Origin of the sequence: Amycolatopsis solani, assembly GCF_033441515.1 — a bacterium.
Classification (GTDB): domain Bacteria; phylum Actinomycetota; class Actinomycetes; order Mycobacteriales; family Pseudonocardiaceae; genus Amycolatopsis; species Amycolatopsis solani.
Genome location: NZ_JAWQJT010000002.1, coordinates 391,467 through 851,118 on the forward strand (window position 1 = coordinate 391,467; position 459,652 = coordinate 851,118).

Annotated in this window: 403 protein-coding genes, 2 tRNA genes, 3 pseudogenes and 2 riboswitches (1 of these 410 running past the window's edge); of the genes and pseudogenes, 236 read left to right on the forward strand and 172 right to left on the reverse strand. The window is 72.5% G+C overall.

Annotated features, from left to right (window positions below; genetic code table 11):
• The 16 genes in view from SD460_RS22510 to SD460_RS22585 are tightly spaced (at most 13 nt apart) and all read left to right on the forward strand, a layout consistent with a single transcriptional unit that may run on beyond the window.
• Positions 1-255, forward strand: partial view of a hypothetical protein gene (locus SD460_RS22510; RefSeq protein ID WP_318306686.1) — the 3' portion only. Its footprint begins 942 nt before the window's first position; 255 of the gene's 1,197 nt are visible here — the last part of the coding sequence; its start codon lies off the left edge, out of view; the stop codon is at positions 253-255.
• Between the two features lie 13 nt (positions 256-268).
• Positions 269-730 carry a hypothetical protein gene (locus tag SD460_RS22515; protein WP_290063087.1) on the forward strand — a complete coding sequence of 154 codons (462 nt, stop codon included), beginning with the start codon at positions 269-271 and terminating at the stop codon, positions 728-730.
• Between the two features lie 12 nt (positions 731-742).
• The gene (locus tag SD460_RS22520; protein WP_290063086.1) at positions 743-937 is read left to right on the forward strand and encodes a hypothetical protein; all 195 of its coding nucleotides are present in this window, start codon (positions 743-745) and stop codon (positions 935-937) included.
• On the forward strand, positions 934-3,600 hold the full coding sequence (locus tag SD460_RS22525) for a hypothetical protein (RefSeq protein ID WP_318306687.1): 2,667 nt from the start codon (positions 934-936) through the stop codon (positions 3,598-3,600). Before SD460_RS22520 ends, SD460_RS22525 begins: the two co-directional genes overlap by 4 nt.
• Entirely contained in the window at positions 3,597-5,510 is a 1,914-nt protein-coding gene (locus SD460_RS22530; RefSeq protein WP_290060883.1) for a hypothetical protein, read from the forward strand. The genes SD460_RS22525 and SD460_RS22530 overlap by 4 nt, the downstream gene beginning before the upstream one ends.
• The gene (locus SD460_RS22535; RefSeq protein ID WP_160697030.1) at positions 5,507-5,998 is read left to right on the forward strand and encodes a hypothetical protein; all 492 of its coding nucleotides are present in this window, start codon (positions 5,507-5,509) and stop codon (positions 5,996-5,998) included. Before SD460_RS22530 ends, SD460_RS22535 begins: the two co-directional genes overlap by 4 nt.
• Positions 5,999-6,009: 11 nt before the next feature.
• Positions 6,010-6,555: a hypothetical protein gene (locus SD460_RS22540; RefSeq protein ID WP_290060884.1), complete on the forward strand. Its 546-nt coding sequence runs from the start codon at positions 6,010-6,012 to the stop codon at positions 6,553-6,555.
• The gene (locus SD460_RS22545; protein ID WP_318306688.1) at positions 6,555-8,567 is read left to right on the forward strand and encodes a hypothetical protein; all 2,013 of its coding nucleotides are present in this window, start codon (positions 6,555-6,557) and stop codon (positions 8,565-8,567) included. Before SD460_RS22540 ends, SD460_RS22545 begins: the two co-directional genes overlap by 1 nt.
• Positions 8,567-8,899: a hypothetical protein gene (locus tag SD460_RS22550; protein WP_290060886.1), complete on the forward strand. Its 333-nt coding sequence runs from the start codon at positions 8,567-8,569 to the stop codon at positions 8,897-8,899. Before SD460_RS22545 ends, SD460_RS22550 begins: the two co-directional genes overlap by 1 nt.
• A 10-nt stretch (positions 8,900-8,909) precedes the next feature.
• Entirely contained in the window at positions 8,910-9,431 is a 522-nt protein-coding gene (locus SD460_RS22555; RefSeq protein WP_290060887.1) for a hypothetical protein, read from the forward strand.
• Entirely contained in the window at positions 9,428-10,897 is a 1,470-nt protein-coding gene (locus tag SD460_RS22560; RefSeq protein WP_290060888.1) for a baseplate J/gp47 family protein, read from the forward strand. The genes SD460_RS22555 and SD460_RS22560 overlap by 4 nt, the downstream gene beginning before the upstream one ends.
• 4 nt (positions 10,898-10,901) lie before the next feature.
• Positions 10,902-13,154, forward strand: a complete 2,253-nt coding sequence (locus SD460_RS22565) for a hypothetical protein (RefSeq protein ID WP_318306689.1) — start codon at positions 10,902-10,904, stop codon at positions 13,152-13,154.
• Positions 13,151-13,891 carry a hypothetical protein gene (locus SD460_RS22570; protein WP_290060891.1) on the forward strand — a complete coding sequence of 247 codons (741 nt, stop codon included), beginning with the start codon at positions 13,151-13,153 and terminating at the stop codon, positions 13,889-13,891. The genes SD460_RS22565 and SD460_RS22570 overlap by 4 nt, the downstream gene beginning before the upstream one ends.
• On the forward strand, positions 13,891-15,384 hold the full coding sequence (locus tag SD460_RS22575; protein WP_318306690.1) for a hypothetical protein: 1,494 nt from the start codon (positions 13,891-13,893) through the stop codon (positions 15,382-15,384). Before SD460_RS22570 ends, SD460_RS22575 begins: the two co-directional genes overlap by 1 nt.
• Positions 15,381-16,322, forward strand: a complete 942-nt coding sequence (locus tag SD460_RS22580) for an ATP-grasp domain-containing protein (RefSeq protein WP_318306691.1) — start codon at positions 15,381-15,383, stop codon at positions 16,320-16,322. Before SD460_RS22575 ends, SD460_RS22580 begins: the two co-directional genes overlap by 4 nt.
• Complete coding sequence (locus tag SD460_RS22585; protein WP_290062432.1) at positions 16,319-17,050, forward strand: hypothetical protein; 732 nt, start codon at positions 16,319-16,321, stop codon at positions 17,048-17,050. The genes SD460_RS22580 and SD460_RS22585 overlap by 4 nt, the downstream gene beginning before the upstream one ends.
• A 1-nt stretch (position 17,051) precedes the next feature.
• Here SD460_RS22585 and SD460_RS22590 read toward each other — a convergent pair whose 3' ends face one another.
• Complete coding sequence (locus tag SD460_RS22590; protein ID WP_290062431.1) at positions 17,052-18,014, reverse strand: LysR family transcriptional regulator; 963 nt, start codon at positions 18,012-18,014, stop codon at positions 17,052-17,054.
• A gap of 146 nt (positions 18,015-18,160) precedes the next feature.
• On the opposite strand from SD460_RS22590, the gene SD460_RS22595 reads away from it, so the two are divergent.
• The 3 genes from SD460_RS22595 to SD460_RS22605 are packed head-to-tail and all read left to right on the forward strand — an operon-like array spanning position 18,161 to position 20,119.
• Positions 18,161-18,961: an alpha/beta hydrolase gene (locus tag SD460_RS22595; RefSeq protein ID WP_290062430.1), complete on the forward strand. Its 801-nt coding sequence runs from the start codon at positions 18,161-18,163 to the stop codon at positions 18,959-18,961.
• 4 nt (positions 18,962-18,965) lie between these two features.
• Entirely contained in the window at positions 18,966-19,760 is a 795-nt protein-coding gene (locus tag SD460_RS22600; RefSeq protein WP_318306692.1) for an SDR family NAD(P)-dependent oxidoreductase, read from the forward strand.
• A 32-nt stretch (positions 19,761-19,792) separates the two neighbouring features.
• Complete coding sequence (locus SD460_RS22605) at positions 19,793-20,119, forward strand: hypothetical protein (RefSeq protein ID WP_318306693.1); 327 nt, start codon at positions 19,793-19,795, stop codon at positions 20,117-20,119.
• Between the two features lie 3 nt (positions 20,120-20,122).
• Here the strand turns inward: SD460_RS22605 and SD460_RS22610 are convergent, their stop codons facing one another.
• The 7 genes from SD460_RS22610 to SD460_RS22640 all read right to left on the reverse strand — a co-directional run bounded on the left by SD460_RS22610 (position 20,123) and on the right by SD460_RS22640 (position 26,969).
• Positions 20,123-21,463 carry a dipeptidase gene (locus SD460_RS22610; RefSeq protein ID WP_318306694.1) on the reverse strand — a complete coding sequence of 447 codons (1,341 nt, stop codon included), beginning with the start codon at positions 21,461-21,463 and terminating at the stop codon, positions 20,123-20,125.
• A gap of 5 nt (positions 21,464-21,468) precedes the next feature.
• Complete coding sequence (locus SD460_RS22615; RefSeq protein ID WP_318306695.1) at positions 21,469-21,813, reverse strand: hypothetical protein; 345 nt, start codon at positions 21,811-21,813, stop codon at positions 21,469-21,471.
• Positions 21,810-23,210 (reverse strand): glutamate/gamma-aminobutyrate antiporter GadC, encoded by a 1,401-nt coding sequence (gene gadC / locus SD460_RS22620; protein WP_290060997.1) that lies wholly within the window; start codon positions 23,208-23,210, stop codon positions 21,810-21,812. The genes SD460_RS22615 and gadC overlap by 4 nt, the downstream gene beginning before the upstream one ends.
• A 302-nt stretch (positions 23,211-23,512) precedes the next feature.
• Positions 23,513-24,628 carry a hypothetical protein gene (locus SD460_RS22625; protein ID WP_290060998.1) on the reverse strand — a complete coding sequence of 372 codons (1,116 nt, stop codon included), beginning with the start codon at positions 24,626-24,628 and terminating at the stop codon, positions 23,513-23,515.
• A 4-nt stretch (positions 24,629-24,632) separates the two neighbouring features.
• Complete coding sequence (locus tag SD460_RS22630) at positions 24,633-25,064, reverse strand: hypothetical protein (protein ID WP_290060999.1); 432 nt, start codon at positions 25,062-25,064, stop codon at positions 24,633-24,635.
• A 9-nt stretch (positions 25,065-25,073) separates the two neighbouring features.
• Positions 25,074-26,090 (reverse strand): NlpC/P60 family protein, encoded by a 1,017-nt coding sequence (locus SD460_RS22635; protein ID WP_290061000.1) that lies wholly within the window; start codon positions 26,088-26,090, stop codon positions 25,074-25,076.
• Between the two features lie 51 nt (positions 26,091-26,141).
• Positions 26,142-26,969: an RICIN domain-containing protein gene (locus SD460_RS22640; RefSeq protein WP_318306696.1), complete on the reverse strand. Its 828-nt coding sequence runs from the start codon at positions 26,967-26,969 to the stop codon at positions 26,142-26,144.
• Between the two features lie 326 nt (positions 26,970-27,295).
• Between SD460_RS22640 and SD460_RS22645 the strand changes: the two genes are divergently transcribed.
• Positions 27,296-29,116, forward strand: a complete 1,821-nt coding sequence (locus SD460_RS22645; RefSeq protein ID WP_318306697.1) for an AfsR/SARP family transcriptional regulator — start codon at positions 27,296-27,298, stop codon at positions 29,114-29,116.
• Between the two features lie 155 nt (positions 29,117-29,271).
• Here SD460_RS22645 and SD460_RS22650 read toward each other — a convergent pair whose 3' ends face one another.
• Positions 29,272-32,196 (reverse strand): DUF4214 domain-containing protein, encoded by a 2,925-nt coding sequence (locus SD460_RS22650; protein ID WP_290061004.1) that lies wholly within the window; start codon positions 32,194-32,196, stop codon positions 29,272-29,274.
• A 323-nt stretch (positions 32,197-32,519) separates the two neighbouring features.
• Between SD460_RS22650 and SD460_RS22655 the strand changes: the two genes are divergently transcribed.
• Both SD460_RS22655 and SD460_RS22660 read left to right on the forward strand, forming a co-directional pair.
• Positions 32,520-35,576 (forward strand): non-ribosomal peptide synthetase, encoded by a 3,057-nt coding sequence (locus SD460_RS22655; RefSeq protein WP_318306698.1) that lies wholly within the window; start codon positions 32,520-32,522, stop codon positions 35,574-35,576.
• A complete protein-coding gene (locus tag SD460_RS22660; protein WP_318306699.1) occupies positions 35,573-38,614 on the forward strand; it encodes a non-ribosomal peptide synthetase in 3,042 nt (1,013 codons plus the stop codon). The genes SD460_RS22655 and SD460_RS22660 overlap by 4 nt, the downstream gene beginning before the upstream one ends.
• A gap of 60 nt (positions 38,615-38,674) precedes the next feature.
• Here the strand turns inward: SD460_RS22660 and SD460_RS22665 are convergent, their stop codons facing one another.
• Positions 38,675-40,192, reverse strand: a complete 1,518-nt coding sequence (locus SD460_RS22665) for an AfsR/SARP family transcriptional regulator (RefSeq protein WP_318306700.1) — start codon at positions 40,190-40,192, stop codon at positions 38,675-38,677.
• Positions 40,193-40,623: 431 nt separating this feature from the next.
• Here SD460_RS22665 and SD460_RS22670 point away from each other — a divergent pair, with 431 nt between their 5' ends.
• The 12 genes and pseudogenes from SD460_RS22670 to SD460_RS22725 all read left to right on the forward strand — a co-directional run bounded on the left by SD460_RS22670 (position 40,624) and on the right by SD460_RS22725 (position 59,105).
• Entirely contained in the window at positions 40,624-42,444 is a 1,821-nt protein-coding gene (locus SD460_RS22670; protein WP_318306701.1) for an amino acid adenylation domain-containing protein, read from the forward strand.
• Positions 42,441-45,425 carry a type I polyketide synthase gene (locus tag SD460_RS22675; protein ID WP_318306702.1) on the forward strand — a complete coding sequence of 995 codons (2,985 nt, stop codon included), beginning with the start codon at positions 42,441-42,443 and terminating at the stop codon, positions 45,423-45,425. Before SD460_RS22670 ends, SD460_RS22675 begins: the two co-directional genes overlap by 4 nt.
• A 95-nt stretch (positions 45,426-45,520) precedes the next feature.
• The gene (locus tag SD460_RS22680) at positions 45,521-47,392 is read left to right on the forward strand and encodes an AfsR/SARP family transcriptional regulator (RefSeq protein ID WP_318306703.1); all 1,872 of its coding nucleotides are present in this window, start codon (positions 45,521-45,523) and stop codon (positions 47,390-47,392) included.
• A gap of 80 nt (positions 47,393-47,472) precedes the next feature.
• A complete protein-coding gene (locus SD460_RS22685) occupies positions 47,473-48,525 on the forward strand; it encodes an AMP-binding protein (RefSeq protein WP_290062159.1) in 1,053 nt (350 codons plus the stop codon).
• A complete protein-coding gene (locus SD460_RS22690) occupies positions 48,522-52,832 on the forward strand; it encodes a condensation domain-containing protein (protein WP_290062158.1) in 4,311 nt (1,436 codons plus the stop codon). The genes SD460_RS22685 and SD460_RS22690 overlap by 4 nt, the downstream gene beginning before the upstream one ends.
• Positions 52,829-54,193 carry an MFS transporter gene (locus tag SD460_RS22695; protein ID WP_290062157.1) on the forward strand — a complete coding sequence of 455 codons (1,365 nt, stop codon included), beginning with the start codon at positions 52,829-52,831 and terminating at the stop codon, positions 54,191-54,193. The genes SD460_RS22690 and SD460_RS22695 overlap by 4 nt, the downstream gene beginning before the upstream one ends.
• A 21-nt stretch (positions 54,194-54,214) precedes the next feature.
• A pseudogene (locus SD460_RS22700) lies at positions 54,215-54,409 on the forward strand (MbtH family protein); the annotation flags it as partial.
• A 27-nt stretch (positions 54,410-54,436) separates the two neighbouring features.
• A pseudogene (locus tag SD460_RS22705) lies at positions 54,437-54,646 on the forward strand (acyl carrier protein); the annotation flags it as partial.
• Positions 54,643-55,566 (forward strand): thiamine pyrophosphate-dependent dehydrogenase E1 component subunit alpha, encoded by a 924-nt coding sequence (locus tag SD460_RS22710; RefSeq protein ID WP_318306704.1) that lies wholly within the window; start codon positions 54,643-54,645, stop codon positions 55,564-55,566. The pseudogene SD460_RS22705 and the gene SD460_RS22710, both read left to right, overlap by 4 nt.
• The gene (locus SD460_RS22715; protein ID WP_318306705.1) at positions 55,563-56,600 is read left to right on the forward strand and encodes an alpha-ketoacid dehydrogenase subunit beta; all 1,038 of its coding nucleotides are present in this window, start codon (positions 55,563-55,565) and stop codon (positions 56,598-56,600) included. Before SD460_RS22710 ends, SD460_RS22715 begins: the two co-directional genes overlap by 4 nt.
• Positions 56,597-57,712, forward strand: coding sequence for a 2-oxo acid dehydrogenase subunit E2 (locus tag SD460_RS22720; RefSeq protein WP_318306706.1), 1,116 nt, complete (start codon positions 56,597-56,599; stop codon positions 57,710-57,712). Before SD460_RS22715 ends, SD460_RS22720 begins: the two co-directional genes overlap by 4 nt.
• Positions 57,696-59,105 carry a hypothetical protein gene (locus tag SD460_RS22725; protein WP_290061938.1) on the forward strand — a complete coding sequence of 470 codons (1,410 nt, stop codon included), beginning with the start codon at positions 57,696-57,698 and terminating at the stop codon, positions 59,103-59,105. The genes SD460_RS22720 and SD460_RS22725 overlap by 17 nt, the downstream gene beginning before the upstream one ends.
• Before the next feature lie 44 nt (positions 59,106-59,149).
• Here the strand turns inward: SD460_RS22725 and SD460_RS22730 are convergent, their stop codons facing one another.
• The 3 genes from SD460_RS22730 to SD460_RS22740 form a co-directional block, all read right to left on the reverse strand.
• Positions 59,150-59,980, reverse strand: coding sequence for a class I SAM-dependent methyltransferase (locus SD460_RS22730; protein WP_290061940.1), 831 nt, complete (start codon positions 59,978-59,980; stop codon positions 59,150-59,152).
• 166 nt (positions 59,981-60,146) lie between these two features.
• Positions 60,147-61,811 (reverse strand): MOSC and FAD-binding oxidoreductase domain-containing protein, encoded by a 1,665-nt coding sequence (locus SD460_RS22735; protein ID WP_290061942.1) that lies wholly within the window; start codon positions 61,809-61,811, stop codon positions 60,147-60,149.
• An 11-nt stretch (positions 61,812-61,822) separates the two neighbouring features.
• Positions 61,823-62,347, reverse strand: a complete 525-nt coding sequence (locus tag SD460_RS22740) for a CGNR zinc finger domain-containing protein (protein WP_290061944.1) — start codon at positions 62,345-62,347, stop codon at positions 61,823-61,825.
• Between the two features lie 68 nt (positions 62,348-62,415).
• Here SD460_RS22740 and SD460_RS22745 point away from each other — a divergent pair, with 68 nt between their 5' ends.
• From SD460_RS22745 to SD460_RS22760, 4 genes are read left to right on the forward strand one after another with little or no spacing between them, the layout of a single operon-like run.
• Positions 62,416-63,291: a DUF427 domain-containing protein gene (locus tag SD460_RS22745; RefSeq protein ID WP_290061946.1), complete on the forward strand. Its 876-nt coding sequence runs from the start codon at positions 62,416-62,418 to the stop codon at positions 63,289-63,291.
• Between the two features lies 1 nt (position 63,292).
• Positions 63,293-64,006, forward strand: coding sequence for an SDR family oxidoreductase (locus SD460_RS22750; RefSeq protein WP_290061947.1), 714 nt, complete (start codon positions 63,293-63,295; stop codon positions 64,004-64,006).
• Positions 63,999-64,430: a VOC family protein gene (locus tag SD460_RS22755; RefSeq protein ID WP_318306707.1), complete on the forward strand. Its 432-nt coding sequence runs from the start codon at positions 63,999-64,001 to the stop codon at positions 64,428-64,430. The genes SD460_RS22750 and SD460_RS22755 overlap by 8 nt, the downstream gene beginning before the upstream one ends.
• Positions 64,431-64,457: 27 nt before the next feature.
• Positions 64,458-64,967 carry a 2'-5' RNA ligase family protein gene (locus tag SD460_RS22760; protein ID WP_318306708.1) on the forward strand — a complete coding sequence of 170 codons (510 nt, stop codon included), beginning with the start codon at positions 64,458-64,460 and terminating at the stop codon, positions 64,965-64,967.
• Here SD460_RS22760 and SD460_RS22765 read toward each other — a convergent pair.
• The gene (locus SD460_RS22765; RefSeq protein WP_290062020.1) at positions 64,964-65,458 is read right to left on the reverse strand and encodes an SRPBCC family protein; all 495 of its coding nucleotides are present in this window, start codon (positions 65,456-65,458) and stop codon (positions 64,964-64,966) included. The two genes, SD460_RS22760 and SD460_RS22765, sit on opposite strands and share 4 nt — an antisense overlap.
• 165 nt (positions 65,459-65,623) lie before the next feature.
• On the opposite strand from SD460_RS22765, the gene SD460_RS22770 reads away from it, so the two are divergent.
• From SD460_RS22770 to SD460_RS22790, 5 genes are all read left to right on the forward strand, one after another.
• Positions 65,624-66,889, forward strand: a complete 1,266-nt coding sequence (locus SD460_RS22770) for an RNA polymerase factor sigma-54 (RefSeq protein ID WP_290062022.1) — start codon at positions 65,624-65,626, stop codon at positions 66,887-66,889.
• A gap of 139 nt (positions 66,890-67,028) precedes the next feature.
• Positions 67,029-68,738 (forward strand): hypothetical protein, encoded by a 1,710-nt coding sequence (locus SD460_RS22775; protein ID WP_290062023.1) that lies wholly within the window; start codon positions 67,029-67,031, stop codon positions 68,736-68,738.
• Positions 68,739-68,745: 7 nt separating this feature from the next.
• A complete protein-coding gene (locus tag SD460_RS22780) occupies positions 68,746-70,092 on the forward strand; it encodes a hypothetical protein (protein WP_290062024.1) in 1,347 nt (448 codons plus the stop codon).
• Positions 70,079-71,866: a hypothetical protein gene (locus SD460_RS22785; RefSeq protein ID WP_290062025.1), complete on the forward strand. Its 1,788-nt coding sequence runs from the start codon at positions 70,079-70,081 to the stop codon at positions 71,864-71,866. Before SD460_RS22780 ends, SD460_RS22785 begins: the two co-directional genes overlap by 14 nt.
• Positions 71,850-72,686, forward strand: coding sequence for an amidohydrolase family protein (locus SD460_RS22790; RefSeq protein WP_290062026.1), 837 nt, complete (start codon positions 71,850-71,852; stop codon positions 72,684-72,686). Before SD460_RS22785 ends, SD460_RS22790 begins: the two co-directional genes overlap by 17 nt.
• Here the strand turns inward: SD460_RS22790 and SD460_RS22795 are convergent.
• Genes SD460_RS22795 through SD460_RS22805 form a run of 3 tightly spaced genes read right to left on the reverse strand, consistent with a single transcriptional unit; the run spans position 72,595 to position 76,203 of the window.
• Positions 72,595-73,803, reverse strand: coding sequence for a sigma 54-interacting transcriptional regulator (locus SD460_RS22795; RefSeq protein ID WP_318306709.1), 1,209 nt, complete (start codon positions 73,801-73,803; stop codon positions 72,595-72,597). The two genes, SD460_RS22790 and SD460_RS22795, sit on opposite strands and share 92 nt — an antisense overlap.
• Before the next feature lie 28 nt (positions 73,804-73,831).
• Positions 73,832-74,092: a hypothetical protein gene (locus SD460_RS22800; RefSeq protein ID WP_290061057.1), complete on the reverse strand. Its 261-nt coding sequence runs from the start codon at positions 74,090-74,092 to the stop codon at positions 73,832-73,834.
• A 41-nt stretch (positions 74,093-74,133) separates the two neighbouring features.
• Entirely contained in the window at positions 74,134-76,203 is a 2,070-nt protein-coding gene (locus tag SD460_RS22805) for a phage tail tip lysozyme (RefSeq protein ID WP_290061058.1), read from the reverse strand.
• A gap of 147 nt (positions 76,204-76,350) precedes the next feature.
• Here SD460_RS22805 and SD460_RS22810 point away from each other — a divergent pair, with 147 nt between their 5' ends.
• The 3 genes from SD460_RS22810 to SD460_RS22820 all read left to right on the forward strand — a co-directional run bounded on the left by SD460_RS22810 (position 76,351) and on the right by SD460_RS22820 (position 79,093).
• Entirely contained in the window at positions 76,351-77,247 is an 897-nt protein-coding gene (locus SD460_RS22810) for a phosphotransferase family protein (RefSeq protein ID WP_290061059.1), read from the forward strand.
• Between the two features lie 115 nt (positions 77,248-77,362).
• Entirely contained in the window at positions 77,363-78,166 is an 804-nt protein-coding gene (locus SD460_RS22815) for an SDR family oxidoreductase (protein ID WP_290061060.1), read from the forward strand.
• 51 nt (positions 78,167-78,217) lie between these two features.
• Complete coding sequence (locus SD460_RS22820; RefSeq protein ID WP_290061061.1) at positions 78,218-79,093, forward strand: helix-turn-helix transcriptional regulator; 876 nt, start codon at positions 78,218-78,220, stop codon at positions 79,091-79,093.
• A gap of 264 nt (positions 79,094-79,357) precedes the next feature.
• On the opposite strand, the gene SD460_RS22825 is transcribed toward SD460_RS22820, so the two are convergent.
• The 3 genes from SD460_RS22825 to SD460_RS22835 are packed head-to-tail and all read right to left on the reverse strand — an operon-like array spanning position 79,358 to position 83,614.
• On the reverse strand, positions 79,358-79,819 hold the full coding sequence (locus tag SD460_RS22825) for a cupin domain-containing protein (RefSeq protein ID WP_290061062.1): 462 nt from the start codon (positions 79,817-79,819) through the stop codon (positions 79,358-79,360).
• A gap of 8 nt (positions 79,820-79,827) precedes the next feature.
• Positions 79,828-80,787 carry a helix-turn-helix domain-containing protein gene (locus SD460_RS22830; protein WP_318306710.1) on the reverse strand — a complete coding sequence of 320 codons (960 nt, stop codon included), beginning with the start codon at positions 80,785-80,787 and terminating at the stop codon, positions 79,828-79,830.
• Complete coding sequence (locus SD460_RS22835; RefSeq protein WP_318306711.1) at positions 80,771-83,614, reverse strand: AfsR/SARP family transcriptional regulator; 2,844 nt, start codon at positions 83,612-83,614, stop codon at positions 80,771-80,773. The genes SD460_RS22830 and SD460_RS22835 overlap by 17 nt, the downstream gene beginning before the upstream one ends.
• Before the next feature lie 91 nt (positions 83,615-83,705).
• Between SD460_RS22835 and SD460_RS22840 the strand changes: the two genes are divergently transcribed.
• A complete protein-coding gene (locus SD460_RS22840) occupies positions 83,706-83,828 on the forward strand; it encodes a hypothetical protein (RefSeq protein WP_290051997.1) in 123 nt (40 codons plus the stop codon).
• Positions 83,829-83,837: 9 nt separating this feature from the next.
• On the opposite strand, the gene SD460_RS22845 is transcribed toward SD460_RS22840, so the two are convergent.
• Positions 83,838-84,152: a hypothetical protein gene (locus SD460_RS22845; protein ID WP_290051998.1), complete on the reverse strand. Its 315-nt coding sequence runs from the start codon at positions 84,150-84,152 to the stop codon at positions 83,838-83,840.
• Positions 84,153-84,159: 7 nt separating this feature from the next.
• Positions 84,160-84,702 carry a TetR/AcrR family transcriptional regulator gene (locus SD460_RS22850; RefSeq protein ID WP_290051999.1) on the reverse strand — a complete coding sequence of 181 codons (543 nt, stop codon included), beginning with the start codon at positions 84,700-84,702 and terminating at the stop codon, positions 84,160-84,162.
• Between the two features lie 50 nt (positions 84,703-84,752).
• Here SD460_RS22850 and SD460_RS22855 point away from each other — a divergent pair, with 50 nt between their 5' ends.
• Positions 84,753-85,646 carry an SAM-dependent methyltransferase gene (locus SD460_RS22855; RefSeq protein ID WP_290052001.1) on the forward strand — a complete coding sequence of 298 codons (894 nt, stop codon included), beginning with the start codon at positions 84,753-84,755 and terminating at the stop codon, positions 85,644-85,646.
• Here the strand turns inward: SD460_RS22855 and SD460_RS47005 are convergent.
• From SD460_RS47005 to SD460_RS22865, 3 genes and pseudogenes are all read right to left on the reverse strand, one after another.
• Entirely contained in the window at positions 85,630-85,722 is a 93-nt protein-coding gene (locus SD460_RS47005; protein WP_290052003.1) for an acyl carrier protein, read from the reverse strand. The two genes, SD460_RS22855 and SD460_RS47005, sit on opposite strands and share 17 nt — an antisense overlap.
• A gap of 64 nt (positions 85,723-85,786) precedes the next feature.
• Positions 85,787-85,990, reverse strand: a pseudogene (locus SD460_RS47010) (ketoreductase domain-containing protein); the annotation flags it as partial.
• Positions 85,991-85,996: 6 nt separating this feature from the next.
• Positions 85,997-86,686, reverse strand: coding sequence for an SDR family NAD(P)-dependent oxidoreductase (locus SD460_RS22865; RefSeq protein WP_290052004.1), 690 nt, complete (start codon positions 86,684-86,686; stop codon positions 85,997-85,999).
• A gap of 64 nt (positions 86,687-86,750) precedes the next feature.
• On the opposite strand from SD460_RS22865, the gene SD460_RS22870 reads away from it, so the two are divergent.
• The gene (locus tag SD460_RS22870; protein WP_290052005.1) at positions 86,751-87,191 is read left to right on the forward strand and encodes a MarR family winged helix-turn-helix transcriptional regulator; all 441 of its coding nucleotides are present in this window, start codon (positions 86,751-86,753) and stop codon (positions 87,189-87,191) included.
• Here SD460_RS22870 and SD460_RS22875 read toward each other — a convergent pair.
• The 3 genes from SD460_RS22875 to SD460_RS22885 all read right to left on the reverse strand — a co-directional run bounded on the left by SD460_RS22875 (position 87,176) and on the right by SD460_RS22885 (position 89,791).
• Entirely contained in the window at positions 87,176-87,955 is a 780-nt protein-coding gene (locus SD460_RS22875; protein WP_290052006.1) for an SDR family NAD(P)-dependent oxidoreductase, read from the reverse strand. The genes SD460_RS22870 and SD460_RS22875 overlap by 16 nt on opposite strands.
• Positions 87,952-88,806 carry a helix-turn-helix domain-containing protein gene (locus SD460_RS22880; RefSeq protein WP_290052007.1) on the reverse strand — a complete coding sequence of 285 codons (855 nt, stop codon included), beginning with the start codon at positions 88,804-88,806 and terminating at the stop codon, positions 87,952-87,954. Before SD460_RS22880 ends, SD460_RS22875 begins: the two co-directional genes overlap by 4 nt.
• Before the next feature lie 76 nt (positions 88,807-88,882).
• Positions 88,883-89,791 (reverse strand): SDR family NAD(P)-dependent oxidoreductase, encoded by a 909-nt coding sequence (locus tag SD460_RS22885; RefSeq protein WP_290052008.1) that lies wholly within the window; start codon positions 89,789-89,791, stop codon positions 88,883-88,885.
• 131 nt (positions 89,792-89,922) lie between these two features.
• On the opposite strand from SD460_RS22885, the gene SD460_RS22890 reads away from it, so the two are divergent.
• Positions 89,923-90,591, forward strand: a complete 669-nt coding sequence (locus SD460_RS22890; RefSeq protein ID WP_290052010.1) for a TetR/AcrR family transcriptional regulator — start codon at positions 89,923-89,925, stop codon at positions 90,589-90,591.
• Here SD460_RS22890 and SD460_RS22895 read toward each other — a convergent pair whose 3' ends face one another.
• From SD460_RS22895 to SD460_RS22905, 3 genes are read right to left on the reverse strand one after another with little or no spacing between them, the layout of a single operon-like run.
• Entirely contained in the window at positions 90,592-91,287 is a 696-nt protein-coding gene (locus SD460_RS22895; RefSeq protein WP_290052011.1) for a hypothetical protein, read from the reverse strand.
• Complete coding sequence (locus tag SD460_RS22900; RefSeq protein WP_290052012.1) at positions 91,284-92,165, reverse strand: ATP-binding cassette domain-containing protein; 882 nt, start codon at positions 92,163-92,165, stop codon at positions 91,284-91,286. Before SD460_RS22900 ends, SD460_RS22895 begins: the two co-directional genes overlap by 4 nt.
• Entirely contained in the window at positions 92,162-92,533 is a 372-nt protein-coding gene (locus SD460_RS22905; RefSeq protein WP_290052014.1) for a GntR family transcriptional regulator, read from the reverse strand. The genes SD460_RS22900 and SD460_RS22905 overlap by 4 nt, the downstream gene beginning before the upstream one ends.
• A 145-nt stretch (positions 92,534-92,678) precedes the next feature.
• Here SD460_RS22905 and SD460_RS22910 point away from each other — a divergent pair, with 145 nt between their 5' ends.
• Genes SD460_RS22910 through SD460_RS22920 form a run of 3 tightly spaced genes read left to right on the forward strand, consistent with a single transcriptional unit; the run spans position 92,679 to position 95,737 of the window.
• A complete protein-coding gene (locus SD460_RS22910) occupies positions 92,679-94,118 on the forward strand; it encodes an FAD-dependent oxidoreductase (protein ID WP_290052016.1) in 1,440 nt (479 codons plus the stop codon).
• On the forward strand, positions 94,115-95,116 hold the full coding sequence (locus tag SD460_RS22915; protein WP_290052017.1) for a hypothetical protein: 1,002 nt from the start codon (positions 94,115-94,117) through the stop codon (positions 95,114-95,116). The genes SD460_RS22910 and SD460_RS22915 overlap by 4 nt, the downstream gene beginning before the upstream one ends.
• A 21-nt stretch (positions 95,117-95,137) precedes the next feature.
• Positions 95,138-95,737 (forward strand): TetR/AcrR family transcriptional regulator, encoded by a 600-nt coding sequence (locus SD460_RS22920; RefSeq protein ID WP_290052019.1) that lies wholly within the window; start codon positions 95,138-95,140, stop codon positions 95,735-95,737.
• A gap of 5 nt (positions 95,738-95,742) precedes the next feature.
• Here the strand turns inward: SD460_RS22920 and SD460_RS22925 are convergent, their stop codons facing one another.
• Entirely contained in the window at positions 95,743-96,786 is a 1,044-nt protein-coding gene (locus SD460_RS22925; RefSeq protein WP_290052020.1) for a T6SS phospholipase effector Tle1-like catalytic domain-containing protein, read from the reverse strand.
• 133 nt (positions 96,787-96,919) lie between these two features.
• Between SD460_RS22925 and SD460_RS22930 the strand changes: the two genes are divergently transcribed.
• Entirely contained in the window at positions 96,920-97,528 is a 609-nt protein-coding gene (locus SD460_RS22930; protein ID WP_290052021.1) for an NAD(P)-dependent oxidoreductase, read from the forward strand.
• Here the strand turns inward: SD460_RS22930 and SD460_RS22935 are convergent.
• Entirely contained in the window at positions 97,525-98,424 is a 900-nt protein-coding gene (locus SD460_RS22935; RefSeq protein WP_290052022.1) for a LysR family transcriptional regulator, read from the reverse strand. The two genes, SD460_RS22930 and SD460_RS22935, sit on opposite strands and share 4 nt — an antisense overlap.
• Before the next feature lie 27 nt (positions 98,425-98,451).
• On the opposite strand from SD460_RS22935, the gene SD460_RS22940 reads away from it, so the two are divergent.
• Positions 98,452-99,222 (forward strand): inositol monophosphatase family protein, encoded by a 771-nt coding sequence (locus SD460_RS22940; protein ID WP_318306712.1) that lies wholly within the window; start codon positions 98,452-98,454, stop codon positions 99,220-99,222.
• 12 nt (positions 99,223-99,234) lie between these two features.
• On the opposite strand, the gene SD460_RS22945 is transcribed toward SD460_RS22940, so the two are convergent.
• On the reverse strand, positions 99,235-100,632 hold the full coding sequence (locus tag SD460_RS22945) for a cellulase family glycosylhydrolase (protein ID WP_290052025.1): 1,398 nt from the start codon (positions 100,630-100,632) through the stop codon (positions 99,235-99,237).
• 163 nt (positions 100,633-100,795) lie between these two features.
• Between SD460_RS22945 and SD460_RS22950 the strand changes: the two genes are divergently transcribed.
• Complete coding sequence (locus SD460_RS22950; protein ID WP_318306713.1) at positions 100,796-102,448, forward strand: DUF6461 domain-containing protein; 1,653 nt, start codon at positions 100,796-100,798, stop codon at positions 102,446-102,448.
• On the opposite strand, the gene SD460_RS22955 is transcribed toward SD460_RS22950, so the two are convergent.
• Positions 102,445-102,954, reverse strand: a complete 510-nt coding sequence (locus tag SD460_RS22955) for a winged helix-turn-helix transcriptional regulator (RefSeq protein ID WP_290052028.1) — start codon at positions 102,952-102,954, stop codon at positions 102,445-102,447. The genes SD460_RS22950 and SD460_RS22955 overlap by 4 nt on opposite strands.
• Positions 102,955-103,054: 100 nt before the next feature.
• Here SD460_RS22955 and SD460_RS22960 point away from each other — a divergent pair, with 100 nt between their 5' ends.
• On the forward strand, positions 103,055-103,975 hold the full coding sequence (locus tag SD460_RS22960; protein WP_290052030.1) for an NAD(P)H-binding protein: 921 nt from the start codon (positions 103,055-103,057) through the stop codon (positions 103,973-103,975).
• On the opposite strand, the gene SD460_RS22965 is transcribed toward SD460_RS22960, so the two are convergent.
• A complete protein-coding gene (locus tag SD460_RS22965) occupies positions 103,965-104,726 on the reverse strand; it encodes a GNAT family N-acetyltransferase (RefSeq protein ID WP_318306714.1) in 762 nt (253 codons plus the stop codon). The genes SD460_RS22960 and SD460_RS22965 overlap by 11 nt on opposite strands.
• A gap of 113 nt (positions 104,727-104,839) precedes the next feature.
• Between SD460_RS22965 and SD460_RS22970 the strand changes: the two genes are divergently transcribed.
• Positions 104,840-105,325 carry a carboxymuconolactone decarboxylase family protein gene (locus tag SD460_RS22970; RefSeq protein WP_290052034.1) on the forward strand — a complete coding sequence of 162 codons (486 nt, stop codon included), beginning with the start codon at positions 104,840-104,842 and terminating at the stop codon, positions 105,323-105,325.
• Here SD460_RS22970 and SD460_RS22975 read toward each other — a convergent pair.
• Together SD460_RS22975 and SD460_RS22980 are read right to left on the reverse strand one after the other, a co-directional pair.
• Positions 105,289-106,671, reverse strand: coding sequence for an MDR family MFS transporter (locus tag SD460_RS22975; RefSeq protein WP_290052035.1), 1,383 nt, complete (start codon positions 106,669-106,671; stop codon positions 105,289-105,291). The two genes, SD460_RS22970 and SD460_RS22975, sit on opposite strands and share 37 nt — an antisense overlap.
• A complete protein-coding gene (locus SD460_RS22980; protein WP_318306715.1) occupies positions 106,668-108,128 on the reverse strand; it encodes an aldehyde dehydrogenase in 1,461 nt (486 codons plus the stop codon). Before SD460_RS22980 ends, SD460_RS22975 begins: the two co-directional genes overlap by 4 nt.
• Before the next feature lie 163 nt (positions 108,129-108,291).
• Here SD460_RS22980 and SD460_RS22985 point away from each other — a divergent pair, with 163 nt between their 5' ends.
• The 3 genes from SD460_RS22985 (at position 108,292) to SD460_RS22995 (ending at position 110,829) form a co-directional block, all read left to right on the forward strand.
• Positions 108,292-108,837, forward strand: coding sequence for a TetR/AcrR family transcriptional regulator (locus SD460_RS22985; RefSeq protein WP_290052038.1), 546 nt, complete (start codon positions 108,292-108,294; stop codon positions 108,835-108,837).
• 159 nt (positions 108,838-108,996) lie between these two features.
• Entirely contained in the window at positions 108,997-109,431 is a 435-nt protein-coding gene (locus SD460_RS22990) for a MarR family winged helix-turn-helix transcriptional regulator (protein ID WP_290052040.1), read from the forward strand.
• Positions 109,432-109,482: 51 nt separating this feature from the next.
• Complete coding sequence (locus tag SD460_RS22995; RefSeq protein WP_290052042.1) at positions 109,483-110,829, forward strand: alpha/beta hydrolase family protein; 1,347 nt, start codon at positions 109,483-109,485, stop codon at positions 110,827-110,829.
• On the opposite strand, the gene SD460_RS23000 is transcribed toward SD460_RS22995, so the two are convergent.
• Together SD460_RS23000 and SD460_RS23005 are read right to left on the reverse strand one after the other, a co-directional pair.
• The gene (locus SD460_RS23000; RefSeq protein WP_318306716.1) at positions 110,813-112,483 is read right to left on the reverse strand and encodes an alpha/beta fold hydrolase; all 1,671 of its coding nucleotides are present in this window, start codon (positions 112,481-112,483) and stop codon (positions 110,813-110,815) included. The genes SD460_RS22995 and SD460_RS23000 overlap by 17 nt on opposite strands.
• Positions 112,484-112,609: 126 nt before the next feature.
• Positions 112,610-113,077 (reverse strand): hypothetical protein, encoded by a 468-nt coding sequence (locus SD460_RS23005; RefSeq protein ID WP_290052045.1) that lies wholly within the window; start codon positions 113,075-113,077, stop codon positions 112,610-112,612.
• A gap of 137 nt (positions 113,078-113,214) precedes the next feature.
• Here SD460_RS23005 and SD460_RS23010 point away from each other — a divergent pair, with 137 nt between their 5' ends.
• Positions 113,215-114,237, forward strand: a complete 1,023-nt coding sequence (locus SD460_RS23010; RefSeq protein WP_290052047.1) for an LLM class flavin-dependent oxidoreductase — start codon at positions 113,215-113,217, stop codon at positions 114,235-114,237.
• 36 nt (positions 114,238-114,273) lie between these two features.
• Here SD460_RS23010 and SD460_RS23015 read toward each other — a convergent pair whose 3' ends face one another.
• Positions 114,274-115,038: a polysaccharide lyase family 7 protein gene (locus SD460_RS23015; RefSeq protein WP_290062393.1), complete on the reverse strand. Its 765-nt coding sequence runs from the start codon at positions 115,036-115,038 to the stop codon at positions 114,274-114,276.
• Between the two features lie 252 nt (positions 115,039-115,290).
• Between SD460_RS23015 and SD460_RS23020 the strand changes: the two genes are divergently transcribed.
• The 11 genes from SD460_RS23020 (at position 115,291) to SD460_RS23070 (ending at position 124,909) form a co-directional block, all read left to right on the forward strand.
• Positions 115,291-115,752 (forward strand): hypothetical protein, encoded by a 462-nt coding sequence (locus SD460_RS23020; RefSeq protein WP_290062394.1) that lies wholly within the window; start codon positions 115,291-115,293, stop codon positions 115,750-115,752.
• A 26-nt stretch (positions 115,753-115,778) separates the two neighbouring features.
• On the forward strand, positions 115,779-116,396 hold the full coding sequence (locus SD460_RS23025; protein WP_290062395.1) for a hypothetical protein: 618 nt from the start codon (positions 115,779-115,781) through the stop codon (positions 116,394-116,396).
• 423 nt (positions 116,397-116,819) lie between these two features.
• A complete protein-coding gene (locus SD460_RS23030; protein ID WP_290062396.1) occupies positions 116,820-117,542 on the forward strand; it encodes a flavin reductase family protein in 723 nt (240 codons plus the stop codon).
• Positions 117,543-117,717: 175 nt separating this feature from the next.
• Positions 117,718-118,641, forward strand: coding sequence for a 2-dehydropantoate 2-reductase (locus SD460_RS23035; RefSeq protein ID WP_290062397.1), 924 nt, complete (start codon positions 117,718-117,720; stop codon positions 118,639-118,641).
• 153 nt (positions 118,642-118,794) lie between these two features.
• On the forward strand, positions 118,795-119,637 hold the full coding sequence (locus tag SD460_RS23040; protein ID WP_318306717.1) for an ESX secretion-associated protein EspG: 843 nt from the start codon (positions 118,795-118,797) through the stop codon (positions 119,635-119,637).
• A 20-nt stretch (positions 119,638-119,657) separates the two neighbouring features.
• Positions 119,658-120,125: a hypothetical protein gene (locus SD460_RS23045; protein WP_290062400.1), complete on the forward strand. Its 468-nt coding sequence runs from the start codon at positions 119,658-119,660 to the stop codon at positions 120,123-120,125.
• Between the two features lie 8 nt (positions 120,126-120,133).
• The gene (locus SD460_RS23050) at positions 120,134-122,107 is read left to right on the forward strand and encodes a PPE domain-containing protein (RefSeq protein ID WP_318306718.1); all 1,974 of its coding nucleotides are present in this window, start codon (positions 120,134-120,136) and stop codon (positions 122,105-122,107) included.
• Between the two features lie 4 nt (positions 122,108-122,111).
• Positions 122,112-122,456: a type VII secretion target gene (locus SD460_RS23055; protein WP_290062758.1), complete on the forward strand. Its 345-nt coding sequence runs from the start codon at positions 122,112-122,114 to the stop codon at positions 122,454-122,456.
• Positions 122,453-123,007 carry a YbaB/EbfC family nucleoid-associated protein gene (locus SD460_RS23060; protein ID WP_318306719.1) on the forward strand — a complete coding sequence of 185 codons (555 nt, stop codon included), beginning with the start codon at positions 122,453-122,455 and terminating at the stop codon, positions 123,005-123,007. Before SD460_RS23055 ends, SD460_RS23060 begins: the two co-directional genes overlap by 4 nt.
• An 85-nt stretch (positions 123,008-123,092) precedes the next feature.
• On the forward strand, positions 123,093-123,635 hold the full coding sequence (locus SD460_RS23065; protein ID WP_290062760.1) for a GNAT family N-acetyltransferase: 543 nt from the start codon (positions 123,093-123,095) through the stop codon (positions 123,633-123,635).
• Complete coding sequence (locus tag SD460_RS23070) at positions 123,632-124,909, forward strand: MFS transporter (protein ID WP_318306720.1); 1,278 nt, start codon at positions 123,632-123,634, stop codon at positions 124,907-124,909. The genes SD460_RS23065 and SD460_RS23070 overlap by 4 nt, the downstream gene beginning before the upstream one ends.
• On the opposite strand, the gene SD460_RS23075 is transcribed toward SD460_RS23070, so the two are convergent.
• On the reverse strand, positions 124,895-126,115 hold the full coding sequence (locus SD460_RS23075) for an SGNH/GDSL hydrolase family protein (protein WP_318306721.1): 1,221 nt from the start codon (positions 126,113-126,115) through the stop codon (positions 124,895-124,897). The two genes, SD460_RS23070 and SD460_RS23075, sit on opposite strands and share 15 nt — an antisense overlap.
• A gap of 425 nt (positions 126,116-126,540) precedes the next feature.
• Positions 126,541-126,804 (reverse strand): hypothetical protein, encoded by a 264-nt coding sequence (locus SD460_RS23080; protein WP_290062170.1) that lies wholly within the window; start codon positions 126,802-126,804, stop codon positions 126,541-126,543.
• Positions 126,805-127,030: 226 nt separating this feature from the next.
• Here SD460_RS23080 and SD460_RS23085 point away from each other — a divergent pair, with 226 nt between their 5' ends.
• Positions 127,031-129,382: an alpha-L-fucosidase gene (locus tag SD460_RS23085; RefSeq protein ID WP_290062171.1), complete on the forward strand. Its 2,352-nt coding sequence runs from the start codon at positions 127,031-127,033 to the stop codon at positions 129,380-129,382.
• Here the strand turns inward: SD460_RS23085 and SD460_RS23090 are convergent.
• The 3 genes from SD460_RS23090 to SD460_RS23100 are packed head-to-tail and all read right to left on the reverse strand — an operon-like array spanning position 129,379 to position 133,415.
• Positions 129,379-130,563, reverse strand: coding sequence for a 4-hydroxybenzoate 3-monooxygenase (locus SD460_RS23090; protein ID WP_290062172.1), 1,185 nt, complete (start codon positions 130,561-130,563; stop codon positions 129,379-129,381). The two genes, SD460_RS23085 and SD460_RS23090, sit on opposite strands and share 4 nt — an antisense overlap.
• A gap of 24 nt (positions 130,564-130,587) precedes the next feature.
• The gene (locus SD460_RS23095; protein WP_318306722.1) at positions 130,588-132,081 is read right to left on the reverse strand and encodes an ArnT family glycosyltransferase; all 1,494 of its coding nucleotides are present in this window, start codon (positions 132,079-132,081) and stop codon (positions 130,588-130,590) included.
• Between the two features lie 41 nt (positions 132,082-132,122).
• Positions 132,123-133,415, reverse strand: a complete 1,293-nt coding sequence (locus SD460_RS23100) for a type III PLP-dependent enzyme domain-containing protein (protein WP_290062174.1) — start codon at positions 133,413-133,415, stop codon at positions 132,123-132,125.
• Positions 133,416-133,496: 81 nt separating this feature from the next.
• Between SD460_RS23100 and SD460_RS23105 the strand changes: the two genes are divergently transcribed.
• Both SD460_RS23105 and SD460_RS23110 read left to right on the forward strand, forming a co-directional pair.
• Positions 133,497-134,369 (forward strand): LysR family transcriptional regulator, encoded by an 873-nt coding sequence (locus SD460_RS23105; protein WP_290062176.1) that lies wholly within the window; start codon positions 133,497-133,499, stop codon positions 134,367-134,369.
• Between the two features lie 32 nt (positions 134,370-134,401).
• Positions 134,402-134,836 carry a VOC family protein gene (locus tag SD460_RS23110; RefSeq protein WP_318306723.1) on the forward strand — a complete coding sequence of 145 codons (435 nt, stop codon included), beginning with the start codon at positions 134,402-134,404 and terminating at the stop codon, positions 134,834-134,836.
• 113 nt (positions 134,837-134,949) lie between these two features.
• Here the strand turns inward: SD460_RS23110 and SD460_RS23115 are convergent, their stop codons facing one another.
• On the reverse strand, positions 134,950-135,498 hold the full coding sequence (locus tag SD460_RS23115; RefSeq protein ID WP_290059328.1) for a hypothetical protein: 549 nt from the start codon (positions 135,496-135,498) through the stop codon (positions 134,950-134,952).
• Positions 135,498-136,799 (reverse strand): NAD(P)/FAD-dependent oxidoreductase, encoded by a 1,302-nt coding sequence (locus SD460_RS23120; protein WP_290059326.1) that lies wholly within the window; start codon positions 136,797-136,799, stop codon positions 135,498-135,500. The genes SD460_RS23115 and SD460_RS23120 overlap by 1 nt, the downstream gene beginning before the upstream one ends.
• Before the next feature lie 166 nt (positions 136,800-136,965).
• On the opposite strand from SD460_RS23120, the gene SD460_RS23125 reads away from it, so the two are divergent.
• The gene (locus SD460_RS23125; RefSeq protein WP_290059324.1) at positions 136,966-137,334 is read left to right on the forward strand and encodes an STAS domain-containing protein; all 369 of its coding nucleotides are present in this window, start codon (positions 136,966-136,968) and stop codon (positions 137,332-137,334) included.
• 47 nt (positions 137,335-137,381) lie between these two features.
• Here SD460_RS23125 and SD460_RS23130 read toward each other — a convergent pair whose 3' ends face one another.
• The 3 genes from SD460_RS23130 to SD460_RS23140 are packed head-to-tail and all read right to left on the reverse strand — an operon-like array spanning position 137,382 to position 138,360.
• Positions 137,382-137,645, reverse strand: coding sequence for a DUF4235 domain-containing protein (locus tag SD460_RS23130; RefSeq protein ID WP_290059322.1), 264 nt, complete (start codon positions 137,643-137,645; stop codon positions 137,382-137,384).
• A complete protein-coding gene (locus SD460_RS23135; protein WP_290059321.1) occupies positions 137,642-137,950 on the reverse strand; it encodes a DUF3618 domain-containing protein in 309 nt (102 codons plus the stop codon). The genes SD460_RS23130 and SD460_RS23135 overlap by 4 nt, the downstream gene beginning before the upstream one ends.
• Complete coding sequence (locus SD460_RS23140) at positions 137,947-138,360, reverse strand: phage holin family protein (protein ID WP_290059319.1); 414 nt, start codon at positions 138,358-138,360, stop codon at positions 137,947-137,949. The genes SD460_RS23135 and SD460_RS23140 overlap by 4 nt, the downstream gene beginning before the upstream one ends.
• Before the next feature lie 119 nt (positions 138,361-138,479).
• Between SD460_RS23140 and SD460_RS23145 the strand changes: the two genes are divergently transcribed.
• From SD460_RS23145 to SD460_RS23155, 3 genes are all read left to right on the forward strand, one after another.
• Positions 138,480-138,941, forward strand: a complete 462-nt coding sequence (locus tag SD460_RS23145) for an SRPBCC family protein (protein WP_290059317.1) — start codon at positions 138,480-138,482, stop codon at positions 138,939-138,941.
• Positions 138,942-139,026: 85 nt separating this feature from the next.
• Positions 139,027-139,866 carry an aldo/keto reductase gene (locus SD460_RS23150; RefSeq protein WP_290059315.1) on the forward strand — a complete coding sequence of 280 codons (840 nt, stop codon included), beginning with the start codon at positions 139,027-139,029 and terminating at the stop codon, positions 139,864-139,866.
• A gap of 70 nt (positions 139,867-139,936) precedes the next feature.
• Positions 139,937-140,401, forward strand: a complete 465-nt coding sequence (locus SD460_RS23155; RefSeq protein WP_290059313.1) for a hypothetical protein — start codon at positions 139,937-139,939, stop codon at positions 140,399-140,401.
• A gap of 8 nt (positions 140,402-140,409) precedes the next feature.
• Here the strand turns inward: SD460_RS23155 and SD460_RS23160 are convergent, their stop codons facing one another.
• Together SD460_RS23160 and SD460_RS23165 are read right to left on the reverse strand one after the other, a co-directional pair.
• On the reverse strand, positions 140,410-141,210 hold the full coding sequence (locus SD460_RS23160) for a GAF and ANTAR domain-containing protein (RefSeq protein ID WP_290059312.1): 801 nt from the start codon (positions 141,208-141,210) through the stop codon (positions 140,410-140,412).
• An 8-nt stretch (positions 141,211-141,218) separates the two neighbouring features.
• Positions 141,219-141,761 (reverse strand): hemerythrin domain-containing protein, encoded by a 543-nt coding sequence (locus SD460_RS23165; RefSeq protein WP_290059310.1) that lies wholly within the window; start codon positions 141,759-141,761, stop codon positions 141,219-141,221.
• Between the two features lie 126 nt (positions 141,762-141,887).
• Here SD460_RS23165 and SD460_RS23170 point away from each other — a divergent pair, with 126 nt between their 5' ends.
• Positions 141,888-143,384 carry a CYTH and CHAD domain-containing protein gene (locus SD460_RS23170; protein WP_290059309.1) on the forward strand — a complete coding sequence of 499 codons (1,497 nt, stop codon included), beginning with the start codon at positions 141,888-141,890 and terminating at the stop codon, positions 143,382-143,384.
• A gap of 32 nt (positions 143,385-143,416) precedes the next feature.
• Here the strand turns inward: SD460_RS23170 and SD460_RS23175 are convergent, their stop codons facing one another.
• The 3 genes from SD460_RS23175 to SD460_RS23185 are packed head-to-tail and all read right to left on the reverse strand — an operon-like array spanning position 143,417 to position 145,040.
• On the reverse strand, positions 143,417-144,208 hold the full coding sequence (locus tag SD460_RS23175) for a SigB/SigF/SigG family RNA polymerase sigma factor (protein ID WP_290059308.1): 792 nt from the start codon (positions 144,206-144,208) through the stop codon (positions 143,417-143,419).
• Positions 144,205-144,651 (reverse strand): ATP-binding protein, encoded by a 447-nt coding sequence (locus SD460_RS23180; RefSeq protein WP_290059307.1) that lies wholly within the window; start codon positions 144,649-144,651, stop codon positions 144,205-144,207. Before SD460_RS23180 ends, SD460_RS23175 begins: the two co-directional genes overlap by 4 nt.
• A 59-nt stretch (positions 144,652-144,710) precedes the next feature.
• Positions 144,711-145,040: a plasmid stabilization protein gene (locus SD460_RS23185; RefSeq protein ID WP_290059306.1), complete on the reverse strand. Its 330-nt coding sequence runs from the start codon at positions 145,038-145,040 to the stop codon at positions 144,711-144,713.
• Positions 145,041-145,160: 120 nt separating this feature from the next.
• Between SD460_RS23185 and SD460_RS23190 the strand changes: the two genes are divergently transcribed.
• Together SD460_RS23190 and SD460_RS23195 are read left to right on the forward strand one after the other, a co-directional pair.
• Positions 145,161-146,123 (forward strand): TIGR03557 family F420-dependent LLM class oxidoreductase, encoded by a 963-nt coding sequence (locus SD460_RS23190; RefSeq protein ID WP_290059305.1) that lies wholly within the window; start codon positions 145,161-145,163, stop codon positions 146,121-146,123.
• A 211-nt stretch (positions 146,124-146,334) separates the two neighbouring features.
• Positions 146,335-147,066, forward strand: a complete 732-nt coding sequence (locus tag SD460_RS23195; RefSeq protein ID WP_290059329.1) for an ANTAR domain-containing response regulator — start codon at positions 146,335-146,337, stop codon at positions 147,064-147,066.
• A gap of 384 nt (positions 147,067-147,450) precedes the next feature.
• Here SD460_RS23195 and SD460_RS23200 read toward each other — a convergent pair whose 3' ends face one another.
• Positions 147,451-147,660, reverse strand: coding sequence for a hypothetical protein (locus SD460_RS23200; protein ID WP_290059304.1), 210 nt, complete (start codon positions 147,658-147,660; stop codon positions 147,451-147,453).
• Positions 147,661-147,848: 188 nt separating this feature from the next.
• On the opposite strand from SD460_RS23200, the gene SD460_RS23205 reads away from it, so the two are divergent.
• Together SD460_RS23205 and ku are read left to right on the forward strand one after the other, a co-directional pair.
• Positions 147,849-148,043, forward strand: a complete 195-nt coding sequence (locus tag SD460_RS23205; protein WP_290059302.1) for a hypothetical protein — start codon at positions 147,849-147,851, stop codon at positions 148,041-148,043.
• 63 nt (positions 148,044-148,106) lie between these two features.
• On the forward strand, positions 148,107-149,012 hold the full coding sequence (ku, locus tag SD460_RS23210) for a non-homologous end joining protein Ku (protein WP_290059301.1): 906 nt from the start codon (positions 148,107-148,109) through the stop codon (positions 149,010-149,012).
• Between the two features lie 4 nt (positions 149,013-149,016).
• Here ku and SD460_RS23215 read toward each other — a convergent pair whose 3' ends face one another.
• Entirely contained in the window at positions 149,017-149,628 is a 612-nt protein-coding gene (locus SD460_RS23215; protein WP_290059300.1) for a UdgX family uracil-DNA binding protein, read from the reverse strand.
• A gap of 70 nt (positions 149,629-149,698) precedes the next feature.
• Here SD460_RS23215 and SD460_RS23220 point away from each other — a divergent pair, with 70 nt between their 5' ends.
• The gene (locus tag SD460_RS23220) at positions 149,699-150,826 is read left to right on the forward strand and encodes an NAD(P)-dependent malic enzyme (protein WP_318306724.1); all 1,128 of its coding nucleotides are present in this window, start codon (positions 149,699-149,701) and stop codon (positions 150,824-150,826) included.
• Positions 150,827-150,845: 19 nt separating this feature from the next.
• Here the strand turns inward: SD460_RS23220 and SD460_RS23225 are convergent, their stop codons facing one another.
• The 6 genes from SD460_RS23225 to SD460_RS23250 all read right to left on the reverse strand — a co-directional run bounded on the left by SD460_RS23225 (position 150,846) and on the right by SD460_RS23250 (position 157,893).
• Positions 150,846-151,148: a DUF3040 domain-containing protein gene (locus SD460_RS23225; RefSeq protein ID WP_290059298.1), complete on the reverse strand. Its 303-nt coding sequence runs from the start codon at positions 151,146-151,148 to the stop codon at positions 150,846-150,848.
• 71 nt (positions 151,149-151,219) lie between these two features.
• Positions 151,220-152,986 (reverse strand): IlvD/Edd family dehydratase, encoded by a 1,767-nt coding sequence (locus SD460_RS23230; protein ID WP_318306725.1) that lies wholly within the window; start codon positions 152,984-152,986, stop codon positions 151,220-151,222.
• A gap of 350 nt (positions 152,987-153,336) precedes the next feature.
• Positions 153,337-154,743 carry a GH1 family beta-glucosidase gene (locus tag SD460_RS23235; protein ID WP_438860844.1) on the reverse strand — a complete coding sequence of 469 codons (1,407 nt, stop codon included), beginning with the start codon at positions 154,741-154,743 and terminating at the stop codon, positions 153,337-153,339.
• Between the two features lie 2 nt (positions 154,744-154,745).
• Positions 154,746-155,603, reverse strand: a complete 858-nt coding sequence (locus SD460_RS23240; RefSeq protein ID WP_290057796.1) for a carbohydrate ABC transporter permease — start codon at positions 155,601-155,603, stop codon at positions 154,746-154,748.
• Complete coding sequence (locus SD460_RS23245; RefSeq protein WP_290057797.1) at positions 155,600-156,589, reverse strand: carbohydrate ABC transporter permease; 990 nt, start codon at positions 156,587-156,589, stop codon at positions 155,600-155,602. Before SD460_RS23245 ends, SD460_RS23240 begins: the two co-directional genes overlap by 4 nt.
• Before the next feature lie 5 nt (positions 156,590-156,594).
• A complete protein-coding gene (locus SD460_RS23250) occupies positions 156,595-157,893 on the reverse strand; it encodes an ABC transporter substrate-binding protein (RefSeq protein ID WP_290057798.1) in 1,299 nt (432 codons plus the stop codon).
• A gap of 250 nt (positions 157,894-158,143) precedes the next feature.
• Between SD460_RS23250 and SD460_RS23255 the strand changes: the two genes are divergently transcribed.
• From SD460_RS23255 to SD460_RS23270, 4 genes are all read left to right on the forward strand, one after another.
• Positions 158,144-159,139 (forward strand): LacI family DNA-binding transcriptional regulator, encoded by a 996-nt coding sequence (locus tag SD460_RS23255; protein WP_290057807.1) that lies wholly within the window; start codon positions 158,144-158,146, stop codon positions 159,137-159,139.
• Positions 159,140-159,829: 690 nt separating this feature from the next.
• A complete protein-coding gene (locus tag SD460_RS23260; RefSeq protein ID WP_290057799.1) occupies positions 159,830-162,769 on the forward strand; it encodes a glycoside hydrolase family 48 protein in 2,940 nt (979 codons plus the stop codon).
• 10 nt (positions 162,770-162,779) lie between these two features.
• Positions 162,780-164,303: a cellulase family glycosylhydrolase gene (locus tag SD460_RS23265; RefSeq protein WP_290057800.1), complete on the forward strand. Its 1,524-nt coding sequence runs from the start codon at positions 162,780-162,782 to the stop codon at positions 164,301-164,303.
• Positions 164,304-164,329: 26 nt separating this feature from the next.
• Positions 164,330-166,138 carry a glycoside hydrolase family 6 protein gene (locus SD460_RS23270; RefSeq protein WP_318306727.1) on the forward strand — a complete coding sequence of 603 codons (1,809 nt, stop codon included), beginning with the start codon at positions 164,330-164,332 and terminating at the stop codon, positions 166,136-166,138.
• 52 nt (positions 166,139-166,190) lie between these two features.
• Here SD460_RS23270 and SD460_RS23275 read toward each other — a convergent pair whose 3' ends face one another.
• Positions 166,191-166,709, reverse strand: a complete 519-nt coding sequence (locus tag SD460_RS23275) for a GNAT family N-acetyltransferase (RefSeq protein ID WP_290057803.1) — start codon at positions 166,707-166,709, stop codon at positions 166,191-166,193.
• Between SD460_RS23275 and SD460_RS23280 the strand changes: the two genes are divergently transcribed.
• Positions 166,708-166,983: a hypothetical protein gene (locus tag SD460_RS23280; protein WP_290057805.1), complete on the forward strand. Its 276-nt coding sequence runs from the start codon at positions 166,708-166,710 to the stop codon at positions 166,981-166,983. The genes SD460_RS23275 and SD460_RS23280 overlap by 2 nt on opposite strands.
• Before the next feature lie 407 nt (positions 166,984-167,390).
• Here SD460_RS23280 and SD460_RS23285 read toward each other — a convergent pair whose 3' ends face one another.
• A complete protein-coding gene (locus SD460_RS23285) occupies positions 167,391-168,662 on the reverse strand; it encodes an ABC transporter substrate-binding protein (RefSeq protein ID WP_290063051.1) in 1,272 nt (423 codons plus the stop codon).
• A gap of 139 nt (positions 168,663-168,801) precedes the next feature.
• Here SD460_RS23285 and SD460_RS23290 point away from each other — a divergent pair, with 139 nt between their 5' ends.
• Positions 168,802-169,755 carry a LacI family DNA-binding transcriptional regulator gene (locus SD460_RS23290; protein WP_318306728.1) on the forward strand — a complete coding sequence of 318 codons (954 nt, stop codon included), beginning with the start codon at positions 168,802-168,804 and terminating at the stop codon, positions 169,753-169,755.
• 114 nt (positions 169,756-169,869) lie between these two features.
• On the opposite strand, the gene SD460_RS23295 is transcribed toward SD460_RS23290, so the two are convergent.
• A complete protein-coding gene (locus SD460_RS23295) occupies positions 169,870-170,940 on the reverse strand; it encodes a lytic polysaccharide monooxygenase auxiliary activity family 9 protein (RefSeq protein WP_290062785.1) in 1,071 nt (356 codons plus the stop codon).
• Positions 170,941-171,096: 156 nt separating this feature from the next.
• Between SD460_RS23295 and SD460_RS23300 the strand changes: the two genes are divergently transcribed.
• Positions 171,097-172,290, forward strand: a complete 1,194-nt coding sequence (locus SD460_RS23300; protein ID WP_290062787.1) for an AGE family epimerase/isomerase — start codon at positions 171,097-171,099, stop codon at positions 172,288-172,290.
• A gap of 27 nt (positions 172,291-172,317) precedes the next feature.
• On the forward strand, positions 172,318-173,313 hold the full coding sequence (mgrA, locus tag SD460_RS23305; RefSeq protein WP_290062788.1) for an L-glyceraldehyde 3-phosphate reductase: 996 nt from the start codon (positions 172,318-172,320) through the stop codon (positions 173,311-173,313).
• Position 173,314: 1 nt separating this feature from the next.
• Here the strand turns inward: mgrA and SD460_RS23310 are convergent, their stop codons facing one another.
• Complete coding sequence (locus tag SD460_RS23310; RefSeq protein ID WP_318306729.1) at positions 173,315-174,460, reverse strand: cellulose binding domain-containing protein; 1,146 nt, start codon at positions 174,458-174,460, stop codon at positions 173,315-173,317.
• A 628-nt stretch (positions 174,461-175,088) separates the two neighbouring features.
• On the opposite strand from SD460_RS23310, the gene SD460_RS23315 reads away from it, so the two are divergent.
• The 5 genes from SD460_RS23315 to SD460_RS23335 are packed head-to-tail and all read left to right on the forward strand — an operon-like array spanning position 175,089 to position 179,929.
• Positions 175,089-176,537, forward strand: a complete 1,449-nt coding sequence (locus SD460_RS23315; RefSeq protein ID WP_290057937.1) for a hypothetical protein — start codon at positions 175,089-175,091, stop codon at positions 176,535-176,537.
• A 32-nt stretch (positions 176,538-176,569) separates the two neighbouring features.
• Complete coding sequence (locus tag SD460_RS23320; RefSeq protein ID WP_290057938.1) at positions 176,570-177,367, forward strand: AfsA-related hotdog domain-containing protein; 798 nt, start codon at positions 176,570-176,572, stop codon at positions 177,365-177,367.
• A 35-nt stretch (positions 177,368-177,402) separates the two neighbouring features.
• A complete protein-coding gene (locus SD460_RS23325; RefSeq protein WP_290057939.1) occupies positions 177,403-178,206 on the forward strand; it encodes a carboxymuconolactone decarboxylase family protein in 804 nt (267 codons plus the stop codon).
• Positions 178,203-178,901: an HAD family hydrolase gene (locus tag SD460_RS23330; RefSeq protein ID WP_290057940.1), complete on the forward strand. Its 699-nt coding sequence runs from the start codon at positions 178,203-178,205 to the stop codon at positions 178,899-178,901. Before SD460_RS23325 ends, SD460_RS23330 begins: the two co-directional genes overlap by 4 nt.
• A gap of 26 nt (positions 178,902-178,927) precedes the next feature.
• Positions 178,928-179,929, forward strand: a complete 1,002-nt coding sequence (locus SD460_RS23335; RefSeq protein WP_290057941.1) for a zinc-dependent alcohol dehydrogenase family protein — start codon at positions 178,928-178,930, stop codon at positions 179,927-179,929.
• A gap of 288 nt (positions 179,930-180,217) precedes the next feature.
• Here the strand turns inward: SD460_RS23335 and SD460_RS23340 are convergent, their stop codons facing one another.
• On the reverse strand, positions 180,218-182,929 hold the full coding sequence (locus SD460_RS23340; RefSeq protein ID WP_369077412.1) for a cellulose binding domain-containing protein: 2,712 nt from the start codon (positions 182,927-182,929) through the stop codon (positions 180,218-180,220).
• A gap of 251 nt (positions 182,930-183,180) precedes the next feature.
• On the opposite strand from SD460_RS23340, the gene SD460_RS23345 reads away from it, so the two are divergent.
• Positions 183,181-184,566: a sugar porter family MFS transporter gene (locus SD460_RS23345; protein ID WP_290057943.1), complete on the forward strand. Its 1,386-nt coding sequence runs from the start codon at positions 183,181-183,183 to the stop codon at positions 184,564-184,566.
• A gap of 330 nt (positions 184,567-184,896) precedes the next feature.
• On the opposite strand, the gene SD460_RS23350 is transcribed toward SD460_RS23345, so the two are convergent.
• Positions 184,897-185,757, reverse strand: coding sequence for a TIGR03619 family F420-dependent LLM class oxidoreductase (locus SD460_RS23350; RefSeq protein WP_318306730.1), 861 nt, complete (start codon positions 185,755-185,757; stop codon positions 184,897-184,899).
• Positions 185,758-186,052: 295 nt separating this feature from the next.
• A riboswitch (S-adenosyl-L-homocysteine riboswitch) is annotated at positions 186,053-186,131 on the forward strand.
• Positions 186,132-186,145: 14 nt separating this feature from the next.
• Between SD460_RS23350 and metH (SD460_RS23355) the strand changes: the two genes are divergently transcribed.
• A complete protein-coding gene (gene metH / locus SD460_RS23355) occupies positions 186,146-189,790 on the forward strand; it encodes a methionine synthase (protein WP_290057945.1) in 3,645 nt (1,214 codons plus the stop codon).
• On the opposite strand, the gene SD460_RS23360 is transcribed toward metH (SD460_RS23355), so the two are convergent.
• The gene (locus tag SD460_RS23360) at positions 189,772-190,923 is read right to left on the reverse strand and encodes an FAD-dependent monooxygenase (RefSeq protein WP_290057946.1); all 1,152 of its coding nucleotides are present in this window, start codon (positions 190,921-190,923) and stop codon (positions 189,772-189,774) included. The two genes, metH (SD460_RS23355) and SD460_RS23360, sit on opposite strands and share 19 nt — an antisense overlap.
• 104 nt (positions 190,924-191,027) lie before the next feature.
• Positions 191,028-192,425 (reverse strand): PI-PLC domain-containing protein, encoded by a 1,398-nt coding sequence (locus tag SD460_RS23365; RefSeq protein WP_290057947.1) that lies wholly within the window; start codon positions 192,423-192,425, stop codon positions 191,028-191,030.
• Positions 192,426-192,694: 269 nt separating this feature from the next.
• Here SD460_RS23365 and SD460_RS23370 point away from each other — a divergent pair, with 269 nt between their 5' ends.
• From SD460_RS23370 to SD460_RS23430, 13 genes are all read left to right on the forward strand, one after another.
• Positions 192,695-195,274 carry an AAA family ATPase gene (locus SD460_RS23370; RefSeq protein ID WP_318306731.1) on the forward strand — a complete coding sequence of 860 codons (2,580 nt, stop codon included), beginning with the start codon at positions 192,695-192,697 and terminating at the stop codon, positions 195,272-195,274.
• Between the two features lie 130 nt (positions 195,275-195,404).
• Entirely contained in the window at positions 195,405-196,571 is a 1,167-nt protein-coding gene (locus tag SD460_RS23375; protein WP_318306732.1) for a glycoprotein, read from the forward strand.
• 82 nt (positions 196,572-196,653) lie between these two features.
• Positions 196,654-198,492 carry a dynamin family protein gene (locus tag SD460_RS23380; protein ID WP_290057950.1) on the forward strand — a complete coding sequence of 613 codons (1,839 nt, stop codon included), beginning with the start codon at positions 196,654-196,656 and terminating at the stop codon, positions 198,490-198,492.
• Positions 198,489-199,964, forward strand: coding sequence for a dynamin family protein (locus SD460_RS23385; protein ID WP_318306733.1), 1,476 nt, complete (start codon positions 198,489-198,491; stop codon positions 199,962-199,964). Before SD460_RS23380 ends, SD460_RS23385 begins: the two co-directional genes overlap by 4 nt.
• Positions 199,961-201,241, forward strand: a complete 1,281-nt coding sequence (locus SD460_RS23390; RefSeq protein WP_318306734.1) for a hypothetical protein — start codon at positions 199,961-199,963, stop codon at positions 201,239-201,241. The genes SD460_RS23385 and SD460_RS23390 overlap by 4 nt, the downstream gene beginning before the upstream one ends.
• Position 201,242: 1 nt before the next feature.
• Positions 201,243-202,838: an Hsp70 family protein gene (locus SD460_RS23395; protein WP_318306735.1), complete on the forward strand. Its 1,596-nt coding sequence runs from the start codon at positions 201,243-201,245 to the stop codon at positions 202,836-202,838.
• Positions 202,839-203,197: 359 nt separating this feature from the next.
• A complete protein-coding gene (locus SD460_RS23400) occupies positions 203,198-204,361 on the forward strand; it encodes an MFS transporter (RefSeq protein ID WP_290055855.1) in 1,164 nt (387 codons plus the stop codon).
• A gap of 9 nt (positions 204,362-204,370) precedes the next feature.
• Positions 204,371-204,688 carry a divalent-cation tolerance protein CutA gene (gene cutA / locus SD460_RS23405; protein ID WP_290055854.1) on the forward strand — a complete coding sequence of 106 codons (318 nt, stop codon included), beginning with the start codon at positions 204,371-204,373 and terminating at the stop codon, positions 204,686-204,688.
• 9 nt (positions 204,689-204,697) lie between these two features.
• Positions 204,698-205,405 carry an RraA family protein gene (locus SD460_RS23410; RefSeq protein ID WP_290055853.1) on the forward strand — a complete coding sequence of 236 codons (708 nt, stop codon included), beginning with the start codon at positions 204,698-204,700 and terminating at the stop codon, positions 205,403-205,405.
• Between the two features lie 54 nt (positions 205,406-205,459).
• Complete coding sequence (locus SD460_RS23415) at positions 205,460-205,921, forward strand: DUF6292 family protein (protein WP_290055852.1); 462 nt, start codon at positions 205,460-205,462, stop codon at positions 205,919-205,921.
• A gap of 57 nt (positions 205,922-205,978) precedes the next feature.
• Positions 205,979-206,623 (forward strand): response regulator transcription factor, encoded by a 645-nt coding sequence (locus SD460_RS23420; protein WP_290055851.1) that lies wholly within the window; start codon positions 205,979-205,981, stop codon positions 206,621-206,623.
• A gap of 221 nt (positions 206,624-206,844) precedes the next feature.
• A complete protein-coding gene (locus tag SD460_RS23425; RefSeq protein WP_290055850.1) occupies positions 206,845-208,266 on the forward strand; it encodes a PAS domain-containing sensor histidine kinase in 1,422 nt (473 codons plus the stop codon).
• The gene (locus SD460_RS23430) at positions 208,263-208,643 is read left to right on the forward strand and encodes a response regulator (RefSeq protein ID WP_290055849.1); all 381 of its coding nucleotides are present in this window, start codon (positions 208,263-208,265) and stop codon (positions 208,641-208,643) included. The genes SD460_RS23425 and SD460_RS23430 overlap by 4 nt, the downstream gene beginning before the upstream one ends.
• Before the next feature lie 3 nt (positions 208,644-208,646).
• Here SD460_RS23430 and SD460_RS23435 read toward each other — a convergent pair whose 3' ends face one another.
• Positions 208,647-209,030, reverse strand: coding sequence for an STAS domain-containing protein (locus SD460_RS23435; RefSeq protein WP_290055848.1), 384 nt, complete (start codon positions 209,028-209,030; stop codon positions 208,647-208,649).
• A gap of 236 nt (positions 209,031-209,266) precedes the next feature.
• Here SD460_RS23435 and SD460_RS23440 point away from each other — a divergent pair, with 236 nt between their 5' ends.
• From SD460_RS23440 to SD460_RS23450, 3 genes are all read left to right on the forward strand, one after another.
• Entirely contained in the window at positions 209,267-210,166 is a 900-nt protein-coding gene (locus SD460_RS23440; protein WP_290055847.1) for an aminoglycoside phosphotransferase family protein, read from the forward strand.
• Positions 210,167-210,230: 64 nt separating this feature from the next.
• A complete protein-coding gene (locus SD460_RS23445) occupies positions 210,231-210,437 on the forward strand; it encodes a DUF4326 domain-containing protein (protein ID WP_290055846.1) in 207 nt (68 codons plus the stop codon).
• A gap of 46 nt (positions 210,438-210,483) precedes the next feature.
• Entirely contained in the window at positions 210,484-213,051 is a 2,568-nt protein-coding gene (locus tag SD460_RS23450; RefSeq protein WP_318306736.1) for a tetratricopeptide repeat protein, read from the forward strand.
• Here the strand turns inward: SD460_RS23450 and SD460_RS23455 are convergent.
• Complete coding sequence (locus tag SD460_RS23455) at positions 213,048-214,493, reverse strand: phenylacetate--CoA ligase family protein (RefSeq protein WP_318306737.1); 1,446 nt, start codon at positions 214,491-214,493, stop codon at positions 213,048-213,050. The genes SD460_RS23450 and SD460_RS23455 overlap by 4 nt on opposite strands.
• A 39-nt stretch (positions 214,494-214,532) precedes the next feature.
• Here SD460_RS23455 and SD460_RS23460 point away from each other — a divergent pair, with 39 nt between their 5' ends.
• The 7 genes from SD460_RS23460 to SD460_RS23490 all read left to right on the forward strand — a co-directional run bounded on the left by SD460_RS23460 (position 214,533) and on the right by SD460_RS23490 (position 220,300).
• The gene (locus tag SD460_RS23460) at positions 214,533-215,009 is read left to right on the forward strand and encodes a MarR family winged helix-turn-helix transcriptional regulator (RefSeq protein WP_290055843.1); all 477 of its coding nucleotides are present in this window, start codon (positions 214,533-214,535) and stop codon (positions 215,007-215,009) included.
• A gap of 195 nt (positions 215,010-215,204) precedes the next feature.
• A complete protein-coding gene (locus tag SD460_RS23465) occupies positions 215,205-216,641 on the forward strand; it encodes a hypothetical protein (protein ID WP_318306738.1) in 1,437 nt (478 codons plus the stop codon).
• 101 nt (positions 216,642-216,742) lie between these two features.
• Positions 216,743-217,048: a DUF1883 domain-containing protein gene (locus tag SD460_RS23470; protein ID WP_290055841.1), complete on the forward strand. Its 306-nt coding sequence runs from the start codon at positions 216,743-216,745 to the stop codon at positions 217,046-217,048.
• 84 nt (positions 217,049-217,132) lie between these two features.
• On the forward strand, positions 217,133-218,275 hold the full coding sequence (locus SD460_RS23475; RefSeq protein WP_318306739.1) for a type III PLP-dependent enzyme: 1,143 nt from the start codon (positions 217,133-217,135) through the stop codon (positions 218,273-218,275).
• Positions 218,268-218,627: an adenosylmethionine decarboxylase gene (speD, locus tag SD460_RS23480; RefSeq protein ID WP_290055839.1), complete on the forward strand. Its 360-nt coding sequence runs from the start codon at positions 218,268-218,270 to the stop codon at positions 218,625-218,627. The genes SD460_RS23475 and speD overlap by 8 nt, the downstream gene beginning before the upstream one ends.
• Positions 218,627-219,490, forward strand: a complete 864-nt coding sequence (locus SD460_RS23485; protein WP_290055838.1) for a spermidine synthase — start codon at positions 218,627-218,629, stop codon at positions 219,488-219,490. The genes speD and SD460_RS23485 overlap by 1 nt, the downstream gene beginning before the upstream one ends.
• Before the next feature lie 192 nt (positions 219,491-219,682).
• Positions 219,683-220,300, forward strand: coding sequence for a DUF4360 domain-containing protein (locus tag SD460_RS23490; protein ID WP_438860852.1), 618 nt, complete (start codon positions 219,683-219,685; stop codon positions 220,298-220,300).
• Positions 220,301-220,373: 73 nt separating this feature from the next.
• On the opposite strand, the gene SD460_RS23495 is transcribed toward SD460_RS23490, so the two are convergent.
• Both SD460_RS23495 and SD460_RS23500 read right to left on the reverse strand, forming a co-directional pair.
• On the reverse strand, positions 220,374-220,805 hold the full coding sequence (locus tag SD460_RS23495) for a hypothetical protein (protein ID WP_290055836.1): 432 nt from the start codon (positions 220,803-220,805) through the stop codon (positions 220,374-220,376).
• A 269-nt stretch (positions 220,806-221,074) separates the two neighbouring features.
• Complete coding sequence (locus tag SD460_RS23500) at positions 221,075-221,518, reverse strand: MarR family winged helix-turn-helix transcriptional regulator (RefSeq protein WP_318306740.1); 444 nt, start codon at positions 221,516-221,518, stop codon at positions 221,075-221,077.
• Between the two features lie 74 nt (positions 221,519-221,592).
• On the opposite strand from SD460_RS23500, the gene SD460_RS23505 reads away from it, so the two are divergent.
• On the forward strand, positions 221,593-223,656 hold the full coding sequence (locus SD460_RS23505) for an MMPL family transporter (RefSeq protein WP_290055834.1): 2,064 nt from the start codon (positions 221,593-221,595) through the stop codon (positions 223,654-223,656).
• Here the strand turns inward: SD460_RS23505 and SD460_RS23510 are convergent.
• From SD460_RS23510 to SD460_RS23540, 7 genes are all read right to left on the reverse strand, one after another.
• Positions 223,653-224,006 (reverse strand): STAS domain-containing protein, encoded by a 354-nt coding sequence (locus SD460_RS23510; RefSeq protein ID WP_290055833.1) that lies wholly within the window; start codon positions 224,004-224,006, stop codon positions 223,653-223,655. The two genes, SD460_RS23505 and SD460_RS23510, sit on opposite strands and share 4 nt — an antisense overlap.
• Positions 224,003-225,073 carry a cobalamin B12-binding domain-containing protein gene (locus SD460_RS23515; protein WP_318306741.1) on the reverse strand — a complete coding sequence of 357 codons (1,071 nt, stop codon included), beginning with the start codon at positions 225,071-225,073 and terminating at the stop codon, positions 224,003-224,005. The genes SD460_RS23510 and SD460_RS23515 overlap by 4 nt, the downstream gene beginning before the upstream one ends.
• Complete coding sequence (locus SD460_RS23520; protein WP_318306742.1) at positions 225,070-226,692, reverse strand: PP2C family protein-serine/threonine phosphatase; 1,623 nt, start codon at positions 226,690-226,692, stop codon at positions 225,070-225,072. Before SD460_RS23520 ends, SD460_RS23515 begins: the two co-directional genes overlap by 4 nt.
• Positions 226,685-227,083: an ATP-binding protein gene (locus SD460_RS23525; protein ID WP_290058906.1), complete on the reverse strand. Its 399-nt coding sequence runs from the start codon at positions 227,081-227,083 to the stop codon at positions 226,685-226,687. Before SD460_RS23525 ends, SD460_RS23520 begins: the two co-directional genes overlap by 8 nt.
• Before the next feature lie 92 nt (positions 227,084-227,175).
• Positions 227,176-227,559, reverse strand: a complete 384-nt coding sequence (locus SD460_RS23530) for an STAS domain-containing protein (RefSeq protein ID WP_290058905.1) — start codon at positions 227,557-227,559, stop codon at positions 227,176-227,178.
• A gap of 99 nt (positions 227,560-227,658) precedes the next feature.
• Positions 227,659-228,831: a VanZ family protein gene (locus SD460_RS23535; protein WP_318306743.1), complete on the reverse strand. Its 1,173-nt coding sequence runs from the start codon at positions 228,829-228,831 to the stop codon at positions 227,659-227,661.
• A gap of 74 nt (positions 228,832-228,905) precedes the next feature.
• Positions 228,906-229,100 (reverse strand): antitoxin, encoded by a 195-nt coding sequence (locus tag SD460_RS23540; protein ID WP_290058903.1) that lies wholly within the window; start codon positions 229,098-229,100, stop codon positions 228,906-228,908.
• A 280-nt stretch (positions 229,101-229,380) separates the two neighbouring features.
• Here SD460_RS23540 and SD460_RS23545 point away from each other — a divergent pair, with 280 nt between their 5' ends.
• From SD460_RS23545 to SD460_RS23560, 4 genes are all read left to right on the forward strand, one after another.
• A complete protein-coding gene (locus SD460_RS23545; protein ID WP_318306744.1) occupies positions 229,381-231,045 on the forward strand; it encodes an alkaline phosphatase family protein in 1,665 nt (554 codons plus the stop codon).
• A gap of 178 nt (positions 231,046-231,223) precedes the next feature.
• Complete coding sequence (locus SD460_RS23550; protein WP_290058901.1) at positions 231,224-231,553, forward strand: hypothetical protein; 330 nt, start codon at positions 231,224-231,226, stop codon at positions 231,551-231,553.
• 519 nt (positions 231,554-232,072) lie between these two features.
• A complete protein-coding gene (locus SD460_RS23555; protein WP_290058900.1) occupies positions 232,073-233,194 on the forward strand; it encodes a S1 family peptidase in 1,122 nt (373 codons plus the stop codon).
• Positions 233,195-233,294: 100 nt separating this feature from the next.
• The gene (locus SD460_RS23560) at positions 233,295-233,837 is read left to right on the forward strand and encodes a dihydrofolate reductase family protein (RefSeq protein ID WP_290058899.1); all 543 of its coding nucleotides are present in this window, start codon (positions 233,295-233,297) and stop codon (positions 233,835-233,837) included.
• On the opposite strand, the gene SD460_RS23565 is transcribed toward SD460_RS23560, so the two are convergent.
• A complete protein-coding gene (locus tag SD460_RS23565) occupies positions 233,834-234,424 on the reverse strand; it encodes a TetR/AcrR family transcriptional regulator (RefSeq protein ID WP_290058898.1) in 591 nt (196 codons plus the stop codon). The two genes, SD460_RS23560 and SD460_RS23565, sit on opposite strands and share 4 nt — an antisense overlap.
• Before the next feature lie 4 nt (positions 234,425-234,428).
• Positions 234,429-235,298 carry an alpha/beta fold hydrolase gene (locus tag SD460_RS23570; RefSeq protein WP_318306745.1) on the reverse strand — a complete coding sequence of 290 codons (870 nt, stop codon included), beginning with the start codon at positions 235,296-235,298 and terminating at the stop codon, positions 234,429-234,431.
• 310 nt (positions 235,299-235,608) lie between these two features.
• Between SD460_RS23570 and SD460_RS23575 the strand changes: the two genes are divergently transcribed.
• A complete protein-coding gene (locus SD460_RS23575) occupies positions 235,609-236,121 on the forward strand; it encodes a VOC family protein (protein ID WP_290058896.1) in 513 nt (170 codons plus the stop codon).
• 43 nt (positions 236,122-236,164) lie between these two features.
• Here SD460_RS23575 and SD460_RS23580 read toward each other — a convergent pair whose 3' ends face one another.
• Positions 236,165-236,590, reverse strand: coding sequence for a DoxX family protein (locus SD460_RS23580; RefSeq protein WP_290058895.1), 426 nt, complete (start codon positions 236,588-236,590; stop codon positions 236,165-236,167).
• 417 nt (positions 236,591-237,007) lie between these two features.
• On the opposite strand from SD460_RS23580, the gene SD460_RS23585 reads away from it, so the two are divergent.
• Both SD460_RS23585 and SD460_RS23590 read left to right on the forward strand, forming a co-directional pair.
• Positions 237,008-238,258 carry a PucR family transcriptional regulator gene (locus SD460_RS23585; protein ID WP_290058894.1) on the forward strand — a complete coding sequence of 417 codons (1,251 nt, stop codon included), beginning with the start codon at positions 237,008-237,010 and terminating at the stop codon, positions 238,256-238,258.
• Between the two features lie 85 nt (positions 238,259-238,343).
• Complete coding sequence (locus SD460_RS23590; protein ID WP_290058893.1) at positions 238,344-238,592, forward strand: hypothetical protein; 249 nt, start codon at positions 238,344-238,346, stop codon at positions 238,590-238,592.
• Positions 238,593-238,689: 97 nt separating this feature from the next.
• Here SD460_RS23590 and SD460_RS23595 read toward each other — a convergent pair whose 3' ends face one another.
• Complete coding sequence (locus SD460_RS23595) at positions 238,690-239,592, reverse strand: LysR family transcriptional regulator (protein WP_290058892.1); 903 nt, start codon at positions 239,590-239,592, stop codon at positions 238,690-238,692.
• A gap of 122 nt (positions 239,593-239,714) precedes the next feature.
• Here SD460_RS23595 and SD460_RS23600 point away from each other — a divergent pair, with 122 nt between their 5' ends.
• The 10 genes from SD460_RS23600 to SD460_RS23645 all read left to right on the forward strand — a co-directional run bounded on the left by SD460_RS23600 (position 239,715) and on the right by SD460_RS23645 (position 265,360).
• On the forward strand, positions 239,715-240,425 hold the full coding sequence (locus tag SD460_RS23600; RefSeq protein WP_318306746.1) for a type 1 glutamine amidotransferase domain-containing protein: 711 nt from the start codon (positions 239,715-239,717) through the stop codon (positions 240,423-240,425).
• 310 nt (positions 240,426-240,735) lie between these two features.
• Entirely contained in the window at positions 240,736-244,167 is a 3,432-nt protein-coding gene (locus SD460_RS23605; protein WP_290058890.1) for a beta-ketoacyl synthase N-terminal-like domain-containing protein, read from the forward strand.
• Positions 244,168-244,224: 57 nt separating this feature from the next.
• Positions 244,225-247,659: a non-ribosomal peptide synthetase gene (locus SD460_RS23610; RefSeq protein WP_318306747.1), complete on the forward strand. Its 3,435-nt coding sequence runs from the start codon at positions 244,225-244,227 to the stop codon at positions 247,657-247,659.
• Positions 247,656-252,914, forward strand: a complete 5,259-nt coding sequence (locus SD460_RS23615; protein WP_290058704.1) for a type I polyketide synthase — start codon at positions 247,656-247,658, stop codon at positions 252,912-252,914. Before SD460_RS23610 ends, SD460_RS23615 begins: the two co-directional genes overlap by 4 nt.
• A gap of 10 nt (positions 252,915-252,924) precedes the next feature.
• Entirely contained in the window at positions 252,925-255,909 is a 2,985-nt protein-coding gene (locus SD460_RS23620; RefSeq protein ID WP_290058703.1) for a non-ribosomal peptide synthetase, read from the forward strand.
• Positions 255,906-261,299 carry a non-ribosomal peptide synthetase/MFS transporter gene (locus SD460_RS23625; protein ID WP_318306748.1) on the forward strand — a complete coding sequence of 1,798 codons (5,394 nt, stop codon included), beginning with the start codon at positions 255,906-255,908 and terminating at the stop codon, positions 261,297-261,299. Before SD460_RS23620 ends, SD460_RS23625 begins: the two co-directional genes overlap by 4 nt.
• Complete coding sequence (locus tag SD460_RS23630; protein WP_290058701.1) at positions 261,296-262,549, forward strand: ATP-grasp domain-containing protein; 1,254 nt, start codon at positions 261,296-261,298, stop codon at positions 262,547-262,549. The genes SD460_RS23625 and SD460_RS23630 overlap by 4 nt, the downstream gene beginning before the upstream one ends.
• Positions 262,546-263,808, forward strand: a complete 1,263-nt coding sequence (locus tag SD460_RS23635) for an ATP-grasp domain-containing protein (protein WP_290058700.1) — start codon at positions 262,546-262,548, stop codon at positions 263,806-263,808. The genes SD460_RS23630 and SD460_RS23635 overlap by 4 nt, the downstream gene beginning before the upstream one ends.
• Positions 263,805-264,743, forward strand: coding sequence for a TauD/TfdA family dioxygenase (locus SD460_RS23640; protein ID WP_290058699.1), 939 nt, complete (start codon positions 263,805-263,807; stop codon positions 264,741-264,743). Before SD460_RS23635 ends, SD460_RS23640 begins: the two co-directional genes overlap by 4 nt.
• Positions 264,740-265,360 (forward strand): NAD(P)H-dependent oxidoreductase, encoded by a 621-nt coding sequence (locus SD460_RS23645; protein ID WP_290058698.1) that lies wholly within the window; start codon positions 264,740-264,742, stop codon positions 265,358-265,360. The genes SD460_RS23640 and SD460_RS23645 overlap by 4 nt, the downstream gene beginning before the upstream one ends.
• Before the next feature lie 80 nt (positions 265,361-265,440).
• Here SD460_RS23645 and bla read toward each other — a convergent pair whose 3' ends face one another.
• Entirely contained in the window at positions 265,441-266,337 is an 897-nt protein-coding gene (gene bla, locus SD460_RS23650) for a class A beta-lactamase (RefSeq protein ID WP_290058697.1), read from the reverse strand.
• A gap of 107 nt (positions 266,338-266,444) precedes the next feature.
• Between bla and SD460_RS23655 the strand changes: the two genes are divergently transcribed.
• Genes SD460_RS23655 through SD460_RS23665 form a run of 3 tightly spaced genes read left to right on the forward strand, consistent with a single transcriptional unit; the run spans position 266,445 to position 268,590 of the window.
• Complete coding sequence (locus SD460_RS23655; protein WP_318306749.1) at positions 266,445-267,314, forward strand: LysR family transcriptional regulator; 870 nt, start codon at positions 266,445-266,447, stop codon at positions 267,312-267,314.
• Positions 267,311-268,213, forward strand: a complete 903-nt coding sequence (locus tag SD460_RS23660; protein WP_290058693.1) for a serine hydrolase — start codon at positions 267,311-267,313, stop codon at positions 268,211-268,213. The genes SD460_RS23655 and SD460_RS23660 overlap by 4 nt, the downstream gene beginning before the upstream one ends.
• 44 nt (positions 268,214-268,257) lie before the next feature.
• On the forward strand, positions 268,258-268,590 hold the full coding sequence (locus tag SD460_RS23665) for an antibiotic biosynthesis monooxygenase family protein (RefSeq protein ID WP_290058691.1): 333 nt from the start codon (positions 268,258-268,260) through the stop codon (positions 268,588-268,590).
• A 384-nt stretch (positions 268,591-268,974) separates the two neighbouring features.
• On the opposite strand, the gene SD460_RS23670 is transcribed toward SD460_RS23665, so the two are convergent.
• On the reverse strand, positions 268,975-269,541 hold the full coding sequence (locus tag SD460_RS23670) for an isochorismatase family protein (protein WP_290063026.1): 567 nt from the start codon (positions 269,539-269,541) through the stop codon (positions 268,975-268,977).
• Positions 269,542-269,595: 54 nt separating this feature from the next.
• Here SD460_RS23670 and SD460_RS23675 point away from each other — a divergent pair, with 54 nt between their 5' ends.
• Positions 269,596-269,886: a hypothetical protein gene (locus tag SD460_RS23675; RefSeq protein ID WP_290063025.1), complete on the forward strand. Its 291-nt coding sequence runs from the start codon at positions 269,596-269,598 to the stop codon at positions 269,884-269,886.
• A 5-nt stretch (positions 269,887-269,891) separates the two neighbouring features.
• On the opposite strand, the gene SD460_RS23680 is transcribed toward SD460_RS23675, so the two are convergent.
• Positions 269,892-270,104, reverse strand: a complete 213-nt coding sequence (locus SD460_RS23680) for a DUF2795 domain-containing protein (RefSeq protein WP_290063023.1) — start codon at positions 270,102-270,104, stop codon at positions 269,892-269,894.
• A 34-nt stretch (positions 270,105-270,138) separates the two neighbouring features.
• Entirely contained in the window at positions 270,139-271,131 is a 993-nt protein-coding gene (gene selD / locus SD460_RS23685; RefSeq protein ID WP_290063022.1) for a selenide, water dikinase SelD, read from the reverse strand.
• A gap of 54 nt (positions 271,132-271,185) precedes the next feature.
• Here selD and SD460_RS23690 point away from each other — a divergent pair.
• The 3 genes from SD460_RS23690 to selB all read left to right on the forward strand — a co-directional run bounded on the left by SD460_RS23690 (position 271,186) and on the right by selB (position 274,275).
• Positions 271,186-271,280, forward strand: a tRNA-Sec gene (locus SD460_RS23690).
• Complete coding sequence (gene selA, locus SD460_RS23695; protein WP_318306750.1) at positions 271,280-272,563, forward strand: L-seryl-tRNA(Sec) selenium transferase; 1,284 nt, start codon at positions 271,280-271,282, stop codon at positions 272,561-272,563. Before SD460_RS23690 ends, selA begins: the two co-directional genes overlap by 1 nt.
• Positions 272,554-274,275 (forward strand): selenocysteine-specific translation elongation factor, encoded by a 1,722-nt coding sequence (gene selB / locus SD460_RS23700; RefSeq protein ID WP_318306751.1) that lies wholly within the window; start codon positions 272,554-272,556, stop codon positions 274,273-274,275. Before selA ends, selB begins: the two co-directional genes overlap by 10 nt.
• On the opposite strand, the gene SD460_RS23705 is transcribed toward selB, so the two are convergent.
• From SD460_RS23705 to SD460_RS23715, 3 genes are all read right to left on the reverse strand, one after another.
• Positions 274,272-275,144, reverse strand: coding sequence for an alpha/beta fold hydrolase (locus tag SD460_RS23705; protein ID WP_290061794.1), 873 nt, complete (start codon positions 275,142-275,144; stop codon positions 274,272-274,274). The two genes, selB and SD460_RS23705, sit on opposite strands and share 4 nt — an antisense overlap.
• 65 nt (positions 275,145-275,209) lie before the next feature.
• Positions 275,210-275,392, reverse strand: coding sequence for a CsbD family protein (locus SD460_RS23710; RefSeq protein ID WP_290061785.1), 183 nt, complete (start codon positions 275,390-275,392; stop codon positions 275,210-275,212).
• A 96-nt stretch (positions 275,393-275,488) separates the two neighbouring features.
• A complete protein-coding gene (locus tag SD460_RS23715) occupies positions 275,489-276,748 on the reverse strand; it encodes a cation:proton antiporter domain-containing protein (protein ID WP_318306752.1) in 1,260 nt (419 codons plus the stop codon).
• A gap of 181 nt (positions 276,749-276,929) precedes the next feature.
• On the opposite strand from SD460_RS23715, the gene SD460_RS23720 reads away from it, so the two are divergent.
• On the forward strand, positions 276,930-277,274 hold the full coding sequence (locus SD460_RS23720; protein ID WP_290061783.1) for a hypothetical protein: 345 nt from the start codon (positions 276,930-276,932) through the stop codon (positions 277,272-277,274).
• 108 nt (positions 277,275-277,382) lie between these two features.
• Here SD460_RS23720 and SD460_RS23725 read toward each other — a convergent pair whose 3' ends face one another.
• Positions 277,383-281,036, reverse strand: coding sequence for a family 78 glycoside hydrolase catalytic domain (locus tag SD460_RS23725; RefSeq protein WP_318306753.1), 3,654 nt, complete (start codon positions 281,034-281,036; stop codon positions 277,383-277,385).
• Positions 281,037-281,297: 261 nt separating this feature from the next.
• Between SD460_RS23725 and SD460_RS23730 the strand changes: the two genes are divergently transcribed.
• A complete protein-coding gene (locus SD460_RS23730; RefSeq protein ID WP_290058068.1) occupies positions 281,298-282,854 on the forward strand; it encodes an alpha-L-arabinofuranosidase B in 1,557 nt (518 codons plus the stop codon).
• Here SD460_RS23730 and SD460_RS23735 read toward each other — a convergent pair.
• The 4 genes from SD460_RS23735 to SD460_RS23750 all read right to left on the reverse strand — a co-directional run bounded on the left by SD460_RS23735 (position 282,820) and on the right by SD460_RS23750 (position 286,349).
• Complete coding sequence (locus SD460_RS23735; RefSeq protein ID WP_290058069.1) at positions 282,820-284,130, reverse strand: DJ-1/PfpI family protein; 1,311 nt, start codon at positions 284,128-284,130, stop codon at positions 282,820-282,822. The genes SD460_RS23730 and SD460_RS23735 overlap by 35 nt on opposite strands.
• Before the next feature lies 1 nt (position 284,131).
• Complete coding sequence (locus tag SD460_RS23740) at positions 284,132-284,521, reverse strand: hypothetical protein (protein ID WP_290058070.1); 390 nt, start codon at positions 284,519-284,521, stop codon at positions 284,132-284,134.
• A 95-nt stretch (positions 284,522-284,616) separates the two neighbouring features.
• On the reverse strand, positions 284,617-285,270 hold the full coding sequence (locus SD460_RS23745) for a response regulator (protein WP_318306754.1): 654 nt from the start codon (positions 285,268-285,270) through the stop codon (positions 284,617-284,619).
• Positions 285,267-286,349, reverse strand: coding sequence for a sensor histidine kinase (locus SD460_RS23750; RefSeq protein ID WP_290058072.1), 1,083 nt, complete (start codon positions 286,347-286,349; stop codon positions 285,267-285,269). The genes SD460_RS23745 and SD460_RS23750 overlap by 4 nt, the downstream gene beginning before the upstream one ends.
• Before the next feature lie 137 nt (positions 286,350-286,486).
• On the opposite strand from SD460_RS23750, the gene SD460_RS23755 reads away from it, so the two are divergent.
• The 3 genes from SD460_RS23755 (at position 286,487) to SD460_RS23765 (ending at position 291,442) form a co-directional block, all read left to right on the forward strand.
• Positions 286,487-289,060, forward strand: coding sequence for a glycosyltransferase (locus SD460_RS23755; RefSeq protein ID WP_290058073.1), 2,574 nt, complete (start codon positions 286,487-286,489; stop codon positions 289,058-289,060).
• A complete protein-coding gene (locus SD460_RS23760) occupies positions 289,060-290,508 on the forward strand; it encodes a radical SAM protein (RefSeq protein WP_290058074.1) in 1,449 nt (482 codons plus the stop codon). The genes SD460_RS23755 and SD460_RS23760 overlap by 1 nt, the downstream gene beginning before the upstream one ends.
• A gap of 91 nt (positions 290,509-290,599) precedes the next feature.
• Entirely contained in the window at positions 290,600-291,442 is an 843-nt protein-coding gene (locus SD460_RS23765) for a GH25 family lysozyme (protein ID WP_318306755.1), read from the forward strand.
• Here the strand turns inward: SD460_RS23765 and SD460_RS23770 are convergent.
• The gene (locus SD460_RS23770; protein WP_318306756.1) at positions 291,439-291,720 is read right to left on the reverse strand and encodes a GerW family sporulation protein; all 282 of its coding nucleotides are present in this window, start codon (positions 291,718-291,720) and stop codon (positions 291,439-291,441) included. The two genes, SD460_RS23765 and SD460_RS23770, sit on opposite strands and share 4 nt — an antisense overlap.
• Before the next feature lie 131 nt (positions 291,721-291,851).
• Between SD460_RS23770 and SD460_RS23775 the strand changes: the two genes are divergently transcribed.
• Genes SD460_RS23775 through SD460_RS23785 form a run of 3 tightly spaced genes read left to right on the forward strand, consistent with a single transcriptional unit; the run spans position 291,852 to position 293,928 of the window.
• On the forward strand, positions 291,852-293,099 hold the full coding sequence (locus SD460_RS23775; protein WP_318306757.1) for a GDSL-type esterase/lipase family protein: 1,248 nt from the start codon (positions 291,852-291,854) through the stop codon (positions 293,097-293,099).
• A 53-nt stretch (positions 293,100-293,152) separates the two neighbouring features.
• Entirely contained in the window at positions 293,153-293,542 is a 390-nt protein-coding gene (locus tag SD460_RS23780; protein ID WP_290059926.1) for a hypothetical protein, read from the forward strand.
• Between the two features lie 41 nt (positions 293,543-293,583).
• Entirely contained in the window at positions 293,584-293,928 is a 345-nt protein-coding gene (locus SD460_RS23785) for a ClpX C4-type zinc finger protein (RefSeq protein WP_290059940.1), read from the forward strand.
• On the opposite strand, the gene SD460_RS23790 is transcribed toward SD460_RS23785, so the two are convergent.
• The 7 genes from SD460_RS23790 to SD460_RS23820 form a co-directional block, all read right to left on the reverse strand.
• A complete protein-coding gene (locus tag SD460_RS23790) occupies positions 293,925-295,937 on the reverse strand; it encodes a hypothetical protein (RefSeq protein ID WP_318306758.1) in 2,013 nt (670 codons plus the stop codon). The two genes, SD460_RS23785 and SD460_RS23790, sit on opposite strands and share 4 nt — an antisense overlap.
• 1 nt (position 295,938) lies before the next feature.
• Complete coding sequence (locus SD460_RS23795; protein ID WP_290059929.1) at positions 295,939-297,180, reverse strand: ATP-grasp domain-containing protein; 1,242 nt, start codon at positions 297,178-297,180, stop codon at positions 295,939-295,941.
• A 240-nt stretch (positions 297,181-297,420) separates the two neighbouring features.
• Positions 297,421-297,494, reverse strand: a tRNA-Pro gene (locus tag SD460_RS23800).
• A 118-nt stretch (positions 297,495-297,612) separates the two neighbouring features.
• The gene (locus tag SD460_RS23805) at positions 297,613-298,785 is read right to left on the reverse strand and encodes an alginate lyase family protein (protein ID WP_290059930.1); all 1,173 of its coding nucleotides are present in this window, start codon (positions 298,783-298,785) and stop codon (positions 297,613-297,615) included.
• A 166-nt stretch (positions 298,786-298,951) separates the two neighbouring features.
• Positions 298,952-301,165: a glycosyl hydrolase family 18 protein gene (locus SD460_RS23810; RefSeq protein WP_290059941.1), complete on the reverse strand. Its 2,214-nt coding sequence runs from the start codon at positions 301,163-301,165 to the stop codon at positions 298,952-298,954.
• Between the two features lie 161 nt (positions 301,166-301,326).
• Positions 301,327-302,106: an enoyl-CoA hydratase/isomerase family protein gene (locus SD460_RS23815; protein ID WP_290059931.1), complete on the reverse strand. Its 780-nt coding sequence runs from the start codon at positions 302,104-302,106 to the stop codon at positions 301,327-301,329.
• 2 nt (positions 302,107-302,108) lie between these two features.
• On the reverse strand, positions 302,109-302,939 hold the full coding sequence (locus SD460_RS23820) for a PaaX family transcriptional regulator (RefSeq protein WP_290059932.1): 831 nt from the start codon (positions 302,937-302,939) through the stop codon (positions 302,109-302,111).
• A gap of 305 nt (positions 302,940-303,244) precedes the next feature.
• Here SD460_RS23820 and SD460_RS23825 point away from each other — a divergent pair, with 305 nt between their 5' ends.
• Together SD460_RS23825 and SD460_RS23830 are read left to right on the forward strand one after the other, a co-directional pair.
• Positions 303,245-304,882, forward strand: coding sequence for an ABC-F family ATP-binding cassette domain-containing protein (locus tag SD460_RS23825; RefSeq protein ID WP_290059933.1), 1,638 nt, complete (start codon positions 303,245-303,247; stop codon positions 304,880-304,882).
• On the forward strand, positions 304,879-305,361 hold the full coding sequence (locus tag SD460_RS23830; RefSeq protein ID WP_290059934.1) for a GNAT family N-acetyltransferase: 483 nt from the start codon (positions 304,879-304,881) through the stop codon (positions 305,359-305,361). Before SD460_RS23825 ends, SD460_RS23830 begins: the two co-directional genes overlap by 4 nt.
• Before the next feature lie 33 nt (positions 305,362-305,394).
• Here the strand turns inward: SD460_RS23830 and SD460_RS23835 are convergent, their stop codons facing one another.
• The 5 genes from SD460_RS23835 to SD460_RS23855 form a co-directional block, all read right to left on the reverse strand.
• Complete coding sequence (locus tag SD460_RS23835; RefSeq protein ID WP_290059936.1) at positions 305,395-306,204, reverse strand: carbohydrate ABC transporter permease; 810 nt, start codon at positions 306,202-306,204, stop codon at positions 305,395-305,397.
• Complete coding sequence (locus SD460_RS23840) at positions 306,201-307,094, reverse strand: carbohydrate ABC transporter permease (protein ID WP_290059937.1); 894 nt, start codon at positions 307,092-307,094, stop codon at positions 306,201-306,203. The genes SD460_RS23835 and SD460_RS23840 overlap by 4 nt, the downstream gene beginning before the upstream one ends.
• 4 nt (positions 307,095-307,098) lie before the next feature.
• On the reverse strand, positions 307,099-308,364 hold the full coding sequence (locus SD460_RS23845) for an extracellular solute-binding protein (RefSeq protein WP_290059938.1): 1,266 nt from the start codon (positions 308,362-308,364) through the stop codon (positions 307,099-307,101).
• A gap of 109 nt (positions 308,365-308,473) precedes the next feature.
• Positions 308,474-310,564: an alpha-galactosidase gene (locus SD460_RS23850; RefSeq protein WP_318306759.1), complete on the reverse strand. Its 2,091-nt coding sequence runs from the start codon at positions 310,562-310,564 to the stop codon at positions 308,474-308,476.
• Positions 310,565-310,620: 56 nt separating this feature from the next.
• The gene (locus tag SD460_RS23855) at positions 310,621-311,565 is read right to left on the reverse strand and encodes a methionyl-tRNA formyltransferase (RefSeq protein ID WP_290061758.1); all 945 of its coding nucleotides are present in this window, start codon (positions 311,563-311,565) and stop codon (positions 310,621-310,623) included.
• Positions 311,566-311,679: 114 nt separating this feature from the next.
• Here SD460_RS23855 and SD460_RS23860 point away from each other — a divergent pair, with 114 nt between their 5' ends.
• Positions 311,680-312,987 (forward strand): lysine N(6)-hydroxylase/L-ornithine N(5)-oxygenase family protein, encoded by a 1,308-nt coding sequence (locus SD460_RS23860; RefSeq protein ID WP_290061759.1) that lies wholly within the window; start codon positions 311,680-311,682, stop codon positions 312,985-312,987.
• On the opposite strand, the gene SD460_RS23865 is transcribed toward SD460_RS23860, so the two are convergent.
• The 5 genes from SD460_RS23865 to SD460_RS23885 all read right to left on the reverse strand — a co-directional run bounded on the left by SD460_RS23865 (position 312,974) and on the right by SD460_RS23885 (position 316,709).
• The gene (locus tag SD460_RS23865; protein ID WP_290061760.1) at positions 312,974-313,459 is read right to left on the reverse strand and encodes a DinB family protein; all 486 of its coding nucleotides are present in this window, start codon (positions 313,457-313,459) and stop codon (positions 312,974-312,976) included. The genes SD460_RS23860 and SD460_RS23865 overlap by 14 nt on opposite strands.
• A gap of 77 nt (positions 313,460-313,536) precedes the next feature.
• Entirely contained in the window at positions 313,537-313,767 is a 231-nt protein-coding gene (locus SD460_RS23870) for a hypothetical protein (RefSeq protein ID WP_290061761.1), read from the reverse strand.
• Positions 313,768-313,794: 27 nt separating this feature from the next.
• Positions 313,795-314,607 carry an ABC transporter ATP-binding protein gene (locus SD460_RS23875; protein WP_290061762.1) on the reverse strand — a complete coding sequence of 271 codons (813 nt, stop codon included), beginning with the start codon at positions 314,605-314,607 and terminating at the stop codon, positions 313,795-313,797.
• A gap of 4 nt (positions 314,608-314,611) precedes the next feature.
• A complete protein-coding gene (locus tag SD460_RS23880; RefSeq protein WP_290061764.1) occupies positions 314,612-315,670 on the reverse strand; it encodes a FecCD family ABC transporter permease in 1,059 nt (352 codons plus the stop codon).
• A gap of 1 nt (position 315,671) precedes the next feature.
• On the reverse strand, positions 315,672-316,709 hold the full coding sequence (locus tag SD460_RS23885; protein WP_290061765.1) for a FecCD family ABC transporter permease: 1,038 nt from the start codon (positions 316,707-316,709) through the stop codon (positions 315,672-315,674).
• 136 nt (positions 316,710-316,845) lie between these two features.
• Between SD460_RS23885 and SD460_RS23890 the strand changes: the two genes are divergently transcribed.
• From SD460_RS23890 to SD460_RS23905, 4 genes are all read left to right on the forward strand, one after another.
• Positions 316,846-335,031: a non-ribosomal peptide synthetase gene (locus tag SD460_RS23890; RefSeq protein ID WP_438860845.1), complete on the forward strand. Its 18,186-nt coding sequence runs from the start codon at positions 316,846-316,848 to the stop codon at positions 335,029-335,031.
• A 2-nt stretch (positions 335,032-335,033) separates the two neighbouring features.
• On the forward strand, positions 335,034-335,444 hold the full coding sequence (gene panD / locus SD460_RS23895; protein ID WP_290057431.1) for an aspartate 1-decarboxylase: 411 nt from the start codon (positions 335,034-335,036) through the stop codon (positions 335,442-335,444).
• Positions 335,445-335,541: 97 nt separating this feature from the next.
• On the forward strand, positions 335,542-336,570 hold the full coding sequence (locus SD460_RS23900; RefSeq protein ID WP_290057432.1) for an ABC transporter substrate-binding protein: 1,029 nt from the start codon (positions 335,542-335,544) through the stop codon (positions 336,568-336,570).
• A gap of 11 nt (positions 336,571-336,581) precedes the next feature.
• Positions 336,582-336,791 (forward strand): MbtH family protein, encoded by a 210-nt coding sequence (locus tag SD460_RS23905; protein ID WP_290057433.1) that lies wholly within the window; start codon positions 336,582-336,584, stop codon positions 336,789-336,791.
• Between the two features lie 101 nt (positions 336,792-336,892).
• On the opposite strand, the gene SD460_RS23910 is transcribed toward SD460_RS23905, so the two are convergent.
• Genes SD460_RS23910 through SD460_RS23920 form a run of 3 tightly spaced genes read right to left on the reverse strand, consistent with a single transcriptional unit; the run spans position 336,893 to position 341,226 of the window.
• Complete coding sequence (locus SD460_RS23910) at positions 336,893-338,644, reverse strand: ABC transporter ATP-binding protein (protein WP_318306761.1); 1,752 nt, start codon at positions 338,642-338,644, stop codon at positions 336,893-336,895.
• Complete coding sequence (locus SD460_RS23915) at positions 338,641-340,311, reverse strand: ABC transporter ATP-binding protein (protein WP_290057434.1); 1,671 nt, start codon at positions 340,309-340,311, stop codon at positions 338,641-338,643. Before SD460_RS23915 ends, SD460_RS23910 begins: the two co-directional genes overlap by 4 nt.
• Positions 340,312-340,365: 54 nt before the next feature.
• Entirely contained in the window at positions 340,366-341,226 is an 861-nt protein-coding gene (locus SD460_RS23920; protein WP_290057435.1) for a DMT family protein, read from the reverse strand.
• Between the two features lie 44 nt (positions 341,227-341,270).
• Between SD460_RS23920 and SD460_RS23925 the strand changes: the two genes are divergently transcribed.
• Entirely contained in the window at positions 341,271-341,786 is a 516-nt protein-coding gene (locus SD460_RS23925; RefSeq protein ID WP_290057436.1) for a DinB family protein, read from the forward strand.
• A gap of 215 nt (positions 341,787-342,001) precedes the next feature.
• Here the strand turns inward: SD460_RS23925 and SD460_RS23930 are convergent, their stop codons facing one another.
• The gene (locus SD460_RS23930; protein ID WP_290057437.1) at positions 342,002-342,571 is read right to left on the reverse strand and encodes a TetR/AcrR family transcriptional regulator; all 570 of its coding nucleotides are present in this window, start codon (positions 342,569-342,571) and stop codon (positions 342,002-342,004) included.
• Positions 342,572-342,651: 80 nt separating this feature from the next.
• Between SD460_RS23930 and SD460_RS23935 the strand changes: the two genes are divergently transcribed.
• A complete protein-coding gene (locus tag SD460_RS23935; protein ID WP_290057438.1) occupies positions 342,652-343,629 on the forward strand; it encodes a zinc-binding dehydrogenase in 978 nt (325 codons plus the stop codon).
• On the opposite strand, the gene SD460_RS23940 is transcribed toward SD460_RS23935, so the two are convergent.
• Positions 343,598-344,212: a dihydrofolate reductase family protein gene (locus SD460_RS23940; protein WP_290057439.1), complete on the reverse strand. Its 615-nt coding sequence runs from the start codon at positions 344,210-344,212 to the stop codon at positions 343,598-343,600. The genes SD460_RS23935 and SD460_RS23940 overlap by 32 nt on opposite strands.
• 146 nt (positions 344,213-344,358) lie before the next feature.
• Positions 344,359-344,658, reverse strand: a complete 300-nt coding sequence (locus tag SD460_RS23945) for a hypothetical protein (RefSeq protein WP_290057440.1) — start codon at positions 344,656-344,658, stop codon at positions 344,359-344,361.
• Positions 344,659-344,730: 72 nt separating this feature from the next.
• On the opposite strand from SD460_RS23945, the gene SD460_RS23950 reads away from it, so the two are divergent.
• The 6 genes from SD460_RS23950 (at position 344,731) to SD460_RS23975 (ending at position 350,366) form a co-directional block, all read left to right on the forward strand.
• Positions 344,731-345,882 carry a helix-turn-helix domain-containing protein gene (locus SD460_RS23950; RefSeq protein ID WP_290057441.1) on the forward strand — a complete coding sequence of 384 codons (1,152 nt, stop codon included), beginning with the start codon at positions 344,731-344,733 and terminating at the stop codon, positions 345,880-345,882.
• A 45-nt stretch (positions 345,883-345,927) separates the two neighbouring features.
• Positions 345,928-346,638 (forward strand): MBL fold metallo-hydrolase, encoded by a 711-nt coding sequence (locus SD460_RS23955; protein ID WP_290057442.1) that lies wholly within the window; start codon positions 345,928-345,930, stop codon positions 346,636-346,638.
• 126 nt (positions 346,639-346,764) lie between these two features.
• The gene (locus tag SD460_RS23960; RefSeq protein WP_290057443.1) at positions 346,765-347,580 is read left to right on the forward strand and encodes an ABC transporter permease; all 816 of its coding nucleotides are present in this window, start codon (positions 346,765-346,767) and stop codon (positions 347,578-347,580) included.
• Positions 347,565-348,269 (forward strand): ABC transporter ATP-binding protein, encoded by a 705-nt coding sequence (locus SD460_RS23965; RefSeq protein ID WP_290057444.1) that lies wholly within the window; start codon positions 347,565-347,567, stop codon positions 348,267-348,269. The genes SD460_RS23960 and SD460_RS23965 overlap by 16 nt, the downstream gene beginning before the upstream one ends.
• Positions 348,256-349,266 carry an ABC transporter substrate-binding protein gene (locus SD460_RS23970; RefSeq protein ID WP_318306762.1) on the forward strand — a complete coding sequence of 337 codons (1,011 nt, stop codon included), beginning with the start codon at positions 348,256-348,258 and terminating at the stop codon, positions 349,264-349,266. Before SD460_RS23965 ends, SD460_RS23970 begins: the two co-directional genes overlap by 14 nt.
• On the forward strand, positions 349,263-350,366 hold the full coding sequence (locus SD460_RS23975) for an LLM class flavin-dependent oxidoreductase (RefSeq protein WP_290057446.1): 1,104 nt from the start codon (positions 349,263-349,265) through the stop codon (positions 350,364-350,366). Before SD460_RS23970 ends, SD460_RS23975 begins: the two co-directional genes overlap by 4 nt.
• Here the strand turns inward: SD460_RS23975 and SD460_RS23980 are convergent.
• The 5 genes from SD460_RS23980 to SD460_RS24000 all read right to left on the reverse strand — a co-directional run bounded on the left by SD460_RS23980 (position 350,363) and on the right by SD460_RS24000 (position 355,144).
• Positions 350,363-350,956, reverse strand: a complete 594-nt coding sequence (locus SD460_RS23980; protein ID WP_318306763.1) for a class F sortase — start codon at positions 350,954-350,956, stop codon at positions 350,363-350,365. The two genes, SD460_RS23975 and SD460_RS23980, sit on opposite strands and share 4 nt — an antisense overlap.
• Positions 350,946-351,779 (reverse strand): DUF4397 domain-containing protein, encoded by an 834-nt coding sequence (locus SD460_RS23985; protein ID WP_290063224.1) that lies wholly within the window; start codon positions 351,777-351,779, stop codon positions 350,946-350,948. The genes SD460_RS23980 and SD460_RS23985 overlap by 11 nt, the downstream gene beginning before the upstream one ends.
• Positions 351,780-351,796: 17 nt before the next feature.
• Complete coding sequence (locus tag SD460_RS23990; protein WP_318306764.1) at positions 351,797-353,620, reverse strand: glycosyl transferase; 1,824 nt, start codon at positions 353,618-353,620, stop codon at positions 351,797-351,799.
• A 95-nt stretch (positions 353,621-353,715) separates the two neighbouring features.
• On the reverse strand, positions 353,716-354,501 hold the full coding sequence (locus SD460_RS23995; RefSeq protein WP_290061067.1) for an IclR family transcriptional regulator: 786 nt from the start codon (positions 354,499-354,501) through the stop codon (positions 353,716-353,718).
• 52 nt (positions 354,502-354,553) lie between these two features.
• Positions 354,554-355,144: a TetR/AcrR family transcriptional regulator gene (locus tag SD460_RS24000; RefSeq protein ID WP_290061065.1), complete on the reverse strand. Its 591-nt coding sequence runs from the start codon at positions 355,142-355,144 to the stop codon at positions 354,554-354,556.
• Positions 355,145-355,229: 85 nt separating this feature from the next.
• Here SD460_RS24000 and SD460_RS24005 point away from each other — a divergent pair, with 85 nt between their 5' ends.
• The 4 genes from SD460_RS24005 (at position 355,230) to SD460_RS24020 (ending at position 360,017) form a co-directional block, all read left to right on the forward strand.
• The gene (locus tag SD460_RS24005) at positions 355,230-356,147 is read left to right on the forward strand and encodes an oxygenase MpaB family protein (RefSeq protein WP_318306765.1); all 918 of its coding nucleotides are present in this window, start codon (positions 355,230-355,232) and stop codon (positions 356,145-356,147) included.
• Between the two features lie 9 nt (positions 356,148-356,156).
• The gene (locus tag SD460_RS24010; RefSeq protein ID WP_290051993.1) at positions 356,157-357,182 is read left to right on the forward strand and encodes an LLM class F420-dependent oxidoreductase; all 1,026 of its coding nucleotides are present in this window, start codon (positions 356,157-356,159) and stop codon (positions 357,180-357,182) included.
• A gap of 125 nt (positions 357,183-357,307) precedes the next feature.
• Positions 357,308-358,621 (forward strand): MFS transporter, encoded by a 1,314-nt coding sequence (locus SD460_RS24015; protein WP_290051992.1) that lies wholly within the window; start codon positions 357,308-357,310, stop codon positions 358,619-358,621.
• Positions 358,608-360,017 (forward strand): pyridoxal phosphate-dependent decarboxylase family protein, encoded by a 1,410-nt coding sequence (locus SD460_RS24020; RefSeq protein ID WP_290051991.1) that lies wholly within the window; start codon positions 358,608-358,610, stop codon positions 360,015-360,017. The genes SD460_RS24015 and SD460_RS24020 overlap by 14 nt, the downstream gene beginning before the upstream one ends.
• Before the next feature lie 42 nt (positions 360,018-360,059).
• On the opposite strand, the gene SD460_RS24025 is transcribed toward SD460_RS24020, so the two are convergent.
• The 4 genes from SD460_RS24025 to SD460_RS24040 are packed head-to-tail and all read right to left on the reverse strand — an operon-like array spanning position 360,060 to position 363,182.
• The gene (locus SD460_RS24025) at positions 360,060-360,332 is read right to left on the reverse strand and encodes a DUF6295 family protein (protein WP_290051989.1); all 273 of its coding nucleotides are present in this window, start codon (positions 360,330-360,332) and stop codon (positions 360,060-360,062) included.
• Between the two features lie 11 nt (positions 360,333-360,343).
• Positions 360,344-361,084, reverse strand: coding sequence for a dienelactone hydrolase family protein (locus SD460_RS24030; protein ID WP_318306766.1), 741 nt, complete (start codon positions 361,082-361,084; stop codon positions 360,344-360,346).
• Positions 361,081-362,751, reverse strand: a complete 1,671-nt coding sequence (locus SD460_RS24035) for an MFS transporter (protein ID WP_290051986.1) — start codon at positions 362,749-362,751, stop codon at positions 361,081-361,083. Before SD460_RS24035 ends, SD460_RS24030 begins: the two co-directional genes overlap by 4 nt.
• Positions 362,748-363,182 carry a MarR family winged helix-turn-helix transcriptional regulator gene (locus SD460_RS24040; protein ID WP_290051984.1) on the reverse strand — a complete coding sequence of 145 codons (435 nt, stop codon included), beginning with the start codon at positions 363,180-363,182 and terminating at the stop codon, positions 362,748-362,750. Before SD460_RS24040 ends, SD460_RS24035 begins: the two co-directional genes overlap by 4 nt.
• A gap of 142 nt (positions 363,183-363,324) precedes the next feature.
• On the opposite strand from SD460_RS24040, the gene SD460_RS24045 reads away from it, so the two are divergent.
• Complete coding sequence (locus SD460_RS24045; RefSeq protein WP_290051982.1) at positions 363,325-363,621, forward strand: hypothetical protein; 297 nt, start codon at positions 363,325-363,327, stop codon at positions 363,619-363,621.
• Positions 363,622-363,674: 53 nt separating this feature from the next.
• On the opposite strand, the gene SD460_RS24050 is transcribed toward SD460_RS24045, so the two are convergent.
• Genes SD460_RS24050 through mrf form a run of 5 tightly spaced genes read right to left on the reverse strand, consistent with a single transcriptional unit; the run spans position 363,675 to position 367,083 of the window.
• Positions 363,675-364,361, reverse strand: coding sequence for a hypothetical protein (locus tag SD460_RS24050; RefSeq protein ID WP_318306767.1), 687 nt, complete (start codon positions 364,359-364,361; stop codon positions 363,675-363,677).
• Positions 364,362-364,380: 19 nt separating this feature from the next.
• Positions 364,381-365,436 (reverse strand): GTP-binding protein, encoded by a 1,056-nt coding sequence (locus tag SD460_RS24055; protein WP_318306768.1) that lies wholly within the window; start codon positions 365,434-365,436, stop codon positions 364,381-364,383.
• Positions 365,433-365,582, reverse strand: coding sequence for a 50S ribosomal protein L32 (gene rpmF / locus SD460_RS24060; protein ID WP_125316285.1), 150 nt, complete (start codon positions 365,580-365,582; stop codon positions 365,433-365,435). Before rpmF ends, SD460_RS24055 begins: the two co-directional genes overlap by 4 nt.
• Entirely contained in the window at positions 365,582-365,836 is a 255-nt protein-coding gene (locus tag SD460_RS24065; RefSeq protein WP_290051973.1) for a type B 50S ribosomal protein L31, read from the reverse strand. Before SD460_RS24065 ends, rpmF begins: the two co-directional genes overlap by 1 nt.
• Complete coding sequence (mrf, locus tag SD460_RS24070; RefSeq protein ID WP_290051972.1) at positions 365,833-367,083, reverse strand: ribosome hibernation factor-recruiting GTPase MRF; 1,251 nt, start codon at positions 367,081-367,083, stop codon at positions 365,833-365,835. Before mrf ends, SD460_RS24065 begins: the two co-directional genes overlap by 4 nt.
• A 78-nt stretch (positions 367,084-367,161) precedes the next feature.
• On the opposite strand from mrf, the gene rpmB reads away from it, so the two are divergent.
• The 5 genes from rpmB (at position 367,162) to cobA (ending at position 369,434) form a co-directional block, all read left to right on the forward strand.
• Positions 367,162-367,398, forward strand: coding sequence for a 50S ribosomal protein L28 (rpmB, locus tag SD460_RS24075; protein ID WP_086860064.1), 237 nt, complete (start codon positions 367,162-367,164; stop codon positions 367,396-367,398).
• Positions 367,398-367,565, forward strand: coding sequence for a 50S ribosomal protein L33 (gene rpmG / locus SD460_RS24080; RefSeq protein ID WP_285992151.1), 168 nt, complete (start codon positions 367,398-367,400; stop codon positions 367,563-367,565). The genes rpmB and rpmG overlap by 1 nt, the downstream gene beginning before the upstream one ends.
• Positions 367,565-367,870, forward strand: coding sequence for a 30S ribosomal protein S14 (rpsN, locus tag SD460_RS24085; protein WP_290051968.1), 306 nt, complete (start codon positions 367,565-367,567; stop codon positions 367,868-367,870). Before rpmG ends, rpsN begins: the two co-directional genes overlap by 1 nt.
• Positions 367,867-368,121: a 30S ribosomal protein S18 gene (gene rpsR / locus SD460_RS24090; RefSeq protein ID WP_290051966.1), complete on the forward strand. Its 255-nt coding sequence runs from the start codon at positions 367,867-367,869 to the stop codon at positions 368,119-368,121. The genes rpsN and rpsR overlap by 4 nt, the downstream gene beginning before the upstream one ends.
• 86 nt (positions 368,122-368,207) lie before the next feature.
• Positions 368,208-369,434, forward strand: a complete 1,227-nt coding sequence (gene cobA / locus SD460_RS24095) for a uroporphyrinogen-III C-methyltransferase (RefSeq protein WP_318306769.1) — start codon at positions 368,208-368,210, stop codon at positions 369,432-369,434.
• On the opposite strand, the gene SD460_RS24100 is transcribed toward cobA, so the two are convergent.
• Entirely contained in the window at positions 369,422-369,964 is a 543-nt protein-coding gene (locus SD460_RS24100) for a DEAD/DEAH box helicase family protein (RefSeq protein WP_290051963.1), read from the reverse strand. The two genes, cobA and SD460_RS24100, sit on opposite strands and share 13 nt — an antisense overlap.
• 4 nt (positions 369,965-369,968) lie before the next feature.
• Positions 369,969-370,847, reverse strand: a complete 879-nt coding sequence (locus SD460_RS24105) for an alpha/beta fold hydrolase (protein ID WP_318306770.1) — start codon at positions 370,845-370,847, stop codon at positions 369,969-369,971.
• Positions 370,848-370,982: 135 nt separating this feature from the next.
• On the opposite strand from SD460_RS24105, the gene SD460_RS24110 reads away from it, so the two are divergent.
• The gene (locus SD460_RS24110; protein ID WP_290051960.1) at positions 370,983-371,825 is read left to right on the forward strand and encodes a crotonase/enoyl-CoA hydratase family protein; all 843 of its coding nucleotides are present in this window, start codon (positions 370,983-370,985) and stop codon (positions 371,823-371,825) included.
• A gap of 12 nt (positions 371,826-371,837) precedes the next feature.
• Entirely contained in the window at positions 371,838-373,541 is a 1,704-nt protein-coding gene (locus SD460_RS24115; protein WP_290051959.1) for an AMP-binding protein, read from the forward strand.
• 9 nt (positions 373,542-373,550) lie between these two features.
• Here SD460_RS24115 and SD460_RS24120 read toward each other — a convergent pair whose 3' ends face one another.
• Together SD460_RS24120 and SD460_RS24125 are read right to left on the reverse strand one after the other, a co-directional pair.
• Positions 373,551-373,940: a hypothetical protein gene (locus tag SD460_RS24120; RefSeq protein ID WP_318306771.1), complete on the reverse strand. Its 390-nt coding sequence runs from the start codon at positions 373,938-373,940 to the stop codon at positions 373,551-373,553.
• Positions 373,941-373,972: 32 nt separating this feature from the next.
• Positions 373,973-374,473: a hypothetical protein gene (locus SD460_RS24125; protein WP_318306772.1), complete on the reverse strand. Its 501-nt coding sequence runs from the start codon at positions 374,471-374,473 to the stop codon at positions 373,973-373,975.
• A gap of 314 nt (positions 374,474-374,787) precedes the next feature.
• On the opposite strand from SD460_RS24125, the gene SD460_RS24130 reads away from it, so the two are divergent.
• From SD460_RS24130 to trxA, 8 genes are all read left to right on the forward strand, one after another.
• Positions 374,788-374,997, forward strand: a complete 210-nt coding sequence (locus tag SD460_RS24130; protein ID WP_290057703.1) for a hypothetical protein — start codon at positions 374,788-374,790, stop codon at positions 374,995-374,997.
• Positions 374,998-375,534: 537 nt separating this feature from the next.
• Entirely contained in the window at positions 375,535-376,152 is a 618-nt protein-coding gene (gene clsA / locus SD460_RS24135; protein WP_290057702.1) for a cardiolipin synthase ClsA, read from the forward strand.
• Between the two features lie 84 nt (positions 376,153-376,236).
• A complete protein-coding gene (gcvH, locus tag SD460_RS24140) occupies positions 376,237-376,620 on the forward strand; it encodes a glycine cleavage system protein GcvH (RefSeq protein ID WP_125316298.1) in 384 nt (127 codons plus the stop codon).
• Positions 376,621-376,735: 115 nt separating this feature from the next.
• Positions 376,736-377,206, forward strand: coding sequence for a glycogen accumulation regulator GarA (gene garA, locus SD460_RS24145; RefSeq protein ID WP_290057701.1), 471 nt, complete (start codon positions 376,736-376,738; stop codon positions 377,204-377,206).
• On the forward strand, positions 377,203-377,949 hold the full coding sequence (ftsR, locus tag SD460_RS24150) for a transcriptional regulator FtsR (protein ID WP_318306773.1): 747 nt from the start codon (positions 377,203-377,205) through the stop codon (positions 377,947-377,949). The genes garA and ftsR overlap by 4 nt, the downstream gene beginning before the upstream one ends.
• Before the next feature lie 225 nt (positions 377,950-378,174).
• Entirely contained in the window at positions 378,175-378,648 is a 474-nt protein-coding gene (locus SD460_RS24155; protein ID WP_009078856.1) for a bifunctional nuclease family protein, read from the forward strand.
• A 41-nt stretch (positions 378,649-378,689) separates the two neighbouring features.
• On the forward strand, positions 378,690-379,085 hold the full coding sequence (locus SD460_RS24160) for a MerR family transcriptional regulator (protein WP_290057699.1): 396 nt from the start codon (positions 378,690-378,692) through the stop codon (positions 379,083-379,085).
• Positions 379,086-379,096: 11 nt separating this feature from the next.
• Entirely contained in the window at positions 379,097-379,432 is a 336-nt protein-coding gene (gene trxA / locus SD460_RS24165) for a thioredoxin (protein ID WP_290057698.1), read from the forward strand.
• Here the strand turns inward: trxA and SD460_RS24170 are convergent.
• Complete coding sequence (locus SD460_RS24170) at positions 379,413-380,045, reverse strand: TetR/AcrR family transcriptional regulator (protein WP_290057697.1); 633 nt, start codon at positions 380,043-380,045, stop codon at positions 379,413-379,415. The two genes, trxA and SD460_RS24170, sit on opposite strands and share 20 nt — an antisense overlap.
• 278 nt (positions 380,046-380,323) lie before the next feature.
• On the opposite strand from SD460_RS24170, the gene SD460_RS24175 reads away from it, so the two are divergent.
• Both SD460_RS24175 and gcvP read left to right on the forward strand, forming a co-directional pair.
• Positions 380,324-380,902, forward strand: a complete 579-nt coding sequence (locus SD460_RS24175; protein ID WP_290057696.1) for a MerR family transcriptional regulator — start codon at positions 380,324-380,326, stop codon at positions 380,900-380,902.
• Positions 380,903-380,944: 42 nt separating this feature from the next.
• Positions 380,945-381,043: riboswitch (glycine riboswitch) on the forward strand.
• A gap of 172 nt (positions 381,044-381,215) precedes the next feature.
• Positions 381,216-384,092: an aminomethyl-transferring glycine dehydrogenase gene (gcvP, locus tag SD460_RS24180; RefSeq protein WP_318306774.1), complete on the forward strand. Its 2,877-nt coding sequence runs from the start codon at positions 381,216-381,218 to the stop codon at positions 384,090-384,092.
• A gap of 144 nt (positions 384,093-384,236) precedes the next feature.
• Here gcvP and SD460_RS24185 read toward each other — a convergent pair whose 3' ends face one another.
• Positions 384,237-384,965 carry a helix-turn-helix transcriptional regulator gene (locus tag SD460_RS24185; protein ID WP_290057694.1) on the reverse strand — a complete coding sequence of 243 codons (729 nt, stop codon included), beginning with the start codon at positions 384,963-384,965 and terminating at the stop codon, positions 384,237-384,239.
• Between the two features lie 68 nt (positions 384,966-385,033).
• On the reverse strand, positions 385,034-385,702 hold the full coding sequence (locus SD460_RS24190) for a hypothetical protein (RefSeq protein WP_290057693.1): 669 nt from the start codon (positions 385,700-385,702) through the stop codon (positions 385,034-385,036).
• A gap of 127 nt (positions 385,703-385,829) precedes the next feature.
• On the opposite strand from SD460_RS24190, the gene SD460_RS24195 reads away from it, so the two are divergent.
• Together SD460_RS24195 and SD460_RS24200 are read left to right on the forward strand one after the other, a co-directional pair.
• A complete protein-coding gene (locus SD460_RS24195; RefSeq protein WP_290057692.1) occupies positions 385,830-386,777 on the forward strand; it encodes an NAD-dependent epimerase/dehydratase family protein in 948 nt (315 codons plus the stop codon).
• Entirely contained in the window at positions 386,774-388,948 is a 2,175-nt protein-coding gene (locus SD460_RS24200) for a glycosyltransferase family 2 protein (protein ID WP_290057691.1), read from the forward strand. The genes SD460_RS24195 and SD460_RS24200 overlap by 4 nt, the downstream gene beginning before the upstream one ends.
• Here the strand turns inward: SD460_RS24200 and SD460_RS24205 are convergent.
• Positions 388,878-389,375 (reverse strand): GtrA family protein, encoded by a 498-nt coding sequence (locus tag SD460_RS24205; protein ID WP_290057690.1) that lies wholly within the window; start codon positions 389,373-389,375, stop codon positions 388,878-388,880. The genes SD460_RS24200 and SD460_RS24205 overlap by 71 nt on opposite strands.
• 137 nt (positions 389,376-389,512) lie before the next feature.
• Here SD460_RS24205 and SD460_RS24210 point away from each other — a divergent pair, with 137 nt between their 5' ends.
• Positions 389,513-390,667: an NAD-dependent epimerase/dehydratase family protein gene (locus SD460_RS24210; RefSeq protein ID WP_290057689.1), complete on the forward strand. Its 1,155-nt coding sequence runs from the start codon at positions 389,513-389,515 to the stop codon at positions 390,665-390,667.
• A 45-nt stretch (positions 390,668-390,712) separates the two neighbouring features.
• Here the strand turns inward: SD460_RS24210 and SD460_RS24215 are convergent, their stop codons facing one another.
• The gene (locus SD460_RS24215) at positions 390,713-391,072 is read right to left on the reverse strand and encodes a nuclear transport factor 2 family protein (protein ID WP_290057688.1); all 360 of its coding nucleotides are present in this window, start codon (positions 391,070-391,072) and stop codon (positions 390,713-390,715) included.
• A 139-nt stretch (positions 391,073-391,211) separates the two neighbouring features.
• Between SD460_RS24215 and SD460_RS24220 the strand changes: the two genes are divergently transcribed.
• The 3 genes from SD460_RS24220 to SD460_RS24230 are packed head-to-tail and all read left to right on the forward strand — an operon-like array spanning position 391,212 to position 393,186.
• Positions 391,212-391,517, forward strand: a complete 306-nt coding sequence (locus SD460_RS24220) for a hypothetical protein (RefSeq protein WP_290057687.1) — start codon at positions 391,212-391,214, stop codon at positions 391,515-391,517.
• A 36-nt stretch (positions 391,518-391,553) separates the two neighbouring features.
• Complete coding sequence (locus tag SD460_RS24225) at positions 391,554-392,363, forward strand: helix-turn-helix domain-containing protein (protein WP_290057686.1); 810 nt, start codon at positions 391,554-391,556, stop codon at positions 392,361-392,363.
• 43 nt (positions 392,364-392,406) lie between these two features.
• Complete coding sequence (locus SD460_RS24230; RefSeq protein ID WP_290057685.1) at positions 392,407-393,186, forward strand: aldo/keto reductase; 780 nt, start codon at positions 392,407-392,409, stop codon at positions 393,184-393,186.
• Here the strand turns inward: SD460_RS24230 and SD460_RS24235 are convergent.
• The 5 genes from SD460_RS24235 to SD460_RS24255 all read right to left on the reverse strand — a co-directional run bounded on the left by SD460_RS24235 (position 393,183) and on the right by SD460_RS24255 (position 399,037).
• Entirely contained in the window at positions 393,183-394,223 is a 1,041-nt protein-coding gene (locus SD460_RS24235) for a substrate-binding domain-containing protein (protein WP_290057684.1), read from the reverse strand. The genes SD460_RS24230 and SD460_RS24235 overlap by 4 nt on opposite strands.
• A 774-nt stretch (positions 394,224-394,997) precedes the next feature.
• Complete coding sequence (locus tag SD460_RS24240; protein ID WP_318306775.1) at positions 394,998-395,873, reverse strand: 3-methyladenine DNA glycosylase; 876 nt, start codon at positions 395,871-395,873, stop codon at positions 394,998-395,000.
• Positions 395,870-396,913 (reverse strand): hemolysin family protein, encoded by a 1,044-nt coding sequence (locus SD460_RS24245; protein WP_290057682.1) that lies wholly within the window; start codon positions 396,911-396,913, stop codon positions 395,870-395,872. Before SD460_RS24245 ends, SD460_RS24240 begins: the two co-directional genes overlap by 4 nt.
• Positions 396,910-398,256 (reverse strand): hemolysin family protein, encoded by a 1,347-nt coding sequence (locus tag SD460_RS24250; RefSeq protein WP_290057681.1) that lies wholly within the window; start codon positions 398,254-398,256, stop codon positions 396,910-396,912. Before SD460_RS24250 ends, SD460_RS24245 begins: the two co-directional genes overlap by 4 nt.
• 199 nt (positions 398,257-398,455) lie before the next feature.
• A complete protein-coding gene (locus SD460_RS24255) occupies positions 398,456-399,037 on the reverse strand; it encodes a TetR/AcrR family transcriptional regulator (protein WP_290057680.1) in 582 nt (193 codons plus the stop codon).
• Positions 399,038-399,224: 187 nt separating this feature from the next.
• Between SD460_RS24255 and SD460_RS24260 the strand changes: the two genes are divergently transcribed.
• The 5 genes from SD460_RS24260 (at position 399,225) to pip (ending at position 403,356) form a co-directional block, all read left to right on the forward strand.
• Complete coding sequence (locus SD460_RS24260; RefSeq protein ID WP_290057679.1) at positions 399,225-399,626, forward strand: hypothetical protein; 402 nt, start codon at positions 399,225-399,227, stop codon at positions 399,624-399,626.
• Positions 399,627-399,628: 2 nt separating this feature from the next.
• The gene (locus SD460_RS24265; RefSeq protein WP_290057678.1) at positions 399,629-400,252 is read left to right on the forward strand and encodes a DUF3558 domain-containing protein; all 624 of its coding nucleotides are present in this window, start codon (positions 399,629-399,631) and stop codon (positions 400,250-400,252) included.
• A 3-nt stretch (positions 400,253-400,255) separates the two neighbouring features.
• Entirely contained in the window at positions 400,256-401,581 is a 1,326-nt protein-coding gene (locus SD460_RS24270) for a WXG100 family type VII secretion target (protein WP_318306776.1), read from the forward strand.
• A gap of 25 nt (positions 401,582-401,606) precedes the next feature.
• Positions 401,607-402,335, forward strand: a complete 729-nt coding sequence (locus SD460_RS24275; protein WP_290059803.1) for an ESX secretion-associated protein EspG — start codon at positions 401,607-401,609, stop codon at positions 402,333-402,335.
• Positions 402,336-402,408: 73 nt separating this feature from the next.
• A complete protein-coding gene (gene pip, locus SD460_RS24280) occupies positions 402,409-403,356 on the forward strand; it encodes a prolyl aminopeptidase (protein ID WP_290059782.1) in 948 nt (315 codons plus the stop codon).
• On the opposite strand, the gene SD460_RS24285 is transcribed toward pip, so the two are convergent.
• Positions 403,353-404,552, reverse strand: coding sequence for a Glu/Leu/Phe/Val dehydrogenase dimerization domain-containing protein (locus tag SD460_RS24285; RefSeq protein ID WP_290059784.1), 1,200 nt, complete (start codon positions 404,550-404,552; stop codon positions 403,353-403,355). The two genes, pip and SD460_RS24285, sit on opposite strands and share 4 nt — an antisense overlap.
• Before the next feature lie 120 nt (positions 404,553-404,672).
• On the opposite strand from SD460_RS24285, the gene SD460_RS24290 reads away from it, so the two are divergent.
• The 8 genes from SD460_RS24290 to SD460_RS24325 all read left to right on the forward strand — a co-directional run bounded on the left by SD460_RS24290 (position 404,673) and on the right by SD460_RS24325 (position 413,219).
• Positions 404,673-405,599, forward strand: coding sequence for a LysR family transcriptional regulator (locus tag SD460_RS24290; protein ID WP_318306777.1), 927 nt, complete (start codon positions 404,673-404,675; stop codon positions 405,597-405,599).
• Positions 405,600-405,720: 121 nt separating this feature from the next.
• On the forward strand, positions 405,721-406,989 hold the full coding sequence (locus SD460_RS24295; protein WP_290059787.1) for a glutamate-cysteine ligase family protein: 1,269 nt from the start codon (positions 405,721-405,723) through the stop codon (positions 406,987-406,989).
• Positions 406,986-408,329, forward strand: a complete 1,344-nt coding sequence (egtB, locus tag SD460_RS24300; RefSeq protein ID WP_290059789.1) for an ergothioneine biosynthesis protein EgtB — start codon at positions 406,986-406,988, stop codon at positions 408,327-408,329. Before SD460_RS24295 ends, egtB begins: the two co-directional genes overlap by 4 nt.
• A 4-nt stretch (positions 408,330-408,333) precedes the next feature.
• Entirely contained in the window at positions 408,334-409,089 is a 756-nt protein-coding gene (gene egtC / locus SD460_RS24305) for an ergothioneine biosynthesis protein EgtC (protein ID WP_290059791.1), read from the forward strand.
• Positions 409,086-410,063 carry an L-histidine N(alpha)-methyltransferase gene (gene egtD / locus SD460_RS24310; RefSeq protein WP_290059793.1) on the forward strand — a complete coding sequence of 326 codons (978 nt, stop codon included), beginning with the start codon at positions 409,086-409,088 and terminating at the stop codon, positions 410,061-410,063. The genes egtC and egtD overlap by 4 nt, the downstream gene beginning before the upstream one ends.
• 46 nt (positions 410,064-410,109) lie before the next feature.
• Positions 410,110-410,532 (forward strand): nitroreductase family deazaflavin-dependent oxidoreductase, encoded by a 423-nt coding sequence (locus SD460_RS24315; RefSeq protein ID WP_290059805.1) that lies wholly within the window; start codon positions 410,110-410,112, stop codon positions 410,530-410,532.
• A 141-nt stretch (positions 410,533-410,673) separates the two neighbouring features.
• A complete protein-coding gene (locus tag SD460_RS24320; protein ID WP_318307206.1) occupies positions 410,674-412,290 on the forward strand; it encodes an alpha/beta hydrolase in 1,617 nt (538 codons plus the stop codon).
• A 224-nt stretch (positions 412,291-412,514) separates the two neighbouring features.
• Positions 412,515-413,219, forward strand: coding sequence for an MgtC/SapB family protein (locus SD460_RS24325; RefSeq protein WP_290059795.1), 705 nt, complete (start codon positions 412,515-412,517; stop codon positions 413,217-413,219).
• Positions 413,220-413,270: 51 nt separating this feature from the next.
• Here the strand turns inward: SD460_RS24325 and acnA are convergent, their stop codons facing one another.
• Positions 413,271-416,081: an aconitate hydratase AcnA gene (acnA, locus tag SD460_RS24330; RefSeq protein ID WP_290059797.1), complete on the reverse strand. Its 2,811-nt coding sequence runs from the start codon at positions 416,079-416,081 to the stop codon at positions 413,271-413,273.
• 348 nt (positions 416,082-416,429) lie between these two features.
• On the opposite strand from acnA, the gene SD460_RS24335 reads away from it, so the two are divergent.
• Together SD460_RS24335 and SD460_RS24340 are read left to right on the forward strand one after the other, a co-directional pair.
• On the forward strand, positions 416,430-417,740 hold the full coding sequence (locus tag SD460_RS24335) for an NlpC/P60 family protein (RefSeq protein ID WP_318307207.1): 1,311 nt from the start codon (positions 416,430-416,432) through the stop codon (positions 417,738-417,740).
• A 44-nt stretch (positions 417,741-417,784) separates the two neighbouring features.
• Positions 417,785-418,495, forward strand: a complete 711-nt coding sequence (locus tag SD460_RS24340; RefSeq protein WP_290059799.1) for a methyltransferase domain-containing protein — start codon at positions 417,785-417,787, stop codon at positions 418,493-418,495.
• Between the two features lie 2 nt (positions 418,496-418,497).
• Here SD460_RS24340 and SD460_RS24345 read toward each other — a convergent pair whose 3' ends face one another.
• Positions 418,498-418,896, reverse strand: coding sequence for a DUF1801 domain-containing protein (locus SD460_RS24345; RefSeq protein ID WP_290059800.1), 399 nt, complete (start codon positions 418,894-418,896; stop codon positions 418,498-418,500).
• A 54-nt stretch (positions 418,897-418,950) separates the two neighbouring features.
• Here SD460_RS24345 and mobA point away from each other — a divergent pair, with 54 nt between their 5' ends.
• The 4 genes from mobA (at position 418,951) to SD460_RS24365 (ending at position 422,665) form a co-directional block, all read left to right on the forward strand.
• Complete coding sequence (gene mobA, locus SD460_RS24350) at positions 418,951-419,496, forward strand: molybdenum cofactor guanylyltransferase (RefSeq protein ID WP_318306778.1); 546 nt, start codon at positions 418,951-418,953, stop codon at positions 419,494-419,496.
• Positions 419,497-419,665: 169 nt separating this feature from the next.
• Positions 419,666-420,736 carry an AAA family ATPase gene (locus SD460_RS24355; protein ID WP_290060657.1) on the forward strand — a complete coding sequence of 357 codons (1,071 nt, stop codon included), beginning with the start codon at positions 419,666-419,668 and terminating at the stop codon, positions 420,734-420,736.
• A gap of 7 nt (positions 420,737-420,743) precedes the next feature.
• The gene (locus tag SD460_RS24360) at positions 420,744-421,688 is read left to right on the forward strand and encodes a DUF58 domain-containing protein (protein ID WP_290060658.1); all 945 of its coding nucleotides are present in this window, start codon (positions 420,744-420,746) and stop codon (positions 421,686-421,688) included.
• Positions 421,685-422,665: a VWA domain-containing protein gene (locus SD460_RS24365; protein WP_290060660.1), complete on the forward strand. Its 981-nt coding sequence runs from the start codon at positions 421,685-421,687 to the stop codon at positions 422,663-422,665. Before SD460_RS24360 ends, SD460_RS24365 begins: the two co-directional genes overlap by 4 nt.
• Position 422,666: 1 nt before the next feature.
• Here the strand turns inward: SD460_RS24365 and SD460_RS24370 are convergent, their stop codons facing one another.
• Genes SD460_RS24370 through SD460_RS24400 form a run of 7 tightly spaced genes read right to left on the reverse strand, consistent with a single transcriptional unit; the run spans position 422,667 to position 428,415 of the window.
• A complete protein-coding gene (locus tag SD460_RS24370) occupies positions 422,667-423,176 on the reverse strand; it encodes a hypothetical protein (RefSeq protein ID WP_290060661.1) in 510 nt (169 codons plus the stop codon).
• A gap of 23 nt (positions 423,177-423,199) precedes the next feature.
• Positions 423,200-423,661: a tRNA (cytidine(34)-2'-O)-methyltransferase gene (locus SD460_RS24375; protein ID WP_290060662.1), complete on the reverse strand. Its 462-nt coding sequence runs from the start codon at positions 423,659-423,661 to the stop codon at positions 423,200-423,202.
• 3 nt (positions 423,662-423,664) lie between these two features.
• Positions 423,665-424,087: an acyl-CoA thioesterase gene (locus tag SD460_RS24380; protein ID WP_290060663.1), complete on the reverse strand. Its 423-nt coding sequence runs from the start codon at positions 424,085-424,087 to the stop codon at positions 423,665-423,667.
• 16 nt (positions 424,088-424,103) lie between these two features.
• Positions 424,104-425,048, reverse strand: coding sequence for a TAXI family TRAP transporter solute-binding subunit (locus SD460_RS24385; RefSeq protein ID WP_290060664.1), 945 nt, complete (start codon positions 425,046-425,048; stop codon positions 424,104-424,106).
• On the reverse strand, positions 425,045-426,430 hold the full coding sequence (locus SD460_RS24390; protein WP_290060665.1) for a sensor histidine kinase: 1,386 nt from the start codon (positions 426,428-426,430) through the stop codon (positions 425,045-425,047). The genes SD460_RS24385 and SD460_RS24390 overlap by 4 nt, the downstream gene beginning before the upstream one ends.
• 4 nt (positions 426,431-426,434) lie before the next feature.
• On the reverse strand, positions 426,435-427,103 hold the full coding sequence (locus tag SD460_RS24395; RefSeq protein WP_318306779.1) for a response regulator transcription factor: 669 nt from the start codon (positions 427,101-427,103) through the stop codon (positions 426,435-426,437).
• Between the two features lie 7 nt (positions 427,104-427,110).
• Positions 427,111-428,415 (reverse strand): MFS transporter, encoded by a 1,305-nt coding sequence (locus SD460_RS24400; protein ID WP_290060668.1) that lies wholly within the window; start codon positions 428,413-428,415, stop codon positions 427,111-427,113.
• Between the two features lie 184 nt (positions 428,416-428,599).
• Here SD460_RS24400 and fabG point away from each other — a divergent pair, with 184 nt between their 5' ends.
• Positions 428,600-429,304, forward strand: coding sequence for a 3-oxoacyl-ACP reductase FabG (fabG, locus tag SD460_RS24405; protein ID WP_318306780.1), 705 nt, complete (start codon positions 428,600-428,602; stop codon positions 429,302-429,304).
• A 32-nt stretch (positions 429,305-429,336) separates the two neighbouring features.
• On the forward strand, positions 429,337-430,104 hold the full coding sequence (gene fabI, locus SD460_RS24410) for an enoyl-ACP reductase FabI (protein WP_290060670.1): 768 nt from the start codon (positions 429,337-429,339) through the stop codon (positions 430,102-430,104).
• A gap of 3 nt (positions 430,105-430,107) precedes the next feature.
• On the opposite strand, the gene SD460_RS24415 is transcribed toward fabI, so the two are convergent.
• On the reverse strand, positions 430,108-431,268 hold the full coding sequence (locus SD460_RS24415) for a Cmx/CmrA family chloramphenicol efflux MFS transporter (protein ID WP_318306781.1): 1,161 nt from the start codon (positions 431,266-431,268) through the stop codon (positions 430,108-430,110).
• A gap of 73 nt (positions 431,269-431,341) precedes the next feature.
• Positions 431,342-431,926 (reverse strand): TetR/AcrR family transcriptional regulator, encoded by a 585-nt coding sequence (locus SD460_RS24420; protein WP_290060672.1) that lies wholly within the window; start codon positions 431,924-431,926, stop codon positions 431,342-431,344.
• A gap of 86 nt (positions 431,927-432,012) precedes the next feature.
• Here SD460_RS24420 and SD460_RS24425 point away from each other — a divergent pair, with 86 nt between their 5' ends.
• Positions 432,013-433,056 carry a ferrochelatase gene (locus SD460_RS24425; protein WP_290060673.1) on the forward strand — a complete coding sequence of 348 codons (1,044 nt, stop codon included), beginning with the start codon at positions 432,013-432,015 and terminating at the stop codon, positions 433,054-433,056.
• 110 nt (positions 433,057-433,166) lie between these two features.
• Here SD460_RS24425 and SD460_RS24430 read toward each other — a convergent pair whose 3' ends face one another.
• Positions 433,167-433,964, reverse strand: a complete 798-nt coding sequence (locus SD460_RS24430; protein ID WP_318306782.1) for an Rv1486c family protein — start codon at positions 433,962-433,964, stop codon at positions 433,167-433,169.
• A gap of 100 nt (positions 433,965-434,064) precedes the next feature.
• Here SD460_RS24430 and SD460_RS24435 point away from each other — a divergent pair, with 100 nt between their 5' ends.
• Both SD460_RS24435 and SD460_RS24440 read left to right on the forward strand, forming a co-directional pair.
• On the forward strand, positions 434,065-435,462 hold the full coding sequence (locus tag SD460_RS24435) for an ATP-binding protein (RefSeq protein WP_318306783.1): 1,398 nt from the start codon (positions 434,065-434,067) through the stop codon (positions 435,460-435,462).
• Positions 435,459-437,423 carry a vWA domain-containing protein gene (locus SD460_RS24440; protein WP_290058928.1) on the forward strand — a complete coding sequence of 655 codons (1,965 nt, stop codon included), beginning with the start codon at positions 435,459-435,461 and terminating at the stop codon, positions 437,421-437,423. The genes SD460_RS24435 and SD460_RS24440 overlap by 4 nt, the downstream gene beginning before the upstream one ends.
• A 103-nt stretch (positions 437,424-437,526) precedes the next feature.
• Here SD460_RS24440 and SD460_RS24445 read toward each other — a convergent pair whose 3' ends face one another.
• Complete coding sequence (locus SD460_RS24445) at positions 437,527-438,882, reverse strand: tetratricopeptide repeat-containing protein (RefSeq protein WP_290058929.1); 1,356 nt, start codon at positions 438,880-438,882, stop codon at positions 437,527-437,529.
• A gap of 127 nt (positions 438,883-439,009) precedes the next feature.
• On the opposite strand from SD460_RS24445, the gene SD460_RS24450 reads away from it, so the two are divergent.
• Together SD460_RS24450 and mshC are read left to right on the forward strand one after the other, a co-directional pair.
• Positions 439,010-439,771, forward strand: coding sequence for a MerR family transcriptional regulator (locus SD460_RS24450; protein ID WP_290058930.1), 762 nt, complete (start codon positions 439,010-439,012; stop codon positions 439,769-439,771).
• Between the two features lie 67 nt (positions 439,772-439,838).
• The gene (gene mshC / locus SD460_RS24455) at positions 439,839-441,077 is read left to right on the forward strand and encodes a cysteine--1-D-myo-inosityl 2-amino-2-deoxy-alpha-D-glucopyranoside ligase (RefSeq protein WP_290058931.1); all 1,239 of its coding nucleotides are present in this window, start codon (positions 439,839-439,841) and stop codon (positions 441,075-441,077) included.
• 56 nt (positions 441,078-441,133) lie between these two features.
• Here mshC and SD460_RS24460 read toward each other — a convergent pair whose 3' ends face one another.
• Together SD460_RS24460 and SD460_RS24465 are read right to left on the reverse strand one after the other, a co-directional pair.
• Positions 441,134-442,768 (reverse strand): ABC-F family ATP-binding cassette domain-containing protein, encoded by a 1,635-nt coding sequence (locus SD460_RS24460; RefSeq protein ID WP_290058932.1) that lies wholly within the window; start codon positions 442,766-442,768, stop codon positions 441,134-441,136.
• A gap of 157 nt (positions 442,769-442,925) precedes the next feature.
• Positions 442,926-443,402, reverse strand: a complete 477-nt coding sequence (locus tag SD460_RS24465; protein WP_160697748.1) for a MarR family winged helix-turn-helix transcriptional regulator — start codon at positions 443,400-443,402, stop codon at positions 442,926-442,928.
• Between the two features lie 148 nt (positions 443,403-443,550).
• On the opposite strand from SD460_RS24465, the gene SD460_RS24470 reads away from it, so the two are divergent.
• Genes SD460_RS24470 through SD460_RS24480 form a run of 3 tightly spaced genes read left to right on the forward strand, consistent with a single transcriptional unit; the run spans position 443,551 to position 446,194 of the window.
• Positions 443,551-444,138: an ArsR/SmtB family transcription factor gene (locus tag SD460_RS24470; RefSeq protein ID WP_290058934.1), complete on the forward strand. Its 588-nt coding sequence runs from the start codon at positions 443,551-443,553 to the stop codon at positions 444,136-444,138.
• Entirely contained in the window at positions 444,135-445,397 is a 1,263-nt protein-coding gene (locus SD460_RS24475; RefSeq protein WP_318306784.1) for an MFS transporter, read from the forward strand. The genes SD460_RS24470 and SD460_RS24475 overlap by 4 nt, the downstream gene beginning before the upstream one ends.
• Entirely contained in the window at positions 445,361-446,194 is an 834-nt protein-coding gene (locus SD460_RS24480) for a metallophosphoesterase family protein (RefSeq protein ID WP_290058936.1), read from the forward strand. The genes SD460_RS24475 and SD460_RS24480 overlap by 37 nt, the downstream gene beginning before the upstream one ends.
• A 45-nt stretch (positions 446,195-446,239) precedes the next feature.
• Here the strand turns inward: SD460_RS24480 and SD460_RS24485 are convergent, their stop codons facing one another.
• A complete protein-coding gene (locus SD460_RS24485; protein ID WP_290058937.1) occupies positions 446,240-446,785 on the reverse strand; it encodes a CGNR zinc finger domain-containing protein in 546 nt (181 codons plus the stop codon).
• 38 nt (positions 446,786-446,823) lie between these two features.
• Here SD460_RS24485 and SD460_RS24490 point away from each other — a divergent pair, with 38 nt between their 5' ends.
• Positions 446,824-447,765: a phosphotriesterase family protein gene (locus SD460_RS24490; protein WP_290058938.1), complete on the forward strand. Its 942-nt coding sequence runs from the start codon at positions 446,824-446,826 to the stop codon at positions 447,763-447,765.
• 3 nt (positions 447,766-447,768) lie between these two features.
• On the opposite strand, the gene SD460_RS24495 is transcribed toward SD460_RS24490, so the two are convergent.
• Positions 447,769-448,674 carry a PAC2 family protein gene (locus SD460_RS24495; protein WP_290058939.1) on the reverse strand — a complete coding sequence of 302 codons (906 nt, stop codon included), beginning with the start codon at positions 448,672-448,674 and terminating at the stop codon, positions 447,769-447,771.
• Positions 448,675-448,712: 38 nt separating this feature from the next.
• Between SD460_RS24495 and metH (SD460_RS24500) the strand changes: the two genes are divergently transcribed.
• The 6 genes from metH (SD460_RS24500) (at position 448,713) to hisG (ending at position 456,199) form a co-directional block, all read left to right on the forward strand.
• Positions 448,713-452,267 (forward strand): methionine synthase, encoded by a 3,555-nt coding sequence (metH, locus tag SD460_RS24500; RefSeq protein WP_318306785.1) that lies wholly within the window; start codon positions 448,713-448,715, stop codon positions 452,265-452,267.
• 12 nt (positions 452,268-452,279) lie between these two features.
• Positions 452,280-452,942 (forward strand): HAD family hydrolase, encoded by a 663-nt coding sequence (locus SD460_RS24505; protein ID WP_290058941.1) that lies wholly within the window; start codon positions 452,280-452,282, stop codon positions 452,940-452,942.
• 56 nt (positions 452,943-452,998) lie between these two features.
• Positions 452,999-454,459 (forward strand): AlkA N-terminal domain-containing protein, encoded by a 1,461-nt coding sequence (locus SD460_RS24510; RefSeq protein WP_318306786.1) that lies wholly within the window; start codon positions 452,999-453,001, stop codon positions 454,457-454,459.
• Positions 454,460-454,467: 8 nt separating this feature from the next.
• The gene (locus SD460_RS24515) at positions 454,468-454,953 is read left to right on the forward strand and encodes a methylated-DNA--[protein]-cysteine S-methyltransferase (protein WP_290062642.1); all 486 of its coding nucleotides are present in this window, start codon (positions 454,468-454,470) and stop codon (positions 454,951-454,953) included.
• A gap of 103 nt (positions 454,954-455,056) precedes the next feature.
• Positions 455,057-455,320, forward strand: a complete 264-nt coding sequence (locus tag SD460_RS24520) for a phosphoribosyl-ATP diphosphatase (protein ID WP_086681128.1) — start codon at positions 455,057-455,059, stop codon at positions 455,318-455,320.
• 33 nt (positions 455,321-455,353) lie between these two features.
• The gene (hisG, locus tag SD460_RS24525; RefSeq protein WP_290062643.1) at positions 455,354-456,199 is read left to right on the forward strand and encodes an ATP phosphoribosyltransferase; all 846 of its coding nucleotides are present in this window, start codon (positions 455,354-455,356) and stop codon (positions 456,197-456,199) included.
• Between the two features lie 40 nt (positions 456,200-456,239).
• On the opposite strand, the gene SD460_RS24530 is transcribed toward hisG, so the two are convergent.
• From SD460_RS24530 to SD460_RS24540, 3 genes are all read right to left on the reverse strand, one after another.
• Complete coding sequence (locus SD460_RS24530) at positions 456,240-457,178, reverse strand: ParA family protein (protein WP_290062644.1); 939 nt, start codon at positions 457,176-457,178, stop codon at positions 456,240-456,242.
• A 64-nt stretch (positions 457,179-457,242) separates the two neighbouring features.
• Positions 457,243-458,034, reverse strand: a complete 792-nt coding sequence (locus tag SD460_RS24535; protein WP_290062645.1) for a thioesterase family protein — start codon at positions 458,032-458,034, stop codon at positions 457,243-457,245.
• Positions 458,034-458,933 (reverse strand): RecB family exonuclease, encoded by a 900-nt coding sequence (locus SD460_RS24540; protein ID WP_290062646.1) that lies wholly within the window; start codon positions 458,931-458,933, stop codon positions 458,034-458,036. The genes SD460_RS24535 and SD460_RS24540 overlap by 1 nt, the downstream gene beginning before the upstream one ends.
• Positions 458,934-459,652 lie beyond the last annotated feature (719 nt).

The window sequence follows — 459,652 nt, forward strand, 5'->3', positions numbered from 1 at the left end:
AAGGCCGGCCTGACCGCCGTGCGCGTGCGGGTGGAAGGCATCCTCGGCCCGTTGCAGCTGGGCGCGGTGATCGACGACTTCTCCGTCACCATCCCGCTGCTGGCGATCCTCGCGCTGCCGGAAAGCGCGCGCAGCGCTGCCGAACAGGCCCAGGTGGTCACCGCCCGCCAGACCCGGCAGGTGTCCGTCCTCATCAGCATCACGTACGGGCCCGCGGTGCACCGGCTCAACGTGACCCTCGCCCCCCAGTTCTGAGCAGGAGACCACCATGTCGAGTCCCGAAACCAGCTGGAACACCCGCCTCGCCGTGCGCTACACCGACGACAAGGGCGTTGACCACGAGATCTCGCCGATCCAGTCGTTCACGCCGACGTTCGCCACCACGGCCGAGCCGCTGCACAGCATCGAACGCACGCACGTCGGCGTGGTGGTCCAGCCGTACTCGCTGACCTTTTCGCTGACGGTCAACGCGATCGGCCCGGCCACCGCGCAGCTGACGGCGCTGGCGCTGAACGCGACCGAGTTCAGCATCTCGATGCAGGAGCGCAGCGGCGACGACTGGTCGTTCTCCACGATCGTGCTCAGCCGCTGCGTCATCACGAGCGCCGCGCCCACGGCGGCGACGGTGGCCGGCGCGCCGCAAGCGACGTTCTCCGGCTTCTCGATGCACGTGGACGCCACCGACGCCGGCGGCGCCAAGACGTCCGGTCCGCTGCAGTCGGCGCTGTAGAGGGGGAGATCCGTGCTCGACGACCTGGTTCCCGGCGAGGGCAGCGGCGTCATCCTGCCGTCCGAGGGTGACGAGTCCGGGCCGGACGAGCTCGTGTTCCAGTTCCCGGTGGAGATCGAGGTGCGCGTGGTCGCGCCGTACGACCCGGACCAGCTGGTGACCACGGCTCTGGACCGGCTGACCGCGGCGTTGCAGGGGCTGACATGACGACCGTGCGGATGCCGGTCCGGATCCGGCTGGACCTGACCGGCGATCCGCTGGACACCCACGTGCTGGACCTGGTGCGGGAAGCGGCCGTCGCGGCCGCGGCCCGGACTGCCGAGCGGGCCGGCCGGGCCGACGCGCTCGACGGTGCCGTGTGGTCCGCCCGGGCACCCGACGTGAACGTGCGGTTCTCCGGCGCGCCCGTGCCGGCGTGGGCCGCCGCGCACCTGGAAGCCAGCGCGCACGCCGCGGTCCAGGCCGCTGTGGCGACGCTGCGGCCGTCGAACGCCCCGGGCCCGGCGCCGGTGCGCACGACGACCCGGCTGCGGCGGTTCGCCACCGCCGACGAGCTGCTCGACGCACTCGCCGTCCGGTACGGCGGCCAGACCCGCCCGCCCCGCGTGCTCGTGATCGCGGCGGATTCCGGTGGGGCCGCGGTGATGCTGTTCGTCGACGCCGGCGCCGACGGGTCCTTCGGCGTGGCGTGGAGCACCGCGCTGAACCGGTTCGTGCTGCCGCCGGACGGGCGGGACGCAGAGGCGGTGCCCGGCTACTCGGCCGGGCACCCGGACTCGTTCCACCTGGTGGCCGAGACCACCGACGAGGACGCCTTCCGCAAGGCGCTGACCGCGGCGCTGATCCGGATCTGGCGGGCCGCCACCCCGGACGTGCCCGAACACCGGATCGCCGAGCGGGCGGCGGCCCGTGCCCGGCGCTACCGGCTGAAGGGCTCCCTCTACGAGTACCGGTCCGGCGACGTCCCGGTCGCCTGGTTCGCCGGGCGGGCGGGGCTGACCGACCGCGCCGGGCTGCCGGTGCTCGTGCTCGCCGAGGAGGTGCCGGACGCGCGGATCACGCGGTACGGCAGCGACTGCGAGCCGCTGCGCTACGACCCGGACGCGGCCGGGAACGCCGACCCGGACCGGCCCTACCTGCACGAGCTGGAGGTGTCCGACTGGGACGAAAGCGAGTTCGGCGACCTGATCGACACCATCGCCGCCGAGCTCGTCCTGCCGAAGCCGCGGTTCATCGGATCGTTCCTCTTCGCCGCGCTCGCCGTCGTGATGCGGCGCAGCGAAGGCCTCGGGTGGCTGGTGGGCACGGCGGCGCGCCAGGACGTGCTCCGCCACCTCGTGCGGGCCCTCGAAGCGGTGAACGTCCTGTTCTTCGCCTACACCAAGGCGGTGCTCGCCCGCGACAAGGCGCGGAAGCTGCCGTGCCCGCTGGCCGGGCACGCCGAGGAGTGGGCGGGCTACCTGCACCGCGACTACTTCCCGCTGCGCCGCAAGGTGGTCGCGTCGCTGTTCGTCGCCGCTTGCCAGGACGCGCTGCTGGAGCGGCTCGCGACGAGCGCGTCCGACATCGCCGACCGGCTGGCGAGCACCGACTGGCTGCCCGCCACCCGCGCCGTCCTGACGGTCCTGCTCGCCGATCTGCCCGAACTGACCGGGATGCTCGAGAAGCTGCGCCGTGCCAAGGCGATCAACGACAGCACCGTCCGCTTCGGACCGGAGCCGGCGCACAACTACCGGTCGGTCGACGGGGTCGAAGTCGTGCGCACGCCGGTCTTCCCCGGCCGGGACCGCCCCGGCCTCGACCCGTTCCGCACCGGCTACCGGATCAAGGACGCCCACGGCGCCTGGCACACCCTCGACGAGGTCGAGGCCGACGTCAAGAACCTGCGGTCCACCGCCCAGCTCACGGACCCGTTCCTGGAGAAGCTCGCCGACATCGCCGACGTGGTGCGCCGGCTGCGCACCGCGCGGCAGCTCGACGTCCTGGGCGCGGAGACCGCCGGGCGGGTGGTGACCGACGCCGTCGACCGCGAGTTCTTCGCCGTGCTGGCCGAGATCCAGCGGACCAACCGGGAGAAGACCGAGGAGGCCCGGGAAGACCGGATGGTCGCGTACGGGCTGGCGAGCTTCGAACCGGACGACAGCAGCGAACTGCACACCCGGCTGACCGGCGTGCACGACCTGGCAGGCGAGCGGCTGCGGAAGATGTTCACCCGGAGCGGGAAAGGTCCGTCGATCTTCGGCGACGAGCACATCTACGTCGAAGGCCTCGCCGCACTGGCCGGGCACGAGATCGCGAAGGCCCGGTTCCGCGAGTTCTTCGAGCTCGCCGGCCTCACCCTGCTCGCCGTGTTCTTCCCCGAAGGGGCATTCTTGATCGGGCTGTTCCAGGCCGCGGAGGGCATCCACACCGCGCACGAGCACGCCGACCTCCAGCGGTCGCTGCTCGGCGGCGACGACATCATCTCCCGCGCGCAGGTCGAAGCGGAGCTGGCCGGGGCGTGGCTGCAGGGCGTCCTCGCCATCGCGCCGGAACTGCCCACCGTGGTGCGTGACGCGATCGCCGGCGCGCGGGCGCTGGCCAAGGGCGAGCTGAACGCCGTCACGTCGGCGGCGCTGCGGCGGAAGCTGACGGAGGTGGCCGGGCACCTCGCGGCGATCACCGCGGAGCACTTCGTCAAGAGCTTCCTCACGCAGCTCACCACGGGGTACGTGCTGAACCTGGCGCTGTCCGCGGTGGTGAGCGAATTCGCCGAAGCCGTGGCGGCCGAGTACCGGCTCGGCGGCACGGTGCCGAAGGGCGAGATCGCCGGGCACGCCACGCGGACGATGGCCGCCGCGGTGGCCGCGAGCGCGGGAGCGGGATCGTGACCGGCCGCGCCCGGGTCGTCGTCGACGCCGTGGCCGCGGCGCAGGTGAGCGCGCGCGTGCGGCAGTTCCCGCACCTGCGCGAGGCGGTCGAGAGCATTTCGAAGGCAGCCGGCATCCCCGAGAAGGTGGTCGGCGAACACCTCGACCGGTCGGTGCTGCGGGCCCTCGAGCGACTCGGCGAGCGGTACGTGACCGAGATGGGCGCGGCGGTCGAGCGGATCGGCAGGCTGCGCGAAGAGGTCGACGGCTACTACCGGAAGGCCTTCCGCCGGAAGCTGCGGACCGAGGAGCTGGCCGGCCTGCGCTCGGCACTGGAACGGCTGCGCGACACCAGCAAGGAGCTGCTCCCGCCCGATGTCTGGGCCCAGCGGCAGCTGCGCACGGTCCCCGAAGTGCCCGGCAGCGCGCCGGAAGCACTGCCGGGAACAGTGCCGGAAGTCCTGCCGGAACCGGTGCGGGATCCGTTCGCCGACCTCGACGCCCAGCCGGCCGCCCGGGAACCGCTGCCCCGGACGGCGGTGGATCAGCCGCGGTGGGCCACCCGGCGGGTGAACCAGCGGATCGACGCGCTGCCCGAACCGCTGCGCCTGGCGATCCGGCGCGCCCGGCACCTCCGCGGGTCCACAGTGGACGCCGCGCTGGCCGGCCGGCCCGGGGCGACGATCCGGGTGCTGGAGGAACTGAACGGCGTCCTGCGGCCGCAGGAACTGGCCCAGGTGACGGAGGCGATCGGCATGACACGCACGCCCGACACGGGGTACGCGCTCGGCGGTGCCCTGCGCGGCACCCGCCCGCCCGACGCCCACGTGCAGGCCGCCTACCACCTGCTGCCGGCCGGCGAGCGGGCCGTGCTCGACCGCGTGGCCGCCGTCGATCCCGAGTTCGTGCGGGCCATGGCCCTCGCGGAGGAACGGCCCGGCGAGGCCCAGGGCACCGCCGTCCCGTGGCGCGCGGCGGAAATGGAACGCTTCACCGCGGAGAACGGCCTCGGCGCGGGCGAACGGGCCGACCTCGAACGCGCGCTGATCGCGCTCAACCGGGCGCGGGAGACCGAACGGCGGGCGGTGGAAGCCGGGGCCGGCAGCTCGCCCGACGCCCACTCGCGGGCCGCGCGGCTGGACCGCCAGGTCGCCGCGCTCGGGCTGCCGCCGGCCGGGCAGGTCGCCGAGGCGCTGCGGGGATCCGCGCTGCTGCGGGACCTCGGCACCCGCAACCCCGACCACCTGCTCGAGCTCTCCGGCGCCTGGCTGGAGAAGGCGGCGCGGGACGCGGCCGAGGGCAAGCCGCTGGTGCCGCTGGAGGTCTACGTCCGCGACGTGATCATGAGCAAGCACATCCGCGGCATGGCCGGCGAATTCGGCGCGGTGTTCCAGCTGGGCAAGGACGTCCTCGTGCTGAAGGCACCGGACATCGGCGTCACCGTGGGCGGCACCGACTTCATCGTGCTCGTCAAGGGCAGCCGGGAAATCTGGCTCTGCGACAACAAAACGCTGTCGCAGTCGGGGCTCGGCGAGGTGAGCAGCCTGGTGGAGAACATCGGCAAGAACCTGCAAAAGGACGTCGTCGACCTCACCGAGCGCGTGCGGGACCTCCCGGACCCGCTCACCGGGGAAGCGTCGGGGGTGGCGGACGCCGTCACCCGCCTCGGCAGGGCGCGCGACCGGCTGCAGGGGTTCTCGGCCGCGGAACTCGCCACACCCGAAGGACAGGCGAGAGTCGCCGCGCTCCTCGACCACCCGGACATCCGGGTCCGGCGGGTGATCACGAACGCCGGCGGCGAGCTGAGCTACCTGCAGCAGCGCCTGCTCGACATGAAGATCGACTTCGCCGACCTGCGCACGCGGTTCGCCGAGATCCAGGAACGGCTGCGCAAGCCGGGCACCGAACCCCGCGGAGGGGAAACACGATGAGCTTCTTCGAACCGTACCTGCACACGCCGAGCGCCGTGCTCTCCGACGGCATCGTGCCGGTGCCGCTGTGGGCGGTGACCCAGCTGTCGATCGACTCGGCGTACTTCGTGCCGCAGGTCGGCGGAACCCGGCGCCGGGTCGCGGTGGTCAGCCACGACGATTCGCTGTCGCTGAGCGCCGTCCTCCTGGGCCCGCTGCGCTTCACCTGGAAGGTCGCGCTGGAGAACCTGGCCGAGTCCAGCAGGCAGGGCACCGCGCTGTCCCGGGTCACCGGCGGCACGCAGAGCGGCCTGGTGCTGATCACCACCGCGACCATCCGGACGGACCTCGCCGTCCAGTCGCTGACGTTCTCGCAGAGCGCGCAGCGGCGGGACACCCTCGACGTGTCGCTGCGGCTGCTGCACCTGCCGCGCCCGGGCAGCCTCGCGAAGCTGCTCGACGTCTCGTCGATCGGTGTCGGCGCCCTGACCGACGCGCTGCCGGTCTGAGGGGGCCGACGATGTCCAGGACTCTGCCCGCGCTGATCAGCCGCCCGCTGCCCGCCGTCGCCGCGCCCCCGCCGGACCCGGCCGTCCAGGTCGTGCGGCAGGAGTCGACGGCCGGGCTGCCCGTCCGCGTCGACCTCGACGCCGCTCGCGCGCTCGTGCTCGCGGTGCCGCTCGGGGTGGCGCGGGCGGTGCTCGCCGCCGACCCGTCCGCCGTCGTGTTCACCACCGCGGACCCCGGTGACGGCACGGCATTCCGCGATTACGGCGCCGCGTGGCCCCGGCTCACCCTGGTCGTCACCGGGGCGATCGGGGCGACGGTCCCGGTGGTGACCGGGGTCCCGGTCCGCTTGACCGGCGCGCCGGGGACGGCCGCCGTCGAGGTGACCGTCGACGAACTCGTGCTGACCGCGGGTTCGCTGCGCAGCCCCGGCCGGTTCGGCAGCCGGCTTTCCCTGCGCTGGCGCGATCTCGCGCCGGCACCGGACGAGGGCCCGCCGCACCCGGTGGGCGATCCGGGTGTCCCGGTGCTGCTGTCGCAGCTGGGTGAGGAGATGTGATGGCCTTCAAGGGCTTCACCTTCGGCCGCGGCCACGAGGTCGTGCCCGGCACGGTGCCCGCCTGGGCCCTGGTGTTCCGGCACGGCGTCCGCGGCACCGAGCTGTGCACGATCGGCAGCGACACCTACGCCGGCACGGTGACCGCGGCGCTGCCGGCGGGCCTGACCGGGGGCAGCTACGAGATCTCCGTCGAGGGCATGACCGCGGAGGACTACCGGAAGATCAGCCTCGCGGCTGGGACCCCGCTGGACGCCTCGCTGCACCTGTGGTGGAAGGACGCGCCGACCGGGGTGCTCGGCGGGCTCGCGAAGTTCACCGGGCTGGACAACCCGCTGTCGGCGACCACCCCGGTCCCGCCGGAGGGCAGCCTGGTCGCCGAGCTGCGGGTGGACCGGCTCTGGCGGCGGCCCGGCCAGCGGCGGATGGAGGTCGTGGCGAAGGGCCGGGAGCGGGTGGTGGCCCGGCTGGCCGAGCGCCGCGTCGAGGGCCGCTGCTTCGCCGCGCGCTCGGACGCGAACGGGCTCCAGGTCGCGATCGAGAACGTGGCGGGCGACGGCGTGCCGGTGGTCGGCCACGGGCTCGGGCGGGCGCTGCCCACGCCGGGGGTGCGCGACTACGCCGCCGTCCCGCCGGGGACCGCGCTGGCCGCCATGCTCGAGCTGAGCACGCAGGTGCAGGCCGCGCTCGGGCTCTACGGCCAGGAAACGGCCGTCATCCGCGACGGAACCGTGCACCTGGGCAAGTGGACCGAGAACGGGACCACCACCCCGCGGCTGGACGGCGAGCGGCCGATGGACGACGAGAGCGGGCTGCTCGCCGTCGAACGCGGCGCCGACCTGCCGCGGGACACGCGGATCCCGCCGGGGGTGTTCGGCCCGCGGCCGCCGCGGCGCACCTTCGCCGTGACCGCGCTGGGCCGCCCGGACCTGAAGCCGGGCGACCTCGTGTCCCCGGTGCTGCCGCCGGAGGACTTCGTCGTCACCGAGCCGCCGAGCCTCGGCGCGACGCTGCTGACGTCGGTGCCCAACCTGCCCGCCGGGGTCGCCGACCCGGACGCCGACGCGTCGGTGTGCCGGATCATCGAGGTGCGCCATGAGATTTCGCGGGAACGGGGGTTCCTCACGACGATCCGCGCGGTCGTGCTGGCCGGCGGCGACGACGGGTGGGACGAGATCACGCCCGGCACGGCGAAGGACGCCCGGCGGGCCCGGCCGTCCGGCGTGCCGTTCGCCGACAGCGCGCAGGGCGTGGCGAGCACGATGGGCGACGTCATCGGGGACCGGATCGAGCGGACGTTCGGGGTGACCCGGTCGCGGCCCGCGGTGATCCACGACCACGCCGTGTCCCCGGACACCCCCAGGCACACCAGCGAGGTCTGGCACTCCGACGCGGCACCGGACGGCCGGCCGCAGGCGGCGCAGCGCACCAAGATCACCGCCGACGCGCACGCGGAACTGACCCAGGTGCCCTACGTGACGCCGTTCGCGTGGGGCAGCTACGGCCTCGTGCTGCCGCGTTACCCGGGCACCCGGGTGGTGCTGGCGAACGTCGGCGGCAGCTCGGCGGACTTCGTCGACGTCGGGGCGCTGTGGCCGCCGGACGCGGGCCCGGACGCCCGGCCGGGGGACTACTGGCTGGCGCTGCCCGTGGGGATCGAAGAACGGGAGCGCTTGCAGGACCCGGACAAGCAGCTGCCGGACGACGGCCTCGCGAGCCACGACCTGGTCGACGGCGACGGCACCCGCGTCATCGAGACCGCGCGGTTCGTGCTGCGGGTGACCGACGAGCTCACCCGGGTCCCGGCCCGGCCGGCGCCCGACGACGACCTCGGGAACGGCAGCGTGCTCATCGAGAGCCGGGCCGGCGACGGGGCCTCGCGGATCGTGCTGAAGGCCGACGGCAGCGTCACGATCAGCGCGAAGTCGATCACCTTCGACGCCGAGGACAAGATCGAGCTGAACACCAAGGACGTCCGGGTGAAGCTCGACGGCGGCACGATGGACGTGAGCTGATGGCCTTCCCCGTCACCGAAAACGGCTCGGTCGAGTGCGACCACCACGGGGCCGTGTCCCTGCTCGCGGTCAGCGACGGGCGGCTCGTCCTCGCGGGCGGGAAAGCCGTGCTGTTCGCCGGAGTCCTCGACAAGCCGTACGCGAACTGCGGCGCACCGAGTCCGCCGGGCACGTGCGCGAGCACCCTGCCCGCGCCACCGGATTCGGGCCGCGCCGCCCGGCTGACCGTGGGCGGCGCCCCGGTCCTGCTCGATTCCCTGACCGCGAACTCCCTGCCCTCGGCCACCCCCGTGAAGGTCGCCGCCGGGCAATCCGTGCTCACCACCTCGTGAAGGAGCTCCGATGACCGCCCTGCCCCCGCCCCCGACGCCCCCGGGCGCCGCGCCGGGAGACGACTCCGCCGCCCGCCGCCGCGCGCTGCTCGGCGTCGGCGTCCGCGCCGACCTGACCGACCCCGCCGACACCGCACGGGACCTGGTCCTGCGCGCCACCCCCACCGGCGTCGACCTCGACCTCGTGGACGGCGTGGACGCGCTCTGCCAGGACCTCGCGGTCGGGCTGACCACCTTGCGCGGCAGCGACCCCTTCAACCTGCGGTTCGGGTTCCTCGGCCTGACGCCGATGGTGGACCAGACGTCCCCGGTGCTGGCGCGGGAAGGCCTGCGCAGCGCGGTGGTCGAGCTGGTCGCGGCCGACCCGCGGGTGCGCCGCGTGGTCGACCTGTCCGCGCCGTCGCCCACCGGCGACGTCGCATCCCGCCGGCTCGACGTCACCGTCTCGTTCGAGGCGGTCAGCGGCGATCCGGCCACGCTGAACACCGGTGGCCTCGCCTCCGGCACGCCGTTCGGAGAGGTGGCCCCGTGAGCGACGACACCAGCATCGACCTGACCGACGTCCTGGCCGTCGACGAGACCGTCACCCGGTCCACCGGCAGCGCCGGCTTCGGCGTGACCCCGGCGGGGTTCCTGCCCAAGCCGTTCACCCGCCTGCTGGCCGAGAAGATCGCGCTCGCGCAGCAGCTGATCGACCCGGCCATCGACCTATCGAGCGGCAGCGTCGTGCGCAAGCTCCTCGAAGTCACCGCCCTCGAGGACGCGCGGACCTGGGCCGCGCTGGCGGCGGAGTACGACGACAGCTTCGTCGGCACGGCCCGCGGCCGCGCACTGTCCGGCCTCGGCGAGGAGCTCGGGATCACCCGGCCGTTCCTCAGCGCGACCGGCTCGGTGACGCTGACGCTGGCGAAGGCGCTGCCGTCGAGCGTGCCGAAACTGGTGCTGCCCCGCGGTTCCCGGCTCTCGACGCCGGGCGGGCACCGCGTCGCGCTCGCCGCCGCGGTCCAGTTCACCACGGGCGTGACCACCGCCGTGGTGCCGGTGACGAGCTTCGACCCCGGGCCGGTGGGCAACCTCGACCCCGCCGTGACCGACGCCGGTGGCGGCCACCCGCAGCGGATCGACCGGTGGGAGATCGCCGACGCGAAGCTCGCCGCGATGATCGACGCCGACGTGGCGGCCGGGTTCCTCGCGACGGCGTCGTCAATCGGCCAGGGCCTGGTGCACGTCCAGCACACGCAGGCGCTGACCGGTGGCAACGCGCAGTTCGACGACGACCGCTACCGGGCGCTGCTGCTCGCCGCGCCGCGGTCGCTGTGGACGGCGGACTCGATCGCGGCCACCGTGGCGCTGGTCCCCGGCGTGCGGCAGGTCGTGGTGCGCGACGGCTGGGGCGGGCTGGACCTGTCCCAGTCGATCTTCGGCCAGTTCAACTTCTTCGAACGACTTTTCGCGGCCGACCGAGACCTGTCGTCGCCGTTCTTCGTCACCGTCCTCGTCGCGCCGACCGAAGCCGCGGTCTGGGACGGCGCGGCGGGGCTGCGTGCGGCCGTGCAGCAGGCGATCCGGGACGTTCGCCCGGTCGGGATCTTCCCCGACGTGGTGCGGGCCGAGCAGGTGTTCTTCACCGTCCAGGCCGACGTGGTGACCGCGGGCCTGCCGCTGCCGTCCGGGTCGGTCGCCAGCCGCAACCTCAGTCCCGCCGCGCTGGCGCTCAAGCAGCGCCTGGCGGCCCGGCTGCGCGGGGTCGTCGACGGGCTGTCGCTGGCGGAACCGGTGCGGGCCGCGGCGCTGTCCGCGGCGATGATGGCGGAACCCGGCGTCGTCGACGTCGGCGATCTGCACCTGATCCGGTTCCCGTACGCGGTCGACGCCGTGGGGTCCGGCGGGGAGAGCGACACCTCGCCCGACGTGCTCGAGCTGGACGAGAACCTCGTCGTGGGTGCCGACCAGATCGCGGTCTTCGTCGAGTCCGCCGGCCGGCTGACGGTGCGGTGAAGCCATGACGACTTCTTCCCTGCTCGACCCGGACCACCTCGGTGCCGGTGTGCTGGCCGCCGCGGCGGCCGAACTGATCGGGCCGCTGTCCCCGGCGGCCACCCCGCGCGCGCTGAGCCTGCACGCCACGACGTCACCGGGCCAGGCCGAGGCGGTGGTCGACACCACGACCCGGCACCCGCTGGTGCTGTGCACCGTGCTGTCCGATGTGGACGCACAGGGGCTGACGATCCTGCCCGCGCTGAAACCCGGCGGCGGTGCGCCGCAGTCGCTCCCGGTGCTGACGTTCGCACCGCACACGGCGGCGGGCACCGCGCTGGTCGCGGCGCTGCCACCGGCGGGCAAGGGTGACGTCACCACGCCGTTTTCCGTGCTGGCGCGGGGGATCCTCGGCGGTGAGCTCGGGGTCGGGCTGAGCACCGCGCAGCTGATCGCGGCCGTCCGGTTCGACCTCGTCGAGGGGGTGCTGGGGCGGCTGCTCACCGTGCTGCTCGACGAGAAGGGCCGGATCCGGCGCACCGCGCGGCAGATCCGCGCATCGCGGACGCTGGCGGTGGCGAGCGGCAACGCGCTCGACCGGATCGGCGCCGACCTGTCCTGCCCGCGGTTCTCCGACGAGCTGTTCTGGGACGCCGAAGAGCAGACCCCCGCCACCCGGCCACTGCAGCCACCCGGCACGCGCGAGGACGACGAGTCCTACCGCGACCGGCTGCGCGTCCTGCGCGGCGTGCGGCTGCCCAGCACGCCGTGGCTCGACTCGGCGCTGGACGACTTCCTCGCCGACGTCGGGGTGGCGGGCGCGGTGGGCGTCGACGAAGCGGTCGACCCGCAGCTGATCGCCATCCGGCTGGTCGCACCCGGTGCCCCGGCCGCCATCGGGCAGCTGCTCAACGCGCTCCGGCGGGTGCACATGATCTGGCCGGCCGGCAGCACCGAGGGCGACGACGCGCACGCCCACCGCCTGCTGCCACCGGACGTGGCCGCGCGCGTGGACACCCAGCGCGCGGCGCTCGCCACCTGGCAGGTGCAGCCCTTCCAGCCGCTCGCGCCCACCGTGGCCGAGGCACTGACCACTTTGGACCGGCGGTGCGTCCAGCTCGGGGCCCGGCCGTGGCCGCGGGTGCTCAAGGGGCAGGACAACGCCGGCGGGTCCCGGTTCGAGCTCGGCTTCGGCGCGCTGTTCGCGGCGCCGGTCGCCGCCCAGCTCGACGCCGCCGTCACCGCGGCCGGCCAGCTGAAGGACCCGAACCTGGTGCCGCGGCCGAGGTCGGCGGACCCGGCCGGGGCGTGGCTGCTCAAGGCGTGCGGCCTGCGCACGGTCGAGCAGGGCGCCGACGGCACGGTGTTCGTCAGCACCGCGCCGATGGGCCCGCTCGTCGTCGACGTGGAGCCGGACGCGTCGGGTGACGTCCCGCTGACGCTGACCGCGCGGCTGGTTTCGGCCACCGACCCGGACCACGACGTCCCGGTGGTCTCGGTAATCACCGCGCTCGCGGGCGCCCAGCTGACCCCGGTCGCGGATCCCGCCGCGGTGCTGGCGGCCGCGCGGCCGACGAGCACGGTCACCGGCCTGGACGCCGCACTGGACAGCCGGAGCGTCCCGAAGGTGACCGACGTCGCCGCGTTCACCCGGCAGCTGGACACCGTTTCGCCCCGCGACTACGTGCTGTTCGACCTCGGCGCGGCGCGCACTTCCGCGGTCACCGCGAACTCGGCCCTGCTCAGCCCGCTGTTCACCACGGCGACCGCGGCCGGCGCGAGCAGCGTGGTCGCGCTGGCGACCGGCGCCGGGACGCTGGCGCTCCTGTTCGGCGTGACGGGACTGCCGCTGGCGGGCGCCAACCTGGCGGGGGAGCACACGCTGATCCACCGCTGGCAGGTGCGCGGGCTCGGCGACCAGCACGCGACGCTTTCGGCGCGCCGCGGTGCGGTGGTGCGGATCCCGCTGTTCAACGACGGCATCAGCGTCGTGTCGTGCGTGGTGGGCCAGCGTTCGGGCGCGAACGACCCGTACACGTGGCGGCCGTCGCTGCCCGACAGCACGCTGCTTTCCCTGCGCCAGTACGAGCACCTGCTCAACATCGTCGAGCTGGCGACGCCCGTCGGGGTGCGGGCGGACACCTTCGCCATCCGGCGGCGGCACGTGGACGTGGACGGTTCCGGCCGGTCCACCGGCCTGAACATCGCCGCCGCCCGGGCCTACCGGCACTACCGCCTGGCGCCGTCCGCGCGGGCAGGACAAGGAGAGATCTCGTGAGTGACGAACAGCTCGTCTACGGCGTCCCGGCCCCCAAGATCGTCGAAGCCCTGCGCGCCGCGGGCGTCGCGGAGGACGACGTCGTCGCGGTGCTGGGCCGGGCGATCGCCCGCTCGTCCGGCCCCGGCCTGACGGCGACGGTGAGCCCGCCGTTCGTGTTCCAGACGCCGGTCCCGCAGACCGCACCCCAGTGCGAGCTGCACTTCGAGCCGACGTTCACGCACCCGGATTTCATCGACGGCGTGACGGTGGTGCAGGCGGGCGAGACGCCGACGGAGATCGGGTTCAACCACCGGTTCCACGCGATCGAGGACGATCTGGGCGGGATCGCGGAGGCGCTGCGGACGGTCAGCAACTGCATCAAGGAGCTGCGGCTGGAGCTGTTCGGGGTGGTCCAGGAGCTGCAGGTGAAGATCACCGCGATCGACCGGCGGATCGACCCGATCAAGGACAAGACGGAGACCAAGGAGTCGAAGGAGAAGGAGAAGGACAGCAAGGAGGGCAAGGAGTCCAAGGAGAAGGAAGGCAAGGACAACAAGGAGAGCAAGGAGAAGGACAGCAAGGAAGGGAAGGAGAAGGACCGCGGCAAGGACGGACAGAAGGAGTTCGTCGACCTCGCCGGCACCTTCCCGCCTTCGGCCGCCGAGCCGCTCTCGGAGGGCGACGAGCGGACGTTCATCTCCCTGGAGGACCGCCCCGACGTCGGCCGCGACGCACTGTCCGAAGAGGACAGCTGATGCTCCTGATATTGGCGCACGAGAACGATTCGGCCGCCCGTGCACTGGCGGACCGGTGGGGCCGCGAGGCGATGTTGCTGACGGTGGACCAGCTGCACCGGGCCCAGTGGAGCCTTTCGGTGGACCGTTCGGGCCGGGCTCGCGCGTCGGTTTCGCTCGGCACCCCGGTCCGGGTCCGCGGCGTGGTGAACCGGCTCGGGGTGATCACGGGCGCTGACCTGTCCCGGGTCCGCCGCGAGGACCGGCCGTATGCGGCGGCGGAGCTGACGGCGTTCCTGCTGGCCTGGCTCGACGCGTGTCCCGCACCGGTGCTGAACCCACCCAACCCGAGGTGCCTCAACGGCCCGGCGTGGTACCCGGAGGAGTGGGCCGACGCGGCTGCGGCGGTGGGCCTGCGGGTGGCGCCGGTCCACCGCTCGGTCGGCTTGTCACCGGCGGCGCCGGTGGTGGAGGGCGGGGAGGCCCAGCGGGTGCACGTCGTGGGGGACGTTTGCGTGGGGGAGGTGCATCCGTTGGTGGGGCGGCAGTTGCGTGCGCTGGCTTCGCTGGCGGGGACGCCTCTTTTGACGGCGACGGTTTCGGGCTTGGGTGCGCGGGCTGAGGTGCGGGAGATTTCGGCTTGGCCGGATGTGGGGGATCCTACGGTGGCTGACGCTTTGGCGGTGGCTTTGGGCCGGGCTGCGGCTGGTGGGCGGGTGGCGGAGGTCGGGGAGTCGCCTGGCCACGTGCCCGAGGCGCCGGCGGCTGCTCTCGGTGGGTTGGTCGGCCACCCGTCCGCTGCCGCTTTGCGTGGGCTTGTCGGCCGCCTGCCGGGCGGTGGTCCTGGCCGCGATGCGGCCGGTCCCGCCGGCCGCCCGCCGACCGTCGGGTCGGGCGGCGATTCTGGCCGCGAGGCCCGTGCGGCCTCGCGCCGGGCAGGCGGGGCGGCGGAGGTCGCGAATGACTCATTCGGGACCTCTGAGGTCCCCAATGAGTCATTCGCGGCACCGGAGCCGCCGGGATCGGCCGCTCCGACCGGGCCAGCCGAGTCCGCCGCGGCCGTGCGGGGTGGGCCGACTGGTGGCGAGGTGGCCGATCCCGCTACCGCGCCGGATGAGCCGCCCGCCTGCCCACCTACCGCCGCGCAGGGCGGCGATCCTGGCCGTGAGGTCCGTGCGGCTTCCCGGCGGGCAGGCGGGGCGGTGGAGGTCGCGAATGACTCATTCGGGACCTCTGAGGTCCCCAATGAGTCATTCGCGGCACCGCCGCCACCGGGATCGGCCGCTCCGACCGGGCCAGCCGATTCCGCCGCGGCCGTGCGGGGTGGGCCGACCGGTGGGGAGGTGGCCGATCCCGCTGCCGCGCCGGATGAGCCGCCCGCCCACCCACCCACCGCCGTGCCGGGCGGCGGTCCCCGCCGCGACATGGCCGGTGCCGCCGCGTCCAGTGGGACCGGCCCCGAGATGCAAGACTCCGCCCTCAACGACTCCGGCATGCAGGCGGTGGCCGGATGAGCATCCTCCTCTGGGGCCTGATCCGCGACCAGCCCATGTCCGCCGTCCTTACGCACCTCCGCCGGCTCGATGCGCCCGTCCACTTCCTCGACCAGCGGCAAGTCCTCGAGACCACCGTCGAAGTCGACGGCGGTCGCACCAGCCGGACCGTCGTCACCGTCGCCGGCGAAACCTTCGACCTCGGCCGCGTCCACGCCGCCTACCTGCGTCCGCACGACAGCACCCAGCTGCCCGGCCTCCGGGCTCGCGCGCACTCCTCCCCGGAGTGGCGGCACGCCGCCGAGGTCGACCAGGTGCTCAACGCCTGGTCCGATCGCACCGCCGCCTACGTCCTGAACCGGCCGGAGGCCGCCGCCGGGAATGCGTCGAAGCCGTTTCAGCTGCGGGCCATCGCCGGGGCTGGCTTCTTCGTGCCGCCGACGCTCGTCACCAACGATCCGGACCAGGTCGCGGAGTTCATCCGGATGCACGGTGACGTCATCGTCAAGTCGGTCAGCGGGGTGCGCAGCCGGGTGCGGCGGGTGCGGTCCACGGACAAGCTCGCGGACGTCGCCGCCTGCCCGACGCAGTTCCAGCGCCGCGTGCCCGGGACCGACGTACGCGTGCACGTCGTCGGGGTCGAGGTGTTCGCCGCCGAGGTGGACAGCGACGCCGACGACTACCGGTACGCCCGGGCGCTGGGGCACCGCGATCCGGTCCTGACCGCGATCGACCTGCCGCCGGAGGTCTCGGTCCGCTGCCTCGACCTGGCCCGGCGGCTGGGGCTGCCGGTGGCCGGCATCGACCTGCGGCGCACCCCGGACGGAGAGTGGTACTGCTTCGAAGTCAACCCCTCGCCCGGGTTCACCTACTACGAATCGAAAACCGGCCAGCCGATCGCGGCGGCCGTCGCCGGGCTGCTCGCCGCGGCGGCGTTGTGCAAGGAGCGCGCCCGATGACCACAATGGACACCCGGCCGGTCGAAGAGATCCGCTTCGGCGGGGCCCGGGTCTTCGCCACCGACCTCTTCGCCCCCGTGGAAGTCGACCAGGTCCGCGCCGCCGTGGACGCGGCGCCGGCCGAGCTGTGGCACGAAGGCGCGCGGATGCCGGGCGTCGGCAGCATGGCCACCGTCGGCGAGCCGCTCTACCGCAGCCGCGGCAGGCTCGGCCACTACGCCGACCGCGCGCGGGCGGAAAGCCGGGTGCTCTACCGGCACTTCCGCCTCGTGCACGAGCGCGTCGCGGCCTTCTTCGAGCAGCGGTACGCGCTGCCGGTGGTGTACGCCGACGAGCTCGCCGTCCCCGGCTTCCACGTGTTCGGCTTCGACGAGCCGGGCGAGTACGCGGGCGGCGGCTGGCACGTCGACGCCCTCGAGACGCAGGCGCCGTCCCTGATCGCGCGCAGCGCCGACATCACCGCCGTGGTCACCTTCACCGTGCCGTTCGCACTGCCGGACGGCGGCAGCGGCCTCGACCTGGAGGCCGACGTCCCGGGTGCCCCGCCCGGGCGCCGCGGCGGTGGCGAGCCGATCACCGTGCCGTACCGCACCGGCAGGATGGTGTTCGCCGAGTCCGAGCTGTGGCACCGGATTTCCGGGTCCCGCTGCCTGTCGCCGGGCCAGCGCCGGGTGACCTACCAGGGCCACGGCGTCCGCCTCGACGGCCGCTGGATCTTCTACTGGTGAGCTACTCCGCGGCCGCGAGGTCGCCGGGCGGGGTCCACAGCGGCGCGCCACCGGCCCGTTCGGGCCGCAGCCAGCCGTGCCGCTCGGCGGTTTCGCGGGCGATCCGCAGGAACTCCCGGACGGTCTCCGCCTCGTCGCCTTCGCGCCAGGCCACCGCCCACGGGTACACCGGCTGCAGCTCCCGCGGCCGGTGCACCGGGAAGCCGTGGTCGGGGTAGCGGCGGGCGTAGCTGTCGAATTCGAGCAGGAACGCGCTGCCGGGCGCGCGCCCGAGCGCGGCGCGGCAGTGGTCGAAGGTGCCGGGGTTGCCCAGCCAGCGCAGCGTGAGACCGGTGTGCTGCTCGAACGAGCTCAGGTAGTGGCCGTGCACGTTGTACAGCGCCGTGCCGGGGGCGTCCGCGAAGACCTCGAGCGGCCGCTCGTGCAGCGAGACGGACGTCCGGTCCGGGTCGCCGGGCCTGCCGACCAGCCGGAACGGCTCGAGCCGCAGCGGCGTGTGCTGCCAGCCCGCCGGGTGTTCGGCGCGCAAGGCAGCGGTGACGCGCAGGATCGCGACGTCGAGGTGGTCGTCGAGCAGCGCGGCGAGCTGGCGGGCGCTGTCCATCTGGCTCTGGACCACCTCGACACCCGGGTGGACGGCGAGGAAGGCGTCGGTGACGACCCGGCTGGTGTCCAGCTCGAAGATGTGCGCGACCCGCAGGCGGTTCGGCGCGGGCTCGCGCAGCATCTGGCCGGCCGTGGCCAGCAGCTGCCGCGCCAGCTGGAGGAACCGCTCGCCGCGCGGGGTCAGGGTGACGTGGCGGCTGTCGCGCACCAGCAATGGCGCGCCGATCTCGGCCTCGAGCCGGCGGATCTGCTTGGACAGCGCCGGCTGGCTGATGTGGAGCCGGGCGGCGGCCCGGCCGAAGTGCAGTTCGTCGGCGACCGTGACGAAGTACCGCACCAGCCTGAGGTCGAGGTCCATCCGGGCCTTCCCGCGCGTGAAGCAAAGCAGGGCGGCGCCAACGATGCCATCCCGGCTATCGATACGCACGCACCAGGTCTTGGACGATCCGGCCCGGGTGGTGTTGGCTTCTGCCGGAGACGTCGTCCCGAAAACTGGAGGATCCGATGGCCGCCGCGGGTACCCCTGTCGTGTTCATCCACGGTCTGTGGCTCCACGCCACGTCGTGGAACCCCTGGATCGACCACTTCCGGGCCGCCGGGTACGCGCCCGTCGCGCCCGGCTGGCCGAACGAACCCGAAACCGTCGAAGCGGCCAGAGCGAACCCGGACGCCGTCGCGGACGTCAGCATCGACGACGCGACCAGCCACTTCGCGTCCGTCATCGAAGGCCTCGACCGCCCGCCGATCGTCATCGGCCACTCGTTCGGCGGCCTGATCACCGAGAAGCTGCTCGGCCAGGGCATCGGCGCGGCCGGCGTCGCCATCGACCCGGCGCAGATCAAGGGCGTGCTGCCGCTCCCGCTGGCCCAGCTGCGTTCGGCGCTGCCGGCGCTGGGCAACCCGGCCAACCTGCACCGGTCGGTGTCGCTGACGGAGAAGGAGTTCCGGTTCGGCTTCGGCAACGCGCTGAGCGACGAGGAGTCGGCCGAACTGCACCGGCGCTGGACGATCCCGTCGCCGGCCCGGCCGCTGTTCCAGGCCGCGGCCGCGAACTTCGTGCTGCACTCGCAGGCGAAGGTCGACACCCACCGCGCCGACCGCGGCCCGCTCCTGCTGGTCTCCGGCACCGCGGACCACACCGTTCCGGACGTCGTCACCCGCTCGACGCTCAAGCAGTACCGCGACTCCACCGCCGTCACCGAGCTGAAGCAGTTCGAGGGCCGGGGCCACTCGCTCACCATCGACAGCGGCTGGCGGGACGTCGCCGACGCCGTTCTCGCCTGGCTGCGCGAGCACGGGGTCTGAGCCCGTGGAGCTGGATCTCACCGGGCGGGTCGCCGTCGTCACCGGCGCCAGCCGGGGTATCGGCCTCGCGGTCACCGAAACCCTCGTCGCCGAGGGCGTCCACGTCGTCGCCGGTGCCCGCCGTCCCGGGCCCGAGCTGGAAGCGCTCACCCGGGCCGGGAAAGCGCACTCGCTGGCCGTGGACCTCGGCACCGCCGAGGGCCCGGGCCAGCTGGTTGAGCTGGCGCTGACCGAGCTGGGGCGCGTCGACATCCTGGTCAACAACGTCGGCGCCGTCACCCCGCGGCCGAACGGCTTCCTGCTGGTCACCGACGAGGAGTGGACCCGGTCGATCACGCTCAACCTGCTCAGTGCGATCCGCGCCACGCGGGCCGTGCTGCCGACCATGGTGACCGCGGGCCGGGGCAGCATCGTGACGATCGCTTCGATCAACGCGTACCTGCCCGACCCCGGCGTCATCGACTACAGCGCGGCGAAAGCGGCGCTGGTCAACTTCACGAAGTCGGTGTCGAAGGAGTTCGGCCCGCGGGGCGTCCGCGCCAACGCGATCAACCCGGGCCCGGTCGCGACGGACCTCTGGCTCGGCGCGGGCGGCGTGGCCGAGACGGTCGCGGCCGGCTCCGGCGCGACCCCCGGTGCAGTGGCCGACGAGGCCGCCACGCACGCCGTGACCGGCCGGTTCACCCAGCCGGCGGAGGTCGCGAACCTGGCGGCCTTCCTGGCCGCCGACCGGGTGGCGGGCAACATCACCGGCGCGACCTTCACCCTCGATGGCGGCTACACCACCGAAACCCACTAAAATTCCGCCGGACCATCGGGGACGGGGGAGTGGTGACGGACGAATCCGGCGAATGGTTCGGGGTGCGCTGCGTCTTCCGGTGGAAGCACGCCGGCGAAGAACCGTACGAAGAGCGGATCACCCTGTGGCGTGCGGCCGACCTCGACGAGGCATTGGCCCTCGCCGAGGCGGACGCGCACGAGTACGCGGACCGGGCCGGCATCGACTACCTCGGTCTCGCGCAGGGGTACGCGTCCGGCGAGCGGGAGCTGACGCCGGGCAGCGAGGTGTTCTCGCTGCTGCGGGACAGCGCGCTGGCGCCGGACGAGTACCTGGACCGCCACTTCTGCACCGGCGGCGAGCACCAAGACCACAGCTGACCGTCACCGCTCGCCGTACCCCCGCAGGAACAACGCCTCGGCCAGCGCCATGGCGGCGATCTCCTCCGGGGCGACGCTTTCGTTGGGCGCGTGGATGCGTGCCCGCGGTTCCTCGACGCCGATGAGCAGGATCTCGGCGCCGGGGTAGGTGTCGGCGAAGACCGTGCAGAGCGGGATCGAGCCGCCCTGTCCGAGCCGGCTGACCGGACGCCCGTACGCGGCCCGCATCGCGTCGGCCAGCACCCGGTGGGCGCGGCCGTCGGTGGCGGCGTGGAAGGGTTCGCCGGTCGCCTCGACCTCGACGGACAGGCGCACGCCCCACGGCGCCGCGGCGCTCAGGTGCGCGGCCAGCGCTTCGGCCGCTTCAGCCGGCCGGACGCCCGGCGGGATCCGCAGGTTCAGCCGGGCCCTGGCGTGCGGGACGATGGCCGCGGCGGAGCCGACGACCGGCGGGCAGTCGATGCCGAGCACGGTCAGCGACGAGCGCGCCCACAGCGTGTCCGCGACCTCGCCGCTGCCGAGCAGGACGGAGTCGGGGGCGAGCCCCGCGTCCGCGCGGAACCGCGCGGCCGGGTAGGCGGCACCGGGCCAGCGGCCGTCGTTGGGCAGGCCCCGGACGGTGGTGTTCCCGACCGCGTCGCGCAGGGTCGCCAGCACGGACACCAGCGCGGCCAGCGCGTCCGGGGCGGGCCCGCCGAACTCGCCGGAGTGCAGTTCGGACGGCAGCGCGTCGACGGACACGACCACGGTGACCATGCCGCGCAGGCTGACCGTGACGGCGGGCTCCCCGACCGCGGCGTTCCCGGTGTCGCACACCAGGATCGCGTCGGCGCGCAGGAGGTCGGCGTGCTCGGGCACGAACGCCTCCAGCCCGCCCGTGCCCTGTTCCTCGGAGCCTTCGACGACCAGCTTGAGGTCGACCGGCAGCTCGTCGCCGAGCGCGCGCAGGGCCGTCAGGTGCATGAGGATGTTGCCCTTGCAGTCGGCGGCACCGCGCCCGTACCAGCGACCGTCCACTTCGGTCAGTGCGAACGGCGGGGTGCGCCACGCGGCTTCCGCCAGCGGTGGCTGGACGTCGTAGTGCGCGTAGAGCAGCACCGTCGGCGCGTCCGCCCGGCCGCACGGCCGGGTGCCGACCACGGCGTGGCTGCCGTCCGGGGTTTCCGCGAGCCGGGCGTCGGCGAACCCCGTTCGCGCGAACGCGTCGGCCACCCAGACCGCGGCGCGGCGGCATTCTTCGGGCGGGAACTGCCGCGGGTCCGCGACGGACCGGATCGCGACGAGCTCGGCGAGTTCTTCACGCGCTCGCGGCATGAGCGCGGCTATCCGGGCACGCAGGTCCATCGCCGTCACCCGCCCGTCTCGACGGCGAAGGCCAGCCGGTCGGCGTAGTCGCGGTACGCCGCCAGCTGTTCGGGGCAGTACCGCTCGATGGCGGCGAGCTGACCGCGCACCACGGCGCCGGGTGCGACGACGGGGCGCGTGCCGGGCCCGCCGGCGCCGTTGACGAGCGCGCTGTCGCTCGCGGCCCGGGCGAGCGCGGCGGCCGGGTCGGCGCAGACGGCGGCGGCCGCCGACCGCGCCGAGCGGAAGAGCCCGTACCCGGCGACCAGCAAGGCGCCGAGCACGACGGCCACGACGACGTAGACGAGCCGCCGCTGCCCGCGCGTCGAGTATTCGTCCACTGTGGTCATGACGGCTGCACCTCCGGCCGGCGCCATTCAGGCTTCCGCATGCGGTAGAACAGGTACGGCACCAGCAGGCCCAGCCCGAGCGCACCGCCCGCGACGACGCCGAGGTACACCCACGGGTTGCCGGAGCCGAACTGCGACGGCGGGACGAACCCGACGAGCAGCGCGGCCAGCGACGCGCAGAACCCGACCCCGCACAGGCCGAGCAGCATCGGCGCGCGGTACCCGCGCGGGTGGTCGGGGTGCTTGCGGCGCAACCGCACCGCCGCGACGAACATCAGCAGGTACATGATCAGGTACACCTGCGTGGTGATCACCGAGAAGATCCAGTACGCGCTCGAAACGTCCGGGAGGAACGCGTAGCAGAGGGCGATCAGCGTGGTGATCAGGCCTTGGGTGACGAGGATGTTCTGCTGCACGCCCTGCTTGTTGAGCCGCTGCAGGAACGGCGGCAGGTAGCCCTCCTGCCGGGCGATCAGCAGCAGGCCTTTGGAGGGACCGGCCAGCCAGGTCAGCATTCCGCCGAGCGAAGCCAGGACGAGCATGACGCCGATCAGCGGCGTCAGCCAGTGCAGGCCGAAGGCGGCGAAGACCGCGTCGAAGGCCTGCATCACCCCGGCGGTGAGGGAGAGCTGGTCGGCGGGCACGACCCAGCTGATCGCCAGCGCGGGCAGGACGAAGATCAGCAGCACCAGCCCCATCGCCAGGAACATGGCCCGGGGGAACTCCTTGCCCGGCTTGCGCAGCGAAGAGACGTGCACCGCGTTCATCTCCATGCCCGAGTAGGACAGGAAGTTGTTCACGATCAGCACGAGGCTCGCCAGCCCGGCCCACTCGGGCAGCAGGTGCCCGGCCGACATCGGCGCGGCGGACGGGTGGCCCTGGCCGAGGAACACGAGCCCGAGGACCACGAGCAGGACCCCGGGAACGAGCGTGCCGATGACGAGCCCGCCACCGGCGAGCCCGGCCACGCCTTTCGTGCCCCGCGAAGAGATCCAGACCCCGGACCAGTAGGCCACCACGATGACGGCGGCCGTCCACCACCCGTTGCCCGCCAGGTCCGGGTCGACGACGTAGGCCAGCGTGCTCGCGACGTAGCCGAGGAGGCTGGGGTAGTAGAAGATCGTCATCGCGAACTGGCACCAGACGGCCAGGAAGCCGAGTGGTTTGGAGAGGCCGAGCGCCACCCAGTTGTAGACCCCGCCGGACCAGCCCGAAGCGAGCTCGGCGGAGACCAGCGACGTCGGCAGCAGGAAGACGATCGCCGGGACGACGTAGAGGAAGACGGCGGCAAGCCCGTACACGGCCATCGTGGGCGCGGGGCGGAGGCTCGCGACGGAACTGGTGGTCATGAGCGCGAGCGCCACCCAGGAGATCCACGCGGCAGCCGGCCGCCGCACGGGCCCGGTTCCTTCGGTGGGCGGCGCCGTGCCAGGACCGCTCCGCACCGGCGTGCCGGAGCTGCTCATCGAGCCGCTCCCGTTGGCCTGGGAAGGGGTCGGCGCGGTGCGTGGGTGGTGGTCATGGGTGTCGGCCTCCCGGTCTCGCCTGGACGGAGGCCTCATGGTGTGCCGCGAGGCATCGCGCCGGGCCACCCGTCACGGGTGAGACCGGCGCACGCACCGGCCAAGTCGCCGGCGACGGTGCGAGGATCACAGCCGCGGGCCCGGAAGCCCGGACCCGCGGCCACACCCACCGGTCGTCACCACCAAGTGGCCGTGCACCCGCTCTTCGCGGCGGCATTGCCCTCGCACAGCTTGAACTCGACCGAGTCGTTCAGCTCCACCGTCACGTACGCCGCCGTGCCGCGCGGGACGCCCGCCGGTGGGATGTAGCGGACTCCGCTCGCCGTCCGCACGGCCAGTACCGCCGAATAGAACGGGCTGCTCGTGGTGGTCACGATCTTCGCCTTCGCGGCCCAGTTCCCGTCGAAGCGCTGGTACTTCGTCACGTAGGCGTTCGCGCCCGCCCGCGCGGTGGCGATGGTCTTGCTGCCCGTGTAGACCGGGCCGTCGCCGTTGGTGGTCAGGAACGGGCTCGTGGCGACGTTGTTGTTCGGGTGGTTCGCCAGCCACGTACCCGCGGCGGGGTCGGTGTTGAAGTAGTCGTCATTGTTGCAGTCGACGCTGTCGTCTTCGACCGACTTGGGGCAGAGGTCCTGGAGCGGGTAGGTGTTCGGCTTGTCGTCATCGTCGTAGCACATGATGTCGGGGTCGTCCCAGCAGTGGCTGCCGGGCGTGCCGTGCGGTGCGTTCGGGCTGACAGCGCCGAGCGCGTGCAGCAGTTCGTGGCCCGCGGCGTTCCACTCCCAGCACCCGCTCCCGAGCATGGCCCAGGAGGGGCCGGTGGTGAAGGTGCCGTCGAAGGTGTTGCCGCAGTAGGCGCCGGTCTGGGCGAAGACGACGAACTTGCGGTCGGTGCTGTCGTACCCGCGCGCCTTCAGGCTGTCCGCGACCGCGCGGTCGTTGTTGATGTCGACGGGTGAGGGAAGGGCGACGTTCGCGACGTTGACCGAGCAGTCCGCGTTGAGGACGAAACGGACCCGGCGCGCGCCACCGGTCCGGATCGCGGAGGTGTCGACGGCGAAGCTGACCGACTTCGCCATGCTGTCGATCTTCGGCGCCATTTCCGCGTAGCGGTCGGCGTCCGACGTGGAGCGCACGTAAATGGCCTGCACCCGCTTGGTGCCGCTGTCGTCGTAGCGGCAGGCGGCGGCCGCGCCGACCGCGGCGGAGCCGGCCGTGGCGGTGAGCGGGGCGACTGATGCACCGGTCAACCCCAGTACAAGAACCGCGAAGATCTTCAGGAATCGCGACATGGCCTCAGGTCTCCCAGTAGTAGCTGTAGTCGAAAGTGGAGTAGTCACAGTCGAAAGGCGTGCCGCCGGCCCCTTCCTGGCGGCAAACCTCCATGGTCCCGACGATCAGGTGCGGGACGTTGTCCCGTCGCACGCAGGAGTTGCCGGCACCGTCGGCGTCCTGGACCTTGAAGCTCTGCGACGAGTTGTAGACCCGGACGACGACCCGCTTGCCGTCGGCGAGCATGTCGCAGGCGTCGATGGACATGACGTTGCCGGGCTCGTTGACGTAGCCCTGGTAGAACCCCTTGCCGAACACCTTGCTGACCGGGCCGGGCGTGCGCCCGACGACCTGGTAGCTCTTGCTGACGGGGTGCGCGGCCGCTTCGCCGGCCCAGACCACAGTGGGCCCGAGTGCGAGCAACGCGGCGAGTGCCGCTGTCCGAACAGGTTTCATCAGTTTCCCCTATCGGTTGATGATCGGGCTGCCGTAGGTGTATCTCGGACCGAACGGCGGCTCGCCGTCGTTGTTCTCGTCCCAGTTCACCCAGCCGTCGAGGGACCAGGCGCCGGGTTTCGCGGGCATCGCGTAGTAGCAGGCGCGCAGGCCGTTCGCGGCCGCGTTGATGTCGCCGCCGAGCCAGCACACAGCCTCCCGCTGCGTGATCGTGCCGATCTGGAGCTGCGGGTGGAGGCCGAAGCCGTCGAACTTCGCGCCGACCGTGACCGAGCTGTCGTCGTCGGTTCCGGCGTACGGCCACCACTGCACGGCCATCCAGCCCCGGACGGTGTCGTCCGACGCCTCGTACCGCGCGCAGGAGAAGATGCGCGCTTCGACGTTCCGGAAGCCGGTCAGGCGGAACAGCGGCAGATCGCTGGTGTTGCAGTAGGTGGACGAGGTGCTGAAGGTCGTCGTTTCCGTGCCGTCGACCTCGGCGAACGATTCGTTCTTGGGATCGAAGTCGCCGTCGCCGTCACCGTATTTGTAGGCCTTCATGTGCGTGAAGTCGCCGAGCTTCCCGACGCGGTGGTTCATGTCGTCGTTCGTGCTGGCCTCTTCGTAGAGCCAGAACGTCCCGGCGGACTTGTCCTCCCACTTCTGGAACAGGACGGCGTGCCCGTCGTTACCCGAGCCGTCCCACATCATGATGTCGCCGGGCTGCAGGTCGGATTTGGCGATCTCGGTCGAGATGTCGTCGAGGGTGTCGGTCGTGCGGCTCGTCGGCAGCCGCCACGCCATCGAAATGAAGCCCGAGCAGTCCGTCCGGTAGTGCACGCCCTCCACGTCGGTGGCGTCGTCCAGCTGGTTGTACGGAATCTGCCGCTGCCACCAGTCCTGCGCGCGCGAAATGATTTCGGCCCGGCTGATCCGCGTGCCCCGCGGCTCGGCGGCACCCGCCGGCCCGGCGGCGACGAGCATGGTCGTACCCATGGTCACGGCGGCGAGCAAAGCCAGCAGCGACCGTTTCGGTGTGCTTTTCATGCCGCCAGGGTGGCGGCCGGGCGTGGTTGGAACGTGGCTCGAACGTGGGCGTCAGACGTCCAGGTCGACCAGGAACCGCTGGGCCGCGACGTCGCCGCACGGCTGCTCGACGGCCTCGGCGCCGCGCGCGGTGTCGTCGTTGTGGATGCCCACGCACCGGTCGGTGTGCGCCCGCCGGACGCGGTAGCCGTCGCCGAAGCGCTCGATCCGGAAGAGCTGCGCCTCATCGTGGATCCGGCAGTCCTCCTCCGGTTCGAGCATGTCCTTCGCCGGGCTCTCGGTCCGGATCGTCAAGCAGCCCATGCCCTTGTCCACCGGGTGTTCCCACTTGATCTGCGTGAGATCGTCGCCGACGGGCTGGAGGAAGGTGCGCGGCCCGCCGGGTTCGGCGCACGGGAGCTGGGCCGCGATCGCCGACGTGTACCGGCCCGACCGGTCCCGCCCCTCGGTCAGGCACAACTCCGGGGTGCGCGCCGGCCGGATGCGGCTCCACGTCCCGGCGGAAGACATCGCCAGAATGTCCGGCAGTGGCTTCGGCGTCGGTTCGCTCCCCGCGCCGGGCGTGGCCGGATCGCCGGTCAGCGTGAGCACCAGCACGACGACCGCGCTCACCACCAGCACCGTGGCCGCGGCGGCCGCGAGCTTCGCCCGGCCGCCGGCTCGCGGTGCGGCGGGCGGGACTTCGGGAGCCGCGGTGTCGGTGGCTTCGCGGACAAGGCGTTCGTACGTGCCCATCCACTCCGGCAACCGGTCCTCGTCGCCGCACGCGCGCACGTACGCGGCCAGCAGTTCCGGACGCGGCAGCGTCGGCCGCCGGAGGAGATCGGCGACGGTGCTGCGGGCCAGCACGTCCCCGTTGGCCGTAGCCCGTTCCTCCAATTGCCGCAGGGTGAGTCCTGACCGTTCCTTCAACGCGCGCAAGGCTTCGACGAATTCGACCGAGTCGCGCGCGGAAGCGGGATTTCCGCGTTCAGTCTCCACCGAACAGGCTTACCGGACGAAGCCGCGGCGAGGCAACAGAGTCTGTCCGGTCGTCCGGACAACGCCCGGCGCGGCCACGCTGAACAGGCCGGACGCGCCCGGCGCTGTCCGGGACAACCGGCTCCTGTTGCCGTGCTCCCGGGGTCGCAGGAACGCTCGGAACGGCCCCGGTGAACCGGGCGGGGCGGGATTGCGTGCCGGGGGAGGCCGTTGTGGAATTCGGGGTGCTGGGTCCGTTGGAAGTGCGCGACCGGGGCGCGGTCGTGGCGGTCGGCCCGCCGAGGATCCGGGCGGTGTGCGCGATCCTGCTCGTCCGTCCGGGTGATCTCGTGCCGGTGGAACAGTTCGTGGACGAGCTGTGGCCGCACCGGCCGCCGCCGGACGCGCGAGCGCTGGTGCGGGGTTATGTGTCGCGGTTGCGCCGTGCGCTGCGGTCCGGGCCGAGCGGCGCGGACCGGGTGGTGACGCGCAAACCCGGTTATCTGCTGCGGGTCGAGGAGGAGGAGCTGGACCTGCACCGGTTCGACCGGCTCGTCACCGCCGCGCGGACGGCCACGCGGGGCGGCGAACCCGGCCGGGGCGCGGAGTTGTTCCGCTGCGGGCACCGGCTCTGGCGCGGGGAGCCGTTCGCGGACGTGCCGCGGACGGGCGCCGTCGACGCCGCGGCGACCTGGCTGACCGAGTGGCGGCGGGGCACGCTCGAGGAGCGGTTCGAGGCCGCGCTGGTGGCCGGCCGGGACGCCGACGTCCGCACCGAGCTGGCCGAGTTCGTCGCCGCTAACCCGCTACGCGAACGGCCGGCCGGTCAGCTCATGCTGGCGCTGTACCGCTGCGGCCGCCGGGCCGACGCGCTCTCGCACTACCGGCGGATCCACCGCGCGCTGGCCGACGAGCTGGGCGTCGAGCCGGGCGCCGAACTCCGTGAGCTGCACCGGCGCATCCTCGACGGCGACCCGTGCCTGCGCGCGACGGTGACCGCGTCCGCTCGCGCACCCCGGCAGCTCCCGCGCGACACGGGGACGCTCGTCGGCCGCGACGCCGAGCTCGCCGCGCTGCGCGCGACGCTGCAGGCACGAGGTCCGGTGGTCGTCGTCCACGGCGCGCCCGGCGCGGGCAAGTCGGCACTGGCCGTGCGCGCGGCCCGCCGGCTGGCGGCGGCATTCCCCGACGGGCAGCTGTACGTGGACCTCGCCGGCCCCGCACCGCTGCCGGTCGAGGAAGCACTGCACCGCCTGCTCCGTGGCCTGGGCGTCGCGCAGGTCCCGCCCGACCCCGGGGAGGCGGTCGCGCTGTTCCGCACGGTGGCCGCCGACCGACGGCTGCTGGTGCTGCTGGACAACGCCGTCACCGCGGCGCAGGTCCGACCGCTGCTGCCCGGCGGCCCCGGCAGCGCGGTGCTGGTGACGAGCCGAAGCCGGCTGGCCGCCCTCGACGGCGCCACGCAGCAGCCGCTGGGCGGCCTTTCCCCGGACGCGGCCGTCGCGATGCTCGCGGACCTGGTCGCCGGCAACCGCGTCCCGGTGGACCCGCGCGCGGCCCGGTCCGTCGCGGCGCTGTGCGACCACCTGCCACTCGCCCTGCGCGCCGCGGCGGCGAGGCTGAACGCCCGGCCGGGCTGGACCGTGCGGTGCCTGCTCTCCCGGCTCGGCGACGAACGGCACCGGCTGACCGAACTGACCGTGGGCGACCTCGGCCCGCGGGCGAGTTACCGGGCAGGCTACGCCGTGTTGAGCGGCAGCGACGACCCGGCGGACCGGGCCGCGGCGCGGGCGTTGTGCGTGTTCGGGTCGCTGCCGGCGGCCGAGCTCGACCTCGACGATGCCGCGGCGGCCTTGGGGCTTTCCCCCGCCGGCACCGAGCGGGTGGTGGAACGGCTCCTGGACGCGCACTGGGTCGAAGAGAGGACACCGGGCCGGTTCACGGTGCCGGGGCTGGTGCGGTTGTTCGCCCGCGAGCAGGGGCGGGCGGTGCTTCCGCCGGGCGAGCGGCTCCGGGAGCGCGCCGCCCGGCGGCCCGGCCCGGCACCGGACCGCCGGACGGCGTGAACCGCATCCGCCGGACCCGGCCTTCGATCTTCAAATGTGGTCGAATCCGCATTCGACGCGGATCCACGGTTTCCGATCCCGGTGCGGCGTGCGGGAGGCCGCCGACAGCACCGGAGCAGTGCTCGATCCATGGCGATCGGCGGCATCCGGGCGCGCTACGGCGTTGCCCGGCGGCGGGTCCGGTACTCGTCGGAGATCAGGAACCCGGTCTGGATCTCTTGGAACGGGGTACCCGTTGCCATGGCACCGACCCAGGCCGCGAGCCCGTCCGGGTCCGGTGCTCGGCCGAGGAACGATTGGTACAGGCCGGTGATCTCCCGCGTGCAGTATTCGTCGGACATCAGGAACCCGAGGATCACGTTGGCGGTGGGTGTGCCGGCGGCCAGGCGACCCACCCAGTACTGCTTGCCCGCGGGGTCCGACGCCCGAGCGAGCAGCCTGACGTAGAGTGCCTCGACGAAGTTGTCCGGCGGTGTGTTGTTTGTTTTGAATTCGGGGCTGTCCAGGAATCCGACGATCACCGCGTGCCGGGGCGTTCCTGCCCGCAGCTGGTCGACCCAGTGGCGGTGGCCCTGCGGGTCGGGCACCCGGTCGAGGAACTTGGCGTAGAACGACGTGACAAGCGCGGCGTCGTACTCTTCGGATCTCAGGAACCCCGTCACCACGGCCGACGGGGACGTGCCGGTCAGCCGGGCGACGACCCAGTAGTCGAGTCCGCCGGGCTGATCCGGTTCCCGGGAGAGCAAGTTCTCGTAGAGGCCTGTGACCCACCGCACCTCACCGATTACGTCGAAGGTGGGCGACACCGATCGCATGGCGAGGTTGTTGTCGAGCGGCACCAAGCGCCGCACCGGAAGAACGCCGCTCACCGTGTCCGCGTTGCTCGGGTCACCCGGTGCGGAGGCACTGGCGAGCAGCCGCTCGTCGCCTGCGGTGCGGGGTGTCCAGGCGAACGGACCGACCACGGCGTCTCCGTTCGGTGCCAGGGGGGTCGGGACACTCGACCGGGCGGTCGTGGTCGCGATCCAGCCGGTCGGCCAGGCGAGGCCGGCCGCCGGGTCGGCTTGGAACAGTTCGACGCCGACATCGGTAGCGGCCTGCGTGCCCCGGTTCTTCACCCGGACGTACGTGTAGTTCGTCCAGCCGACGGTCGGCTCCTGGTGCGCGGTTCCGCCGTCGGGGGCGCGGCGGTTCCAGATGTCGGGGCAGGCGAAGAGGTTGTCCTGGTACGGCAGGTAGGCCCCGGCTCGCCCGTCGTCGATGTACACGTCGACCGCGGGCGGCGCTCCCGGCTGGGTGACCGGCCTCGGGGCCCCGGCAGGCTGGTACAGCCCCTGACGCTCGAAACTCCAGCGAAGCGCCTTGTGCCAGGCACCGCCGCGGTGCCCTTCGAAGTCGGCCGTACTGACGTCGGCGTCAATCAGGGCGGATACGTATACCCGCGGGTCGTTGGTCGTGACGGTCAGCGCTCCGATCGCTTTGACGATCAGGAAGGCGAGATAACGCGCGGCGAATCGCTTGATCGTGACGTCCGCGTCGTCACCGCCTGCGCTGCGGTAGACCCGGAACAGCGTCGTCGAGAGGATCTGTTCACTGCCGTATTGCCTGTCGTCACGGTTCCCGCCCCAAGCGAAACCCGCGGCCAGGGCACGATCGTGCCGACGGTCCAGCCCGATGTAAGGGAAAGTCGCGAACCGGTCCGGTGCCTGCGAACTCGGATCGTGGAGGATGGCCGCCAGCGCGTCACCGGCGCTGTGGCACCACCCGAAGTTGGGCGAGCCGACGTGGTCCCAGAGGAGCGCGTGCCCGAATTCGTGGAGCACGACCCGCGCGTCGGCGGCGATGCCGACCGAGCAGCCCGCCGTCGCCAGGCCGTTGCGGAACCTTCCCATCCCGGTGCCGGACGGGTTCCCCGCCGCTTGTGCGTTTACCGACGTGCCGAAACCTTGATGGTCGACCGGGACGGGAAAGGCGGTGCCGTCGAAGTAGCTCTTGATGTCGAAGCCCATGCTTTCCAGCAGGCGGTAGGCGCCGTCGTAGTGGTAGTACGCATTGACGGCGGCGAAGTCGTTGGTGACTGCCGAATAGCAGAACGAGAAGGGGTCGGTGGTGGTCGGTGCCGCCACGGCCGGCGCATCGGTGTCGGTGAGCGCCACGTAGGTTCCCCGCAGTGCCTGCACGCCTGATGCCGGTGGGTCGAGACCTGGCAGCGCCACGGTTGCGCGCAGCGGATCGAGCGTCGCGGCCGGGGAACACCCAGTGAGCGCGACCCCGGACGCGCTGACCGGATCCGTGACGAACACGCACCCGGTGGCGGACGCGGCGAGCGCTCGGAGGTACAGCACCGTGCTCGTCCCGGGTTCGACGAAAGCCCGCCAGTGCAGCTCTTCCCATCCCGGTAGGGGCAAGCTGAAGAGCACCTCGTGGACGACGTAGTGGCGCTTGGCCACGATCGTGGGCGGCACGGTCGGCAAGGGCAGCGTCGGCGGTCCGCCGTCGAGGCCCGGTTCCCCGCCGGCGGTGGAGTCCGACCGGTCTTCGGGCACGTACCGGTAGACGAGTAGCCGGGTTCCGTTGATCGAGAGCCGGCCGGCGGTTTCCTCGTCCAGACCCAGCGCGCGGGAGACCGTTTTGCGGTCGCCCCAGTCGGCCGGTGAGTCGCCGGCAGGCAGTACGGCATCGAGATCGTAGTGGAGCACGCTGTCTGAACTTGCTACGCGCAGGGGTTCGCCGTACAACCGGACTTCGAGAGCTGCCTGCCACACCGGCAACCCCAGGAAGGTCTGGGCGTAGGAGACGACCGTCATGTCCAGGGCGGCCTTCTCTTCGCTGAAGGTCAGTCGCGGCCCCTCTTCCGCCGGCTCGGCGAGAGCCGTGCGCTGCAGGTCCGCGATCTCGTCCGGGGTTATGTCGTACAAGTCGGCCACCTGCCGCACGTATTCGTCGGCGAGTTCGCGCGCGGAGGGCGCGCCCAGCCGGGCGGCTCCCGCAGTGAACGGTTCTGCACGGTGCTGGAGAACTCGGACGTGCCCTTCCTCGTCACGTTCGGTGTGGACGTCGGGAGAATCGTCGAATGCCATGGTCAATTCCTCCTTGGCCGAAGGACTGCCTGTGCGTACCTACGTAGTCCACTTGATCAGGGCAAACGTTTCATGATTCTTGCGGCGGGAATTTGAGCGGCGGTAAATCGATCACAATTGCGGCCGAGTTGGTGTTGGTCGCGGGTGAAGAATTGAGGGTCGCGGACTTCCCGCGGCTACCCCCGCGCGGCGGTCGCCCGGGAGACGAACCGAGCCCGCCGCCGCTGAACACGCCGCTGAGGAAAGCCGCGTTCAGCGGCGTGTTCAGGGATCCGCTGCCACCGCCTCCCGATACTTCGGGCATGCCGGAGTCAGGGGGGTCCGTGGGTTCGCTCCGTCTCGACGAATGCTTCCTCGACCAAGTCCGGCGGCGGCCCGATGCCGTCGCGGTCTGCGGTGAAAGCACGCTCACCTACCGGGAGCTGGCGGCCAGGGCGATCGCCGTGGCCGCCGGGCTGCAGCGGCTGGGGGTGGAGCGGGAAACCCTGGTCGGCATGGCCTTTCCCCGTGGGGTGGACGCCGTCGTCGCCGCGGTCGGGATCACCCTCGCCGGGGGCGCCTACGTGCCCGTCAGCCCGGCCACGCCCGGGCGGCGGATCGGGGAACTGCTCGCGGACAACGACGTCGGGATCGTCGTGGCCGCCGACACCGGTCTCATCGCGGCCGCCGCGCCGGAAGGGGTCGAGGTCGTCGGGCTCGCCCGGCTCGAGGCGTGGGGGAGCGGGACCGGCAGCGTCACCCCGCCGCCGCCGCCGCTGGACGACCGGTCGCCGCTCGCGCACGTGCTCTTCACCTCCGGGAGCACCGGGAAACCCAAGGGTGTGCTCATCGAGCACGCCGGGATCTTCCGGGTCGTCCGCGAACCGCGTTTCCTCGCCTTATCGCCCGACGACCACGTCCTGCACGCCAGCCCGCTCGAGTTCGACGCCGCGACCATGGAGATCTGGGGCGCGCTGCTCAACGGGGCCCGGTTGTGCGTCGTCGACCCGGCGACCGTCGTCGTGCCGGTGCGGTTCGCCGCCGCGCTGCGGGAGCACCGGGTCACCTGGGCGTTCGTGACTTCGGCGTTGTTCAACCAGCTCGTCGACGACGAACCGGCGATCTTCGCGCCGCTGGGGAAGCTGTTCACCGGCGGGGACGTCGTGTCGCCGCGGCACCTCGAACTCGTGCGCGCGCACTCCCCGGGCTTGGCTCTCCACGCCGCTTACGGGCCGACCGAGAACACCATCTTCACCAGCGTCCACCCCATCGACGCCGAACCCGACGGTCCGGTCCCCATCGGCAAGCCGCTCGGCGGCACCACCGTGCTCGTGCTCGACGAACACGGCACGCCGGTGGCGCCCGGCGTGCTCGGCGAGCTCTGCACCGGCGGGTCCGGGGTCGCGCGCGGCTACCTCAACCGGCCGGACCTCACCGCCGAACGCTTCATCGACGTCGGCGGCGAGCGGTACTACCGCACCGGCGACCAGGCGCACCAGGACGCCGACGGCCTGCTGCACTTCCACGGCCGGGTCGACGGGCAGGTGAAGATCCGCGGCCACCGCATCGAAATCGCCGAGGTGACCACGGCCCTGTACGCGGTGCCGGGAGTCCGCGACGCCTACGCGCGCCCGGTCGGGGACACCGTGCAGGACAAGCGGCTCGTCGCCTACCTCGTCGCGCCGGACACCGACGAGGCGGCCGTCCGGGCGGAGCTCTCGGCCGTGCTGCCGGACTACCTGGTGCCCGACCAGTTCGTCTGGCTGGACCGGCTTCCGTTGAACGCCAACGGGAAGGTCGACGCGGCCGGGCTGCCCGCGCCCGGTGCGGCCCGGGCCAAGGTACGGCACACCGACGCGGAGGGACGGCTCGCCGAGCTGTGGGGCGAGGTGCTCGGCCTGCCGGCGGACACCATCGGCCCGGGCGAGGACTTCCTGGCCATCGGCGGCAGCTCGCTGAAACTCGGGGCGCTGCTGGGCAAGCTGGACCGGCGGCTCGGTGTCCGGCTGGGGTACGCCGAAGCGCTGCGCGCCCGCACGCTCACCGGGATGACCGCGGCTCTGGCCGGCGCGGCCACCGGGCACGCGCCGCCGATCCCCGAGCCGGCGCCGGGCACCCGGGTGCCGCTGCACCCGAGTCAGCTCGCGCTCTACGCGCACTGGGCGGCCGATCCGGACTCCGTGGTCTACAACGTGCCGGTGCGGCTGCGGCTGCGCGGACCCGTCGACCCGGCTCGGCTGCGGCAGGCCGTGCGGGAGCTGGCCGCCCGGCACGACGCCCTGCGGATGAGCTTCGTGCTCGCCGAGGGCGGGGTGCGCCAGGTCGCCGACGCCGGCACCGAGGTCGGCTTCGAGGTGCTCGACGCGCCGGTGCCGGACGTGCTCGGCCGGTTCGTGCGCCCGTTCCGGCTGGACCGGCCGCCGCTGCTGCGCGCGCTGCTGGTCCCGGCCGGTCCCGGCGCCCACGACCTCTACCTGGACACCCACCACATCGTGCTCGACGGCCTCTCGCTGCGGGTTCTGGTCGCCGACCTGCTCGCCCTGTACCTGGGTGCCGAGCTCGCCCCGGCGCCGAGCTTCGCCGGGGCCGCGCGGTGGTGCCACGACCGCGGCGACGACCCGGCGGCCGAAGCCTTCTGGCTCGCCGAACTCGCCGGGCCGCCCACCGCCGACCTGGCGCTCGACCGGCCGCGCGGCACCCAGCGGGCGACGCGGGGCGCGGTGGCCCGCCGGGAGCTGCCCGCCGCCGGGCTCGCCCGCGTCGAGGAGGTCGCGCGGCAGGCCGGCACGACCCCGTTCACCGCCGTTCTCACCGCGTACGTGGCGGCGCTCGCCCGGCGCACCGGGCAGCACGACTTCGTCGTCGGCACCCCGACGAGCGGCCGCACCGCCCACCCCGACCTGGACCGGGTGGTCGGCATGTTCGCGAACGTCGTGGGCCTGCGGGCGAAACCTGAGCCCGGAAGCGACCTCGGCGAGCTGCTCCGGGACCTCGACGACCGCCGCGGCGCCGCACTGTCCCATCCCGACCACCCGGCCGAGCGGCTGGCGAAGCGGCTGGGCGTCGCGCGCGACCCCGCCCGCAACGCGCTCTTCGACGCCGTTTTCGCCTACCAGGACCTGGAGTTCTACGAGTTCGCCGCCGGCGGCCTCGAAGTCTCGGCCGAGCTGGTCAACCCCGGGACCACCCGCTACGACCTCAACCTGCAGGCCTACCGGCGGCCGGACCGGCTCGTGCTCGAGCTCGAGTACGCCACCGGCCTCTTCGACCGCGACAGCGCGGAGCACCTCCTGGACGACTGCCTGCGGGCACTCGACGAACTGGCCGCCGATCCCCGGACGCCGGTGTTCAGCACCGCACCGGCGAGCGTGGATCCGGCAGAAGGGGCACCGGTCCGATGACCACCAGCAGCTGCCTGCACGAGCTGTTCGCCGCCCAAGCCCGGCGCACCCCGGACCGGATCGCGGTCGGTGACGGGCGGCGCGAGCTGACCTACCGCGAGCTCGACGAGGCGGCGGACCGGCTCGCGAGCCGGTTGCGCGCGGCCGGCGTGGGGCCCGAGGTGCTCGTGGGCGTGTGCGCCGACCGGGACACCGACCTGGTCGTCGCGATCCTCGCGGTGCTCAAGGCGGGTGGTGGCTACGTGCCGCTCGATCCGCGGTACCCGGCCGACCGGCTCGGCTTCGTCCTCGCCGACTGCCGCTGCCCGGTCGTCGTCGGGCAGCGCCGGTTCGCCGATCGGGTGCCCGGCGTGCCGTTCGTCGCCGTCGACGACCCCGCCGCCACGGAAGCGGAGCCGGTGGCGGCGGCCGCCCGGCCGGGCAACACCGCGTACGTCATCCACACCTCCGGCTCCACCGGCAAGCCCAAGGGCGTCGTCGTCAGCCACGCCAACGTGACGCGGTTGTTCGAGGTGACCCGCGCGGAGTTCGGCGTCTCCGAAAACGACACCTGGACGCTGTTCCACTCCTACGCGTTCGACTTCTCCGTGTGGGAATTGTGGGGCGCGTTGCTGCACGGTGGCCGCGTCGTCGTGGTGCCCTACGAGGTCAGCCGCGACCCCGAGGCGTTCTGGCGGCTGCTGGTCGAGCAGCGGGTCACCGTGCTGAGCCAGACCCCGTCGGCCTTCCGGCAGCTGAGCCGCGCCGCCGCGGCGGCCGGCTGGCCGGACACCGCGCTGCGGCTGGTCGTCTTCGGCGGCGAGGCCCTCCGACCGGCCGCGCTGGTGCCGTGGTTCGACCGCTACGGCGACCGCGCGCCGCGGCTGGTCAACATGTACGGCATCACCGAAACCACGGTGCACGTCACCGCGCGGCCGCTCACCCGCGAGGACACGACCGGTCCGGGCAGCCCGATCGGGGCGCCGCTCGACGACCTCCGGGTCTGCCTCCTCGACGCGGACCTCCGTCCCGTGCCCCCGGGCGAGCCCGGGGAGGTGTACGTCGGCGGCGCCGGCGTCGCGGGCGGCTACCTCGGGCGGCCCGGGCTGACCGCGCTCCGGTTCGTGCCCGATCCGGCCGGCCCGCCGGGCGCGCGCCGGTACCGCACCGGCGACCTCGCGGCCGTGCGCGACGGCGAGCTGACGTTCCTCGGCCGCGTCGACGACCAGGTCCAGTTCCGCGGTTTCCGGGTCGAGCCCGCGGAAATCGAAGCCGCGCTCACCGCGCTGCCCGGGGTGAGCGCCGCCGCCGTCGTCCTCCGGCACGACCAGGACGGCGAAGCGCACCTGGCCGGGTTCGTGGTCGCCGCGGCCGACCCCCGCGAGGTGCGGGCGGCGCTGGCCGGGACGCTGCCCGCGCACCTGGTGCCGTCCACTCTCACCGGTCTCGACGCGCTCCCCTTGACCGCGAACGGAAAGCTCGACCGCGCGGCCCTGCGCGACCGCCGCGCGGACCACCGGGAGTCCACGGTGGACGTCACCGGTGATCCGGCCGAGGTGCTGGCCGGGATCTGGGCGGGCGTGCTCGGCGTCGACCGCGTCGGGCCGGACGACGACTTCTTCGCGCTCGGCGGCGATTCCATGACCGCGATCCGCGTCGTCTCGAAGGCCCGCGAGGCGGACATCGCGCTCAGCGTGCACGGCGTGTTCCAGCACCCGACGATCGCCGGGCTGGTCGCGGCCGGACTGGAGGGCGGTGCCGAGAGCGTCACGGAAGCGACGCCCGACGAGCACGTCTACCCGGCCGCGCTCCTGCAGGTCGGGCTGATCTACGAATGCGAGATCACCGAAGATCCCACGCTGTACCACGACGTCAGCGCGGTGCGGCTGTCGGGGCCACTCGACGAAGACGCGGTGCGCCGCGCCCTGGACGCGGTTTCCGCCCGCCACGAACTGCTGCGCACGTCCTTCGACCTGGTCGGCCACCCGGAGCCGATGCAGCAGGTGCACGCCGCCGCGCCGATCCCGCTGACCGTGCTCGACGCCCCCGCCGCGGCCGATCCCGCCGAAGCGCTCAAGCTGTGGTGGGCGGGGCAGTGGCAGCGGGCGTTCGACCTGGCCGAGGCGCCGCTCGCCCGGTGCCACGTGCTGCGCCACCCGGACGGCACCTGGCACCTCGCGGTCTCGGTGCACCACTCGGTGGTCGACGGGTGGAGCTTCGCCGTGGTGCTGGCCGACCTGCTCCAAGCCTACGACCACGAACTCGGCGGGAGCGCGCCGATCGCCGCTCCGCCCGTGGCGCGCTACCGCGACTTCGTGGCGCTGGAAAGGAAAGCGGCCGCCGACCCGGAGACGGCCGCCTACTGGAAGAGCCTGCTCGACGGCTACCGGCCCGCTCCACTGTGGACGAACGGGGTGGCGGACGGGGAAGCGGTCCTGACCGTACCGCTGGCGGCATCACTGGTCGCGCAGGTGCGCCGGCTCGCGGTCAAGACCGGCGTGCCGCCGAAGTCCGTGTACCTCGCCGCCCACCTCAGCGTGCTCGGCGAGCTCACCGGGACCACCGACGTGGTCACCGGGCTGGTGACGAACGGCCGTCCGGAGCACAGCGGCGCCGAAGCCGTGGTCGGCATGTTCGTCAACACCCTCCCGCTGCGGCTGGAACTGCCGGCCGGTTCGTGGCGCTCGCTGGTGCGCGCCGCGTTCGAAGCCGAGCGGGCGCACCTGCCGCACCGGCACTTCCCGCCGGGCGAACTCCGCGCGGTGACCGGGTTCGGCCCGCCGTCGGCACTGTTCAACTACGCCGACTTCCGCGCCTACGACGGCGTCGACGGCGTCCGGGCGATCCGCGCGCACGAGTGGTGGTTCGGCGACCGCAACGGGTTCCCGCTTTCGCTGACGATCGCGCGGCGGCCGGCGGCCCCGGAGTGGGACCTGTCCGTGCGCGTCGCCGCGGGCCACGGCGGCGCCGCGCTGGCGGAGACGGCGTCCGGGCTGCTGTTCGCGGCACTCGGGCGGATCGTGGCCGACCCCGACGGGAACCCCGGTCAGACGCAGTGAATGACTCATTCATGTCGTCAGGCGACATGAATGAGTCATTCACGGCACGCGGCCGGGCCGTCAGGGGAAGCTGGGGGCGGCGAGCAGTTCACGGAGGTAGCCGGCGATGCGCAGCTCGGGCCGTTCGGCGAGCTGGAGGGCGACTCCGCGCAACGCGGTCGGGCGGTACTCGCAGGCGGCCGCCAGCCGGGCGATGGTCCCGGTCGGCTCGTTGTGCAGCCGGCGCCGTCCGGCGATCGCGGCGAGCAGGTCGCCCGCCTCCGTGGCGGAAAGCGCGTCGAGCCGGATGGGCTCGACGCCGTCGCGGACCGTCAGCTCGTCGAGGCGGTGGCGGCTGGTCACGACGGCCCGGCACGACGGCGTGCCCGGCAGCAGCGGCCGCACCTGTGCCGCCGAAGCCGCGTCGTCGAGCAGGATCAGCGTGCGGGTCGAGGCGAGCAGCGAACGGAAGTCGGCGGCCGCTTCGTTGACGTCACCGGGAATCCGGTCCGCCGGGGTGCCGAGCGCGCGCAGGAACCGGCCGAGCGCGTCGGCGGGCTCGACCGGCGTCGGGCCGGATCCGCGCAGGTCGATGTACAGGGCGCCGTCGGGGAATTCGGCGGCGTTGGCGTGCGCCCAGCGCGTGCACACCGCCGTCTTCCCGATGCCGCCGGGCCCGGTCACCAGCACCGGGCTGCGGCGACGGCCCGCCACGTCGTCGAGCCGGGCCAGCACCTGCGTGCGGCCGACGAAGTGGTTGGCCTGCGCGGGAAGTTGCTGCGGCCGGGGCCGCGGCCCCCAGTCGGGTCTTTCGCCCCGGCGGGCGGGCGGCAGCAGCTCGCCCACCAGCTCCTCGACCGGGGTGGCCCGCAGGATCGCGACCTCGGTGTCCCGTAGTTCGCGGGTCGGCTCGATGCCCAGCTCGTCGCCGAGCACGCGGCGGCCGTCGCGGAACGCCGCGAGCGCGTCGGCGGACCGGCCCGCACCGTAGAGCGCGAGCATGTAACGGCGGCGGAAGCCTTCGTGCAACGGATTCGTCGTCAGCAGCCCGGCCAGTTCCGGGACGAGGTCGGCGAACCGCCCCAGCGTCAGGCCGATGTCCAGCTGGTGTTCGTGCACGCGGAGCCGCCGTTGCTCCAGGCGCGCCGATTCGGCGTGCGCGAACCGGCCCTCCAGCCCGTCGAGCGGGGTGCCGCGCCAGGCCGCCAGCGCGGTGCGGAACAGCCGGTCTGCCTCGGTCAGGCGGCCGGCGGAAAGCTCGCTTTCCCCTCGGGACACGGCGTTGTCGAACCGCACGAGGTCGACGTCGGCGGGTGGCGCGTGCAGCACGTAGCCGGTGGGGCAGGTTTCCACCGCCGCCGGGTCCCCGTCGCTCGCGGTGAGGGCGCGCCGCACGGCCGCGACGTGCACGTGGACCTGGTTGCGCGCCGCCTTCGGGACTTCCTGCTCCCACAGCACGTCGATGATGCGCGACAGCGGGACGAGCTGGTTGGCCCGGGTGGCGAGGAGGGCGATGAGCAGGCGTTGTTTCCGCCGTCTGACCGGAACTGGTGCGCCATGCTTGGTGATCTCGACGGGGCCCAGTACGTGAACGGTCATCAGTCTCCCTGTTTCGGCCGGCACGGACCCGGATTCCGGTGTCGTGCGAAGCGGTGGTGCGCCGTCGTCCCCGCGGATTTCCGGCGGTTACGCACGCTGCCGTTTCTCGGTTCGCCACAAGGCACTGGAAAAGCGCATGATGATGATCAACCCCCAGAAGTCCCGTGGTGGCACCAGTCCCCGGTTCGGTGCCGGCGTGCCCGCGGGCAGCTCCGGGCCACTGTAGCGGAACGCCGTGATCTCGTCACTGAGATCGTTCTCCTCAGCACAGTACGGGATTCCGGTCGCGTGACCGGTTCCATATTCCACACTGTTACCGCGGCGAAAACGATCTTCACCCGAAGGAACGCACCGTCGCCCGATCATCCCAGTGCGCTGCGGGTCGCCTCCGGTTCAGCGCAGAGTCAGTGTGCGACACGACGATTGCGTTCATGGGAGCCACCGAAGGAACGACGCTGCACGAACTGATCGCCGCGCAGACGCGGGCGGCCCCGTCGAAGATCGCGGTCACCGGGCCGGACGGCGACCTCACCTACGCCGAACTGGAGCACCGGGCGGAGCAGGTGGCCGTGCGGCTCGCGGCACTCGGCGCCGGACCGGATCGCCCGGTGGGTCTCCTGGTGCCCCGGTCGGCGGCGATGATCGCGGGCATGCTGGGCATCCTGCGGGCGGGCGGTGCCTACCTCCCGCTCGACCCCGAACTGCCCGGATCCCGGCTCGCCGCCTTGCTTTCCGCCGCGGGCGCGGTCGCCGTCGTGACGACGCCGGAGCTGGCGGACCGGGTCGCCGGGCGGCCCGTCGTCGTACTGGGGGAGGACGGCGGTGAACCGGGGCCGGCCCGGCCGCCCACCCCGGGGTCGGCGTTGTGCTACGTGCTTTTCACGTCGGGTTCGACCGGCACGCCCAAGGCCGTCGCCGTCGAGCACCGCCAGTACGTCCACTACCTGGACGGGCTCGCCGAGCGGATCGAGCCGGGGTGGTCGTGGGCGCTGCTGTCGACGTTCTCCGCGGACCTGGGCAGCACCAACGTCTTCGGCGCGCTGACCACCGGCGGCCGGCTGCACGTGCTCTCCCGCGAACAAGCGGTCGACGCCCAGGCGCTCGCGGACTACTTCGCGCGCCACCGGATCGACGCGGTGAAGCTCGTCCCGAGCCACCTCGCCGCACTGGCCGGCGTGGACGGCGCCGCCGTCGCCGGGGTGCTGCCGCGGCGCCTGCTGATCTGCGCGGGCGAACCGCTGACGCCCGGCCTGGTGCGCCGCGTCCGGGCCGCCCGGCCGGACCTGGCCGTGGAAAACCACTACGGGCCCACCGAAACCACGGTCTCGATGCTCGCTTACCCGGTACCGGAGGAGGTGCCCGAGACGATCCCGCTCGGCCGCCCGTTCCGCGGGGTGCGCGTGCACGTCCTCGGGCCGGACCACGAGCCGGTGCCCGACGGCGTCACCGGGACGCTCGGCATCACCGGCGGCAACCTGGCCCGCGGTTACCTCGGCGCGCCCGCCGCCACCGCCGCCGCGTTCACGCCCGGCCCCGGCGGGGAGCGGGTGTACGAGACCGGTGACCTGGTGCGGCGGCTGCCCGGCGGGGACCTGGAGTTCGTCGGGCGCGGCGACGACCAGGTCAAGATCATGGGCTACCGCGTCGAACCCGGCGAGGTCGCCGCGGTCCTGGACCGCCACCCCGGCGTGGGGCAGGCGGTCGTCGTGCCGCACGGCAGCGGCGGCGAACGACGGCTGGCGGGTTACGTGACGGGATCCGATGTCACAGCAACGGAATTACGAGCGTTCGCCGCGGACCTGCTGCCCGAGCACATGGTCCCGTCGGCCATCGTCGTGCTGGACGCGTTGCCGCTGAACGGGAACGGCAAGATCGACCGGGCCGCGCTCCCGGATCCGTTCGCCGGGCGGGCGGCGGACCGGATCGCGCCCGGCACCGGCCCGGCCGAGCAGGTCGCCGCCGCCTGGGCCGCGGTCCTCGGCCACGACAACGTGGGCCCGCACGACAACTTCTTCGACATCGGCGGCACTTCGCTGCTGCTGATGCGGCTGCGGGCCCGGCTGGTCCAGACCTTGGAACGGGAGATCTCGATGGTCACGCTCTTCCGCAACCCCACCGTGCACCTGCTGGTGCAGCACCTCGAAGCGGCCGACGCCCCGGCGGCGGAGCCCGGCGACGGCCGCGGCCGCAGCCGGCTGACCGCGGCCGCGCGCGACCGCCGCCGCGCCGCCATGAGCGGGGGCGAGCGATGACGGGGGAGCCGACCGGGCTCGAGATCGCCGTGGTGGGCATGGCGGGCCGCTTCCCCGGCGCGGATTCCGTCGGGCGGTTCTGGGAAAACGTGCTCGACGGCGGCGAGCAGACCACGGCGTTCACCGCCGACGAGGCGATCGCCGCCGGGGTGGCGCCGGACGTGGCCCGGCGTCCCGGCTACCGGCACGTCCACGGCGTGCTCGACGGCGTCGAGCACTTCGACAACGGGCTCTTCGGGTACACGCCCCGTGACTCCGCCCTGCTCGATCCGCAGCAGCGCATCTTCCTCGAATGCGCCTGGGCCGCGATGGAAGACGCGGGGTACGCGCCGCGCACCGAAGGCGCGCCGGTCGGTGTCTACGCGAGCGTCAGCCAGAACGCCTACCTGCTTTCGCACGTGCTGAAGACGCCGGGGGCGCTGGACCACACCAGCCCGCAGGAGTTCCTGCTCGCCACCGAAAAGGACATGCTGGCGGCGCGCGTCTCCTACCACCTCGACCTGCGCGGGCCCAGCCTGAGCGTGCAGGCTTCCTGCTCGTCTTCCCTGGTCTCCGTGCACATGGCCTGCCAGGCGCTGATCGCGGGCGAGTGCGAAATGGCGCTGGCCGGCGGCGTCACCGTCCACGTGCCCCAGTACGAGGGGTACGAGTACACGACCGGTTCGGTGTTCTCCTCGACCGGGCACTGCCTGCCCTTCGACGCCCGCGCCGACGGGACGGTCTTCGGCAACGGCGTCGGCGTGGTCGTCCTCAAGCCGTTGGCGGACGCGCTGGCCGACCACGACACGGTCCACGCCGTCATCCTCGGCTCGGCGGTCAACAACGACGGCGCGCGGCGGATGAGCTTCACCGCGCCCGGCGTCGACGGGCAGGTGCGGGTCATCCGCGCCGCGCACCGCGTCGCGGGGGTGGACCCGAGCACCATCACCTACATGGAGACGCACGGGACGGGCACGTCCCTCGGCGACCCGATCGAGTTCGAGGCGCTGACCGAGGCGTTCGGCGGCGACGGCCCGCCGTGCACGCTCGGCACCCTGAAGGCGCAGGTCGGCCACCTCTCCGGGGCGGCGGGCATCGCGGGCCTGATCAAGACGGTGCTGGCGCTGGAGCACGGCGTGCTGCCGCCGAGCAGGCACTTCACCCGGCCGAACCCCGACATCGACCTCGACGGCAGCCGGTTCCGGCTGTCCACCGAACCCGTGCCGTGGGAGGGGCACCGGCGCGCGGCGATCAGCTCCTTCGGCATCGGCGGGACGAACGCGCACATGGTGCTGGAAGCGCCGCCGGTCCCGGCGCCCGGCTCGCCGAGCGGCCGCGCGTACGAAGTGCTGCCGCTGTCCGCCCGCGAGGACGAGCCGCTGTTCGCCCTCGCCGCCCGCCTGCGGGAGCACCTCGAGGACCGGCCTGACGCCGGACTCGCCGACATCGCCGCCACGCTGCAGAGCGGCCGCACGCCGCTGCGCCGCCGGGTGGCGGTGGCGGTCCCGGACCTCGGGTCGGCGATCGACGCGCTGGCCGCCGTGCGCCCGGCGACCGTGGACGCCCGCGACCGCCGGGTGGTCTTCATGTTCCCCGGGCAGGGCGCGCAACGGGCCGGCATGGGCCGGGCGCTGTACGAGACCGAGGAGACGTTCCGCGGCTGGATCGACGCCGCGGACGAGCGGCTGGACTTCGATCTGCGCGGCTTGCTGTACGCCGGCGACCCGGCCGAGAACGCGAAGGTGCTGGCCCGGACCGCCTACACCCAGCCCGCGCTCTTCGCCGTCGAACACGCGCTGGCGCGGCTGTGGACCGAGCTCGGGCTGGGGCCGTCGGCGATGATCGGGCACAGCGTCGGGGAGTACGTGGCCGCGACCCTCGCGGGCTGCTTCGAGTTCGGGACCGCGCTCGACCTCGTCGCCGAGCGGGCCCGGCTGATGCAGGAGCAGCCGCCTGGCGCGATGCTGAGCGTCAACCTGCCGGCCGACGAGGTGTTCCCGGTGCTGGACGGCGACCTCGCGGTCGCGGCGGTGAACGGGCCCGCGCTCTGCGCCGTGTCCGGCCCGGTGGCCGCCGTGGCGGCGCTGGAGGAGCGGCTGCGGGCGGACGGCGTCACGTGCCGCCGGCTGCGCACGTCCCACGCGTTCCACTCGCCGATGATGGCGGGCGTGGCCGAGCGGTTCCGGCCGAAGCTGCGCGCGGCCGCGCCGAAGCCGCCGGAGATCCCGTTCGTCTCCAACCTGACCGGCGACTGGATCCGCCCCGAAGAGGCCGGGGACCCGGAGTACTGGGTCCGGCACCTGCTCGCCCCGGTGCGCTTCCACGAAGGGCTGCAGCGGCTGCTGGACGGCCCGCCGTCGGTGCTGCTCGAAGTCGGCCCGGGAGCCACGCTGCGGTCGCTCGCCGGCAAGACCGGCGACGACCGGGTCGCGCTCGGCGGCCTGCCCGGCCCGGAGCGCGAGGCCGACGACGCCGCCTACCTGGCCCGGACGCTCGGCCGCCTGTGGGAGGCGGGCGCGCCGGTGGACTGGACGCTGTGGCGGCGGGGGCCGTGGTCGCGGGTCCCGCTGCCGACCTACCCCTTCCAGCGACGGCGGCACTGGATCGAGCCGGCCGGGACACCCGCCCCCGAGCCGCCGCCCCGCGCCGAAGCCGTCGAGGTGGCGCCCGCCGGGCTGGCGGAGATCGTCCTGCGCGCCTGGCAGGACCTGCTCGGCCTGGACCGGGTCGGGCTCGACGACAACTTCTTCGAGCTCGGCGGCCACTCGCTGCTGGCCGCCCGGATCGTCGCGCGGCTGGCCGACGAGACCGGCGTGCAGCTGCCGGGAGACGCGCTGTACGTCGCGCAAACGCCCGGGGAACTCGTCGCGCTCACCGAAGAAAACGGCTTCGCGGACGGCGGGGACGACCAGCGGGATCCGGAGGAACTGGCCCGCCTGATCGCGGAGATCGCGGAAATGTCGCCCGCGGAAGTCGAGGACCGCCTCCGCGAGGAAGCCTGACGGAAGCAGGTGTTGTTCAGCGAGGCGTTCAGCCCCCGCCGTGATGATGGATCCGGCTGAGACCGGAGACCGCTGGGGGAATCCATGGATCGTTCGTGCCGTCGTCGTGTCCGCTCGTCCGCCGGCTCACCGCCGGTACCGGGCGCATGATGGAATTCCGGATCCTCGGCTGCCTCCAGGTGCGGGACGGCGCCGGGGTGGTCGAGATCGCCGCCGACAAGCAGCGGACCGTGCTGGCGGTCCTGCTGCTGCGGGCCGGGCAGACCGTGCCCGTGCACGAGCTGGAGGACCAGCTGTGGGGTGACGCGCCGCCCAGCAAGGCCAAGAACACGTTGCAGGCCTACGTCTACCGGCTCCGGCAGGCCCTGAACTTCGACTCGGACACCGCGCTGGTGACCGAGCCGGGCGGCTACCGGATGCTGCTGCCCGACGGTGCGCTCGACCTGCACCGCTTCGAGCAGTCGTCGGCGCGGGGCCGCGCGGCGGTCAAAGCCGGGCGCCTCGACGAGGGGTACGCCGCGCTGCAGGCCGCGCTGGACCTGTGGCGGGGGCCCGCGTTCGCCGACGTGTCGGCCACCGCGTTGCAGGGGGACGCCCAGCGCCTGGAGGACCTGCGCATCGCCGTCGCGGAAGACGCCGCGGAGGCCGCGCTCGCGCTGGGCCGGCAGGGGGAACTGGTGCCCCGGCTGGAAACCCTCGTGGGGGCGCACCCCTACCGCGAGCGGCTGTGGGCGCTGCTGATGGTCGCGCTCCTCGGTACCGGCTGCCAGGCCGACGCGCTCGCGACCTACGGCCGGGCCCGGGCCCGGCTGCGCGACGACCTCGGCATCGAGCCGGGGCCGCAGCTGCGTCAGCTGCACCGGGACATCCTGTCCGGGCGGGCGGGCGGCTTCTGGCCGGCGGCGGTGCCGCGGCAGCGGGTCACCGGCGGGGTACCGGCCCGGCCGGCGGCCGAACTGCCCCGCGACCCCTCGACGTTCGTCGGCCGCCGGGCCGAGCTGGCCGCGGTCTGCGGCTGGTTCGACGGGGACGGGGCCGGCCGGGTCGGGATGCTCAGCGGCCCGGCGGGCGTCGGCAAGAGCACGCTCGCCGTGCACGCGGCGCACCGGCTCGCCCCGCGCTTCCCCGACGGCCAGCTCTACGCCAACCTGCACGCGGACGCCGGGAGCACCCCCGCGCCGGCGGAGGTCCTCCGGCGCTGGCTCCCGATGCTGGGCGTCACCGCGCTGCCCGCCCGCGAGGAGGAGCTGGCCGCGGTGTTCCGCTCGGCGCTCGCGACCCGGCGCGTGCTCGTCGTCGTGGACGGCGCGAACTGCCTCGGCGACGTCGACCCGCTGCTGCCCGGCGCGGGCACCTCGGCCGCGCTGGTGACCGGGAAGCGCGCGCTCACCGTGATCGACGGGTCGGTGCACCGCACCCTCGCCGTCCCGGACGACGAGGAAGCGCTCGAACTGCTGCGCCGCACGGCCGGGTCGCGCCGGGTGGACGCCGAGCCCGGGGCCGCCCGGACCGTCGTGCGCCTCTGCGAGAACCTGCCGCTCGCGATCCGCATCGTGGCCGCGCGCCTGGCGGCCCGGCCGGACCTCCCGCTGCGGGCGCTGGCCGGCCAGTTCCTCGACGAGCGGCGGCGCCTCGACGAGCTCGCCTTCGGCGGGCTGACCCTGCGGGCCCGGATCCGGGCCGGCTACGACCGGCTGTCGTCGGCGGACGCGCGGCGGATGTTCCGGCTGCTCGGCGGCCGGCCGCACGACGGCGTGACCCCGCACGAGCTCGCCGCGCTCAGCGGGCTCGCGGTGACCCGGGTCCTCGGCGCCCTCAACACCCTCGCCGACGTCCACCTGCTGGACGCGCCGCGCGACGGGCGGTACCGGATGTCCACGCTGGTGCGGCTGGTCGCGGCCGAGCTGGCCCCGGAGCCGGGGGAGGTCAGGCAGCTGCAGGCGGTCTGCACCGGCGACGGCGCGTGAGGGCGCCGTCAGCGGCGCGTCAGAGCACTCGGCGAAGGTGGGAGCCACGGCCGCGCCGCAGGAAGGTGAACCAGCCAGCCATGATCAGTGCCCACGACCACCCGCTCGGCTGGGACACCATCCACGGCCTCTTCGAACGCCGCCGGGCGGCGGCTCCGGAGGCGGTCGCGGTCTGCCACGGGCGCACCGCGCGCACCTACGCCGAGCTCGACGAGGCGGCCTGCCGCCTCGCGGCGCGGCTGCGGGCGCGCGGTGCCCGGCGGGGCGGGTACGTCGGGGTGCTGCTCGACCGCTCGCCCGAGCTGGTCGTGGCCCTGCTCGCCGTGCTGAAGTCCGGGGCCGCCTACATCGGGCTGGAGCCGGCGCAGCCGCCCTGGCGGCTGGGCGTGGTGCTCCGCGACGCCGGTGCCGCGCTGGTGGTCACCCGGACCGACCTCGCCCGACGGCTGCCCGGCGACGCCGGACCCGTGGTCCTGGTGGACGAGCCGGTCCCCGCCCCGCCCGGCGACGGTCTCCCGGCCGCGCGCGCCCGCCCGGAAGACCTGGCGTGCGTCGTGTACGCCGCGGGTTCGGCCGGCCGGGCGGGGGTCATGGTCGAGCACCGGTGCGTGACCGCGTTCCTCGCCGCGCTCGGCAGCCGCGTCCGCTCCGGGCCCGGCACCCGGACCCCCCAGTTCGCCGGGATCGCGTCCGACGCGGTCGTCGGCGAGATCTTCGGCCCGCTGACCAGCGGCGGCGCGGTGGTGCTGCCGCCGCCGGGCGCCGACCTGCTGCGGCTGCTCGACCGGCCGCCACCGGCTTGCGGTGCACCGGAATCGACGTCGATCGTGGTCGCGGCGGGCCGCCCGCTGCCGTCGGTCGAGGCGTACGTCCTCGACGCCGACCTCTGGCCGGTCGCGTGTGGTGCGGTGGGCGAGCTGTACCTGGGCGGCCCGACGATCTGCCGCGGTTACCTGGGCCGCCCCGCCCTGACGGCCGAGCTGTTCGGCCCCCACCCGTTCGCCCGGGAGCCGGGTGCCCGGCTCTACCGCACGGGCGATCTGGCCCGAGTCCTGCCCGACGGCCGCCTCGAAGTCGTCGGCCGCACCGACGACCACGCCCGGCCCCACGCGAAGAGCGGACGAGAGCGATGACCAAGAACCTGGGCGACCTGACGCCGCAGCAGCGGAAACTGGTGCGCGCGAGACTGGCTCAGCGAGCCGCCGCCCCGGTGCGGGCGGCCACCCCGGCGCAACCCGGCGACGGCACCTCGTTTCCCCTCTCCCCGGCGCAGGAGCGGCTGTGGCTGGCCGACCGCCTCTCGCCCGGCCGGTCGGCGCCGGTCACCCTGGCGATCCGCCTGACCGGCCCGCTGGACCGCGCCCGGCTGGAAGCCGCGATCGCCGCCGTCGTCGCCCGGCAATCGGCGCTGCGCACGGTGTTCCGCGAGACCCCCGGCGGCCCCCGCCAGGTCGTCCTCGACGAGTTCCGGCCGCCCGTGGTCACCGCGGAGCCGGCCGAGCTCGCCGAGCGGATCCGGCCGGACTTCGACCTGACCGCCGAGCCACCGGTGGCCGTGACGCTGTTCGAGACGACCCCGGCCGACCACCTGCTCCTGATCTGCGTCCACCACATCGTCATCGACGGCTGGTCGACGCAGGTCTTCCTGGACGAGCTGATCGCGCACTACGGCGGGGACGCCGAGCTGCCCGAGCTCCGCCTCTCCTTCGCCGAGTACGCCGTGGCCGAGCGGGAAGCCGCCGGACGGCTCGCGGAGCAGGTCGCGTACTGGCGCGACCGGCTGGCCGGCGCCCCGGCGCTGTCGACCGTTCCGCCGGACCGGCCCCGCCCGCCGCTGCAGAGCAGGCAGGGCGCCCACGCGGAGTTCACCGTCGCCGCCGGCGTGACCGACCGGCTGACCGCGCTGGCCCGGCGGGCCGGAGTCACCCTCAACACCGTGGTCACGGCGGCCTTCGCGGTCCTGCTCCAGCACGCGACGGGCCAGGACGACGTGCTGTTCGGCACGCCGGTCGCGCGCCGGCGGCGCACTGAGCTCGAGCCGCTCATCGGCAGCATCGCCGACACCGTCGTGACGCGGGTCGACCTGTCCGGCGGCCCCTCGGGCGAGGAGCTGCTGCGGCGCGTCCAGCGGTCGGCCGCGGCCGCGGTGGCGCACCAGGACGTCCCGTTCTCCGAGCTGGTGCGCGAACTCGCGCCCGCCCGGCGATCGGCGTACAACCCGCTGTTCCAGATCATGCTGAGCGTCAGCGAAATCACCGTGGAGGCGAAGGAAGCGGCCGGCGTCACCTTCGCTCCCGAGCGCGTCGAAACCGGCACGACCGAGTTCGACCTGTTCCTCACGGTGCGCCGCGGGACGGCGGGGCTGACCGGCGTCCTCGGCTACCGCACCGACCTCTACCTGGCCGAGACCGCCCGGTACGTCACCGACGGCCTGGTCGCCGTGCTGACCGGGCTGGCCGCCGCGCCCGGACACCCGATCGCCGGGCTGCTGCCGGTGCGCCGCCGGGTCGAGGTCGCCGCGTCCTTCACGGCCGAGCCGATGGGCGACGCGATGCGGTTCTGGGCCGGCTTCCGGCGGGTCCCCGCCGACGCCCGGTTCGCGCCCTACGGCCAGGTGCTCCAGCAGCTGCTCGCCGGGGACGGCGGCGACGGGCAGGTCGTCCTGCTGCGCTGGAGCGACTGGACCCGCCGCAAAGCCGCTTCGGCGGACTTCCTCGACGGCGTCGTCGACGAGCTCCTCGCGGGCGTGACGGCGTTCCGCGCCCGGACGGCCGTACCGCTGCTGCTGGTGGTCTGCCCGCCGGAACCCGGCACCGACTTCCCGGCCGCCGACGAACGGCTGGCGCGGGGCCTGGCCGGCGTGCCGGGGGTCGAGGTGACCTGGCCCGCGGAGTACGCCGCCGTCCTCGGCGTCACCGAGATCGCCGACCCGGCCGCCGACGCGCTCGGGCAGGTTCCCTACACCGAGGAGTTCTTCGCCGCGCTCGGCACGCTGGCCGTCGACCGCCTGCACGCCGCCTGGGGGACCCCGCCGCCCGGTCCGGAACGCGCGGCGTACGCCGCCACCCACCTGGCGACCGCCGCGCGGATCGCCGCGGCGGCCCGGCCCGTCGCGGGACCCGCAGCGGATCCGGACGAATACGTGGCTCCGCGGACCGAGACGGAGAAGCGGCTGGCGGTGCTCTGGGCCGAGCAGCTCGGCACCGGCGAGACCGGGGTGCGGACGAGTTTCTTCGCGATGGGCGGGCACTCCCTGCTGGTCACCCGGATGCTTTCGCTGGTGCACCGCGAATTCGGGGTGAGCGTGCCGTTCCACGAGTTCTACGCCGACCCGGTGATCGCGGCGCTGGCCACCACGATCGACGGGGCGGACGAGCCCGCGCCGGAAGCCGCCGTGATCCTCCCCGCGTCCCGGGACGAGCCCATCGAACCGGCCGCCACCCAGAAACGCCTGTGGGCGCTCGACCGGCTCGGTGTCCACTCGGGAGCGGTCACCTTCGCGGCCACCCTGACCGGGCCGCTCGACGAGGCGGCGCTGCGCGCGGCGGTCGGCGACGTCGTGCGGCGCCACGAATCCCTCCGGACGACGATCGGGACCGAGCGGGGCCGTCCGGTCCTGATCGTCCACAAAGGACTCGACTGCTGGTGGCCCGCCACCGGGTCCGTGGAGACGGCGGTCCGCGAGTTCGCGACGCACCCGTACGACCTGGAAACCGGGCCGCTGCTGCGGGTCCGGCTGCTGCGGGACGGGCCAGGACGGCACCACCTGCTGATCGGCCTGCACCAGGCCGTCTGCGACAACGAGTCCTGGCACGTCCTGCTCACCGACCTCGCCGCCGCCTACCGGGTCCGGCTGAGCCTGGGGGAGCCGCGGCCGCCGCTGCCCGTCCAGATGGCGGATTACGCGGCGTGGGAACGGCTTCACCTGGCCGGCCCGGCCGCCGGAGCCGACGCGGCGTACTGGGCCGAATGCCTGCGGGACGCGCCGCCGAGACTCGTGCTGGCCCGTGCCCGCCCGCGATCGACCGGGGAAGCCGGGGTGCGGCACCGGCCGCTCGGCGACGGCCTCGGCCCCCGCGTCGCGGAACTGGCCCGGGTGGCCGGCGTCAGCGCGTTCGTCGTGCTGCTCACCGCCTACGCGCTGGTGCTGGGCGAGGAAGCGGGGACGGGGGACGTCGTGCTCGGCGTGCCGTCCGCGGGCCGCGACCGCCCCGAGCTGCAGGGCGTGGTGGGCCGCTTCGCCCACCTGATGCCGCTGCGCCTGAACCTGGCCGGCGCCGCGACATCGCGGGCGCTCCTGCACCGCGTGCACGAGGCGGTGCTGACCGCGCAGCGGCACCGCGGGGTGCCGTTCAGCCGGATCGTCGAGGTGCTCCGGCCGCCGCGCGAGCGGGCGCACCACCCGGTCTTCCAGCACGCGCTCAACGTCGTCGGCGAGCGGTCGGCCGGGCTCGATCTGCCGGAGGTGTCGGTGCGGACGCTCGACACGCCGCCCGCGGCCACGCAGTACGAGCTGTTCCTGCACCTGCACTGGGAAAACGGCGAGCTGGGCGCCACCGCCGAGTACGACACCGGCCGGCTCGGCGACGACGTCGTGGCCGACCTGGTGACCCGGTTCGAGTCGGTCGTGCGGCGGATGGCCGAACGGCCCGACGACGCCGTCCCCGGGCCGCCGCCGGCCGAACCCGTCCGCGCCGGAACCCGCGCCGCCGCACCGGACCTGACGATCGCGACGACGGGCCCGGCCGGACCGGTCCGCCGCGAAGCCGAGCAGCTGCTGACCCGCTTCGCCGTCCAGCCGCGCCTCGTCGTCACTTCCCGGGTGTTCGGCGCCCTGCTCGACCCCGGTGCCGCCGCCGGCCTCACGGTGGTGGTGCTGCGCTGGGAGGACCTGATCGGCACGCCGGTCCCCGTCCGGCCCGGCACGCTCGTCCGCCGCCTGGACGAGGCGGTGACCGACGTCGTGGCGGCGGCCCGGGCGCACCGGACGCGGACGAGCCGTCCGCTGGTCCTGCTCACCCGGGCGTCCGAAGGCTTGGCCCCCCGCCTGGCCGCTCGCCTGGACGCCCGGCTGTACGTCGAGCTCGCCGCGCTGCCCGCAACCGAGGTGTGCACCGGCCCGGTCCCGGCGGCGGAGCTCGCCGTCGAGCGGCTGGGGCAGGCGTTCCCGCTGCCCGAGGGGCCGGTCGCCGAAGCGCCGCGCGACGACCGGGAACGGGCGCTGGCGCGGATCTGGGCCGCCCTGCTGGACCTGGACCCGGCCCGGATCGGGGTCCACAGCGACTTCTTCGCCATCGGCGGGGACTCCCTGCTCGCCATCCAGGCCGCCCACCAGGCCGGCGAGGCGGGGATCGCCGTCACCCCCAGGCAGTTCTCGGCCCACCCCACGATCGCCGAGCTGGCCGCCCTACCCCGCGAAAAGGACGTGACTCGCCCATGAAACGCGCTTCGGGTTTCGCCGGATTCACCGTGATGTGGTCCGGGCAGATGCTCTCGACGGTCGGCACCCGGATGACGAACTTCGCCATCGGCATCAGCGTCTTCCAGGAGACGCACTCGGCGTTGAGCGTGACCCTGCTGACGTTCGTCGCCTTCGGCGCGACCGTCGCCTTCTCACCCATCGCGGGGGTGCTGATCGACCGGTGGAGCCGCCGCACCACCATCATCGCGGCGGACGTCGGCTCGGCCGCGGTGACCCTGGCGCTGCTCGGCGTCTACGTGTTCGGCGATCCCCAGCTCTGGCAGCTGTACCTGGTGAACTTCCTGACCGGCGCGTTCCTCGCCTTCCAGGTACCCGCCTACGGCGCCGCGATCACGCTGATGATCGAGAAGGGCGGCTACACCCGGGCCAACGCGATGATGGGCCTGCTGCGGGCCGCGCCGTACGTGGCCGCGCCCGCGATCGCGGCGCCGCTGGTGTCGGCGTTCGGCCTCGCCGCCGTCCTCGCCGTCGACGTCGTTTCGGCGGTGGTGGCGATCGTCGCGGTGTACGCCATCACGCTGCCGCCCGACCCCGTCCGCGAGCCGGTGACGCCGGCGGACGGGACCGCGCTGACCCGGTTCCGGCGGGACTTCGCCGTGGGCTTCACCTACATCGCGCGCCGGCCGCCGCTGGTCGGGCTGCTGTCCATCATGATCGCGATCAGCTTCCTCTCCGCGCTGGGCTGGGTGCTGTTCCCGCCGCTGATCCTCGCCCGCACCGGCGACTCGGCCAACGCGGTCGGCATCGTCCAGGTCGTCGGGGCGATCGGCGGCACCGGGGCGGGCGTCCTGCTGGCCATGCTCAAACCGACCGACAAGAAGATCGGCCGGATGCTCGTCGCGATCCTCGTCCTCGGCGTGCTCGGGCGGATCCTCTTCGGTTTCGAGGGCATCTGGGTCTGGTCGGTCGCGCTGTTCTTCGGCTGGGGCGCGCTGCCGTTCATCGACGGCTACAACCAGACCATCTGGCAGGAGAAGACCCCGCCGCGGCTGCAGGGCCGCATCTTCGCCGTGGTCCAGATGGTCGAGAACATCGCGAGCCCGCTCGCCTACCTCGCGGCCGGGCTGCTCGCCGACGACCTCCTCGAGCCTGCCATGCGCTCGGGCGGCTGGCTCGCTTCGGTCTTCGGCCCGGTCACCGGCACCGGACCCGGTTCCGGGATCGCCGTCCTGTTCATCGTGTCCGGCGCCGGGGCGGCCGTGGTGGCCCTCGTCGGCTTCCTCACCCCCGCCATCCGGAACGCGGAATCCCTGCTGCCGGACGGGGGTGGCGAGGTCGAGCCCGCCCCCGCGGCGCCCGGTGCCGCACCCGCCCGCTGAGCCCACGCCAAGGAGAAAGCCATGACCGACACCGCAGCCCCGGCCGGCCCGGCCTACCGGGTGGTCGTCAACGACGAGGAACAGTTCTCGATCTGGCCCGCCGGAAAGGAAAACCCGGCGGGCTGGCACGACGCCGGGAAGACGGCGGGCAAGGAGGAGTGCCTCGCCTGGATCGAGGAGGTGTGGACGGACATGCGGCCCCGGTCCACCCGCGAGCCCGAAGCCTCCCCGCTCGTCCGGCTCATCGCCGAAGTGCTGGAGACCGACCCGGGGGAGCTCGGCGACGACGCCGGTCCGGGCCGCGCCGCCGGGTGGACGAGCCTCAAGCACATCCAGCTCGTCACGAGCCTGGAGCACACCTTCGGCATCAAGCTGTCCGCCGCCGACATCCGGGGCCTGACCTCCGTGGCGGCCATCCGGGAGACGCTGCGGGCGAAGGGAGCGGGCGAGTGACCGACCACCTGGCGACGCCGACGATCGAGAAGGCGCCGGATTCGCCACCCGCGGCCGCCGACCTCGCGACGATGCTGCTGATCCGCCACTTCGAACTCGCCCTGCTCGACCTGTTCGCGCGGGGCGAGCTGCACGGCACCACGCACACCTGCCTCGGGCAGGAGTACGTGCCGGTCGCGCTGGCCCCGTTGCTGACCGCGCGCGACTACGTGTTCAGCAACCACCGCGGTCACGGCCACTACATCGCCCGGTTCGGCGACCCAGCCGGCCTGCTCGCGGAGATCATGGGCCGCGCGGGCGGCGTCTGCCACGGCGTCGGCGGCAGCCAGCACGTCTTCCGCGACCGCTACCTGTCCACCGGGGTGCAGGGGGAGAGCCTGCCGGTCGCCACCGGCGTCGCGCTGCACCTCAAGCGGGAGGAGCCCGGCGCACTCGCGCTCGCCTACATCGGCGACGGCACGTGGGGCGAGGGCGCGGTCTACGAGGCGCTCAACATGGCGGCGCTGTGGCGGCTGCCGCTGCTCGTCGTCGTCGAGAACAACGGCATCGCGCAGTCGACGCCGACCACCGCGGAGCTGGCGGGCACCATCGGGGGCCGCGCGGCCGCGTTCGGCTGCGCTCACCTGCGCGTCGAAAACACCGACCCGGCCGAGATCCGCGCGGTGGCGGGACCGCTGGTCGAACGGGTGCGGGAAGGCGTCCCGCTCGTCCTCGAGTTCGTGACGAACCGGCTCGGGCCGCACAGCAAGGGCGACGACACCCGCCCGGCCGCGGAACTGAGCCGGGTGCGCGCGGCCGACTGGCACGCGCGGGGCTCGGGGGCGGAGTTCGCGGCGGCCGACGCGGCCGCGGCGGCGCGGATCGCCGCGCTGGTGGCCGAGGTGGCCGCGCGGCCACCGGCGGTCTGGAGCCGGGCGTGACCGCGCGACCCGAGCGGGTGGTCGAGAACCTCAACCACGCGCTGCACGAGCGGCTGCGGGCCGATCCCCGGCTCTACGTCCTCGGCGAGGACATCGCCGACCCGTACGGCGGGGCGTTCAAGGTGACCCGCGGGCTGTCGGACGCCGACCCCGGGCGGGTGATCGCCACGCCGATCAGCGAAAACGGCATCGCCGGCGTCGCATCGGGGCTCGCGTTGGCCGGCGACGCGGCGATCGTCGAGATCATGTTCGGCGACTTCGCCGGCCTCGCGTTCGACCAGGTGCTCAACTTCGCCAGCAAGTCCGTGTCCATGTACGGGCGCCCGCACCCGATGCGCCTGGTGGTGCGCCTGCCGTCGGGCGGTGGCCGCGGGTACGGCCCGACGCACAGCCAGTCCCTGCTCAAGCACTTCATCGGGATTCCCGGGCTGTCGCTGTTCGAGCTGTCGCCGTTCCACGACAACCGGGCGGTGCTGGCCCGCATGCTCGACCTCGGCGAACCGTGCGTGTTCGTCGAGGACAAAGTGCTCTACACGCGCCGGCAAGCCACCGGTGGCCGGCTGGACGACCTGTTCGACTACGGCTTCCTCGGCGCGGAAGACGTCGGTCCGGCGCACGTGTACGTCGACGACGGCGGAGACGTGGACTGCCTGCTCGTCGCCCCGGGCGGCGTGGCGGACCGGGCCGTCGCGGCCATGCGGGAACTGCTGCTGCACCACGAAATCAGCTGCCGGCTCGTGGTCCCGTCGCGGCTGTACCCGGTGGAAGCCGAGGCGCTGGTGAGCGCGGCGCGGCGCGCGTCGTACGTCTGCGTCGTCGAAGAGAGCACGGCGGGCGGGACCTGGGGCGCGGAGGTCGCGCACGTCCTGCACGAACGGCTCTGGGGCCGCCTGCGCCGCCCGGTGCGGCTCGTCCACTCGGCCGACAGCGTCATCCCGGCGGCCGTCCACCTGGAACGCGAGGTCCTGGTCCAGGCCGGCACGATCCGGGACGCCGTGCTCGCCGACCTGCGTGCGGAAAGGAGCCCGGTGTGAACGACATCGAGGTGCCGAAGCTCAACACCAACGACACCGCCTACGTGCTCGTCGAGTGGCTGGCCGAGGACGGGCAGCCGTTGAAGGAAGGCGACCCGGTCGCCGTCGTCGAGACGTCGAAAGCGACCGAAGAGCTGTACTGCGAGCACGACGGCGTCCTGCACCGGCTGGTCGCCGCACCGTCGGACTGCGGCCCCGGCGACGTCGTCGCCCACCTCTTCGCTTCGGACGAGGCCGTGCGGGAGTTCCTGGCTGCCCGGCCCGCCCCCGCGGCGGACGAGGCCGCCGAGGGGCGCTTCACGCTCACCGAACCCGCGCGGGTGCTGGCCGAACAGCACGGGGTCGCGCCCGCCGCACTGGCCGGGCTGGGGCTGCGGGTGATCCGCGAGGCCGACGTCCAGCGGCTGCTGGCCTCGCCTGGTGCGGTCCACACCCCGAACCGGGCCCAGCGCGGGGTGGCCGCCGCGGTTTCCCAGTCACATCGGGAGATCCCGGCCGCGTTCACCGCCGTCGTCGTCGGCGTGGACCCGGCCCTCGCCGCCGCACGGGAGCTGTCCGAGCGGACGGGCGCGCTGATCGGGCTGCCCGAGCTGCTCGTGGCCGTCCTCGGCCGGCTGACCGCGCGGTTCCCGCTCTGCTACGGCACGCCCACCGCCGAGGGCACGCTGCTGCTGCCGGCGGCGGCGCACGTCGGCGTCACCGTCGACGTCGGGAAGGGGTTGTTCGCGCCGGTGGTGCCGGACGCGGGCGAGCAGCCGCTCGCGGAGATCGCCGGGCTGCTGATGGACTTCCGCATCAAGGCGATGCGCGAGGACTTCCGCGCCGAGGACCTCGACGGCGCGAACATCCTGCTGTCGCTGAACAACGACGACGACGTCCTGTTCGCCCAGCCCATCGTGTTCCCGGGCCAGACCTGCGCGGTGGCGCTGGGCGGCGTCCGCCAGGAGGCGGTGTTCGCCGCCGACGGCACGGTCGCCCCGCGCTCGGTGGCCGTCGTCGGACTGGCCTACGACCACCGGTTCGTCAACGGCAGCACCGCGGTGGAGTTCCTCAAGGCGATCAAGGTGGCGCTCGAAGCGCCGGAAGGGATTCCCGATGCCGGCGACCGCTGAGCGCGACGCACTGGCCGCCGCGGCCGCCGCCGTGCGGGCCCGCCGCCGCACCCTGCCCGCGGTGCCGGCGGCGCTGACGGTCGGGCTGCTGGCCACCTACACGATCGACCCGGTCGAGCCGTACCTGCGGGTGGCGCTCGCGGACACGGGCCTGAGCCCCGGGATCGTCGTCGGGCCGTTCAACCAGATCCTGCCGGAGTGCCTCGGAGACCAGGGCAAACTGGCCCGGCTCGCCCCCGACGCGCTCGTCGTCGCCCCGCGCTGGGAAGAACTGCCGGACGGCGAGGAGGAGGCCGAGCTGCTGCGTCTCGCCGACGCCGCGACGGCGGCCGCCGACCGCTGGGAGAGCTGCCTGGTGTTCGTGCTCCCGGCGCTCCCGCAGGACACGGCCGGCGCGGCCGACGCGGGCCACGCGGACGGCGTCGCGGCCGCGGTCTCGACGGCCCGGCAGCGGCTGCGGGACCGGCTCGCGGGCCGTCCCCAGGTGCTGGTGGCCGACGCGGAGGCGGCGGTGCGCGAGGTGGGCGCGTTGCGCGCGCACCACCCGGCGCTCTACGCGTTCGCCCGGATCCCGTACACCGAGGAAGTGTTCTGGCGCCTCGGCCTCGCCATCGCCAGGCTCCTGCGCACCCACTTCGGCGGCGTCCCCCGAGCCGTGGTCCTCGGCCCCGATCTCGCGGAGCACGAGGAGGTACTGCGCGAGCCGTTGCGGCGCCTGGCGGCGGCCGGGGTGCGGATCGGTGCTTTGGAGGAGGCCGGTCCGAGCTGGCTGCTGACCACGGATCCGGACTTGGCGAGCACGCGCCCCGACGGGGTGCTCCTCGGGCCGGCCGTGGAAAACTGGCCGGCGGAACTGCAGGAGGCGGGCGTCTTCGACCGGCCACTGCCCCGCCGGCCCGGCGCGCCCCCGGCGTCGCTTCCGGAATCGCCGGGCCCGTTGTCGCTGGCGGATTTCCTGGCCGGCTTGGACCTTTCGGTGACGTTCGGCGAGCCGGACTTCCCGAAGGTGACGGAACTGCTCTCGCGGGCCAAGGACTTCGTACTGGGCCCGGTTCCCGCGGAGTTCGACCCGGCGGACTTCGCGGCCGGGCCGGATCGCTTGCTGCTGACGGCATCGGTCCGCGACCGCTTCGGCGACTACGGCCTCGGCGCGGTGGCGGCACTGGAGTTCGCTGCGGGCGTCTGCCGGGTCGAGGTGTTCTCGGTGTCGTGCCCGGTGATGGGCCGCGGCGTGGAACCGTTGGTGCTGAAGGAGATCGTGGCCTCGGCGGAACGGCGGGGGTGTTCCGCGGTCGAGCTCGTCCTCACGCCGACCGGCCGCAACGACGTGGCGCTGGAGTTCGCTGCTTCGGTCGAGGAGACCGGAGGTCCCGTGGCGGTCCGTGCCGTGTAACGGAAACCGGCCCCGCCCGGGTGCAGGCGGGGCCGGTTCACGTGCTACTCCGGCTTGCTCGCGGACAGCGTCCACGACAGGGGGAGCGGGTCGCCGGGCAGGCGCCAGAAGCCCTCGTCGTGCTCGTCGCGGACCATGGTGCTGAAGCGCTGCCGGCAGTCGACCGGCACCTCGGTGAACGTCCGGACCTGCAGGCCCGCCCCGATCAGCGCGCCCATGATCTCGGGAATGGTCCACAGCCAGCTGTACTGCTTGTACGACTCGATGTGCTGGACGTCGTCGTACCCGTCGCCGTAGGTCGCGGAGACCTCATCCTCCAGCGGCCCGCTCGGCAGCCGTTCCGGGCGGACCCGCAGCTCGCCGTCGACCTCTTCGACCGCGGCGAGGATCGGGTGGATCTCCGCGATGTGGAAGACCCCGCCGGGCTTGAGGAAGTGCGCCACGACCTTGGCCCACGCGTTGAGGTCCGGCAGGAGGTGGAGCACGCCGTAGTCGGTGTAGACGATGTCGAAGGAGTCGTCGAGCACCTGGGGCAGGTCGAAGACGTTGGCGTGCACGAAGTTGATTTCGGTGTTCAGCCCGTCGGCCAGTTCCCGGCCGATCTTGAGGGCCTCGTCGGCGAAGTCCACGGCCGTGACGTTCGCGCCCAGCCGCGCCCACGAGATCGCGTTCAGCCCGATGTGGCACTGCAGGTGCAGGAAGTCCTTGCCGGAAACGTCCCCGAGCGCGCCCCGCTCCAGCGAGCGGAGGCTGCTCTTCCCGGCCCGGAACGCATCGAGGTCGTAGTAGGTCGAGTCGAGGTGGGCGAGCGCCCGCCGGTTCCAGCCCTGCTGGTTGCTCTGCATACGAGTGCGGTCGTCGATGGCGGTGTCCAATGGAGGCCTCTCTTCGAAGTGATGGCCGGCGTCAGGATCCGATGGTGTCCCGCCCCGCTGACTCGACACTGAAGTGCGGCGGTTACGCCCGATCGAGTGATGAACAGGTGATCGAACGTCCGTAATCTTGTGGTGTGGACCGAGACCCGATCTCCGCGACGCAGCCTCAAAGATCCAGCACGACGTCCCCCTGCGGTCGCCCGCAGCAGACAAGAGCCTCGCCCTCCGCCGGCACCTCAAGCGGTTCAGGCTCATACGAAACCGTCCCCGACAGCACTGGAGTCACGCACGTGTGGCACACCCCCGTCCGGCAGGACCACCGCGTCGGCACATCGCACGCCTCGGCGAACTCCAGCAGGTTGGGATACCCCTCGCCCCACGGCACAGTCAGCCCGCTGCGCGCGAAAGTCACCGACGGCCCGGCTCCCGGCGTGCCCGCCGGCGCGTGCGGCGGAGTCCGGACAACCCCCACCAGGCCCGGGTTGATCGCCGACACTCCGCCGAACAGTTCACTGTGGACACGAGAACCATCGAAGCCCAACGCCAGAAAGGCAGACCGCATGGCCGTCATGAACGCGTCCGGCCCGCACAAGTACACCGCCGCGTCCGCCGGCAGGTCCAAAGCGGACAGCTCGGCCGCCGTCAGCCGGCCGGTCTCCGCCGTGAGGAAAACGTGCTCACGACCGCGCGGAAGCCCCGCCAAAAGCCGATGCGCCTCCGCGGCGAACGGCTGCTCCGCGGTCGTCCGGCTCGTGTGCACCCACCACACCTCGCGGTCCGGATCGCGGGCGGCCAAAGCGTGCAGCATTGCCAGCACCGGCGTCACGCCGATGCCCGCCGACACCAGCACCACCGGGCGGTCGTCCTCCGTCAGGACGAAGTCACCGCGCGGGCCCGCCACCTCCAGCACCGCGCCCGGGCTCAAGTGGGTCTGGAGGTAGCTGCTCACGACGCCGTCGCGCTTGACGCTGATGCGGTATTCGCTCTCCGACGGCGCCGCCGACAGCGAATAGCTCCTGACCGGCGCCGGGTCGCCGGCGCCCGGGACGCGCAGCGTCACGTACTGGCCCGGCTCGGGGCGGGGGAGCGGCTCGTCGGCGGCCAGGTGGATCGACGTCACCGTCGTGCTCTCGGGCACCACACGGGTCACGCGCAGCGGCCGGAAGCCCCGCGGGGCCGGGGAGGGAGGAGCCGCCGTCAGGAGGTCGCGGAACGAGCCCTGCCAACCTGGGCTGAGCGCCGGGATGTCCAAGGCCTTGCGCAGCGTGTCCCGGTCGCGGTCCGGCAGGTACAGGAGTGCGTCGATGGCCGCGACGCTCAGCTCGTGGCGGCCGGTGCGGGTGCGGACGATCTCGTCGCCGGCCTGGACGTGGCCTTCGGTGATGACGCGCAGGTAGAACCCCGGGCGGTGGTGGGCCACCAGCAGGGACGGCATCCGCGGCTCGCCCAGGCGCATGCCGACGCGGAAGCACGTCACCCGCGGCTGGGTCACCTCGAACTCCGCTTCGCCGATCCGGTACCGGTCGCCGATGTGCACCTCGTCGTCGGGCAGGCCCTCGACGGTGAAGTTCTCGCCGAACTGGCCGTCCTCGAGGTCGTCGCGGCCGAGGAAGCGCCGCCAGTGCTCGTACGACTCGCGCTGGTAGACGAGCACCGCGCGGTTCTCGCCGCCGTGGCCGCCGAGGTCGCCCTGGCCGTCGCCGTCCACGTTGAGGCGGCGGACCAGCCGTGGTCCCTCGACCGGGTACTTGAAGATTCCCGTGTGGACGGTCCGGTCCTGCCAGGCCACGTCCCGCGGCAGCCCGACGTTGAGCGACACCAAACGCGCCATCATCGTCCCCTTCACTCCGCGGCCGTACGCGAGCGCTGGTAGTGCCGCCGGGCCTTCATGCGGTTGCCGCAGACCGCCATCGAACACCAGCGGGCGCTGTTGGGCTTGCTGTGGTCGATCAGGAACAGCCGGCACTCCGGGTTGGCGCACGGGCGCAGCCGGCCGGGGCTCGACTTCGTCAGCGCGTCCCAGGCGAGCACGGCCCGCGCGGCGGCGGACCGGCCCGGCGGCACGTCGAGCACCCATTCGACGCCGTCGTCGCCGAAAGCCGCCCGGTAGGTGACTTCCGCCACGAACCGCGCGGCCGTCGCGGGGGAGCCGTCGCCGCGCACGATGTCCTGCAGCGCCGAGCGCGCTTCGAGCAGCGCGCGGTGCTCGTCGCCGGTGGCCGGCTGCCCGTGGGCCGCCAGCCACTCCCGGCCGGCCACCGCGTCCGCCAGGTCGTCTTCGGCCCGGCCGTCACGCACCGGGGTGCTGTTCAGCAGGTCGAGAAGCAGCGTCTCGTCCGTCGTGGTCACCCTAACCGCCAAACTCATGGTTGACAGGTTACACGACCGATGCTTGCATGTCTAACTGTCAAAGTCCTCTAGAAGGGTTAGAAATCATGGGACTGGCTTGGCAGCAAGGACCGCTGGCCACGCGGGCGGTGGGGCACTTCCTGGTCGGACAACCACTGCCCGAGCGGCTGTTGTTCGCCGAACCGCTGCGGCGGCGGATGCGCGTGCGGTTCGGCGGGGAGTGGATCGCCGACAGCGAGGACGTCGTCCTCCTGCACGAGCCCGGCCGCTACCCGGTGGCGTACTTCCCGCTGGCCGACGTCCGCGAAGACGTCCTCGTCGCGGAGAACCGGACGACGACACACCGCGAGCTCGGCGCCACCGGCTGGTACACGGTCCGGGCGGCCGGCACGGAAGCACCGCGCGCGGCCTGGCGCCACAGCGAGCTGCCCGGCCACGCGGACGCCCTGCGCGACCGCGTCGCCTTCGCCTGGCGGGCGATGGACGCCTTCTTCGAGGAGGACGAGCGGATCGTCGGGCACGCGGCGGACCCGTACCACCGCATCGACCTCCGCCAGACCTCGCGGCACCTGGTCGTGCGTGACGGCGACCGCGTCGTCGCGGAGACCCGGCGCCCGGTCGTGCTCTACGAGTCGGGCTTCGCGCCGCGCTGGTACGTGCCGCGGGAGGACATCGACCTCACGGCGCTGACGCCGGTGGCCGGCGAGACGTTCTGCCCGTACAAGGGGCTGGCCGGCTACTTCGACATCGGCGACGGCAAACGCGCGGCCTGGTCGTACCCGGAGGCGTGGCCCGAGGTCGCGCGCGTGTCGGGGTTCGTGTCGTTCGAGCCGGACGTCGTCGACGTGACCCTCGACGGCCGCAAGCTGGCCCTCGAACCGGGGCAGACCGTCACCCCGCACGGCGTCGACCGGGGCCTGGACCCCGACGAGCTGCGCGCGTTCGCCGAGAAGGGGATCTGACATGGCTTCACTGACCGGTCGCCGGGTGCTCGTCGTGGGCCGCGCCGGCGGTATCGCCCGGGCGGTGACCCTGGCGCTGCGGGCGGCCGGGGCCCAGGTCGTGGTGGCCGGGCGCGACGAACCGGCACTGGCCGCCGCGTACGACGACCCGGACGTCGAGGCCGAGACCGTCGACCTGACCGACGAACCGTCCGTCGCCGCGCTGGCCGGCCGGCTCGGCCGCGTCGACCACGTCGTCTCGACGGCGTCGGCCCGGGCGCGCGGCCCGGTGGGCGAGCTCGGCCACGACGTCGTGCTCAAGTCGTTCGACGTGAAGGTGCTCGGCCCGCTGCTGCTGGCCAAGCACTTCGCGCCGCACCTGCCCGCGGACGGTTCGTTCCTGTTCTTTTCGGGGTCGTCGGCGCGGAAACCGGCCGCCGGGATGCTCGCTGTCGGCGCGACGAACGCCGCGGTGGACGCGCTGACCCGCGGGCTGGCGGTGGAACTGGCGCCGATCCGGGTGAACGCGGTTTCGCCGGGCACGGTCGACACCGGCGCTTACGACGGGCTGGGCGAGCGGAAGAAAGCCGAACTGTTCGCCGCCCGTGAGGCAACGAGTCCGGCGCGACGCGTCGGGCGTGCCGACGAGATCGCCGAAGCCGTCGTTTTCGCGCTGGGCAACACTTTCCTCACCGGCGTCTCGCTGGCCGTGGACGGCGGTGAGCCCCTTGTCTGAGCCGGAGTTCCGCCTCGAAGTGCTCACCCTGCCCGTCGCCGACGTCGATCGGGCGGTGGAGTTCTACACGGCTCGGGCCGGGTTCGGCCTCGACGTCGACTACCGGCCGAACGCCGGGTTCCGCGTGGTCCAGGTGACCCCGCCCGGATCGGCGGCGTCGATCCAGTTCGGCGTCGGCTTGACCGACGCGGCCCCGGGATCCGCCCGGGCCGGCTACCTCGTGGTGCCCGACATCGAGGCGGCGCGCGAGCGGCTGGCCGGCCGCGGGGTCCCGGTCGGGCCGCTGCGGCACAAGAAGTCCGCGGACTGGCAGGGTGACTTCGCGCCGGGCGCCGACCCGGACCGCCGGGACTACGCGAGTTTCTTCGACTTCGCCGACCCGGACGGCAACACGTGGATCGTCCAGGAGCGCGCCGCGCGGTGATCCGCGCGGGCCGCCTATGCTCGGCACGTGCCGCCGCTGGTCGTGACCCTCGCCGTCGACGGATCCGCCCAATCGGCGTGGAACGCCCTGCGGCGCCGGTGGTTCCCGCCCGAGCGGCTGGTCGTCGACGCGCACCTCACCCTGTTCCACGCGCTCCCGGGCGAGCACCTGGCGGCGGTGCTCGCCGACAGCGCCGAGGTGGCGGCCGCCGCCGGACCGTTCGAGCTGGCGGTCACCGGCGCCCGGTCGCTCGGGCGGGGCGTCGCGCTCGACGTCGCCGCCGCGCCCCTGCTGCGGCTGCACGCCGAACTGCGGGCGCGCTGGGCGGACTGGCTCACCCGGCAGGACGCGCAGCCGTTCAAGCCACACGTGACCGTGCAGAACAAGGTGCCCCCGGAGGTCGCCGCCGAGACGCTGGCGGCGGTGCGCCTCGACCCCGGCCCCCGCACGGCGACCGCGACCGGGCTCGACCTCTGGCACTACGTCGGCGGCCCGTGGGAGCACCTCGCCACCGCGCCGCTGGCCGGGCCGCGTTAGCCGCGCTGAGGCGCGAGGGCGGCGAGTTCCGCCAGGTGGCGCAGCGAGTTCTCGAGGTGGCCGGGGCCGAACGGCGGGAACGAGATGCCCCGGTCGCGGATGTACTGCGGCACGGCCGACCAGTCGTAGGACAGCGTGACCTCGGTGGCCGACTCGCCGACCGGGGTCAGGTCGTAGCGCCAGACCCAGCCGCCGAACTCCGGCTCGCCGTCGTCCTTCCAGCCGCCGGTCACCCAGCCGATGGCCCGCGGTGCGTCGAACACCTCGACGCGATTGACCACTTGGTAGTCGCCGACCGGACGGCTGCCGTGGAACATGTCCATCCGGAACAGCTGCCCGACCCCGGTCAGCGGCGCCGGGTCGACCGGCTCGCGCACCCAGCCGGTGCCGTCGATCGCGGCGTGCGCCACCGGATCCGCCAGCACGGCGAACACCCGCTCGGCAGGCACGGTGAGGGTCAGGGTCGCGCGCACGTTCTCGTGGTCCGGCATGGTCAGGTTCCTTTCTCGGCGGTCTCTCCCCCCCCCACCACGAACGGGCGGGCCGCCGTTCGACACCGTGCCGCGAATTTTTCAGTCGCGGATATGGAAGGCCGGTCTGGCCCGATTCTTGCTGAGGAGGCACGACACCCAAGTCGCCTGGTGGGGGAGGTTGAGGTGGTGTTTTCACTCGAGCTCGGGATGGAGCCGCGGGCCGGTCTGGAGGTGTCGCCGGCGCTTGTGGTGTTCGGCGAGATGCTGATGCTCCCGTACGACGCGATGCGAGCCGCGATCGAAGACGAGCTGCTGGGCAACACCGCGCTCGAACGGCTGGAGAGCGAATGCCCGGTCTGCGCGGGCCGCTGGCGTTCGCGGTGCCCGGTGTGCGCGCCGCCCGGCTGCGGCCCCGGTCCCGGCCCGGTCGCTGCCCGGCCTGAGGCCGTCGACACCGAACCCGACACCCACGCCCTGCTGCGGGCCGTGCGGGCCGAGGTCGGGGCCGCCGAGGTGGCCGTGGCCGAATACCTGGTCGGCAGCCTGGACGAGCACGGGTTCCTCGACCGGTCCTGCGCGCAGGTCGCCACCGAGCTCGGCGCGCCGGAGGCGGTGGTGGCCCGGGTGGCCGAAGTGATCCGGCGGGTCGGGCCGCCCGGCGTCGGCGCCGGCGGGGTCGCCGAGTGCCTGCTGCGCCAGCTCGACGCGCTGGACTGCGATCCGGACGACGCGACCGTGCGCCTCGCGCGCGAGGTCGTCGCCGGTCACCTGCCCGCGCTGGCGAAAGGCCACTTCGCGGCGATCGCCGCGGCGTTGTCGGTGTCCCGTGACGAAGTCCGGCGCGTGCTCGAGTTCGTCAAGGCGCGCCTGCGGCCGTACCCCGCGTTCGACGGCAACGCCGCGCCCCGCGCCGGTTATGTGGTGCCCGACGTGCTCGTCCGGCCGCACGGGGAAATCTCCGGCGAGTTCGCGGTGACGCTGGTCGAGCCGGCGATGAACCGCTTGCGGATCCGGCGGGACGGCGGGCAGCTGCCGCAGGCCCGGTCGTTCCTCGCGCTGCTGCGCGACCGCTGGGAGACACTGCGGCGGGTCGTCGAACTCGCCGTCGAGCGGCAGAAGGATTTCCTGCGCGACGGCCCGGCCGCGCTGCGGCCGCTGACCCGTGCCGAGGCCGCCGCCGAGCTCGGCCTGCACGAGTCCACGGTGAGCCGCGCGGTCGCCGACAAGTTCGTGCTGCTGCCGGACCGGACGATCGTGCCGCTGGCGAAGTTCTTCGGCGTCGCCGGCGGCGTCGACGAGGAACTGCGCCGCCTGCTGGCCGCGGCGGACGGCCCGGTGTCGGACCAGCGCCTGGCCGACCAGCTGTGCGCGGCCGGCTACCCGATCGCGCGCCGCACGGTGGCCAAGCACCGCGCCCGGCTCGGGTTCGCCTCCACCGCGCTGCGCTGACCTGAAGGGGACGTTCAGGGCATCTGATGCGCTGAAGGGCGCTTTGCTGTCATCAGATGCCAGGAACGTCCCCTTCAGGGCACGCCGGCCGAGCGCTGACCCCACCCGGGCTGGCCCGGTTCTTGCAACGTCGGGAGACGTGCACCGAACCCCGTGGGAGGCCGGCATCCGGGACCTCGAAGCCGCATCCCGGCTGCTCGACGTGACCAGCCGGGATGGGCTCGCGGAGTTCGTCAGCGAGCTCGTCACCGGCGCGAGCGGCGGGCGGCTCTCCCGCGATGCGGCCCGCGCGCTCACCGGCGTGCTCACCACCACCGCCCTGCGGACCGTGCCGACGCTGAGTGCGCTGGTCGGGGCCCGCCGGGCGGTCGCACCCCACGTGTACGGCCTGGCGCTCGAAGGCATGAGCGCCGAAGACCGCGACCACGAGCTCGCCCACCGGTTCGTCCGGTTCGCCGAGGCGGCGGCCGGCCGGGCGGCGCGCACGCCGGACGGTGTCGCGGCGGCGGTCGAAGCGGCGGCGCGCGAGTTCGTGCCCGGGCTCGCGCCACGACCAGGAAAGGAATCCCGCATGTTCGAAACAGAATCCCCGACGGCGGAGTACGGAGAGGCCGAGTACGGACGGCGCGGGCGGCGCGGCCGCTGGGCCGACGACGACGAGTACGGCGGCCAGGGCGAGGCCCCGTACGAGGCCGAGCACGGCTACGGCGAGTACGAACAGGCGGGCCAAGGCGAGTACGGCCAGGGTCAGTACGGGCACGGCGAGTACGGCGGGCACCAGGAATCCGAAGAGGCGGAGGAGGAGCGGTTCCTGCCGCTCATCCCGCTCGCCGGCAAGGTGCTCGGCGGCCTGCTGGGCGGCCTGATGAAGGAAGGCGAAGCGGAAGGCCAGTACGAGTCGGGCTACGGCGAAGCCGAAGCCGAAGCCGAGGGGGAAGGCGAAGGCGAGGCGGAGGACGAGTTCCTCGGCAAGATCCTCAAGCGCGTCCTCGGCCAGGAAGCCGAGCACGACGAGCTGGCGCTGTCACCCGCCCAGGAAGCCGAGTTCGCCGGGCACCTGATGGAGGTCTCGAACGAGCAGGAGCTGGACCACTTCCTCGGCGGGCTGGTGAACACCGTCGGCAAGGTCGTGCAGGGCGTGCGCGGCGCGGCGAACTCCCCGCAGGGCCGCGCGCTGATCGCCGCGGTCAAGCCGCTGGCCAAGTCGGCACTGCCCGCGCTCGGCGGGGCCATCGGCACCGCGATCGCACCAGGCATCGGCACGCAGGTCGGCTCGGCGCTCGGCACCGCGGCCGGCTCGCTGTTCGAGGGCGAAGCCTCCTTGACGCAGGAGCAGGAAGAGTTCGAAACGGCCCGCCGGATCGTCCGGCTGGCGTCGGCGGCGGCTCAGGACGTGGCCTCCGCGCCGTCCGGCGGCTCGCCGCGGCTGGTCGGCGAGCTCAGCCTGTTCCGGGCCTCACGCCGGTTCGCGCCGTCGCTGTACCGCCGCGGGCTCCGGCGGCTCTCCCCGATGGCCCGGCGGTTCTACGGCCGCCGCTACCGCAGCTTCCGGCGCCGCTACGGCAGCAGCTCGTACCGGCGGCACTACGGCTACCACGGCTTCGGCTACCGCCCCCACTACGGCCACTACGGGTACGGGTACCCGTATCAAACCGGCCCGGAACCCGAGCCCGCGCCGTCGCAGCCGCCCGGCCCGCCGCAGCCCGGCTTCAAGTGGGTCGCCGTGCCGGTCGACGCTCCCGAGCCCGCCGCGGAGCCCGCGCCACCGGCCGGTGACGCCGCTCCGGCGTCGGGCGAGTACGCCTACAGCGCCAACGGGCGGGGCCGGTCCCGCGACGGCGGTCTGTGAGGCGACCATGGCCGCTCCCGTGTCCGCCACCTGGCTGCTCGAGCAGGAGACCCGCGCGCTGCTGACCCGGCTCGCGGCGGTCGAACCGTTCGTGCTCCAGGAAACCTGCGTCGCGGCGGCGGCGCTGTCGCCCGCCGCGCTGTCGGGGATCGAGCAGTACCTGATCGCGGGCAGGCGCGCGGTCCGCCGCCGGGCGGAGGAGTTCCTGCGGTGGCTGCGCGGCCACGGTTCGGCCGCGCCCGCCGCCGAGCAGCAGCGCCGGTTCTGGGTGCTGCGCCTGGCTTTCCAGAACGCGCTGACCCAGTTCGACCTGTTCTCCGAGGTGATCACCCAGCGCAGCGAGCACGACAACGGCGTGCTGCTCTCCGGGCTCGACCTGGCCGCCGCGGACGCGCTGCGGCTGCCCGGCACGCCCATCGAGGGGCCGCCCGTCGTCTGCTCGTTCCACCGCGGGATCGGCGGCTCGATCCGCCGGGCCCGCACCCGGCTCCCCGGCGGCGGCGACAACCCGGTCGCGCTGCTGCGCATCCCGCGTGAACGGATCGGGTTCGGGGTCGCCTCGACCCTCGGCCACGAGGCCGGGCACCAGGGCGCGGCGCTGCTCGGGCTCGTCGAGTCGTTGCGGGCCCGGCTCGACGAGACCCGCTGGCGGGCCGGCGACCACGCGCGCGAGCTGTGGCGGACGTGGCTCAGCGAGATCGTCGCCGACGTCTGGGCGGTCGCGAAGGTCGGGATCGGCTCGACGCTCGGCCTGATCGGCCTGGTCAGCCTGCCCCGGGGGTTCGTGTTCAAGCCGCCCGACGACGACCCGCACCCGGTCCCGTGGCTGCGGGTGCTGCTCAGCTGCGCCGTCGGCGACCGCTTCTACCCGGATCCGCAGTGGGCCGGGCTGGCCGCGACCTGGCGGTCCATGTACCCGCTGACCGGGCTGCGGCCCGAGCTCGCCGACACCCTCGCCGCGCTGCGCGCGGACATCCCGGAACTCGTCGGGTTCGTTGCCGGGCACCGCCCGCCACAGCTGCGGGGCCGGGCGCTCGGCGACGTCCTCACCGGCCCGGACCGGACGCGCCCGGCCCTGCTGCGGCGCTTCTGGTCGTGGCAGGCGGACCCGGACCGGATGGCGGCCGCGCCGCCGATGCTCGCCTTCGCCGTGCTCGGCCAGGCGCGGGCGGACGGGCTCCTCTCCCCGGAACGGGAGAGCGCGACGCTGCGCCGCCTCATCGGCCGGTGGGCCGTCACCAGCACGCTCGAGACGGCCCGCGCCACCAGCCGTCTGTTCGCCGGGCAGCCACTGCTCCCGGCACCCCCGTCAGTCAGCGCACCGCACTTGGAGGAACACCGTGCCGAATCCTGAGCCCGTCCACGATCTCGACCTGACCGCGAAGCCGCGCCGAACGACCGCGGGCGGCATCGTGCTGCTCGAAACCACACTGCCGAAGGGAACCAGCACCTACCGGGTCTTCTGGACGATCACCGGCCCGGTGCGCTTGACCGAGCAGGACACTCAGATCGCGCTGCTCGGCGCGACGCAGGTCAGCGATCGGGTGACCCTCCTTGAGAAGACGAACCGCGTGTTGCGAGCCACGCTCGACACCGCTCCGCTGGCCGTCGGCTCGTGGACAGTCGGTCTCCGGCTCGTCGTCATCGACGACAGCCCCGGTGAAGGCGTGGCCCGCGAGCTTTCCGGTGAAGCCGGGCCCATCGAAGTGCTGCCGCGCCCGTTCGCGGCCGGCGACGACGTGGCCGTGACCCTCAAGCGCGCCCAGGTCCCGCCCACCGAAGACCAGTCCCTGTGGGTGGCGATCCGCAACAGCACCAACGCGATCGGCTTCGAGAACTTCAGCCGGTTCGTCGACCAGGTGATGTGCGGTGACCTGCCGGGGCAGCCGAGCAAGCGCGAGCGGCACAAGCTGGCCAAGGTCGACCGCCGGACCGCACTGCCGTTCCCCAACGTCAACCGCTACCGCCTGCTGAAGGCCGCGACCGAGGTCTTCCTCATGGTGAACTGCGGGGTCGACCGCCGGGTGTTCGACGGGGTCGACGTCGCAGAAGAGTCCCGGCGGCTCAACCGGCCGGTCAGCAAGACCGACATCGAGCGGGAGTTCCGCGACTACCTCGTCCAGGTCGACCGCGGCAACGGCGGGGGCACCCTCGACGTCCTGCCTTACCTCGGGCTGATCCGGCTGCAGCTGCGGGACGTGGCCGTGACGGGGAAGGCGAACGACGACGAGGATGCGGAGGCGTGCTTCGGGATACTGGCCGACAAGCTCGTCCACCCGTGCTTCCTGGAGCTCATCTGGTCGTTCTGGACGGACGAAGCGGGCCCGCTGCAGGCGCTGAAGGCGATCAGCTGGCGGTTCCAGAACCGCGCGGCCGGCTCGCCGCGGCGGGACCCGCTGGCCACCATGGACATCGATCCGCTGCGCCCGCTCAACAACCTCGTCTGGGGCTGGATCCAGGACGAGCAGCACCGGCTCACGATGTCCCGCCGCGCCTACGAATACGACCACGCCTACGGGCTGGAGCTCTCGACCCGGCAGGGCCCGCCGGTGCGAGGCGTGGACAGCCGGTCGCGGTTCCTCGACGCGTTCCACAACCTCCTGTCGCTGTGCGAGGTGTTCTACCGCTGCGACGACGACACCACGGTCATCGCCGACGGGTTCGGGATGCTGAACGCGTTGAAGGAGACCCACCTGCTGCTCACCCAGGGCGCGCACAACCAGTACGGCGACCTGCCGTGGACCGCGCGCCACGAAATGCTGATGGCCGAATGGATCCTGGCCCGCCCGGAGCTGAAGGACTTCCTGGCCACCCGGACCATGGTGGCCTACCAGGAGACCTGGATGGACCGGGTCGAAGCGATGAACCGGCTGCAGCACTGGACGGACGTGTCGGTGCAGCACTTCCGGGACCTCGCGGTGTTCGGCGAGCAGCTGCTGCTCAGCATCCGGTTCGCCGCGTGGAGCGTGGTGATCAACCCCGAAAACGCGGCGCAGTGGGCCCGGTACTTCCGCGCCGAGGTGAAGGGCTACATCTACGCCTACCGCGCGGTCAGCGGCGTGGACCTGACGCGGCGCGACGCCTCGGCGGCGCCGGTGCGCGAGCGCCACGGTGCCTACCGCTCCTGACCCGGGCGGGCCGGCGCGGGTCATCGACGCGCACTGCCACGCGGGTCCCGGCGACGGGTTCAGCGGGCCGTGGGACACCTCGGCGCCGCTGTCCCGCTACCTGCGGCGCTGCGACGAGGCCGGGATCGGGGCCTCGGTGCTGTTCGCCGCGTTCCACTCCGACTACGCCACCGCCAACGAGGCCGTCGGCCGGATCGTCGCCGGGCGGCCCGGCCGGTTCTTCGGGTTCGCGTTCGTGCACGCCGAGCGCGACCGCGGCCGGGTCCGGTCGCTCGTGCACCGCGTGGTGACCGGTTTCGGCTTCTGCGGCATCAAGGTGCACCGCCACGACGCCCGGATCAGCCGGGAGATCTGCGAGGTCGCGGCGGAGTTCCGGCTGCCCGTGCTGTACGACGTCGTCGGCGAGACCGCCGCGGCCGAGCTGCTTGCGACCGAGTTCCCGGGCGTCGACTTCGTCATCCCGCACCTGGGCAGCTTCGCCGACGACTGGAGTGCCCAGCTCGCGTTCACCGGCCTGCTCGCCGAACACCCCAACGTCTACACCGACACGTCCGGGGTGCGCCGGTTCGACCTGCTGGAGCGCGCGATCGCGCTGGCCGGCCCGGAAAAGGTCCTGTTCGGGTCGGATGGGCCGTGGCTGCACCCCGGGCTGGAACTGGCGAAGATCCGGCTGCTGCGGCTGCCGCCGTCGGCGGAATCCCTGGTGCTGGGTGGGAACTTCCTCCGCCTCACGCGCGCGGCGCGCCGCAGCTCGTGCACCCGGCCGGGGGCGCGGAGTCCGGTGCCGGCCACTCGTGGTCCGGCACGTCTCCCACCGTGACGACGCCGTTGCCGAGGTGGCGGTGCCCGATCCGCAGCACGAGGCTGCGCAGGTCCCGGACGTTGCCCGGGTAGGACCGCCCGACGAGCAGGTCGCGGACCGCGTCCTCCAGCTCGGGCGGCTCGTCCTCCGGGCTGGCCTGGCGGAAGAAGTGCCGGGCCAGCGGGATGATGTCCCCGGTGCGCTCGCGCAGGCTGGGCAGGTGCAGCGTGCACTCCGCGATCCGGTAGTAGAAGTCGTCGCGGAAGGACCCGTCCGCGCGGGCCGAGATCAGGTCCCGGTTGGTGGCGCAGACGAGCCGGAACGAGCTCTTGCGCCACAGGTTGCTGCCGACCCGCTTGAACGTGCCTTCCTGGATCACCCGCAGCAGCTCGGCCTGCAGCGGCGCCGGCAGCTCGCCCACTTCGTCGAGGAACAGGGTGCCGCCGTCGGCCAGCTCGAACGCGCCCGCCCGCGCCGCCGCCGCCCCGGTGAACGCGCCCTTCTCGTGGCCGAAGAACTCGCTGCCGGACAACGACGGGACGACCGTGCTGCAGTCCAGCACGACGAGCTTCTTCTTGCCCCGCCGCGGATCCAGCTCGTGGATCAGCTGCGCGACCCGTTCCTTGCCGGTGCCGCTCTCGCCGGTGATCAGCACCGAGGCACCGGTGAACCGGGCGACCTCGACGGCGTCGCGGAGCGTCGCCTGCCAGACCGGGCTGTCGCCGACCAGGAAGTCCTGGACGTGTCGGCACGCCAGCAGGTCGTCGATGGCCTGCCACCGGCGCAGCCGTTCGGCGACGTGCCGGGCCGCGGCGGCGTCGCCATCGCGCCAGCTGCACGCGTCCGACGCACCGGCGCGCAGCAGCGCCCAGCTGTCCGCGCCGAGCGCGCGCCCGGCCGTCGACACCGCGAGCACCCGGCCCGGCCGGTCCCGCGACACGGCGCGGAGCCGGTCGGCGACCGCCGGGCCGGGGGAGTCGAAGGCGAGCACGCCGTGGCGCGGTCCGTCGTCGCCTCGGCGCAGCGAAACGTCCAGCTCACCGAGGGCGCGGACGAACGACTCGACCACGCCGCCGGGTGTCCCGACGACGTCGAGCCAGGCGTCGACCGCCGCCGTCGCTGCCGATCCGGCCACGGCGGTCAGGGCCGGGGCCGCACGGGGGTCACCGCGCCTTCCCGTCGCGCCCCGCCGGTTCGGGCGCCTCACGGGTGGTCAGCGGCGTCACGCCGGGAACGAACGCGAACGTGGACTCGGGCACGGTGAACGGACGGCCGATCCCGGCTCCCGGAACGGCGTCCTGCACTCTCTTGATCGCGCGCCTGGCCTTCTTAGCGGACGGGTAGAGCCGGCTCGACTTGGCCAGTTCCCGCTGCTCGCCCTTGCGATCCGCGATGAACACCCAGCCGAAGCCGTCGTCGTTCACGGTGACTATTTCGAACCAATAATCTTGCACAGCACGTCCCTTCATCGAGACCGGTGGAGCGCGAGCGCCCGCGCGGCGTGCGCCCGGCGGCGGGCGAGCACCTCCTGGACACCCGGGTCGCCCACCGGCCGGTCCAGCACCGCGGCCGGTCGTTCGAACTTCAGCACCACGACGTCGGCCGCCTGGTCGGCGGTCACCCCTGGGGAGCGCAGCACCGCGTCGACGGCGGCGTAGTCCCCGCGCAGCTCGGTGACCAGGTAGTCCACCTGAGCGTCCAAATCGGACAGAATGGCCGAGCCTGGTACCCGGCCCCGGAAACCGTGCCGGAACAGCCCCGCCCGGCGGTTCGCGCTCGTCCACTGCGCGAGGCCGATGCCGGGCAGGCGCGGCCCGGTGCGCGCGGTCGTGCTCCGGTCCCGCACCTCGTCCGGGGTGAAGTCCCGTACCCGGCCGGTGAAGTCGGCCGACCGCATCGGGGTGTCTTCCCGGCTGCCTTCGATCCGGTCCGGCTGCACCCCCGACTCGGCGATCAGGTTGCCGACCACGCCGGCCGCACCGTTGACCGGGTAGTGGTAGGTGTTCACCAGCAGGTCCATCACCCGCCGGATCCGGGCGTCCTGGCCGGTGGGGACGGTGCTCGCCGCCGGCGGCAGGTGCCGCCCGTCGCGGCGGCAGGTGATGACCGCGAAGAACCGGCTTTGCGGGCCGGTCAGGTCGAGCTTGCCGTCCGGGCGGGTGCGCAGCGACTTCTCGCCGACCGTCTGGCCGACCGTTTGGCCGACATTGCCGCCGATCACGCGGATCCGGCCCGGCCGCACGTCGGTCACGACGTCGCAGTGCGTGGCCCGGTAGCGCGCGTCCCCGATGTTGTCGTAGGTGGCGCCGCTGTCCTGCCGCGCCGCGCACACCAGATCGCCGACCCGCGGCACGGCCTCGGTGGCCCGGAACGCCCAGAACGGGTTCGCGGTGTCCCCGCGCAGCCGGTTGGCCCGCGCCGCCCGGATGTAGGACTGGTGCGCCGCCGAATAGCGGAACGCGGGCCCGGCCCCCGCCCGGCGCATCACGTACGAGACGAACACCGCGCTCCACGGATGCCCGGCCTGGTAGGCCTTGCTTCGCAGTTGCGCGTCGGACACCGTGACGCCGACGCCCTCGCGGTAGTACTCGCGCAGGAGCGCCGAGGCCGCCGCGTCGGTCTCGGTCAGCGCGGCCCCACGGCCCGGCCGCCAGCGCCGGAACTGCTCGCGCGCCACTTTGGCGATCGCTTCGCACAGCGGCTGCGCCGGCCCGCCCGGCGAGGGCGCTTCGTGCTCCGGCCCACCGTGCCCGCCGGCCTCGGGCAGGTCCGTCCCGGGATCTGCGAGCAGCCGCCACCCGAAGATCCGCGGGATGTCGTCGTGCGCGACGCGCGTCCGCTCCACCCGGAAGGTCCGGCTCCCCGGCGCGAGGGCGGCGGCGACCCGCAGGCTGTTGGCGGCGGTCCCCTCACCCGGCCGGAACAGGACCCGCAGCGCCCCCGTCCCGGCGGCCTTCCGCTTCCGGGCCCAGGCGATCAGCGGCGCCGGATCGGTGTACAGCGCGTCGAACGCGTGCACCTCGTCCGGGTCGGCGTGTCGCAGGATGGCCATCAGGGCCGACCCGCCACCGGAGTGCGCGGTGAGGATGAGCTTGCCGCGCGTGGCGTGCACGCCGGTCGCGGCGGAGAACCGGCGCAGCGCGTCATCCACCAGCCGCGCGAGCGCGCCCGGCGCGGTCAGGGCGGGGAAGCTGTAGCGCCGTCCGCCGTGGAAGTGCCCGCGGGGGAGGACGAGCAGGGTGGGCGTGCGCCTGCCCCGCGTCGCCGGGTTCGCGGGATCCGACAAATCGAGTCCACTGCGGCGTTCCTTGTCGTCCGGCAGCGTCATCCGGGCCCCACGTGCGGAGAACCCGTGCAGGTGCACGACAACGTCGACGGTGGCGGCCCGCGGCATCGACCCCCACCGCAGCACCAGGTCCGGCCCGGTACCCCGATGGCGCACCAGCTGCGGAAGCCGTTCCACGACCAGCCGGCCGCCGTGCGTGCGGTCGTGCGGAGCGCGGTGTTCGAGCACCGCCGCGGGAGATGCCGTCATGGCCGACCCTTTCCGAAGCCCCGGGTGTCGGCCCCTGTGCCTGCAAGATGCGGGCCAGCACCGGAGCTCCACCCCACGCCTACGAAACGGCCGAACCGCCCGAAGTGTTACCGACCGGACGACGGCTTCGTCTGTCAGGATGCCTCGGTGTCACTTGTCGCCCGCTGGTGCCTGGAACACCTGGGGAGCGCGCCGGTGGAGGAGTTGTTCAGCTCCGGGCACTTGTCCACCGTCATCGGGCTCCGCCTGGCCGACGGCCGCGAGGTCGTGGTCAAGGTGCGCCCGGCCGCGCCGCGGGTGGCGGCGTGCGTCGAGGTTCAGCGGCGCCTGTTCCAAGCCGGTTATCCCTGCCCGGAACCGCTCACCGGCGCGGCGCCCTTCGGTGACGACATCGCCACCGCGGAGGTCTACGTCCCGGGCGGCGATGTGCTGCCGCGCGCGGACCACGCGCCCGCCGCCTTCGCCGAGGCGTTCGCGCGGCTGATCCGGCTGGCCCCCGGCCCCGCCGAGGTACCCGCCCTCGCCCCACCACCGTCGTGGGCGGACTGGAACCAGCCCGGGAACGGCCTGTGGCCGCGCTCGGAGGAATCCGATGTCGACCTCGACGCCGTACCGGGCGCGGAGTGGATCGACGAGGTGGGGCGCCGTGCCCGCGACCGGTTGCGCGTCGGTGGCTCCCGTGCGGTGGTCGGCCACAGCGACTGGCTCGCCGGCAACCTGCGCTGGAGCGAAGACGCGCTGCTGGTGGTGCACGACTGGGACAGCCTGACGGTGGACGGCGAAGACGTCTTGGTCGGCTTCGCGGCCGCGCTTTACTCGACCGTTGCCGAGGAGAAGCTGGCCACGGTCGGGGAAACGCGGCGATTCCTCGGTGCGTACGGCGAAGCGCGTGGCCGGGCCCTGAGTACCGAGGAACTCCGGCGCGCCTGGGCAGCGGGCGTGTGGACGAGGGCCTACGACGCCAAGTTCCAGCACGCGGCCGGGAAGCCGATCACCGCGTTGTCGGAGAACGAGGCACGCGAGCGCCTCCGCCGGGCCGGATGACCGGGTGGCCCTCCCAGTACCTGTCTCACCAGTGACTCCCAGCCGTCCCGGACGCCTGCCAGCCTGCTTTCAGAGGGCTCCACGCGCCCCGAACAGCCGAAGGGACGAAGACCACATGGCGGACCGCCAGTTCACCACTCACGCAGGCCTTTTCGATCTGAAGGGGAAATACGCCCTGGTCACCGGCGGCACCCAGGGCATCGGGATGATGATCGCGCGCGGCCTGCTGCAGGCGGGCGCCCGCGTCGTCATCAGCTCGCGCAACGCGGACACCTGCGCGGAGGCACAGCGGCTGCTGGCCGGATTCGGCGACGTCCGGGCAATTCCCGCCGACCTGTCGAAGCACGACGAGTGCCGGCGCCTCGCCGATCTCGTCGAGGACAACTCGGAACGCCTGGACATCCTCGTCAACAACGCGGGAGCGATGTGGCGCGAGCCGCTGGAGACGTTTCCGGACGAGGCGTGGGACACGGTGCTCGACCTCAACCTCAAGGCGCCGTTCTGGCTGGTGCAGGCGCTGCTGCCCGCGCTTCGCCGGGCGGGCACGGCCGAGGATCCCGCGCGGATCGTCAACATCGGCAGCATCGCCGCCATCCACGTCGCCGAGTCGCCCAACTACTCCTACGCCGGCAGCAAAGCGGCACTCCACCAGCTCACCAGGGTCCTGGCCCGTGAACTGGGCCCGCAGCACATCACGGTGAACGCCGTGGCCCCCGGGCCGTTCCCCTCACACATGATGGCGGCCACGCTCGAGGCCGTCGGCGACACGATCGCGGCGAAGGCCCCGCTGCGCCGGCTCGGCCGCGACGACGACATGGCGGGCGTCGCCGTATTCCTCGCCAGCCGGGCCGGGGCCTACCTCACGGGCACCGTCATCCCGGTCGACGGCGGCATCGCCACGACCGCGACGGGTACCTAGGGGTACCGGCAGTACCTCCCTCCGCCGGTGGGCCGGATCTAGGGTGAAGGGGTGACCAAGATCGATCTGCGCACCGAGATCAAGGAGTTCCTGCGCTCGCGCCGCGCGCGGATCGCGCCCGAGCGCGCCGGGCTGCCCGCTTACGGCGGCAACCGCCGGGTCAAAGGGCTGCGTCGCGAAGAGGTGGCTCTCCTGGCCGGGGTGTCGGTCGACTACTACGTGCGGATGGAGCGCGGCAGCCTCGGCGGCGCCTCCGACGGGGTGCTCGACGCGGTGGCCGCCGCCTTGCACCTCGACGAAGCCGAGCGCGATCACCTGTTCCACCTCGCGCGGCAGTCCCGGGCGCCCGGCGGTCCACGCCGCCGCCGACCCGCCACGACGGTGCGTCCGGCGCTTCAGCGGGTGCTCGACGCCGTCACCGATGCGCCGGCGTGGATCTGCAACGGCCGGTACGACGTGCTGGCCGTGAACCACCTCGCCCGCGCGCTGTATGCCCCGGTGCTGGCCGACCCGCGACGGCCGGCGAACACCGCGCGGTTCGTGTACCTGGAACCCGAGGCGGCGGAAGCGTTCTTCGTCGACTACGACCGGATCGCCGGCGACGTGGCCGCGAAACTACGGATGGAAGCCGGTCGCAATCCGCACGACGAGCAGCTGATCGCCCTGGTCGGCGAGTTGTCGACGCGCAGCGACCTGTTCCGGCAGCGGTGGGCGGCTCAGGACGTCCGGCTCCACCGCTCCGGACACAAGCGCCTGCACCACCCGGTGGTGGGCCGGCTCGACCTGGACGTCGAGTCGATGGAGCTGCCCGCCGACCCCGGCCTGCTCCTCAACGTCTACACGGCACCCGCCGGCACGGCCACGGCGGACGGCCTGGCCCTGCTGGCGTCGTGGGCGGCCGGCCACGTGCTCGAGGGCCGGAGCTGACGCCCTCACGACGGCGGCCGCTGTGCCGTTGCAGGTCGTGGATCAGCCAGTTCTGGTCGCACGCCCGGGTCGTGCCCGGGTACTCGGCCTCCGCGCTCCACTCCACCTGCGCGACCCACGCCTTGTCGCAGTGGTGGTCGCACTCGACGGTCTGGTGGCACAGCTTCCAGTCGCCGGGCAGCAGCCGCCAGGAGTCGCCGGCGGTGCTCCGCTAGGGGATGTTCATGGCCAAGAGCCGCGATCAGCTCGTCGGCGCGAGCCGCATCACGAGGCGTATTCGTCCGAGATCTCGGTGGCGTACTTCTTCCAAAGCGGTGTCATGGTCTCGGCGTTCACCGGCTGCCCGGAATCGATCATGGCCTTGAAGTCGCGGAAGTACTGCACGTACAGGTCGGGCGTGAAGGTGTTCAGCATGACCGCGTTCTCGGTGCCGACGTTGGCGAACGTGTGCGGCGCCCCGGTCGGCACGATGACCCAAGTGCCCGGCCCGGCGTCGTAGTGGTCCTCGCCGACGGTGAACCGGAACGTTCCCGCCAGCACGTAGAAGCCCTCGTCGTGCTGGGCGTGGCGGTGCTGCAACGGGCTCGGGGTGCCGGGCGGAATGGTGACCTCGGCGAACCCCAGCCGGTGGTCGGTGTGCTCGCCGTTCTCCAGGATGCGGATCCGCTGGGCCCCGCTGCCGAGGATCTCGCCCTCACCGGGGCGGACGATGTTCACCTTTGCCACGACTTCTCCTAGTTCTGTTGTCTGCCTTGAACACCACCATCCTTTCCCGGGCCGGCCGTGCGCGTCCTGGTCGTCCGTGCACGGTTGCTGGTCACCAGTGCGCGGGCGGTGTAGCCGTACGTCGCTTTGAAGAGCTTGCTGAAATGGGTGGGATCGGAGAATCCCCACCGGGCGGCCACGGCGGTGACCGTACGTCCGCTGCCGGCCAGCTCGGCTCGGCAGCGCTCCAAGCGGCGACGGCGGATCAGGGCCGCGACGGTGAGCGGCTGGTCCTCGAACAGCTTGTGCAGCCGGCGCACCGAGATGTGGTGGGCGGCGGCGATGCCGGGCGGGGACAGCTCGGGATCGGCCAGCCGGGCCTCGATGTAGCCGGTGATCCGGTCCCGCAGCCCCTCGTCCGGGGCCGGTCGGTCGTCGCCGAGCCGGGCCTCCAGCGCTACCGAGATCAGCTCGACGACGGCCGCCGCCGACCGCAGCGCTTCCGTCTCGCGGAACTCGGTCGCCGACCGCGCCGATTCCCGGGCCAGCACGGAGACGAGCGCGCCCGGGCCGTGGCTGCCGTCGATGCGTACCCCGGCGAGCCGGTCGATCTGCGCCGGCCGGATCCGCAGCTCCCGGCGCGGAACCAGGATGGTGACGTGCGCGGCGGCGGTGCTCTCGAACCGGAACGTCCGCGTGGGATCGAGCAGCACCAGGTCGGCCGGCCCGAGTTCGGCCTCGCCACGCCCTTGCTCGATCCGCGTCCGGCCCCGGGTCATCACCTTGATCGCCAGGTTCTCGCCGCCGGTGGCGTCGCGCGCCCGCCCGGTGCAGGCGCTCGCCGGCGTGTCGAGGGAGACCAGCCGCAGCGGCCCGAGGGTGCGGGTGGCGATCCGGCCCCGGAAGCCGGCCCCGGCCAGCTTGTTGACCAGCGGCGGGAACCCGCTGGCGGCCAACTCGTGCTGGAACGTCTCAAGATTGCCGATCACCGGTCAACGATACCGGCGACCCGCCCGGCACCGGCTCGCCGAGCAGGGCGCGCACCTCGCCGGCCGCCGGGATGCCGAGTTCCGTGTACGTCGCCAAGGCCGCTTCGAGGTGGGCCTTCGCGTCGGCGTGGCTGCCGGCCGCGCGGTGCGCCGCGCCCAGGCCGTGCTGGGCGACGGCCCGTTCGAGGAGGTGGCCGGATCGCTCGGCGAGGTCCAGCGCCTGCTCGTACAACGCGATCGCCTCCGCGCCGGTCTTCGTGGCCGCGAATTCGTTGAGGGCCGAGATTTCGAGGTTCGTGTCGCCGCCGGTCTTCGCGAAGTCCAGGGCGCGGCGGAAGTGGTCGTCGGCCTCCGCCGGCCGGCCCAGGCCGGCGTACGCGCCGCCCAGCGCGGCGAGCACCGGTCCGCCGAGGCCGGCCGAGCCGAGGTCCAGCGCGATGCGGCCGCTCCGGTGCAGGTAGCCGAGCGCCGTTTCGTGGTCGCCGCACCAGCGGTGGTGCTCGCCGATGTTGCACAGGGCGATGCCCTCCAGCAGGACGTGGCCGGTGCGCCGCGCGGCGGCGAGCGCGAGTCCGAGCTGCTCCCGCGCCTCCGGGCGACGGCCGCGCATGTCGTCGATCGTCGCGAAGTTGTTGCGCACCATGCTTTCGAGGAGGTCGTCACCCCGGTCCAGGGCCACGGACAGCGCCTGCCGGAGGTGGCCCGCGGCTTCGTCGTAGCGGCCGAGCCGGGTGAGCGCGGAGCCGGCGGCCATGGCCGCGAAGCCCCGCTCCCGGGTGCCGTCGGCGGTCGACGCGAGCGCGGCCGAGTGCAGGACGAGCGCGTCGTGGTAGAGCGCCGCGACGTCCAGGTACCGCCAGAGCGTCGCCGACAGGCGGACGACGTGGCCGCCCAGTCCGGCGGGAGCGTGGGCGGCCGTCGTCAGCATCGTCGCCCGCTCGGCGTCCAGCCACGCCCGCGCGGCGCCGACGTCGGCGAAGTCCGGGCGCGGCCCGGCCGGGCACGCGGCGGGCGCGCGGAGGTAGGGCTCGTGGGGCGAGAACCGGTCCATCGCTGCCGCGGCCCAGCCCAGGTAGTGGTCGAACAGCCGGGTCGCGGCGGCGAGCCGGGCGTCCGGATCGTCGGTCGCGGCGGCGAGCTCGCCGGCGTAGAGCTTGACGAGGTCGTGCATCCGGAACCGGCCCGGCGGCTCCTCCGACAGCAGGTTCGCGGCGCACAGCGCTCGCAGCGGCCGCGCGTCCCCGAGCAGCGCGGTCGCGGCCGCGCGCCCGGTGTCGCCGCCGGGCATCAGCCCGAGCAGGCGGAACGCGGTCGCGGCACTGGCGTCGAGAGAGCGGTAGGACGCTTCGAACACCACGCGCAGGCTCGCGGACAGCTCACCGGTGTCCAGCGCGTCCAGGCGGCTTTCCCGCAGTTCGGCGGCGAGCGCGGCCAGCGGGCGGTCCGGCTGGGCCGTGACGCGGGCGGCGACGATCGCGAGTGCCAGCGACAGGCCACCGCACCGGCGCAGGATTTCCCGCGTGGCCTCGGGTTCGGCGGCCAGCCGGGCGGCGCCGAGCTTGTGCGCGAGCAGGTCCCGCGCCTCGGGTTCGGCCAGGGTGCGCAGCGGGAGTGCGCCCGCGCCCCGGGTGGCGAGCAGCCCGCCCAGCTCGTGCCGGCTGGTGATCAGGACCGAGCACGACGACCCGCCGGGGAGCAGCGGGGCGACGTGCGCGGTGTCGCGGGCGTTGTCCAGCAGCACGAGCAGCCGGCGCTGGGCGGTGAGACTCCGGTACAGCGCCGCTTGCGCGTCCGGCTCCGGCGGGATCGACTCCGGCGCCACGCCCAGCGCGCCGAGGAGGCCGCGGAGCGCGCGTTCGGCGGGCACCGGTTCGTGTGCCGGGTCGAAGCCGCGCAGGTCGGCGTAGAGCTGCCCGTCGGGGAACCGGCTCGCGTGGCCGGCCGCCCACCGCAGGGCGAGCCAGGTCTTCCCGAGACCACCGGCGCCGGAGACGACCGCCACCGCACCCGGCGCGGCGAGCAGCCGGTCGAGCGCCGCGAGTTCGCCGGCGCGTCCGGTGAAGGACGGCGGCGCGGTCGGCAGCTGCCGGGGGAGCAGCCCGGCCGCCTGCCCGCCGCGCAGGATCCGTTCGTGCACCCCGCGCAGGTGCGGTCCCGGGTCGGCACCGAGCTCGTCGGCCAGCCGGGCCCGGACCCGCTCGTACTCCCGCAGCGCGTCGGCCGGGTGCCCGTCGAGGTAGAGCGCCTCGATCCGCTGCGCGGCGGCCCGTTCCGCGGCTGTGCCGCCGCGCTCGGGCCGGGCGAGCACCTCGGCGTGGGCGCCGGTGCGCAGCCGGAGGTCGTCACGGTCCAGCTCCGCGGCTTCGCGCTTGCGCTCCAGTTCGCCGCGGACGGCGTCGACCCACGGGGCGTCCAGCTCGCTGAACGGTTCGCCCCGCCACAGGGCGAGCGCCTCGTCGTACAGCGCGAGGGCCGCCTGGTCGTCCGTGGTGGCCCGCGCCCGCCGCAGGAGGTCCTCGAAGCGGTGCACGTCGACCGTCAGCGGGTCGGCGACGAGGACGTAGCCGCCGCGGTCGCGTTCGATCGCGACACCGTCGAGGGGGGCCAGCAGCCCGCGCAGCCGCGAGACGTAGGCGTAGAGGGCGTTCCTCGGCTGCCGCGGCGCCCGTTCACCCCAGACGCGGTCGATCAGCCGATCGACCGGAACGGCCCGGCCGGCGTCCAGCAGCAGCACGGCCAGCACGTCCCGCTGCCGGGCGTGCCCGACATCGAGCCGCCGCCCACCGGCCACGACCTCGACGGCACCCAGCACACGAAGTTCCACCACGACGCCCCTCCCAGCCCTCAGGCGTAGCGGATCCACAAGGTCCGCACAAGGTCTTCCGGCGACGGTGACACCGGCAGCACCGGGAGGCGCGATGATTTCCTTCGAGTACGTGACGGCGCGGATCGCCGACGTCCAGCACGAGTTCGCCGTCGCCCGCCGCTGGCGCCGCCGCATCGCCGGCGTGCTGGCGCGGCGCGGTCGAACCCGGGCGTGACCCGGCCGGTCATCGGGTTGCGGGGACCACCTCGACCACCTCGGCGAAGCCGACCACCCGGGCTCCCTCGTACATCGTCAGCCGCAACCCCGGGATGAGAGGCGGCCAGAGATCGGGTACCAGGGGGTGGAGGCGCACCATCGCCTCCTCGCCCGGAGCGAGTGTTCGCACCGCATCGAGGGTCACCGGGCCGTCGTGGCGGTCCGGGTGGTGGTCGGGCGGGAAAGCCCAGTGCGACCGGTACCCGGAGGTGATCGGGGTCCGGCGGCCGCCTTGCTCCGTGGTCAGGAGCCGGAGGCGCGCGCGGATGTGGTCGTAGTCCATGCCGGCACTATGCCCGGAACGCGTGGATCACGTGCGCCGCGAACCGGCGGGCCACCGCCGGGGTTGTGCCGTGGAGACCGGCGCCCGCGGTGATCATCAGGGTCAGGTCGCTCACGGTGACGCCCGGGCGCAAGTGGTCCGCGGCCCGGCGCATCAGTTCCGCCGCGGCGGCGAGCGAGGAAGCCCGCATCGACGCGAAGTCCAGCGCGTGCGGGTACGCGGACTTGACCGCCGTGACGAAAGCGTGGTCGCGCACCTGCAGCGCGCACAACTCCTCCACCGCGAAGCGGAAACCCCGCCAGGGATCGGGGTCGGCGAGACCCTCGGTCAGCACGGCCTGCCAGGCGAGAGCCTGGTCCGTGAACGCCTCCGTGACCAGCGTCTGCTTGGTCGGGAAGTGGCGGTACACCGTCGCGGGGCCGACCTCGGCGCGGCGGGCGATCTCGCGGATCGGGACGTCCAGGCCGTCCGTGCCGAACGCCGTGCGGGCCGCGGTGAGGATGCGCGCGCGGTTGTCCCGGGTGTCGCTGCGAGGCAAGCGGGCGGTCATCGCTCTCACTTTAGGTGAGCTCGCCCGGACCTCCATTATCGTCCACCGGCATGACACCCAGGCACGACGGCGACAGCTGGGACGCGACCTCCGGCGTCGGCGCGACCGCCACCCTGGCCGCCGTCGCGCGGGCGGTGGCGAGCCGCGAGGGGCCCGTCGACGAGCCGTTCGCCGCGCCGCTCGTCCGCGCCGTCGGGGTCGACCTCCTCACCCGGCTCGCGACCGGCGAAACGGCTCCCGGCGACCTGGTCGGCCGGGGTGCCATCGACGGGGCGAAGGTGCGTACCAAGTTCTACGACGACTTCTTCCTCGACGCGACCAGCGCGGGCATCACGCAGGCCGTGATCCTCGCCTCGGGGCTGGATTCCCGCGCCTACCGGCTGCCCTGGCCGCCCGGGACCGTCGTGTTCGAAGTCGACCAGCCGCGGGTCGCCGGGTTCAAGACGCACGCCTTGGCCGAGCTGGGCGCGGTACCCACGGCCGATCGCCGGGTGGCCGCCGCCGACCTGCGGGACGACTGGACCACCGCCGTAAGCGCCGCAGGGTTCGACCCGGACCTGCCGACGGCGTGGAGCGCTGAAGGCCTGCTGGGCTACCTGCCGCCGGAGGCGCAGGACCGGCTGCTGGACACCGTCACCGCACTCAGCGCGCCGGGCAGCCGGGTCGCCACCGAGAGCAGGCCCAACCCGGCGCCGGGAGACGACGAGAAAACCAAGACCGGCCTCGATCGCCTCTCCGCACGGTGGCGGGCGCACGGCTTCGACCTCGACCACGCGGCACTGCGGTACTTCGGCGCGCGCACCGAAGCCGCCCCTTACCTGACCGGCCTCGGGTGGACGGTGACCGGCCGCAGCGTCCGGGACCTGTTCACCGCCTACGGGTTCCCGATCGGCGACGACGAACTGCGGATGGGCGGCGTGCGCTACATCAGCGGACTCCGGTAGCGAGCCGCTCCGCCAGGTACGCGGCGAGGGCGGCCACCGTCGGGTGGTCGAACAGCGCCGCCGCCGGCAGGTCCACTCCCGCGCGGGCCGTGACGCGGGTGCGGATCTCCAGCGTGGTCAGCGAATCGAAGCCAGACCTCCCACAGGCCCCAAGCCAGTGACACCGCCGGAAGGCCTGCCGCGTGCCGGCGGGCGGCGAGGGCGTCCAGGATGCGGTTCGCGGCCGCGTAGTTGGCTTGGCCCGCCTTGCCGAACGTCCCCGCGATCGAGGAGAACAGCACGAACGCCGTCAGCGGCAGCTCGCGCGTCGCCTCGTCGAGGACCAGCGCCGCGTCCGCCTTCGGGGGGCGTCAGTCCTTTGTGGACTCGCCGGTCGCCGCCGCGGCGATGTCGAGCGCGGCTTCGGCGGGGGAGCGGTCGTCGGCGTCGTCGCCGCGTTCGGGGTGGGTGGCCACCGAGCCGGGATCGACGGCTTCGACGTGGATGCCGGTGGCGCGCAGCTCGGCGGCGAGGGCCGCGGTCAGGCCTTCGAGGGCGTACTTGGCCAGCGTGTACCCGGGGGCCCGGACGGCTTCGACGCCGGCGCCGATCTGCGCGGCGGCACCGCTGGAGACGTTGACGATCCGGGCGGCGGGGGCGGCCCGCAGCAGCGGCAGGCAGGCCTGGACGAGCGCCAGGGGTCCCAGGACGACGACGTCGTAGGAGCCGCGGGCCGCGGCGATGTCGGTGTCCAGAAGGGATGTCACGGTGAAGTCGGGCATGTTCGCGGCGTTGTTGACCAGCACGTCGAGGCGGCCTGCCGTGGCGCGGAGGTGCTCGGCGCAGGCCGCGACGTCCGCCGGGTCGGTGATGTCGAGGCGGACGGCGTCGGCGGAGAGCCCTTCGGCGACGAGCTGCGCGGCCCGTTCGCGGGTCTGCTCGAGGTTCCGCCCGGCGAGGACGACGTGGTGGCCGCGGGTGGCGAGCTCGCGGGCGACGGCGAAGCCGAGGCCCTGCGGCCGGCTGGCCCCGGTGACCAGGGCGACTTTGGTTTCGTTCATGCCACCTACTGTAGGGATCTCCTACAATTGTGCCAACCCGCTTTCTTGGCCTAGGATCACCGGCATGCCCGATCGCCCCCGTGCCCTGCTGCGCTGGCCCACCTACCTGATGGGCCGCCTCCACCGCGGCGGCGTCGCCCGGATCGACGAGGAGCTGGCGGCGATCGGCACGTCGTTGCGCGACTTCTACGTCCTGGTCTGCGTCGGCGAGTACGGCCCGCTGTCCCAGCAGTCCGTCGCCGACCGCCTCGGCCTCGACCGCAGCGACCTGGTGAAGGTGCTCGACCGCCTGGAAGCCGCGGGCTGGGTGGTGCGCGAACGCGACACGGAGGACCGCCGCCGGCACGTGCTGACGTTGACCGAAGACGGGCGGGCGGTGGTGACGCAGACCGAGGAGATCTCGGCGGCGGTGACCGGCGAGCTGCTCGCGCGGCTGACCCCGCGCGAGCAGGACACCCTGCACCGGTTGCTGCTGAAGGCGTCCGGGGATCAGGCGGACCGGTAGCGGGTGGCGAGTTCGGGGCTCTGCCCGCCGAACGCCGCCAGTTCCGCCTCGAACACCGACTCCAGCAAGCCGGCGTCCGCCACGCCCGGCGCGCAGACGACCTCGCCGAGCTCCAACCCGCGCAGCGAAGCCGATACGACGTCGGCCGCGCTCATCCGCGGGACCGCGCTCAGGTCCAGTCCCTGGCGCGAGTGGAACTCGGTCGCGACCACACCGGGGCACACGACCTGCACGCGGACGCCGGTGCCGTCGAGTTCGGCGCCGAGCGTCTGCGACATCGTGACCAGGTGGGCGAGCGTGCCGGCGTAGACCGTCCGCCGCGGCAGCTGCGCCTGCGGGGCGGGGCCGCTGAAGGCGATCATGCCCGCGACGTTCACGATCGCGCCGTGGCCGCGTTCGACCATGCCGGCCACCGCCGCGCGGGCGAGCAGGGTCGGCGCGAGGACCTTGACCTTGACCAGTTCGCGCGCCTGCGCGGCGGGCAGGTCGGCCAGTGGCATGTAGTGCGCGACGCCCGCGTTGTTCACCAGCAGGTCGAGCGGTTCGGTGCCGGCGATGTCGGCGACCGCGTCGATGCCGTCGTCGGTGGCCAGGTCGGCCGCCACCGTGCGCACCTTGACGCCGGTGTGGGCGGCGGCGAACTCGTCCAGCCGGTCCTGGCGCCGTCCGACGAGCACCAGGTCGTGGCCGTCGGCGGCCAGGCGCTCGGCGAACGCCCGGCCGATGCCCGACGTGGCGCCGGTGACGAGGGCGAGCTTGCTCATGATCGGACGTCCTTCCGGAGGGGTGAGGCCGGCGCGAGCGCCGCGGAGGCGAGGAGGGCGAGCTTGTCCGCGGCGTCGGTGCCGGGATCGGGGTGGTAGACCGCGAGCACGAGCCCCGGCGCGTCGCTGAGTTCGAGCTTTTCCCGGTTCAGCACCAGTTCGCCGACCTGCGGGTGGGCGAAGCGCACGGTCGCGCCCCGCCGGTTCGCGACGTCGTGGCGGGCCCACAGTTCGCGGAACCGGGGACTGGCCAGGGAAAGCTCCCCGACGAGCTCGATGAACCGCGGGTCGCCGGTCTCGGTCCCGACCGACTGGCGGAACCCCGCCACCAGCCCCTGGGTGGCGAGGTCCCAGTCGGGGAAGAGCGCTCGTTCGGCCGGATCGAGGAAGACGTCCCGCAGCCGGTTGGCCCCGGCCACGAGCCGCGGCGAAATCGCTTCGGCGAGCGGGTTGGCCGCCAGCACGTCGAGGTAGCGGCCCTCGACGAAGGCGGGCAGCCCGACCGCCGCGAGGAACTTGACCATCCCCGGCGGGACCGTCTCCTTGCGGCGCCGTCGCCGTCGTTTCGCGGGCCGCTGCTCGGTGAGGCCGATCAGGTACGCCGCGGTGTCGTCGTCGAGCTGCAGCACGCGGGCGATCGCTTCGAGGACCTGCCTCGAGGGGTTGCGGTCGCGGCCCTGCTCCAGGCGCAGGTAGTAGTCGGCGCTGATGCCGGCCAGCATCGCGACCTCTTCCCGGCGCAGCCCCGGCACCCGCCGCACGCCGACGGCCGGGATGCCCGCCCGCTCGGGCGAGAGCAGCTCCCGGCGGGCGCGGAGGTGATCGCCCAGGAGGTTCGGTTCGTCGGTCACCACTTCACGGTAGGCCGCGCGCGGTGTCCGTGCCTGGTCCTGTCACCCCCAGGGACGGCAGTCCGTTGTGGACGGATCAGCCGACCGGGAACTTGACGCCGGTGAGCTCCTCCGACACCGTCCACAGCCGACGCTGCACGGCGACGTCGTAGGACTGCGGGCTCGAGGCGACCACCTGCGGGCGGCCGCGGTACCCGCCGAGGCCGTCGGGGCCGTAGTACTGGCCGCCGAGGGCGGCGGGGTCGGTCGCGGCGCGCAGGATCGGCAGCGCGCCCCGCTCCGAGCTCTGGGTGAACAGCGGCGCGACGGCCGGGAAGAGCGCGCGGGCGATCGCGGGGGAGTTGCGCATCAGCTCGGTGCGCGCCACCCCGGGGTGCGCGGCGACGGCGGCGGTGGTGCCCCGCGACGCGAGCCGGCGCTGCAGTTCGTAGCTGAACATCAGGTTGGCGAGCTTGGCCTGGCCGTAGGCGGCGACGCGGTCGTAGGAGTTCTCCCACTGCAGGTCGTCGAAGTGGATCGCGGCGCGGATGCGGTGGGCGATGCTGGCGACGGTCACCACGCGGGAGCCCTCGACCGGCAGCAGGAGGTCCAGCAGCAGGCCGGTGAACGCGAAGTGGCCGAGGTGGTTGGTGCCGAACTGCAGCTCGAAGCCGTCGCGGGTGGTCTGCCGCGGCGGGTACATGACGCCGGCGTTGTTGATCAGCAGGTCGATCTTCGGCAGCGTGCCGCGCAGCTCGGCCGCGGCGGCCCGGACGGAATCGAGCGAGGCGAGGTCCAGCTCCTGCACGGTGACGTCGGCGTTCGCCCCGAGCTTGGCGGCCGCCTGCTTGCCCTTCTCGACGTCGCGCACGGCGAGCACCAGCGTCGCGCCGCGCTCGGCCAGCACCTTGGCGGTGTCGAAGCCGAGCCCGGTGTTGGCGCCGGTGATGACGGCGACGCGGCCCTGCTGGCTCGGCACGTCGCGGTCGGTCCAGTTCTTGCTCATGGCGGTGGTCCCTCCGGTGGCGGCCCTTGCGGACCGGCGGTCTGTTATGACTCCGACGCTAAGGAACCGTCGGTCTATTGTCAAGAGACTGTCGGTCTTTAAGTTTGGGCGAAGGGCGTTAGGCTGATCTCATGACGTTCCAACGGGCGCGCAGCGCGGAGCAGCGGGAGGAGCGGCGGCGCACGATCCTCGACACGGCGCTGGCCATGCTCGACGAGATGCCGGTGGCCGACGTGAGCCTCAACGAGCTCAGCCGCCGGGTCGGCCTGGCCAAGTCGAACGTGCTGCGCTACTTCGAATCCCGCGAAGCGGTCCTGCTCGAACTCCTGGACGGCGCCCTGCGCGACTGGCTGGTCGAGGTGTCGGCCGAGCTGACAGTGGGCGTGGACCGTGACCTCCCGGCACGGGAGCGCGGCGACGCGTTCGCGACGGTGGTCGCGCAGTCCCTGGCCCGCCGCACGGTGCTGTGCGACCTGATCGGCGCGCAGGCGGGCGTGCTGGAGCACAACGTGTCGGTGGACGTGGTGGTGCGCTTCAAGCAGTCGGCGCTGGCGGGCCTGGAGACGATGGCCGACCTGCTCCGGGGCTACGTCCCCGAGGTCGGCGAGGAGGCGCCGTCGGTGTGCCTGATGGCGATGATCCTGACGGGCGGCCTGTGGACGCACTGCCGCCCGGCCCCGAGCGCACTGGCGGCGTACGAGGCCGACCCGGCGTTGCGGGCGCTGCACCTGGATTTGGCGCCGGCGCTACAGCACGGGCTGGCGATGCTGATCGCGGGGGCGGTGGCCCGCAGCAGCTGATCAGGTCGTCGAGCGCCGCAGCACCAGCCACGCCGCGCCGCCCACGGCCAGGGCGAAGGCCAGCGGGTAAGCCGTGAACAGCGTCAGCGAAGGCTGGTCACCCAGGAAGCTCCCGATCGGCCGCCACCACCGCTGCGTCGTCGCCAGCGCACCGGCCGCCGCGAGGATGGCGACGCTGCCGAAGACCGCCAGGTAGATCCCCGTCTGCCGCCAGCGCTGGAACACCACGCCCGCCAGGACGCAGATCGCCGACGTCGCCACGATCGGGCCCGAGAACGCCAGCCATTGCGTCAGCGGGCCGTCCTGGCGGAGGACGCCGAGACCGTAGATCCGGGCTTCCCGGCCCCAGCCGCCGGTCCGGCGCTCGACCGTCGCGAACGCCACCAGCAGCAGGCCGAAGAACAGTGCCTGCGCCGTCACGACCAGCGCCGTCGCCGCGAAGAAGCGGCGGCGGGTCACCCCGAGGCCCAGTGCGAACGGGAAGACCTGGGTCATCGTCTGCAGGTGCGCCGTCGCGGCCACGCCCAGCAGCATCGGGAGCAGGTAGACCTCGTGGTCGCCCACCGCCGTCTGGCCGTTCGAGACGTCGATGCCCCAGCCCAGCAGGGGGAGTGCGACCACCGCGGCCAGCGGGTAGGCGAGCAGGGCCGGCCAGTTGACCAGCTGGATCCGGGCGACGTCGAGCACGCGGGTCATCGGGCTTCCTTCCCGGCGGCGACCGGCGCGCCGTGGTGCTGGGTGGTGCGGACGACCAGCTGCTGCAGCGAAACCGGCTCGAAGTCGAGTCCGGGGTGGACTCGGTCGGGCGCCCCGGCGAGGGTGACGCGCAGCGCGCCGCCGATCCGTTCGCGGTGCAGTTCTTCGTAGCCGGCGGCGAAGCGCTCGACGGCGTCGGCGGGCCCGGTCACCGCTACCGCCTCGCCGCGCAGTGACTCCGCGTCGGCGTCGATCAGCACCCGGCCGTGGTCGAGCAGCACGACGTGCTCGATCAGGTCGCTGACCTCGTCGATCAGGTGCGTGGACAGCACGATCGTGCGCGGATGCTCGGCGTAGTCGGCGAGCAGCCGGTCGTAGAACAGCTGGCGCGCGACGGCGTCGAGGCCGAGGTAGGGCTCGTCGAACAGTGTCAGCGGCGCCCGCGAAGCCAGCCCGATGACCACGCCGACCGCCGAGAGTTGCCCCCGCGAGAGCTTGCCGAGCAACTGTCCACTTGGGACGGCGAAGTCCGCCAGCAGTGCCGCGGCGAACGAGCCGTCCCAGTCCGGGTAGAGCAGTTCGGCCGCGCGCAGCGCGTGCTTCACCCGGAACTTCTCCGGGTAGTGCTGGCTTTCCTTGATGAAGCAGGTCCGCGCGAGCACGCCGGCGTTCTCGTACGGGTGCTGCCCGAAAACCTCCACCGTGCCGCCGGTTTCGCGGCTCTGCCCGGTGAGGATCCGCATCAGCGTGGTCTTGCCGGCACCGTTGCGGCCCAGCAAGCCGTGGATCGTGTTCTCGGCGAGCGTCACGCTCACCCCGTCGAGCGCGGCGAGCGAGCCGTAGCGCTTGGTCACCCCGGTCGTGCGCACCACGTTCATCGTTCCGGCTCCCAGACGTCGATCAGCTTCTTGATCTCCTCGGCTTCCATGCCGAGCTTGCCCGCCTCCGCCATCAGCGGGGCGAGGAACTGCCGCGTGAAGTCCCGGCGCCGCCGTTCGAGCAGCTGCGCGCGGGCATCCGTGGCGACGAACATGCCGATGCCCCGTCTCTTGTAGAGGATCCCGTCGGCGACGAGCTGGTTGATCCCCTTGGCCGCGGTCGCCGGGTTGATCCGGTGGAAGGCCGCGAGCTCGTTGGTGGACGGCACCTGCGTATCCGCGGTCAGGCTCCCGTCGACGATCGAGCTCTCGATCTGCTCGGCGATCTGCAGGAACAGCGGCCGCCCGTCGTCCTTCACGCCGACCACCGCACACGGCGGTTCGTCGGTTCGTTGGTCATGTAACTAACCATGGAGGCTCGATCCGGTCACTGTCAAGCCGCCACCTTGACAGGCCTGCCCCATCATTCATACATTCGTCGTCACTTTGTATGAATGACGGGAGTTGATCCGCATGCGGCTCGGCCAGACCGCCGTCGTCCTGGGGGGCAGTGCCGCCGGTCTCTGCACCGCCGGTGCTCTTGCCCCGTTCTTCGAGCGGGTGCTCGTCCTCGAACGCGACCGGCTGCCGGCCGGTGCCGAACATCGGCGTGGGGTGCCGCAGAGCAAGCACCCGCACTTCCTGCTGAACTCGGGGCGGCGGGCGATCGGCGCGCTGTTCCCCGGCTTCGAAGACGACCTGATCGCGGCGGGCGGGTTGCACCTGATGCCGTCCATGGACGCGGCCTACCTCGACGGCGAGGGCTGGTCGGCGCGCAAGCGCAGTGCGATGACCATGATCTACGGCTCGCGGATCCTCATCGAGCGGGTGCTGCGCGACAAGGTGCGGGAGCTGCCCAACGTCGTCATCCGCGAAGGGACCACCGCCGGCGGACTGACCTTCGACGGCGGCGCGGTCACCGGGGTCGACGCCGGGGGTGAGCACCTCGACGCCGATTTCGTCGTCGACGCGACCGGGCGCGGCTCCCCGGTCGCCGGCTGGCTGACGGCCGCGGGGTGGCCCGCGCCGGAAACGCGGACCCTCGACGCCAAGGTCACCTACACCTCACGCTGGTACGACCTGCCCGCCGAACGCCCGGCGTCCTGGTGGTGGCGGCACCTGGTGATCATGCCGACGCCGGACAAGGGCGCGCACCCCGCCGAGCACGACTTCCTGGTCAACTTCTTCCCCGTCGAAGGCAACAGGGTCATCGCCTGCATGGGTTCGTGGGGCCTGGACATGCCCCGCACCACCGACGCGTTCGCCGAGGTGGCCCGCCGGGTGCGGACGCCGTTGTTCGCCGCCGCGATGGACCGGTGCGAGCCGACGTCCGAAGTGCACCTCACCCGCTCGACCGGCAACAAGTGGCGCCGCTACGACCGCCTGCGCACGCCGCCGCGCCGCCTGGCGTTCGTCGGCGATTCCATCTGCGCCTTCAACCCCTTCTACGCACAGGGCATCAGCTCCGCGGCGGGCTCGGCGCTGCTCCTGCGCGAACACCTGTCCCGCGCCGGCCGCCTCGACGACGGCTTCGGGAAGCGCTTCCTCGCCGCGCAGCGGAAGGCGCTGCAGGTGCCGTGGCGCCTCGCGATGGCCCGCGACCAGGGGTACGAATGCGGCGAGGGGACCGAGAAACCGCCCGAATGGAAACGCCGGATCCTCGCGGCCGTGTCCGCGCCGGCGTTCAGCCTGATCGTCGGCGCCGCACGCGAAGACGACGTCGTCGACGAGCACTTCGCCAAGGTCTTCAACATGGACGAGTCGCTGGGGGACATGCTGCGCAACCCCCGCGTGCTCGCGGGACTCCTGCGTCACCGCGTCCGCGCGGCGCTCGGGCGGCAGCGGGTGCCGTTCGGGTTCGATCCCCGCGCCGAGCCGCCCGCCACCGACTACTCGCCCGCGGCCGCGCGGTGAGCACGGCGTGCGGGCCGGACGCCGAGGCCGTCACGCGCGGGCTCGGCTTCGACTGCCACGACGTCTCCCCGGTGGTGTCGGTCCGCTTCCCGGGGGACCTGGCGAACTGGACGCTGCCGGTGCTCGAAGCGCTCGTCGTCGGCGGAGCCGTCTTCGCGCTGGTGCACGCCGTCCGCCGGTACCGCGCGGGCGATCCGGTCAACCTGGCGCTGTGGTGCGCTTCCCTGGTCTACCTGTTCGTCACCGAACCGCCGCTGTACTTCCCGGAGTGGTTCGGCCTCGACGAGCTGTACGGCTTCATCTTCGCCCACAACCGGTTCACCGTGCAGTTCATGGGGGACCGGCTGCCGCTCTACATCGTGGCGTTCTACCCGGCGTTCAGCCAGCTCGCGTACGAGGTCGTGCGCTCGCTCGGGATCTTCCGGCGCGGCGCGCTGCGCGGTTCGATCGCCGTCGCCTTCGTGTGCCAGGTGTTCTACGAGGTCTTCGACCAGATCGGACCGCCGCTGAAGTGGTGGGCGTGGAACCCCGGCAACACCATCGTGAACCGCCCCGCGCTGGCGACCGTGCCGATGACGAGCATGCTGCTGTTCGCTTCGGTTTCGATGGCGGCGATGACGTACCTGGTCGTACGGCTGAAGGGCCGTGCCGCGTTCCTGCTCGCCGGCGTCCTGACGCCGCTCGCGATGGTGGTCGCGGGCCTTCCGGCGAGCCTGGTCCAAGGGCATCCGACCGCGCAGGCCTGGATCCTCGGCGTCGAACTGGCCGCGGTCTGGCTGGCCGGCGGCTGGATCGTCGCGACCCAGCGGTCACCTTCGGACGTATCCGCCTTCGCCCGGATCTACCCGGCCGCCTACCTGGGGGTCCTGGCGGTCATCTGGCTGTCCGCGCTGAACGACGTCCCGAGCGAAAGCGGGCTCTATGCGCTCGTGTGCTTCGTCGCGGCCGGCCTGGTGCTGGCCGCGCTGCACCGGGCCCGCCGGCCCGCCCCGGTGTGACGGTCGGGGAAGATGACGGGCATGGGGCACCACGGATGGCGGGGCAACCCGCCCGGCACGGAGGACGAGGCACGCCGCCGCATCGTCGAGGCGGCGACGGCGTGCCTCGACCGCGTGGGGCTGGCCAAGACGAGCCTGTCCGACGTCGCCGCCGAAGCCGGCGTGACCCGGCAGACGGTCTACCGCTACTTCCCGGGCCTCAAGGACATCCTGCGCGCGGTCGGGCTCGCCGGGGTCGAGGAGTTCGCCGGGCGGATGGAACGCCACCTGGCCTCGTTCGCCACCGCCACCGAAGCCGCGGTGGAATCGGTGGTGTGGGCCGTCCGCACGGTCCCCGGCGAGCCCCACCTCGGCCTCCTCCTGCAGGCGGGCGAAGCCGACTTCTTCACCGACGGGGTCATCTCGCCGCTCGCGTTCTCCTTCGGCACGCGCATCCTCCGCAACGTCCCGGTCGACTGGGCGGCGGCGGGCGTCACGACCGAGGAGGACCTCCGCGGCCTCGCCGAGATCCTGATGCGGCTCTTCATGTCCTTCCTGCAGCACCCGACGACCCCGCCGCCCGGCGACGACGAGCTGAGGGCGCTGGTCCGCCGCTGGCTCGGCCCGGCCCTCGGCGGCTGACGGGGTCAGACCTCCGTGATCCGCGGCGCCTCGAGGTACGTCACGAGGTTCGGGGGCGCGTACGGCGGCTGCATGTTTTCGTGGCGGTACTGCGCGCACGACGCGACGGACTCCGACGGCGGGTCCACCACACCGATCTCCCGGTCGATCGAGCCGAACATCTTGTAGACCCAGTTCAGCGAGTTGTGCAGGACGCCGAGTTCGTCCTCGGGCGGCAGGCCGGCGAACGCGCCCGGCTCGAACACGAGCCCGCACTTCTCCGCGCTCGCCACCAGCCAGCGCCGCGCGAGCCCCGACAGGCCCTGCTCGGGGTAGCCGCCGCCGACGTCGGAGTGCGCTCCGGAGAACCAGACCTGTTCGCGTTCCTGGCCGTTCGCGGCGGGGGACGGCTGCCAGACGGCCGGGCGGAACGCCTTCCGGTGCTCGTCCACGGCCAGTGCCTGGAAGGCCGACTGCACGGTCGACGTCAGCTGGGTGTCGTGGAACTGCCAGCGCCGGTTCATCAGGTTGAGCAGGCGACCGCCGCTGAGCGGGATGCCCAGCGCGCCCACGGTGTCCCAGACGCCGACGAACCGGACCGGGGTCACGTCCTCGTGCGAGAAGCTGTCCCGGAACTTCCGCGCTGCGGGGCTCAGCGGGCCGGTCGCCGGATCCCGGTCCCGGTAGAGCCGGTAGGCCTCGCCGATCCGGCTCGCGTGCCGGGGGAGCAGCACCCCGCAGTTGCGGATCAGCCCCACGGCACTGCGCGCGGTGTAGGCGCCGCGGCTGAAGCCGAAGAAGAACAGTTCGTCCCCGGGTTCGTAGTTCTCGACGACGAACCGGTAGGCGTCCCGCACGTTGGCGGACAGGCCCCAGCCGAACGCGCCGCCGGCCAGCCGGTCCCACCACAGCTTCCCGGTCCCGACGCCCTCGTGGTAGTGCACGAGCTGCCGCGTCCCGGCGGGATCCACGTCGGCGACGGCGTCCTTGACCTTGACGACGTTCGTCGGTGCTTTCTGGGTGAGTGAGTTCCAGGTGCCGTCACAGCAGACGACCAGTCGTTTCGCCATCGTTCCTCCCCGGCGCCGGACATGCGTGAGTCGCAGCCGGACGGGGGCCCGTTACGGCGATTGCGTTCAGGTAACTCATGACTTGCAATCGTTGCACTTGATGTTAACTACCCAGGTCCCTAGCGTTGCCGGTATGGAAATCACCGTCCTCGCGGCCTCGGGCCGGACCGGCCTCGAACTCACCCGCGAAGCGCTCCGGCGCGGCCACACGGTCACCGCCATCGCCCGGGACCCCGCCCGCATCCCGCTCCCCGACGGCGCCGGGCTGCGCAAGGCCGCGGCCGACGTCACCGATCCGGCGAGCGTCGCCGCCGTCGTCGGCGCGGACTCCGTCGTCCTTTCCGGACTCGGCACGGACCGGGCCGGCACGCTGCTGGCCGGCGCCGAGGCGGTCGTCGCCGCCGGGCCGAAGCGGATCATCTGGCTCGGCGCGTACGGCACCGGCCCGTCCGCCGAAACCGCCGGGGAAGGCGCGGGGGCGCTCGCGCGGATGCTGGGCGACCGGCTCGGGGACAAGGTCGAGGCCGACACCGCCGTCCTGGCGGCCGGCGGCACGGTGTTCCACGCCGGGCTGCTCACCGACGAACCGGAAAGCCCGCACCGGCGCACCGCCGCGCTGGCCGACGGACCGCCGTTCGACTTCGGCGCGAAGGTCAGCCGGGCGACCGTCGCCGCGGCCATGCTCGACGAGGCCGAGCACCCGCGCTTCGCCGGCGCCGTAGCGCTTCCGCTGTCCGCCTAGCCCGAGACGACCTCGTCGAGGGAGGCCGTCACCTGCTCGCGGAGCCAGGCGTGCGCCGGGTCGGAGTCGTAGCGCTGGTGCCACGTGCAGCTGATCGGCGCCGGCGGGGAGTGCGCCGGCAGCGGGCGGGTGATCAGCCCGAACGCGTCGACGAGCGGACGGCCGAGGACCTCGGTGCAGGTGACGAGCACGTCGCCGCGGGCCGCCGTCTGCAGGGCCGTCGCCAGGGTCGCCACGGCCGCGACCACCCGGCGGTGCAGGCCTTCGGCGGCCAGCACTTCGTCGATCGGCGCGGTGAGCCGGCCGCGCCGGGAGACCAGGACGTGCGGGTGCGCGGCGTACGCGCGCAGGTCGAGCTCGTCCGCGCACGGGTGGTCCCGGCGCATCGCGACGACGAGCGGGTCGTGGCCGAGCACTTCGGACCGGAACTCCGGCAGCTCGGGCGGGCCACCGCCGAGTTCGAGGTCGACGCGGCCGTGGCGCAGGTCGTCGGTGTCGGCGGCGTTTTCGGCCAGCACCCGCAGCCGTACGCCGGGGGCCAGTTCCTGGAGCCGCCCGACCAGCACCGGCGCGACCGACGCGGCGAGCGCGTCGTGGCAGCGGATCGTGAAGGTGCGGTCCAGCTCCGCCAGGTCCAGCTCGCGCGCCGGCGTCAGCACGTCGTGGGCCTGCCGGACCAGCCGGTGCACCTCTTCCCGGACCGCCAGCGCGTACGGCGTCGGAGCCATCGTGTGCCCGGTGCGCACCAGGATGTCGTCGCCGGTGACCTTGCGCAGGCGCCCGAGGGTGCGGCTCACCGCCGGCGACGACAGGTGCAGCCGCTCGGCCGCGCCCATCACGCTGCCCTCCTCGAGCAGCGCGTCGAACACCGTGAGCAGGTTCAAGTCCAGTTGCACGACCGCAAGACAACCACAGGAGGACCCATGACCCACGAACCGCTCGCCACCGCCGTCCGCGACGCGGGTGCCCGGATGCTGGCGCGCTACGCCGCCGGCAGCCGGCCGTCCGGGCTGCCGGAGCTGCTGGCGAACCTGCGTGACAACGACACCGCCGTCGCCGAGGTGCTGCGCCCGGCGTTGTCGGCGATCCGGCCGGAGGCGCGCTGGCTCGACGACGAGCACGGCTCCGGGCCGCTGGACCCGGGCGAGTTCTGGCTGATCGATCCGGTGGGCGGCAACGTGAACGCGGTGCACGGCATGCCCGACTGGAACGTCGGGGTCAGCCTCGTCCGCGACGGGCGCCCGGTGCTGGCGGCGCTGTACTTCCCGGTGCTCGACGAGCTGTTCACCGCCGCCGAGGGCGGCGGCGCGTTCCTGAACGGGGCCCCGCTGCGGGTCTCCGCCAAGACGTCGCTCGACGGCGCGCTGGCCGGAACCGGGCAGGCGCAACCCGGCCACGACGCCGAGTTCTTCGCGCGCATGGGTAAATCGTTCACGGCGATGTCGGCGGCCGCGCTGTACGTGCGGATCTCCGTGCCGGTGAGCCACCAGCTCGCCCAGGTCGCCGCGGGGCGGATGGACCTGCACTGGCAGCTCGACAACGTCCGCTCGCACGCGGCCGGGGTGCTGCTGGTCCAGGAGGCCGGCGGGGTGGTGACCGACCTCGACGGCAAGCCGTGGGACCTCACGAGCGAGAGCTACCTGGCCGCCGCGCCCGGCGTGCACGCGGCGGCGCTGGAGGTCCTCACGGCTTGACGCGAGCAGCGATCAGAAGTCGTCCGGTGTGCTCACCCGGCTCCTGACCAGCGAGCCGGACTCCGTCAGGGCACCGGTCCCGTAGTTGCCGCTCGCGCAGGAGCCGGGGCGGAGCGCGGCGCTGCTTTCGTCGGCGTCGGAGTAGGTCCAGTTCGCGTAGCCGATCTTCAACTGGTCGAGCAGGTCCAGCCAAGCTGTGGTGCTCGACTGGTCGAGCGCGCCGCCGCCGGTGGCGCTCACGGTGCCGAACTCAGTCACGAACAGCGGGAGCTTCGCGGCCGCCCGGCTCACCGCGGCCCGGTAGTCGTCCTTGTGGCTGGCCGCGTAGAAGTGGAACGTGTACATGATGTTCGCGGCGTTCACCGGGTTGTTGACGATCTCGGTCTCGTTGGAGCCGTCGGAGACGCCGAGCGACGACCAGCCGCGGGTGCCGACGATCACGACCGCGTCCGGGTCGGCGGCCCGGATCACCGGGATGACCTGCTCGGCGTAGCTCTTGATCGCGCCCCAGCTCACGCCGTTGGGCTCGTTGGCGATCTCGTAGACCACGTTCTTCTTGGCCGCGTTGCGCGCGGCGACCGCAGCGAAGAACGTTTTGGCGCGGTCGAGGTTGTAGTTCGGGTCGCCGGGGGTGAGCGTGTGGAAGTCGATCACCGCGTACATCCCGCGCTGCTCGGCCGCGTCGACGAGGCTGTTGACCCGGGCGGTGAACCGGGCCGGGTCGGTCTCGTACCCCTGCTCCTGCACGTACATGGCGATGCGCAGCAGATCGGCGTGCCAGTCGTTGGCCAGCGCGTCGAGAGAAGTGCTGTTGTAGCAGCCGTCGAACCACTGCAGCCCGTGCGTGCTCATGCCGCGCAGCTGGACGACGCGGTCGGCCTCACCGCAGAGGTGGACGCCGCAGACGTGCAGCTGCCCGTTGGCCGCCAGCGGCGTGCGCCCGGACGGCGGCGTGGTGGTCGTCGTCGGCGGCGCGGTCGTCGTCGTGCCCGGGCCGGTGGTGCCGGTGCAGGTGACGCCGTTCAGCGTGAACGACGCCGGCACCGGGTTGGCGCCGGTCGTGGTCCCGGTGAACCCGAGGTCCGCCGAGGCACCTGAGCCCAGCGTCCGGTTCCAGTCGGCGTTGGCGGCGGTGGCCGTCGAACCGCTCTGGGACCAGGTGGCGTTCCAGCCCTGTGCCACCTTCTGCCCGGAGTCGGGGAAGGTGAACCGCAACGACCAGCCGGACAGGGCGTCACCGAGGTTGGTGATCTTGACACCGGCCTGGAATCCGCCTTGCCACTGGTTGGTGACGGTGTAGTCGACCCGGCACCCTTGGACGGCGGCCTCGGCCTGGGGCATGACCAGCACGCCCGCGACCCCGAGCGTCGTCGCGCAGGCGGCCGCCAGTGCAGCAGTGGAGCGCTTCATCGAACTCCTTTGATCGAACGTCGAATGTGTCCCGCTGCGACTGGGAGCGCTCCCAAACAGGGGACCATTCGCGACTGGTCGCCGTCAAGGGCGGTCGATCGAGCCGTCGTCAGCTCGCGCCGGGCGGGCGTTCACCCACCGTCGTTTCTGGCAGAGTGGCCGCATGGGGGAGAACTTTGCCGCGGCCGTGGCCGCTGTCGTGCCAGCTGTCCGGGCCGTGCTGCCGGCCGCGCCGTCGGCGGCGCTGGGGCGGCTGGCGCTCGAACCGCCGCCGCGCTTTCCGGACTGGCCCGAAGCCGAAGTCGTGCGCTCGCTGCGGAGCGTGCCGTCGTGGGTGGTCGAGCGGGTGCACGGCGCCGTCGAGCTGACCCTGGACGGGTTGGTGATCGCGGCGCCGCCGGTGACGGGGGAACTGACGCCGCCGTCGTCCGGCTCGTTCGGCTTCCTCTCTTCCGACAGCGAAGCGGAAGCGGTGCGGGAGACGCGGTTGCTGGCCCAGTTCCGGCCCGACCTGCTCGAGCTCGTCGCCGAGCTGACCGCGGCCGTCGCGGCCGACGAAACGCTCGCGCCCTTGCTGGTTGCCGAAGGCGACGAAGGCGGGATCGCGGCCGCGCACGGTGCCGCGTACCTCTCGATCGCGCTGGTGACCACGGCGATCGCGGCACGTGAGGCCGGGCAGCCCGGCGTCGCCGCCATCGTCGGGACGGCGCTCGGCGTGGCGGCCGGGCTGCTCCGCGCGGCGCCGATGCCCGCCGGGTACGCCGAGGCCGTGCGCGAGAAGGAACGGGCCGAGTACCTGCTGCCGCGGTCCGGGAGCACGTCCGTGGCCGTCCGCGACCACGTGTTCGCCTTGACCGAGAGCGCTTTCCCGGCGTTCGGCGACTTCGCGGAAAACGGCTTGGCCGAAGCCGCCGCCGGGGGCGTGGTGATCCGCACCGGCATGGCGGCCGGTCCGGTGCCCGTCAGCGTCCGCGTGCTCGCCGAGCCCCCGGCCGAGGTGGAGACGCTGGGCTGGGAGGAGGTCGTGGACCTGAGCTGGCACGCGGACCACGGCTCGGCGAGCCTGGCGCCGTCGGCGAGGGTGGGCGTGACGACGCCGCCGTGGCCCGGCGACTACCGCGTCCGCGTGCACGCCTACGGCCGCGACGACCCGGACGTGGAGAGCTACGGCATCTGGGTCTGGGCGGCGCCCGCGGAACCGCCGCGGGTGCACGCCCGCGCCGACCGCCTCGGTCACCGCCTGCGCGGCGAACCCGAACCGGCGCTCGTCGACCGGCCCGAGGTGCGCTACCGCTGGATCCGGCAGTCCCGCCTGGCGGTGGCGGCGACCGTCACGGTGGCCACCGGCCTGCCCGCCGCGGACGTGGTGCGCGGCTTCGGCGCGGACCCGGACCGGCCGAAGCCGCCGGCCGAGCTGCGGCAGGCGTACGCGGACCCGTGGCTGGCAGTGCTCGACCTCGGCGGCGTCGTGCTGGTGATCGAGGAGAACGGCTACCTGGGCTCGCACGAAGACGTGCTGACGGCGATCTCGCGGGCCGGCGCGGCGGCAAGCATGTTCTGGAACGTCAACGCCGTGACACGGCTGTCCTTCGCCCGCGACGGCGAGCTGCTGGCGTCGTTCGAGCCGGGCCTGGGGGAGCCGGATTTGTCCCCGGAGACGGCGGCGGCGCTCGCGGGTCTCGACTTCGAGGACTACCGCGATCTCGACGAGAAGGGCCTTGTGGCAGTGGAGCGGTTCACCGGCCGGGGGCTTCACGCGGAGGATCTGGAGGAGATCGAGCGGGCGGGGGTGGCGTACCGGGTGCCGGGCGCTTAGGGCGAGATCGGTTCGAGCAGCAGCCGCGGCTGGTTCATCGCGGTGGAGACCGGGTCCTGGGGCTCGGCCGGCGGTTCGTAGCCCGGGCCCGGCTCGATGCGGAGCTCCGGTACCGGCACGAGCGCGCCGCACTCCTGGCAGCGGTTTCCGGCGTCGACCAGGCCGCCGTCGGCGTCGTGGCGCAGGGCGCGCTTGGCGCCGGACGGCGAGTAGGACTCGTCGCCCCAGTGCATCAGGGCGCGCACTGCCGGCCACAACGCGATGCCCCGCTCGGTCAGCTGGTAGGAACCGGCGTCGTCGCGGCTGAGCACGCCCTCCCGCACCAGGGACTTCAGCCGGCTGGTGAGCACGGCGCGCGGGATGCCGAGCTGGGTCGCGAAGTCGCCGAAGCGGCGCACGCCGAAGAACGCGTCGCGGATGATCAGGAGGGTCCACCGCTCGCCGACCACCTCCAGGGCCCTGGCGAGCGAGCAGTTGCGTTCCGCGTAGGTGCTGGGGAGGGGCATACCGTCCAGCCTAGCAGCGAAGTTCGTTCATTGAACTGATCCGTGCTACGGTCGGCGTCACCGCAGTTCAATCAATGAACTACCGCGAGGAGGGTATGCCGTGAACCAGTTCCGTGATGGCGAAGTGAGCCGGTTGTTCCTGGTCACCGCCGCCACCGGGAAGACCGGCCGGGCGACCGTCGAGCTGCTGCTGGCCCGCGGCCATCGCGTGCGGGCGATGGCGCACCGCGACGACGAGCGGTCGCGGGCGCTGGCCGCCGCGGGGGCCGAGGTCGTGCACGCCGATCTGCTGGACTTCCCCGCCGTGGCCGCCGCGATGAGTGGGGTGAGCGGCGCGTACTTCTGCTACCCGATCCGGCCCGGCCTGCTCGAAGCGACCGTCAACGTGGCGCAGGCGGCGACCGAGGCGGGCGTCCGCTCGATCGTGTCGATGTCGCAGATCTCCGCGCGCCGCGAGGCCGGCAGCACGGCCGCCCGGCAGCACTGGCTCGCCGAGCGCGTGCTGGACCGGACCGGCCTGCTGACCACCCACCTGCGGCCCACCTTCTTCGCCGAGTGGCTGACGTCCTGGTGGGACCGCCGGGACGGGATCGGCTACCTGCGGCTGCCGTTCGGCGACGGGCGGCACGCGCCGATCGCGGCGGCCGACCAGGCCCGCGTCATCGCGGCGGTGCTCGCCGAGCCGGAGCCGCACGACCGCGCCGCCTACCGCCTGCACGGCCCGGTCGAACTCGACCACCACGGCATCGCCGCGGCCGTGTCCGCCGAGCTGGGCATCCCGGTGCGCTACGAGCCGATCAGCGACGAAGAGTTCGCCGGGGCGATGACCCGCCACGGCTTCCCGGCGCACCTCGTGCAGCACCTGGGCCACGTCGCCCTCGACTACCGGAACGGCGTTTTCGCCGGTACCAACGACAACATCGAGAAGATCGGCGGCCGGGCCCCGCTGTCGGTCGGGCAGTTCGTCCGGGAGAACCGTGCCGAGTTCGACACCGACGGCCCGTACGCCGTCAAGCCGTGAACAGCGACCAGTTCTCGGCGAGCGCGAACCCCATCTCCGCGTAGAGCGGCACGCCCAGCGGGCTGGCGTGCAGGAACGCCGTCCGCGCGCCGAGGGCGTACGCCTCACGCAGCACCGCGTCCGTCGCAGCCCGGCCGTAGCCGCGGCGGCGGTACCGCGGCGGGACGCCGATGTTGAACACGCCCACCATGCCGTCCACCAGGACGCCGAACGACGTCGCGACCGGGGTGTCGTCGAGCTCGGCGACGTAACCGCGCATGGCGGGGTGGTCGAGCACGGACGGCCGGGCGAAGACGGCGAACAGCGCGTCCGGGCCTTCGTACCCGGCGGCCATCGTGGTCCGGTAGCGGTCACTGTCCACACCGGACACGTGCCGGACCTTGAGCCCGCCGGGGGTGCGGCCGGGGTCGTCGTCGATGTCCTTCACCATGAAGGGCAGCAGCGCCCGCTGCGTCAGGCCGTGGTCCGCCGCGATCGCGACGATCCGGTCGTCGACCCGCTCGCCGCGGACCTGGACGCTCCACGCCGCGGCCGCCGGCCGCGGTGAGCCGGCGAACTCGGCGATCTCGGCCGGGTCCGGTTCGGCGGCGACGTTGATGACGCCGTTGAGCAGGGGCATCGGGGCGCCCGAGACCAGCTCGGCGGTGCCGCCCGCGCCCTCGCGGAAGAAGCCGCCCGGCTGGGTGCCGGCGAACAGCGCCATCGCGCCGAGCCAAGCCCGTGCGGCCCGGTCGGTCGTTCCGTTTTCCATCGTGTTCCTTTTCTCTCGTGGTAACGCTGACCGCGCAACCGAGGTCTGTCACACGGCGCGCCCCACCGGTGTCTTGAGGTCGTTCACCCCGCGACACGAGTGAGGACGAAGCCATGGAAACCCGTCTCGACCTGTTCACCACCGAAACCGGCAGCCGGCTCGGCAAGCGGTTCGCCGCGCTCGGCCAGGTCATCGAGCGGTCGCCGCTGCCGGCGGCCACCCGGGAGCTGGTCAGCCTCCGGGCCAGCCAGATCAACGGCTGCGGCTGGTGCATTGACATGCACACCAAGGAAGCGGCGGCCGCGGGGGAGACGGCCGTCCGGCTCAACCTCGTCGCCGCGTGGCGGGAGTCGACCGTGTTCACCGAAGCCGAGCGGGTCGCGCTCGCCGTGGCCGAGGAGGGCACCCGCCTCGCCGACACCCACGAAGGCGTGTCCGACGAAACGTGGGCGCGGATGCGCGAGCACTACGACGACGAGCAGGCCGCCGCACTGGTCGCGCTGGTCGCCCTGATCAACGCGGCCAACCGGCTGGCCGTGCTCGTCCACCAGAAGGGCGGGTCCTACGAACCGGGGATGTTCGCCGCGTTCGGTGAGTGACGCTTCAGCAGTCCGGCGAGGACGGTGCCGGCCACGAGCACGGGGACGATCGCGAGGAACGCCCCGCCGATGTTCCCGGCCACGTCCTCGCCGAGCAGGGTGCCGAAGACGGCGACCCCGAACGCGGCGCCGATCGACCTGGCGAAGGTGACCACCGCGCTGGCGGCCCCGATGTCCGACGCCGGCACCGCGTTCTGCGCGGCCGTCAGCGCGACCATCGGGACCATGCCGATGCCGATCCCGGTGACGGCGAAGTAGCCGATGACGGCGAGCTGCGCGGTGCCGGGCGCCAGCGTGCTCAGCAGCAGGAGCCCGGCGACGTTCAGCGCCATCCCGGTCAGCAGCACCGGTCGCACCCGCGCCGGGTTCGCCACCCACCGGCCGGCGAACGACTGGCTGACGACCAGCCCGAGCACCAGCGGCAGCAGGTGCACCCCGGACAGCGTCGCCGACACGCCGTCGACGACCTGCAGGTACGTCGGCAGGTACACCAGGACGCTGAACATCGCGACGTTGGCGATGAAGCCGACGAGCGCGGCGATGACGACGGTCCGCGAAGCGAACATCGTCAGCGGCAGCACGGGTGCCGCGGCGCGGCGTTCGACCGGGATCACCAAGGCCACCAGGACGATCGCCGCCACCGCGAGCGCCAGGGTGCCCGGCGCCGTCCAGCCCCACCGGGGACCGAAGGAGGTGATGAGGACCAGCGCGGTGGCCGCGCCGGCCAGGAGCAGCGCGCCGGCGTAGTCGATGCGGGCCACCGACCCGCGCCGCGCGGCGGCGGGCAGGGCTCGCGCGGCGAGGACCACGGCCACCAGCCCGACCGGCACGTTGACCAGGAACGCCCACCGCCACGAGAGGTGGTCGGTGAACAGCCCGCCGAGCAGCGGGCCGGCGATGCTGGCGACGCCGTACACCGAGCCGAACCGGCCCTGGTAGCGGCCGCGCTCCGCGGGCGCGGCGATGTCGCCGACGAGCGCGAAGGTCAAGACGATCATCCCGCCGCCCGCGAGGCCCTGCAGGGCGCGGGCGGCGACGAGCTGGGGCAGGTCCTGGGCGAGGCCGCAGAGCGCGGAAGCGACCAGGAACGCCGTCGTGGCGACGAGGTACAGGCGCTTGCGCCCGAGCATGTCGCCGAGCTTGCCCCACAACGGCGTGGCGGCGGTCGAGGCGAGCAGGTAGGAGGCGGTGATCCAGGCGATGTCGCGGAACCCGCCGAGGTCGGCGGCGATCTTCGGCAGGGCGGTGGCCACGATGGTCTGGTCCAGTGCGGCCAGCAGGACGGCGAGGAACAGGGCGGCCATCGCGGGGCGCACCGCGGGTCTGGCGGGGGTGTCGAGGCTCATCGTTCTTTCTTTTCCGGCACGGTGATGGTCTTGTATTCGGTGTAGGTGCCGAGGCCGACGGCGCCGTATTCGCGGCCGAGGCCGCTGGCCTTGAAGCCGCCGAACGGGCCGTCGAAGCCGATCGGCGCGCCGTTGACGGTGATCGTCCCGGTCCGGATGCGGCGCGCGAAGGCCAGCGCGTGCGCCGGGTCGCCCGACCACACCCCGCCGGACAGGCCGTATTCGGAGTCGTTGGCGATGCGGGCCGCGTCGTCCTCGTCGTCGTAGGGGAGCACGACCAGCACCGGGCCGAAGATCTCCTCCTGCGCGATGCGCATCGACGGGTCGACGTCGGCGAACAGCGTGGGCGTGACGTAGTTGCCCGCTTCCAGTCCCGCCGGGACTTCCGCGCCGCCGGTGACGAGCCGCGCGCCTTCCTCGACGCCGGTGCGGATGTAGTCGAGCACGCGCTGCTGCTGGTCCCGGCGGATCATCGGGCCGATGAACGTCTTCTCGTCGGCGGGGTCGCCCACCGGCAGCGACTCGACCAGGTCCTTCAGGCCGGCGACCACCTCTTCGTAGCGGCTGCGCGGCGCGAGGATCCGCGTCTGCGCGATGCACGATTCGCCGTTGTTGAGCAGGGAGCCGAACTTGACGCCCTGGATCGCCGCGCCGAGGTCGGCGTCGGGCAGGAACACGACGGCGGACTTGCCGCCCAGTTCGAGGCTGACCCGCTTGAGCTGCTCGCCGGCCAGCGACGCGATGCGGCGCCCGGCGCGGGTCGACCCGGTGAACGCGATCTTGTCGACTCCCCTGTGCTTCACCAGGTGCTCGCTGGTCTCGCGGTCCGCGGGCAGCACGCTGACGACGCCCTCGGGCAGGCCGGCTTCCGCCAGCAGGTCCGCGAGGAGGCTCATGCTCAGCGTGTTCTCCGGGGAGACCTTGAGCACGACGGTGTTGCCGGCGAGCAGCGCCGGGATGATCTTGGCCAGCGCCGAGGAGAACGGCGAGTTCCACGGGATGACGGCGGCGACCACCCCGACCGCTTCCCGCCGCACGACCGACCGGAACGGCGCGGCCGGGTCCGACGGCTCGAGGCGCTGCTCCCAGCCGAACTCCTCGGCCGCCTTGAGGTAGGCGTTGGCCTGCCGGGTCAGGCCGGGCTGGCCGGCCTTGGTGAACCACAGCGCGGAGCCGTTTTCCGCCGAGATGAGCGCCGCGATCTCGTCGGCCCGCTGCTCCCGCAGCCGGGTCAGCCGCCGGATCACGGCGATCCGCTCGGCGGGAGCCGTCCGCGGCCACGGCCCTTCGTCGAACGCCCGCCGGGCGGCCGCGACGGCCCGGTCGACGTCGGCGGGCAGCGCCTGCACCGCGCGGCCGAGCACCGAATTGTCGTGCGGGGAAACGATGTCGAGCGGTTCGGTGCTGCTCGGGCTGGTCCACGAGCCGCCGACGAAGAGCTGGTTCCGGGTGATCACTGCGTGCCTCCTGCGTCGTCTTCTGTCACATCAATGTAGCACTTACTTGGATGAAGCGACGCAGATGTGAGGCGGTGCACAGAGTTACCAGAGCAGGAGGCGATGGTCTCAGCGGTGTGGCGGTTACCGATCTGAAGGCGACAGCGGAGCGTATGTTGAGGGGGTGAGAGCTGACGCCGCGCGCAACCTCGAACTCCTCCTGACCACGGGCGCCCGCATGCTCGCCGACGACCCGGCCACGAGCATCGCGGCGATCGCCGCCGCGGCCGGCGTGGACCGCCGCACGGTGTACCGCCGCTTCACGGGCCGCGAGGAGCTCCTGGCGGCGGTGTACGAGGCCCGCCTGGACGCGATCGAGGCTGCGATCGAGACGGCCCGGCTCCGGGAAGCCCCGGTGCCGGTGGCGCTGCACCGGTACGTGGAGGAGATCGTCGGCGTCAACCGCAAGTGGCCCGCCGAGCTGGCGATGATGCGCACGGACCCGGAGATCTGGACCCGCCGGCAGCGGTCGGTGGAGGAGGTGGACCGGTTCTTGCAGCGGGCCACTGACGAAGGGGTGCTCCGGGACGGGGTGCCGGAGCGGTGGCCGGGCAACGTGCTCGGCCAGCTGGTGCACTTGGCGACGCGCGAGATGCCCGGGTTGAGCGACGCCCAAGCGGCCGACGTCATCGTGGACACGTTCTTGCGCGCGTTCGGCACGGACCGCTAGCCCCGGCGCCCGAGCGTCGCGAATGACTCATTGGGGACCTCCCATGTCCCGAATGAGTCATTCGCGACGGTGCAGGCCCCCGCCCCCGCCCCGCCCCGCTGCCGCCGGTGTTCGCGGCCCGCCTGAGCGCGGGGGCCGCCGGTCGGTCACCATGGTGCGGTGCCCGAAACCCCCGGCCTGCTGTACCTGGTGAAACAGCTCGAGCTCGCCGTGCGGGCCCGGCTCGACGAGGTGCTGCGCCCGGTCGCGCTCACGCCCTTGCAGTACACCGCGCTCACCGTGCTGGAGCGGCGCTCGGGGCTCACCACCGCCGAGCTCGCGCGCAACTCGTTCGTCACCGACCAGGCGATGGCCGACATGGTGGTCGCGCTGGAACGGCGGGGTTTCATCGCGCGCGACGGCGATCCGCGCGACCGGCGGCGGCGGGTGATCCGGCTGACCGGCCCCGGCGGCGAGGTCCTCGACCGCGTCCGCGACGACGTGACCGCGCTCGAACAGCGGATGCTCTCGCAGCTGGACATCGGGGACGCCGCCCGCTTCCGCGAGTACGTCGTCGCCTGCCATTCGGCGCTCTCGGACCGGCCGTCCCACTGAATAAGTACAGGAAACCTGTACATCTCTCGATCGCCGTGGCACCCTGCCCGCATGGGCATGCGCAGGTGGTACGGCCGCGTGATCGCACTGGCCGCTTCGATCGTGACAGCGCTCGGCCTGACCGCGGGCGTCGCCGCCGCGGCCGGGCACCACACCGGGCAGCTGCCCGACGGCGCCACCTGGGTGGCCGACGTGCCGGCCGCCTGGAACGGCACGACCATCCTCTACAGCCACGGCTTCGGCCCGCTCACCGCGCAGAACGCGCCGGACGCCGCGACCAGGGACGCGCTGCTCGCCGACGGGTACGCGCTCGTCGGGTCCTCCTACAGCGGCCCGTCGTGGTGGGCGCTCGCCTCGGCCGTCGACGACCAGTTCGGCGCGCTGGCCGCCCTCGAGCGGATCACCGGCCACCCGCGGCGCACGATCGCGTGGGGCACGTCGATGGGCGGGCTCGTCAGCGCGCTCGAAGCCGAAACCCCGCGCCTCGACGGCGTGCTCAGCACGTGCGGCCTCGTCGCCGGCGCGCTCAACCTGAACGCCTACCAGCTGCACGGCGAATACGCGCTCGCCCGCCTGCTCGCACCGGGACAGGACATCAAGCTGGCCGGCTTCGCCAGCGCGGACGAAGCGAGCGCGTCGGCGGCGGCCTTGACGCAGCTCGCGACCGACGGCCAGGCCACCCCGGCCGGGCGCGCCCGGATCGCGCTGGCCGCCGCGTTCCTGAACGAGGCGGGCTGGCTGACCGGCCCGACGCCGCCGGCGCCTACCGACTACGCGGGCCAGGAAGTCCAGCAGCAGCAGGAACTCGCGCAGTTCGTGCTCGGGTTCGTGGTGACCGGCCGCTACCAGATCGAGCTCGCGGCGGGCGGCAACAGCGCGGTCACCGCGGGCGTCGACTACCGGGCTCTCCTGACCGGCAGCAGTCACGCCCGCCAGGTCCGCGCCCTGTACCGGGCGGCCGGGCTCGACCTGGACGCCGACCTGACGGCGCTGACCCGCGACGCGGACATCCGGCCGGACCCGAAGGCGGTCCACACTCTCGCGCGGACGTCGATGGTGACCGGCCGGCTGCGCGTCCCGGCGCTCGACATCCACACCACCCACGACCAGCTCGTGCCGGTGGAGCAGGAGGACTGGTACGCCGGCCAGGTCCACCGGGCGGGCCGCGCCGCGCTGCTGCGCCAGGCGTACGTCGGGACGACGGGCCACTGCGCGTTCCGGCCGTCGGAAAGCATCGCCGCGTTGCGGGCGCTGGAGTCGCGCATCGAGTCCGGGCGCTGGGGCGCCGTCGCGGAACCGGAGCGGCTGAACGAAGCCGCCGCCGCGCTGGGGGAGGCGGGACGGTACGTCCGGTTCGACCCGCCGCGGTTGACCGGCGGGCTCAGCGCTCGCGGTTGACCGCGCTGATCGTGTCCTGAAGTCGTTGCCGCGCGGTCGAAAGGCCGTCACGCGGTGCGGTCGCCGGTGCCGCTTCCGGCTCGCCCGCCGGGCCGGCGACGGGGAAGACTTCCTTCTCGCCCGGCAGCGGGACACCCGGGCAGATGGTCGCCGCCGGGCGGGCGGCGCCGAGGTAGAACCCGTTCACCAGATCGTCCACACAGGAATTGCCGCTCACCGCGTATTGGCCGTGGAACGGCGATTCCGCCACCGAGACCATCGGGACACCGGCCGCGCGGGCCGCCGACTCGGCCTGTTCGTAGCCGGTCTGCGGGTCGAACTCGCCCTGGACGACCAGGACGTTCTTGGCGGCGTCCGGCGGCAGCTTCGGCAGCTCGTGGCGGGGGAGCTCGGACCAGTAGCCGCACGCCTCGCTGAGGCCGTACGCCCAGCCGAACAGCGGGTACGCCGGACCCTGCAGGTCGCTGAGCAGCTTGTACCAGCCCGAATTCCGCGACGGCTGGTCCGCGCACGCCACCGCCAGCCGGGTGCCGGGGACGTCGGCGTAGTCGGCCTCGGGCGCCGCGAGCGTCCGCACCACGCCCGCGGTGGTCAGCGCGGCGGCCGGGACGCCGAACACCGCGCGCGAGACGTCGTCGAGGTCCTCCCGCAGCGCGGCGGGCGGCGGGGCGGCGGTGCCGTCGAGCGCGGCCGCGCCCTTGGTGAGGATGAGCGCGCCGGTCAGCCACTGGCGGGTGCTGCCGTTGCCGACGAAGACGCGGTCGAAGATGTCCGGCGACACGCCCTCGCGCTTGAAGAACGCGCGCAGCCGCTCCCACTTCGCCCGGACCTGGCCGGCGGTCTTGCCGAGCTGCTCGGGGAAGCGGCGGGCCAGCCAAGGCGCGTAGACGTCCTCGAACTGGCGCTGGTCGATCTTCGGGAACGCCTCGAACGCGGCCTGAAGGCGGCCCTCGAAGTTCACGCTGGAGTCGAGCACGAACTTGCCGGCGTGGTCCGGGAACAGCGACGCGTACTTCGCGCCCAGCCAGGTCCCGTAGGAAAAGCCCAGGTAGTTCAGCTTTTCGTCCTTCAGCAGCGCGCGGATCAGGTCCATGTCGTGCGCGGTCTGCCAGGTGGTGACGTAGGGCGCGATCGCGTCGCTCTGGCACGCCTCGGCCACCGCCCGCGGCGCCCGCTGGTGCTGCTTGATGCTGCCGGCCGAGCGGTCGCGGGCATCGAGGTCGTCGGCCTGCGGCAGCCGCCCGACGGGCACCCGGCAGACGAACCCGGCGTCGTCGCCGCCTTCCTGGCCGGTGCCGCGCGGGTCCATGCCGACGAGGTCGAAGTGCTCGTTCAGCGACGGCTCCAGCCCGGCCAGCACGCCGGCGAGCGAAGTGCCCTGGCCACCGGGCCCGCCGGGGTTCACCAGGATCGCCCCGCGCCGGCTCCCGGTGGCCGCGGCCCGGCTGATCGCCACCTGGAGATCGGAGCCGGCGCCGGGCGCGGCCCAGTCCCGGGGGACGGTGATCCGCGCGCACTGCGTGGGCTGCGCTTCGATCCGCTTGGCGAACGGGCAGCCACCCCACGACACCTGCTGCGTCAGGTACGGCGCCAGTGGATCGGGCGTGGTCGCGGCGGCCGGCGCCGTCGTCACCACCAGCACCGAGACGGCCACCGCCAACCCTGCCCGGGACGTTCGCACCGCAGTTCCCCTTCGTCGCGCACTGGCGGGAATCCAAGCACGACGGGCGGGGGAGCAGCAGCTCGAAGATCGAGATTGAGCTCGAACCGGTGAACCGGCTCAGGCGCGGTACGGCCCGTGGTGGCCGAGGTCGGGGCTCACTTCCGGGGCCCGCCCCTCCTGGCCCGGCACCGGGGTGACGGTGGGGTCGGTGAGCGGTTCACCACCGGTCCGCTCGGCCTCGCGCTCCTGGAAGCGGGCTTCGACGATCCGGTCCTGGCGGCTGCGGGCCAGCACCGCGAGCGTGAGGACGTGGACGACGGCCAGCAGCAGCAGGAAGACGCCGATCCGGCCGACAAGCGCGGAGGCCGATCCCGACCATTGCGGGCCGACCACCGACAGCAGCGCCAGGACACCGAACGCGACCAGGTGGAAGACGGTCACCACCGGCCACGCCATCGAGCCGGTCCCTTCGCCGCCGTCCGGGCCGGGCAAGGACTGGCGAGCGCCCCGGTAGAGCACCTGGCCGTCGGCGAGCACGATGACCAGTCCGATGATCAGGAAGCCGGTCAGATCGTTGTCGGGCATCGCTCCTCCTCGTTTCACGGCTTACGGCGGAGTACCCGGCCGGGCCGGTCGTCCGCCGCGATTCACCGGTACGAGTGACACCGGCCGGCCTGCTCACCCCCGGGAATCAAACCCGGCCGCCGAGCGCTGAAAGGGGGGTGAAGAAGATAGGCTTCCTGTCGTTCGGCCACTGGTCGCCGGGCGCGCATTCGGAGACCCGCACGGCCGCCGACTTCCTGCACCAGTCGATCGACCTCGCGGTCGCGGCCGAGGAGCTCGGCGTGGACGGCGCCTACTTCCGCGTGCACCACTTCGCGCGGCAGGCCGGCAGCCCGTTCCCGCTGCTCTCGGCGATCGGGGCGCGCACTTCGAAGATCGAGATCGGCACCGGCGTCATCGACATGCGCTACGAGAACCCGCTGTACATGGCCGAGGAGGCCGGCGCCGCCGATCTCATCTCCGGTGGCCGGCTCCAGCTCGGCATCAGCCGGGGATCCCCCGAGCAGGTCGTCGACGGCTGGCGCTACTTCGGCTACGCCCCGGCCGAGGGCGAGACCGACGCCGACATGGCGCGGCGGCGCACCGAGCAGTTCCTCGAGGTGCTCGGCGGCGAGGGCTTCGCGGAGCCGAACCCGCGGCCGATGTTCGCCAACCCGCCCGGGCTGCTGCGGGTCGAGCCGCACTCGGAAGGGCTGCGCGAGCGCATCTGGTGGGGGTCCGGCTCGAACGCGACCGGCGTCTGGGCCGCGAAGCTCGGCATGAACCTGCAGAGCTCCACGCTCAAGGACGACGAGACGGGCGAGCCGCTGCACGTCCAGCAGCGCAAGCAGATCGAGGCGTACCGCGAGGCGTGGCGGGAGGCGGGCCACACCCGCGAGCCGCGCGTGTCGGTCAGCCGCAGCGTCTTCGCGCTGACCACCGACCTCGACCGCGCCTACTTCGGCCGCGACCGCCACTCCCGCGACCAGGTCGGCATGATCGACGAGAACACCCGGGCGATCTTCGGCCGCTCGTACGCCGCGGAGCCCGACGAACTGGTGCGGCTGCTGAAGGAGGACGAGGCCGTCGAGGCCGCGGACACCCTGCTGCTGACCGTCCCGAACCAGCTGGGCGTCGACTACAACGCCCACGTGCTGGAGGACATCCTCACCCACGTGGCACCCCAGCTCGGCTGGCGCTGACCGGAAGGCGGCCCGGTGGCGGCCGGGCCGCCACCGTCAGCCGTGGGAAACGTTCAAGCCGTAGAACGCGACTCGTGCGCCCTTCGTCGTGCTGTCCGAAGAGGACTGGTTGTACGAGCCGGCCTTGAAGTACTGCTTGTACGCCTTGAACGACGACGGGATGCTGTAGTGCGTGGTGCTGCCGTTGACCGTGAGGTCGATCGTGTTGCCCCCGGAAATGCCGATCGTGTAGGTCCACGTCTTGCCGAGCGAGACGTGGCCGACGGTGTGCGGCGTCTGCCCGCCGTCGGGTGAGTTCTCCGTGCCCAGCACGATGTCGCCGCTCGCGCGGTAGTACAGCTCCAGCAACGGTTTCGTCGACGAGCCGCCGGTGCCCAGGTGCACCTGGCCGACGCACACGTTCGACGTCACCGACACCACGCGCAGCGTCGCGCTGAGCTTGTGCGACCCGCTCAGCGACCAGTTCGCCGCGGACCCGTCGCGGTTCATCTCGCGCAGCTCCGACCGCGCGTAGTTCGAATTCGGTGTGGTGACGCCCTTTTCCGGCGCCCAGAAGGTCATCGCGCCGTCGCGGGTGTCGGTGTAGAAGTAGCTGTCCTGGAAGCCGTTCGCGCCCTGCAGGCGGGACGACGAGATCGTGGTCGGCTTCCCGGGGGAGCCGACCGGCTCCTGCAGCTGCCAGACCGAGAGGTCGAAGTTGCCGCCCGGGGCCACGGACGGGTCCGCCGCCACGGCGGGCAACGCGGTGGCCGCGGCCAGGGCCGGGACCGCCAGCAGGACGAACAAGGCACGCACGCGCATCGTGGGTGTCCTTTCGCGATGGGGACACTGCACCATTCGTTCACGGACGTGAATAAATGGTCTGGACAACCCGGCGGCGTGGGCCCACGGTAGGACGGCGATCACCGGTTGTCAAGATCTTCGGCCGGAGTCGGGGGATCGAGGCAGACCCCGCCGGATCAGGGGGCAACGCGGCGGCGGGCCGGACATCCTGGGGTTACGTTCGGATCATCGACGGATTCGACACGCATTCCGCGGAAAGGAGCCGGAGCAATGGGGAACGGAACCAGAAAAGCCTTGCTGACCACGGCCGCGGCGGCCGCGCTGACCTTGTCCGCGGTCACGCCCGCGAGTGCGGCACCGGCGACCAGACACTGCGTCCTGAACGCCGGAACCGGTGTGCAGCAATGCTCTTCGAGCCGGGCCGCGCTGACCGCGCGGGCGGACGGGGACGTCGTGCAGGGCACTTTCTTCGACGGCCCGGACTACACGGGGAACTCGCTGACCATCACCGGCCCGGAATTGTGCAAGAAGGACGGCTGGGTGAATTGGCAGTTCGACCTCGGTGACGATTGGAAGAACAAGATCACGTCCGTGCAGCCGTGGGGCAACTGCTGGATCTGGCTCTACCCGGAGCCGAACCTCGGCGGCGACCGCGACGGACCGTTCAAGGAGAACACCGGCAACGTCGGGTCCTTCATGGACGACCGGACCCAATCCATCGGCTTCAGCTGAGCCACCGCACGGCAAGGAGTGACCGCATGACCAGCAAGCGCATGACGTGGATGGCGACCGGCCTCGGCCTGGTGACCGCCGCCGGCCTCGTCCTGACCGCCCCGGCCGCGTCCGCCGACGGCGGGCCCACCGCCCGCGAACTGCTCGACAAGTGCGACAACGGCACGGACTCGTGCGTGTTCCACCCGGCCGGCCCGCCGGAGGAGCACACCGGCGCCGGGCACCAGGTCGGCGAGGCCGCCTACAACTGCACGCAGGACTTGCAGCGCAGCACCGTGAACTGGTCCGACACCACGGGCGAGTCGAACAGCTTCGGCGTGTCCCTGTCGGCCGAATACGGGTTCTCGGAAGTGTTCAAGGTGTCCATCGAGACGTCTTACCAGCACACCTGGGAGTCGTCGCACACGGAGGGGCAGGCGACCAACGTCGACGTCCGCCCGGGCGAGAAGGGCTGGGTGGAGCGGGCGCCGAAGATGCAGAAGGTGCACGGCACCTACGAAATGCACTTCCCCGACCGCTTCTACGACCACTACATCTGGTACCAGGACTTCGACGCGGACGGCCCGGTCCCGGGCTCATCGGGTGACATCACCCAGCACACGGCGGCGATGACGGACCAGGAACGCGCCGAACACTGCGGCTGACGCGTCCGTGCAGGCCACGTTCACGGACCGAGTGTCCAGGGCTCCGGCGAAGTCGGAGGTCGACGCGGCGGATCGTGGCATCGGCGGGCTCGCCCGATGTCTTGAATGACTCATTCAGGTCGCCGGAGGTCCTGAATGACTCATTCAAGACTTCGCGGGGCCGCTCGAGCCGGCCCGCCTCCCGCGCACCGAGCGGCGGCTTGCCGAAGGCGAGGTCGCGAATGACTCATTCGGGACCTCCAAGGCCGCCAATGACTCATTCGCGACCTCGCTCGAACTGCCCACCCCGCCGGCCACCGGTGAAGCGAGCCGGGACCGGTGACTTTGCCGAAGCCCTGGACCGAGTGTCCGCGAACGTGGCCTGCACGACCACGGCCGATTTCCGCCAGCGGAACGTCCCCTGTGGACGGCACGATCGACCACGTGAAGACGGAAACCCCTGCGCACACGGCCATCGAGCCGGGCATCCTCTACTTCGGCACCCCGGTCGTGCTCATCTCCAGCAGCAACGAAGACGGCTCCGCCAACCTGGCCCCCATGTCCTCGGCCTTCTGGCTCGGCTGGCGTGCGATGCTCGGGCTCGGCGCCCGCTCGAAGACCACCCGAAACCTGCTCCGCACCGGCGAATGCGTGCTCAACCTGCCCTCCGACGCGCTCGCCGGAGCCGTCGACCGGCTCGCGCTGACCACCGGGTCCGATCCCGTGCCGGACGGCAAGCTCAAGCGGGGGTACTTCCACGTCGCGGAGAAGTTCGAGCGGGCCGGGCTCACGCCCGTGGCGTCCGAAACCGTTGCGCCGCCGCGGGTTGCCGAATGCCCGGTTGCCATGGAGGCCGTCCTGGAGGCCGTGCACCCGGTGGCAGGCGACGACGAACGGCAGCGCGGCGGGATCGTCGCGATCGAGGTGCGCGTGCAGCGCGTCTTCGTGCACGAAAACATCCGGGTGGCCGGCAGCGACGACCACATCGACCCGGATCGGTGGCGGCCGCTCATCATGAGCTTCCAGAAGCTCTACGGCCTCGGCCCGCAGGTCCACCCCTCGACGCTGGCCCGGATCCCCGAGCGGCTCTACCGGGGCCCGGACATCGACCGCGCCCGCGGGGTCACGTCGCGGTCAGCCGTGCCGGCCGGGGAGCGAGCGTCCTGATCCCGGTCACACCGGACGAATCCGGCACTGGTTCGCGGCGAAGCGGCGGTCACCGCGGCCGCCGACCGGAACCAGCGCCCCGGCGGCCGTGAGCCCGCGCCCGGCGGATCCGTGTTCGCATGCCCGTCCGAAGGCCCCGGGAATACCGCGGCCGCCGCCCGGCGTAGGTCCTGGGGTGAGCGACTTGCGGATTCTGGTGGTGGGCGCCGGCGCGACCGGCGGGTACTTCGGCGGACGGCTGCTGCAGGCCGGCCGGGACGTCACGTTCCTCGTCCGGCCGGGCCGGGCGAAGGTGCTGCGGGACAGCGGCCTGCGGATCGTCGGGCTCGGCGAGGACACGGTGCTCGAGCCGCCGCTGGCCGAGACCGGGACGCTCGAGGAGACCTACGACCTCGTGCTGCTCGCGGTCAAGGCGACCGGCCTCGCCCCGGCCATCGACGATTTCGCCCCCGCGGTCGGCCCGGGCACGCTGGTCCTGCCGTTCCTCAACGGCCTCGCCCACGTGGACGCCCTCAGCGCCCGGTTCGGCGAGGGCGCCGTGCTCGGCGGCGTCGCCAAGGTGATGACCACGATCGACGACGACGGCGCGATCCGACGGCTGGGCCCGCTGCAGCACCTGGCCTACGGCGCCCGCACCGAGCCCGCCCCGCCGCGGCTGGCCGACGTCGACGCCGCGCTGAACGGCGCCGGGTTCCCCGCCGTCCTCAGCGGCCGGATCACCGAGGCGATGTGGGCGAAATGGGTGTTCATCGCCGCGATCGGCGCGGTCAACAGCCTGCTGCGCGGCACGATCGGCGAGGTCGTCGCGGTGCCGGGCGGCGCGGAGTTCGCCGAAGCCGTGGTGGCCGAAGCGGCCGCCGTCGCCGAAGCCGCCGGGTACCCGGTGCCGCAAGCGGACCTCGAAGCGACGCGCAAGACCGTGACGGACCCCTCGACGGTGGGATCTTCGCTGTACCGGGACCTGCTCGGCGGTCACCCGGTCGAGGGGGAGCAGATCTTCGGCGATCTCACCGCGCGTGGCCGCGCGCTCGGGGTGGCCACGCCGCTGCTGGACCTCGTCAGCCTGCAGTTGCGCGTCCACCAGCACCGCATCGGGTGAACCGGTCACCGACGGCGCTTTGCCCGCGCAGTACCGGGGATCGTGGTCTTTCGGGCATCGGCGTGGCGGTGCCGTCACGGCCACTTCCAGCACTGCTACTCTTCGTAAGGGTACTTGCTTGAAGGTTTGACGACGAAGAATCGGCGAGGGGAAATGGCGGAGCGGTTCGAGTTCGTCCTCGGGGTCGTCGAAGCTCTCGTAGTCGGCAGGGCGACGGGCGGAGACGTCCGGCGGTACCCGCTGCGAGCGGGCAACCTGCCGGCCGACCCGGTGCGGTTCGTGCGGGTCGCGCGGCAGGTGTACGACGCGCTCGAGGAGCGGCGGCTGTCGGTTTCCGGCGAGCTGCACCCCGGCGTGCGCACGGCGTTCGAGCTGCTCGCCGAGCCCCGGGTTTCGGTTGCGGTGAGCGGGATCGACGGCCTCGGCGCCGACGTCGCCGTGCTCGTGGTCACCGACGGCGCGCAGGCGCTCGGCATCACCCAGGCCCCGGACACCGACGAACTGCTGTTCTCGCTGTTCGCGGACGAGGAGCTCGTCGAGGTCGTCACGGGCGTGCTGCCCCCGGCCCCGGCCGCGACCACCGGCAAGCACGTCGTGCACCGCGCCGCCGGGCGCGAAGTGTCGGCCATGACGGCGAAGCGCATCGCCGACGCCGAGTTCGAGGAAGAAGAAACCGACGCCTTCGGGATGATCGAGGTCAAGGCCGTGGTGCGGCCGGGCCGCCGCCCGCCGGCGCGGAAGCCCTCGGACGTCGCCGTGCTCGAGCGCGTGCTCGCCGAACCCCGGCTGGGCGGCGGCCACATCGCCGTCACCGCGCAGGGGCGCCGCGGCGAGCGCGTCGCGGGCGAACCGCTGAGCTGGCTCGACACCGCCGACGGCCGCTACCTCGTGCACACGACGACCGGCGAGGCCGGTGAACTGACCGCGGAATACGTACCGGCCGGGCGGGCCGACCTCGCCCGCGCGATCCGCGACGCCATCGCCGCGGTGTACTGACCGGAAAGGGAACAGTCCTGATGACGGAAGAGACCCAGGCGATGGCCCAGGCTCTCCAGGCGACGGCGCAGATGCAGACCGCGACCGAACCCGCCCAGAAGGCGATGGCCGCGGTGCGCGTCGGGCTCGCCGGCGCCCAGCTGAAGCGGCTCGCGCAGACCGGCGGCTTCGCCATCGACGACACCACGGGCAACCAGCTGATCGAGGCCCTCGAAGGCGTGCTCGAGTCGCTCGAGCAGCGCTGGGCGAACCTGCAGCGGCTGCACGACGCGCCGGCGATGAGCCGCACCGCGACCGGCCAGTGGGTCTCCGCGCACATGGTGAGCACCGCCGCCGACGAGAACGGCCTGGTCACCCAGCTGCAGGCGGCCCGCCAGGAGTTCCCCACCTACATCGAGGCCATCAAACTGGCCAAGCAGAACTACAAGTCCCGGGAAGAGACCACGCGCACGACGCTGACCTCGCTCCCGACCGCCGACCAGAGCTGAGGGAGACCGTGGCACCCACCGCCGAGTCCGTCTCGGACCCGTCGTCCCCGGACTACAACCCGCGTAGCCCGCTCTACGACGTGACGGCCGATTCGTCGTCGAAGTACTACGTCGGGCCGCTGAAGACGGACAACCTGCCCTCGGGCGACGAGATCCGCGAGATGGCCACCCAGCAGATCGACGACGAGATCCGGGCCGGCTGGCTCGGCCCGGCCGTCGACCCGGTGCTGCGCGACAAGAAGATCCAGGAGCTGTACCAGCAGCACCTCGACGCGGCCCGCCACGGCCTCGACGAGGGCCTCACCATGCGTGAGAACGGCGGTGCCCCGAGGACCCTGTGGGCCAACGCCAGCCACGAGCAGATGAACGACGCCATCACCCAGGACGCCAACCCGGCGACCGTCGCGGAGACGTCGGAGGAGTGGGTCTCGGTCGGCAACGAGCTGGGCACGCACCAGAAGACCCTGGGCGACGCGATCAACGCGAGCACCAGCAACTGGCAGGGCGACGCCGGTGACGCCGTCCGCGAGCACCTCGCCGGCGTCGGCAAGTGGCTGGGCGCGACCGCGCAGGGCGCGTCGCTCGCCGGCCGCCAGCAGGAGATCCACTCGCAGGCGCTCAACGAGACCCAGCGCCAGATGGTCGCGAACCCGCCGGTCCAGTTCGACCTGCAGAGCACCAACCAGCGCCTGATGTCGATGACCGACCCGGTGCAGTACGCCGCGGCGGCCGGCGAGGCCATGCAGACCTACCGGGCCCAGACGGCCGCGCGCGACCACGCCGCGCAGATCATGACCCAGTACGACGAGACCATCGGCTCGGCGGTCGCCACGCCGCGGTTCCCGGCCCCGCCGAAGCTGCCGACCGCCACCGCTTCGCGTCAGCTGGCCGGCACCCGGCCCGACGGCAGCGCCGGGGCGGGCGGCGCGCAGCCGCTGCTGGCGCGCGACGGGATGAACCCGGCGCTGGACCCCACCGCCTCCGGCCGCACCCGGGCCGACCTCGACGCCGCCGGGCTCGGTGGCGCGGGTGGCGCGGGCGGCCCCGGTGCCGGCGGGGCCGGCATCCCCGGCGGCGGCTCGGGCATCCCGGGCGGCGGCTCGGGCTCGGAGGGCTCGGGCTTCTCCGGCAGCGGCATCCCCGGTGGTGGCAGCGGCGGCGGCTCCGGCTTCTCCGGGGCCGGCATCCCGGCCGCGAGCGGGGGCGGCGGCGCCGGCGGTTCGGGCTTCAGCCCGTCGTCGATCCCGAACATCCCCGGCGGCAGCTTCACCGGCTCCGGCATCCCCGGTTCGTCGGTCCCCGGCTTCGACGACTCGACGACTTCGTCCGGCTTCTCGCCGTCCGGGATCCCGTCGAGCGGCGGCCCGGGCGGGGGCGGCTACACCCCGCCGTCGATCCCGAACATCCCGGACATCCCCGGCGGCGGCAGCACCGGCATCCGCGGCGGCAGCCCGATCCCCGGGTTCACCCCGCCCGGCATCGACCCGATCACCGGGCTGCCCACCGGCACCGGCCCCGGCGGCATCCCCGGCGGTGGCAAGCTGCCCACCATCGGCCGCGGCGGCGGCATCAACGGTGAGAGCATCGCGAGCCGGCTCGGCGGCATCGGTGGCGGCGGCGCCGGGGGCGGGTCCCTCGGCGGCATCGGCGGCGGTGGCTCGGGCGCCGGCGGCGGTTCGGGTGTCGGCGGTGGCGTGCGCGGCACGGGCGCGGGCAACCTGGCCGGCGGTGCCGCGTCCGGCGCGGCCGCGGAGGCCGAAGCCGCGGCGGCGCGCAACGCGGGCATGGCGGGCAAGGCCGGCGCGGCCGGTTCGCCCGGCATGGGCGGCATGGGCGCCGGTGCCAAGGGCGGCAAGGGCGACAACGACAAGGAACACAAGGCGGCCGACTACCTCGAGAGCGACGACCCCAACTTCTTCGCGGGAGAGCAGGTCGTGGCACCCCCGGTGATCGGCGACTGGAAGAACCAGGATTGGAAGTGAGTTCATGACGGCGGCCGGCTTCGAGGTCGAACCGGACGAACTGGTCGCGCACTCGAGTCACGTCGAGAGCCTGGTCGACCGGCTCAACACGGCCTCCGCGGCAGCCGACACGGCGATGTCGGACCACGCCTACGGACTGCTGTGCGCGTTCCTCCCGCCGATCATCCGGCCGACGGGGGAGAAGGCGAAGGAGGCGCTGACCGCGTCGATGGAGGGCGTGCGCGGGCTGGCGGACAACGTCAAGACGGCCGCGCAGTCCTACCGCGATGGTGAAGAGGCCAACGCGCAGCCCTTCGAAAAGCAGCTCACGGCGTCGCCGCGGACGGCGGAAGCGAGGACGAACGCATGACCGGCGCGAACGGGCTCGGGGACCTGATGCGGGACCCCGACGAGACGATCCGCCGGATGGACGACTGGGCGGCCGGGTTCGCGGCGAAGGCCGAGCGCTACCAGGCCGCGCAGGCGGAGACCGAACGGCTGCGGCTGACCTCGACCAGCTCCGACGGCGCGGTCAGCGTCACCGTCGGCGCCGACGGCACGGTCACCGACCTGACGTTCTCCAACAAGGTCAAGTCGTTCCCGCTGGAGGAGCTGTCCCGGGCCATCCTGACCACCATGCGGCGGGCGCAGTCCGGCATCGCCGAGAAGGTGGCCGGCGTGATGACCGAGCGGCTCGGCGACGAGGACCGCGAGACCCGCACGGCGCTGCTCGACACGCTGCGCGGCCGGTTCCCCGACCCGGACGAGCCGGACGAGCCGCAGCCCCCGGCTTCGCCGGACCCCGTCCCGCCGGCCCCCTCGGGTGGCGCGGCGGTCCCGCCGTCGCCGTCGGCTCCGCAGGCTTCACCGCCGCCGCGGCGGCGCCCCGACCCGGTCGAGGACGACAACAACCCCTGGTGACGGTGGCCAGGTCAGCCGCGCGAGTACGGCTGACCTGCCCCGTTCGGGGCTCGACACCGGCGCGCCGGGCGACGACACTGGGCCGATGACCGGCCTGATCACCGGTAGCCGTGTCCGGCTGCGGCCCGCCGCCGCCCCGGACGCCGCCCGGTTCGAGGAGATCCTGTCGCACCCCGAAGTCGCCCGCTGGTGGGCCGACGCCGAGGAGCCGGTGGCCGCCCAGGTGTCCTACTTGCTGGACCCGGACGAGGGCACCACGACCTACGCGATCGAGCACGACGACGTCGTCGTCGGTATCGAACTCGCCTTCGAGGAAGCGGATCCCCAGTACCGGCACGCCGGCATCGACATCGCGGTGCACCCGGACTGGCAGGGCCGCGGCCTGGGCTCGGACGCCATCCGGGCGCTGGCCGAGCACCTGTTCTCCGTGCGCGGGCACCACCGGGTGGTGATCGACCCCGCCGCGGACAACGACGCCGCGATCAAGCTCTACCAGTCCCTCGGCTTCCGGCCGGTCGGCCGGATGCGCTCCTACGAGCGCGGGCCCGACGGCAGCTGGCACGACGGGCTGCTGATGGACCTGCTCGCCGAGGACCTGGTCCCGACGGCCGCTCTCACGGGTTCGTGACCACCGGCGCGGACGCGACCCGGCAGCTGAGACGGGTCGCCGTGGCGAGCGCGGTGGGGACCACCATCGAGTGGTACGACTACTTCATCTACAGCACGGCGACGGCGCTCGTGTTCGGCAAGCTCTTCTTCACCACGCTGTCGCCCGCCTCCGGCACCCTCGCCGCGTTCGCGACGCTCGGGGTCGGCTTCCTGGCCCGCCCGGTCGGCGGGATCCTTTGGGGCCACTTCGGCGACCGCGTCGGGCGCAAGGCGATGCTGGTGCTGTCCCTGCTCCTGATGGGCGTGGCCACGGTCGGCGTCGGGCTGCTGCCGACGTACTCCGCGATCGGGGTGTGGGCGCCGATCCTGCTGCTGGTCCTGCGGCTCCTCCAGGGGCTCAGCGCGGGCGGCGAATGGGGCGGGGCGGCGCTGATGGCGGTCGAGCACGCGCCGGAGGGCCACCGCGGCCGCTACGGCGCCTTCTCGCAGATCGGCGTCCCGGCCGGGCTGATCCTGGCGCAGCTGATGTTCTTCGTCCTCGGCCGGTCCATGACCGACGCGCAGTTCGCGTCGTGGGGCTGGCGGGTGCCGTTCCTGGCGAGCATCGTGCTGGTCGTCGTCGGCCTGGTGATCCGGCTGCGGATCGAGGAGAGCCCGGTGTTCGCGCGGTTGCGGGACTCCGAGGCCCGCAGCAGCCGCCCGATGGTCGAGGTGCTGCGCGAGCGGCCGCGGGCGCTGCTGGTGGCGTCCGGCAGCTTCATCGCGAACACCGCCATCGGGTACATCTTCCTGGCGTACCTGCTGTCCTACGGCACTTCGGTGCTGAAGATCGACCGCACCACGTTGCTCGTGGTGGTGATCGTCGGCAGCGTGACGTGGCTGGTGAGCATCCTCGTCTCGGCGGCGTGGTCGGACCGCGTGGGCCGCAAACCGGTGTACCTGGCCGGGTCCGTGCTGCTGGTGCTCTGGCCGATCCCGTTCTTCCTGCTGGTGGACACGCGCGTGACGGCGTTGCTGCTGCTGGCGGTGGTCGTGCTCAACATCGGCCTCGGCGCGACCTACGGGCCGCAGTCGGCGCTGTTCGCGGAGCTGTTCGAGCCGCGCTACCGCTACAGCGGAGCGTCGTTCTCGTACGCGGTCGGCGCGGTGCTGGGCGGCGGCTTCGCGCCGTCGATCGCGGTGGCGCTGCAATCCGCCACCGGGACTTCGCTTTCGGTGTCGCTCTACCTGGTGGCGGTGGCGGTGCTGAGCCTGGTCGCGGTGCTGTTCATCCCGCGCTCACAGCCGGTCTAGGCGGATGGCGGCGGCCATCCGCTCGTAGCCCGCGTCGCCGGGGTGGAGGTGGTCGCCGGAGTCGTAGGCCGGCAGCAGGGTGAGCGGATCGGCGGGGTCGCGGACCGCCGCGTCGAAGTCGGCGACGGCGTCGAACACCCCGCTGGTGCGGATGAACGCGTTCACGGCCTGGCGCGTCGCTTCGAGCGTTTCGTCGTAGACGCGCCAGCCCTTGAACGGCGTGAGCGTGGCGCCGACGACCCGGATGCCGCGTGCGTGCGCCTGTGCCACCAGCTGGCGGTAGGCCGACGTGATCGCGCCCGGATCGGTCTGGTGCGGGTCCTGCTGGATGTCGTTGATGCCTTCCAGCACGATCAGCGTCCGCACGCCGCCGACGCCGAGCACGTCGCGGTCGAACCGGGACAGCGCGTTCTGGCCCGCGCCGGACCCGGGCACGTCGAGCAGCAGCCGGTTGGCGCTGATGCCCGCGTTCAGCACCCCGAACCGGCCGTGCAGCCGGTCGGCGAGGTAGTCCGGCCAGCGGTGGTTCGCCCCGGACTGCGAGCCGACGCCGTCGGTGATCGAATCGCCCAGCGCGACGATCGTGGCCTCGGCCCCGCCCTGGACGTCGACGCCGGAAACGTAGTGCCAGACGGAAGTCTGCTCGGTGTAGGGCGCACCGGACTCACTGGCGGCGAAGTCGCCCGCCCGGGTGAAGTACGACGTCTGCGCGGCGGCCGGGTGGTAGGTGACCGGCCCGGACTTCGTCGGGACGTAGGTCGTCACGAGCAGGTTGGCGTCGGCGGGCACCCGCAGGTCGGCGGGGTCGCTGAGCGCTTCGGCCCCGGCGGGCACGACGACGCCGGGCGCCCCGCCGAACGTGAGCGACCGCAGGGTGCCGGGCACCGCGTCCGGCCCGCTGCCCTGCACGGCGATGGTGACGTGCCCGAAGGTGAGGGGCGTGGCCCCGAAGGCGTTGGAGAGGTGGACGCGAGCGCGCCCGCCGCCGGCGCTGGTGTGCACGACGTTGCGGATCGAGAAGCCCGGGTAGCCGTCCGGCGTGTTCGCCACGGCGGACGCGGGAGCCGCGGCCCAGGTCCCGACCCAGCCGCCGACGGCGTGCTGCGCGAGGTTCGGGAGAGCGCTTTCCGGATTCGCGCTCCCGGACGTCGTGAGCAGACCGAACCCCGCCAGGATGGCCGCGCCCACGGCCAGAAAGCGTCGCATGCACTCACGGTGTCTCCCTTGCGCCCAACCAGGGACCGCTGATCAGGTGAGGGAACCGGACAAGATCCCGGACAGCGAGGGGCGGGCCCGTCCGGGATTCTGGGGATGCCGGACGGGCCCGCGCGAGGTGGCCGTTGCCGCGACGGCCGCTCGCCGGGGCGCCCGGTCCCGACCGGGCGGAGGCTGGCCCGGATCGTTGCATCGTGGCGACCCCGGAGGGCGGTGCGAGACGCCCTCAACCAGAGCACGGCCCCGGCCCCGCCGCGGTTCAGTCCGCCCGCCGATTTCTCGCGTCCCTGCTGTGCCAGGCCGCCTCACGCTCCGATGGCCGGCGCCGAACGACGTGAATGACTCATTCCTGTCGTCGGACGACAGGAATGAGTCATTCACTGCATTCGGTCGGGACGGACGGCGGTCCCGGAAGGTCAAGCGGCGGCGGGAAAGCCGCCCAGGGCGCGGTGGCCGGCGTCGGTCAGTTCCGCCGGGGCCCACTGGCCCGGTGCCGGGGTGCCGATCGCGCGGATCAGGCCGGCGTGGAAGAGGTCGTGGGCGGTGTTCTGGTCGCAGCACGACAACCCGTCGACGCGGAGATCGGGTTCGCAGCTGCAGCGGAGCTCGGCGCGACCGTCCGCGATCGCCTTGAGCATGGCGATCGCGCGGCGGCTCAGCGCGTTCGGGTAGGGGGACATCGGTCTGGCCTTTCGGTGCGGCTGGTCTTGGCGCGAGTGCTGCAGCTCGTCACTGGGGACCACGCACCGGCTGTGAGCGAGGTTCACTTCGATCGCCTCTTGACACCGCGAGACCCAACGAGCAGGGTCAGTCATCGGATGAATCAGCTCCACCTTCGACAGAACGGCCGACTAGGGGCGAACTCTGTCGTCATTCCGCCGTAGTCATCCGATCCCTGGAGGTTCAATGACGACCTTCCCTCGCCGACACGCGCTCGGCATCGCCCTGGGTGGTGCCGTGGCGCTGAGCGCCGCCGGCCGCACCCCGGCCGGCGCCGCCAGTCCCGTGGACGCCGCCGCCGACAACGCGGGCACGCCGATCGTCCCGCCGCCGCCCCCCGTTCCCGTCGCGCTCGACCCGTGGTTCACCAACGACGGCATCGACAGCGCGTCCGCCACCGGTGGTGACTTCGACGGGTCCGGGTACACCTTCCCGGCCGAGCACCTGCCCGCCGGGCAGACCGCCACCGTCGGCGGGGTGCCGTTCAAGCTCGGCTCCGCGGCCGCCGGGGCGAAGAACAACATCGCCGCCACCGGGCAGCGGCTCGACCTGCCGAAGGGCCGGTACTTCGTCGCGTACTTCCTGGTCGCCGCCAGCTACGGCACGACCGGCGGCACCGCGACCGTGCACTACGCCGACGGCACCACCAGCACCGGTTCCCTCTCCGGTCCCGACTGGTACACCGGCAACGGCGCCCTCGTCTCGCCGTTCCGCTACGCACCCGGCGGCGTCGTCGACCAGAACCCGGTTTCGCTGGCCACCGGCCAGGTCTGGGTCGACCCGGCCCGCGAGGCCGTCGCCGTGACCCTGCCGACCACGGCGAACCCGGCGCCGAACGTCTCCAGCCTGCACGTCTTCGCGCTCACCCTGCAGCCGGTCGCGGTGGGCCGCTCGGCGCTCGTGCTCGACGGCCGGTCGACGGCGAACCTGCTCACCGACGGTGGCCCGCAAGCCGCCGAAGCGACCGTCGTCAACGCCGGCACCGTGTGGCTCGGCGCCCGCGACCTGGTCACCGTCACCGTCGACGTCCCCGGCGGCCGGACCACGGTCCCGGCGAACATCCGCGCGCTGGCGCCGGGGGAGCAGGCGACCGTGCGCCTCGGGCTCGCGCCGAACACGTCCGTCCCGCCCGGCACCACGACCACCGGCCAGATCCGCGTCACCGCCGGCCGCGGCACCCTCGCCACGCAGCAGGTGCCGATCACCCTCGGCGTTCCGGACTTCCGCCCGACCGACGCCTCGCTCTCGACGCACCGGGCGCCGTACTGGTTCACCGACAGCAAGTTCGGCATCTTCATCCACTGGGGCGTGTACGCCGTGCCCGCGTGGGCGCCGGTCGGGCAGCAGTACGCCGAGTGGTACTGGCAGAACCAGCAGGACCCGAACGGCGCGACTTACGCCTACCACAGGGAAAAGTACGGCGAGGACTTCGCCTACGACGACTTCATCCCGCTGTTCACCGCGAAGGAGTTCGACCCGCGTGCCTGGCTGAACCTGATCGCCGACGCCGGTGCCGAATACTACGTCCTGACGTCCAAGCACCACGACGGCTTCGCGTTGTGGGACACCAAGGTCAGCGACCGCAACTCCGTCAAGCTCGGCCCGAAGCGCAACGTCATCGCCGAGCTGTTCGCGGCGTCCCGGAAGTACACCCCGCAGCTGCGCAACGGCCTGTACTTCTCGCTGCCCGAGTGGTTCAACCCGGACAACCCGTGGATGGGCCACACGCCGCGCAACCCCTACACCGGCGCGCCGCTGCCCTACACCGGGTACACCGCGGGCAAGGACTTCGTCCGCGACTACCAGGCGCCGCAGGTGCTCGAGCTGATCTCGGAGTTCGACCCGGACGTGCTGTGGTTCGACATCGGCGGCGTCAACGACAGCCGGACCGTGCTCACCGAGTACTTCAACCGCGCGAAGAACCGCAAGCGCCCCAAGGACGTCACCTACAACGACCGCGGTGGCATCCCGGACCACGACTTCACGACGCCGGAGTACACGACGTACCCGAACACCGTGGTGGCGAAGTGGGAAGCGAGCCGCGGCCTCGACCCGTTCTCCTACGGCTACAACCGCGCGACCCCGGACGACCGGTACATGACGGCCGAGGAGGTCGTCCGCACGCTCGTCGACATCGTCTCGAAGAACGGCAACTTCCTGCTCGACATCGGCCCGGACTTCGACGGCACCATCCCGGCCGTGATGCAGCGGCACCTGCGTGACACGGGCGCGTGGCTGAAGGTCAACGGGGAAGCCGTCTACGGCACGACGTACTGGTCGCGGATGGCGCAGCTGGGCGACCTGCGGTTCACGGTCAAGCAGAACGAGGCCTTCTACGTCCATTCGCTCGCCGCGCCGGGCAGCAGGCTGGTGATCGACGCGCCGGTGCCGATCCGCGCCGGCGATCGCGTGACGATGCTGGGCCACCGCGGGAACCTGCACTGGACGGTGGAAAACGGCTCGCTGGTGATCGACGTCCCGGCCGCGGCGCGGCAAGCCGGCCGCTACGCGTGGGTGTTCAAGATCGCCTGGAGCTAGTGGTCGGCGTCCTTGCCGATGTAGAGCTCCGCGAACGCCGCGGCCGCGGCGGGCGAACCCAGCAGGCGGCGCATCCGGGCTTCCGCGATGCGTGCCGCGAACGGGTTGTCCGCCGTGGCCGCGGTGTGGTGGAAGATGTCCGACAGCCACAGGGAAAACTCCTGGTACTGCCACACCAGCGGCAGGCACGCGGCGGAATACCCGGCCAGCCGCGCGGGATCGCCCGCGTAGTGCGCCTGGAACGCCTCCGCGAGCAGGAAAGCGTCGTGCAGGGCCAGGTTCATGCCCTTGGCCGCGATCGGCGCGACCAGGTGCGCCGACTCGCCCGCGAGGTACAGCCGGCCGTACGCCATCGGCTCGACGACGTAGTTGTGCATGTCGAGGACGCGCTTCTCGAACAGCCGTCCCTCGACGATCGGGCCGTCCGGCACCGCGAGCCGGGCCTGCAGTTCGCGCCACACGCGCTCGTCGGGCCAGTCCGCCTCGGTCTCGCCGGCCGCCGTCTGCAGGTAGAACCGGGTGACGTCGGGCGTGCGGGCCATGTGCGCGCCGAAACCGCGCGGGTGGATGCCGAACAGCACGCCGTCGGCGGACGGCGGGGCCTCGGCGAGCAACGCCAGCCAGCCGATTCCGTAGTCGTGGTGGGCTTTCACGGTCGATTCCGCCGGCAGGTACCCCTGGGTGACGCCGCGGGCGCCGTCGCAGCCGGCGACGAAGTCGCAGTCGAGGCGGTGCGCACCCTCGGCGGTGCGGAACGTGATGGCGGGGGAGTCCGACGCGAGGTCGTGCAGCTCGACGTCCGAGACCTCGAAGACCGCCTCGCCGCCCGCGTCGGCGTACTGCGCGACCAGGTCGGTGACCAGGAGCTGTTGAGGGTAAACGAAATGCCGCTGCCCGGTGAGCTCGCCGTAGCGGAAGGTGTGCCGCCGCCCGGCGAAGCGGAACTCGAACTCCGCGTGCTGGGGCGCTTTCGCGACGAGTTGCTCGCCCAGGCCGCGTCGCTCGAGCCCGCGGACCGCCCACTCCTCGATGAACCCGGCCCGCGGCCGCTGCTCGACGAACGCCCGGCTTTCCCGCTCCAGCAGCACGCAGGCGATGCCCGCCCGCCGCAGCAGGTTCGCCACCGCGAGTCCGGCCGGGCCCGCCCCCACCACGGCCACCGCCGTGCGCCTCGCCACCATGCGCCCGAGGGTAGCGCGAACCGTTCAGTAGTAGTGCCGCAATCGCGGCCACGCCGTCGACCACGGCTCGGTCAGGGTGCACAGCGAAAGGACGACACCGTTCTCGTCGTTGTCCACCCCGCCTTCGGTGAAGTGCTTGGCGATCGCGCGGCAGCCGGTGATCAGCCCGGCGGCGGGCGAGTCGCGGTCGAGCCGCCCGATCAGCAGCACCGGCCCGACCAGCCGGTCCGGCGGCGGGCCCCAGTCCGCGTAGGACATGTGCGCGGAGTACGGCTGGGGGAGCCCCAGCTCGGGACCGTAGCGCTCGATCGCCCCGGCCTCCCCGTAGTTGCCGGCGAGGATCACCGCGGTGTCCCGCTCGGTGGCCGGGATCCGCTGCCACGCGCCCGCCACGCTGCCCGCGAAGTCCGGCCAGCCGACCTGTTCGCCGGGTTCCTTGTTCAGCGCCAGCAGGACGCCGTCGAGCGACGGCGGCGGCACCACGGGGAGTCCGATGAGGACGGACACCGCGACGCAGACCGCCGTCGCCGCACCGGTGAGCACCCGCCGGATCGCCCGGCCCCGGCCCAGCCACCGCAGCACCGGCTCGGCGCCGAGCGCCACCAGCGGCAGCAGCAACGGGATCGAGTAGTACGGCTTCCCGCCCACCGCCAGCAGTTCGAGGCAGACCACGGGGTAGGCGATCGCGAGGGCGCGCGCCCAGCGCAGCCCGGGCTCGCGCCACGGCCGCACGAGCCCGGCGATCCACACCGGCACCAGCACCGGCGAGAGCAGGACCAGCTGCATCGGCACGAACAGCACGCGGTTCTCGGTGCCGTCGTCCTCGCTGATCCCGCCGGCGACGGTGAGCATCGGCCAGCCGTGCGCGGCCTGCCAGGCCACGACGGGCGCGGCGAGCACGGCGGCGACCCCGATCCCGGCGGCGAGCCACCACGACCGGAACACCCGCCGCGGCCCGGCGACGGCCACGCCGACACCGAGCCCGGACAGCAGGAGCAGCACCAGCCACTTGTTCGCCAGCCCGAGCCCGGCGGCGGCGCCGACCGCGAGCCACCACCGGCCGTCGCCGGTGCGCAGCAGCTTGAGCCCGAACAACGCGATCAGCGACCACAGCAGCAGGTCCGCGGAGTTGGTGGCCAGCATGTGCGACACGACCAGGACGTAGGACGACAACGCCGTCGCGAGCGCGGCGAAGAGCTGGACCCCGCGCCCGCCACCGAATTCGCGGGCGATCAGCGCGACGACCACGACGGTCGCCAGGCCCAGCAGGGTCGCGACCACCCGCAGGCCGGACGGTGTTTCGCCGAACAGCGCCGTCGACGCGCGCGCGAGCCACGGCGTGATCGGCGGGTTGTCGACGTACCCCCAGTCCGGGCGGCGGCCCGCCGCGACGAAGTACAGCTCGTCGCGGTGGAACCCGTACCGGCCGGACAACGCGGTCAGCACGACCGCCTGAACGGCGACGACGATCCCCACCGGCAGCGCGGCGAACCGCGGCCGCCCTTGGCTGTCCCCCATGACAGTCTCCCCTCGGCGTGCCCGGATGCTACGCCGGGGGGTCACGCCTGTGGGAGCGCTCCGACGAATTCGCCGCCCGCGTCCGCGACCAGCTCGGCCAGTGTCTGTGCGCGGCGGATCGGGGTGAACCGGACGTCGCCGCGCTCGGACACGGTGAAGCCGTGCACGGCCGGGCGGGGCAGCGTGTTGTAGGCGTAGTGCGCGCCGAAGTAGTACGCGCCGGTGTCGTGGGCGACGACGAGGTCGCCCGGCTCCAGCAGCGGCAGCGGCCGTTCGCGGGCGAGGAGGTCGCCGGCGAAACACAGCGGACCCGCGATGTCCTGCGGCACCGCGGGTCCGGTCTTCGGGGTGCCGTCGGGGTGGAGCGCGGTCAGCCGCAACGGCCAGTGCTCCGGCTGGAGCACGGTGCGCGCGGCCACCTGGGCCCCCGCGTGCGTGACGGCGATGGGCCGCCCGCCCGCGACCTTCGTGTACTCGACGGCGCTGACCAGGAACCCGTTCTTGGCCAGCAGGGACCGGCCGAACTCGGTGACGAAGTCGTAGCGGCCGTCCGCGAGGGCCGGCACTCGCGCCAGCAGCGTCGCGACGTAGCCGGCGTAGGTCGGCCCGGCGTCGTCGGAGGTGAAGTCCACCGGCAGGCCGCCGCCGAGGTCGATGCTGGTGACCTGCCGGTACCCGGCTTCGGCGTTGATCTCCTCGGCGAGCTCGTGCACCGCGGCGACACCGTCGGCCATCAGCTCCGGCGGGCAGCCCTGCGAGCCGACGTGGACGTGCAGCCGCGTCAGCCACGGGCGGCGCGCGAACGCCGCCTTCACGAGCGCCCGGTCGTCCCGCAGGGGAACGCCGAACTTCGACGTCGTGGTCGCGGTGCTGGTGTCGCCGATCCGGCCCGCGCCGACCTGGGGGTTGATCCGCAGGCCGAGCACCGACCGCGGGGCGGGCCCGGCGAGGCCGTCGAGCCGGGCCAGCTCCTGGAAGTTGTCCGCGTTGATCGCGGTGCCGGCGGCGAGGGCGTGCGCGAGCTCGGCGGTGGTCTTGGCGGGGGAGTCGAGGACCAGCCGCGGGCCGCGGACCCCGGCGGCCTCGGCGACCGCCGTCTCGCCGGGGCTCGCGACCTCGGCGTCGACCCCGAGCTCGCCGAGGTACCGGAGCAGCGGCGCGAGACCGCACGCCTTGACGGCGATCGTGTGCTGGACGCGGCCGAGGGGCGCGAAGGCCTTCGTCAGGTCTTCGACGGCTTCGCGGATCCCGGCCAGGTCGACGAACCCGGCCATCGGGTCGGCGAGGTGGTGGCCGGCGGCGAGGGCGCGGAGCTTGCGTTCGGTGCGGTTCACGCCTCCAGGACAGCGCGTGCGAGTGGCGCCGGTCCAAGACTTCCTCCTTCTGATGTCATAGGGCGGGCCTATAGTGGCTGGGTGGACCTGCGCCGATGGCACTACTTCGCCGTGCTCGCCGAAGAGATGCACTTCACCCGCGCGGCCGCCCGGCTCTTCGTGTCGCAGCCGTCGCTGAGCCAGCAGATCCGCGCGTTCGAGGCGGAGCTGGGCGTCACGCTGCTCGATCGCTCGGGCCCCCGGTTCACGCTCACGGAGGCGGGCCGCGTCGCGGCGGCGGAGGCCCGCGAGCTGCTCGACCGCCTGGACCGCGCCCGCGGCGTCATCACGGCGACCGGCCGAGGCGACACCGGGCGGCTGCGGATCGCCTACACGCGCTCGGCGCCGGGGCCCCTGGCCGGCGACCTGGTCGCGGCCTTCCGCGCGCGGTACCCGGAGGTTTCCCTGGCGCTGGAGACCGGCTGGACGAGCTTCAACCTGAACCGGCTCCTCGCCGGGGAGATCGACCTGGGGTTCGTGCGGCCGCCGGTCGACGTCCCGGGCATCGAGGTCGCGGTGGTCGGCTCGGAGGAGGTGCTGCTCGCGCTGCCGTCCGGGCACGCGCTGGCCCGCCGCCGCGGCCGGCTGCGGCGGGCGTGGATCGCGGCGGAGCCGGTGGTGTTCTGGCCGCGCGAGAACGGCCCGGGGCAGTACGACGCGATCAGCGCCCAGGTCTGGCCGGGCGGGGTCCCGCCGATCGTGCGCGAGGAGCCGGAGGACGAGCAGCTGATGCGCGCGGTCGCGGAGGGAGCGGGCATCGCGGCGGTCCCGGAACACCGCGCACGCGCCCTGCGACGTCGCGGGGTGGTGCTGCGGCGGCTGGAAGACCCGGTACCGCGGATCGACCTGGGACTGGCGTGGCGCGCGGGCGCGCTTTCCCCGGTGGTGCGCGGGTTCGTGGCGCTGGCCCGCTGAAAACTCGTGGACGCCGTCGCTAGTCTGGTCCGATGGGGACGATCAGGCAGGTTCAGATCACGTTCGACTGCGCGGAACCCGAGCGCGTCGCCCGGTTCTGGTGCGAGGTGCTGGGGTACGTCGTCCCGCCCGCACCGCCCGGGTTCGAGACCTGGGCCGACTTCGACCGCTCGCTGCCGGCCGAGCGCCAGGGCGCGGCGTTCGCCTGCGCCGACCCGACCGGCGTGGGCCCGCGGCTGTTCTTCCAGCGCGTTCCCGAAGGCAAGGTCGTCAAGAACCGGGTCCACGTCGACGTCCGGGTCGGCACCGGGCTGAAGGGCGCCGAGCGCCTCGCCGCGCTGGAGGCCGAGCGCGACCGGTTGATCGCGCTCGGCGCGAGCCACTTCCAGACCTTGTACGCCGACGAGTACAACGAGTCCTGCATCGTGATGCAGGACGTCGAGGGCAACGAGTTCTGCTTGGACTGACCGCCAAAGCGCCCCAATGTGGCCTTGGGTGCGTCTGACGCACCCAAGGCGGCCTTCGGTGCGTCAGACGCACCGAACGCCACATTGGGGCGCTTGAGCCGGACCGGGGGAGCTCAGCGGTCGCCGAGGGCCATCCGGACCGCCGCCACCACCTCCGGGTGACCCAGCGGCAGCGGCGGGGGCACCCGGTCGTCCGGGCCGGCGCTGCTCGACGCCACCACCCGCACCACCGTGCCCGCCTCCCGCAGGCTCGCCACGGCGTCCTCGTGCTCGGCCAGCCAGGCCTCGTTCGCCGCCATCGCGTCGCCGGTCGTGAGGAACGCGTCCGAGGCCGGGTCGACCAGGAGGAGCTGGGCCGCCGCGCCCGGGTGGCGTTCGGCCAGCTGGAGTGCTTCCGACGCGAACGGGCCGCTCGCCACCACCGTGATCTCCGGGTCGGCCGGGCCGGCGTCGCCGAGGAGGTCGTCGGCTTCGGTGCGGGCGCCGCCGGTCGGGAGGCGGCACCAGAAGATCGCGCGCCGCTCGGCCAGTGGCCGCCAGCTGGCGGGCAGTTCGTCGTGCTTCGCGGCGCCCGCCGGGTCGAGGACGATCACCTTGGCACCCGCCGGGTCGCCGGCGATCACCACGGACGGGCCTTCGGAGCGCAGGGGTTCGGCGGCCATCAGGAATCCTTTCCACGGCGGGGGAGTTCCGGCGAATCCGTGTCGAGCGGGACCGCTCCGGACCGGACGAGTCCCAATTGGACGGTCTGGCGGCCGGTCAGCCGCTCCAGGAGCCAGTCCGCGGCCGTCCGCACCCGGTTCCCGGGCATCGCCATCAGGTGGTACGCGCGCGTCACGGCCTTCGCCGGGAGCCCGGACAGCGGGATGTGCAACGGGTTCGCCGCGGCGGCACCGGCGCCGAGGTCGACGACGAAGCCGAGGTCGTGGTGCCGGTAGGTCCCGGCCTGGCCGTAGCCGAGCGACGCCGCGACGTTGCGCCCGGCGAGCTTGCCCTGCCGCTCGGCGTGCTGCGCCGTCATCGCGGTGTACTGGCCGGGGCGGGTGAGGTCCGGGACGGCGGCGGCGTCACCGCAGGCGAACACGTCGTCGCGGCCCGGCACGTTCAGCCGCTCGGTGACCACCAGCCTGCCCTTCGCCGTCTCGAGGCCGATCTCCGCCACCAGCGGGTCCGGCCGCACGCCGACGCACCACACGAGCGTGCGGGTGGGCACCGGGTCGCCGTTCGTCAGCGTCACGCCCTTGGCGTCGGCGTGGTCCACCGACGTCTTCATCAGCACCTCGACCCCGCGCGAGCGCAGCACCCGGTCGGCGGTCCGCCCGAGCCGCTTGTCCAGTTCGGGCAGCACGCGCTCGGCGACGTCCAGCAGCAGCCAGCGGATCCGCTGCCCGTCGAGCTCGGGGTGGCGCGCGGCGAGCGCGGCGGTGAACGCCGGGCCCTGCGCGGCCACCTCGGTCCCGGTGTAGCCCGCGCCGACCACCACGAACGTGCAGCGCGCGTCGCGCTCGGCCGGGTCGTCCGCCGCGGCGGCCAGTTCGATCTGCCGGGTGATGTGGTCGCGCAGGTACAACGCTTCCGGCACGCCGCGGAAGCCGTGCGCGTACTCGGGGACGCCGGGGATCGGCAGCAGCTTGTTGACGCTGCCCGCGGCGAGCACCAGCCGGTCGTACCGGATGCGGTGCTCCTGGTCCTCCGGGTCGGTGTAGACGACGGCGCGGGCGTCGAAGTCGACGCCCGTCGCCTTCCCCAGCACCAGGCGGACGCCGGGCAGGGTGTCGGGGATCGACACCGCGACCCGCCGCGGGTCGAGGATCCCGGCCGCCACTTCCGGCAGCAAGGGCAGGTAGAGGAAGTAGTCCGTCGGGTTCAGCACGACGACTTCGACGTCTTCGCCGGCTTCTCCGCGCAGGCTCTTCGCCGCGTGGTACCCGGCGAAACCGCCGCCGACGATCACGACTCGCATGGATCCCCTTTCCTCGCTCTGACCTGGTCGTCCTCCGATTACCCGAGGTCGGGGCGGGGAAACCCGCGGGTTGACCTCTCGGCACAGGCGCGTACGGTCAGGGTGTTGGCTGTTGTTCAGACACGTGCTCCGGTCAGCGCCCCTGCACGCTGCGAAAGGGAGCGCCATGCACGACATCTTCCGAACGGTTTACGAGCCCGCGGGCTTGACCGCTACCACGACCGAGCGTCCGGGCGGGGTCCGCGTCGTCACCTTGGTGGGCGACATCGACGCCGCCACCGTCGGAACCCTCGACGAAGCCCTCGCCGAGGGCGGGCCGATCATCGTCGACCTGACGCGGGTTGCCTTCCTCAGCTGCGCCGGCGTCCGGTCGCTGCTGGTGGCGAACGACCGCACCGACCTCGCCGTCGTCGTCGGCGGCCACGCGGTGTCGCGCTCGCTGGAGGCGACCGGCGCCGACCTGGTGCTGAAGGTCCACCCGCGGGTGGGTCCGGCGCTCGCCGGTCTCACGACCGAGCCCGGCCGGGAGGCGTGACCGCCCGGCGGCCACGCCTCCTGCCGTCCACTGTGGACTGAGCCGGGTCAGTCGTCCGGCCAGTCGCCGGTCGCCTTGCGGTAGCCGACCGCACCCGCTCGTTCCGTGGCCGCCTTGACGGCGGCGAAGATCGCGCCCTGCACCGCCGCCGCGATGACCACCTGCTGCCAGGTGTAGTCGCGGTCGGTGGCGTCGGGCGCGTCTTCTTCGCCGGCCACCCGCTTCCAGACCTGCTTGAAGGCCTGGCCGGCGAGGATGCCGCCGAGGGCACCCACCACCCAGCTCAGCGGCTTGTACAGCACCTTGTTCACGAGTCTTTCCTCCGTCGCGTGATCAGGCGGATCACGATCAGCAGCCCGAGCACACCCGCGAACACCGGCACCGGGTTGGCCCGGACCGCGTCGGCGCCCTGGCGGAACTTGACCGCGGTCGGCTCGTTCGTCACCTCGGCGACCTTCGCGGTCGCCACGTCGAGCTTCTCGTCGACGTTCTCCTTGACCCTGTTCTTCACGTCGAGCTTCTGCCCGAGCGCTTCCAGGGTCTCGGTGAGCTCCTCCCGGGTGGTGTCCCGGTCGAGGCGCGCCTCCTCGGCGTTCTTCGGGAAGTCGCCGCTCATGTCCGCACCCCCTGCTTCACGGTGTCCACGTCTTCGCGGACGCCGGTGATCGCTTCCTCGGGTACCGGCGGCACCGCCTGGGTCACTTCCTTCTTGCCCACCAGCGCCGCGATCCCCGCGATGAGGAACAGCGCGACCGCGACGAGCACGGCCGCGAGCCAGCCGGGCAGGACCAGCGCGAGCGCCAGCACGGCGGCCGCGACCAGCGTGCCGGCGCCGAACAGCGCGAACAACCCCGCCGCGCCGAACAACCCGGCGCCGACGCCCATCTTCTTGCCCTTGCGCTGCAGTTCGAAGACCGCGAGCCGCATCTCGTCCCGGACCAGTCGTTTGACTTCGCCGGTCAAGTCCGTCACCAGTTCGCCGACGGAACGGTCCGCCGCCGGTTTCTCGTTCACTTCTTCGATCACGGAACACCTCCTTCGCCTGGCCGCCGGGTACCCGGCTCACGGCCGGGTCAATCACGGCGCGTTTTGCCCGCGGAACGACCGGGTAGCCGGGGAATTCCACCATCGACCAGGAGGAGTGCATGGGCACGATCACCGAAATCGTGGACGTGGAAGTCCCCGTTTCCACCGCGTACAACCAGTGGACGCAGTTCGAGGAATTCCCGCGGTTCATGGAAGGCGTCGAAGAGATCCGCCAGGTCGACGCCACCCACACCCATTGGGTGACGCGCTTCGGTGGCGTGACGCGCGAATTCGACGCGACGATCACCGAGCAGCACCCCGACGAGCGGGTCGCGTGGACGTCCGATTCCGGTCCGGACCACGCCGGCGTCATCACCTTCCACCGCCTCGGTGACGGGCACACGCGCGTCACCGCGCAGATGGACATCGACCCGGAGGGGTTCGCCGAGAACGTCGCCGACAAGCTGGGCGTGCTCGACCGCCGGGTCAAGGGCGACATGAAGCGGTTCAAGGAGTACATCGAGCAGCGCGGCCGCGAGTCCGGCGGCTGGCGCGGTGAAGTGGACCGCCCGGGGAAGTAACCCGATCGGGGTGAACGGGCACGGCGGGGCGGTGACAGCCGCTCCGCCGTGTTTCGCGTCCGGAAACCACGGGTAGGCCGCATCCATGACGACCACCGACACCGACGTTCCCACCGTCGAGCTGAACAACGGCGTGCGGATCCCGCAGCTCGGGTTCGGCGTTTTCCAGATCCCGCCGGAAGAAACCGCGCAAGCCGTGCGGACCGCTCTCGAAGCGGGCTACCGCCACATCGACACCGCGCAGATGTACCGGAACGAAGAGGGTGTCGGCGCGGGGATCGCGAAGTCGGGCCTGAACCGCGAAGACGTCTTCGTCACGACGAAACTGGCGAACGACGCGCACGGCCACGACAACGCGATCACCGCGCTGGAAGGCAGCCTGCGGCGGCTCGGTTTCGACCACGTCGACCTGTACCTGATCCACTGGCCGTTGCCGCACAAGGAGAACTACGTCCGCACCTGGCAGGGCTTCGAGGAAATCCTGCGGGCGGGCAAGGCGCGCGCGATCGGCGTGTCGAACTTCCAGCCGGCGCACCTCGACCGGCTCGCCGAGGAAACCGGCACCGTGCCCGCGGTCAACCAAATCGAGCTGCACCCCGCGCTGCAGCAACCCGAACTGCGCGCCTACCACCGAGAGCACGGCATCGCGACCGAGGCGTGGAGCCCGCTCGCGCAGGCCGAAGTGCTCGGCGACCCGGTGCTCGCCGACCTGGCGGGCAAGCACGGGCGGACGGCCGCGCAGGTGGTCCTGCGCTGGCACCTCCAGCTCGGGAACATCGTGATCCCGAAGTCGGTGTCGCCCGAACGGATGCGGGAGAACATCGACGTGTTCGGCTTCGAGCTGGACGACGAGGACATGGCCGCGATCGGCAAGCTCGACGCCGGACGGCGCACCGGACCGGACCCGGACGCTTTCACGGGGTGACCGAGGCGTTTCCCTGCGCGACACGACGGGTATCCCTCCGGCAAGGTCCCCCTGGAAGGAGCAACCCGGCATGACCACGAACGCGTATCTGTCGTTCCTCGCGATCGGCATCGCGCTGGTCTTCATCGACGGGCAGATCATCTACCGCAGCGGCCGCCGCTACCTGGAGAACTCCTACGGCGATCCGGCGGCGGGTGCTTCGATGACCCGCCTGGTCACGGTGCTGTTCCACCTGGCGACGCTGGGTGTACTGGCGCTGATCTCGACCATCGACATGGGCGGCAGCGACCTGCCGGGTGTCGTCGGCCGGCTCGGCGTGCTGCTGCTGATCCTCGCGATCGCCCACGCGATCACGCTCGGCGTACTGGCCCGCATCCGCGGCGAGCAGGAGGTCGAGGCGGTCGTCCAGCGCGGCGGGCGGCGGCAGCGGGTGGAGCCGCAGACCCCGACGGTGACGCCGGTACCCGGCCAGGCCGGTCAGTACCCGGACGTCAGCCCGACGCTGGAGAACCGGTCCCCGTACTCGGCCCAGTAGGGAGCGCCTCAGCCCTCGGCCGCCGGGAGGTCGATCTCGGTGTGCCGGGTGGCGAGGGTGTGCGCGAGGTCCGCGAGCTTGACGTTCAGCTCCTGGGACGTGCGTCGCAGGACGTCGAAGGCTTCGTCGGCCGTGATGCCGCGGCGCTGCATCAGGATGCCCTTCGCCTGGCCGATGACGTCCCGGCTGTCCACCGCGCGCCGCAGGTGCTCGGCTTCCAGGTCGGCCGCGGCGACGGCTTCGGTGTGGGCGAGCGCCAGCGACGCGTGTGTGGCCAGCAGGAGCGCGCTGTCGATGGCTTCGCGGTCGAACGCGCCCGGCGTCCGCGAGTAGATGTTGAGCGCTCCCGACAGGCGCGGCGGGCGGGCGTCCGGGACGAGGGCCGTCGCCAGCACCGAGTGGTAGCCGTGCCGGGCGGTGGCCGGGCCGAACGACGGCCACCGCGGGTCGCGTCCGACGTCCTGTGACCACCCGACGGCCGGGCCGTCCGGGCGGGCCGATTCGACGCACGGGCCTTCGCCGTGGTCGTACTGCAGCTGGTCGAGCACCAGGGCCACCGGGTCGGTCTCGACCGGCGTGTGGAACCGGCCGTCGGGGTCGCGCAGGGTGACGCTGACCAGGTGGGCGTCCGGGACGATCGCGACCGCGGCGCCGACGACGAGCTTGAGCACGCCGCCGACGGTCGGGGTCACGTCGAGCAGCGTCCGCGTGAGGTCGGCGAACTGCGCCGCCAGCGGCCCGGGCGCCCGGACGCCGTCCTGCCCGAACGAGATCCGGTCCCGGGCCCACTCCTCTTCGCTGACGCTCATCCGTCCATTCAACCTGATGCCGATGCGCCCTCGCCGCGCCCGGGCTCGCGCAACGCCGTCCGGGCGCGGTCGACGAAGCCCGGCCCCGGCCACAGCTGCTCGGCCGCCGGTACCCGGTCGGCCAGGTCCGGGTGGGGCACCGTCGGAGCGGCGTCCCGGGCTTCGAGGACCTCCCGGCCCAGCGCGGTCCGCCGTTCGGGCGAACACCGGCGCCGGACCTCGGTCACGGCCGCGGGTCCTTCGTCGCGGACGTGCCGCCGGACCGCGCGGATCAGCGCGCTCAGCAGCAGCTCGAACCGGGTCTCCTGCGGGCCAGCGCCTTCGATCTGCCGCATCAGCCGCTCGGCTTCGGCGAGGTCGCCTTCGCCGTCGATGAACTCCTCCTCGGCCACGGCGTGCCGGACCAGCTCCGCGATCAGGTGGTCCGAGAGTTCCTTGCGGTTCTCCGGGCTGCCCTGGCCGAGTTCGAGCTCGGTGGCGAGCCGGTCGAGCTCCCGGTGGTCACCGGCGAGGACGATCGTCAGGTCGGTTGCGGGCTGGCTGCCGTTCATGCACGCTCCTGGTCCGGGCTCGGGGTTTCCGGGACGGATACCCGCTGCTCGCGCGCCGAATCCCCGTGTCGGCCGGTCGCGCGCCGGGTATGCAAAGAGGAGAACCGGACTCCAGGGAGGACGACCATGGCGGCGCCGTCGTCGGTGATCGAGCGCGAACGCAAGTACGAAATCCCGGCGGGCAGCGGCGTGCCCCGGCTGATCGGCGTCGCGGGCGTCGTGACGCAGGACGACCCGGTCGAGCAGATCCTCGACGCCTCCTACTACGACACGAAGACCTTCCGGCTCGCCGCGGCCGGCATCACGCTGCGGCGGCGGGTCGGCGGGCACGACGCGGGCTGGCACCTCAAGCTGCCGGTGTCCGCCGACGAGCGGCAGGAGATCCAGCTCCCACTGGGCGCGGACGTGCGGAAGGTGCCCGGCCGGCTCCGGCGCCTGGTGCGCGCGTACACGCTGGGGGAGAAGCTGGTCCCGGTCGCGCACCTGCGCACCGACCGGTTCGCCCACCGGCTGGCGGCCGCCGACGGCCGCACGGTGGCGACCCTCACCGACGACCACGTGACCGGCGAGGCAGGCGGGGAGACCGCGCGGCTCGACGAGTGGCGCGAGCTGGAGCTGGAGCTCGACCCGGACACCGAACCGGGCCTGCTCGAGGACTTCGACCGCGCGCTGGCCGAAGCCGGCGCCTCGGCGTCGCCGTGGTCGTCGAAGCTCCGCCGCCTGGTCGGCGACCGCGTCCCGGCGCCGCCGCGCCCCGGCAAGAAGCCGTCGGCGGGAGACGTCGTGCTGGCGTCGCTGCGCGAGCACGTGGCCCGGTTGCGCCGCGCGGACGTCGGTGTGCGGCTCGACGTCGAGGACTCCGTGCACCAGATGCGCGTCTCGGCCCGGAAGCTGCGGAGCACGCTTCGCACCTTCGGGTCGGTGCTCGACGGGAAGAAGACCGCCGGCCTGGCGGCCGAGCTGCAGTGGCTCGGGCAGCAGCTGGCCCCGGCCAGGGACACCGAAGTCACCGAGGAGCGGTTGCGCGCACAGCTCGACGAGCTGCCGGGCGAGCTGGTGTTCGGGCCGCTGCGCCAGTTCCTGACCCGCTACTTCGCCCGCGAGGCGGAGGAGGGACGTACACGGGCGCTGACCGCGTTGACCGGCAAGCGCTACTTCGCGCTCCTGCGGGCGCTGGACGCCTTGGTCACGGACCCGCCGTTGACCGCGAAGGCACGCAAGCCGGCGAAGGCCGGGCTGCGCAAGCCGCTGCGCAAGGCGGCGGGCAAGCTGGCCCGCGCGGAGGCGGCGACCCACGGCCTGACGGGCCAGGAGCTGGAACGGGCGCTGCACGACGTCCGGAAGAAGGCGAAGCGGGCCCGGTACGCCGCCGACACGGTGAAGCCGGTGGCCGGCAAGAAGGTGCGGAAGTGGCGCCGTGACGTGAAGGCGGTCCAGGAGACGCTCGGCGCGCACCAGGACACCGTCGTCGGCCGGGAGGTCCTGCACCACCTCGCCATCGCCGGGCACGGCGAGGGGCAGAACACGTTCACGTTCGGGGTGCTGTACGGCCGCGACGCCGAGCGGGCGGAGCGGCTGCGGAAGCTGTTCGAGAAGCAGTGGCGGCGGCTCCGGAAGGGGTGACCGCGCGGCGGCCGGCCCGGGCCGGCCGCCGCCTAACCTTCTCCGGTCAGCTTGCCGCGCAGCTGCTCGAGGGTCTGCGACAGCAGTCGCGAGACGTGCATCTGGGAAATGCCGACGCGGTCGGCGATCTGGGTCTGGGTCAGCCCGCCGAAGAACCGCATGACCAGGATCGCGCGTTCGCGCTTGGGCAGTTCCTGCAGCAGGGGCTGGAGGGCCTCGTGGTTCTCCACCATGGCCATCTCGTGGTCCGGTTCGCCCATCGTGTCCGCCAGCGACAGCGCCTCGGCGTCGTCGTGCACGGGCTTGTCGACCGACAGCGCCTGGTACGCGTTGCCCGCCATCAGGCCTTCGCGCACTTCGTCGACGTCCAGGCCCAGGTGCTCGGCCAGTTCCGTCGGGGTCGGGGCCCGGCCGAGGCGCTGCGAGAGCACCGCCGAGCCCTGGCTCAGGGACAGGTGCAGTTCCTTGAGCCGGCGCGGGACGCGCACCGACCAGCCGGTGTCGCGGAAGTGGCGCCGGACCTCGCCCATGATCGTCGGCACCGCGAAGGACAGGAAATCGTGGCCGCGGGTCGGGTCGAACCGGTCGACCGCGTTGATCAGGCCGATCCGGGCCACCTGGACCAGGTCCTCGCGGGGTTCGCCGCGGCCGGAGAACCGCGTCGCGATGTGCTCGGCGAGCGGCAGCAGCTCGGTCACGAGCTTGCTCCGGACGACGTCCCGCCGCGGGTCGTCGGCGTCGAGCTCGCCCAGCTCCTCGAACAGCGGTTCGCAGTGGGCGTATTCGTCCGGGCGGTGGAGGACGGTTTTGCGCTCGCCGCTCACGCGCTCGTTCCCGGGTTGAGGACCAGCTCGATCGTGACGATGCCCGCGCCTCCACCGGGGAGGACGTCGCAGTGCGCGGTCACCGACCGGCTCAGGGTGGTCAGGACGTGCCAGCCGAACGTGCGGTCGCTCGGCGGGCGCGGGTCGGTCGAGCGGGTCGAGACGACCACGTGCAGCCCGTCGACGGCGAGCCGGAAGCGGCACTGCAGCTGCGACCCCAGCTCGGCGAGCTGGACCAGCTGCGCGCAGGCCTCGTCGACGGCCATCTTCGCGTCGGCGATGGCGTCCAGCCCGAAGTCCGCGCGCGAGACCACGCCGTGCGTGAGCATGCGGACCAGGGGGATCTGCTCCGCCATCGCGGGGAGCCGCAGCTCGACGAGCTCGTCGAGCATCTCGTCGACGGTCGGTTTGCCGCCGGACGAGCCACTTTCTTTTTCTTCCATGCTGGAGGTACTACCCATCTGGGCGAAGGCCGACACCGGTGGTTGGGGGGTTTCGGCCGTCACCGGCCCAGCGCCCGTTCGAGTTCCTTCTTCGACATCTTCGAGCGGCCGTCGATGTTCTTCTTCTTGGCTTCGTTGTAGAGCTGGTCCTTCGTCGGCCCGCCCGGGCCCTTGCGGTTGCCCGACCGCTCGCCGCCGCGCTGCTGCGGGGACTTGTCCCGCAGGGACGTCTTGCTCGCCTGCCGGGACTCGCCCGCCTGCGCGCGGTTCTTGTTCACCGTCCGGGCCGCGATCTCCTCGGCCCGCTTGGTGCTCGCGCCACGGTCCTCGGCCGAGTCCTTGATGTGTTCGTACTGGCGTTCACGTTTGCCGCTCCACGACTGAGGCATGGCTGCTCCCTTCGCCTTTCGATCCCGGATACCCACTTGATCTCCCGGCAAACGTCGTCTGCGCGCGGTTGCCCACCGCATCGGCCGGGTACGCCACGGGCTGACGGAGAGGAGGCACCGATGCGGATCGGCTACACGCTGATGACCGAGCAGACCGGGCCGAACGAGCTGGTCCGGTTCGCCGCCGGGGCGGAAGCGGCCGGCTTCGACTTCGAGGTGATGAGCGACCACTACTCGCCGTGGCTGGCCGAGCAGGGCCACGCGCCGTACGCCTGGAGCGTGCTGGGCGCGGTCACCCAGAGCACTGAGCGCGTCGAGCTGATGACCTACGTGACCTGCCCGATCATGCGCTACCACCCGGCTGTGGTGGCGCAGAAGGCGGCGACCGTGCAGGCGCTGTCGGCCGGCCGGTTCACCCTGGGGCTCGGCGCGGGCGAGAACCTCAACGAGCACGTCGTCGGCCGCGGCTGGCCGCCGGCCAACGTCCGGCACGACATGCTCGCCGAGGCCCTGCAGATCATCGGCGGCCTGTTCGACGGCGGGCACTTCGACTACGAGGGCAAGCACTTCCGCGTCGACTCCGCGAAGCTGTGGGACCTGCCGGAGAAGCGGACGCCCATCGCCGTCGCGGTGTCCGGCTCGCAGTCGGTGCGGCGGTTCGCCCCGGTCGCCGACGCGATGGTCGCGGTCGAGCCGAAGGTGGAGCTCGCCCGCGAATGGGACGCGACCCGGCTCGGGCCGCCGACCCGCAAGATCGCGCAGCTGCCGGTCTCGTGGGGCCCCGACCGCGACGCCGCGGTGAAGCGCGCGCACGAGCAGTTCCGCTGGTTCGCCGGCGGCTGGAAGGTCAACGCCGAGCTGCCGGGCCCGGCCGGGTTCGCCGGCGCGACGCAGTTCGTCCGCGAGGAGGACGTCGCGGGCTCCATCGCCTGCGGCCCGGACGTGGAGCCGATCGTCGAAGGCGTCCGCGAGTTCGAGAAGGCGGGCTTCACCGACGTCGCGCTGATCCAGATCGGCGGCGACCAGCAGGAAGGCTTCCTCGACTTCGCCGAGAAGGAGCTGCTCCCGGCCCTGCGCGGCTAGCCCGCGCCCGGTGTAGTCCACTTCGGACCGGCCGTTGCTCCGAACGGCCGTGTGGCGCGCCATCGTGGTGACCGCTTGCGCCCGTGCCGATCGCGATGCAGTAATCTCGCGTCGGACCCGTTAAAGCGCTAGCGGCCCACTAGTGGCGCGCGCCCGGGTCCTCCCTGGTGTAAGAGCGCCCTGAGGCAACAGGATGAAGGGCGTCAACCAGATGATGGGCGGCCACGAGCAGCTCACCGCACGACTGGACGAAGTCACGGTCGCGATGGAGTCGCTGACCGCGATGCTGGACACCGAGCTCGACCTCGGTCAGATGCTGCAGGCGGTCTGCGACCACGTGGTGCACGTGGTGCCGGGAGCGGACATGGCGAGCATCACCCTCGTACGCGACGGCGTACCGGAAACGGTGGCGAGCACCGACCAGCGAGCGGTCAACTTCGACCGCGAGCAATACCGCATCGGCGACGGCCCGTGCCTGCGCGCCGCCGAGACCGGCCAGCCGGTCCGGGTCGGCGTCGGCGCGGTGGGCGACCTGTGGCCCCAGTTCGTGACGGCGGCGGAGCAACTGGGCGTGGCCAGCTTCCTGGCGGCCCCGCTGACGGTGGACGAGGACATGTCCGGCGCGGTCAACCTGTTCGGCTTCGGCGAGCACGGTTTCAGCGAGCTGAGCACGAAGATCTTGGAGCTGTACACGGCCACGGTGGTGTTCGGCTTGCGCAGCGCCCGCCGGTACCTGGCGGCCCGCGATGTGGTCGATCAGCTGAACCGGGCGCTGGAGACCCGTGCGGTGATCGACCAGGCCAAGGGGATCCTGATGGCGGCGCACCGGATCACGGCGGAGGAAGCGTTCCAGCGGCTGGTGAAGCGGTCGCAGGACGGGAACCGGAAACTGCACGAGGTCGCGGCGGAGTTCGTGGCCGCGGTGGCAACGACGACGGCTTAGGTTTGAGCCGCGCGGCTCGGCCGGCCAAGCCCGGCCGGCCGCCGCGGCCCGGCAGTCCCGAGTCCTGCTGGCCATCCGTGTGGCGGCCCGTCAGCCGAGTCCGCGGCGGCCCGCTGGTCGAGTCCGCGGCCCGTCGGCCGAGCGCCGCCAAGCGGGCCCTCGGCGGCGGCCGGTTCCGGCCCGGGGTTCCCCTCCTGGACTCCGCCGGCCCGGGTTCGGCCGTCGGCAGGCAGCCCCGAGCCGGCCCCGAGTCCCGCCGGCCGCCTACAACGTCCCGCAGACCAGCCACCTCCTGCCGTGGCCAGGCTGCCCTGAAGGGGACGTTCAAGGCATCACACGCCAGCAACGTCCCCTTCACCTCACCACATGCCCTGAACGTCCCCTTCAGCCCGCGGGGACCTCGTCCGGGGGAGCGTCGGGCTCGGCGGCCGGTTCCGGGCGGCTGCGGCCGAGCTGGCAGGTCGTGCACACCAGCGTGCGGCCGAGCACCGTCCCGTCGTCCGCGACGACCTGCGCCACGTGCATCGTCGGGAAGCCGCAGACCTCGCAGGGGAGTGAGCCGCTCTCGCGGCTGATGCGGATCTGGGTGCCCATTCGACCTCCTGCTGTGACGTGGGTCTCACCTACCTTGCCGTCTCCTGGGCCTTCACCGGGCGAATTCACTCGGTCGGCCTAACGTTCGCTGTCTCCGGAGTCGCGTCCGGTGCCTCCTGTGTTTCAGGGAGCGATCCGGGGTAATCGGCCGGCGAGACGCACTGGCGGATGCCCGGAGGGGAGCGGAGATGCGAGACAAGCGGAACGACCTGCAACCGGTGGCGGACCTTCTCCTGGAGGGCCTCGACACACCGGAGCAGGAACGCACCCGGCACAAGGCGGCGCTGGCCGTCGCCGCTCAGGCCAAGGACCCCGAGGACTGCGCGCGGCTGCTGGAGATGCTCGGCCTGCACCGCCCCGGCCGCGCCAGCGAGGTCGCCTGACCTTCGTCACGCTGAGTTTCGAGAGGCCGCCACACGGGTATCGCTGCTCGTGAGGAGGTCGACATGGCGAGACCGGTGTGGAGCGGCGCGCTGAGCCTGGGGCTGGTCACGGTCCCCGTGGAGCTGTACCCCGCGGTGGCGGACCACACGATCCACTTCCACCAGTTCGAACGCGGCACGTCGGACCGGATCCGCAACCGCCGCGTCAACGAGCGGACCGGCGACGAGGTCGGGCAGGACGAGATCGTCAAGGGCTACGACCTCGGTGGCGGCGACCACGTGCTCGTCGAGCCGGACGAGCTGGACGAGATCGCGCCCGAACGGTCCCGCCGGATCGACATCGAGCAGTTCGTCGAGCTCGGCGACATCGACCCGTGGTTCTTCGACAAGACGTACTGGCTCAAGCCGGCGAAGGAGGACTTCGCCAAGGCGTACGGCCTGCTGCTGCAGGCGATGGACCGCAGCGAGAAGGCCGGCATCGCGAAGTTCGTGCTGCGCGGCAAGGAATACCTCGCTGCGATCCGCGCCGGTGAAGGCGTCATGGTGCTCAACACCCTGCACTTCGTCGCGGACCTCCGGAAGCCGGCGGACGTCATGGGCGAGCTGCCCGAGGTGCCGAAGCCGCGGCCGAAGGAGCTCGACATGGCGCTCGCGCTGGTCGACGAGATGACCGCGCCCTGGAAGCCCGAGGACTACCGCGACGAGTACTCGAAGCGCGTCGAGGAGCTGGTCAAGGCCAAGCAGGCGGGCAAGGAGATCACGCACGAAGAGGAGCCGGAGGCCTCGGCCGACGTCGTCGACCTCTTCGAGGCGCTGTCGCGCAGCGTGAAGAACCGCAAGAAGCCGGCCAAGCAGGAACTCGCCGAGCTGTCCAAGGCCGACCTGGAAAAGCTCGCTCGCGAGCAGGGCGTCAAGGGCCGCTCGAAGATGACGCGCGCCGAGCTGGAGAAGGCGCTGAAAGCCTCGTGACCGGTCAGCCGAGCAGCTTGCCCGCCGCCTTCAGATCCGCCACGAAAGCCGCGTAGGCCTCGTCCCGGTCCGGCGCCCGCAGCACCGCCGACGGGTGCACGGTCGCCATCGCGGCCGGCGCCCCGGGCAGGTCCAGCGGCTCGCCCCGGTGCCGGGTGAGCCGGAAGTCCGGGCCCAGCAACGACTGCGCGGCCGTCGCACCCAGCAGCAGCACCAGGTCCGGGCGCACCGCGCGCAGTTCCGCCAGCAGCCACGGGCGGCACGCGACCACCTCGGTGCGACCCGGCTTCTGGTGGATGCGGCGCTTCCCCTCGCGCTTGAACTTGAAGTGCTTCACCGCGTTCGTCACGTACAGTGACTGCCGGTCGAAGCCCGCTTCCTCGAAAGCGCGGTCCAGCAGTTTGCCCGCCGGGCCGACGAACGGCTCGCCCGCCACGTCCTCCTTGTCGCCCGGCTGTTCGCCGACGACGAGGACCTTCGCCCCGGCCGGGCCTTCGCCGAACACGGTCTGCGTGGCGTCCTGGTACAACGCGCACCCCTGGCACCCGGCCGCCGCCGAGCGCAGGCGGCCGAGGTCGGTGGTGTCCGGTGGCTCGGCACCGCGGGAATCGGGCATGTCCCCGGAAGTTCCCGGTGCGCCGACGGGCCAAACGACTGACCGGCGCCCACGCGGGTACCCGGCCGCCATGACGCGCAGCCGAGGCAAAGTGGAAGTGGCGGTCCGGGTCGCCCTGGACACCCCCGAAGACCTGGCCGAGCACTACACGCCCGGCGTCGCGGACCAGGCGGAGCAGGTCGCCGACGACCCGTCGGTGCTCGGCCGCGAGACGGTCAAGGCCAACTCGGTCGCCATCGTCTCCGACGGGTCCGCGCTGCTCGGGCTCGGCGACCGGGGCCCGGCCGCCGCCCTGCCGGTGATGGAGGGCAAGGCGGCCCTGCTCAAACGCTTCGCCGACGTCGACGCCTGGCCGATCTGCCCGGTCAGCCGCGAACCGGACGACCTGGTCCGCACGGTGAAGGACCTCGCGACGTCGTTCGGCGCGATCAACCTCGAAGACATCGCCGCCCCGCGCTGCTTCACCGTCGAACGGCGGCTGCACGACGAGCTCGACATCCCCGTCTTCCACGACGACCAGCACGGCACCGCGGTCGTCGTGCTCGGCGCGCTGCACAACGCGCTCAAGCTGACCGGCCGCGCCCCGGACGGGACGTCGGTCGTCATTTCCGGCGCCGGCGCGGCGGGCAGCGCGATCGCCCGGCTGCTGCTGCGGGCCGGCTACCGGTCCGACGGGATCGTCGTCTGCGACCGCGAAGGCGCCCTGCACGAGGACCGCGACTTGACGGGGGAGAAGGGCTGGCTCGCGGAGAACACCAACGCGGGCGGCACCACCGGCTCGCTGAAGGACGCCCTGCGCGGCGCGGACGTCTTCATCGGCGTCAGCACCGGCGGGCTCTTGGCGCCGGACGACGTCGAGGTCATGGCCGAGCGCGCGATCGTGTTCGCGCTGGCCAACCCGGACCCGGAGGTCGACCCGGCCGCGGCCGGGCGGCACGCGGCGGTCGTCGCGACCGGGCGCAGCGACTTCCCCAACCAGATCAACAACGTGCTGGCGTTCCCGGGGATGTTCCGCGGCCTGCTCGACTCGGGCGCGCCGCGGGTGACGCCGCAGATGCTGCTCGCGGCGGCGCACGCGCTCGCGGACGTCGTGGGGGAGGACCTGGAGCCGGGGCGGATCGTCCCGAGCGTGTTCGACGAGTCGCTGGTGCCCGCGGTGGCCGAGGCGGTGACGGGCGCGGCGAAGGCCGCCGGCTAGTCCACTGTGGACCAGCGGGTCACGGCGCGGCCGGTGCGGCGTCGTCTTCGGTGGCCTCGCGGGCCGATTCGGCGCGGGCGATGTGCCACGCCACCAGCGCGCCCGCGCTCACCGTGCCCCAGAGCACGAGTGCGGCGTCCTTGGCGAACAGGCCGACGAGCAGCATCACGACGGCGGTGACGTCGCAGAGCACCAGCAGCAGGTTCCAGCGCCTGAGCCCGCGCAGCTTGCGCCCGGTGAAGGCGGCGGCGAACGCGGGGTCGCTGGCCTGCAGCTCCGCTTCGATTTCGCGCAGCGCGTGGTGTTCTCGCTCCGGAAGCATGGGGTCCTCCTGGCCTCGGCTACCGGAGTGGTACCCCCTCCGCGCCCGTTCAATGCGGCCTTCGCGGGAAATCAGTGGTTGTCGCGGGGAATGCCCTTCGTCTCGGCGATCCGCTGGTACGCGACGGCCGGGCGCAGCACCATGCCGTCGCAGAGCTGGTCGACCATCGACCGCTGGATCTCCTGCCACGGCGTCTGCGCCGCCGGCACCGGGTAACCGCCCGCCTCGGCGAGCTCCTTGTGCCGCAGCGCGAGTTCCTCGTCCGGGATCAGGACGTCGGCGGTGCCCGCGGCGAGGTCGATCCGGACCCGGTCGCCGGACCGCAGCACGGCCAGCCCGCCACCCGCCGCGGCTTCGGGGGAGGCGTTGAGGATCGACGGCGAGCCGGACGTGCCCGACTGGCGCCCGTCGCCGAGGCACGGCAGCTCGTGCACACCGCGTTTGATCAGCTCGGCGGGCGGGCGCATGTTCACGACCTCCGCGGAACCCGGGTAGCCGAGCGGGCCGGTGCCGCGCATCACCAGCAGCGAGTGCTCGTCGACGCCGAGGTCCGGGTCGTCGATGCGGGCGTGGTAGTCCTCCGGGCCGTCGAACACGACCGCGGTGCCCTCGTAGACGCCGCCGGCCAGGTAGCGGCGCCGGAACTCCGGGGAGATGACGCTGGACTTCATGATCGCCGCGTCGAAGAGGTTGCCCTTGAGGACGAGGAACCCGGCATCCTCGGTGAGGGCCGTGCCGAACGTGCGGATGACGTCCCGGTCGCCGGCCTCGGCGTCGCGGCAGTTCTCGCCGAGCGTGCGGCCGTTGACCGTGCGGGCGTCTTCGTGGATCAGCTGGTGGCGCATCAGCTCGTGCACGACGGCCGGGACGCCGCCGGCGCGGTGGAACTCCTCGCCGAGGTACTTGCCCGCGGGCTGCAGGTCGACCAGCAGCGGGACGTGGTGGCCGAGCCGCTGCCAGTCGTCGAGGGGCAGGTCGACGCCGATGTGCCGGGCGATCGCGCCGATGTGGATGGGCGCGTTGGTCGAGCCGCCGATGGCCGAGCTCACGACGATGGCGTTCTCGAAGGCCTCGCGCGTCAGGATGTCCGACGGCTTCAGGTCTTCGCGCACCAGCTCGACGATCCGCAGCCCGGTGCGGTAGGCCATCCGCGCCCGGTCGCGGTGCGGTGCCGGGATGGCCGCGCAGCCGGGCAGGCTCATCCCGAGCGCTTCGGCGAGCGCGTTCATCGTGGAGGCGGTGCCCATGGTGTTGCAGTGCCCGGGCGACGGCGCTGAGGAAGCGACGAGCTCCATGAATTCGGCGTCGTCGATCTCCCCGGCGGCGAGCAGCTCGCGGGCCTTCCAGACGATGGTCCCGGACCCGGTCCGCTCGCCGTTGTGCCAGCCGTTGAGCATGGGGCCGCCGGACAGCACGATGGCCGGGATGTCGACGGTCGCGGCGGCCATCAGGCACGCGGGGGTGGTCTTGTCGCAGCCGGTGGTCAGGACGACGCCGTCGATGGGGTAGCCGTAGAGCGTCTCGACGAGGCCGAGGTAAGCGAGGTTCCGGTCGAGGGCGGCGGTCGGGCGCTTGCCGGTCTCCTGGATGGGGTGGACGGGGAACTCGATGGCGATCCCGCCCGCTTCGCGGATGCCTTCGCGGGTGCGGTCGGCGAGCTGCAGGTGGTGCCGGTTGCAGGGGGACAGGTCGGAGCCGGTCTGCGCGATCCCGATGATCGGCTTGCCGGACTGCAGTTCCTCCCGGGTGAGGCCCCAGTTCATGTACCGCTCGAGGTAGAGCGCGGTCATCCCGGGGTCGGCGGGGTTGTTGAACCAAGCTTCGCTGCGCAGTCCCATACCGGCCAGTCTGTCAATGGCGGCCCGGGAATGCACGCCCTTGACGGGAGCTTCCGGCACCCCGAAGCTGTCATTGTGACTACGGCCGGCGGCGCCGCGTCAAGGCGGGAAAGATGCCTTGACCCGGCGCCGTCGGCCGTGTTTCGGCTTCGGATCGGGGTGCGGGGGGTCTGGGTCCTCGTCGGTGTCCGTTCTCGTGGGTGCCTGCGATCCTTGGTGGCCGGCCAAACGACGTGAATGACTCATTCATGTCGTCTGGTGACAGGAATGAGTCATTCACGTCGTGCGAGACCGGGCGTGCGGGACGTGGCGGCCACCCGCGCCGGTGGCCGCCACGAACCCCCACGGGCTCAGCCCAGGCCGTTCATCCCGATCACCCGGGAGTACCACTGCGCGCTGCGCTTCAGCGTGCGGACCTGGGTCTCGTAGTCCACGTGGACCAGCCCGAACCGCTTCGCGTAACCCTCGGCCCACTCGAAGTTGTCGAGCAGCGACCAGTAGAAGTACCCGCGCAGGTCCACCCCCGCCGCCAGGGCGTCGTGCGCGGCTCGCAGGTGGGAGTCGAGGAAGGCCACGCGGTCGGTGTCGACGATGTCACCGCCGTCGCCGACGACGTCCGGGTAGGCCGCGCCGTTCTCCGTGATGTACAGCGGGACCGGGCGGTAGCCGCGGTGGACCTGCAGCAGCGACTCCGTCAGGCCGGCCGGCTGGACCTCCCAGCCCGAGTCCGTGCGCGGGGCCGCCGGGTCCGGGACGAAGTGGACGTCGCCGGCGCCCACCCACTCCGGGCCCGCCGGTTCGCTGTCCGGCACCGGGCGGCCCGCGACGCGGTAGTCGCGGTAGTAGTTCACGCCCAGCCAGTCGACGTGCGCCGCGATGATCGCCGCGTCCTCCTCCCGCACCACGTCCCCGAGCCCGAACGGCGCGAGGTCGGCGACCAGGTCGTCCGGGTAGCCGCCGCGCAGCACGGGGTCGAGGAACAGCCGGTTCTGCAGGCCGTCGATGCGCCGGGCCGCGGCGACGTCGGCGACGTTCGCCGGGTCGTGCGGGGTGACCGGGTACAGGTTCAGCGTGATCCCGGCCGGGACGCCCGGGGCGTGGCGGCGGATGGCGTCCATCGCCAGGCCGTGCCCGAGCAGCAGGTGGTGGGTGGCCGCGACGGCCGCGGGGTGGTCCGTGCGGCCCGGCGCGTGGATGCCGCCCGCGTAGCCCAGCATCGCCGCGCACCACGGCTCGTTCAGCGTCGACCAGCTGGCGACGCGGTCGCCGAGGCGCTCCAGCACCGTCTCGGCGTACTCGGCGAAGCGGTACGCGGTGTCCCGCGAGGTCCAGCCGCCCTTCTCCTCCAGTGCCTGCGGCAGGTCCCAGTGGTAGAGCGTCGCCCACGGCTGGACGCCCGCCTCCAGCAGGCAGTCGACCAGCCGGTCGTAGAAGGCGAGCCCGGCGGCGTTCGGCTCGCCGCCGTCGGGCCGCACCCGCGGCCAGGCCAGCGAGAAGCGGTAGGCGCCGAGCCCGAGGCGCCGCATCAGGGCGACGTCTTCGGTGTACCGGCGGTAGTGGTCGGCCGCCGGGTCGCCGGTGTCGCCGCCCACGACCGCACCCGGACGGCGCGCGAAGACGTCCCAGACCGAGTCGGTGCGACCGTCGGCCGTGGTGGCCCCTTCCACCTGGAACGCCGCGGTGGCGGCGCCCCAGACGAATCCGGGCGGGAACATCAGCGCGGTCTCCGCCCGAACGGCGTCGGGATGTACGGACATGTTCACCCTTTCACGGCACCTTGCATGATCCCGGCCACGATCTGGCGGCCGAGGAGGACGAAGACGATGAGGATCGGGATGGTGGCCAGGGTCGTGCCGGCCAGCACCAGCGAATAGTCGACGTAATAACCGCTCTGGAGCTTCTCCAGCGCGACCTGGACGGTCGGGTTGCCCGCGTCCAGCACGACGAGCGGCCACAGGAAGTCGTTCCAGGACGTCATGAACGTGAACATCGCGAGGATCGCCGCGGCCGGGCGCACGGCGGGCAGGCAGACGTTCCAGAAGATCCGGATCATGCTGCAGCCGTCGACGCGCGCGGCCTCGATGAGCTCGTACGGCAGAGCGTCCACTGTGTACTGGCGCATCCAGAACACGCCGAACGCGGTGACCAGGTTGGGCACGATCACCGACTGCAGGCCGCCCGCCCAGCCGAGTTCCGACATCGCGATGAACAGCGGGATGATGCCGAGCTGCGTCGGCACGGCGAGCGTGACGACGATGAACACGAACATCCCGTTGCGGCCCTTGAACCGCAGCTTGGCGAAGGCGAACCCGGCCAGCGACGAGAACAGCACCGTCGTGAGCGTGACCGTGCCGGACACGATGACGCTGTTGGCCAGTGCCTTCCAGAACGGGACGGTGTCGAACACCCGGGCGGCGTTGGCGAAGAAGTTGCCGCCGGGGACGAACGGCGGGATGCGCTCGGTGAGCATCCCGTTGTCGCGGCTGGCCACCAGGAACGACCAGTAGAACGGGAACAGCGAACCCAGCACGAAGATGGCGAGCACGATGTACGTCGCCTTGCGGGGTTTCCCGAGCGTGGCGACGGACTTCCGCAGTCCACTCTGGAGCGTCGTCATTTCTTCTTCACCGCCGGGGTGCGTGCCAGCCGGCCGGTGAGGAAGAAGTTCACCAGCGCGATGAGCACGATGATCACGAACAGCACCCAGGCGATCGCCGAGGCGTAGCCGAGGTTGTAGTTCTCGAACGCCGACTGGTACAGGTACAGCGTCACGGTCTGGAACTGGTTGGTCGAACCGCCGTTGTTCGACCCGGGCAGGGCGTCGAACAGCTTGGGTTCGGTGAAGATCTGCAGGCCGCCGATCGTCGAGGTGATGGTGACGAAGATCAGCGTGGGCTTCAGCAGCGGCAGGGTGACGGCGGTGAACCGGCGCCAGGTGCCCGCGCCGTCGATCAGCGCCGCCTCGTGCAGTTCCTTCGGGATGGCCTGCATGGCCGCCAGCACGATCAGGGCGTTGTAGCCGGTCCAGCGCCAGTTGACCATGATCGCGATGGCGACGTGGCTGCCGAAGCGGCTGGCCTGCCAGTCGACCGGGTCCAGCCCGATCGTCTGCAGCACCCCGTTGATCAGCCCGTACTTGGGGCCGAACAGGTTGGCGAAGATGATGCCGATCGCGACGAGGCTGGCGGCGTACGGCAGCAGGATGCCGACGCGCCAGCCGGTCGCGCCGCGCAGCCGGGCACCCAGCAACGCCGCCAGCAGCACCGCGATGATGAGCTGCGGGACGCTGGAGAGCAGGAAGATGCTGACCGTGTTGGTCAGCGCGTTCCAGAACTGGCTGTCGGCGAACAGCTCCTTGAAGTTGTCGAAGCCGATGAATTGCGGGTCGTCGTCCCCGGCTTTCCACTTGAACATCGAGACGTACGCGGTGTAGAGCAGCGGGAACAGCCCGACGATCCCGAACACGATGAAGAACGGTGCGACGTAGAGGTACGGCGATACCTTGACGTCCCACCGGCTCAGCTTGTGCCGGAAGGTGGGCCGGGGAGACGTGCGCTCCCCGGCCTTGCTCCCTTCCGGCGCGACTTTGTCGATGACGGTCATCTTGGTCAGCGGGTGATCTTCTTCGCCTGGTCGACCAGTTGCTGCCAGCCGTCCGCCGCCGACTTGCCCTGTTCGACCGCCTGCAGTGCCGGGCTCGAGGCGTTCTCCTGGATCTGGCCGTCACCCGGGCCCTTGTACTGCGGCTTCTGGACCTTCTTGGCCTGCTCGGCGAACAGCTCGCCGACCTTCGCGCCGCCGAAGTAGGCGTCGGTCTGGCTCAGCAGCGCGGGGTCCGACAGCGCCTTGACCTGGCTCGGGAAGGTGCCCTTGGCCTGGAACGCCTTGATCTGCTGCTCCGGCGCGGTCAGCCACGCGGCCAGCTCGGCGGCTTCCTTCGGGTGCTTCGACTGCGTGGGCACGGTCAGGTACGAGCCGCCCCAGTTGCCGCCGCCGCCCGGGAAGGCCGCGGTGACGGCCCACTTGTTCGCGTTCTCCGGGCCGGCCTGCTCCTTGATCACGCCGAGCATCCACGCCGGGCACACCTTGGTCGCGAACGCGCCCTGCTTGAAGCCGGTGTTCCACTCGTTGCTGAACGCGGTCAGCTTGGCCGACTCGCCCTTGGCGACGGCGTCGGTGACCTTGGTCCAGGCGTCCTTGATGCCCTGGTTGCCCTCGACGGCGAGCTTGTCGTCGCTGCCGATGTAGCCCTGGGGGAGCTGGTTGACCATGGCGTTGAAGTTCTGCGCGGCCGAGTCGAACCAGGCCTTCTTGGTCTTGGCGGAGTAGTCCGCGCCGGCGGCGAAGTAGCTGTCCCAGGTGGCGAACAGCGGCTTGACGGCCTCGGGGTCGTCGGGCAGGCCGGCGGCCTTGAACATGTCCTTGCGGTAGCACATGGCGAGCGGGCCGATGTCGGTCCCGTAGCCGATGACCTTGCCGTCCTTGGTCTTGGCGGCGTCGTACTTCCAGCCGAGCCAGCGGTCGGGGGAGGCGTCGGCGGGCCCGATCTTGCTCAGGTCGTTGAACTTCGAGCCCTTGTCGAGGACGTCGGACAGGTGGCCCTCTTCCACCGCGGCGACGTCGGCGAGACCCGAGCCGGCGGCCAGCTTGGTGATGAGGTCCTGGTGGTAGGGGCCACCCTGGCCGGTCTTGCGGTGGGTGATCTTGATGTTCGGGTGCAGCCGCTCGTACTCCGGGATGAGTGCCTCGTAGCCGAACTCGGTGAACGTCGACAGCGTGAGCTCGACGTGCTCGTTCGGGTTCGCGGCGGCCGGCGTCTGGTCACCACCGCTACCGCAGGCCGTGGCGCCGAGCGCCGTCATCGTGATGCCCAGTGCCAGGACCAGGCCGTTCCGGATCGTTCTCACGTGTCCAACCACCTTGTTGACGGGAATGAGCGCTCTCACTGCTGGGAGCCCGATCTGGGAGCGCTCCCAGGTGTCGCAGAGTCTGCTGGGGGGCCTCACCGGTGTCAAGGGGTCGTAACCGGAGCGTTTCCTGCGAGGAGCGCTCCCGGACGTCATCCGGCTTGCCGGTTAAGCTGTCCGCGTCAGGGTGGTTGCGGGAGCGAGGGCGGTAGGTGTGGGGCCTCGATCAGGGGATGAAGAGCGGCCGACGCTGGAGGACGTCGCGGCGTTCGCCGGCGTGTCGCGGTCGACGGCGTCGCGGGCGCTGAACGACGACGCCTACGTCAGCGCGGCGGCGCGCGAGAAGGTCCAGGCCGCGGCCCGTGACCTGGGCTATTCCCCGAACCAGGCGGCCCGCTCGCTGGTCACCCGCCGCACCGGCGCGATCGCCGTGGTGCTCTCCGAGCCGGAAGCCCGGCTCCTCGACGACCCGTACCGGACGTCGGTCATGCGCGCCGGTTATCGCGAGCTCGCCGACATCGGCCGCCAGATGGTGCTCATCTTCAGCGACACGCGCGAGGACCTCGGCAAGACCGTCCGGTTCCTCGAGGGCGGCCACGTCGACGGCGCGCTGGTGTTCGCGCCGCACCGCGCCGACCCGCTCCCCAAGGCCCTGCGCCTGCTGCGCATCCCGGTGGTGTTCGGCGGCCAGGCAGCCGGCATCCGCCGCGGCGTCCACGTGGTCGACTTCGACAACGAAGGCGGCGCCCGCCTGGCGGTGGAACACCTGGTGGCGGCCGGTCGCCGTCGGATCGGGACGATCGCCGGCCCCCAGGACCAGAGCGCCTCGATCGACCGCCTCGCCGGCTGGCGCAAGACCCTCCTCGACGCCGGCCTCGACCCGGCCGACCTGGCCGAAGAGGCCGACTTCACGCTGTCCGGCGGCGCTTCGGCGATGTCGGCCCTGCTCGCCCGCCACCCGGACCTCGACGCGGTGTTCGTCGCGAGCGACATGATGGCGGTGGGCGCACTGCGCACCCTGGACGCAGCCGGCCGCCGCATCCCGGCCGACGTCGCGGTGGTCAGCTTCGACGACAACGCAACCCTGGCCCCGGCGATGGACCCGCCGCTGACGTCGGTGCACCAGGACCCGCGCGAGCAGGTCCACGCGATGGTCGAGACGCTGCTGCAGCTGCTCGACGACCAGAGCTTGAAGCCGCGGCAGCAGGTCTTGCCGGTCTCGTTGGCGGTGCGCGCCTCGAGCTGAGGGCCGCTCTGACGCTCCCGGCTCCCTGGCCCTCGCTCCGGGCACCTCGCACCGGTCACGGGGCCGCGGCGAAGGTCGCGAATGACTCATTCGGGACCGCGGAGGTCCCGAATGAGTCATTCGCGACCTGGGGCCGCTCGCCTGGGGGCCGCTCGACCTGGGCCGCCGGGTCTGGGGTCGCCCGACCTGGGTGGAGCCGCCCGCGGGGCTCGGCGCGGCTCAAGAGCCCGCCGCGCGGCCGCGACCTGGGCCGCTTGACCTGGGGCCGCCCGATCTGCGAGCGCCCGACCTGTGCGGACCCGTCCGTCCACCCGGCGTGGCCCCGGAAGCACCCCAAGCGGCCGTTCGGCCGCACCCCAACCCCACCCATCCCGCACCCGCCGCCCAACGTGCGGTCTCAGCGGACGCCACCCTTCCGGCCGAGATGTACGCCTTCGGCGCTAAACGCCGTTTCCTCACCGCTCCAAGTAACCGCCAGGCTAAGCCAAACGAGTGAAACCCCCACTATCGGGTAGAGCTGTTCAGGAGTGTTCAGCGAGCCGCCGTTCGCCGCGCGCGCAGAAGTGACGTCCGTGGCCGACGTGTCCTTCTGACTCGATTCTTTACATCCAGGTTTCCGGCTGGCTACCGTCTGCGCCTGGAAGCGCTCCCAGATCGCTGGCTCCCTACGGACAAAGGAGTTCCGCAGCCATGCGTTCCTCTCCCCGATGGCGCCGATGGCGCCGAACGCGCCGGTCGCGTGGCCTGGCCCTGGCCACGGCCACGCTCGCGGCCGCCGCCTCGCTGGTCGCCCCACCTCCGGCGCTCGGCGCCGATGTCGCCTGTTCCGTCACCTACACCACCAACGACTGGGACACCGGGTTCACCGCCAACGTCTCGCTGCGCAACGACGGCTCGCCGCTCGACAGCTGGAAGGTCGGCTGGACCTTCCTCGACGGCCAGCGGGTCCAGCAGGGCTGGAGCGCCACCTTCGCCCAGTCCGGCGCCGCGGTCACCGCGACGAACCTCTCCTACAACGGCCACCTCGGCACCGGGGCGAGCACCAGCTTCGGCTTCAACGGCTCGAAGGGCTCCGCCAACCGGCCGCCCACCGACTTTTCCGTCAACGGCACCGCGTGCACCGGCGCCAACAAGGCGCCCACCGTCACCCTGACCTCGCCCACCGCGAGCGGCACCTACTACGCCCCCGCGACGATCCCGCTCGCCGCGACTGCCGCGGACAGTGACGGGACCGTGAGCAAGGTCGAGTTCTACGCCGGCGACACCCTGCTGGCCACCGACACGGCCGCGCCGTTCGAAGGCAGCTGGGGCAACGTCCCGGCCGGGACCTACTCGATCACGGCGAAGGCCTACGACAACAAGAACGCCTCGACCACGTCGAGCCCGGTGAGCGTGAAGGTCCTCTCCGGCCCCACGATCGTCGCCACCCCGGCGACCGCGCAGGTCAAGCAGGGCGGGACGACGACGTTCGCGGTCAGCCTCGCCGGCGCGCCCACCGGCTCGGTGACCGTCGGCGTCGCCCGGACCGCGGGCAGCACCGACCTCACCGCGAGCCCCGCGAGCCTCACCTTCACGACGGCGAACTGGAACACCCCGCAGAACGTCACCGTGACGAGTGCCGACAACGGGGGAGCGCTGGGCAGCGCGACCTTCACCGCGAGCAGCAGCGGCTACACCGCGGCCACCGTGGCGGTCAACGAAATCTCGTCGTCCACTTCGGACTACCAGCTCGCGTTCCTGACCCAGTACAACAAGATCAAGGATCCGAACAACGGCTACTTCCGCAAGTTCGGCTCCATCCTGGTGCCCTACCACTCGATCGAGACGCTGATCGTCGAGGCACCGGACCACGGCCACGAGACGACGTCGGAGGCGTTCAGCTACTACCTGTGGCTGGAAGCGTCCTACGGCCGGATCACCGGTGACTGGTCGCCGTTCAACCAGGCGTGGACGTCGATCGAGACCTACGCGATCCCGTCGGCGGCCGACCAGCCCGGCAACTCCGGCTACAACGCGAGCAAGCCGGCGACCTACGCGGCCGAGTACCCGAGCCCGAAGCAGTACCCGTCGCAGCTGCAGTCCGGCGTGTCCGTCGGCGCCGACCCGATCGCGGCGGAACTGAAGGCCGCCTACGGCTCGGCGGACGTCTACGGCATGCACTGGCTGCTCGACGTCGACAACATCTACAAGTTCGGCCACTGCGAGGACGGCACGAACACCGCGCCGGCGTTCATCAACACCTTCCAGCGCGGCTCGCAGGAATCGGTGTGGGAGACCGTCACCCAGCCCAGCTGCGACATCCTGCAGTTCGGCGGCAAGAACGGGTACCTCGACCTGTTCACCGGCGACTCGTCGTACGCGAAGCAGTGGAAGTACACCAACGCGCCCGACGCGGACGCCCGCGCCGTGCAGGTGGCCTTCCAGGCCGAGAAGTGGGCGGCGGCGCAGGGCAAGAGCGCCGACGTCTCGGCGGTCGTGAAGAAGGCGTCGAAGATGGGCGACTACCTCCGGTACTCGCTGTTCGACAAGTACTTCAAGAAGATCGGCAACTGCGTCGGCGCCTCTAGCTGCGCGGCCGGCACCGGCAAGGACAGCGAGCACTACCTCGTTTCCTGGTACTACGCCTGGGGTGGGTCGATGGACCCGTCCAGCGCGTGGGCGTGGCGCATCGGCGACGGGGCGGCCCACCAGGGCTACCAGAACCCCCTGGCCGCGTACGCGCTTTCGGCCGACCCGGGCCTGAAGGTCACCTCGGCCACCGGCGCGCAGGACTGGGCGACCAGTCTGGGCCGTCAGCTCGAGTTCCTGCAGTGGCTGCAGTCGTCCGAAGGCGGGCTCGCCGGCGGCGCGACCAACAGCTGGGACGGCCAGTACGGCACTCCGCCGTCCGGCACGCCCACGTTCTACGGGATGTTCTACGACCAGCAGCCGGTCTGGCACGACCCGCCGAGCAACCAGTGGTTCGGCTTCCAGACCTGGGGCATGGAGCGGATCGCCGAGTACTACCAGGCGACCGGCGACGCCCGGGCGAAGAAGATCCTCGACAAGTGGGTCCCGTGGGCGATCGCGAACACCACGGTCGGCTCGGGCGGCAGCTTCCAGATCCCGGCCGACCTCACCTGGAGCGGCGCGCCGGACACCTGGAACGCCACCAGTCCGGGCTCGAACACGAGCCTGCACGTCACGGTGAAGAACTACAGCAACGATGTCGGGGTCGCGGCCTCGCTGGCCAAGACGCTGCTCTACTACGCGTCCGGGTCGAGCAACGCCCAGGCCAAGACGGTCGGGGAGCAGCTGCTGACGGCGCTGTCCGCGAACACCGACACCAAGGGCATCGCGGTGCCGGAGACGCGGTCGGACTACAACCGGTTCGACGACGCCTACAACGCCACCACGGACCAGGGGCTGTACGTGCCCCCGGGCTGGACGGGCACGATGCCGAACGGCGACCCGATCTCCTCGAGCTCGACGTTCACCTCGATCCGTTCCTTCTACAAGAGCGATCCACAGTGGCCGAAGGTGCAGTCCTACTTGGACGGTGGCGCCGCGCCGACGTTCACCTACCACCGGTTCTGGGCGCAGTCGGAGATCGCCACGGCGTTCGCCGCCCACGTCGCCCTGTTCGGCTGAAAGGCACTCGATGAAGCGACTGCTCTCGTTGGTGGTCGCCGCACTGGTCGGGGGCGCCGTTCTCACGGCGTCCCCGGCCACCGCGGCCTCCGCTGCTGCATCCGGCACCGGCACCGGGTTCTGGCACGCGTCCGGCTCCCAGCTGGTCGACGCCACCGGCGCGCCGGTCCGGATGACCGGTGTCAACTGGTTCGGCGCCGAGACCGGCAACTACTCGCCGCACGGGCTGTGGAGCCGCAACTACAAGGACATGCTCGACCAGATGGCGGGCCTCGGCTACAACACGCTGCGGCTGCCGTACTCGAACCAGCTCTTCGACTCCGGCGTCAAGCCCAACAGCATCGACGCCGTCCAGAACCCGGACCTGCAAGGGCTTTCCGGCCTCCAGGTGCTCGACAAGATCATCGCGTACGCCGGTGTGAAGGGCATGCGCGTGATCCTCGACCAGCACCGGCCGGACTCCGGCGCGCAGTCCGCGCTCTGGTACACCAGCGCGTACCCCGAAAGCCGGTGGCTGTCCGACTGGACGATGCTCGCCCAGCACTACAAGGGCAACACCACGGTGATCGGCGCCGACCTGCACAACGAGCCGCACTCGATCCAGGGTGGCGGTGGCGCGTGCTGGGGTTGCGGCGACACCGCGACCGACTGGCGCTTGGCCGCCGAACGCGGCGGGAACGCCGTCCTGGAGGCCAACCCGGACTGGCTGGTCATCGTCGAGGGCGTCGACTGCGTCAGCGGCACCGGCGACCCGCAGTGCGGCTGGTGGGGTGGCAACCTTTCCGGGGCGAAGACGTTCCCGGTGCGACTGTCCAAACCGGACAAGCTGGTCTACTCGGCGCACGAGTACGCCACTTCGGTGTTCGCGCAGCCGTGGTTCTCCGACCCGTCGTTCCCGGCGAACCTGCCCGCGTTGTGGGACCACTTCTTCGGCTACCTGCAGAAGCAGAACATCGCGCCGGTGCTGCTCGGCGAATTCGGCAGCACGCTCGCCGACCCGCGCGACAAGACCTGGCTGCAGGAGCTGATGAAGTACGCCGGCACCGGGACCACCGGGATGAGCTTCACGTACTGGTCGTGGAACCCGAACTCGGGGGACACCGGCGGCATCCTCAACGACGACTGGACCACCGTCAACCAGGCCAAGCAGGCGATCCTGCAGCCGTACCTGATCCCGCCGGTGGGCTCGGGCGGCGGGACGACCGATCCGCCGCCCGCGATCTCGTGCGCCGTCACCTACCACGTCGACAACACGTGGCAGGGCGGGTTCGTCGCGTCCGTGACGCTCAAGAACACCGGCAGCTCGCCGCTCAAGAGCTGGGCGCTCGGCTGGACCGTGCCCGCGGGCACGCAGATCACCGGCGGCTGGGGCGCGACCGTCACCCAGTCCGGGCAGCAGGCGATGGCCAAGGCGCCGACGTGGGCGCCCGACCTGGCCGGCGGCGCTTCGGCGTCGATCGGCTTCCAAGCGACCGGCGCCTCGACCGGTTCCCCGACCGGCTTCGCCGTCGGTGCCACACCCTGCAGCGCCTGACCCGACAACACGAAGGAGCACACTCGATGAAGAGTGAATTCTGGTCCCCGAAGAGGAAGGTGCGGCTCGCCGCGGCTTCCTCGGTGACGGCCGCCGCGGTCGTCGCGGGGCTCTTGGTGGCCGGCGGCAGCCCGGCGACCGCCGCCACGGGCTGCAAGGTCACCTACACCGTCAACCAGTGGGACACCGGCTTCACCGCGAACCTCGCCGTGACCAACCTCGGCGACGCGGTGTCGAGCTGGGACGTCCAGTGGGACTTCGCCGGCAACCAGCAGGTGCAGCAGGGCTGGAGCGCGACGTTCAGCCAGTCCGGCAAGCACGTGAGCGCGAAGAACCCGTCGTGGGGCGGGAACCTGGGGTCGAACGCGACGGCGAGCTTCGGCTTCAACGGCTCGTACTCCGGCACCAACGCCGTTCCGACGTCGTTCTCGCTCAACGGCACGGTCTGCACCGGCAGCACCGGTGGGCCGACCACCACGCCGACGACGCCGACCACCCCGACGACACCCACCACCCCGACGACGCCCACGACCGTGACCACCACGCCGCAACCGGGGACCCACGTGGACAACCCGTACGCGGGCGCGAAGGGGTACGTGAACCCGGACTGGTCGGCCTCGGTGACCGCCGCGGCCGCGGCCAAGGGCGGCACGCTCGGCGCGCAGATGGCCAAGGTGGCGAACACGTCCACGGCCGTGTGGCTGGACCGGATCGCGGCGATCGAGGGCACGTCGAGCGCGCGCGGCCTGCGCGGGCACCTCGACGCGGCGCTGGCCCAGGTGAGCGGCGGCACGCCGGTGACGATCCAGATCGTCGTCTACGACCTGCCGAACCGCGACTGCGCGGCGCTGGCGTCCAACGGTGAGCTGCAGGCGGGCTCGGGCGGCCTGGCCCGGTACAAGAGCGAGTACATCGACCCGATCGCGTCCATCCTTTCGGACTCGAAGTACGCGCCGCTGCGGGTCGTGGCGGTCGTCGAGCCGGACTCGCTGCCCAACCTGATCACCAACACCGCGACGGCGAAGTGCGCCGAAGCGCAGTCCACCGGGGCGTACACCCAGGGCATCCAGTACGCGCTGAACAAGCTGCACGCGATCTCCAACGTCTACAACTACCTGGACATCGCGCACTCGGCGTGGCTGGGCTGGGACAGCAACTTCCAGCCGTTCGTCAACCTGGTCAAGCAGACCCTGCAGGGCACGACGGCCGGGGTGAACAGCATCGACGGCTTCATCAGCGACACGGCGAACTACACGCCGCTGACCGAGCCGAACCTGCCGGACTCGAGCCTCAACGTCGGTGGCCAGCCGCTGCGGTCGGCGACGTTCTACCAGTGGAACCCGTACTTCGCCGAGGTGCCGTTCGCCACGGCGATGTACAACGCGTTCGTGTCGGCGGGCCTGCCGAGCGGCATCGGCATGCTGATCGACACCTCCCGCAACGGCTGGGGCGGCTCGGCGCGGCCCAGCGGCGCGTCGGGGTCCACTGTGGACAGCTACGTCAACTCCGGCCGGATCGACCGGCGGCTGCACCGCGGCAACTGGTGCAACCAGAGCGGAGCCGGCCTCGGCGTGCGGCCGACGGTCGCGCCCGCGTCGCACTTCGACGCCTACGTCTGGATCAAGCCGCCGGGTGAGTCCGACGGCGCGAGCTCGCAGATCCCGAACGACGAAGGCAAGGGCTTCGACCGGATGTGCGACCCGACCTACCACGGCAGCGACCAGGCGAACGGCGGCAACCTGACGGGTGCCCTGCCGAACTCGCCGCTGTCCGGCAAGTGGTTCCAGGCCCAGTTCGAGGAACTGGTCCAGAACGCCTACCCGCCGGTGCAGTAACGATTTCCGGGCCGGGCGGTGCCGCGCAGCCGCCGCCCGGCCCGGTCTCCACTCACAGGTTTTTGCGGAAACTCAGCCGGTCCAGGCCCGGCCCGTCGTAGTCGGGCTGGACCGGCAGACCTTCGAACTCTGTCGGCCCTGGTTCGGTGACGAACCCCATCCGGGTGTGGAACGCGTGCGAACCCTTGTTCACCGGCGACGTGATCGCCCGGACCACCGAGCGCCCGTGCTCGCGGCTGTAGGCGAAGAAGCGCTCGTACAGCGCCGCCCCCAGGCCGCGCCCGCGCTCGGCGGGATCGACCCCGACGAAGTGGATGTAGCTCTCGGCCGGCCGCGACGGCGAGAGGAACCCGATCAGGAACGCGACGATCCCCTCGTCGCCGGTCACGAGGAAGCTGCTGCCGGTGAAGTGCTGGAACATGAGCTTCGGCAGGAGCAGGGCCCGTTGACGGGAGCCTTCGTCACCACCGAGCCCACCCCACCACCGATCGAGGACGGCGAGCACGGGCAGGTGGTCATCCGGCCCGGGGCGGCGGACGCGGTGGCCGAGGATCGGGTCGAGGTCGCTCATGGCGGCCACCTTGCCCGGCGGGGTGGGCGGGCGCGACCGGGTTTCGCCGCGGCCCACGGTGGTGACGGGGTCGCAGCGGCTCGCGGTGGTGGCCTGGCCGGTGGCTCGCCCGGCGGTGTTCTGGCCGCGGCTCGCGGTGGTGGTGTCGCGGCGGCACGCGGTGGTGGCCCGCCTGGCGGCAAGTCGCCCGTTGCTGGTGCTGGTGCTGGCATGGGTGGCACGGGCCGTGGCTCGACTGGCGGTGGTCTCACTGTGGCTCGCGGTGGTGGCCTAGGTGGCGGTGGTGTCGCGATGGCTCGCGGTGGCGGCCCGGGCGGTGCCTCGCCCGGCGGGGGTCTCGCCGCGGCTCGCAGTGGTGGTGTTGCGATGGCTCGCGGTGGCGGTCCGGCCGATTGCTCGCGCGGCGGTGGTCTCGCCGCTGCTCGCGGTAGTGGTGTTGCGGCGGCTCGTGACGGTGGCCGGGGCTGTGGCTCGCCGGGCACTGGTGGCCGCGCAGTTCGTCGTGCTGGCCGCGCTCGTGGTGGGGACCCGGCGCGCGGTGGTGTGGCCGCGGCTCGCGGTGGCGGCCACCTCGGCGTCGACTCACCCGGTGCCGGTGCCGCCAATGACTCATTCGCGACCTCCCAGGTCCCCAATGAGTCATTCGCGACCCCGCCCGCCCGGCCCGCCCCCGCCCCCGGCTCACTTCACGAGCTGGTGCACCCCGATCAGCACCTGCTGCCAGACCGCGGCCGGGTCGGCGCCCTGCTCCACCGACTTGAGCGCCGGCGCCACCACCGTCTCCTGGATCTTGCCGTCGCCCGGGCCCTTGTACTGCGGTTTGCCGACCTTCTGCGCCTGTGCGACGAAAACCTGCCCGCTCAGCGCGCCGCCGAAGTAGCCGTTCATCTCGCTGAGCAGGTCGGGGGAGGTGAAGGCGTCGACCTGGCTGGGGAAGTTGCCGCTCACCCGGAACGCGTGCAGCTGCTGCTCGGGCGCGGTCAGCCAGGCGGCGAGCGCGGCGGCCTCCTTCGGGTGCGCGCTCTTGGCGGGGACGGTCAGGTACGAGCCGCCCCAGTTGCCGCCGCCGTTGGGGAAGGCGTCGGTGATCGCCCACTTGCCCGCGTTGCCCAGCCCGGCCTGCTGTTCGATGACGCCCAGCATCCAGGACGGGCAGACCTTCGTCGCGAACGCGCCCTGGCGCAGGCCGTTGTTGCCGTCGTCGGCGAACGCCGTGAGCCCCGCCGACTGGCCCTGCTTCACCGCCGTGGTGACCTGGTTCCAGGCGTCGTGCAGGGCGGCGTTGGTCTCCAGCGTCGACCGGTCGTCGCGGTCCAGGTAGCCGACCGGGAGCTGGTTGACCATGGCGTTGAAGTTCTGCGCCGCGGAGTCGAACCACGCCTTGCCCTTCGAGCGCTTGACGTACCGCGCGCCCGCTTCGAAGTAGCTGTCCCAGGACGCGAACATCGTCTTCACCGAGCCCGGATCGGTGGGCAGGCCCGCGGTTTCGAGCAGGTCCTTGCGGTAGCACATGGCGAGCGGGCCGATGTCGGTGCCGTAGCCGATGAGCTTGCCGTCCTTGCTGCGGCCCGCTTCGTACTTCCACTCCAGCCACCGGCCGGGCCGGACGTCGGCGGGCCCGGCCTTCGCCAGGTCGGTGAACTTGCCCGCCTGCGCGAGCACGTCGGAGAGGTGGCCTTCCTCGACGGCCTGGATGTCCGCGAGGTCCTGGCCGCTCTGCAGCTTGGCCAGCAGGTCCTGGTGGTAGGGCCCGCCCTGCTCGGTGCGGACCTGCCGCACGGTGAGGCCGGGGTGGGTGAATTCGTAGCCGGGGATCAGGTCCTCGTAGCCGAACTGCCCGAACGTCGCCAGCGTCAGCGTGATCCGCTCGGGCGTGGCCGGCCCGCAGCCGGCGAGCACGACCATCAGGACCAGCGTGACGGCGTGGGCCAGCCGTCTTCGAATCTGCTTCATGTGCGCGCACTCCCCGTCCACGACTCACTCCCTCGTGATTGGGAGCGCTCCCGGATGGGAGTCTCGTTCCGGCTGGGGCGGGTGTCAAGGTGCGCGACGGCGGGTGTCCGGACGGACACCGGGCGAACGGAGGAGCGCGGTGAAGCGGCCGACGATCACTGACATCGCGCGGGAAGCGGGGGTGTCGAAGGGTGCGGTTTCCTACGCGCTCAACGGCCGCCCGGGCGTCTCCGAAGCGACGCGGGAGCGGATCACGGAGATCGCCCGTCGCCTCGGCTGGTCCCCGAGCAGCTCGGCGCGGGCGCTGGCCGGCGGCCGGACGGGGGCGATCGGCCTGGTCCTCGACCACGCCCCGGACGTGCTCGGCGTCGAGCCGTTCCTGGTCGCGCTGCTGGAGGGGGTCGAGCGCGAGCTGGGTCCGGTGTCGTTGCTGCTGCCCGTCCACGGCGCGGGCCCCCGCAAGGTGGACGGGCTGCTGCTGGCCGGGCCGCGGTGCGCGTTGACGGCGCCCGGCGTACCGGCGGTCCTGCTGGGCGGCCCACCCGGACCGCCGGGCGTCCCGTCGGTGTGGGTGGACGACGCGGCGGCGGCGGGCGAGGTGCTCGGCTACCTGGCCGCGCTCGGGCACCGCCGGGTGGTCCGGATCGCGGGGCCGGCGGTGTTCGCCGACCCACGGGCCCGCGCGGCCGCGTTCACCGCGGCGGCCGGCCGGCTGGGTTTCGTGGAGACGGCCACGGTCGACGCGGGCACGGCGGAAGCGGGCGCCGGGGTGGCCCACCGCCTGCTGTCGGTTCCCCGGCCACCGACGGCGCTGGTGTGCGACACGGACGTGCTGGCGGTGGCCGCACTGGTGGCGGCCCGCGAGCTGGGACTGGCGGTCCCGGGCGACGTTTCGGTGGTGTCGTGGGACGACTCGCCGCTGTGCCGGCTGGTCCGCCCGGCCCTGTCGGCGGTCCGGCGCCCGTTGGCCGAGCTGGGCGCCCTGGCGGCGGCGCTGCTGCGAGACCTGCTGGTGGGTGAGACGGCGACCGACGTGTGCGCCCCGCGGCCGACGCTGGTGACGCGGGGGAGTACCGGCCCCGTGCGGGCGTGAGTCCGAGCGCCCCAATGTGGCGTTGGTTGCGTCCAGCGCACCCAATGTGGCGTTCGGTGCGTCAGACGCACCGAACGCCACATTGGGGCGTTTGGAACTGTCCACACCAGACGGTCAGCTTCCTTGGCAGGACGGGGAAGGCTGCGCCGGGTTGCTCCCCGGCGAGTTGACCACCAGACCGAACGTCGTCTGCCCGTCCGGGGCGATCCGGCCGTTCCAGTCGGCGTTGCGGACCGTCACCGCCGACCCGGACTGACTCACCGTCCCGTTCCAGACGCTGCCGATCGTCTGGCCCGAAGGCAGCGTCCACCCGGTTTGCCAGCCGTTGTACGCGGTCGTGCCGTGGTTCATCACCGTCACCGTCGCCTGGTAGCCGCCGCTCCACGCGTTGGTGATCTCGTACATCGCCATGCACGAGCCCGGCGGCGTCGTGGTCGTGGTCGTCGGGGTTGTCGTCGGCGTCGTTGTCGGAGTGTTGCCCGGGTCCTTCACCCCGGTGACTTCGCCGTGGCCGCCGTCGAAGGTCACGTCCGAGCAGCCGTAGAACGTCTCCGCGCTGTCGGAGCGCTTCCACACCGAATAGATGATGTGCCGGCCGGTCTTGTTCGACGGCAGCGCGCCGGACCACTGGTACTGGCCCTCGACCGTGCCCACCTGGCCGGTCACCGGGGGGTGGTCGATCGTCAGGAACGGCTGATCCTCCAGGGAGTCCCAGGTCAGCGGCTGGTTCGGGTTCCAGCCGTCCTTCGTGACGTAGGTGTAGAACCAGCCCGGGTGCGCGGCCCACGCGTTGTAGGAGAAGTCGAACTTCGCGCCGGACGTCAGGTGGGTCAGGGGCCAGTTGCCGACCTGGTCGAAGCCGGCGTAGCCCGCGTTGCCGCCGGAACAGAGCTTGCCGTCCGGGATGAAGCCGCGCGTGCGCCCGGCGCCGTCGGAGCGCAGCACGGCGAACCAGTTGTACAGCGAGTTGGCGCCGCTGGTGTTCACCGCGGCCGAGCAGGCCGGGTTCTGGGGGATGATCTGCCCGGTCGAGCTGAGCCCGTCCTGCCAGCACAGGAAGGTCCGGCTGCCCGGTTTCATCATGGCGCCGTGCGCCTCGGCCGTGCCGGTGTTGAGGAGAATGGCGGTCAGGCTCGCCAGCAGCACGGTGACGGCGGCGAGGATGGTACTTCGTCTCCTGGTCACGTCTGTCCCTTCGTCGGGTAGCGTGCGTCGAAGACTGGGAGCGCTCTCAAGGTCAGCTTACGCGGCGGCGGTCACTTCCGGAACAGCCCGCGGTGACCTGGACGGCGGCCTTGGCCTACGTTGGCGGAGGTCGTCGATCACCGAGAAAGGCACAGCGTGGAAAGTCCGTCTCCGGTCCCCGCCTGGGTGCGGGCCGAACCCCTCCGGCTGCTCGGATTCGCCGCGCGCGCGGCGCACCCCGGCGGCGGGTTCGCCTGGCTCGACGACACCGGGCGGCCGGTGCTCGACCGGCCCGTCGAAACCTGGATCACCTGCCGGATGACGCACGTCTTCGCGCTGGCGCAGCTGCAGGGCGCGCCGGCCGAGGCGCAGGTCGCGCACGGCGTCGAGGCGCTGACCGGCGTGCTCCGCGATCCCGACCACGGTGGCTGGTACGCGACGACAACGTTGTCAGAAAAGCGCGCCTACGAGCACGCCTTCGTCGTACTGGCCGCCTCCAGTGCGGCCGCCGCGGGGGCGGCCGGTGCGGAGAAACTGCTGGCCGAGGCCCTGGACGTCGTCGAACGCCGCTTCTGGGAACCGGGGCCGGGGCGGGTCGCCGACGTCTGGGACCGCGGCTGGACGCGGCTGGAGGACTACCGCGGGGCCAACGCGAACATGCACACCGTCGAGGCGTTCCTGGCCGCCGCCGACGTCACCGGCGACCGCGTCTGGGCCGGCCGCGCGCTGTCCATTGTGGACCACCTGGTGCACGGCGAAGCCCGCGCGCACGGCTGGCTGCTGCCCGAGCACTACGACGCGGACTGGCGGGTGCGCCTCGAGTTCAACCGGGCCGAGCCGGCCCACCCGTTCCGCCCGTTCGGGGCGACGATCGGGCACCTCTTCGAGTGGGCGCGCCTCGCCGTGCACCTCAAGCGGGCGCTCGGCGCCGACGCGCCGGACTGGCTGGTCCCGGACGCCGCGGCGCTGTTCGAAACCGCCACCCGGACCGGCTGGGCCGTCGACGGGCACCCCGGCTTCGTCTACACCACCGACTTCGCCGGGACGCCGGTCGTGCGCACCCGGCTGCACTGGGTCGTGGCGGAGGCGATCGCCGCCGCGTGGACGCTGCACCAGGAAACCGGCGAGCCGGCGTACCTCGAGCGGTTCCAGGAGTGGTGCGCCCACGCCGAGGCCTGCTTCGCCGACCGGGAACGCGGGTCGTGGCACCACGAACTCGACCCGGAAAACCGCCCCGCCGCGACCGTGTGGGCGGGCAAGCCGGACATCTACCACGCCTACCAGGCGACGCTGCTGCCCGCACTGCCGCCGGCCGCGTCGTTCGCCGGCGCGCTCGCCCCGCGTCGCTAAGCTGCCCGTGATCGACTGAGGAGGACCATGTCGCCTTTCGCCGCCCACGCGGACCGGTACTCGGACATGCCGTACCGGCGGGCCGGGCGCAGCGGGCTGAAGCTGCCCGCCGTGTCGCTCGGCCTGTGGCACAACTTCGGGGACGACAAGCCCCTCGACGTCCAGCGCGCGGTGCTGCGCCGGGCGTTCGACCTCGGCGTGACGCACTTCGACCTGGCCAACAACTACGGCCCGCCGCCCGGCGCGGCCGAGGCGAACTTCGGGCGGCACTACGCGGCCGACTTCCGGCCCTACCGCGACGAGATCCTGGTGTCGTCCAAGGCGGGTTACCTGATGTGGGACGGCCCGTACGGCGAATGGGGCTCCCGCAAGAACCTCCTCGCCAGCCTGGACCAGAGCCTCGCCCGCACCGGCCTGGACCACTTCGACGTCTTCTACTCCCACCGCCCGGACCCGGAGACGCCGATCGAGGAGACCATGGGTGCCCTCGACACCGCGGTCCGGTCCGGCAAGGCGCTCTACGCCGGCATCTCGAACTACTCGCCCGAGCAGACCGAGGCCGCGATCCGGGTGCTCCGCGAGCTGGGCACGCCGCTGCTGCTGCACCAGCCGTCGTACTCGATCCTCAACCGGTGGGTCGAGGACGGCCTCCTCGACACCCTCGACGAGCACGGCGTCGGCTCCATCGCGTACTCGCCGCTCAGTCAGGGCCTGCTGACCGACCGCTACCTCGACGGCGTCCCGGCCGGCTCGCGGGCCGCGGGCGCGAGCCCGTTCCTCACCCGTGCCCGGCTCACCGAGGAGACGCTGGGCACCATCCGCGCGCTGAACGACGTCGCCAAGCGGCGTGGGCAGACGCTGGCCCAGCTCGCCATCGCCTGGGTGCTGCGCCACGGGCGCGTCACGTCCGCGCTGATCGGCGCCAGCAGCGTCGCGCAGCTGGAGAACACCGTCGCGGCCACGGCGAACCTGGAGTTCACCGACGAGGAGCTGGCCGAGATCGACCGGATCGCCGCCCGGTAGCTCAGCAGCCGATCCGCGAGGAGCCGACGGCGACGTCGTCGAACCACAGCGTGTCGGCGTCCCCGGCGTAGCTCTCCCAGCCGAGGCGCAGGTCGGTCACGGCCGGGTGCCAGGCCCGGGCGAGCCACTGCTGGTCGACGTCGGCGGTCGGGACGCCGTCGACGACGAGCCCGGCCACTTCGGTCCCGCCCAGCCACGTCCGGAGCTGCCCGGCCGCGCCGTCGAGCCGGAACTCGAAGCAGGACCAGGTGCCGGTCGGCAGCGGGACGCTCTGGGCGACGCCGGCCGGGCTCTGCGCGGGCAGGGTGGCGTCGTCGGACTCGCGGTTCCACTGCAGCGCGCGGTTCTGGCCGCCGGCCCGCAGGTCCCGGCCGTCGGTGCTGTCGCGCATCGCCAGGAAGGTGACGTGCCCGGTGGGCAGCGCCGTGGTGTGCCGGACCCAGAACCGCCCGTACAGCACGCCGGAGCCGGTCACGGGCGTGCCGAGGAACGCGTGGTTGCAGTAGCCGCCCTGGCCGGTGACCTTGACCGACCGGCTGCCCGAGTGCGCCACCGAGCCGTCGACGGTCACCGTGCCGGTGCCCTGGCAGTTCGCGGCGCCGACGGTCCAGCGGCCGCCCGGGGTGCCGCCGGCCTGCTGCTCGAAGTCGTCGCAAAGGGCGGCACTGTCGCAACCCTGCGGCGGCGGCGTGGACGTCGTCGTGGTGGGCGTGGTGGGTGTGGTGGTGGTCGTCGTCGGAGGGGGAGCGGAGTCGCCGCAGGAGACGCCGTTGAGCGCGAAGTCCGTGGGATCGGGGCCGCTGCCGGTGCCCTGCAGGCCGAACGACACCGAACCGCCGGCGGGCAGGGTCGCGTTGTAGGGCAGGCTTTGCGCGGTGACGGCCGTCCCGGACTGGCGGACGGTGGCGTTCCAGGCCGACGTCACGGCCTGGCTCCCGGAGTAGGTCCAGCCGAGGGTCCAGGAAGAGAGCGCGGTCGCGCCGTTGGTCAGGGTGAGGTCGGCGGTGTAGCCGCCCTGCCACTGGTTGACCCGGTAGGCGACCGAGCAGGCGGGCGCCGCGGCGGCCGGCCCGGCGGCGAGGACCGCGGTGGTGCCCGCCGCGGCGAGGCAGAGTGCGGCGAGGGCGCCGGCGAACCTGCTGGGCATCGGGGTCCTCCCGGGACGCGGACAGGGGCGCCGTGGCCTGCACCACGACGCCCCTGGGTGGTGGCCGCGTTCTGGCGAGGCGACCTGGCATGGGAGCGCTTCCAGCCGCCGAAAAAGTAACCCCGGGATGTCGGTCTTGTAAAGCGGGACCCGGACGCACCTCGGTCCCGCGGTCCGGTTTCCGGCGGCGCCGCGCCCCGGCGCGTCCACTGAACCGTACTGAACAGCCGAATGCGTTGTCCGGCAACGGGTGTGGTGATCGCGCTGCGCTACCGCGGCGCGCCGGTCGATGCCGCCGTTGGGGTGGATTCCGTGAATCCCGTTCAAGATCGCCCCGGCGGCTCGGCGGGTGCATGGCCAAGTGACTATGGGAGCGCTCTCAACCACTGTCGAGGCCGAGTTCGAGTCCTCTGTGGAACGGATGGGCGCGTGCCCGCGTCGAAGGCCTCGTGGCCGAAACCCCAGCCGGACCCCCGGCGATGCGCCCGGCGCGGCGGAAACCCTTGTTGCGGGCTCAACATCTCGGAAATCACACGGTCCCGGCACCGGTGACGCCCTGGGCCCCCGCCGTCACGCTGGGGTACTGTCTTCCGTGTGCACCAGTACTCCGAACCGCACTGGGTGAACGATGAGCCGACAGGTCAAGCCAGGGAGTAAGCCGTACCGTGCACAACTGCGCGACCGGCTGGCCGCCTTGGGTTTCCCCGAAGCGGAGATCCCGGCCCGGGTGGCGGAGAACCTGGTGGTCGAATGCGGGATTCCGCCGCGCACCGCGTGGCGGCTGGCGTCCGAGCTTTCGCTCGACGTCGCGGCGCACCACTACAACGCCGCGACCGGCGATCCCCGCGCGGGCATGCGCGGCACCCGCATCTGGGAGTACGAGCAGTGGCCCGAACGCGGTGTCCGGCCGACGGTCGCGGCCCTGCGGGTGCTGGCCGGGGTGTACGGCACCAGCTGGAAATCGCTGCTGGGCCTGCGAGATCTCGAGCAACTGCCGGCCAAGGACCTCGCCGAGTACCACGCCGGCGAGGAACCGGCGGTGCCGCCGCCCGTGCCCGCGCCGCCCGCTCTCGCCGTCCCGCGTGGCGAAGCCCGGCCCGACGAGGAAATCGGGGCAAGCGCACTCGATGACGCGATTCTGCTCACGAGCACCAACGTCGACGACGTCCAGCTCGACGACCTGTGGGCGGACCTGGACTTCCTCGGCGGCGCCTACACCCGCACCGCGCCCGACGCGATCCTCGGCCAGCTCTCGGTCATCGACGAGCGGACTTCGGCGCTGCTGAAGGGCAGGCAGCGGCCGAAGCAGACACAGGACCTGCTGCTCGTCGGAGCGAAGTGCGCGGCGATGATGGCGTGGATCGCCGGCGACCTCGGCCGGTACCGCCTCTCCCGCCAGCTGAACTCCGCGGCCTGGCTCTACACCCAGTACGCCGACGACTTCCTGGCCCGGCGCTGGGTGCGCACGTCGCAGGCCCGCGTGGCGTTCTGGTCGGGCAACGGCATCGAGTCCGCGCGGCTGGCCGCCGACGGGCTGAACTACCAGGCAGGCGGGCGCCTCACCGACGCGCCGCTGATCCTCGCCGAAGCCCGCGGCTGGTCGTCGGTGCAGGCCGAGCCGCAGGTGCTGGAGGCGATCGCGCGCTGGACCAGCATCGAGGACCCCGACGTCGGGGCCGGCGGTGAGGACCAGTTCTTCAACATCACGAAGGACCGGCGGCACTACATGGCCGGGACGTCGCTGCTGTCGGTCGGGCAGGCGTCCGCCGCGCTGCGCGAGTTCACGACCGCCCGCGAGGCCTACGAGAAGCTTTCACTGGAACACCGCTGGGAGGCCATGGACCCGATGATCCGGATCGACACGGGCCGCGCGCACCTGAGGCTCGGCGACCTCGACGGCGCCGCCGCGCAGGTGGAGCCGGTGCTGGCCGCGAACGTCGGCAAGCAGCCGGACATGGTGCACGCGATGCTGAAGGTGCTGGCGACCGAACTGACCGACCCACGCTGGCGCGCGACGGCGACCGCGCGGAACCTCGCCGAGTCGGTCCTGGACGCCCACGCTTCGGCGCGGCCGTGACGGGCGACCCGACGCGGGCGGAGGTGTCCCCGGTGGTCCCGGGCACCGCGAACGAGGAAACCTGGGCCCGTGACGGCCACACCCGCCGGGACGTGGTGGTGGTCGCCGACCGCTTCGCGCGGTTCGCCCGCGGCGACCGCGTGCTTACCGTGTCCGGCCTGCTGGCCCTGCTCGCCGCGGGCGACCCCGGCGACGGCCCCGAAGCCGACGGCGGCCACTGGGTCGTCCACCTCGGCCAGGGCATCGACGCGACCGACCACGACCTGCTCGAAGCGGCGCGTGAGAAGAGCGGGGTCACCGTGACCTTCGCCGACCCGGAGGCGTTCCGGCGCGTCCGGGAGCGCTCGGTGCTCGTGCACAAGGACCGGTCCGAGAACGTCCTGCTGGCGGGCGTGCACAGCCCGTCGGCCGGGCACTGCCGGGCCGAGCTGCGGATCCACCGCGACAACGAGCTCATCCTCGACCACCACACCGGCGAGCACGTGCAGGGCATCGTGATCGTCGAGGCGATGCGCCAGATCTGCATCGCCCAGTTCGAGACCGCGATCCGGCCCGGCCTGGCGACCGCCGCGTACGCGGGCGTCTGGAAGCGGATCGACCTGTCCTTCCAGGACTTCCTGTTCCCGCTCCCGGCCACCGTCGAGTCGCTCATCGAGGAGTCCGACCTCGGCCGGGAGACCAACCTGAAGTTCCGCGCCACCACGGCGGTGCGCCAGCAGGGGCGCACCGTGGCCACCGCCGGCATCGAGTACTCGATGATCGCGCAGGGGCGCATCGACACGCTGGAACGCCGCAAGGCCGACCAGGCCACGCGCACCTACCTCGGCTGAGCCGAAACCCACTCCGGAAGGGAAACCACACCACGATGTCCGAAGAGCCGGACCGTTCGGCGTCCTTCGCCCAGGGACTGAAACTCATCCAGCAGCTCGGCGGGGTGGACCGGCCGGCCGTGCTGGACCTGTTCGAGAGCATCGGCGAGGCCGAGTTCGGCGAGCAGTGCGTCGGGTTCATCTACGGCGACGTCTACCACCGGCCCGGTCTCGAGCTCCCGGAGCGGCAGCTGACGACCGTCGCCGCGCTGACCGCGCTCGGCTACGCCGGCTCGCAGCTGCAGTTCCACGCCAAGGCCGCGCTCAACGTCGGCTGCACCCGCCGTCAGCTGGTCGAGGCGGTCATCCACGTCAGCTCGTTCGCCGGGTTCCCCGCCACGCTCAACGCGCTCACGGCGCTCAAGGCGGCGTTCGAGGGCCTGCCGGCCGACGAGCCGTCGCCCGAGCCCGCCGACGTGCCGTGGGCGGGCATCGAAGACCGCTACGAGCGCGGCCTGGCCGCGATGAAGGCGGTCGACGGCGAAGCGGGCGAGAAGGTCGCGGTCGCGCTGGCCGACATCGCGCCCGACCTGGCCACCTACATCATCGAGTTCACCTTCGGCGAGGTCTACACCCGGCCGGGCCTGAGCCTGCGCCACCGCGAGCTCGTCACGATCGCCGCGTGCGTCGCGCTGGGCACCGCGCTGCCGCAGCTGAAGGTGCACATCCACGGGCTGCTGAACGTCGGCGGCACCGAGAAGGAGGCCGTCGAGACCGTGCTGCACCTGGCGTTCTACTGCGGCTTCCCGGCCGCGCTCAACGCGATCGGCGCCGCGCGGGAAGTGTTCGCCCAGCGATGACCTTCGAAAAGCTGCGCGTCGTCGCGCTCGACTGCGACGGCGTGCTCATCGACGACACCTACCTGGCCATGATCGCCCGGTTCGTCACCGACCACGGCGGGGTCTACGACGCCGCGGCCGAGCGGGACGTGATCGGGCTGCGCGACATCGTCGTCGCCGAGAAGGTCACCGCGCTCTGCGGCCTCGACCAGCCGGCCGAGGAAACGCTCAAGCAGCTGTGGGCGGCGCGGCAGGAGTACCTGGCCGAGCACCCGATCCGCGTCGCCGAAGGAGCGCGGGACGGCCTGGAAGCGCTCTCAAAACTCCCCGTGCGGCTGGTCTGCTACGGCGGCCGGACCCGCGAGCACACCTTCGACCGGTACCTCGGCGACTTCGTCGACCTGCTCGACCCCGCCGTGCCGTACGTGAGCATCAACGAGCACCGCCCCGGCGTCGACCACATCACCCGGACCGTCCTCGGGGTGGGCTTCGACGAGATCGTGTTCGTCGACGACGTCAGCCGCGTGGCCGAGGACGCCCGCGCGCACGGCGCCGGGTTCATCGGGTTCCCGTCGAGTCCCGCGCACGCGCGGCAGCGGGAGTTCATGGCGGGCCACGGGGTCCGGCACTTCGCGGCGTCACTCGCCGAATTGACGCCCGAACTCGTGGAGATCGTCGACGCGGAGCTCGCGACTTCGACACACTGGCTTCGTTGAGGAGTCCCCGCACCCTTGGAGCCGCCGTGAAGTACTTTTCCCTGCCCCGTCCCGGCGCCGGGCTCGTCCTGGGCGAGCGCGACGTGCCCGAGCCCGGCCCCGGGCAGGTCCTGGTCCGGCTGCGCGGGTGGGCGGTCAACGCCCGCGACCTGATGATCGTCAAGGGGTTCTACCCGAAGCCGGTGAAGCCGGACGTCGTGCCGCTGTCCGACGGCGCGGGCGAGGTCGTCGCGGTCGGCGACGGCGTGCGCGCCTGGACCACCGGCGACCGCGTGGCCGCGACCTACTTCCCGGACTGGCTGTCCGGGCCCGGCACACCCGAGAAGACCGCCGACGACCTGGCGGGCACGCTCGACGGTGTGCTCGCCGAGTACGCCGTCTTCGCCGAGGACGCGCTCGTCGGCGTCCCGGCGCACCTCGACTACGCCGAAGCCGCGACGCTGCCCAGCGCCGGCGTCACGGCGTGGCGCGCGGTCGTCGAAGAAGGCGGGCTCGTGCCCGGCCAGACCGTGCTCACCCTGGGCAGCGGCGGCCTGTCGACGTTCGCGCTGCAGTTCGCCGCGCTCGGCGGCGCGCACGTCGTGTCGACGTCCAGCTCGGACGAGAAGCTCGAGCGGCTGCGCGAGCTGGGTGCCGCCCGGACGCTCAACCACGCGACGACGCCGGAGTGGGGCGCCGCGGTGGCCGAGCTGACCGGCGGCGGCGTCGACCACGTCGTCGACGTGGGCGGCGGCGGCACGATCGGCCAGTCGATGATCGCCGCCCGCTACGGCGGGCACGTCAGCGTCGCCGGCGTCCTGACCCACGAGGGCGGGGCCGACCCGATCCTCGTGCTGGTCAAGCAGCTGACCCTGCGCGGCCTCACCAACGCTTCCCGCGAGACGTTCCAGGCGATGAACCGGGCGATCGAGCACACCGGGCTCCGGCCCGTGATCGACCGCCGGTACGCCTTCGACGAGGTCGAAGAGGCGCTCAAGCACCTCGAGTCCGGCAGCCACGTCGGGAAGGTCGTGCTCGAAAGCGCCTGAGCGGCCCTCGGTCCCGGGTAACTTTTGCCGTCCCGGCTGGGTATATCCGTACCCCGTCCGCTCCTTTTCGCAGGTCAGCGGGGGTGGGTTCGGGGGAAAAAGTCGCTTTTCGACAGGAATGGCGGCCGCTGACGGCACCGGGGAGAGTGGTGGATACCAGGACATCGCTCGAGCAGGCTGCGGCTGCTCGGGCGGACCGTCCGGGACTGGGGGCGCGGGGAGGGGGTTTCAACCGCCTGGGGGTGGGTTGAAACCCCCTTCCCGCCCGCGCCCCGCACCGGCCCGAAGTCACGTCGTGCAGGCCCGCCCGTTGAGCGAGATCGTGGCCGGGGCGCGGTTGGCCGTGCCGGAGCTGCCGGTGAAGCCGAACTCGGCGCTGCCGCCCGCGGGGATCGTCTTGTTCCAGCCCGCGTCCACCGCCGTGACCGCCGCGCCGGTCTGGGTGACCTGAGCGTTCCACGCCTGTGTCACGCGCTGGCCGTCCGCGAACGTCCACGCCACCGTCCAGCCCGTGACCGCCGCGGCGCCGGTGTTGCCCACCTTCACCGAGGCCTGGAACCCGCCCTGCCACTGGTTCGTGACGGTGTAGGCCGCCGTGCAGGAGCCGGACGGCACCGGCGTGGTCGTCGTCGGGGGAGTGGTGGTCGTGGGAGTGGTCGTGGTGGTCGGCGGCGGCTCGGTGCCGCCGGAGTCGCCCACGATCACGCCGCGCCCGTTCGTGCCCACGTAGACCCGCCCGTACACCCGCGGATCGCCGCTGAGCGCCGCCCCGATGTTGCCGTACTGGTGCCGGTCGTCGTTGATCCGCGTCCACGACGCGCCCGCGTCGTCCGAGCGGAAGATCCCGCGCACCCCGCCGATCTTCGCAATGGTGTATAACGACGCATACGTCCGGCCGGAGGCGGCCTTGCCGAACCCGATGTTGTCGGCTTCGGCGACCCCGCTCAGCTTCGTGAAGGACGCACCGGAGTCGGTCGAGTGCCAGAGGCCGTACGCCGTGCCGGAGCCGCCGGCGAGCCAGACGTCGCCCGCCACCCCCGGCATCGCCTTGAAGTGCGCGGAGCCGGCGGGCAGCCCGGTGGCCGCGGTCGCGGTGAAGCTCGCGCCGCCGTCGGTGCTGAAGTAGAACTTCCCGGCGGCGAACCCGTAGAACCGCTTGGGGTCGACGCGGTCGGACTCCACGACCGCGCCGGCCGGGATGCCCGCGGACGCCGTCCAGGACGAGCCGAAGCCCGCCGAGTAGCTCACCGCGGTGCCGTCCGGGCTCCACACGAACCGGCTGCCGTCGGCGGCCGCGGCCACGGTGCCGCCGCTCGCGCCGCCGGCGGGCTCCGCGCCCTGGAACCAGTTCTTGCCGCCGTCGGTGGAGAAGGCGATCCGGTTGTCGTTCGGCCGGGCGCTCCGGTCCAGTGTGCCGGCGCGGACGATCGTCGCCGGGTTCAGCTCGGCGTAGTCGAGGCTGGTGGTCGTGGTGAAGACCGGCTGGGTGTACATGGTGGCCGGGACGGCGTCGAGGCTGTCGTGCCGGAACCCGCCGATGTCGCCGAGCCCGGACAGCAGGGGAGCGCCCGACGGCGGGCTGATCAGGTCGAGCACCGCGGTCTCTTCGAGGCCGCCGACGACCGGCTTCAGCGTGATCTTCCCGCCGCTGTCCCACTTCGTGAGGTCGCTCGTCCCGTAGATCGTCGCGCCGGTCCCGTAGAGGAAGTGGTTCGAGTCGAAGGGATCGATCTCGGCGGACTCGGTCATCCAGCCGAGCTTCGGTGACGGCACCGGGGGAGCGGGCTGGACGCCGAAGGTCAGCCACGGCACCGCGGAGATGTCCTGCGTGTACCGCAGCGACCGGTCGGGGTAGCTCGTGAAGTCCCAGATCCGCGTCCAGGTGGCGCCGCCGTCGGTGCTGCGGAAGAAGATCACGTCCGGCCACCACGACACCTGCGTGGCGACCATGAGGGTGCCCGGGTGCTGCCGGTCGATCGTGAGGCCGCTGTAGCCGAAGTAGTCGTCGGTGCTGTCGGACGGGATCGGGCTGATCCGCGTCCAGGTGCCGGTCTTGGTGGCGTACTTCCAGACGTCGCCCTTCGCACCGTCGTACGGGCCGCCGGTGTCGCTGGTCGCGAGGTAGAGGTAGCCGCCGACCGGGTCGAGGACACCCTTGTGCGCCAGGTATCCCGTGGGCTGGCCGGCCGGCCGGGCCCAGGTCGCGCCGCCGTCGGTGCTGCGGTAGACGGTGTTCTGCTTGTCCGCGACGCCGGCGTAGATCGTCTGCGTGGTGCTGCCGCGCGTGCCGGTCGTGGGGTCGAACGTCACCCAGGTGACGCCCTCGTTGTCGCTGGAGTAGCCCGACGGGTCGCTCGGGTCGGGCGCGTAGTTGCCGGGGTTGGGGAAGCTGGTCACCTTCGCCCAGGTGACGCCGGAGTCGGTGCTGCGCCAGAGCCCGTTGCCGCTGGGGGCGCCGAGGTACAGGACGCTGTCGCGGTTCGGGTCGATCGCCAGCCGCTCGCCCATGCCGCGCCCGGGCATGTTGCCGCCGAGCTTGAACGGCAGCGCCGCCGCCTGCCACGTGGCGCCGCGGTCGGCCGAGCGCAGGACGGCGCCGTTGTTCGGGTCCCAGCTGTTGGTGTACATGCCCGCGGCGACGTACACCCGGTTCGGGTCGACGGCATCGGTGGCGAGGCTGACGACGCCGTTGTGGCCCCAGTCGGTCCAGCCGACCGAGTCCAGCAGCGGGAGCCAGCGGCCGGTCGAGGGGTTCCAGCGGTACGCGCCGCCGATGTCGGTGCGGGCGTAGACGAGCCCGGGCTCGGTCTGGTTGAAGACGATGCCGGGGACGAACCCGCCGCCGCCGATCTCGGCGTTGCGCCAGGTGTAGGCCGCCGCCGCGGCGGGGGCGGCCGGCACGCCCGCGGTGATCGCGACGGCGGTGGGCAGGAGCAAGGCCAGCGCGGCCGCGAGGACCCGGCTTGCCCTGGGTGCACTGGGGGAACGCAGTCGTCTCACGTCGGCCTCCACCACTCTGGGAGCGCTTCCAGGTGGAAGGTAAACGAGCCGCCGGAACGTTGTAAAGCGTTCGATGATTTCTTCGCCCGCGACTGTCCACAGTGGATTTGAGAGCACTTTGAGCGTGTCACGTATGTGAACGTCGATCAGGTTTCTGAATTGTTATCGGTCAGCGTCTTGTCGGGCTTTTTCCGGCGTGTGAGTGTGGTGCCCGCTGGCTGGACTGGACCTACGAAAGAGGCGACCCGGCAATGACGCAGACAGCCCCGGCGCGGCACATCAGCCGGACCACCTTGTACTTCTTCGGTGCGCTCGGCGGCATCCTCTTCGGCTACGACCTCGGCGTGATCTCCGGGGTGCTCCCGTTCATCGGGAAACTGTGGGCGCTGACCAGCTGGGACAAGGGCGTGATCACCGCCAGCCTGTCGGTCGGTGCCATCGTCGGCGCGCTGTTCTCCAGCCGCACCAACGAAGCGCTCGGCCGGCGCCGCACGATCATGGTCGCCGCGGCGATCGTCATCGTGGGCACCCTGGCGGCGACCTTCTCGCCGACGTTCACGCTGCTCGTGCTTTCCCGCCTGATCATCGGGCTGGGCATCGGGCTTTCGTCGTCGACGGTTCCGACGTACTTGTCCGAATTGGCGCCGGCGCGGCTGCGCGGCGCGATGGGTGCGCTGAACCAGATCTTCATCGTCAGCGGCATCCTGATCGCGTTCCTGGTCAGCTACTGGCTCGGCCCGGTTTCGGCGTGGCGCTGGATGTTCGCCGGCGCGATCGTGCCCGCGGCGATCCTGCTCGTCGGGCTGGCGTTCCTGCCCGAGACGCCCCGCTGGCTGGTCAAGAACGGCCGCGAGGAGGAGGCCCGGCGCGTTCTGGCCAGCGCGCACGGCAACTCGGTGAACCTCGACGAGGAGATCTCGACGATCCGCGACGTCATCCGGATGGACACCGAAGAGAAGCCGCGGTTCCGCGACCTGTTCGCCGGCTGGGTGCGGCCGATGCTGTTCGTCGCCGTGCTGCTCGCGGTCGGCCAGCAGTTCAGCGGCGTCAACGCGATCAACGCCTACTTCCCGACGATGCTCATCGGGCTCGGCTTCGCCACGCAGGCCGCGCTGCTGTCGGGCGTGCTGCTGGGCGTGACGAAGTTCCTGTTCACCGCGTGGGTCGTGTTCGTGGTGGACCGCTGGGGCCGCAAGCCGCTGCTGCTCATCGGCAACGTGATCATGGTGCTGACGCTCACCGCGGCGGGACTGGTCGTGCTCAACGTCCACGACACCGGCCTGCGCGGCATCCTGATGCTGGTGATGATGGTGCTCTACCTGGTCGGCTACGAACTCGGCTGGGGCGCGGTCGTGTGGGTGATGATGTCCGAGGTCTTCCCGCTCAAGGTCCGCGCGGCCGGCATGGGCGTGAGCAGCGTGGTCCTCTGGGCGGCGACGGGCATCGTGAGCGCGGTGTTCCCGATCATCTCCGACCCGAAGTCCCTCGGCATCGGCGGCTCGATGTTCCTGTTCGCGGGGATCAACGTGGTGCTGTTCGTGCTCACGAAGTGGCTGGTGCCGGAGACGAAGGGCCGCTCGCTGGAGCAGATCGAGCTCGACCTCCGTGCGCGCCAAGGGGTGGCGGTCAAGAGCTGAAACGCCGTGAATGACTCATTCCTGTCGTCCGGCGACAGGAATGAGTCATTCACTACACCCGGGCGGGGCGCGCTCAGCCGACCGGCGCGGCCAGGCCCGGTGGTGTCTTGAATGAGTCATTCAGGTCTCGCGAGGTCCTGAATGACTCATTCAAGACCCTTCGCCGACCGCCTCGGCTTGCGCGAAGTCGTGTCCGGGCGCGCGCGGCGGGGCCGATGTGGCTGCTGGGTCTGGTGTTCTGACCCCGGACGCACCCAATGTGGCGTTCGGTGCGTCCAACGCACCCAACGCCACATTGGGGCGCATGCATCGGCCGCGTCCGACCGTGTGTCAGTGTGCCGCGGCGGTGGCGAGGCTCAGCTTGACGGCGAGGCGGCCGACCCACGCTTCCACTTCCTCCGGGGCGCGGTCCGGCAGCCCGAAGATCGTCTCGGTCACCCCGAGTGCGTCCAGGTGGGCCAGCCGCTCCGAATCGGGCCGCTCGCCGAGCGCGCAGATCCGCGGCCGCCCGTCGCGGCCTTCCTCGGCCCAGATCCGGTGGAGCAGTGCCACGTGCCCGTCCAGGTCGCTGTCCGCCGGGGTCGTGATCCAGCCGTCGGCGTGGCGGGCGATCCAGCGGAACGTCTTCTCCGTCGGGCCCGCGCCGAGCAGCACCGGGATGTGCGCCTGGACCGGCTTCGGCCACGCCCAGCTCGGCCCGAACGACACGAACTCGCCGTCGTAGGCCGCTTCCTCTTTCGTCCACAGTGCACTCATGGCCTCGAGGTACTCCCGCAGCGCGGTGCGGCGGCGGTTGCCGGGCACGCCGTGGTCGTTCAGCTCGTCGACGTTCCAGCCGAAGCCCGTGCCGAGCGTGACGCGCCCGCCCGACAGGTGGTCGAGGCTCGCGATCGTCTTGGCCAGCGTGATCGGGTCGCTCTCCACCGGCAGGGCGACCGCCGTGGACAGCCTGATCCGCGACGTCACCGCGGCCGCGGTCGCCAGCGCGACCCACGGGTCGAGGGTGCGGCTGTAGCGGTCGTCGGGCAGGGACGCGTCGCCGGTGCGCGGGTGCGGCGACTCCCGCTTCACCGGGATGTGCGTGTGCTCGGGTACGTAGAAGGTGGCGAACCCGGCGGCCTCCGCGACGCGCGCGGCGGCCGCCGGGGTGATGCCCCGGTCGCTGGTGAACAGCACGATTCCGTAGTCCACTCGGCGAGCGTATTAGAACGTGTTTCAGTTTTCAAGGTCGGCCGGGTGCTGCGGAGGGTTGCTGGTCGAGTACCCTTGGTGACCCTGTCGAGCGGCGGTCGAGCCCCGCTGGACGGGGTGCGGGTAGGCAGGCGGGGAGCAGAGCGACGGGCCGGGCCGCGGGCACGGTGGAGGGGCCCGCGACCGAACGGGGAGGCGACGTGTCAATCCTTTGTGGACGGATGGTGTCCCAGCCAGTGGACGCCGGGGTGGGGCGGGATGGCGTGCGCGGCCCGGGATCCGATACCGTGGACCACGAGCCGAGAGGCGCTGCAACGGACCACCGGGTCCGCCACGCTCGGCCGGGATTGACCAACCAAGGGCGCCTCCCGACCAAGGGAGGCTGCCGGTGAGTACCCCGCGAGAGTCCGCCGCGTTCGATTCGACAGCGCGGTTGCGCGAGCTGTTCGACCAGCGGGTGGCGGTGCTGGACGGCGCCTGGGGCACCATGTTGCAGGGTGCCGGGCTGACCCCCGCCGACTACCGCGGCGACCGCTTCGGCGACCACACCCACGACGTCACCGGCGACCCCGACCTGCTCAACCTCACCCGCCCGGACGTCATCCTCGACGTCCACCGCCAGTACCTGGCCGCGGGCGCGGACATCACCACGACCAACACCTTCACCGCCACCAGCATCGGCCAGGCCGACTACGGGCTGCAGTCGCACGTCCACGAAATGAACGTCCGCGGCGCGCAGCTGGCCCGCCAGGCCGCCGACGAGGCCGGCGGCAAGTTCGTCGCCGGCTCGATCGGCCCGCTCAACGTCACGCTCAGCCTGTCGCCGAGGGTCGACGACCCGGCGTACCGCGCGGTCACGTTCGAGCAGGTCAAGGCCTCCTACGCGGAGCAGATCGCCGGGCTCGCCGAGGGCGGCGTCGACCTGCTGCTGATCGAGACGATCTTCGACACCCTCAACTGCAAGGCCGCGATCGCCGCCGCCCGCGAGGTGGCGCCGGAGCTGCCGCTGTGGATCTCGGTGACCATCGTCGACCTCAGCGGGCGGACGCTCTCGGGCCAGACGGTCGAGGCGTTCTGGAGCTCGATCGAGCACGCGAAACCGCTGGTCGTGGGCGTGAACTGCTCGCTGGGCGCGGAGGAGATGCGCCCGCACGTCGAGGAACTCGCCCGGATCGCCGACGCCTACGTCGCCTGCCACCCCAACGCCGGGCTGCCCAACGCGTTCGGCGGCTACGACGAGACGCCCGAGCAGACCGCCGGGCTGATCGGCGGCTTCGCCCGCGACGGCCTGGTCAACCTGGTCGGCGGCTGCTGCGGCACCACCCCGGCGCACATCGCGAAGATCGCCGAAGCCGCGAAGGGCGTCGCGCCGCGCGAGGTGCCCGCGCCGCGGACGCACACCCGGTTCAGCGGGCTCGAGCCGTTCGGCATCGGCGCCGACACCGGGTTCGTGATGATCGGCGAGCGCACCAACGTCACCGGCTCCAAGCGGTTCCGCCGGCTCATCGAGTCCGACGACCACCAGGCCGCCGTCGACGTCGCGCTGGAGCAGGTCCGCGGCGGGGCGAACCTGCTCGACGTCAACATGGACGCCGACCTGCTCGACTCCGAGCAGGCGATGACGACGTTCCTCAACCTCATCGCCACCGAGCCCGAGGTCGCCCGCATCCCGGTGATGGTCGACAGCTCCAAGTGGACCGTCCTGGAAGCCGGCCTGCGCTGCCTGCAGGGCAAGGGCGTGGTCAACTCGATCAGCCTCAAGGAGGGCGAGGAGCCCTTCCTGGCCCAGGCCCGCACCATCCGGAACTACGGCGCCGGCGTCGTCGTGATGGCCTTCGACGAGCAGGGCCAGGCCGACACCGCCGACCGCAAGGTCGAGATCTGCGGCCGCGCGTACGACATCCTCACGCAGAAGGCCGGGTTCGCGGGCGAGGACATCATCTTCGACCCGAACGTCCTCGCCGTCGCGACCGGCATCGCCGAGCACAACGGCTACGCGAAGGCGTTCATCGACGCGCTGCCCCGGATCAAAGAACGCTGCCCCGGCGTACACATCAGCGGCGGCATCTCGAACCTGTCGTTTTCCTTCCGCGGCAACGACGTCGTCCGCGAGGCGATGCACTCGGCGTTCCTGTTCCACGCGGTGCAGGTCGGCCTGGACATGGGCATCGTCAACGCCGGCCAGCTCGCGGTCTACGAGGACATCCCGAAGGACCTGCTCGAGCTGGTCGAGGACGTGCTCTTCGACCGCCGCGAGGACGCGACCGACCGGCTGGTGAGCTTCGCCGAGAACGTCAAGGGCAGCGGCACCAAGCGCGTCGTCGACCTGTCCTGGCGCGAAGGCTCGGTCGGCGAGCGGCTGTCCCACGCGCTGGTGCACGGCATCGTCGACTTCATCGAGGACGACACCGAGGAAGCGCGGCAGCAGATGGCCCGGCCCCTCGACGTCATCGAGGGCCCGCTGATGGACGGCATGAAGATCGTCGGCGACCTGTTCGGCTCCGGCAAGATGTTCCTGCCGCAGGTGGTCAAGAGCGCCCGCGTGATGAAGCGGTCCGTCGCCTACCTCGAGCCGTTCATGGAGGCGGAGAAGGAGAAGGCGCGCCAAGAGGGCCGGCTCGCGTCGACCGGCGGGCAGGGCAAGATCGTGCTCGCCACGGTGAAGGGCGACGTCCACGACATCGGCAAGAACATCGTCGGCGTCGTGCTGGGCTGCAACAACTACGAGGTGATCGACCTCGGCGTGATGGTGCCCGCCGGCAAGATCCTCGACACCGCGGTCACCGAAGGCGCGGACGCCGTCGGGCTGTCCGGGCTGATCACGCCGTCGCTGGACGAGATGGTCGCCGTCGCCACCGAGATGCAGCGGCGCGGGCTCAAGCTGCCGCTGCTGATCGGCGGCGCCACGACGTCGCGGCAGCACACCGCGGTCAAGATCGCCCCGGTCTACGACAACGCGACGGTGCACGTGCTCGACGCCTCCCGCGTGGTCGGCGTGGTGTCGGACCTGCTCGATCCGGACCGCTCGATCGCGCTGGCGGAGAAGAACCGGGCCGACCAGGAGGTGCTGCGCGAGCAGCACGCGAGCAAGCAGCGCCGTCCGATGCTCACCCTCGAGCAGGCGCGCGCGAACCCGGAGCGGGTGTCCTTCGACGGCCTGCCGACGCCGGCGTTCACCGGCCTGCGCGTCGTCGAGCCGAGCATCACCGAGCTGCGCGAGATGGTCGACTGGCAGTTCCTGTTCCTGGCCTGGGAGCTCAAGGGCAAGTACCCGGCCATCCTGGAGCAGCCGGTCGCGCGCGAGCTGTTCGACGACGCGAACACGCTGCTCGACGAGATCATCGCGAACGGCAGCTTCACGGCGAAGGGCGCGTACGCGTTCTGGCCGGCCCACCGCGAGGGTGATGACATCCTGCTGGACGGCGAATACTCCCACGTCGGGTTCCCGATGCTGCGGCAGCAGACCTCGAAGCCGGTGGACCGCGCGAACCGCTGCCTGGCCGACTACATCGCCCCGGTGGGCGACCACCTCGGCGGGTTCGCGGTGACGATCCACGGCGCCGACGCGCTGGCCGCGAAGTACGAGGCCGAGCAGGACGACTACCGCGCGATCATGGTCAAGGCGCTGGCCGACCGCCTCGCCGAGGCCTTCGCCGAGTACATCCACCTCAAGGCCCGCCGCGACTGGTTCGAGCCCGACGCCGAGCCGCTGCTGGAAGACCTGCACGCGGAGCGGTTCCGCGGCATCCGGCCGGCGCTGGGCTACCCGGCCAGCCCGGACCACAGCCAGAAGCGGGAGCTGTTCGAGCTGCTGGAGGCGGACGAGCTGGGCATGGCGCTGACCGAGTCGTTCGCCATGACGCCGGCGGCGAGCGTGTCCGGGCTGATCTTCGCCCACCCGGACTCCCGCTACTTCACCGTCGGACGGCTCGGCCGCGACCAGATCGAGGACTACGCGCGGCGCAAGGGCGTCGAGGTGGCCGAGGTCGAGCAGTGGCTGCGGCCGAACCTGGCCTACGAGCCCGGGGCGTAGTCCGTCAGCTCGATGTCCGTGGCGAACTTGTCGGTCGCCTTGAGCATCAGGCCGAGCAGGAAGCGGGACTTGAACGTCCAGTCCCGCAGCTTGATCCGCAGCGGGGACGGCGGCGCGAGGAACGGGCCCGCGCTGCCTCGCTGGGAAATCTTGGCGTAGCCGCGGAACTGCTCTTCGTAGCGGGCGAAGGCCACTCGGTGGTCGCCGTCCGCCGCGAGGAGCTCCCCGGCGAGGACGTACGCGCCGACGACCGCCAGCCCGGTCCCGAACCCGCCGAGGGTGTTGCCGTAGGCGGCGTCGCCCAGCAGCACCACGTGGCCGCGGGAGTAGTGGTCGACCGTGACGCGGGCGAGCTGGTCGAGGTAGAACTCCCGGGCTTGGGGGACTTTGGCCATCAGCTCGGGCACCCGCCAGCCGGCTCCGCGGTAGGCGTCGACCAGCAGTTTCCGCTGCTGCTGGGGGTCGTCGCGGTCGTAGTCCGGCTCCGGCGAGGCGAACACGAAGAACGCCGAAGCCTTGGGTCCGCCGACGGCGGCCATCCGGCCCGGCTCGTTGTACATCACCGCGTCGCCGCCGGCGACGTCTTCGCCGAGTTCGGCCAGTGCGTAGTGGTAGCCGAGGTACTGGACGTAGTCGCGTTCCGGGCCGAACGCCAGCCGCCGGACGTTCGAGTGGATCCCGTCGGCGCCGACGACGAGGTCGAACCGGCGCGGCCCGGTGTGGGCGAAGGTGACGTCGACGCCGTCCGCGGTCTCGGTCAGCGCGGTGACGGTGTCGCCGAACAGGTACTCGCAGTCCGTGTGCGCGTAAAGGATTTCCGCCAGGTCGCCGCGGCGGATCTCGATCTCGCCGCCGGTGAACTCGCCGGGGATGACGGCGCGCGGCCGGCCGTCGGCGTCGACGATCGTCTGGTCCTGGCCGCCGGTCTGGCGCGCGAGGACGTCGTCGAGGATGCCCGTGCGCTCGAGCACGGTCCGGTGGGTGGCGCCCTTGAAGTCGACGGCCTGCCCGCCCGGCCGCACCGCCGGCGCGCGTTCGACGACGGTGACGGTGCAGCCGTAGCGGGTCAGCCAGTGGGCGAGCGCGGGGCCGGCGATGCCGGCGCCGGAGATCAGGACGGTGAGGTGCTTCATGCCGCAGAGCTTCGCCAGGGACGCTTACCGGTCCCTGACGAAGCGCTGACGGTGCCCGGTCGTGAGTGTTCAGTCGGGTTAGAACCCGACTGAACACTCACGACCTACTCGGCGGCGCCGGTCAGCAGCGACTGGTACCAGGCGTCGTACGGGTGGTTCGTCGCCGGGTAGTTCGCCAACGGCGTGGTCGCCTGGCTCGCCGAGTCGAAGTCCCAGCCGCGGACCAGCTTGCCCGACTGCCGGGCCGAGGTGATGAACGCCGACTCCGTCGCGGGGGCGCCGTAGAACAGCGCGCCCTGCTGGAGTTCGGCGCTGTCGCCCTTCTGGAACTCGTCGAACGCGACCTGCCGGTAGCGGATCCGGTCGCCGCCGACGCTCGCGGTGTCCGCGCGCAGGGTGTTCGACGGCGTCGGGCCGTCGGCACCCGTCCACACCTTCACCCGCTGGGTGCCGCTGGTCGCGGTGTCCTTCGCGAAGCGCGCGTCCGACGTCTTGGCGTTGCCGGTCCAGGAGACCGTCGTGGCCGACAGCGTGCCGTTCCACGTCCAGTTCTGGCTGCCGCTCTGGCTCTGGTGGATCTCCCGCAGGTGCGTGCCGTCGGTGAACGCGACGGTCGGCTGCACGCCGTTGTCGTACTGGTGCGACGCCTGCCAGGTGATCTCGCCGTCCGCGCCGAGCTTGCCGACGTGGTACCAGAGCGTGCTCGCGCTCTGCGACTGGTGCACCTCGACGAGGTCGCCGTTGTCGTTGAGCGCGACGGCCGGCGTCTGCCCGCTGTCGTACTTGCCGTGCCGCAGCCAGGTGACCCGCCCGTCGGCACCGTAGGTCCCGGTCCAGTACCAGAGTGCGCCGCCGCCGGAGTCGTGCACCTCGACGAGCTGGCCGCGGCCGTTCAAGGCGACCGCGGGGTGGTAGCCGACGTCGCGCTTGTATTCCGCGCGGCTCCCGGCGTGCCCGGACAGCAGCGGCAGCACGCGCCCGCGCAGCGCGTCCACCGACGGCTGCCCGGCGGGGTAGTCCGGCGCGCGCAGCAGCCGGCCGCCGAACACCGACTCCAGCTCCTGGTTGACGGCGGTGAGGTTGCCGGCCGCGAACGAGGGGGTGTCGGTGAGGTCGTCCTTGAGGTCGAGCATGACGACGATCGGGGCGGCGGCCGGGTGCTGCGCCGACCACGTGTTCACCGCGGCCAGCCAGTCGCGGAGGTTGTTCGAGGCCGGGTTGCCGCCGCTGTGGTCGACGAGGTTGCCGGGGGAGTCGTGGCCGACGCCGTAGTCGTGGGTGGTCGCGTAGCCGTTGTCGTGGACGTCGAGCTCGATGAACCGGACGCCGTGGTCGAGCTGGTAGGCGATCGAGTTCTTGGCGCCGTCGACGTTGCCCGAATAGCTGTTGTGCGTCGCCCGGAACACCGACTCGGTGAACGGCGGGCTCGCGGCGGCGGCCGTCCCGGTCAGCAACGCGGAAGCGCTGAGCGCGGCGACGGCCAATGCGGGCAGGCGGATCATCCTCGGGTCCTCACTTCGGGGAACGGGGCGAGGCCCATCCTCGCGGTCCCGCGAGGAGTTGTCTTGAATTCCGCGAAAACGGTTGATCACGGTGCCGCGAGAATGGCCGGAAAATGCTCACGGAATGCCAGATCAAGTGTCCGTTATGTCGTTTTTGTCGCACCGCTTGAAGAATTATGCCAAATCGCTGCGCGGATTCGGTACTTCGAAGACCCCTCCGTTGTCATTATCCGGAGAAGAGCTGTGCGCAGGCAGGGGAGGCAGTGGGTGTGGCGAACGACTGGCCGCTGGTGGGCCGCGAACAGGAGCTGGCGTTCGCGCGCCGGGCACTGGCCGACGCCGAGGTGTGCGGCCTGCTGCTGACCGGGCGCGCCGGGGCCGGCAAGACCCGCCTGGCCAAGGTGCTGCTGACCGAGCTGGCCGCCGGCGGGGCGCGCACGCACTGGGTGCGCGCGATGTCGTCGGCGTCCACGATCCCGTTCGGTGCCTTCGCCCACCTCCTGCCGGGCAGCGCGGACGGCACGGCCGACCGCGCGCACCGGCTCAACCAGGTCGCCGGGCACCTCACGCGGGGCGCGGAAGGACGGCGGCTGGTGCTCTGCGTCGACGACGCGCACCTGCTCGACGACCTGTCCGCGACCCTGGTGCACCAGCTGGCCGCGACAGCGTCGGCGTTCGTCATCGTGATCGCGCCGCACGGCGTGAGCGTGCCCGACCCGGTGTTCGCGATGTGGAAGGACCGCGTCGCCGAGCGGCTCGACGTCGGCGAGCTGAGCCGCGCGCAGACCATCGAGCTCATCACCGCGGCGCTGGGCGGACGGCTCGAGGACGGCGCGGAGCACCGGCTGTGGCACCTGACCCTCGGGAACCCGCTGTTCCTGCGCGAACTCGTCCAGGGCGGCCTCGACAGCGGCTCGCTGTCGGCCGCGGACGGCCTGTGGCGGTGGAGCGGCGCCCTCACCGCGACCCCGCGGCTGGTCGAGCTGATCGAAACCCGCACCGACCGCGTCGACGCCGACGAGCGGCGGCTGCTGGAACTGCTGGCCTTCGGGGAGCCGCTGGGCAGCGAGCCGCTGGTCCGGCTGGGCGCGGCGAGCGTGCTCGCGTCCACCGAGCAGGCCGGGCTCGTCGTGTCCGAGCGCACCGGGCGGCGGCTGAACGTCCGCCTGGCGCACCCGCTCTACGCCGAGGTGATCCGGCGCCGGACGTCGCCGCTGCGGCAGCGCGACACCTACCGGATCCTCGCCCGGACGCTGGACATGACCGGCGCGCGGCGGGCCGAGGACAAGCCGCGGCTGGTCCGCTGGCGGCTCGCCGCCGGCCTGCCGACCGACCCGCAGCTGGTCCGTGCCGCGGCCGAGACGTTGCTGCGCAAAGACTTCCCGCAGGCCGAGCAGCTGGCCGCGGAAGCCGTCCGGCTGGGTGGCGGGTTCGCCGCGAAGTACCTGCTGGCCCAGGTCCGGATCGCGGGCGGGCGGCACGCCGACGCCGACGCGCTGCTGGCGGAGCTCGCCGGCGAGACGGTGTCGGACGCCCAGCACGCGCGCGTGGCCGGGACGCGCGCGCGGAACCTGGCGTTCGGCCTGAACCGCTTCGAAGAGGCGGAGTCCGTGCTCGACACGGCCGAGACGGCGGTGTCCGGGACGGCCGACGAACTGGTGGTCGCCCGCGCGGCCCTGCGTGCGGCGGAGGGCTCGTGCCGCGCGGCGCTGGACCTGCTCGGCCCGGTGCTGGACCGCAACCGCCGCGGTGACGTGCTGCGCCTCGGGGCGCTGGTGGTCGCGGCCGGGGCGCTGGCCGAGGCCGGCCGCACGGAGGCGTGCCTCGGCGTCGTCGAAGAGGGACTGGCGATCGCGGTGTCCGACGCGTCGGTGCCGGGTTCGCGGATCCGGCTGGAGCACGCGCGGGTGGTGGCGCTGTGCCGCGCCGGTCGTCTGGAAGAGGCCGAGGACCTGGCGGGCGACGACTACCGCGACGCGGTCGGCGACCGCTGGGGCCCGGCACTGGCGAGCGCGGCGGCGTCCCTCGGCACGGTCGCGCTGGCGTACGGCAACGTCCGGGCGGCGATCCGGCGGCTGCGCGAAGCCCTGACGGTCGAGGGCCACGACCAGCCCCACGAGTTCCGCCCCGCGGTACTGGGCGCGCTGGCCCGGGCGTGCGCGATGACCGGCCAGGTCCCGGAGGCGGACCTGCCCGGCCCGCTCGGCCGCTGGGCCGCGGCCTGGGCGTGCGCGGCCGGGGGCGAGCTGACCCGCGCGGTGTCACTGGCCTCGGAAGCGGCGTCGGCAGCGGAGTCGACGGGCCGGGCGGCGATCGCGGCCGAGATCCGGCACGACCTCGTCCGCTTCGGCGTCCCCGAGTTCTCGTCGGATTTGGCCGGTCCACTGGTGTCGTCGTACGCGGCGCACGCACGGGCCCTGTCCGCCGGTGACGCGGCCGCCCTGGACGCGGCCGCGACGGCGTTCGCCGACGTGGGCGCGCGCTTGCTCGCCGCGGAGGCGGCGGCGGAGGCATCCCGAGCCCACCGCGCGGCGGGAAAACTGGGCAGCGCGGTCGGTTCGGCCCAGCGGGCCCAGACGTGGCTGGCGTCCTGTGAGGACGCCGCGACGCCGGCGCTGGCGCTGCTGGACACGCCCCTCGATTTGACGGTCCGCGAGCTGGAGATCGCCCGCCTGGTCGCAACGGGCCTGACCAGCCGAGCCGTCGCGGACCGGCTCGTGGTGTCGGTCCGAACGGTGGACAACGTGCTGCACGGCGTCTACGCGAAGCTGGGTATCTCGGGGCGCCGGGAGCTGGCGTCGGTGGTGGGCCGTCCGGAGCCGGGGAGTAGCGCGGACGACGGCCCGTAGGTAGCCGGCGGTGTGAGCCAGGGAGAAGCCGAGTAGAGCGCTACTCATGACCGAGGCGGTTGTCGGTTCGACACTGGATGACAACGGAGGGGCACGGGCTTCACCGATCCGAATGTCAGGAGTGCACAGGATGACGACTTCATCGGGCGACGTTTTCCAGAACGAGCAGGGTTCGGGTGGTTCCGGGGGGAACCAGTTCAACGAGCAGGCTTCCACGGGTGGCTCGGGGAACATTTTCCAGAACGAGCAGGGTTCCGGTGGTTCCGGTGGGAACCAGTTCAACGAGCAGGCCTCGACGGGTGGTGGTTCGGGGAGCATCTTCCAGAACCAGCAGGGTTCCGGTGGCCACGGGGGGAACCAGTTCAACGAGCAGGCGTCGACCGGCGGCCGTGGCGGCGACATCTTCCAGAACGAGCAGGGCTCGGGTGGCCACGGGGGCAACCAGTTCAACGAGCAGGCCTCGGCCGGCCACCACGGTGACGTGTTCCAGAACGAGCAGGGCTCGGGCGGTCACGGTGGCAACCAGTTCAACGAGCAGGCCTCCACGGGTGGCGGCGTTGGCAACATCTTCCAGAACGAGCAGGGCTCGGGTGGCCACGGTGGCAACCAGTTCAACGAGCAGGCCTCCACGGGTGGCGGCGTTGGCAACATCTTCCAGAACGAGCAGGGCTCGGGTGGCCACGGTGGCAACCAGTTCAACGAGCAGGCCTCGACCGGCGGCCACGGTGGCGACATCTTCCAGAACCAGCAGGGCTCGGGTGGCCACGGTGGCAACCAGTTCAACGAGCAGGCTTCAACGGGTGGCCGCGGCGGCGACATCTTCCAGAACCAGCAGGGTTCGGGCGGTCACGGTGGGAACCAGTTCAACGAGCAGGCCTCGACCGGCGGTCACGGGAGCATCTTCCAGAACGAGCAGGGTTCTGGCGGACACGGCAACCAGTTCAACGAGCAGGCCTCCACGGGCGGCCACGGGAGCATCTTCCAGAACGAGCAGGGCTCGGGCGGGCACGGTGGCAACCAGTTCAACGAGCAGGCCTCGACCGGCGGCCACGGCAACATCTTCCAGAACCAGCAGGGTTCTGGCGGACACGGCAACCAGTTCAACGAGCAGGCCTCCACGGGCGGCCACGGCAACATCTTCCAGAACGAGCAGGCCCAGGGCCACCACGGCGGCAACCAGTTCAACGAACAGGCTGCCACCGAGCACCACGGCGGCCACGAGCACGAGCACCACGAGCACCACCACGGCGGCCACGACCACGACCACGGCCACCACCACGACGTCGAGCACTACTGAGCAGCACGACTGAACAGCACGACTGAGCAGTAGCACGACTGACCAGCACCACTGAGCCCGGCGCAAAGAACGAGGAGCGGTCATGCAGGAGCCGAGTGGCGGGGGGCGCGTCGCCCTCGACACCCTCGACCTCGCGGTCAAGGGGGCGAAGGCCTACGGGCGGGACGATCTCGTCCAGCGCCTCACCGACGCCCGGCGCCTGCTGTCCGAACCGGACGTCACCGTCTACGTCGTCGGGGAATTCAAGCAGGGCAAGAGTTCGCTCATCAACGCCCTGCTGACCGCCAAGATCTGCCCGGTCGACGACGACATCGCGACCGCGGTGCCGACCGTTGTCCGGTACGCGCCGGAGTCCGGGGCTCTGGCGACCTACGAGCCGGCCGATCCGTCGTCGCCGCCGTGGACCGAGCGGATCTCCCTCGAAGACCTGCCGAACCACGTCAGTGAAGCCGGGAATCCCGGCAACCTGCGGAAACTGAAGTCGGTCACCGCGTCGATCAGCCGCCAGCTGCTGTCCGGTGGGCTGGTGCTGGTCGACACCCCCGGCGTCGGCGGGCTCGGCTCGCTGCACAACGCCGTCACCGTGAGCTCGCTCCCGCGGGCGCACGCCGTCCTGTTCCTCTCGGACGCTTCCCAGGAACTCACCGGCGCCGAACTGCGGTTCCTCCGGACGGTCAAAGAACTCTGCCCGAGTGTCTTCTTCGTCCTCACCAAGATCGACCTCTACCCGCAGTGGCGGCGCATCCTCGAACTGAACGCCGGCCACCTCGAAGCGTGCGGCATCGTCATCGACACCGTCGCCGTCTCCTCGGAGCTGCGGACCATCGCGGCCCGGTCGGCCGACCAGGAGATGAACGTCGAGTCCGGCTTCCCGCAGCTGGTCAAGCGCCTGCAGGGCGTGGTCGGCGACGCCGAGCGGTCCGCGCTCAACGCCGTCGGCCTGCACGTCGGGTCCGCGGTCGGGCAGCTGCACGCCGGCCTGCGCGCCCGCCGGACCGCGCTCGCGCACCCCGAACAGTCCGCCGCGCTCGTCGCGGAACTCAGCCGCGTCAACGACCGCGTCGACGCGCTGCGCAGCCAGTCCGCCAAGTGGCAGCAGCTGCTCTTCGACGGCTTCGCCGACATTTCGTCCGATGTGGACTACGACCTGCGCGCCCGCTCGCGAGGGGTGCTGCACGAGGCCGAAGAGGCCATCGAGGACGGTGACCCGGCCAAGAACTGGGCCGAGTTCGAGAAGTGGCTGCGGCAGCGCCTGGCGAACGAGACCCTCGAGAACTACACGACGTTCGTCAAGCAGGCCAGGGGACTGGCCGGCCGGGTCGCCGACCACTTCGAGCTCGCCGAGTCCCAGGCCGTGCTGCCGCGCGAGGTCCAGGCGCCGGTGAAAGTCGTCGAGGAGATCGACATCGACGCGTCCTTCACCGGCGTCAAGACCCGCGGCGCCACCGGGATGGCCGCGTTCCAGAAGGCCTACAGCGGGTTCCTGATGTTCTCCATGCTCACCAAGATGGCCGCGCTGGCCATCCCCACGCCGTTCGGGGTCGCGGCCGGCCTGCTGATGGGCCGCTCCGGGTTCCTCGACGAACGCAAGCGGCAGCTGGAAAAGCGCCGCGGCCTGGCCAAGACGGCGGTGCGCCGGTTCGTCGACGAGTTCAACCTCCAGGTCGGGAAGGACTCCCGCGACGCGATGCGGACCGTCCAAAGAGAACTCCGCGACGCCTACAGCGCGCGCGTCGAAGAACTCCAGCGGTCCCTCACCGAGGCGCTGGCCAACGCGAAGAAGGCGGTCGTCGACGACGACGCCGAGGCGGCCGAGCTCAAGCGGCTCGAAGCCGACATCGAAGCCCTCGAGGTGCTCGGCCGGCGCGCCGACGAGCTCACCGTCCGCAGCGCGCCCAAGTCACTGGCGGTGACCGGATGATCCCGCTCTACGTCCAGGTCCGCGGGTTCGTCGCCCGCGCGTGCGCCGGTTACGCGGGCACGCCCGCCGAGCCGCAGCTGCGGCAGATCGCCGGCCGGCTCGCCGAGCCGCTGCGCGTCGCGATCGCCGGCCGCGTCAAGGCCGGGAAGTCCACGCTGCTCAACGCCCTCGTCGGCCAGGAGCTCGCGGCGACCGACGCGGGGGAGTGCACCCGGGTCGTCACCTGGTACCGCAACGGCCCGACCTACCGGATCATGCTGCACCCCGTCCGCGGCATCCCGCGGCAGCTGCCCTTCGGCAGGCTGTCGGGCACCCTCGGCCTCGAACTCGGCATGGCGCCCGACGACGTCGACCGGCTCGTCGTCGACTGGCCGTCGCCCGCCCTGCGCGTGCTGACGCTGATCGACACGCCCGGGCTGGGGTCGGCGCGGGCGGAGGTCTCCGGCCGCACGGAAGCGGCGCTGGTCCCCGAGGGCGACGGCGTGAGCACCGCGGACGCCGTGGTGTACCTGATGCGGCACGTGCACGGCGACGACGTCCGCTTCCTCGACGCCTTCCACGACGACCCGGCGCAGCGGCGCCCGGTGAACACGATCGGCGTGCTGGCGAAGGCCGACGAGGTCGGGCACGCCCGGGTCGACGCGCTCGATTCGGCGGCGAAGATCGCCACCCGCTACGCCCGCGATCCGCGGGTCCGCGGGCTCTGCCAGACCGTGGTGCCGGTGGCCGGGCTGCTGGCCAGTTCCGCGGCGTCGCTCAAGGAATCGGAATTCCGCGCGTTCCGGCGGCTCGCGGCCGCGCCGGAGAGCGAAGTGGCAAGGCTGCTGACGTCGGCCGACCGGTTCGCCGCCGGTGAGTCCGATGTGGACGTCCCGGCGGCCGAACGGGCCGAACTGCTCGCCCGCTACGGCCTTTTCGGCGTGCGGCTGGCGGCCGAGCTGGTCCGCGGCGAGCTGGTGACGGGCGCGCGGGCGTTGTCGGGCGAGCTGCTGGCCCGCAGCGGCCTGCACCGCCTCCGGTCGCTGCTGACGACGCAGTTCGCCGCGCGGGCCGACGTGCTCAAGGCCCGCTCGGCGCTGGAGGCGGTGGAACTGGTGCTGCGCTCCTACCCGGATCGCACCGGCGGGCTGCTGCACGAGTGGGAGCGGATCGTCGCCGGGGCGCACGAGTTCGCGGAGATCCAGCTGATCGACTCGATCCGGCTCGGCGTCGTGCTGTTCACCACCGACGAGGCCCGCGACGCGGAACGGCTGCTCGGCGCGACCGGGGTGGACGTGCCGAGCCGGCTGGGCCTGCCGGGGGGCGCGGGCCGCGGCGCGATCCGGCAGGCGCTCGGCGCGCAGCTGCTGAGGTGGCAGCGGCGCGCCGAGCACCCCGCGTCCCCGCGCGACGTCCGCGACGCGGCGCGCGTGTTGGTCCGCACGTGCGAAGGCATCCTGCTCAGCGAAGCCAGGGCGGAGGTCCTGTCGTGACCGACCAGCCGAAGGGCAAGATCAGGAAGGCCGTCACGGCGGCCGCCGGCGCCGTCGCGTCGGAACTGGTGGGCAACGCGCTCACGCCGGGCGCGACCCCGCCCCCGCCCCCGCCACAGCCGGAGCCCGTCGCCGCGGAGACCGCGCACGACGTGCCCGAGCACGAGTACGTCCCCGAAGTCGAGACCAGCACGGTCACCCGCGGCGAGGACGGTTCGGTGGCGGCGCAGACCGGCACCGTGTGGCACCCCGAGACCGTCGACGGCCTGCCGCTGAAGGACCTGCCCACCGTCGAGGAGTTCGAGCAGATCGAGGTCCGCGAAGACGAGTTCGGCAACTTCATCATCGACGCGACCGAGCGGTTCGTGGTGCACACCAACGGCCACGACGAGGTCTACACCGACCACCAGCACATCGTCGTGCCCGGCGACGGGACACCCGGCGACACCGACATCGACATCGTGCAGGACGCCGACATCGTCATCCACGAGAACCCGGACGGCACGATCACCGTGGAGCACCAGGGTTCGCTGACCTACGAGCTCACCCCGGACGCGCCGGGGCACGGCGACATCGAGATCTTCCAGGAGGAGACGGTCCTGCTCGACGAGGCCGAGACCGGGCCGCCCGGGATCGACGTCGCGGTGACCGTGGACGAGCAGGCGAAGGCCGACGACCCGTTCGGCGAGCCGGCCGGGCCGGCCATCCACCAGACCGAGGTGATCGCCGACAAGGGCCGCGGGGCCACGGTGACTGCGCAGGTCACCGCCCCCGCGCCGGCGCTGCCCGGGGCACCGCCACCGGCGGTCGTCACGTTCACCCGCACGCCGTCCACAGTGGACGCCGCGCCGGTGGCCGTCGAGACGACGACGCTGGCGGCGTCGGCGTCGCTGGCCGAGCACCCGGTGCCGCGGCACAGCTTCGCCACCGAACGCGAGCCGGCGCACCACGACGCCGGCGAGGTCACCGGAAGCCGCCCGCATCCGTTCGAGCCGCCGCGGCACGACGCCGGTGAGGTCACCGGGAGCGAGCCGCCGCCGGGGGAGCACCCGTTCGAGCCGCCGCGGCACGACAACGGGACCCAGCCGTCCCCGGAGGAGCACCCGTTCGAGCCGCCGCGCGACCACGAGCCAGGCCCCGGGCCGGCGTCGGACCACGTGCCGGGCGACCCGCCACCGCAGCGGCACGAGCCGCACGAAGACCACCTGGCGGAACCGGAGCCGGTTCCCGAAGACCACCCGATTCTCGACCACGCGCACGCTGACGGCGGAGGCTGACATGGGCTACGGACTGGGCATCGACCTCGGCACGACCTTCACGGCCGCCGCCGTCGACCGGGCCGGCCACGTCGAAATGGTGTCGCTCGGCGACCGCACGGCGGCCATCCCGTCGGTGGTGCTGCTGCGGCCCGACGGCAGCGTGCTGGTCGGGGACGCGGCGAGCCGGCGCGCGACCGTCGAGCCGGACCGCGTCACGCGGGAGTTCAAGCGGCGCCTGGGCGACCCGACGCCGGTGCTGCTCGGCGGCGCGCCGCACTCGGTGGCGTCGCTGATGGCCCACCTGCTCGGGTACGTGGTCCGGACGGTCGCCGGGCAGCAGGGCGGGCGTCCGGACCGGATCACGCTGACCCACCCGGCGAACTGGGGGCCGTACAAGCGGGAGCTGTTCGAACAGGTGCCGAAGCTGACCGGGATCGACCGCGTCGGCCTGATCACCGAGCCCGAAGCCGCGGCCGCGCACTACGCGGCGCAGGAGCGGCTCGACGAGGGTGCCGTCGTCGCGGTGTACGACCTCGGCGGCGGCACGTTCGACGCGACCGTGCTGCGCAAGCGCAACGGCGGCTTCGAGATCCTCGGCACGCCGGAGGGCATCGAGGGCCTGGGCGGGGTCGACTTCGACGAGGCCGTGTTCGGGCACGTCGACCGGATGCTGGACGGCAAGCTGTCGCAGATCGACCCCGACGACCCGGGCGCGGTGGCGGCGGTCGTCCGGCTGCGCCAGGAATGCGTGCTGGCGAAGGAAGCTTTGTCGGCGGACACGGAGGTGGCCGTCCCGGTCCTGCTGCCCTCGGTCCAGACCGAGGTGCGGCTGACGCGTGGCGAATTCGAGGAGATGATCCGCCCTTCGATCACGGCGACGCTGGGTTCACTGCACCGCGCGCTGAGGTCGGCCAACCTCCGCCCGGCCGACCTGGGAGCGGTGCTGCTGGTCGGCGGCTCGTCCCGGATCCCCCTGGTGTCCCAGCTGGTCTCGGCCGAGCTGGGCCGCCCGACGGCGGTCGACATCCACCCGAAGTACGGCGTCGCACTGGGAGCGGCGGCGCTGGCTTCGGGCCGGTCGGGCTTGGTGCAGGCGACGGAGGCGCGGCCGATGACCCCGCCGCCGGTGCCCTTGCCGCTGGTGCCGTCGCCGCGGGAGGAGACGCGCGTGCCGGTGTCCCGCGGGCCGGCGCCCCGCGAGGAGACGCGCGCGATGGCGGCGCCCGAGTTCGGCGCGGGCGCCCCGCCGCCGTCCCTGGGCCGCCCGAAGTCGGACACCCCAGGCCGCCGAGCGTCCCGGCGCGGCGTGGTGGTGGGCTTGTGCGCGGTGGCGGTGGTGGCGATCGGCGGCGTGGCGGTAGCGGTGAGCAGCTCCGGCGGCGGCCCCTCGGGCAACACCCCACCGGCGACGAGTTCGGCGAGCGAGACACCGGAATTGGTGACGCTGCCGCCACCGGAGACACCGCAGACAACACACGCGACGGTGGTGCCCCCGCACACGAACGCGCCGGTCACCACGCGACGCAAGACGCCACCGAAGACGACGACCCCGACGAAGACGACCACGCCGACGACGACCACCACGCCGACGACAACCACGACCCCGACCACCTGATCTGAGCGATCCGGCTCCGGCCGCCCACGCACCCGGCTCCTGTGGCCCGGCCCGGCGACCTGACCGGTTGGGCGACTGGCGGTGGCGTGGCTCCCGCCCGGCCCCACCGGCGGCTCGCCGCCAGCGGCCCGGGCCGGCGAGCAAACCCCAGCGGCCCACCCCAACGCCCGGAAAGTCCCCTTCACCAAATCCAACGCCATGAAGGGGACCTTCCTGCCATCACACGCCAGCAAAGTCCCCTTCACGACACCCCGCCAGCCCGACCGCAAGCCCAGTATGTGAGAGATTTTCCAGCCCAAGGAGTGAAGCCGCGCGACCTGCCGTTGACCAGCGCCGTTCGCCACCCGCAAGTAGAGTCGGTGATCTTCCTCCGCTCCGCCCCGGTGCGGCCCACCACCGCCGCCCGGCAGCTTGCGTTGCTCGCCGTCGTGCAGGTGGGGGCCATGAGCGTCTGGTTCTCCGCCTCCGCCGTCGTTCCCGCCCTGCGCGCCGAATGGGGGCTTTCGCGCGAGTACGGCATCCTCCTGACCGTCGCCGTGCAGGTCGGGTTCGCCTGTGGTGCCGTCGTTTCGGCCGCCTTCACCCTCGCCGACCGGATCCGCCCGCGGACGCTCATTGCCGCCGGTGCGCTGCTCGCCGCGGTCGTCACCGCCGTCCTGCCGTGGTGCGGGCAAGCGTTCGTCGTCCCGCTCCGGTTCGCCACCGGCTTCGCGCTCGCCGGCGTCTACCCGGTCGGGATGAAGGTCGTCGTGTCGTGGTTCCCCCGCAAACGCGGGATCGCGCTGGGCACCCTGCTCGCGGCCCTGACGCTCGGCTCGGCCCTGCCCAGCCTCCTGGCGCCACTGGACTGGCAAGCCGTCCTGCTCTGCGCCGCCGTCCTCGCCACGATCGGGGCCGCCGTGTCGGCGCTCTTCGTCCGCGAAGGGCCGGATCGGGTGCCTTCGCCGCCGTGGCAGCCGCGGTACGTACTGCGGATGGTGGCCGACCGGCGGCAGCGGCTCGTGTGCCTCGGCTACTTCGGGCACATGTGGGAGCTCTACGCCCTCTGGGCCTGGCTGCCCGCCTACCTCGCCGAAACCGGAACCGAAACCGGAGCGGGCGGAGTGACCGCCTTCGCCGTCATCGGGATCTGCGGCGCGGCCGGGTGCCTGCTCGGCGGCGCGCTCTCGGACCGCTGCGGCCGGGCCGTCGTCGCGATGACGGCCATGCTCGTCAGCGGGGGCTGCGCCGTGCTGTCCTCCGCCGTCTCCGGCACTTTCCTGCTGCTGCCCGTGCTGCTGGTCTGGGGCGTGGCCGTGATCGCCGACTCCGGGCAGTTCTCCGCCGCGCTCGCCGAGGCCGCCGATCCGCGGTACGTCGGCACCGCGCTCACCGCCATGACGGCGTTCGGCTTCCTGCTCAGCGCCACCACGATCCAGCTGCTGCCGCTCCTGGCCGACGCCGTCGGCTGGCGGGCCGCCGTGCCCGTGCTCGCCGTGGGGCCCGCGCTCGGCGCTGCCGCGATGCACCACCTGCGCCGGTAGCCTCTCGGCATGGCGGAGCACGTGATCGTGACGTCCACGACGGACTCGGAAGCCGCAGCGCGGGAGCTGGCCACCCAGGCGGTGGCGGAACGGCTGGGGGCCTGCGCCCAGGTGGTCGGCCCGATCACCAGCGTCTACCGCTGGGACGGCGCGGTCCAGGCCGACCAGGAGTGGCGGGTCGAGATCAAGACGACCACCGGCCGCGTACCGGCACTGACCGCACGCCTGAGACAGCTGCACAGCTACGACCTCCCCGAGGTCGTGGCCACGCCGATCGTCGGCGGCAGCGCCGACTACCTCGCCTGGGTGAGCGCCGAAACTGACTAAGGTCAGGGAATGGAGCTCGAAGGACTCAGACAGCGCTTCGCGACGCTGACCACCGCCCACGTCGCCGACGCGTGCATCCGCGCCGGCCTCCCCGTGCGGTGCGCCCCGGCGCCGACGCGCGCGGTGGTACCCGGGGGACGGCTGTTCGGCCCGGCGGTCCCGGCCCGGCACGTCGGCAGCGTCGACGTCTTCCTGGAAGCGTTCGAAACCGCGGCCGAGGGCGGGGTGCTGGTCGTCGACAACGGCGGACGTCTCGACGAAGCCTGCGTCGGCGACCTCGTCGTGCTCGAGGCGCGCGCCGCCGGGCTTTCCGGCGTGCTGATCTGGGGCCTGCACCGCGACACCGCGGACATCCGGGCCATCGGGCTCCCCGTGTTCAGCCTCGGGTCCCTCCCGACCGGCCCGCTCACCCTCGGCCCCCGCGTCGACGGCGGCCTCGCCGAAGCGATCGTCGGCTCCTGGCGGGTCGGGCCGTCGGACCTCGTGCTCGGCGACGACGACGGTGTCCTCTTCGTCCCGCTCGCCCGCGCCGGGGAGCTGTTCGCGCTCGCCGAGGCGATCCGCGACACCGAACGCCGTCAGGCCGACCGGATCCGGGCCGGCGAGCCGCTGCGGGAGCAGGTGCGCTTCGCCGACTTCCTCACCGCCCGGGAAGCGGATCCCGGCCTGACCTTCCGCGCGTACCTGCGGGCCGTCGGCGGGGCCATCGAAGAATGACCACGGAAGTGTGATCGTTCACCCGGCGGGGTATACCGCGCCGGGAGGCGGGACATGAATGCGCTCATCGGCTTCGGCCTGGACATCGAATACCACTTCGCCCGGGGGCTGCGGGCCTACCTGGCCCGGGTCGCCCGCGCGGTCGGCGTCGGGTTCGAGTCGTGTTCGCTCGACCTCGACGTGCCCAGCTCCGGGTACGTGGCGCTCGACCGCACGCTCCCGGACCGGCCCGCACACGACCTGGCCCTGATCTGGGACGAGGTGCACGGCTGGTCGGCGGTGGTCGAACCGGCGAGCGGTGGCGCGGCGAAGGTGCTCGGCTACCTCGGGGGCGCCGAAGTCGTGCCGCCCCCGGGCGCGGTCGCCGGGTTCGTCGACGCGCTGCGGGTCACCGCGTCCGCCGGCGCCTGCCCGCCACCGGTGTTCCGGCGGGCGGGACACCACGAGGACCTGGTCGACCGGCTGCCGGTCACCGGCCCGGAAGGCCTGCTGCGGCCGAGCTCCGGCGCCTGGTGATCACCGGACGGGCACCTAGGATGAGCGGACCGCTCCCCGTTCCCCCGAAGGAAGCCCGTGACCGCCGATGAGCCCGACCCCGTCCGCGTCCTCGTCGTGGAGGACCACGACATGGTGGCGGAGGCGTTGCAGCAGGCCCTCGACCGCGCCGACGGGATCACCGTGGTCGGCCGCGCCCGCTCCCGGGCGGAAGCCGTCGCGGACGCGCGCGAGCACCGCCCGGACGTCGTCCTGCTGGACCGGCGGCTGTCCGACGGCGACGCGCTGGGCGTCATCGCCGACCTCGCGGCCGGCGGCGCCCGCGTGCTGGTGCTGACCGGCGACGCGACCCCGGCGATCGCCGCGCAGGTGGCGCAGGCCGGTGGCGCGGGCCTGCTGTTGAAGTCGTCGCGGCTGGGCGCGCTGGAGTCCGCCGTCCGGGACGTGGCCGCCGGCGGCGTGGTCTTCGAGCCGGAACTGCTGCCCGGCGTCTTCGACCGGCTCACCGGCCGCGTTCCCGCGGTCGGAACGGCGCTGACCGCGCGCGAGCGCGAAACCCTCGACCTGCTCGGCGAAGGCGCGACCACCGACGAGATCGCCCTGCGGCTCGGCGTGTCACGCAACACCACCCGCAACCACGTGCAGCGCGTGCTGGAAAAGCTCGGCGCGCGCTCGAAGCTCGAAGCCGTCGCCGTGGCCCGCCGGGAGGGCCTGATCAGCTGATGCAGCTGCACCAGCCGTAGCCGGGCGGTTGCATCTCGTGCGGCCCCGTGAGCTCGACGAGGCTGGGCGCCGTGGACATCTCTCCTCCGCGTGGGGGACCGCAAGGCACGGTCGCTGGGAAGCGGTCCGCCGTGCGCTGCCTGCGATTTCGGCCCGGGTCGCGGGGTGAGCGGCCGGGCGCACGCCGTGCCGGGCGGGCGGCGATCCGGCACAGTTGCCGGATGGACGACGACCGGTTCCGCCTCCTGGTGCAGGGGGTGCTCGACTACGCGATCTTCATGTTGGACCGGCAGGGGCGGATTTCGAGCTGGAACGCCGGTGCGGAGCGGATCAAGGGTTACCCGGCGGAGGAGATCATCGGGCAGCACTTTTCGGTGTTCTACCCGCCGGAGGACGTCGCGGCCGGGAAACCGGCCTGGGAGCTGGAGGTGGCGGCCGCGGAGGGGCGGCTGGAGGACGAGGGGTGGCGGGTGCGCAAGGACGGCACCCGGTTCTGGGCGAACGTGGTGATCACGGCGCTGTACGACGATCGGGGTCTCTTGAAGGGTTTCGGGAAGGTCACCCGCGACGTGACGGACCGCCGGGCGGCCGAAGTCGCGCTGCGGGAAAGCGAAGAACGGTTCCGCCTGCTGGTGCAGAGCGTGGTCGACTACGCGATTTTCGTGCTGGACCCGGCGGGCCGGATTTCGAGCTGGAACGCGGGTGCGGAGCGGATCAAGGGTTACTCGGCGGAGGAGATCATCGGGCAGCACTTTTCGGTCTTCTACCCCGCCGAAGACGTGGCCGCCGGGAAACCGGCCTGGGAACTGGAAGTCGCGGCCGCGGAGGGGCGGCTGGAGGACGAAGGGTGGCGGGTCCGGAAGGACGGCACCCGGTTCTGGGCGAACGTCGTCATCACGGCGCTGTACGACGACCGGGGCCGGCTGCAGGGCTTCGGCAAGGTCACCCGCGACATGACCGAGCGCCGCAACGCCGAGCGGGCCCTGCGGGACCGCGGCCGGCTGGTCGGGCACCTCGTGGAGGCCCAGGAGGTGGAGCGGCGCCGGATCGCCTGGGACGTCCACGACGAGTCCATCCAGTCCATGGTCGCCGTCGGCATGCGCCTGCAGCTGCTCGCTTCCCGGCTGCCGGAACCGGAAGCGGCCGCCGTCGAGGGGCTCGACGAGTCGGTGCGGGCCGCCATCGCGCGGCTGCGCGGCCTGGTGTCCCGGCTGCGGCCGCCCGCGCTGGACCACCACGGTCTCGTGGAAGCGGTTTCCGCTTACGTCGACGACGTCGCGGGCCAATGGGAACTGGCGCACTCGGTGCGCGACGAGCTCACCACCGAGCCGTCCCCGGAGGCGGCGACCACGGTCTACCGGATCTGCCAGGAAGCGCTCAGCAACGTCCACAAGCACGCGCGGGCCACGCGGGTCGACGTTCTTTTGTCCACAATGGACAACGGGACCCTGGTGCGGGTCTCCGACGACGGCGTCGGCATCGCCGGCGACGAAGCCGGGACGGATCACTTCGGGCTGGTCGAGATGCACGAACGGGCCGAAGCGGCGCACGGCTGGCTCTCCGTGACGAGCACGCCCGGCGTGGGCACGACCGTGGAGTTCTGGCTGCCGAACCTGCCCGACGTGACGGGACTCGAACCATGACCGAGCTGAGCGTGCTGATCTCCGACGACGACGTGATGATCCGCGAAGTCCTGAAGGAAGTGCTCGAGGAGGAGCCGGACATCGCCGTGGTGGCGGTGGCCGGCGACGCCGACGAGGCCATCCGGCTGGCCGAGCGGCACCGGCCCGCGGTCGCCGTCCTCGACGTCCGGATGCCCGGTGGTGGCGGCGCGCGGGCGGCGCGGGAGATCGCCCGGTGCAGCCCGGGCACCGCGATCCTGGCCTTCTCCGCCTACGCCGACCGGGCGTCGGTCGCCGGGCTCGCGGCGGCCGGCGTCACCGAGTACCTGGTGAAGGGCGCACCCAACACGGCGATCGTCGAAGCCGTCCGGCGGCTGGGCGGTCAGCCCGCCCGGTAGTGGTCACGGCCGGACGTTCGCCGCGACGCTGTCGAAGTCCGCCGGGAGCAGCTTGAACAGCCGCCGCACCGAACGCGACCGCCCGGGCGCCACGCTCAGGTGCGCGCCGGTCGAGTCGGCGAGCAGTTGAGCCCGCAGCAGCGAGTTCAGCCCGGCGACGGAGAAGAACGTGACGCCGGAGAGGTCGACGACGACCTCCTCGAGCGGTCGGCGGATGCGGGTCTGGAGGACGGCGTCCAGTCCGCGGGCGGTGTCGAGGTCGACTTCGCCGGACACTTCGACCAGCACGGTGTGCGGGCCGGGGTGGCACACACGCAGGGACATGTGGCCGCCGGCGGTCAGCAGGCCGGCGAGCTCGTGGTCGGCCGAGCGCGGTTCGGGAACCATCGCGGCACACCCTTTCCTCGGGCAGCGGGGAGCGAACCGGACGTTCGGGACGGATGCCGCGGGAGGCAGCCTGCCTGCCCGCGACGTGGGAACGTCCGGCGGCGGCTGACGGTTCAACCGTGAGCCGTCAGCATAGTGCATCTGCACTAGGCCGACCATCGGGCGTAAACCGGTGGACACCGCGGCCGTCACCCGGTGTGATGAGCCGCGACTCAACGCCGACGTGGGGGAGTGCCTTGGTCACGGGTGACCTGTCGTCCGCCGAAGCGACCATCACGGTGCCGGTCGTCCGGCGCCTGGTCGACACGCAGTTCCCGCACTGGGCGGGCCTCCCGGTCGAGCCGGCGCCGTCGCAGGGGGTGGACAACGCGACGTACCGCCTGGGCCCGGACCTGTCGGTGCGGCTGCCGCGGTACGCGCGCTGGGCCGGGCAGGTCGGGCGGGAACAGGAGTGGCTGCCGAAGCTGGCGCCGCACCTGCCGCTGCCGATCCCGGTCCCGGTGGCGGCGGGGGAACCGGGCGAGGGGTACCCGTTCCCGTGGTCGGTCCTGCGCTGGCTGCCCGGGACCGCGGTGGCCCCGGACGCCGTGGACGCGTCCGGCCTGGCGGAGTTCTTCGCGGCGCTGCGGCGGATCGACGCCACCGGCGGCCCGCCGCCGCAGTGGAGCAACGGCTTCCGCGGCGTGGCCATGACGGACGAGCGCGATTCGGCGATCGCCCCGGCCCGCCTCGCCCCGCGGATCGAGGCGCTGGCCGGGGTGATCGACCTCGACGCGGTGGCATCGGTCTGGGAAGCGGCCCGCGCGGCCCCGCCGTGGCCCGGCCCGCCGGTGTGGATCCACGGCGACCCGGCCCCGGGCAACCTGCTCGCCCGCGAAGGCCGGATCAGCGCGGTGCTCGACTTCGGCACCCTGGCGGTCGGCGACCCGGCGTGCGACCTGATCGTGGCGTGGTCGGTGCTGTCCTCGGCGGAGCGCCGGGCGTTCCGCGCGGAGCTGGACATCGACGACGACACGTGGACCCGCGGCCGCGGCTGGGGACTGACGGCGGTGCTGCCTTCCCGCGCGGAGCTGACCGGCCCGCACCGGGCGCGGGCCCGCCGCCGGCTGGACGAGCTGGTGGCGGACCACCGGTAGGCCACGCCGCCGGACCCGCGCGGGAACGTCTTGAATGAGTCATTCAGGACTTCCGACGACCTGAATGACTCATTCAAGACGTTCGGCGGGCCCGACGCGCCCGGACGGCTCGCGCGAGGCGGTCGTCGCCAAGTACCGCGAACACCTGCTGTCGCGGCCGGATGTGCTCGCCCTGCTGCCTGCGCTCCGCGGCCGCCGTCTCGGGTGCTGGTGCGATCCCGAAGCCTGTCACGCCCAGGTCATCGCCGAACTTGCAGATCACGGGCGGTAACGAAACGCACCCCCTCCGCGAGTAACCTGACACGAGGGGGTGATCGATGGTGTCCGCGCGGCGACACGGGGGCTTCGACGAAGCCGAACTGCCCGGGACGCACCGGATCCGGTGGTGGCTGGCGGCCGGGGCGGCGGGGCTCGTCGCCGCCGGGTTCGCCGTCGTGCCGTACCTGCCGTTCTTCCAGAACTGGACCTTCGTCCGGGATCCGAAGGTCGCGAGCGTCATCACGTGGACCGTCCTGCAGACCTCGGTCGTGCTCGTCTCGGTCGTCCTGACGCTGTACTTCGTCGGCAAAGCACGCCTCGAAGCCGCCGCCTACCGGGCCAACCAGATCGACATCCGGCTCTTCGCCGACGAACGGCCCGAAGGCAGCCACGACCGCGAGATCGACTCCGCCGTCGAACTGACCGCCACCTTCAAGCGGTTCCTCAACGACTCCCGCCTCTACACACCCACCCCGGTCCCCGGCGTCGGCAGCTCGTACGACTTCATCCAGATCGTCGAGCACGCCGGCGATTCCGCCGACGGCTGGTGGAAGGCCGCCACCAAGCTGATCCGGCTCGCGCAGCCGCCCGCCGCGTTCACCGTCAGCGGCACCATCCGGCCGGGCAACACGAGCGGCCGCTACCAGCTCATCCTGGAGCTCGTGCGCGTCCCGCGCTTCGCCGCCGGCCCGCTCGTCATCGAAGACGAGAACTGGGCGCGCGTGCTGCACCGCGCGGCGAACGCGGTGGCGGCGCTGGTCATCCCGCGCAGCGCGTACGTCCGCACGAACATCCACTGGGCCGCCTGGCGCGACGCGAAGATCCCCTACGAACTCTTCGACGCCTACCAGCGCGCCAACCACTTCATCACCTACCGCCGCTACGACGAAGCCCTCGCCGAGTACTACCGGGCGCTCAGCCTCGACCCGGCCAACGTCTACATCAGACTCGAGATCGCCGCCCTCCAGGAGCAGCTCGACCTCCACCTCGACGCGCTCGCCACCTACGACGACGTGATCACCCTCTGCAGCCGCGGCCACCCCACCCTCGCCCGGTGGTGGATCGGCCCCGATTTCGCGCAGCAGCCCCGCGGCGACACGCGCTGGCGCGACGTCGCCCTGCTGATCGCCCGCTACCGCCACGCGCTCGTGCTCGGCCACGGCGATTCGGTGGCCGGGTCCTGGTGGGTGCGGCGCACCACCGCGGGCGCCCCGGGCGACGCGCGGGCGCAGCGCCGCGCCGAACTGCGGGCCGCCATCGAGCTGCGCTTCCGCCGCTACGTCGACCTCGACGTCCGGACGCAGCGGCACGCGGTCCCGCGCGCGAAACGGCTGGAGCTGCACCGGCGCGTGCTCCGCGTGCCGGTGCCGGAACTCGTCGTCCAGGAAGCGACGCCGGAGCAGCTGGCCGAGTACAACCAGCGCGCCGCGGAGATGCGCTCCTACTTCTGCGCGCTGTCGCAGTACGAGATCGAACGGCTCGTCGAGGACTACCGCCGGTTCGGCAGGCGCTGGCGCAGCAGCTGGCGGCAGCTGACCAACCGCGCGCTCGACCTGTCGCTGGTCTGGGCGGTGCTGCGGCGGGCGATGGCGGACGTCGAGCCGGTCACCGGCGCCGTCCCCGAACCGCAGCCCGCCTACCCCGGCAGCCGCGTGCGGCTGGCCGACGTCTGCCCGGACCGGCACTGGCCGCCGGACCCGCGGGCGCTCGACGAGACCGTCGAAGCCGCCGGACCGCGCAGTTCGTGGGAGGAGTGCTACAACGCGGCGAGCGTGTACGCGGTCGCGATGCTCGAAGTCGGTCCGCGCGGCGAACGCGATCTGCGCGACCGCGCCCGCAATCCCCGCCTGAGCGGCGAAGCGCGCGACGATGTGGCCCGCCGCGCGGTCCGCGAGCTCTACCACGCGGCGACGATCAGCCACAGCGGCCGGCTCCCGGAGCGCCGCTCGTGGGTGATGGGCGAGGACCCCGACCTCGCCGCGCTGCGCGGGCACGAGCTGTTCCGCGTCTTCGAGATGGTCACCTTCTCCCCGGACCGCGCGGCGCCGCTGCGGCCGCAACGGGCCCACGTGTGGGAACAGGTCAGCTACGTGCGGCAGCTCGTCGCCGAGATCGCCGGCTGCCGCGCGCACTTCTGGCGGACCCGGCCCGTCGAGCCGTCGCCGGACAGTCGGACCGTCGACCGCTGGCGCGCCGCCGACCGCGACGCCTGGCGCAAGCTGTCCGCGTTGGCCACCGGCAAGCAGGACTGGTACACGCGCTACCAGGCGATCTGCGCGTTCCGCGAGTGGTCGGCCGAATCCGGCTACCCGGGGTCGATCTCCGGGTTCCCGCTCTACCGCGAGGAAGACCTGCACGCCCAGCTGCGCGGCGCGGCGGGACGGCACGGGAAGACGGGCCTCGACCCGAACGTCGTCGTCCGCGAGTACGTGCGGCTGTGCGACCAGCGGCTCGACCAGCTGGTCGCCGACATCGCGGAGCTCGAGCACACCCTGGTCGCGGAGGACGACTACGCGGCACGCGCCCAGCTGTGGGCGGCGTTGTGCTCGTGGTTCGAGGACGACATCGCCGACGGCTCGTCCGCCGGCGAGCGGCGCGAACGGTTCCGGAAACTCGCCCGGACCTAGGACGGGCGCGTGTAGCGGTGCTTCACCCCGACCGGGAAGTACTCGGGGTCGCCCGCCGGGCGCAGGACGACGTCGGGCAGCTGCCGCTCCGCCGGGACGTAGTGCGCGAACTCGCTGTTGAGCCGCACCAGCTGCGCGCGCACGGACTCCGCGATCCGGCCGGCGTCGGCGCTCGCGCCCGGCGCCGTCTCGACGGTGATGCGCAGCCGCCGGTCGCGGTCGGCGTCTTCGTGCGCCTCGATGACGAACTTGCCGGTGACGGTGTCGCTGATGCCGGGCTGCTCCAGGCCGACCGTGACGTTCTCCGGGTAGACGTTCGCGCCGAAGAACGACACCGTGAACAGCGACCGGCCGAACACGTACACGAACGGCAGCTCCGGCCCGGGCGGCGGCGTGAACCCGTGGCGGGCGCAATAGGCGAGCAGCTCGGCGTGCGGCAGGACGCCGCCGTCGTCGGCGATGTGGTAGCGGATCAGCGGGATCCCGCCGTCCGCGGTGAAGACGAGCGTGCCGTCGTGCACCTCGAAGAAGCGGCTCGCCGGGTCGTACTGCACGAGGGTGGGGAGCCGGGCGTCGCCGAAGACCTCGCGCGCGAGGTCCGGGCGGCCGGCGAAGAACCGGCGGATGCCCACGGACACCGGGGTTTCGGTGCCGAGCACGCCCGCGTCCGCCGTCCCGTAGAGCGACGCGATGTGGCGGACCGGATCGGCGACGCCGGCCCGCCGGGCGACGAGGTCGCGCCACTGCTCGCTGAAGACCTCGCCGGCGAGGACGAGCTTGATGGCGTAGGCGGGCCAGTCGACGCCCTCGGCCAGTCCGGTGTCGACGACGTCCTTGACGAACGGCGGGTAGCCCAGCAGCACGACCTGCTCGAAGTGCGGCGCGAGTTCGGGGAGCACGCGCAGGATCTCGGCCTTGTTGTTGCCGGGCGCGACGACGGTGATCGGGCAGCCCTTGGCGGCGAGGTGCCGCACGCAGGCCGTCGTGAAGAGGCCGCCGACCCAGGTCCCGAGCGGGAAGCAGACGACGGCGAGCGTCCGTTTGCGGTCGGCTTCGAACGCGTTCACCAGCACCTGTTCGAAGCGGCGGGCGACGTGCAGCTCGTCTTCGAGCGCCCGCGGCCAGATGGTCGGGTGGCCGCTGGAGCCGGAGGAGACGGCGATCATGTCGAGCTCGTCGAAGGTGCCGCCGCGGCACAGCTCGGGCAGCGGGTACTTCCGGTGGTAGCCGGCCTTGTCGACGAGCGGCAGCGACTCGAAGTCGGCCATCGTCGTGACGTCTTTCGCGTCGATCCCGTGTTCGCCGAGGAACTTCCGGTACGCGGGCACGGTTTCCGCGGTGCGGCGGAAGAGGTCGAGGACGTGCGGCGCGGAGGCGGGTTCCGGGGGAGCGAAGAAGGTGCCGAACGCCTGCCGCACGCGGGTCTGCCGGCCGAGGTCCATGACCGGAGCATAGCGGCCACCGCGTGTCATGATGGGCGCGTGAGCACCTCCGCGGAGCCGCACGCCGCCGGCGCGCCGTTGACCCTTTACCTGGTCAAACGGCTCGAGCTGGTGATCAGGGCGCTGCTCGACGACGCGCTGCGCCCGCTCGGGCTCACGACGCTGCAGTACACGGCGCTGACGGTGCTGCAGGCCAGCGGCCCGCTGTCCTCGGCCCAGCTGGCCCGGCGGTCGTTCCTGCGGCCGCAGACGATGCACGAGATGGTGCTGGCGCTGGAGAACCGCGGGCTGATCGCGCGGACCCCCAAGGCGGGCAACAAGCGCGTGCTGCTGGCCGGCCTGACGGACGCCGGCCAGGCCGTGCTGGCCGGCTGCGCCCCGGCGGTGGCGGAGGTGGAGCACGCCCTGCTGGCCGACCTCAGCCCCGGCCAGCGCGCGACGTTCCGCGAAGGTCTCCAGCACGGGGTGACGGCGCTGGGAGCGCTGTCGGAGCTGCGACGCTCTCAGGAATCCTGACTTCTGGCGGACGCACGCTTCTTGTGGCGACTGGTCGATCAGTGTCGGCCGACTGGAGTCTTTACTCAGGCTTGCTGATACCCGCGGATTAGCCCGGACGAGTGGAAGCGGCAGGCGGCGCGTAGCACGGGTGTGGTGCCGGACGTTGGAGGGTACGTCCCAGTCCTCGCACTGTGAACTTGGAGGTTCGCCGACGTGACCCGGGCTCGCGACGTGGCCGGCACCGCGGTCACCGCGCGCCGGCTACTGCTGGTGGCCGGCGCGGCAGCGGGCATGTGGCTGACCCTGTGGCTGACTTCCGGCGACGCGGATGCGGCCACGGCGGGTGATCCCGGCGCGCAGGTTGTGCACGGGGTCGGGCCTGTGGTGCCGCCGGTTGCCGCGGGTGCGCGCTCGGTGGGACCGGAGGCGCAGGCTGTGCGCTCGGCCAGGCCGGCGACCACCGTGGCCGCCGCTGTGGTGGGGCCGGTTGCCAAGACCGTTGCACCAGTGGTCGGGCCCGCAGCGCAGGTCATGCGTTCGGCCGGGCCCGTGGCCAGCGTGGCCGCCGCTGTGGTGGCGCCGGGTGCGGCGATCGGCGGGCCGGTGGCGGGGGGCGTGCGTTCGGCCGTGCCGGTGGCCAAGGCGGCTGCTGCCGTGGTGGGACCGGTTGCCCCGGTGGTGGGGACCGCAGCGCAGGTTGTGCGTTCGGCCGAGCCGGTGACCAACGCCGCCGCCGCTGTAGTGGGGCCGGTTGCCAAGACCGTTGCACCAGTGGGCGGGCCGGTGGCGGGCGGCGTGCGTTCGGCCGTGCCGGTGGCGAAGGTGGCCGCCGCTGTGGTGGCGCCGGTTGCCCCGGTGGTGGGGACCGCAGCGCAGGTCGTGCGTTCGGCCGTGCCGGTCACCAAAACCGCCGCCGCCGTGGTGGCGCCTGCCGCCGCGATCGGTGGGCCCGTCGTGAACTCCGTGGTGCGAGTCATCGAGCCGGTGACCAAGACGGCTGGTGCCGCCCTCACCCCTGTCCTCGAGCCGATCGTGACAGTCGCGAAGCCGATCACCAGCGCCGCCGCTGCGGTGGTGCGGCCCGTCGGCCCGGTCGTGGCGCCGCTGACCGCCGTGGTGCGGCCGATCGTGCGTGCCGTCGAGCCCGTGCTGGCGCCCGTCGCCAAGACCGCCGGCACCGTCCTCACGCCGGTGACCGATGTCGTGGGGGCGGCGGCGAAGCCGATCGTCGACACCCCCGAGCCCGTCGCGCGTACCGTCGAGCCGCGGCACAGCGCCGCCAAGGGAGTCGAGTTCGTCACCAACGCAGCCAAGCCGCAGGCGAAAAGCGTGCTGCCGGAGGGGAAAGCCCTCCGACCGTCACCCGCGCGAGCTACAAAGACGGATCCCGCCCGTCCGTCCCGAGTGGACGTCCAGCGCACGGCACACAAACCACACCAAGCCCGCCGCGCACCGGCCAAGGCCCCGCCGGCACCCGCGACCCCGGCCCCGCCTGCGCCGTCCGATCTCGCCGGTGGCTCCGGCAGCAGCATTCCGCCCGCGTTCCTGACCCCGGACCACGGACGCCGCGACCTGCGGGCCGCCGCGTCACTCTCGCAGGACTTCCGGCCGCTCTTCCGGCCCGACGAACCGGGCACCGGCCCCGGTTAGACGCGTCCCGATCTTCCCTTCGTCGTGTGCTCCGCGGCGCGTTCCGCGCTGCCCGCGACCAGAACTCGAACCGAACCAACCCAGCGTGGAAGAGGGACGCAATGGAAGCGAACGTGTTCGACCTCGGGAAAGTGCGAAGAGACGCGGTGGTCACCGTCCGCCTGGACGCGATGGCCAACGTCAGGCTCCTGACGGAGGTCAACTTCCAGGCATACCGGCGCCGGCAGTACTACCGGATGCACGGCGGGGTGGCCACCGCACCGATGTTCAAGATCCACATCCCCGCCAACGCGCACTGGTTCCTGGTGCTCGACGTCGAGGGGCTGGAAAACCTGCCCCTGCGCCCCCGGGTGAGCGTCGAACCGGAACCGGCCGCGACGGCGAGGGGACGCACCGGTCGGCGGTGACCCCACGTCCCTCCGCGGCCTCCGGGTCGCGGAGGGACGGCGACCGCCGGGGGTTCGCCGCACTCCGTTTGCGACACTGGCGGCGTGCGTGCCGACCCCCTTCGCCGGTTCCTCGACGAGCAGAACCCGCCGACGCCGTGCCTGGTCGTCGACACCGACGTCGTCGCCGCCCGGGCGCGGGACGTGCGCGCGGCCTTCCCCGGCGCGCTGATCCGGTACGCCGTCAAGGCCAACCCGGCGCCGCCGGTGCTCGACGCACTGGTGGCGGCCGGCATCGGCTTCGACGTGGCCGGGCCCGCCGAACTGGCGCTGTGCCTCGCGCGCGGCGCCGCGCCGGCCGACGTCGCCTACGGCAACCCGATCAAGAAGCCGCGGGACATCGCGGACGCCTTCGAGCTCGGGGTCCGGGAGTTCACTTCGGACACTCCGGACGACGTCGACCACCTGGGCCGGTACGCGCCCGGCTCGGCCGTGTCGATCCGGGTCGTGCTCGACGCGCCGGACTCGGTGACGCCGTTCGGCCGCAAGTTCGGCTGCGAGCCGGCCGAGGCGCTGGACCTGGTGCTGCGCGCCGCCGCGCTCGAGCTGCGGCCCGGCATCGCCTTCCACGTGGGCTCGCAGCAGCCGGACGTCGCCGCCTGGGAGATCGGGATCGCCACGGCGGCGAAGCTGTTCGCCGAAGCCGGCGCGCAGGGGGTCGCGATGACGCGGCTGAACCTCGGTGGCGGCTTCGCGACCGCGCACCGGAGCGCCGTCCCCTCGCTGGCCGCGTACGCGCAGGCGATCGCGAACGCCCTCGACGCGCACTTCCCGGGGGAACGGCCCGAGCTGCTGCTGGAACCGGGCCGGGTGCTCGTCGCGGACGCGGGCCTGCTGCGGACCGAGGTCGTGCTCGTCGCGCACCGGGGCGAACGGCGCTGGGTGTACCTCGACATCGGCCGCTACAACGGCCTCGCCGAGGCCGAGAACGAGGCGATCGCCTACCGGTTCGAGCCGGTGGACGCGGCCGGCGGGCCGAGCGGCCCGGCGGTGCTCGCCGGGCCGACGTGCGACGGTGACGACGTGCTCTACCAGCGGACGCCGTACGAGCTGCCGCTGGGCCTGCGGACCGGCGACCGGCTCGACGTGCCGGGCACCGGGGCCTACACCGCCAGTTACGCGTCGGTGGGCTTCAACGGGATCGAGCCGCTGCGCACGTACTGCCTCGGGAGGTGGGGGGATGCCTGAGGTCGGCCGGTTCACCGGGCGGCACGTCCTGGCCGAGCTGCACGGCGTCGACCCGGGCCTGCTCGACGACCCCGTGCGGCTGGGGGAGCTGCTGCGGGCCGCCGTGACCGAGGCGGGCGCGACCGTCGTCGACGTCGTGGCCAAGCGGTTCGCGCCGCAGGGCGCCACCGTGATCGCGCTGCTGGCGGAGTCGCACGCGTCCGTGCACACCTACCCCGAGCACGGCTCGCTGTTCGCGGACGTGTTCACCTGCGGCGAGCGCGCCGATCCCGAGCACGCGCTGCGGCTGCTGGCGAAGTCGCTCGACGCCGCTTCGGTCCACCTGTCCGTCCTGCACCGCGGAGAACGCTGATGCCCCAGATCACCGAACCGGTCGGCCCCGGCCTCACCCGCGTGTGGGAGGTCGGTGACGTCGTGTTCGACGAGCGCACGCCGTACCAGCACGTGCTGATCGGCAAGACCGCCCAGGGGGTTTCGCTGTTCTGCGACGGCGAGCGCCAGAGCACCGAGGCGAGCCAGCTCGTCTACCACGAGGCCTTGATGGTGCCCGCGCTGCTGCTGGCCGAGCGGGTGCGCCGGGTGCTCGTCATCGGGTCCAGCGAGGGGGTGGCGTCGCAGCTGGCGGTGGCCGCCGGGGCGGCCCGCGTCGACCACGTCGACATCGACGAAGCGGCCGTGCGCGCCTGCGCCGAGCACCTGCCCTACGGCTACACCCCGGCGGACCTCGCGCGCGGCGACGGCCCGATCCGGGTGTCCTTCGAGGACGGCTGGGCCTTCCTGGCCGCGGCCGAAGCCCGCGGCGACACCTACGACGTCGTCGTGATCGACCTGCCGGACGAGAACGAAGACCCGGACGCGCAGCACAACCGCCTGTACGGCAAGGACTTCCTCGCCCGCTGCGTGCGGGTGCTGGCGCCGGGCGGGGTCGTGAGCTGCCAGGCGGGCTGCCCGACGCTGTGGCGCAACGAAACGCTGCGGACGTCGTGGCGCCGGTTCCGCGAAGTGTTCGGCACGGTGCTGTACTTCGGGTCCGACGAACACGAGTGGGCGTTCCTGTCCGGCCGCGTGGACCACGTCGACGACCCGGCCGCGCTGGTGGCGCGGCGGTTCGCGGAGCGGGGGAGCAGGGCTTCGGCCCTGGACGCCGAGGCGCTGCTCGGCGGCGCCACCCCGCCGTATTCGCTGCGGCACGGCAGTGGTCCGGACCAGTCTTGACCTTCGATTATCCGAATATCCCACCCCGGCGAACGTGAAATTGCGGGAAATGGATTTCCCGTACTCTTCGCTGTCGTGTTACTCCGTTCAGTGGCCGTCGGAAAGGTTGCGATCGCGCTACGATCTGCTCCGCGCGCGATCATCATGACCACCAGGCACCGTGGCCCCGTTTGGAGGAGCGTCATGCTCGTTATGCCGATCGTCGCCGGAATGATTCTGTCCGCTCTCGCCGCCCCCGTCGATTCCCCGGCCACCTCGGCTCCGACCGAAAAGATCACGCTCGACATCAAGACCATCAACGGCTCGGGCTGCCCGGCCGGCACGGCCACGGCGTCCGCCGACGTCGCGTCCGACAACACGTCCTTCACGGTGCGCTACACGAACTTCACCGCCAAGGCCGGTGGTGGCGCGCCGGCGCTCGACGCCCGGAAGAACTGCCAGATCAACGTGCTCGTCCATGTACCGCAAGGATTCACGTACGCGATCGCCGAGGCCGAGTACCGCGGCTACGCGCACATCGAGAGCGGTGCGAGCGCGCTCGAGCAGGCCAACTACTACTTCGCCGGAACGTCGCCGACCGCGCGGGTCCGCCACACCTTCCCCGGCCCGTTCCACGGCGTGTGGCGGGCCTCGGACGTGACCGAAGTCGCGGAGCTGGTGTTCGCCCCGTGCGGCGAGAGCCGGAACCTGAACATCAACGCGGAACTGCGGGCCGACGCGGGTAGTGCGGCCGGCACGACTTTCATCGAAATGGATTCGGAACACGCGAGCGTGGACACGATTTACCACTTCGCGTGGAAGACCTGCTGAATCCGCGATGCCGTGAATGACTTATTCCTGTCGCCGGACGACAGGAATGAGTCATTCACGTCATCCGGGCCGCTCAGACGTGGGTGACCAGCAACGTCACACCCGCTTCGCCGCCGCAGTCCACGAAGACCGGGCCGACCCCGTTGCCGATGGTCTGGACCAGGTTCGCCTTGGCGACGAAGTGGTCCGGGCCGGCCGACAGGATCCGGATGTTCTCCAGTGCCGGCCGCTCCGGGAAGCCGCCGAGCACGGACTTCAGGCCGGTGCCGCCGCTGCAGTTCCCGGTGATCGTCACCTCTTGGCCGCGCTGGGTGGTCGGGTTGGGGCTCACCTGTACGGTGGCCCGCGCCCCCTTCGGGGGCTGGTTCGCGTTCGTCATCGTCCCCTCCGTGTCGCCCGGCTGCGCTGTCGCGCCACCGGCCATCCCGATGCTCGCCGCCGTGACCAAGCCGGCCGCGAGGGCCAGGCCGAGCACGGTGCGGGTGGTTTTCGGGTTGCCGCGCATGGTGTTCTCCTCCCTGGAACCCGGTCTCGGTCCGCCGGATCCGATCAGTCAGTCGCCGGGAGGAAGGCGCGGGGTTCTCACTGGAGGAGAGTGAGACGTGGATCACATGCGATGAGCTACCGCGCGACGGGGGCGGGTTCGGTCTCGGCGGACGGCCTCAGCTCACATCGTCGTTCGAACCGCTCCATCAGGACGGTAGCGATCAGGACGGCCACTGGGGTGCTCACCGCGATCCACATGCCAGAAAAGCTACCCAGACCGGCGCGGTCTCAATCGCCCGCCGACAGGCCGGCGATCAGCGTCAGCAGCCGGGCGCGAAACGCGTCGTCGTCGCCGAGCCCGCCGAGCAGGCCGGGATCTTCGCGCTCGGCGCGCACCGCCCGGTCGAGGACCGCACGGCCGGGTGGAGTCAACGCCGTCAGGTGACGGCGGGCGTCCGCCGGGTCCGGCGTGCGCGTCACGAAACCCGCCTTCGCGAGGCGGTCGAGCGTGCGGCTCATCGTCTGGTCGGTCACCTGGCAGTGCTGGGCGAGCGTCCGCTGGGAGAGCGGCCCGTCGCGCAAGGAGTGCAGCGCGATGAGTCCCGCGTGGGTGAGCCCCAGGCCGGCGAGGACGGTCACCCAGCGTTGCTCCACCAGGCGGGCGGCCACGGCCAGCAGCCGCCCGGTGGGCCACGTGCTCAGGTCGGGTTCGGGGGCTGTGCTCACCGTCACTCCGGGTCGTCGTGCAAAATGTTCAGCCTGCTGAACAATAGGGCGTGTTCGCCCTCGAAAGGACCTTAGCGACCATGAACGAGACCCCGCGCCGGCTCCGCTGGCTGCTCCCCGCCCTGCTCGTGGTCGCCTGGCTCGGCCTGGGCGGGTTCGGCGGCCCGTTCGCCGGCAAGCTCAGCGAGGTCGCGAAGAACGACAACGCCGCTTTCCTGCCGAGCTCGGCCGAAGCCACCGCGGTCTCGAACGAGCAGAAGGCCTTCAGCTCGCGCCAGGTGCTGCCCGCGACCGTCGTCGCCGAGCGCCCGGCCGGCCTGACCGCCGCCGACCGGCAGTTCCTCGACGCCAAAGCGCGGGAGCTCGGCGGCGTGCCCGGCGTCGTCGGCCCGCTCGGGGCACCGGAGAAGGCGCCCCGCGACGACCAGGCCGTGCAGCTCAGCGTGCCGATCCTCGCCGACGGCAACCCCGGCGAGGTCGTCAAGGAGGTCCGCGCGAAGCTCACCGGCGCCCCCGACGGGCTCACCGTGCTCGTCACCGGGCCCGCCGGGCAGATCGCCGACCTGGTGAAGGCGTTCGGCGGCATCGACGGCATCCTCCTGCTCGTCGCGGGCGGGGTGGTCGCGCTGATCCTGCTCGCCGTCTACCGCAGCCCGCTGCTGCCGTTCCTGGTCCTGCTGTCGGCGGTGTTCGCGCTCGGGCTCGCCAGCCTCGTCGTCTACCTGCTGGCGAAGCACGACGTCCTCGCGCTCAACGGCCAGAGCCAGGGCATCCTCTCGATCCTCGTCTTCGGCGCGGCCACCGACTACGCGCTCCTGCTCGTCGCGCGGTTCCGCGAACAGCTGCGGGACACCGAAAGCCGCTTCGACGCGCTGAAACTGGCCTGGCGCGCGACGCTCGAACCGATCGCCGCGTCGGCGGGGACCGTCGTGCTCGGCGTGCTGTGCCTGCTCTTCAGCGACCTCAACTCCAACAAGGGGCTGGGCCCGGTCGCGGCGATCGGCATCGGTGCCGCGCTGCTCGCGTCGACCACGTTCCTGCCCGCCGCGCTGGCGCTGTGCGGCCGCGGCGCGTTCTGGCCGTTCAAGCCCGCGTTCGGCTCGCCACACCCGGAGACGGCGGGCGTCTGGGGTCGCGTGGCGCGGCTGGTCGGGCGCCGGCCGCGGGCGGTCTGGGTGGTGACGGCGCTCGTGCTCGGCGTCGGCGTCGCGTTCCTGCCGCAGCTCAAGGCATCCGGCACCGCGCAGTCCGACGTCTTCCTCACCGAAGTCGAATCCGGGGCGGGGCAAGAGGTCCTCGGCCGTCACTTCCCGGGCGGCCTCGGCGCGCCCGCCATCACGATCGCCGACGCCGGCGCGCTGCCCGCGGTGCTGAAAGCGTCCACAATGGACGGCGTGGCGCAGTCGTTCCCGTTGCCGGGCCCGGACGGGCGGCCGAAGGTGGTCAACGGGCGGGTGCAGGTCCTGTCCGTGCTCGACGATCCCGCGGACTCCGAGACGGCGGTCGCGACCGTCGCCAAGCTGCGCGACGCCGTCCACGCGGTGCCCGGCGCGAACGCGAAGGTCGGCGGCCCGACCGCGATCCAGTTGGACACGCAGCAGACGTCGAAGCACGACCGCGCGCTGATCATCCCGATCGTGCTGCTGGTGATCTTCCTGGTGCTGGCCCTGCTGCTGCGGTCGCTGCTCGCGCCGCTGCTGCTCATCGCCACGGTGGTGCTGTCGTTCGCGGCGACGATGGGCGTGTCGGCGCTGGTGTTCAACCACATCTTCGGCTTCCCCGGCGCGGACCCGGTCGTGCCGCTGTTCGGGTTCGTGTTCCTCGTGGCGCTGGGGATCGACTACAACATCTTCCTGATGACCCGGGTCCGCGAAGAGGCGCTGACCCGCGGGACGCGCGACGGCACCCTGCGCGGGCTTTCCCTGACCGGCGGGGTGATCACGTCGGCCGGGGTGGTGCTCGCGGCGACGTTCTCCGCGCTCGCGGTCATCCCGATCCTGTTCCTCGCCCAGATCGCGTTCATCGTGGCGTTCGGCGTCCTGCTCGACACGCTGCTGGTGCGGTCGCTGCTGGTGCCGGCGTTGACGGTGGACGTCGGTCGCCGCATCTGGTGGCCGTCGAAGCTGGCGCGGGCGCAGGACTAGGAGTCGCGGAGGGCTCGGGAGTCCGCGGCCTCGCCGGTCAGGTAGCGCGCCGTGCCGGTGAGGATGAGGAGGCGGTCGAGTGCGGGCTGCCGGTTGTCCAGGTGCAGCCGGCGGCCCGTGCCGACGACCGCGCGGTGCACCTTCACCAGTTCCGAGAGGCCCGAGGAGTCGCAGAAGCCGATCTCGCCGCAGTCGAGGCGCACCTCGCGCACGCCCGGGTGGCCGGCCAGCCGGTCGATGATCAGGCGCAGGAGCACGCCCGCGGTGGCGAACTCGAGGTCGCCGACGATCGCGACGCCTGCCGTGCTCTCGTCCAGGGGGCGCCAGGTGCAGGTCAAGCCGTTGGTCATGCCGAGAGCTCCGATCCGGTGGCCGCTTCGGCCAGGTGCGTGCGCGCGGCGCGGAGCAGGCCGGTGGCCCGCGGGAAGTCGCGCAGCTCCGCCTCGAGCAGGTCGAGGGCGGGCACCAGCGAGGCGGCCGGGACGCCTCGTGCGGTCAGGATCCCGGCGGTCCAGGTCAGGAACCCGGTGAACAGCTCTTCGTCGCCGACGTACAGCGCCGTCGCCAGGTACTCGACGGTGTGCGCGAGGTCCTCGGCGGTGTACTGGCGCTGCAGGTCGGTGTAGTTCCGCATGGCCGGGATCCGCTCCTCCAGCCCGGCCAGCACCGCCTTCACGAGCCGGCCGGAGCTGCGCGTGACCAGCGTGTACTCCTGGTCGGCCAGGTGCGGCAGGTCGTCGAGCGGCTGGTGCGCGGCCTGCGGGCGGGGGAGCGGCCGGGTCAGCCGGTCGGCCGCCGTCCGCGCGTCCGGCGCCCACGCTTCGGCACCCAGCAGCCGGGCGTACCGGCCGTCGGGACCGAAAGCGGCGCCGCCCGCGATGACCGGGGTCGCCGCGGCCTGGCACGCCGTGATCGTGGCGTGCGCGGTCGGCAGGCGCGTCGCCAGCGAGCCGGACAGCGCGACCGCGTCCGGGCCGGTCCGGTGCAGGTGGGCCACCAGGTGCGGGGCGGGCACCTGCGCGCCGAGGTAGTCGACCTGGAAGCCGCGCAGGCGCAGCACCTCGCTGAGCAACCGCGCCGGCATCGCGTGCCATTCGCCGTCGACGCACGCGACCGTGACGCGGCCGAGGTGCGGCTCCGGGCGCGCCAGCACGTAGCCGAAGGTGGCGATGACGCGGTCGTTGATCGCGGTCGCCGCGTGCTCCTGCGCCACGGTCAGGCGGTTGGCCGCCCACTCCTGCCCGACCCGCCGCTGCACCGCGCCGATCACGTCGAGCAGCACGCTCTCCGGGTCGGTCCCGTCGCCCAGCGCCTGGACGACGACGTCGCCGGCGGTGTACTCGTCGCCGGTCGTGACGGCGTCCCACAGCCGCTCGGCGTGCTCGGCCACCGCGGTGCTCCGGGTAGCGGTGCTCATGCGGTGTACCTCCCGCGCCCGTGACCGCCGACGGCGGCGAGGTGCTGCCCGCGCGGCGCGGTGATCGCCAGCACGGCCATGTCGTCGTGGGTGCCGCGCCCGATCCACTGCGAGGCGAGCATCTGCACCCGCTCGACGACGGCGTCGGCGGGCATGCTGGCGCACTCGGCGACGGCCTGGTGGAGCCGTTCCTCGCCGAACATGGCGTCCCCGAGCGGGCCGCCCCGCGCCTCGACGATCCCGTCGGTGTAGAGCAGGCAGGTCTCGCCGGGGTTGAGCGTGACGTCCGCGCTCACCGACTCGATCTCGGGCAGGACGCCGATCAGGCTGCCCCGCGTGTCGGCCTCCTCGACCCGGCCGTCGGCCCGCACGATCAGCGGCGGCGGGTGGCCCGCGCTGGTGACGCGGAGCCGGACGGTCGCACCCTCGCGGCGCGCCGACGCCAGCACGAGCGTGACGAAACGGGCGTCTTCGTTGTGCCCGAGCGTGCGGTTCAGCAGGTCGAGCAGCCGGTGGTGGTCGCCGGCCATCGGCAGCAGCGCCCGCAGCGTCGTGCGGATCTTGCCGGTCAGCACGGCGGCGTCGAGGCCCTTGCCGCAGACGTCGCCGAGCACGGCCAGCGACTCGCCGGAGTCGGCGGTGATCGCCGAGTGGACGTCGTAGAAGTCGCCGCCGATCCGCTCGCCGTCGCGGGCCGGGCGGTAGCGGCCGGCGAACTCGACCCCGCCGAGCTGCTCGAGGGTGGGCGGCAGCAGCTCGCGCATCAGCGTGTCGGTGATGGACGCCTGCAGCGCGAACACCCGCGCCGCCGACATCGCCGCGCCCGCGCGGGCCGCGAACAGCCGCGCGAAGAGCTCTTCCTGGTCGGTGAACGACTCCCGGTCGCCGCGGCGCAGCAGCACCAGCGCGCCGGCGGGGACGCCGTGGCCGGGCAACGGCGTCACGACGATCGACCCGACCGGCCCGAAGCCGGCCGGCAGGACCCAGCGGGGTGCCGCGTCCGGGTCGAGCCAGCGCGACGGCACCGGCGGGAAGCCCTGCAGGGCCTCGCCGAGCCCGGGCAGCTCGTCCGGGTCGATCTCCAGCCGGGACCGGGTGGGCTCGCCGCCGCGCACGCAGGTGACGGCCGGGAACGTCCCGCCGTGGGTGGGGGCCAGGACCAGCGCGGCGTCGGCGAGGTGCTCCGCGGCCAGCCGGGCGGCGACCTCCATGCAGCGTTCGAGGTTGAGCGAGCCCAGCAGGGCGGCCGACGCGTCGCTCAGGAAAGCGGTCCGCTCCTGCTCGCGGGCGAGCGCCTCGCGGGCCGAGCGGGCGTCGGTCTCGTCGACGAGCCACCACGTCACGGCGTCGCCGTGCGGGATGGGGTGCGCCGCGAAGGACTGGGCGCCGACCTCTCCGCGGGCGACGCCGTCGGGGCCGTGGGCGGCGGCGAGCCAGTCCGCCACCGTGCCCGCCAGCGGGCGGCCGGGCTCGGCGGCCGGGAAGAGCAGGCGAGCGGCCTCGTTGAGCGACCGGATCACGCCGGACCCGTCGGCCACCAGCGCCGCGATGGGGGCGGCGGCCCACTCCCGGCCGCCGTCGACCGGGGTGGCTCGCGCGGTGCGCGCGCGGTCAGCCACGGGCTCCGGCCGGGTCCGGATCGGTGACCAGCTCGGCCCACAGGGTCTTGCCGCTGGGCCGGCGCAGCTGGCCCCAGGCCGCCGCGCAGCGCTCGACCAGCAGGAGCCCGCGGCCGCCGTGGTCGGACGGCGCCCGGCGGCGGGCGGTCTCGCCACCGCCGTCGTCGACCTCGATCCGCAGCTTGGCCGCACCCGGCAGCAGCCGGACGTGGTAGGGCGCGCGGCCGTGGCGCAGCGCGTTGGACGTCAGCTCGTCCACCACCATGACGGCCGTGCTGACGACGTTGGCCGGCAGGCCGCAGAGGACCGAGCGCACCCAGTGGCGGACCCGGGCCAGTTCGGACAGCTCGGCGGAGATGCCGAGCTCGTGCCGCACATCGCGGAGCTTCACAACCGCCTCCTTCGCCGTGGCGGACCCCCCGGAGAGGCCTTCCCCTTCTTCATGCCCGGATCCGGGGCCGCCCACACGGGTATCGGAGGTCGTCATGCGTCTTCCCAGGAAGAACGGGCCGCGCCGAGGGTCGGGTGCACCGGCATGACGTCGCCGAGCCCGAGCAGTTCGATCGGCCGGGTGACTTCTGGCGCGGCCGTCACGACGGCGAAGCGGCCGCCCGCCCGGTGCAGCTGCCGGCCGAGGCGCAGCAGGACCTGCAGGCAGCTGGAGTCGCAGTAGGTCACGCCGGCCATGTCCACGACGATCCGCGCGGCGCCGGGGTCCGCCGGCACGAAGACCGCGAGCTTGGGGGACACCGCGAAGTCGAACTCGCCCCGCAGCGTGTAGACGCCCAGGTCCCCGTCTTCGGAGCTTTCCAGGGACCAGCCGTCGCCGGAGAGCCGCTGCCGGGGCCGCGTTGCGTCGGTGGTCATGAAAACTCCAGGCCGGGGGATCGGGACGCGGGCTGGCGGCTCAACCCGTTCTCGACGCAATCTACCAAAGCCGCCCGCCCCGGACGGCGCCCTGTCCCGTCACCGTCCTTTAAGGACTTCCTCGCGGGGGCGCGCGGCGCCGTCCGGTGCGGGCACCTCGGCCCCGGCCGGCACGATGGCGGTGTTCACCGTGCGGGTCAGCCGTTCGTAGGGTGCGCGGTGCTCGTCGTCGAGCAGCACCGCCAGCGGGGTCCAGATCCCCGCCACGAACACCGACGCGGCCAGCGCGACGGGCAGGAGCAGCTGCTCGGGGTGGGTGCCGAGGTCCCAGTGGTCGAGGTCCAGCACCCACCACGCCAGCCACAGCGGGGAGAGCAGGACGCCGTTGCGGACCAGCAGCGCGATCGGCCCGGCGCGCCGCCCGCCCCGGCGCGTCACCCGCAGCAGCATGGCGCGCTTGCCCGGGGTCGAGCCGGTCACGGCGGGCAGCACCACGAACCACACGACGGCGAGGATCACCACCGGCGTGTCGCGGTGGTTCAGGTCCTCGCCGAACAGCGTGAGCAGGCCGAAGAGGAACCCGAGCAGCGCGGCGAACCCCAGCAGGTCGCTGGCCAGCGCGAAGAGCCGGCGGGTGAAGGTCACCTTCGCGGCGTAGCGGCGCCGGTCGTGCTCCGGTTCGGGGGTGGGCAGCAAGCGGCCGAGCGGACCGGCGAGCAGCCAGCCGGCGACGACGCCCGCCGTGTTGAGGATGAGGTCGTCGACGCTGAACAGCCGGTACGGGCACGGGTAGACGAACCACAGGCCGGTCAGCTGCGTCAGCTCGAAGAACAGGGAGACGCCGAAGCCGATCAGGGCCGCCGGCACGAGCCGCATCCGCTGCGCGTACCGGACGTAGAAGCCGAGCGGGGCCAGCATCACGACGTTGAGCGCGGTGGTCCAGACCGCCGGGTTGTGCAGCAGCGCGCCGGGGCTCCAGTGCCCGCGGGCGCGCTGCGAAACCACTTCGACGAAGTAGAACGGCCGCAGCTGCGGAGAACTCGCGTAGGTGTGTCCCGCGCAGTACGCCGGATCGGCGGGCAGCGGCAGCACCGTCTGCGTCGCGATCGCCAGCAGGTAGAAGAGGAACGTGTAAAAGACGAAAGTCTGCCAGCCGCCGGCGCGGCCGCGACGGCGGTAGCTGACGAACGCGGCCGGCAACATCACGGCCAGCGCGAGGAGCGGGAAGAGGAGGAGGGCGGTGCGGACGGGGACGAGGTAGGTGGCGACCACGGAGCCGGTGGTACCCAGCCGCGGGGGACGTGAAGCGTGCTTCCCCCGGACGGCTGGGTTTCCCCCGCGCAGGGCTACTGCGGCGGCGCGTCCTGCTGCCCGCCGCCCTGCTTGTGCAGGAAGTCCTTCACCTTGTCGGAGCCCTGGTCGATCTTGTCGGAGTGCTCGCCGAACCGCTGCTTGGCGGCGTCGGCGGCCTTGTCGACACCCTGGTCGGCCTGCTCCGGGTTCTTCCCGAGCGCTTCCTTGGCCTTGTCGAACAGGTTCATCCGTCGTGCCTCCGTCCGGAATTCGATCTTCGGTCGTCCTGAGGAGAACACCGGCTCCCGGAGCCCGCAACCACCAGGCACCCGTCGCGGGGATTTCCGGTGTTTTCGCGGGTGAAAGCCGGTGGACGGGGTTTGACGCGGGGGGTTCGGGGTAGCGGCCGCGTCCTTCGCGGGTGGCGCGTGAACCGCGCGGGGCCGCGGCCCGTATACCGGGTGAGGATCGCCGGTCCCGCCGCACGGGCCGGGTGGTCACCGCCGCGAACGACTACGTGAGGCTCGCATGCTCGGAAGAACCGCCCCGGTCGCGCCCCTGCCGGACTTCGGCCTGCCCCGGCCCGGCCGTCGGCACGCCGTCGCGAGCGGGGTGCTCACGGTGCTGGCCGCGGTGCTGGTGCTGTTCGGCCTCCTCGCTCCGGACGACCTCACCGCGTTCTCCGCCGAAGCGCTCGTGCGGGTGCCGGTGGAAGGGGTCGTCGTCGCCGCGTTCGTGCTGGTCCTGCCGCCGCGGGCGCGCCGCGTCGTCGCCGTCCTGTTCGGTCTGGTGCTGGGGCTCCTGACCTTGATGAAGGCGCTCGACACCGGGTTCTACGCCACCCTCGAGAAGCCGTTCGACCCCGTCTACGACTGGAGTTTCTTCCACGCCGGCGTCGAGTTCCTGGCCGGTCAGATCGGGGACGCGGCCACCATCGGCGCGCTCGCCGGGGCCGTCGTGCTCGCGGTGGCCGTCGTGGTGCTGATGGTGCTGGCGGTGCTGCGGCTCTCGCGGGTCGCCGCCGGGCGCCGGACCGCGGCGACGCGGGTCGTGGCGGTGCTCGGGGTCGTCTGGATCGTCTGCTCGGTGCTCGGCGTCGAGATCGCGCCGGGGCAGCCGGTGGCCGCCCAAAGCGCCGCCGCGCTGGCCTACGGCGATCTGCGGCAGGTGGGCGCCGACCTGCGGGAGCAGCGCCCGTTCGGCGAGGTGGCCGCGGCCGACGCGTTCCGCGGCACCCCCGGCGACCAGCTGCTGAACGGCCTGCGCGGCAAGGACGTCGTGCTCACGTTCGTCGAAAGCTACGGCCGCGTCGCGCTCGACGACCCGGCGTTCGGCCCGAAGATCGGCGCGACGCTCGACGCGGGCACCGCCGAGCTGCGCGCGGCGGGCATCGGCGCGAAGAGCGCGTTCCTGTCCTCCTCGACGTTTGGCGGTGGCAGCTGGCTGGCCCACTCGACGGTGCAGTCGGGCATGTGGATCGACAACCAGCAGCGCTACAACGACCTCCTCGCCAGCGACCGGCTCACCCTCGGCGGGGCGTTCCAGCGCGCGGGCTGGCGGACCGTCTGGGACGTGCCCGCGCACACCAAGGACTGGCCCGAGGGGCAGAAGTTCTACCACCCGGAGGCCTACTACGACGCCCGCGGCATCGGCTACCACGGCCCCGGTTTCGCCTACGCGACCATGCCCGACCAGTTCACGCTGTCGATGCTGCAGCGCAAGGAACTCTCGAAGGCGGGCCCGGTGATGGCCGAAGTCGACCTCGTGTCCAGCCACGCCCCCTGGTCGCCCCGCCCCTGGCTGGTCGACTGGAACCAGGTCGGCGACGGCTCGGTCTTCGCCCCGATGCCGGCCGCGGGCGAGGCCCCGGAATCGGTCTGGAAGGACCCGGCGAAGATCCGCGACGCCTACCGCGACGCCACGGACTACTCGCTGAAGACGCTGATCTCGTTCGTCCAGCACTACGGCGGCGACGACCTGGTGCTGGTCTTCCTCGGTGACCACCAGCCGCCGGTGGTCACCCCGCAGGGCGCGGTGCACGACGTGCCGATCACCATCGTGGCGAAGGACCCGAAGGTGCTGGACCGGATCGCGGGCTGGGGCTGGACGGACGGCCTGCACCCGGCCGCGCAGGCCCCGGTGTGGAAGATGGATTCGTTCCGCGACCGCTTCCTGACGGCGTTCGCCCGCTGATCGTCGTTTTCGGAGCCGCCGGGGTTTTCGCCATCCGTCCAGGGGCGCGGGCTAGCCCGGATGGAGCAGTGTCGTGACTTTCCGCTGCGCGCGGATTCACTGGCCCGATGAATTGCCGGTAATTCTTCCGCAGTTCTACGCTCATAAACGTCGGGTTTCTCCGCGTCGAGGAGTGTTCATGCGAAGGAAATTGGCGGTTCTCGGGGTCGCTTTGTTTTCGCTGTTCGGTTTGACGGTCGTGCCCGCGGCCGCGGCCGGCGGCGACTTCGCGCCACCCGGCTGCTTCGGGGAGCGGTACGGGCTCCTCTTCGGACAGGGCGTCTCGGTGAGCTGCTTCCCCGGTGAGGGGTACGGCTACCGCGTGATCGCCCACTGCGCCAGCGGCAACGCCTTCTGGTTCGTGGCCGGGGAATTCGTGCCCTACGGGTTCGGCCCGGCGGTCGCGGAATGTTCGGGTGCGCTGCTGGTGCCGGCGCGAGTGGTCACCTACCAGGTCGACGAAATCTGATTCGGGCACGGAACCGTCCGGCCACCCATTTCCGGGGTGGCCGGGCGGTGTCGTGCTGTTCACAGAACGCGGCGGTCGTCCATGGCGTCGCGGTCCCAGTCGATTCCGAGTCCGGGCGTTTCCGGCGCGGCTGCCTCCGGTGCCGAACGTGGCGGAGTAGCAGGGTGCAGAATCCTATAGGATAGATGATCCTGGCCGGACGGGATGTGAGCTGTCAACGACGAGGGACGGTCGTGCACGTTCGCTGCCCCGCGGTCTCCGGTTCGGGCCGGTGCCCGTCGCGCCGTGCTGTACTTGGTCCAGACCTTCGTCGGCGCGGACGGGTGATCCCGGCTCGCGCTTCTTCGCGTGCCCGGAAACCCTTGGCCCGCAGGGGAACCATCCATCCAGTCCGCAGTGGACAGTCGTTCGCTCCCGCGAATTCCGGACAGAAGACCGGACAAATCTGGACCCGCCGCGCACCGCCCCGCACACTCGGCGCACGGTGAGTTTCTTTCCCCCGGTCCTGGAGGAGTCCCCATGCGTCGAAGAATCGCCATCGCCCTCGGCGGCGCCGCCGTCCTGACGGCGTCCCTCGCTTCCGCCTCGCTGAGCCCGGCCGTCGCCTCGCCCGGGCTGATCTCCGCCATGCAGCGGGACTTCGGCCTGACCGCCGCCCAGGCCGAAACCCGGCTCGGGCAGGAAACGTCCGCCGCGCGGGTGATGCCGGCCGCGCAGCAGGCGGCGGGTGCCGCGTTCGGCGGCGCGTGGTTCGACCCCGCGCTCGGCAAGCTCGTCGTCGGCGTGACCGACCCGGCCGCCGCCGACGCCGTCCGGAAAACCGGCGCCGAACCCACCACCGCGCGGGTCAGCGCGGCGAAGCTCGACGCCGCCAAGGCCGCGATCGACGCCTCCGCCAAGGCCGACCCCGCCCCGGCCGCCGTCAGCGGCTGGCGCGTGGACCCGCGGGCCGGCAGCGTCGTGGTCACCCTGCAGCCAGGTGCGCGCGGGGCCGACGTCGACGCCTTCCTGGCCCGCGCCGCGAAGGCGGGCCCGGTCACCGTGGCGAGCGCGCCGGCCGCGCAGCCGTTCTCGGCGGGCACCGTCGGCGGCGACCCCTACTACATCAACGGCAACACCCGCTGCTCGATCGGGTTCTCCGTGCAGGGCGGCTTCGTCAGCGCCGGCCACTGCGGCGGCGCGGGCAGCTCGGTCGTCGGCTGGGACGGCTCGGCGATGGGCAGCTTCGCCGGCTCGTCCTTCCCCGGCAACGACTACTCGTTCATCCGCATCGGCAACGGCTGGTGGACCGCGCCGGTCGTGCTCGGCTGGGGCACGGTCAGCGACGCGCTCGTCCGCGGCTCCTGGGTCGCGCCGGTCGGCACCTCGGTGTGCCGCTCGGGCTCGACGACGCACTGGCACTGCGGCACGGTGCTCGGCCTCAACGAGACCGTCAACTACTCCCAGGGCGCGGTCTACCAGATGACCCGGACCAACGTCTGCGCCGAGCCCGGCGACTCCGGCGGCTCGTTCATCACCGGTGACCAGGCACAGGGCGTCACCTCGGGCGGCTGGGGCAACTGCAGCTCGGGCGGCGAGACGTGGTTCCAGCCGGTGAACGAGATCCTGCAGACCTACGGCCTGTCGCTCGTCACGGCGTAGGAAAAATCTCCGGCGGCGGCCGATGAATCCGTCGGCCGCCGCCGGTAGGTACCGGTGAGGCCGCGCCAAGGGGGCGCGGCGGGAACCACCGGGAGCAGTCATGAGTGTGATCGTCACCGAGTTCGTCACCCTGGACGGCGTCGCGGAGGACCCGGACGGCTCGGGTGGCACGGCCACCGGAGGCTGGGCGTTCCGGCACGGGCCCGAGGCGGTGGCCGGGGACAAGTTCCGGCTCGGCACCCTGCTCGAAACCGGCACCCTGCTGCTCGGCCGCACCACGTGGGAGCTCTTCTCGAAGCTCTGGCCCGGCCGCACGGACGAGTTCTCGGCCCGGCTCAACGCGGCGCGGAAGCTGGTCGTCTCGCGGACGCTGACCGACGTGACGGCGTGGCAGAACTCCGCGCTGCTGCGGGGAGATCTCGCCGAGGCGGCCGAGCGGCACGACGGCGACCTGATCGTCATCGGCTCGCTCGGGGTCGCGCAGGCGCTCGCGCGGCACGACCTGGTCGACGAGTACCGGCTGCTCGTGTTCCCGAGTGTGGCGGGGGAGGGCCGACGGCTCTTCGAAGCCGCCGTCGACCTGCGGCTGGTCTCCAGCACGCCGGTCGGTTCCGCGGTGCTGAGCACCTACCGGACGCGCTAGGTCCGCAGCAGGCTCCCGAGCCAGCCGCCCAGCACCTGCTGGACCTCGGCGCGCGTCCGCGCCGGGTCCTCGGCCGCGGCGATCATCCGCGCCGCTTCCATCACCGCGCTGAGCACGAGCTGGGCCAGTGCGTGGACGGGCTGGTCGACGATCAGCCCGTCCGCCCTGGCCTGCTCCAGCACCGACACGAGCAGGCCGAGCCCGTACTCCGCCTCGATTTCGCGCCAGACGTCCCACCCCAGCACGGCCGGGGCGTCGGTCAGCGAGATGCGGCGGACCTCCTCGCGCAGGCAGGCGTCGAGGAAGACGCCGAGGCCCTGCAGCAGGCCGCTCAGCGGGTCCGCGGCGCCGGCGAACGCGGCTTCGACCTCTGCGGTCAGCTCGCGCTCGAGCTCCTCGACGACGGCGCGGAACAGGCCCTGCTTGTCGGCGTAGTGGTGGTACAGCGCGCCCCGGGTGACCCCGGCCGCGCGGGTGATCTCGTCCGCCGGCACGGCCTGGTAGCCGCGGGTGGCGAACAGTTCGCGCGCGGCGGCGACCAAGGCGGCCTTCGTGCCGGCGGAACGGTCCTGCTGGGTACGTCGCACCCGCCTAATCTGCCATGACGCCCGCGAACTCGACGACGTGACGGGCCAGCACGGCGGGCTGGTCCTCGGAGATGAACGTATAGGAGTCCGGCACCTCCACGAGTTTCGCGTCCGGCAGCAGCGCGGCGAGCCGGTGGGCCAGCCGGATCGGGAACAGCTTGTCCTCCGGCGCCCAGGCGAGCAGCACCGGCCGGTCGAAGGTCTTCAGCCGCTCCGCGGCGGCGAGCGTGTGCCGGGGGTGGACGTCCTCGAGCAGCTTGCGCAGGTCCCGCCGCACCCCGGCCGACTTCCGCAGCTGCCCGAGGTAGGACTGCGCGACGGCGTCCGGCAGTGGCCGCTTGGTCACCCACCCGAACAGCAGCGGAAGCCGGTAGAGCGCGCGGATCCGCAGCAGCTGCCCGAGCACGGCCATCGACCCGGGCACCCGCGCGATCGGCGGCAGCGCCTTGAAGATCGGTGGGAAGAAGTACTCGAAGCAGTCCGACGGCGTGAGCACCACCCGCCCGACCCGCTCCGGACGGCGGCTCAGCATGATCTGCGTCAGCGCGCCGCCGGTGTCGTTCGCGACGAGCGTGACGTCGCGGAGGTCGAGCGCCTCGAGGAAATCGGCGATGACGTCGGCGTTCCCGGTGGGGGAGAGGTCGGCGCCGGTGCGCATCGGCAGGTCGTGCGCGCCGAGCGGCAGGTCCGGCGCCAGGCACCGGAACCCCGCCGCGGCGACGTCGGGGACCACCTTCCGCCACAGTTCCGCGTTCGTCAGCACGCCGTGGACGAACACCACCGGGGCGCCCGAGCCCCGTTCGAAGTACCGCACTTCGCCGGCGGGCAGCCGGACGCGGTGCTCCTGGCCCAGGGATTCGCTGCGGTCCGTCATGAGGGCAGGTTACATGCGTGGTGTATGTATGTAAATGAGTGCGACGACGAACTGATCGCGGATCGGCCAGGTGGGAAGTGATGCGGTGGGCCCCCGGACTTGGCTTCGGGGAAAGGTCGGATCCGGGGGCACCACCGCCCGCGGGACAGCTGACACGGTGTCCTGCGGTGGACTCACCCTACGAACCGCCGGCGCGTCTGACCAGGGCCTCGATGCGGTGTCGAAGGTTTGTCGCCCGGTCGGAGACCGGACCTACTGAGAGTGGTTCGTGGTAGCCTGAAGTTGAAACTTCAATCGATTGCGAGTCCCGATGTCGATCTTTCGCCTGAACCACGCCGTGCTCTACGTCCGGAGCCTGGCGGAAAGCGTCGCGTTCTACCGGGACGTGCTGGGTTTCGGTTACATCGACGGCGGCGACGCCCACCGCGGCGCCGCCTTCCTGCGGGCGCCCGGCTCGACCAACGACCACGACCTCGGGCTCTTCGAAATCGGCGCCCACGCCGAGGACTCCGGGGCGGGCCAGACGTCGGTGGGGCTCTACCACCTCGCGTGGGAGGTCGACACCCTCGGCGACCTCGAGCGGATCGCCGGCCGGCTCCGCGAGGCGGGCGCGCTGGTCGGGTCGTCGGACCACGGGACCACGAAGTCGTTGTACGCCAAGGATCCCAGCGGCATCGAGTTCGAGGTGGTCTGGATCATCCCGCGCGAGCTGCTGACCGACGACGACCGCGCGAAGAGCGCGGCCATCGGGCGGCTCGACCTGGCGGGGGAGCTGGCGAAGTACGGCCCGGACGCGCGCAGCGGCGTGGGCATCTCGCGCTGAGGGGGACCCGGCGGCGCGTGGGCGCCGCCGGGCACTCCCCGCGTCAAGCCGTGACGCCGGCCCGTTCCGGCCGCGCTTCCCGCTGCCGGGTGGTGAGGTTGCCGAGCGCGAAGCGGCCGGGGCCGACGAACGCGACGACGAGCAGCGACCAGCAGAAGAGCGTCGCGGCCTCGCCGCCGTTCTGGATCGGGAACAGGCCGTCCGGGGCGTGCGAGGTGAAGTACGCGTAGGCCATCGAGCCGGAGCCCAGCACGGCGGCGACCCGCGTGCCGAAGCCGACGCAGACGAGCACGCCGCAGACGAGCTGGATCAGCGCGGCCCACCAGCCCGGCCAGGCGCCGACGGCCGTGGGGGCCTTCGCGCCGAACAGGCCGAACAGGGTCTTGAGGCCGTGGCAGGCGAACAAGAAGCCGATGACGATGCGGTACAGCCCGATGATGTGCTCGCGGGCCGGGTCCAGGCGGTGCATGGTGCCTCCGATGTCGGTGCTGGCGGCATCGAACCGGCCGGGGGAGGGACCGGCCGCTGCGAATGAGGTGCCCAGAGATATACCGCTCGTGAGTGACCGACGACAAGGGTCTAAAGTCGGTTAAGCACATTTTAAGTAATGGTATTCCCTGATTTTTCCCGCTGTACGCAGCGAAAACCGCCGTCCGGGTGATCTTGATCAGGTGGTCCAGACCAGTTTGGGGAGTGGTCCGGTTCCGTGTTTCGAGAATGTTTCGGAATATTGACCGGTCTCATTGTTCTGAGAAAATTCTGAGAAGTGACACTCCGCACCGCGGGTGACTCGGCTCGGCGTCGGCGCGGCCGGCTCCCGATGCACGTTCGACTTGATCGACGTGTTCGTTGAAGAGCTTGATCCACGACCCCGTAGAGTGGCTCCATGGTGGACGAAGAAGTCGTCTCGGAGCGCATCCGGCAGATCGCCGCCACCCTCGCGGACCGCGCGGGCGAGCTGACCGGTGAACTGGTGCAGCTGTACGCCGCCGACCTGCCGCAGCTGGTCAACGACGACGAGCGCATGGTGAGCCTGCTGTCGGCGAGCGTCTACCAGAACATCGAGACCGCCCTGCAGATCTTCCGGCACGGCATCGACCCCGCGACCGTCGAGCCGCCGGCCGCGGCGATGGAGTACGCGCGGCGGCTGGCGCAGCGCGGCACGCCGGTGTTCGACCTGATCCGCGCGTACGACCTCGGCCAGGCCGCGATGCTCGACTTCGGGTTCCAGGAGTGCATCCGGGTGGTCGACGACGCGGCCCTGCTCGGCGCGATGATGCGCCGGCTGCTCAAGGTCGCCTACGAGTTCATCACCCGGGTGGTCCGCCAGCTCGTCGGCGTCTACCAGGACGAACGCGACCGCTGGCTGCTCAACCGGAGCGCCGCGCGGGCGGCCAAGGTGCTGGACCTGCTCGGCGAGAACGGCGGGCCCGCGGACGTCGACGCGGCCGAGGCGGTGATCGGCTACCGGCTGCGCGGCACGCACGTCGGGCTGGTCGTCTGGCACGCGTCCGAGGCCCACGACGTGCTCTCGCACCTCGAGTCGGTCGCGGGCGCGGTGCTCCAGCGGGCCGGCGGCGAAGGCCGTCCCCTGTTCGTGCCCCGCGACGAATCCGGAGCGTGGGCGTGGCTCCCGGTCGAGTCGGTCCGCCGCGAGCACCTCGACGCGGCGCTCGCGGACGCCGACCCGGGCGTGCGGGTGACCGTCGGCGACCCGGGCACCGGCGTCGGCGGCTTCCGCGACACCCACCAGCAGGCCCGCCGGGTGCACGCGCTGGCGCTCGCCGCCGGTGAGCACTGCGACCGCGTCCTGACCTTCCGGGACGTCGGCACGGTGGCGCTGATGACGAGCGACCTCAACGCGGCCCGCCTGTGGGTCGCGAGCACGCTCGGGCCGCTGTCGGCCGACGACGAGAACTGCGGACGGCTGCGCGAGACGCTGCGGGTGTTCCTCGCCTCCGGCGGCAGCTACACCGCGTCGGCCGCCGAGCTGACGATGCACAAGAACTCCGTCCAGTACCGCGTCCGCAAGGCGCAGGAGCTGCTGCCGCGCGGGCTCGGGGAGGGACGGCTCGACGTCGAGCTGGCGCTCAACCTCTGCCGGCGACTCGGCTCGGCGGTGCTGTCCGCGGTGTGAGTTTGGTGTCGCGGACCACCGGTGGCGAAGATCGTTGGGTCGCGGGCACGAAGCCGTGATGGGCCGATCGGCCTACCTTTCGGCTATGGGTGAGAACAGTGGGATGCTCGCGCTGGTCCGGCTGCGCCGAGGCGTCGTCGGCGAAAGCAGACGCGTCTGCCACTTGATCCCCGTGCCCGCCGGCCCGGTCCCCGGGCACCTGACGGCACTGTGCGGCGAGTCGATCTTCCCCGGCGAGGCCGAGGTGCTCGACGGGCTGCGCGGCATGCCGTGCCACACGTGCCTGATGGAGAGCGCCCCGGCGGGCGGGAACTTTTTGGCGAACGCGGGCTGAGCCGCGCCGGCCCCGCGCACTGAAGGGGACTTTCCTGGCATCTGATGCCAGGAAAGTCCCCTTCGGTTCATCAGACGTACTGAACGTCCCCTTCAGGTCAGAGCGAGCCCCAGGCCCGGGCGCGCTGGAGCAGGCGGTCGCGGACCAGGCTGACCGCCAGACGCGGCGGGGTGGCGCGGGTGACCAGGTACCAGGTGTTCAGGGGCGGCGTCTCGGGTTCGTGGACCAGTTCGACCGAACCCGCTTCCAGTGCGGCGGCCGCGAGGTAGCGGGGCAGGACCGTCGCGCCCGCGCCGGCGATCACCACGGCCAGGATCGCGCGCAGGTCCGGGACCACCACCGCGGCGCGGTTCGGCGGGCGCCTGCCGAACTCGCTGCGCCAGTAGCGGCGGATGATCGGCAGCTCGTCGGCGTACGCCACGAGGGGCAGCTGCGCCAGCGCGCCGACCGGGTCGGCCGCCAGCCGGGCCGGGTCCACGCCGCGGGCCAGTGCCGGGGCGGCTACCAGGACGAACTCCTCGTCGATCATCGGCGTCGCGGTCAGCGTGCGGTCGCGGGGCCGCACCGACGAGACGACCAGGTCGAGGCGGGCGGCGGTGAGCGCGGCCAGCAGTTCCTCGGCGAGGCCGAGCGTCACCGTGAGCTGGAGCCCGCGCGTGGTCAGCGGGGTGAGCGCGGGCAGCACCCTGGTCGCCATCGCGTCGCTCGCGCCGCCGAGCGCGACGCGGTCGAGCGGGACCGTGTCGTCCTGGCCCTCCGTGAGCGCCCCGCGCAGCTCGTCGATCCGGGTGCCGATGCGCGCGGCCAGCTCGGCCGCGCGGCCGGTCGGCGCGGCCCCGTGGCGGGACCGGGTGAACAGCGGCTCGCCCAGTTCCTTCTCCAGCCGGTTCAGCTGCCCGGTGACGGCGGGCTGGGTCAGCCCGAGCTCCGCCGCGGCGGCCGAGAGCGAGCCGCGGCGGTAGACCTCGAGGAACGTGCTGAGCAGATCCAGACTTGGCACGCAAGCCGCCTTCCATAAGCAACGTTATGGATGGTACCGGCCGCCGCGGACTACCCGTCGGGCTCGCCCGGTTGAGCACGGCGTGCGGGGCACCTGGCCCCGCGGACAAGGAAAACCCCGACATGGCACGGATTCTCATGATCGTTTCGGCCGCCGACCGGCTGCGCCTGGCCGACGGCACCGACCACCCGACCGGCTTCTGGGCCGAGGAGGTCGCCGAGTCGCACCGGGTGCTCACCGAGGCCGGGCACCGCGTCGACATCGCCACCCCGGACGGGCGGCGGCCGGTCGCCGACCCGGTCAGCTTCGACGAGCGCGGCGGCGTCGACCCCGTGACCGGCTCGAAGTACCGCGCCTACCTCGACGCGCTCGACGACTTGGCCGTGCCGCGGAAGCTGGCCGATGCGACGGCCGACGGCTACGACGCGCTCTACCTGCCCGGCGGCCACGGCCCGATGACCGACCTGGTGGCCGATCCCGCGCTCGGGCGGCTGCTGGCCGAGGCGGACGACGAAGGCAAGCTCGTCGCGGCGCTGTGCCACGGCGTCGCCGGGCTCCTCGCCGCCCGCCGGGACGACGGGACGTTCGCCTTCGCCGGGCGCGCGATGACGTCCTTCAGCGACGAGGAAGAGCGCCAAGGCGGCTTGGGGGAGCGGACCCCGTTCTTCGTCGAGGCCCGGCTGCGCGAGCAGGGTGCCGAGGTGACGCCGGGCGCGCCGTGGTCGAGCACGGTCGTCGCCGACCGGAACCTCGTCACGGGCCAGAACCCGCAGTCCAGTGTGGACACCGCGGTCCGCGTCGCGCGAATGCTCGATTCTGGATCGATTTCGTGAAATGACCTGTCGGTGAATATCCGACCGGCGAACTCCGCAATTCGGGAGCGTCACGGGCGGTAGCCGAGTGAGTGTCCACAGTGGTAACCGGGCGCACTTCGATCATGGATCGCGTGGCGAACTGCTGCTTCTGGTCCAGGATCGATAGGTCATTCGGCTGAACTCTGCGGATTGCGTATCCCCACGCGGCGTCTTGAGCCTTAACCTTGCGTGATTCTTCGCCATGAATCGCACTGGGGAGTGAGATGAAGTCGACGTCACCGCCGTGGTTTCCGCGCGCCCATTCGCCGTCGGGAGCCGACGCCGAGCGATGACGCAAGACGGCTGCATCACACGTTTCGCGGAAATCGCGCGGCAGTCGCCCGACCGGATCGCGGTCGTCGAGCACGACTCGGCGGTGCGCTACGCGCGGCTGGCCGGGCTGGCCGGCGGGCACGCCGCCCGGCTGCTCGACGCCGGGGTCCGGCCGGGCGAGTTCGTCGGCCTGCTCACCGGGCACGGGACCGCCGCCATCGCCGCGATCCTCGGCACGCTGGCCGCGGGCTGCGCGTACGTCCCGCTCGACCCGACGTTCCCGCGGGACCGGCTCGCCCACCAGGTCGCGACGGCCCGCGTGTCGGCGGTGCTCGCCGATCCCGAGCACGTCGTCCTCGCGGAAGCGTTGTGCCGCAGCACTTCCGCGCGGGTCGTCCGGTCCGGGACGGACACCGCGCCGCTGCCGGTGCCCGGCCCGGACCCGGACGCGCCGGCCTACGTGCTGTTCACCTCCGGCTCGACCGGCCCGCCCAAGGCGGTCGCGCAAACCCACCGCAACCTGATGCACGTGGTGGACAACCAGATCGCGACGCTCGGCATCACCGCCGCCGACCGGCTCAGCCTGCTGGCATCCTTCGGCTTCGACGCGGCGATCCCGGACCTCTACCCGGCGCTGCTGACCGGTGCCGCGGTGGTTCCGGTGGACGTCCGCGCCCACGGCGTGGCCCACGCCGCGCGCGAACTCGCGCGGCACCGGGTCACCGTCTACCACTCGACGCCGACGGTCTACCGCTACCTGCTGGACGCGCTCGACGGCACCCTGCCGTCGGTGCGGACCGTCCTGCTGGGCGGTGAACAGGCCACCTACGCCGACGTCCGCCGCGGTCGCTTCGCGCCCGATTGCGTCTACGTCAACGGGTACGGCGCGACCGAGGTGACCTTCGCCGCGCAGTACCGGCTGACCGCCGCCGACGTCCCCGATGGCGCCACCGGCCCGCTGCCGATCGGCACCGCGCTGCCCGGCTACGCGCTCACCGTGCTCGACGGCGGCGAGCTCGAAGTCAGCGGCGAATACCTGGTCGACGGCTACTTCGACCAGCCGGGCCCGGCGTTCGGCACCACCGGCGGCGGCGTCCGCCGCTACCGCACCGGCGACCTCGGCGAGGTCCGGCCGGACGGGCAGGTCGTCTGCCTCGGCCGCCTCGACCGGCAGGTGAAGGTGCGCGGGTTCCGGGTCGAGCTGACCGAGGTCGAAGCCCGCCTCGGCGAACAGCCCGGCGTCGCCGAAGCCCGTGCGATCGTGCGGGACGGCGAGCTGCTCGCCTACGTCGTCCCGGCCGGGGAACCGGACGTGCCGGCGTGGCGGGCCGCGCTGGCCGAGACCCTGCCCGGGCACTCGGTGCCCTCCGCGATCGTCGCCGTCCCGGCGTTCCCGCTCACCGTCACCGGGAAGCTAGACGAGGAAGCGCTTCCGGACCCCCGCCCGCCCGCCCCCGTCGCGGCCCCGCCGATGACCGAGGCGCAGCGGCGGGTGCACGCGATCTGGTCCGCGGTGCTGGGGCACGACGGCTTCGGCACCGACGACGCTTTCTTCGACGTCGGCGGGCACTCCCTGCTGCTGGGCCGGGTCCAGCAGCGGCTGGCCGCGGAATCCGGTGTGGACGTTCCGCTGCTCGGCCTGCTGGCCCACCCGACGGTCGCGGCGCAGGCCGCCTACCTGGAACCGGCCACTGCGGACGGTCCCGGCGCCGAGCCTGCCGAACCCGGCGACGACGAGCCCGGCAGCGACCTGATCGCCGTCGTCGGGCTGGCCTGCCGGTTCCCCGGCGCGCCGGACGCCGACGCGTTCTGGTGGAACCTCTGCGCGGGCGTCGACGCGATCCACGACTACACCGACGACGAGCTGGCCGCGCTCGGCATCGGGCCCGGCCTGCGCGCCGACCCCGCGCACGTGCGGGCTGGCGGCCGCCTGGACGGGGTCGAGGACTTCGACGCCGGGTTCTTCGGGTTCACCGCGGAGGAAGCGGCGCGCACCGACCCGCAGCACCGGCTGTTCCTGGAGACGGCGTGGCGGGCGCTGGAGGACGCGGGCCGCGACCCGGCGCGCGAAACCGGTCCGGTCGGGGTGTTCACCTCCGCCGGGGTCAACCGGTACTTCCTCTTCCACCTCTTCGGGAACCCGGCGGTCACCGGCGACGTCGACCCGGACGACTGGGAGGGCAGGCTGCTCGGGCGCCAGCTCACCGACCACCTGCCCGGGCAGGTCGCCTACCGGCTGGGCCTGACCGGGCCCGCGGTCGCCGTCCAAAGTGCCTGTTCCAGCTCGCTCGCCGCGGTCGGCCTGGCCGCGCAGAGCCTCGCCGAATACCGCTGCGACCTGGCGATCGCCGGCGGCGTGAGCGTGACGTGGCCGCGATACCGCGCCGGCGGTCTCGCGTCGGCGGACGGGCGCTGCCGCTCGTTCGACGTCGCGGCGGACGGGGCCGGGTTCGGGTCCGGCGCCGGGGTCGTGGTGCTGCGGCGGCTGTCGGACGCGCTCGCCGACCGCGACCACATTCACGCCGTGCTGCCCGGCTGGGCGATGACCAACGACGGCGCCGACCGCGCGGGCTACGCCGTGCCGAGCCCGGCGGGCCAGGCGGCCGCGGTCGCCGAGGCGCTGGCCGTGGCCGAGGTCGACCCGGCCGAGGTGCGGCTGATCGAAGCGCACGGCAGCGGCACCCCGCTGGGCGACGCGATCGAAGTCGCCGCGCTCAACCGGGTGTACCGCGACGCCCCGCCCGGCACGTGCGCGCTCGGCTCGGTCAAGACGAACATCGGGCACCTCGACGCGGCCGCCGGGGTGGCCGGCCTGATCAAGACCGTCCTTGCGGTGCGCCACGGCGTGATCCCGCCGAACCTGCACTTCACCGCACCGCACCCGGAGGTCGACCTGGCGGGCGGCCCGTGCTTCGTGCCGGTCAAGGCGACCGACTGGCCCGAGTCGCCCCGCCGGGTGGCCGGGGTCAGCGCGTTCGGCCTCGGCGGGACCAACGTCCACGTCGTCGTCGAAGAAGCGCCGGCCCCGGGCCCGCGCGTGACGGCCGAGGGGCCGCACGTCCTGCCGGTGTCGGCGCGCGACCCGGAAGCCCTGCGCCAAGCCCTTTCCGCGCTGCGGGACCGGCTCGCCGCCGATCCACCGGACCTCGCCGACGCCGCTTACACCCTCGCCGTCGGACGCCGGGAGTTCGCTTGCCGCGCGGCCGTGGTCGCTTCGACCGCCGGCGAAGCCGTCGCTGCTCTCGCCACCCTCCTGGCCGAGGGTGGCGAGGTCGCCGGGCCGCCCGGTGCGGCACGGGAGCTGGCGCTGCGCTGGGCCGGTGGCGCCGACGTCGACTGGACCGCCCGCCACGACGGCGCGGAGCCGGGCCGGGTGCCGCTGCCCGGCTACTCGTTCCAGCGCACCAGGTTCTGGATCGACCCGCCGGTTCCGGGACACCACCCGTGAGCCGCACGCACGTCCACCCGGCCGCCACCGCGGCCGGGCCGAACTGGGGAGTTCACCGTGACCGACACGCTGCCCGTCGTGGGTACGCACGGCCCGCCACTGTCCTTTCCGGACACCACGGTCGCCGGGCTCGTCCTGGCGCAGGCGGACCGGACGCCGGACGCGCTCGCCGTCCGGCAGGGCGCCACCCGGCTCACCTACGCTGAGCTCGTCGCCGCGGCCTGGGGCGTCGCGGCCGCGTTGCGCGAGCGCGGGACGGGCCCGGAAACCCGCGTCGGGGTGTGCGCGCACCGGACGCCCGCGCTCGTGAGCACCGTGCTCGGCGTCCTGCTGTCCGGCGCCTGCTACGTCCCGCTCGACCCGGGCGGGCCGCGGGCCCGGCTGACCGCGATCGCCGCCGACGCCGGGGTTTCGCTCGTCGTCGGGGACGCCGCGGTCGCCGAATTCGGCTCGGGTCACGGGATCGGCGTCCCGCCGCCCGCCGCGCCCGGCAGCTGCCCGGCCACCCCGGACACCACCGCGCACGTGCTCTACACGTCCGGCTCGACCGGGCGGCCCAAAGGCGTGCTCACCCGGCACCGCAACATCGTCGCGTTCGTCACCGGGTTCGCCGGGCGGCTCGGCGTCGGCCCGGGCACCCGGACGCTCGGCATCTCCTCGCTCGGGTTCGACGCGTTCACCATGGACGTCTTCGTGCCGCTGTCGGTCGGCGGCTCGGTGCAGCTGGCCGGGACGGCCGACCGCGCCGACCCGGAACGGCTGCGCCGGTTCATCGTCGAGCACGACGTCGACTGGGGGTTCATCACCCCGACCCTGCTGTCCCTGGTGGACCCCGCCGAGGTGCCCGGCTGGCGGACCGTGGCCTGCGGCGGCGAGCCGGTGCCCGCCGAGCTGGCCGCGCGCTGGCTGCCGGGACGCCGGTTCTTCCACGTCTACGGCCCGACCGAAACCACCGTCGTGGTGGTCACCGACGAGGTGACCGGGGTGCCCGCCGACCCGCTGCCGTTGGGCACGCCGACGCCGGGGCACCGCGCGCACGTCGTCGACGACGAGCTGCGGCCCGTCGCGGCGGGCGAGGTCGGCGAGCTGGTCATCGGCGGTCCCGGCGTCGCCGCGGGCTACCTCGGCAGCCCGGAGCTGACCGAGCGGAAGTTCGTCGCCGACCCGTTCACGCCGGGGGAGCGGCTCTACCGCACCGGCGACCGGGCCCGGCTCCGCCCCGACGGCAGGCTGGAGTTCGCCGGCCGCGCCGACCGGCAGGTCAAGATCCGTGGCCAGCGCATCGAACTCGGCGAAGTCGAAGCGGCGCTGGGCGCTCATCCGGACGTCGGCGCGGTCGCCGTCGAGGCCGTGCCGGGGCCGGGTGGCACCCGGCTGGTCGCGTTCCTCAGCCCGATGGCGGCACCGTCCGATGAGGACATCCACGCCTGCGCGGGTGAACGGCTCACCGAGGCCATGCGCCCGGCCGCGATCCGCCGCCTGGCCGAGCTGCCGGTCAACCCCGTCACCGGGAAGGTCGACCGGCCCGCCTTGCGTGCCCTCGCCGAAACCGGGCCGGCGGAGGACCTGGGTGGCTCACCGGTCGCCGAGGTGTGGCGGCGGGTGCTCGGGGCCGCCGCGGGGCCCGACTTCCTGCGGTCCGGCGGCGACTCGATCGCGGCGATGCGCCTGGTCGCGGCGCTGCGGCAGGACCTCGCCGCCGACGTGTCCGTCGAGGACGTCTTCGCGGCCCGGACGCTCGACGAGCTGACGCGGCGGGTGGCCGCGGCCGCGCCGCTCACCGGCCCCGGCCTGACCACCGGGCACGCACCCGCGCTGTCGCCACCGCAGCGGCGGCTGTGGTTCCTCGACCAGCTCGCCCCGGACGCGGCGCCGTACAACATCGCGATGGCGTTCCGGCTGACCGGACCGCTCGACGTCGGCGCGCTGCGAGCCGCCCTCCGCGCGGTGGCCGAGCGGCACGACGTGCTGCGCTGGCGGATCCGGCCGGTCGACGGCGTCCCGCAGGCCGAGTGCCGGCCACCGGGTGACGTCGAGCTGCCGGTGCTCCCGCTGGCCGAAGCCGCGGTCCGCGAGCGGCTGGCCGCCGACGCGGCGGCACCGCTGCGGCTGGACCGCGAACCGCCGTGGCGCGTGCGGCTCTACGAGCTGGGGCCCGAGGACCACGTCCTCGGCTTCACGCTGCACCACGCCGTGTTCGACGGCTGGTCGCAGGAGCTGCTCTGCGCCGACCTGAGCGCGGCCTACCGCGGCGAAGCCCTGCCGCCGTTGCCGGTGTCCTATGCGGACTACGCGGTGTGGCGCGCCGACCGCGACCGCCGCCGCGAAGCCGTCGACCTCGCCTGGTGGACCGGGCACCTCGCGGGCGCGCCGTCCACAGTGGACCTGCCGCGGGACCGGCCGCGCCCGGCGGTGCAGACCTACCGCGGCGCGACCCACCACCAGGCCTTCCCCGAGGGCGTCGCCGAGGCCGCCGGCGCCCTCGCCACTCGCACCGGAACCACCCGCGCGGGCGTGGTGCTGGCCGCGTTCGGGCAGCTGCTGCACCGGCTGACCGGCGGGGACGACCACCTGGTCGCCACCGTCGTCGCGGACCGCCAGCTGGCCGAAACCCAGGACGTCGCCGGGTTCTTCGTGGACATCGTCCCGGTGCGGCTGCGCGCCGGGGACGCGGACTTCGCCACGCTCGTCCGCCGCGGCGGCGCCGAGCTGCTGGCCGCCACCGCGCACCCGGCGGCCCCGATCGACCGGCTCGTGGGCGCGCTCGGCGTGCCGCGCGACCCCTCGCGGGCGCCGCTGGTGCAGGTGATGGTCAACGTCCTCGGCTTCACCGAACCCCGGCTCGGCCTGCCCGGCGTCCGGGGGACGTGGCTGCCGGTCGAGAAGCCCGGTTCGCCGTTCGACCTGACGGTGTACGTCCTCGAGCACGGCGTCGAGCTGCTGTACAACCCGGACCTGTTCGACGCGGCCCGGATGGCCTCGCTGGCCGAGGACTTCACGGCGCTGCTCGCGGCGCTGGTCGCCGAGCCGGACCGGCCGGCCGGGGCGTGCGCGCCCGAGCTGCCGCGCGCGTCGGTCCGCACCGCCGCACCGGAAGCGGCCGCGCAGGCCAGGCCGGCGGCGGCGCCCGACGTCGACCCGGCCGCGCTCGCGGCGACCGAGGCCCTGATCGCCGCGACCTGGCGGGAAGTGCTCGGCCTCGACGCCGTCCGGGTGACCGACAACTTCTTCGACGTCGGCGGGCATTCCCTCGCACTGGCCAAGGTGCACGCCGAGGTCACCGCCCGGCTCGGCCGCCGCATCCCGATGGTCGACCTGTTCACCCACCCCACCGTCCGCGCCCTCGCCACCCACCTCCACGCGGGGGCCGCGCCGAGCCCGGAACTCGCCAGGGCCGCCGAGCGGGTCGCCGCCCGCCGCGGGCGCACCCCGTCCAGAAGACCCCGCCGCAGTGCCGGCACGACCGGCCACGAACAGGAGCGACCGCAGTGACGAACGACCTCGAACCGGGCGCCGAACCCATCGCCATCGTCGGGATGGCCGCCCGCGTGCCCGGCGCCGGTGACCTCCGGCAGTTCTGGCGCAACCTCGTCGACGGCGTCGAATCCATCAAGCCCGCCACCCGCGAGGAGCTGCTGGCCCGCGGCGCCGATCCGGCCACATTGGACGATCCCAGCTGGGTCAACGCGACCACGGTGGTCGACGGCTTCGACGAGTTCGACGCCGACCTGTTCGGCATGACCAGCCGCGAAGCCGAGATCACCGACCCGCAGCACCGGGTCTTCCTCGAAGCGTGCCACGCGGCGCTGACCGACGGCGGCTACGACCCGGCCCGCTACGGCGGCGCGATCGGGGTCTACGGCGGCACCGGGCGGACCGGCTACCTGGTGGAAAACCTGCTGCGCAACGAACGGGTGATGGCTTCGCAGCACGGCGGCATCGGGATGTCCACCGGCAACCAGCCCAGCTACCTGACGACTTCGGTGTCCTACAAGCTGAACCTGCGCGGCCCGAGCCTTGCGATCCACACGGCGTGCTCGACGTCGCTGGTCGCGGTGCACCTGGCGTGCGAGGCCCTGCGCAACGGCGAGTGCGACCTGGCGCTGGCCGGCGGGGTGAACCTGGAGATGCCGCACGGCATCGGGTACATGGGCGTCGAGGGTTTCACCTCGCCCGACGGGCACGTGCGGGCGTTCGACGCCGGCGCCAACGGCACGGTGTGGAGCAGCGGCGTCGGCGTGGTCCTGGTCAAGCGGCTCTCGCAGGCGCTGGAAGACGGCGACCACATCCGCGCGGTCGTGCTCGGCAACGCGATCAACAACGACGGCGCCACCAAGGTCGGCTTCTCCGCGCCGAGCGTCGCCGGGCAGACCGAGGCCATCGCGCAGGCGGTCGGCATGGCCGGGGTGAACCCGCGCACGATCGGGTACGTCGAGGCGCACGGCACCGGAACCGCGCTGGGCGACCCGATCGAGATCACCTCGCTGTCCACTGTGTACGGCCACGGCGTCCCGGACACCGGCTGGTGCGCGATCGGCTCGGTGAAGTCGAACATCGGTCACCTGTCCCAGGCGGCCGGCGTCGTGGCGCTGATCAAGACCGTGCTGGCGATGGAACACGGGCTGATCCCGCCGACCATCAACTACGAAGAAGCCAACCCGGGCATCGACTTCCCGCGCAGCCCGTTCCACCCGGCCACCACGGTGACCAAGTGGGAGGCCGCGGACACCCCGCGCCGGGCGGGCGTGAGCTCGTTCGGCGTCGGCGGCACCAACGCCCACGTGGTGCTGGAGGAGGCACCCGCGCCGCGGCGGCACCGCCGGCCGCACCCGGCCCACCTGCTGCGGGTGTCGGCGAAGACGCCGGAGACCCTGGCCACCGCGGTCGAGCGGCTCGCCGACCGGCTGGCCGGGGACGTCGACCTCGACCTCGCCGACGTCGCGCACACCCTCGCCACCGGGCGGACCGAATACCCGCACCGCGCGGTCGTCGTCGCACGCGACTCCGAAGACGCGGTCGACGGGCTGCGCGATCCCCGCCGGCTCACCACCGCGCAGGCCGGTGAGCTGAAGGTGGCGTTCCTGTTCTCCGGGCAGGGTTCGCAGTACGCCGGGATGGGGGCCGAGCTGTACCGCAGCGAGCCCGTCTTCGCGACGGCGTTCGACGAGTGCTGCGAGCTTTCCGGGCTCCCCGGCCTGAAGGACCTGGTCCTCGGCCGCGGCGGGGACGCCGAGCTGCGGGAAACGCGGTACACCCAGCCCGCGCTGTTCGCCGTCGAATATGCGCTGGCCCGGCTGTGGCGGAGCTGGGGCGTGCGGCCGGGCGCGATGATCGGGCACTCGGTCGGCGAGTACGTCGCCGCGACCGTGGCCGGGGTGTTCACCCTCGCCGACGCCGTCCGGCTGGTCGTCCGGCGCGGTGAGCTGATGCAGGGCATGCCCGCCGGCGCGATGCTCGCCGTCCAGCTCGACGAAGAGTCCGTCGCGAAGCGGCTGCCGGCCGGGCTTTCGATCGCCGGGGTCAACGGGCCGGGGACGTGCGTCGTCGCCGGGCCGTCCGACGCCGTCGCGGACTTCGCGTCGCTGCTGAAGTCGAGTGACGTGCAGTGCCGGGAACTGGTGACCTCGCACGCCTTCCACTCGCCGATGCTGGACCCGATCCTGGCCGAGTTCACCGACGCCGTCGCCGCGGTGCCGCGGTCGGCGCCGTCACTGCCGTTCCTCTCGAACCTGACCGGCGGCTGGATCACCGCCGAGCAGGCGACCGATCCGGCGTACTGGGCCGCGCACCTGCGCCAGGCCGTCCGGTTCGGCGACTGCGTGCGGACGCTGTTCGACGGCGGCGAGCGGTGGGCGCTCGTCGAGTGCGGCCCGGGCCACCAGCTGGCCGGCCTCGCCCGCGGCCAGGTGCCGAAGGGCTTGCCGGCGCCGCAGCCGAGCCTGCCCGGCCGCACCGAGCGCGAGGGCGACGTCGAAACGCTGTACGCCGCCGCCGGTCTGCTGTGGACGCACGGGGTGTCCGTCGAGCCCACGACGTCCGGGCACCGCGTCCCGCTGCCCGGCTACCCCTACGCGCGCAAGCGGTACTGGGTCGACCCCGATCCGAAGGGGACGCTCGCCGAGCCGGCGCCGCCGAGCGGGCCGCTGCCCCTCGACGAGTGGTTCGCGGTGCCGTCCTGGCGGCAGGCCGGTCCGGAACTGCGGCGGGAGCCCTTCGCGTCCTGCCTCGCGTTCGTCGACGGCGACGTCCTGCCGGGCCTGCTGACGGCCGCCGGGGTCGCGGTTACGGAGGTCCGGCCGGGCTCCGGGTTCGCCGCCACCCCGGCGGGGTTCACCGTGCGGCCCGGGGTGGGCGAGGACTACGACGAACTCGTCGCCGCCCTCGGCGAGCGGCCCGGGCGGGTGGTCCACGCGTGGGCCCTCGACGGCACCGAAACCGGGATGGCCGCCCAGGAACGCGGGTTCTTCAGCGTCCTGAACCTGGCCCAGGCCTGGGGCGAGCCGCTGCGGATCGACCTGCTGAGCACCGGCACCGCCGACGTCACCGGCACCGACCTGACCCGGCCCGAGCACGCGACGCTCGCGGGCATCGCCCGGGTGCTGCCGCTGGAGGTCCCCGGCACCGTCGTGCGGCGGATCGACGTCGAGGCCGTGACGGAGGAGGTCGTCGCCGAGCTGTTCCGCCCGGCTGAAGCCGAAGTCGCCTTGCGGCGGGGACGGCGGTGGGTCCTGGAGTACACGCAGGCCACCGTGCCCGAAGCGGCGCCGGTGCTGCGCGACGGCGGCCGGTACCTGATCACCGGCGGTACCGGGGGCATCGGCGTCACCCTCGCCGAGGACTTCGCCCTGCGGGTCCGCGCGAAGCTGATCCTGCTGACCCGCAGCGGCCTGCCGCCGCGCGAAGAGTGGGACGCCTACGACGGAACCGACCGGACCGGGCGCGCGATCCGCGCGATCCGGCGGATGGAGGCCGCCGGTTCGGTCGTGCACGTGGTCGCCGCCGACGTCACCGATCCGGCGCGGCTGCGCGAGGTCCGTGAACTGGCCGAGCGCGAGTTCGGCGGGCTCGACGGCATCGTGCACGCGGCCGGGCTCCCCGGCGGCGGGGTCGCGGAGGTCAAGGAGCGCACAGCCGCGGAAGCCGTGCTGGCGCCGAAGATCGGCGGCACGATCGCGCTGGCCTCGGCGTTCGCCGACCTGCCGATGGACTTCGTCGCGCTCTGCTCGTCGGTCACGGCGGTCTCCGGTGACTTCGGGCAGGTCGACTACTGCGCGGCCAACAACTTCCTCGACGCCTACGCCCGCGGCGACCACGGCTGGCGGGCCCGGGTCGTCTCGCACAACTGGGGTGGTTGGGACGAGGTCGGCATGGCCGCCGAGGTGGCCGCGCCGGCGACCATCCGGTCCACCCGCACGAAGACCGGCGGGCCGGTCGCGCACCCGGTGCTCACCACGCGCACCGGCGCGGACTGCCACGGCCTGGTCTCGGCGGCCGCGCACTGGCTGCTCGACGAGCACCGGATCGCCGGCGTCCCGGTCGTGCCCGGCACCGGGCACCTCGAGACCGTGCGGGCGGCCGTCGAAGCGGCGGTGCCGAAGCCCGGTGACGGCCACGTCGTCGAACTGCGCGATGTCGCCTTCCTGGAGCCGTTCTCGGTGCCGGAAGGCACGGTCGCGGAGTACCGGGTCGGCTTCGACGGCGACGGGTTCGCCGTGACCAGCCGCGCGGGCGGAGTGACGAAGACGCACGTCCGGGGCTCGGCGGCCTGGGTCCCGGCGCCCAGGGCGTCCACTGTGGACCTCGACGCGGTGCGAAGCCGGACGAGCGTGCTCGACGACGGCAACGCCTTCGGCACCGGCCGGACCAGCATGGTCACCTTCGGCCCGCGGTGGGCCGCGCTGCGCACCCACCACGTCGGCGCGCACGAGGAACTGGCCTCGCTCGTCGCGCCCGAATTCGACACCGGCTGGGGACTGCACCCGGCGCTGCTCGACGTCGCGACCGCGTTCGGCCGCGGCCGGGGGAGCGGCACGTACCTGCCGATGAGCTACGGCCGGGTGGTCGTGCACGACGCGCTCCCGGCGAGCTTCCACAGCCACCTGCGCTACCGGGATTCCGGCGGCGACCAGGTCGTCGCCGCGGACCTGAAGCTGTGCGCCGACGACGGCCGCGTGCTCGTCGAGATCGAGGACTTCGTGCTCCGCCAGGTCGACGAGGGCGCGGTCAGCGGCGGGCTCACCGCACCCGTGCCCAAGTCCACTGTGGACTCCAGTGGCATCCGGCCGGTCGACGGCGCCGAGGCGTTCCTCCGGGCACTGACCCCCGGGCTCGGCGGCCAGGTGGTGATCAGCACCCGCCCGGTGCGCGACCTGTTCGCCCGCCGCGTCACCGCCGAAGCGCTGGAAGAGACCGAAGAGGTCGCCGACGTCGTCGAGGCGCCGGCCCAGGACGACTACGTCGCCCCGCGGACCGACCTCGAAGCCGAGATCGCCCGGCAGTGGGCCGAAGTGCTCGGGGTCGAGCGCATCGGCGTCCACGACGACTTCTTCGCCCTCGGCGGCAACTCGCTGGTCGCCATCCAGCTCATCGCCCAGGTCCGCAAGACCACCGGCGCCCGGCTGGCCATGAAGACGCTGTTCGAATCCTCCACGGTGGCCGCGCTGGTCGAGCGCATCGAAGAGCTGCGCGACGCCGCACTTTCACGTGAAAGTGCGGCCGAAACCACCATCCCCAAGCTCGAGCGCTGAAGCAGGAGACATGACCGACACGAAGGAATGGACGTTCCCGGCCTCGTTCGGGCAGGAGCGGATCTGGCTGTCGAACCAGCTCGACCCGGCGTCCCCGGTGTACAACCTCCCCTGCCAGGTGCGGCAGGACCTGCCGCTCACCGCGGGGCAGTGGCGGGCCGCGCTCGGCGTCGTCGTCGGACGGCACGAGGCCCTGCGCACGGCGTTCCGGATGGACGGCGGCGAGCTCGTCCAGGTGGTGCACGCCGACGTCCCGATCGACCCCGAGGTGCACGACCTGCGAGACCTCCCGGACCGGGAAGCGCGCGCGGCCGAGCTGGCCGAAGCGATCGCCCGCCGCGCGATCCCGTTGGACTCGGCGCCGCCGTGGCGGGCCCAGCTGTGCCGGCTCGGCGACGCCGACTGGCTGCTCACCTTCGTCGTGCACCACACGGTGTTCGACGCCGGGTCCGTGCTGGTGCTGGCGAACGAGCTGAACGAGGCCTGCAACGCGGTCGTCGAAGGACGGCTCCCGAAGCTGCCCGAGCTGGCCATCCAGTACCCGGACTACTCGGCGTGGCAGCGCGGCCAGTTGCCGGTCGTGCGCGCGCAGCTGGACTACTGGCGCGAGCGGCTCGCCGGGCTCCCGCCGGTGCACAGCCTGCCCACCGACCGGCCGCGGCCCGCGGAGTTCGGGTTCGACGGCGGCCAGGTCGACTTCACCCTCCCGGACGGCCTGCTCGACCGGGTCGGCGTGGTCGGCCGCGAGCTGTCGGCGTCGCCGTTCATGGTGCTGCTGGCCGGGTACACCGCGCTGCTGTCGCGGCTGTCCGGGGTGGACGACGTCGTGGTCGGGGTGCCGGTCGCCGGCCGCGATCTGCCCGAGCTGGCACCGCTGATCGGCATGTTCGTCAACCAGCTCGCGATCCGCGTCGACTGTGGGGGCGACCCGGCGTTCGCCGAGCTCGTGGGCCGGGTCCGCACCGCGGTGCTCGACGCCATCGAGCACGGCCGCGTGCCGTTCCAGCTGGTCGCCGAGGAGGTGCGCCCGGAGCGTGACGCGGGCGTGCAGGCGCTGTACCAGATCGGCTTCAACTTCATCCCCGACTCGGGCATCGAGCCGGTCCGCTACGCCACGGCCAAGGACGACGTCGCCATCGACCTCACCGCGACCGGTGGCCGGCTGCTCTACCGCACCGACCTGTTCGACCGCGAGACCGCCGAGTCGATGGCCGAGCGGTTCCTGCGGCTCCTCGTGGCCGCGGTCGAAGACCCGGCCGTCGCGGTCGCCGACCTGCCGCTGCTGTCGGACGCCGAACGCGCCCGGATCGACGCGTGGAGCGGTTCGTCCACCGAGGACGCCCCGCTGGTCGTGGCGCGCTTCGAAGCGCAGGTCCGGTCCACACCGGACGCGGTCGCGGTGGACCTCGGCGGCTCGGTCCTGACGTACGCCGAGCTGAACGCGCGGGCCAACCGGGTCGCGCACCGCGTCGGTGCCGGTGGCGTGGTCGGGGTGTGCGCGCCGAACTCAGCGGACCTCGTCGTGGGTATCCTCGGCGCGCTCAAGAGCGGTGCGGCCTACGTGCCGCTCGACCCGGCCAACCCGGCCGCGCGGCAGGAGCTGATCCTGGCCGACGCCGGTGCGCGGGTGGTGCTCACCGCGGGCGATGTGACCCTGGCCGCCGAGACCCTCGCCCTCGACGATCCGGCAGTGTGGGCGGAGTCGGCCGAAGAGGACCCCGTGCGGCCGGAGCCGGACGCGATCGCCTACGTCATCTACACCTCGGGCTCGACCGGGCGCCCCAAGGGCGTGCAGGTCGGCCACCGGGCACTCGCCACCTACCTCGGCTGGGCGCGCGAGGCGTACCCGAGCCTGGCCGGGCGCGCGCTGCTGCACACGTCGGCGTCGTTCGACCTGACCGTCACGACGCTGCTCGGCCCGCTCACCGCCGGCGGGTCCATTGTGGACTCGGGGCGGCCGGACTTCGTCAAGGCCACCCCGACGCACCTCGCCGTGCTGCCGGAGGAGTCTTATCCGACCGGGGACCTGGTGCTCGGCGGCGAGGCGCTGATGGGCGAAGCCGTGCGGCCGTTCTCGGGGATTTCCGTCACCAACGAGTATGGGCCGACCGAGGTGACCGTCGGCTGCGTGGCCCACCGGCTCGACGGTCCGGTCGACGGACCGGTGCCGATCGGCCGCCCGATCCCCGGTACCCGCGCTTACGTCCTCGACGCGCGCTTGCGGCCGGTGCCGCCGGGCGTCGCCGGGCAGCTCCACCTGGCCGGCACGCAGCTCGCGCACGGCTACCTCGGGCTGCCCGAGCTGACCGCCGAGCGGTTCCCGGACGGCCCGTACGGGCGGATGTACGCGACCGGCGACCTCGCCCGGTGGCGCCGGGACGGCACCCTGGAGTACCTCGGCCGGACCGACGACCAGGTCAAGCTGCGCGGCTTCCGGATCGAGCCGGGTGAAGTGGAAGCCGCGCTGCGGGAGCTGCCGGAGATCCGGGACGCGGCGGTGGCGGTCCGCGAGGGGACCCTCGTCGGGTACGTCGTCGGCACCGCGGACGGCGCGGCCGACGCGCTGCGGGCGGTACTGCCGGAGTACCTGGTGCCGACCGTGTTCGTCACGCTGGAAGCACTGCCGGTGGCGGCGAGCGGCAAGCTCGACCGGGCCGCGCTGCCCGATCCGCACCTCGGTGCCGCGACGGAGTACGTGGCCCCGAGCACCGCGGCCGAGGAGCTGGTCGCCGAGGTGCTGGGCGAGCTACTGGGCATCGAGAAGCTCGGCGTGCACGACGACTTCTTCGCCCACGGCGGCAATTCGCTGCTCGCGATCCGCGCGATGGCCCGGATCCGCAAGCAGGTCGGCGTCGAGCTGCCGGTCCGCGGCCTGTTCTCCTTCACCACGGTGGCCGGGCTCGCCGCCGAGGTCGAGCGGCGCCTGGAAGCGGACCTCGAGCAGCTCAGCGACGAAGAGGTCCGGGCCCAGCTGGCCGAAGGCGGGCAGGCGTGACGACCATCGACGAGACCAGCAGCGCGGCCGCGCGCCGGGCGTTGCTGGAACGGCGGCTGCGGCGGCGCGCCGAGCCGGCCGCGACCATCACCCGGCGGCCGGACGGTGACCCCGTTCCGCTGTCGTACCAGCAGGAACGCGTCTGGTTCATGGAGCAGTTCGCGCCGGGAACCAGCTCTTACAACATTCCCGTGCCGATCCGGCTCACCGGCCGTCTCGACACCGGCGTGCTGCAGGCGGCCCTCGACGCCCTGCCCGCGCGGCACGAGGCCCTGCGCATGCGATTCCCGGCCGGGGACGACGGGCAGCCTTCGGTCCGGATCGACCCGGTCGTCACCGTGCCACTGTCCGTTGTGGACGCGGGTACCGAGGAAGCCGCCCGGGCGGCGGTCGACGCCGCCGCGGCCGAGCCGTTCGACCTGGCCTCCGGTCCCTTGCTGCGGGCCACCCTGGCGCGCGTCTCGGACGACGAGCACCTCCTCGCCGTGTGCACGCACCACATCGTCGGCGACGGCTGGTCGGTCGACCTGCTGCTGCGCGACCTCGCGGCGGGCTACCACGGCACGGCGGCCGCGCTGCCCGCGCTGTCCATCGGCTACGGCGACTTCGCGCACTGGCAGCGCCGGACGCTGACCGGCACCGAACTGGACCGGCAGCTCGACCACTGGCAGGAGACCCTCCGCGGCGTCGAACCCCTGGAACTGCCCACCGACCGGCCGCGCCCGGCGACCCAGACCTTCGACGGGGCGATCCACGAGTTCTTCGTCGAGCGGGACCTCGTGCGGGCGCTCGGCGACCTGAGCCGCGAACACGGCGTGACGCTGTTCATGACGCTGCTGGCCGCCTACCAGGTGCTGCTGTCCCGGTACTCGGGGCAGGAGGACTTCGCGGTCGGTTCCTCGTCGGCCGGGCGCGGGCTGCCCGAGCTGGAAGGCGTCGTCGGCATGTTCATCAACATGCTGCCGCTGCGCGCCCAGCTCGACGGCGACCCGAGCTTCACCGAACTGCTTGCGCGGACCCGGCGGCACGTGCTCGACGCGTTCGACCACGCCGACGTCCCGTTCGAGCGCCTGGTGAACGCCCTCGGCGTCCCGCGGGACGTCAGCCGGTCACCGGTGTTCCAGGCGATGTTCGTGCTGCAGAACTACGAGATGGGCCGGCTGGGCGCGGCCGGGAAGTCCGAAGTGGACTTCCGCTGGCTGCCGATGGACCTGCCCGCGACCCGGTTCGACTTCGAGTTCCACGCCATCGAGGTCGAGTCCGGGCTGATCGGCAAGTTCGTGCACAACACCGCGCTGTTCGGCGCGGAGACCGTCGCCGGCATGGCCGAGCGCCTGGTCACGCTGTTGCGCTCGATCGCCGCCGACCCGGCGCGTCCGCTGTCCGGATTGGACATCCTGGGTGCGCAGCGGGACCTGGTGCTGAACCGCTGGAACGACACGGCGGGGGAGATCCCGGCGGGCACGCTGCACTCGCTCGTCGAGGCGCAGGTCGCACGCACGCCGGACGCGCCCGCGCTGACGTTCCGCGGCTCGTCACTGTCCTATCGGGACCTGGACGAGCGCGCGAACGGGCTGGCGCACCGGCTGCGTGAGCTGGGCGTCGGGCCGGGCACCTTGGTCGGTGTCTTCGCGAACCGCTCGTTCGAGCTGGTCATCGGCCTGCTCGGGGTGCTCAAGGCGGGCGGGGCGTACGTGCCGCTCGACCCGGAGTACCCCGCCGACCGGCTCGCGTTCATGCTCGAAGACGCGGCCGCGCCGGTCGTCCTGACCCAGGCCGCCCTGCGGGACACCCTGCCGCCGGGAGACGCGACGGTCGTCGTGCTCGACGACGTGACCGGGCCGATCACGCCCGTGGAACCGCTCGCCGACGCAGACGATCCCGCGTACGTCATCTACACCTCGGGCTCGACCGGACGGCCGAAGGGCGTGCCGAACGGGCATCGCGGGATCGTCAACCGGCTCGACTGGATGCAGCGCGAGTACGGCCTCGACGGCTCGGACGCGGTGCTGCAGAAGACCCCGGCGAGCTTCGACGTCTCGGTGTGGGAGTTCTTCTGGCCGCTGATGACCGGCGCCCGGCTGGTGCTGGCCGAGCCCGGCGGGCACAAGGACGCGGCGTACCTGCGCGAACTCCTGGCCAGCGAAGGCATCACGACCGCGCACTTCGTCCCGTCGATGCTGAGTTTGTTCCTCGCGGAGCCCGGCATCGAGTCGGTCACGGCGCTGCGCCGGATCGTCTGCAGCGGTGAGGAACTCCCGCTCGACACCGCCCGCGAGTTCGTCCGGCGGCTGCCGCACTGCGAACTGCACAACCTCTACGGCCCGACCGAAGCCGCGATCGACGTCACCGCCTGGCACTGCACGCCCGAAGCGCTCGCCGAGGTCGCGTCCGTGCCGATCGGGGCGCCGATCCGCAACGTCCGGATCTACGTCCTCGACCGGCTCGGCACCCCGTGCCCGGTCGGGGTGCCCGGCGAACTCCACATCGCGGGCGCCGGCCTGGCGCTGGGCTACCACAACCGGCCGGAACTCACGGCCGAGCGGTTCGTCGCGGACCCGTTCCACGGCGGCCGGATGTACCGCACCGGTGACCTCGCGCACTGGCGGTCCGACGGCACGATCGCGTTCCTCGGCCGGCTCGACCACCAGGTCAAGCTGCGCGGCCTGCGCATCGAGCTCGGCGAGATCGAGGCCCGGATGCGGGAGCGGCCCGGCGTCGCCGACGCCGTCGTGCTCGTCCGCGAGGACACGCCGGGGGACAAGCGCCTGGTCGGGTACGTCGTCGGCGACGCGGACGGCTTGCGCGCCGCGCTGAAGGAGACGCTGCCGGACTACATGGTGCCGCCGTCGTTCGTCACCCTCGACGCGCTGCCGCTGACGCCGAACGGGAAGCTCGACCGCAAGGCCCTGCCCGCCCCGGTCGCCGCCCGCGACGCGAGCACCGAGCTGGTCGCACCGTCCACTCCGCTGGAAGTGCTGCTCGCCGACATCTGGCGGGACGTCCTCAAGGTCGACGAACTCGGCGTCGGCGACGACTTCTTCGATCTCGGCGGCCACTCGATGCTCGCCACCCAGGTGGTCGCGCGGATCGCGAAGGCCGGGCACCAGGCCGGCGTGATGGACCTGTTCCAGCACCGCACGATCCGCGAACTGGCGTCCTTCCTGGACGGTGACCGCGACGACTCGGGACACCTGCTGTACGAGCTGACCAAGCCGGTCGCGAAGCCGACGCTGACGTACGTCTGCTTCCCGTACGGCGGCGGCAGCGCGATCGTCTACCAGCCCCTCGCGGACGCCCTGCCGAGCGGGTATTCGCTGTTCTCGGTCGCGATCCCCGGCCACGACGTCGGGCTGTCCGAGGAAGCCGTGCCGTTCGACGAACTGGTCGAGCGGCTCGCGGACGAGGTCCTCGAGCGGATCGACGGGCCGCTGGCGATCTACGGCCACTGCGGCGTCGGCAACGCCCTCGCCGTCGGCGTCTCCCGGCGGCTGGAGGAACGCGGCCGCGAACTGGCGGTCGTGCACATCGGCGCGATCTTCCCGTTCGCGCGGATCAAGGGCGCCGTCGGGACGCTGCGGACGCGGCTGGAGAAGCTGCGCAGCAACCGGTACTACGCGAACTGGCTCAAGGGCATGGGCGTCGACACCGACGACCTCGACCCGGCGCAGGCCGACCGGATCATCGGGAACATGCGCGCCGACAGCCGCGCCGCCGAGGAGTACTTCAGCGGCCTGCTCGACGCCCGCGTCGCCAAGCTGCGCGCGCCGATCATCTCGGTCGTCGGCTCGGAGGACCCGGTCACCGACTACTACGCCGAGCGCTACCGCGAGTGGGAGTTCCTCACCGACCGCACCGCGCTCGTGGTGCTGGACCAGGCCGGGCACTTCTTCCTCCGCTACCGGGCGGAAGAGCTGGCGGAGATCCTCACCCGGGTGCACCCCGCGCTGGACGAGCCCGGCGACCTGCACGTCTCGGCGCGTGAAGAGTCGGCCGGCTGGGCGGTGCACGACACCCATCGGTCCGAAGCGGACGGCAAGCCCGCGGTGAAGCCGAGCATGGCGCGGTTCGTCACGGTCACCGCCGGCCAGCTGGTCTCCTCGACCGGCTCGGCGCTGACGTCGTTCGCGGTACCGATCTGGCTCTACACCCGGACCGGCTCGGTCACCGACCTCGGCCTGCTCTGGGCGCTGGCCCTGCTGTGCGGCGTGCTGGTCCTGCCGGTGGCGGGCGCGCTCGTCGACCGCGGCGACCGCCGCCGGATCATGATCGCGGCCAGCGCGCTCGCCGGCGTCATCCAGCTCGTGCTCGCGGTGCTGCTGACCGTGGGGAACCTGCAGCTCTGGTGGCTCTACGTGCTGATCCCGCTGGGGTCTGTCGCGGGGTCGATCCAGCGCATCGCCTACCAGTCGTCGGTGGCGCAACTGGTGCCCAAGCAGTACCTCGGGCACGCGATGGGGCTCGCCCAGCTGTCCAACGGGTTCGCGCAGCTGCTGATGCCGGTGATCGCGGCCGGGCTGCTGGCGGCGATCCAGCTGCGGGGGATCCTCGTCCTGGACATGGCGAGCTACGTCTTCGCCATCGTCAGCCTGCTGTTCGTCCGGTTCCCCGACCTGCTCGGCTGGCGCCCGCGGGAGCCGCTGCTGACGGCGATCGCGGGCGGGCTGAAGTACTCGTGGAACCACCGCGGCTTCCGCACGATGCTGCTGTACTTCGCGCTGGCCAACGTCTTCCTGGCGCCGGCGCTGGTGCTCGTCTCGCCGCTGGTGCTGTCGTTCGGCACGGTCACCGACGTCGCCCAGGTCGCGCTCGCCGAGGCGATCGGCGCGGTGGCCGGCGGCATCGGCATGGCGCTCTGGGGCGGCCCGCGCAAGCGGCGGATGGCCGGCGTGCTCGCGGGCAACGTCGGCATCGCGCTCGGCAGCCTCGTGATGGGCCTGCGGCCGTCGCTGGTCGTCGTGGCCGCGGGCGTGTTCCTGCTGGCCGCGGCGATGGCCGTGTCGCAGGGCATCTACGCGACGCTGGTGCAGGTCAAGGTGCCGCAGCGCTACCACGGCCGGGTGTTCGCCATCAACCAGACGATCACCTGGTCCACGCTGCCGATCGGGTTCGCCGTGCTGGCCCCGCTCGCGGTCGGCTGGTTCTCGCCGCTGCTCGCGCCCGGCGGTGCGCTCGCCGGCTCGGTGGGCACGGTCCTGGGCACCGGCGAAGGCCGCGGGGTCGGGCTCGCCTACGTCGTCTTCGCGCTGGTCCTGCTGCTGATCAACGCCGGCGGGTTCGCCGTCCGGCTGTTGCGCCGGTTCGACACCGAGGTACCGGATTCGCTCCCGGACGACCTCGTCGGCGCGCAGGAACGGGAGCGCAAGCTCGCCGGGAAGGAGGCCGCGTGACCGACGTCGTGCTGGTCAGGGAAGCCTGCGGCCACTGGGTCGGCGAGGTCGCCGCGGCGGTGCACGCGGCCGGGCACCGCGCGGTGCTGCTCGCGCCGCCGGTCGACACGGCGTCGCTCGCCGGGGTGGTGGACGAGGTGATCGCGGTCGACGACGTCCACGACGCCGAGGCGGTCGCCGCTCGGATCCGCTCGGCGGTCGGGACGCCCGCCGCCGTGCTGACCGGCTCGGACGGGATCGTCGCGAGCACCGCCCGCGCCGCCGAACTGCTCGGCGTCGCGCGGTGCCCGGCGTCGGTGTTCGCCTTGTGCGCCGACAAGTTCGCGGTCCGGGAAGCACTGGCCGCCGCCGGGCTGCCGGGACCCGCGGCGGCGCTGATCTCGTCGGCCGCCTCGGCGGCGGAGGTGGCCGAGCGGGTCGGGCTGCCGGCGATCGTCAAGCCGGTCAACGGCGCCGGGAGCAACCTCGTGCGCACGGTGTCCACTGTGGACGAGCTGGCGGCGGCGTACTCGCTGCTGGCTGCGCGGCTGCCCGCGTCCGCGGACCCGCGCTACCACCGCCGGCTGGGGACGATCGACCCGGCGTCGACGTTCCTCGTCGAGAGTCTGTTGCGAGGCCCGGAGTACGCGGTGGACGTGCTGATCCGCGACGGCGTCGCCGAGCCGGTCGAGATCCTCGACAAGCCGCTGATCGACGAGCGCAAGTTCGAGCTGGCGCTGTCCTGCCCGCCGGCCGGGTTGCCGCCCGAGCGGGCGGAGCTGGTCAGGTCGGCGGCGTCGGCCGCGGTGCTCGCGCTGGGCCTGGACAACACGGTCGCGCACGTCGAGGTGATCGACGACGAGCGGCGCGGCCCGACGATCGTCGAGGTCAACGCGGGCCGCCCGGCGGGCTCGATCATGCCGTTGCTGGCCAAGCTGCGCACCGGAATCGACGTCTTCGCCGAGCTGACGGCCCTCGCCCTCGGCGCGCCGCCACCCGCGCGCGAGCCGGCGAAGCTGCCGATCCCGCTGGGCATGCTGATCCTCTACGCGGCCGGATCCGGCACGCTGACCGGCATCGGCGGCCTCGACGAGGTCGCGGCCCTGCCGGAAGTGGTCGACGTCGTCACGACGGTCTCGCCGGGCCAGGTGCTCACCGACGAGCAGGAGACGTACGCGGTCAACCTGGTCGTCGCGGGCTTCGCCGACCACGACGACCTCACGGCCCTGCACGCCGAAGCCAGCAAGCTGATCCGCCTGGAGGTCGCGTGAAGACCGCGTTCATCGTGCGGGAAACGCGCGGACAGTGGATCGCGGACTTCGCGGCCGCCGTCCGCGCGGCCGGGTGGCGGGCCGAGCTGGTCACCGAGCCCGTGGACGACGTCGAGCGGGCCGAGCTGGACACCCTGGTCGACGGGTTCGTCGTCGTCGACGACGTCCGGGACGCTCCCGCGGTGGCCGAGGCGCTCCGCGACCGGGCGCCCGCCGCGGTGCTGACCGCGGCCGAAGGGATCATCGCGAGCACCGCGCGGATCGCCGGGCTGCTCGGTGTCGCCCGCTGCGGGGCGGACGTGTTCACGCTGGCGCACAACAAGTTCGCCGTCCGCGAGGCGCTCGCCGCGGCCGGGCTGCCGGGGCCGCGGGCGGCGTTGTTCGCCGACCCGGTCGATGCGCCGCGGATCGCTCAGGAGGTCGGCTTCCCGGCGATCGTCAAGCCGGTCAACGGCGCCGCGAGCGCGCTCGTCCGCACGGTGTCCACTGTGGACGAGCTGGTCGCGGCGCACCACCTGCTGGCCACCCGGCTGCCGGAGAACCCGGACGCGCGCTACCACCGCCCGCTGCCGGGAGGGCTCGACCCGCTGCGGGTGTTCCTCGTCGAGAGCCTGCTCGACGGCCCGGAGTACGCGGTGGACGTGCTCGTCCGCGACGGCGTGGCCGAACCGGTCACCGTGGTCGGCAAACCGCTGGTCGACGAGCGGAAGTTCGAGCTCGGCATGGTCTGCCCGCCGTTCGGGCTGTCCGGGGAGCGCGCGTCGGCCATCCGCGAGGCCGCGTCGGCCGCCGTGCTGGCCCTCGGCCTGGACCACACGGTCGCCCACGTCGAGGTGATCGACGACGCGCGGCTCGGCCCGGTGATCGTCGAGGTCAACGCGGGCCGCCCGGCCGGGGGAGCGCAACCGGCCCTGCTCAAGCTCGCCACCGGCGTCGACGTCATCGCCGAAGCCGTTTCCCTCGCCCTCGGTACGCCGCCGCCCGCGCGGGGCACCGGGCTGCCCGTGCCGGTCGGGTACCTCATCGTCTACGCGGAGGGCCGCGGACGGCTGGTGCGCGTCGAAGGCACCGAGGAGGTCGCGGACCTGCCGGAGGTCCTCGACGTCGTCACCATCGTTTCCCCCGGCCAGGTGCTCAGCGACGACCAGGAGATCTACGCCGTCAACGTCCTCGTCGCCGGGTTCACCGACCTCGACGACCTGGCCGCGCTGCACGCCGAGGCCGCCAAACTCGTGCGATTCGAACTGGAGGAGTCATGACCGCCGATCTCGCGGCGCCGCTGGGGCAGCTGCAGGGCAACGAGCACACCAGGATCGCCGTCTTCCCGGCCGCGGACTTCGCGGCGGTGGAGGCGCGGCTGCCGGCGTTGCGGAACCACCTGCGCGACCACGGCGCGATCCTGCTGCGCGGCCTGCCCGCCGACCTCGACCTGTTCAACCGGGTCACCGAGGCGATCGGCGGGGCGCTGCTGACCTACACCGAGCGGTCGACGCCGCGCTCGAACGTGGCGGGCAACATCTACACCTCGACGGAGTACCCGCCCGCCGAGTCGATCCCGATGCACAACGAGAACTCCTACTCGGCGAGCTGGCCCGCGCGCCTGTTCTTCCTGTGCGACACCGCGGCGGAAACCGGCGGGGCCACGCCGATCGCGGACAGCCGGGCGCTGTACCGGCTGCTGCCGGCGGACCTCCGGGAGCGCTTCGCCGGCGGCGTCACCTACGCGCGCGCGTTCCGCGAAGGGCTCGGGCTGACCTGGCAGGAGGCGTTCCAGACCGAGGACCGCGCGGTCGTCGAGGACTACTGCGCGCGCAACGGCCAGACGTTCGAATGGACGGAGGAGGGCCTGCGCACCCGGCACGTCCGGCCGTCGTTCGTCACCGAGCCGCACACCGGGGACACCGTGTGGTTCAACCAGGCCAACCTGTTCCACGTCTCGAGCCTCGGCGAGGAGGTCAGCGAGGCGCTGCTGGAGCTGTACCCGGAGGCGGACCTGCCCCGCAACGCCTACTTCGCCGACGGCAGCCCCATCCCGGTCGAAGACCTGGTGAAGGTCCGCGAGGTCTACGACGAGGTCAGCTACGCGTTCCCGTGGCAGGCCGGGGACATCATGGTGATCAACAACATGCTGATGGCCCACGGCCGCGAGCCGTTCACCGGCAAGCGGCGCATCCTGGTGGCGATGACGGGATGACCGCACCGGTGGTGGTGCTGCTCGCGCACCCGCGGCCCGGCAGCTTCAACCACGCGCTCGCCGGCCGGGTCGTCGTGGCGCTGGAGCGGGCCGGGGTGCCGGTGCGGTTCCACGACCTGTACGCCGAAGGCTTCGATCCGGTGCTGACCGCGGAAGAGGCCTACACCAGCGGAACCCGGGCGGAGGAGTTCCTCGCCGCCGAGCCGGATCCGCTGGTGCGGCGCCACCGCGAGGACCTGCGCGGGGCGGGCGGGCTCGTCGCGATCCACCCGAACTGGTGGGGCAAGCCGCCCGCCATCCTCAGCGGCTGGCTCGACCGGATCCTCGTCCCGGGCGTCGCCTACCGCCTCTCCTCCGCGGGTGGCGCGCCCGAGTCGCTGCTTTCCCTGCGGCGGCTGCTGGTGGTGAACACCTCCGACACCACCGAGGAGCGCGAGCGGACGCTGTTCGGCGACCCGCTCGACGCGATCTGGCGGCGCTGCCTGGCGCCGTACCTCGGCGAGCCGGAGGTCCGCCGACTGGTGCTGCGGGTGGTGGCCGACGCGGACTCGGCTCGCCGCACGGCGTGGCTCGACGACGTCGAGGCGGAGGCGGCGCGGTTCTTCGGCGCCCGCTGATCGGTGGCGCGTGTAGTGAATGACTCATTCCTGTCGTCCGACGACAGGAATGAGTCATTCACTACGTCCGGGCCGGGCGGTCAGCGGTAGGTGTCGAGGGTCAGCTTCGCCGCCTGGGCGATCAGCCGGTCGTCGTGCTCGGCGTTCTCGGTCTTGCGGTCGGACAGCACGGCCAGCACGATCGGCGCGCGGCCCGGCGGCCAGATCACCGCGATGTCGTTGCGCGTGGCGTATTCGCCGGTGCCGGTCTTGTCGGCGACGGTCCAGCCGGCGGGGGTGCCCGCGCGGATCACCGCGGCGCCGGTGAGGTTGGCGCGCATCGTGTCCGTGTAGAACGTCCGCTGCGCGGACGGTAGCGCCGTGCCGACGGCGAACGCGCGCAGGTCGGCCGCCATCGCGCGCGGGGTGCTCGTGTCGCGGACGTCGCCCGGGGCCAGGTCGTTGAGGCCCGGCTCGATCCGGTCGACGTGCGTGGTCGTGTCGCCGATCCCGCGCAGCGCGGCGGCCAGCCCGGCCGGGCCGCCGAGCTCGCGGAACAGCAGGTTGGCGGCGGTGTTGTCGCTGTAGCGCAACGCCGCGTCGATCGCGTCACGCAGGGACAGCCCGGTCCCGGCGTGCTTTTCGCCGATCGGTGAGTTCTCCTGCACGTCGGCCCGGGTGTAGGGCAGCACCTTCGCCAGCCCGGCCATACTCGTCCGCTGGAGGACGGCCGCGGCGGAGAACGCCTTGTGCGTCGACGCGTAGCCGAAGCGCTCGTCGGCCCGGTGGGTGACCTCGCGGCCGGAACCGGTGTCGATCGCGTACACGCCGAGGCGGGCGTCGAAATCGCGTTCGAGCGGCGCGAAGTCCGGTTGCGGCGCGACCGAGGACGTCGACGGCGGGGCCGCGGCCGGCGCCGGGGTTTCGGCGGCGCACGCGGTGAGCGGGACGAGGGCCAGCGCGGCGAGCGCGGCCCACCGGACGTGGGGGAACGGCACGGTGCTTCCTTCCGGTCTTGATCGACATCCGCAGTCTCACCGCGTTCGCTCATGCTGTCCAAGACGGAAACCGGCGGTTCGATGCCACAATCGCATAGAGTGAGGTCGTGGACCTGGTCGGCGGCTGCAGAGCGTTCGTGAGCGTGAGCGAGACGGGGAGCTTCACAGCCGGTGCGGCGCTCGCGCGCATCCCCCAGCCGGTCGCGAGCCGGCGGATCGCCGCGCTCGAACGCCACTTCGGCGAACGGCTCTTCGACCGCTCCACCCGCCGGGCCCGGCTGACCGCGTTCGGGCGCGACGTGCTCCCGTCCGCGCAGCGACTCGTCCGGCTGGCCGACTCGCTGGAGCACGACGCCCAGCGTGCGCGGCTGCGGCCGATGCGCGTGGCGGTGCCGGGCACCTGCGGGGTCCGCGAGCTCGCCGAACTGGCCGCCGAGGCCCGCGCGCTCGAAGTCCACCTGGAGTTCCGCGCGGCGGAGCCGGGGGAGCGGGCCGAACTCGTCCGGACGAGCGAGGTGCGGGCCGCGCTCACCGCCGTCCCGGCCGAGGAGGGTGTGTGGTCGGTGCCGCTCGGCGTCGCCGGGGTGGCGCCGCCGCGAACGCGGGTCGTGCACCTGGAGACGTTGCGGGCGGGCCGCTCCGGAGGTCCGCGGCGGCGGGTCTGGATCCAGCCCGAGGACGACGTTCCGCACGTCCGCGACCGGGTGCTGCGGGTCCGCGACGCCGTCGGGCTGCCACCGGCGCAGGTCGCGGTGGCCGGCTCGCTGACCGCGGCGGCCGCGGAGGTGTTCGCCTCGGCGGACCTGCTGGTCTGCTCGGTCGCGCAGGCCGGCGAGCTCGGCCTGCACTGGCGGCCGATCGGCGAACTCGACCTCGCGCGCGGCTTCGGTGTCGCGGCCACGCTCGGCGAAGACGCCGAGCGGCTGCGCACGGTGCTGCGCGAAGCCGTCGGACGCTGTCTCGGAGCGGTCTCGTGAGCACCGAAGCGCTGGTCCGCGACCTGCGGGCGGAGCTGGACGACGGCGGCCTGCGCGGCTCGTTCCTGGTGCGCGACCTGCGTTCGGGTGCGGAAGCAGGGATCGACCCGGACCGCGAGTACCCGATCGCGTCCCTGGTCAAGGTCCCGCTGGCGGCGGCGACCCTGGAGCGCATCCGCCGCGGCGAGCTCGACGGCGCGACGCAGCTGGAGGTCCCGCCCGGCCGTGTCACCACTCCCGGCCCGATCGGCGTGACCCGGTTCCGGCACCCGGCCCGGATCGCCGTCGAGGACCTGCTGTACCTGAGCACGTGCCTCAGCGACGGCCAGGCGGCCGACGTCCTGTTCGGCCTGACGCCCCCGGCGGCGGTGGCGGCGCTGCTGACCGGCTGGGGCCTGACCGGGATCGCGCTGCGGCACGAGCTGCGCGACCTGGTGGACACCCCGGCCGAGCGCTTCGACGCCGGCGAGGCCGACCTGGCCCACGCACTGGCGATCGGCGCGGGAACGGCGGGCCAGGGCCACCGCCTGCCCCAGCTCGACGTGTCCCGCGCGAACGCGGCGTCCGCCCGCGCGCTGCTGGAGCTGCTGCAGGCACTGTGGACCCCGTCGAAGATCGACCCGCCCGTGGCAGCGGCGGTGCGCGAGCTGATGGCGAACAACGTGATCCGCCACCGGCTGACCCCGGACTTCGCCTCGGACGCGGCGAAGTGGTCGTCGAAAACGGGCACGCTGCTGAACCTGCGCCACGAGGCGGGCGTGGTGGAGCACGCGGACGGCGGCGTGTTCGCGGTGGTGGCGCTGACGGAGTCCCGGGTACCGGCGGCCGTCCAGCCGGAGGCGGACGTGCTGATGTCCCGCGTCGCCCGAGCCCTGCGCGACCACCTGCGCGGCACGTGAGAAAACCGCTTGGGGCGCCGGTTTCCCCGGCTTAGGCTCCGGCGGTGTCCTTCACGAGACCGGAACCGCCGTACTACGCGGTGATCATCACGAGCGCCCTCGACGAATCCAGCCTCGACGGCTACGCGGCGATGGACGAGCGCATGGCCGAGCTGGGCCGCGCCCAGCCGGGGTACCTGGGCCGCGAGTCGAAGACCGGTCCGGACGGCCGCGACCTGACGGTGCTGTACTACCGGGACGCCGCGGCGATCACGGCTTGGCAGCAGCACCCGGAGCACCTCGAGGCGCAGCGCCGCGGGCGGGAGCAGTGGTACGCGGACTACCACATCGAGGTCGCCAAGGTGGAACGCGCTTACGGCTTCACGCGGCAGCGCTAGCCGGGCACACCCGACGTCACCGCGTCCCGCATTCGGACCGGCGCCCTGAAGGGGACGTTCCTGGCATCACATGACAGCAAAGTCCCCTTCAGGGCACCCGCATCGCCCTGTCGCGGGGGAACATCCTCGGCAGCATGTCAGCTTGTGTGGTCTGGGCCAGGCGGCCCGCCGGCGGGCCGCCCGCTCGGCGCGATCGCGGCGGGGCCGGCCCGACGTGTGCACCGCCGGTCGTCAGCATCGGGGGCCGCCGCGGCGGCCCTCGCGGGACACCGCGGCCGGTGACCTGCCGAGGACCGCCGCGATCGTGACTGGGGTCAGTCCGGCTTCCAGGCCGTGCCGGATTTCTGCCGTTCCTCCGGGCACCCCATGCCCTGAACGTCCCCTTCAGGCCGGGACCGTCACCCCGAACTCGACCTCCTCCGTGGTCATCGTGCCCGCCGTCCGGCCCGGTGCCGTCTGGTACTGCCAGTACATGTTCGTGTGCGCGATCACCTGCCCGGGCGGCGGAGCGCCGTAGGCCGACAGGTCCTCGGTCGTGTGCGCGTCCGACACCAGCGCCGTGTCGTACCCCCGGGTGAACGCGCCGTGCAGCGTCGACCGGATGCACGCGTCCGTCTGCGCGCCCGCCACCACCAGCGAACCCACGCCCCGCTCGGCCAGCACCGCCTCCAGGTCCGTCGCCTCGAACGAGTCGCCGTACTCCTTGTGCACCAGCGGTTCCGAATCCCGCCGCACGAGTTCGGGTACGTACGCCCAGGGTTCGCTGTCCCGGGGCAGCTCCTCGCTGGTGTGCTGCACCCACACCACCTCCGTCCCGGCCGCGCGGGCCTTGTCCACCAAGGCGACGATGTTGGCGAGGACCGGTGCGCGGTCGTGGGCCGAGGACATCACCCCGTTCTGGACGTCGATGACGAGCAAGGCGGTCTTGGGCCGGCCGATCAGTGTGGTCATGCGCGAAACCCTAGCCACCGCCACCGACAATTTCCGGAAGTAGCATGGCCCGCCATGGACTACGGGATGCTGTTGCTGGGTGTCGTCGTGCTGGTCGCGGTCGTCGCGCTGGGGTCGTCGGCCACCGATCGCCGGCTGACGCGGGTCGATCGGCGGCTCGCGCGGGTGGAGCGGAAGCTCGACGCCATCGCCGAGAAGCTCGGGGTGGCCGTCGAGGAGCCCGGGCTGGCCGAGGTCGCCGCGCTGGTGCGCGAGGGCAAGAAGATCCAGGCGATCAAGGTCTACCGCGAACGCACCGGCGTCGACCTCAAGGACGCCCGCGACGCCGTCGAACGGCTCACCTGATCGGGCTAAGGCGCCCCGCCGATGTGCTTGGCCGACACCGCCTCCCAGACGGCGTCGAAGTTCTCGTACCGGTCGTCGCCGGGCAGGCCGCCGAGCGAGCCGAGCACCGAGTCGCCGCCGCCGGCCGCCGCCGCGCGGCGCAGGAGCTCGTCGCGGCCGCACGGGTACTCCGTCTCGGCCAGGTGCTGTTCGAGGCTGGTTCGGTCCGCTGCAGACATGCTCGTCGCGTACCCGCCGCACCCCGCGCGAAACTCAGCCGACGACGATCGTGTGCTCCCCGCGCGGTACGAGCTCCCCGATCACCGGGTGCCCCGGCAGCTCGCCGGCGACCAGCAGCCCGCCGGACGTCTGCGCGTCCGCCAGCAGCAAAGCCTCATCCGGAGAAATCCGCGAGAGGTCGGTGTGCGGCGCGACCCAGTCGAGGTTGCGCCGGGTGCCGCCGCTGACGTACCCGTCGCGCAACGCCGAGCGCGCGCCGTCGAGGTACGGCACCGCCGCCGGGTCCAGCCGGGCCGTGACGCCGCTGGCCCGCGCCAATTTGTGCAGGTGGCCGAGCAGGCCGAACCCCGTGACGTCGGTGGCGCACACGGCTCCCGCGGCCAGCGCCGCGCGGGACGCCGGGGCGTTCAGCGTGGTCATGACGTCGATCGCCTGCTCGAACCGTTCCCCGGTGGCCTTGTGCCGCGAGTTCAGCACACCGATGCCCAGCGGCTTCGTGAGCGTCAGCGGCAGCCCGGCACGGCCGGCGTCGTTGCGCAGCAGCCGCGAAGGGTCCGCGACGCCGGTGACGGCCAGGCCGTACTTCGGTTCCGGGTCGTCGACGCTGTGCCCGCCGGCCAGGTGGCAGCCGGCCTCGCCGCAGATGTCGAGGCCGCCGCGCAGCACTTCCGCGGCCAGCTCGAACGGCAGCGTCTCCCGCGGCCAGCCCAGCAGGTTGAGCGCCACCACCGGCGTGCCGCCCATGGCGTAGACGTCGGAAAGCGCGTTGGCCGCGGCGATCCGGCCCCAGTCGTAGGCGTCGTCGACCACCGGGGTGAAGAAGTCCGTCGTCGCGATGAGCGCGGTGTCGCCGGAGATCCGGACCGCGGCGGCGTCGTCGCCGGTGTCGAGCCCGACGAGCAGCTCGCCCGGTGGATCGACGGGAGACGCGCCGGTGAGGCCGCGAACGGCCGCTTCGAGTTCTCCGGGCGGGATCTTGCACGCGCAGCCGCCGCCGTGCGCGTACTGCGTCAGTCGGTAACCCACGGGTTCATCCTGCCCGCCCGCCGCTTCGTTGGCAGGATGGCGGTCATGGTGCAGGGAGGCGTATCCGGCCTGGTGACCGGCGCGATCTTCAAAATCGTCGAACGGCAGGTACTGCCGTTGGCGGGTTCGATTCCCGTCCGCCTCCGCCATGCCTGATCCCCGCCGCGCGATCCCGCGCACCGACGCGCTCCTGGCCGACCCCGGGATCGCGAAAGCCGCCGTGGACCTGGGCCGTGACCTGGTCAAGTCCGTGGTCCAGGACGTCCAGCGGGCGGCCCGCGCCGGGGAGGTCGCCCCGGCCGACGTCGCCGCCACCGTGCTCGCGCGCCTCCCCGGCAACGCGTCTTCGCTGCGGCCGGTGATCAACGCGACCGGCGTCGTCGTGCACACCAACCTCGGCCGCGCCCCGCTCTCGGCCGCCGCACTGGACGCCCTCGTCGCGGCCGGCGGTGCCACCGACGTCGAATTCGACCTCGCGACCGGCGACCGGGCCCGCCGCGGCCGCAGCGCGCTCGCCGCGCTGGCCGCCGCCGTGCCGGACGCGGGCGCGGTGCACGTCGTCAACAACAACGCGGCCGCGCTCCTGCTCTGCGCGCTCGCCATGGCACCCGGGCGCGAGATCGTCGTCGGCCGCGGCGAACTGGTCGAGATCGGCGACGGTTTCCGCATCCCGGACCTGCTGGAATCGGCGGGTTCCCGGCTGCGTGAGGTCGGCACCACGAACCGGACGTCGGTCCGGGACTACGCCGCCGCGCTCGGCCCGGACACCGGGTTCGTGCTCAAGGTCCACCCGTCGAACTACCGGGTCACCGGGTTCACGGCGGAGGCGTCGCTCGGCGAGCTCACGCAGCTCGGTGTGCCGGTCGTCGCCGACATCGGGTCCGGGCTGCTCGCCCCGCACCCCCTCCTGCCGGACGAACCGGACGCGGCGACCGCGCTGCGGGCGGGCGCCACCGTCGTCACCGCCAGCGGGGACAAGCTGCTGGGCGGCCCCCAGGCCGGGCTGCTCTTCGGTGACGAAGACGTCGTCGAGCGGCTGCGGCGGCACCCCGCCGCCCGGGCCCTGCGCGTCGACAAGCTCACCCTCGCCGCGCTCGAAGCGACCCTGCGCGGCCCGGCGCCCCCGGTGCGCGCCGCCCTCGAAGCGTCCGTCGAGGACCTGTGGCGCCGGGCCGAAAACCTCGCCGGCAGCCTGCGGGACGTCGGGGCCGAAGCGGTCGGCTCGGTCGCGGCGGTCGGCGGCGGGGGCGCGCCCGGCGTCGAACTGCCCAGCGCCGCGGTCAGCCTGCCCGCGCGGTACGCGGCGGCGCTGCGCACCGGCGAGCCGGCGGTCGTCGGCCGGGTCGTGCGCGACCGCTGCCTGCTCGACCTGCGGACCGTGCGCCCGGACGAAGACGCGAAGCTGCGGGAAGCCGTCCGCCGATGCGGGTGATCGTCACCGCCGGCCACGTCGACCACGGGAAGTCCACCCTGGTCCGGCGGCTGACCGGGATGGAACCGGACCGGTGGGCCGAGGAACGCCGCCGCGGCCTCACCATCGACCTCGGGTTCGCCTGGACGCGGATCGGCGGGGAAGAGGTCGCGTTCGTGGACGTGCCGGGCCACGAACGGTTCGTGCCGAACATGCTCGCCGGCGCCGGGCCCGCGCCGGCCGTGCTGTTCGTCGTGGCCGCGGACGAGGGCTGGATGCCGCAGTCGGCCGAGCACCTCGCCGCGCTGGACGCCTTCGGCGTCCGCCGCGGCCTGCTGGTCGTCACCAAGGCCGACCGGGCCGAGCCGGCCGCGGCGACCCGGGCCGCCCTCGAGGAGATCGCGCGGACGTCGCTGGGCACCGTGCCGAGCATCGCCGTCAGCGGCCGGACCGGCGCGGGCTTCGACGAGCTGCGCACGGCGATCGCCGAGCTGACCGGCGGCCTGCCCGCGCCCGACCAGGACGCCGACGTCCGGTTGTGGATCGACCGCGCCTTCACCGTGTCCGGGGCGGGCACGGTCGTCACCGGCACCCTGGCCGCCGGGACCATCGCCGTGGGGGACGAGCTGCGGCTGGGCCCGGCGCCGGTGAAGGTCCGCGGCCTGCAGGCGCTCGGCGAGCCCCGTGACCGGGTCGGCGCGGTGGCCAGGGTGGCGGTGAACCTCCGCGGCACCCCGCGGGGCGACGTCGGCCGCGGCGACGTCCTGCTCACGCCCGATCGGTGGCGCACCACGGCCGAGTTCGACGTCCGGCTGCGCGGCGCGGCCGCCGCCGACCTGCACCGGAACCTCGTGCTGCACCTGGGCACGGTGGCGCTTCCGGTGCGCGTTCGTCCACTGGGGACGGACACCGCGCGGCTCACGACGGGCACCGCGCTGCCGTTGCGCGTCGGGGACCGGGGTCTGGTGCGCGACCCGGGGGAGCACCGGATCGCCGCGGGCTTCGACGTCCTGGACGTCCACCCGCCTTCGCTGGCCCGCCGCGGTGCGGCGCGGGACCGCGGCCGAGAGCTGGCGGACCCCGATCTCGCCCGGACCTACCTGCGCCGCCACGGTTTCGTCCGCGCGGCGGACTTCGCCGCGATGGGCCTGCCCGAGGCGGGGGAGCGCCTGGGCGGCTGGTGCGCGGACGAGGAGCGCTTCGCCGCCCTGCGCGCGGAGGCGGCCGCGATCGTGGGCGGGTGGGACCGGACCGCCGCGGGCGTGCCGGTGGAGGCGCTGCGGCAGCGGCTCGGCCTGCCCGCGCCGGAGCTGGTCGTCCCCGTGCTGCGGGGCACCGGGTTCGAGGTGGCGGGCGGGCTCGTCCGCCGTCCCGGCGCCGGCCTGGCCCCGGCCGTCGAGGAGGCGCTGGAGAAGGTGGCGAAGCGGCTCGCGGAGCACCCGTTCCGCGCGCCGGAGGCGGACGAACTGCGGGCGCTGGGCCTCGGCAGGCGGGAACTGGCGGCGGCGGTCCGGCTCGGGCGGTTGACGGCGCTCGCCGAAGGGGTCGTGCTCGGCCCGGACGCGGAGGACCGCGCGGTGTCCGGACTGGGCGAGTTGCCCCAGCCGTTCACGGTTTCCGAGGCCCGCAAGGCCTTGGACAGCACGCGGCGCGTGATGATCCCCCTGCTGGAACGGCTCGACGCGGCGGGCCGCACCGAACCGCTCGGTGACGGAACCCGCCGCGTGCGCTAGATCCCGCCGAAGAAGTCGCCGAGCGCGGTGGCCAGCGCTTCGGGGTTTTCCTCGGCCATGTGGTGCCCGGACGCGATCGAGTGCCCGCGCAGGTCCGTCGTCCAGGGGCGCCAGACGGCCAGGACGTCGCCGTAGAGGTCCTCGAGGTCGTCGTCGCTCGACCACAACACCATGGCGGGACAGGTGATCCGCCGTCCGGCGGCGCGGTCCGCGTCGTCGTGGGCGCGGTCGACGCCCAGGCCCGCGCGGTAGTCCTCGAGCATCGCGGTGACCGTCGCGGGGTCGTGGATCGCGCGGTGGAAGTCGGCGAAGTTCTCTTCGCCGAGGCGTTCGGGCGTGTTCTTGGTGCCGACGTTGTACCAGGCGTCGGGGTCGGCGGTGATCACCCGTTCGGGCTTTTCCGGCTGGGCGAAGAAGAACCAGTGGAACCACTCCTGCGCGAACCGCGCGTCGCAGCGGGCGAGGGCCTCACCGATCGGGACGGCGTCGAGGATGGCCGCGCCGCGGATCACCTCCGGGTGGTCGAGCGCCAGGCGCGTCGCGACGTACGCGCCGCGGTCGTGACCGGCCACGAAGAACCGGGAATGCCCGAAGTGCGCCATCAAGGCGACGCAGTCGGCCGCCATGACGCGTTTGCTGTACGGCGTGTGCTCGGCGTCCGTCGGGGGCTTCGCCGACATGCCATAGCCGCGCGTGTCCGGGCACACCACCGTGAACCGCTCCGCGAGCCGCGGGGCGACGCGGTGCCAGGTCGTGTGCGTGCGCGGGTGGCCGTGCAGCAGCAGGACCGGCGGGCCCGACCCGCCGTGGCGCACGCGCAGTGTGACGTCGCCGACATCGACGTGGTCGAGGGTGAAGCCGTCGAACATGTGCCGCCCCCAGGCGTGAGTCGCGGCCGCACCCCGGGAACGGGGTGCGGCCGCGGAAGTACGGGTCAGTCCTTGTTCGTGACGCCCTTCACGGCGTCCTTGATCTTCTCGCCCGCCTGCTTGAGCGAGCCCTTGGCCTGCTCGGACTTGCCTTCGGCCTGCCACTGCTCGTTGCCCGTGGCGTCGCCGACGGCCTCCTTGGCCCGGCCCTTGAGCTCTTCGCCCTTGTTCTCGATCTTGTCGTTCATCGGGGTGCACCTTCCGTCGCGCGGCGACATTTCCGGATCGGCCAGTCGCCAAAAGGGCCTTGGCCTTCGGTTACCCCGCCGCCGCGGGTCTACACATCAGGTCGACGGCAAGTGGCCGCCCATCCGTTCGATCCGCTGGATCGCCGGCTCGGCGACGATGCCGTGCACCAGCACCGACACCGCGACGGCGAGCGCGCCGACCCGCCACAGCACGTCCTGCTGCGGCACCGGAAGCCGGTTGAGCGCGTAGGCCAGGTAGTAGAGCGTGCCGATGCCGCGGACGCCGAAGAACGCGATCGCCGCGGTGGCCGGGCGCCCGGCGGAGCCGCCGAGCAGCGAGAGCCAGCCGATCACGGGCCGCACGACCAGCACCGCGACGACGGCGATCACCACTTCGAGCACGCGCAGGCCGCGCAGCAGCCCGTCGCCGATGGCGAGCCCGAGCCCCAGCAGGGCGAGCGGCACGAACAGCCGTTCCAGCTGGCGGCCGAAGGCGTGCAGGACGCCGTGGTAGTCGTGCTCCCGCTCGAGCTTGCGGACGACCACCGCCGCGACGAACACCGCGGCGAACCCGTTGCCGTGGGCCAGTTCCGCGAGCGCGTACGGCAGGAAGGCCAGCGCCAGCAGGACCAGGCCGTCCCCGTATTCGGCCAGCCGCAGCCGGTCCGACGACGTGCGGAAGATCGCCCAGCCGAGCCCGCGCCCGACCACCAGGCCGACCAGCACGCCGAGCACGACGGGCAGCAGGAGGTCCACGAGCACCCACGAGACGTCGAGGTGCGGCTCGCTGCCGGCCATCGCGAGGCCGAGCAGGACGAACGGCATGGTCAGGCCGTCGTTGAGCCCGGCCTCCGTGGTCAGCGTGAAGCGGATCTCGTTGTTCCTGGCCAGGTCCGGATCGACGTCGGGGTGCGGCACGCCGACGTCGCCCGCCAGCACCGGGTCGGTCGGCGCCAGCGCCGCGGCCAGCAGCAGCGCCACGCCGGGGGCGAGGGCGAGCCACCAGTGCCCGAGCACGGCGATCACCAGGATCGACAGCGGCATGGTCAGGGCCAGCAGTCGCCACGTCGAGCCCCAGCGCTTCAGGCCGAACGCGCGGTCGACGGACAGGCCTGCCCCGGCGAGCGCGACGAGAATACCCAGCTGGGTGAAGGATTCGACGCCCTGCAGGTGGGCGGTGGGGTCGCTCCAGCCGTTGCCGTAGGGCGCGGGCAGCGGCAGCAGGCCCAGGACGATCCCGGCGAGCAGCATCACCAGCGGCACCGAGAACGGCCGGTCGGCGACCAGTTTCGGGACGATCGCCGCGGCGAGGGCGAGCAGTCCGGCCACGCCGAACAGCACCGTCAACGACGACAAGGGTTCCTCCTGCCCGCTCGTGCCGTGCCACCCGGGCGGGAGGTCCGTGCCCGGACCCGGCCGAGCGTGAGCCGGGTCCGCCGTCGCCCCGGATCGGCCGCGCGGGAGTAGCGTGGGCCGTCAGGGTGCGCCGCGCCCGGGGTTCCCGGTGTGCGCGCGGCGAAACCGGTGAGGAGGCGCCGTGACGGCGAGCAACGGTGCCGGCCGGCCGTGCCGCTTCTGCGGCCGGTCCCGCGACCCGCGGGTCCCGGGCCGGTCGGGCCCGATCTGCCTGGACTGCGTCCGGGCCGGCCTGCGGGTGATCCGCGACGGCGCGGACCGCGAAACCCAGGCGGGCGACGTACTGGCCGCGGTGACCTCGCCCCTGGCGGCGGTTTGCGACTTCTGCGGCCGCCGCGAGCGCCGGACGTTCCTGGGTTTGCGGCGCCCGCTCCTGCGCGTGGACTGCGCCGCGCGCGACGCGGTGATCTGCGCGGACTGCCTCGACCACGCCGGCGACGTGCTCAACGTGGCGCTGCGCCGCTGACACCCTGGCTCAAGCGCCCCAATGTGGCGTTCGGTGCGTCCAACGCACCGAACGCCACATTGGGTGCGTTGGACGCAACCAACGCCACATTGGGGCGCTTTCAGCCGGTCACGCCGGAGCCGTGAACACGTACGAACCCGCGGGCACGAAGTACGTCCCCGCCGCCGACGGGACCGCCTCCGCCGGGGCCGTGACCGCGCCCGGGGCCGAGGTCGGGACCTTCACCGTCGCCGATGAGCCGGGCGGGACCGTCACCCGCAGCGTCAGCTTGCCCGCCGACACCGACCAGTCGCTGACCGCGCCGCCGTACGGGGTCTCGTACGCCGACTTCGCCGACGTCAGCCCGCCGCCCGGCCTCGGCGCCACCAGCAGCGACGCGTAACCCGGGGACGCCGGTGCGAGCCCGCCGACCGAGCGGTACAGGAAGTCGCCCACCGAGCCGAGGCCGTAGTGGTTGAACGAGTTCATCCCCGGGTCGTTGAACGTCCCATCCGGCTTGATGCCGTCCCAGCGCTCCCAGATCGTCGTCGCGCCGTGGCCGATCATGTAGCCCCAGCCGGGGAAGCCCGGCTGCAGCAGCACCTGGTACGCGACGTCCGCGTGCCCGTGCGCGGCCAGCACCGGCAGCAGGTTCTCCACGCCGAGGAAGCCGACGCTCAGGTGCCCGCCCGCCGCCGCCACGCGGGCGGCCAGCTGGTCCGCCGCCGGCTGGACGCGCGACGCCGGGAGCAGCCCGAACGCCAGCGCCAGGACGTGCCCTGCCTGGGAGCCGGAGCCCACCGTGCCGTCGGCCTGCGAGAAGCGCGCGGTGAACGCCGCCCCGACCTGGTCGGCCAGCGTCCCGTACTCCGTCGCCTCCGCCGTCCGCCCGGTGGCCGCCGCCATCCGCGACACCAGCCGGGACGACCACGCGAAGAACGCCGTCGAAATCAGGTCCTGCGCGGTGTTGTCGTTGACGTTGAGCCAGTCCCCGTACGTCTGGTGGTCGCGGATGAGGTCCGCGCCGGACGTCGAGCGCAGGTACTCGACCCACTTGACCATCGCGGCGAAGTGCTCGTCGATCACGCCGGTGTCGCCGTACCGCTGCCACAGGGTGTAGGGCACGATGACGCCCGCGTCGCCCCAGCCGGCCGTGCCCGAGCCGCCCAGCACGCCCGGGGCGACGTCGGTGAACGAACCGTCGTCGTGCTGGGCGTCGACCAGGTCGTCGCTGAACTTGCCGAGGAAGTTCGCCACGTCGAGGTTGAACGTCGACGTGCCGGCGAAGATCCCGATGTCGCCGGTCCAGCCGAGCCGCTCGTCGCGCTGCGGGCAGTCGCTCGGCACGGACAGCATGTTCGAGCGCTCACCCCACAGGATGTTGTGCTGCAGCTGGTTCACGAGCGCGTTCGACGTCGTGAACGTGCCGGTCTGCGCGCCGGCCGTCCACATCGCTCGGCCGGTCAACGTCGACGCCGTCGGGGCCGCAGGCAGGCCGGTCAGCTCGACGTACCGGTAGCCGTGCACGGTGAACCGCGGCTCGTACGTTTCGGCGGATCCGGTGCCCGCCAGGGTGAACCGGTCGGTCGCCTGCGCCGCGCGGAGGTTCGTCGTGTAGATCGTGCCGTCCGGGTTGAGCACCTCGGCGTGCCGCACGGTCACCGTGGTACCCACCGGCCCGGTCACCGAAAGCCGGTTCCAGCCGCTGAAGTTCTGGCCGAGGTCGGCCACCCACACGCCGGGCTTCGGCTGCGTCCACGCGACGGGTTTGAACTCCTGCTGCACCGTGACGCCGTTGTCCACTTGGGACACCAGGGTCGGCTTCGCGCCGGAGCGCACGCGGGGTGCCGCCCAGCCGCGGTCGTCGAACCCGGGCCGGTCCCAGCCCGGCGGCGCGAGCCGGGCGTCGTAGGTCTCGCCCTGGTAGAGGTCGTCGGCGCGGATCGGGCCGTCGGCGGTCTTCCAGGTGCCGTCGGACGCGATGGTCGTGCTGGTCCCGTCGGTGAACGTCAGCTCGAGCTGCGCCGAGTACCACGGCTCGGTGCCGTACTTCTGGCTGCCGGCGATGCCGACGCTGCCGGAGTACCAGCCGTTGCCCAGCATCGCGCCGAGCGCGTTCTCGCCCTGGCGGATCTGCGCGGTCACGTCGGAAACGCGGTACTGGACGCGTTTCGCGTAGTCCGTCCAGCCGGGCGCGAGCACCTCGGCGCCGACCTTGGCGCCGTTGAGGTGGGTCTCCTGCAGCCCGAGCGCGGTGGTCAGCAGCCGCGCGCTCGCCACCGGCTTCGAGACGGTGAAGCTCTTGCGCAGCAGGGGAGAGGGCGCGGACACGGCGACGTTCGCGCCCCACGGGCCGGTGCCGTACGCGGTCAGCGCGCGGGCGCCCGCCCAGGAGCTGTCGTCGAACCCGCGCTGCTGCCAGCCGTCCGGGCCGCTCTGGCTCGCCTTCCACGAGCCGTCGGTAACGGTCGGTCCACTCGGGACGGTCAGCTTGGCGATCAGCCCGGCCGGGCTCTGCGTCGTGTTCTCGGCCCTGATCGCGATCGTGTTGGCCCCCGCCGTCAGCAGGCTGCCGACGTCGACGACGGCGGCCGTCTTCCACGAGTCGGTGACCCGCGGGGAGTCGCTCACCTCGGTGCCGTTGACCCACACGGTCGCGGTGTCGTCGCCGGTGACGACCAGCGTCGCCTTGCCGGGCGCCGCGGCCAGGTCGACGGTCTTGCGGAAGAACCGGGTGGCCGGGGGGACGCCGCCGAGCGGATCGCCCTCCGGGTACCAGATCCAGTTCGCCCCGGCCAGGTCCGGGCCCGCGGTCGCGCGGCCGACGAACGCGCCGGTCCACTCGGTCGCCGGGGCGCGCAACGCGGTTTCGAAGCGCTGCACGGCACTCCAGCCGCTCTGCCTGCCCTGCCCGTCCCAGACGCGGACCCGCCAGGTGTACGCCGTGAGCGAGCCGAGCGCCGGGCCGCCGTAAGCGACGTCGGCCTGCTGAACCGAAGCGACGCGGCCGCTGTCCCAGACGTCCTGCCCGCCGGTGGACACCACGATCTGGTACGCGGACTGCCGTTGCTGCGGGGCGGCCGAGCCCAGCTTCCAGCCGAACCGCGCTTGGGCGGGGTCGACGCCGAGGGGGTTCACCCGCTGCCCGACCGTGGCGGTCGCGACCGACAGCGGCGTCGGGTCGGACGCGTTCGGCGTGCTGACGCCGGAGCCCCACGGGCCGGTGCCGTAGGCGCCGAGGTCCTGGGCCGCGGCCCAGCCGCCGTCGGCGAAACCGGGCTGTTCCCAGCCTTCCGCCGCGGTGGTCGCGCTCTTCCAGGTGCCGCCGGTGGTCACGTCCGTGGTGCCGGAGCCGGTGGTGACCCGCAGCCGGCCGAGCAGGCCCGCCGGTCCGCCGGCGTTGCGGGCGGCGACGGCGAGGGTGTTGACGCCGGGCTTGAGCGCCGCCTTCAGGTCCACCGCCAGTGCCGTCCGCCAGGAATCGGTGGTGCGGGCGGAAGAAGCCAGCGGCGTGCCGTTGAGCCAGACGTCGGCGGTGTCGTCGCCGGTGACGGCGAACCGGGCGTCGGAGACCGCGCCGCCGGGGACGGTGAACGTCGTGCGGAAGTAGCGGGTGGCGGCGGGCGCGGAGACGCGGGCGTCGCCTTCGGGGTACCAGATCCAGTGCGCTCCGGCGAGGTCGACGGGTGGGGCGGCGCCGGCCGGTGGAGCCGCGGCGGCCGCGAGGGTCAGGATCGCGGCGAGCGTGGTGGTGGTCGCGCGCCAAAGCTTGGAGGGCAGCATTACGGGCTCCCTGGTGGCGGGGATGGGCGACGAATTTGAACGTTTCAATCTGACGTGATACGTGACTGTAATCACGAACTCACACGTTGGCAATACTCCACCGGGACGCCCGACCTTCGTCGGTACGAACCCCGCCTAAATCGTTTTAGGTCCGGCGGACGTCCGTTTTGCGCCCGATGGGAGCGTTGACGAAACGGGGGCCGGACTGGATAGTGCTCGCTGGTAACGCTCACATAATTCGGCCAAGCCCTGGAGGCTTTTATGTCTCAACGTCGAGACGGCAAGAATGTTAGCGCTAACAATCGGCGCGGGTTTTGGCTCGCGCTGACCGGCGCCGTGGTGCTGGCGCTCGCGAGCCTCGTGTCCGCGTCGACGGCTTCGGCCGCCGCGTCGCTGCCGTGCGACATCTACGGGTCGGCGGGTACGCCGTGCGTCGCCGCGCACAGCACCACCCGCGCCCTCTACGCCGCCTACAACGGCCCGCTCTACCAGGTCCAGCGCGCGTCCGACGGCGCCAAGGCGAACATCGGCCTGCTGGCCGCGGGCGGTTACGCCAACGCCGCCGCGCAGGATTCCTTCTGCGCCGGGACGACCTGCCTGATCACCGAGCTCTACGACCAGTCCCCGCGCCACAACGACCTGACGATCGAAGGCCCCGGCGGCGCGGGCGGGCAGGACACCGGCGTGCCGGCGGACGCCCTGCCGGTGACCGCGGGCGGCCACCAGGTCTACGGCGCATCCTTCTCCGGCCGGATGGGCTACCGCGACAACTCGACGTCCGGTGTCGCGAAGAACGGCCAGCCCGAAGGCATGTACATGATCACCTCCGGCACCCACGTCAACGGCGCCTGCTGCTTCGACTACGGCAACGCCGAAACGAACAACCAGGACACCGGCAACGGCCACATGGACGCGCTCAACTTCGGTACGGAGTGCTGGTTCCAGCCCTGCTACGGCGCCGGTCCGTGGGTGCAGGCCGACCTCGAGAACGGGCTGTTCGAGTCGAGCGCGGGCGGCAGCCAGAACACCGCGAACACCGGGATCACCGCGCCGTTCGTCACCGCCCTGCTGAAGAACAACGGCCAGAACTTCTTCGCGCTCAAGGACGGCAACGCCCAGTCCGGCGGGCTGCGCACGACGTACTCCGGGCCCGAGCCGACGCGCGCCGGGTATTCGCCGATGCACCAGGAAGGTGCGATCGTGCTGGGGACGGGCGGAGACAACAGCAACGGCTCGATCGGCTCGTTCTTCGAAGGCGTGATGACCGCCGGGCTGCCCACCGACGCGGCGGACAACGCGGTCCAGGCCAACGTCGTCTCCGTCGGCTACGGCGGCCCGACCGGCTCCACCGGGACCCTGAACCCGGCCTCGGAGATCTCCTTGCGCGCGACCACCGCGTGCTGCACCGGTGACTACATCCGCCACCGCAACGACAACGCGGTGATCTCGCCGGTCAGCTCCACTTTGGACAAGAACGACGCCACCTGGATCGTCCGCCGGGGACTCGCCAGCGCGTCCTGCGTGTCGTTCGAATCCCGCAACTACCCCGGGGACTTCCTGCGCCACTTCGATTTCCAGGTGTACCGGCAGCCGATGGACGGCAGCGCGGCCTTCCGCGCCGACGCCACGTTCTGCCCGGTCGCCGGCAAGAACGGGCAGGGCTCGTCGTTCCGGTCCTACAACTACTCCGGCAAGTACCTGCGCCACTACGCCAACACGCTCTACATCGCCGACACCAGCGGCGCCCACGCCTGGGACGCCGCCGGGTCGTACAACGACGACGTCAGCTGGGTCGTGGCCCAGCCCTGGGCGCCCTGACCCGGCGCACCACCGCGAGCACCGCCGCGCCGAGCAGGATCAGCGCGATCGGCACGGCGGTGGGCAGCCACGGCCAGGCCCGGCCTTCGAACACCACCCCGTCGGTGGGCAGCTCCAGCACCTTGGCCGTCCACCGGGCGGTCGCGACGTCGGTGCGGCGCGCGAGCCCGCTCACCGCGGTGTCGTAGGCGAAGCCGGGCCGGTCGTGGACGTACTCGGGCGACGGGCCGCCGGGTGGCGGCGTGATCCCGCGCGCCGCGCCCGGCACGAGCAGCCGGTCCAGGCTCGCCGCGCCGAGGGCGGCCCGCGGCAGGAAGGTCAGCCCGTGCCGCGACCGGATCGGGCCGCCGTCGGCGCTGACGGCGAGTGTGCGCGAGGACAGCGACTGGCCTTCGGTGTCGAAGACCGAGGACAGCTCGATCTCGCCGACGCCGTTCGTGAGCAGCACGCCGAGGTCGTCGGGGTTCCAGCGGAAGGCCGCGTTGACGATCGCGGCCGCGTCGGGCACCCCGGCCGGCGGGGTCACCGGCACGTTCGTGCCGTAGTGCCGCCAGCCGATCGCGGCCGCGGCGCGGGCGGCCACATCCGGCCCGGCCAGCCGTTCGACCCAGTGCAGGGTCCCGTCGATGCCGGAGAGGATCCCGGCGGTGGTGACGACGTCGCCGTCGTCGACGAACCGCTGCCCACGCACCCACTTCACGGCCGGGTACTCCTTCGCCCAGGTGTCGACCTTGAGCCAGTGCGCGGTGGCCGGCCGCCCGTCGAGCAGCCCGGCCGAGGCGAGCACGCCGCCGCCGTTGCAGACGCTCAGCAGCTTCGCGCCGCGGGCGGACTGGGCGCGCAGCCACGCCGTGACGACGTCGCTGCTCGGCTCGCCGACGTCCGGCAGGGCGGGCACGACCACGAGGTCGGGCGCCTTCGGCCCGAGCCGCGCGGCGAGGTCGTCGAAGCCGAAGTCCGGCACCAGGTCCAGGCCGCCGGTGAGCGGTTTCGGCTCGCGGTGCGGCGTGACCGTGTAGACGTTGAACCGGCCGGTCGCGGCCAGGATCTCGTACGGCGCCAGCGCGTCGGAGACGACGGCGCCCCGGTCGCCGACGACGATCACCGCGGTCGGCTTGGCCGGGTCGTGGGGGACCGGCGCCGCGGCCGGGAGGGCCCGCGGCGGCCCGGGGGCGTAGAGGGCGTCGAACACCGAGAGGGCGGAGACGGTCGCCCCGATGGCCGGGACGGCGAGCACGGCGACGACGAGCGCGCACCACTTCAGGAAGGCCCGCACGTCAGTGCCAGTACTCGGCGCGGCGCCACACCATGGCGGCGAGCATCAGCGGGAACATGATCACGTGCCCGGCGACCATCAGCGCCGTGCCGGACAGCGCGCCGAGCCAGTACGGCACGAGCAGCGCCACGAACGGCAGGTACATCACGGCGGCCATCTCGGCGATCCGCGGCCACGAGTGCCGGCGCAGGGCCATGGCGGCCACCATCGCGACGGTCATGTCCGTGGCCATCACGAGCGCGCCGGCGTCGGCCCGCTCGAGCCAGGCCGACGGCCACAGCGGGCCCAGCGCGACCATGCCGATGAGCATGGCGGCGACCATTTCGGCGTAGTGCCCGGCGAACCGGGCGAGTTTCCGGGCGGTGGAGCGGGGTGTCTCGGTGGTGGTCATCTCGGGTCCCTCCAGGGTGTGTCCTGGACGAGAATCCCGGTCCGGGGCCGTGCTGCCAGGTGCCGGAAGTCATGACCGGGGTCAGGTGACCACCGTCAGAGCAGGCCGAGGTCCCGCGCGCGCAGCGCGGCCTGCGTGCGGTCGCGGGCGCCGAGCTTGCCCAGCAGGTTCGTCACGTGGTTCTTCACCGTGCCCTCGGCGAGGAACAGCGTCGTGGCGATCTCCCGGTTGCTGCGGCCGCCGGCGAGCAGGCGCAGCACTTCGAGTTCGCGCTCCGACAGCGGCACGACCAGCGGCTGCGGCCGGGGCTCCGGCGTGGCCGGCAGCTCGGCGAACCGCGCGACGACCTTCGCGGCGACCGACGGCTGCAGCACGGATTCCCCGCGGGCGGCAGCCAGCACCGCCTCCACCAGGCGCGCCGACGAGACGTCCTTCAGCAGGTACCCGACGGCGCCCGCGCGCAGGGCGGCGAAGACGTCTTCGTCGTCGTCGAAGGTGGTCAGCGCGATGACCCGGACGCCGGGGTGCGCCAACCGCAGCCGCCGGGTCGCGCCCACGCCGTCGAGAACCGGCATGCGCAGGTCCATCAGGACGACGTCCGGGTTCAGCTCGGCGGCCCGGCTCAGCGCTTCGTCGCCGTTGCCCGCTTCGCCGATGACGTCGATGCCGTCGTGGGTGGCCAGGAGGGTCGCGAGGGCCTCGCGGAAGAGCGCCTGGTCGTCGACCAGCAGGACGCGGACCGGCGTCATCCCGGCACCTCCATGCTCAGCGCGCTGCCCTCGCCCGGCGCCGAGGTGAAGTCGAGCTTGCCACCCAGGTGATCGGCGCGTTCCCGCAGCCCCAGCAGGCCGAAACCGGAGCCGGCCGCGCCGTCGGTGCCGACGCCGTCGTCGCGCACCGAGACCCGCACCGACGACTCGGCGTAGTCCAGCCGAAGATCCACTTTCGCGGCGGACGCGTGCTTCCGGACGTTCGTCAAGCCCTCCTGCGCGGCCCGGAACAACGCCTCCCGGTGCTCGTCCGGCAGCGGTCGCTCGGCGCCGGACACGGTCAGCCGGGCCGGCACACCGGCCTCGGACGCCAGTGCCTCGAGCGCCGCGGGCAGCGGCGCCGGCCGCGGTTCACGCAGGGCCTTCACCGACCGGCGGACTTCCGCGAGCGCGTTCTCGGCCTGCTCCTGGGCCTTGGCCAGGACTTCGTCGGCCTTGCCGGGATCGGTCGGCAGCACCGCCCGCGCGGCCTTGACCTGCATCTGCACGACGGTGAGCGAATGCCCGAGCCCGTCGTGGATGTCGCGGGCGACGCGGTTGCGCTCCTGCGCCGTCGCCAGCCGTTCCGCTTGGGTGGCGTAGTCGCGCAGCTTCGCGTGCGCTTCGGCGAGTCCGGCACGGGACCGCTGCTCGCGCACCAGCAACTCGGTGATGACGGCCGCGAACAGCACCGAAACCAGCGTGCCGAGCCCTTCGCGCAGGCCTTCGCCGAGCGACATCCCGAGGTGCACGAGCGGCACCACGGCGATCACCAGCGCGACGACCGGGAGCGGTATCCGCAGCAGCACGCACTGGCTGACCAGCACGACGAGGAACAACGTCGCGCCGACCCCGGCGTTGATCGTGAAGATGACGAAGGCGAGCGGGAGCTGCACGGCGACGTAACCGGCCGCCCAGGCGAGCCGGCCGCGGTCCTGCACCCAGCCGAAGCCCAGCGTGGCGAGCCCGGTGAAGACGGCGCCCAGCACGAGCGAGAGCACGGGCTCCCCGGAACCGAGGACCCCGAGCACGACGGAGAGGAAGGCGCCGCAGGTCAGCACCCCGAGGGCCCGGTTCATGGAGCCACTCTGGGGCGTCGGTGCGCCGTGGTCAACCACGCGGGAGAACGGAAAGCGCTCTCTGCTCGCGCGGCCTCCCGCCGCGACAGCCCGTAGGCTGGCGGTGACGGCGAAGCCGAGACGGGAGTCCGACATCGATGTCAGTCCTCTGGGGCGTGTCCTTCGACGCCACCCCGCTTTCCGGGGTCGTGGTCGAGTTCCTCAAAACGGCGGGCCGGCTGCGCGGGCGCCGGGTGCACCTCGACCTCGGCTACGACATCAAGGCCGACAAGGGTGCCTTCTTCCGGCCCTACCGCGGCGAAGCGGGCCTGCTGCCCGGCTGGGTCACGCTCGACCGGGTCGAGGGCGTCGAAGAGATCCGCGGCTACGACGGCGAATTCGTCGAACGGGTGCTCCGGGATGTGGTCCAGCGCGGGGACGAGACGCTGCGCCCGGAGATCGACCGGATCGCCGGTGAGCTGGCCACGCGGATCGTGGCCACGTGGGAACGCCTCGGCGTGACCATGGTCATGGTCGAGAACGGGACCCTGCCCGAGAACCTGGCCTACACCGAAGCGCTGTACCGGGCGATCGACCGCTACGGCGCCCGCCACCGGCTCGGCCGGTTCGTCTTCTGGCGCGACCACGACCTGATGTGGCAGAGCGAACCGGGGATCGCCAAGTACGGGCGGTTCCCGTACCCCGGCGTCCCCGCGCCGCGGAACTCGCCGCACATCCACTACTTCGCCCTGCACGAGCAGGCGAAGGCCCGGACGCTGGAGTGGGTTCCCGGCCTGCGGAACATCGACGTTCTGCCGAACGCCTTCGCCATCGCGCCCGCGCGGATCGACGAGCGCAACGCCGGCTTCCGGCGCGACCACGGCATTCCCGGTGACGTCCCGCTGCTGGCCCGGATCACGCGGATCATCCCGCAGAAGCGCCTGGACCGGGACCTGCACCTGCTGGCGCTGCTGCCGGACGCCTGGCTGTTCGTCGCCGGCGACGTCGAAGAGGCACCCGCCGAGCACACCCGGCTCGTCGCGCTGGCGGACCGCCTCGGCGTGCGCGACCGGGTCGTGTTCGGCGGCTGGCTGACGCCGTACGACACCGCCGTGCCCGGCCGCTATTCGGTGCGCGACCTCCTGGCGCACGCGACGGTCGTGTCGTTCCTGACCTCCTACGACTACGAAAGCTACGGCAACCCGGTCAGCGAAGCCGTCGCCTCCGGGACGCCGTACATCACGAGCGGGTACGAGCTGTACGACGTCGTCTACGGCGGGTTCCGGGCCCCGGTGCTGGACATCCGGGCCCGCGACCTGCCGGACGCGGCGTTCGCCCGCGAGGTGGCCGAGCTGATCACCGACGAAGGGAAACGGGCGGAAGTGGTGCGGGCGAACTCGGAACTCGGGCGGGCGCGGTTCGGCGCACCGGTCGTCGACGACCTCGTCGACCGGCTCTACCCGCCGCCGATGGGGCCGGACACGCGGATCTCCGTCGTGCTGCCGGTGTACAACGAAGCCGCGAACCTGCCGGAGGTGCTGCGGACGCTGCACGACCAGCGTGACGGCGAGGGGCCGCTCGAGAAGGCGCGGTACGAGGTCGTGCTGGTCGACAACAACTCGACCGACGACACCGTCGCGATCGCGCGGGACTTCGCGGCGGCCCACCCGGACCTGGCGCTGCACGTCATCCACGAGTCCGAGCAGGGGGTTTCGTGCGCGAGGCGCGCCGGGATGGACTTCGCCGCGGCGCGCAGCCGCAACCGGCCCGACACCGACCCGGCGGAGCGGTTCTACCTCGTGTCGGCCGACGCCGACTGCCGCGTCGACGCGCACTGGCTCGCCGAACTCTTCACCGCGATGGAGACCTCCAAGGCCGCGATCGGCGTCTGCGACTACTACTACGAACCCGCGCACTTCACCGGGCGGCCGCGGCTGTGGGACGCGATCCAGCGGACGCTGCGGTGCCGCGCGGTGACGTTCTCGCTGTTCGGCGGCTTCCCGGACGGCAAGGGGTTCGCCGTCGAGCGCGACGCCTACGAGCGCGCGGGCGGCATCGAGATCTTCTACCAGCTGCAGGACGGGAAGTTCGTCAACCACCTCTCCGACGACTGGGACTTCGGCATCAAGGTGGCCAGCGGCGGCGACGCGATCACGTACGCGCCGCGCTCGCGCGTCGAGATCAACCCGCGGCGCGTCGACCACGCCATCGACGAGGTCATCGCGGGCCGGGCCTACGGCTCGGACGGCATCATCGTCATGCGCGACATCCGGCCTGACGTCCCGGCGACCGCCGCGGACCTGACCGAGGCCGAAGCTCGGCAGGCGTGGGAGTTCTCGATCAAGGACTTCACGCCGAAGAACACCATCCTGCCGGTGCTGCTGACCCCCGCGCTGCTCGAAGACGACGCCGTGATCGCGTTCTTCGGCGCGGACTTCGCCGCCCGGCTGGCCCGGCGGATCGCCGAGATCCGCGACGAGATGCGCGTCGTCGACTTCACGCCGATCCACGCCTACAAGACGCCGTCGTACCGGCTGTATTTCGAGTTCGCCGACGAGCTGTTCGCGTGCCTGCGGCAGCACGTCGGCGAAGACATCGGCTTCCCGCCGCCGTTGCCGCCGTGCCTGGCGGAGATCCCTCCCGGACGCTTCGCGGAGTTCGTCCACTACTACTGCGAGGACCGCGAGTCGGGGGAAGCCCACAACTACTTCGGCAACGGAGGGGTGTTCTGATGACGCTCGCCTACGAAGACGCGATCGGCTCGCTGCACGGCCTCGACCCGGCGTGGCCCCGGCCCGCCGTGCTCGACGTCCTGGAAGCGCCGGAGAACCGGCACCTGCTGGAGTTCGTCCGCGAGGACCCGTTCGGGGCGCACGTGTTCCCCGGCAACGTCCCCGGCACGGCGCCGGAGTTCCTGCGGGACCTGGACGCGCAGCTGGCGTCGGCCGGTCCGATCCACCTCTGGTCCTACATCCCGACTTGCGCCTACCGCTGCCGGTTCTGCCAGTACCCCGTGGTGCTGGTGAAGGGGAAACCCGAGGTGCAGTACGAGAAAGCGAAGCACTGGGTCGACCTCAACATCGCCGAAGCCCGCTTGTGGCTCGAGGCCGTGCCGCACCTGGCCGGCGCCGAGGTGGGGGAGTTCAACGTCTTCGGCGGCACGCCGTCGCTGCTGCCGGAACCGGAAATCCGCCGGCTGCTGGAGTTCTACCGGTCGGAGTTCGGGTTCACCGCGGACACGACGATCCGGTTCGAGGGTGATCCGAGCACGTTCACCCCGGCGAAGCTGGAACTGCTGCGGGAACTGGGCTGCACCAAGCTGTCCAGCGGTGTCCAGTCGTTCGACGACCACGTGCTGGAGCTGTGCGGCCGCGAGCACAGCGCCGAGATGTGCGTCGACTTCGTGCGCAACGCCCGGTCGCTGGGGTTCGAGTGGGTCAGCATCGACCTGATGTACGGCCTGCTCGACCAGACCCTCGACAGCGTCCGGCGCGACCTGGACGTGGTGCTGGAAAACGAAGTCACGGCCGTGGTGTGCACGAAGCTGCACCTGGCGTCCTACAGTGACACCCGCACCGGCGTCACGGGGGAGAAACCGGCGGCGTGGCAGCTGCCGTCCTACCGGGACAAGCTGGTGCGCGACGGTCACCGGTGGCCGACGCTCGGCGAGCAGTACCAGATGCGGGAGCTGCTGACCGAAGGCCTGCGCGGCGCGGGGTACACCGAACACCCGACGATGTACTTCGCGCGTGACGGACTCGGGCCGGAGAAGTGGAAGGCCATCATGGTCGACCAGGACAAGCAGGAGGCCGAGGTCGCGATCGGGCTGGGCGGCTCGTCGAGCTGCCGCGCGTCGGAGGCGATCACCGACGTGAACTCGAAGCGGTACATCGAAACGGTCGAGTCCGGGCGGATCCCGCTGGGGTCGGCTACGCGGTTCACGCCCGAAGCGCAGGAGGCGCGGGCGGTCAAGATGGCGCTGACGACGTTGCAGCCGCTGCGGGACTCGCTGCACCGCTCGCGGTTCCCCGGCCGGTCGTTGTTCGCGGAGCCGTGGCTGGGGAAGTTCCGCTCGCTGGCCGCGCGCGGGCTGGTCCGGCTCCACCCCGACGACGGCGTCGTCGAACTCACCCCGGTGGGGGAGGTTCTGGTGGAGGCGATCATCACGACCGAGCTGTGAGTCACTACATCGAGTGACCCAAGTGTCGCGAAGAGCGACACGGGCAGGCAGCATGGGCTCCGGACGTGCCAGTACCGAGATCGGAGCCCGGATGAGCCGAAGCCTGGCCGAACAACCGAAGTGGCGGGCACGGCTCGCGGGAGCGGGCGCGCTGGCCGCGCTCGCGGCGGTCGTCACCGCCCCGCCCGCGGCCGCCGCCCCCGACTACTCGCGGGCGGACGCGAACTACGCCGGCACGCAGATCGCCTTGCACGAAGGCGTGCAAGGCACCCCGCGCGTGGACGACCTGGGGCAGACGCTCGGCCACGACGTCAGCGGGCACCAGGGCCCGGTCGACTGGGCCGCCGCGGCCGGGGCCGGCGCGCAGTTCACCTACGTCAAGGCGACCGAAGGCACCGGGTTCGTCAACCCGCAGTACGCGCAGCAGTACGACGGCGCGCACGCGGCGGGCATCATCCGCGGCGCCTACCACTTCGCCCGCCCGGACGTCTCCGGCGGCGCCGCGCAGGCGGAGTACTTCATCGCCCACGGCGGCGGCTGGCGCGCCGACGGCACGACGCTGCCGGGCGCGCTGGACATCGAGTACAACCCGTACGGCGAAACCTGCTACGGCAAGAACGCGGCGGACATGACGGCGTGGATCGCGGACTTCACCCGCACGTACCTCGCGAAGGTGAAGCGCAGCGCGGTGATCTACACCAGCACGGCGTGGTGGAAGCGCTGCACCGGCAACGCGTCCGGGTTCGGGAACACGAACCCGCTGTGGCTCGCGCGCTACGGCCCGGACGTCGGCGAACTGCCCGCGGGCTGGGACAAGCAGAGCATCTGGCAGTTCGCCCGCGGCGGCGGCCTGCCGGGGGACCAGAACTACTACAACGGCCCCTTCGGCCGGGTCCAGGCGCTCGCCAAGGGCGCGGCGACCGGCGGCGCCTAGCGGCTTCGGCGGAACCGGAACCGGGCCCGCTGCGGCAGCTCGACGGTCCGCTCGGCGAGGTCCGGCCACGGCGGCCGGCGCAGCACCGCGAGCGTGCCCAGCGTCGCGGCCACCAGGCCGGTCGTCACCGCCAGCAGCGCGACGCGGGAGGCGTCGACGGCCGGTTCCCACTTCACCTGGCCGTCGCGGACGACGAACACCCCGACCGGGCGGCTGAGCGGGATGACCGTGGTGCCGTCCGGGGTTTCGACGGGCTCGCCGAAGAGTGGTTGCTCCATGCCGCCATCGAACTGCACACCCGCCGCCGTTGACAAGATCGGACAGGATCCTGTCGTTCCGGTGATCGGCTGCTTACGATCGGCTGCGGGGCCGTCGCCGTCGACTGTCCTCAAAGGACAAAGGAGGCGCCGTGCGCAGGATCGCCCTTCTGACCGCGTTTTCCGTGGCCGCGGCCGTCGTCGCCTCGGCGCCGGGTGCCGCCGGGGCCGGGCCGGCCTGGTTCACGTCGTGGGCCCAGTCGCAGGACGGGCGGGCCGACGCGCCGGTGTCCGCGCAGTCGCTGCGGATGATCACCCACCTCAGCCAGGGCGGGGACGCGGTCCGCGTCCGGTTCCAGAACACCTTCGGCACCACGCCGCTGACCATCGGGCACGCGACCGCGGGCCCGAGCGCGGGCGGCGCCGCCGTGACGGCCCCGCGGCCGCTGACGTTCGCCGGCCGCGCGGGCGTCACGATCCCGGTGGGCGGCGAAGTCTGGAGCGACGAGACGAAGCTCGTCACGCGGCCGGACACCAACCTCGCGGTGAGCATGTCCGTCGAGGGCACGGCCGTCCCCGGCCGCCACGGCGCGGCCCTGCGCGACAACTACCTCACCGAACCGGGCGCGGGCGACCACGCGGCGGACCCCGGCGGCGCGGCCTACACGCGCACGGTCGGCACCACCTACGTCGTGAGCGCGGTCGACGTGCACAACACGGCGTTGAAGGGCACCGTCGTCCCGTTCGGCAGCTCGGTCGTCGACGGCATCGGCAGCACGAACTGCGGTCCGGGCTGCACGCAGCTCGGCGCCGACCGGCGGTGGACCGACGACCTGGCGCGGCGGATCGTCGCCGCGGCCGCGCCGCTCGCCGTGGCCAACGCCGGCGTCTCGGGCACGACGAGTGCCGCGTCCTGTCCCGGCATGCCGCCGTCGGTCGCGGGCCTGGACGCGCAGAGCCGGCTGGACCGGGACGTCCTGGCGCTGCACGGCGTCACGTCGGTCATCTACTACTACGGCACCAACGACCTCGCGTACGGCTGCGACGCGGCCACGATCCTGGACAGCTACCGCGCGGTCTTCCAGCGCCTGCGCGCGGCGGGCATCGCGGTGTACGTCACGCCGAGCACGCCCCGGCCCGGCTACGGCGACGCGGCGAACCTCGCCCGGCACGAGATCGGCTCGTTCGTCGAACGCTGGAACACGTGCGGTGGTGCGTGCTCGGGCGTCGTCGACTTCGACCAGGTGCTCAAGGACCCGCTGAAGCCCAACAGCATCCTGCCGGCCTACGACAACGGCGACGGCATCCACGCCAACGCCGCCGGCCAGCAGGCACTGGCCGATTTCGTCTCGCTGCCGATGCTCACCCGATCCGGGCCGGTTCGTCACTCGATGGGCTGACCGGGCGAGTCGGAGCGGCGGAACTGTGCGCGCGGGTCCGCAGAGTACGCCGTGTGATCGCTGACTCGATGGACGACGCCGGGTGCTGCCTGCTGTCGGTGGCCTGGAACCTCGCCCCGCTGACCGAAGGGCAGCCGGACTCCCGCCGCGGTGAGCTCCGCCGCCGTCTCGTGGGCGCGTGCCGCTCGGCCGGCCACGGTGCCCGCGACTGGGCCGTGGCCCACGGGCCGGGCACCGAAGCGGAGTACCGGCCGTTCCTCCAGCTGGCCGACGTCGCGTACGAGATCGCGACGCTGCTCCTGCTCGTGGAGGACTTCCTGGTACCGGATCTGGAGCGCGAACACCGCCGGTGGGCCGAGATCGAGGAGTTGACGGGCCGGTTCACCGAGCTGGCCGAGTGGACGGCTTCGTTCCTCTTGTCAGGCGCTGCCTTACGGTTGTAAGGTCGCGCCTGACAGGAGGTCGGCTGTTGACTACTACCGCGGTGATCGCCCGCTGTTCGTTCTGCGCCAAGCCGAACACGGAGGTGGAGACGCTGATCGGCGGCCCGGGCGTCTTCATCTGCGACGGCTGCGTCCAGCTGTGCGTTTCGGCGATCGACGGCAAACCGGCGGACGCGCCGCACATCGCGCCCTGGGAACACGAACTGCCGCTCCAGCAGGTGCTGCAGAACCTCGGCCCGGTCGCGGCGGCGAGCACCCAAGTTCAGCAGAACCTGGCGGCGTGGGTCGGCAAGGCGCGCGCCCTGGGCGGCACCTGGGCGCAGATCGGCGAGGCGCTGGGGATGACCCGCCAGTCGGCGTGGGAGCGGTTTTCGGGGGAGGGCTAGCCTTCTTGCGCCGCTGAGAAGCTTTCGGCCGTCAACCGGTCGGCTCCCCAGCTGCGCTCGAGGTAGCCGGCGATCCGCGTCACGTCCTCGGCCGGCACCTTTTCCGGATCCCCGCGTTCGAGCGGGTCGACGTGGAAGAGGTAGAGCCGCGAGGCGAACTGGTCGAACGGCAGCGAAGCCTCGCCGAACCGTTCGCCGTTGCCCGCGGTGGAGACGACGACGCCGTCGCCCCAGTCCTGGCCGCTGTCGTTGTTGGGGTTGAAGAAGTACACCCGCATGACGTCGTGGGGATCCGGGGCGGCCCGCAGGATCGTGATCGCGTGCCAGCCCACGTACCGCGCCGCGCTGTCGGTCACGGCGACGCCGGCCGGCTGCGGGTGGATCAGCGGCTGCCCGCCGTTGTACGCCGGGTGGTAGCTCGCGTGGAAGTGCCGGTAGAAGTCGTCGAGGTCGATCAGCTGCCCGGTGGCGACGTCGACGTTGATCCGGAAGCCGCGAGCCGTCCACCACCCGTGGAACTCGGGGTTGACCCACCGGTGCGGGTCCCCGGGGCGGCCGACGCACCGGCGTCCCATCTCGGCGTAGATCCGGTCCAGGTGCGGGACCACGAGCAGGGACACCGGATCCAGGTCCGCGGGCGGCGTGGTGGCCAGCCCGGGGTCGGCGTCCTTCGAGGAGATCGGCTGTCCCTCGAAGTGCATGATGACCTCGTCGTCGCGGGCGGCCCACGCGACGATCTGCAGCAGGTAGTCCGGGTCGTTGTAGGCCCACATCGAGAGCGCGCGGGCCGACTGGCACGTGGGGTTGTCGCCCTGCCCGACCCCGAGCGGCTGGCCCAGCATCGACAGGACCCCGGCGACCAGCCGCGCTTCCGGCGCCGGCCGGTCGCCGAACACCGTCGTCAGCCGGTTCCGCGCGGCCGGGGCGAGCTCGAGCGCCAGCTGGCGCCACAGCGCCGGCACCACCGGTGGTTCGTAGAGGATGCCGCGGTCGAGCAGCAGGGCCAGCCCGTAGCTGCACTGCGCGGTCTGCGGGTGCACGGCCACCTCGATCAGCCGGTGCACGAGGTCGCGGTAGCGCAGCAGGCAGTTCCGGCCGGTTTCGGACAGGCCGAGCGCCTCGCCGAGGAGGTAGTCGCTCTCGTAGCGCAGGAACCGCAGCAGTTCCGCGTGGTACGGCGACACCAGGCCGGTGTCGTGCATCGCGCGGGCGAACCCCGTGGCCTCGTACTGCAGGGCGACGGTGTCCATCGCCTCCAGCCGCGACCGGAAGACGTCGACCCCGGGGTCCTCGCGGCACGCCTCGGTGGTGCCGAAGAGGCTGGTGATGAGCCGGTCGAGGCCCTGCCCGGACGACGCGCCGAGCGCGACGTCCGGATCGCCGCGGTAGATCGCGATCCGGGTGATCAGCGACTGCACCTGGTCGACCTGGATCGGGCGCTGGCGCAAGATCCGCCAGATCTCGTCGACCAGCTCGTCCAGGACGCTGTCGTAGCCGACCTCGTCGGCGACGTGCCGGAAGAGGTCCCGGATCAGCTGCGCGGTCCGGCCCTGCCGCACCCGTTCGGCCTCGGTGGGCGGGGTGAACAGCAGTTCCAGGTTCATCGCCAGCACCTGCGACAGGAACTGGCGAGCGTCGTCGGCGGAGAGCGTCGGGTGCGCGAAGTCACCGCGGGCGACCGCGAGCATCCGCAGCTCGCTGGTCGCCTCGATGACGACGGTGTCGGCGTTCTCGCTGCGCAGCCCGGGGCCGACCAGCGACGGGACGAGGATCTCCGGCGTGGCCCAGTCCGTGCCGAGGAACAGGCCGGCCTCTTCGAGCGCCTGCGCCCTGGCCTGGATCGCGGCGGGACCACCCGGCTGCAGCAGCACCCGTCGCAGGGCTTCCAGGACGCGCCGCAGCTTCGTGTGCTTGCCGAAGTCGCGGGTCTCGGCCAGCGCCCGGACGGCGTCGTCGAGCGCGTCCACTCGCTTGTCCAGCGTCACGGGTTTCCCAACGTTTCGGTCCACATCAGACGTAGAAATCGTATTCTTCCTGCTCCTTCAGCAGATCCCGCATGCGGTAGGCGTCCTCGCCGAAGAAGTAGAGCAGACCCCAGTGGGTGCCGAACGCGGTCCGCTTGGTGACGGTTTCTTCCAGCGGGGCCGAGAGGTCGTGCGACTCGTAGTAGTCGTCGTCCTGCGTCTGCTCGGGGATCCGCAGCTCGCTGACGACCCGCCGGCGCGGGTAGACGCCGAAGCAGCCCGCGACCCCGGCCGCGTCGACGACCTCCCGCGGGAAGAAGGCGTCGATCTCTTCCTCGGTCGTCTTGGGGTCGAAGGCGAGCGCGAGCCCTTGGTAGGCGTTGAAGCCGTAAGCCCGCTCGAGCAGTTCGAACACCTTGAACCCCGGCGGCCGGTAGGCGACCTCGCCGAAGTACATCTCGCCGTCACTGGTGACGAAGTACTCGGGGTGCACGAACCCGAACTCGATGTCGAAGGTCTTGATGAGCTTCTCGATCTGCGCGGTGATCTGCGGCCGGTACTTTTCCAGTTCGGACGTGGCGGGGACGAACACGGAGTACCCGAGCGTGACGTACTCGGAGATGTTGAGGAACTTGATCTTCCCGTTGTGGATCCACGCTTCGACGGCGAACTCCCACCCGTCGAGGTGCGATTCCATGAGGACGGGAAACTCGTCGTCCGGGATCATGTCGATCTCGTCGGGCGTCCGGATGACGCGGTGCCCGAGACAGCCGGCCTTGTCGAACGCCTTGAGGTGGATGGGATCGTTGGGGTCGCCGTCCAGCTTGAGCAGCGTCTGGTTGACGCGCTTGAGGAAGCGGATGACGTCATCCCGATCGTGCGCCTCTTCGAAGATCCCGACCCGAATCCCGCCGAGCTGAGCACGGCGTTTCATCAAAGCCTTGTCCCGCAACAGCATGGCTTGGCCGAAGAGCCGGGGGTTGTCGAGCAGCACGGAGTTGATGGCCCCGGCCCACTCGACGGTCTCTTCGAACAGCGGGATGGCGACGTCGACGCCTTTGTCCCGCAGGATCTCGGCGATCTCGAGGGACCGGTCGTTGAGCCGCTCGAAGTTCCAGGGCACGTAAGGGATGTCGTGCTCGATGCAGTATTCCTCGGCCCACTCGGGCGCCACGACGAGATAGCGCCGATCGAAGCGGTCGAGAGCCTCAACGGCGTTGAGACTCCACCCGAGCAGAGCAAGATGCCCCTTGTCAGAATTCTTCGCGGCCGGTTCGGGCTGCGGCATGGACCATTCCTCCGGTTCGGCGCGTACGTGTCGGTATCGATCGTGGGCCAACCGTACCGGCAGGTAGGTGGGGTCCGCCGATCGAGAAGCCGCGGGGGAGGGGTGGGTGGTGCCGGTGGTCGACGCCGGCTTTTCCTTGTGCTTACGGGCACACGTGGTGTCCGAGCACGGTCGCTCGGGGGCTGCTTGAGGCCAGAAAATGAAAAGCCACGTCCACCTGAGTGAACGTGGCCGATCCGGTCGGGCTGACAGGATTTGAACCTGCGACCCCTTGACCCCCAGTCAAGTGCGCTACCAAACTGCGCCACAGCCCGGACCCGCACTCGCTGAGTGCGTGAGAAGTACTCTAGCGTGCCCCTCAACCCCCTCTGCAAGCAGGGTCCCCAGTCCGCCTGACCTGCGGAAACAGGCCAAGCGGACCGGACCCCAAGATCAAGCCGGGTTCCCCGCGTGGGTCAGCGTCTGCCAAGCCAAGAACAGGTTGTTCGACCCCGCCGGGCGCTGGCGTTCCGTCAGCGTCTGCGTGTTGGACATCGCGATCCCCAGCCGCGTGTGGAGGGCGTTGAAGCCCACCTCCGTCACCGGGCCCAGGCCCAGCTTCAGCGAGCCCGAGCACAGCCATGAGGGCGCCGCCGTGCCGAGCTGGTACTTCGACTGGAAGCCCAGGGCCTGGCGGAGGCGCTCGCCCACGTCCGTTCCGTACACGTCCTGGCCCTGGATGCGGAGCGTCTCCGCCACGTCCGCGATCGCTGCGATGCCGTAGCCCGTGTGGGTGAAGTCGCGGCAGGTCTCTTGGGTCAGGCCGTCCACGAACGTCGACTGGCCCTGCCAGTAGCCCACGATCTGATCGCGGGTCGAGAGGCCGCTGCCGGGAACGGTCTTCGGGAGGGAGCCGTCCGATGACAGGTACACGTACGCCGCCACTCGGTTGCGGTAGCGCGTGACCGCCTTGTCGAAGTTCGTCTTGTCCTCCAGGAACACCGTGATGCCGACCGCGGCCTCCATCATGGACAGTTCCCAGTTGCCGTTGCTGTTGCTGCCGTTGATGATTTTGTTCAGGTACACGTTCCGCAGCATTGTGCCGAAGCGGGCCGAATTCGGCCAGCTCGAATACGTGTACTTGATGATCTCCGCCGCTCGGGGCCACGACGAGCCGGCCCAGCCCGTCTGGAGGGGTGCGTTGCTGTTGGTGTGGCTCGTGATCGTCGCCGACCACGCGTCCATCAGCGCGATGGCCTTCTGGGCGTAGCGGGCGTCGCCGGAGATGTACCAGATCAGGGCGTCCGTGTACGCCGCTATCGCGTCTTCGCGCTCGTCCGTGCAGCCGTAGTTCGGGTTCGAATAGGAGCCGCATTCCACGACCGCGCGGGGTTTCGGGGTTCGGGACAGGGAGGCGTACGAACTCGCCAATGCTTGGTCGTACGCCGCTTTCCAGGGTTGGGCGCCCGCGTTCACCTGGGTTTTGACGAAGTCCAGCTGTGGGCGGCTCACCAGCACGCCGGGGTGGGTGAACGTCGCCGGGGCGGCCGGGGCCGGGGTGGCGATCAGCCCCAGTGCCAGCGGGATCAGTGCACCCAAAGCGAAAACTCTGCGGAAGCGGGACATGGCTCTCCTCGAGACGACGGTGTCTTGGATCCCCTGCGCGCTGCGCCCAGTTTCATGGTCCAGACCACCAGGAGTCAAGGAGGAAACGGCCTTTCTTCGCGATATGAAGGAAAGATTCAGCCCGCTGAACGGAAGAGCGTTTTTCCGTTCAGCGGGCTGAATAAACCTAACCGAGTCCGGCGCTGACCGCGTTCATCAAGCCGCCGGTGTCACCCGACATCTCCCACGCCATCACGCCGAGCAGGCCGCGCTGCTTCAGCCACGTCGTCTTCAGCCCGATCGACCACGCGTCGTCGAACGTCCACCACTGGCCGCCGTTGCCGGTGTAGCAGGACGTCGCCACCGCCGCCGTGTCGTGGTAGACCGTGCAGCCCGGGACGCTCGCCACCAGGTTCGCGTAGCCGCGCGTTCCCGCCTCCTCGGCGAACTGGCCCGGTGCCGCGCCGGTCGCCGACTGCCACTCGCCGTTCTTGCCGCCGGCCGCGACGCCTTGCCAGCCCCGGCCGTAGAAGGCCAGGCCGAGCGTCAGGCGGCGGGGGTCGACGCCCGCGTTCGTGTACGCGTTGATCGCCGCTTCGGCGCTGAAGTGGAACGGGTACGGGTCGTCCGCGTCGGCGTACAGGTTGCCCTGGTGGCCGGTGCGGTTGGGCTCCCAGGAGTTGTCGCTGCCCGAACCGTGGAAGTCGTACCCCTGCACGTTCGCCACGTCCAGGTAGCTGAAAACGCGGGACAGGTCCCACCCGGACGTGACCTTGTTCGGGTCCGCCGGGGTGAAGGCGTGCAGCTGGTACCGCTTGCCCGTCGTCGCGCCGTACGCGTCCATCTGCGTCCGGAACTCCGCCAGCAGCGCGGTCAGGTTGTCCTTGTCGTTGGGGCTCCAGTGGTTGCCCGGGTGGCCGTCGGCGCTCGCCGGCCACTCCCAGTCGAGGTCGATGCCGTCGAAGATGCCGGCCGCGGTACCCGGGCCGCCCGCGCCGCCGTAGGCCGCGATGTTGCCCTTGAGCCACGTGTCGATGCACGACGAGACGAACTTCTTGCGCGACGCGTCCGTGGCCGCGACGTCGGAGAAGTACTTCGAGTACGTCCAGCCGCCCAGCGACACCAGCACCTTCAGGTTCGGGTGCTTCGCCTTGAGCTTCTTCAGCTGGTTGAAATTGCCGCGCAACGACTCCCAGCCCGTGTCGGCCACGCCGTCCACCGACTGCGCCGCCGAGAACGGCCGCGAGTAGTCGGCCTCGGCGTCGCCCGCGCCGTCACCCTGGTTGGGGTCCTGGGGGTTCGCCGTGGTGCCCTTCGTGACGCCGGACAGGCACGTCAGGTTCACCGGGTCGATGTTCTCGAACGCGTACAGCAGGTGCGTCAGCTTCGAAGCCGCGCCGGAGGTTTCCAGGTTCTTCACGAAGTACTGGCGCCCGTAGATGCCCCACTGCACGAAGTACCCGACCTTCGCGTAGCCCGAGACGATGTCCCCGGTCCGCGCGGTCACCGCGGCACTCGGCGCGGACACGTTGTCGTACCCGTCGCGCGCCCGGACCGTGAACGTGTACGAAGTGGACGGTGCCAGCCCGGTCACGACGGCGGACGTCGTGGTCACCGTCGTGGCCAGCACCGATCCGCGGTACACGTCGTAGCCGATGACGCCGGTGTTGTCCGTCGACGCCGTCCAGGCCAGGGAGACGCTGCCCGAGTCGGCGGCGGTCGAGCGCAGCCCGGTCGGGGCCGAAGGTGCCTGCGTGTCGTCGGCCGGGCTGTTCGTGGTCACCGCAAGCGCGGCACTCGCCGGAGACGTGTTCCCCTTGGCGTCCTTGGCTTTCACCGTGAACGAGTACGCCGTGCCCGGCGTCAGCCCGGAGATCGTCGCGCTCGTCCCGGTCACCGAGACGGCCAGCGAGGCGCCCTGGTAGACGTCGTACCCGGTCACCGGCAACGACCCGGCCGCGGAAGCGTTCCAAGCCAGCGCCACCGTCTTGGTCGTCTTGGTCACCAGCCGGAGGCCGCTCGGCGCACCCGGCGGCGTGTCCGGTGAACCGTCGCAGTTGGCGTTGTCGACGCGGCACTGCGTGGGTGTCGCGGCCGTGCTGAGCCGGAACGTCGGGCTGTACGGGTAGGTGTTGCGGCCCGGCGCCAGGGTCGCGATGTAGTACGCGGGGGTCAGCGTGACTTGCGTGCCGTTCTGGGTCACCGTGCCGTTTTCGCCGGTCGACGCGGTGACGCCGGCGGGCAGCGTGAAGGTGATCGCCCAGTTGCTCACCGAGGCGGTCCCGGTGTTGGCGACGGTGTAGGTGCCGGTCGTGCCGCTCAGCGCCAGGGTGGCGGTCAGCGAACCGGCCGCGGCGGCGGGCGGGGCGAGGGCCGCGGTGCCGCCGAGTGCGATCAGCAAGGCGGCGAGCGCGGAGCGTAGTCGTGCGGGAGTGCGTCTCATGGCGGTTCTCCAGACGGCACGGGGGCGGGGACGACGTGGTCTAGACCACATCGAATGTAACCCGGTGCGGGGAGAACCGCGCAGGCCCGAACGGCGGCAACCGCCGTCCGAACGGACGGTTAACGACCCGAGAAGGTCGCCTTGCCCGGCCCGTCGGCCAGAAACGACTTCACGGCACCGCGCAGGTCCTCGGTGTCGAACAGCGAAGCCGCGATCGAAGTGATGTGCGCGTTCGCCTCGGGGACGCCGCCGGCGGAGTAGTGGTCGAGCACGCGCTTGGTCGCCGCGTGCGCGCGGGTCGGGCCCGCCGCCAGCCCCTGCGCGAAGGACCGCGCGGCCTCGGCGAAGCCCTCGTCCGGCAGGACGCGGTTGACGACGTTCCAGCGCTCCAGCGTGGCCGCGTCATAGGTGTCGCCGGTCATGACGAACTCCTTGGCGCGGCCCACGCCCGCCCGCGAAGCGAGCCGCTGGGTCCCGCCCATGGTCGGGGTCAGCCCGACGACCTTCTCGACCAGCCCGAACTTCGCCCGCGTGGCGGCCAGGATGATGTCGCAGGCCACCGCGACCTCGAACGCCCAGGTCAGGCAGAGGCCGTGCGCGGCGAACACGGTCGGGAACGGCAGGGCCGCGATCCGGTCCGGCACCGCGAGCATCTCGTCGAACAGCACCTTCGCCTCGGCGGGCGAGCCCTGCGCGTCGAACAGCGAGACGTCGACGCCGCCGCTGACGATCTTCCCCTCGGCCCGGATGAGCAGGGCCCGGGCCGGCGCCGCCTCCAGCGAGTCGAGCGCCGAGGCGAACGAGGACTGCAGCGAAGCCGTGTAGAGGTTCAACGGCGGAGCGTCGACGGTCAGGACGGCGAGCCCGCCGTCACGATCGAGGCGGACCTGCTGAGTCATGTTCACCCTGCTTCTTCGGCTTCGACGATGTCGTCCCAATACTGCTGGGCCTCCGGCCGCCAGTCGACGTGTTTGTGATGGAACAGTTCCGCGGCTTTCGTCCCGCTCCACTTCGCCGGGAGCAACTCGGCGGGCAGCTGCGGGTCGAGGAACGGGAACCGCCGCCACTCGTGCACCAGCTCGGTCTGCGCGCGCAGCACCGCCCGGCCGCCCGTGGGGTGCAGGCCGGTGAACCGGTCGATGAAGTCCTCGTAGCGGTCCTTGAGCTCGGTCAGGTCCCAGGACCGGGCGACCATGGACTCCTGCTCGCCGACCTCGCCGTACGCGGCGGTGAACGACATCGCCTGCGCGTCGAGGCCGAGCTCGCTGACGATCTGCTGGGCCTCGCGCTGGCGGGACAGGTCCGGGCTGACCCACACGCCCGCCACCGGCGAACCGAAGCCCGCCCAGGTCAGCCGGGTGCGCAGCCGGTGCCGCAGGTCGCGCTTGGCCTCCGGGACCGACACGATCAGCATCAGCCACTGCCCGTTCCACGGCGGCCGCTCGCGGCCGAAGGCGTAGATCCGTTCGGCGCCCTCGGTCAGCAGCCGCCGCCCGGGCGGGGTCAGCGACCAGCGGACCCGGCGCCCGACGCGTTCGGAGACGACCCAGCCCTCGGCGGCGGAGCGGGCCAGCGCCTGCCGGGCGGACTTCTCCTCGATGTCGAGGATGCCGAGGACCTCGACGAGCATCGACGTCCACACGGGCTTGTCGCGCGGCAGCGCGTACTCGCCGAGCACGGTCATCAGCAGCGACCGGGCACTGGCGTGGCTCACCTCGCGGCGCCGGCTCATGGTCGGCCGGGGCGCGGACGGGCGGCCTTCCCTCGGTTTCGGCCTTCGGCCGAGGGTGACCGGGGGAGCGGGTTCGCCCATGCTGTTTCACCGACCTCACTGCGCTGCGGGACTGACAACCGAACAGGTTACCCACACTGAGTGATCAAAGCGCCACCGGACACACACAGTCGGTTGCTTTGACCATGATCTGACAGTCCACCACGGGCCCGTAGACTCGGCTATCTCATGAGCGAGCTTGCGAGCGAATCAATCAACACTGCGCCTTCGGCTCAGGCCGCGCCGAGCGTCAGCGAGGCGTGCGCATGAGCGCAACCCTCGTCGCGAAGGACCTGGCCGCGGGCCACGGTGACCGCACCCTCTTCTCCGGCCTCGATCTCGTCGTCGCGCCGGGCGACGTCGTCGGCCTGGTCGGCGTCAACGGCGCCGGAAAATCGACACTGCTGCGGACCCTCGCCGGGCTCGCGAAACCGGACGGCGGGGAGATCCGCCTGAACCCGCCGACCGCGACCGTCGGGCACCTGCCGCAGGAGCCGGAACGGCGGGAGGGTGAGTCGGTCCGGGCGTTCCTCGCGCGCCGCACCGGCGTGTCGGCGGCGCAGGCCGAGCTGGACCAGGCGACCGAAGCCCTCACCGCGGGCGAAGCGGGCTCGGACGACTTCTACGCGACGGCGCTCGACCGCTGGCTCGCCCTCGGCGGCGCCGACCTCGACGACCGCGCCGCCGAAGTGGCCGCCGACCTCGGTCTCGCCGTCGACCTCGACCAGCCGATGACGTCCCTCTCGGGCGGCCAGGCCGCGCGGGCCGGGCTCGCGTCGCTGCTGCTGAGCCGCTACGACGTCTTCCTGCTCGACGAGCCGACCAACGACCTCGACCTGGACGGCCTGGCCCGGCTGGAGCGGTTCGTGGCCGGGCTGCGGGCGCCGACCGTGCTGGTCAGCCACGACCGCGAGTTCCTGGCCAGGACCGTCGACCGCGTCGTCGAGCTGGACCTGGCGCAGCAGCAGGTCAACAGCTACGGCGGTGGCTACGAGGCGTACCTCGAGGAGCGCGCGGTCGCGCGGCGGCACGCGCGCGAGGAGTACGAGGAGTACGCCGACACGAAGGCGTCGCTGGAAGCACGCGGGCGGATGCAGCGCGCGTGGATGGAGAAGGGCGTCAAGAACGCGCGCCGGAAGCAGCCCGACAACGACAAGGCCGCCCGCAAGTTCCGCAGCGAGGCCACCGAGAAGCAGGCGTCGAAGGCGCGGCAGACCGACCGGATGATCGAGCGGCTGGACGTCGTCGAGGAGCCCCGCAAGGAGTGGGAGCTGCGGATGGAGATCGCCGCGGCCCCGCGTGCGGGCGCGGTGGTCGCGACCCTGCGCGGCGCGGTCGTCCGCCGCGGCGGCTTCACGCTCGGGCCGGTCGACCTGCAGGTCGACTGGGCGGACAAGGTCGCCATCACCGGCGCGAACGGCGCGGGCAAGTCGACGCTCCTGGCCGCGCTGCTCGGCCGGGTCCCGCTGGACGAAGGCAACGCGGCGCTCGGGCCGGGCGTGGTGGTCGGCGAGGTCGACCAGGCCCGGCGCTTGTTCCTCGGCGACGTCCCGCTCGCCGAAGCGTTCGCGCGCGAGGTCCCGGAGCTCGCCGACGCCGAGGTCCGGACGCTGCTGGCGAAGTTCGGGCTCAAGGCCGCCCACGTGCTGCGCTCGGCGGCGACGCTGTCGCCGGGGGAGCGGACGCGGGCGGCGCTCGCGCTGCTTCAGGCCCGCGGGGTCAACCTGCTGGTGCTCGACGAGCCGACCAACCACCTCGACCTGCCCGCGATCGAGCAGCTGGAGACGGCGCTCGACGACTACCCGGGCACGCTGCTGCTGGTGACGCACGACCGCCGGATGCTGGACGCCGTGCACGTCACGCGCCGGCTGGAGGTCGACGGCGGGCGGGTCCGGGAGCGGTGACGATCCGCCCGGCGACCGCCGCCGACCGGGAGTTCCTGGCCGACATGCTCGTCGAGGCGGTGAATTGGTCGCCCGAGTGGCCGGCCAAGAGCCGCCGGGAGGTGCTGTCGATGCCGAGCACCGCGCACTACCTCGCCGGCTGGCCGCGGGAAACCGACCTGGGCGTGGTCGCCGAATCCGGCGGCGAGCCGACCGGCGCGGCCTGGCTCCGCTTCTTCCCGCCCGGCGAGCCGGGGTACGGCTTCGTGGCCGCCGACGTCCCCGAGCTGACCATCGGCGTGGCGGCGCCCTGGCGCGGCCACGGCGTCGGACGCGCGTTGCTGCGGGCGATCGAGGCCTGCGCGCAGGAGGCGGGCATCGCGCGGATCAGCCTCAGCGTGGAACGGAAGAACTTCGCGCGGCAGCTGTACCTCGCGGCCGGCTACGAAGTCACCGGCGCGGGTTCCGCCCAGTCCGACACCATGGTGAAGTTCCTGTGAAGAGGCGGCACTTTCATGCCGAAAGTGCCGCCTCTAGCCCTTGGTCGCGCCGCCGGTGAGGCCCTTGACGAACTGCTTCTGCAGTGCCAGGTAGAAGATCAGCACCGGCAGCGTCGCCAGGAACATCAGGGCGAACACGCTGCCCAGGTCGGCCTGGTACTGGCCGATCGAGCGGTAGATGCCCGTCGTGATCGTCGTGCCCTGGCTCGGGCCGAGGATGATCAGCGGGTCGATGAAGTCGTTCCAGATCCACACCCCCAGGAAGATCAGCACCGACGCCGTCGCCGGGCGCAGCAGCGGGAACACCACGCGCCAGAACACCTGCAGCCGGCTCGCGCCGTCGAGCCGGGCCGCTTCCTCCAGTTCCACCGGGACGCCGCGGATGAAGCCCGAGAACACGAACACCCCGAACGGCACGTAGTAGCCGACGTTGAACAGGATCAGCCCTGGCAGCGTCGCCATCAGGTGGGTCACGCGCAGGACGTCCGTGATCGGGATCAGGATGACCTGCGGCGGGATCATCAGCCCGGCCAGCAGCACCAGCGTCAGCACCTTCGTCCACCGCTTGCCCGAGCGCGCCAGGTAGTGGCCGAGCATCGCCGAAAGCACCGTCAGGACCAGGATCGACGACAAGGTGACCACGACGCTGTTGGTCAGGCTGACCCAGAACAGCCCGTCCGGGCGGGTCAGCACCGCGTGGACGTTCGCCAGCGTCGGCGGCAGGGGCAGCGCCGCCGGGTCCTTCGCGATCAGGTCGCCCTGTTTGAAGACGTTGGCCAGCACCAGGTACAGCGGGACGAAGAACACCGCGCTGACGAGCAGCGCGACCGCCGGGCGGGTCACAGGTCCACCTCCCGGCGGCGGAGGAAGTTCAGCACGACGGACGTCACGACCGCGACGATCACCAGCATCAGCACGGCCATCGCGGACGCGTAGCCGACGTGGTTGGCGTCGAAGCCGGTCTGCAGCACGTCGAACGCGATCGTCGCGGTGGCGCCGGAACCCGGGCCGCCGTTGGTGATCACCTTGACGTAGTCGTAGGTCTTGAACGCCGAGATGAGCAGCACCACCGTGGTGATCGTCAGCGACGGCGCGAGCAGCGGCCAGGTGACCGCGCGGAACCGGCGCAGCGGCCCGGCGCCGTCGATCTCGGCCGCCTCCAGCAGTTCCGCCGGCACACCCTGGAGCCCGGCCAGGTAGACGACGACGCAGAACCCGAGCAGCTGCCAGCAGACGATCGAGGCGACCGAGTAGAGCGCCAGGTCGGGGTCGGACAGCCAGCCCGGCGGGTGCTCGACGCCCAGCGCCCGCAACAGGGTGTTGAGCGGCCCTTCGTCGTCGAGCAGCCGCGACCAGATGATCGAGACGACGACCGAGCTGAGGATCACCGGCGTGAAGAACACGCTGCGCAACGCGTTGTACAGCCAGCCTTTCCGGTCCAGCAGCAGCGCGACGCCGAGGCCGAGGACGTTCGGCACGATCACCACGATCAGCGTCAGGATCGTGGTGATCCTCAGCGCGGTGAGGAACTGCTCGTCGGAGAACAGCAGCCGGTAGTTGGCCAGCCCGGTGAACCGCACCGGCGGGTCGAACGGGTTGTAGTTCGTGAGGCTGTACCCGAAGCTGATCAGGATCGGGGCCAGCACGAAGCAGAGGTAGACGAGCACGCCCGGGGCGCCGAAGGACGCGAAGTGCCCGACCCGCGGGAGCACGGGCTTGCGGGTGACGGCCAAGGCGTCAGCCCGCCTTCGCCCACTCGGTGTCCAGGAACGCGCACGCGTCGGCGACCGGCTTGCGGCCGGTGATGACGTCCTGGGCGGCCTGGTCGACCTTGTCCTTCATGCCGGGCAGCAGCCCGTCGTCGGCGGTCTCCCAGCGGAACGCGGGCACGATGGCGTGCTGCCGCACGGCCTCGGTGTAGAGCTCGTAGCCCGCCTTGAACGTCGGCCCGACGTCGGACGGCGGGGTGTAGCCCTTGATCGCCGGGAACAGGCCGTCGGCCTTGACCGACGCGTCGAGCTGGTCCTTGTCCAGCTGGAAGCCGAGCGCGAACTTCTTGGCGGCGTCGAGGTTCGCGGCCTTCGCGTTCACGATCATGCCGCCGCCGGTGTAGGCCGGGACGACGAGCTTGCCGTCCTCGGTGGGGAAGTTGAAGAGGCCCACTTCGAAGTCGTGCTTCTTCGAGTCGGCGTTCGCGGCGAACCAGTTGCCCATCGGGTACATCGCGCTCTTGCCGTCGAGGAACGCCTGCTCGGTCGCCGCGTAGTCGCGGGACACGCTGGTCTTGTCCACGTACCCCTTCGCGGCGAGGTCGGCGAGCTTCGAGAACGCGTGCTGGAACGCGGGATCGGTGAACTTGACCTTGTCCTGACGGCGTTGGGTGAGCCAGTCCGGCGTGGTGTTGTAGACCTCGGTGCCGACCAGTCCGGAGAGGATCATCGACGACGGGAAGCCGTCCTTGCCGCCGCCGATGGTGAACGGCGCGAACCCCTTGTCCTTCAGCTTGCCCGCGTCGGCGACCAGTTCGTCCCAGGTCTTCGGCGGCGCGGCGATGCCGGCGTCGGCGAACATCTTCTTGTTGTAGTAGACCGGCGGGATGGTCTGGGTGTTCGCCGGCAGCTGGTAGTACTTGCCGTTGACCGGGTTGGCTTCGGGGAACTCGAAGTCCTTGAGCTCACCGGGGGTCCAGGCGTAGAGGTGGCCGGCTTCGGCGAACCCCGCCGAGTCGACGGCGATCAGCACGTCAGGGAACTGGCCGGACTGCAGCAACTGCTTCGCGTACGACGTCCGGCCGTCGGCGGTCGGCGCGACGAGCTTCTTGACCTTGATGCCCGGGTTCTTGTCGGTGACGCGCTTGATGGCGGCGTCCCAGTAGGCCGGGGTGAGGTTCGGGGTCTCGAAGGTCAGGAACGTGATTTCGGTGCCGCCGCCGGCGTTCGAGCCGACCGAGCACGCGCTCACCGCCAGGAGCGCCGTCGCGCCCAGCGCCAGTAACCTTCTCATCGAGCCTCCCACCATATGTGATGTATGACGCATTTGATCTGACGTCTGGCGGGCTGTCAAGCGGTTCGGAGGCGCGAAACCGTCGATGAGTGGCCGATAGATCCGATCTCTAGTGCGGGATTCGGTTCAGCCGGATCACCGTGCTCGCGAAGTCGCCGGTCGGGAGGCCGAGGTGCAGTCCGTGGGCGAGGAGGACGGCGCCGCTGTGCGTGGTCCCGGCGTCCGGATCCACGTACCGCTCAGCGGGAGCGAGCCCGTCGAGCCGCACCGGCCGGTCCGGGTCGGCGAAGTGCGCGGCCTGCCGGTAGGCGAAGACGACCGACCGGTCGCCGAGGACGTACTGGAGCGCGACGAGGCCGTCGTCGAGCGGCGGGCGGAGCCGGTGCAGCGCGCCGCGCTGCACCACGGGCCGGATGTCCCGGTACAGCGCGACCATTTCGCGGGCGAGCGCGAGATCGGCGTCCGGCCAGCGCGCGATGTCGCCCCCGAGGCCGAGCACGCCGGCCATGGCGACGTGGAACCGGAAGCGCAGCGGCACCGAGCGGCCGGTGACGAAGCCGGGGTTGTCGGTCACCCAGGCCGACATCGCGCGGGCCGGGTAGAGCTGGCTGTACCCGTGCTGGATGCGGAGCCGGTCGAGGGCGTCGGTGTTGTCCGACGTCCAGACCTGGTCGGCGCGGGCGAGCACCCCGAGGTCGATCCGCCCGCCACCGCCGCTGCACGCCTCGATCCGCAGGGCGGGGTGGTCGTCGCGGAGGCGGTCCACGATCGCGTACACGGCACGGGTGTGCTCGACCCACAACCGGTCCTGATCGGCTTCGCCCGGCCAGCCCGCTTCGCTGAACGGGCGGTTCATGTCCCACTTGAGGAAGTCGACGCCGTGGTCGCCGACGAGCCGGTCGAGCCAGCCGTGCGCCCAGTCGGCGACGTCGGGCCGGGCGAAGTTGAGGACGAGCTGGTTGCGCAGTTCCGACCGCCGCCGGTGCGGGTGGTGCAGCACCCAGTCCGGGTGGGCGCGGTAGAGGTCGCTGTCGGGGTTGACCATCTCGGGTTCGACCCAGAGACCGAACTTCATGCCCAGCGCGTGCACCGCGGCCACCAGCGGCTCGAGCCCTTCGGGGAAGCGCTCGCGGTTGACGTGCCAGTCACCGAGCCCGGCGTGGTCGCCGGTGCGGGCGCCGAACCAGCCGTCGTCCAGCACGAAGAGCTCGGCCCCGAGCGCCGCGGCCCGTTCGGCGAGCGCGCGCTGACCGGGTTCGGAGACGGCGAAACCCGTGGCTTCCCAGGAGTTGTAGAGCACCGGGCGCAGTTCGCCGGGGTGCGGCAGGACGTGCTCGCGCGTGTAGGCGTGCCACGCGCGGCTCGCGGCGCCGAACCCGCCGCCGGTGAAGAGGCCGGCCGCGACCGGGGTGGTCAGCGGCCGCCCCGGCCCGACGCGGTGGGCGACGCCGTCCTGGCCGAAGCCGCCGCTGACGGTCAGGCGCCCGGTCGAGGCCCGGGTGGTGGTGAGGCGCCACGACCCGCTCCACGCGAGCGCGACGCCGTAGACCTCGCCGTGGCGTTCGGTGGCGGTGCCGTCGTCGACCATGACCCAGGGATTGGCGTGGTGACCGCTGATCCCGCGCCGGCTGCCGAACACGGTTTCCCCGTGCGGGACGGCCGTCCGCCGCAGCTGGGTCTCCGCGGCCCAGCGGCCGGTGGCGTGGCTGAGCCGGTAGTCCTCGAGGACGGGCAGCACCCAGGTCGCGGAGTCGGCCCGGACGACCTCGACGTCGGTGTCGGCGGCCAGCTCGGTCCAGCGTTCGAGGACGTCGCCCCGGAAGCGGTAGTGGAGCGTGATCCGCACGGAGTAGTGGCGGTCGGCGAACCGGATCGCGAGGTGGTTTTCGCTGCTGTCGTGGCTTTCGTACCGCCATTCGAGACCGCGGGTGCCGTCGGCGAAGCGCAGTTGCAGGGCCGGCGTCCAGTAGCGGGTGCCGGCGTCCGCGGCGAGTTCGTCGAGGCCTTCGTTCGGGTCGTTGAAGCCGTCCCAGCGGGGAAGCGTTTTCCCGGTGAGCTCGACGACCTCGGGTGGGGTGAGGGCCGGGCCCCAGTAGACGTGGGTGGGGACGTCGTCTTCGTCGAGGCGTAGTGCGTACGTGGTGGTTTCGCCGGTGAGCACCCAGGTGCGGTGGTCGTCGAGGAAGCTGATCCCGGCCATGCGGGCCATCCTGGCCGCCGGAGCACCGCGACGGCCAGGATTTCCCGCTCACCGGGTCAAGGGCGGTCGGTCAGGTACCCGCCCATGGTCTTGAAGTACTCGTGCGCCGGCAGTTCCGTCCCGTCGGCCGTCCGGACCCGCTCGACCACCAGGCCGGGCGAGCGGCCGCGACGGGCCTCCGGGCCGGCCACGATCACCACGCCGTCGCCTTCCCTGATGAAGATCCGGCCCGGCGTGCCGCCGTAGTGGCCCTGCGACACCGACGCCTTGAGGATCCGCAGCTCCTGGCCGCGGTGGTGGGTGAACGCGTTCGGGTACGGGTCGGACAGCGCGCGCACGAAGCGCTCGAGGTCCGCCGGGGGGAGGGTCCAGTCGATCAGGCTGTCGCGGCGGGCGCGCTTGTGGAAGAAGCTCGCCTTCGAGCGGTCCTGCGGGACCGGGGTGTAGCCCGTCTCGATCTTCGAGATGGCCTCGGCCGTGAGCGGGGCGATCAGGTCCACCGTGCGGTGGAACAGGTCCGTCGTGGTGTCGGCCGGACCGACCGGGATCGCGCGCTGCAGGACGATGCCGCCCGCGTCGAGTTCGCCGTCCATCATGTGGGCGGTGACGCCGACCTCGGGCTCGCCGTTGATCATCGCCCAGATGAGCGGCGAGAAGCCCGCGTACGCCGGCAGCAGCGAGTCGTGGATGTTGAGGGTGCCGTGCCGGGGGAGCTCGAAGATCTCCGGGGGCAGCCAGGTGCGCCAGTTGTTCGCCACGATCAGGTCGAGGTCGGCGGCCTTGAGCTCGGCCAGGAGTTCGGCGTCGTCGGGGCGATTGCGCAGCAGGACGCGGATGCCGTTGGCCTCGGCGAGGCCGGCGACCGAGTCGGCCCAGATCCGCTCGTAGGCGTGGTCGCTCTTCGGGTGCGTCACCACGAGGGCGACGTCGTGCCCCGCGTCGATGAGCGCCTGCAGGGTCCGGTGCCCCCAGGTCTGGTAGCCGAACATCGCCACGCGCATTCGAGAGTGCCCTTTCGTGATCGGGGACGAACATCACCACGAACGTACTAGGCGAGGCTCGCCTAAGTTAGGTTAGGGTTCCCTGAACGGTACCGGAGCGCGCGAGGGAGCAACATGACTGCAGAGGTCCCGATCTACGACATCGTCGGCGTGGGCTTCGGACCGTCGAACCTGGCCCTCGCGATCGCCCTCGCCGAGCACAACGCCGGCGCTGGGGAACCGGTGACCGCGCACTTCCTCGAGCGCCAGCCGAAGTTCGGGTGGCACCGCGGGATGCTGATCGACACCGCCACCATGCAGGTGTCGTTCCTGAAGGACCTGGTCACCATGCGGAACCCGACCAGCGAGTTCAGCTTCCTCAACTACCTCCACGCGGCGGGGCGGCTGGTCGACTTCATCAACCACAAGAACCTCTTCCCGCTGCGGGTCGAGTTCCACGACTACTTCGAGTGGGCGGCCGCGAAGGTCGACGACGTCGTCTCGTACGGCACCGAGGTCGTGTCGGTGAAGCCGGTGTACGACGGCCCGGAAGTGGCCTACTTCGACGTCGAGGCGTCCGACGGCTCGGCGTTGCGCGCCCGGAACCTGGTGGTGGGCACGGGTCTGCGGGCGCAGCTGCCCGACGGCGTCACCGCCGGCCCGCGGATCTGGCACAACAGCGAACTGCTGTTCCGCGTCGACGCCCTCCGCGGCACCTCGCCGCGGCGGTTCGTCGTCGTGGGCGCCGGGCAGAGCGCGGCCGAGGTCGCCGCGCTGCTGCACGACGAGTTCCCGCACGCCGAGGTGTGCGCGGTGTTCGCCCGCTACGGCTACAGCCCGGCCGACGACAGCGCGTTCGCCAACCGGATCTTCGACCCGGAGGCCGTCGACCAGTTCTACCGCGCGGGCGAGCCGGTCAAGGACCGCCTGATGCGCTACCACGGCGCGACGAACTACTCGGCCGTCGACATCGACCTGATCGACGAGCTCTACCGGCGCGTCTACCGCGAGAAGGTTCTCGGCGTGGAACGGCTGCGGCTGTTCAACGTCTCCCGCCCGGTCGAGGTGACCGACACCGGAACGTCGGTCTCGGCGACGGTCGAGTCGCTGACGACGGGCGAGCGCACGGTGCTGGAGGCCGACGCGGTCGTCTACGCCACGGGTTACCGGCCCGCGGACCCGACACCGCTGCTCGGCGAGCTCGGCGCACGCTGTTCGCGGGACGAGGCGGGCCGGCTGCGCGTCGAGCGCGACTACCGCCTCACGACGGAACCGGTGCTGCGCGGCGGGATCTACCTCCAGGGCGGCACCGAGCACACGCACGGCATCACGTCGTCGTTGCTCTCGAACACGGCGGTGCGGGTGGGGGAGATCCTGCAGTCCATTGTGGACCGCCGGGTGGTCGCGGAGCCGGCCGGGGAGTACGCGGTCAGCGCGCGCTGAGCTGCTCCCGCAGGATGTCGCCGTGGCCGGCGTGGCGGGCGAAGTCCTCGATCAGGAGCAGGTAGACGAACCGCAGGGTGACGTCGCCGAGGACGTCGTGCACCCGGGTTTCGTCGAGTTCGAAGCGGGCCGCGATCTCCCGGGAGCGAGCGCTGGCCCGCTCGAACTCGGCGATCACGTCCGCCACGGTTTCGCTGTCCGCGACGGCGAAACTCGGGTCGCCCGGGGTCGTGGGGCCGTCGCACCCGGACTCGTCGAGGCCTTGCAGCAGGCACTGGAACCACCGGCGCTCGGCCATGGCGGCGTGCTTGACCAGCCCGATCGGCGTGGTCACGGACGCGACCAGCCGCTCGCGGGCGTCGGCCTCCGACAGACCGCGAGCGACGTCGATGACGGCGCGGCGCTGGCGGTCCATGGTGGCTTCCAGCAGGTGGCGCTCGGGACCGGTGGTGATTTCGGGCAGCACGAACATGGCTCTGCTTCCTGGAGGGGGTTTCGGCCGGACGTTCCCCGGAACACGCGGGGCGGGCCTAACCCCAGGTTAGCAGGCTAGTGCTGCCGGGCTCGGCGGCGCCGGTTCACGTACAGGTACCAGTGCCAGACCGCGCTGAGCGCGAAGAGGACCGTCCACACCCACGAAGTCCACCGGCCCGTCAGCACGGCGAGCAGGAGGAACACGGCGGACCCGATGGTGCCGGTGATCGCGGCCGCCAGGATGAACCGTCGTTGCGCCGGGCTCAGCCGCGCCGGCCACGGGGCCGTCCACCGATTGTGCGTCACCCCCGAAGGATGCCATGCGGGGACAGCTCAGCCCTGGTGGGCCGGAGCCGGGTGGTGGCGGCTGATCGGGATCACCATCGGGGTGCCGCTGACCGGGTCCGGCGTGATCTGGCAGCGGACGTCGAACACCTCGTCCACCAGCTCCTCCGTGATCACCTCGGCCGGCGCGCCCGACGCCACGATCCGGCCCGCCTTCATCGCGATCACGTGGTCGGCGTAGCGGCACGCCTGCGGGAGGTCGTGCAGCACCATCACCACCGTGCGGCCCTCGCCGCGGTTGAGGTCGACGACCAGGTCGAGGACGTCGATCTGGTGGGCCAGGTCGAGGTACGTCGTGGGCTCGTCGAGCAGCAGCACCGGGGTGCCCTGGGCGACCGCCATCGCGATCCACGCGCGCTGGCGCTGGCCGCCGGAGAGTTCGTCGACCGGGCGGTCGGCCAGGTCGGTCATTTCCGTGGCTTCCAGGGCCGCGCTCACGGCGCCTTCGTCCGAAGTGGACCATTGGCGCCACCAGCTCTGGTGCGGGGCGCGGCCGCGGCCGACGAGGTCGGCGACCGTCATGCCTTCCGGTGCGACCGGGGACTGCGGCAGGATCCCGAGCCGCTGGGCGACCTGGCGGGTCGGCAGGTCGTGGATCGACCGGCCGTCGAGGTAGACCCCGCCCGACTTCGGGGTGAGCAGGCGGGCCAGCGTGCGCAGCAGCGTCGACTTCCCGCACGCGTTCGGCCCGACGATCGCGGTGATCCGGCCCGGCGGGACGTCGAGGTCGAGATCGTCGATGACGATCCGGTCGTCGTAGGCGACGCGCAGCTCCCGCACCCGCAGCGACGGTGTTTCCATGGGGTCAGCCTCCGGAGCCGGATCGGTTGGCCCTGGCCAGGAGCCAGAGCAGGAGCGGGGCGCCGAGCGCGCCGGTCACGACGCCGACCGGCAGCGGGGACGCCGTGATGGTGCGCGCCAGGATGTCGCTGCCCAGCACCACCACCGCACCGGTCAACGCCGACGCGAGGAGCGGTGGCGACGTCTGGCGCGCCAGGCGTTGCGCGATCTGCGGCGCCGTCAGCGCGACGAACGAAACCGGGCCCGCGGACGCCGTCGCGAACGCGACCAGCCCGGCGCCGGACAGCAGCAGGCCGAGCCGCACCGGCTGGACCGGGGTGCCGAGCCCGGCGGCCACCTCGTCGCCGAGCAGCAGCGTCCGCATCCACCGCGACAGTGCCAGCACCAGCGGCAACAGCACGGCCAGCGCGCAGGCGAGCGGGACGACGTGCTCCCAGCCGCGGTTGGCGAGGTTCCCGACGAGCCAGCCGATCGACGCCTGGGCTTCGGTGATCTGCGCGCGGCTGAGCAGGTAGTCGGTCAGGCTGGTGCACATCGCGAAGATCCCGATGCCGACCAGGATGATCCGGTAGCCGGTGGTGCCGCGCCGCCACGCCAGCGCGTAGACGAGCAGGCCGGTCAGCAGCCCGCCGAGCAGGCCGAGGGTCGTGGTGCCGAGCCCGCCGCCGAAGCCGAACGAGATCCCCGCGACGACGGCGGTGGCCGCGCCCGCGTTGATGCCGATCATGTCCGGGCTGGCCAGCGGGTTGCGGGTGATGGTCTGGAACACCGCGCCGGACGCGCCGAACGCGAGCCCGGCGAGCAGCCCGGTCAGCGCCCGGGGCAGCCGCAGATCCTGGACGATGTAGGCGGTTCCGCTGTCGCCGCCGCCGAACACCGCCGCGAGGACGTCGGACACGCCGAGCGGGACGTCGCCGATCGTCATGCCCACGCAGAACAACACGAACGCCAGGACGGCGAGAACGAGCGACACGGCGGCGGGCCGGAGCCGGATCTGGCCGGACACCGGCGGTTTCGCGAGGCGGAACGTGACGCGGTCGCGCCGCACCTGCAGCAGGCTCATGTCAGGACTCCACGAGCTTGCGGCGGCGGACGAGGTAGATGAAGAACGGCGCGCCCAGGAACGCGACGATCACGCCGGCGCGGATCTCCCCGGGCCGGGCCATGATCCGGCCGAGGATGTCGGCGGCCAGCAGCAGGCACGGCGCGAGCACCGCGGTGTAGGGCAGCAGCCAGCGGTGGTCGGCGCCGACGAGGAACCGGACGGCGTGCGGCACGATCAGGCCGAGGAAGACGATCGGGCCGGCGACGGCGACCGACGCGCCGGTCAGCAGCGTGATGGCCAGCGCGCCGCGCAGCCGCAGCGGGCCCAGCTTCCGTCCGAGCGCGACCGCGACGTCGTCCCCGAGCGCGAGGCTGTTCAGCGCCGGGCCGCTCGCGAGGGCGAGCACCACGCCGACGAGGAGGAACGGCAGGATCCGCAGCAGCGAACCGCCGTCGACGCCGGCGAGGGAACCGGCGGACCAGAAGCGGAAGCGGTTGAGCGCCACCGGGTCCGACAGCACCATCGCGCTGGTGAACGAGCCGAGCAACGCCGTGACGGCGGCTCCGGCGAGGGCCAGCTTGACCGGGCTCGACCCGCTGCGGCCGCGGGTGCCGAGGTAGTAGACGACGGCGGTCGCGGCGAGCGCGCCGGCGAAGGCGAACCAGACGTAGCCGTAGAGCGAGCTGACGCCGAGCACGGTGATCGAGAAAACGATCGCGAACGCGGCCCCGGCGCTGATGCCCAGCAGCCCGGGGTCGGCCAGCGGGTTGCGGGTCAGCGCCTGCATCACCGTGCCGGCCAGCCCGAGCGCGGCGCCGACCAGGACCGCCAGCAGCGTCCGCGGCATCCGGACACTGTGGATGATCACCGCGTCGGCCGAGCCGTCGTCGTGCCACAGGACCTGCCAGACGGCGCCGAACGATATCTCCTTCGAACCCAGCCAGACGCTCAGCAGGCACAGGAAAACCAGGACGCCGAGGGCGGCGAGCAGACCGAGGGCACGGCCCGTGTGTGGCGGGCGTCGCGTGAGAGCGATCCCTCCGGGGTCTGTTCGCACCGCACCTCCGACTGGTACTGATTTTAGGTAAGGCTAACCGATGGTACAGGAGTGCATCCTCACCATCCGTTTGTTAGGGTCACCTAAGTTTGCGCCCCTTCAGGGGCGCCGCGAGCAGCGGGAGGCTGGTCTACCGGTGAGCAACGGTGACGCTGTGCAGCAGGTGTCGGGGCTCGGGTTTTGGCGTGACCGCCTCGCCTCGGCGCCCAAGGAGCTGCCGCTGCCGGTCGACCGGCCGTACCCGGCCGAGCCGGCGGCCCCGGTCCGGCTGGCCCGGCCCCTGCCGGCGGCCGACGAGCTGACGCTGCTGGCGGCGTTCGCCGTGCTGCTGTCCCGCTATTCGGGCACCGCCGACGTCCTGCTCGGGATCGGCTCGCTGGTGCCGCTGCGGGTGGATCTGGGTGGCTCACCCGGATTCGCCGACGTCCTCGTGCGCCTGCGTGAGGCGCGCGAGGAAGCACTGGCGCACGAGGTGCCGTTCGCCGACCTGGTCGCCGAGCTGGAGCCGGAGCCCGGTCGCGGGGGATCACTGCTCGTCAACGTCGGCTTCGGCGCCCGGACCGAACTCCCGCTCGACCTGAACCTGACCGCGGACGGACTGCTCTACCGCCCTGACGTCCTCGACGAGTCCACTGTGGATCGCATGGTGGACCACTTGGGACGCCTGCTCGACGAGGCAGCCGAGCGTCCACAGTGGCCGGTCGAGCGACTCGGCCTCATGAGCGCGGAGGAACTGCGCCGGATCCTGGACGGCTGGAACGACACGGACCTGACCACGCCGCTCTCGACCCTGCCGGAGCTGTTCGCCGCCCGTGTCCGGGAGAACCCGGACGCCGTCGCGCTCGTCTTCGAGGACGAGGAGCTGACCTACGCCGAACTGGACGCGCGCGCCAACTCGCTCGCCCACGTCCTGATCGGCCGCGGCGCCGGGCCGGAACGCGTGGTCGCCCTCGCCGTCCCGCGCTCGCTCGAGATGATCGTGGCCGAGCTGGCCGTGCTCAAGGCCGGCGCCGCCTACCTGCCGCTGGACCAGGACTACCCGGCCGAGCGGATCGCGTTCATGGTGTCCGACGCCCGGCCGGTGTGCGTGGTGACCACGCGCGAACTCGCCGATCGCTTCGACGGCGACGTCCTGCTCCTCGACGAGGCCGACCTGGCCGGCGCGCCGGACACGGACCCGGCCGCCCGGCTCGTCCCGGCGAACGCCGCCTACGTCATCTACACGTCGGGGTCGACCGGACGGCCCAAGGGCGTCGTGGTTTCCCACGCGGGCGTGGCGAAACTGGTGGCGACGCAGTCGGAGCGGTTCGGGATCGGGCCGCACAGCCGGGTGCTGCAGTTCGCGTCGCCGAGTTTCGACGTCGCTTTCTGGGACCTGTGCCTCGGGCTGCTCTCGGGTGGCCGGCTGGTGGTCGTCCCGGCCGAGCGGCGGGTGCCCGGCCCGGAGCTGGCCGAGTACGCCCACGCCAAGGGCGCCGACTTCATGATCCTGCCGCCCGCGCTGCTGGCCGAGTTCCCCGAGGACTGCGACCTGCCGCGGGACAGCGTGCTGCTCGCGGGCACCGAGCGCGTGTCGCCGGAGCTGGTGCGCCGCTGGGCGCCGGGGCGGCGGATGTTCAACGCCTACGGCCCGACCGAGGCCACGACGAACTCGACGCTCGGGCTCTGCGACCCGGAGATCGCGCCCGGCTCGGCGGTGCCGATCGGCGTCCCGGACCCGGGCACCCGCGCGTACGTGCTCGACGCGCACCTGGCCCCGGTCCCGGTCGGCGTCGCCGGCGAGCTGTACCTGGCCGGCTCGGGCCTGGCGCGCGGTTACCTCGGGCGGCCGGCGCTGACGGCGGAGCGGTTCGTGGCGGACCCGTTCGGTTCGGGTGGACGGCTTTACCGCACGGGTGACCTGGTGAAGTGGCTGCCGGACGGCCGGCTGGTGTTCCTGGGCCGGGCGGACGACCAGGTCAAGATCCGCGGCTACCGGATCGAACTCGGCGAGGTCGAGTCGGTGCTGGCCGAGCACCCGCGCGTCGGCCAGTCGGTCGTCGTCGCCGACGACGGCAGGCTGATCGCGTACGCCGTGCCGGTGCCCGACCGGGACCAGGCGGCCGAACAGGGCCACGTCGACGAATGGCACGACGTCCACGAGGAGATGCTCGCCGGGTCCCGTGGCATCGAGGAGAACTTCGCCGGCTGGAACTCCAGTTACGACGGCTCGGAACTCCCGCTGGCCGAGATGCGCGAGTGGCACGCGGCGACGATCGAGCGGATCCGGTCGTTGCGGCCGAAGCGGGTCTTGGAGATCGGGGTCGGCAGTGGGCTGATTCTGTCGCGGATCGCGCCGGACGCCGAGGCGTACTGGGGCGTCGACCTGTCCGAGAGCGCGATCGAGAACGTCCGGCGCGAGGTCGCCGCGACGTCGTTCGCGGGCCGGGTCCACCTCGCGGCGCGCCCGGCGCACGACCTGGGCGAGCTGCCGGACGAGCCGTTCGACACCGTGATCGTCAACTCCGTCGCGCAGTACTTCCCGAGCGCCGACTACCTCGCCGAGGTCGTGAAGACCGCCGCCGGCGTCCTGAAGCCCGGCGGGACGATCTTCCTCGGCGACATCCGGAACCTCCGCTCGCTGCGGGCGTTCCGGACCGCCGTCGAGCTGCGGCACGGCCGTGGCGACGTCGCGGCGGTCGACCAGGCCATCGCGCGCGAGGGCGAGCTGGTGCTCGACCCGGACTTCTTCCCGGCGCTGGCCCGCGGGCTCGACGGCTTCGACGACGTCGACCTGTGGGTCAAGCGCGGTACCGCCCACAACGAGCTCACCCGGCACCGCTACGACGTCGTGCTGCGCAAGGCTCCCCGGCCCGCGCCGCTCGACGAGCAGGTCGTCGCGTTCGGCGACCTCGGTGCGGTCGAACGGTTCTTGGCGGCCGAGGTGCCGGAGCGGCTGCGCGTCACCGGCATCCCGGACGCGCGGCTGTCCGGCGAGCTGGCCGCGGTCCGCGCCCTCGACCAGGGCGACGCGGCGGCGGCCCTCGAAGCCCTCGGCAGCCGGGACGGCGTCGACCCGGAAGCCCTGCAGCGGCTCGCCGTCGATGCCGGTTACCGGGTCGCGGTGACGTGGGCCGCCGAAGCTGGCGCGCTCGAAGCCGTCTTCATGCGCCCCAATGTGGCGTTCGGTGCGTCAGACGCACCGAACGCCACATTGGGTGCGTCTGACGCACCCAATGCCACATTGGGGCGCTTGGGCACCGCGTACCGGCCGGGGCGTCAGACCGGCACGCCGGGGTCGTACGCCAACAATCCGGCGGCGCGGCGGGAGACCGGTGCGTTCGTGGCGTCGCTGCGGGCGCACGTGCGGGACCGGCTGCCGCTGTACATGGTGCCGTCGGCGTTCGTCGTGCTGGACAAGCTGCCGGTGCTGGCCTCGGGCAAGCTCGACCGCAAGGCGCTGCCGAGCCCCGAGCGGTTCGCCGCCGGGCCGGGGCGCGCGCCGCGCAACCCCGTCGAGCAGCTGCTGTGCGAGATGTTCGCCGACGTCCTCGGCGTGCCGCAGGCCGGGCCGGACGACGACTTCTTCGCCCTCGGCGGGCATTCGCTGCTGGCCACCCGGCTGATCCAGCGCATCCGCGCCGCCGTCGGCGCCGAAGTGCCGGTGCGGGCGGTGTTCGACGCGCCGACCCCGGCCGCGCTCGCCGAGCTCCTCGCCGGGGCCGTCACCGGCACCGAACGGCGTCCGCTCACGCGCGTCACCGAGCGGCCCGAGCGGCTGCCGTTGTCGTTCGCGCAGCAGCGGCTGTGGTTCCTGCACGGCCTCGAAGGCGGGTCGGCGACCTACAACGTCCCGCTCGTCATGCGCCTGTCCGGCGAGCTGGACGTCGACGCGCTGCGTGCCGCGCTGAACGACGTCCTGGCCCGGCACGAGGCCCTGCGGACGGTCTTCCCGGTCGCCGACGGCGTGCCGTACCAGGAAGTCCGGCCCGAAGGGACGGTGGAACTCGCCGTCCGCGAGGTGTCCGATGTGGACGCCGAAGTGGACGCGCTGGTGCGCGGGGTGTTCGACCTCGGCGCCGGCGTCCCGGTGCGCGCCGAACTGCTGACCGCCGACCCGCGCCGGCACGTGCTGGTCCTGGTCGTGCACCACATCGCCGCCGACGGCTGGTCGCTCTCGCCGCTCTGGCAGGACATCGCCACGGCGTACCGCGCCCGGCTGCGCGGTGACGCTCCCGAGTGGACACCGCTGCCGGTGCAGTACGCGGATTACACGCTCTGGCAACGAGAACTCCTGGCCGCCGAAGAGAGCAAGCAGCTCGACTACTGGCGCGGCGCCCTCGACGGCCTGCCCGAGCGGATCACCCTCCCGCTCGACCGCCCGCACCCGGCGGTGTCCGCCTACCGCGGCGGGTTCTTCACCTTCGCCTGGGACGCCGGCCTCCAAGCCGGGCTCGCCGACCTCGCACGCGCGTGCGGCGCCAGCCCGTTCATGGTCGTGCACGCGGGCCTGACCGCGCTGCTGTCCCGGCTCGGCGGCGGCACCGACATCCCGATCGGCACGCCGATCGCGGGCCGCACCGACCCGGCGCTGGACGACCTGGTCGGGTTCTTCGTCAACACCCTGGTCCTGCGGGTGGACACCGGCGGCGACCCGTCGTTCCGCGACCTCGTCGCGCGGGTGCGCGAACGCAGCCTCGATGCCTACGCCCACCAGGACGTGCCGTTCGAGCGGCTGGTCGAGGCGCTCAACCCGGCGCGCTCGCTGGCGCACCACCCGCTGTTCCAGACCATGCTGGCGTGGCAGAACACCCCCGGCACCGGCGTCGAGCTGCCCGGATTGACCGTTACCGAGCAGCCGGTCGGCACCGGCACGGCGAAGTTCGACCTCTGGTTCTCCTTCACCGAACGCGCCGACGGGCTCCACGGCCAGGCCGAGTTCAACGCCGAGGTGTTCGACCGGGCCACCGTGACCGGGCTCCTCGACCGGCTCGAAGTCCTGCTGCGGCAGGTCGTCTCGGCCCCCGACCGCCGGCTCGGGACGCTCGACGTCCTCACGCCCGCCGAGCGCGACGCCCTCGAACCGACCTGGTCGGGCGTGGTCCACGACGTTCCCGCCGTCACCGTGCCCGAGTTGTTCGCCGCCCAGGTCGCCCGCACCCCGGACCACCCCGCGCTGGTCTTCGAGGACGAAGAGCTCAGCTACGCCGAACTCGACGCCGTCTCGGACCGCCTCGCCCGCGTGCTCGCCGCGCGGGGTGCCGGGCCGGAACGCGTGGTCGCCCTCGCGTTGCCGCGCTCGACGCACCTGGTTACGGCGATCCTCGCCGTGCTGAAGACGGGCGCGGCCTACCTGCCGCTCGACCCGGGCTACCCGGCGGACCGCATCGCGTTCATGCTCGAAGACGCGGCTCCGGCGCTGGTGCTGGCGGTCGCGGAGACCGCCGTCGAAGGCGCGCTCCTCCTGGACGACCCGGACACCCTCGCCGGTGCCCCGGACGCGCCGCTCGACGTCGTCGTCCGGCCGGAAAACCCGGCGTACGTCATCTACACGTCGGGGTCGACCGGCCGCCCCAAGGGTGTCGTCGTGCCGCACGAGGGCATCGTCAACCGGCTGCTGTGGATGCAGGACGAGTACGGTCTCACCGCCGATGACCGCGTGCTGCAGAAGACGCCGTCCAGCTTCGACGTCTCGGTGTGGGAGTTCCTCTGGCCGCTCGTCACCGGCGCCACCGAGGTGATCGCCCGGCCGGACGGGCACAAGGACCCCGCTTACCTGGCCCGGCTGATCCGCGACCGCGCGATCACGACCGTCCACTTCGTCCCGTCGATGCTGCAGGTCTTCCTGCAGGAACCGGCGGCGGGGGAGTGCACGAGCCTGCGCCGGGTGCTGTGCAGCGGCGAAGCCCTGCCCCCGGACGCCGTCACGCAGTTCGGCGGCGTGCTCGACGCCGAACTGCACAACCTGTACGGCCCCACCGAAGCCTCGGTCGACGTCACGGCCTGGCGGACGTCCACCGCGGACGTCACGGTGCCGATCGGGCGGCCGGTCTGGAACACCCGGACCTACGTGCTCGACGCCGCCCTGCGCCCGGTCCCGCCCGGCACGCCCGGTGAGCTGTACCTCGCCGGCGTCCAGCTCGCCCGCGGCTACCTCGGCCGGGCCGGGCTCACCGCGGAACGGTTCGTCGCCGACCCGCTCGGCGCGCCCGGGTCCCGGATGTACCGCACGGGCGACCTGGCCCGCTTCCGCCCCGACGGCGTCCTCGAGTTCCTCGGCCGCGGCGACGAGCAGATCAAGATCCGCGGCTTCCGCGTCGAACCCGGCGAGATCGCCGCGACGCTGTCCGCGCACGACGACGTCGCCCACGCCGTGGTCGTGGCCCGCGAAGACCGCCCCGGCGACGTCCGGCTGGTCGGGTACGTCGTGCCCGCCGACAGCGGAAGCTCGGCCGGCGAGGAGACCGAGCAGGTCGGCGAGTGGCGCGAGCTGTACGACACGATGTACTCCGGCGACGGCGACGCGTTCGCCGGGTGGAACTCCAGCTACACCGGCGAACCGATTCCGGTCGCCGAGATGCGGGAGTGGCGGGACGCGATCGTCACGCGGATCCGTTCCCTCGCGCCGAAGCGGGTCCTGGAGATCGGCGTCGGCACCGGCCTGCTGCTGACCGAGCTGGCGCCGGGTTGTGAGTCCTACTGGGGCACGGACTTCTCCGCCGAAGTGATCGCCTCGCTGGGGCGCCGGGTCGCGGCCGATCCCGCGCTCGCCGGGCGCGTCGAACTGCGCACCGGCGACGCCGCCGACGTCACCGGGCTGCCGTCCGGGTTCTTCGACACGATCGTGCTCAACTCCGTCATCCAGTACTTCCCCAGCGGGACCTACCTCCTGGACGTGGTGCGCAAGGCGCTGGACCTGCTGGCCCCCGGCGGGGCGCTGTTCATCGGCGACGTGCGCGACCTGCGCCAGGTCCGGGCGTTCCACGCCGCGGTGGCCGCGGCGCGCGGCGGTGACGTCGAGCAGAACCTGCTGCGGGAGAAGGAACTCCTCGTCGCGCCCGAGTTCTTCGCCGGGCTGGACGGCGTGACCGCCGACATCCGCGTCAAGCGCGGCCGCGGGGTCAACGAACTGACCCAGTACCGCTACGACGTCGTCCTGCGCCCGGGGACGGCCTCGGTGCCGGACGTCCCGGCGCTCGTGTGGGGCACCGACGTGTCCACTGTGGACGAGGTGGCCGCGCGGCTCGGCGACGGGCTGCGCGTCGACGGCGTCCCCAACGGCCGCACGGCGGACGGCGTGAACCCCGAAGACTGGTACGCGCTGGGCGAGGCCCGCGGCCTCGGCACCGTCGTGACCTGGTCGGCGGCCGGCGACGGCTCGGTCGACGTCCTCTTCACGACCGGCGACCCGGCGGGTGCGTTCCGGCCCGGCTCCGCGCAGCTGCTGTCCTACACGGGCAATCCCGGCCGGTTCCGCCGGATCAGCACGCTGTCCGCGGACCTGCGGGCCCTGGCCGCCGAGCGGCTGCCGGAGCACATGGTGCCGTCGGCGATCGTCGTCCTCGACGCGCTCCCGGTGACGGCCAACGGCAAGCTCGACCGCCGGGCCCTGCCCTCGCCCGACCCGGTGGCCTCGACGTCGGACCGCGAGCCGCGCACGCCGGTCGAACGGCAGCTGTGTGAGCTGTTCGCCGACGTCCTCGGCCTGCCGCGGGTCGGCCCGGACGACAGCTTCTTCGCCCTGGGTGGCCATTCGCTGCTGGCCACCCGGCTGATCGCCCGGATCCGCACGAGCATGGCCGCCGAGCTGGAAGTCCGGTCGGTGTTCGAGCGCCCGACCGCCGCGGGCCTCGCCGAGGTCCTCGCCACCGCCGGCGGGACCGCGCGCCCGCCGCTGGTCCGGCAGCGGCGGCCCGAGCCGGTGCCGCTGTCGGGGGCCCAGCAGCGGCTGTGGTTCCTGCACCACCTCGAAGGACCGTCGGCGACCTACAACGTGCCGCTGATCATGCGCCTCGAAGGCGACCTCGACGTCGAAGCGCTGCGCGCGGCCCTCACCGACGTCGTCGCCCGCCACGAAGCACTGCGCACCCGGTTCCCCCAGCGGGACGGCGTGCCCCACCAGGACATCCTCCCGGCCGGAGAAGTCAGCCTGCCGGTCCGGGACGTCACGGACCTCGACGCGGCGCTGACCGGGCTCGTCCGCGGGCCCTTCGACCTCGAGCACGAGGTGCCGGTCCGCGCCGAACTGCTCCGGCTGGGCGCGCGCGAGCACGTGTTCGCCCTGGTGTTCCACCACATCGCTTCCGACGGCTGGTCGATGGCGCCGCTGTGGCGCGACATCGCCACCGCCTACGTCGCGCGCCGTGCCCGTGAGACTCCACAGTGGACACCGCTGCCGGTGCAGTACGCGGACTACACGCTCTGGCAACGGGAACTGCTGGGCCGCGAGGACGACCCGGACAGCGTGCTGAGCGCGCAGCTGGACTACTGGCGCGACACGCTGGACGGCCTCCCGGACCGGATCGAGCTGCCGCTGGACCGGCCGCACCCGGCGACCGCGACCTTCCGCGGCGAACTGCACACGTTCGGCTGGGACGCCGAGCTCCACCAGGGACTCGCCGCGCTGGCCCGCGAATCGGGCGCCAGCGTCTTCATGGTCGTGCACGCGGCCCTCGCCGCGCTGCTCACCCGGCTCGGCGCCGGTACCGACGTGCCGATCGGCTCGCCCATCGCCGGGCGCACCGACCAGGCCCTCGACGACCTCGTCGGGTTCTTCGTCAACACCCTGGTGCTGCGCGTGGACACCGGCGGCGAGCCGACGTTCCGTGACCTCGTGGCCCGCGTCCGCGAGCGCAACCTGGACGCGTACGCGCACCAGGACGTGCCGTTCGAGCGGCTGGTCGAGGTGCTGAACCCGGCGCGGTCGCTGTCCTACCACCCGCTGTTCCAGGTGATGATCGCCGGGCAGAACAACACCCGCGCCGAGGTGACGCTGCCCGGCCTGACCGTCGCCGAGATCCCGGTGACCACCGGGACGTCGAAGTTCGACCTGGCGATTTCGCTGACCGAGCGCGAGGCCGGGATCGACGGCGTGCTGGAGTTCAACGCCGACGTCTTCGACCACGCCGGCGCGGACGCGATCCTGCGCCGCCTCGAAGTGCTGCTGCGCGCGGCACTGGCCGAGCCGGACCGCCCGGTCGGCGCGCTGGACCTCCTCGCCGGGGACGAGCGGGAGCGGGTGCTCACGGAGTGGGCCGGGTCCCTCGACCCGGCGGGCACGGAGACGTTCCCCGGGCTGTTCGCCCGCCGCGTCGCCGAGGCGCCGGACGCGGTGGCGCTCGTCTTCGAGGACGAGGAACTCACCTACGCCGAGGTCGACGCCCGCGCCAACCGGCTGGCGAACCTGCTGCTGGCCCGCGGGGCCGGCCTCGAGCGGGTGGTCGCGCTGGCCGTGCCGCGGTCGCCGGACATGATCATCGCGGAGCTGGCCGTCCTCAAGGCCGGTGCCGCCTACCTGCCGGTCGACGTCGACTACCCGGCCGACCGGATCGCGTACATGACCGAGGACGCGGGCCCGGTCTGCGTGGTGACGACCCGGGACGTCGAGGCGAAGCTGCCCGCGACCCTGCCGCGGGTCCTGCTCGACGACCCGGCACTGGCCGAGATGTCCACAGTGGACCCGGCGGTGCCGGTGCGGCCGGAGAACGCGGCTTACGTGATCTACACGTCCGGTTCGTCGGGGCGGCCGAAGGGGGTCGTGCTCCAGCACTCCGGCGTCGCGAAGCTGGTCGCCACCCAGGTCGAGCGGTTCGGCATCGGGCCGCACAGCCGGGTGCTGCAGTTCGCCTCGCCGAGTTTCGACGTCGCGTTCTGGGACTTGTGCCTCGGACTGCTGTCCGGTGGACGGCTGGTGGTCGTCCCGGCGGAGCGCCGGGTCGCCGGGCCCGCGCTGACCGAGTACGCGCACCGGCACGCCGTCGACTTCATGATCCTGCCGCCCGCCCTGCTCGACGCCCTGCCGGCGGATCTCGACCTGCCGGCCGACAGCGTCCTGCTCGCGGGCACCGAACGCGTGTCGCCGGAGCTGGTGCGGCGATGGGCGCCGGGCCGGCGGATGTTCAACGCCTACGGCCCGACCGAGGCGACCACCAACTCGACCCTCGGCGAGAGCGACCCGGCCGAACTCGCCGACGCGACCGTCGTCCCGATCGGCGTCCCGGACCCCGGCACCCGCGCGTACGTGCTCGACGCCGGGCTGCGGCCGGTCCCGCCCGGCGTGGTGGGGGAGCTGTACCTCGCGGGCTCCGGCCTGGCGCGTGGTTACCTCGGCCGGCCGGCGCTGACGGCCGAGCGGTTCGTCGCGGACCCGTTCGGCTCGGGCGGACGGCTCTACCGCACGGGCGACCTCGTGAAGTGGCTGCCGGACGGCAGGCTCGTGTTCCTCGGCCGGGCCGACGACCAGGTCAAGATCCGCGGCTACCGGATCGAACTCGGCGAGATCGAGTCGGTGCTGGCCGAGCACCCGGCGGTCGGCCAGGCCGTCGTCACCGCGCAGGACGGGCGGCTCGTCGCTTACGCCGTGCCGTCGGCCGGGCGGGACGAAGAAGCGGAGCTGGAGCACGTCGGCGAGTGGCGTGAGCTGCACGAGAACGTCTTCACCGACGCGGCGGCCGTCGGGCTGGAGGAGAACTTCACCGGCTGGAATTCCAGCTACGACGGCACCGAAATCCCCCTCGACGAGATGCGGGAGTGGCACGCGGCGACGATCGACCGCATCCGCTCCCTCGCGAAACCCGCACTTTCACGTGAAAGTGCGGGTCTCGGGCGGGTGCTGGAGATCGGCGTCGGCAGTGGCCTGATCCTGTCGCGGATCGCGCCGGACGCCGAGGCGTACTGGGGCGTCGACCTCTCCGAGAAGGCCATCGCCAACCTGCGGCGCGAACTCGCGGCGACGCCGTTCGCGAGCAAGGTCCACCTGGCCGCGCGCCCGGCGCACGACCTGGGCGAACTGCCGGACGAGCCGTTCGACACCGTGATCGTCAACTCCGTCGCGCAGTACTTCCCGAGCGTCGGCTACCTCGCCGAGGTGATCCGCACGGCCGCCGCGCGGGTCCGCCCCGGCGGCGTCGTCTTCCTCGGCGACATCCGGAACCTGCGCTCGCTGCGCGCGTTCCGGACCGCGACCGAGCTGCGGCACGGCCGCCGGGACACCGCGGCCGCCGACCAGGCGATCGCGCGGGAAGGCGAGCTGGTGCTCGACCCGGACTTCTTCGCGGCGCTGAGCCGGGAACTCGACGGCTTCGACGACGTCGACCTGTGGGTCAAGCGCGGCCACGCGCACAACGAGCTGACCCGGCACCGCTACGACGTCGTCCTGCGGAAGGCGCCCAAGCCGGCGCCGCCGGCCGAGGACGTCGTCACGTTCACCTCGCTTTCCGACGTGGAAGCGCGGCTGGCGGCCGGTCCGGCCCGGCTGCGCGTCACCGGCGTGCCGAACGCGCGGCTGTCCGGCGAGCTGGCCGCCGTCACGGCGCTGGCCGAGGGAGACGTCGACGCCGCACTGTCTGCTTTGGACGGCGAACCATCCGGAGTGGACCCCGAGACGCTGCACGCCCTCGGCGAGCGCCACGGCTACCGCGTGTACGCGACGCTCACCGCCGACGCGGGCACCCTGGACGTCGTGTTCACGACCGGTGACGCGGTCCGGATCCACCGCACCCGCCCGGTCCGCGCCGCCCTCGAAGCGCTCGGCAACCACCCGGCCGGGCAGCGGGACACGAGCGCGCTGGTGGCGGCGCTGCGGGCGCACGTCCGCGACCGGCTGCCGCAGTACATGGTGCCCTCGGCGTTCGTGCTCCTGGACCGGCTGCCGCTGCTGGCCTCGGGCAAGCTCGACCGCCGGGCGCTGCCGAGCCCGGACAAGCAGGCCGCCGGCACCGGACGGGCCCCGCGGACCCCGGTCGAAGAAGTCCTGTGCGGGCTCTTCGCCGAAGTCCTCGACACGTCCGCGGTCGGTGTCGACGACGACTTCTTCGCCCTCGGCGGGCATTCGCTGATGGCGACGCGGCTGGTCGCGCGGCTGCGCGCGGTCTTCGGCGTCGAACTGCAGGTGCGCTCGGTGTTCGAAACGCCGACGGTGGCCGGGCTCGCCGCACTGCTGGCCGGCGCGGACGCCTCGGCGGCCCGGCCCGCCCTGGTGCGCGCCGACCCGCGGCCGGACCTGCTGCCGCTGTCGTTCGCCCAGCAGCGGCTGTGGTTCCTGCACCGCCTCGAAGGCCCCTCGGCGACGTACAACATGCCGACCGCCGTCCGGCTCACCGGCGCCCTCGACGCCGGCGCGCTGCGCACCGCGCTGTCCGATGTGGTCGAACGCCACGAGGCTCTGCGCACGGTCTTCCCGGAGATCGAGGGGGAAGCGCGCCAGCTGGTGCTCGAAGACGTGACGATCCCGCTGCCGGTCCGCGAGGTCACCGGAGCCACGCTCGCCGACGCGGTGTCGGAAGCGGCCCGGACGGTGTTCGAGCTGGAGTCCGAAATCCCGCTGCGCGCGGAGCTGCTGCGGCTGGGCGCCCGGGAACACGTTCTCGTGCTGGTGTTCCACCACATCGCCTCCGACGGCTGGTCGACCGCGCCGCTGTGGCGGGACCTCGCCACGGCCTACACCGCCCGGCAGGCCGGTGAAGCTCCACAATGGACTCCGCTGCCGGTGCAGTACGCGGACTACACGTTGTGGCAGCGGGACGTCCTCGGCGAGCCGGTGATCGAGCCGCAGCTGGCGTACTGGCGCGAAGCCCTCGCCGGGCTGCCCGAGCGGATCGAGCTGCCGACCGACCGGCCGCACCCGGCCGAAGCGTCCTACCGCGGCGAGCAGTTCGCCTTCGGCTGGGACGCGCGGCTCCACAGTGGACTGGTGGACCTCGCTCGCGCCTGCGGGGCCAGCGTGTTCATGGTGGTGCACGCCGGCCTCACCGCGGTGCTCACCCGGCTCGGCGCGGGCACCGACGTCCCGATCGGCACGTCCATCGCCGGGCGCACCGACCAGGCGCTCGACGATCTCGTCGGGTTCTTCGTCAACACCCTGGTGCTGCGCGTGGACACCGGCGGCGACCCGACGTTCCGTGACCTCGTCGCCCGCGTGCGGGATCGCAGCCTCGACGCGTACGCCCACCAGGACGTGCCGTTCGAGCGGCTGGTGGAGGCGCTGAACCCGGCGCGGTCGCTGGCGTACCACCCGCTGTTCCAGACGATGCTGGCCTGGCAGAACAACGCCGTCGCCGACCTCGCCCTGCCCGGCCTCACCGTCGCGGAGGAACCGGTCCGCACCGGCACCGCGCGCGCCGACCTGGTGTTCTTCGTCGGCGAGCGGCCCGGCGCCCAGGCCGGGATCCGCGGCACGGCCGAGTACAACAGCGACGTCTTCGACCGCGCGAGCGTCGAGGCCGTCCTGGCGCGGCTCCGGACGCTGCTGGCCGCCGTCGTCGCCGACCCGGACACCCGGATCGGTGCCGTAGACCTGCTCACCGAGGCCGAGCACGACCGGCTGGTCCCCGACCCGGCGACCCCGCTGCCGGCGCAGACCACAGCCGAGCTGTTCGTGGCCCAGGTCGCGCGGACTCCGGACGCCACCGCGGTGGTCTTCGGCACCGAGCGGCTCACGTACGCGGAGCTGGACGCGCGGGCCACGACGCTCGGGCGGGCGTTGCTGGCGCGGGGTGCGGGACCGGAGCGGGTCGTGGCGGTCGCGCTGCCGCGCTCGGCCGGCCTCGTTGTCGCGCTGCTGGCGGTGCTCAAGACCGGCGCCGCCTACCTGCCCCTCGACCTCAACCACCCGGCCGAGCGCGTCGAGCTGATGCTCACCGACGCCGAGCCGCACCTCGTCATCGCCGAGGACGGCTTCGGGGACCGGCTGGTCCGGCCCGGCGACACCGGGCCCGAACCGAGGTGGCCGTCGATCAGCCCGGACCACCCGGCGTACGTGATCTTCACGTCCGGCTCGACCGGCCGCCCGAAGGCGGTCGCCGGTACGCAGCTCGCCTTGGCGAACCGGCTGCACTGGGGCCGTGAAGCCGCCGCGGGCGTGCGCGTGGCCAAGAGCGCGCTGACGTTCATCGACGGCTCGACCGAGCTGCTCGGCGGTCTGGTCGCGGGTGATCCGGTGGTCCTCGCCGACGACGCGACGGCCACCGATCCGCTCGCGCTGGCCGAGCTGGTCCGGACGTCCGGCGCTCAGGTGCTGACCGTCGTGCCGAGCCTCCTCGACACCTTCGTCGAGGACACGCAGGCCGACGCGTTCGCCTCGGTGACCACCTGGATCACCAGTGGTGAGCCGCTTTCCGAGGCGCTCGCCGAGAAGGTCGCACGCCGGTGGCCGTCGGCGAAACTCGTCAACCTGTACGGCTGCTCGGAGGTCGCGGGCGACAGTCTCGCGCAGGAGTGCGGGCCGGTGGCCATCGGACGGCCGGTCGCGAACACCCGCGCGTACGTCCTCGACGCCGCGTTGCGGCCGGTGCCGCCGGGCGTCCGCGGCGAGCTGTACCTGGCCGGCGCCGGGCTCGCCCGGGGCTACCTCGGGCGTCCGGCGCTCACCGCGGAACGGTTCGTGGCTTCGCCGTTCGAAGCGGGAGAGCGGATGTACCGCACCGGTGACCTCGTCCGCCGCCGTCCCGACGGCGCGCTCGACTTCCTCGGCCGCGCCGACCAGCAGATCAAGATCCGCGGCTTCCGCGTCGAGCCCGGCGAAGTCGAGGCCTTGCTGACGGCCGATGCCGCGGTCGCCCGCGCGGTCGTCGTCGCCCGGGAGAACCGGCTGATCGCCTACGTCGCACCGGCGGGCGACCCGGTGGCGCTGCGGGCCCGGCTCGCCGCCCGGCTGCCGGAGTACCTCGTGCCCGCGGCCGTCGTGGTGCTGCCCGAGCTGCCGGTGAACGCCAACGGCAAGCTCGACCGCGCCGCCCTGCCCGCGCCCGAGGCGCGCTCGTCCGGACGGGTCGCGCGGACCCCGGCCGAGCAGGCGCTGTGCGAGCTGTTCGCCGACGTCCTCGGCGTGCCGGCGGTCGGCCCGGACGACGGCTTCTTCGCCCTCGGCGGGCATTCGCTGCTGGCGACGCGCCTGGTCAGCCGCATCCGCGCGCTGCTCGGCGTCGAAGTGCCGATCCGCGCGGTGTTCGACGCGCCGACCCCGGCCCGGCTCGCGGAAGTTCTCGACCCGGGCCGCCGCAGCCGCCCGCCGCTCGCGCCGGTCGAGCGGCCGGACGTCCTGCCGCTTTCGTTCGCGCAGCAGCGGCTGTGGTTCCTCGACCGCCTCGACGGGCTGTCCGCGACCTACAACATCCCGTGGGCGTGGGAGCTGACCGGTCCGGTCGACACCGGCGCGCTGCAGGCGGCGGTGCGCGATGTGGTGGAGCGCCACGAGATCCTCCGGACGCTCCTGGTCGAGGAGCAGGGCACCCCGCGGCAGATCGTCCTCGACCCCGGGGACGAGCGCGCCCGCCCGGTCCTGGTCACCGAAACGGCCACCGACCTCGACGAGCGCGTCACCGCGGCGGCGTCGTACTGCTTCACCCTCGACGCCGAGATCCCGATCCGCGCCACCCTCGTGTCGGCCGGGCCGGAGCGGCACGTGTTCGTGCTGCTGGTGCACCACGTCGCGGGGGACGGCTGGTCGCTGCCGCCGCTGAAGCGGGACCTCGACACCGCCTACGCGGCCCGGCGGCGCGGCGAACGTCCACAGTGGACACCGTTGCCGGTGCAGTATGCGGAATACACGCTGTGGCAGCGCGAGATGTTCGGCCGCGCCGACGACCCGGACAGCCTGCTCGGCCGCCAGGCGGCGTTCTGGCGCGACGCACTGGCGGGCCTGCCCGACGAGCTGGCGCTGCCGGCCGACCGGCCGCGCCCGGCGCGCTCGACCAACCGCGGTGCCGCGGTGCCGTTCACCGTGCCCGCGGAAGTCCACAGTGGACTGCGCGAACTGGCCCACGGCAGCGGTACCAGCACGTTCATGGTGCTGCAGGCGACCCTCGCGGCCCTGCTCACCCGGCTCGGCGCGGGCACCGACATCCCGCTGGGGACGCCGGTGGCCGGGCGCACCGACCACGCGCTGGAGGACCTCGCCGGGTTCTTCGTCAACACCCTGGTCCTGCGCACCGACACCGGCGGCGACCCGACGTTCCGCGACCTCCTGGCGCGCGTCCGGGAGGCCGACCTCGCCGCGTACGCCCACCAGGACCTGCCGTTCGAGCACCTCGTCGAGCTGCTCAACCCGGCGCGGTCGCTGGCCAGGCACCCGCTGTTCCAGGTCATGCTCGCCGTGTACCACTCCGGCCGCGAGCGGGAGCGGCTGCTCGGGCTCGACGCCGCCTACCGGGACACCGGGCTGCGGCAGGCGAAGTTCGACCTGTCCTTCGACCTGGTCGAAACCCCCGACGGCATCGAAGGCGACCTCGAGTTCAGCCTCGACCTGTTCGACGAGCCGTCCGCCCGGACGCTCGCCGAACGCCTGGTGCGGCTGATGACCGCCGTCGTCGCGGACCCGGACCGGCCGCTGAGCCGGATCGACGTCCTCGAACCCGTCGAGCGGGACCGGATCCTGCGTGACTGGGGGACCGGCGCGCCGCTGACGACGGCCGCACCGACGGTCGTCGACCGGCTGGCCGCGCAGGTGGCGGCGACCCCGGACGCGACCGCGCTGAGCGACGCGGACTCGAGCGTCACCTTCGCGGAGTTCGCCGCCCGGACCGACCGCCTCGCCCGGTGGCTCGCGTCGCACGGCGCGGGCCCGGAGAAGGTCGTGGCGCTGCTCCTGCCGCGGTCGGCGGCGGTCGTCGAGGCGATCTTCGGCGTGTTCAAGACGGGGGCGGCGTACCTGCCGATCGACCCGGACCAGCCGGCCGGCCGGATCACGGAGATCCTCGCGGACGCCGGCACCGCGCTGGTGCTGACCAGCCGCGAGCTGACCTCGCCGGTGCCCGGGGCGCTGTTCGTCGAGGACATCGTGGACAGTGCGGCGCCGCTGAAGCCGCCGTCGCCGTCGAACCCGGCGTACGTGCTCTACACGTCCGGATCCACGGGCAAGCCCAAGGGCGTCGTCATCCCGCATTCCGGGCTGGTGAACCTGTTCCACAGCCACCGCGAGACGCTCTACCGCCCGGCCGTGGCCGCCGCGGGCGGGCGGCGGCTGCGGGTCGGGCACGCGTGGGCGTTCTTCTTCGACGCGTCCTGGCAGCCGCAGCTGTGGCTGCTCGACGGGCACGAGGTGCACGTCGTCGACGACGACACCCGCCGGGACCCGGCCCGGCTGGCGGCGGTGGTGCGCGAGCGCGGCCTCGACTTCCTCGAACTGACGCCGTCGCACTTCACCCAGCTGGCCGAAGCGGGCGTGGTCGAGGACGGGCAGTGCGCGCTCGGCGTCGTCGGCGTCGGCGGGGAAGCCGTTTCCCCGTCGCTGTGGGAGACGCTGCGATCGATGCCGGGCACGGCGGCGTACAACCTCTACGGGCCGACCGAGGCCACCGTGGACGCGCTCGTCGGGCGGTTCGCCGACGCGGACCGGCCGGTAGTCGGCCGCCCGGTGCACAACACCCGCGCGTACGTCCTCGACGGCGGCCTGACGCCGGTTCCGGCCGGGGTGCCGGGCGAGCTGTACCTGGCGGGCGCCGGGCTGGCCCGCGGGTACCACGGGCGTCCGGCGCTGACCGCGGACCGGTTCGTCGCCGACCCGTTCGGGCCGCCGGGCGAGCGCATGTACCGCACCGGCGACCTCGTGCGGTGGCGGCCGGACGGGCAGCTCGAATACCTCGGCCGCACCGACGACCAGGTGAAGGTCCGCGGCTTCCGGATCGAGCCCGCCGAGATCGAGGCGGCGCTGACCCGGCACGAGGACGTCGCGCAGGCCCTCGTCGTCGTCCGCGAGGACCGGGACAAGCGGCTGGTCGCGTACACGACGCCGTCCACTGTGGACCCGGTGCGGCTGCGGGAGTTCGCGGCGCGCTCGCTGCCGGAGTACATGGTGCCCGCGGCGATCGTCCCGCTCGACGCGTTCCCGGTGACCCCCAACGGGAAGCTCGACAAGGCCGCACTGCCGGTGCCCGAGTTCGCGACCCGGGGGCGCGCCCCGGAAACGGCACTGGAGAAGACCCTCTGCGAGATCTTCGCGGAGGTGCTGGACGTCGCCGCCGTCGGCGCCGACGACGACCTGTTCACCCTCGGCGGTCACTCGATGCTGCTCGTGGTCCTGCGCAACCGGATCACCGAGCGGCTCGGGACCGAACTCCCGATCGCCGAGTTCTTCCGCACCCCCACCGCGGCCGGTCTCGCCGCGCTGGTGACCCGAGACGCGAGGTAACGATGCACCGCACCCTGATGAACGCCAAGATCCACCGCGCCACCGTGACCCAGGCCGACCTGCACTACGTCGGTTCGCTGACCATCGACGCGGACCTGATGGCCGCCGCGGACATCGTCGAAGGCGAGCAGGTCCACGTCGTCGACATCACCAACGGCGCCCGGCTGGAGACCTACGCCATCACCGGCGAGCCCGGCTCCGGCGTGATCGGCGTCAACGGCGCGGCCGCGCACCTCGTGCACCCCGGCGACCTGGTCATCATCATCACCTACGCCCAGGTCCACGAGGCCGAACGCGCCGCGCACCGGCCGCGGGTGGTGCACGTCGACGCGGACAACCGGCAGGTCCACCTGGGACACGACCCGGCCGAGCCGGTTCCTGGCGCGGAAGCCCAGTTGTCCGGCCGGAATTGACGCAGGTGGGCGTGGACACAGGTGGGTCGCGGTGGTTGCTTTTGAGAGGCTCCCCTAAATAAGGTGTGCCTATCCTAAAGCTTGGCGAGAGGTTCACATGTCCGTGTTTCAAGGCGCTGCCGGGCTCAGCCGGCGTGGATTCCTGATCGGGGCGGGCGGCCTGGCCGCCGCCGCGGCCCTGACCGCTTGCGGCAGCGGCGACGACAAGCAGGCGGCGGGCGCCGCGGCCGGTCCGTGGGAGTTCACCGACGACCGCGGCCAGAAGGCGGCGCGCGACCAGCGTCCGACTCGGGTGGTGGCCTACGCCAGCTCGGCCGCCGCGCTGTGGGACTACGGCGTCCGCCCGGTCGGCGTGTTCGGCCCGCAGAAGACCGCCGACGGCAAGAAGGAGATCCAGGCCGGCAACATCGACCTGAACGCCGTCACGTCGATCGGCAACGCCTGGGACGACTTCAGCATGGAGAAGTTCGCCGCGCTCAAGCCCGACCTGGTCGTCACCGGCCTGACCGGCGCCAAGCCGACGGACATGTGGGTGCTCAAGGACGACCTCGGCACCAAGGTCCAGCAGATCGCCCCGATCGTCGCGATCTCCGAGTACAAGGTCACGCTGCCCAAGGTCATCGAGCGCTTCGAGCAGCTCGCGGTGGCGCTGGGCGGCGACGCGAACTCGGCCGCGATCAAGAAGGGCAAAGAGGACTTCCAGAAGGCCTCCGACGACCTCAAGGCCGCGATCCAGGGCAAGCCGGGCCTCAAGGTCCTCGTGGTGTCCAGCGACAAGGACAGCCTGTACGTCTGCAAGCCGGAGTACTTCGCGGACCTGGCGTACTACCGCGAGCTGGGCCTGGACATCGTCGCCGGCGGCGGCTCGGACGACTACTTCGAGACCCTCAGCTGGGAGCAGGCCGGCAAGTACCCGGCCGACCTGATCCTCACCGACAGCCGGACGTACGCGCTGTCGCGCCAGCAGATGGCGCAGTTCCCGACGTGGGCGCAGCTGCCCGCGGTGAAGGCGAACCAGCTCGCCGACTGGTCGACCGAACCCCGGTTCAACCCGGTGCTCGCGGCCCCGGTCCTGCAGCAGCTGACCGAGGTCGTCAAGGGCGCCCGCACGGACATCACCGCCTGAGGAGGCCTGGCATGACCAACCCGTTCGAAGACCCCGACGGCACGTACCTGGTGCTGGTCAACGCCGAGAACCAGCACAGCCTCTGGCCGGAGCGGGCCGACGTCCCGGCCGGCTGGACGGTGGCCTTCGGGCCGTCCGGCCGCCAGGCGTGCCTGGACCACGTGGAAGCGAACTGGACGGACATGCGGCCGAAGTCCCTGGCCGACGCCATGGACACCTGACTCTGCCCGAGTGCCCAGAAGGGGACTTTCCTGTCATGTGATGACAGGAAAGTCCCCTTCAGTGCGTCAGATGCCGGCAACGTCCCCTTCAGGGCGGCGGGTCACGCGCGCTGGCCGGACCAGGCCGTCCACAGTTTCGCGTACTGGCCGCCCGCCGCGACCAGCTCGTCGTGCGTCCCGGACTCCACCACGGCACCCGCGTCCAGCACCACGATCCGGTCGGACGCCGCCGCCTGCGTCAGGCGGTGCGCCACCACCAGCGCCGTCCGCCCCTCGAGGGCCGCCGCGGCCGCCGACTCCAGCACCCGCGACCCCGCGCTGCCCGCTTCCGCCGTGGCCTCGTCGAGGATCGCGATCGGCGGGTCGGCCAGCACCAGGCGGACCAGGGCGAGCTGCTGCGCCTGCGTCACCGTCAGCTGGTGGCCGCCTTCGCCGACCACCGTGGCCAGCCCGTCCGGCAGGGAAGACACCCACGTCAGCGCGCCCACCTTCGCCAGCGCCGCCCGCAGCTCGGCGTCGGTCGCCTCCGGGCGCGCCAGCCGCAGGTCGTCGGCGAGCGGTCCCGCGAAGACGTGGACTTCCTGGCTGATCAGCGCGACCGTCCGGCGCGTCGCCTCCGGGCCCAGCTCGTCGAGCGGGACGCCGCCGAGCGTGACCGAACCCGCGCCCGGGCGGTGAATGCCGGCGATCAGCTTGGCCAGCGTCGTCTTCCCGGCCCCGCTCGCCCCGACCAGGGCCACCCGCTCGCCGGGGGCGACGGCGAGATCGACGTCGCCGAGCACCGGGTGACCGTCCACATAGGAGAACCCGATGCCCGCCGTCTTCACCGACGCGTCGACCGGCCGGGCCGGCTGCGCGGGGGACGCCTCGGCGGGCAGGTCGGCGACGCCGATCAGCCGCGCCAGGCTGGCCGCGGCCGCCTGCGCGTCGTCGACCAGCGCGAGCGCGGTCGTGATCGGGCCGAAGAGGCTGTGGAAGTACAAGGCCGCCGCCGTCGCCACGCCGACCGTCACGGCGTCCGCCCCGACCAGCAGGAACCCCATCGCCAGCACCGCGGACAGCCCGAGAAACTCGGCCAGGTTGAGCCGCGCGTAGAACCGCGTGACCAGCCGGATCCCGCGCAGGGCCAGCTCGACGGCGCCGTCGGAACGCTGCCGCACCCGCTCGAGGTGCGCGTCGGCCAGGCGGAACGCACGGACCGTCTTCGCGCCGCCGATGGTGTCGAGCAGTTGCTGCTGCTGCGCCCCGACGGCCTCGCGCTGGCTGGCGTACAACGGCTTCGCGCGCGGCACGTACCAGCGCACGGTCCACAGCTGGACCGGCACGGCCACCAGCGCGGCCAGCAGGAACCGCCAGTCGAGCACGGCCAGCGCACCCAGCGTCAGCACGACGGTCAGCACCGACCGGCCCAGCTCGGGCAGCGCCTGCCGCACGCCTTCCGCGACCACCGAAACGTCGTTGGTCACGCGCGCGGTGAGATCGCCGGAGCCGGCCCGTTCGAGCTGTTCCAGCGGCAGCCCGAGAGCTCGTTCGACGAAGCGCTCGCGCAGCTCGGCCAGGATCGTCTCGCCGAGGCGCGCCACCAGCGACACCCCGATGGCCGTGGCGACCGCTTGGGCGAGCGCGACCAGCACCAGCCCGACGACCGGCGTGACGAGGTCGGCGGCCGGGCGGCGCGTCGCGACCAGGTCGACGACGCGGCCGAGCAGGGGAGCGGTGAGCAGGCCGATCGCGGTCGCCGCGACCAGCATCGTGGCCGCCGCGGCGGTGCGGCCCTTCGCGCGGCCGAGCAGTTCGCCGACGACGGCGCGGATCCGGTGGCCGTCGGCCACGGGGAGGAGTTCACGGGTCACGAGAGCACCGCCGCCCGGTAGTCGGCCCGGCCCGCCAGGTCGGCGTGGCTGCCTTCGCCCGTCACGCGCCCGTCGTCGAGCAGGACGACGCGGTCGGTCGCGGCGAGCAGCGCCGGGCTGGTGGTCACGAGGATCGTCGTGCGGCCGCGCCGCAGTTCCGCCAGCCCCGCGGCGATCCGCGCCTCGGTGACGGTGTCGACCGCGGTCGTCGGGTCGTGCAGCACGAGCACCGGCGCGTCCGCGGCGAGCGCGCGGGCGAGCGCGACCCGCTGGCGCTGCCCGCCGGACAGCGATCTCCCGCGTTCGGTGACGGCGGTCGCGACGCCGTCGGGCAGCGCGCTGGCCACCTCGTCGACGGCGGCCGCGGTCATCGCTTCGGCCGTTCGGGGCCCGGTTTCGACGTTTTCGGCGACGGTGCCGGCGAACAGGTCGGCGTCGTGCGCGGCGACCAGCACCACCTCCCGGACCCGGCTCGGGTCCACAGTGGACAGGTCGACGGCGTCGACCGACACCGAGCCGCTCGCCGGGTCGGCGGCGCGGCCGAGGCAGTCGAGCAGGTCCGTGGCGGCGGCCGGGTCGGTGGCGACCACGCCGAGCAGCTCGCCGGGCCGGGCTTCGAACCCGACGTCCCGCAGCGCGCCGCGGCTCAGCGCGGCCAGCTTGACGTGCCCCGCGGCCGGGACCGGCAGCGTGGCGTCCCCGGCGCCGACGGCGGGCGGCGCGTTGAGCACGTCGGCGATGCGCGCGGCCGACGCCCGGCCCTGCGCGAGTTCGCCGTTGACCCACGAGAAGATCGTGAACGGTGTGATCAGGTACTGCGCGAGCCCGACCGCGGCGACCAGGTCGCCGACGCTGATGTCACCCGCCGCGGCGAGGTTCCCGCCGACGAGCGCGACCACCGCGATGAAGACGCCGGTCAGCGCGAGCAGCGCGCCGTTGTGCCAGGCCTGGGCACGCGCCGCGCGCAGGGTGGCCTTGAGCGAGTCCTGGCTGGTGCGGCGGTAGCGGTCGACGGCGGCGCGTTCGGCGCCGACGCCCTTGAGCACGCGCAGCCCGGCGACGAGGTCGGTGGCGATGCCGGAGGCGAACGCGGACCGCTCTTGTTCGGCTTCGCTGCGGCGTTCGAGTGGCTTGCCGATCAGGTGGGCCAGGTACAGCATCGGCGGCGTGCCGAGCAGCACGAGCAGGCCGAGCGGCAGCGACATGGTGAGCAGGACGACCGCGCTGACCAGCAGCCCGGCCAGCCCGGCGGCGGCGAACGGCAGGACGCCGTTGACCGTGCCGACCCGCTTCGCGTCCGACGTCCCGATGCTCACCAGTTCACCGGCCAGCGCACCGGATTCCGCGACACCGCCCGGGTGCAGCACCCGGCGTCCGACGTCGAGCCGGAGTTCGTGGGCCGCGCGCTCGGCGGCGCGTTCGCCGAAGCGGGCCCCGAGGCGGTAGCTGGTCGACAGCCCGGCGAACAGGACCGCCAGCACCGCGAGCCACAGCAGGAGCGTGCCCACCGAACCGCCCGCGACGGCCTGGTCGATGACCACGCCGATCACCACCGGCACCAGTGCTTCGCCGCCCTGGTGGCCCGCCGTCAGCAGGGCCGCGAGGGTCACCGATCGTCGTTGCCCGGCGATCGACCGGCGGAGGACTTCCCGTCCCGTCGTGCTCACCCGCGCCTCCCCTGTCCGCGTCTTGGATAGGTAAGGCTAGTCTAAGTAAAGGAGTTACGGGAAAACGGTCGGCTTCGTCTCAGTCCGCGGCTCGGTGGCCGGTTCCCCGAACCGCGCCAGCGCGAGCGCGGCGGCCACGGCGAGCACGAACCCGGCCACGGCGACGACCGCGAACCCCGGCCGCGTGCGGTCGCCGAGCGCGAACACGCCGACCAGCGACGGGAAGACGGTCTCGCCGAGCACCATCATGGCGGTGGACGTGGTGACGCTCCCGCGTTGCAGCGCCGTCGCGTAGAACAGCATCGCCATCCCGCCCGCGACCGCGACGGTGTAGGTGGCGGGGTCGGTGAGCAGGTCGAGCGGCGCGAGGCTCGGGATGATCCGCCCGGCGATGGCGACGACCCCGAAGCTCAGCCCGGCGACGAGGCCGAGCGCCGGCGTCCGCACCCGGCGGCTCGCCTTCCCCGCGGCGATCCCGGCCCCGGCCAGCACGACGACGGCGCCGATCAGCCCCAGCCGGAACCCGAGCCCGACGGGATCGGACCCCTCGCTTTCGGCGGCGGCCCCGAGCAGCGCGAGCCCGGCGCACACGACGGCCACGGCCGCCCATTCCCGCCGCCCGAGCCGCACCCCGAGGAACCGCGCGGCGACGGCCGTGACGGCGAGGCTCGCGGCGAGCGCGGCCTGCACGACGAAGAGGGGAAGGACGTGCAGCGCGGCGATCTGCGCGACGAACCCCAGGATGTCCAGTGCCAGGCCGAGGACGAACTTCCACTGGCCGAGCACGCGCACGAGAAGTTTCGGATCGACACCGTCGGCCCCGGTGTCGGTCGCGCGGGCGGCGACCGCCTGCATCACCGAAGCCACGCCGTACGCGATCGCCGCGCCCAGAGCGCAGAGCAGTCCCCACCACATGGCGATCACTCTATTTTGTCGGACCCGTGGGGTACGTTGCGGTCATGTCGAACACGAGTTCGAAGACGCACCGCCGCCGCTGGCCCCCGAGGCTGGCGGCCGACGAGCTGCGCCTCCAGCTGGACTTCCTGCAGTTCCTCCGCGCGACGGCGGTCAACAAGCTGGCGGGCTTGCCCGCCGAGCTGGCGGCGGCCACCCCGTTGCCGTCTTCGCCGCGGCTGAGCGCGCTGGGCGTGGTGAAGCACCTGACGGCGGTGGAGCGCTGGTGGCTGTGCATCGAGGCGGGTGGGGCGGACCTGCCGTCGCTGTGGGCGGGCACGCCGGACCCGAGCTGGGACCTGACGGAATCCGACACCCCGGAGTCCGTGGTGGCGGCGTACCGGGAGGAGTGGGGGCGGGCGGAGAAAGCCTTGCGCCGGCTGGGCCCGGACGACCGGACCAGGCGGCGGTCGGAGTTCACGGTGCGCTGGGTGGTGGCCCACGTGGTGCAGGAGACGGCGCGGCACGTGGGCCACTTGGACCTGCTGCGGGAGCTGGCGGACGGGGAGGTGGGTGAGTGAGGGAGGGGTGAGAGGGCGTGACCGGCGGGTGCGCTGGGTCTGGTCCGCGGTGGCGGGCGGGTGAGGGCGCCAACCTGTTGGCGGGGTGGGCCTGATCCGCGGCAGCCGACCGGCGTGTGCGCAGCTCGCGGGCTTCGTCCGCGCCAGCGGGCCGGCGTGCGTGCTCGTGCCCGCTCGGCGCCATGCTGCACCAGGGGAGCGGGCACCAGTGGGCGTCAGGCTCGGAGCCCCCGGATCGCCAGTGCGGCGAAGCGCCGTGAAGCCGCGACGCGGGCCGCCGATGACTTGGCCTGGATGCCGCCGTTCGCCATGAGGATCAGGATCACGTCGTCGAGGACGACGTCCGGGCGCAGGTGACCCGCTTCCCGTGCGCGGCGGACCAGCTCCGCGAGTGACTTCACCGCGCGTTCGCGGTCCGCCGCGAAATCCAGCGCGTGCGGGAACACCGCCGTGAACGCCGCGGTGAAGCCCCGGTCGCGGGCCTGCAGCTCCAGCAGGTTCTCGAGCACCGAAGTGAAGGCGTGCCACGGATCAGGGTCGGCGAGCCCCTCGTCGACGATCGCGTAGCACGCGCGCATCTGGCCGGCGAACGCCGCGGTGGCCAGCGCCTCCTTGGTCGGGAAGTGGCGGTACAGGGTCGCCGGGCCGACGTCGGCGCGCCGGGCGATCTCGCGCATCGGCACCGCCAGGCCCTCGGCCGCGAACACCGCGCGGGCCGCTTCGAGGATGCGGTCGCGGTTGTCGCGGGCGTCGGAACGCCGGAGGTGAGGCAAAGCCTGGGTCACTCCCTCACTTTAGCCAACCGGACGGGGGCGTCCGTTAACGTCCGCGGCCGGTCATCGACCCCGGAACGACGGAGAAAACAGTGAAAGCAGTCGCGGTGCAGGAGTTCGGCGGGCCCGAAGGGCTGGCCGTCGTCGACCTTCCGGTCCCGAGCCCGGCCGGCGGGCAGGCGCTGATCACGACCGAGGCGATCGGCGTCGGCGGCGTCGATGTCCTGATCCGCAGCGGCGCGCTCGCGGCGTACGGCTTCCGACCGGGCCACGTCCTCGGCGGCGAGATCGCCGGCACGGTGGCCGAAGTCGGCGACGGCGTCGACCCGGCCTGGCTCGGACGGCGCGTCTGGGCCTTCGCGGGTGTCGGCGGCGGGTACGCGGAGCAGGCGGTCGTCCCCGTCGAGACGCTCGTCCCGCTCCCGCCGTCCGTGTCGCCCGTCGACGCGGTGACGCTCGGCACCTCCGGCGTGGTCGCTCACTTCGGCCTGCGCCACGCCCGGTTCGCCCCGGGCGAGTCGGTGCTGGTGCGCGGCGCGGCCGGCGGCATCGGCGTGATGGCCGTGCAGCTGGCGGCCCGCGGCGGGGCCGCGGCGATCGCGGTGACGACGTCGTCGCCCGAGCGCGGCGACCGCCTGCGCGAGCTGGGCGCGACCCACGTGTTCGGCCGCGACGGCGGGGGAGCCGAGGGCTTCGACGTCATCCTGGACGTCGTGGCCGGGCCGGGCCTGCCGTCGCTGTTCGCGCGGCTGAACCCCAACGGGCGCCTGGTCTCCGTCGGCCTGATGGGCGGCGAGCCGCCCGCCGGCTTCGGGAAGGAGCTGTTCACGGCGTTCCGGCGGTCGCTGTCGTTCGCGACCTTCAGTGCGGACACCGTGCCGCAGACCGACCGGAGTGCCTACCTCGCCGAGCTGCTGGCGTCGGGGGACACGCGGGCGGTCGTGCACGAGGTGCTGCCGCTCGAGCAGGCCGAGCTCGCGCACCGGAAACTGACCGGCGGCGAGGTCTTCGGCCGGCTCGCGCTCACCACGGCGCGTTTCAGTGCAGCACGCGATACCGGAGGTGCGTGACCGACGGCGTCGACCGCGAGTCCAGCTGCTCGAGGTCGAGCGGCGGCACCCCGTCGAACAGCCGGACGCCGTCGCCGAGCGTGAACGGCGAGATGTGCAGGCGCAGCTCGTCGATCAGGCCCGCGGCGAGGTACTGGTTGACGGTGGTCGCGCCGCCGTGGACGGAGATGCTGCCCTCGCCCGCCGCTTCGCGCGCGCGTTCCAGCGCGGCCTTGATGCCGTCGGTGACGAAGTGGAAGGTGGTGCCGCCGTCCATCGGCTGCGGCTCGCGCGGGTGGTGGGTGAGCACGAACACCGGCGCGTGGTACGGCGGGTCGTCACCCCACCAGCCGGTCCACGCCCGGTCCCATGCGCCGCGCACCGGCCCGAACATGTTGCGCCCCATGATGAACGCCTTGGCCGTCAGCGCCCGGTCGAACTCGGCGGGGTGCTCGTCGCGGCCTTCGCCGTACCAGGCGTGCAGCCGGTCACCCCAGCCGTCGCCGCCATCGTCGCCGAACGGCCGCTGCTCGGTCTGCCGGTGCCCGGCCGCATAGCCGTCGGCGGTGATCGTGAGGTCGCAGGTCACCAAGCCCTGGGTCATCGTCGTGCCTCCTCGTCGGTGCGCCCCAGGATGGCCCGGGGCCGGCATGACGTCCACTACCAATCCCGGCCCGCCGGCGGTGGTCCGGCACGGGGTCGGTGAGCGGCGCGGCCCGGAAGCTGCACTGTTCGAATCTGGTGCACGGGCTAGCGGCTCTGCCGGGTGTCCTGTTGCGGGATGCCGTGTTCCCGGCGATAGATCGAATCGCAGCGTGGGCATGCTGTCGGTACGCCGCGGTCCCGGCGTTGGTCGAGCGGCTGGAACCTGGCCGATGCGGTCAGGCCGCACAGCATCGTGATGCCTTGGCCGGCCTGGGGGATACCGGGCAGCCGGGCCCGGTGCCATTCCCCGTCGACGACCGGGTGGATGGCCTTCGGGTCGATGTGGATCACCGCATCGAGTCCGGCGCCTTGGCTGGGTCGAGGAGTGAGCAGGAAGTCACGCATGGTCAGTGACTCTACGAACGTGCAGCTCACAAACGTTTCCTGGAAGGAAACCCAGACAGGTAGCATGCCCGCATGGACTCGATCGGCGTCACGATTCGACGGTTCCGGCGCTGGCGCGGGATGTCGCTCGAGCAACTGGCGGGCCTGTCCGGCTTGTCGAAGGGCTACCTGTCCAAGATCGAGAACGAACGCTCGGCCATCGACAAGCGCTCGACGCTGGTGACCATCGCCGGTGCGCTGCGCGTCAGCTTGTCCGACATCACCGGTGATGGGCTCGAGATCCGCGACCCGGAGGCCGGCACCGCCATCCCGGCGATCCGCGGCGCCCTGCTGAGCACGGACCTCGACGGCGCGGAGTCGCCGGTCGGTGATCTCACCGTGCTTCTGTCCGAGACGCAGCTGCTGGCCGCGCTTCGGCAGGCGAATCAGGACGCCGAGGTGGGTGCTCGGCTCCCCGCTCTGCTGGTGGCACTCCACACCCACGTGGACAAACCCGAAGCCTTGCGCTCGTTGGTCACCGCGACCCACACCACCGCGCTGCTCACGAAAGGGCTCGGCGCGTTCGAGCTGGCGTGGATCGCCGCTGATCGAGGGCACGAGGCAGCCCAACGGCTGGGGGAGCCCGGCTGGATCGCGCTGGCCGAGTTCGCGCGGACCCAAGCGCTGTCGGGCCTCGGGGCGCACAAGCGCGCCGCGAAACTCGCCGAGCGGGCTCTCGACGACGTCCCGGCCGACGCCTACGACGTCCGCGGGGCACTCACCCTGACTACGGGCTACACCGAGTCCGTGCTGGGCGGGGACGCCACCGCGGCACTCGACGAAGCAGCCGGTCTGGCCGAGCACGTCGAGGACGGGAACAAGAACTTCCTGCTGTTCAGCCCGGCCAACGTCGTCCTGTGGCGCATCTCGTCCGCGCTGGAACGCGGGGACCACGTCGAAGCCGCGCAGCTCGCTGAGACCGTCGATCCGGCGGAGCTGGCCGTCGACTCCCGCCGGACCACCTTCCTGATCGAGCACGCACGCGCGTTGTACGGCGTCCGCAGGCCGGATGAAGAGGTCGTGGCGTTGCTCGTCCGTGCGGAGAAGCTCGGGCACATCCGCACCCGGAGCAATCCGTTCGTGCGAGAGATCATCTCGACCATGCTCGCTCGGACGCGTCGCGAAGGGGTGGCTCGCGAGGTGCGGGGCATGGCGGACCGGATGGGGCTCCTGAAGACGGCTTGACGTTCGGCGGAGAAGCCGAGTGGACCGCGTCGTAGGGTGTCCGGCATGACTGATCGGCTCTACTTCCGGCAGCTGCTCGCCGGCCGTGACTTCGCTGTCGGGGATCCCGTGGCTACCCAGATGCTGAACTTCGCCTACCTGATCGGGGACCGCGAGAGCGGGGACGCCGTGGTCGTCGATCCCGCCTACGCCGTGCGGGATCTGCTGGACGTGCTGGCCGGGGACGGGATGCGGCTCACCGGGGTGCTCGCGACGCACCACCACCCCGACCACGTCGGTGGGGAGATGCTCGGGTTCTCGCTGGCCGGCATCGCCGAGCTGCTCGCCGTCGAATCGGTGCCGATCCACGTCAACGGGGCCGAGACGGAGTGGGTCAAGCGGGTCACCGGGGTGTCCGGCACGGACCTGCGGGCGCACGACCACGACGACGTCCTCGAAGTCGGGGCCATCCCGATCCGGTTGCTGCACACCCCCGGGCACACGCCCGGCAGTCAGTGCTTCCTCGTCGAGGACAAGCTCGTCTCCGGGGACACGCTGTTCCTCGAAGGCTGCGGCCGCACCGATTTCCCCGGTGGGGACACCGAAGAGATCTACCGCAGCCTGCAGCAGCTCGCCGGGCTGGCCGGGGATCCCGTCGTCTACCCCGGGCACCAGTACTCGGCCGAGCCGTCGGCCGCGCTGTCGGAGGTCAAGCGCAGCAACTTCGTCTACCGGCCGCGGTCGCTCGACGAATGGAAGGCCATGTTCGGCGGCTGAGACAAGCCGTTCCACGGGCTGAAACGGCGGGTGTTCACGGAGTGGGCGCGGATTGACTTCCCTTCCCACTCACCGGATGGTCGGGGCCAACGCAATCGAAGAACCCCCCGTCCCCGGGAGAAATCCGTGTCGATTTCCACCACGGGCGTGCTCGCGCGCGCCCGGCCGGCCGGCAACCGGCCGCCGCGCAAGGTGCCGCGCCTCGATCTCCGGCGCTGGATCAGCCCGGTGGTGCTCGTGGCCGCCTGGCAGCTCGCGAGCGCCACCGGCGCCCTGCCGCCCGACAAGCTCAGTTCACCGTGGACGGTCGTGCAGGCCGGCGTCGAAGTCGCGCGCAGCGGCGAACTCGGTGAAGCGTTCGCGGTTTCGCTCGGCCGCGTCGGCGCCGGGTTCGCGATCGGCGCCGTCGTCGGCGTCGTGCTCGGCATCGTCGCCGGCCTGTCCCGCTGGGGTGAGGTGCTGGTCGACCCGCCGGTGCAGATGCTGCGCACGCTGCCGTTCCTCGGCCTGATCCCGCTGTTCATCCTGTGGTTCGGCATCGGCGAGGAAACGAAGATCGTGCTGGTCGCGCTCGGCGTGGCCTTCCCGCTCTACCTCAACGTCCACTCGGGAATCCGCGGCGCCGACCCGAACCTCGTCGAGGCTTCCCGCGCGCTCGGGTTCAGCCGCGCGGAACGGCTGTGGCACGTCGTCATCCCCGGTGCGCTGCCGCAGGCGCTCGTCGGGCTGCGGCAGTCGCTCGGCATCGCCTGGCTCGCGCTGATCGTCGGCGAGACGGTCAACGCCGACGCCGGGGTCGGCTACCTCATCAACAACGCGCGGGAGTTCCTGCGCACCGACGTCGTGGTCGTCGGCCTCGTCCTGTACGCCCTGCTCGGCCTGGTCACCGACGCGCTGGTCCGGCTGCTCGAACGGAAGGTGCTGCGGTGGCGAACCCGGTAGCCGAGGTCCGCGACCTCACGAAGCGGTTCGGCGACCGCACCGTCCTCAGTGGACTCGACCTGACCGTGGAGCGCGGCGAGTTCGTCGCCCTGCTGGGCCGCAGCGGCTCCGGCAAGTCGACGCTGCTGCGCGTCCTGGCCGGCCTCGACGCCGACGTCGAGGGAACCGCGGACGTCACCGGGACCGTCTCGGTCGCGTTCCAGCAGCCGAGACTGCTGCCGTGGCGGAAGGTCTGGCGCAACGTCGTCCTCGGCCTGCGCCAGGACGGCGTCAGCAAGGCCCGCAACCGGGCACTGGCCGAGAAAGCGCTTGCCGAGGTCCACCTGACCGAGCACGCCGACGACTGGCCGCTCACGCTGTCCGGCGGGGAGGCGCAGCGCGTGTCGCTGGCCCGCGCGCTGGTGCGCGAACCCGATCTGCTGCTGCTCGACGAGCCGTTCGGTGCCCTCGACGCGCTGACCCGCATCGCGATGCACGGCCTGGTGCTGGACCTCTGGCGGCGGCACCGGCCGGGCGTGCTGCTGGTGACCCACGACGTCGACGAGGCCCTGCGCCTCGCCGACCGGGTCCTGGTACTCGACGGCGGCCGGATCGTGGCCACCCACCGGCCGCGTGAGACCGACGACCACGACGACTTCCGCCGGCGCGTGCTGGCCGACCTGGGAGTGACCGAAGATGCTGTGGCGTAGAGGAGTAGCCGTCGCGGCGGCCGCACTGGTGCTGGCCGGGTGCGGCTCGGCGGCCAGTACCGACCAGGCGGCCGTGCCGGGCCCGGTGAGCGCGGCGGACCTGGCGAAGGTCACGCTCAAGGTCGGTGACCAGAAGGGCGGCGTCAAGTCGCTGCTCACCGCGGCCGGCCAGCTGGACGGCCTGCCCTACAAGATCGAATGGTCCACGTTCACCTCGGGACCGCCGCTGCTGGAAGCGGCGTCGGCCGGCGCGATCGACATCGGCCGCGTCGGCAACACCCCGCCGATCTTCGCCGCCGCGGCGAAGGCCAAGATCGCTGTCGTCAGCGTCGCGCGCAGCAACGTCACGCGGGAGGCCGTCCTCGTCCCGCCCGACTCGCCGCTGACGGACGTCGCTTCGCTCAAGGGCAAGACGATCGGGGTCGCGAAGGGCAGCTCGGCGCACGGCCAGCTGCTGAACACGCTGCGCAACCACGGCCTGTCCACCAAGGACGTCAAGGTGAGCTTCCTGCAGCCGTCGGAGGCCTACGCCGCGTTCACCCAGCACACGATCGACGCGTGGGCGATCTGGGACCCGTACACGGCACAGGCCGAGATCGAGGCGAAGGCACGGGTGCTCGCCGACGGGCGCGGGGCGTCCAACGGCCTGGCCTTCGAAACCGCGAGTACGACGGCGCTGGCCGACCCCGGCAAGAACTCGGCGATCCGCGACCTGGTGGTCCGGGTGGTCAAGGCGCAGAAGTGGGCCGACACGCACCGCCCGGAGTGGGCGGCGGCCTGGGCCAAGGAGACCGGGCTGAAGCTCGAAGTGGCGCGGAAGGCGGTGGACGCGGGCCGCGACCAGCCGATCGCGCTCGACGACTCCGTGATCGCGTCCGAGCAGCAGCTCGCGGACACCTTCACCGACGAGAAGACGCTGCCGGGCAAGGTGGACTTCGCGGCGTTCGTCGACCGGCGGTTCGCCCCCGACCTGGACCAGGCGAGGAGCAACGGATGAGCATCAGGCTGCACTGGTTCCTGCCCACCAGCGGCGACGGCCGCACGATCGTGGAACGCTTCCACGCCAACCGGTCCCAGGGCCCGTCGGCGCAGCGCCGGCCCGATCTCGACTACCTCGCCCAGGTCGCCCGGGCGGCCGAGCGCCAGGGTTTCGAAGGGGTGCTGACCCCGACCGGCACGTGGTGCGAAGACGCCTGGCTCACCACGGCCGCGCTGATCCGCGAGACGACCCGGCTGAAGTTCCTGGTCGCGTTCCGCCCCGGCGTCATCTCCCCGACGCTCGCCGCCCAGATGGCGGGGACGTTCCAGCGGCTGTCCGAGGGGCGGGTGCTGCTCAACATCGTCACCGGCGGCGACGCCGTGGAGCAGCGGCGCTTCGGCGACTGGCACGAGCACGACGCCCGGTACGCCCGCACCGACGAGTTCCTGACCATCGTCCGCGGGGTGTGGTCGGGGCAGCCGTTCACGTTCGAGGGCGAGCACCTGCGGGTCGAAGGCGCGACGACGCTGGCCGCGCCGGACCCGGTGCCGCCGATCTACTTCGGAGGCTCGTCGCCGGCCGCGCTGCCGGTCGCGGCCCGGCACGCCGACGTCTACCTGACCTGGGGCGAGCCGCCCGCGCAGGTCGCGGAGAAGATCGCGAAGGTGCGCGAGCTGGCCGGGGACCGGCCGATCCGGTTCGGCGTGCGGCTGCACACGATCTCGCGCGACACCTCGGCCGAAGCCTGGGCGGAGGCGCAGAAGCTCCTGGACGCGCTGAGCCCGGACCAGGTGGCCAAGGCGCAGGCACAGCTGGCGGCGAGCGAGTCGGTGGGGCAGCAGCGGATGGTCGCGCTGCACGGCGGCCGCACCGACGGCGGCGTCCGCGGGCTCGAGATCCACCCGAACCTGTGGGCCGGGGTCGGCCTGGTCCGCGGCGGCGCCGGCACCGCGCTGGTCGGCAGCCACGCCGAGGTCGCCGACTTGATCGAGGAGTACCACAGCGTCGGCGTGAGCGAGTTCGTGCTGTCGGGCTACCCGCACCTGGAGGAGGCGTACTGGTTCGGCGACGGCGTCCGGCCCGAGCTGGCCCGCCGCGGATTGGTGAAGGAGTACTAACCCCAGCGGGTCGAGGCGTAGACGACGATGTTGTCGCGGTACGAGCGTTTCGCCGCGTCGAAGCTGCCGCCACAGGTGATGAGCCGCAGCGCGCTGCCCGGCGCGGGCCCGTACACCGCGCCGGTCGGGAACGCGTCCTTCGGGTAGCGCTGGACGGCGTCCACGGCGAACCGGGTCTCCTGGCCGTCCGAGCGCGCGACGAACACCTGGTCGCCGCCACGCAGGTCGCGCAGCCGGAAGAACGGCGCCGGGCCGGACCGGGAGTCGACGTGCGCGGCGATCACCGCCGGGCCGGGGTCGCCCGGGACCGGCCCGGCGGAGTACCAGCCGACGTCCTCGAAGCGCGCGGGTGCTTCGAGCTGGTGGTCCGCGCCCAGCCCGAGCGGGACGAGCGCGGCCGCGTCGACGCCGATGGCGGGGATCCGCAGCCGTACCGGGCGGACGTCGGGCGCGGCCGGCAGCGGCAGGGGCCCGGTCGCCACCGAGGACGCGGAGGGGGCCGGGGCGGCGGGTGGCGGCGCGGCCGGAGCCGCCGAACAGCCGGTGGCCAGCAGTGCGACGACGAGCAGGGTGGCGAGGTCAGCGCGCACGAGCCGCCCGGCGTCCCGCGAGCAGCGCGGCCAGCAGCCCGGCCGCCGCCAGCGCCGGCCACAGCGGGATGGACGACGGCGCGGTGCCACCGCCGCCGGTCTCGACGCCGAGCTTCGGCGGTTCGGGCAGCGACGCGCCGTCGGAGATGGGGTTCGCCTTCAGCGTGCCGGCGTTCTCGGTGACCAGCAGTGTCGTCGACGACCCGGCCTTGACGTCGACGTCGGCGCTCGACTTCACCGCGCCACCGGACAGCTGCAGCGGCCAGCGCCCTTCCGGGACGTCCACATAGGACGAAGTCTGGCCGTAGGCCGCGTTCTGCGCGAGGGTGACGCCCTGCGGCCCGGCGACGGTGACCGGCGCGATCGCCGCCGACCCTTCGACGACCCGGACGCGGCCCCGGCCGGCGGCGGGCGGGGTCAGGTCGTCGGTGACCAGGTCGCCCTTGAGCGTCCCGTCGGGTCCGTTCGCGAAGACCAGCAACGAATAGGCGCTGCGCTCGGCGACCTCGATGGTGGCCGTCAGCGCGGGCGGCGTGCTCGAGGAGGCGTCGGCGGGCCGCATCGACAGCGTGTACTTGCCGGGGTCCAGCGAGGAGTACGGCGTGACCGCGCCGTAGCCCGCCTTGCGGATGACGACCTTCTCGGCCTGCCCGAAGGGGGCGAAGTAGATGTCCACCGGCGGCACCTTCGGCGAGAGGTGGCCGACCCGGATCCAGCCGACGCCCGGGCCGGGCGCGGTCGCCGCCTCAGCCGTCACCGGCGTGAGCGCGACGAGAAGGAGGGCCGCGGCGGTCAGCCCGCCGGGTCTGAGCAGGGTGCGCATGGGAGGTCCTTTCGCCGTCAGGGTGAGGAGAACGGGACCAGCAGTCCCGGGGGTGCGAACAGCGGGTACGTGACGAGCACGCCGTCGGCCGTTTCGGTGACCGAGGACGGGCGGAACAGGTCGCGCTGGCCGGTGTAGAACGCGGCCACGGCGTCCTTGGCCGCCGTCAGGAGCACCCGGCGGCGTGGCTGCCCGGCGGGGTCTTCGCCGGGGACGGCGGGGAACGCCCCGACGCTGACCGGCCGGATCGCCGCGAGCGCGGCGATCGTCGCGATCAGCCGCGGGTCGACGTGGCCCGCGCGCAGCACGGCGGAGGCGTCCGGGGGCAGGCTGATCCGCGTCGACGCCGCGAGGGCTTCGCCCGCGTGGGTGCGGGCGGACTCCTCCGACGGCGCGGCCGGGTCGGCGGCGGGCAGGCCGAGGCGCGAGATGGTGACCGCGCGGTCGCCGGTGCCGAACACCGCGGTCACGCCGGCCTCCGCCAGAGCGGCGCCGACGGCCGGGTGGCGGCCGCGGACTTCGGCCGTGCCGCCGGCGAAGACCGCCCACTCGGCGGGCGGGCAGGTGGCCGCGCACGCGGCGGGCGGGACGAGCAGCCCGGTCGGCCAGCCGGCCTTGGCGAGTTCCGCCCAGGCGCCGTCGTCGACCAGGACCCGGGCGCCGGAAGCGTTGGCGCGCAACCACTCCTGGGCTCCGGCCAGCGGTCCGGCGCGGTCGGTCGTCGGGTGCAGGGCCGGGTAGCCGTAGCTCCAGCCGGCGGCGACCACGGCGAGGAGGACGACCGCGGCCGGCACCGTCCCGGGACGGCGGCCGGGGTGCCACCGGTGCGCCGGGACGCGTTGCCGGGACACGGCTTGGACGACCGCGGCCAGCAGCAGCGGGGTGAGGGGCAGCAGCAGCGCGAGCACGGCGGTGTCCGGCACGCCGGGCACGAACAAGGCCGCGACCAGAAGCAGGCCCGACACCGCGAACGGCCGCAAGGCGGTCACGGCCAGCGCGGCCACCAGCGCCATCGTCGAGAGCACCGCCCACGCCGGGTCGAGGGCGACCCAGTCGGCGATCGACGGGCGGCCGCCGTCGGCGAGGTGCGGCCGGAGCACGCCGGCCGCCGGGCCGAACGCGAGGCCCAGCCCGAGGTTGAGCAGCACCGCCACCAAGGCCGCGCGGGCGGGCGCGCGGCGCACCAGCAGCCAGCCCGCCGCGGGCAGGAAGACCAGCGCCAGCGGCGAAGTGAGCACGGCCGCGAGCAGGCAGAGCGCGGCCAGCGCGTCGTGCCGGATCCGGGCTCCGGGCGTGGTGACGAGCACCAGCGCGCCGAGTGCCCACACCACCGCCAGGTGTTCGACGACGACCAGCCGGTGCAGGCCGAGCGCGAGCGGGGACGCCGCGAGCAGCAGCACCGCGGCCGCCGCCGCCCACCGCGTCAAGCCGAGCCGGCGCGCCAGGAACCAGAGCAGCAGGGCGCTGAGCAGCGCGGCGACGAGCACCGCTTCGCGGACGGCCGCCAGCGCCGACGCCGACCGCCCGAACGCGTCGGTGACCATGGTGTAGGCCGAAAGCTGCCACCAGCCGAACGGGCTGACCCCGGCGCCGCCCGCGTCGGTGAACGGGGTGAGGTGGCCGAGCGCGTAGGCGTGGGCGACGTTCGAGGCCTCGGCGGGCAGGGCCGGCGCGGGCGCGGCGAGGTACAGCACCCGCAGGCCACCGGCCAGCGCCAGGAGCGCGAGCACGATGTCGAGCGACAGCAGCCGGTGCGCGGCGGAGAAGCCGGTGACCGCCGGTCCGGGAAGCGTCGCGGGGGAGCGGCCCTGGTCGGTCGTCCCCCGGCTGTGCTGGGCCATTGGACGGATCGTAGCCGCTCCCGATCACCGGTCCAGCTCGGGACGATTACGTCAGCCGGACGGCCTAGAGGCGGGAAAAGCGTTGTCCCGCAAGATTATTTCCGACTGTCCCGAGTGGAGCCGGAAAGTGTCCGGGTCAGCGCGAGCGCGACCGTCCGGACGGCGGGCGCGACCCGTTCGGTCCGCATCCGGTTGGCCCAGCCGGAAATCGACACGGCGGCGACCGCGACGCCGTGGGAGTCGAGCAGCGGGCTCGCCGCGCACACGACGCCGACGCCGGATTCCTCGCGCTCCAAGGCGATCCCGTCCTCGCGGACCCGGGTGAGCTGACGGCGAAGCAGGCCGGGCGCGGTGATCGTCTTCGGGCTCAACCTGGGCAATCCGGCGTCGATCACCTGGTTCACCACGGATTCCGGAGAAAACGCGAGGATCGCCTTGCCGACTCCGGTGGCGTGCGCGGGGAACCGGCCGCCGATGCGCGAGGGCAGCGTCGGCGCGTCCGGACCGCGCAGGACGTCCAGGTAGACCACTTCGGTGCCTTCGAGCATCGCGAGGTGGACGGTGTTGCGCGTGGCTTCGCGGAGGTCGGCGAGGTAGGGGCGGGCCGCCTCGACCAGCCCCCGGCGGGGTGAGGCCAGCTGGCCGATTTCGAACAGCCGCAGCCCGAGCCGCACCGCGCCGTCGTCGCGCTCGAGGAGGCCGGTGCCGGTGAGGTGCCCGACGAGCCGGTGCACCGTCGTCTTCGCCAGCCCGGTCCGGCGGGCCAGTTCGGAGACGCCGAGTGCCTCGTCACCGGGCCGGAAGGCTTCCAGGAGCGCGGTGAGCCGGGCCGCGACGAGGCCGTCGCCGCTCGCGCCGTCGTTCCGCCCAGCGGTACGCATGGGTTGAGTGTGCCCGATCACCCGCGCGAGTGTCACGGGGTCGGAGGTGAGGTCAGTGGTCGTCGGCGCCGAGCACGAGTTTCACGCAGTGGGCGACGAGCCGCTCGCGCGAGACCTTCAGCGAGCCGTCGAGGTAGGCGATGAAGACGTTGCTCAGCGCGCCGACCAGCCCGATGGCGGTCATCCGGCGTTCGGTCTCGTCGCCGTGGGACAGCTGCTCGCCGACGAGTGCGGCGAAGACCGGCAGCAGGTGCAGGCCCCGGCGGGTGAGCGCGGGGTCGGTCAGCGGGGCGAGCAGCAGGACCCGGCCCCGGCGCGGGTCGTCGACGATCAGCTCGACGAACGCGCGCACGGCGTTCTCGGCGCGCAGGACCGGGGTCGGCGCGTCCCGGACCGCGTCGACCAGCGCCTGCCGGGCCTGCTCGCCGACGTGCTCGTACACCGCCGCGACGAGTTCTTCGCGGTCGGTGAAGCTCTCGTAGAAGTAGCGCTCGGTCAGCTTCGCGTGCCGGCACACCGCGCGGACGCTTGTCCCGGCCGAGCCTTCGGTGCCCAGCAGTTCGAGACCCGCGGCCACGAGCTGCTCGCGCCGCAGCGCCTTCCGGTCGTCCAGGGTCGTGCCCGCCCACGTGCGGCCCGGCATGATCACTCCTCGGTTGACTACGTGTGTTGTCAGATCCTAGCCTGACAACAGCCGTAGTCAGTTCGACTCGACGAGGAGTACGCCGATGACGCCGGAACCCCTGGGGCCCGACTCGCTGACCTGGAAGTACTTCGGCGACTGGCGCGGCCTGCTCATCGCGCTGTGGGCCGGATCGATGCAGAACATGCACCCCGGCCTCGGCGCCGGCGTCGAGCAGCACTCGCGGTTCTTCGAGGAACGCTGGCAGCGGCTCTTCCGCTCGCTCTACCCCATCGGCGGAGTCGTCTACGACGGCCCGCGTGCCCACGCGACGGCCCTCGAAGTGCGCGGCTACCACGACCGCATCAAGGGCGTCGACGCGCAAGGCCGGCGATACCACGCGCTCGACCCCAACACCTACTACTGGGCGCACTCGACGTTCTTCGTCAGCACGATCCTCATCGCCGACCACTTCATGGGCGGGATCGGCGAGGCCGAAAAGCGCCGGCTGTTCGACGAGCACGTCACGTGGTGGCGGATGTACGCCATGAGCATGCGGCCGGTGCCGGAGAGCTGGGAGGACTTCCAGCGCTACTGGAAGCACATGTGCGCCGAGGTCCTGGAGGACAACAAGGCCACCCGCGACGTCCTCGACCTGCGGGGGATCGCGAAGCCGCCGTTCCTGCCGTGGCTGCCGGACCCGCTCTGGCGGCCGGTGAGCGCGCTGGTCGCGCGCAATTTCGTGTGGTTGACCACCGGCCTCTACGACCGCGAGATCCGGGACCTGCTCGGTCTGCGGTGGTCGGAGCGGGACGCGCGGCGGCACCGCCGCGTGGGGAAGCTGATCAACGCCGTGTTCAAGCTCGTCCCGCACGACCGCCGCTACCACCCGCGGGCCCGGGCCGGCTGGCGCCGCGTGCGCGGCGAGGTGGCTCCGGACGCCGCCTTGGTCGAGACTCCACGGAGGAACCTGCCCCCGCTGTCCGAGCGGGGCAAGCCCGAGCACTACGCGCCGAACGTCTAGGAGGCATTCGTGAAGCTGGGATTCCACATCGGGTACTGGGGCAGCGGCCCGACCCCGGGCGCGCTGGAGGCCGTCCTCAAGGCCGAGGAGCTCGGCTTCGACTCGGTGTGGACGGCGGAGGCGTACGGCTCGGACGCGTTCACGCCGCTGGCCTGGTACGGCTCGTCGACCAGCCGGATCCGGCTCGGCACCAACATCGTCCAGATGGCCGCGCGCACGCCGACGGCCACGGCGATGAGCGCGCTGACGATCGACCACCTCTCCGGCGGCCGGATGGTGCTCGGGCTCGGCGCGTCCGGCCCGCAGGTCGTCGAAGGCTGGTACGGCCAGCCGTACCCGAAGCCACTGGCGCGGACGCGGGAGTACGTCGACATCGTCCGGCAGGTGATCGCCCGCGAAGCCCCGGTGACCCTGGACGGCCAGCACTTCCAGCTGCCGTTGAAGGGCGGGACCGGGCTCGGGAAGGCGCTGAAGCCGACGGTCCACCCGCTGCGCAAGGAGATCCCGATCCACCTGGCCGCCGAGGGCCCGAAGAACGTCGCCCTGTCGGCGGAGATCGGCGACGGCTGGCTGCCGCTGTTCTTCTCGCCGAAGAGCAACGCCTTCTACAAGGCCGCGCTGGAAGAGGGCTTCGCCCGGCCGGGCGCCCGGCACACCCTGGAGACGTTCGAGGTGCCGTGCTCGATCCCGGTGATCGTGCACGACGACGTCGAGGAGGCGGCTTCGTGGATCAAGCCGTCGCTGGCGTTGTACATCGGCGGGATGGGCGCGAAGAGCGTCAACTTCCACCACGACGTCTTCGCGCGGCTGGGGTACGAGGACGTGGCGGACAAGGTGCAGGAGCTGTACCTGGCCGGGCGCAAGGACGAGGCGACGGCCGCGATCCCGACGTCGCTCGTGGAGGACACGTCGCTGATCGGGCCGCCGTCGAAGATCCGGGACGAGCTGCAGGCGTGGGAGGAAACCGTCGTCACGCAGCTCCTCCTGCGCGGTGACGCGGCGACGCTGACGAAGATCGCCGACGCGCTTTCGTGACCGCGTAGCGCGGGTCGCTCCGTGCTCCAGGTCACGACGATGGCACGATTCCCCTCGACCGCTACCGGGTGCCCGCCGAGATCGAATACTCATGCGGGCAACCCGGTACGCCTTCGAGGAGGACCATGTCGACGCTGTCCGGCCGGACGCGGTTCAGGTATTCGCTCGGCTCGTTCGTCACCGGGTCCTTCGGGACGGTGCCCGGCCTCGTCCTGGTCAAGTACCTGACCGACACCATGGCCGTGCCCGCGGGCTGGGCCGCGGCGATCGTGTTCGTGCCCAAGGCCTGGGACTTCTTCTTCAACCCGATCGCGGGCCGGCTGTCCGACGCGAACCTGATCAAGACCGGCAGCAGGCGGCGCTTCCTGCTGATCGGCGGCGTCGGGGTCGCGATCCTCTTCGCCGCGATGTTCGCCCACCCCGGGCTGGGCGGCCCGCTGCCGGACGCGCTGTACGTGGCGATCACGTTCGCCCTCTGCGCCACGGCGTACGCGCTGTTCCAGGTGCCGTTCAACGCGCTGCCCGCCGAACTGACCGAAGACGCGACCGAGCGCACGAAGCTCACCAGCGTCCGGATCGGCGTGCTGGCCGTGACGATCCTGATCTGCGGCGGCGGCGCCCCGGCGATCACCGCCGCGATCGACGGGGTGGCGGGCTACCGGATCATGGCCGTGGTGATCGGGCTGATCGTGCTGGCCGCGACGCTGCTGGTGTACTTCGGGCTCAAGGACGCGCCGGTCGGCTCGCTGCGGCCGAACACCGTGAACCTCAAGGAGCTCGTCCGCACGCTCGCCGGCTGGCGGCCGTTCCGGTGGCTGCTGGGCACCTACTTCATCCAGGCGCTGGGCATCGGCACCGTGCTCGCTGCCATCCCGTTCTTCGCGCAGCGCATCCTCGGCAGCGACGGCTACGGCACGATCCTGTTCGTCATCTTCGTCGGCCCGGCGCTGGTCACCATGCCGCTGTGGCCGCGCCTCGGCGACCGGGTCGGCAAGCTCAACGGCTTCCGCCTGGCGACGGCGGCGTTCGCGATCGGCCTGCTGGGCCTGGTGTTCGCGCAGTCGACCCCGCTGGTCGTGTCGTTCGTGTTCGTGGCGCTGTGCGGGGTCGGGTACGCCGGGATCTCGGTGTTCCCGCTGGCCATCCTGCCGGACCTGATCACCGCCGAGGAGGAGCGCACCGGCGAGACCCGCGCCGGGATCGCGGCCGGCGTGTGGACCGCGGGGGAGACGCTCGGCCTGGCCTTCGGCGGCGGCCTGTGGGCGCTCATCCTGGCGTTCGGCGGGTACGTGTCGAGCACCGACGCCACGGCGTTCCAGCCGGACAGCGCGATCCTGGCGATCCTGATCGGGTCGTCGATCATCCCCGGCGTGCTCATCGCGCTGGCCCTGCCGCTGCTGCGGCGCAAGGTGCTGGAGCCGCGCCATGAACCCGCCTGAGGACGCCCTCGCGGCGTTGCGGGAGCTGCGCGCGGGCGACCTCCCGACGCACGGCGGCCGCACCCTGGCCTACGTCTACGACAGCGGGCTGTCCGAAGTGGACACCCTGGGCGCGGCGGCGCACGCGCTGGCGTCGTCGGCCAACGGCCTCGACCCGACGGCGTTCCCGAGCCTGCTGCGCATGGAGAACGACCTCGTCGCCGAGGCGTCCGCGTTGCTCGGGGACGTCCCGGGCGTGGTCGGTTCGGTGACGTCCGGCGGCACGGAGTCGTGCCTGCTGGCCGTTTTGGCCGCTCGGGACGATCGTCCGTCACCCTCGATCGTGCTGCCGACGACCGCGCACGCGGCGTTCCACAAGGCGGCACACCTGTTCGGGCTGCGCCGGATCGACGTCCCGGTGGACCCGGTGACGTTCCGCGCGGACCCGGCCGCGATGGCGGCGGCGATGGACGACTCGACGGTGCTCGTGGTGGCGAGCGCGCCGTCCTACGCACACGGGGTACTCGACCCGATCGCTCCGATCGCGGCCGCGGCTCTCGAACGGGGTGTCCGGATGCACGTCGACGCGTGCATCGGCGGCTGGGTGCTGCCGTACTTCGCGCGTCTCGGGGCGGACATCCCGCTGTTCGACTTCCGTGTTCCTGGCGTCACGAGCATTTCGGTGGACCTGCACAAGTACGCGTACTGCCCCAAGGGCACGTCGGTGCTGCTGCACGCTTCCGCGGAACTGCGGCGCTCGCACTACTTCGCGAGCGCGTCCTGGCCGGGTTACACGATGCTGAACACGACGATCCAGAGCACCCGCTCGGGCGGGCCGTTGGCGGCGGCGTGGGCGGTGACCCGCCACCTCGGCTCCGAGGGCTACCTTTCGCTGGCCGCTTCGACGCGTGCCGCCGTGGCGCACATCCGGGCCGGGATCGCCGACATCGACGGCTTGCGCGTGCTGGGCGACCCGGTGTCGACGTTGATCGCGTTCACCGGCGACGACGGGTTCGACCTGTTCACGGTGGCGGACGAGATGAAGGCCCGCGGTTGGTACGTCCAGCCGCAGTTCGCTCACCTGTCCTCGCCGGTGAACCTGCACCTGACGGTGACGGCGGCCAACCACGGCAGCGAGAAGGAGTTCCTGACCGACCTCGCGGCTTCGGTCGACGCGGCCCGCGCGGCCGGCCCGGTGGTGATCGACCCGGCGGTGGCCGAGTTCGTGGCCGCCCTGGACCCGGCGAGTCTCACCTCGGAGCAGTTCGCCGGCCTCCTCGCGGCGGCGGGTCTCGGTGGTGCCGCGGGACTTCCGGACCGGATGGCCCCGATCAACGCGCTCCTCGCGACGGCCCCGGCGCCGCTGCGGGAGCGCCTCCTGCTGGAATTCCTGGGCGCCCTCTACACCCCGTCGTGAGTGTTCAGGGCAGTGAGAACTGCCCTGAACACTCACGAGCGGCTACTGGTTGCGGGAGGCGAGGCCGGCGGGGGCGGACTTGACCGCCGCGTGGATCGCGTCCGCCAAGGCCAGCGCGTCCTCCTCCGTCAACTCGAGCGCGACACGCGCGGACGCACCCAGCGACGGGCTGCGGAAGTCGATGTTCACCGTGTGCCCGTACGGCGCGTGGACCGGGTGGTCGACGTACACGGTTCCCTCGGTCAGCCGGAACCAGCCGCGGGCGCCCTTGCCGCTGCCTTCGAGGGCGAACTTCTCGGTCAGGTAAGTGCACATGGGCTGTCCTCTCAGGCGGTGAGCGTGCGGGCGTAGAAGCCGAGGATGCGTGCCCAGCCGTCCGTCGCGGCTTCGGGGCGGTAGCTCGGGCGGTCGACGGCGAAGAACGAGTGGCCGGCGCCCGCGTAGGTGTGGAACTCGTGCTCCTTGCCCAGCTTCTCCAGCTCCGCCGCCAGCACGGCGACCTCGTCCGGGCTGGGGAACTGGTCGTCGGCGCCGAAGATGCCCAGCAGCGGGCACGACAGCTGCGGCGCCAGGCCGAGCAGCGGCTTCATCTGCTTCATGGCCTCCGGCGGGTCGTTGACGACGAAGGCGCCGTAGCAGTCGACCGCCGCGTCGATGTCCAGCGAGCAGCCGGACAGGAACGCCTGGCGCCCGCCCGAGCAGTGCCCGATGACGCCGATGCGGCCGTTCGCGTTCTCCAGGGCACGGAGGTAGTCCGCCGCGCCCGAGACGTCGCCGACCAGGCGGTCGTCCGGGACGCCGCCGGACGCGCGGACCGTCGCCGCCGCGTCGTCCGGGTCCGCGCCCGGTGCTTCGCGCGTGTACAAGTTGGGGCAGAGCGCGTTGTAGCCCTCGACGGCGAAGCGGCGGACCATCTCCTTCGTCGCCGCGTCGTAGCCGGGCATGTGGTGGATCACCACGACCCCGCCGCGCGGGGTGTCGTCGGTCGGCTTGGCCAGGTAGGCCTCGAGCTCGTCCCCGCCGTGGCCGGTGATGGTGACGGTCCCGGCGACGATCTCGTCGGTCATCGGTTCTCCTTCGATCCCTCGGGGGTGTGGAAGTAACGCTTGCCGCGCGAGGCGGACGCCACCGCGGCGACGACGGCCATCACCGCGGCCGCGGTGAACACGACCACCAGGCCGTGGTGGAACGGGCCGGACACCAGCTGCGGGAAGAACTCCCCGCCGGTCAGGGTGGCCCGGTCGGCGGGGGCGAGCCCGGCCAGGACGTCCGGGCCGAGCAGGTGCCCGACCGGGTTGCTGCCGAGGAACGCCGCGAACAGCGTGCTCACCGGCGGCAGCTGCGCGACGCCGTCGGCGACGTGCGCCGGGACGCCGTGGGCCTGCAACCCGCTGGTGAGCGTCTGCGGCAGCGACGACGCGAGCCCGGCGATCATCAGCGAGAAGAACACGCCGATGGACAACGACGTCCCGGAGTTCTGGAACGTCGCTCGCATGCCGGAGGCGACGCCGCGCTGTTCGGTCGGGACGCTGCTCATGATCGCCGAGGTGTTCGGCGCGGAGAACATGCCCTGGCCGATCCCGCTGACCACCAGCAGCGCGGCGAACAGCGGGTAGGGGAAGCCCACCGGCAGCGCGAGCAGGCCGACGAACGCCGCCGCGACCAGCAGCAGCCCGCCGGTGGAGAACAGCCGCGCCCCGAACCGGTCGGACAGGTACCCCGACACCGGGCCCGCGACGAGGAACCCGACGGTCAGCGGCAGCAGGTAGATGCCCGCCCACAGGGGCGTGCGCTCGTAGTCGTAGCCGTGCAGGGGCAGCCAGATCCCCTGCAGCCAGATGATGAGCATGAACTGCATGCCACCACGCGCGACGGAAGTCAGCAACGCGGCGACGTTGCCCGCCGCGAACGCCCGGATCTTGAACAGGGAAAGCTGGAACATCGGCGCGGCGACCCGCGTCTCGATGACGCCGAACAGCAGGAGCAGCAGCACGCCGCCGCCGATGCCGCCGAGCACCCACGGGTTGCCCCAGCCGGTCGCGCCGCCGCCGTAGGGCTGGATGCCGTACGTGATCGCGGCGAGCAGCACCGCCGTCCCGGCCGCGAAGGTGACGTTGCCGCCCCAGTCGACCTTCGCCCGCTTCGGCGTCCCCACTTCGCGCAGGCTGCGGATCGACCAGATCGTGCCGAGCAGACCGAACGGCACGCTGACCCAGAACACCGCGCGCCAGTCGATCTCGGCCAGCAGCCCGCCGACGACGAGGCCGAGGAACTGCCCGGCCAGCGCGGTGATCTGGTTGACGCCCAGCGCCATCCCGCGCTGTTCGGCCGGGAAGGCGTCGGTGAGGATGGCCGCCGAGTTCGCCGTCAGCATCGCCCCGCCGACGGCCTGCACGATGCGCCAGCCGATCAGCCACAGCGCGCCGCCGCCGGCGTGGAACGGGTCGAACGACAGGGCCACTGACGCGGCGCTGAACACGACGAAGCCGAGGTTGTACATCTTGACCCGGCCGAACATGTCGCCGAGCCGCCCGAGCGTCACCACCAGCACGGCCTGCACGAGCAGGTAGCCGAGGATCATCCAGAGCAGGTAGCCGATGTTGCCGGGCGCGAGCGGGTCCAGGCCGATGCCGCGGAAGATGGCCGGCAGCGAGATGATGACGATCGAGCCGTCGAGCGCCGACATCAGCACACCGAGCGTGGTGTTCGACAGCGCGACCCACTTGTAGTTCACAGGCGGTCCGCCAGCCGCTCGATGAGCGGGATGGCCGTGATCAGCTCGCGGCGTTCGGCGTCGGTGAACTGCTCGGCCAGCGCGGCCGCCATCTGCCGCGTGGTCGCCGAGCGGCGGTCGGTGAGCAGCTTGACCCCGGCTTCGGTGACCGACATGAGCACCTTGCGGCCGTCGGAGTCGTCCTTGCGGCGCTCGACGAGCCCCCGCTCGACCAGCCCGGCCAGGGTGACGCCCATGGCCTGCGGCTTGACGCGTTCGAGGTCGGCGAGGCAGCCCGGGGTGGCCGGGCCTTCGCGGTCGAGGCGGGACAGGACCGAGCGCTCGGGCAGCGTCAGCTCGCCGACGACGTACCCCTGCCGCAGCCGCCGGACCAGCCGCCCGAGGGCGACGCGCAGGTCGGTGCTCGCCTGGAGGAGGTCCTCGTCCGTCACGATCGTCAACCTAGACTGATAAACCTGGGTTGATCAACTCGGACGGAGCGGCCGCTATCGGGTGAGCCGGGAGCTTTCGCCCGGCCCGGCGCGAAGGCCCGGGCTAGCGTCCGAAGTGGACACCACCCGGGAGGAGAACCCGATGACGATCCCGCACGTCGAACACGCCGGCCACGACCACGTGCACCGCGAGGGCTGCGGCCACGCGGCGCTGCCGCACGGCGACCACGTGGACTACGCGCACGACGGTCACCTGCACCGCGCGCACGACGGCCACTTCGACGAGTGCGAGGTCCACGGCCACGTCCCGCACACGGGCCACGAGCACGCCCACGGCGAAGGCTGCGGCCACGTGGCGGTACCCCACGGCGACCACGTCGACTACTTCCACGACGGGCACCGCCACGCGACCCACGAAAACCACTACGACGACCACTGACGCTCGCCCCGCCGGTCGTGAGTGTTTAGTCGGGTTAGAACCCGACTAAACACTCACGACCGGCGGGGTGCTCGGCCGAGCGGGATCACGACCGTGGCCTGGCCGGCGGGGGACTCGACGGCCAGGATGAGCACCCGGGCGTCCGGCGGCGGGCCGGGTTCGAACGTGCGCCGGTCCACGAGCAGGCCGTTCGACCCGGACCCGCCGCCGCCCCCGGCCCGGTACTGCGTTCCCGCGTCGTCCCACCCCCGCCACCGGATGTCCGGCCGGAAGCGGTCCCGCAGCAGGCGGTGATCGTGGTAGCCGTGCGCGAAGGTCAGGGCGACGAACGTCGACCAGACTTCGAGGCTGACGAGGTCGGCCGTCAGCTCGCCGACGTGGAGGGTGCGGCCCGCCAGTGACACCACCTGCCGCAGCACGGGCGACGGCGGCTCTTCGATCGCCTGCCGCCACTCGGGCCGCTCGGTGCCCACCGGCCGGGCCGTCGGCGGGAATTCGGCGGAGGCCGAGGCTTCCGCGTGCACGACCTGGAGCAGGCCGGACCGGTGCAGGGTCACGTCGAGGTCGGCGAGGATCCGGTCGGCCTCCTCCTGGCCCAGCGCCCCGGCGGCCACCAGGCCGATCGCCACCCCGCGGATCTCCCGCCGGTCGAACCCGCTCAGCCGCCCGGCCGGCGGCTGCCCCCGTCCGGCACCCAGACCGTCGGAAATCAGCTTCTCCAGATAGCGGCGCCCGTCCATGCCGCCATCTTTCGCTGATTCAGTGGACGTGGACAGGTTCCCAGTCCGGGAACAGGTCCGGGCCGGTCGCCGCACCCAGGCAGCCGCGCAGCGCGGCGAACAGCGCGTCGCCGGCGAGGTCGACGCCGATGAACACCAGCTCCTGACGCGGTGTCTCCGCGATCCCTTGCGGCTCGAACCGCGCCACCGCCCCCGCCTGTGACCACAGCCCGGTGACCCCGGGCCGGGACGCCAGCGCGAAGAACCCCTTGGAGCGCAACACCGTGCCGAACTCGCCGGAATCCAGCCGGTGCGCGACGAAGTCCCACAACCGCGCCGGATCGAACGGCTCCGCAGCCCGGAAGACCACGCTCGAAATCCCGTACTCCTCGGTCTCCGGGACGTGGTCGCCGTTCAGTTCGGCCACCCAGCCCGGCGCCTCCTGCGCCCGGTCGGCGTCGTAGCGCCCGGTCCCGAACACCCGGTCCAGGGACACTTCGCCGAAGCTGCCGGTGACGACGTCCGCGGCCGGGTTGAGCCGTCGCAGCGTCGCCACCAGCCGGTCCAGCTCGGCCGCCGGGACGAGGTCGGTCTTGTTGAGCAGCAGGACGTCGGCGAACTCGACCTGGTCCACGAGCAGGTCGCTGACCGTCCGCTCGTCATCGTCGTACTGGTCGAGCCGGCGCTCCACCAGGGAGTCGCCGGCCGCCAGCTCACGCGAGAAGTTCGCCGCGTCCACCACCGTCACCATGGTGTCGAGGTGGGCGACCCCCTCCAGGAACGTGAACGTCGCCGCCACCGGCATCGGCTCGGAGATCCCGCTCGACTCGATGAGCACGTGGTCGAAGCGGTCGTCCGCGCACAGCAGCGAAACCTCCTCGAGGAGGTCCTCCCGCAGGGTGCAGCAGATGCACCCGTTGGTCAGCTCGACGAGGCGCTCCTGCGAGCGCACGAGCGCCGCGTCGATGTTGACCTCGCTCATGTCGTTGACGATCACCGCCACCCGCACCCCGCCCCGGTTGGCGAGGATGTGGTTGAGCAGCGTGGTCTTGCCCGCGCCGAGGAACCCGGACAGCACCGTGACCGGAACCGTCACGAGTGGAAGTGCCGCATCAGCCGGCGCGGGACGAGCCGGACCTCGCCGTCGACCTTGATCGGCACCAGGTCCGGGACCGCGGCCTTCCACTGCGACCGCCGGGAGCGCGTGTTGCTGCGCGACTTCTTGCGCTTCGGGACGGCCATCAGCGCGCACCCCGCTTGCCGTAGCGGCGGTGGAACTTCTCGACCTGCCCGGCGCTGTCCATGATCCGCTGGGTGCCGGTCCAGAACGGGTGCGACCACGAGCTGATGTCGACCACGACCAGCGGGTAGGTCTGCCCGTCGGACCACTCGATCGTCTTGTCGGAGGTGATGGTGGAGCGGGTCAGGAACGCGTCGCCGGTGGACGAGTCCTTGAACACCACGGGGTGGTAGTCGGGGTGGATGCCGGTCTTCATCGGTCTTCCTTTCGGTTCGCCGCGGTCGCGTCGTGCCGCGCCGGGTCGGTTTCGGTGTCCTCGCACGGCTCTTCGTGCCAGTCGCCGAACGGATCGGGGTAGCGCTGCCACTCCTGGGGCCCGGCGGCCACTTCTTCGTCAGTGAGTAGAGCGCCGCGCAGGGCCGCGTCGATCTCGTCGGGCGTTGTCTGGTCCGTCACCACGACGAGCTCCTGCGCCCGGTCGCCGTGCACCGGGTGCCAGCGCAACGACGCCAGGGTGCGGCGTTCGGGGGAGACGTCCGTCCACTCCGGACCGTCCGGCGCCGCGAGCCACGGCCCGGCGTGCCCGATGCCCAGCCCGCCGCCCGCCGACTCGATCCAGAACGCGGTGTCGGGCTGGCTCGCCACCCAGGCCCGGCCGCGGGTGCGGACGACGCCGTCCAGGAGGACGTCGAGGGCGTCGTGGAGGCGTTCGGGGTGGAACGGCCGCTGCGCGGTGAAGGTGACCAGGCCGACGCCGCAGTCGGCGTGCAGGGGCGGCTGGCCGCGCAGCAGCGCCCCGTGCATGTCGGTGACCTCGCCGCGGCGGGCGTCCGCCGGCACGGCGTCGAGCACGCTGTGCCCGTCGATCCGCGAGAGTTCGACGCGCGGGACCGAGGGGGCGACCCGGTCGAGCACCGCGGACGCCTTCGCGGCGGTCCACGCGTCGGTGGCCGCGCCGGCCAGCACGAGGACGTCGGCGAACTCGACCTGCGAGAGCGCCACCTGGGCGACCGTGCGCTCGTCCTCCGGGCTGGCCTGCAGGTTCCGTTCGGCCAGCACGTCGTCGCCGGTCGCGTCGGCGAGGAAGGTCGCGCAGTCGACGACGGTCAGCACCGCGCGCAGGTCGACGTCGTCGACCACCGGGTGGTCGCCGACCAGGACGTTCCGGATCGCCCAGCTCACCGGCTCCGGCTCCATCGCTTCGTCGAGCCGGACGACGATCCGGGTGACCTGCGGCAGCCGCGCGAGGTGGCGCAGCAGGGGCAGCAGGTCTTCGCGCAGGGTGCACGACACGCAGCCGTGCGCCAGTTCGAGGACGGTCAGCTGGTCGCGCTGCTCCAGCCGCAGCCGGCGGCGCACGACGCCGGAGTGGATCTCGCGCAGGTCGTGGTGGACGACGGCGGTGCCGGGCCCGGCCGCGCGCAGCAGCTCGGCGAGCGTGGCGTTCGGGCCCGGGGCGAGGCCGCTCACGAGGACGAGCGGGACGCGGGGGTGTGGGGTCACTGGTGCTCCAGGAATACGGGCGGGGTACGGTGCGTAGAGTAGATGAAAACGACAACCACTATCAACTCGGGAGGGTCCGTGTCCGCCGTGTGCCAGGTCACCGGCCGCAAGCCGGGCTACGGCAAGCAGGTCTCGCACTCGCACCGCCGCACTTCGCGGCGCTGGGAGCCGAACCTGCAGAACCGTCGCTACTTCGTGCCCAGCCAGGGCCGCTGGGTGCGGCTGCGCGTCTCCGCGAAGGGCATGAAGACGATCGACAAGCGCGGCATCGAGGCCGTCGTCGCCGAACTGAAGGCAAGGGGAGTGAAGCTGTAATGGCGAAGAGCACCGACGTCCGCCCGGTCATCAAGCTGCGGTCCACCGCGGGCACCGGCTACACGTACGTGACCAAGAAGAACCGGCGGAACGACCCCGACCGGATGGTCCTGCGCAAGTACGACCCCGTCGCGCGCAAGCACGTCGAGTTCAAGGAAGAGCGCTGATGGCCAAGAAGTCGAAGATCGCCAAGAACGAGCAGCGGAAGGTGGTCGCGGCCCGGTACGTCGAACGCCGCCGTGCGCTCAAGGCCGTCATTTCGTCGCTGTCTTCGTCCGCCGAGGAGAAGGGCGAGGCCGTCGTCGCGCTGCAGAAGCTGCCGCGTGACGCGAGCCCGACGCGCATCCGCAACCGGGACGCCGCCGACGGCCGCCCGCGCGGGTACCTGCGCAAGTTCGGGCTGTCGCGGGTGAAGGTGCGGCAGGCCGCGCACAACGGCGAACTGCCCGGCGTCACGAAGTCGAGCTGGTGAGCCGCGTGCCGAAGCCGGACCGGGACCGCCCGGGCAAGCGCAAGGTGAACCTGTTGCACGCCAACCGGATCACCCACGTCGACTGGAAGGACGTCGACCTGCTGCGGAAGTTCATCTCCGACCGCGGCAAGATCCGCGCCCGCCGGGTGACGGGGCTGACGCCGCAGCAGCAGAAGCAGGTCGCCACGGCGATCAAGAACGCACGGGAGATGGCGCTGCTGCCGTACCCGTCGGCGGGTCGCGCCGGCTGACGCGGTCACGCCACCCGGGAGGTTCTCCGGGTGGCGTGACCCACGCTGGGCTGGCGCGGGGCTCCGGCATTAATAGACTCCCGCGCATGGACGACCCGCACTACCTCTCCGGCCTGCAGCTGACCGGCCGCCGCGTTGTCATGTTCGGCGGCGGCAGCGTGGCCCAGCGGCGGCTGCCCCGGCTGATCAGCGCGGGTGCCCGCGTCGAACTGGTGTCGCCGCACACGACGCCGTCGGTGCAGGGGATGGTGGACGCGGGTGAGCTGGTCTGGCACGAGCGCCGCTACGCCGAAGGCGACCTCAAGGACGCGTGGTACGCGCTGGCCTGCACCGACGACCCGCAGGTCAACGCGGAGATCTGCGCCGAAGCCGACCGCGAGCGCGTGTTCTGCGTGCGGGCCGACGAGGGCGAGTCCGGTTCCGCGGTGACCCCGGCGTCGGGACGGCACGGCGGCCTCCTGTTCGGCGTGCTGTCCGGTGGCGAGCCGCTGCGCTCGGCGGCCGTGCGCGACTCGATCCTCGACGGCCTCCACAACGGCACGATCGAGGACGGCCGCACCCCGCACCCGGAGGGCACCCTGCCCGGCGTCGCGCTCGTCGGCGGCGGCCCGGGCGACCCGGAGCTGATCACGGTCCGCGGCCGCCGCCTGCTCTCGCGCGCGGACGTCGTCGTGGTCGACCGGCTGGCGCCCCGCGAACTGCTGGACGAACTCGCCCCCGAGGTGGAGGTCGTCGACGCGGCGAAGATCCCGTACGGCCGCGCGGCCAGCCAGGACGTCATCAACCAGACGCTGATCGAGCGCGCCAAGGAGGGCAAGTTCGTCGTCCGGCTGAAGGGCGGCGACCCTTACCTGTTCGGCCGCGGTTTCGAAGAGGTCCTCGCCTGCGCGGAGGCCGGCGTCCCGGTCACGATGGTCCCGGGCATCACGAGCGCGTTCGCGGTCCCGGCGGTCGCGGACGTCCCGGTCACCCACCGCGGCGTGGCGCACGAGGTGGTGGTGGTCTCGGGCCACGTCGCCCCGGACGACGACCGGTCGCTGGTCGACTGGGAGCTGCTGGCCCGGCTGCGCGGCACGATCGTGCTGATGATGGGCGTCGAGCGCCTCCCGCAGTTCGCGAAGGCGCTCCTGGACGGCGGCCGCCCGTCGGACACCCCGGTGGCGATCATCGAGGACGGCACGATGCGCACCCAGCGGGCGCTGCGCTCCACCCTGGACACGGTGGTCACGGACGCGGCGGCGTCCGGAGTCCGCCCACCCGCGGTGATCGTGATCGGCCCGGTGGCCGGCCTCGCGCCGGTTCAGCCCGCGTAGGGGAGCAGCCGGCCGGCGGCGGCGAGGACCGCGTCGGCGACCTCGGGCAGGGGCAGGCGGCCGTCGACGACGACCGTCGCGCCGAGCCGCCGGTAAGCGGCCTCGGCGCCTTCGTTGGCGTCGAGCGCCGCCGCGAGCTCCTCCGGGTGCTTGCCGAAGCTGTTCGACGTGCGGCTCAGGAGCCGGTCCCGGAGCGTGCCGTCGTCGACCACCAGGCAGACCACGAGGTCGAAGAGGTCCCGGACGTCGCCGTCGTTCTCGGTCGAGCCGCAGAAGAACGCGATCCCGTCGCGCGCCCCGGCCGCGAGCGCCTCGACTTCCGCGCGGCTGGTCTGCCACCCGTAGCGGTCGAGCCAGCCCGGCGGCACCGGATCGGGGGGATCGACGACGACCTGCCCGCTCGTCCGGTCCACCCAGTGGTTGTAGCCCTCCCAGTCCGCGTCGACCGCGTGCTCGCCCCGGCTCTTCAGGAGTGCGCAGACCGCCGACTTGCCCGCCCCCGAGTTGCCGGTCACCCACACCAGCGGCACCGGCTCACTCCTCGTAGCAGCTCGCGGCGAAGTCCCGGATCGCGTCCGACAGCCTGGTCGGGTCGAACCGCAGCTCGACCGGGCTGCGGGCCTGGACGAACTCCGCCTCCGGCATGTCGATCGCCAGCGTGTCCGCGTCGCCGAAGGGGTGGATGGGGTCGCCCTGGTGGCCGATCACCAGCGCGCGGGTCGTGATCTTGCGGCGCACCGACTTCGGCGGCGCGATCCGGCCGAACAGCACGCCGTGCAGCAGCGCCGCCATCGGGGCCGGGCGCTGCGAGAGCGTGTCCGTCACGACGTCGACCCACTGGTTGCCGTGCGGGACCAGAGAAGCCGCCAGGGCCACGGCCTGCACCGTGACCGGCAGGAAGCGGGCCGCCATCAGCAGCGGGGCGAACGTGATCAGCCCCGCGACGATCGCGTTGTCCAGCACCGGCATCTCGACGATCAGCCCGCGAGCGCGCTCCGGCGCCTGGACCGCCACTTCCAGCGAGACGTTCGCGCCCAGCGACGTCCCGCCGATCACCGCGGACGAGACCTCGAGGTGGTCGAGCAGCGCCAGCGTCTGCTCGGCGAACGACGGCATCGAGTAGAGCCACGACTCGGTCGGCCGGTCGGAGTCGCCGTGGCCGAGGAGGTCGAGCGTGATCACCCGGAAGCCCGCGCGGGCCAGCCGGCGCGCCAGCGGGGCGTGCATGCGGCGGGTCAACATGATGCCGTGGGTGAGCACGACGACGCGGTCGCCGCTGCCGAACTCGGTGTACCAGAGCCGGTGGCCCTCGTGGTCGAACGAGCCGGTCAGCTCGATCGGCCGGGACGCGCGCCGGGTGGGCGGGGCCGGGGGCTCCGGCTCGATCAAGGTCGCGCTGCTGGCCGGGCTCATGTCCCACCGTCCTCCCCGCGTCGTGGTCGCCTGAATCCAGGAAAACATCCCGTGACCACGTTGGCACGGTGACTCGCGCGTCAATTGACAACATGCCAATGGCGGCTCGTCGCGGCCATGGGTCAAGATGACCCCATGACCGCTACTGCTGACAGTCTGCCCGACCTCGTGTCCCTGAAGGTCGACGTGGCCGGCCCCGTGGCCGAAGTGACGCTGCTCGGCCCGTCCAAGGGCAACGCGATGGGCCCCGACTTCTGGCGCGAGCTGCCGCTGGTGTTCCGCGCGCTGGACGCGGACCCGCAGGTCAGGGCGGTCGTGCTGACCGGCAGTGGCAAGCACTTCTCCTACGGTCTCGACCTGCCGGCGATGATGGGCGACTGGGCGCCGATGCTGGGCGGCGACAGCCTCGCGGGCCCGCGGACGGCGTTCCTCGACCAGGTCCGGTCACTGCAGGCGGCGGTCAGCTCCATCGCGGAATGCCGCAAACCGGTCGTCGCGGCCGTTTCGGGCTGGTGCATCGGGGGCGGGGTGGACGTTGTCGCCGCCGCGGACATCCGGCTGGCCAGTGCCGACGCGAAGTTCAGCGTCCGCGAGGTGCGCGTCGCCATCGTCGCGGACCTCGGCAGCCTGCAGCGGCTGGCCTCGATCATCGGCGAAGGGCACCTGCGGGAGCTCGCCCTGACCGGCAAGGACGTCGACGCCGCGCGCGCCGAGAAGATCGGGCTCGTCAACGACGTGTACGAAGACCAGGACGCGCTGCTGAAGGCCGCGCGGGAACTCGCCGCCGAGATCGCTGCGAACCCGCCGCTCGTGGTGCAGGGTACGAAGCAGGTACTGGCGACGAACACCGAGCGCCAGGTCGCCGACGGCCTCCGGTACGTCGCGGCGTGGAACTCGGCGTTCCTGCCCAGCAAGGACCTCGGCGAAGCGGTCCAGGCGTTCATGGAGCGTCGCGCGCCGGAGTTCAAGGGCGAATAACGAGGAGGAAGCGTGAGCGCTTCGGAGGTCCACCACGCGTTCCGGGTGGCGCGGGACTACCTGCAGGCCCACCGCGAGGACTACGACACGGCCTACCGGGATTTCCGCTGGCCGGAGTTCGACGAGTTCAACTGGGCGATCGACTGGTTCGACGTCGTCGCGCACGACCCGGACAACGCCGAGCGGTACGCGCTGTGGATCGTCGAAGAGGACGGCACCGAGAACCGCTGGACCTACCCGGAGCTCTCGGGCCGGTCCAACCAGGTGGCGAACTGGCTGCGCACCCTCGGCGTCCGCCGCGGCGACCGGCTGATCCTCATGCTGGGCAACCAGGGCGAGCTGTGGGAGACCATCCTCGCGGCGATCAAGCTCGGCGCCGTGATCATCCCGGCGTCGACGCTGCTCGGCCCGGCCGATCTGACCGACCGCGTCGAGCGCGGCGCGGCCAAGCACGTCGTGGTCCGCTCGGTGGACGCGGAGAAGTTCGCGGACGTCGACGGCGACTACACGCGGATCGCGGTCGGGGAGCCGGTCGAAGGCTGGCAGCAGTACTCGGCCGCCTTCGCCGAGTCGCCCGAGTTCACCCCGGACGGCCCGACGAAGGCCGGCGACCCGCTGCTGCTCTACTTCACCTCCGGCACCACGGCGAAGCCGAAGCTGGTGCAGCACACGCACGTCTCGTACCCGGTGGGCCACCTCTCGACGATGTACTGGATCGGGCTCGAGCCGGGCGACGTCCACCTCAACATCTCCTCGCCGGGCTGGGCGAAGCACGCGTGGAGCAACTTCTTCGCGCCGTTCAACGCCGAAGCGACGGTGTTCCTCTACAACTACAACCGGTTCGACGCGGGCGCGCTGATGGCGCAGATGGACCGCTGCGGCGTGACGAGCTTCTGCGCGCCGCCGACGGTGTGGCGGATGCTCATCCAGGCCGACCTCACGGCGCTGAAGACGCCGCCGAAGAAGGTGGTCGGGGCGGGGGAGCCGCTCAACCCCGAGGTGATCGACCAGGTCGAGAAGTCGTGGGGCGTCACGATCCGCGACGGCTTCGGCCAGACGGAGAGCAGCGTCCAGATCGCCAACACGCCGGGCCAGGACGTCGTGCCCGGCTCGATGGGCCGCCCGCTGCCCGGGTTCGTGGTGGCGCTGGTGGACCCGGTCAGCGGCGAGCGCGCGTCCGAAGGCGAGATCTGCCTCGACCTCCAGCACCGCCCGGTCGGCCTGATGACCGGGTACGCCGGCGACGACGAGCGCACGTCGGCGGCCTTCGCCGGCGGCTTTTACCACACCGGTGACGTCGGTTCGATCGACGAACGCGGCTACATCACCTACGTCGGGCGCACGGACGACGTGTTCAAGGCGTCGGACTACCGGATCTCGCCGTTCGAGCTGGAGAGCGTGCTGATCGAGCACGACGCGGTGGCCGAAGCGGCGGTCGTCCCGGCGCCCGACCCGATCCGGCTGGCCGTGCCGAAGGCCTACGTGGTGCTGGCTTCGGGTTTTTCCCCGGACGCCGAGACGGCGCGGTCGATCCTGGCGTACTGCCGCGAGCACCTGGCGCCGTACAAGCGGATCCGGCGGCTCGAGTTCGCGGAGCTGCCGAAGACGATCTCGGGCAAGATCCGCCGGGTCGAGCTGCGCGGCCGGGAGAGCGATCCGGCGCGAGGAGCGGGCACTGAGTTCCGCGAAGAGGACTTCCCGGACCTCAAGTCCTGACGGCCGGGGTCAGCCGCGGGTGCCCTCGACCTGGCGACCGTCCTCCGTAGAGCAGGCCGTCACCGGGTCGTTGGCGCCGCTGCCGCAGGTCCAGTCGTCGAGGACGATCGGGCCGGGACCGTCGGGCGAGCTCGCCTCGGCCGGGGTCAGCTTCGCGAAGTAGTCGGTCAGCAGCTTGGTGGCCGCGGCGCAGTCGACCTTGCCGTGGGCCACGACCGCCGTCTTCGCGCCGCCGGACCCGGCGACGTCGCCGCACGGGACGCCGGGCGCCGTCGACTCCGCCGCGGCGGCGGCCGCGGGGACGGGGGCCGGCGCCGCCGGAGCCGGGTCACCGCCGCCGCACCCGGCCAGTGCGGCGGACGCGGCGACGAGCAGCAGGGGGTACGCGAGAGTCTTCATGGGCCCTTCAGGAGCGGAACTTTCGACGGGGATCACTCGGACGGCACGACGGCGGCGAACACCGTCTGCTCGCCCTTGGTGCAGGTGGTGCCGCCTTGCGCGGCGGGCGGCCCGGAGGTGCACAGCCAGCCGTCGACGGTCTCGTTCACCGCGTCGTTCGAGCCCGCGCCCTGGCGGCCGGCGATCTTGCGGTGGAAGTCGCCGACGAGCTTCGTCGCCGCGACGCAGCTGACGCCGGCGGAGCCGCTGTCGAAGACGTAGAGCGTCAGCCCGCTGGCGGCGGTCACGGTCCCGCACGACCCGGGAACCGGCGGCGGCGCCCCGGACGGCTTCGGCGCGGACGGCACCGCGGCCGAGCTGCTCGCGGCGGGCGGCGGCGGGGGAGTACTGGCGGACGTCGTCGCCGGAGCCTCGCTCGACACCGAGGGTGACGACGGAGGTGCGGGAGCCGCCTGTTCGGCGGAGCAGGCGGCGAGCACGGGCAAGGCGAGGCAGGCCACGAGCCACGTCTTCGTGGTGGTCGGGTGGGGCACCGCGATCCTTCCTCCCCGGCTGGCTGACCCGGTCATTCTGGCCCATCCGGGCGACGCCCCGAGGAGCGACGCGCCCACGGGTGTGCCGGAGATTACTCCAGCCGGGTGGCACCCTGATCCGGTGGCTCCCCGAGCACCGTCCACAGTGGACGATTAACATTCCGTTCACGCTCCGAAACATCGGGCTGTCATCCGGAATCGATCGGTCTAATTCGCCCCGCGCCGGTTAACAAACCGGCTCCGCGTGCCGAAGATCTTGGTGGGAGCCCGAAGCGCTCCCCATCCCCGAAACCCGTCCCGATCCCGTGAGAGTCATGAACGCCGACGCTGTTACCAGCACCGAAGACCCGTCCAGTCCGCCGACCGTCCCCTGCACCGTCGTCTGGTGCGGCGGCCGCCCCTACGTCCTCGAGGGACGAGCAGGCCGAGCCCGCTGGATGGGCACCGACTACCGCGGCCGCCCCGAATCGCTGACCAGCGCGGAGCTGCAGCGCCGCGGGTGGAGCCACCGCCGCGCGAGTTGAGCCGGGTCCGGGCCGCCGCCCGTGGCGGCCCGGCTTCGGAAGCCTCACGGGGCCTGTGCCGCATTGCCGGGCCCGCGCCGGTGCCCCCGGATCCCACCGCACCGCTCGGCCTGATCCGGACGAGCTGCGGCTGCCGGGTCCGGGCTGGGTTGCACGGCAGCGCCGGGCTTGGGGGCGCACGGCCGGACCCTGCCCGCCGCCCGAACCTCGCCGCACCGCTCGCCCTGATTCGGGCGCCGCCGGTGGAGAGCAGCCGCCGGAGCCAGGCACCCACCCCGCCCGAGCCACCGCGCCCCGCCCAGGCGCTCGGAACCCCGCCGCGCTATTCGCTCGCGGCCGGCATGAGCTGCCGGTGCCAAGCGGCCGCCGCGCCCCGCCGCCCAGATCCGCCGCCGCACCGCTCGCGCGCAGCCGTGTGAGCCACCGGTACCCAGCGGCCGCCAAGCACCCACAGCGCCGCCCAGCCGCGTCCGAGTCACCCCCGATCCCCGCCGCACCACCCAGCGGCCCGGCCGCGCTCCGCTGTTTAATGGCCCGGTGAGCACAGCCGCGCCCGAACCCGCCGCTCAGGCGGGCGCCTCCGAACCTTCCCTGCTGCGGCAGGCGATGAACGTCCCCAACATCCTGTCCCTGCTGCGGCTGGCCGGCGTGCCGGTGTTCCTCTGGCTGCTGCTCGGCCCCGAGGAGGACGGCTGGGCGCTCGCGCTGCTGGTGTTCAGCGCGCTCACCGACTGGCTCGACGGCAAGCTCGCCCGCTGGCTCAACCAGATGTCGCGGCTCGGGCAGCTGCTCGACCCCGCCGCCGACCGGCTCTACATCCTCGCCACGCTCGTCGCGTTCCTGGTCCGCGAGATCATCCCCTGGTGGGTCGTCGTGCCGCTGCTGCTGCGCGAAGCCGTCCTCGGGGTGTGCGTGCTGACGTTGCGCCGCCGCGGGTTCGCGCCGCCGGAGGTCACCTACATCGGCAAGGGCGCCACCTTCGTGCTGATGTACGCCTTCCCTTTCCTGCTGCTCGCGCAGGGCGGCTCCGACGTCGCCGCGGTCGCGCGGCCGATCGGGTACGCCTTCACCATCTGGGGTGGTGTCCTCTACGTCTGGTCCGGCGTGCTCTACGTCGTCCAGGCGCGCAACGCCTTGCGCGGCGCGGGCGAGTGAGGGCCGGGCCGGGCGGTTGCGCCGTGTGGGTGTAAGACTTCGCCCAGCACGTTTCGCCAGTGAGGGCATGAAAGGGGACCGGCGGTGTCCGCTCCTGAAGAGCTTCGCTACACCGAGGAACACGAGTGGGTCGCCACCCGCGAGGAGACGCTCGTGCGCGTGGGCATCACCGAGTACGCGCAAGACCAGCTGGGTGACGTCGTGTTCGTCGACCTGCCCGAGGTCGGCCGCCAGCTCAGCACGGGCGACGTCTTCGGCGAGGTCGAGTCGACCAAGAGCGTCTCCGAGCTGTTCGCGCCCGTCGACGGCGAGGTCGTCGCGGTGAACGACGCGGTCGCCGACTCGCCGGAACTCATCAACAGCGACCCCTACGGCGAGGGCTGGCTGATCGAGATCCGGCTCGACGACCCGGCGGGTCTGGAAGCGCTGCTCGAAGCCGAGGCCTACGACGCCCTGACCAAGGGCTGAACCCCGCTCCGCCGGTTCGGGGAGCCGGGGCTCGGAGAATCGATCAGGCACGGTACGTTGGCAGCTACACGTTCTTGAGTACTAGGCAACACAGCATGTGTGGAGGAGAGCTCAGGTGAGCACGAACGACGGGCCCGGCGGCGTTCCCCCGGAGCAGTCTCCGGAGCGGACCTCTGTCTTCCGGGCCGACTTCCTGGCCGAAGTCGAAGGCCACGAGTCCGCCCCCGCCGCGGAGGCGCCCGTCCAGGGTGTCGACGCCCTGCCGGCGGGTTCGGCGCTGCTGGTCGTGAAGCGCGGGCCCAACGCGGGTTCGCGGTTCCTGCTCGACCGCGACACCACCAGCGCCGGGCGGCACCCGGACAGCGACATCTTCCTGGACGACGTCACGGTCTCCCGTCGGCACGCCGAGTTCCGGCGTGAGGGCGGCGAGTTCGTCGTCATCGACGTCGGCAGCCTCAACGGCACCTACGTCAACCGCGAGCCGGTCGACCAGGCCGTCCTCGCCGGCGGCGACGAGGTGCAGATCGGGAAGTTCCGCCTGGTCTTCCTGACCGGCCCGGGGCACGGGGGCCAGGGGGCGCAGTGACGGCGGCCGGACGGCCACAACGCGACGGGTTGAGCATCGGGGCCGTTCTCGCGCAGCTGCGCGGCGACTTCCCCGATGTCACCATCTCCAAGATCCGGTTCCTCGAAGCCGAAGGCCTGGTCCAGCCGGGCCGGACGCCCTCGGGGTACCGGCAGTTCGCCGCGGCGGACGTGGAGCGTCTCAGGTTCGTCCTGGCCGCCCAGCGGGACCACTACCTCCCGTTGAAGGTCATCAAGGAACAGCTGGACGCGGCGGACTCGGGTGCCGAGCCCGCCGCGGCCCTGCCCCGCCCGCCGCGCCGGCTGGTGCCGATCGACGCGCCGGCCGAGAACGTCGGCCTGCCCGTGGCCGCCGACTTCACCACGGGCAAGGAGCTGCGCCTGACCCAGGAGGAACTCCTGGAGCAGGCCGGCATCGACGCGGCCGCGCTGGCCGAGCTGCAGCAGTACGGCCTGGTCCGGCCCGGTCCCGCCGGGTTCTTCGACCCGGACGCGGTGCTGGTGGCGCGGACGGTTAAGGCGATGACCGAATTCGGTATCGAGCCGAGACATCTGCGTGCCTTCCGCGCCGCGGCCGACCGCGAGGTCGGGTTGCTGGAGCAGATCGTGACCCCGGTGTACCGCCACCGTGACCCGGAGGCCAAATCGAGGGCCGATGAGGTGGTGCGAGAGCTCGCGGCACTGTCCGTGACGCTGCACACGCTCCTCGTCAAGGCCGGAATCCGTGGCGTCGCGGGGTGTTGATCACGGTGCGGGCCACAACGGGGTAGTGAGATCCTCTATGTGGTCCCATGTCAATGACTGAATGTTCGGCACCGCATGCCGTACCGTGAAGGCACGGGTTTGCGGCAGGCGAACCGAGAGAGTCCGGACAGCGAGCACAGCGCGCGGATGACGGGTAGCGTCGACAGTGGCGGCGCGAAGCCGTTCCACCGCTGAAGCCCGTGCACGAGAGGGAGGCGAAATCCGATGAGCGAAATGCGCGTCGTCGGGGTGCGGGTCGAGCTGCCCGCGAATCAGCCGATCTTGTTGCTGCGGGAAACCGAGGGCGAACGGTACCTGCCGATCTGGATCGGCTCGGTCGAAGCCACCGCCATCGCCTTGGAGCAGCAGGGAGTCCGCCCGGCCCGCCCGCTCACGCATGACCTGCTGAAAGAGGTCATCGGAGCGCTCGGCCGCGAACTCGAGCAGGTCGTCATCACCGACCTCAAGGAAGGCACGTTCTTCGCGGAACTCGTCTTCGACGGCGACATCCGGGTGTCCGCCCGGCCGAGCGACTCGGTCGCGCTGGCCCTGCGGATCGGCGTCCCCATCCACGCCGTGGACGCGGTGCTGGAAGAGGCCGGCCTGATCATCCCGGACGAGCAGGAGGACGAGGTCGAGAAGTTCCGCGAGTTCCTCGACTCCGTGTCGCCCGAAGACTTCCGGGGAGCCGACACGTAAGACCTTGCCTTGACGCGGACGTCAACGTCTAGCGTCGAGGCATGCGGATCGGAGAATTGGCGCAGCGCACGGGTGTCACCACCCGTGCGCTGCGTTTTTACGAGGACCAGGGCCTCCTCGCGGCCCGTCGCTCGGCGAACGGCTACCGCGACTACGACGAGGACGACCTCCAGCTGGTCAAGGAGATCCAGACCCTGCAGACGGTGGGGCTGACCCTCGAGGAGACCCGGCCGTTCGTCGAGTGCCTGCGCAGCGGTCACGAAACCGGCGACGCCTGCGCCAATTCGATCGAGGTCTACCGCCGCAAGCTCGAAGAAGCCGACGCGCTCTTGTCCCGGCTCGGCGGCATCCGCGCCGAACTGGCCGCGAAGCTCGCCGGCGCGCTCGCCCGGCAGGCGCCCGATCCGTGTGTCGTGCCCGCATCCCCGCACCCGTGAAGGAGCCCCTCGTGTCCGAGGTAAGTGCTGTCACCGACGCGACGTTCGCCGAGGTCCTCGGCAGCGACGTCCCCGTGCTGGTCGAGTTCTGGGCCACCTGGTGCGGCCCGTGCCGGATGGTCCGCCCGGTGCTGGCGCAGCTGGCCGCCGAGCGGGCCGGGGACCTCGCCGTCCGCAAGATCAACGCGGACGAGAACCCCGAGACGACCCGGTCCTACCAGGTCATGTCGCTGCCGACGATGATCCTGTTCTCGGGCGGCGAGCCGGTCGAGACGATCGTCGGCGCGTTCCCGAAGGCCCGCATCGAAGAGCGGCTCGACCGGGCGCTCACGGCGCCGTCGCTTTGACGAAGGCGTCCGCCACCTCGCGGCCGTACATCTCCAGGTCCAGTGCCGGGTCGGCGGCGTAGGCGGCGGCGACGCCGTCGATGGCCTGAGCGATCGACATCGCCATCACCTCGGGGGTGAAGTCGCCGAACGCGCCCTCGGCCTGGCCCTGCTTGAGCTGGCGGGCCAGGCCGTGCACGCGCAGGTCGTCGACCAGCACCTTCGTCATCACCCAGCCGTCGACGTCGTCGGCGTTGGCGGCCAGCTCGGTCAGCACCCGGACGCACTCCGGGTACGTGCGCAGGAACGCGATCGACGTCTCGATGTGCGCCCGCAGGTAGCCGGCCCGGTCGGCGGGGTCGAGGCCGCCACCGGTGCGCTCGGCCAGGTACTCGTTCTTCGTCTCGACGACCGTGCTGAGCACGGCCTGCATCAGGCCGGCCTTGTTCGTGAAGTGGTAGGAGATCAGCCGGGTGCTGCTGAGCCCGGCCCGCTCCTTGATCTTGGCGAACGTCGTCCGGCGGTAGCCGAGGTCGGCGAGGACGCCGATGGTCGCGCCGATGATCTGGGCGCGCCGCGCGGCTTCGGTGGGGCTGAGGCCCAGCTCGGCCATGAGGTCGGTGTTTACTTGCATGAGTAAAAAGTTACTCGGCCGAGTAAACGACGTCAAGATGTTTGAACTCTCGCGCCTCGGGTACGGCGAACGGCTCAAAGGGTCATCCGACCGTTGAGGCTTGCCGCGCGTCGCGTTGACCGGCACTGTCCGGGCGCTTACCGTCGAAGAAGGTAAATCGCCACGGTGTGATTCACGGTCTGGGGCCGGATCGTGGTGATTGATCTCCGGCGGGTCCCGCTCCTGGGACCGTCCGGCTGTCATTCGCCGGCCATCAGGTCGGGCGAGGGGAGGCTTGCGTGGTCGAGGCTGGTTCCGAGAAGCAGCCTGTTGAGGTCGCGAGTGGCGAGCAGGGTGAGCTGTTCCCCGACGACTCGCTGCCGGACGAGCTCGTGGGTTACCGCGGCCCGGCCGCGTGCCAGATCGCCGGGATCACCTACCGCCAGCTCGACTACTGGGCCCGGACGAAGCTGGTCGCACCCAGCATCCGCACGGCGCACGGCTCCGGCTCGCAGCGGCTTTACTCGTTCAAGGACATCCTGGTCCTCAAGGTCGTCAAGCGGCTGCTCGACACCGGCGTCTCGCTGCAGAACATCCGGGTCGCCGTCGACCACCTGCGCCTGCGCGGGGTCCGCGACCTGGCGCGGGTGACGCTGTTCTCCGACGGCACCACAGTCTACGAGTGCACCTCGCCGGAGGAGATCGTCGATCTGCTCCAGGGCGGGCAAGGCGTCTTCGGCATCGCGGTCAGCGGAGCGATGCAGGAAATCAGCGGGACCATCCACGAATTCCCGGCCGAGCGCGCCGACGGCGGCGTCGTCGAGACGCACCAGCCGGACGAGCTCACCCAGCGCCGCAACGCACGCAAGACCGGGTGATCACCGCTGCGGCGGACGGAGTAAGGTTACTCGTGCGGTCGACGAACCCGCGCGGGAGAGTCCGAGCCACACCTTGAGCTCGGCGCCGAAGGAGCAAGTCCTCCCCGGAACCTCTCAGGCACCCTGGACCGCGCGGATGAGACGCCTCTGGAAAGCGGGTCGTCAGGACACAGCCTGATGGCCCCGCCGACGGTGCAAGCCCGGTTCAACCACGCGGGCGAAACTCTCAGGCGCCCAGAAATGGGTACGGACAGAGTGGGGAGGCCAGGACACTGTGGTCCCGGCCCAGCCCCGCTGTCCCCAGGAGGCCTTCGTGAATCCGTCACTCGCCTCGCTGGAGCAGGGGATCCCGTTCGACGAGCGGCACATCGGGCCTGGTCCGGACCAGCTGCGCAAGATCCTCGACGTCATCGGGGTCGCATCCCTCGACGAACTCGCCGAGCACGCCGTTCCCGCGTCGCTGCGCGATTCCGCCGAGCCGCTCGTCCTGCCGCCCGCGGCTTCCGAAGCCCAGGCGCTGGCCGAGTTGCGCGCGCTGGCTGCCCGGAACCGGCCGACCGCCGCGATGATCGGGCTCGGCTACCACGACACCGTGACCCCGCCGGTGATCCGGCGGAACGTGCTCGAGAACCCGGCCTGGTACACCGCCTACACGCCCTACCAGCCGGAAATTTCCCAAGGGCGGCTCGAAGCGCTGCTCAACTTCCAGACCATGATCGCGGACTTGACCGCGCTGCCGGTCGCGAACGCCTCCCTCCTCGACGAAGCCACCGCGGCCGCCGAAGCGATGACGCTCGTGCGGCGGGCCGGGAAATCGGCGTCGAACCGGTTCGTCGCCGACCGGGACACCCTGCCCCAGACCCTCGCCGTGCTGCGGACGCGAGCCGAGCCGCTCGGGATCGAGCTGGTCGTGGAAGACCTGTCCCAGGGGCTCACCGGGCTGGGACTCGGCGGGGACTTCTTCGGCGTGCTGCTGGCCTACCCGGGCGCGTCCGGCGCCGTGCACGAGCTCGACCTGACCATCGCGGAAGCCAAGAAGCACGGCGCGGCGGTGGTCGTCGCCGCTGACCCCCTCGCCTTGACGTTGCTGCGGCCGCCCGGCGAGCTCGGCGCCGACGTCGCGGTCGGGTCGACGCAGCGGTTCGGCGTTCCGCTCGGCTTCGGCGGCCCGCACGCCGCCTACCTCGCGGTGCGGAAGGGCCTCGAGCGGCAGCTGCCCGGGCGCCTGGTCGGCGTGGCGAAGGACGCCGACGGCGCGCCCGCGTACCGGCTCGCGCTGCAGACGCGCGAGCAGCACATCCGCCGCGAGAAGGCGACCTCGAACATCTGCACCGCGCAGGTCCTGCTGGCGGTGATGGCGTCGATGTACGCCGTGTACCACGGGCCCGACGGCCTGCGCGCGATCGCGCTGCGGGCCCACCGGATGGCCACCGTGCTCGCCGCCGGCCTGGCCGAAGGCGGCGTCGAAGTCGTGCACGGCGAGTTCTTCGACACCGTGACCGCGGCGGTGCCGGGCCGGGCGGACACGGTCGTCGCGGCGGCCCGCGACCTGGGCGTGTCCCTGCGCCGGATCGACGACGACCACGTCGGCGCCGCCTGCGACGAGACGACCACCCGGGAACGGCTTTCCTTCGTGTGGAAGGCGTTCGGGGTTTCGGTGTCCGATGTGGACGGCCTGGACGCGGACACGGCCGACGCGCTCCCGGCCCCGCTGCGGCGCACGAGCGAGTTCCTCACGCACCCGGTGTTCCACGAACACCGGTCCGAGACCGCGATGCTGCGGTACCTGCGCCGGCTGTCCGATCAGGACTACGCCCTCGACCGCGGCATGATCCCGCTCGGCTCGTGCACGATGAAGCTCAACGCCACCGCGGAGATGGAGCCGGTCACGTGGCCGGAGTTCGCCGGGCTGCACCCGTTCGCGCCCGCGGAAGACGCCGCCGGCCTCCTCGAAGTCGTGGCCGACCTGAGCGCCTGGCTCGCCCGGATCACCGGCTACGACACGGTTTCCCTGCAACCCAACGCGGGGAGCCAGGGCGAGTTCGCGGGCCTGCTCGCGATCCGCGCGTACCACCGGTGGCGCGGCGAGGACGCGCGGGACGTCTGCCTGATCCCGGCCAGCGCGCACGGCACGAACGCGGCGAGCGCGGTGATGGCGGGCCTGCGGGTGGTCGTCGTCCGCTGCGATGGCGACGGGAACATCGACCTCGCGCACCTCAAGTCCACTGTGGACGAGCACCGCGACGACCTGGCCGCGATCATGCTGACCTACCCGTCGACGCACGGGGTGTACGAGGACACCGTCGGCGAGGTGTGCGCGGCGGTGCACGACGCGGGCGGCCAGGTGTACGTCGACGGCGCCAACCTCAACGCGCTGATCGGCGTCGCCCAGTACGGCCGGTTCGGCGCCGACGTCTCGCACCTCAACCTGCACAAGACCTTCTGCGTCCCGCACGGGGGCGGCGGTCCCGGCGTCGGGCCGATCGGGGTCCGCGCGCACCTGGCGCCGTTCCTGCCCAACCACCCGCTGCAGCCGGCGGCCGGCCCGGCGACGGGTGTCGGCCCGGTCAGCGCGGCGCCGTGGGGGAGCGCGTCGATCCTGCCGATCTCGTGGGCGTACATCCGGATGATGGGCGCCGAAGGCCTGCGGCGCGCGACGCTGGTGGCGGTGGCCAACGCCAACTACATCGCCCGGCGCCTCGGCGAGCACTACCCGGTGCTGTACGCGGGCCGTTCGGGTTTCGTGGCGCACGAGTGCATCCTCGACCTGCGGCCGCTGACGAAGGCCACGGGTGTGACCGTGGACGACGTGGCGAAGCGGCTCGCGGACTACGGGCTGCACGCGCCGACGATGTCGTTCCCGGTCGCGGGCACGCTGATGGTCGAGCCGACGGAGAGCGAGGACCTGGCCGAGCTGGACCGCTTCTGCGCGGCGATGATCGCGATCCGCGCCGAGATCGACCGGGTGGCGTCGGGCGAGTGGCCGCTGGAGCAGTCCCCGCTGCGCCTGGCCCCGCACACGGCGGCCTGCGTGGCCGGCGACTGGAACCGCCCGTACCCCCGCGAGACGGCGGTGTTCCCCGCCGGGCGCACCGCGGCGAAGATCTGGCCCCCGGTCCGCCGCATCGACGGCGCGGCCGGCGACCGGAACCTGGTCTGTTCCTGCCCGCCCCCGGAAGCCTTCGCCTGAGGGTCACGACCCCGGCGGGTCCCGCCGCCCTGAAGGGGACGTTCCTGTCGTCACATGACAGGAAAGTCCCCTTCAGGACGCCTCGACCGGCGCGGGACCGGCCTGTGCGCCGGAGCCCTGGACGTGAGGCCGTGAAGGTGGCATTCACGGAGTCGCCAGGTGGACCAGCAATTCGGTGCGGCTGGCGAGCCCGAGCTTGCGGTAGATCTGCTGCAGGTGCTTCTGGACCGTCCGCGGGCTGATCCCGAGCCGGCGGGCGATCTCGCGGTCCGTCGCGGCCCGGGCGACCAGCCGCGCCACCTCCAGCTCGCGGGCGGTCAGCGCCGGGGCCGTGCCCGCGAGCGGCCGGACCGCCGGTCGCTCGTGGCGGGCGAACGCCTGGGCCAGGTGGGGCGTGAGCAGTTCGACCAGGTCGTGGTCGCGGGCGGAGAACCCGGGCCGGGACCGGCTGAGCGTCAGGACGCGCCCGTGGCGGTCGTCGACCTGGACCACGCAGAGGAGTTGGTCGACCGTTCCGCGCGGGCGGTAGAAGTCGGTGTAGAACGGCAGCCCGCGCAGCGTCCGCAGGTCGGCGAGGTCGGTCAACGCGGCCGCCGTGCCCAGCCGCAGCGTTCCGGAGCGGTAGGCCGCGAACCCCGGGTGCTGGTGCGCCTGCGCGCGGAACCCCGGGTGACGCATCAGGTTGTGCTCCGGCCGGTCGGTGACCGTGCCGATCAGGCGCCGGGTCGTGTGCTCGGTGCTCGTGCACGAGACGACGTCGCAGCCGACCAGGCGGCCCAGCGCCGCCAGGCCCTCACCCGGCCCCGCCGCCTTCAGCTCGCGCACCACTTCGAGGGCGCGGTGCAGGCACCGCGCCGTCACTTCACTGCTCACCCGTGATCCCCCTCGGCTCGTCCGGTCAAGAAAGACCCGGACGTGCCGAGGGAGATACGAACCGGACGTTACCGGGCGATCCGGACGTTCAGCGTGGTGTTCGAACCGGCGCTCACCATCGACTGCGCGATGCTGCTGACCCCGGCGGGCGCGCTGTAGGAGTTGTTGTTGCTGTCGTCTTCGTCATCGGTGTGGAAGAAGCCCGACGAGTCGACCCCGGAGAACACGAGGTAGCTGAAGCCGACGTTCGGGAACGCCGTCGTCGTGGCCACCCCCGGCGCGAACAGGCAGAACCGCAGCAGCGTGTTGCTGTCGCTCACGTTCGGGAAGATGTTGCCCGAGAACGAGTTGTTGTTGCTGTCGTCCTCGTTGTCGAACCGGCGCGAGAACTCCTGCGAGCCGTTCGGGCAGTTCGCGCCCAGCTTCAGCACCGCGTAGGGCCGGAACGAGCCGGACTGCGTGACGCCGCGGAACGCGGTGCCGTTGACCCGGCAGAAGAACATCTCCGTGTTGCTGGTGCTGCTGACCGCCCCGATGAACCCACCGCGCGAGTTGGCGTTGCCGGAGTCCTCGTCGTCCATCCGGATCACGATCGCCTCGGTCCCGACCGGGCACGACCGGCTCGCCGGGATGACGCCGACGTCGGTGGTCGCCGCCTGCGCGGGCGCGGCCGACACGGTCAAGGCTCCCGCGAGCGAAGCCAGGAGCAGTGCCGGAACGGTGAAGAGTCGTTTCATGGTGTGCCTTCCTCCCCATTGCTGTGACCGCTCAAGGACACCAACCCGGCCGGGGAAGCGGCCATACGCACTTCTGCGTACTCGGGTCCACGGCGTGAGCACAGGAACGGGAGGTAGGTTGACCGCCATGGCGAGTGCGCACGGTTCCGGTCGGACGTCCGTGGTCGTGACCGGCGGCAGCGGCTTCATCGGCCGGGCCGTCGTGCGCGCCTTCCGCGCCCGGGGCGTCCCGGTCACCGTCGTGGACCGGGTGCCGTTCCCCGAAGACCTCGACGGCGTCCGCGTGGTGACCGGCGACCTGCGCGAGGCCGCCGTCCGCGAAGAGGCCGTGACGGCGGAGACCGCCGGGATCGTGCACCTGGCCGCGCTGACGTCCGTGCTGAAGTCGGTGGAGCTGCCCGAAGACACCTTCGCCGACAACGTTCTCGTCACCCAGGAACTGCTCGAACTCGCCCGCCGCCGGGAGGTGCCGAAGTTCCTGCTCGCCTCCACCAACGCCGTGATCGGCGACGTCGGCACCGCGACGATCACGCCGGACCTGCCGCTGCGGCCGCTGACTCCTTACGGTGCCACCAAAGCGGCGTGCGAGATGCTGCTTTCGGGCTACGCCGGCGCGTACGGCATGACGACGTGTGCGTTGCGGTTCACCAACGTCTACGGTCCGGGAATGTCCCACAAGGACAGTTTCGTGCCGCGCATGATGCGGGCCGCGCTGTCCGGCACCGGCGTCAAGGTCTACGGCGACGGCCGGCAGCGCCGCGACCTCGTGCACGTCGACGACGTCGTCGGCGCGATCCTGTCGGCTTTCGACAGCGGCTACTCCGGCCGGGCGATCGTCGGTGCCGGGCGCTCGGTGTCCGTGCTGGAGATGGTCGAGGCCGTGCGCGAAGTGACCGGTGCCGAGCTGCCCGTCGAGCACGTCGACGCGCCGGCGGGGGAGATGCCCGCGGTGGTCGTCGACGTCTCGGCCAGCGCCGCGACGATCGGCTACCAGCCGTCGGTCTCGCTGGTCGACGGCTTGGCCACGGCGTGGAAGTACTTCTCGGGTCTCGACCGTCCGAACGCGACACCGTGACGGCGTTCCTCCGGCGCCACTGGCTGCTCCTCCTGCTCCTCGTCCCGGCGATCACGCTCCGGGTGCTGACCTGGCTCGCCTACCGGCCGGCGCTGCTGTACATCGATTCGTTCCGCTACCTCGACAACCTGCACGCGCTGCGCGCCGACCAGCTCGACCCGATCGGCTACGACCTGGTGCTGCGGCCGCTCCTCGCGGTCGGCGGCCTGGCGTGGGTGGCGGCGGTCCAGCACGCCGGCGGAATCCTGATCGCGATCGGCTTGTACGCGCTCGTGCGGCGGCTCGGCGGCCGCCCGTGGGTCGCCGCGCTCGCCGCGGTGCCGCTGCTGTTCGACGCCTACCAGCTGCAGATCGAACAGAACATCATGTCCGAGGTGACGTTCGAGGCGGTGCTCCTCGGGCTCCTGTGGCTGCTGCTCGGCTGGGGTACGCCGGGCTGGAAACGCGCCGGCGTCGCGGGGTTGCTGCTCGGCTTCGGCGTGCTGACCCGGCTGATCGGCGTCTCCCTTGCCCTGCCGCTGCTGGTGTTCCTCGTCGTGGCCGGGGGAGCGTGGCGGCACTGGGCGGGCTGGCGCCGGGCCGGTGCCGGGCTGCTCGGCCTGCTCGCCGTCCTCGTGCCGTACTCGGCGCGGGTGCACTCGGAGACCGGGAAGTGGGGGCTGACCGGGCCGTCGGGGAACATGCTCTACGGCCGCACCGCCGCCGTCGCCGACTGCACGAGTCTCGACGTTTCAGCTGAACTGCGGGTGTTCTGCCCGGCCGAGCCGCGCGAGACCCGGCTGGTGGACAACTACACGCACGCCGACCTCGACCCGAACTGGCCCGGCCCGCTGCCGCCCGGCGCCGACAAGGCCGCGCTGGCCCACGCATTCGCCGTCGACGTCCTGAAGGAGCAGCCCGGCGACGTCGCCGCTGCGATCCTGGACGACTTCGCCAAGAGCTTCGCCTGGAGCCGCGAGCAGGATCCGACCGACGTGCCGCTCGACCGGTGGCAGTTCCAGCTGTCCTACCCGCAGTGGGCCGACCAGTCGCTCATCGACCTGGTCACGCGGCAGAACGACGGCGTCGTGGCGAGCGTCGACCAACCGGTGGCGAAGATCCTGCGCGACTACCAGCTGGGCGGCGGCTACGTCTCCGGCGGAGTGCTCGGCCTGGCCGCACTGCTCGGGCTGCTGACGGTCTTCCGGCGCAAGAAGCCGCTGGACCGGGCGCGGGCGGGCGCGCTCCTGGCGGCGTCGAGCGGTCTGGTCCTGCTCTTCGCCTCGGCGGTGTTCCAGTTCTCGTGGCGCTACCAGATCCCGGCGCTCGTGCTGTTCCCGGTGGCCGGCACGCTCGGCTTCACGACGCTGACTTCGGCGAGCCGGAAGCGCCTCGCGGCCTTCCCCGACGACGTCGATTCCGTCGCCCTGGCCGACTTCCGCGGCCGCCACCCGGACGTTTCGTTCGCGCCGCTGACCGTCGTCATCGCCGCCTACCACGAGGCCGGCGGGATCGGCGAGGTCCTGGAGAAGATGCCGGACCGGTGCCTCGGGATGCCGGTGGACGTCCTCGTCGTCGTCGACGGCGGGACCGACGACACGGCCGCGATCGCCGAGGCGCACGGCGCGTACGTGTGCGTGGCGCCGCGCAACCGCGGCCAGGGCGCGGCCCTGCGCCTGGGCTACCACCTCGCGGCGGAGGCGGGTGCCGAGTACGTCGTCACGACCGACGCCGACGGCCAGTACGACAACAGCGAACTGGAAGCGCTGGTCAGCCCGGTCGTCGAGGGCACCGCGGACTTCGTCACCGGGTCCCGGCGGCTCGGGCACGAGGAGGCCGACAGCCGCGTCCGGTGGCTCGGCGTGCGGGTGTTCGCCGCGCTGGCGTCGGTGCTGACCGCGCGGCGGATCACCGACACGTCGTTCGGCTTCCGCGCGATGCGGGCCGAGCTGGCCTGCTCGGTGCCGCTCAACGAACCGCAGTACCAGTCCTCGGAGCTGCTGCTCGGCGTGACCGCGCGCGGCGCGAGGGTGCGTGAGCTGCCGATGAGCATGCGGCTGCGCAAGGCGGGCAAGAGCAAGAAGGGCGGCAGCCTCGTCTACGGCGCGAACTACGCCCGCGTCATGACGGGGACGTGGTGGCGGGGGTACGTGCTGCGCCGCGGCCGAAAACGACCCGGTCGAGCAGCGTGAACTTGAGGACGAACACCAGCGCGTAACTGCCGGTGTACGCGCCGTCGACGAGCACGACCCACCAGAAGTGCGGCAGGTCCGCCCGCGCCAGCAGTGAACCGGCCAGCGTCGTCAGTCCGATCGAGGCGAGCCCGCCGAGACCGATGACCGCCAGGTAGGGCAGCAGCTCACGGCGGACGCGCGGCCGCCCGGTGCGGCCCCACACCCAGCGGCGGGTGACCAGGAAGTTCAGCACCGCGCCGGCGGCCCAGGCCAGCGTGCCGGCGAGCGCGGCGGCCCCTCCGGTGGCGAGGACGGTCAGCAGGACGACCTGGCTCAGCACCGTGGCGGCGACCGACGTCGCGGCGGCGCGGGCCAGGCGGGCCCAGCCGCGGCGGCGGGTCTTCTCCGTTGTGCGGGGCCGCACGCCGTTGGTTACGGTCGTCATGTCCCCATCCTCCCCGCGGGCCGGCCGCGCCGCCGTCCGGCCCCCGCACGCATAGGAGATTCACAGCTCATTGCCAGGTCTTCATCAGCACCTGATCGCTAGCGTCGGGTTCTTGAACGAGCAGGAAAGGCGGCACAATGCGGGTGCTGGTTCTCGGCGGTGACGGATATCTGGGCTGGCCGACCGCGCTGCACTTATCGGACAAAGGCCACGAGGTGGCCGTTCTCGACAATTTCGCCCGCCGCGGCTACGACGACGAACTCGGCGTCGAAAGCCTGGTCCCGATCGAATCGCTGAAAGACCGGATCGCGGCCTGGCACGAAGTCTCCGGACGCGAGATCGCGAACTACGAAGGCGACCTGCTGGACGCGGAGTTCCTGTTCGGCGCGGTGCGCGAGTTCGCACCCGACGCCATCGTCCACTACGCCGAGCAGCGGTCGGCGCCGTATTCCATGATCGACCGCGAACACGCGACGTACACGCAGCACAACAATGTCGTCGGGACGCTGAACCTGCTCTACGCGATCGCGGAGATCGACCCCGCCATCCACCTCGTCAAACTGGGGACGATGGGCGAATACGGCACGCCGAACATCGACATCGAAGAAGGCTGGCTCGACCTCGAGCACAACGGGCGCAAGGACCGCGTGCTGTTCCCGAAACGGCCGGGATCGTTCTACCACCTGACCAAGGTGCACGATTCGCACAACATCGAATTCACGTGCCGCGCCTGGGGGCTGCGGGCCACGGACCTCAACCAGGGCGTCGTGTACGGCCAGCAGACGCCGCAGACCGCGCTGGACGCGCGGCTGGCCACCCGGTTCGACTACGACGCGGTGTTCGGCACGGTGCTGAACCGGTTCGTCATCCAGGCCGTGCTGGGCCAGCCGCTGACCGTGTACGGCAAGGGTGCGCAGACCCGCGGCCTGATCGACATCCGCGACACCGTCGAGTGCATCCGCCTGGCCGTGGAAAACCCTGCTTCGCCCGGCGAATTCCGGGTGTTCAACCAGATGACGGAGAGCCTGTCGGTGGCCGCGATCGCCGACCTCGTCGCCGACCGGTTCCCCGGCCCGGTGCAGATCGAGCACCTGGAGAACCCCCGCACCGAGGCGCTGGAGCACTACTACAACGTCAAGCACACCGGGCTGGTCGAGCTGGGGCTGGAGCCGCACCTGCTGTCGGACACGCTGATCGAGTCGATGTTCGACATCGTCGGCGCCAACAAGCACCGGGTGAACCCGGAGAAGCTGCGCCCGACCGTGCGCTGGCGGGGCGCGCTGAAGGGGTAGCGAGTGGCGTGCGGGCTCCCCTGCCCGGGAGCCCGCACGCGCTTTTCACCCGGGCATCTTGTCGAGGAAGCCGTGCACCGCGGCGATCTTCCCGTCCCGGAGTTCGACGACGTCGAACCCGATGGCGACCGGCTCGGCCCCGGGCGTGCCGAGGTGCCACTGGAACCGCGCGAGGTCGTGGTGCGCGTCGGGCGCCGCGGGCAGGCTGAAGGTGAGCCCGGCGAACTGCTGCTGCGCCCCGCCGACGAACTGGTCGATCCCGTCGTGCCCGGCGACGGCACCGAGCGGATCGGTGTAGCCGGCGTCGCCGGCGAAGACGTCGGCGATGAGCGCGCGGCGCTTGTCCCCATCGGTCTCGTTCCAGACGGCGATGTACTGCTCGACGAGGCCGCGGACGTCGTTCATGGCTTTCTCCTTCGGTTGGGGGACAACGGGTTCCGTCGTCCTGTGCTGAGACCCACTCTGGCGGCGCGACGGCGGCGCGTCGATTACGCGGCAGGTAATGCGGTGGCGGCGGCGCTCCCGGGTTCGCCAGACTTGCCGCGTGGAAGAAGATCCGAACGCGGTCACGAGCTCGGCGGGGGCCGACCCGGAACTGGTGCGCGCGGTGGTCGCGGCCGCGCGGTCCGACGAGCCGTGGTACGCGCTGGAAGAGCTGGCCACCGCCGGGTTCGAGCGGGGCGTGACGCCCGCCGGCCTGATGCGGGCCTGCTACGGCGCCCGTGACGCCATCGACGCGGCGGCGCCGGAGGGAACCGATGATCCGGCCGAAGACGAGGTCCTCGACCTGATGGACCGGCTCGTCGGCTGGTGCCGTCCGGGCGCGCGGCTGCCATTACCCCCGAAGTAATGGCAGCCGCCCCACGCTCGCCGTAGCGTCGCCTCCGTGACGACTACGGTGCAGGCGGCCGCGCGGCAGCGGCCGGTGGGTGAGCTGCTGCGGGAATGGCGGGACCGGCGGCGGATCAGCCAGCTCGACCTGGCGATCTCGGCGGACGTTTCCACCCGCCACCTGAGCTTCGTGGAAACCGGCCGGTCCAAACCGAGCCGGGACATGGTGCTGCGGCTCGGGGAGCACCTCGAGGTTCCGCTCCGGGAGCGCAACCGGCTGCTCCTCGCCGCCGGGTACGCGCCCGCCTACACCGAGAACGCCTTGGGGGACCCGGAGCTGGACGCCGTGCGCCAGGCCGTCCGGCAGCTGCTCGCCGGGCACGAGCCGTACCCGGCCGCCGTCGTCGACCGGAACTGGGACCTCGTCGACGCCAACGCGAGCATCGGGCTCTTCGTCGCCGGGATCGCGCCGGAGCTGACCACCAACGTGCTGCGCGCGACCCTGCACCCCGAAGGCATGGCGCCGCACATCCTGAACCTGGGGGAGTGGCGCGCGCACCTGCTGGGCCGGCTGCGCCGCCAGGTCGGGCAGACCGCGGACGCCGGGCTCGCCGACCTCCTCGACGAGCTGCGCGGGTACCCCTGCGACCAGCCGGTGCCCGAGGTGGAGGTCCCTGGACCGGGTGACATCTTCGTGCCGCTGAAGTTCCGCCACGAGGGCACCGACCTGACGTTCTTCAGCACGGTCGCCACGTTCGGCACCCCGCTGGACGTCACCGTGGCGGAACTGGTGATCGAGTCGTTCTACCCGGCCGACCCGGCGACGGCGGCACATCTGCGCGAGCGGGCCGCGACGGTGGGATGATGGGCGGTACCCGCGCAGCTTCCGAAGTGAGGATCACCGGTTGATGGCCGTCCCGCCTTCGCTCGCCCTGTCCGACGGAGTCCGCATCCCCCAGCTGCTGTTCGGCGTCGCGGGGCTGTCCGCGGCCGAAACCGGCCGGGCCGTCCGCATCGCCCTCGACACCGGCTACCGCGGCATCGACACCACGCCCGGCACCGAGGAGGCCGTCGGCGCGGCCCTCGCCGGTGCGGACGTGCCCCGCGAAGAACTGTTCGTCAGCTTCAAGGTGCCCGCCCAGGGCTACGACGCCGCCCGCCGCGCCGCCGACCAGGCACTGGCCGCGCTGCAGCTCGAGCAGGTGGACCTGTGCCTCCTGGACGGCACGAAGGGCGCGTTCCCCGACACCTGGCGCGCGCTGAGCCGCTTGCGCGCCGACGGGCGCGTCCGGTCGCTCGGCGTGGCCGGCTTCGGCGTCGCCGAACTGCGCCGGCTGATCGACGCGACCGGGTCGGTCCCCGCCGTCAACCAGGTCGAGCTGCACCCGTGGCTGCAGCAGGTGCCGCTGCGCGAGTTCCACGCCGAGCGGGGCATCGTCACTGCCGCGTCGAGCCCGGCCGCGAACGCGGGGCTGCTGGCCGACGAGACGGTCACCGCGCTCGCGGCGAAGTACGGCAAGACGCCGGCCCAGATCGTGCTCCGGTGGCACCTGCAGGCCGGCACGGTCGCGGTGGCGGCGTCGGCCACCACCACCCGCACCCGCGAGCAGTTCGGGATCTTCGACTTCGAGCTCGCCGACGACGACGTCGACGTGGTCGCCGAACTCGACAACGGCACGCGCGTCTAGGTCGACTTGATCCCGGCGGCGGCGAAGTCGGCCTGCTGGGCGGGCTGCTCGAGGTACTCGCGGAACGTCTGGGCGGCGCGCAGCAGGGTGTCGTCGACGCCCTGGCCGGAGAGGCCGATGAACGGGTAGTCCGCGGAGCGGGCGTTGGCCACGGACTGCGCGGCGGAGCCGATCATCTCGGGCTTCTTGGTGGTCAGCTCGCTCACCCAGTACGACGACTCGGGCAGCCAGGCGGCCGGGAGCCCGCCGATGGAGTCCAGGTTGGCCCGTCCCACCAGCGCGTCGAGGACCTGCGACGACGGCTTGGCCTCGATCATCACGTGCACGCACTGCCCGTGCACGACGGTGGCGGCCTGGTTCCACCGCTCGGCCGCGGCGGTCAGCGGCTTCTGCACGCTCGGCGTGACGACGACCCGCATGTGCGAAGTACCACCGGAGCAGCTGGCGGCCTGCGCCTCGGCGCGGTTGTTGAGCTCGCTGTCGGCCCAGTTCCACCCGACGATGCCGAGCCCGATGAGGGCGGCGAGCACGAGGCAGGCGATCGGCCAGGTGGCGATCCGGCGGCGCGGAGCCTTCTTGCCGACGATCCGGTGCGAGCCGGTGGCGTCGCCTTTACCGACGGTCCGGTGCGAGCCGGTGCTCTCGCTGCGGCGGGGCGGGGCGGTGTTTTCGCCGGTCTCGGTGGTGTCGGTGCGCCGCTTGGCGCGGGTGCTCTCGGTCCGGGTGAGGGTCCGGGAGGAGTCGCTCGCCTCGGCGGCGGGGTAGTCGCCTTCGTCGGGCCGGGTGATGACCTCGGTGCGCTCGGCGGCGCTTTCGGCCCGCCGGTTGGCGCGGGGGGCGGCGGACTTGGTCTTGTTCGCGGCCGGGTAGGCACCGGAGGCTTCACCGCGGCGGGAGGGCGGTTCGCGCCGGGCGGTGATCGGGTAGTTGCCGGAGGCTTCCCCGCGCCGCGAGACGGAGGGCTCCTCGCGCCCGGCGGCGGGGTGCGCACCGGTGGCGGCGTTCGGCTGCGCGCCGGAGCGTCCGCGACGGTTCACAGCGGGGTAGGCGCCGCTGGCTTCACCACGCCCGGCGGCGGGGTGGGAGCCGGAGGTTTCGCCGCGGTCGGTGGTCGGCTGCGCGCCGGAGCGCCCGGCGGGGTATGCACCGCTAGCTTCGCCGCGTCCCGCAACGGGGTGCGAGCCGGAAGCCTCACCACGCCCGGCGACCGGGTACGAACCGGAGCGCTCGCCACGGCCCACGGCCGGGTAAGCGCCGCTGGCCTCGCCACGCCCGGCAGCGGGGTGCGAGCCGGAAGCTTCACCCCGGCCGGCGACGGGGTGCGAGCCGGAAGCTTCGCCACGGCCAGCGACGGGGTACGAGCCGGAAGCCTCACCACGCCCGGCGACCGGGTACGAACCGGAGCGCTCGCCACGGCCCACAGCCGGGTACGCGCCGCTGGCCTCACCGCGGCCCGCGACGGGGTACGAACCGGAAGCCTCGCCACGAGGAGCGCGCGGCGAACCGGTGGGGCGCCCGGCGATCCCGAACGCCTCCGAGATGGAGCTGCGCTTCGGCGTCCGGAAGGCGCCCGAAGCCTCGCTGCGGCCCTCGACCGGGTGGGAACCGGAGGCCTCGCCGCCGGGGGTCCCCGGGCGCGAAGTGCGGTCCTGAGGGTGCGGCACCGGCTCCTCGTCCCGGTAGTGTCGCCCCATCGTCATCCTTTCGGGGGTGAGCGCATGACAAGCACGCGCTGCGATGCAACCAAACCGTTATCACCCTAACAGGTGAGTATCGGCGAGAGAATAATCTGACTGACAGTTGCGCGCGCCTCAGGGTGCTCCCCTGACCAGGCGATGGCAATGCGCAATCAGGCGATGACGCACCGGCGCCGCCCGGCGGGCGAACGAGGCTTGTGCGCGGGCGTATTCGGCCCGTCCCTCGGCCGTCTCTACGCGCACCGGCGGGTAGCCGAGCGCGGCCAGGTCGTACGGGCTCGCGCGCATGTCGAGCGCGCGAATGTCCGCCGCCAGCTCGAAGCAGTCCGCCACCAGCTCGGCCGGCACGAACGGGTCCAGCTTGTACGCCCACTTGAACAGGTCCATGTTCGCGTGCAGGCACCCGGGCTGTTCCAAGGAGACCTGCGTCTCCCTCGACGGCGTCAGCTCGTTGCGCGGCCGCGCGGGGGCGGTGAAGAAGCGAAACGCGTCGAAGTGCCCGCAGCGGATGTCCAGCGACTCCACGACGGCGTCGGTGCCCGCCGAACCCAGCCGCAGCGGTACCTGGTCGTGCCGCACCGAGTCGGCGGGCTCGCGGTAGACCATCGCCCACTCGTGCAGGCCGAAGCAGCTCAGCCGGGGCGCGCGGGACGCCGTCGCGGTCAGCAGGCCCAGGACGAACTCCGCCGTCTTGGCCTTGCCCGGGGTGAACCCCGCGGGGTCGAGCACGACGCCGTCGGGCGTCGAGACGTAGCCCTTGCGGTCCAGGAAGCGCGCCGCCGCGGGCCCGGCGAGCGCGACGCCGGGCCCGGGCTGCCACCGCTCCAGGTGGGACGGCCGGTACGAGTAGTACGTGAACAGGAAGTCCAGCACCGGGTGCTTTTCGCCGCGCGATCGGCGCTCCTGATGCGGGTCGGTCCACCGCCGCATCCGCTCGGTGTGCGCCGCCTCCCGGGCCAGCCAGTCCGGCTCGGCGAGTACTTCGGTCATGCGCCCACGTGCGTGCCGTCGCGGACCGTGCCGACGTACTCCTCCACCAGGTCCTCGAGCGCGACGACGCCGACGGCGCTGCCGCTCGTGTCGAGGGCCCGCGCCAGGTGGCTGCCTTCCTTGCGCATCGCGGACAGGGCGACGTCGAGGCGGGCGTCGGCGCGCAGCTCGGTGAGCTGGCGCGTCTTGCCGGGCGGCACGAGCGTCGCCGGGTCCTGCCCGGCCAGGTCGAGGACGTCCTTGACGTGGATGTAGCCGGTCAGGCGCCCGTCGTCGGTGCAGACCGGGAACCGCGAGAAGCCGGTCGAGGACACCGCCAGCTCGACGTCGCCGAGCGTCGGCGCGCACGGCAGCGTCGTCAGCTCCGCGGTGGGCACCAGCACGTCCGCGACCGTCTTCTGCACCGAAGACAGCGTCTGCGCGAGCCGCCGGTGCTCGGACTGGTCGAGCAGCCCCTCCCGGCGCGACTCGCTGAGCAGCTCGGCCAGCTCGTCGGAGGTGTAGGCCGTCTCCAGCTCGTCCTTCGGCTCGACCTTCACCGCGCGCAGCAGCGAGTTCGCGACGAAGTTCAGCAGCCAGATGAACGGGTTGGCCACCTTCACCCAGGCGACGTGCACCGGGACCAGCCACAGCGCGAGCCGCTCGGGCTCGGCGATGGCGAGGTTCTTCGGCACCATCTCGCCGATCAGCACGTGCAGCACGGTGATGAACGCCAGCGCGATGGCGAACGAGACCGCGTGCAGCAGGGCCTCGGGCAGGCCCAGCAGGTCGAAGAACGCCGACAGCCGGTGCGCGATCGCGGGCTCGCCGAGCCGGCCGAGCAGCAGCGAGCAGATGGTGATGCCCAGCTGCGCGCCGGCGAGCATGAGCGAGACGTGCTTGCTCGCGTTGATGACGATCTTCGCGCGTGTCTTGCCCTGCTCCAGGAGCGCCTCGAGCCTGTCCCGCCGCGACGAGATCAGCGTGAACTCCGCGCCGACGAAGAAGGCGTTGGCCAGCAGCAGGACCACGACGAGGGCGATGTTCAGCCAGTCGCTCACGAGACCACCTCGGGTACCGGGGCTTCCGCGGGGACGCGGACCGGGGCCACTTCGACCTCGGCGATCCGCCGCTTGTCCATGGTGGTGACGGTGAGCCGCCAGCCGTCGACTTCGGTGGCGTCACCCTCGGCGGGGATCTTGCCCAGCCGCTCGAGGATCAGCCCGGCGATGGTTTCGTAATCGCCGTCCGGCATCCGGAACCCGGTGACGTCGGTGACCTCGTCCGGGCGCAGCTGGCCGGACACCAGCCAGCTGTCGCTGCCGACCTGCTGCGACGCGGGCGCCTCGCGGTCGTCGTGCTCGTCGCGGACGTCGCCGATGATCTCCTCGACGACGTCCTCCAGGGTGACCAGCCCGGCCGTGCCGCCGTACTCGTCGACGACGATCGCCAGCTGGAAGCGCGAATCACGCAGCCGATTGAGCAGGTCGTCGCCGGGCAGGGACTCCGGCACAGTCGGCACCGGCCGCATCACCGAGCCGATCGGCACCGCCGACCGGTCCGCGGCCGAGACGGCGAAGGCCTGCTTGACGTGCACGGCGCCGCGGACGTCGTCGAGGTCCTCGGCGTGCACCGGGAACCGCGAGAAACCGGTGCGGCGCGAGAGCTCGATGAGGTCGTCGACGCTGTCGTCGACGCTGAGCGATTCGAGCTGCACCCGCGGCGTCATGAGCTCCTCCGCGGTGCGCTCGCCGAACCGCAGCGAGCGGTCCAGCAGCTCCGCGGTCGACGTGTCGAGCGTGCCGCTCTCGGCGCTGGAGCGCACGATCGAGCCCAGCTCCTGCGGCGAGCGCGCGGACCGCAGCTCTTCCTGCGGCTCGACGCCGAACTTGCGGACCAGGAAGTTCGCGCTGTTGTTCATCAGCGTGATGAGCCAGCGGAACAGCGCCGAGAACCGCGAGTGGTAACCGGCGACGGCGCGCGCGGTCGGCAGCGGCCGGGCGATGGCGAGGTTCTTCGGCACCATTTCGCCGAGGATCATCGACAGCGAGGTGGCCAGGACCAGGGCGAGCACGACCGACGCCCCCGAGGCGAACCCCTCCGGGAGCCCGACGCCGATCAGCAGCGGCCGGACGAGCTCGCCGATCAGCGGCTCGGCCAGGTAACCGGTGATCAGCGTGGTGAGCGTGATCGCGACCTGGGCGCCGGAGAGCTGGAACGAGAGCGTCCGGTGGGCTTTTTGGACGGTCAGGGCCCGGCGGTCGCCGACCTGGCGCACGTTGGCGTCGACCGTGCTGCGTTCCAGCGCGGTCAGCGAGAACTCGGCCGCGACGGCGAGCCCGGTGCCGACCGTCAGCAGGACGAAGAGGAGGACGCCGAGCACGGCGAAGAGGATCTGGATCATTCCGCACCCGCCCAGGTGGCGGGGGGAGAACCTATCGGACAGCCGGGTCGGTCACCCGGCCCGGTACTGTCACCGGGTGACTGCGCTGCGCGCACGAAACGGTCACTCCTAGCAAGAAATCGGCGTGTACTGCGGATATGCGGACAATCTTAACGTGTCCTTCGCGGTCCCCGCTGGCGATACCGGTGTGTCGGACAGCTCATGTCGTCGTCTGCCGGTGCCGGCGCACGGTTTCCTCGACGAGGTCGAGCACCGGACCCAGGCCGGCGGCGGGCAGGCCCATGGCCAGGTGGGATACGAGTCCTTCGAGGACGAGCTCGAGGAAAGCGGTGAGGACGTCGACGTCGACGTCGTCGCGCAGCTTCCCGGCGTCGCGCTGGCGCAGCAGCCGCAGCCGGGTGGCGGTGGTGAGCTGTTCGGACCGCTCGGCCCACCGCCCGCGGAATTCGGGATCGGTCCGCAGCCGCCGGCTCACTTCGAGCCGCGTCCCGAGCCAGTCGGCCGGGTGATCACCCCCGGCGAGCAGGTCCCGCATCACCTGCACGAGCCCCTGCTCGGCGACGACGTCGGCCATCCGGACGGCATCGTCCTCGGCTAGAGCGAGGAAGAGCGACTCCTTGTCGCGGAAGTGGTGGAAAATCGCCCCGCGCGACAGCCCGGTGGCTTCCTCCAGCCGCCGGACTGTGGCACCTTCGTAGCCGTAGCGCGCGAAGCAGACGCGGGAGCCGTCGAGGATCTGGCGCCGGCGTGCGTCGAGGTGATCCTGGCTTACGCGTGGCATCCTGAAATCCTGGCACCGGGGACCGGAGTTTCGCAATCCGTACGTACGTACTGTGACCCGGAGTGCGCGGGGAACCGGATCACCACCCTCATCGTCTGAAGCTTGCGGCGATTCGCTGACACGGAGTGAGACGGTTGGCTAGTCTTTGCCACATCACCGTGGGTGAACTGAGGGGAAGGGGCTGGGCGTGATCATCGGGGAAGCCGGGCAGGCGGTCCAGGCGGTTTGGGGTGGCGACATCCTGGGCGAGCGAGGCCGTGTCTACGGCGGCGGTGGCGGCGGGGGTGGCCAGTTCAAGATGGACCCCGAGGAGCTCGCCTCGGTGATCGGCCTCTGGGAAGACGAGCTGGTGAAGATCATCGACGACTCCCGTCGGATCGACATCATCATCGGCGCGATGGAAGCCCCCGGCAAGGACGTCGTCAGCAGCGGGTACGTGTCCACCAGCATGGATTCCCTCACCGCGCTCCAGACGCAGAACGACTCGATGCGGAAGTACGTGCAGGAATACGTGAAGAAGCTCAAGGAAGCGCAGACGAAGACGGTGGCGACGGACCACGGGATGTCCGACCCGTTCCGGACGGTGTGACGGTGCGCCTGCAGATCCGCGTCGCGGCTGTCGCCGTCGCGTCCGTGCTGACACTCGCCGGTTGCACCTCGGAGAAGCCGGGGACGGCGACGCCGGTGCCGAGTGGATCACCGTCGTCCAGTGCGTCGTCCAACCCGGACGTCCCGAAGGTTTCGACCCCGCTGGACCCGTCGAAGTACCTCTCGGAGCCCTGCACGATCGTCCCGGCTTCGGCGCTGTCCGCGCTGAAGTTCACGGACCCGGGAACGGCCCAGCAACGAGACGAGGGGCTCGGCGCGGCCGGGCCGAGCTGCGGCTGGCAGATCCGGGGCGTGGGCCAGAGCATGGTGGTCATCATCGCCACGGGCAACCGCGACCGGGGTGCCGGCGGCTTGGCCGGGCTGTACACGGCGCACGAGACCGGGCAGTTCCCGTTCCTGGAGCCCGCTCCCGAGGTCGAGGGCTACCCGGCGGTCTACGTCGACAAGCGTGACCGGCGGCCGATCGGCAACTGCAGTCTCGACGTCGGGATCGCCGACGACCTCGTGCTCGCCGTGCACTCCGGGGGGTACGAAGGCGCCGATGATTCCTGTGCCGCGGCCCAGCAGGTGGCGGCCGCGATCATCACCACACTCAAGGGGGCATGACGGGTGGACGGCAAGCAGATCTACGACAACTTCAGGCAGGGCAACACGACCGGCCTGCGCACCGCCGCCGACGAGGTCGCCAACCTCTCCAACGCCTACATGGACCGGGCGCAGGGCATCAAGTCCCTGCAGGACCGCATGAAGAGCGCCTGGACCGGGAGCTCGGCCGACGCCGCCAACGCCGGCGCCGGCCCGCTCGAGCAGGCCTTCGCCGAGACCGCCGCCCCGCTCGACGTCACCAAGGCGTCCGTCGACACGCAGGCCGCCGTCTTCGACAACTCCAGCAACGCCGTCGTCGAGATCCCGCCCAAGCCGGACAAGCCGAACCCCTGGACCACCGGCCTCAAGGCCGCCATCCCCGTCGCCGGTCCGTTCATGGCCGCGGACGACATCGACAACTACCAGCAGGGCATGGCCAAGTACAACGCGGCCAACGAGACCAACGTCCGCGTCATGGACCAGTACAGCAACGCCACCAGCAGCACCCGGGCGATCCTGCCCACCGACTACGGCGTGCTCGAGTCCGACGGTGCCGCCATCGCCGTGAACACCCCGGAGGGGCCCGGCCGGATCGTCGAGCCGACCGACAAGAACAAGTGGTACCCCGAAGGCCCGGGCGGCGACCCCGGCGGTGACGGCCGCACCTCGACGACGAGCGTCGATCCCGGGCGTACCGGGGGCACCGATCGGCCGGGCGGTACCGACCGGCCCGGGGGGACCGATCGGCCGGGTGGCACGGACCGGCCCGGGGGGACCGACCGGCCCGGGGGCACCGACATCCCCGGGGACGACACGCACACCACCGGTACCGGCCGCCCGAGCACGCCGACGCCGCGGCCCGGGCAGACGACCGAACGGCCCGGTGGTACGCCGCCCGGGACCGGGGGGACCGACTTCTACCCCACCAACACCGGCGGGGGTGGCGGCCAGAACTACTCGAACACTTTCGGCAACGACCCGACGTCCGGGGGGCGCGGGCCGACGAGTGGCAACGCCGGGAGCCGGCTGCTCGACTCCAACGGCCGTCCGATCAGCGGTGCCGGCAGCGGTGGCACCGGCGGGGGGAGCGGTGCCGCGGGGGAGCGCGGGCTCGGCAGCGGGCGCGGCTCCGGCATGGGCGGGCTCGGCAACGCCGCCGCCGCGGAGGCCGCCGCCGCGCGGTCGGCCGGGGGGCGGGGCGGGCAGATGGGGCCGATGGGCCCCGGCGGCCGGCGCGGCGAGGGTGAGGAAGATGATGAACACCAGCGGCCGGACTTCCTGATCGAAGCGGACCCGGACGCGATCTTCGGTACCGACCAGCGGACCAGCCCGCCGGTCATCGGCGAGTAGGCGGGTGGACGTGGCGACAGGCCGGGTGGACGTTCCGGTCGAGGCGTTGGCCGCGCTGGCCGAGCGTGAACAGGCGGGCCAGCTGCACATCACCCTGCGCCCGGAGCCGATCTGGCTGCCGGACGACGAGCGCGACGAGGCGGGCAAGCGGATCGACGCCGCGCTGGCCGAAGCCGGGCTCGTCGACGCTCGGGGGCGGGTCACCGTGGACTTCCTCGACTGGCTCCCGCTGCTGGTCGCGCCCGCGCGGGAGTACTACGGCTGGGTCGGCGTCGAGGGGCAGACCTACGGCGTGCTCGCCGCGGCGAAGGGACTGCAGGCGATCATCGCCGTCTCCGACGGTACCCACGTCGGCGTGCAGGAGATCGACCGGAACCGGCTCGGCGAGTCCCTCGTCGAGCAGCTGCCGCCGGTCGGGCCCGGCGGCGGGCACCCGCGCACAGTCCGGGTCGCGGACCTGGCCGAGGCCGCCCGCCGCGGCCAGGAGGCGTACCCGCTGGCCCCGGCGGTCGCCGACGTCGTCAGCCTCGTGCAGCGGCCGGTCTCGGGCAGTGGCGAGCTCTACGTCGGGCGGCGCGACGACGTCGGCCGCCACACCTGCCTGCAGCAGCCACTGCACTACGCCGACACGGACTGGGGCCGCTACCTCAGCTACACGACCGGCTCGGGCGACGACGCCGTCATCCACATCGGGCCGGCGGGCCCGCGGGAACTGGCCGGGACGCTGGACGAGCTGGCCCAGACCCTGAACTGAAAAAGGGAGGCGTCGACTGCCCGCCCCGGCTAATGTGACAGCGCTGTTGCATTCCGGGCGGAAGGACGCACCCATGCTGTACCCCGAGATCGAACCGTACGACCACGGCAAGCTCGACGTCGGCGACGGGCACGAGATCTACTGGGAGACCTGCGGGAACCCGGACGGCAAGCCGGCGCTGGTCGTGCACGGCGGGCCCGGTTCCGGCTGCTCGGCGAACGTCCGGCGGTTCTTCGACCCGGCGCGCTACCGCATCGTGCTGGCCGACCAGCGCGGCTGCGGGCGCAGCACGCCGTACGCCGGCGACCCCGTCGCCGACCTCTCCGCGAACACCACCGACCACCTGGTGGCGGACTTCGAACGGCTTCGCGAGCACCTCGGCGTCGAAAAGTGGCTGCTGTTCGGCGGTTCCTGGGGTTCGGTGCTCAGCCTGGTCTACGCGCTGCGCCACACGGACCGGGTCAGCGAGCTCGTCCTGATGGGCCTCGCGACCGACCGCCACATCGAGATCGAGATGCTCATCCGGGGCCTGGGCGCGTACTTCCCGGAGGGTTTCGCGAAGTTCCGGGACGGGGTGCCGGAGAGCGAGCGGGACGGCGACCTGTCCGCCGCCTACCACCGGCTGCTGATGGACCCGGACCCGACGGTCCACCACAAGGCGGCCGAAGACTGGTGCGCCTGGGAAGACGCCATGCTGCCCGGCGTGCCGCGGCACGACGTCTTCGAGGACCCGGCGTACCGGCTCTGCTTCGCCCGGCTCGTCACGCACTACTTCAGCAACCGCGTCTTCCTGCCGGACGGCGAGGTCCTGCGCAACGTGGGCAAGCTGGCGGGCATCCCGGCGGTACTGGCCCAGGGCGTGCTGGACACGAGCAACATCGTGGGCACCCCGTGGCTGCTGCACCACGCCTGGCCGGGCAGCGAGCTGGTGATGCTGGACGACGTCGGGCACACGGTGTCGGCCGCGTCGATGCAGGACGTCCTGATCGGCGCGACCGACCGCTTCGCGAGCCGTGCCTAGGGGATGAGCAGCTGCGGCTCGCCTTCCGGGGCGAGCGCGGCTTCGGTCCGCCGGACGCGGTTGGCCTCGGCCAGCCGGAGCCCGGTGACGCGCAGCGGCAGCCGGTCCATCCGCCACTCGGCCAGCAGCAGCGCGACCTTCGCCTGCATCTCGGTGCGCAGCCGCAGGAACGAGTCGGCCGGGTCGGCGCCGACCTCGCCCAGCAGCAGCCACCACGCCCACGCCGCCGCGCCCGCGTTCGCCACGAAGTCCGGCACCACCGCGACACCCCGCGCGGACAGCGCCGCTTCCGCTTCCGGCGTCGTCGCCGCGTTGGCCGCTTCGACGACCACCGACGCCTTGACCAGGTTCTCGTTGTCCGGGCGCAGCGCGTAGGAGATCGCGGCCGGCACGAAGATGTCCGCGTCGATGCCGACGATCGTGTCGCGGGGGAGCGACCGCACCCCTTCCGGCAGCCGGGACCGGTCGACCTCGCCGAAGCGGTCGCGCAGCTCCAGCAGCGCCGGGACGTCGAGCCCGGCCGGGTCGTACAGCGTGCCCGCGGCGTCGGCCACCGCGACCACCTTCATGCCCGCTTCGTGCAGGTACCAGGCCGCGCCGCCGCCCATGGTGCCGATGCCCTGGATCGCCACGGTCGTCTCGCGGACGTCCCAGTCCCACGCCGCCGCGACGCCGAGGCACGACTGCGCCACGCCGTAGCCGCCGACGACGTCGCCGAGCAGCAGCCCGCCGGGCACCGGCGCGTTGAGGCCCGCCTGCACCCGCCGCAGGGTACGAGCCGGGTCGGCCGAACGGCGGATCGCCGCGTGGTACGACTGCTCCAGCCCTAGCTCGGCGAAGACCTCGTCGATCAGGTGCTGCGGGACGCCGAGGTCCTCCGCGGTCACCCAGTGCGCGTCCAGCCACGGCCGCAGGAACGCGCAGAACCGCTTGAGGACGCCGAACGCCCGCGGGTCCTTCGGGTCGAAGTCGATGCCGCCCTTGGCCCCGCCGACCGGCAGGTTGAAGGTCGCGGTCTTGTTGGCCATGCCCCGGGCGAGGTCCTCCACCTCGGTCATCGTGCAGCCCGCCCGCATGCGGGTGCCGCCGGTGGCGACGCCCGAGACCAGGCTGTGCACGACCAGGTAGCCGTGCGCGCCGGTGACGGGATCGGTCCACGTGAGCCGCATCAGCGGTTCGGCGTTGCGCGGGGTCATCAGGCCACCCACCTCCAGGGAACTCCGGGTCGGCCGTCGTGGCCGCTTCCACGAGGGTGCGCCCGGGGCGGCGGCCGCGTCCATTTAACGAACCTGCACGATCTCGTTTAGGTTTTGTGCATGGAGCTTTCGTTGCACCGCTTGAGGATGCTTCGCGAGCTGCACCGCCGGGGAACCGTGACGGCGGCGGCCGCCGCGCTGCACTACACCGCTTCGGCGGTATCGCAGCAGCTCGCGCAACTGGAACGCGACGTGGGAGCGAAGCTGTTCGAACGGCTCGGCCGCCGGGTCCAGCTGACCGAGCTGGGCACGCTGCTGACGGAGCACGCGGAGGAGATCCTCGGCTCGGTGGAGCGCGCGACGCTCGCGCTGGAGGAGGCGCAGGAGTCCCGCACGGTCCGGCTGACCGCCGGGGTGTGGGCGTCGGTGGCCTCCGGCCTGCTCCCGACCGCGCTGACCGCGCTGGCCGGCGAGCACCCCGGCATCCAGGTGCGGACCCGCGAGCTGGCGCCCGAGGACACCGCCGACGCGGTCCGGGACGGCAGCCTCGACCTGTCGTTCGTCATCGACTACTCCGACTCGCCGACCACTTGGGACGCCGGGCTGGAGCGCGCGGTCGTGGCCGTGGAGCGCCTGCACGCGGCGGTGCCGCGGGGCGCGGTGCCCTCGGGGTCGGCGTCACTGGACGACCTCGCCGAGCACCCGTGGATCCTGGCCAGTGCGAAGTCGCACTTCGGCCGCGCCATGCGCACCGCCTGCCAGCGGCACGGCTTCGCCCCGAAGATCAACCACGAAGTCGAGGAGCAGTCGACGGCGATGGCGATGGTCGGCGCCGGACTGGGCGTCACCCTGGTCTCCGACCTCGGCCTGCGCCTGCTGCGGCCGCCGGGGATCGACGTCGTCCCGCTCACCACCCCGTTGCTCCGAACGGTTTCGATCGCTTACCGGCGGACCGCGTTCCGGCGGCCCGCGTTGCACCTGGTGATCGAGGCCGTGCGCGCGTCAGCGGCCGAATTGGGCCTCGGCACGGAGTCCGCTTTGCCCTGATCCGGGAATTCTTACGGAGTGGTGATGGCGTCTTGCGGGGCAAGACGAGCCCTGAATTTGTCGTACCCCGCGTGTAGCGTCCGAAGTCAAGAAGTTCCACCACCCGGAACAAGGAACGGACATGACAGAAGCGTCTACGATGCACGATTTTCCCGAGAAGTCGGGTAGTGCGTCCAACCAGACCGCACGGGTCCTCGCGGACCGCGCGGCCGGGGAGGCGTACGTCGCATCGGTGTGCTTCAAGCACGGGCCACCCCGCCTGATCGGCGTGGAGCTGGAGTTCACCGTGCACCACGCCGACAACCCGGCAAGACCGCTCGACGCGGACGTACTCGCCACGGCGCTCGGCCCGCACACCCCGCGGACACTGCGTCCTGACAGCCCCGCAACGCCCCTCCCGGCCGGCAGCCCGGTCAGCCTCGAACCCGGCTGCCAAGTCGAAATCTCCACCCCTCCCCAGGCCACGCTCCGCGAACTCGACGCGGTCGTCTCGGCCGATCTGCGCCACCTGCGCACTCTCCTCGCCCGGCACGGGCTCGAACTCGGCGAAACCGGCATCGACGCGCACCGCGCGCCGCGCCGGGTCCTGCGCACGCCGCGCTACGCGGCGATGGAACGCCGGTTCGCGACGATCGGCCCCGGCGGCATCACGATGATGTGCAGCACCGCGGGCCTGCAGGTGTGCGTCGACGCGGGGGAGGCCGACCAGTACGCGTTCCGCTGGGCGGCCGCCCACGCCATGGGCCCGCCGTTGCTGGCCCTCTTCGCCAACTCCCGCGTCCACGCCGGACGCGACACGGGGTTCGCCTCCGCCCGCTGGCTCGCGGTGCACGACACCGAAGCGGTCCGGTCGCGCACCGAACGCGCCGGGGACGAACCCGCCGAGGAGTGGGCCGCCCGCATGATGGACACGCCGTTGCTGGTGCTGCCCCGCGGTGACCGGCCGTGGGACGCGCCGGAGGGGCTGACGTTCGGCGACTGGATCGACGGCAGGGGCGCGGCCGCCCTGCTGCCGAAGCCGACGTCGGCGGACCTCGACTACCACCTCACGACAATGTTCACCCCGGTCCGCCCGCAGGGGTACCTGGAGATCCGGTACCTCGACGCGCAGCCGCCGGGCGCGTGGCTGCCGCCGGTCGCGCTCGTCACGGCGCTGCTCGCCCGTCCCGCCACCGTGGACAAGGTGCTCGACCTGTGCGCGCCGGTGGCGGGCCGGTGGACCACCGCGGCGCGGTGCGGCCTCGAGGATCCGGGGCTGGCCGCCGTCGCGGCCGCGCTGGCCGACCTGGGCTGCGCCGAGCTGGGCGAGACCGGACTGGCGGAAGAAACGATCACCGAGATCAGCGAGAGCGTGCAGGGGCGCGTGTCCCGATCGAGGAGCGAAGCATGAGCACAGAGGCCGAAGCACTGGACGAGCTGAGCGCGCAGGACCTGCGCGCCCGTGCCGCCGAAGCACTGACGAGGGCGCGGGCGCGCAGCGTGGCGCTGACCGACGCGGTCGACGACGAAGACCTGGTCCGCCAGCACTCCAAGCTGATGTCGCCGCTGGTCTGGGACCTGGCGCACATCGGTGTCCAGGAGGAGCTGTGGCTGGTCCGCGACGTCGGCGGCCGGGAACCGCTGCGCCCGGACATCGACGACATCTACGACGCCTTCCAGCACGCCAGGGCCGACCGGCCGGAGCTGCCGCTCCTCGGCCCGGCCGAGGCACGCGCGTACGTGAAGCAGGTTCGCGAGAAGGCGTTCGACGTGCTGGAACGCGTGCCGCTGGGGGGCAGCAGGCTGACCGAGCGGGCGTTCGCGTTCGGCATGATCACCCAGCACGAACAGCAGCACGACGAGACCATGCTGGCCACCCACCAGCTGCGCCAGGGCGACCCGGTGCTGCACGCGCCGGAACCGCCGCCCGCCCGCGCCGGCACGCTGCCGGCCGAGGTGCTGGTGCCGGGCGGCGCGTTCACGATGGGCACGTCGGCTGAGCCGTGGGCGCTGGACAACGAGCGCCCGGCGCACGAGCTCGCCGTCGAGGCGTTCTGGCTGGACACGGTCCCGGTCACCTGCGGGGCGTACGCCGAGTTCCTGGACGCCGGCGGCTACGACGACGAGCAGTGGTGGAGCCCGGCGGGCTGGGCGTTCCGGACGGAAGCCGGCGTCACCGCGCCGCGGTTCTGGCACCGGGAGCAGGACGGCTGGTGGCGGACCCGGTTCGGGGTCTACGAGCGCGTCACGGCCGCCGAGCCGGTCGTGCACGTCTCCTACTACGAGGCCGAGGCCTACGCGGCCTGGGCCGGGCGGCGGCTGCCGACCGAAGCGGAGTGGGAGAAGGCGGCGCGGTTCGACCCGGCCACCGGCCGGTCACGCCGGTTCCCGTGGGGTGACGAGGAGCCGGGTGCCGAGCACGCCAACCTCGGCCAGCGGCACCTGCGCCCGGCGCCGGCGGGGGCGTACCCGGCCGGCGCGTCGCCGTCCGGCGCGCACCAGCTGATCGGCGACGTCTGGGAGTGGACGAGCACCGACTTCCACGGCTACCCGGGCTTCGCGCCGTTCCCGTACCGGGAGTACTCGGAGGTCTTCTTCGGACCGGAGTACAAGGTGCTGCGCGGTGGCTCGTTCGGCACGGACTCGGCCGCGATCCGGGGCACGTTCCGCAACTGGGACTACCCGATCCGGCGGCAGATCTTCGCCGGCTTCCGGACGGCCCGCGACGCGGCGCCCGGCGAGGTGGGCTAGGCGCATGTGCCGCCACATCGGCTACCTCGGCGAGCCGGTTTCGCCCGCCGAGGTGCTCTTCCGCGCCCCGCATTCGCTGCTGGTGCAGTCCTACGCGCCGGCGGACATGCGCGGCGGCGGCTCGGTGAACGCCGACGGGTTCGGGCTGGGGTGGTACCCCGGCCCGGGCTCGCCGCCGCTGCGCCACCGCCGCTCGACTCCCTTGTGGACGGACGAGACGCTGCCGCCGCTCGCCGCGGCGGTGACCTCGGGCGCGTTCGTCGCCGCGGTCCGCAACGGCACCACCGGCATGCCGGTGACCGAGGCGGCCGCGGCGCCGTTCACCGAGGGCCGCCTGCTGTTCAGCCACAACGGCGTCGTCCGCGGCTGGCCGGGATCCCTGGCCGAACTGGCCAAGACCCTGCCCGTCACCGAACTGCTGACCCTGGAGGCGCCGACGGACTCGGCGGTGCTCTGGGCGTTGCTGCGCGCGAGGCTCGCCACCGGCGAGGATCCCCTCGAAGCGGTGACGTGGCTGGTGACCACTGTGGACGCCGCCGCGCCCGGCTCGCGGCTCAACTTCCTGCTCACCGACGGCGAAACGCTGATCGGCACCGCTTGGACGCACGCGTTGTCAGTGCTGGAAACACCGGCCGGCGTGCTGCTGTCCTCCGAACCCTGTGACGGCGATCCGCGCTGGCGGCCCGTCCCCGACCACCACGCCGTGCGCGCCACCGCGGCCGGCGTCGAACTGCTTCCCCTGACCCAGGAGAACCCATGACCGAAGTCGATCTCGACCACCACCGCTCCGGCGACGCCGTCACCGCGGAACTGCGCGCGGACGTCGTCGCCGGGCTCACCGCGGAGCGGAAGTGGCTGCCGCCCAAGTGGTTCTACGACGCCGAAGGCAGCGAGCTGTTCGAGAAGATCACCCAGCTGCCGGAGTACTACCCGACCCGCAGCGAGCGCGAGGTGCTGGCCGCGCACGCCGGCGACGTCGCCCGGCTGTCCGGCGCGCACACGCTCGTCGAGCTGGGCTCGGGGTCGAGCGAGAAGACCCGCCTGCTGCTCGACGCGCTCACCGCGCACGGCACGCTGGAGGCGTTCGTCCCGCTGGACGTGTCCGAGTCGGCGCTCGCCGATGCCGCCGAGGCGATCTCGGCGGACTACCCGGGGCTGACGGTCCGCGGCGTCGTCGGCGACTTCACCCAGCACCTGGCCCTGCTGCCCGGGGGCCAGCCCCGGGTGGTGGCGTTCCTCGGCGGCACCATCGGCAACTTCCTGCCCGCCGAGCGCGCGGCCTTCCTGCGGTCCGTGCGGGAGGTCCTCGACGAAGGGGAGTGGCTGCTCCTCGGCACCGACCTGGTCAAGGACGCGGGCATCCTCGAACGCGCCTACGACGACGCCGCGGGCGTGACGGCGGAGTTCGACAAGAACGTGCTGCGGGTGATCAACGCGCGGCTCGGCGCGAACTTCGACACCGACGAGTTCGACCACGTCTCGCACTGGGACGCGGAAAACGAGTGGATCGAGATGCGCCTGCGGGCCCGGCGCGCGCTCACCGTCGAGATCCCGGGCGCCGGCCTCACGGTGACCTTCGCCGAAGGCGAGCACATCCGCACGGAGATCTCGGCGAAATTCCGGCCGTCCGGCGTCGAGGCGGAGCTGGCCGCGGCCGGGTTCGAGCTGGCGCACTGGTGGACCGACTCCCAGCAGCGGTTCGGGGTGAGCCTGGCAAGATCTGTGCGTGGCTAATCCTCTCCGGGCACTGGCCCGGGCCGTCGGCACGAAGCCGTGGCTGATGCGCACCGCGCGGTTCGTCGTGTGGGCGGACAAGAAACTGCACAAGGCGTTCGGCGGCCGGGTGAGCCTCGTGGCGCTCGCCGGGCTGCCGTCGCTGCGCCTCACGACCACGGGCCGCAAGAGCGGGCTGGCCCGCAGCACCAACCTGCTCTACTACCCGCACGGTGCCGACTTCGTGCTGACGGCCTCCAACTGGGGCCGTCAGCACGACCCCGCGTGGGCGCTGAACCTGCGCGCCGACCCGAAGGCCGGGGTCGCGCTGGCCGGACGTCCCGTCGAGGTCGTCGCGCGGGAGCTGACCGGCGGGGAGTACGAGGCGATGTGGCGCGAGCTGCTGGAGTTCTGGCCGGGGTACGCGATGGAGCAGCGGGAAGCCGGGCGCCCGTTGCCGGTTTTCCTCCTCACCCGGGTCGTCGGGTAGGTGCCCACCATCCTTTCGGCCGGTGACGGCTTTCGCCGGTTTGTGCCAGTCTCTCCCGGGTAACGCGCCGTGACGTCCTGGACGCGCGGTGGATGCGTGACCTAGGGAGGAGACGTCTTGCGGAGATCCACCAGAGGCCGGATACGCTCGTTCGCGCTGGTCGGAGCGCTGGTGGCCGGGCTCGGCACCGCCGGGACGGCGGGTACCGCCGCGGCGGCCACCGAAGCCGCGGTCAAGCCGGCGGTCGTCGGGGCGACCGCCGCGCCGAACTGGGGCACCTGCCCGGCGGCCACCCTCGCCGGGGTGCCCGCGGACCAGGTCAAGTACTACAGCTGCGCCCGCTACCGCGTCCCGATCGACCACGACAACGCCACGCTCGGCACGATCGACATCGCCTTGCTCAAGCGCGCGGCCCGCACGCCGGACCAGCGCGTCGGCTCGCTGTTCCTCAACCCCGGCGGACCCGGCGGGTCCGGCCTGCGGATGCCGATCAGCGGCCAGTTCTACTTCCAGCCGCAGGTGCTCGACCGCTTCGACCTCGTCGGGTTCGACCCGCGCGGGGTCGGCCAGAGCAACCCGCTGCGCTGCTTCACCACCCAGGAGGACGCGGACGAGGTCTTCGCCGCGCAGATCCCGGTGCCGCTGTCGCGCACCGAGATCTCCGGGACGCTCGCCAGCTACCGCGACTACGGGCAGTTCTGCAAGAACAACGCGGGTTCGCTGCTCAACCACATGTCCACCAAGGACGTCGTGCGCGACCTCGACACGCTGCGCGCGGCGGTCGGCGACCAGAAGCTGAGCTACGTCGGCTTCTCCTACGGCACGCTGATCGGGTCGACCTACGCCGCGATGTTCCCGAAGCAGTCGCGGGCCATCGTGATCGACGGCAACGTCGACCCGGCGCTGCGCACCAGCGACGGCGTCCAGTACGACCGGGAACGCGCGCAGGGCTTCGAAATCGCCCTCGACGGTTTCCTCAAGCGCTGCGACCAGGTCGGCGCGAAGTGCGCGTTCAGCGACGGCACCCCGCGGGCGAAGTTCGACGAGCTCCGCGAGTACCTGCGCAAGCAGCCGATCACCGTCCCCGGCGGCGGCACGGTCGACATCAACCAGTTCACCGGCGGCGTTTCGAGCGTCCTGTACTCGCCGTCGGCGTTCCCCGGCCTGGCCGAGGACCTGCAGGCGCTCTACACCGCCATCCACCCGGCGGGCGCGCAGGCGCAGGCGCTGCAGGCCAAGCCGCTGAAGGCGCTCACCCCCGGCAAGCAGGGCCTGGCCGACCAGAACCCGGACAGCCCCTACACCAGCGACGACTCGTACTTCGCGGTCAACTGCTCGGACAAGCCGTTCCGGATCAAGCAGGACCAGGTGCCGGGGATCGCGGCCCAGTGGGAGCGCGAATCGCGCACCTTCGGCCGCTACCAGGCGTTCGCCGACACCGCGGGCTGCCCGGTGTGGCCGGCGAAGAAGCCGGACGTCTACCGCGGCCCGTGGCGGGCGAAGACCGACGTCCCGGTCGTCGTGGTCGGCAACTACTACGACCCGGCGACGCAGTACAAGTTCGCCCAGCGGATGGCGAACGAGCTGGGCAACGCCCGGCTGCTGTCGGTCGACGCGTTCGGTCACTGCATCCTCGGTGACGCCCTCGGCGTCGACAAGGCCGTGGCCGACTACCTGATCGACCTCAAGGCGCCGGCGAGCGGCCAGGTGTTCCAGCCGAACGTCCAGCCGTTCGAGACGGCGGGCGCCCAGGGCTGAGCCACGGGAAGGCCGGGGTGACGCAGCGAACGTCGCCCCGGCCTTTTCGCGTCCGGTACGGTTGCGGGGCTTGATCGACCACGAGTGCGGAAGCGAGGTGAGCGGCACATGCCAGCGGACAGTCATCGGACGGCCAGGCGCGCGCTCACCGGGGGTTTCCGGCGGGGCTGACGTCCGGCCGCCCCCTGTCCGGCAGTGCGCGCACGCCGGAAAAGAGCCGGATCATGACCATCTTCGAAATGCTGCTGCGCGTCGGCGCCGGGGTCGGCCTGGGTGCCGTCATCGGGATCGAGCGCCAGTTCCGGGCCCGGCTGGCCGGGCTGCGCACCAACGCGCTGGTCGCCGTCGGGGCGACCCTCTTCGTGCTGCTGTCGGCACACGGCTTCGGCGGGCTGGCGTCGAGCGGTGACGCCGACCCGACGCGCGTCGCCGCGCAGATCGTCTCGGGCATCGGGTTCCTCGGTGCCGGGGTGATCATGCGCGACGGCCTCAACGTCCGCGGCCTCAACACGGCGGCCACGCTGTGGTGCTCGGCCGCGGTCGGCGCCCTCTCCGGCGCGGGGCTGTACGCGGTCGCGGTGGCCGGCACGGCGGTCGTGGTGGGGGTGAACGTGGTGCTGCGCCCGCTCGGCCGCGTCGTCGACCGCCGCCCGGACACGGGGGAGGAGACGCCGACGAAGTACGCCTTCCAGGCCGTCACGCGCGACGCGACCGAGGCCCACGTCCGCGCGCTGCTGGTGCAGTCGTTGACCCGCACGGACTTCCGCCTGCTGTCGGTGCTGAGCACCGACCTCGAGGACCGCACGGTCGAGGTCCGCGCCGAGCTGATCGGCGACCAGCGCGACGACGCCCAGATGGAAGCGGCGGTTTCGCGGCTTTCGCTGGAGCCGTCGGTGTCGAGCGTGCGGTGGGACGCGGTGCCCGCATGAGAAAGGCCTCCCCGCTCGCGAGAGCGGGGAGGCCTTCGTCACGGAAAACCCTTACGCCTGCGTCATCTTCCGCAGCACGTACTGCAGGATGCCGCCGTTGCGGTAGTAGTCCGCCTCACCCGGGGTGTCGATGCGGACGTCCGCCTCGAACTCGACCTTGGCGCCGTCCGCCTTGGTGGCGGTGACGTGCACGGTGCGCGGGGTCTCGCCGTCGTTCAGCTTGGTGATGCCGGAGATGTCGAACGTCTCGGTGCCGTCGAGGCCGAGCGACGAGGCCGACTCGCCCAGCGGGAACTGCAGCGGGATGACGCCCATGCCGATCAGGTTCGAGCGGTGGATGCGCTCGAACGACTCGGTGATCACCGCGCGGACGCCCAGCAGCGACGTGCCCTTGGCCGCCCAGTCGCGCGACGAACCCGAGCCGTACTCCTTGCCGCCCAGCACGACCAGCGGGGTGCCCGCCGCCGCGTAGTTCTGGGCCGCGTCGTAGATGAACGCCTGCGGGGCGCCCTCCTGCGTGAAGTCGCGGGTGTAGCCGCCCTGCACGTCGTCCAGGAGCTGGTTGCGCAGCCGGATGTTCGCGAACGTGCCGCGGATCATCACCTCGTGGTTGCCGCGCCGCGAGCCGTAGGAGTTGAAGTCCTTCTTCTCCACGCCGTGCTCGGTCAGGTACTGCGCGGCCGGGGTGCCCGGCTTGATCGCGCCGGCCGGGGAGATGTGGTCGGTGGTGACCGAGTCGCCCAGCTTCGCCAGCACGCGCGCGCCCGAGATGTCGGTGACCGCCGAGGGCTCCGGCGTCATGCCCTCGAAGTACGGGGGCTTCCGGACGTAGGTGGACTCGGCGTCCCACTCGAAGGTCTTGCCCTCCGGCGTCGGCAGCGACTTCCAGCGCTCACCGCCGTCGAAGACGTCCGCGTAGTCCTTGGTGAACATCTCCTGCGTGATCGCGTAGTCGATGGTCTCCTGGATCTCCTGCGCCGTCGGCCAGATGTCCTTGAGGAAGACGTCGTTGCCGTCGGTGTCCTGACCCAGCGGCTGGGACGCGAAGTCGAAGTCCATCGTGCCGGCCAGCGCGTAGGCGATGACCAGCGGCGGCGACGCGAGGTAGTTCATCTTCACGTCGGGGTTGATCCGGCCTTCGAAGTTCCGGTTGCCCGAGAGCACCGAGACCGCGGTGAGGTCGTTCTCCTGGATGGCCGCGGAGATCTCGTCCGAGAGCGGGCCGGAGTTGCCGATGCACGTGGTGCAGCCGTAGCCGACCAGGTGGTAGCCCAGCTTCTCCAGGTACGGCCACAGGTTGGCCTTGGTGTAGTAGTCGGTGACGACCTGCGAGCCCGGCGCCATCGACGTCTTGACCCACGGCTTGACCGACAGGCCCTTGTCGACGGCGTTGCGCGCGAGCAGCGCGGCGCCGAGCATGACCGACGGGTTCGAGGTGTTGGTGCAGGAGGTGATCGAGGCGATCACCACGGCGCCGTGGTCGAGGACGAACTCGCCGCGGTCCGCGCTGGACACCTTGACCGGCTTGGACGGGCGGCCGCTGCCGCCGTTGGCCGCCGACTGGAGGTCGACCGAGTCCTCGTCCGCGAACGTCAGTGCGGCCGGGTCGGACGCCGGGAAGGTCTCCTCGACGGCCTCGTCGACCTTGGTGTGCGGGGTCTCCTGCTCGCCGTTCACGTAGTCGTGGATCGACTTGCGGAACGACGACTTCGCGTCCGACAGCTCGATGCGGTCCTGCGGGCGCTTCGGGCCGGCGATCGACGGGACGACCGTCGACAGGTCCAGCTCGAGGTACTCGGAGTAGGACGCCTCGCGCGACGGGTCGTGCCAGAGGCCCTGCTCCTTGGCGTAGGCCTCGACCAGCGCGACCTGCTCGGCCGAGCGGCCGGTCAGCTTGAGGTAGCGGACGGTCTCCTCGTCGATCGGGAAGATCGCCGCGGTGGAGCCGAACTCCGGGCTCATGTTGCCGATGGTGGCGCGGTTGGCCAGCGGCACCGCGCCCACGCTCTCGCCGTAGAACTCGACGAACTTGCCGACCACGCCGTGCTTGCGCAGCATCTCGGTGATGGTGAGCACCACGTCGGTGGCAGTGACGCCGGCCGGGATCTCGCCGGTCAGCTTGAAGCCGACGACGCGCGGGATGAGCATCGACACCGGCTGGCCCAGCATGGCCGCCTCGGCCTCGATGCCGCCGACGCCCCAGCCCAGCACGCCCAGGCCGTTGACCATGGTGGTGTGCGAGTCGGTGCCGACGCAGGAGTCGGGGTAGGCCTGGCCGTTGCGGGACATCACCGTGCGCGCGAGGTGCTCGATGTTGACCTGGTGCACGATGCCGGTGCCCGGCGGGACGACCTTGAACTCGTCGAAGGCGCCCTGGCCCCAGCGCAGGAACTGGTAGCGCTCGCGGTTGCGCTCGTACTCGATCTCGACGTTGCGCTCGAAGGCGTCGGCGCGGCCGAAGACGTCGATGATCACCGAGTGGTCGATGACCAGCTCGGCCGGGGCCAGCGGGTTGACCTTGTCGGGGTCGCCGCCGAGGTCGGTGACAGCCTCGCGCATGGTGGCGAGGTCGACGACGCAGGGGACGCCGGTGAAGTCCTGCATGATCACGCGGGCGGGCGTGAACTGGATTTCGATCGACGGGTCGGCCTTCGGGTCCCACGAGCTCAGCGCGCGGATGTGGTCGGCGGTGATGTTCGCGCCGTCCTCGGTGCGCAGCAGGTTCTCGAGCAGGATCTTGAGGCTGTACGGCAGGCGCTCGGCGCCCTCGACCTTGTTCAAGCGGAAGACCTCGTACGAGGCGTCTCCCACCTTCAGCGTGTCTTTGGCGCCGAAGCTGTCCTTGCTGGCAGGTGCGGTCACGTCTAACTCCAGTGGCGTGGACTTCCGCGCCGGTGCGGCGGTCGAGTCCCGGGTCAGTTCGGTCGGGTTCGGTGGTGGCGAGTCTTGCGCACCCCCACCGTAGGACCGGATTCGGGATGGCACACCTCGCGGTACCCCAAACAGTACGCGTGTCCTGTTTAACGGACAAGACGACACGCGGTGTGGGCTGCGCCATCCGCGACGGGGGTCCCTCAATGAGGGGAATTGGTGCCTACGGTGTGTAAGTTTCCGGTGATGCTTGTGATAGTGGTGTGACTGCAGTGACGCGCGATGTGCGCAGGTGAGCGGAGGTGGGCGGTCGTGGCGGGACGGCGTCGGATTTCGGAGGTGCCGCGCGGCCGCCGTGGACTCACCGTGAGCGCGCTCACCTTGGTGATCTTGTTCGGCGCCGGGGGCACCGGCCTCGCGGCGCCCCCGCCGCCGCCCAATCCCAGCGACTCCGACCTGAGCAACAGCAAGGCCGACGCCAACGCGAAAGCGGGTGAAGTCGGCCGGCTGACCAACCAGCTGGCCCAGGCCGAGCAGAAGCTGTCGCAGCTGCAGGACGACGTCGAGCTCAAGCAGGAAGAGGCCAACAAGGCCCTGGTCGACCTGCAGTCCGCGCAGGACGCGGCGGCGCAGGCCGAGAACGACGCGAAGGCGGCGCGCACCGAGGCTGACGCGGCGGCCGCGGCGATCGAGAAGGCCCGCAACGACCTCAAGACGTTCGCCTCCGCGAGCTTCCAGCAGGGGAGCACGGTCGGCTCGCTTTCGGCGTACCTGAGCGCCGACAGCCCGAAGGACATGCTGGCCCGCGCGCAGCTGCTCGACGCCGTCGGCGGCGACCGGCTCAACGCCCTCGACCGGCTCCAGCAGGCGCAGACGGCGAAGTCGAACAAGGACTCCGCCGCCCGCAAGGCCGCGGAGATCGCGCAGCAGAAGCAGGACGCCGCCCGCCAGGCCAAGACGAGCGCGGACTCCGCGCAGGCCAGGGCGATCAGCGCGCAGGACAGCCAGGCCACGCAGAACACCCAGCTCGAGAAGAGCAAGTCCGACGTCGAGCAGCAGCTCTACGCCGCGCAGGCCAAGGTGAGCGGCCTGCAGGGCCAGCGCCAGCGCTACCAGGACTGGCTCGCCGAGAAGCAGCGCGAGGACGAGGAACGTGCCCGTCAAGCCGCGCTCGGCTCCTCCGGCGGCGGTGGCCGCCCGGCGAGCAAGCCGGCGGCGGGCCCGGCCGGGTCGTCCATCGAGGCGGTCATCGCCCGGGCGCTGTCCAAGATCGGCCTGCCCTACGCCTGGGGCGGCGGCAACGCGAGCGGCCCGACCCGCGGCATCCGCGACGGCGGCGTCGCCGACCGCTACGGCGACTACAACAAGATCGGCTTCGACTGCTCCGGCCTGATGATCTACGCCTTCGCCGGGGTCAAGGGCCTGCCGCACTACAGCGGCTACCAGTACACGGCGGGGCGGCGGGTCCCGCTGTCCCAGATGCGCCGCGGCGACATGCTGTTCTGGGGCGGCGCGGGCGGCATCCACCACGTCGCGCTCTACCTCGGCGGCGGCCAGATGGTCGAGGCCCCGCAGTCCGGGCTGCGCGTCCGGATCGCGCCGGTCCGCTACGGCGGGATCATGCCGTACGCGACTCGCTTGATCGGCTGAAACTCGCTCGACGCCGTGCCGGGCGGGCCGACAGGATCGGCCGCGTGGACGACGAACTGAACGCGCTGCGGCGCTCGCGGATGCGCTGGAACACGCCCCTGTCCGAGACCCACGCTTCGCTGCTGCTCGACCGCATGGCCCTGGCCGGGGGGCACCTCGCCGACCTCGGCTGCGGCTGGGGCGAGCTGCTGCTGCGTGCGGCCGAGCGAGCGCCGGGCCTGCGCGCGACCGGCGTCGACACCGACCGCGTTTCGCTCGAGCGCGGCCGGGCGGCGGCTCGCGAACGGGACCTGGCGGTGGAGTTCGCCGAAGCGGACGCCGCGACCTGGGACGGTCCCGCCGACCGGGCGTTCTGCATCGGCGCGGCGCACGCCTTCGGCTCGACGAAGGCGGCGCTGGCGAGGCTCGCGACGGTGGTGCCCGCCGGCCGGGTGCTCTACGGCGACGGCTTCTGGGCGTCCCCGCCGAACCCGGCGGCGCTGGAGATCTTCGGGCCGGACACGCTGACCCTGCCGGAGCTGCTCGACGCCGCGGCCGCCGCCGGCTGGCGGGTGCTGCACGTCAGCACGGCCGACCAGCTGGAATGGGACGACTTCGAGTCGACGTCGAAGCTGGCGTGGCAGGAGTGGCTGCTGGCGAACCCTGCCGACCCGCGGGCGGGCGAGGTCCGGGCGTGGCTCGACGAGCGGCAGCGGCAGTACGTCCAGGACTACCGGGGCGTGCTGGGCCTCGCCTACCTGGTGCTGGGCCGCTGACGTCAGGCTTGCTCGCGCTTGAGCTTGCGCCAGCCGCCGGCCCGGTTGTTGGCGATGATCTGGCGGAACATCGCGGTGAGCGCGGGCGCGTTGACGGGCTCGCCTTCGCGGAAGGCGACGGTGCGGGCGGTCTTGTTGTCGTGCCCGGCCGTGATGATGCCCTCGGGGTCGGGGACGATGCCGCCGTCGTAGACGAAGACGTTGACGTGGTCCTTCGCCGCGAGCAGGGCGCAGATGTTGCCCTCGAGCACGAAGTAGGGCTGCCGGGTGCGCTTGATGGTCTCGACGACTTCGGGGTCCGCGGCGTGGACCAGCTCGCGGACTTCCCGGCAGATCGCCTGCTGCCAGCCCGGCAGGCCGTCGATGTAGGCGTCGACGCGCGGTTCGACGGTGTAGGACACGGTTCGATTGTGCCGGGCTTCACCCGGCTCGCGCCAGGCCGCTAGATTCGCCGGATGCGCTACGCGGGGATCGTGCTGGCCGGCGGCTCGGCCCGCAGGCTGTCCGGTGTGGACAAGCCGGACCTGTCGGTGGGCGGCAAGCCGCTGCTGGCCCGCGCGGTCCACGCCCTCGACGGCGCCGTCCGCGTGATCGTGGTCGGCCCCCGGCGCGCCGGCTTCGACGTCGTGTGGACCCGCGAACCGGTCCCGGGCACCGGCCCGGTGGCGGCACTGGCCGCGGGCCTCGCGTTCGTCCCGGACGACGCCGAGGCGGTCGCGGTGCTGGCCGCCGACCTCCCGGGCGTCCGCCGGTCCACAGTGGACCGCCTGGTGGCGGCGATCGGCGAGGGCGACGGCGCGGTCCTCGTCGACGCGGCCGGCGCCCGCCAGTGGCTGCTGGGAGCCTGGCGGGTGGGGGCGCTGCGGGCGGCGTTGCCGGACGAGGTCGAGAACGCGGCGCTGCGCCGCATGCTGGCCGGGCTGGCGGTGGCGGAGGTCCCGGCGGAACGGGGCGAAGCGGACGACATCGACACGCCGGAGGACCTCGAGCGGCATCGGTGAGCCGGGAACCGGATCAGCTTCACAGATGTCACACCGGGGAAGGTGTTGGCTACTGATGGGGCAAGCCGTGCGTCCGCGTGCCGGACGGACGAACGTCCGCGGGACGCAGTACGGTCGCACCGCGTGATCACCGTCGCGGGGGCGGCGCACGAACTTTCGAGGAGGCAGAGTGACCGAGCCCGGCTACGCCGAGGGCGGGAACGGCCAGCAGGCGACACCGGCGCGGGACGCCCAGTTGCTGGAGCGGACCGTGTTCGAGGTCAAGCGGATCATCGTCGGCCAGGACCGCCTGGTCGAGCGGATGCTGGTCGGCCTGCTGGCCAAGGGCCACCTGCTGCTCGAAGGCGTGCCCGGCGTGGCGAAGACCCTCGCCGTCGAGACGTTCGCGCGGGTCGTCGGGGGCTCGTTCTCCCGCGTCCAGTTCACGCCCGACCTGGTGCCCGCCGACATCCTCGGCACCCGGATCTACCGCCAGGGCGCGGAGCGGTTCGACGTCGAACTCGGCCCGGTCGTGGCGAACTTCGTGCTCGCCGACGAGATCAACCGCGCGCCCGCCAAGGTGCAGTCGGCGATGCTCGAGGTGATGGCCGAGCGGCACGTGTCGATCGGCGGGCAGACGTTCCCGATGCCCGACCCGTTCCTCGTGCTGGCCACCCAGAACCCGATCGAGAACGAGGGCGTGTACCCGCTGCCGGAAGCGCAGCGTGACCGGTTCCTGTTCAAGATCCTCGTCGAGTACCCCTCCGCCGAGGAGGAGCGCGAGATCATCTACCGGATGGGCGTCACCCCGCCCACCCCGCACGAGGTGCTCAGCCCGGCCGAGCTGGTCCGGCTGCAGGGCGTCGCGTCGCAGGTGTTCGTGCACCACGCGCTGGTCGACTACGTCGTGCGGCTGGTGCTGACCACCCGGACGCCGAACGAGCACGGCCTCGCCGACGTCGCGGGCTGGGTCTCCTACGGTGCCTCGCCGCGCGCGAGCCTCGGCATCATCGCCGCCGCCCGGGCGCTGGCGCTGGTCCGCGGGCGCGACTACGTGCTGCCGCAGGACGTCGTCGACGTCGTGCCGGACGTGCTGCGCCACCGGCTCGTGCTGTCCTACGACGCGCTGGCCGACGGCGTGCCGATCGACCACATCATCACGCGCGTGCTGCAGACCGTGCCGTTGCCGCAGGTCTCCGCCCGGCCGCAGGGCGGGACCGGCCAGGGTGGCCCGGTCCCGGCGGGCGCGCCGGTCAGGTAACCCGGCGATGGCGAAGAACGAGAAGGGCGATCGCCCTTCGTGGGCGCCGCCGGTGCTGCGCGGCGACCGGATGGAGGCCGGGCTCCGGACCCTGGAGCTCGACGTCCGCCGCCGGCTCGACGGGCTGCTGCAGGGCAACCACCTCGGCCTGGTGCCGGGGCCGGGCTCCGAGCCCGGCGAAGCCCGCCCGTACCAGCCCGGTGACGACGTCCGCCGGATGGACTGGGCGGTCACCGCCCGCACCACGACCCCGCACATCCGCGAGACCGTGGCCGACCGCGAGCTGGAGACGTGGGTCGTCGCCGACCTCTCGGCGAGCCTCGACTTCGGCACGGCGCTGTGCGAAAAGCGTGACCTGGTGGTCTGCGCCGTCGCGGCGGTCGCCCACCTCACCGGGGGCGGCGGCAACCGGATCGGCGCGCTGATCTCCACCGGCGCCGACACCGTCCGCATCCCCGCCCGCGGCGGGCTGGCGCACGCACGCGGCTTGGTGCGGAAGCTGGCCGAGACGCCCCGCGCGGCCGAGGGCACGCGCGGCGACTTCGCCCAGGCGCTCGAAGCGCTGCGCCGTCCGCCGCGGCGGCGCGGCCTGGCCGTGGTGATCTCCGACTTCCTGGGCGACAGCTCGTGGGAGCGGCCGCTGCGGGCGCTGGGCGGGCGCCACGAACTGATCGCGATCGAAGTCCTCGACCCGCGCGACGTCGACCTGCCCGAGGTGGGCACCGTCGTGCTGGCCGACCCGGAGACAGGGAAACAGCGCGAAGTGCACGCTTCGGCCTTGCTGCGCAAGGAGTTCGGGGCCGCGGCCCACGCCCACCGCCAGCACGTGGCGGCCGGCCTGCGGCGCGCGGGTGCGGCCCACCTGACGCTGCGCACGGACGCCGACTGGATCGCCGACATGGTGCGGTTCGTCGTCGCCCGCAAGCGCCGCTGGTCCGGGGGTGTGGCGTGAGTTTGACGGGCTTCACCGCGCCTTGGTGGTTCCTGCTCCTGATCGCGGTGGCGGCGGTCGCCGTCGGGTACGTGCTCGCGCAGCGGGCGCGCCGGAAGCGGACCATGCGGTTCGCGAACCTCGACCTCCTCGAACGGGTCGCGCCGAAGAGCCAGGGCTGGGTCCGGCACGTGCCGGCGGTGCTGATCGTGCTGTCGCTGCTGCTGCTCACCGTGGCGCTGGCCGGGCCGACCGCCGAGCAGAAGGTGCCGCGCAACCGGGCCACCGTGCTGCTGGTGATCGACGTGTCGCTGTCGATGGAGGCCACCGACGTCGCCCCGACGCGGCTGAAGGCGGCCCAGGACGCGGCGACGCAGTTCGCGCAGAACATGACCCCGGGCATCAACCTGGGCCTGATCTCGTTCGCGGGCACGGCGACGGTGCTGGTCAACCCGACCACCGACCGCAACGGCGTGATCAAGGCGATCGAGAACCTGAAGCTGGCGCAGTCGACGGCGACCGGTGAGGGCATCTTCGCGGCCCTGCAGTCGGTGGAGAGCTTCTCCACCGTCGTCGGCGGCGCGGACGGACCCCCGCCCGCCCGGATAGTGCTGATGTCCGACGGCAAGCAGACGGTGCCGGAAGACCTGTACGCGGCCCGCGGCGGCTACACGGCGGCGCAGGCGGCCAAGCAGGCCGGCGTCCCGATCTCGTCGATCTCGTTCGGCACCACGCACGGCTCGGTCGACATCGACGGCAAGGCCCAGCCGGTGAGCGTCGACGACGAGTCGCTGCGCGAGATCGCACGGCTCTCCGGCGGCGACTTCTACAAGGCGGCCAGCGCCGAGGAGCTGAAGAAGGTCTACGCGGACCTCGGCGAGCAGATCGGCTACGAGATCAAGGACGCCGACGCGAGCAAGCCGTGGCTGGTCGCGGGCACGCTGATCCTGATGATCGGCGCGGCGGCCAGCCTGTTCTACGGCCAGAGACTCCCGTGACTCAGGCTCGGCGGACGCCGTAGAGGCTTCCGCCGAGCAGGGTCACCCCGGAGAGCACCCCGCTGACGAACGGAACCCACGCCGGCGCGCCGCCCAGCAGGGCCAAGCCGACGACGCCGAGCACGGTCAGCACCACGCCGACGACCAGGATCGAGCGGGTCTTCCACGCCGAGGCGAGCGCGACGAAGTGGAGCCCGACGACCGTGGCGATCCAGGCGACGTTCGCCTCCACCGGCGCTTCGAGCAGGTTCAGCACGAAGAACCCGGCGACCAGCAGCACGACCTCGCCGATCACGATCACGCGGTAGCTCGGCCCGAACACCGGCCGCCCGTCCAGCGTGGGCCGCCCGCCCGCACGGAAGCCGAGGACCACCACCGCCACGAGCGCGAGAACGGCGAGGGCCCGCAGCACCCAGCCGATCGCGGCCGGCAGCGGGGAGCCGGAGTTGACGAGGACGAACACGGTGCCGAACGCGGCGCCGATGAGCGCCCCCAGGAACTGCTGTCGCATCCGGCGAACCTACCGGACGGCGATCAAGTACCCGCGAAGCCGTTCTGCCGCCAGGCTTCGTAGACCGTGATCGCGGCGGTGTTGGCCAGGTTCAGCGACCGGCTGGTCGGAAGCATCGGCAGCCGGACGCGCTCGGTCACCTCCGGCGCTTCCTGCACCGAAGCCGGCAGACCCACCGACTCGGGCCCGAACATCAGCACGTCGCCCGGCCCGTAAGCGACATCGGTGTACAGCCGGGTCGCCGACGCGCTGAACGCGTACACCTTCGCCGGCAGCAGCTTTTCCCACGCCGCGGCGAGGGAAGCGTGGACGTGGACCCGCGCGAGGTCGTGGTAGTCGAGCCCTGCCCGGCGCAATTGCTTGTCCTCCAACGTGAAGCCGAGCGGCTCGATCAGGTGCAGCTCGCAGCCGGTGTTGGCGGCCAGGCGGATCGCGTTGCCGGTGTTGGGCGGGATTTCGGGCTGGTAGAAGAGAACGCGGAACACGGCTCAGCCCTCGAGCAGGGCCGCGTAGACCTTGCGGACGGCGTCGGGTGGCGGGGCCGGGCGCAGCGTGGCCGGGTCGATGAAGACGTACCGGACGTTCGCCGCCTGCACGAGCGTCTCGCCGCGGTGGATCTCGAAGTCGAAGACCAGCGACGTCGTGCCGAGGTGGTTCAGGTACTGCGAAACGACGAGTTCGTCGTCGTAGCGCGCGGGGGCGCGGAACTTCAGGTTCGCCTCCGCGACCACGACGTCGACGCGGTGGGCGAGGAACTCGTCGTGCGAACCGAACAGGGCCTTCTCCGCCTCGAACGCGCACATGTCCACATAGGCCAGGTAGTGGGCGTTGAAGACGATGCCCTGGCCGTCGCACTCGTGGTAGCGCACGCGCAGCGGCATCTCGACGATCGGTCGGCGGGGTTCGGTCACCGGCCCAATCTAGCGCTCAGCCGTGCAGCGCCCGGTAAGCGGCCGCCGCACCCGGCTGGAGGGGGACCGGCTGCGTGCCGATCAGCGTCCGGACGTCGAGGAACTGCGTGCCGACGGCCTCGGCCGGCACCAGCGCGGTGGCCCGTTCGACGAGCAGCCGGACCACCGCCGCGGCGACGTCGTCCGGCAGTGCGGGGGAGCAGACGAGCAGGTTCGCGACGCCGATCGTGCCCAGCGCGCCGACCCCGCGGTACGCGCCGTCGGGCACCTGGACCTGGTCGTACACCGGGCCGTACGCGGCGCGCAGCGCGGGCACCACCGAATCGAGGGGCAGCAGGGCGATCGGAGTGGTGCGGGTCAGCTCGGTGAGCTTGGGCGTCGGCACGCCGCCGGACCACAGCATCGCGTCGATCCGGCGGCCGGCCAGCGCGCGGACGGCGTCGTCGAACAGCAGGTGCCGGGCGTCGACCGCGACCCCGGCCTTCGCGAACAGCCGCTCGCCGAGCTGGGCCGCGCCGGAGCCGCCCGCGCCCAGCGACACCGGACGGCCGTCGAGGTCGGCCAGGCGGCGCACCGGCCCGTCGGCACGTACCACGAGCTGCAGGTAGTTCTCGTAGACCCGGCCCAGCGCGAGCAGCGGCACCTTCGCGTCGAACGGGGGAGCGCCGTTCAACGCCGTCTGGGCGACGTCGGTGAGCGCGAGGCCGAGGTCGGCCCGGCCGCGGCGGACGAGGTCGACGTTCGCCACGCTGGCCTCGGTCGGCACCGCGGTGGCGTGCAGCAGCGGTTCCGCGCGGCTGAGCTCGGCCGCGAGGAGCTCGGCGAAGGCCAGGTAGAAGCCGCCGCGCTCGCCGGCCGCGATGGTGACCGTCCGTTCCGCGCCGCGGTACCCGGACGTCGAACACCCGGCCAGCGCGAGGCCGAGGCCGCCGAGCAGGGCGGTGCGCCGGGCGATGGTCATGGCGCCTCCGGCAGCGTGACGCGGACTTCGAGGCCGTGCGGCTCGGCCTGGCGCAGTTCGAGGACGCCACCGCGGGTGCGCACCTGCTGGTGCGCGATGGCCAGCCCGAGGCCGGTGCCGCGCGGGGCGCCTTCGCCACCCGCGCGCCAGAACCGTTCGGTGGCCCGCGCCCGGTCCTCAGTGGACAGTCCAGGGCCGTCGTCGCGGACGACGAGGGTCGCCGTCTCCGCCCCGGCTTCCCAGTCCGTCGTGATCTTCGCACCGCGGCCGGCGTAGTGGACGGCGTTGTCGAGCAGCACGTCGAGGATCTGCGCGAGTTCGCCTTCCGGGCAGCGCACGGTGACCGGCTCGGCGTGGCCCGGTGGCGGCACGAGCGCCGAACCGGCGTCTTCGGCGGCCGGGCGCCAGGCGTCGACGCGCTCGGCGAGCACGGACGCCAGGTCGCACGTCTCGTCCGTGCCCCCGGCCGCGACCCGCGTCGCCGTGCTCTCGGCGAGTGCAAGGGCCAGCAGTCCGTCGAGGAGCTTCTCCAGGCGCTCGACCTCGGCGACGGTGGCCCGGTAGGTGGCGCCGTCGCCCTCGACCTGGTGGGCGAGCGAGTCGACGCGCAGCCGCAGCGCGGCCATCGGGTTCCGCAGCTGGTGCGAGGCGTCGGCGACCAGCCGGTGCTGCTGGTCGGCCGCCTCGAGGACGGCCTCGGACATCCGGTTGACCTCGGCGGCCAGCGACCGCAGCTCGCGGGGTCCGGCTCGTTCCGGGACGTGCGCGCGGTGTCCGGCGGCGACGGCCAGCACGCCGGTCTCCAGCTCGTGCAGCGGCCGCACCATCCACCGCGCGAGCACCACGGCCAGCAGCACGAACACCACCGCTACCAGCAGCGCCCCGGCCCCGATGGTGCCCCAGCGGGTGGCGACGTCCGCGGCCGCCGCCGTGACCGAGGCGCGCAGCACGACGACGCCGGAGACGCGCGTGCCGGTGCCGACCGGGCGCGCGAAGTAGGCCGGTTCGGCCGACCACGGCGACAGGCCGTCGACGCGCGGTGCCGGCTCGTTGCGCATGGTCGCTTCGACGAGCGCGTGCACGGCCGGGTCGGCCGCGGTCAGCCCACCCGCCTGCACCAGCGGGACGCGCCGGGCGTCGACGATGACCACGCCTTCGCCGTAGAGGCCGGCGTACCGCGCCGCGTCGGCGGCGAGGGCCGCCGGGTCGCGGGTGTCGACGGCCTGCTGGGCCAGCACGACGAACCGGTCGACGTCGGCGGTGCGGGAGATGACCAGCTGCTGGGTGCGCTGCTCGGCGGTGGCGGTCAGCAGCGGCACGGCGAACGCGGCGACCACCGCGAGCGCGAGGGCCACCAGGACCACCAGCAGCCGGGCGCGCACGGCGTCAGTCCCGGCCGAGCCGGTAGCCGAACCCGCGGATGGTGGTGAGCAGGCCCGGCCGGTCGAGCTTCGCGCGCAGCCCGGTCAGGTGGACGTCGAGCGAGCGCGAAACCGCGAGGTAGGCGTCACCCCAGACCTCGTCCATGAGCTGCTGGCGGCTGACCGCGGTGCCCGGGCGGGCCGCCAGCACGGCGAGGATCTCGAACTCCTTGGTGGTGAGCCCGACGTCGTGCCCGGCGACGAGCACCCGCCGGGCGCCGAGGTCGATTTCGACGTCTTCGACGTGCACGACGTCCCCGGCCGGGGCTTCGCGGGCGACCGCGCGCCGCACGACGGCGTCCATGCGGGCCAGCAGCTCGGCGAGCCGCACCGGCTTGGTCAGGTAGTCGTCGGCGCCGAGGCGCAGGCCGCGGACGACGGACCGCTCGTCACCGCGGGCCGTCAGGACGATCACCGGAACCGGCGACACGGCCCGGATCTTGCGGAGGACGTCCAGCCCGTCGAGGTCCGGCAGCCCGAGGTCCAGGAGCACGAGGTCGGCGTCGCGGTGGCGGTGCAGGGCGTCGGCGCCCCGGCCGACGCTGGTGACGGGATGACCGCGCGCGTGCAGCGACTCGGCGAGCGCGCCGGCGACACCCGCGTCGTCTTCGACGAGGAGCACGCGCACGGTCATCCCCTTGTCAGCGTTCTTCCAGCTCCGACGTCCTCGAAGTTTCCCGCATTGTGCCGTAGACGATCAGGGAGACCAGGACGGTGCCGGTGACGTACCAGAAGAAGACCTGCTCGTGCCCGGCGCTCTTCAGGGCGAGTGCGATGAACTCCGCGGTGCCGCTGAAGATCGCGACAGTCAGCGCGTAGGGCAGGCCGACGCCGAGCGCGCGGATCTTCGTCGGGAACAGCTCGGCCTTCACGATCGCGTTGATCGACGTGTACCCGGCGACCACGACGAGCCCGGCCAGGACGAGGAAGAACGCGCCGACCGGGTTCCGGGTCGAGCCCAGCACGGTCATGATCGGCACGGTGAGCAGGGTGCCGCCGATGCCGAAGAACAGCAGCAGCGGACGGCGGCCGATCCGGTCGGACAGCCTGCCGAACACCGGCTGCAGGATCGCCGCGACGAGGATCGCCACGAAGAGGACCACGGTGACCGACCGCCGCGGGATGTGCGCGGTGTTCTCCATGAACTTCTGGCTGTAGGTGGCGAAGGTGTAGAAGCTGACCGTGCCGCCCAGGGTCAGGCCGACGACGAGCGCGATCTCCTTCGGGTACTTGGCGAGCTCGCGCAGGGTGCCGCGATCGTTCCCCTTGGCTTCGCGCTCGTAGCTCTCCGACTCGTCCATGCCACGGCGCAGCCACATCACGCTGAGCGCGGCGACCGTGCCGACCCCGAACGCGATCCGCCAGCCCCACGCGCTCAGCTGCTGCTCGGTCAGCAGGGCCTGGAGGATCAGCTGGAGGCCGAGGGCGAGCAGCTGGCCGCCGTAGAGCGTCACGTACTGGAAGCTCGAGTAGAAGCCGCGCTTGCCGGGGGTGGCCACTTCGGACAGGTAGGTGGCCGAGGTGGAGTACTCGCCGCCGACGGACAGCCCCTGCACGAGCCGGGCGACGAGCAGCAGGATCGGCGCGGCGATCCCGATCGTCTGGTAGCCGGGGATGACGGCGATCAGCGCCGACCCGCCGGCCATCATGGTCACCGAGAGCACGAGCGCGCTCCGCCGCCCGTACCGGTCGGCGATCCGCCCGAGCAGCCACCCCCCGAGCGGCCGCATGAGGAACCCGACCGCGAACACGGCGGCGGACCCCAGGAACGCCGCGGTGGTGTCGCTGGTGGGGAAGAAGGACTTGGCGAAGTAGGTGGTGAACGCGGCGTAGGCGTACCAGTCGTACCACTCGACCAGGTTGCCGATGGAGCCGCGCAGCACGTTGCCGATCACGCGCTTTTCGCTCACGCCCCCACCGGCGGTGGGGCTGATCCGGGTTGTCATCGTCGACCTCCTGTGTTGCGACTCACGGTGACCAACCAGCGGGTAACCAGCAAGGTCGGGAGGCAGTTCCTTACACGTGCTTAGGACGGTCGGGCCCACCCCGGGCGCGCCTGCGCGACAGGGGAGCACTGCCGATAGCCTCGTGCCGGACATCAGCGCACGGTCGACGAAGAGGGAGAACACTGTGGGACGGTCGGTCTTGGTCACCGGGGGCAACCGGGGCATCGGGTTGGCGATCGCCCGGGACCTCGCGGAGCAGGGGCACCAGGTCGCCGTCACGCACCGTGGTTCGGGGGCGCCCGAAGGGCTGTTCGGGGTGCAGGCCGACGTCACCGACACCGAGCAGGTCGACGCCGCCTTCAAGCTCGTCGAGGAGCACCAGGGCCCGGTCGAGGTGCTGGTGTCCAACGCCGGGCTGACCGACGACACGCTGCTGATGCGGATGAGCGACGAGCAGTTCGAGCGCGTCATCAACGCCAACCTGACCGGCGCCTACCGGGTCGCCAAGCGCGCCTCGCGCGGGATGCTGCGCGGCAAGTGGGGCCGGTTCGTCTTCATCTCCTCGGTCGTCGGCCTTTCCGGCTCGGCCGGGCAGGCGAACTACGCGGCGAGCAAGGCCGGCCTGGTCGGGTTCGCGCGGTCGCTGGCCCGTGAGCTCGGCTCGCGCAACATCACCTCGAACGTCATCGCGCCCGGCTTCGTGCACACCGACATGACCGACGAACTGCCCGAGGACCGCAAGAAGGAGATCCTCGCGCAGGTGCCCTCCGGCCGGTACGCCGAGCCGTCGGAGATCGCCGCCGCCGTGCGGTACCTGGCTTCCGACGACGCCGGCTACGTCAACGGGGCCGTGCTGCCCGTCGACGGCGGCCTCGGCCTCGGTCACTGAAACCCCCACCCCGAACCAGACTTGGAGGACCCGTGCCCGGACTGCTCGAAGGCAAGCGCCTGCTGATCACCGGCATCATCACCGACGCCTCGCTCGCCTTCCACGCGGCCAAGATCGCGCAGCAGGAGGGCGCGACCGTCGTGCTCACCGGTTTCGGCCGCATGTCGCTGGTCAAGACCATCGCCAAGCGGCTCCCGGAGCCGGCGCCGGTGCTCGAGCTCGACGTCACCAACCAGGAGCACCTGGACAGCCTCGCCGACCGCGTCCGCGAGCACGTCGACGGGCTCGACGGCGTGCTGCACTCGATCGGCTTCGCCCCGCAGAGCTGCCTCGGCGCCCCGTTCCTGGACGCGCCGGCCGAGGACGTCAAGACGGCGGTCGACGTCTCGGCGTACTCGTTCATGTCGCTGTCGAAGGCGTGCCTGCCGCTGCTGGGCCGCGGCTCGTCGATCGTCGGCATGGACTTCGACGCCCGCGTCGCGTGGCCGGTCTACAACTGGATGGGCGTCGCGAAGGCCGCGCTCGAGTCGGTGAACCGGTACCTGGCCAAGGAACTCGGCCCGCAGGGCATCCGCGTCAACCTGGTCAGCGCGGGTCCGATGAAGACCATGGCGGCGAAGTCGATCCCGGGCTTCTCGGACCTCGAAGACGGCTGGGGCGACCGCGCGCCGCTCGGCTGGGACAGCTCCGACCCGGACCCGACGGCGAAGAGCGTCTGCGCGCTGCTGTCGGACTGGCTGCCGGCCACCACCGGCTCGATGATCATGGTCGACGGCGGGGTCCACGCGCTCGGCATCTGATCGTCACACGCGTACCGGCTCGCGGTCGTCGTTCCGCTGGACGACGACCGCGACCGTGAGCGCCACCAGCGTCGCCGCGCCGAGCGCCAAGCCGGTCCAGGCGACGCTCGGGAAGCCCAGGCCGGCGCCGATCGCGACGCCGCCGAGCCACGGCCCGATCGTGTTGCCGACGTTGAACGCCGCTGTCGTGCTCGCGCCGACGAGGGTCGGCGCGTCCCCGGCCACGGCGTACGTCCGCACGTTCAAGGCCGGGTTGGCCCCGAACCCCGCGGCGCCGAAGACGAGCACGGCCGCCACGGCCACCACCGCGTCGGTCGTGAGGGCCAGCACGAGCAGGGCCGCCAGCGCGAGCCCGACGCAGCCGTAGAGCGTCGCGAACGGGTGCCGGTCGGCCAGCCGCCCGCCGGCCGTGATGCCGAGGAGCGCGCCGACGCCGAACAGGGCCAGCACGCCCGGGACCCACTCCGCGGGCAGGCCGTCGGTCTCGGTCAGCAGCGGCGCGAAGTAGCTGAACGCGGCGAAGATCATGGCCTGGCACAGCGCGATGACGCCGAGCGCGAGCCAGACCCGGCCGCGCCGGTACAGCCCCAGCTCCGTGCGGACGCTCATCCCGCCGCCGGTCGTCTCCGGCACGAGCGCGGCCACCCCGGCCGCCGCCACGAGTGTCACCGCCGCGACCGCCCAGAACGCCGTCCGCCGGCCCGCGTGCTGGCCGATGAACGTGCCCGCGGGCACGCCGGCGATGTTCGCCACGGTCAGCCCGCCGACCAGCACCGCCATCGCGCGCCCCCGGCGCTCGACGGGGACCAGCGCGATCGTCGTCGCCACGGCGACGGCCCAGAAGCCGGCGCAGGCGAGCGCGGCCACCACCCGCGTAGCGAACAGGAGCGCGTACCCCTCGGCGAGGGCGCCGACGACGTGCGCCCCGAAGAAGACCGCGAGCAGCGCCAGCAGCGTCCGGCGGCGGGGGAGCCGCAGCGTGCCGATGGCCAGCAGCGGTGCCCCGACGACCATGCCGATCGCGAAGGCGGAGATGAGCAGCCCGGCGTCGGGGATGCTGACGCCGAGGTCGGCGGCCATCCCGGGCAGCAGTCCGGTGATCATGAACTCGGACGTGCCCAGCGCGAACACGCTGAGCCCGAGAACGAAGACGGCCAGGGGCACGGGTCCTCCTTGGTTGTGTATCGATCGGTTCAAAATGAACGTGGAAAAACGACCGCTCGATCCAAAATGCGGGTCAGCGGGCGATCAGGGAGGAAAGGGCCAGGTCGGCGACCGCGTGCATGGTCTCGCGGCTGGTGCCCCGGCGGGCCATCACGCGCAGGCCGGAAATCGTGCTGAGCAGGAACTCCGCGACGTCGGCCGGCACCAGGCCGTCCCGGAGGCTGCCGTCGAGCACGCCCTCGCGCGCGCACTGGGCGAACAGGGCGAGGTTCTGGTCGGTGTCGGCCCGCAGTGCGGCCCCGACTTCGTCGTCCGGCAGGCCGAGCTCGGCGAGGGTGTTCACGACGAGACAGCCGCGGGGACGGTCCGCCAGGTCGGCCTCGACCGCGGTGTCGAGGACCGCCGCCAGCCGCTCGGCCGCGGTGCCGGGGCCGTCGAGGATCGCCTTCCGCTTGCCGAGCTCGCGGGTCGTGTAGTGCGCCAGCGAACGCTGGAAGAGGGTGCGTTTGCTGCTGAACGTGTTGTAGACGCTGCTGCGGCCGAGCCCGGTCGCCGCGCACAGGTCCTGGGTCGACGTCGCCTCGTAGCCGTGCTCCCAGAACGCTTCCATCGCCCGCTCGACGGCGGCGGACTCGTCGAACTCCCGTGGCCTGGCCATGGGGCCACCGTAGCAGGGTTTTAGACCGATCGATTCACAACGGGGCCGAGTCAGCGTGCGGGCCGCCACATCGGCAAGATGAGGGGGTGGGATACGACGCGTTGCTGTGGCTTTCGTTCGGCGGTCCGGAAGGGCCCGAGGACGTCATGCCGTTCCTCGAAAACGTCACCAGGGGCCGGGGCGTGCCGCGGGAGCGGCTGCTCGAGGTCGCCGAGCACTACCAGCACTTCGGTGGCGTTTCGCCGATCAACAAGCTGAACCGCGACGCGATGGCGGCGGTGGAGAAGCAGCTTTCGGCGGCCGGAATGGACCTCCCGGTGCACTTCGGCAACCGCAACTGGCACCCGATGGTCGAGGACACCCTCGCCGAGCTGACGGCGGCCGGCGCGAAGCGGGTCCTGGTGTTCCCCACGAGCGCGTACGGCGGCTATTCGGCGTGCCGGCAGTACGACGAAGACATCGAGCGCGCCCGCGCGGCGGTCGGCGCCGGGGCACCCGAACTGGTGAAGCTGCGCCAGTTCTTCGACCACCCGCTGTTCGTGTCGGCGAACGCCGACGGGGTGCGCGCGGCACACGCGGCGCTGGGCGACGCGCCGGGCGTCCGCACGGTCTTCACCGCGCACTCGGTGCCCGACAGCGCGGACAAGGCGTCCGGCCCGCCGGCGGAGGGCGGCCACCGTTATTCGCGGCAGATCGCCGAGGCAGCCCGGCTCGTCGCGGCCGAAGCGGGGATCGCGGAGTACGACGTGGTCTGGCAGTCGCGGTCCGGCCCGCCGCAGGTGCCGTGGCTCGAACCGGACATCGTCGACCACATCGACGCACTGCACGACCAGGGCGTCACCGGGGTGGTCGTCTCGCCGATCGGGTTCGTCTCCGACCACCTCGAAGTGATCTGGGACCTGGACAACGAGGCGGCGGAACGCGCGGCGGAGCACGGCATGGCCTTCGCCCGCGCGGCCACCGCGGGCAGCGACCCGCGCTTCGCGGAGCTGGTGGTGGAGCTGATCCGCGAGCACACCCACGGCGCGACCCCGCGCAAGCTGTCCCCGTTCCCGTCGGCGGGCTGCACCGTCAACGGCGCCCCGTGCGCGATCGGCTGCTGCGAACAGGCCAAGCGCCCGGCTCGCTGACGCGCGCTGCAGCAGGAATGCGCCCCAAGGCGGCCTTGGTTGCGTCAGACGCACCGAAGGCCGCCTTGGTCGCGTGAGACGCAACCAAGGCCACATTGGGGCGCTTGGGGTCAGCCCTCGCGGGCCGTCTGCTCCGCGAAGACCCGTACGGCTTCGTTGACCGCCGCGCACCGGGCCGTGCGGACCGCGTCCGACAGCGGCCGCAGCGCCTGGGCCCGCAGCGTCGACGCCGAGGCCGACAACGCGCCGCCCGGGTCGTCCGTCGACGCGACCACCAGGATCGCCGCGATCTCCTCGGCCCGCTGCAGCACCCGCAGGGCACGCCCGGGCGTGCCGGCCGGCCAGTCGACGTCCGGCCGGGACCGCAGGTGCGCCGAGAGCTCCGCGCGCACGCCCGGCCGGTCCGAGGCCACGTCCAGCGCCTGCAGGGCACCCGCGCTCGCCCGGATCGCGTCGGTCAGGCCGTGCTCGGCCTCGGCCAGGCCGACGTACTCCGGCCGGGCAGGCGAAGACAGCGAGTAGACGGTCCACCGGACCAGGCCCTCGGCGATCGGCTCCGGCACCAGGCCGAAGCCGAGGTCGGCGAGCACCACCGCGTCGCCGGCGCGCAACGCCGCGTCGGTGAACGGCCCGCCGCCGCCGAGGCCGCGGACGTCGCCCGGGACCGGCAGGACCAGCTGGAAGGATTTCGCTCCCTGCGAACGCAGCGCCATCAGCAGCTGGACGGGGGTGGCCGCCCGGTTGAAGGCCAGCGGCAGCGCGAACGCCTCCGCGGCGGCCGCGTCGGCGGCCACCACGTCGTGGGCTTCACCCCACGCGAGCAGGGCGTCGAGCACATCGTCGGAAGCGGCGGCTCCGTTCAGCCACGCGCTGGACCACACCGCGAAAGTCGCACTGGGACGGCACACGACGCCCTATTTTACCGGCTCGCCCCGTACCGGCAGTGCGCGCCCACGCTGGAGTCGCTCCACATCGACGCACCGCCGATCCGGCAGTAGCGTCGACCGGGTGAACGCTGTTCCAGACACGCTTCCCCGCACCGCCGGGGCCCTGCGAGCGGCCGGGTACGCACCGCTGCCGATCGCGCGAGAGATCCACGACAACCTGCTGACCGCCCTCAAGAACGGCGAAGACGCGTGGCCCGGCATCGTCGGGTTCTCGCGCACCGTGCTGCCGCAGCTCGAACGCGCGCTGCTGGCCGGCCACGACGTCGTCCTGCTCGGCGAACGCGGCCAGGGCAAGACCCGCCTGCTGCGCACCCTCGCCGGCCTGCTCGACGAGTGGACGCCCGTCATCGAAGGCTCCGAGCTGGGCGAACACCCGCTCGAGCCGATCACGCCCGCGTCGATCCGCCGCGCCGCCGAGCTCGGCGACGACCTGCCGGTGGCCTGGCGCCACCGCTCCGAGCGCTACACCGAAAAGCTCGCCACGCCGGACACCTCGGTCGGCGACCTGATCGGCGACGTCGACCCGGTGAAGGTCGCCGAAGGCCGCAGCCTCGGCGACCCCGAGACCATCCACTTCGGCCTGGTCCCGCGCGCCCACCGCGGCATCGTCGCCATCAACGAGCTGCCCGACCTCGCCGAGCGCATCCAGGTCGCGCTGCTCAACGTGATGGAGGAGCGCGACATCCAGGTCCGCGGCTACACGCTGCGGCTGCCGCTGGACGTCCTGCTCGTCGCCACCGCAAACCCCGAGGACTACACCAACCGCGGCCGGATCATCACCCCGCTGAAGGACCGCTTCGGCGCCGAGATCCGCACCCACTACCCGCTCGACGTCGAGGCCGAGGTCGCCGTCGTCAAGCAGGAGGCGAACCTCGTCGCCGAGGTCGGCGAGCCGCTGCTCGAGGTGCTCGCCCGGTTCGTCCGGAACCTGCGCGAATCGACGGTCATCGACCAGCGCTCCGGCGTCTCGGCGCGGTTCGCCGTCGCCGCGGCGGAAACCGTGGCGGCCGCGGCCCTGCGGCGCGCGGCGCTGACCGGAGAAGAGCCCGCCGTGGCGCGGCCGGTCGACCTCGACGCCGTCCCGTCCGTGCTGCGCGGCAAGATCGAGTTCGAACCCGGCGAGGAAGGCCGCGAGGTCGAGCACCTCGTCCACCTGATGCGCCGGGCGATCGCCGAGACCGCGCGCAGCCGCTTCGCCGGGCTCGACCTGCGCCCGCTCGCCGACGCCGTCGAGGAAGGCCACCTGGTCGCCACCGGCGAACGCGTCCCGGCGAAGGACGTCCTCGCCGCCCTGCCGGAACTGCCGGTGCTGCACGAGGTCGCGTCACGGGCCGGCGTCGGCGCGGACGAGCCCGCCGGGCGGATCGCGGCCGCCGTCGAACTCGCCCTCGAATCGCTGTTCCTGGCCCGGCGGCTGGCCAAGGACTCCGACGACACGACGACCGTCTACGGCCGATGACCGCGGTCCCGCTCCCCGACGGCTACTCCTACGGCCCGTGGCACGACGGGCCGGACCCGCTCGCGCCGCCGGCCGACCTGCGCGACGCGCTCGACGAGATCGGCCGCGACGTGATGGCCGGCGCGTCACCGCGCGGCGCACTGGAGGAACTGCTGCGCCGCGGCACCGAACGCACCTCGGGCCTCGACGAGCTGACCCGGCGGCTCTGGCAGCGCCGATCGCAGATCCAGCGGCGCAACAACCTCAACGGCACCCTGCAGGAAGTCCAGCGCCTGCTGCAGGAAGCCCTCGACGCCGAGCGGCGGGAGCTGTTCCCCGACCCGGACGACGACGCCCGCTTCCGCGAAGCCCAGCTGGACGCGCTCCCGCCGGGCACCGCCGCCGCCGTCAACGAATTGGCGAACTACGACTGGCGCTCGGCGCAGGGCCGCGAGAACTACGAGAAGATCCGCGACCTCCTCGGCCAGGAGCTGATGGAGTCGCGGTTCCAGGGCATGAAGCAGGCGCTGCAGAACGCCGGGCCCGAGGACGTCGAGCGGATCAACGAGATGCTCGCCGACCTCAACGACCTGCTCGCCGCCCACGCCCAGGGCGCCGAGGACATCCAGGAGCGCTTCGACGACTTCATGGGCAAGCACGGCGAGTTCTTCCCGGAGAACCCGCGGACCGTCGAAGAGCTGATCGACGCGCTCGCCGAGCGCTCGGCGGCCGCGCAGCGGATGCTGAACTCGATGTCGGCCGAACAGCGGGCCGAACTCGCCGAGCTGACCCAGCAGGCGTTCGGCGACCCGCGGCTCGCGCAGCAACTGTCCCAATTGGACGCCCAGCTGCGCGCGGCCCGGCCGGGCGAGGACTGGACGGGCTCGGAACGCTTCCGCGGCAAGAACCCGCTCGGCATGGGCGAAGGCGCGCAGGCGATGGCCGACCTGGCGGAGCTGGACGCGCTGGCCGAGCAGCTGGGCCAGTCCTACCCGGGCGCGAGCCTCGACGACATCGATCTGGAGGCCCTCGACCGCCAGCTCGGCAAGGACGCCGGGGTCGACGCCCGCCGGCTGTCCGAACTGGAACGCGAGCTGCGTCGCCAGGGCCTGTTCGAACGCGCCGCCGACGGCACGCTCCGGTTGTCGCCCAAGGCGTTGCGGCGCCTCGGCGAGACGGCGCTGTCCGACGTGGTGAACGCGCTGCGCGGCAAGACGGGCGACCGCGAGACCGAGTCGGCGGGCGCGGCCGGCGAACCGACCGGCGCGTCGCGGCCGTGGCGGTTCGGGGACATGCAGCCCTGGGACGTCCCCCGCACGATCCGCAACGCCGTGCTGCGCTCGGTGTCGGTGGGGGAGCGCCAGGTCCGGCTGGACGTCGAGGACGTCGAGGTGGTCGAGACCGAACACCGCTCCCGGGCGGCGGTCGCGCTGCTGGTCGACACGTCGTGGTCGATGGTGCAGGAGGGGCGCTGGCTGCCGATGAAGCGCACCGCGCTGGCCCTGCACCAGCTGATCAGCACGCGCTTCCGCAACGACGCGCTGCAGCTGATCACGTTCGGCCGCTACGCGATGCCGGTGGAGCTGCCGGAGCTGATCGGCCTGGAGAGCGCGTGGGAGCAGGGCACGAACGCCCACCACGGGCTGCTGCTGGCCGGGCAGCACCTCCGGCGGCATCCGGACGCGCAGCCGGTGGTCCTGATGGTCACCGACGGCGAGCCGACAGCGCACCTGGAACCGGACGGGGAGGCGGTCTTCGACTACCCGCCCCAGGACCGGACGCTCCACAAGACACTGTCCGAAGTGGACCGGCTGGCGAAGCTCGGTGCGTCCATTTCGGTGTTCCGGCTGGGCGACGACCCGAGGTTGACGGCGTTCGTGGACCTGATCGCCCGCCGCTCGGGCGGCCGGGTGGTGGCCCCGGACCTGGACGGCCTGGGCGCGGCGGTGGTGGGGGACTACCTGCGCACCCGGCGCCGCTGACCGCCGCGGCCCCCAAGCGCCCCAATGTGGCCTTCGGTGCGTCTGACGCACCCAAGGCGGCCTTCGGTGCGTCTCACGCACCCAAGGCCGCCTTGGGGCGCGGCTACCCGCGCCGGTGGCGTCCCCGGCCCGCCCGGGCCCTCGGCTCCTCGCCCGCCCGTCGCAACGACCGGGCGGCGAAGGCCGTGTCCGCGTGTCCCGCCGGCAAGTAAGCCTCGTGGTCGGCCAGCACCTCCAGAGCCAGCGCGCGAGCCTGCGTGTGCGCGCCGTCGGCCACCAGCAGGTCGACCGACCGCCGCCGCAACCTCAGTACCGGGCCGAGCCGCGGTAGGGCCTCCGCCGACGGCAACGCCCGGAAGTGCCGCCACAGCGCGGCCGCGTGGACGGTCAGCTCCGCGGTGTCCTCCGCCGCCAGCACGGCGAACGCCCGGTCCAGCACGACAGCCAAGCGCTCCTCCGCGTGCAGCCGGCCGAGGATCGTGCGCCGGGTCAAGCGGTGCATCGACACGATCTCGCCGCCGGTGTCGAACTCCGCGAGGGACGCCGCCGCGAGGCCCGCCAGTGCCGCGTCCACCGCCACCGGGTCCGGGCCCACGCCGTGCACCAACGTCCGTCGCACGCCCGGTGCGCCGAGCACCGCGAGGAGTTCGGCGACGGCCTCGGCGCGGCCGTCCCGGGCCGCCACCGTGCGCACCGCCGCGAGCGTCGTGTCCTCGACGCAGGGCGAGTGGTCTTCGCCCGGGTCGCGCTCCAGCGGTGGCGTGCGCGGCAGGCGGTCGAGGTACTCCTCGACGCCCGAACTCCGGATCACCCCACCCGCCTGGGCGAGCGCCAACGGCAAGCCACCGAGCTCGCGGGCGACGTCGGCCGGGGCCGCGTCCCGGCCCGAGCGCGCACGGAGGAAGCCGACCGCTTCGGGCTCGTCGAACGGGGGCACCGGGAGGGTGGCGCCGAGGACCTCGAAGTCCGGCACCGTCGTCGTCACGAGGACGCGGGCGCGGGCGGGCAGCCAGCGGTTGAGCGCGTCCGGGTCGGTCGCGCCGTCGAAGACGACGAGAGCGCTTTCGAGGCCGTCGAGCCACGCGAGGCCTTCTCGTGCCGCCGCTTCGGCTTCGGCCGGGGCCGGACCGCGGTGGCGGGCCAGTTCCGCGAAGACGCGGGCCGGGGTCGCGGGGTCTTCGGCCGCGATCCAGACCACCGGCGAACGGCCGGCCCGGACGTACGCCGCGGCGAGGTGGGTCTTGCCGGCTCCGCCGCGGCCGAGCAGGACGCAGAACCGGCCGTCGCGGAACGTCTCGTCGATCTTCGCCAGCAGTGTGGTGCGGGCCACGGCGGCGAGCGGCTCGGCGGGAACGGCGCCCGACACGAACCGGGGACGCGGGCGGCGCAGCCGCAGCACGACCGCCGTGACCAGCGCGATCACGACGATCGCACCGCCGACGACGATCCCGGTGCCCATCCGGCCAGGCTAACCGCGCGCGCCGCGCGACGGCGGTTGAGGAAGGGTGATGCTTGACCCTCACGTCACGTCAGGCAGCACCGTGGTCGTCGCAAGGGCCGAACGGCCACCGAAGAGGAGGGGACCGATGGAGCACCCGGTGGGCAAGGTCGCCGCACTGGCCGGGATCACCGTCCGGACGCTGCACCACTACGACGCGATCGGCCTGCTCAGCCCGAGCGGGCGGACCGCGGCCGGGTACCGCAGCTACGCCGACGAGGACCTCGACCGGCTGCAGCGGATCCTGTTCTACCGCGAGCTCGGCTTTCCCCTCGAGACGATCGCGACCCTCGTCGACGACCCGGGCATCGACGCCGACGCGCACCTGAAGAAGCAGCGGGAGCTGCTGGTGGCGCGGATGGGCGAGCTCGGGCGGATGGTCGCGGCCGTCGACCGCGTGATGGAGGCGAGAGCCATGGGCAGCGCGTTGACGCCCGAGGAGAAGTTCGAAGTGTTCGGCGAGTACCGCGAACCGGACGGTTACGCGGAGGAAGCCGCCCGCCGCTGGGGCCACACCCCCGAGTGGCAGGCGGCACCCGTGCCGTCGAAGGCGGACCTGATCGCCGGTGAGGCGGCCCGGCGGGAGTGGGTGGCGCGGCTCGGCGCCCTCCTGGACGCGGGCGCCTCGCCGGACAGCCCCGAAGCCGGGGAGCTGGCCGAAGCACACCGGGAGATGCTTTCCCGCGCGATGGGAGGGTGCTCCTACGAGACGCAGCGGCGGATCGCCGTGTTGTACGCCACCGAGCCCGCCCAGCTGGAGTTCCTGGTCCGGCCCGGCGAGCAGCGGCCCGGCGTGGGCGAGTTCGTCCGCGACGCCGTCGAAGCGAACGCGGCCCGCCGGGAGGAATGACTCCGCCACGTGGGGGAGGAGTCCCACCGGGCGGGAGGGTGCTCGGGGCAGCGCTTACAGTCGAGGTATGCAGACTTGGTCATCGGTCGACGTGCCCCGCATCCCCGGCACCCCCCGCCCGCTGCGGCTCCACGACACGGCCACCGGGCAGATCCGCCCGACCGCGCCCGGCGCCACCGCCCGCATGTACGTCTGCGGCATCACGCCCTACGACGCGACGCATCTGGGGCACGCCGCGACGTACCTCGCTTTCGACCTGGTGAACCGCGTGTGGCGCGACAACGGCCACGACGTCCACTACGTGCAGAACGTGACGGACATCGACGAGCCGCTGCTCGAGCGGGCCGAGCGCGACAAGGACGACTGGGTCGTGCTGGGCATGCGCGAGACGGCGCTGTTCCGCGAGGACATGACCGCGCTGCGGGTGGTCCCGCCGCGGCAGTTCGTCGGCGCCGTCGAGAGCATCCCGGAGATCGTCGAGGTCATCGCCAAGCTGCTGGCCAACGGCGCCGCGTACCGCGCGGACGACGCCGAGTTCCCGGACATCTACTTCGACCACAGCGCGACCGGCAAGTTCGGCTACGAGTCGAACTACGACGAGCCGACCATGGCGAAGTTCTTCGCCGAGCGCGGCGGCGACCCCGACCGGCCCGGCAAGCGCCACCCGCTCGACGCGCTGCTCTGGCGCGTGGCCCGCGAAGGCGAGCCGTCGTGGGAATCCGAGCTGGGCCCGGGCCGCCCCGGCTGGCACATCGAGTGCAGCGCGATCGCGGTCAACCGGCTGGGCCTCGGCTTCGACCTGCAGGGCGGCGGGTCCGACCTGATCTTCCCGCACCACGAGTACAGCGCGGCGCACGCCGAAGCCGTGGCCAAGGACGGCCAGTTCGCCCGCCACTACGTGCACGCGGGGATGATCGGCCTCGACGGCGAGAAGATGTCGAAGTCCCGCGGCAACCTGGTGTTCGTCTCGCGGCTGCGCGCCGACCAGGTCGACCCGGGCGCGATCCGGCTGGCCCTGTTCGCCGGTCACTACCGCGCCGACCGCCCCTGGACGGACTCGCTCCTGGCCGAAGCCGAGACGCGGCTGGCGCGCTGGCGCGAAGCCGTTTCGCTGGCGACGGGGCCGTCCGCCGAGGACACGATCGTCCGGCTGCGCGACCACCTCTCCGACGACCTCGACACGCCGAAGGCCCTCTCCGCGATCGACGCGTGGGCGACTGAAGCCCTCCGCCGCGACGGCACCGACCCCACGGCCCCGGACCTGATCCGTACCGCCGTCGACGGCCTCCTCGGCATCGCCCTCTGAGACCCGCTCAGGGCGGAACTTTCGTTACGAAAGTTCCGCCCTGAGCGTATAACGACCTATACGGCGGCGGTGGGGTGGCCGTCGATCAGGGCCAGGTGGTCGCCGGACCAGTCGCGGCGCAGCCAGCGGTCGTGAGAGGCGATGACGACCGCGCCCGGCGCCGTCTCCAGCGCCGCGAACAGTTCTTCCGCCAGTGTCAGCGAAATGTGGTTCGTCGGCTCGTCGAGCAGGAGCACGTCCGGCGGTTCGGCGAGCAGGATCGCCAGCGCCAGCCGGCGCCGCTGGCCGACCGACAGCGCCCCGACCGGCTGCCGGAGGTCCCGGGACGCCAGCAGGCCGAGCCGGCTCAGCGGGGGAGCGTCCTCGCCGAGGGTGTCCCGGTACACCCGGGCCGCGGTCCGCTCCGGCGAAGCGAAAGCGACGTCCTGCTCCAGCATCCCGACCCGCACGCCGTGTCCGAAGTGGACCGTCCCGGCGGCGGGGGCCAGCCGGCCGGCCAGTACCGAGAGCAGGGTCGACTTCCCGGCGCCGTTCCCGCCAGTGATGAGCAGCCGAGCCGAACCTTCGACGTCCAGCCGCGGCAGCCGGAGCCGGCCCGGGACTTCCAGCGCGCGAACCGAAATCGCCGGTCCTTCGCCGGCGGCCCGTCCGGTGAGCTCGGCCCGGAACCGCAGCGGCGCCGGGGGTTTGCGCACCTGGTCGCGTTCGAGGTTCTCCAGCCGCTGCTCGGCGTCGCGCACCCGCCGCGAGATCGTCTTCTGGACGCGCGCGCCCTTGAAGTGGTGGATGAACTTGTCGTTGTCCCGCGGGCCGCGGCCGTAGGCGACGTTGCGCGCGGTGACCGCGACGGTCTCCCGCAGCTCCTTCAGTTCCTCCTGTTCTTCGGCGAAGCGCTGCTCCCACCGCGCCCGCTCCGCCTTCTTGTGACCGAGGTAGTCGGAGTAGCTGCCGCCGTAGCGGACCGCGCCGCCGGCTTGGCGGTCCGCCGCGGCCGGGTCGAGGTCGACGATGTCGGTGCAGACGGCGTCGAGGAACACCCGGTCGTGCGACGACAGCACGACGATCCCGGTCAGCTCGGCGAGGTGGTGTTCGAGGAACGCCATCGCGGCGTCGTCGAGGTGGTTGGTCGGCTCGTCCAGCAGGAGCGTCTCCGGCTGCCGGATGAGCAGCGCGGCCAGCCCGAGGCGCGAGCGCTGCCCGCCGGACAGCGTGCCGAGCCGCCGGTCCGGCTCGACGCCGCCGAGGCCCAGCCCGTCGCAGACGAGCTTCGCGCGCCGGTCGGCGTCCCAGAGGTCGTGGGCCTGGGCCCACTCCAGGACCCGCCCGTACTCCTCGAGCACGGCCGCGTCGTCGGGCCGGTCGGTCATCGCCGCCGTCAGCTCGTCGAGGCGGGCCGCGGCGGCCCGGATCTCGGCGAGGGCGTGGTCGAGCACGTCCGCGAAGGTCGCGTCCATGGCGAACGGCAGTTCCTGCAGCAGGAACCCGACGTCCGGGCCGCGGAGCACCTCGCCGGAGCGCGGTTCTTCGAGCCCGGCGAGCAGGCGCAGCAGGGTGGACTTGCCGGTGCCGTTCTCGCCGACCAGGCCGAGCCGCTGCCCGGCCGACGCGGTCAGCGAGACGCCGTCGAGCACCACGCGGGTGCCGTAGCCGAAGACGACGTCCTTGGCCTGCAAGGGAAAGAGGGTTGACATCACGCATCACCGGGCCCGGATGAGAAAAGCGGAAATCCCGCCGGGCGTCGTGGCACGCGGGAGCGTCAGGCTCGACCGGGTGCCGCCTCGGAAGCGGGATGGGCGCGGTTCAGTTCTTCATAGTGGAGCCAGGTTAACGCAACGACAGTAGAGTTAGTCAACGGGTTATGGCCTGCGTCACATCCGGGAGGTCGACGGTCGACCGTTCGGCGGCCGCGGTGCCGTCGGTGAGGAACTCCAGCAACGCGGTCAGCTGGCGGCGATCGAAGCGCGCGAGCCGCTCGCCGACGAACCGGGCCATCGGCGCGTAGAGCTCGGCCAGCTCGGCCATCCGGTCGGGCAGCGGCCGGACGACGAGCCGGCGCCGGTCGGCGGGGTCGGGCGCGCGCTCGGCCAGCCGGTGCAGCGCCATCCGGTCGAGCAGGCGGGTGAACGCGCCCGTCGACATCCCGAGCAGCCCGGCGAGCTCGGTCGGGGAGTCGCTGACGCCGCCGTGGAGCAGGTGCAGGCAGTGCAGCTCGGTGGGGGTGACGCCCATCCGCTCGGCGACCGCGGCGTGGAAGAGCGCGGTCGAGCCGACGAAGCGGGGGAGGGCGAGAGCGGCGGCGGTGGCGAGTTCGCGCTGGTCGGGCAACGTCCATCCAAGGTTCTGTCACGGCGCAGTCACTGCCCGGTGCAGCTGCTGCGCGGCGAACGATAGCGCAGCCGGTTGACAAACCCGCAGGCGGGACCAAGTATGAAAGAAGTCTTTCGAAACAGTTCTTTCAGAATAGGAGTGCCCGATGGCCGAGCTGCCGCCGCGCAAGCGGATCGAGGACGTCGAGCTGTTGCGCGCGCTGGCGCACCCGCTGCGGTCGGCGCTGCTGAACCACCTGACCGCCGTCGGCCCGCGCACCGCGAGCGAGTGCGCGGAGGCGGTCGGCTCGACGGCGTCCAACTGCAGCTGGCACCTCCGGCAGCTCGCGCAGTACGGCCTCGTCGAGCGGGCCGACGCCGAAGACGGCCGGGAACGCCCGTGGCGAGCCCGTCAGGTCGGGCTCGAAATGGGGGAGCTGGCCGACGACCCGGCGCACCGCGCGGCCCAGCTCGGCGTGATCGGCGCGACGCTGAGCCACGAGCAGGAGCTGACCCAGCGGTACCTGGACTCCCTCGACGACCTCGACCCGGCCTGGCGCGCCGCGACCGGGATGTCGGCCTACGCGCTGCGCGTCACGCCCGCCGAGCTGACCCGGCTGACCGAGGCGATCGACGTGCTCGTCCGGCCCTACGTCGGCGCGATCCGGACCGACGCGCCGGACGGCGCGGGGTCGGTGCACCTCGGCTTGCGCGCGTTCCCGCGCATCGAGCACTCGGGGAAGGCGGAGGCGTGAGGCAGCTGCTGGGGGTGCCCGCGTTCGCGCGGCTGTGGGTGGCGGCGTTCTTCGGCGAGACCGCTGAATGGATGCTGCAGGTGGCGTTGCCGGTCTACGTCTTCGAGCGCACCGGCTCCGCCGCGACGACGGCGCTGAGCATCGTGCTCGGCCTGCTGCCCGCGGTGCTGCTGAGCCCGGTCGCCGGCGTCGTCGCCGACCGGTGGAACCGCCGCGCGGTGCTGTTCGGCGTCTGCTGCGGGCTCGCCGTCGTGGCGCTCCCGCTGCTGGCCGAGCCCGGCGTCGGCGTGGTCTACGCGGTGATGGCCGCCCAGGCGGCGCTGGCGTCGGTGTTCGAGCCGGCGCGCAACGCCCTCGTCCCGGAGCTGGTCGGCGTCGCCGACGTGACCGGCGCCAACGGGCTGATGAGCGTGAACGGCAGCGTCGCCCGGCTCGCCGGCGGCTGGGCGGGCGGCGCTCTGCTGGGCTTCGGCGGGCTCGCCGACGTCGTCACCGGCTACCTCGCCGTGCTCGTGGTGGCGGCGGCGCTGCTGGCCAAGCCGTTCCGGCGGGTCGCGGCGCCCGCGCCCGCCGCCGCGCGCGAACCCGTCGTGCGGGCCTGGCTCGACGGACTGCGCGAACTGACGCGCAACCGGCGGCTGTGGCGGACCGGGCTAGCGCTGGTGTGCACGTCGGTGGCGCAGGGCATGTTCCTGGTGCTGTTCGTGGTGTACGTCCTGGACGTGCTCGGCGGCAGCGAGGCCGACGCCGGCCTGCTGCGGGGCGTGCAGGCGATCGGCGGGCTGGCCGCCGGGTTCGCGCTGGCCACCGTGGCGCGGCGGGTGGCGCCCACGGCGTTGCTCGGGTGGGGCTCGCTGCTGCTGGGCGTGCTGTCCGCGGTGATCTGGAACCTCTCGCTGGTCACGACCGCGCTGGGCCTTTACGTCGGGCTGTTCGTCCTCGTCGGCGCGCCGGGTGTGGCCGTCGGCGCCGGGGTGCTTTCGGAGATCCAGAGCGCGGTCGCGCCGGACCGGGCCGGCCGGGTGCTGAGCACGATGTTCGCCGCGGTGGCCACCTTCACCACGGTGGGCGCGCTGCTGGCGGGCACCCTCGTCGCGGTGACCGGGCCCGCGGTGCTGCTGAACGTCCAGGCCGGCGTCTACGTGCTCGCCGGTGTGCTCATGCTGGCCCGGATTCGCAGGTTTCGCGAAGTCCCCAGGAGCGCGGTGGCTACGGTGGAGGGGTGCCACACCTCTTCGCCACCAGCGACCTCCACGTGACCCACGAGGGCAACGGCCCGATCCTCGACTCCGTCGTCCCCGAGACGGCGGACGACTGGCTGCTCGTCGCGGGTGACGTCGCCGAGCGCGCGGAAGCCACCATCGGGACGCTGAAGACGCTGCGCGAGCGGTTCGCGAAGGTCGTCTGGGTGCCGGGCAACCACGAGCTGTGGACGACGAACAACGACCCGTGCCAGCTGCGCGGCCAGGCCCGCTACGAGTACCTCGTCGAGCAGTGCCGCGAGATCGGCGTCCTGACGCCCGAGGACGAGTACCCCGTCTGGGAGCACGGGGCGAAACCGCTGACCATCGCGCCGCTGTTCCTGCTCTACGACTACAGCTGGCGGACCCCCGAAGCGGAGGGCAAGTCCCTGGAGGAGGCCCTGCGCCAGGCGCGGGAGGCCGGCGTCGTCTGCACCGATGAGTACTTCCTGCACCCGGACCCGTACCCGAGCCGGCAGGCGTGGTGCGCGGACCGGCTGAAGATCAGCACCGAACGCCTCGACGCGATCCCCGAGGACCACGGCACGATCCTGATGTCGCACTGGCCGCTGCACCGCCACCCGACGGCGCCGCTGTACTGGCCGGAGTTCGCGCTGTGGTGCGGGTCCACGAAGACCGAGGACTGGCACGTCCGGTACCGCGCGGAGATCGCGGTGTACGGCCACCTGCACATCCCGCGCACGACGGAGGCCGACGGCGTCCGCTTCGAAGAGGTGTCGCTGGGTTATCCGCGGGAGTGGCGCAAGCGCACGCGGGGCGCGGTGCCGATGCGCCGCATCCTCTGGCCCTCCTGACCCCCGGCCCCGGCGGAGCTTTCACGTGAAAGCTCCGCCGGGGCTTCAGGGTTCGGTACGACGCCGTTCTCGGAGCGCGCGGACCCGGCCCCGGCTCGCGCACGCCGGGGACGGGCACCAGCGCCGCCGGCCGCCCGGATCGGCGAAGACTCCCCGGCAGTCCTGCTCCGGGCAGGCGCGCAGGTCGTGGCGCAGGGGACCGGTGAGCCAGTCCGCCGCCTGGTGGGCCAGCCGGGCGAAGGCGGCGGCCGCGGTCGGCGAGGCACTGCGGTGCAGCCGGTCGAGCGCGGCCAGGTGCACCGGCTCCGCCTTCAAGAACCGCGTCAGCGCCCGTACCTGGTCCGCGCTGGGTGGAACGCCGTCGACCGCGCCCAAGGCGAGTGGCCGCAGCACTTCACGCAACTCGTGGGCGGTGGTCAAGTCGAACTCGGTCACCGCCGCCAGTGGCGTCAGCTCCGACGCGGCCAGCCAGTCGCGCAGCCGCTCCGCGGTCGGGAGGCGCTCGACCGGCTGCGGCCCGAAGTGGCGGCCGCGGGTGGCGAGCAGGTTCAGCCACGGTGCGCCCATGTCGAGGCGGAAGTCTTCCGGCACCTCGCCATCGTAACGGGTGAACCGTTACACTCGGGCAGGTGACTGGGGAACCCAAGGTGCGCACGCTGCTCGGCGACATCGATCCGGCTCAGCTCGGCGTGACCGACTCGCACGACCACGTTTTCTTCGCCTCGAAACTGCTCCCGGGCGAGGAACTCGACAGCACGGAAGCGGCCATGGAGCAGCTGATCGGGTTCCGGGCCGCCGGCGGGGCGAGCGTGGTGCAGTGGACGCCGTTCGGCCTCGGCCGCCGGACCCGGGAGCTCGCGCAGTTCTCGCGGGAGACCGGGGTGCACGTGGTCGCGGCGACCGGCCTGCACCGGGCGGCGCACTACTCGCCGGCGTTCGTCCACCGCGTGCTCGACGACCTGGTCCGGCTCTTCGTCGCCGACCTCGTCGAGGGCACCGGGGCCGCCGACCTGCCGGAAGACCTGCGGATGCGGCAGCACCGCGCGGGGCTGATCAAGGTCGCGGGCGCGTTCCACACGATCGACGAGCACGCCCGGACGACGCTGACCGCGGCCGCGGTGGCGCACGAAGAAACCGGGGCGCCGATCGCCGTCCACCTCGAACACGGCACCGCCGGGCTCGAGATCGCCGAGCTGCTCTGCGGCACCCACGGCGTGCCCGCCGACCGGGTGATCCTCGGGCACCTGAACCGCCACCCGGACCCGCGGATCCAGCGCGAAATCGCCGAAACCGGCGTCTTCCTGGCGTTCGACGGGCCGTCACTGGCGAACCGCGCGACCGACTGGCGGCTCGCGGACGGCCTCGAGGCCCTGGTGGACGCCGGCCACGGCGGTCAGCTGCTGCTGGGCGGCGACACGACGACCGCCACCGCCCGGCGCGAACCGGGCGGCCTCCCGTACCTGCTCACGACGCTGGCCCCGCGCCTGGCGAAGGCTCTCGGCGGCGACGTCGTCACGGCCATGCTGGTGGCGAACCCGGCCCGGGCGTTCGCCACCAGCTGGCGGAAGTAGCCCTCAGCGGAGGCCGAAGCCTTCCTGTCCGCCGCCTCGGCCGCGGCGGCGCAGGTAGCGCTCGAACTCCGCGGCGATCTTGTCGCCGCTGACGTCCTCGACCGCGACCTCGCTCTGCGCGTCCCCGCGCTCCTCGAGGCCCCGGACGTACTCGCTGATCTCTTCGTCCTCGTCGGCCATCTCGCTGACCGTGCGCTGCCACTCCTCGGCCTGCTCCGGCAGCGCGCCGAGCGGGATCTCGACGTCGAGGATGTCCTCCAGCTTGTGCAGCAGCGCCAGCGTGGCCTTCGGGGACGGCGGGTGCGAAACGTAGTGCGGCACCGCGGCCCAGATCGACACGGCCGGGATGCCCGCCTGCACGCAGTAGTCCTGCAGGATCCCGACGATGCCGGTCGGGCCCTGGTAGTTGTTCAGGTCGAGCCCGTACAGCGACGCGGTGTCCTTGTCGTACGCCGTCCCGGTGACCGGGACCGGCCGCGTGTGCGCGGTGTCGGCGAGCAGCGCGCCGAGCGTCACGACGGTCGCGACGTCGAGCTGCTTGATGTGCTCCAGCAGCTCCGCGCAGAACGCGCGCCAGCGCATGTTCGGCTCGGGTCCCTGGACGAGCACCACGTCGCGGTCGAACCCGTCGGGGCGGCACACCGACAGCGTTGTCGTCGGCCAGTCCACCCGTCGAGTGACGCCGTCCACCATCCGGACGGTCGGGCGGCTGACCTGGAAGTCGTAGTAGTCGTCGGGCTCCAGTTCGGCCAGGGGCGTGGCGTCCCAGTTCAGCTGCAGGTGCTCGACCGCCCGGCTGGCCGCGTCACCTGCGTCGTTCCAGCCTTCGAAGGCGACGACCATCACTGGCCGGGTGGGTTCGGGGCGGTCGCCGGGCGGCCGCGGGGTCTCGTCGACGGGCTCACTCACCAACCCAGCCTACGACCACCGGCCTTACCCTGTTCAGCATGTCCGACCGGGTGTCGTCGCCGTTCCTCGAAGCCCTCGGCTCACGCGTCCTCGTGGCCGACGGCGCGATGGGCACTGCGCTGCAGGCCCACGACCTGAGCCTGGACGACTTCGCCGGGCTGGAAGGCTGCAACGAGATCCTGAACGTCACCCGGCCGGACGTCGTCCGGTCCGTGCACCGCGGCTACCTCGAAGCGGGGGCGGACGCGGTCGAGACCAACACTTTCGGGGCCAATTTCGCCAACTTCGCCGAATACGACATCACCGGCCGGATCTTCGAGCTGGCCGAGGCCGGAGCCCGGCTGGCGCGGGAGACCGCGGACGAGTACGCGACGCCGGACCGCCCGCGGTTCGTGCTCGGCTCGGTCGGCCCCGGCACGAAGCTCCCGACGCTGGGCCACGCGCCGTTCACCACGCTGCGTGACGCCTACCGGGAGGAGGTCCGCGGCCTGCTGGCCGGCGGGGCGGACGCGGTGATCGTCGAGACCACCCAGGACATCCTCCAGACGAAGGCGTCGATCATCGGCGCCAAGCGGGCGATGGCCGCCGAGGGCAGGCACGTGCCGATCCTCGCGTCGATCACCGTCGAAACGACCGGCACCATGCTGCTCGGCACCGAGGTCGGCGCCGCGCTGGCCGCGCTGGAGCCGCTCGGGATCGACGTCATCGGGCTGAACTGCGCGACCGGCCCGGCCGAGATGAGCGAGCACCTGCGCCAGCTGGCCAAGCACGCCCGGGTGCCGCTGTCGGTGATGCCGAACGCCGGCCTGCCGGAGCTCGGCCCGGACGGCGCCGTCTACCCGCTCGGGCCGGAAGCCCTGGTCGAGGCCCTCACCGGCTTCGTCCGGGAATTCGGCGTCGGCCTGGTCGGCGGCTGCTGCGGGACGACCGACGAGCACATCCGGCAGCTCGCCGCCGCCGTCGCGGGCACCGCGCCGGTGGCCCGGCGGCCGCGGCCCGAGCCCGGCGTGTCCTCGCTCTACCAGGCGGTGCCGTTCAAGCAGGACGCCAGCGTGCTGATGATCGGCGAGCGGACCAACGCCAACGGCTCGAAGGCGTTCCGGACCGCGATGCTCGAGGGCCGCTGGGACGACTGCGTGGAGATCGCCCGCGAACAGACCCGCGACGGCGCCCACCTGCTCGACCTCTGCGTCGACTACGTCGGGCGCGACGGCACCGCGGACATGGCCGAGCTGGCCGGCCGGCTCGCCACCGCGTCGACGCTGCCGATCATGCTCGACTCCACCGAGGTCGCCGTCCTGGAAGCCGGGCTGCGGCGGCTCGGCGGCCGCTGCGCGGTCAACTCCGTCAACTACGAGGACGGCGACGGCCCGCAATCGCGGTTCACGCAGGTCATGGAGCTGGTGAGCGAGTACGGCGCGGCGGTCGTCGCCCTCACCATCGACGAGGAGGGCCAGGCGCGCACCGCGGCCAAGAAGGCCGACATCGCGACCCGGCTGATCGAGGACATCACCGGGAACTGGGGGCTGCGGACGTCCGACATCATCGTCGACGCGCTCACCTTCACCATCGCCACCGGCCAGGAGGAGTCGCGCCGCGACGGGGCCGAGACGATCGAGGCGATCCGCGAGATCAAGCGCCGTCACCCCGAGGTCCAGACCACGCTCGGGCTGTCCAACATCTCCTTCGGGCTCAACCCGGCCGCGCGGCAGGTGCTGAACTCGGTGTTCCTGCACGAGTGCGTCCAAGCCGGCCTGGACACCGCGATCGTGCACGCGTCGAAGATCCTGCCGATGGCGCGGATCCCGGACGACCGGCGCGCGGTCGCCCTCGACCTGATCTACGACCGGCGCCGCGAAGGCTACGACCCGCTCCAGGAGCTGATGGCCCTGTTCGAGGGGGTCAGCGCGGCGTCGTCGAAGGCGTCGCGGGCCGAAGAGCTGGCGGCGCTGCCGTTGTTCGAACGCCTGGAACGCCGGATCGTCGACGGCGAACGCAATGGCCTCACCGACGACCTCGACGCGGCGCTGGAGCAGCGGCCCGCACTGGAGATCATCAACGACACGCTGCTGTCCGGCATGAAGACCGTCGGCGAGCTGTTCGGGTCCGGGCAGATGCAGCTGCCGTTCGTGCTGCAGTCCGCCGAGGTGATGAAGGCCGCGGTGGCGCACCTCGAGCCGCACATGGAGACCGGCGACGACACCGGCAAGGGCCGGATCGTGCTGGCCACCGTCCGCGGCGACGTGCACGACATCGGCAAGAACCTCGTCGACATCATCCTGTCCAACAACGGCTACGAGGTCGTCAACCTCGGCATCAAGCAGCCGATCACCACCATCCTGGACGCCGCCGAGGAGCAGGGCGCCGACGCGATCGGGATGTCCGGGCTGCTGGTGAAGTCCACCGTGATCATGAAGGAGAACCTCCAGGAGATGAACTCCCGGGGCGTCTCCGCGCGCTGGCCGGTGCTGCTCGGCGGCGCCGCGCTCACCCGGTCCTACGTGGAAAACGACCTCACGGAGCTCTACCTCGGCGACGTCCGCTACGCGCGGGACGCGTTCGAGGGCCTGCGGCTGATGGACGCGATCATGGCCGCCAAGCGCGGGGAATCGCCCCTGGTGGACGCCGACGCCGAGCGGAAGCGCCTGGAGCGCCGGGAACGCCGGGAACGGTCGCTGCGGATCGCCGAGGCGCGCAAGGCCCGCAAGGCCGGGGAGGAAGCTCTCGAAGGTCCGCCGCCGTCCCGCTCCGACGTCGCCACCGACGTGCCGCTGCCGACCCCGCCGTTCTGGGGTTCGCGCGTGGTCAAGGGCGTCGCGCTCGCCGACTACGCGGCCATGCTCGACGAGCGCGCGACCTTCATGGGGCAGTGGGGCCTCAAGGGGGCCCGCGGCGGGGCCGGGCCGACGTACGACGAGCTGGTCGAGTCCGCAGGCCGGCCGCGGCTGCGGTACTGGCTCGACCGGCTGACCGCCGACGGGATCCTGGCCCACGCGGCCGTCGTCTACGGCTACTTCCCCTGCGTCGCCGAGGGCGACGACCTGGTCGTGCTCACCGAGCCGGAGCCCGGCGCGCCGGAGCGGGTGCGCTTCACCTTCCCGCGCCAGCGCCGCGACCGGCGGCTCTGCCTGGCCGACTTCTACCGGCCGCGGGAGTCGGGCGAGGTCGACGTCGTGCCGTTCACGATCGTGACGATGGGCCAGCCGATCGCGGACTACGCGAACGAGCTGTTCGCCGCCGACGCCTACCGCGACTACCTCGAGGTGCACGGCCTCGGCGTCCAGCTCACCGAGGCGCTCGCCGAGTACTGGCACTGCCGGATCCGGGGCGAGCTGGTGCTGCCCGGCGGTGTGGCGGTCGCCTCACAGGACCCGGACGACGTCGAGGACTTCTTCAAGCTCGGCTACCGTGGAGCGAGGTTCTCCCTGGGCTATGGCGCCTGTCCCGATCTCGAGGACCGGGCGAAGATCGTCGCGCTCCTCGAGCCGGGCCGCATCGGCGTCAAGCTGTCCGAGGAGTACCAGCTGCACCCCGAGCAGTCGACCGACGCGATCGTCTGCCACCACCCGGAAGCGAAGTACTTCAACACCTGAGGAGAATCCACTGTGGACGGAATCGCGGCCGTGCTGTGGGACATGGACGGCACTCTGGTCGATTCCGAGAAGCTGTGGGACGTCGCACTCTACGAGACGGCGGAAGCCTTGGGCGGCAAGCTCTCCGAGGAACAGCGGATGACGCTCGTCGGGTCCAACATGGACGACACCGCCCGGTACCTGCTCGAGGTCGTCGGCCGTGCCGTGACCCCGGAGGCGGTCGCGGCCACCGGCGACCAGATCCGCCGCCGCACGGCCGGGCTGTTCGACGACGCGCTGCCGTGGCGCCCGGGTGCCCGCGAAGCACTGGCCGCGGTGCGCGCGGCCGGGTTGCGGTCGGCGCTGGTCACCTCGACCGAGCGCGACTTGACCGAGCTGGCGCTCAACACGATCGGCCGCGACTTCTTCGACGTCACGGTGTGCGGCGACGAGGTCGACGGCTGCAACAAGCCGCACCCGCGCCCGTACCTGAAGGCCGTGGAGCTGCTCGGCGTCGACCCGGCGGCGTGCGTCGCCGTCGAGGACTCCCCGCCGGGCACGGCGTCCGCGGTCGCGGCGGGCTGCACGGTCCTGGTCATCCCGAACGACGTTCCGGTCGAGGCGGGGGAGCGGCGCGTCTTCCGCGACACGCTCGTGGGCGTCGACGTGGCGGCGCTGGCGGCTCTGCTGGGCTGAACGCCCATGTCGCTTTTCCGCTAGCCCGGGTGCTCCCGGTCCGCGATGCTGAAGCGGTGCATGAGGATTTCGAACGGTGCGTACGCATCGTGCAGGCGAAGGACGCCCGGTTCGACGGGTGGTTCTACTGCGCGGTGCTGACGACCCGGATCTACTGCCGGCCCAGCTGCCCGGTCGTGCCGCCGAAGCGGCCGAACATGAGCTTCTACCCGAGCGCGGCGGCCGCGCAGCAGGCCGGCTTTCGCGCCTGCAAGCGCTGCCGCCCCGACGCCAGCCCGGGCTCGCCGCTGTGGAACGAGCGCGCCGACCTGGTCGCGCGGGCGATGCGGCTGATCGCCGACGGCGTCGTGGACACCGAAGGCGTCCGCGGGCTTGCCGCGCGGCTCGGCTACAGCGTCCGGCAGGTCGAGCGCCAGGTGTTCGCCGAGCTCGGCGCCGGCCCGCTGGCGCTGGCGCGGGCCCAGCGCGCGCAGACCGCGCGGATCCTCATCGAGACGACCGCGCTGCCGATGACCGAGCTGGCGCAGGCCGCCGGGTTCGGCAGCATCCGGACGTTCAACGACACCGTGCGCGAGGTGTTCGCCCTCTCGCCGACCGAACTGCGGCAGCGCGCGAAGGTCAAGCCGGCCGCCGCCGGGGCGCTCGTGCTGCGGCTGCCGTACCGGAAGCCGCTGTGCCCCGACAACCTGTTCGGGCACCTCGTGGCGACCGGCGTCCCGGGCGTGGAGGAGTGGCGGGACGGCGCCTACCGCCGGACGCTGCGGCTGCCGCACGGCCCCGGCGTCGTGGCGCTGCGGCCGGAGGACGGCCACATCGCCTGCCGCCTCAGCCTGGCCGACCTGCGGGACCTGCCCGCGGCGACCAGCCGGTGCCGCCGCCTCCTGGACCTCGACGCCGACCCGGTCGCCGTCGACGACCAGCTCGCCACCGACCCGCTGCTCGCGCCCCTGGTCGCGGCCGCGCCGGGGCGCCGGGTCCCGCGCACGGTCGACGGCGCCGAGTTCGCCGTCCGGGCCGTGCTGGGCCAGCAGGTCTCGACGGCGGCGGCCCGCACCCACGCGGCCCGGCTGGTCGTCGCGCACGGCGAGCCGGTCGAGGACCCCGAAGGCGGCCTGACCCACCTGTTCCCTTCGCCGGAAGCACTGTCCTCGCTGGATCCGGAGACGCTGGCCATGCCGCGCAGCCGCCGCCGCACGCTGCTCGCACTGGTCGCGGCGCTGACCGACGGCCTCGACCTCGGCGCGGGCAGCGACTGGGACGCGACCCGGGCGGCGCTGACCGCGTTGCCGGGCTTCGGGCCGTGGACGGTCGAGAGCATCGCGATGCGGGCGCTGGGCGACCCGGACGCCTTCCTGCCCACCGATCTCGGGATCAAGTACGCGGCGGAGACCCTGGGCCTCGGTGGCCAGGCCGCCGTCGTCGCCCGGTCCGCGGCGTGGCGCCCCTGGCGCGCCTACGCCACCCAGCACCTGTGGGCCACCGGTGACCACGCGATCAACCGGATGCCCGCCGCCTAGGAGGTCCCATGCGTTCCCACTCGGTCATCGACAGTCCGTGCGGCCCGCTGACGCTGGTCGCCGAGGACGACGCGCTCTGCGGCCTGTACATGGTCCGGCAGCGCCACCGCCCGGACGAGCTGACGTTCGGCCCGGCCGACCCCGGCGCGGACATCTTCGCCCGCGCCGAAACCGAGCTGAAGGAGTACTTCGCCGGTCAGCGCGAACGGTTCGAGCTGCCGCTCGCCTTCGCCGGCACGCCGTTCCAGCGGTCGGTCTGGGCCCGGCTGCGCGAGATCCCGTACGGCACGACGATCTCCTACGGCGAGCTGGCCGACCGGCTCGGCAACCCCCTTGCGTCCCGCGCGGTCGGGCTGGCGAACGGCAAGAACCCGATCGGGATCATCGTCCCGTGCCACCGGGTGGTCGGCTCGACCGGTTCCCTCACCGGCTACGGCGGTGGCCTGGAGTGCAAGCGGTACCTGCTCGACTTCGAGCGGGGCGCGTTGTTCTGATCCCAGCTCTTGGGAGGCGGCGTCCACTCTCGTGTGAGATGGGCTGCACCCGCGGCGGGGCGGGGCGGCGCGCGCGGGGCCGGGGTGGAAGGATCTGCAGATCGTGAAGACCTTCGATGAGCTGTTCGCGGAGCTTGCCGAGCGCGCGCGTACCCGTCCCGACGGGTCCGGCACCGTCGTCGCCCTGGACGCCGGGGTGCACGCCCAGGGCAAGAAAGTGCTCGAGGAAGCCGGCGAGGTGTGGATCGCCGCCGAGCACGAGTCCGACGACCGCCTCGCCGAGGAGATCTCCCAGCTGCTGTACCGGGTGCAGGTGCTGATGCTCGGCCGCGGTCTGTCGACCGAGGACGTCTACCGCTACCTGTGACCGGGTCGCTCGAATCACGAGGAGAGAAGCGAAATGCTGCGTGTTGCCGTGCCGAACAAGGGAGCCCTCGCCGCCGCGGCGACGGAGATGCTCGGCGAAGCGGGCTACCGCAAGCGGCATGAGCAGCGCGACCTGACCGTGCTCGACCCGGTGAACGAGGTCGAGTTCTTCTTCCTGCGGCCCAAGGACATCGCGATCTACGTCGGCTCCGGCGATCTCGACCTCGGCATCACCGGCCGCGACCTCGCGCTCGACTCCGGCGCCCCGGTCGAGGAGATCCAGGCGCTCGGTTTCGGCGGTTCGACGTTCCGCTACGCCGCCCCGGCCGGCCAGGACTGGAAGCCGGCGGACCTGCACGGCAAGCGGCTCGCGACGTCGTACCCGCGGCTGGTCCGCGACGACCTCGCCCGCCACGGCGTCGAGGCCGACGTGATCCGCCTCGACGGCGCGGTGGAGATCTCGATCCAGCTCGGCGTCGCGGACGCGATCGCCGACGTCGTCGAGTCCGGGCGTTCGTTGCGCCAGAACAACCTGGTGGCCTTCGGCGACCCGATCTGCGTCTCCGAAGCGGTGCTGCTGCAACGTGCGGGTACCGGGGAGAGCCGGGCCAAGTCGCAGCTCGCGGCGCGGCTGCGCGGGGTCGTGTTCGCGCAGCAGTACCTGATGCTGGACTACGACTGCCCGCGCACGCTCGTCGAGCGGGCGATCGCCATCACGCCGGGTCTCGAGTCGCCGACGGTGGCCCCGCTGGCCGACGAAGACTGGGTCGCCGTGCGCGCGATGGTGTCGCGCAAGGACGTCAACCGCGTCATGGACGAGCTGGCCGAGGTGGGCGCCAAGGCGATCCTGGCGTCCGACATCCGCTCCTGCCGCCTCTGACCTCGTGAGTGTTTAGGCGGGTTAGAACCCGCCTAAACACTCACGAGCGCGGCCGGTTGGGCTTCTTCGGCAGCAGGTCGTAGAGGCCCTTGCGGACGCCGTTGTCGTTGACGTTGCGCGCTACCGCGACCTCGGAGATGAAGTCCTCGAAGACGAACTCCTCGTCGGCGGGCACGACGGCCGGGGCCTGGTTCTGCTCCAGGTAGCCGTCGAGGGTGCCCGCGATCTCGCGGAACGACAGCGCCTGCAACGTCTCCGGGGCGTAGGTCGTCACCGGGACGCCGTGCGCGGCCGCTTCGTTCATCACCACGCCGAGCGGCAGGTGCGACAGCATGGGGATGCCGAACTCGTACATCTCCTGCAGCGCCGCGGCCGCGTAGTGCGAGATCGGCCGCCGGTACAGGCTCGGCACCAGCCCGAACCACGACAGCGGCTGCCGCCCCACGGTCTGCTCGACGTACCGGACCTGGTCGGCCAGCAGCCGCAGCGCGCGGATGCTCGTCTTGTCCGGCTGCACCGGCACCAGGATGCCGTGCGACGCCGCCAGCGCGTTGTTCGTCAGCACGTCGAGCGCCGGCGGGCAGTCGATGACGCAGTGGTCGTAGTTGGCGAACTGGATGACCCGCGCGAGCTGCCAGCCGGGTACGCGGAACGAGTCGAGCCGCCGGATCAGGTCGAACATCCCCGGTGACGTCGGCACGACGTCGAGCGCGCCGCCGCGGCCGAGGTTGCTGCGCGGGTGCGGGACGACGAGCTCCTCGACCGGGCCCTTCCACGTCTTGGCCAGCGCCTTCGCCAGGGTCGGCGCGTCCCCGCGGACCTCGGACAGGCCGAGCATCTCGGTCGTCGCATGGCCCTGCGGGTCGAGGTCGATAAGCAGCACCCGCCGGCCCCGCTCGGCCAGCGCGGCCGCGGTGCCGACGCTCAGAGAGGTCTTGCCGACCCCGCCTTTCTGGTTGACCACCGAGGTGATCTGCATGCCGGAGCGCTCCTCAAGTCGGTCGTTCCGCGAAGGTTATTGGATCCGGGCCGATTGTGGGTGGCTATCCGCCCCCGGCCTGTCGCGGCCGGACCATCAGCGCCTGCGCGCCGGTGGCGAGCGGGCCGCTCGCGTCGTGCAGGATGCTCGTCGCCGTGCCGGTGCCGTGCCGCCCGACCAGCGTGACCGCGTCCAGGCCGATCCACTCGCCCGAGGGCACCCGCCGCAGGTGCACGGTCAGCTCGGAGTTGATGAACCACCACTGCCGCGGGTCGAGGAAGTTGGACACGCCGTTGCCGGAGTCGGCCACGGCGAACAGGCGCTGCAGCCCGCTCGGCTCCTCGCCGTCGACCAGCGGGACGCGCTGCCGGGCCCAGACCGCGGCCGGGCCGGGCACGTCCATGCCGCCGCGGACCGCACGCCACTCCATCGCGTCGAGGTAGCCGCTCTGCCAGCCTTCCGGCCACGGCGACTCGGTGACGCTGTCCGGCGCCGGCAGCATCGGCCCGCCGTCGGTGGCGATCTCGGCGGTGTCGGAGGTCGCGACCCGCCACGCCGACGCGCGGGCCACGACCCGCTCCGCGCTCGCCAGCTCGGCCCGCAGCAGCTCGACCGACCGGCCGGGGCGCTCCACCCCGGCCCGCACGGTGAGCTCGGCGACCGGGGCCGGTCCGAGGATTTCGACGGTGACCCTGGCCAGCTCGGCCGGGTGGGCGGGTTCGACGGATTCGAGGGCCCGCACCAGCAACGCCGACGGCGGCCCGAAGTGCTGCGACTCCGAGGACCACGGGCCCGCGGTGTGCGCGGTCGCGGAGAACCGGCCTTCGCCGAGCGGGACGTAGAACGCGTCGGCCATCAGTCGGCCCGGTCCAGCGGCGTCTCGTCACCCGCGTCGGGCTCCGGCCAGCCGGGGTATGCGGGCGGCGTGCCGCCGTACTCGGGGCAGTGCGCCTGGTGGTCGCACCAGTTGCACAGCTTGCTCTTGTTGGCGCGGAAGTCGCCGGTCTTGCCGGCCTTGAGGATGGCCTGCCAGATGGCTTCGAGGGTGCGCTCGAAGCGCAGCAGCTCGGCTTCGTCGGGGGTGTAGGCGAGGGACTGGCCGTCGGTGAGGTACATCAGCTTCAGCTGGCGCGGCACGATCCCGCGCAGCCGCCACAGCACCACGGCGTAGAACTTCATCTGGAACATCGCCTTGGCCTCGCCGATTTCCCGCGGCGCGGCACCGGTCTTGTAGTCGACGACCCGGATCTCCCCGGTCGGCGCGACGTCGAGGCGGTCGATGTACCCGCGGAGCAGCACGCCGGAGCCGAGCTCGATCTCGACGTGCAGCTCGCACGCCTCCGGCTCCAGCCGCCGCGGGTCCTCGAGTTCGAAGTAGGCGTCCAGCAGCTTTTCGGCCGAGCGCAGCCAGTCCGCGTGCTCGTCGGGCTTTTCGCCGTCGAACAGCTCGGTCCACTCCGGACGGTCCGCGGACAGGTCGGTCCACGCCGGGCCCAGCAGCTCCCGCGCCTGCGCGGGCACGCGCTCGGCGGCGGGCAGCGCGAACAGCCGCTCCAGCACCGAGTGGACGAGCGTGCCGCGCAGCTGCGCCTTCGTGGGCACCTCGGGCAGCCGGTCGACCGCCCGGAACCGGTAGAGCAACGGGCACTGCTTGAAGTCACTGGCCCGTGACGGCGACAACGCGGGCCGCCGCCGCACCTGCGTGGCGACGGCGGAGGCTGGGGGTTCCGTGGTGACGGTGTCGGCGTCGGGCATGGGCAGAGCGTAACGCCGGGGTACGACAGTTCCGGCGACCGCAACGCCCGTGGGCGGTCCCGAGGTGGTGGCGGGGCGCTTTCCGCCTGGCCCGTGCGACAGGAATGAGTCATTCACTACGTCCGGCGACAGGAATGAGTCATTCACGTCGTTCGCTGCGGGCGGCTGGGCGGCGGCCTGGCGAGCGGCCCGTCACCCCGGCCTGGCCCGGCGACGGCCGGCGCGCCGCCCGGCGCCGGCCCGGGCGCCGCCGGGCGACGCCGGCGCTCCGGCCAAGCGCGCCGCTGGGCGCCGCCGGCGCTCCGGCAAAGCGAGCGGCCCGGCCCGGCGCCGCAGCGCGGGGGTCGGCCTGGAGACCGGCGCCGCAGTGCGGAGGCTCGCCCGGCGCCGGCGCGGCTGCGTGGGAGCTGGCCTGGAGACCGGCGCCGCGACCGCCCGGCACGCCGCTCCGGACGGTCGCCCGCACCACCGCGGGCAAGGTCGCGAATGACTCATTCGGGACCCCGGAGGTCCCGAATGAGTCATTCGCGACCTCCGAGGCCGGGGCTGCCGACCTCCGAGGCCGGGGCTGCCGACCTCCGAGGCTGGGCTTCCGGCCACCGAGGCTGGGCTGCCGACTTCCGAGGCTGGGGCTGCCAGCTTCCGGGCTGGGGCTGCCGGGCTCCGTGGCCGGGGCTTCCGGCCTCCGAGGCCGGAGCTGCCGACGTCCGAGACCCGGG

What these genes read in the sequence shown, in the direction of transcription:
- SD460_RS22525 (WP_318306687.1), top strand. Translation starts at nt 934, where the DNA reads ATGACGACCGTGCGGATGCCGGTCCGGATCCGGCTGGACCTGACCGGC.
- SD460_RS23640 (WP_290058699.1), top strand. Translation starts at nt 263,805, where the DNA reads ATGACCGCCGATCTCGCGGCGCCGCTGGGGCAGCTGCAGGGCAACGAG.
- SD460_RS24170 (WP_290057697.1), bottom strand. Translation starts at nt 380,045, where the DNA reads ATGCAAGTAAACACCGACCTCATGGCCGAGCTGGGCCTCAGCCCCACC.
- SD460_RS23750 (WP_290058072.1), bottom strand. Translation starts at nt 286,349, where the DNA reads ATGAACCGGGCCCTCGGGGTGCTGACCTGCGGCGCCTTCCTCTCCGTC.
- SD460_RS23345 (WP_290057943.1), top strand. Translation starts at nt 183,181, where the DNA reads ATGACGCAGACAGCCCCGGCGCGGCACATCAGCCGGACCACCTTGTAC.
- SD460_RS22885 (WP_290052008.1), bottom strand. Translation starts at nt 89,791, where the DNA reads ATGAGCAAGAACTGGACCGACCGCGACGTGCCGAGCCAGCAGGGCCGC.
- SD460_RS24210 (WP_290057689.1), top strand. Translation starts at nt 389,513, where the DNA reads ATGCGGGTGCTGGTTCTCGGCGGTGACGGATATCTGGGCTGGCCGACC.
- rpsN (WP_290051968.1), top strand. Translation starts at nt 367,565, where the DNA reads ATGGCCAAGAAGTCGAAGATCGCCAAGAACGAGCAGCGGAAGGTGGTC.
- egtC (WP_290059791.1), top strand. Translation starts at nt 408,334, where the DNA reads ATGTGCCGCCACATCGGCTACCTCGGCGAGCCGGTTTCGCCCGCCGAG.
- SD460_RS22970 (WP_290052034.1), top strand. Translation starts at nt 104,840, where the DNA reads ATGGAAACCCGTCTCGACCTGTTCACCACCGAAACCGGCAGCCGGCTC.
- SD460_RS23945 (WP_290057440.1), bottom strand. Translation starts at nt 344,658, where the DNA reads ATGCGTGACTTCCTGCTCACTCCTCGACCCAGCCAAGGCGCCGGACTC.
- SD460_RS23485 (WP_290055838.1), top strand. Translation starts at nt 218,627, where the DNA reads ATGCCCCAGATCACCGAACCGGTCGGCCCCGGCCTCACCCGCGTGTGG.
- SD460_RS23670 (WP_290063026.1), bottom strand. Translation starts at nt 269,541, where the DNA reads ATGACCACACTGATCGGCCGGCCCAAGACCGCCTTGCTCGTCATCGAC.
- SD460_RS23095 (WP_318306722.1), bottom strand. Translation starts at nt 132,081, where the DNA reads ATGGGGGACAGCCAAGGGCGGCCGCGGTTCGCCGCGCTGCCGGTGGGG.
- SD460_RS23155 (WP_290059313.1), top strand. Translation starts at nt 139,937, where the DNA reads ATGACCACGAACGCGTATCTGTCGTTCCTCGCGATCGGCATCGCGCTG.
- SD460_RS23190 (WP_290059305.1), top strand. Translation starts at nt 145,161, where the DNA reads ATGCGGATCGGCTACACGCTGATGACCGAGCAGACCGGGCCGAACGAG.
- SD460_RS24155 (WP_009078856.1), top strand. Translation starts at nt 378,175, where the DNA reads ATGAGCGAAATGCGCGTCGTCGGGGTGCGGGTCGAGCTGCCCGCGAAT.
- SD460_RS23455 (WP_318306737.1), bottom strand. Translation starts at nt 214,493, where the DNA reads ATGGACCTCGGCCGGCAGACCCGCGTGCGGCAGGCGTTCGGCACCTTC.
- SD460_RS22890 (WP_290052010.1), top strand. Translation starts at nt 89,923, where the DNA reads ATGACGTTCCAACGGGCGCGCAGCGCGGAGCAGCGGGAGGAGCGGCGG.
- SD460_RS23875 (WP_290061762.1), bottom strand. Translation starts at nt 314,607, where the DNA reads ATGGAAACACCGTCGCTGCGGGTGCGGGAGCTGCGCGTCGCCTACGAC.
- SD460_RS22555 (WP_290060887.1), top strand. Translation starts at nt 8,910, where the DNA reads ATGACCGCCCTGCCCCCGCCCCCGACGCCCCCGGGCGCCGCGCCGGGA.
- SD460_RS23850 (WP_318306759.1), bottom strand. Translation starts at nt 310,564, where the DNA reads ATGGCCGGGATCAGCTTCCTCGACGACCACCGCACCTGGGTGCTCACC.
- SD460_RS22685 (WP_290062159.1), top strand. Translation starts at nt 47,473, where the DNA reads ATGATCAGTGCCCACGACCACCCGCTCGGCTGGGACACCATCCACGGC.
- SD460_RS23770 (WP_318306756.1), bottom strand. Translation starts at nt 291,720, where the DNA reads ATGGAGCAACCACTCTTCGGCGAGCCCGTCGAAACCCCGGACGGCACC.
- SD460_RS24160 (WP_290057699.1), top strand. Translation starts at nt 378,690, where the DNA reads ATGCGGATCGGAGAATTGGCGCAGCGCACGGGTGTCACCACCCGTGCG.
- SD460_RS24130 (WP_290057703.1), top strand. Translation starts at nt 374,788, where the DNA reads ATGAACGCCGACGCTGTTACCAGCACCGAAGACCCGTCCAGTCCGCCG.
- SD460_RS23805 (WP_290059930.1), bottom strand. Translation starts at nt 298,785, where the DNA reads ATGTCCCGCTTCCGCAGAGTTTTCGCTTTGGGTGCACTGATCCCGCTG.
- SD460_RS23170 (WP_290059309.1), top strand. Translation starts at nt 141,888, where the DNA reads ATGGCGGCGCCGTCGTCGGTGATCGAGCGCGAACGCAAGTACGAAATC.
- SD460_RS23135 (WP_290059321.1), bottom strand. Translation starts at nt 137,950, where the DNA reads ATGAGCGGCGACTTCCCGAAGAACGCCGAGGAGGCGCGCCTCGACCGG.
- SD460_RS22975 (WP_290052035.1), bottom strand. Translation starts at nt 106,671, where the DNA reads ATGAGCCTCGACACCCCCGCCAGACCCGCGGTGCGCCCCGCGATGGCC.
- SD460_RS24530 (WP_290062644.1), bottom strand. Translation starts at nt 457,178, where the DNA reads ATGCAGATCACCTCGGTGGTCAACCAGAAAGGCGGGGTCGGCAAGACC.
- SD460_RS23110 (WP_318306723.1), top strand. Translation starts at nt 134,402, where the DNA reads ATGGGGACGATCAGGCAGGTTCAGATCACGTTCGACTGCGCGGAACCC.
- SD460_RS23600 (WP_318306746.1), top strand. Translation starts at nt 239,715, where the DNA reads ATGGCACGGATTCTCATGATCGTTTCGGCCGCCGACCGGCTGCGCCTG.
- SD460_RS24285 (WP_290059784.1), bottom strand. Translation starts at nt 404,552, where the DNA reads ATGACCCCGCGCAACGCCGAACCGCTGATGCGGCTCACGTGGACCGAT.
- SD460_RS24240 (WP_318306775.1), bottom strand. Translation starts at nt 395,873, where the DNA reads ATGACCGAAGTACTCGCCGAGCCGGACTGGCTGGCCCGGGAGGCGGCG.
- SD460_RS23200 (WP_290059304.1), bottom strand. Translation starts at nt 147,660, where the DNA reads ATGGGCACCCAGATCCGCATCAGCCGCGAGAGCGGCTCACTCCCCTGC.
- SD460_RS23755 (WP_290058073.1), top strand. Translation starts at nt 286,487, where the DNA reads ATGTCAGTCCTCTGGGGCGTGTCCTTCGACGCCACCCCGCTTTCCGGG.
- SD460_RS23015 (WP_290062393.1), bottom strand. Translation starts at nt 115,038, where the DNA reads ATGCGCGTGCGTGCCTTGTTCGTCCTGCTGGCGGTCCCGGCCCTGGCC.
- SD460_RS24385 (WP_290060664.1), bottom strand. Translation starts at nt 425,048, where the DNA reads ATGACCATCGCCCGGCGCACCGCCCTGCTCGGCGGCCTCGGCCTCGCG.
- SD460_RS24470 (WP_290058934.1), top strand. Translation starts at nt 443,551, where the DNA reads ATGGCCGAGCTGCCGCCGCGCAAGCGGATCGAGGACGTCGAGCTGTTG.
- SD460_RS22735 (WP_290061942.1), bottom strand. Translation starts at nt 61,811, where the DNA reads ATGGCGCGTTTGGTGTCGCTCAACGTCGGGCTGCCGCGGGACGTGGCC.
- SD460_RS22815 (WP_290061060.1), top strand. Translation starts at nt 77,363, where the DNA reads ATGGCGGACCGCCAGTTCACCACTCACGCAGGCCTTTTCGATCTGAAG.
- SD460_RS24450 (WP_290058930.1), top strand. Translation starts at nt 439,010, where the DNA reads ATGGAGCACCCGGTGGGCAAGGTCGCCGCACTGGCCGGGATCACCGTC.
- SD460_RS22615 (WP_318306695.1), bottom strand. Translation starts at nt 21,813, where the DNA reads ATGACCACAGTGGACGAATACTCGACGCGCGGGCAGCGGCGGCTCGTC.
- SD460_RS23680 (WP_290063023.1), bottom strand. Translation starts at nt 270,104, where the DNA reads ATGTCTGCAGCGGACCGAACCAGCCTCGAACAGCACCTGGCCGAGACG.
- mshC (WP_290058931.1), top strand. Translation starts at nt 439,839, where the DNA reads ATGCAGACTTGGTCATCGGTCGACGTGCCCCGCATCCCCGGCACCCCC.
- SD460_RS23165 (WP_290059310.1), bottom strand. Translation starts at nt 141,761, where the DNA reads ATGAACGGCAGCCAGCCCGCAACCGACCTGACGATCGTCCTCGCCGGT.
- SD460_RS23395 (WP_318306735.1), top strand. Translation starts at nt 201,243, where the DNA reads ATGGGCTACGGACTGGGCATCGACCTCGGCACGACCTTCACGGCCGCC.
- SD460_RS23495 (WP_290055836.1), bottom strand. Translation starts at nt 220,805, where the DNA reads ATGCGCGGCAACCCGAAAACCACCCGCACCGTGCTCGGCCTGGCCCTC.
- SD460_RS23925 (WP_290057436.1), top strand. Translation starts at nt 341,271, where the DNA reads ATGTCGAACACGAGTTCGAAGACGCACCGCCGCCGCTGGCCCCCGAGG.
- selA (WP_318306750.1), top strand. Translation starts at nt 271,280, where the DNA reads ATGCCTGATCCCCGCCGCGCGATCCCGCGCACCGACGCGCTCCTGGCC.
- SD460_RS22635 (WP_290061000.1), bottom strand. Translation starts at nt 26,090, where the DNA reads ATGAAAAGCACACCGAAACGGTCGCTGCTGGCTTTGCTCGCCGCCGTG.
- SD460_RS22575 (WP_318306690.1), top strand. Translation starts at nt 13,891, where the DNA reads ATGCTCCTGATATTGGCGCACGAGAACGATTCGGCCGCCCGTGCACTG.
- SD460_RS23120 (WP_290059326.1), bottom strand. Translation starts at nt 136,799, where the DNA reads ATGCGAGTCGTGATCGTCGGCGGCGGTTTCGCCGGGTACCACGCGGCG.
- SD460_RS22910 (WP_290052016.1), top strand. Translation starts at nt 92,679, where the DNA reads ATGCGGCTCGGCCAGACCGCCGTCGTCCTGGGGGGCAGTGCCGCCGGT.
- SD460_RS24025 (WP_290051989.1), bottom strand. Translation starts at nt 360,332, where the DNA reads ATGTGCACTTACCTGACCGAGAAGTTCGCCCTCGAAGGCAGCGGCAAG.
- SD460_RS23545 (WP_318306744.1), top strand. Translation starts at nt 229,381, where the DNA reads ATGCTCGGAAGAACCGCCCCGGTCGCGCCCCTGCCGGACTTCGGCCTG.
- hisG (WP_290062643.1), top strand. Translation starts at nt 455,354, where the DNA reads ATGCTGCGTGTTGCCGTGCCGAACAAGGGAGCCCTCGCCGCCGCGGCG.
- SD460_RS22745 (WP_290061946.1), top strand. Translation starts at nt 62,416, where the DNA reads ATGGGACTGGCTTGGCAGCAAGGACCGCTGGCCACGCGGGCGGTGGGG.
- SD460_RS23360 (WP_290057946.1), bottom strand. Translation starts at nt 190,923, where the DNA reads ATGAAGCACCTCACCGTCCTGATCTCCGGCGCCGGCATCGCCGGCCCC.
- selB (WP_318306751.1), top strand. Translation starts at nt 272,554, where the DNA reads ATGCGGGTGATCGTCACCGCCGGCCACGTCGACCACGGGAAGTCCACC.
- SD460_RS23985 (WP_290063224.1), bottom strand. Translation starts at nt 351,779, where the DNA reads ATGCGCACCCTGCTCAGACCCGGCGGGCTGACCGCCGCGGCCCTCCTT.
- SD460_RS23470 (WP_290055841.1), top strand. Translation starts at nt 216,743, where the DNA reads ATGGAAGCGAACGTGTTCGACCTCGGGAAAGTGCGAAGAGACGCGGTG.
- SD460_RS23435 (WP_290055848.1), bottom strand. Translation starts at nt 209,030, where the DNA reads ATGGTTCCCGAACCGCGCTCGGCCGACCACGAGCTCGCCGGCCTGCTG.
- SD460_RS23705 (WP_290061794.1), bottom strand. Translation starts at nt 275,144, where the DNA reads ATGTTCGACGGCTTCACCCTCGACCACGTCGATGTCGGCGACGTCACA.
- mgrA (WP_290062788.1), top strand. Translation starts at nt 172,318, where the DNA reads ATGTCGCCTTTCGCCGCCCACGCGGACCGGTACTCGGACATGCCGTAC.
- rpmG (WP_285992151.1), top strand. Translation starts at nt 367,398, where the DNA reads ATGGCGAAGAGCACCGACGTCCGCCCGGTCATCAAGCTGCGGTCCACC.
- SD460_RS23710 (WP_290061785.1), bottom strand. Translation starts at nt 275,392, where the DNA reads ATGAACGACAAGATCGAGAACAAGGGCGAAGAGCTCAAGGGCCGGGCC.
- SD460_RS22750 (WP_290061947.1), top strand. Translation starts at nt 63,293, where the DNA reads ATGGCTTCACTGACCGGTCGCCGGGTGCTCGTCGTGGGCCGCGCCGGC.
- SD460_RS22665 (WP_318306700.1), bottom strand. Translation starts at nt 40,192, where the DNA reads ATGACCGTTCACGTACTGGGCCCCGTCGAGATCACCAAGCATGGCGCA.
- SD460_RS23955 (WP_290057442.1), top strand. Translation starts at nt 345,928, where the DNA reads ATGACTGATCGGCTCTACTTCCGGCAGCTGCTCGCCGGCCGTGACTTC.
- SD460_RS23025 (WP_290062395.1), top strand. Translation starts at nt 115,779, where the DNA reads ATGACCAGCAAGCGCATGACGTGGATGGCGACCGGCCTCGGCCTGGTG.
- SD460_RS22535 (WP_160697030.1), top strand. Translation starts at nt 5,507, where the DNA reads ATGAGCTTCTTCGAACCGTACCTGCACACGCCGAGCGCCGTGCTCTCC.
- SD460_RS23225 (WP_290059298.1), bottom strand. Translation starts at nt 151,148, where the DNA reads ATGCTTCCGGAGCGAGAACACCACGCGCTGCGCGAAATCGAAGCGGAG.
- SD460_RS23090 (WP_290062172.1), bottom strand. Translation starts at nt 130,563, where the DNA reads ATGGTGGCGAGGCGCACGGCGGTGGCCGTGGTGGGGGCGGGCCCGGCC.
- SD460_RS24325 (WP_290059795.1), top strand. Translation starts at nt 412,515, where the DNA reads ATGACCATCTTCGAAATGCTGCTGCGCGTCGGCGCCGGGGTCGGCCTG.
- SD460_RS24195 (WP_290057692.1), top strand. Translation starts at nt 385,830, where the DNA reads ATGGCGAGTGCGCACGGTTCCGGTCGGACGTCCGTGGTCGTGACCGGC.
- SD460_RS23905 (WP_290057433.1), top strand. Translation starts at nt 336,582, where the DNA reads ATGACCAACCCGTTCGAAGACCCCGACGGCACGTACCTGGTGCTGGTC.
- SD460_RS24030 (WP_318306766.1), bottom strand. Translation starts at nt 361,084, where the DNA reads ATGACCGACGAGATCGTCGCCGGGACCGTCACCATCACCGGCCACGGC.
- SD460_RS23550 (WP_290058901.1), top strand. Translation starts at nt 231,224, where the DNA reads ATGCGAAGGAAATTGGCGGTTCTCGGGGTCGCTTTGTTTTCGCTGTTC.
- SD460_RS23560 (WP_290058899.1), top strand. Translation starts at nt 233,295, where the DNA reads ATGAGTGTGATCGTCACCGAGTTCGTCACCCTGGACGGCGTCGCGGAG.
- SD460_RS23860 (WP_290061759.1), top strand. Translation starts at nt 311,680, where the DNA reads ATGACTGCAGAGGTCCCGATCTACGACATCGTCGGCGTGGGCTTCGGA.
- SD460_RS22625 (WP_290060998.1), bottom strand. Translation starts at nt 24,628, where the DNA reads ATGTCGCGATTCCTGAAGATCTTCGCGGTTCTTGTACTGGGGTTGACC.
- SD460_RS23950 (WP_290057441.1), top strand. Translation starts at nt 344,731, where the DNA reads ATGGACTCGATCGGCGTCACGATTCGACGGTTCCGGCGCTGGCGCGGG.
- SD460_RS23605 (WP_290058890.1), top strand. Translation starts at nt 240,736, where the DNA reads ATGACGCAAGACGGCTGCATCACACGTTTCGCGGAAATCGCGCGGCAG.
- SD460_RS24440 (WP_290058928.1), top strand. Translation starts at nt 435,459, where the DNA reads ATGACCGCGGTCCCGCTCCCCGACGGCTACTCCTACGGCCCGTGGCAC.
- cutA (WP_290055854.1), top strand. Translation starts at nt 204,371, where the DNA reads ATGGCGGAGCACGTGATCGTGACGTCCACGACGGACTCGGAAGCCGCA.
- SD460_RS24050 (WP_318306767.1), bottom strand. Translation starts at nt 364,361, where the DNA reads ATGGACGGGCGCCGCTATCTGGAGAAGCTGATTTCCGACGGTCTGGGT.
- SD460_RS22650 (WP_290061004.1), bottom strand. Translation starts at nt 32,196, where the DNA reads ATGGCATTCGACGATTCTCCCGACGTCCACACCGAACGTGACGAGGAA.
- SD460_RS24215 (WP_290057688.1), bottom strand. Translation starts at nt 391,072, where the DNA reads ATGAACGACGTCCGCGGCCTCGTCGAGCAGTACATCGCCGTCTGGAAC.
- SD460_RS22850 (WP_290051999.1), bottom strand. Translation starts at nt 84,702, where the DNA reads ATGACCGCCCGCTTGCCTCGCAGCGACACCCGGGACAACCGCGCGCGC.
- SD460_RS23730 (WP_290058068.1), top strand. Translation starts at nt 281,298, where the DNA reads ATGTCTCAACGTCGAGACGGCAAGAATGTTAGCGCTAACAATCGGCGC.
- SD460_RS23920 (WP_290057435.1), bottom strand. Translation starts at nt 341,226, where the DNA reads ATGTGGTGGGGACTGCTCTGCGCTCTGGGCGCGGCGATCGCGTACGGC.
- SD460_RS22780 (WP_290062024.1), top strand. Translation starts at nt 68,746, where the DNA reads ATGGCCGCTCCCGTGTCCGCCACCTGGCTGCTCGAGCAGGAGACCCGC.
- SD460_RS24065 (WP_290051973.1), bottom strand. Translation starts at nt 365,836, where the DNA reads ATGAAGACCGGCATCCACCCCGACTACCACCCCGTGGTGTTCAAGGAC.
- SD460_RS24315 (WP_290059805.1), top strand. Translation starts at nt 410,110, where the DNA reads ATGCGCACCGCGCGGTTCGTCGTGTGGGCGGACAAGAAACTGCACAAG.
- SD460_RS22920 (WP_290052019.1), top strand. Translation starts at nt 95,138, where the DNA reads ATGGGGCACCACGGATGGCGGGGCAACCCGCCCGGCACGGAGGACGAG.
- SD460_RS22875 (WP_290052006.1), bottom strand. Translation starts at nt 87,955, where the DNA reads ATGAGCAAGCTCGCCCTCGTCACCGGCGCCACGTCGGGCATCGGCCGG.
- SD460_RS22690 (WP_290062158.1), top strand. Translation starts at nt 48,522, where the DNA reads ATGACCAAGAACCTGGGCGACCTGACGCCGCAGCAGCGGAAACTGGTG.
- SD460_RS23990 (WP_318306764.1), bottom strand. Translation starts at nt 353,620, where the DNA reads ATGGCCCAGCACAGCCGGGGGACGACCGACCAGGGCCGCTCCCCCGCG.
- SD460_RS23205 (WP_290059302.1), top strand. Translation starts at nt 147,849, where the DNA reads ATGCGAGACAAGCGGAACGACCTGCAACCGGTGGCGGACCTTCTCCTG.
- SD460_RS24230 (WP_290057685.1), top strand. Translation starts at nt 392,407, where the DNA reads ATGGCCGTCCCGCCTTCGCTCGCCCTGTCCGACGGAGTCCGCATCCCC.
- SD460_RS24190 (WP_290057693.1), bottom strand. Translation starts at nt 385,702, where the DNA reads ATGAAACGACTCTTCACCGTTCCGGCACTGCTCCTGGCTTCGCTCGCG.
- SD460_RS24110 (WP_290051960.1), top strand. Translation starts at nt 370,983, where the DNA reads ATGACCGCTACTGCTGACAGTCTGCCCGACCTCGTGTCCCTGAAGGTC.
- SD460_RS24420 (WP_290060672.1), bottom strand. Translation starts at nt 431,926, where the DNA reads ATGGCCAGGCCACGGGAGTTCGACGAGTCCGCCGCCGTCGAGCGGGCG.
- SD460_RS23510 (WP_290055833.1), bottom strand. Translation starts at nt 224,006, where the DNA reads ATGACCAACGGCTTGACCTGCACCTGGCGCCCCCTGGACGAGAGCACG.
- SD460_RS24250 (WP_290057681.1), bottom strand. Translation starts at nt 398,256, where the DNA reads ATGATCCAGATCCTCTTCGCCGTGCTCGGCGTCCTCCTCTTCGTCCTG.
- metH (WP_318306785.1), top strand. Translation starts at nt 448,713, where the DNA reads ATGTCCGACCGGGTGTCGTCGCCGTTCCTCGAAGCCCTCGGCTCACGC.
- SD460_RS23570 (WP_318306745.1), bottom strand. Translation starts at nt 235,298, where the DNA reads ATGACGGACCGCAGCGAATCCCTGGGCCAGGAGCACCGCGTCCGGCTG.
- SD460_RS23975 (WP_290057446.1), top strand. Translation starts at nt 349,263, where the DNA reads ATGAGCATCAGGCTGCACTGGTTCCTGCCCACCAGCGGCGACGGCCGC.
- SD460_RS23315 (WP_290057937.1), top strand. Translation starts at nt 175,089, where the DNA reads ATGAGCCGACAGGTCAAGCCAGGGAGTAAGCCGTACCGTGCACAACTG.
- SD460_RS23450 (WP_318306736.1), top strand. Translation starts at nt 210,484, where the DNA reads ATGGTGTCCGCGCGGCGACACGGGGGCTTCGACGAAGCCGAACTGCCC.
- SD460_RS22740 (WP_290061944.1), bottom strand. Translation starts at nt 62,347, where the DNA reads ATGAGTTTGGCGGTTAGGGTGACCACGACGGACGAGACGCTGCTTCTC.
- SD460_RS23430 (WP_290055849.1), top strand. Translation starts at nt 208,263, where the DNA reads ATGACCGAGCTGAGCGTGCTGATCTCCGACGACGACGTGATGATCCGC.
- SD460_RS22900 (WP_290052012.1), bottom strand. Translation starts at nt 92,165, where the DNA reads ATGAACGTGGTGCGCACGACCGGGGTGACCAAGCGCTACGGCTCGCTC.
- SD460_RS24290 (WP_318306777.1), top strand. Translation starts at nt 404,673, where the DNA reads ATGGAGCTTTCGTTGCACCGCTTGAGGATGCTTCGCGAGCTGCACCGC.
- SD460_RS23855 (WP_290061758.1), bottom strand. Translation starts at nt 311,565, where the DNA reads ATGCGCGTGGCGATGTTCGGCTACCAGACCTGGGGGCACCGGACCCTG.
- SD460_RS24460 (WP_290058932.1), bottom strand. Translation starts at nt 442,768, where the DNA reads ATGTCAACCCTCTTTCCCTTGCAGGCCAAGGACGTCGTCTTCGGCTAC.
- SD460_RS23575 (WP_290058896.1), top strand. Translation starts at nt 235,609, where the DNA reads ATGTCGATCTTTCGCCTGAACCACGCCGTGCTCTACGTCCGGAGCCTG.
- SD460_RS24395 (WP_318306779.1), bottom strand. Translation starts at nt 427,103, where the DNA reads ATGACCGTGCGCGTGCTCCTCGTCGAAGACGACGCGGGTGTCGCCGGC.
- SD460_RS23215 (WP_290059300.1), bottom strand. Translation starts at nt 149,628, where the DNA reads ATGCCCGATTCCCGCGGTGCCGAGCCACCGGACACCACCGACCTCGGC.
- SD460_RS23505 (WP_290055834.1), top strand. Translation starts at nt 221,593, where the DNA reads ATGAACGAGACCCCGCGCCGGCTCCGCTGGCTGCTCCCCGCCCTGCTC.
- SD460_RS23590 (WP_290058893.1), top strand. Translation starts at nt 238,344, where the DNA reads ATGGGTGAGAACAGTGGGATGCTCGCGCTGGTCCGGCTGCGCCGAGGC.
- SD460_RS22565 (WP_318306689.1), top strand. Translation starts at nt 10,902, where the DNA reads ATGACGACTTCTTCCCTGCTCGACCCGGACCACCTCGGTGCCGGTGTG.
- SD460_RS22695 (WP_290062157.1), top strand. Translation starts at nt 52,829, where the DNA reads ATGAAACGCGCTTCGGGTTTCGCCGGATTCACCGTGATGTGGTCCGGG.
- SD460_RS23825 (WP_290059933.1), top strand. Translation starts at nt 303,245, where the DNA reads ATGAGCGCAACCCTCGTCGCGAAGGACCTGGCCGCGGGCCACGGTGAC.
- SD460_RS22590 (WP_290062431.1), bottom strand. Translation starts at nt 18,014, where the DNA reads ATGGACCTCGACCTCAGGCTGGTGCGGTACTTCGTCACGGTCGCCGAC.
- SD460_RS23940 (WP_290057439.1), bottom strand. Translation starts at nt 344,212, where the DNA reads ATGACCCAGGGCTTGGTGACCTGCGACCTCACGATCACCGCCGACGGC.
- SD460_RS22965 (WP_318306714.1), bottom strand. Translation starts at nt 104,726, where the DNA reads ATGGAAAACGGAACGACCGACCGGGCCGCACGGGCTTGGCTCGGCGCG.
- SD460_RS23490 (WP_438860852.1), top strand. Translation starts at nt 219,683, where the DNA reads ATGCCGATCGTCGCCGGAATGATTCTGTCCGCTCTCGCCGCCCCCGTC.
- SD460_RS22610 (WP_318306694.1), bottom strand. Translation starts at nt 21,463, where the DNA reads ATGGACCTGCGTGCCCGGATAGCCGCGCTCATGCCGCGAGCGCGTGAA.
- SD460_RS23900 (WP_290057432.1), top strand. Translation starts at nt 335,542, where the DNA reads ATGTCCGTGTTTCAAGGCGCTGCCGGGCTCAGCCGGCGTGGATTCCTG.
- cobA (WP_318306769.1), top strand. Translation starts at nt 368,208, where the DNA reads ATGGACGACCCGCACTACCTCTCCGGCCTGCAGCTGACCGGCCGCCGC.
- SD460_RS23795 (WP_290059929.1), bottom strand. Translation starts at nt 297,180, where the DNA reads ATGCCGCAGCCCGAACCGGCCGCGAAGAATTCTGACAAGGGGCATCTT.
- SD460_RS22805 (WP_290061058.1), bottom strand. Translation starts at nt 76,203, where the DNA reads ATGACGGCATCTCCCGCGGCGGTGCTCGAACACCGCGCTCCGCACGAC.
- SD460_RS23055 (WP_290062758.1), top strand. Translation starts at nt 122,112, where the DNA reads ATGACGGCGGCCGGCTTCGAGGTCGAACCGGACGAACTGGTCGCGCAC.
- SD460_RS23375 (WP_318306732.1), top strand. Translation starts at nt 195,405, where the DNA reads ATGACGACTTCATCGGGCGACGTTTTCCAGAACGAGCAGGGTTCGGGT.
- SD460_RS23020 (WP_290062394.1), top strand. Translation starts at nt 115,291, where the DNA reads ATGGGGAACGGAACCAGAAAAGCCTTGCTGACCACGGCCGCGGCGGCC.
- SD460_RS24045 (WP_290051982.1), top strand. Translation starts at nt 363,325, where the DNA reads ATGACGATCCCGCACGTCGAACACGCCGGCCACGACCACGTGCACCGC.
- SD460_RS23530 (WP_290058905.1), bottom strand. Translation starts at nt 227,559, where the DNA reads ATGACCACCGACGCAACGCGGCCCCGGCAGCGGCTCTCCGGCGACGGC.
- SD460_RS23220 (WP_318306724.1), top strand. Translation starts at nt 149,699, where the DNA reads ATGACGCGCAGCCGAGGCAAAGTGGAAGTGGCGGTCCGGGTCGCCCTG.
- SD460_RS22765 (WP_290062020.1), bottom strand. Translation starts at nt 65,458, where the DNA reads ATGCCGGACCACGAGAACGTGCGCGCGACCCTGACCCTCACCGTGCCT.
- SD460_RS23410 (WP_290055853.1), top strand. Translation starts at nt 204,698, where the DNA reads ATGGAGCTCGAAGGACTCAGACAGCGCTTCGCGACGCTGACCACCGCC.
- SD460_RS22995 (WP_290052042.1), top strand. Translation starts at nt 109,483, where the DNA reads ATGGGCATGCGCAGGTGGTACGGCCGCGTGATCGCACTGGCCGCTTCG.
- SD460_RS23365 (WP_290057947.1), bottom strand. Translation starts at nt 192,425, where the DNA reads ATGATCCGCCTGCCCGCATTGGCCGTCGCCGCGCTCAGCGCTTCCGCG.
- SD460_RS24540 (WP_290062646.1), bottom strand. Translation starts at nt 458,933, where the DNA reads ATGCCCGACGCCGACACCGTCACCACGGAACCCCCAGCCTCCGCCGTC.
- SD460_RS23970 (WP_318306762.1), top strand. Translation starts at nt 348,256, where the DNA reads ATGCTGTGGCGTAGAGGAGTAGCCGTCGCGGCGGCCGCACTGGTGCTG.
- SD460_RS23330 (WP_290057940.1), top strand. Translation starts at nt 178,203, where the DNA reads ATGACCTTCGAAAAGCTGCGCGTCGTCGCGCTCGACTGCGACGGCGTG.
- SD460_RS22865 (WP_290052004.1), bottom strand. Translation starts at nt 86,686, where the DNA reads ATGAACGAAACCAAAGTCGCCCTGGTCACCGGGGCCAGCCGGCCGCAG.
- SD460_RS22895 (WP_290052011.1), bottom strand. Translation starts at nt 91,287, where the DNA reads ATGACCCGCGTGCTCGACGTCGCCCGGATCCAGCTGGTCAACTGGCCG.
- SD460_RS22950 (WP_318306713.1), top strand. Translation starts at nt 100,796, where the DNA reads ATGGGGGAGAACTTTGCCGCGGCCGTGGCCGCTGTCGTGCCAGCTGTC.
- SD460_RS22595 (WP_290062430.1), top strand. Translation starts at nt 18,161, where the DNA reads ATGGCCGCCGCGGGTACCCCTGTCGTGTTCATCCACGGTCTGTGGCTC.
- SD460_RS23745 (WP_318306754.1), bottom strand. Translation starts at nt 285,270, where the DNA reads ATGACGCCGGTCCGCGTCCTGCTGGTCGACGACCAGGCGCTCTTCCGC.
- SD460_RS23125 (WP_290059324.1), top strand. Translation starts at nt 136,966, where the DNA reads ATGCACGACATCTTCCGAACGGTTTACGAGCCCGCGGGCTTGACCGCT.
- SD460_RS23160 (WP_290059312.1), bottom strand. Translation starts at nt 141,210, where the DNA reads ATGAGCGTCAGCGAAGAGGAGTGGGCCCGGGACCGGATCTCGTTCGGG.
- SD460_RS23880 (WP_290061764.1), bottom strand. Translation starts at nt 315,670, where the DNA reads ATGAGCCTGCTGCAGGTGCGGCGCGACCGCGTCACGTTCCGCCTCGCG.
- SD460_RS22840 (WP_290051997.1), top strand. Translation starts at nt 83,706, where the DNA reads ATGATTTCCTTCGAGTACGTGACGGCGCGGATCGCCGACGTCCAGCAC.
- SD460_RS23085 (WP_290062171.1), top strand. Translation starts at nt 127,031, where the DNA reads ATGACGACCTTCCCTCGCCGACACGCGCTCGGCATCGCCCTGGGTGGT.
- speD (WP_290055839.1), top strand. Translation starts at nt 218,268, where the DNA reads ATGCCTGAGGTCGGCCGGTTCACCGGGCGGCACGTCCTGGCCGAGCTG.
- SD460_RS22540 (WP_290060884.1), top strand. Translation starts at nt 6,010, where the DNA reads ATGTCCAGGACTCTGCCCGCGCTGATCAGCCGCCCGCTGCCCGCCGTC.
- SD460_RS22845 (WP_290051998.1), bottom strand. Translation starts at nt 84,152, where the DNA reads ATGGACTACGACCACATCCGCGCGCGCCTCCGGCTCCTGACCACGGAG.
- SD460_RS24015 (WP_290051992.1), top strand. Translation starts at nt 357,308, where the DNA reads ATGTCGACGCTGTCCGGCCGGACGCGGTTCAGGTATTCGCTCGGCTCG.
- SD460_RS23385 (WP_318306733.1), top strand. Translation starts at nt 198,489, where the DNA reads ATGATCCCGCTCTACGTCCAGGTCCGCGGGTTCGTCGCCCGCGCGTGC.
- SD460_RS22670 (WP_318306701.1), top strand. Translation starts at nt 40,624, where the DNA reads ATGGGAGCCACCGAAGGAACGACGCTGCACGAACTGATCGCCGCGCAG.
- SD460_RS23075 (WP_318306721.1), bottom strand. Translation starts at nt 126,115, where the DNA reads ATGCGACGCTTTCTGGCCGTGGGCGCGGCCATCCTGGCGGGGTTCGGT.
- SD460_RS24445 (WP_290058929.1), bottom strand. Translation starts at nt 438,882, where the DNA reads ATGGGCACCGGGATCGTCGTCGGCGGTGCGATCGTCGTGATCGCGCTG.
- SD460_RS22945 (WP_290052025.1), bottom strand. Translation starts at nt 100,632, where the DNA reads ATGAAGCGCTCCACTGCTGCACTGGCGGCCGCCTGCGCGACGACGCTC.
- SD460_RS22675 (WP_318306702.1), top strand. Translation starts at nt 42,441, where the DNA reads ATGACGGGGGAGCCGACCGGGCTCGAGATCGCCGTGGTGGGCATGGCG.
- SD460_RS24535 (WP_290062645.1), bottom strand. Translation starts at nt 458,034, where the DNA reads ATGGCCGACGCGTTCTACGTCCCGCTCGGCGAAGGCCGGTTCTCCGCG.
- SD460_RS22930 (WP_290052021.1), top strand. Translation starts at nt 96,920, where the DNA reads ATGGAAATCACCGTCCTCGCGGCCTCGGGCCGGACCGGCCTCGAACTC.
- SD460_RS23240 (WP_290057796.1), bottom strand. Translation starts at nt 155,603, where the DNA reads ATGACGACGCTCCAGAGTGGACTGCGGAAGTCCGTCGCCACGCTCGGG.
- SD460_RS22870 (WP_290052005.1), top strand. Translation starts at nt 86,751, where the DNA reads ATGCCCGATCGCCCCCGTGCCCTGCTGCGCTGGCCCACCTACCTGATG.
- SD460_RS22515 (WP_290063087.1), top strand. Translation starts at nt 269, where the DNA reads ATGTCGAGTCCCGAAACCAGCTGGAACACCCGCCTCGCCGTGCGCTAC.
- SD460_RS24370 (WP_290060661.1), bottom strand. Translation starts at nt 423,176, where the DNA reads ATGCGACAGCAGTTCCTGGGGGCGCTCATCGGCGCCGCGTTCGGCACC.
- SD460_RS23325 (WP_290057939.1), top strand. Translation starts at nt 177,403, where the DNA reads ATGTCCGAAGAGCCGGACCGTTCGGCGTCCTTCGCCCAGGGACTGAAA.
- panD (WP_290057431.1), top strand. Translation starts at nt 335,034, where the DNA reads ATGCACCGCACCCTGATGAACGCCAAGATCCACCGCGCCACCGTGACC.
- ku (WP_290059301.1), top strand. Translation starts at nt 148,107, where the DNA reads ATGGCGAGACCGGTGTGGAGCGGCGCGCTGAGCCTGGGGCTGGTCACG.
- SD460_RS23760 (WP_290058074.1), top strand. Translation starts at nt 289,060, where the DNA reads ATGACGCTCGCCTACGAAGACGCGATCGGCTCGCTGCACGGCCTCGAC.
- SD460_RS22955 (WP_290052028.1), bottom strand. Translation starts at nt 102,954, where the DNA reads ATGCCCCTCCCCAGCACCTACGCGGAACGCAACTGCTCGCTCGCCAGG.
- SD460_RS23185 (WP_290059306.1), bottom strand. Translation starts at nt 145,040, where the DNA reads ATGCCTCAGTCGTGGAGCGGCAAACGTGAACGCCAGTACGAACACATC.
- SD460_RS23620 (WP_290058703.1), top strand. Translation starts at nt 252,925, where the DNA reads ATGACCGACACGAAGGAATGGACGTTCCCGGCCTCGTTCGGGCAGGAG.
- SD460_RS23150 (WP_290059315.1), top strand. Translation starts at nt 139,027, where the DNA reads ATGACGACCACCGACACCGACGTTCCCACCGTCGAGCTGAACAACGGC.
- SD460_RS24255 (WP_290057680.1), bottom strand. Translation starts at nt 399,037, where the DNA reads ATGCCACGCGTAAGCCAGGATCACCTCGACGCACGCCGGCGCCAGATC.
- SD460_RS23815 (WP_290059931.1), bottom strand. Translation starts at nt 302,106, where the DNA reads ATGACTCAGCAGGTCCGCCTCGATCGTGACGGCGGGCTCGCCGTCCTG.
- SD460_RS24105 (WP_318306770.1), bottom strand. Translation starts at nt 370,847, where the DNA reads ATGAGCCCGGCCAGCAGCGCGACCTTGATCGAGCCGGAGCCCCCGGCC.
- SD460_RS22550 (WP_290060886.1), top strand. Translation starts at nt 8,567, where the DNA reads ATGGCCTTCCCCGTCACCGAAAACGGCTCGGTCGAGTGCGACCACCAC.
- SD460_RS22585 (WP_290062432.1), top strand. Translation starts at nt 16,319, where the DNA reads ATGACCACAATGGACACCCGGCCGGTCGAAGAGATCCGCTTCGGCGGG.
- SD460_RS23580 (WP_290058895.1), bottom strand. Translation starts at nt 236,590, where the DNA reads ATGCACCGCCTGGACCCGGCCCGCGAGCACATCATCGGGCTGTACCGC.
- SD460_RS23445 (WP_290055846.1), top strand. Translation starts at nt 210,231, where the DNA reads ATGACTCATTCAAGACGTTCGGCGGGCCCGACGCGCCCGGACGGCTCG.
- SD460_RS22855 (WP_290052001.1), top strand. Translation starts at nt 84,753, where the DNA reads ATGACACCCAGGCACGACGGCGACAGCTGGGACGCGACCTCCGGCGTC.
- SD460_RS23285 (WP_290063051.1), bottom strand. Translation starts at nt 168,662, where the DNA reads ATGAAGCAGATTCGAAGACGGCTGGCCCACGCCGTCACGCTGGTCCTG.
- SD460_RS23060 (WP_318306719.1), top strand. Translation starts at nt 122,453, where the DNA reads ATGACCGGCGCGAACGGGCTCGGGGACCTGATGCGGGACCCCGACGAG.
- SD460_RS23280 (WP_290057805.1), top strand. Translation starts at nt 166,708, where the DNA reads ATGGCGGCCACCTTGCCCGGCGGGGTGGGCGGGCGCGACCGGGTTTCG.
- SD460_RS23115 (WP_290059328.1), bottom strand. Translation starts at nt 135,498, where the DNA reads ATGGCCGCCGAACCCCTGCGCTCCGAAGGCCCGTCCGTGGTGATCGCC.
- SD460_RS24205 (WP_290057690.1), bottom strand. Translation starts at nt 389,375, where the DNA reads ATGACGACCGTAACCAACGGCGTGCGGCCCCGCACAACGGAGAAGACC.
- SD460_RS23995 (WP_290061067.1), bottom strand. Translation starts at nt 354,501, where the DNA reads ATGCGTACCGCTGGGCGGAACGACGGCGCGAGCGGCGACGGCCTCGTC.
- SD460_RS23080 (WP_290062170.1), bottom strand. Translation starts at nt 126,804, where the DNA reads ATGTCCCCCTACCCGAACGCGCTGAGCCGCCGCGCGATCGCCATGCTC.
- SD460_RS23585 (WP_290058894.1), top strand. Translation starts at nt 237,008, where the DNA reads ATGGTGGACGAAGAAGTCGTCTCGGAGCGCATCCGGCAGATCGCCGCC.
- SD460_RS23425 (WP_290055850.1), top strand. Translation starts at nt 206,845, where the DNA reads ATGGACGACGACCGGTTCCGCCTCCTGGTGCAGGGGGTGCTCGACTAC.
- SD460_RS22630 (WP_290060999.1), bottom strand. Translation starts at nt 25,064, where the DNA reads ATGAAACCTGTTCGGACAGCGGCACTCGCCGCGTTGCTCGCACTCGGG.
- SD460_RS24005 (WP_318306765.1), top strand. Translation starts at nt 355,230, where the DNA reads ATGACGCCGGAACCCCTGGGGCCCGACTCGCTGACCTGGAAGTACTTC.
- SD460_RS23865 (WP_290061760.1), bottom strand. Translation starts at nt 313,459, where the DNA reads ATGTTCGTGCTGCCCGAAATCACCACCGGTCCCGAGCGCCACCTGCTG.
- SD460_RS24360 (WP_290060658.1), top strand. Translation starts at nt 420,744, where the DNA reads ATGGCGAAGAACGAGAAGGGCGATCGCCCTTCGTGGGCGCCGCCGGTG.
- SD460_RS23180 (WP_290059307.1), bottom strand. Translation starts at nt 144,651, where the DNA reads ATGGAAGAAAAAGAAAGTGGCTCGTCCGGCGGCAAACCGACCGTCGAC.
- SD460_RS23675 (WP_290063025.1), top strand. Translation starts at nt 269,596, where the DNA reads ATGGACTACGGGATGCTGTTGCTGGGTGTCGTCGTGCTGGTCGCGGTC.
- SD460_RS23195 (WP_290059329.1), top strand. Translation starts at nt 146,335, where the DNA reads ATGATGGGCGGCCACGAGCAGCTCACCGCACGACTGGACGAAGTCACG.
- mobA (WP_318306778.1), top strand. Translation starts at nt 418,951, where the DNA reads ATGCGCTACGCGGGGATCGTGCTGGCCGGCGGCTCGGCCCGCAGGCTG.
- SD460_RS23310 (WP_318306729.1), bottom strand. Translation starts at nt 174,460, where the DNA reads ATGCCCAGCAGGTTCGCCGGCGCCCTCGCCGCACTCTGCCTCGCCGCG.
- SD460_RS23235 (WP_438860844.1), bottom strand. Translation starts at nt 154,743, where the DNA reads ATGTCCGTACATCCCGACGCCGTTCGGGCGGAGACCGCGCTGATGTTC.
- SD460_RS22725 (WP_290061938.1), top strand. Translation starts at nt 57,696, where the DNA reads ATGCCGGCGACCGCTGAGCGCGACGCACTGGCCGCCGCGGCCGCCGCC.
- SD460_RS23045 (WP_290062400.1), top strand. Translation starts at nt 119,658, where the DNA reads ATGACGGAAGAGACCCAGGCGATGGCCCAGGCTCTCCAGGCGACGGCG.
- SD460_RS22925 (WP_290052020.1), bottom strand. Translation starts at nt 96,786, where the DNA reads ATGGCGAAACGACTGGTCGTCTGCTGTGACGGCACCTGGAACTCACTC.
- SD460_RS23065 (WP_290062760.1), top strand. Translation starts at nt 123,093, where the DNA reads ATGACCGGCCTGATCACCGGTAGCCGTGTCCGGCTGCGGCCCGCCGCC.
- SD460_RS22660 (WP_318306699.1), top strand. Translation starts at nt 35,573, where the DNA reads ATGACCACCAGCAGCTGCCTGCACGAGCTGTTCGCCGCCCAAGCCCGG.
- SD460_RS23040 (WP_318306717.1), top strand. Translation starts at nt 118,795, where the DNA reads ATGGCGGAGCGGTTCGAGTTCGTCCTCGGGGTCGTCGAAGCTCTCGTA.
- SD460_RS23645 (WP_290058698.1), top strand. Translation starts at nt 264,740, where the DNA reads ATGACCGCACCGGTGGTGGTGCTGCTCGCGCACCCGCGGCCCGGCAGC.
- egtD (WP_290059793.1), top strand. Translation starts at nt 409,086, where the DNA reads ATGACCGAAGTCGATCTCGACCACCACCGCTCCGGCGACGCCGTCACC.
- SD460_RS22545 (WP_318306688.1), top strand. Translation starts at nt 6,555, where the DNA reads ATGGCCTTCAAGGGCTTCACCTTCGGCCGCGGCCACGAGGTCGTGCCC.
- pip (WP_290059782.1), top strand. Translation starts at nt 402,409, where the DNA reads ATGCTGTACCCCGAGATCGAACCGTACGACCACGGCAAGCTCGACGTC.
- SD460_RS23275 (WP_290057803.1), bottom strand. Translation starts at nt 166,709, where the DNA reads ATGAGCGACCTCGACCCGATCCTCGGCCACCGCGTCCGCCGCCCCGGG.
- SD460_RS23245 (WP_290057797.1), bottom strand. Translation starts at nt 156,589, where the DNA reads ATGACCGTCATCGACAAAGTCGCGCCGGAAGGGAGCAAGGCCGGGGAG.
- SD460_RS22940 (WP_318306712.1), top strand. Translation starts at nt 98,452, where the DNA reads ATGACCCACGAACCGCTCGCCACCGCCGTCCGCGACGCGGGTGCCCGG.
- SD460_RS24000 (WP_290061065.1), bottom strand. Translation starts at nt 355,144, where the DNA reads ATGCCGGGCCGCACGTGGGCGGGCACGACCCTGGACGACCGGAAGGCG.
- SD460_RS23005 (WP_290052045.1), bottom strand. Translation starts at nt 113,077, where the DNA reads ATGCCCGACAACGATCTGACCGGCTTCCTGATCATCGGACTGGTCATC.
- SD460_RS23555 (WP_290058900.1), top strand. Translation starts at nt 232,073, where the DNA reads ATGCGTCGAAGAATCGCCATCGCCCTCGGCGGCGCCGCCGTCCTGACG.
- SD460_RS23515 (WP_318306741.1), bottom strand. Translation starts at nt 225,073, where the DNA reads ATGAGCACCGCTACCCGGAGCACCGCGGTGGCCGAGCACGCCGAGCGG.
- SD460_RS24515 (WP_290062642.1), top strand. Translation starts at nt 454,468, where the DNA reads ATGCGTTCCCACTCGGTCATCGACAGTCCGTGCGGCCCGCTGACGCTG.
- SD460_RS23270 (WP_318306727.1), top strand. Translation starts at nt 164,330, where the DNA reads ATGAAGAGTGAATTCTGGTCCCCGAAGAGGAAGGTGCGGCTCGCCGCG.
- SD460_RS23820 (WP_290059932.1), bottom strand. Translation starts at nt 302,939, where the DNA reads ATGAGCCGGCGCCGCGAGGTGAGCCACGCCAGTGCCCGGTCGCTGCTG.
- SD460_RS22580 (WP_318306691.1), top strand. Translation starts at nt 15,381, where the DNA reads ATGAGCATCCTCCTCTGGGGCCTGATCCGCGACCAGCCCATGTCCGCC.
- rpmF (WP_125316285.1), bottom strand. Translation starts at nt 365,582, where the DNA reads ATGGCCGTCCCGAAGCGCAAGAAGTCGCGCAGCAACACGCGCTCCCGG.
- SD460_RS23415 (WP_290055852.1), top strand. Translation starts at nt 205,460, where the DNA reads ATGAATGCGCTCATCGGCTTCGGCCTGGACATCGAATACCACTTCGCC.
- SD460_RS23725 (WP_318306753.1), bottom strand. Translation starts at nt 281,036, where the DNA reads ATGCTGCCCTCCAAGCTTTGGCGCGCGACCACCACCACGCTCGCCGCG.
- SD460_RS23230 (WP_318306725.1), bottom strand. Translation starts at nt 152,986, where the DNA reads ATGGGACTGCGCAGCGAAGCTTGGTTCAACAACCCCGCCGACCCCGGG.
- SD460_RS24295 (WP_290059787.1), top strand. Translation starts at nt 405,721, where the DNA reads ATGACAGAAGCGTCTACGATGCACGATTTTCCCGAGAAGTCGGGTAGT.
- SD460_RS24400 (WP_290060668.1), bottom strand. Translation starts at nt 428,415, where the DNA reads ATGACAACCCGGATCAGCCCCACCGCCGGTGGGGGCGTGAGCGAAAAG.
- SD460_RS23740 (WP_290058070.1), bottom strand. Translation starts at nt 284,521, where the DNA reads ATGACCACCACCGAGACACCCCGCTCCACCGCCCGGAAACTCGCCCGG.
- SD460_RS23380 (WP_290057950.1), top strand. Translation starts at nt 196,654, where the DNA reads ATGCAGGAGCCGAGTGGCGGGGGGCGCGTCGCCCTCGACACCCTCGAC.
- SD460_RS23540 (WP_290058903.1), bottom strand. Translation starts at nt 229,100, where the DNA reads ATGAACCTGTTCGACAAGGCCAAGGAAGCGCTCGGGAAGAACCCGGAG.
- SD460_RS23765 (WP_318306755.1), top strand. Translation starts at nt 290,600, where the DNA reads ATGAGCCGAAGCCTGGCCGAACAACCGAAGTGGCGGGCACGGCTCGCG.
- SD460_RS24120 (WP_318306771.1), bottom strand. Translation starts at nt 373,940, where the DNA reads ATGAAGACTCTCGCGTACCCCCTGCTGCTCGTCGCCGCGTCCGCCGCA.
- SD460_RS23260 (WP_290057799.1), top strand. Translation starts at nt 159,830, where the DNA reads ATGCGTTCCTCTCCCCGATGGCGCCGATGGCGCCGAACGCGCCGGTCG.
- SD460_RS23145 (WP_290059317.1), top strand. Translation starts at nt 138,480, where the DNA reads ATGGGCACGATCACCGAAATCGTGGACGTGGAAGTCCCCGTTTCCACC.
- SD460_RS23845 (WP_290059938.1), bottom strand. Translation starts at nt 308,364, where the DNA reads ATGAGAAGGTTACTGGCGCTGGGCGCGACGGCGCTCCTGGCGGTGAGC.
- SD460_RS23265 (WP_290057800.1), top strand. Translation starts at nt 162,780, where the DNA reads ATGAAGCGACTGCTCTCGTTGGTGGTCGCCGCACTGGTCGGGGGCGCC.
- SD460_RS24020 (WP_290051991.1), top strand. Translation starts at nt 358,608, where the DNA reads ATGAACCCGCCTGAGGACGCCCTCGCGGCGTTGCGGGAGCTGCGCGCG.
- egtB (WP_290059789.1), top strand. Translation starts at nt 406,986, where the DNA reads ATGAGCACAGAGGCCGAAGCACTGGACGAGCTGAGCGCGCAGGACCTG.